This window comes from Uliginosibacterium silvisoli (assembly GCF_036017035.1).
GTDB classification, from domain to species: domain Bacteria; phylum Pseudomonadota; class Gammaproteobacteria; order Burkholderiales; family Rhodocyclaceae; genus Viridibacterium; species Viridibacterium silvisoli.
In genome coordinates this window covers 1167059-1628431 of record NZ_JAYXHS010000001.1, presented here as the reverse complement: position 1 = coordinate 1628431, position 461373 = coordinate 1167059, and the positions used below count along the sequence as shown (strand labels likewise).

Annotated in this window: 400 protein-coding genes, 3 tRNA genes, 1 pseudogene and 2 riboswitches (1 of these 406 running past the window's edge); of the genes and pseudogenes, 201 read left to right on the top strand and 203 right to left on the bottom strand. The window is 63.4% G+C overall.

From position 1 onward, the window contains the following. From VVD49_RS07405 to earP, 3 genes are all read right to left on the bottom strand, one after another. On the bottom strand, window positions 1-2596 hold the 5' end (the start) of the coding sequence (locus VVD49_RS07405; protein ID WP_327598497.1) for an excinuclease ABC subunit UvrA. 3146 nt of this gene lie to the left of the window's left edge; 2596 of the gene's 5742 nt are visible here — the first part of the coding sequence; it begins with the start codon at window positions 2594-2596; its stop codon lies off the left edge, out of view. A gap of 458 nt (window positions 2597-3054) precedes the next feature. After that, window positions 3055-3612 carry an elongation factor P gene (gene efp, locus VVD49_RS07400; protein WP_327598496.1) on the bottom strand — a complete coding sequence of 186 codons (558 nt, stop codon included), beginning with the start codon at window positions 3610-3612 and terminating at the stop codon, window positions 3055-3057. Between the two features lie 56 nt (window positions 3613-3668). Continuing rightward, window positions 3669-4826, bottom strand: a complete 1158-nt coding sequence (gene earP / locus VVD49_RS07395) for an elongation factor P maturation arginine rhamnosyltransferase EarP (protein ID WP_327598495.1) — start codon at window positions 4824-4826, stop codon at window positions 3669-3671. Window positions 4827-4962: 136 nt separating this feature from the next. Between earP and VVD49_RS07390 the strand changes: the two genes are divergently transcribed. From VVD49_RS07390 to VVD49_RS07365, 6 genes are all read left to right on the top strand, one after another. Then, window positions 4963-6174 carry an MFS transporter gene (locus tag VVD49_RS07390; protein WP_327598494.1) on the top strand — a complete coding sequence of 404 codons (1212 nt, stop codon included), beginning with the start codon at window positions 4963-4965 and terminating at the stop codon, window positions 6172-6174. A gap of 255 nt (window positions 6175-6429) precedes the next feature. Next, entirely contained in the window at window positions 6430-8727 is a 2298-nt protein-coding gene (locus VVD49_RS07385) for a DUF3141 domain-containing protein (RefSeq protein WP_327598493.1), read from the top strand. A 24-nt stretch (window positions 8728-8751) separates the two neighbouring features. Next, on the top strand, window positions 8752-9696 hold the full coding sequence (locus VVD49_RS07380; protein WP_327598492.1) for a phosphate acetyltransferase: 945 nt from the start codon (window positions 8752-8754) through the stop codon (window positions 9694-9696). Continuing rightward, window positions 9693-10880 carry an acetate/propionate family kinase gene (locus VVD49_RS07375; protein WP_327598491.1) on the top strand — a complete coding sequence of 396 codons (1188 nt, stop codon included), beginning with the start codon at window positions 9693-9695 and terminating at the stop codon, window positions 10878-10880. The genes VVD49_RS07380 and VVD49_RS07375 overlap by 4 nt, the downstream gene beginning before the upstream one ends. Window positions 10881-10892: 12 nt before the next feature. Then, a complete protein-coding gene (fabI, locus tag VVD49_RS07370) occupies window positions 10893-11675 on the top strand; it encodes an enoyl-ACP reductase FabI (RefSeq protein WP_327598490.1) in 783 nt (260 codons plus the stop codon). Between the two features lie 63 nt (window positions 11676-11738). Beyond that, window positions 11739-11993, top strand: coding sequence for a hypothetical protein (locus VVD49_RS07365; protein ID WP_327598489.1), 255 nt, complete (start codon window positions 11739-11741; stop codon window positions 11991-11993). Between the two features lie 87 nt (window positions 11994-12080). Here VVD49_RS07365 and VVD49_RS07360 read toward each other — a convergent pair whose 3' ends face one another. Genes VVD49_RS07360 through VVD49_RS07350 form a run of 3 tightly spaced genes read right to left on the bottom strand, consistent with a single transcriptional unit; the run spans window position 12081 to window position 17346 of the window. Beyond that, the gene (locus VVD49_RS07360; RefSeq protein ID WP_327598488.1) at window positions 12081-14255 is read right to left on the bottom strand and encodes an FUSC family protein; all 2175 of its coding nucleotides are present in this window, start codon (window positions 14253-14255) and stop codon (window positions 12081-12083) included. 44 nt (window positions 14256-14299) lie between these two features. Then, window positions 14300-14677, bottom strand: a complete 378-nt coding sequence (locus VVD49_RS07355) for a hypothetical protein (protein WP_327598487.1) — start codon at window positions 14675-14677, stop codon at window positions 14300-14302. A 53-nt stretch (window positions 14678-14730) separates the two neighbouring features. Next, complete coding sequence (locus VVD49_RS07350; protein WP_327598486.1) at window positions 14731-17346, bottom strand: EAL domain-containing protein; 2616 nt, start codon at window positions 17344-17346, stop codon at window positions 14731-14733. A 189-nt stretch (window positions 17347-17535) separates the two neighbouring features. Between VVD49_RS07350 and VVD49_RS07345 the strand changes: the two genes are divergently transcribed. The 7 genes from VVD49_RS07345 (at window position 17536) to VVD49_RS07315 (ending at window position 24477) form a co-directional block, all read left to right on the top strand. Then, the gene (locus VVD49_RS07345; protein ID WP_327598485.1) at window positions 17536-18123 is read left to right on the top strand and encodes a hypothetical protein; all 588 of its coding nucleotides are present in this window, start codon (window positions 17536-17538) and stop codon (window positions 18121-18123) included. A gap of 472 nt (window positions 18124-18595) precedes the next feature. Continuing rightward, the gene (locus tag VVD49_RS07340) at window positions 18596-19093 is read left to right on the top strand and encodes a hypothetical protein (protein WP_327598484.1); all 498 of its coding nucleotides are present in this window, start codon (window positions 18596-18598) and stop codon (window positions 19091-19093) included. Beyond that, window positions 19080-19805, top strand: a complete 726-nt coding sequence (locus VVD49_RS07335) for a hypothetical protein (RefSeq protein ID WP_327598483.1) — start codon at window positions 19080-19082, stop codon at window positions 19803-19805. Before VVD49_RS07340 ends, VVD49_RS07335 begins: the two co-directional genes overlap by 14 nt. 146 nt (window positions 19806-19951) lie before the next feature. Continuing rightward, window positions 19952-20932, top strand: a complete 981-nt coding sequence (locus tag VVD49_RS07330) for a reverse transcriptase family protein (protein WP_327598482.1) — start codon at window positions 19952-19954, stop codon at window positions 20930-20932. 31 nt (window positions 20933-20963) lie between these two features. Further along, on the top strand, window positions 20964-21737 hold the full coding sequence (locus tag VVD49_RS07325; RefSeq protein ID WP_327598481.1) for a hypothetical protein: 774 nt from the start codon (window positions 20964-20966) through the stop codon (window positions 21735-21737). Window positions 21738-21840: 103 nt separating this feature from the next. Continuing rightward, complete coding sequence (locus VVD49_RS07320; RefSeq protein WP_327598480.1) at window positions 21841-23199, top strand: replication initiation factor; 1359 nt, start codon at window positions 21841-21843, stop codon at window positions 23197-23199. 216 nt (window positions 23200-23415) lie between these two features. Continuing rightward, window positions 23416-24477, top strand: a complete 1062-nt coding sequence (locus tag VVD49_RS07315; RefSeq protein WP_327598479.1) for an integrase — start codon at window positions 23416-23418, stop codon at window positions 24475-24477. A 24-nt stretch (window positions 24478-24501) separates the two neighbouring features. Here the strand turns inward: VVD49_RS07315 and VVD49_RS07310 are convergent. Both VVD49_RS07310 and VVD49_RS07305 read right to left on the bottom strand, forming a co-directional pair. Beyond that, a tRNA-Lys gene (locus VVD49_RS07310) sits at window positions 24502-24577 on the bottom strand. 73 nt (window positions 24578-24650) lie between these two features. Further along, window positions 24651-24726: transfer RNA gene (locus VVD49_RS07305), tRNA-Lys, on the bottom strand. 231 nt (window positions 24727-24957) lie between these two features. Between VVD49_RS07305 and glyQ the strand changes: the two genes are divergently transcribed. Together glyQ and glyS are read left to right on the top strand one after the other, a co-directional pair. Beyond that, window positions 24958-25896 (top strand): glycine--tRNA ligase subunit alpha, encoded by a 939-nt coding sequence (gene glyQ, locus VVD49_RS07300; RefSeq protein ID WP_327598478.1) that lies wholly within the window; start codon window positions 24958-24960, stop codon window positions 25894-25896. A 1-nt stretch (window position 25897) separates the two neighbouring features. Then, window positions 25898-28000, top strand: coding sequence for a glycine--tRNA ligase subunit beta (glyS, locus tag VVD49_RS07295; protein ID WP_327598477.1), 2103 nt, complete (start codon window positions 25898-25900; stop codon window positions 27998-28000). A gap of 73 nt (window positions 28001-28073) precedes the next feature. Here the strand turns inward: glyS and pstS are convergent, their stop codons facing one another. Next, the gene (gene pstS / locus VVD49_RS07290; RefSeq protein WP_327598476.1) at window positions 28074-29126 is read right to left on the bottom strand and encodes a phosphate ABC transporter substrate-binding protein PstS; all 1053 of its coding nucleotides are present in this window, start codon (window positions 29124-29126) and stop codon (window positions 28074-28076) included. Window positions 29127-29304: 178 nt separating this feature from the next. On the opposite strand from pstS, the gene gmhB reads away from it, so the two are divergent. The 4 genes from gmhB (at window position 29305) to gloA (ending at window position 31894) form a co-directional block, all read left to right on the top strand. Next, complete coding sequence (gene gmhB, locus VVD49_RS07285; protein WP_327598475.1) at window positions 29305-29859, top strand: D-glycero-beta-D-manno-heptose 1,7-bisphosphate 7-phosphatase; 555 nt, start codon at window positions 29305-29307, stop codon at window positions 29857-29859. Window positions 29860-29895: 36 nt separating this feature from the next. Continuing rightward, window positions 29896-30663: a lysophospholipid acyltransferase family protein gene (locus tag VVD49_RS07280; protein ID WP_327598953.1), complete on the top strand. Its 768-nt coding sequence runs from the start codon at window positions 29896-29898 to the stop codon at window positions 30661-30663. 8 nt (window positions 30664-30671) lie between these two features. Continuing rightward, entirely contained in the window at window positions 30672-31436 is a 765-nt protein-coding gene (locus VVD49_RS07275; protein ID WP_327598474.1) for a M48 family metallopeptidase, read from the top strand. A gap of 74 nt (window positions 31437-31510) precedes the next feature. Continuing rightward, the gene (gene gloA / locus VVD49_RS07270; RefSeq protein ID WP_327598473.1) at window positions 31511-31894 is read left to right on the top strand and encodes a lactoylglutathione lyase; all 384 of its coding nucleotides are present in this window, start codon (window positions 31511-31513) and stop codon (window positions 31892-31894) included. 71 nt (window positions 31895-31965) lie between these two features. Here the strand turns inward: gloA and VVD49_RS07265 are convergent, their stop codons facing one another. Continuing rightward, a complete protein-coding gene (locus VVD49_RS07265; RefSeq protein ID WP_327598472.1) occupies window positions 31966-33534 on the bottom strand; it encodes a GGDEF domain-containing protein in 1569 nt (522 codons plus the stop codon). Window positions 33535-33863: 329 nt separating this feature from the next. Further along, a complete protein-coding gene (locus VVD49_RS07260; protein WP_327598471.1) occupies window positions 33864-34307 on the bottom strand; it encodes a hypothetical protein in 444 nt (147 codons plus the stop codon). 206 nt (window positions 34308-34513) lie between these two features. On the opposite strand from VVD49_RS07260, the gene VVD49_RS07255 reads away from it, so the two are divergent. From VVD49_RS07255 to VVD49_RS07235, 5 genes are all read left to right on the top strand, one after another. After that, the gene (locus VVD49_RS07255; protein ID WP_327598470.1) at window positions 34514-36265 is read left to right on the top strand and encodes a DUF1800 domain-containing protein; all 1752 of its coding nucleotides are present in this window, start codon (window positions 34514-34516) and stop codon (window positions 36263-36265) included. 12 nt (window positions 36266-36277) lie between these two features. Further along, complete coding sequence (locus VVD49_RS07250; RefSeq protein WP_327598469.1) at window positions 36278-37693, top strand: DUF1501 domain-containing protein; 1416 nt, start codon at window positions 36278-36280, stop codon at window positions 37691-37693. A 125-nt stretch (window positions 37694-37818) separates the two neighbouring features. Further along, complete coding sequence (locus VVD49_RS07245) at window positions 37819-38937, top strand: glycosyltransferase family 4 protein (protein WP_327598468.1); 1119 nt, start codon at window positions 37819-37821, stop codon at window positions 38935-38937. Beyond that, window positions 38934-40127 carry a glycosyltransferase family 9 protein gene (locus tag VVD49_RS07240; RefSeq protein ID WP_327598467.1) on the top strand — a complete coding sequence of 398 codons (1194 nt, stop codon included), beginning with the start codon at window positions 38934-38936 and terminating at the stop codon, window positions 40125-40127. The genes VVD49_RS07245 and VVD49_RS07240 overlap by 4 nt, the downstream gene beginning before the upstream one ends. Beyond that, window positions 40124-40723, top strand: coding sequence for a DUF4254 domain-containing protein (locus tag VVD49_RS07235; RefSeq protein WP_327598466.1), 600 nt, complete (start codon window positions 40124-40126; stop codon window positions 40721-40723). Before VVD49_RS07240 ends, VVD49_RS07235 begins: the two co-directional genes overlap by 4 nt. A 31-nt stretch (window positions 40724-40754) precedes the next feature. On the opposite strand, the gene VVD49_RS07230 is transcribed toward VVD49_RS07235, so the two are convergent. Next, complete coding sequence (locus tag VVD49_RS07230; RefSeq protein ID WP_327598465.1) at window positions 40755-41771, bottom strand: glycosyltransferase family 9 protein; 1017 nt, start codon at window positions 41769-41771, stop codon at window positions 40755-40757. Between the two features lies 1 nt (window position 41772). Then, complete coding sequence (locus tag VVD49_RS07225) at window positions 41773-42897, bottom strand: glycosyltransferase (protein WP_327598464.1); 1125 nt, start codon at window positions 42895-42897, stop codon at window positions 41773-41775. A 159-nt stretch (window positions 42898-43056) separates the two neighbouring features. Between VVD49_RS07225 and VVD49_RS07220 the strand changes: the two genes are divergently transcribed. The 4 genes from VVD49_RS07220 to VVD49_RS07205 all read left to right on the top strand — a co-directional run bounded on the left by VVD49_RS07220 (window position 43057) and on the right by VVD49_RS07205 (window position 47230). Beyond that, window positions 43057-44328 (top strand): O-antigen ligase family protein, encoded by a 1272-nt coding sequence (locus tag VVD49_RS07220; protein WP_327598463.1) that lies wholly within the window; start codon window positions 43057-43059, stop codon window positions 44326-44328. Continuing rightward, on the top strand, window positions 44328-45338 hold the full coding sequence (locus tag VVD49_RS07215; RefSeq protein ID WP_327598462.1) for a glycosyltransferase family 9 protein: 1011 nt from the start codon (window positions 44328-44330) through the stop codon (window positions 45336-45338). The genes VVD49_RS07220 and VVD49_RS07215 overlap by 1 nt, the downstream gene beginning before the upstream one ends. Window positions 45339-45537: 199 nt before the next feature. Further along, a complete protein-coding gene (locus VVD49_RS07210; RefSeq protein WP_327598461.1) occupies window positions 45538-46584 on the top strand; it encodes a hypothetical protein in 1047 nt (348 codons plus the stop codon). 154 nt (window positions 46585-46738) lie between these two features. Then, window positions 46739-47230 carry a 3'-5' exonuclease gene (locus VVD49_RS07205; protein ID WP_327598460.1) on the top strand — a complete coding sequence of 164 codons (492 nt, stop codon included), beginning with the start codon at window positions 46739-46741 and terminating at the stop codon, window positions 47228-47230. Window positions 47231-47241: 11 nt separating this feature from the next. Here VVD49_RS07205 and VVD49_RS07200 read toward each other — a convergent pair whose 3' ends face one another. The 3 genes from VVD49_RS07200 to VVD49_RS07190 all read right to left on the bottom strand — a co-directional run bounded on the left by VVD49_RS07200 (window position 47242) and on the right by VVD49_RS07190 (window position 50078). After that, window positions 47242-48456 (bottom strand): HAMP domain-containing sensor histidine kinase, encoded by a 1215-nt coding sequence (locus tag VVD49_RS07200; RefSeq protein ID WP_327598459.1) that lies wholly within the window; start codon window positions 48454-48456, stop codon window positions 47242-47244. 4 nt (window positions 48457-48460) lie between these two features. Next, entirely contained in the window at window positions 48461-49174 is a 714-nt protein-coding gene (locus VVD49_RS07195; protein WP_327598458.1) for a response regulator transcription factor, read from the bottom strand. A 157-nt stretch (window positions 49175-49331) separates the two neighbouring features. Then, complete coding sequence (locus VVD49_RS07190) at window positions 49332-50078, bottom strand: EF-hand domain-containing protein (protein ID WP_327598457.1); 747 nt, start codon at window positions 50076-50078, stop codon at window positions 49332-49334. Window positions 50079-50486: 408 nt separating this feature from the next. Between VVD49_RS07190 and VVD49_RS07185 the strand changes: the two genes are divergently transcribed. Continuing rightward, window positions 50487-52097 carry a carbonic anhydrase family protein gene (locus VVD49_RS07185; protein ID WP_327598456.1) on the top strand — a complete coding sequence of 537 codons (1611 nt, stop codon included), beginning with the start codon at window positions 50487-50489 and terminating at the stop codon, window positions 52095-52097. A 69-nt stretch (window positions 52098-52166) separates the two neighbouring features. On the opposite strand, the gene VVD49_RS07180 is transcribed toward VVD49_RS07185, so the two are convergent. Then, window positions 52167-52385 (bottom strand): hypothetical protein, encoded by a 219-nt coding sequence (locus VVD49_RS07180; RefSeq protein ID WP_327598455.1) that lies wholly within the window; start codon window positions 52383-52385, stop codon window positions 52167-52169. A gap of 11 nt (window positions 52386-52396) precedes the next feature. After that, on the bottom strand, window positions 52397-53794 hold the full coding sequence (locus VVD49_RS07175; RefSeq protein WP_327598454.1) for an aminotransferase-like domain-containing protein: 1398 nt from the start codon (window positions 53792-53794) through the stop codon (window positions 52397-52399). A gap of 236 nt (window positions 53795-54030) precedes the next feature. Between VVD49_RS07175 and VVD49_RS07170 the strand changes: the two genes are divergently transcribed. Then, window positions 54031-54471, top strand: a complete 441-nt coding sequence (locus tag VVD49_RS07170; RefSeq protein WP_327598453.1) for a hypothetical protein — start codon at window positions 54031-54033, stop codon at window positions 54469-54471. A gap of 146 nt (window positions 54472-54617) precedes the next feature. Further along, window positions 54618-55100, top strand: coding sequence for a nuclear transport factor 2 family protein (locus tag VVD49_RS07165; RefSeq protein WP_327598452.1), 483 nt, complete (start codon window positions 54618-54620; stop codon window positions 55098-55100). On the opposite strand, the gene VVD49_RS07160 is transcribed toward VVD49_RS07165, so the two are convergent. The 3 genes from VVD49_RS07160 to VVD49_RS07150 all read right to left on the bottom strand — a co-directional run bounded on the left by VVD49_RS07160 (window position 55097) and on the right by VVD49_RS07150 (window position 58292). Continuing rightward, the gene (locus VVD49_RS07160; RefSeq protein WP_327598451.1) at window positions 55097-55948 is read right to left on the bottom strand and encodes a dioxygenase family protein; all 852 of its coding nucleotides are present in this window, start codon (window positions 55946-55948) and stop codon (window positions 55097-55099) included. The two genes, VVD49_RS07165 and VVD49_RS07160, sit on opposite strands and share 4 nt — an antisense overlap. Before the next feature lie 118 nt (window positions 55949-56066). Beyond that, window positions 56067-56828, bottom strand: a complete 762-nt coding sequence (gene xth / locus VVD49_RS07155) for an exodeoxyribonuclease III (RefSeq protein WP_327598952.1) — start codon at window positions 56826-56828, stop codon at window positions 56067-56069. A gap of 132 nt (window positions 56829-56960) precedes the next feature. Then, window positions 56961-58292: an MFS transporter gene (locus VVD49_RS07150; RefSeq protein ID WP_327598450.1), complete on the bottom strand. Its 1332-nt coding sequence runs from the start codon at window positions 58290-58292 to the stop codon at window positions 56961-56963. 275 nt (window positions 58293-58567) lie between these two features. Here VVD49_RS07150 and cyoA point away from each other — a divergent pair, with 275 nt between their 5' ends. The 8 genes from cyoA to VVD49_RS07110 all read left to right on the top strand — a co-directional run bounded on the left by cyoA (window position 58568) and on the right by VVD49_RS07110 (window position 66550). Beyond that, entirely contained in the window at window positions 58568-59623 is a 1056-nt protein-coding gene (cyoA, locus tag VVD49_RS07145) for a ubiquinol oxidase subunit II (protein WP_327598449.1), read from the top strand. 87 nt (window positions 59624-59710) lie between these two features. Next, on the top strand, window positions 59711-61714 hold the full coding sequence (gene cyoB / locus VVD49_RS07140) for a cytochrome o ubiquinol oxidase subunit I (RefSeq protein WP_327598448.1): 2004 nt from the start codon (window positions 59711-59713) through the stop codon (window positions 61712-61714). Then, the gene (gene cyoC, locus VVD49_RS07135) at window positions 61707-62348 is read left to right on the top strand and encodes a cytochrome o ubiquinol oxidase subunit III (protein ID WP_327598447.1); all 642 of its coding nucleotides are present in this window, start codon (window positions 61707-61709) and stop codon (window positions 62346-62348) included. The genes cyoB and cyoC overlap by 8 nt, the downstream gene beginning before the upstream one ends. Further along, window positions 62345-62725 carry a cytochrome o ubiquinol oxidase subunit IV gene (gene cyoD, locus VVD49_RS07130; RefSeq protein ID WP_327598446.1) on the top strand — a complete coding sequence of 127 codons (381 nt, stop codon included), beginning with the start codon at window positions 62345-62347 and terminating at the stop codon, window positions 62723-62725. The genes cyoC and cyoD overlap by 4 nt, the downstream gene beginning before the upstream one ends. After that, entirely contained in the window at window positions 62722-63489 is a 768-nt protein-coding gene (locus tag VVD49_RS07125) for an SURF1 family protein (RefSeq protein ID WP_327598445.1), read from the top strand. Before cyoD ends, VVD49_RS07125 begins: the two co-directional genes overlap by 4 nt. 190 nt (window positions 63490-63679) lie before the next feature. Next, on the top strand, window positions 63680-64933 hold the full coding sequence (locus tag VVD49_RS07120) for an ATP-binding protein (RefSeq protein ID WP_327598444.1): 1254 nt from the start codon (window positions 63680-63682) through the stop codon (window positions 64931-64933). Next, window positions 64920-65471 carry a response regulator transcription factor gene (locus VVD49_RS07115; RefSeq protein ID WP_327598443.1) on the top strand — a complete coding sequence of 184 codons (552 nt, stop codon included), beginning with the start codon at window positions 64920-64922 and terminating at the stop codon, window positions 65469-65471. Before VVD49_RS07120 ends, VVD49_RS07115 begins: the two co-directional genes overlap by 14 nt. Further along, entirely contained in the window at window positions 65468-66550 is a 1083-nt protein-coding gene (locus tag VVD49_RS07110; RefSeq protein WP_327598442.1) for a Gfo/Idh/MocA family protein, read from the top strand. The genes VVD49_RS07115 and VVD49_RS07110 overlap by 4 nt, the downstream gene beginning before the upstream one ends. Before the next feature lie 56 nt (window positions 66551-66606). On the opposite strand, the gene VVD49_RS07105 is transcribed toward VVD49_RS07110, so the two are convergent. The 3 genes from VVD49_RS07105 to VVD49_RS07095 are packed head-to-tail and all read right to left on the bottom strand — an operon-like array spanning window position 66607 to window position 69634. Continuing rightward, window positions 66607-67014 (bottom strand): PH domain-containing protein, encoded by a 408-nt coding sequence (locus VVD49_RS07105; RefSeq protein WP_327598441.1) that lies wholly within the window; start codon window positions 67012-67014, stop codon window positions 66607-66609. After that, window positions 67011-67490: a DUF4124 domain-containing protein gene (locus tag VVD49_RS07100; RefSeq protein ID WP_327598440.1), complete on the bottom strand. Its 480-nt coding sequence runs from the start codon at window positions 67488-67490 to the stop codon at window positions 67011-67013. The genes VVD49_RS07105 and VVD49_RS07100 overlap by 4 nt, the downstream gene beginning before the upstream one ends. A gap of 53 nt (window positions 67491-67543) precedes the next feature. Continuing rightward, window positions 67544-69634 carry a M3 family metallopeptidase gene (locus tag VVD49_RS07095; RefSeq protein ID WP_327598439.1) on the bottom strand — a complete coding sequence of 697 codons (2091 nt, stop codon included), beginning with the start codon at window positions 69632-69634 and terminating at the stop codon, window positions 67544-67546. A 288-nt stretch (window positions 69635-69922) separates the two neighbouring features. Between VVD49_RS07095 and VVD49_RS07090 the strand changes: the two genes are divergently transcribed. Next, entirely contained in the window at window positions 69923-70792 is an 870-nt protein-coding gene (locus VVD49_RS07090; protein ID WP_327598438.1) for an HDOD domain-containing protein, read from the top strand. Window positions 70793-70913: 121 nt separating this feature from the next. On the opposite strand, the gene VVD49_RS07085 is transcribed toward VVD49_RS07090, so the two are convergent. Next, entirely contained in the window at window positions 70914-71633 is a 720-nt protein-coding gene (locus tag VVD49_RS07085) for a FadR/GntR family transcriptional regulator (RefSeq protein ID WP_327598437.1), read from the bottom strand. A gap of 350 nt (window positions 71634-71983) precedes the next feature. Here VVD49_RS07085 and VVD49_RS07080 point away from each other — a divergent pair, with 350 nt between their 5' ends. The 19 genes from VVD49_RS07080 (at window position 71984) to nrdG (ending at window position 99745) form a co-directional block, all read left to right on the top strand. Then, window positions 71984-73138, top strand: coding sequence for a mandelate racemase family protein (locus VVD49_RS07080; RefSeq protein ID WP_327598436.1), 1155 nt, complete (start codon window positions 71984-71986; stop codon window positions 73136-73138). Window positions 73139-73189: 51 nt separating this feature from the next. Further along, window positions 73190-74803: an ABC transporter substrate-binding protein gene (locus VVD49_RS07075; RefSeq protein ID WP_327598435.1), complete on the top strand. Its 1614-nt coding sequence runs from the start codon at window positions 73190-73192 to the stop codon at window positions 74801-74803. Window positions 74804-74949: 146 nt separating this feature from the next. Next, window positions 74950-75996, top strand: coding sequence for an ABC transporter permease (locus tag VVD49_RS07070; RefSeq protein ID WP_327598434.1), 1047 nt, complete (start codon window positions 74950-74952; stop codon window positions 75994-75996). Between the two features lie 11 nt (window positions 75997-76007). Then, window positions 76008-76922 carry a nickel transporter permease gene (nikC, locus tag VVD49_RS07065; RefSeq protein ID WP_327598433.1) on the top strand — a complete coding sequence of 305 codons (915 nt, stop codon included), beginning with the start codon at window positions 76008-76010 and terminating at the stop codon, window positions 76920-76922. 12 nt (window positions 76923-76934) lie between these two features. Beyond that, window positions 76935-77768 carry an ABC transporter ATP-binding protein gene (locus VVD49_RS07060; protein ID WP_327598432.1) on the top strand — a complete coding sequence of 278 codons (834 nt, stop codon included), beginning with the start codon at window positions 76935-76937 and terminating at the stop codon, window positions 77766-77768. Window positions 77769-77778: 10 nt separating this feature from the next. Beyond that, the gene (locus VVD49_RS07055) at window positions 77779-78573 is read left to right on the top strand and encodes an ABC transporter ATP-binding protein (RefSeq protein ID WP_327598431.1); all 795 of its coding nucleotides are present in this window, start codon (window positions 77779-77781) and stop codon (window positions 78571-78573) included. Window positions 78574-78608: 35 nt separating this feature from the next. Beyond that, window positions 78609-79382 (top strand): HpcH/HpaI aldolase family protein, encoded by a 774-nt coding sequence (locus tag VVD49_RS07050; RefSeq protein WP_327598430.1) that lies wholly within the window; start codon window positions 78609-78611, stop codon window positions 79380-79382. Between the two features lie 124 nt (window positions 79383-79506). Continuing rightward, window positions 79507-80424 (top strand): 2-hydroxy-3-oxopropionate reductase, encoded by a 918-nt coding sequence (glxR, locus tag VVD49_RS07045; protein WP_327598951.1) that lies wholly within the window; start codon window positions 79507-79509, stop codon window positions 80422-80424. A 43-nt stretch (window positions 80425-80467) separates the two neighbouring features. After that, window positions 80468-81730: a glycerate kinase type-2 family protein gene (locus VVD49_RS07040; protein WP_327598429.1), complete on the top strand. Its 1263-nt coding sequence runs from the start codon at window positions 80468-80470 to the stop codon at window positions 81728-81730. A 282-nt stretch (window positions 81731-82012) separates the two neighbouring features. Beyond that, window positions 82013-82420, top strand: coding sequence for a DUF3597 domain-containing protein (locus tag VVD49_RS07035; protein ID WP_327598428.1), 408 nt, complete (start codon window positions 82013-82015; stop codon window positions 82418-82420). 410 nt (window positions 82421-82830) lie between these two features. Next, complete coding sequence (gene glgB, locus VVD49_RS07030) at window positions 82831-84780, top strand: 1,4-alpha-glucan branching protein GlgB (RefSeq protein ID WP_327598427.1); 1950 nt, start codon at window positions 82831-82833, stop codon at window positions 84778-84780. Next, window positions 84777-86810, top strand: coding sequence for an alpha-1,4-glucan--maltose-1-phosphate maltosyltransferase (locus VVD49_RS07025; RefSeq protein WP_327598426.1), 2034 nt, complete (start codon window positions 84777-84779; stop codon window positions 86808-86810). The genes glgB and VVD49_RS07025 overlap by 4 nt, the downstream gene beginning before the upstream one ends. A gap of 9 nt (window positions 86811-86819) precedes the next feature. Continuing rightward, window positions 86820-90194, top strand: coding sequence for a maltose alpha-D-glucosyltransferase (gene treS / locus VVD49_RS07020; RefSeq protein ID WP_327598425.1), 3375 nt, complete (start codon window positions 86820-86822; stop codon window positions 90192-90194). 14 nt (window positions 90195-90208) lie between these two features. Next, complete coding sequence (locus VVD49_RS07015; protein WP_327598424.1) at window positions 90209-90892, top strand: mechanosensitive ion channel family protein; 684 nt, start codon at window positions 90209-90211, stop codon at window positions 90890-90892. 103 nt (window positions 90893-90995) lie between these two features. Further along, window positions 90996-92840, top strand: a complete 1845-nt coding sequence (gene treZ, locus VVD49_RS07010; RefSeq protein ID WP_327598423.1) for a malto-oligosyltrehalose trehalohydrolase — start codon at window positions 90996-90998, stop codon at window positions 92838-92840. Beyond that, window positions 92837-95788: a malto-oligosyltrehalose synthase gene (gene treY, locus VVD49_RS07005; RefSeq protein WP_327598422.1), complete on the top strand. Its 2952-nt coding sequence runs from the start codon at window positions 92837-92839 to the stop codon at window positions 95786-95788. Before treZ ends, treY begins: the two co-directional genes overlap by 4 nt. A gap of 4 nt (window positions 95789-95792) precedes the next feature. Beyond that, window positions 95793-96977: an amylo-alpha-1,6-glucosidase gene (locus VVD49_RS07000; protein ID WP_327598421.1), complete on the top strand. Its 1185-nt coding sequence runs from the start codon at window positions 95793-95795 to the stop codon at window positions 96975-96977. A gap of 162 nt (window positions 96978-97139) precedes the next feature. Next, the gene (nrdD, locus tag VVD49_RS06995; protein ID WP_327598420.1) at window positions 97140-99278 is read left to right on the top strand and encodes an anaerobic ribonucleoside-triphosphate reductase; all 2139 of its coding nucleotides are present in this window, start codon (window positions 97140-97142) and stop codon (window positions 99276-99278) included. Further along, complete coding sequence (gene nrdG / locus VVD49_RS06990; RefSeq protein WP_327598419.1) at window positions 99275-99745, top strand: anaerobic ribonucleoside-triphosphate reductase activating protein; 471 nt, start codon at window positions 99275-99277, stop codon at window positions 99743-99745. The genes nrdD and nrdG overlap by 4 nt, the downstream gene beginning before the upstream one ends. Window positions 99746-99915: 170 nt before the next feature. Here the strand turns inward: nrdG and VVD49_RS06985 are convergent, their stop codons facing one another. Both VVD49_RS06985 and VVD49_RS06980 read right to left on the bottom strand, forming a co-directional pair. After that, window positions 99916-100395 (bottom strand): GNAT family N-acetyltransferase, encoded by a 480-nt coding sequence (locus VVD49_RS06985; RefSeq protein ID WP_327598418.1) that lies wholly within the window; start codon window positions 100393-100395, stop codon window positions 99916-99918. Window positions 100396-100444: 49 nt separating this feature from the next. Beyond that, window positions 100445-100813, bottom strand: coding sequence for a dihydroneopterin aldolase (locus VVD49_RS06980; RefSeq protein ID WP_327598417.1), 369 nt, complete (start codon window positions 100811-100813; stop codon window positions 100445-100447). Window positions 100814-101209: 396 nt separating this feature from the next. On the opposite strand from VVD49_RS06980, the gene VVD49_RS06975 reads away from it, so the two are divergent. Beyond that, window positions 101210-101809 (top strand): PEP-CTERM sorting domain-containing protein, encoded by a 600-nt coding sequence (locus tag VVD49_RS06975; protein ID WP_327598416.1) that lies wholly within the window; start codon window positions 101210-101212, stop codon window positions 101807-101809. A gap of 92 nt (window positions 101810-101901) precedes the next feature. On the opposite strand, the gene metE is transcribed toward VVD49_RS06975, so the two are convergent. Then, window positions 101902-104196 (bottom strand): 5-methyltetrahydropteroyltriglutamate--homocysteine S-methyltransferase, encoded by a 2295-nt coding sequence (gene metE, locus VVD49_RS06970; protein WP_327598415.1) that lies wholly within the window; start codon window positions 104194-104196, stop codon window positions 101902-101904. A 184-nt stretch (window positions 104197-104380) separates the two neighbouring features. Between metE and VVD49_RS06965 the strand changes: the two genes are divergently transcribed. The 3 genes from VVD49_RS06965 to VVD49_RS06955 all read left to right on the top strand — a co-directional run bounded on the left by VVD49_RS06965 (window position 104381) and on the right by VVD49_RS06955 (window position 106573). Next, window positions 104381-105301 carry a LysR family transcriptional regulator gene (locus VVD49_RS06965; RefSeq protein ID WP_327598414.1) on the top strand — a complete coding sequence of 307 codons (921 nt, stop codon included), beginning with the start codon at window positions 104381-104383 and terminating at the stop codon, window positions 105299-105301. A 19-nt stretch (window positions 105302-105320) separates the two neighbouring features. Next, a complete protein-coding gene (locus VVD49_RS06960) occupies window positions 105321-105974 on the top strand; it encodes a HugZ family pyridoxamine 5'-phosphate oxidase (protein WP_327598413.1) in 654 nt (217 codons plus the stop codon). Between the two features lie 170 nt (window positions 105975-106144). Continuing rightward, window positions 106145-106573, top strand: coding sequence for a hypothetical protein (locus VVD49_RS06955; RefSeq protein ID WP_327598412.1), 429 nt, complete (start codon window positions 106145-106147; stop codon window positions 106571-106573). Window positions 106574-106622: 49 nt separating this feature from the next. Here the strand turns inward: VVD49_RS06955 and VVD49_RS06950 are convergent, their stop codons facing one another. The 8 genes from VVD49_RS06950 to VVD49_RS06915 all read right to left on the bottom strand — a co-directional run bounded on the left by VVD49_RS06950 (window position 106623) and on the right by VVD49_RS06915 (window position 115631). After that, window positions 106623-108074 (bottom strand): tetratricopeptide repeat protein, encoded by a 1452-nt coding sequence (locus tag VVD49_RS06950; RefSeq protein ID WP_327598411.1) that lies wholly within the window; start codon window positions 108072-108074, stop codon window positions 106623-106625. A gap of 196 nt (window positions 108075-108270) precedes the next feature. Continuing rightward, the gene (locus VVD49_RS06945; RefSeq protein ID WP_327598410.1) at window positions 108271-108975 is read right to left on the bottom strand and encodes a hypothetical protein; all 705 of its coding nucleotides are present in this window, start codon (window positions 108973-108975) and stop codon (window positions 108271-108273) included. A 156-nt stretch (window positions 108976-109131) separates the two neighbouring features. Continuing rightward, entirely contained in the window at window positions 109132-109434 is a 303-nt protein-coding gene (locus tag VVD49_RS06940) for a DUF2218 domain-containing protein (protein WP_327598409.1), read from the bottom strand. Next, window positions 109431-110240, bottom strand: a complete 810-nt coding sequence (locus VVD49_RS06935; protein WP_327598408.1) for an ABC transporter ATP-binding protein — start codon at window positions 110238-110240, stop codon at window positions 109431-109433. The genes VVD49_RS06940 and VVD49_RS06935 overlap by 4 nt, the downstream gene beginning before the upstream one ends. Next, a complete protein-coding gene (locus VVD49_RS06930; protein WP_327598407.1) occupies window positions 110237-111322 on the bottom strand; it encodes a FecCD family ABC transporter permease in 1086 nt (361 codons plus the stop codon). The genes VVD49_RS06935 and VVD49_RS06930 overlap by 4 nt, the downstream gene beginning before the upstream one ends. Next, on the bottom strand, window positions 111304-112410 hold the full coding sequence (locus VVD49_RS06925; protein ID WP_327598406.1) for an ABC transporter substrate-binding protein: 1107 nt from the start codon (window positions 112408-112410) through the stop codon (window positions 111304-111306). Before VVD49_RS06925 ends, VVD49_RS06930 begins: the two co-directional genes overlap by 19 nt. 27 nt (window positions 112411-112437) lie before the next feature. Next, entirely contained in the window at window positions 112438-113319 is an 882-nt protein-coding gene (locus VVD49_RS06920; RefSeq protein ID WP_327598405.1) for an alpha/beta hydrolase, read from the bottom strand. Window positions 113320-113504: 185 nt separating this feature from the next. Continuing rightward, entirely contained in the window at window positions 113505-115631 is a 2127-nt protein-coding gene (locus VVD49_RS06915) for a TonB-dependent siderophore receptor (RefSeq protein WP_327598404.1), read from the bottom strand. A gap of 159 nt (window positions 115632-115790) precedes the next feature. On the opposite strand from VVD49_RS06915, the gene VVD49_RS06910 reads away from it, so the two are divergent. The 13 genes from VVD49_RS06910 (at window position 115791) to VVD49_RS06850 (ending at window position 130385) form a co-directional block, all read left to right on the top strand. Next, complete coding sequence (locus VVD49_RS06910; protein ID WP_327598403.1) at window positions 115791-116786, top strand: helix-turn-helix transcriptional regulator; 996 nt, start codon at window positions 115791-115793, stop codon at window positions 116784-116786. A 576-nt stretch (window positions 116787-117362) separates the two neighbouring features. After that, a complete protein-coding gene (locus VVD49_RS06905) occupies window positions 117363-119573 on the top strand; it encodes a TonB-dependent hemoglobin/transferrin/lactoferrin family receptor (RefSeq protein WP_327598402.1) in 2211 nt (736 codons plus the stop codon). Between the two features lie 43 nt (window positions 119574-119616). After that, window positions 119617-120702, top strand: a complete 1086-nt coding sequence (locus VVD49_RS06900) for a hemin-degrading factor (protein ID WP_327598401.1) — start codon at window positions 119617-119619, stop codon at window positions 120700-120702. Beyond that, window positions 120690-121613 (top strand): heme/hemin ABC transporter substrate-binding protein, encoded by a 924-nt coding sequence (locus VVD49_RS06895; protein ID WP_327598400.1) that lies wholly within the window; start codon window positions 120690-120692, stop codon window positions 121611-121613. The genes VVD49_RS06900 and VVD49_RS06895 overlap by 13 nt, the downstream gene beginning before the upstream one ends. Next, window positions 121610-122695: a FecCD family ABC transporter permease gene (locus VVD49_RS06890; RefSeq protein WP_327598399.1), complete on the top strand. Its 1086-nt coding sequence runs from the start codon at window positions 121610-121612 to the stop codon at window positions 122693-122695. Before VVD49_RS06895 ends, VVD49_RS06890 begins: the two co-directional genes overlap by 4 nt. A gap of 16 nt (window positions 122696-122711) precedes the next feature. Beyond that, window positions 122712-123518: an ATP-binding cassette domain-containing protein gene (locus tag VVD49_RS06885; RefSeq protein WP_327598398.1), complete on the top strand. Its 807-nt coding sequence runs from the start codon at window positions 122712-122714 to the stop codon at window positions 123516-123518. A gap of 8 nt (window positions 123519-123526) precedes the next feature. Further along, window positions 123527-124249, top strand: coding sequence for an energy transducer TonB (locus tag VVD49_RS06880; RefSeq protein WP_327598397.1), 723 nt, complete (start codon window positions 123527-123529; stop codon window positions 124247-124249). A gap of 172 nt (window positions 124250-124421) precedes the next feature. Then, window positions 124422-125195 (top strand): ChaN family lipoprotein, encoded by a 774-nt coding sequence (locus VVD49_RS06875; protein WP_327598396.1) that lies wholly within the window; start codon window positions 124422-124424, stop codon window positions 125193-125195. 131 nt (window positions 125196-125326) lie between these two features. Continuing rightward, window positions 125327-126253, top strand: a complete 927-nt coding sequence (locus VVD49_RS06870) for an alpha/beta hydrolase (protein ID WP_327598395.1) — start codon at window positions 125327-125329, stop codon at window positions 126251-126253. Between the two features lie 210 nt (window positions 126254-126463). Beyond that, window positions 126464-127804: a condensation domain-containing protein gene (locus VVD49_RS06865; protein WP_327598394.1), complete on the top strand. Its 1341-nt coding sequence runs from the start codon at window positions 126464-126466 to the stop codon at window positions 127802-127804. Between the two features lie 273 nt (window positions 127805-128077). Further along, window positions 128078-128749 (top strand): 4'-phosphopantetheinyl transferase family protein, encoded by a 672-nt coding sequence (locus VVD49_RS06860; RefSeq protein ID WP_327598393.1) that lies wholly within the window; start codon window positions 128078-128080, stop codon window positions 128747-128749. A gap of 114 nt (window positions 128750-128863) precedes the next feature. After that, window positions 128864-129337, top strand: a complete 474-nt coding sequence (locus tag VVD49_RS06855; protein ID WP_327598392.1) for a tetratricopeptide repeat protein — start codon at window positions 128864-128866, stop codon at window positions 129335-129337. Between the two features lie 445 nt (window positions 129338-129782). Continuing rightward, complete coding sequence (locus VVD49_RS06850) at window positions 129783-130385, top strand: hypothetical protein (RefSeq protein ID WP_327598391.1); 603 nt, start codon at window positions 129783-129785, stop codon at window positions 130383-130385. Window positions 130386-130765: 380 nt separating this feature from the next. On the opposite strand, the gene VVD49_RS06845 is transcribed toward VVD49_RS06850, so the two are convergent. The 6 genes from VVD49_RS06845 to VVD49_RS06820 all read right to left on the bottom strand — a co-directional run bounded on the left by VVD49_RS06845 (window position 130766) and on the right by VVD49_RS06820 (window position 140608). Then, on the bottom strand, window positions 130766-131206 hold the full coding sequence (locus tag VVD49_RS06845; RefSeq protein WP_327598390.1) for a hypothetical protein: 441 nt from the start codon (window positions 131204-131206) through the stop codon (window positions 130766-130768). A gap of 101 nt (window positions 131207-131307) precedes the next feature. Then, window positions 131308-132096, bottom strand: a complete 789-nt coding sequence (locus tag VVD49_RS06840) for a 2,3-dihydro-2,3-dihydroxybenzoate dehydrogenase (RefSeq protein ID WP_327598389.1) — start codon at window positions 132094-132096, stop codon at window positions 131308-131310. Window positions 132097-132331: 235 nt separating this feature from the next. After that, complete coding sequence (locus VVD49_RS06835; protein ID WP_327598388.1) at window positions 132332-136621, bottom strand: AMP-binding protein; 4290 nt, start codon at window positions 136619-136621, stop codon at window positions 132332-132334. 1 nt (window position 136622) lies between these two features. Further along, the gene (locus tag VVD49_RS06830; RefSeq protein WP_327598387.1) at window positions 136623-137498 is read right to left on the bottom strand and encodes an isochorismatase; all 876 of its coding nucleotides are present in this window, start codon (window positions 137496-137498) and stop codon (window positions 136623-136625) included. A gap of 135 nt (window positions 137499-137633) precedes the next feature. Beyond that, window positions 137634-139307 (bottom strand): (2,3-dihydroxybenzoyl)adenylate synthase, encoded by a 1674-nt coding sequence (locus VVD49_RS06825; RefSeq protein ID WP_327598386.1) that lies wholly within the window; start codon window positions 139305-139307, stop codon window positions 137634-137636. After that, window positions 139304-140608, bottom strand: a complete 1305-nt coding sequence (locus VVD49_RS06820; RefSeq protein WP_327598385.1) for an isochorismate synthase — start codon at window positions 140606-140608, stop codon at window positions 139304-139306. The genes VVD49_RS06825 and VVD49_RS06820 overlap by 4 nt, the downstream gene beginning before the upstream one ends. A 356-nt stretch (window positions 140609-140964) precedes the next feature. Between VVD49_RS06820 and VVD49_RS06815 the strand changes: the two genes are divergently transcribed. Beyond that, window positions 140965-142218 carry an MFS transporter gene (locus VVD49_RS06815; protein WP_327598384.1) on the top strand — a complete coding sequence of 418 codons (1254 nt, stop codon included), beginning with the start codon at window positions 140965-140967 and terminating at the stop codon, window positions 142216-142218. Between the two features lie 193 nt (window positions 142219-142411). Here VVD49_RS06815 and rpsD read toward each other — a convergent pair whose 3' ends face one another. The 5 genes from rpsD to VVD49_RS06790 form a co-directional block, all read right to left on the bottom strand. Next, window positions 142412-143023, bottom strand: a complete 612-nt coding sequence (gene rpsD, locus VVD49_RS06810) for a 30S ribosomal protein S4 (RefSeq protein ID WP_327598383.1) — start codon at window positions 143021-143023, stop codon at window positions 142412-142414. Window positions 143024-143148: 125 nt separating this feature from the next. Beyond that, a complete protein-coding gene (gene hemP, locus VVD49_RS06805) occupies window positions 143149-143349 on the bottom strand; it encodes a hemin uptake protein HemP (protein ID WP_327598382.1) in 201 nt (66 codons plus the stop codon). 8 nt (window positions 143350-143357) lie between these two features. Beyond that, a complete protein-coding gene (locus VVD49_RS06800) occupies window positions 143358-143639 on the bottom strand; it encodes a hypothetical protein (RefSeq protein WP_327598381.1) in 282 nt (93 codons plus the stop codon). 465 nt (window positions 143640-144104) lie between these two features. After that, window positions 144105-145631, bottom strand: coding sequence for a helicase HerA-like domain-containing protein (locus VVD49_RS06795; RefSeq protein ID WP_327598380.1), 1527 nt, complete (start codon window positions 145629-145631; stop codon window positions 144105-144107). A gap of 141 nt (window positions 145632-145772) precedes the next feature. Next, on the bottom strand, window positions 145773-146387 hold the full coding sequence (locus tag VVD49_RS06790) for a hypothetical protein (protein WP_327598379.1): 615 nt from the start codon (window positions 146385-146387) through the stop codon (window positions 145773-145775). A gap of 160 nt (window positions 146388-146547) precedes the next feature. On the opposite strand from VVD49_RS06790, the gene VVD49_RS06785 reads away from it, so the two are divergent. The 8 genes from VVD49_RS06785 (at window position 146548) to VVD49_RS06750 (ending at window position 153889) form a co-directional block, all read left to right on the top strand. Further along, window positions 146548-147270: a YebC/PmpR family DNA-binding transcriptional regulator gene (locus tag VVD49_RS06785; protein WP_327598378.1), complete on the top strand. Its 723-nt coding sequence runs from the start codon at window positions 146548-146550 to the stop codon at window positions 147268-147270. Window positions 147271-147277: 7 nt separating this feature from the next. Further along, window positions 147278-147886: a DUF1294 domain-containing protein gene (locus tag VVD49_RS06780; protein ID WP_327598377.1), complete on the top strand. Its 609-nt coding sequence runs from the start codon at window positions 147278-147280 to the stop codon at window positions 147884-147886. Between the two features lie 105 nt (window positions 147887-147991). Next, window positions 147992-148897 (top strand): DMT family transporter, encoded by a 906-nt coding sequence (locus VVD49_RS06775; RefSeq protein ID WP_327598376.1) that lies wholly within the window; start codon window positions 147992-147994, stop codon window positions 148895-148897. A gap of 23 nt (window positions 148898-148920) precedes the next feature. After that, complete coding sequence (locus VVD49_RS06770) at window positions 148921-149778, top strand: DMT family transporter (protein ID WP_327598375.1); 858 nt, start codon at window positions 148921-148923, stop codon at window positions 149776-149778. Between the two features lie 117 nt (window positions 149779-149895). Further along, window positions 149896-151038, top strand: a complete 1143-nt coding sequence (locus tag VVD49_RS06765; protein WP_327598374.1) for a type IV pilus twitching motility protein PilT — start codon at window positions 149896-149898, stop codon at window positions 151036-151038. A 116-nt stretch (window positions 151039-151154) separates the two neighbouring features. Continuing rightward, window positions 151155-151715 (top strand): crossover junction endodeoxyribonuclease RuvC, encoded by a 561-nt coding sequence (gene ruvC, locus VVD49_RS06760; RefSeq protein WP_327598373.1) that lies wholly within the window; start codon window positions 151155-151157, stop codon window positions 151713-151715. A gap of 334 nt (window positions 151716-152049) precedes the next feature. Then, complete coding sequence (locus VVD49_RS06755; RefSeq protein ID WP_327598372.1) at window positions 152050-153330, top strand: EAL and HDOD domain-containing protein; 1281 nt, start codon at window positions 152050-152052, stop codon at window positions 153328-153330. Between the two features lie 250 nt (window positions 153331-153580). Continuing rightward, the gene (locus tag VVD49_RS06750) at window positions 153581-153889 is read left to right on the top strand and encodes a hypothetical protein (RefSeq protein ID WP_327598371.1); all 309 of its coding nucleotides are present in this window, start codon (window positions 153581-153583) and stop codon (window positions 153887-153889) included. Window positions 153890-153979: 90 nt separating this feature from the next. On the opposite strand, the gene VVD49_RS06745 is transcribed toward VVD49_RS06750, so the two are convergent. From VVD49_RS06745 to VVD49_RS06725, 5 genes are read right to left on the bottom strand one after another with little or no spacing between them, the layout of a single operon-like run. Continuing rightward, window positions 153980-155266 carry a dihydroorotase gene (locus VVD49_RS06745; RefSeq protein ID WP_327598370.1) on the bottom strand — a complete coding sequence of 429 codons (1287 nt, stop codon included), beginning with the start codon at window positions 155264-155266 and terminating at the stop codon, window positions 153980-153982. 5 nt (window positions 155267-155271) lie between these two features. Further along, window positions 155272-156243 carry an aspartate carbamoyltransferase catalytic subunit gene (locus VVD49_RS06740; protein WP_327598369.1) on the bottom strand — a complete coding sequence of 324 codons (972 nt, stop codon included), beginning with the start codon at window positions 156241-156243 and terminating at the stop codon, window positions 155272-155274. Continuing rightward, a complete protein-coding gene (gene pyrR / locus VVD49_RS06735) occupies window positions 156236-156739 on the bottom strand; it encodes a bifunctional pyr operon transcriptional regulator/uracil phosphoribosyltransferase PyrR (protein ID WP_327598368.1) in 504 nt (167 codons plus the stop codon). Before pyrR ends, VVD49_RS06740 begins: the two co-directional genes overlap by 8 nt. Beyond that, the gene (gene ruvX, locus VVD49_RS06730; RefSeq protein WP_327598367.1) at window positions 156726-157190 is read right to left on the bottom strand and encodes a Holliday junction resolvase RuvX; all 465 of its coding nucleotides are present in this window, start codon (window positions 157188-157190) and stop codon (window positions 156726-156728) included. Before ruvX ends, pyrR begins: the two co-directional genes overlap by 14 nt. Before the next feature lie 4 nt (window positions 157191-157194). Further along, window positions 157195-157716: a YqgE/AlgH family protein gene (locus tag VVD49_RS06725; protein ID WP_416384893.1), complete on the bottom strand. Its 522-nt coding sequence runs from the start codon at window positions 157714-157716 to the stop codon at window positions 157195-157197. Between the two features lie 200 nt (window positions 157717-157916). On the opposite strand from VVD49_RS06725, the gene VVD49_RS06720 reads away from it, so the two are divergent. Next, window positions 157917-159368, top strand: coding sequence for a cryptochrome/photolyase family protein (locus VVD49_RS06720; RefSeq protein ID WP_327598365.1), 1452 nt, complete (start codon window positions 157917-157919; stop codon window positions 159366-159368). Here the strand turns inward: VVD49_RS06720 and VVD49_RS06715 are convergent. Both VVD49_RS06715 and VVD49_RS06710 read right to left on the bottom strand, forming a co-directional pair. After that, window positions 159346-159738, bottom strand: a complete 393-nt coding sequence (locus VVD49_RS06715; RefSeq protein WP_327598364.1) for a response regulator — start codon at window positions 159736-159738, stop codon at window positions 159346-159348. The genes VVD49_RS06720 and VVD49_RS06715 overlap by 23 nt on opposite strands. A 38-nt stretch (window positions 159739-159776) precedes the next feature. Continuing rightward, window positions 159777-162473, bottom strand: coding sequence for a sensor histidine kinase (locus VVD49_RS06710; RefSeq protein WP_327598363.1), 2697 nt, complete (start codon window positions 162471-162473; stop codon window positions 159777-159779). Window positions 162474-162820: 347 nt separating this feature from the next. On the opposite strand from VVD49_RS06710, the gene VVD49_RS06705 reads away from it, so the two are divergent. Further along, complete coding sequence (locus VVD49_RS06705) at window positions 162821-163513, top strand: hemerythrin domain-containing protein (protein ID WP_327598362.1); 693 nt, start codon at window positions 162821-162823, stop codon at window positions 163511-163513. Between the two features lie 35 nt (window positions 163514-163548). On the opposite strand, the gene VVD49_RS06700 is transcribed toward VVD49_RS06705, so the two are convergent. From VVD49_RS06700 to VVD49_RS06690, 3 genes are all read right to left on the bottom strand, one after another. Beyond that, window positions 163549-164877 carry a GAF domain-containing protein gene (locus VVD49_RS06700; RefSeq protein ID WP_327598950.1) on the bottom strand — a complete coding sequence of 443 codons (1329 nt, stop codon included), beginning with the start codon at window positions 164875-164877 and terminating at the stop codon, window positions 163549-163551. Next, window positions 164877-165374 carry a pyridoxamine 5'-phosphate oxidase family protein gene (locus VVD49_RS06695; protein WP_327598361.1) on the bottom strand — a complete coding sequence of 166 codons (498 nt, stop codon included), beginning with the start codon at window positions 165372-165374 and terminating at the stop codon, window positions 164877-164879. The genes VVD49_RS06700 and VVD49_RS06695 overlap by 1 nt, the downstream gene beginning before the upstream one ends. Window positions 165375-165519: 145 nt before the next feature. Further along, entirely contained in the window at window positions 165520-165825 is a 306-nt protein-coding gene (locus VVD49_RS06690; RefSeq protein WP_327598360.1) for a high-potential iron-sulfur protein, read from the bottom strand. Between the two features lie 241 nt (window positions 165826-166066). Here VVD49_RS06690 and VVD49_RS06685 point away from each other — a divergent pair, with 241 nt between their 5' ends. Together VVD49_RS06685 and VVD49_RS06680 are read left to right on the top strand one after the other, a co-directional pair. Then, window positions 166067-168109 carry a ribonuclease catalytic domain-containing protein gene (locus tag VVD49_RS06685; protein ID WP_327598359.1) on the top strand — a complete coding sequence of 681 codons (2043 nt, stop codon included), beginning with the start codon at window positions 166067-166069 and terminating at the stop codon, window positions 168107-168109. A gap of 83 nt (window positions 168110-168192) precedes the next feature. Then, window positions 168193-169206 carry an energy transducer TonB family protein gene (locus VVD49_RS06680; protein ID WP_327598358.1) on the top strand — a complete coding sequence of 338 codons (1014 nt, stop codon included), beginning with the start codon at window positions 168193-168195 and terminating at the stop codon, window positions 169204-169206. 260 nt (window positions 169207-169466) lie between these two features. Here VVD49_RS06680 and VVD49_RS06675 read toward each other — a convergent pair whose 3' ends face one another. Both VVD49_RS06675 and ilvD read right to left on the bottom strand, forming a co-directional pair. Beyond that, window positions 169467-172238: a bifunctional diguanylate cyclase/phosphodiesterase gene (locus VVD49_RS06675; protein ID WP_327598357.1), complete on the bottom strand. Its 2772-nt coding sequence runs from the start codon at window positions 172236-172238 to the stop codon at window positions 169467-169469. Window positions 172239-172520: 282 nt separating this feature from the next. After that, the gene (ilvD, locus tag VVD49_RS06670; RefSeq protein WP_327598356.1) at window positions 172521-174383 is read right to left on the bottom strand and encodes a dihydroxy-acid dehydratase; all 1863 of its coding nucleotides are present in this window, start codon (window positions 174381-174383) and stop codon (window positions 172521-172523) included. A 94-nt stretch (window positions 174384-174477) separates the two neighbouring features. Between ilvD and lgt the strand changes: the two genes are divergently transcribed. Beyond that, window positions 174478-175332 (top strand): prolipoprotein diacylglyceryl transferase, encoded by an 855-nt coding sequence (gene lgt / locus VVD49_RS06665; RefSeq protein ID WP_327598355.1) that lies wholly within the window; start codon window positions 174478-174480, stop codon window positions 175330-175332. Window positions 175333-175343: 11 nt separating this feature from the next. Here lgt and VVD49_RS06660 read toward each other — a convergent pair whose 3' ends face one another. Then, on the bottom strand, window positions 175344-177113 hold the full coding sequence (locus VVD49_RS06660; RefSeq protein ID WP_327598354.1) for a M48 family metalloprotease: 1770 nt from the start codon (window positions 177111-177113) through the stop codon (window positions 175344-175346). A gap of 159 nt (window positions 177114-177272) precedes the next feature. After that, window positions 177273-177396, top strand: a riboswitch (yybP-ykoY riboswitch). Window positions 177397-177486: 90 nt separating this feature from the next. Here VVD49_RS06660 and VVD49_RS06655 point away from each other — a divergent pair. The 6 genes from VVD49_RS06655 (at window position 177487) to VVD49_RS06630 (ending at window position 184688) form a co-directional block, all read left to right on the top strand. Then, window positions 177487-178059 carry a TMEM165/GDT1 family protein gene (locus VVD49_RS06655; protein ID WP_327598353.1) on the top strand — a complete coding sequence of 191 codons (573 nt, stop codon included), beginning with the start codon at window positions 177487-177489 and terminating at the stop codon, window positions 178057-178059. 110 nt (window positions 178060-178169) lie between these two features. Then, window positions 178170-178994, top strand: coding sequence for a shikimate dehydrogenase (gene aroE / locus VVD49_RS06650; RefSeq protein WP_327598352.1), 825 nt, complete (start codon window positions 178170-178172; stop codon window positions 178992-178994). Then, a complete protein-coding gene (gene rsmB, locus VVD49_RS06645) occupies window positions 178994-180391 on the top strand; it encodes a 16S rRNA (cytosine(967)-C(5))-methyltransferase RsmB (RefSeq protein WP_416384884.1) in 1398 nt (465 codons plus the stop codon). The genes aroE and rsmB overlap by 1 nt, the downstream gene beginning before the upstream one ends. Before the next feature lie 111 nt (window positions 180392-180502). After that, window positions 180503-181144, top strand: coding sequence for a DUF4390 domain-containing protein (locus VVD49_RS06640; protein WP_327598351.1), 642 nt, complete (start codon window positions 180503-180505; stop codon window positions 181142-181144). Window positions 181145-181177: 33 nt separating this feature from the next. Beyond that, window positions 181178-183310: a sensor histidine kinase gene (locus VVD49_RS06635; RefSeq protein ID WP_327598350.1), complete on the top strand. Its 2133-nt coding sequence runs from the start codon at window positions 181178-181180 to the stop codon at window positions 183308-183310. A 142-nt stretch (window positions 183311-183452) separates the two neighbouring features. After that, window positions 183453-184688 (top strand): sigma-54-dependent transcriptional regulator, encoded by a 1236-nt coding sequence (locus VVD49_RS06630; protein WP_327598349.1) that lies wholly within the window; start codon window positions 183453-183455, stop codon window positions 184686-184688. 379 nt (window positions 184689-185067) lie between these two features. Here the strand turns inward: VVD49_RS06630 and VVD49_RS06625 are convergent, their stop codons facing one another. The 5 genes from VVD49_RS06625 to VVD49_RS06605 form a co-directional block, all read right to left on the bottom strand. Beyond that, window positions 185068-185886: a mechanosensitive ion channel family protein gene (locus VVD49_RS06625; RefSeq protein WP_327598348.1), complete on the bottom strand. Its 819-nt coding sequence runs from the start codon at window positions 185884-185886 to the stop codon at window positions 185068-185070. 107 nt (window positions 185887-185993) lie between these two features. Then, window positions 185994-186482 carry a putative toxin-antitoxin system toxin component, PIN family gene (locus tag VVD49_RS06620; RefSeq protein ID WP_327598347.1) on the bottom strand — a complete coding sequence of 163 codons (489 nt, stop codon included), beginning with the start codon at window positions 186480-186482 and terminating at the stop codon, window positions 185994-185996. Between the two features lie 52 nt (window positions 186483-186534). Then, window positions 186535-187332 (bottom strand): MOSC domain-containing protein, encoded by a 798-nt coding sequence (locus VVD49_RS06615; protein WP_327598346.1) that lies wholly within the window; start codon window positions 187330-187332, stop codon window positions 186535-186537. A 5-nt stretch (window positions 187333-187337) separates the two neighbouring features. Further along, window positions 187338-189173 carry a PHA/PHB synthase family protein gene (locus VVD49_RS06610; RefSeq protein ID WP_327598345.1) on the bottom strand — a complete coding sequence of 612 codons (1836 nt, stop codon included), beginning with the start codon at window positions 189171-189173 and terminating at the stop codon, window positions 187338-187340. Between the two features lie 84 nt (window positions 189174-189257). Further along, window positions 189258-190283 (bottom strand): MBL fold metallo-hydrolase, encoded by a 1026-nt coding sequence (locus VVD49_RS06605; protein ID WP_327598344.1) that lies wholly within the window; start codon window positions 190281-190283, stop codon window positions 189258-189260. A gap of 231 nt (window positions 190284-190514) precedes the next feature. Between VVD49_RS06605 and VVD49_RS06600 the strand changes: the two genes are divergently transcribed. The 5 genes from VVD49_RS06600 to VVD49_RS06580 all read left to right on the top strand — a co-directional run bounded on the left by VVD49_RS06600 (window position 190515) and on the right by VVD49_RS06580 (window position 194568). Next, a complete protein-coding gene (locus tag VVD49_RS06600) occupies window positions 190515-191165 on the top strand; it encodes a 2-hydroxychromene-2-carboxylate isomerase (RefSeq protein WP_327598343.1) in 651 nt (216 codons plus the stop codon). Continuing rightward, window positions 191165-192454: a dienelactone hydrolase family protein gene (locus tag VVD49_RS06595; RefSeq protein ID WP_327598342.1), complete on the top strand. Its 1290-nt coding sequence runs from the start codon at window positions 191165-191167 to the stop codon at window positions 192452-192454. Before VVD49_RS06600 ends, VVD49_RS06595 begins: the two co-directional genes overlap by 1 nt. After that, window positions 192441-192659 (top strand): DUF1289 domain-containing protein, encoded by a 219-nt coding sequence (locus VVD49_RS06590; RefSeq protein ID WP_327598341.1) that lies wholly within the window; start codon window positions 192441-192443, stop codon window positions 192657-192659. Before VVD49_RS06595 ends, VVD49_RS06590 begins: the two co-directional genes overlap by 14 nt. A 109-nt stretch (window positions 192660-192768) precedes the next feature. Continuing rightward, on the top strand, window positions 192769-193617 hold the full coding sequence (gene rapZ, locus VVD49_RS06585; RefSeq protein WP_327598340.1) for an RNase adapter RapZ: 849 nt from the start codon (window positions 192769-192771) through the stop codon (window positions 193615-193617). A gap of 168 nt (window positions 193618-193785) precedes the next feature. Next, the gene (locus tag VVD49_RS06580) at window positions 193786-194568 is read left to right on the top strand and encodes a sulfite exporter TauE/SafE family protein (RefSeq protein ID WP_327598339.1); all 783 of its coding nucleotides are present in this window, start codon (window positions 193786-193788) and stop codon (window positions 194566-194568) included. An 81-nt stretch (window positions 194569-194649) separates the two neighbouring features. Here VVD49_RS06580 and VVD49_RS06575 read toward each other — a convergent pair whose 3' ends face one another. The 9 genes from VVD49_RS06575 to VVD49_RS06535 all read right to left on the bottom strand — a co-directional run bounded on the left by VVD49_RS06575 (window position 194650) and on the right by VVD49_RS06535 (window position 204444). Continuing rightward, window positions 194650-195840: an MFS transporter gene (locus VVD49_RS06575; RefSeq protein ID WP_327598338.1), complete on the bottom strand. Its 1191-nt coding sequence runs from the start codon at window positions 195838-195840 to the stop codon at window positions 194650-194652. Window positions 195841-196041: 201 nt separating this feature from the next. After that, a complete protein-coding gene (locus VVD49_RS06570) occupies window positions 196042-196797 on the bottom strand; it encodes a hypothetical protein (protein WP_327598337.1) in 756 nt (251 codons plus the stop codon). Between the two features lie 20 nt (window positions 196798-196817). Next, window positions 196818-197504: a DUF502 domain-containing protein gene (locus tag VVD49_RS06565; RefSeq protein WP_327598336.1), complete on the bottom strand. Its 687-nt coding sequence runs from the start codon at window positions 197502-197504 to the stop codon at window positions 196818-196820. Between the two features lie 7 nt (window positions 197505-197511). After that, on the bottom strand, window positions 197512-198564 hold the full coding sequence (gene ruvB, locus VVD49_RS06560) for a Holliday junction branch migration DNA helicase RuvB (RefSeq protein WP_327598335.1): 1053 nt from the start codon (window positions 198562-198564) through the stop codon (window positions 197512-197514). Between the two features lie 170 nt (window positions 198565-198734). Next, window positions 198735-199505 (bottom strand): hypothetical protein, encoded by a 771-nt coding sequence (locus VVD49_RS06555; RefSeq protein WP_327598334.1) that lies wholly within the window; start codon window positions 199503-199505, stop codon window positions 198735-198737. A gap of 178 nt (window positions 199506-199683) precedes the next feature. After that, window positions 199684-201234, bottom strand: coding sequence for a DHA2 family efflux MFS transporter permease subunit (locus VVD49_RS06550; RefSeq protein WP_327598333.1), 1551 nt, complete (start codon window positions 201232-201234; stop codon window positions 199684-199686). A gap of 2 nt (window positions 201235-201236) precedes the next feature. Then, window positions 201237-202439, bottom strand: a complete 1203-nt coding sequence (locus tag VVD49_RS06545) for an HlyD family efflux transporter periplasmic adaptor subunit (RefSeq protein WP_327598332.1) — start codon at window positions 202437-202439, stop codon at window positions 201237-201239. Continuing rightward, complete coding sequence (locus VVD49_RS06540) at window positions 202436-203956, bottom strand: efflux transporter outer membrane subunit (RefSeq protein ID WP_327598331.1); 1521 nt, start codon at window positions 203954-203956, stop codon at window positions 202436-202438. The genes VVD49_RS06545 and VVD49_RS06540 overlap by 4 nt, the downstream gene beginning before the upstream one ends. Beyond that, entirely contained in the window at window positions 203953-204444 is a 492-nt protein-coding gene (locus tag VVD49_RS06535; RefSeq protein ID WP_327598330.1) for a MarR family winged helix-turn-helix transcriptional regulator, read from the bottom strand. The genes VVD49_RS06540 and VVD49_RS06535 overlap by 4 nt, the downstream gene beginning before the upstream one ends. 263 nt (window positions 204445-204707) lie before the next feature. Here VVD49_RS06535 and dusA point away from each other — a divergent pair, with 263 nt between their 5' ends. Continuing rightward, window positions 204708-205709, top strand: coding sequence for a tRNA dihydrouridine(20/20a) synthase DusA (gene dusA, locus VVD49_RS06530; RefSeq protein ID WP_327598329.1), 1002 nt, complete (start codon window positions 204708-204710; stop codon window positions 205707-205709). Beyond that, window positions 205706-206374: a phytanoyl-CoA dioxygenase family protein gene (locus VVD49_RS06525; protein ID WP_327598328.1), complete on the top strand. Its 669-nt coding sequence runs from the start codon at window positions 205706-205708 to the stop codon at window positions 206372-206374. The genes dusA and VVD49_RS06525 overlap by 4 nt, the downstream gene beginning before the upstream one ends. A gap of 113 nt (window positions 206375-206487) precedes the next feature. Here the strand turns inward: VVD49_RS06525 and thiL are convergent, their stop codons facing one another. Genes thiL through VVD49_RS06500 form a run of 5 tightly spaced genes read right to left on the bottom strand, consistent with a single transcriptional unit; the run spans window position 206488 to window position 210250 of the window. Further along, window positions 206488-207450, bottom strand: a complete 963-nt coding sequence (gene thiL, locus VVD49_RS06520) for a thiamine-phosphate kinase (protein WP_327598327.1) — start codon at window positions 207448-207450, stop codon at window positions 206488-206490. 57 nt (window positions 207451-207507) lie between these two features. Further along, entirely contained in the window at window positions 207508-208008 is a 501-nt protein-coding gene (gene nusB / locus VVD49_RS06515) for a transcription antitermination factor NusB (protein ID WP_416384883.1), read from the bottom strand. Next, window positions 208005-208478 carry a 6,7-dimethyl-8-ribityllumazine synthase gene (ribH, locus tag VVD49_RS06510; protein ID WP_327598325.1) on the bottom strand — a complete coding sequence of 158 codons (474 nt, stop codon included), beginning with the start codon at window positions 208476-208478 and terminating at the stop codon, window positions 208005-208007. The genes nusB and ribH overlap by 4 nt, the downstream gene beginning before the upstream one ends. Before the next feature lie 39 nt (window positions 208479-208517). Further along, the gene (gene ribBA / locus VVD49_RS06505; protein WP_327598324.1) at window positions 208518-209672 is read right to left on the bottom strand and encodes a bifunctional 3,4-dihydroxy-2-butanone-4-phosphate synthase/GTP cyclohydrolase II; all 1155 of its coding nucleotides are present in this window, start codon (window positions 209670-209672) and stop codon (window positions 208518-208520) included. Further along, window positions 209630-210250 carry a riboflavin synthase gene (locus VVD49_RS06500; protein ID WP_327598323.1) on the bottom strand — a complete coding sequence of 207 codons (621 nt, stop codon included), beginning with the start codon at window positions 210248-210250 and terminating at the stop codon, window positions 209630-209632. Before VVD49_RS06500 ends, ribBA begins: the two co-directional genes overlap by 43 nt. A 264-nt stretch (window positions 210251-210514) precedes the next feature. Here VVD49_RS06500 and gshA point away from each other — a divergent pair, with 264 nt between their 5' ends. The 6 genes from gshA to ptsP all read left to right on the top strand — a co-directional run bounded on the left by gshA (window position 210515) and on the right by ptsP (window position 216319). Further along, the gene (gshA, locus tag VVD49_RS06495; RefSeq protein ID WP_327598322.1) at window positions 210515-211807 is read left to right on the top strand and encodes a glutamate--cysteine ligase; all 1293 of its coding nucleotides are present in this window, start codon (window positions 210515-210517) and stop codon (window positions 211805-211807) included. Further along, on the top strand, window positions 211804-212745 hold the full coding sequence (gene gshB, locus VVD49_RS06490; protein ID WP_327598321.1) for a glutathione synthase: 942 nt from the start codon (window positions 211804-211806) through the stop codon (window positions 212743-212745). Before gshA ends, gshB begins: the two co-directional genes overlap by 4 nt. Window positions 212746-212984: 239 nt before the next feature. Next, window positions 212985-213653: a M48 family metalloprotease gene (locus tag VVD49_RS06485; protein WP_327598320.1), complete on the top strand. Its 669-nt coding sequence runs from the start codon at window positions 212985-212987 to the stop codon at window positions 213651-213653. 234 nt (window positions 213654-213887) lie between these two features. After that, a complete protein-coding gene (locus VVD49_RS06480; protein WP_327598319.1) occupies window positions 213888-214280 on the top strand; it encodes a PTS sugar transporter subunit IIA in 393 nt (130 codons plus the stop codon). 8 nt (window positions 214281-214288) lie between these two features. Then, window positions 214289-214558, top strand: a complete 270-nt coding sequence (locus tag VVD49_RS06475) for an HPr family phosphocarrier protein (RefSeq protein WP_327598318.1) — start codon at window positions 214289-214291, stop codon at window positions 214556-214558. 3 nt (window positions 214559-214561) lie between these two features. Further along, window positions 214562-216319 carry a phosphoenolpyruvate--protein phosphotransferase gene (ptsP, locus tag VVD49_RS06470; protein WP_327598317.1) on the top strand — a complete coding sequence of 586 codons (1758 nt, stop codon included), beginning with the start codon at window positions 214562-214564 and terminating at the stop codon, window positions 216317-216319. A 41-nt stretch (window positions 216320-216360) separates the two neighbouring features. On the opposite strand, the gene VVD49_RS06465 is transcribed toward ptsP, so the two are convergent. The 29 genes from VVD49_RS06465 to VVD49_RS06325 form a co-directional block, all read right to left on the bottom strand. Next, window positions 216361-216963 (bottom strand): hypothetical protein, encoded by a 603-nt coding sequence (locus VVD49_RS06465; protein WP_327598316.1) that lies wholly within the window; start codon window positions 216961-216963, stop codon window positions 216361-216363. 100 nt (window positions 216964-217063) lie between these two features. Continuing rightward, window positions 217064-218515, bottom strand: coding sequence for a M6 family metalloprotease domain-containing protein (locus VVD49_RS06460; RefSeq protein WP_327598315.1), 1452 nt, complete (start codon window positions 218513-218515; stop codon window positions 217064-217066). Window positions 218516-218567: 52 nt separating this feature from the next. Then, a complete protein-coding gene (locus VVD49_RS06455; protein WP_327598314.1) occupies window positions 218568-218954 on the bottom strand; it encodes a hypothetical protein in 387 nt (128 codons plus the stop codon). A 14-nt stretch (window positions 218955-218968) separates the two neighbouring features. After that, on the bottom strand, window positions 218969-220594 hold the full coding sequence (locus VVD49_RS06450; RefSeq protein WP_327598313.1) for an eCIS core domain-containing protein: 1626 nt from the start codon (window positions 220592-220594) through the stop codon (window positions 218969-218971). A 35-nt stretch (window positions 220595-220629) separates the two neighbouring features. Continuing rightward, complete coding sequence (locus VVD49_RS06445) at window positions 220630-222153, bottom strand: eCIS core domain-containing protein (RefSeq protein ID WP_327598312.1); 1524 nt, start codon at window positions 222151-222153, stop codon at window positions 220630-220632. 9 nt (window positions 222154-222162) lie between these two features. Further along, on the bottom strand, window positions 222163-223191 hold the full coding sequence (locus VVD49_RS06440) for a tetratricopeptide repeat protein (protein ID WP_327598311.1): 1029 nt from the start codon (window positions 223189-223191) through the stop codon (window positions 222163-222165). Further along, a complete protein-coding gene (locus tag VVD49_RS06435; RefSeq protein ID WP_327598310.1) occupies window positions 223184-228400 on the bottom strand; it encodes a hypothetical protein in 5217 nt (1738 codons plus the stop codon). The genes VVD49_RS06440 and VVD49_RS06435 overlap by 8 nt, the downstream gene beginning before the upstream one ends. After that, window positions 228400-230346, bottom strand: coding sequence for an ATP-binding protein (locus tag VVD49_RS06430; RefSeq protein WP_327598948.1), 1947 nt, complete (start codon window positions 230344-230346; stop codon window positions 228400-228402). Before VVD49_RS06430 ends, VVD49_RS06435 begins: the two co-directional genes overlap by 1 nt. Window positions 230347-230402: 56 nt before the next feature. After that, window positions 230403-232037 (bottom strand): hypothetical protein, encoded by a 1635-nt coding sequence (locus tag VVD49_RS06425; protein WP_327598309.1) that lies wholly within the window; start codon window positions 232035-232037, stop codon window positions 230403-230405. 360 nt (window positions 232038-232397) lie between these two features. Then, window positions 232398-237314, bottom strand: a complete 4917-nt coding sequence (locus VVD49_RS06420) for an MCP four helix bundle domain-containing protein (protein WP_327598308.1) — start codon at window positions 237312-237314, stop codon at window positions 232398-232400. Window positions 237315-237378: 64 nt separating this feature from the next. Continuing rightward, window positions 237379-239526, bottom strand: coding sequence for a hypothetical protein (locus VVD49_RS06415; RefSeq protein ID WP_327598307.1), 2148 nt, complete (start codon window positions 239524-239526; stop codon window positions 237379-237381). Window positions 239527-239738: 212 nt separating this feature from the next. Beyond that, window positions 239739-240647: a hypothetical protein gene (locus VVD49_RS06410; RefSeq protein ID WP_327598306.1), complete on the bottom strand. Its 909-nt coding sequence runs from the start codon at window positions 240645-240647 to the stop codon at window positions 239739-239741. After that, the gene (locus tag VVD49_RS06405) at window positions 240644-240964 is read right to left on the bottom strand and encodes a hypothetical protein (protein WP_327598305.1); all 321 of its coding nucleotides are present in this window, start codon (window positions 240962-240964) and stop codon (window positions 240644-240646) included. The genes VVD49_RS06410 and VVD49_RS06405 overlap by 4 nt, the downstream gene beginning before the upstream one ends. Window positions 240965-240968: 4 nt before the next feature. Then, on the bottom strand, window positions 240969-241283 hold the full coding sequence (locus tag VVD49_RS06400) for a hypothetical protein (RefSeq protein ID WP_327598304.1): 315 nt from the start codon (window positions 241281-241283) through the stop codon (window positions 240969-240971). Window positions 241284-241313: 30 nt separating this feature from the next. Beyond that, on the bottom strand, window positions 241314-244106 hold the full coding sequence (locus VVD49_RS06395; protein ID WP_327598303.1) for a phage tail protein: 2793 nt from the start codon (window positions 244104-244106) through the stop codon (window positions 241314-241316). Then, complete coding sequence (locus tag VVD49_RS06390) at window positions 244106-246373, bottom strand: putative baseplate assembly protein (protein WP_327598302.1); 2268 nt, start codon at window positions 246371-246373, stop codon at window positions 244106-244108. The genes VVD49_RS06395 and VVD49_RS06390 overlap by 1 nt, the downstream gene beginning before the upstream one ends. A gap of 2 nt (window positions 246374-246375) precedes the next feature. Then, window positions 246376-246768, bottom strand: coding sequence for a GPW/gp25 family protein (locus tag VVD49_RS06385; RefSeq protein WP_327598301.1), 393 nt, complete (start codon window positions 246766-246768; stop codon window positions 246376-246378). Between the two features lie 5 nt (window positions 246769-246773). Continuing rightward, complete coding sequence (locus tag VVD49_RS06380; protein ID WP_327598300.1) at window positions 246774-248408, bottom strand: hypothetical protein; 1635 nt, start codon at window positions 248406-248408, stop codon at window positions 246774-246776. Window positions 248409-248657: 249 nt separating this feature from the next. Further along, window positions 248658-249347, bottom strand: a complete 690-nt coding sequence (locus VVD49_RS06375) for a phage baseplate assembly protein V (RefSeq protein WP_327598299.1) — start codon at window positions 249345-249347, stop codon at window positions 248658-248660. Window positions 249348-249479: 132 nt separating this feature from the next. Continuing rightward, window positions 249480-250565 (bottom strand): phage late control D family protein, encoded by a 1086-nt coding sequence (locus VVD49_RS06370; protein WP_327598298.1) that lies wholly within the window; start codon window positions 250563-250565, stop codon window positions 249480-249482. A gap of 16 nt (window positions 250566-250581) precedes the next feature. Next, window positions 250582-250755 (bottom strand): hypothetical protein, encoded by a 174-nt coding sequence (locus VVD49_RS06365; RefSeq protein WP_327598297.1) that lies wholly within the window; start codon window positions 250753-250755, stop codon window positions 250582-250584. A 14-nt stretch (window positions 250756-250769) separates the two neighbouring features. Next, window positions 250770-251819, bottom strand: coding sequence for a CIS tube protein (locus VVD49_RS06360; protein ID WP_327598296.1), 1050 nt, complete (start codon window positions 251817-251819; stop codon window positions 250770-250772). Continuing rightward, window positions 251820-252299, bottom strand: coding sequence for a phage tail protein (locus tag VVD49_RS06355; RefSeq protein WP_327598295.1), 480 nt, complete (start codon window positions 252297-252299; stop codon window positions 251820-251822). Continuing rightward, complete coding sequence (locus tag VVD49_RS06350; RefSeq protein WP_327598294.1) at window positions 252296-253897, bottom strand: hypothetical protein; 1602 nt, start codon at window positions 253895-253897, stop codon at window positions 252296-252298. The genes VVD49_RS06355 and VVD49_RS06350 overlap by 4 nt, the downstream gene beginning before the upstream one ends. Before the next feature lie 13 nt (window positions 253898-253910). Continuing rightward, window positions 253911-254354, bottom strand: coding sequence for a phage tail protein (locus tag VVD49_RS06345; RefSeq protein ID WP_327598293.1), 444 nt, complete (start codon window positions 254352-254354; stop codon window positions 253911-253913). Between the two features lie 139 nt (window positions 254355-254493). Further along, window positions 254494-256317 (bottom strand): phage tail sheath subtilisin-like domain-containing protein, encoded by a 1824-nt coding sequence (locus VVD49_RS06340; protein WP_327598292.1) that lies wholly within the window; start codon window positions 256315-256317, stop codon window positions 254494-254496. A 77-nt stretch (window positions 256318-256394) separates the two neighbouring features. Further along, complete coding sequence (locus VVD49_RS06335) at window positions 256395-257195, bottom strand: hypothetical protein (RefSeq protein ID WP_327598291.1); 801 nt, start codon at window positions 257193-257195, stop codon at window positions 256395-256397. Between the two features lie 10 nt (window positions 257196-257205). After that, the gene (locus VVD49_RS06330; RefSeq protein ID WP_327598290.1) at window positions 257206-257814 is read right to left on the bottom strand and encodes a Pvc16 family protein; all 609 of its coding nucleotides are present in this window, start codon (window positions 257812-257814) and stop codon (window positions 257206-257208) included. Between the two features lie 93 nt (window positions 257815-257907). Then, complete coding sequence (locus VVD49_RS06325) at window positions 257908-258171, bottom strand: hypothetical protein (protein WP_327598289.1); 264 nt, start codon at window positions 258169-258171, stop codon at window positions 257908-257910. 371 nt (window positions 258172-258542) lie between these two features. Between VVD49_RS06325 and glpD the strand changes: the two genes are divergently transcribed. Further along, on the top strand, window positions 258543-260054 hold the full coding sequence (gene glpD / locus VVD49_RS06320; protein ID WP_327598288.1) for a glycerol-3-phosphate dehydrogenase: 1512 nt from the start codon (window positions 258543-258545) through the stop codon (window positions 260052-260054). On the opposite strand, the gene VVD49_RS06315 is transcribed toward glpD, so the two are convergent. Both VVD49_RS06315 and VVD49_RS06310 read right to left on the bottom strand, forming a co-directional pair. Next, window positions 260038-260502: a hypothetical protein gene (locus VVD49_RS06315; RefSeq protein WP_327598287.1), complete on the bottom strand. Its 465-nt coding sequence runs from the start codon at window positions 260500-260502 to the stop codon at window positions 260038-260040. The two genes, glpD and VVD49_RS06315, sit on opposite strands and share 17 nt — an antisense overlap. 119 nt (window positions 260503-260621) lie before the next feature. Further along, window positions 260622-262526 carry a hypothetical protein gene (locus VVD49_RS06310; RefSeq protein WP_327598286.1) on the bottom strand — a complete coding sequence of 635 codons (1905 nt, stop codon included), beginning with the start codon at window positions 262524-262526 and terminating at the stop codon, window positions 260622-260624. A gap of 136 nt (window positions 262527-262662) precedes the next feature. Here VVD49_RS06310 and VVD49_RS06305 point away from each other — a divergent pair, with 136 nt between their 5' ends. The 4 genes from VVD49_RS06305 (at window position 262663) to VVD49_RS06290 (ending at window position 265973) form a co-directional block, all read left to right on the top strand. Continuing rightward, a complete protein-coding gene (locus VVD49_RS06305) occupies window positions 262663-263151 on the top strand; it encodes a phosphatidylglycerophosphatase A family protein (RefSeq protein ID WP_327598285.1) in 489 nt (162 codons plus the stop codon). Between the two features lie 211 nt (window positions 263152-263362). Next, window positions 263363-264406 carry a substrate-binding periplasmic protein gene (locus VVD49_RS06300; RefSeq protein ID WP_327598284.1) on the top strand — a complete coding sequence of 348 codons (1044 nt, stop codon included), beginning with the start codon at window positions 263363-263365 and terminating at the stop codon, window positions 264404-264406. Window positions 264407-264481: 75 nt separating this feature from the next. Beyond that, the gene (locus tag VVD49_RS06295; protein ID WP_327598283.1) at window positions 264482-264973 is read left to right on the top strand and encodes a CinA family protein; all 492 of its coding nucleotides are present in this window, start codon (window positions 264482-264484) and stop codon (window positions 264971-264973) included. A 178-nt stretch (window positions 264974-265151) separates the two neighbouring features. Further along, window positions 265152-265973: an HpcH/HpaI aldolase family protein gene (locus tag VVD49_RS06290; protein WP_327598282.1), complete on the top strand. Its 822-nt coding sequence runs from the start codon at window positions 265152-265154 to the stop codon at window positions 265971-265973. A 73-nt stretch (window positions 265974-266046) separates the two neighbouring features. Here VVD49_RS06290 and murB read toward each other — a convergent pair whose 3' ends face one another. From murB to VVD49_RS06270, 4 genes are all read right to left on the bottom strand, one after another. Further along, window positions 266047-267069, bottom strand: coding sequence for a UDP-N-acetylmuramate dehydrogenase (murB, locus tag VVD49_RS06285; protein ID WP_327598281.1), 1023 nt, complete (start codon window positions 267067-267069; stop codon window positions 266047-266049). Window positions 267070-267217: 148 nt separating this feature from the next. Further along, window positions 267218-267895: a glutathione S-transferase family protein gene (locus VVD49_RS06280; RefSeq protein ID WP_327598947.1), complete on the bottom strand. Its 678-nt coding sequence runs from the start codon at window positions 267893-267895 to the stop codon at window positions 267218-267220. A gap of 70 nt (window positions 267896-267965) precedes the next feature. Beyond that, the gene (locus VVD49_RS06275) at window positions 267966-268931 is read right to left on the bottom strand and encodes a complex I NDUFA9 subunit family protein (RefSeq protein WP_327598280.1); all 966 of its coding nucleotides are present in this window, start codon (window positions 268929-268931) and stop codon (window positions 267966-267968) included. Between the two features lie 147 nt (window positions 268932-269078). Beyond that, window positions 269079-271076 carry a transglycosylase SLT domain-containing protein gene (locus VVD49_RS06270; protein ID WP_327598279.1) on the bottom strand — a complete coding sequence of 666 codons (1998 nt, stop codon included), beginning with the start codon at window positions 271074-271076 and terminating at the stop codon, window positions 269079-269081. 181 nt (window positions 271077-271257) lie between these two features. On the opposite strand from VVD49_RS06270, the gene VVD49_RS06265 reads away from it, so the two are divergent. Both VVD49_RS06265 and VVD49_RS06260 read left to right on the top strand, forming a co-directional pair. Further along, window positions 271258-271878 carry a 5-formyltetrahydrofolate cyclo-ligase gene (locus tag VVD49_RS06265; RefSeq protein WP_327598278.1) on the top strand — a complete coding sequence of 207 codons (621 nt, stop codon included), beginning with the start codon at window positions 271258-271260 and terminating at the stop codon, window positions 271876-271878. A gap of 4 nt (window positions 271879-271882) precedes the next feature. Beyond that, on the top strand, window positions 271883-272518 hold the full coding sequence (locus tag VVD49_RS06260; protein WP_327598277.1) for a hypothetical protein: 636 nt from the start codon (window positions 271883-271885) through the stop codon (window positions 272516-272518). Window positions 272519-272523: 5 nt separating this feature from the next. On the opposite strand, the gene glsA is transcribed toward VVD49_RS06260, so the two are convergent. Continuing rightward, window positions 272524-274344 carry a glutaminase A gene (gene glsA / locus VVD49_RS06255; RefSeq protein WP_327598276.1) on the bottom strand — a complete coding sequence of 607 codons (1821 nt, stop codon included), beginning with the start codon at window positions 274342-274344 and terminating at the stop codon, window positions 272524-272526. Between the two features lie 121 nt (window positions 274345-274465). Further along, a complete protein-coding gene (locus tag VVD49_RS06250) occupies window positions 274466-276640 on the bottom strand; it encodes a CHASE2 domain-containing protein (protein WP_327598275.1) in 2175 nt (724 codons plus the stop codon). Window positions 276641-276840: 200 nt separating this feature from the next. On the opposite strand from VVD49_RS06250, the gene VVD49_RS06245 reads away from it, so the two are divergent. Together VVD49_RS06245 and VVD49_RS06240 are read left to right on the top strand one after the other, a co-directional pair. After that, the gene (locus VVD49_RS06245; protein WP_327598274.1) at window positions 276841-277290 is read left to right on the top strand and encodes a FecR family protein; all 450 of its coding nucleotides are present in this window, start codon (window positions 276841-276843) and stop codon (window positions 277288-277290) included. Then, entirely contained in the window at window positions 277290-277904 is a 615-nt protein-coding gene (locus tag VVD49_RS06240; protein ID WP_327598273.1) for an OmpA family protein, read from the top strand. The genes VVD49_RS06245 and VVD49_RS06240 overlap by 1 nt, the downstream gene beginning before the upstream one ends. Before the next feature lie 95 nt (window positions 277905-277999). Here the strand turns inward: VVD49_RS06240 and VVD49_RS06235 are convergent, their stop codons facing one another. The 3 genes from VVD49_RS06235 to VVD49_RS06225 form a co-directional block, all read right to left on the bottom strand. Then, complete coding sequence (locus VVD49_RS06235; protein WP_327598272.1) at window positions 278000-279031, bottom strand: glycerophosphodiester phosphodiesterase family protein; 1032 nt, start codon at window positions 279029-279031, stop codon at window positions 278000-278002. Window positions 279032-279155: 124 nt separating this feature from the next. Next, window positions 279156-279416 carry a hypothetical protein gene (locus VVD49_RS06230; protein ID WP_327598271.1) on the bottom strand — a complete coding sequence of 87 codons (261 nt, stop codon included), beginning with the start codon at window positions 279414-279416 and terminating at the stop codon, window positions 279156-279158. Between the two features lie 42 nt (window positions 279417-279458). Continuing rightward, window positions 279459-279821 (bottom strand): hypothetical protein, encoded by a 363-nt coding sequence (locus VVD49_RS06225; protein WP_327598270.1) that lies wholly within the window; start codon window positions 279819-279821, stop codon window positions 279459-279461. On the opposite strand from VVD49_RS06225, the gene pelA reads away from it, so the two are divergent. Beyond that, a complete protein-coding gene (gene pelA / locus VVD49_RS06220) occupies window positions 279811-281115 on the top strand; it encodes a pectate lyase (protein WP_327598269.1) in 1305 nt (434 codons plus the stop codon). The two genes, VVD49_RS06225 and pelA, sit on opposite strands and share 11 nt — an antisense overlap. Window positions 281116-281160: 45 nt before the next feature. On the opposite strand, the gene VVD49_RS06215 is transcribed toward pelA, so the two are convergent. The 6 genes from VVD49_RS06215 to VVD49_RS06190 form a co-directional block, all read right to left on the bottom strand. Next, window positions 281161-281958, bottom strand: a complete 798-nt coding sequence (locus VVD49_RS06215; RefSeq protein ID WP_327598268.1) for a DUF3025 domain-containing protein — start codon at window positions 281956-281958, stop codon at window positions 281161-281163. A gap of 50 nt (window positions 281959-282008) precedes the next feature. Then, window positions 282009-282512, bottom strand: a complete 504-nt coding sequence (locus tag VVD49_RS06210) for a MaoC/PaaZ C-terminal domain-containing protein (RefSeq protein ID WP_327598267.1) — start codon at window positions 282510-282512, stop codon at window positions 282009-282011. A gap of 71 nt (window positions 282513-282583) precedes the next feature. Further along, window positions 282584-284044, bottom strand: coding sequence for an MFS transporter (locus tag VVD49_RS06205; RefSeq protein WP_327598266.1), 1461 nt, complete (start codon window positions 284042-284044; stop codon window positions 282584-282586). Then, entirely contained in the window at window positions 284041-284451 is a 411-nt protein-coding gene (locus tag VVD49_RS06200) for a (R)-mandelonitrile lyase (protein WP_327598265.1), read from the bottom strand. The genes VVD49_RS06205 and VVD49_RS06200 overlap by 4 nt, the downstream gene beginning before the upstream one ends. A 2-nt stretch (window positions 284452-284453) precedes the next feature. Then, complete coding sequence (locus VVD49_RS06195) at window positions 284454-285521, bottom strand: NAD(P)-dependent alcohol dehydrogenase (RefSeq protein ID WP_327598264.1); 1068 nt, start codon at window positions 285519-285521, stop codon at window positions 284454-284456. A 125-nt stretch (window positions 285522-285646) separates the two neighbouring features. Next, entirely contained in the window at window positions 285647-286723 is a 1077-nt protein-coding gene (locus tag VVD49_RS06190; protein ID WP_327598263.1) for an alpha/beta hydrolase, read from the bottom strand. Window positions 286724-286870: 147 nt separating this feature from the next. On the opposite strand from VVD49_RS06190, the gene VVD49_RS06185 reads away from it, so the two are divergent. Beyond that, complete coding sequence (locus VVD49_RS06185) at window positions 286871-287767, top strand: LysR family transcriptional regulator (protein ID WP_327598262.1); 897 nt, start codon at window positions 286871-286873, stop codon at window positions 287765-287767. 10 nt (window positions 287768-287777) lie between these two features. Here VVD49_RS06185 and VVD49_RS06180 read toward each other — a convergent pair whose 3' ends face one another. Further along, window positions 287778-288551: a DUF3025 domain-containing protein gene (locus tag VVD49_RS06180; RefSeq protein WP_327598261.1), complete on the bottom strand. Its 774-nt coding sequence runs from the start codon at window positions 288549-288551 to the stop codon at window positions 287778-287780. Between the two features lie 13 nt (window positions 288552-288564). After that, window positions 288565-289473 (bottom strand): LysR family transcriptional regulator, encoded by a 909-nt coding sequence (locus tag VVD49_RS06175; protein WP_327598260.1) that lies wholly within the window; start codon window positions 289471-289473, stop codon window positions 288565-288567. Between the two features lie 320 nt (window positions 289474-289793). Here VVD49_RS06175 and VVD49_RS06170 point away from each other — a divergent pair, with 320 nt between their 5' ends. From VVD49_RS06170 to VVD49_RS06160, 3 genes are all read left to right on the top strand, one after another. Next, window positions 289794-290984, top strand: coding sequence for an MFS transporter (locus tag VVD49_RS06170; RefSeq protein WP_327598259.1), 1191 nt, complete (start codon window positions 289794-289796; stop codon window positions 290982-290984). A gap of 29 nt (window positions 290985-291013) precedes the next feature. Then, window positions 291014-292048: an aldo/keto reductase gene (locus tag VVD49_RS06165; RefSeq protein WP_327598258.1), complete on the top strand. Its 1035-nt coding sequence runs from the start codon at window positions 291014-291016 to the stop codon at window positions 292046-292048. Window positions 292049-292301: 253 nt separating this feature from the next. Continuing rightward, the gene (locus VVD49_RS06160) at window positions 292302-293852 is read left to right on the top strand and encodes a pectate lyase family protein (RefSeq protein WP_327598257.1); all 1551 of its coding nucleotides are present in this window, start codon (window positions 292302-292304) and stop codon (window positions 293850-293852) included. 237 nt (window positions 293853-294089) lie between these two features. Here the strand turns inward: VVD49_RS06160 and VVD49_RS06155 are convergent, their stop codons facing one another. Both VVD49_RS06155 and VVD49_RS06150 read right to left on the bottom strand, forming a co-directional pair. After that, window positions 294090-294362 carry a DUF2277 domain-containing protein gene (locus VVD49_RS06155; protein WP_327598256.1) on the bottom strand — a complete coding sequence of 91 codons (273 nt, stop codon included), beginning with the start codon at window positions 294360-294362 and terminating at the stop codon, window positions 294090-294092. Between the two features lie 166 nt (window positions 294363-294528). Continuing rightward, window positions 294529-296088 (bottom strand): pectate lyase family protein, encoded by a 1560-nt coding sequence (locus tag VVD49_RS06150; protein WP_327598255.1) that lies wholly within the window; start codon window positions 296086-296088, stop codon window positions 294529-294531. 296 nt (window positions 296089-296384) lie between these two features. On the opposite strand from VVD49_RS06150, the gene VVD49_RS06145 reads away from it, so the two are divergent. Next, window positions 296385-297638, top strand: a complete 1254-nt coding sequence (locus VVD49_RS06145) for an MFS transporter (RefSeq protein WP_327598254.1) — start codon at window positions 296385-296387, stop codon at window positions 297636-297638. Between the two features lie 87 nt (window positions 297639-297725). Here VVD49_RS06145 and VVD49_RS06140 read toward each other — a convergent pair whose 3' ends face one another. The 4 genes from VVD49_RS06140 to VVD49_RS06125 form a co-directional block, all read right to left on the bottom strand. Then, on the bottom strand, window positions 297726-299075 hold the full coding sequence (locus VVD49_RS06140) for an SWIM zinc finger family protein (protein ID WP_327598253.1): 1350 nt from the start codon (window positions 299073-299075) through the stop codon (window positions 297726-297728). Further along, the gene (locus VVD49_RS06135) at window positions 299072-301801 is read right to left on the bottom strand and encodes a DUF6493 family protein (RefSeq protein ID WP_327598252.1); all 2730 of its coding nucleotides are present in this window, start codon (window positions 301799-301801) and stop codon (window positions 299072-299074) included. Before VVD49_RS06135 ends, VVD49_RS06140 begins: the two co-directional genes overlap by 4 nt. Before the next feature lie 148 nt (window positions 301802-301949). Beyond that, window positions 301950-303701 carry a pectate lyase family protein gene (locus VVD49_RS06130; RefSeq protein WP_327598251.1) on the bottom strand — a complete coding sequence of 584 codons (1752 nt, stop codon included), beginning with the start codon at window positions 303699-303701 and terminating at the stop codon, window positions 301950-301952. 386 nt (window positions 303702-304087) lie between these two features. Next, window positions 304088-304414, bottom strand: coding sequence for a hypothetical protein (locus VVD49_RS06125; RefSeq protein ID WP_327598250.1), 327 nt, complete (start codon window positions 304412-304414; stop codon window positions 304088-304090). Between the two features lie 380 nt (window positions 304415-304794). On the opposite strand from VVD49_RS06125, the gene VVD49_RS06120 reads away from it, so the two are divergent. From VVD49_RS06120 to VVD49_RS06110, 3 genes are all read left to right on the top strand, one after another. Beyond that, window positions 304795-305721, top strand: a complete 927-nt coding sequence (locus VVD49_RS06120) for a sigma-70 family RNA polymerase sigma factor (RefSeq protein WP_327598249.1) — start codon at window positions 304795-304797, stop codon at window positions 305719-305721. A 560-nt stretch (window positions 305722-306281) separates the two neighbouring features. Next, entirely contained in the window at window positions 306282-307226 is a 945-nt protein-coding gene (locus VVD49_RS06115) for a phosphatidate cytidylyltransferase (protein WP_327598248.1), read from the top strand. 40 nt (window positions 307227-307266) lie between these two features. Then, entirely contained in the window at window positions 307267-307857 is a 591-nt protein-coding gene (locus VVD49_RS06110) for a nuclear transport factor 2 family protein (protein WP_327598247.1), read from the top strand. 584 nt (window positions 307858-308441) lie between these two features. Here the strand turns inward: VVD49_RS06110 and VVD49_RS06105 are convergent. The 3 genes from VVD49_RS06105 to VVD49_RS06095 form a co-directional block, all read right to left on the bottom strand. After that, window positions 308442-310304, bottom strand: a complete 1863-nt coding sequence (locus VVD49_RS06105; RefSeq protein ID WP_327598246.1) for an AAA family ATPase — start codon at window positions 310302-310304, stop codon at window positions 308442-308444. A gap of 3 nt (window positions 310305-310307) precedes the next feature. Continuing rightward, entirely contained in the window at window positions 310308-311945 is a 1638-nt protein-coding gene (locus VVD49_RS06100) for an ATP-binding protein (protein WP_327598245.1), read from the bottom strand. A 434-nt stretch (window positions 311946-312379) separates the two neighbouring features. Continuing rightward, on the bottom strand, window positions 312380-313384 hold the full coding sequence (locus tag VVD49_RS06095) for a zinc-dependent alcohol dehydrogenase family protein (RefSeq protein WP_327598244.1): 1005 nt from the start codon (window positions 313382-313384) through the stop codon (window positions 312380-312382). A 110-nt stretch (window positions 313385-313494) separates the two neighbouring features. Between VVD49_RS06095 and VVD49_RS06090 the strand changes: the two genes are divergently transcribed. Further along, a complete protein-coding gene (locus tag VVD49_RS06090; RefSeq protein WP_327598243.1) occupies window positions 313495-314448 on the top strand; it encodes a LysR family transcriptional regulator in 954 nt (317 codons plus the stop codon). Between the two features lie 56 nt (window positions 314449-314504). Here the strand turns inward: VVD49_RS06090 and VVD49_RS06085 are convergent, their stop codons facing one another. The 3 genes from VVD49_RS06085 to VVD49_RS06075 form a co-directional block, all read right to left on the bottom strand. Continuing rightward, window positions 314505-315182 (bottom strand): HD domain-containing protein, encoded by a 678-nt coding sequence (locus VVD49_RS06085; protein WP_327598242.1) that lies wholly within the window; start codon window positions 315180-315182, stop codon window positions 314505-314507. Window positions 315183-315295: 113 nt separating this feature from the next. Then, window positions 315296-315820 (bottom strand): PEP-CTERM sorting domain-containing protein, encoded by a 525-nt coding sequence (locus tag VVD49_RS06080; RefSeq protein ID WP_327598241.1) that lies wholly within the window; start codon window positions 315818-315820, stop codon window positions 315296-315298. A 324-nt stretch (window positions 315821-316144) separates the two neighbouring features. Further along, window positions 316145-317035 (bottom strand): LysR family transcriptional regulator, encoded by an 891-nt coding sequence (locus VVD49_RS06075; RefSeq protein WP_327598240.1) that lies wholly within the window; start codon window positions 317033-317035, stop codon window positions 316145-316147. A 219-nt stretch (window positions 317036-317254) separates the two neighbouring features. Between VVD49_RS06075 and VVD49_RS06070 the strand changes: the two genes are divergently transcribed. Both VVD49_RS06070 and VVD49_RS06065 read left to right on the top strand, forming a co-directional pair. Next, window positions 317255-318709: an MFS transporter gene (locus VVD49_RS06070; protein WP_327598239.1), complete on the top strand. Its 1455-nt coding sequence runs from the start codon at window positions 317255-317257 to the stop codon at window positions 318707-318709. Window positions 318710-318858: 149 nt separating this feature from the next. Next, the gene (locus tag VVD49_RS06065) at window positions 318859-319971 is read left to right on the top strand and encodes an endonuclease/exonuclease/phosphatase family protein (RefSeq protein WP_327598238.1); all 1113 of its coding nucleotides are present in this window, start codon (window positions 318859-318861) and stop codon (window positions 319969-319971) included. Window positions 319972-320007: 36 nt separating this feature from the next. On the opposite strand, the gene VVD49_RS06060 is transcribed toward VVD49_RS06065, so the two are convergent. The 4 genes from VVD49_RS06060 to VVD49_RS06045 form a co-directional block, all read right to left on the bottom strand. Further along, entirely contained in the window at window positions 320008-321552 is a 1545-nt protein-coding gene (locus VVD49_RS06060) for a hypothetical protein (RefSeq protein WP_327598237.1), read from the bottom strand. Window positions 321553-321781: 229 nt separating this feature from the next. Beyond that, entirely contained in the window at window positions 321782-322510 is a 729-nt protein-coding gene (locus VVD49_RS06055; RefSeq protein WP_327598236.1) for a GntR family transcriptional regulator, read from the bottom strand. Window positions 322511-322682: 172 nt separating this feature from the next. Then, window positions 322683-323471 (bottom strand): transporter substrate-binding domain-containing protein, encoded by a 789-nt coding sequence (locus VVD49_RS06050; RefSeq protein WP_327598235.1) that lies wholly within the window; start codon window positions 323469-323471, stop codon window positions 322683-322685. Window positions 323472-323589: 118 nt separating this feature from the next. Continuing rightward, window positions 323590-324357, bottom strand: coding sequence for an aspartate/glutamate racemase family protein (locus VVD49_RS06045; protein ID WP_327598234.1), 768 nt, complete (start codon window positions 324355-324357; stop codon window positions 323590-323592). Window positions 324358-324790: 433 nt separating this feature from the next. Between VVD49_RS06045 and VVD49_RS06040 the strand changes: the two genes are divergently transcribed. Together VVD49_RS06040 and VVD49_RS06035 are read left to right on the top strand one after the other, a co-directional pair. After that, complete coding sequence (locus VVD49_RS06040; RefSeq protein WP_327598233.1) at window positions 324791-325438, top strand: CoA transferase subunit A; 648 nt, start codon at window positions 324791-324793, stop codon at window positions 325436-325438. Between the two features lie 18 nt (window positions 325439-325456). Further along, entirely contained in the window at window positions 325457-326107 is a 651-nt protein-coding gene (locus VVD49_RS06035; RefSeq protein WP_327598232.1) for a 3-oxoacid CoA-transferase subunit B, read from the top strand. 45 nt (window positions 326108-326152) lie between these two features. Here VVD49_RS06035 and VVD49_RS06030 read toward each other — a convergent pair whose 3' ends face one another. The 3 genes from VVD49_RS06030 to VVD49_RS06020 form a co-directional block, all read right to left on the bottom strand. Beyond that, complete coding sequence (locus VVD49_RS06030; RefSeq protein ID WP_327598231.1) at window positions 326153-327643, bottom strand: sensor domain-containing diguanylate cyclase; 1491 nt, start codon at window positions 327641-327643, stop codon at window positions 326153-326155. A gap of 150 nt (window positions 327644-327793) precedes the next feature. Beyond that, window positions 327794-328612 carry an alpha/beta hydrolase gene (locus tag VVD49_RS06025; RefSeq protein ID WP_327598230.1) on the bottom strand — a complete coding sequence of 273 codons (819 nt, stop codon included), beginning with the start codon at window positions 328610-328612 and terminating at the stop codon, window positions 327794-327796. A gap of 35 nt (window positions 328613-328647) precedes the next feature. Continuing rightward, complete coding sequence (locus VVD49_RS06020) at window positions 328648-330561, bottom strand: PAS domain-containing hybrid sensor histidine kinase/response regulator (RefSeq protein ID WP_327598229.1); 1914 nt, start codon at window positions 330559-330561, stop codon at window positions 328648-328650. A gap of 181 nt (window positions 330562-330742) precedes the next feature. On the opposite strand from VVD49_RS06020, the gene VVD49_RS06015 reads away from it, so the two are divergent. The 4 genes from VVD49_RS06015 (at window position 330743) to VVD49_RS06000 (ending at window position 333501) form a co-directional block, all read left to right on the top strand. Continuing rightward, complete coding sequence (locus VVD49_RS06015) at window positions 330743-331240, top strand: MarR family winged helix-turn-helix transcriptional regulator (RefSeq protein WP_327598228.1); 498 nt, start codon at window positions 330743-330745, stop codon at window positions 331238-331240. A 30-nt stretch (window positions 331241-331270) separates the two neighbouring features. Next, the gene (locus tag VVD49_RS06010) at window positions 331271-331690 is read left to right on the top strand and encodes a DUF1398 family protein (protein WP_327598227.1); all 420 of its coding nucleotides are present in this window, start codon (window positions 331271-331273) and stop codon (window positions 331688-331690) included. 81 nt (window positions 331691-331771) lie between these two features. After that, window positions 331772-332785 (top strand): DUF6910 family protein, encoded by a 1014-nt coding sequence (locus tag VVD49_RS06005; RefSeq protein WP_327598226.1) that lies wholly within the window; start codon window positions 331772-331774, stop codon window positions 332783-332785. Window positions 332786-332913: 128 nt separating this feature from the next. After that, on the top strand, window positions 332914-333501 hold the full coding sequence (locus tag VVD49_RS06000; RefSeq protein WP_327598225.1) for an OmpA family protein: 588 nt from the start codon (window positions 332914-332916) through the stop codon (window positions 333499-333501). A 53-nt stretch (window positions 333502-333554) separates the two neighbouring features. On the opposite strand, the gene VVD49_RS05995 is transcribed toward VVD49_RS06000, so the two are convergent. Both VVD49_RS05995 and VVD49_RS05990 read right to left on the bottom strand, forming a co-directional pair. Further along, window positions 333555-333821, bottom strand: a complete 267-nt coding sequence (locus VVD49_RS05995; protein ID WP_327598224.1) for a hypothetical protein — start codon at window positions 333819-333821, stop codon at window positions 333555-333557. Window positions 333822-333990: 169 nt separating this feature from the next. Then, window positions 333991-334914: a LysR family transcriptional regulator gene (locus VVD49_RS05990; protein ID WP_327598223.1), complete on the bottom strand. Its 924-nt coding sequence runs from the start codon at window positions 334912-334914 to the stop codon at window positions 333991-333993. A 136-nt stretch (window positions 334915-335050) separates the two neighbouring features. Between VVD49_RS05990 and VVD49_RS05985 the strand changes: the two genes are divergently transcribed. Continuing rightward, window positions 335051-335815: a 3-oxoacyl-ACP reductase family protein gene (locus VVD49_RS05985; protein ID WP_327598222.1), complete on the top strand. Its 765-nt coding sequence runs from the start codon at window positions 335051-335053 to the stop codon at window positions 335813-335815. 114 nt (window positions 335816-335929) lie between these two features. Beyond that, the gene (locus VVD49_RS05980) at window positions 335930-336907 is read left to right on the top strand and encodes a DedA family protein/thiosulfate sulfurtransferase GlpE (RefSeq protein WP_327598221.1); all 978 of its coding nucleotides are present in this window, start codon (window positions 335930-335932) and stop codon (window positions 336905-336907) included. On the opposite strand, the gene ilvA is transcribed toward VVD49_RS05980, so the two are convergent. The 4 genes from ilvA to VVD49_RS05960 all read right to left on the bottom strand — a co-directional run bounded on the left by ilvA (window position 336893) and on the right by VVD49_RS05960 (window position 341236). Then, on the bottom strand, window positions 336893-338425 hold the full coding sequence (ilvA, locus tag VVD49_RS05975; RefSeq protein ID WP_327598220.1) for a threonine ammonia-lyase, biosynthetic: 1533 nt from the start codon (window positions 338423-338425) through the stop codon (window positions 336893-336895). The two genes, VVD49_RS05980 and ilvA, sit on opposite strands and share 15 nt — an antisense overlap. Before the next feature lie 143 nt (window positions 338426-338568). Next, a complete protein-coding gene (locus VVD49_RS05970; protein WP_327598219.1) occupies window positions 338569-340080 on the bottom strand; it encodes an ammonium transporter in 1512 nt (503 codons plus the stop codon). A 20-nt stretch (window positions 340081-340100) separates the two neighbouring features. Continuing rightward, window positions 340101-340439 carry a P-II family nitrogen regulator gene (glnK, locus tag VVD49_RS05965; protein ID WP_327598218.1) on the bottom strand — a complete coding sequence of 113 codons (339 nt, stop codon included), beginning with the start codon at window positions 340437-340439 and terminating at the stop codon, window positions 340101-340103. Window positions 340440-340492: 53 nt separating this feature from the next. After that, entirely contained in the window at window positions 340493-341236 is a 744-nt protein-coding gene (locus VVD49_RS05960; protein ID WP_327598217.1) for a TorF family putative porin, read from the bottom strand. 267 nt (window positions 341237-341503) lie between these two features. Between VVD49_RS05960 and VVD49_RS05955 the strand changes: the two genes are divergently transcribed. From VVD49_RS05955 to VVD49_RS05940, 4 genes are all read left to right on the top strand, one after another. Beyond that, a complete protein-coding gene (locus tag VVD49_RS05955) occupies window positions 341504-341740 on the top strand; it encodes an accessory factor UbiK family protein (RefSeq protein ID WP_327598216.1) in 237 nt (78 codons plus the stop codon). Window positions 341741-341818: 78 nt separating this feature from the next. Then, window positions 341819-343321, top strand: a complete 1503-nt coding sequence (locus tag VVD49_RS05950) for a YifB family Mg chelatase-like AAA ATPase (RefSeq protein ID WP_327598215.1) — start codon at window positions 341819-341821, stop codon at window positions 343319-343321. 83 nt (window positions 343322-343404) lie between these two features. After that, window positions 343405-343821 (top strand): hypothetical protein, encoded by a 417-nt coding sequence (locus VVD49_RS05945; protein ID WP_327598214.1) that lies wholly within the window; start codon window positions 343405-343407, stop codon window positions 343819-343821. 75 nt (window positions 343822-343896) lie between these two features. Further along, window positions 343897-345087 carry a VanZ family protein gene (locus tag VVD49_RS05940; RefSeq protein WP_327598213.1) on the top strand — a complete coding sequence of 397 codons (1191 nt, stop codon included), beginning with the start codon at window positions 343897-343899 and terminating at the stop codon, window positions 345085-345087. On the opposite strand, the gene VVD49_RS05935 is transcribed toward VVD49_RS05940, so the two are convergent. Together VVD49_RS05935 and dctP are read right to left on the bottom strand one after the other, a co-directional pair. After that, complete coding sequence (locus tag VVD49_RS05935; protein ID WP_327598212.1) at window positions 345075-345878, bottom strand: alpha/beta hydrolase; 804 nt, start codon at window positions 345876-345878, stop codon at window positions 345075-345077. The genes VVD49_RS05940 and VVD49_RS05935 overlap by 13 nt on opposite strands. Window positions 345879-345894: 16 nt before the next feature. Continuing rightward, window positions 345895-346875 carry a TRAP transporter substrate-binding protein DctP gene (gene dctP / locus VVD49_RS05930; RefSeq protein WP_327598211.1) on the bottom strand — a complete coding sequence of 327 codons (981 nt, stop codon included), beginning with the start codon at window positions 346873-346875 and terminating at the stop codon, window positions 345895-345897. A gap of 342 nt (window positions 346876-347217) precedes the next feature. On the opposite strand from dctP, the pseudogene VVD49_RS05925 reads away from it, so the two are divergent. The 4 genes and pseudogenes from VVD49_RS05925 to ybaK all read left to right on the top strand — a co-directional run. Beyond that, window positions 347218-347568: pseudogene (locus VVD49_RS05925) on the top strand (FKBP-type peptidyl-prolyl cis-trans isomerase); the annotation flags it as partial. After that, window positions 347554-347895 (top strand): FKBP-type peptidyl-prolyl cis-trans isomerase, encoded by a 342-nt coding sequence (locus tag VVD49_RS05920; RefSeq protein WP_327598946.1) that lies wholly within the window; start codon window positions 347554-347556, stop codon window positions 347893-347895. The pseudogene VVD49_RS05925 and the gene VVD49_RS05920, both read left to right, overlap by 15 nt. A 7-nt stretch (window positions 347896-347902) precedes the next feature. Continuing rightward, window positions 347903-348517, top strand: coding sequence for a DUF2238 domain-containing protein (locus VVD49_RS05915; RefSeq protein ID WP_327598210.1), 615 nt, complete (start codon window positions 347903-347905; stop codon window positions 348515-348517). 2 nt (window positions 348518-348519) lie between these two features. Beyond that, entirely contained in the window at window positions 348520-348999 is a 480-nt protein-coding gene (ybaK, locus tag VVD49_RS05910) for a Cys-tRNA(Pro) deacylase (protein WP_327598209.1), read from the top strand. Window positions 349000-349003: 4 nt separating this feature from the next. Here the strand turns inward: ybaK and VVD49_RS05905 are convergent, their stop codons facing one another. The 5 genes from VVD49_RS05905 to VVD49_RS05885 all read right to left on the bottom strand — a co-directional run bounded on the left by VVD49_RS05905 (window position 349004) and on the right by VVD49_RS05885 (window position 355697). Then, complete coding sequence (locus VVD49_RS05905) at window positions 349004-350314, bottom strand: glycosyltransferase (RefSeq protein WP_327598208.1); 1311 nt, start codon at window positions 350312-350314, stop codon at window positions 349004-349006. 181 nt (window positions 350315-350495) lie between these two features. Beyond that, on the bottom strand, window positions 350496-351623 hold the full coding sequence (locus VVD49_RS05900) for a DUF748 domain-containing protein (protein ID WP_327598207.1): 1128 nt from the start codon (window positions 351621-351623) through the stop codon (window positions 350496-350498). Continuing rightward, the gene (gene zwf, locus VVD49_RS05895; RefSeq protein ID WP_327598206.1) at window positions 351602-353080 is read right to left on the bottom strand and encodes a glucose-6-phosphate dehydrogenase; all 1479 of its coding nucleotides are present in this window, start codon (window positions 353078-353080) and stop codon (window positions 351602-351604) included. Before zwf ends, VVD49_RS05900 begins: the two co-directional genes overlap by 22 nt. A 289-nt stretch (window positions 353081-353369) precedes the next feature. Beyond that, window positions 353370-353540, bottom strand: a complete 171-nt coding sequence (locus tag VVD49_RS05890; RefSeq protein WP_327598205.1) for a hypothetical protein — start codon at window positions 353538-353540, stop codon at window positions 353370-353372. Between the two features lie 165 nt (window positions 353541-353705). Then, window positions 353706-355697 carry a UvrD-helicase domain-containing protein gene (locus VVD49_RS05885; protein WP_327598204.1) on the bottom strand — a complete coding sequence of 664 codons (1992 nt, stop codon included), beginning with the start codon at window positions 355695-355697 and terminating at the stop codon, window positions 353706-353708. A 264-nt stretch (window positions 355698-355961) separates the two neighbouring features. On the opposite strand from VVD49_RS05885, the gene VVD49_RS05880 reads away from it, so the two are divergent. From VVD49_RS05880 to VVD49_RS05860, 5 genes are all read left to right on the top strand, one after another. Next, window positions 355962-357269, top strand: coding sequence for a sensor domain-containing phosphodiesterase (locus VVD49_RS05880; protein WP_327598203.1), 1308 nt, complete (start codon window positions 355962-355964; stop codon window positions 357267-357269). Window positions 357270-357447: 178 nt separating this feature from the next. Further along, the gene (locus VVD49_RS05875) at window positions 357448-358065 is read left to right on the top strand and encodes a hypothetical protein (protein WP_327598202.1); all 618 of its coding nucleotides are present in this window, start codon (window positions 357448-357450) and stop codon (window positions 358063-358065) included. Between the two features lie 129 nt (window positions 358066-358194). Continuing rightward, window positions 358195-359148, top strand: a complete 954-nt coding sequence (locus VVD49_RS05870; protein WP_327598201.1) for an NAD(P)H-dependent flavin oxidoreductase — start codon at window positions 358195-358197, stop codon at window positions 359146-359148. A 267-nt stretch (window positions 359149-359415) separates the two neighbouring features. Then, window positions 359416-360333 (top strand): tRNA 2-thiocytidine(32) synthetase TtcA, encoded by a 918-nt coding sequence (gene ttcA / locus VVD49_RS05865; protein WP_327598200.1) that lies wholly within the window; start codon window positions 359416-359418, stop codon window positions 360331-360333. Window positions 360334-360353: 20 nt separating this feature from the next. Beyond that, window positions 360354-361307 carry an FHA domain-containing protein gene (locus VVD49_RS05860; protein ID WP_327598199.1) on the top strand — a complete coding sequence of 318 codons (954 nt, stop codon included), beginning with the start codon at window positions 360354-360356 and terminating at the stop codon, window positions 361305-361307. A gap of 67 nt (window positions 361308-361374) precedes the next feature. Here the strand turns inward: VVD49_RS05860 and hprK are convergent, their stop codons facing one another. The 7 genes from hprK to recA all read right to left on the bottom strand — a co-directional run bounded on the left by hprK (window position 361375) and on the right by recA (window position 367203). Further along, window positions 361375-362319, bottom strand: coding sequence for an HPr(Ser) kinase/phosphatase (hprK, locus tag VVD49_RS05855; protein ID WP_327598198.1), 945 nt, complete (start codon window positions 362317-362319; stop codon window positions 361375-361377). Continuing rightward, window positions 362288-362773, bottom strand: coding sequence for a PTS sugar transporter subunit IIA (locus tag VVD49_RS05850; RefSeq protein ID WP_327598197.1), 486 nt, complete (start codon window positions 362771-362773; stop codon window positions 362288-362290). Before VVD49_RS05850 ends, hprK begins: the two co-directional genes overlap by 32 nt. A 335-nt stretch (window positions 362774-363108) precedes the next feature. Further along, window positions 363109-363435 (bottom strand): ribosome hibernation-promoting factor, HPF/YfiA family, encoded by a 327-nt coding sequence (hpf, locus tag VVD49_RS05845; protein WP_327598196.1) that lies wholly within the window; start codon window positions 363433-363435, stop codon window positions 363109-363111. 25 nt (window positions 363436-363460) lie between these two features. Beyond that, window positions 363461-364972, bottom strand: a complete 1512-nt coding sequence (locus VVD49_RS05840) for an RNA polymerase factor sigma-54 (RefSeq protein ID WP_327598195.1) — start codon at window positions 364970-364972, stop codon at window positions 363461-363463. Between the two features lie 21 nt (window positions 364973-364993). After that, on the bottom strand, window positions 364994-365716 hold the full coding sequence (gene lptB, locus VVD49_RS05835; protein ID WP_327598194.1) for an LPS export ABC transporter ATP-binding protein: 723 nt from the start codon (window positions 365714-365716) through the stop codon (window positions 364994-364996). After that, window positions 365697-366164, bottom strand: a complete 468-nt coding sequence (gene recX / locus VVD49_RS05830; RefSeq protein WP_327598193.1) for a recombination regulator RecX — start codon at window positions 366162-366164, stop codon at window positions 365697-365699. Before recX ends, lptB begins: the two co-directional genes overlap by 20 nt. A gap of 25 nt (window positions 366165-366189) precedes the next feature. Further along, window positions 366190-367203 (bottom strand): recombinase RecA, encoded by a 1014-nt coding sequence (gene recA, locus VVD49_RS05825; RefSeq protein ID WP_327598192.1) that lies wholly within the window; start codon window positions 367201-367203, stop codon window positions 366190-366192. 468 nt (window positions 367204-367671) lie between these two features. Between recA and VVD49_RS05820 the strand changes: the two genes are divergently transcribed. From VVD49_RS05820 to mdoH, 8 genes are all read left to right on the top strand, one after another. Next, window positions 367672-369138, top strand: a complete 1467-nt coding sequence (locus tag VVD49_RS05820) for an efflux RND transporter periplasmic adaptor subunit (protein WP_327598191.1) — start codon at window positions 367672-367674, stop codon at window positions 369136-369138. Further along, the gene (locus tag VVD49_RS05815; RefSeq protein ID WP_327598190.1) at window positions 369135-372245 is read left to right on the top strand and encodes an efflux RND transporter permease subunit; all 3111 of its coding nucleotides are present in this window, start codon (window positions 369135-369137) and stop codon (window positions 372243-372245) included. Before VVD49_RS05820 ends, VVD49_RS05815 begins: the two co-directional genes overlap by 4 nt. 186 nt (window positions 372246-372431) lie before the next feature. Continuing rightward, window positions 372432-373577: a glycosyltransferase family 9 protein gene (locus VVD49_RS05810; RefSeq protein ID WP_327598189.1), complete on the top strand. Its 1146-nt coding sequence runs from the start codon at window positions 372432-372434 to the stop codon at window positions 373575-373577. A 260-nt stretch (window positions 373578-373837) separates the two neighbouring features. Further along, complete coding sequence (locus VVD49_RS05805) at window positions 373838-374911, top strand: acyltransferase family protein (RefSeq protein WP_327598188.1); 1074 nt, start codon at window positions 373838-373840, stop codon at window positions 374909-374911. A 62-nt stretch (window positions 374912-374973) separates the two neighbouring features. Next, the gene (locus VVD49_RS05800) at window positions 374974-376221 is read left to right on the top strand and encodes a sensor histidine kinase (RefSeq protein ID WP_327598187.1); all 1248 of its coding nucleotides are present in this window, start codon (window positions 374974-374976) and stop codon (window positions 376219-376221) included. Further along, window positions 376218-376877 carry a response regulator transcription factor gene (locus VVD49_RS05795; protein ID WP_327598186.1) on the top strand — a complete coding sequence of 220 codons (660 nt, stop codon included), beginning with the start codon at window positions 376218-376220 and terminating at the stop codon, window positions 376875-376877. Before VVD49_RS05800 ends, VVD49_RS05795 begins: the two co-directional genes overlap by 4 nt. A 108-nt stretch (window positions 376878-376985) precedes the next feature. After that, a complete protein-coding gene (locus VVD49_RS05790) occupies window positions 376986-378557 on the top strand; it encodes a glucan biosynthesis protein G (RefSeq protein ID WP_327598185.1) in 1572 nt (523 codons plus the stop codon). Then, window positions 378530-380557, top strand: a complete 2028-nt coding sequence (mdoH, locus tag VVD49_RS05785) for a glucans biosynthesis glucosyltransferase MdoH (RefSeq protein WP_327598184.1) — start codon at window positions 378530-378532, stop codon at window positions 380555-380557. The genes VVD49_RS05790 and mdoH overlap by 28 nt, the downstream gene beginning before the upstream one ends. Window positions 380558-380734: 177 nt before the next feature. Here the strand turns inward: mdoH and VVD49_RS05780 are convergent, their stop codons facing one another. The 7 genes from VVD49_RS05780 to VVD49_RS05750 all read right to left on the bottom strand — a co-directional run bounded on the left by VVD49_RS05780 (window position 380735) and on the right by VVD49_RS05750 (window position 387656). Continuing rightward, complete coding sequence (locus tag VVD49_RS05780) at window positions 380735-382078, bottom strand: hypothetical protein (RefSeq protein ID WP_327598183.1); 1344 nt, start codon at window positions 382076-382078, stop codon at window positions 380735-380737. Next, window positions 382075-382641 carry a sigma-70 family RNA polymerase sigma factor gene (locus VVD49_RS05775; protein WP_327598182.1) on the bottom strand — a complete coding sequence of 189 codons (567 nt, stop codon included), beginning with the start codon at window positions 382639-382641 and terminating at the stop codon, window positions 382075-382077. The genes VVD49_RS05780 and VVD49_RS05775 overlap by 4 nt, the downstream gene beginning before the upstream one ends. A gap of 138 nt (window positions 382642-382779) precedes the next feature. Further along, window positions 382780-384612 (bottom strand): vWA domain-containing protein, encoded by a 1833-nt coding sequence (locus VVD49_RS05770; protein WP_327598181.1) that lies wholly within the window; start codon window positions 384610-384612, stop codon window positions 382780-382782. Window positions 384613-384750: 138 nt separating this feature from the next. After that, on the bottom strand, window positions 384751-385089 hold the full coding sequence (locus VVD49_RS05765; RefSeq protein ID WP_327598180.1) for a hypothetical protein: 339 nt from the start codon (window positions 385087-385089) through the stop codon (window positions 384751-384753). A gap of 113 nt (window positions 385090-385202) precedes the next feature. Beyond that, a complete protein-coding gene (locus tag VVD49_RS05760) occupies window positions 385203-386000 on the bottom strand; it encodes a phytochelatin synthase family protein (RefSeq protein ID WP_327598179.1) in 798 nt (265 codons plus the stop codon). 193 nt (window positions 386001-386193) lie between these two features. Next, on the bottom strand, window positions 386194-386628 hold the full coding sequence (locus VVD49_RS05755; RefSeq protein ID WP_327598178.1) for a type II 3-dehydroquinate dehydratase: 435 nt from the start codon (window positions 386626-386628) through the stop codon (window positions 386194-386196). A gap of 11 nt (window positions 386629-386639) precedes the next feature. Continuing rightward, on the bottom strand, window positions 386640-387656 hold the full coding sequence (locus tag VVD49_RS05750) for a TRAP transporter substrate-binding protein (RefSeq protein WP_327598177.1): 1017 nt from the start codon (window positions 387654-387656) through the stop codon (window positions 386640-386642). Window positions 387657-387824: 168 nt separating this feature from the next. On the opposite strand from VVD49_RS05750, the gene VVD49_RS05745 reads away from it, so the two are divergent. The 5 genes from VVD49_RS05745 (at window position 387825) to VVD49_RS05725 (ending at window position 391885) form a co-directional block, all read left to right on the top strand. After that, a complete protein-coding gene (locus VVD49_RS05745) occupies window positions 387825-388619 on the top strand; it encodes an IclR family transcriptional regulator (RefSeq protein ID WP_327598176.1) in 795 nt (264 codons plus the stop codon). A 162-nt stretch (window positions 388620-388781) separates the two neighbouring features. Next, window positions 388782-389135: a hypothetical protein gene (locus VVD49_RS05740; protein ID WP_327598175.1), complete on the top strand. Its 354-nt coding sequence runs from the start codon at window positions 388782-388784 to the stop codon at window positions 389133-389135. A 55-nt stretch (window positions 389136-389190) separates the two neighbouring features. After that, window positions 389191-389586, top strand: a complete 396-nt coding sequence (locus tag VVD49_RS05735) for a rhodanese-like domain-containing protein (RefSeq protein WP_327598174.1) — start codon at window positions 389191-389193, stop codon at window positions 389584-389586. 33 nt (window positions 389587-389619) lie between these two features. Beyond that, the gene (locus VVD49_RS05730) at window positions 389620-390225 is read left to right on the top strand and encodes a DUF924 family protein (protein WP_327598173.1); all 606 of its coding nucleotides are present in this window, start codon (window positions 389620-389622) and stop codon (window positions 390223-390225) included. 184 nt (window positions 390226-390409) lie between these two features. Continuing rightward, complete coding sequence (locus tag VVD49_RS05725) at window positions 390410-391885, top strand: sensor domain-containing diguanylate cyclase (protein ID WP_327598172.1); 1476 nt, start codon at window positions 390410-390412, stop codon at window positions 391883-391885. 1 nt (window position 391886) lies between these two features. Here the strand turns inward: VVD49_RS05725 and VVD49_RS05720 are convergent, their stop codons facing one another. After that, window positions 391887-394430 (bottom strand): penicillin-binding protein 1A, encoded by a 2544-nt coding sequence (locus tag VVD49_RS05720; RefSeq protein ID WP_327598171.1) that lies wholly within the window; start codon window positions 394428-394430, stop codon window positions 391887-391889. A 277-nt stretch (window positions 394431-394707) separates the two neighbouring features. On the opposite strand from VVD49_RS05720, the gene VVD49_RS05715 reads away from it, so the two are divergent. The 11 genes from VVD49_RS05715 (at window position 394708) to cynS (ending at window position 406012) form a co-directional block, all read left to right on the top strand. Next, window positions 394708-395190 carry a hypothetical protein gene (locus VVD49_RS05715; RefSeq protein ID WP_327598170.1) on the top strand — a complete coding sequence of 161 codons (483 nt, stop codon included), beginning with the start codon at window positions 394708-394710 and terminating at the stop codon, window positions 395188-395190. Between the two features lie 10 nt (window positions 395191-395200). Then, window positions 395201-395524 carry a hypothetical protein gene (locus VVD49_RS05710; RefSeq protein ID WP_327598169.1) on the top strand — a complete coding sequence of 108 codons (324 nt, stop codon included), beginning with the start codon at window positions 395201-395203 and terminating at the stop codon, window positions 395522-395524. 110 nt (window positions 395525-395634) lie between these two features. Continuing rightward, on the top strand, window positions 395635-399450 hold the full coding sequence (gene putA / locus VVD49_RS05705; protein ID WP_327598168.1) for a trifunctional transcriptional regulator/proline dehydrogenase/L-glutamate gamma-semialdehyde dehydrogenase: 3816 nt from the start codon (window positions 395635-395637) through the stop codon (window positions 399448-399450). Between the two features lie 131 nt (window positions 399451-399581). Next, window positions 399582-400166, top strand: coding sequence for a hypothetical protein (locus VVD49_RS05700; RefSeq protein ID WP_327598167.1), 585 nt, complete (start codon window positions 399582-399584; stop codon window positions 400164-400166). A 168-nt stretch (window positions 400167-400334) separates the two neighbouring features. Next, window positions 400335-400856 carry a C40 family peptidase gene (locus tag VVD49_RS05695; protein WP_327598166.1) on the top strand — a complete coding sequence of 174 codons (522 nt, stop codon included), beginning with the start codon at window positions 400335-400337 and terminating at the stop codon, window positions 400854-400856. 41 nt (window positions 400857-400897) lie between these two features. Beyond that, window positions 400898-401542, top strand: a complete 645-nt coding sequence (locus tag VVD49_RS05690; RefSeq protein WP_327598165.1) for a hypothetical protein — start codon at window positions 400898-400900, stop codon at window positions 401540-401542. Window positions 401543-401651: 109 nt separating this feature from the next. Further along, the gene (locus VVD49_RS05685; RefSeq protein ID WP_327598164.1) at window positions 401652-402386 is read left to right on the top strand and encodes a DJ-1/PfpI family protein; all 735 of its coding nucleotides are present in this window, start codon (window positions 401652-401654) and stop codon (window positions 402384-402386) included. 19 nt (window positions 402387-402405) lie between these two features. Continuing rightward, window positions 402406-403755 (top strand): CmpA/NrtA family ABC transporter substrate-binding protein, encoded by a 1350-nt coding sequence (locus VVD49_RS05680; RefSeq protein ID WP_327598163.1) that lies wholly within the window; start codon window positions 402406-402408, stop codon window positions 403753-403755. Between the two features lie 59 nt (window positions 403756-403814). Further along, on the top strand, window positions 403815-404657 hold the full coding sequence (gene ntrB, locus VVD49_RS05675) for a nitrate ABC transporter permease (protein WP_327598162.1): 843 nt from the start codon (window positions 403815-403817) through the stop codon (window positions 404655-404657). A 6-nt stretch (window positions 404658-404663) separates the two neighbouring features. Then, a complete protein-coding gene (locus tag VVD49_RS05670; RefSeq protein WP_327598161.1) occupies window positions 404664-405542 on the top strand; it encodes an ABC transporter ATP-binding protein in 879 nt (292 codons plus the stop codon). A 26-nt stretch (window positions 405543-405568) separates the two neighbouring features. Beyond that, window positions 405569-406012: a cyanase gene (gene cynS, locus VVD49_RS05665; RefSeq protein WP_327598160.1), complete on the top strand. Its 444-nt coding sequence runs from the start codon at window positions 405569-405571 to the stop codon at window positions 406010-406012. 92 nt (window positions 406013-406104) lie between these two features. On the opposite strand, the gene VVD49_RS05660 is transcribed toward cynS, so the two are convergent. Beyond that, window positions 406105-407772, bottom strand: a complete 1668-nt coding sequence (locus VVD49_RS05660; protein WP_327598159.1) for a tetratricopeptide repeat protein — start codon at window positions 407770-407772, stop codon at window positions 406105-406107. Window positions 407773-408054: 282 nt separating this feature from the next. Here VVD49_RS05660 and VVD49_RS05655 point away from each other — a divergent pair, with 282 nt between their 5' ends. After that, entirely contained in the window at window positions 408055-408528 is a 474-nt protein-coding gene (locus VVD49_RS05655) for a nuclear transport factor 2 family protein (protein WP_327598158.1), read from the top strand. 147 nt (window positions 408529-408675) lie between these two features. Continuing rightward, the gene (locus VVD49_RS05650; RefSeq protein WP_327598157.1) at window positions 408676-409317 is read left to right on the top strand and encodes a PEP-CTERM sorting domain-containing protein; all 642 of its coding nucleotides are present in this window, start codon (window positions 408676-408678) and stop codon (window positions 409315-409317) included. A gap of 82 nt (window positions 409318-409399) precedes the next feature. On the opposite strand, the gene VVD49_RS05645 is transcribed toward VVD49_RS05650, so the two are convergent. The 4 genes from VVD49_RS05645 to VVD49_RS05630 all read right to left on the bottom strand — a co-directional run bounded on the left by VVD49_RS05645 (window position 409400) and on the right by VVD49_RS05630 (window position 413707). Then, window positions 409400-409960, bottom strand: coding sequence for an NUDIX hydrolase (locus VVD49_RS05645; protein WP_327598156.1), 561 nt, complete (start codon window positions 409958-409960; stop codon window positions 409400-409402). Window positions 409961-410017: 57 nt separating this feature from the next. Then, entirely contained in the window at window positions 410018-411289 is a 1272-nt protein-coding gene (locus VVD49_RS05640; protein ID WP_327598155.1) for an O-acetylhomoserine aminocarboxypropyltransferase/cysteine synthase family protein, read from the bottom strand. 158 nt (window positions 411290-411447) lie between these two features. Continuing rightward, on the bottom strand, window positions 411448-412170 hold the full coding sequence (locus tag VVD49_RS05635; RefSeq protein WP_327598154.1) for a uracil-DNA glycosylase family protein: 723 nt from the start codon (window positions 412168-412170) through the stop codon (window positions 411448-411450). Window positions 412171-412177: 7 nt separating this feature from the next. Beyond that, window positions 412178-413707 (bottom strand): AmpG family muropeptide MFS transporter, encoded by a 1530-nt coding sequence (locus VVD49_RS05630; protein ID WP_416384882.1) that lies wholly within the window; start codon window positions 413705-413707, stop codon window positions 412178-412180. Between the two features lie 295 nt (window positions 413708-414002). Between VVD49_RS05630 and VVD49_RS05625 the strand changes: the two genes are divergently transcribed. Continuing rightward, a complete protein-coding gene (locus tag VVD49_RS05625) occupies window positions 414003-415709 on the top strand; it encodes a DUF1800 domain-containing protein (protein ID WP_327598153.1) in 1707 nt (568 codons plus the stop codon). 7 nt (window positions 415710-415716) lie between these two features. Further along, the gene (locus tag VVD49_RS05620) at window positions 415717-417141 is read left to right on the top strand and encodes a DUF1501 domain-containing protein (protein ID WP_327598152.1); all 1425 of its coding nucleotides are present in this window, start codon (window positions 415717-415719) and stop codon (window positions 417139-417141) included. A gap of 100 nt (window positions 417142-417241) precedes the next feature. Here the strand turns inward: VVD49_RS05620 and VVD49_RS05615 are convergent. Continuing rightward, a tRNA-Pro gene (locus tag VVD49_RS05615) sits at window positions 417242-417318 on the bottom strand. A 225-nt stretch (window positions 417319-417543) separates the two neighbouring features. Here VVD49_RS05615 and VVD49_RS05610 point away from each other — a divergent pair. Further along, window positions 417544-418134 (top strand): hypothetical protein, encoded by a 591-nt coding sequence (locus VVD49_RS05610; RefSeq protein ID WP_327598151.1) that lies wholly within the window; start codon window positions 417544-417546, stop codon window positions 418132-418134. 26 nt (window positions 418135-418160) lie between these two features. On the opposite strand, the gene VVD49_RS05605 is transcribed toward VVD49_RS05610, so the two are convergent. Next, window positions 418161-419066, bottom strand: coding sequence for a DUF72 domain-containing protein (locus tag VVD49_RS05605; protein ID WP_327598150.1), 906 nt, complete (start codon window positions 419064-419066; stop codon window positions 418161-418163). A gap of 177 nt (window positions 419067-419243) precedes the next feature. Further along, a complete protein-coding gene (locus VVD49_RS05600; protein ID WP_327598149.1) occupies window positions 419244-421364 on the bottom strand; it encodes an ATP-dependent helicase in 2121 nt (706 codons plus the stop codon). A 152-nt stretch (window positions 421365-421516) separates the two neighbouring features. On the opposite strand from VVD49_RS05600, the gene VVD49_RS05595 reads away from it, so the two are divergent. From VVD49_RS05595 to VVD49_RS05585, 3 genes are all read left to right on the top strand, one after another. Beyond that, entirely contained in the window at window positions 421517-421744 is a 228-nt protein-coding gene (locus VVD49_RS05595; protein WP_327598148.1) for a DUF3717 domain-containing protein, read from the top strand. 185 nt (window positions 421745-421929) lie between these two features. Next, window positions 421930-424056, top strand: a complete 2127-nt coding sequence (locus VVD49_RS05590; protein ID WP_327598147.1) for a diguanylate cyclase domain-containing protein — start codon at window positions 421930-421932, stop codon at window positions 424054-424056. Window positions 424057-424136: 80 nt separating this feature from the next. After that, window positions 424137-425135 carry an LLM class flavin-dependent oxidoreductase gene (locus VVD49_RS05585; RefSeq protein ID WP_327598146.1) on the top strand — a complete coding sequence of 333 codons (999 nt, stop codon included), beginning with the start codon at window positions 424137-424139 and terminating at the stop codon, window positions 425133-425135. 142 nt (window positions 425136-425277) lie between these two features. Here the strand turns inward: VVD49_RS05585 and VVD49_RS05580 are convergent, their stop codons facing one another. Then, window positions 425278-425781: a 6,7-dimethyl-8-ribityllumazine synthase gene (locus tag VVD49_RS05580; protein ID WP_327598145.1), complete on the bottom strand. Its 504-nt coding sequence runs from the start codon at window positions 425779-425781 to the stop codon at window positions 425278-425280. A gap of 81 nt (window positions 425782-425862) precedes the next feature. Continuing rightward, a riboswitch (FMN riboswitch) is annotated at window positions 425863-426028 on the bottom strand. Between the two features lie 133 nt (window positions 426029-426161). Here VVD49_RS05580 and VVD49_RS05575 point away from each other — a divergent pair. Together VVD49_RS05575 and asd are read left to right on the top strand one after the other, a co-directional pair. Beyond that, window positions 426162-427325 carry an extracellular catalytic domain type 1 short-chain-length polyhydroxyalkanoate depolymerase gene (locus VVD49_RS05575; RefSeq protein ID WP_327598144.1) on the top strand — a complete coding sequence of 388 codons (1164 nt, stop codon included), beginning with the start codon at window positions 426162-426164 and terminating at the stop codon, window positions 427323-427325. Between the two features lie 101 nt (window positions 427326-427426). Further along, window positions 427427-428317, top strand: a complete 891-nt coding sequence (asd, locus tag VVD49_RS05570; protein WP_327598143.1) for an archaetidylserine decarboxylase — start codon at window positions 427427-427429, stop codon at window positions 428315-428317. Window positions 428318-428395: 78 nt separating this feature from the next. Here the strand turns inward: asd and VVD49_RS05565 are convergent, their stop codons facing one another. Both VVD49_RS05565 and VVD49_RS05560 read right to left on the bottom strand, forming a co-directional pair. Continuing rightward, on the bottom strand, window positions 428396-428896 hold the full coding sequence (locus VVD49_RS05565) for a hypothetical protein (RefSeq protein WP_327598142.1): 501 nt from the start codon (window positions 428894-428896) through the stop codon (window positions 428396-428398). A 138-nt stretch (window positions 428897-429034) separates the two neighbouring features. Continuing rightward, on the bottom strand, window positions 429035-430825 hold the full coding sequence (locus tag VVD49_RS05560) for an ABC transporter ATP-binding protein/permease (RefSeq protein ID WP_327598141.1): 1791 nt from the start codon (window positions 430823-430825) through the stop codon (window positions 429035-429037). Window positions 430826-431381: 556 nt separating this feature from the next. Here VVD49_RS05560 and VVD49_RS05555 point away from each other — a divergent pair. Further along, entirely contained in the window at window positions 431382-433016 is a 1635-nt protein-coding gene (locus tag VVD49_RS05555; RefSeq protein ID WP_327598140.1) for a hypothetical protein, read from the top strand. Between the two features lie 50 nt (window positions 433017-433066). Here the strand turns inward: VVD49_RS05555 and phoR are convergent, their stop codons facing one another. Both phoR and phoB read right to left on the bottom strand, forming a co-directional pair. After that, window positions 433067-434356 carry a phosphate regulon sensor histidine kinase PhoR gene (phoR, locus tag VVD49_RS05550; protein WP_416384892.1) on the bottom strand — a complete coding sequence of 430 codons (1290 nt, stop codon included), beginning with the start codon at window positions 434354-434356 and terminating at the stop codon, window positions 433067-433069. A 102-nt stretch (window positions 434357-434458) separates the two neighbouring features. Beyond that, window positions 434459-435166: a phosphate regulon transcriptional regulator PhoB gene (phoB, locus tag VVD49_RS05545; RefSeq protein ID WP_327598139.1), complete on the bottom strand. Its 708-nt coding sequence runs from the start codon at window positions 435164-435166 to the stop codon at window positions 434459-434461. 112 nt (window positions 435167-435278) lie between these two features. Here phoB and VVD49_RS05540 point away from each other — a divergent pair, with 112 nt between their 5' ends. The 4 genes from VVD49_RS05540 to gatB all read left to right on the top strand — a co-directional run bounded on the left by VVD49_RS05540 (window position 435279) and on the right by gatB (window position 437922). After that, window positions 435279-435686, top strand: a complete 408-nt coding sequence (locus VVD49_RS05540; RefSeq protein WP_327598138.1) for a gamma-butyrobetaine hydroxylase family protein — start codon at window positions 435279-435281, stop codon at window positions 435684-435686. A 19-nt stretch (window positions 435687-435705) separates the two neighbouring features. Then, window positions 435706-436095 (top strand): hypothetical protein, encoded by a 390-nt coding sequence (locus VVD49_RS05535; RefSeq protein ID WP_327598137.1) that lies wholly within the window; start codon window positions 435706-435708, stop codon window positions 436093-436095. Further along, complete coding sequence (locus tag VVD49_RS05530; RefSeq protein ID WP_327598136.1) at window positions 436095-436319, top strand: hypothetical protein; 225 nt, start codon at window positions 436095-436097, stop codon at window positions 436317-436319. Before VVD49_RS05535 ends, VVD49_RS05530 begins: the two co-directional genes overlap by 1 nt. Window positions 436320-436425: 106 nt before the next feature. After that, window positions 436426-437922: an Asp-tRNA(Asn)/Glu-tRNA(Gln) amidotransferase subunit GatB gene (gatB, locus tag VVD49_RS05525; RefSeq protein WP_327598135.1), complete on the top strand. Its 1497-nt coding sequence runs from the start codon at window positions 436426-436428 to the stop codon at window positions 437920-437922. A 147-nt stretch (window positions 437923-438069) separates the two neighbouring features. Here the strand turns inward: gatB and speD are convergent, their stop codons facing one another. The 5 genes from speD to VVD49_RS05500 all read right to left on the bottom strand — a co-directional run bounded on the left by speD (window position 438070) and on the right by VVD49_RS05500 (window position 441756). Then, the gene (speD, locus tag VVD49_RS05520) at window positions 438070-438453 is read right to left on the bottom strand and encodes an adenosylmethionine decarboxylase (RefSeq protein ID WP_327598134.1); all 384 of its coding nucleotides are present in this window, start codon (window positions 438451-438453) and stop codon (window positions 438070-438072) included. Between the two features lie 8 nt (window positions 438454-438461). Next, window positions 438462-438611 (bottom strand): hypothetical protein, encoded by a 150-nt coding sequence (locus tag VVD49_RS05515; RefSeq protein WP_327598133.1) that lies wholly within the window; start codon window positions 438609-438611, stop codon window positions 438462-438464. Beyond that, window positions 438611-440110, bottom strand: coding sequence for a DUF4178 domain-containing protein (locus VVD49_RS05510; RefSeq protein WP_327598132.1), 1500 nt, complete (start codon window positions 440108-440110; stop codon window positions 438611-438613). Before VVD49_RS05510 ends, VVD49_RS05515 begins: the two co-directional genes overlap by 1 nt. Before the next feature lie 158 nt (window positions 440111-440268). Beyond that, window positions 440269-441279, bottom strand: a complete 1011-nt coding sequence (locus VVD49_RS05505) for an SPFH domain-containing protein (RefSeq protein WP_327598131.1) — start codon at window positions 441277-441279, stop codon at window positions 440269-440271. 84 nt (window positions 441280-441363) lie between these two features. After that, complete coding sequence (locus tag VVD49_RS05500) at window positions 441364-441756, bottom strand: DUF350 domain-containing protein (protein WP_327598130.1); 393 nt, start codon at window positions 441754-441756, stop codon at window positions 441364-441366. Window positions 441757-441954: 198 nt separating this feature from the next. Here VVD49_RS05500 and VVD49_RS05495 point away from each other — a divergent pair, with 198 nt between their 5' ends. Next, window positions 441955-443466: a polyamine aminopropyltransferase gene (locus tag VVD49_RS05495; protein ID WP_327598129.1), complete on the top strand. Its 1512-nt coding sequence runs from the start codon at window positions 441955-441957 to the stop codon at window positions 443464-443466. Window positions 443467-443572: 106 nt separating this feature from the next. Further along, entirely contained in the window at window positions 443573-445219 is a 1647-nt protein-coding gene (locus tag VVD49_RS05490; RefSeq protein WP_327598128.1) for an NAD(P)-binding protein, read from the top strand. A gap of 165 nt (window positions 445220-445384) precedes the next feature. On the opposite strand, the gene VVD49_RS05485 is transcribed toward VVD49_RS05490, so the two are convergent. From VVD49_RS05485 to VVD49_RS05465, 5 genes are all read right to left on the bottom strand, one after another. After that, on the bottom strand, window positions 445385-446095 hold the full coding sequence (locus VVD49_RS05485) for an RES family NAD+ phosphorylase (RefSeq protein ID WP_327598127.1): 711 nt from the start codon (window positions 446093-446095) through the stop codon (window positions 445385-445387). Continuing rightward, a complete protein-coding gene (locus VVD49_RS05480) occupies window positions 446095-446334 on the bottom strand; it encodes a GlsB/YeaQ/YmgE family stress response membrane protein (protein ID WP_327598126.1) in 240 nt (79 codons plus the stop codon). The genes VVD49_RS05485 and VVD49_RS05480 overlap by 1 nt, the downstream gene beginning before the upstream one ends. Window positions 446335-446397: 63 nt before the next feature. After that, the gene (locus tag VVD49_RS05475) at window positions 446398-446784 is read right to left on the bottom strand and encodes an MbcA/ParS/Xre antitoxin family protein (protein WP_327598125.1); all 387 of its coding nucleotides are present in this window, start codon (window positions 446782-446784) and stop codon (window positions 446398-446400) included. An 85-nt stretch (window positions 446785-446869) separates the two neighbouring features. Continuing rightward, entirely contained in the window at window positions 446870-447355 is a 486-nt protein-coding gene (locus VVD49_RS05470; RefSeq protein ID WP_327598124.1) for a GNAT family N-acetyltransferase, read from the bottom strand. Between the two features lie 118 nt (window positions 447356-447473). After that, the gene (locus tag VVD49_RS05465; protein WP_327598123.1) at window positions 447474-448445 is read right to left on the bottom strand and encodes a sigma-54 interaction domain-containing protein; all 972 of its coding nucleotides are present in this window, start codon (window positions 448443-448445) and stop codon (window positions 447474-447476) included. Window positions 448446-448929: 484 nt separating this feature from the next. On the opposite strand from VVD49_RS05465, the gene metX reads away from it, so the two are divergent. From metX to VVD49_RS05445, 4 genes are all read left to right on the top strand, one after another. Then, entirely contained in the window at window positions 448930-450060 is a 1131-nt protein-coding gene (gene metX, locus VVD49_RS05460) for a homoserine O-succinyltransferase MetX (RefSeq protein WP_327598122.1), read from the top strand. 3 nt (window positions 450061-450063) lie between these two features. Continuing rightward, window positions 450064-450666: a methionine biosynthesis protein MetW gene (gene metW / locus VVD49_RS05455; RefSeq protein ID WP_327598121.1), complete on the top strand. Its 603-nt coding sequence runs from the start codon at window positions 450064-450066 to the stop codon at window positions 450664-450666. 172 nt (window positions 450667-450838) lie between these two features. Continuing rightward, window positions 450839-452713: a B12-binding domain-containing radical SAM protein gene (locus VVD49_RS05450; protein WP_327598943.1), complete on the top strand. Its 1875-nt coding sequence runs from the start codon at window positions 450839-450841 to the stop codon at window positions 452711-452713. A 123-nt stretch (window positions 452714-452836) separates the two neighbouring features. Then, entirely contained in the window at window positions 452837-453634 is a 798-nt protein-coding gene (locus tag VVD49_RS05445) for a substrate-binding periplasmic protein (protein ID WP_327598120.1), read from the top strand. Between the two features lie 98 nt (window positions 453635-453732). Here the strand turns inward: VVD49_RS05445 and VVD49_RS05440 are convergent, their stop codons facing one another. Further along, window positions 453733-454032, bottom strand: coding sequence for a hypothetical protein (locus tag VVD49_RS05440; RefSeq protein ID WP_327598119.1), 300 nt, complete (start codon window positions 454030-454032; stop codon window positions 453733-453735). 278 nt (window positions 454033-454310) lie between these two features. On the opposite strand from VVD49_RS05440, the gene cysT reads away from it, so the two are divergent. The 4 genes from cysT to VVD49_RS05420 are packed head-to-tail and all read left to right on the top strand — an operon-like array spanning window position 454311 to window position 458154. After that, entirely contained in the window at window positions 454311-455147 is an 837-nt protein-coding gene (cysT, locus tag VVD49_RS05435; protein WP_327598118.1) for a sulfate ABC transporter permease subunit CysT, read from the top strand. Continuing rightward, window positions 455147-456094 carry a sulfate ABC transporter permease subunit CysW gene (gene cysW, locus VVD49_RS05430; RefSeq protein ID WP_327598117.1) on the top strand — a complete coding sequence of 316 codons (948 nt, stop codon included), beginning with the start codon at window positions 455147-455149 and terminating at the stop codon, window positions 456092-456094. The genes cysT and cysW overlap by 1 nt, the downstream gene beginning before the upstream one ends. 3 nt (window positions 456095-456097) lie before the next feature. Further along, window positions 456098-457219, top strand: a complete 1122-nt coding sequence (locus VVD49_RS05425) for a sulfate/molybdate ABC transporter ATP-binding protein (RefSeq protein ID WP_327598116.1) — start codon at window positions 456098-456100, stop codon at window positions 457217-457219. Continuing rightward, window positions 457216-458154: a CysB family HTH-type transcriptional regulator gene (locus tag VVD49_RS05420; protein ID WP_327598115.1), complete on the top strand. Its 939-nt coding sequence runs from the start codon at window positions 457216-457218 to the stop codon at window positions 458152-458154. Before VVD49_RS05425 ends, VVD49_RS05420 begins: the two co-directional genes overlap by 4 nt. Before the next feature lie 82 nt (window positions 458155-458236). Here VVD49_RS05420 and VVD49_RS05415 read toward each other — a convergent pair whose 3' ends face one another. The 5 genes from VVD49_RS05415 to VVD49_RS05395 form a co-directional block, all read right to left on the bottom strand. After that, a complete protein-coding gene (locus VVD49_RS05415; protein WP_327598114.1) occupies window positions 458237-458470 on the bottom strand; it encodes a hypothetical protein in 234 nt (77 codons plus the stop codon). Between the two features lie 16 nt (window positions 458471-458486). Further along, window positions 458487-458894 carry a VOC family protein gene (locus VVD49_RS05410; RefSeq protein ID WP_327598113.1) on the bottom strand — a complete coding sequence of 136 codons (408 nt, stop codon included), beginning with the start codon at window positions 458892-458894 and terminating at the stop codon, window positions 458487-458489. Between the two features lie 68 nt (window positions 458895-458962). After that, window positions 458963-459445: a helix-turn-helix transcriptional regulator gene (locus VVD49_RS05405; protein ID WP_327598112.1), complete on the bottom strand. Its 483-nt coding sequence runs from the start codon at window positions 459443-459445 to the stop codon at window positions 458963-458965. Beyond that, entirely contained in the window at window positions 459429-460040 is a 612-nt protein-coding gene (locus VVD49_RS05400; protein ID WP_327598111.1) for a hypothetical protein, read from the bottom strand. Before VVD49_RS05400 ends, VVD49_RS05405 begins: the two co-directional genes overlap by 17 nt. 45 nt (window positions 460041-460085) lie before the next feature. Beyond that, entirely contained in the window at window positions 460086-460511 is a 426-nt protein-coding gene (locus VVD49_RS05395; protein WP_327598110.1) for an Lrp/AsnC family transcriptional regulator, read from the bottom strand. Window positions 460512-460653: 142 nt separating this feature from the next. On the opposite strand from VVD49_RS05395, the gene VVD49_RS05390 reads away from it, so the two are divergent. Further along, the coding region (locus VVD49_RS05390) for an ornithine cyclodeaminase (protein WP_327598109.1) at window positions 460654-461373 on the top strand (720 nt) is incomplete at its 3' end.

Below are 461373 nucleotides of genomic sequence, written 5' to 3'. Positions count from 1 at the left end.
GCTGTACCGCACGCACAACCTCCTTGTCGTCGCCGAAGAAAGTCAGCGCGTCGATGGCCGTGAGTTCCAGCACTTCGGCAATGCTCTTGTCCTTCAACTTGAGTTCGAGCACTTCCGGGCGATAGCGTGTGCCATCGCAATCCGGGCAGCGCAGATACACGTCGGAGAGAAACTGCATCTCGACGTGTTCGAAACCATTGCCGCCGCAAGTCGGGCAGCGACCGTCGCCGGAGTTGAACGAGAAGGTGCCAGCGGTGTAACCGCGTTGCTCCGCTTCGGGCAGCGCGGCGAAGCGCTTGCGGATGACGTCGAAAGCGCCGACGTAACTCGCCGGATTCGAGCGCGTGGTCTTGCCGATGGCGCTCTGGTCGACCATGACGATGGACTCGATGAGGTTGTCGCCGATCAGCTTCGTGAACGCGCCCGGCGTTTCAGCTGCCTCGCCCTTGGCTTTCTTCAGTGCGAGATAGAGCACGTCCTGGATCAGCGTGGACTTGCCTGAACCCGACACACCGGTGACGCAGAGCAGTCGTCCAAGCGGCAGTGACAGGTCGACGTTCTTGAGATTGTTCGCCGTCGCGCCGAGCAGCTTGAGGCGTGGCGTTTTCGCGTCGACGCTCTGGCGCACGAGACCTGCATCAACCTTGCGATGGCCGCCAAGGAACTGCGCGGTGAGCGTGTCCTGACGCCCACGCAATTCGTCCGGCGTACCGTTGAAGACGATGTTGCCGCCCGCAGCGCCCGGACCGGGGCCAATGTCGATGATGCGATCGGCATTGAGCATGACCGCCGGATCGTGTTCGACGACGATCAGCGAGTTGCCCGCATCGCGCAGATTGCGCATGACGCCGTTGATGCGGTCGATGTCGCGCGGGTGCAAGCCGATGGAGGGCTCGTCGAGCACGAATAGGGTGTTGACCAGCGAGGTGCCGAGCGCAGTGGTGAGGTTGATGCGCTGCACTTCACCGCCGGACAGCGTCCGGCTCTGGCGATCCAGCGTGAGATAGCCAAGGCCAACTTCGCACAGATAGCTGATGCGACTGCGGATTTCTGTCATCACCAGATCGGCGGCTTCGCCCGCAGTACCGGGCATCGACAGCGTGGCGAAGAAATCACGTGCGCGGTCGATGGGCAGGCGCATCGCGTCGTGGATCGACAGGCCGGGGAGGTTTTGCAGAGTAGCTTCAGGCAGCCAGGCGCCGTGGGGGCGGAAGCGTTTGCGCGCAATCTGCTCCCCTCTCCCGCTTGCGGGAGAGGGGCTGGGGGAGAGGGCGCCGTTGCCACCAGCCCTCTCCCGGTCCTGCGGACCACCCTCTCCCGCAAGCGGGAGAGGGAACATCGTCAGCGCCGCGTCCGCTTGCTCCTTGGAGCCAACCCGCCACAACAACGAATCCGTCTTCAGCCGTGCGCCCTCGCACGTCGGGCAATCCGTGTACGCCCGATAGCGCGACAGCAAGACGCGGATATGCATCTTGTATGCCTTGGTTTCGAGCCAGTCGAAGAAGCGGCGCACGCCGTACCAGTATTTCGGCCAGGAACGTTGCCAGCTCTTGAACTCGGGCTCGCCCTCCATGACCCACACGCGATGCTCTTCTGGCAGATCGCGCCAGGCGATGTCGGTGGCGACGCCGCGCAGCTTCGCCATCTTCATCAGGTCGTCCTGACATTCCTTGTAGCTCTCGGTCTGCCAGGGTTTGACGGCCCCGCCCGCGAGGCTCTTCGATTCGTCCGGCACGATGAGGCCGAAGTCGATGCCGATGACGCGGCCGAAACCGCGGCAGGCTTCGCAGGCGCCGACGGCGGAGTTGAAGGAAAAGTGCGAGGACGTGGGTTCGGCGTAGTGGATGTCGCAATGCGCGCAGTGCAGATCGGCGGAGAAGCGCCAGATCTCATCGGCCTTCTCGGTGACTTCGCCGCCGAGATGCACTTCGACGAGGCCGTTGCCGAGGCGCAACGCGGTTGCGAGCGCTTCGCTGACGCGGCCTGTGTCGGTATTTCCGAAACGGAAGCGGTCCACCGTGACCAGCATGCGCTTGTCCTGCTGCGTCACGCGCGTGAAGCCTTGGCGATCAAGGTGGCCACGCATTTCGTCGGCCGTAAAGTTCTCGGGGATAGGCAACGCAGCGACGATAGCGAGCCGCGGGTCGTCATGCTTCGGGCAGCGCTCGCCCAGTTCGTGCAGGATGGTCTCCGGCGTTTCGCGCACGACCTTCGCGCCGCAGCCCTTGCAGTACAGCGTCGAGGCGCGTGCGTAGAGCAGCTTGAGGTAGTCGGCCAGCTCGGTCATGGTGCCGACGGTGCTGCGTGAGGTGCGCACCTGGTTGCTCTGGTCGATGGCAATCGCTGGCGGCACGCCTTCGATGCGATCCACCTGCGGCTTGTCCATGCGGTCGAGGAACTGGCGCGCGTACGGCGAGAAGGTCTCGACGTAGCGCCGCTGGCCTTCCGCATACAGCGTGTCGAACACCAGCGAACTCTTGCCCGAGCCGGACGGGCCGGTGACCACCACCAGCTCGCCGGTGGGGATGTCGATGTCAATGTTCTTGAGGTTGTTCTGGCGTGCGCCGCGAATGCGGATGTACGGGTGCTGGCTCATGGAGAGGAAATGCCTTGAAGGAGTGACGAGTTTCAACCGGGGCGACGTAAAGCGATGCTCAAGGACGCTGAGCAGCAATTGCCGGCCCCGCGATTATCGAATGAATCGGAGAGCGATGCGGGCGGCAACATGCGGTCTGCTGACATGGGTACGAGCCGCATGAGCGCTACGGCAAGCCGGACGCAAGCTGCGGGCAAGGTGGCACTTTTGCCCTGATCTTCGATGCGGAGAACGACCAGCCCTGTCAGTTGAATGTCAGCAGACTCTCTCAACTGGGGTCAGATCGAGACAAGAAAAGAGGCCAGAGCTCTTTTCTTGTCACACCTTGCGCGCGAGATGAAATGAGACTCAATACTTGAGCCCCTTGGCGTGATGCTGGTTCCTGGCCATGCCCCAACGACCGTCATTCCCAATAAAAAAAGGCCCCGCAGGGCCTTTTTTGCAAAACATTCCAGCGCTTACTTCACGCGGCTGCGGTACTCGTTGGTCGCCGTGTCGATTTCGATCTTGTCGCCAATTTCAACGAAGGCTGGCACTGGCAGCTCGAAACCGGTGGCCAGACGTGCTGGCTTCATGACCTTGCCGGAGGTGTCGCCCTTGACGGCTGGCTCGGTGTAGATCACTTCGCGCACGACGTACTTCGGCATTTCGACCGAGATGGCCTTCTCGTTGTAGAACACGACCTCACAGGCCAGACCGTCTTCCAGATACTTGAGCGCGTCAGCCATGTAGTCGGCTTCGATCTCGTACTGGTTGTATTCGGCATCCATGAAGACGTACATCGGATCGGCGAAGTAGGAGTAGGTCACTTCCTTGCGATCGAGCATGACGACTTCGAACTTGTCATCGGCCTTGTAGACGAATTCGCTACCTGCTTCGGTCAGCAGGTTCTTGAACTTCATCTTGACCTGGGCGGCGTTACGACCACCCTTGCTGTATTCGGCGCGCTGGACGACGAGTGCGTCGGAGCCGACCATAACTACGTTACCAACGCGGAGTTCTTGTGCTGTTTTCATGATTACTGGACACCTGTTGAAGGCGCCCAAGCGCCTGTCTGAGATTGCAAAGCCCGTTATTCTACCAAGTCTTTACAGAAAATCAGCAACTTGGACGACAGATCGCCGAATTTCGTGATGCTGCCGGCCCAGCTTGCAGCGTGGTCTTTGAGGGGCGTCAATTCGGCCTGCAAAGCCGGCCAGCAACGCGCCGTCGTGGCGCCGTCCTGCGCCTCCCAGGCTTGCCAGAAATTGCGTAGCGCATCTCGTGGGGCGGCGGCGAGGGCCGCTTCGTAGCGCAGCAGGAACGCATCGAGCTTGATCAGGTGAGCCGCTTCCTCCTGCTGATAGATGTGCCAGACGAAGGGCCGCTGTGCCCATTGCGCACGCACGAAGGAGTCCTCGCCACGCACGAAATTGAGATCACAGGCCCACAGCAGGCGGTCGTAATCGGGCTGGCTGAGGAAAGGCAATACGACCAGCTGCAGGCTGCCACGCGTGACGACACAGCCCGGCTGCAGATCCGCCACGCCACTCCAGCCCGCAATGGCCGGCAAGGAGCGCCCCGCAGGCACGGCGCAATAGAGCTGCCCCTCCCCCGCCGCCCAGGCATCCAGCAAGGCTGGTAAGGCGGCGTTTTCATAGGCGAACAGGCTTACGCGTAAAGCCTGCGGCTGTGGCGCCGGCACCCCGCAAGCGCGCCAGAAGCCGCGCTGCGCCTCGTTGTCGGCCTGGAATGCCTGACGCGCCGCATCCAGCCCGGCCTCCTTGAGTAGGCCGCCGGTCACCGGCGTGAAGCCGGGGAAGTAAAAATGCTTGAGCAGGCCCAGTTGCGGATGCTTCGACGGCAAGCCATGACTGCGGTCCACCCAGTCTTCGGCGCTGAGGTATTCGAGATTGATCCACACAGGTGGCCTTGGGCGCGCCGCCATGCGTGCAACGAAACTGTCCGGCGGATTACAGGCAAAGGCCTCGATGACCACCTCGGCCGGCTCCGCCGCAGCGCCGGCCTGCCAGTCGCCGATGGTCACGCCTTCGACCACGCATCCTGGCCCGCTCTGACACAAGGCAGGCAGCAACGCGGCCAGCACATCAGGTCTATCCAGCCACAGGCGCACCACGCAAGCATGTTCTGCGGCAAGCTGACGCGCGAGGCGCCAGCAAACGCCGGCGTCGCCGAAATTGTCGATGACGGCACAGAAGATATCGATACGCAGCGCAGCCGGACCCGTCACACACACCTCGAAAATAGCCTCATTGGCGCGACAGCCGGAATGCCGCCCACGCCGGCCCGCAGTGTAACTGTCGTACCAAACTGCCGGCTTGTCTGATGACTTTGTGCTGTGCACAGGGCGCGACTAAGATGCGTTCATGCTTCCTTCCCGCCCCGGCAGTGCCCTGACGCGCGCGTTTGCCCGCGTCAATCCGCAGATCTTTTCCTTGATTGCCGTGTCAGTACTGGCCCACGTCACCATGTCCGGTGGCCGCGTCAGCGCCTCGCTGTTCGCACTCCAGCATGGCGGTTCGGGATTCAGCGCCGGTATCGCCTACAGCCTCTATGGCCTGCTGCCCGCCCTGCTGTCGCTGCACATGGGGCGCTGGATCGACAGGATAGGCCCGCGCATCGTCATGCGCAGCAGCCTCGTGGTCATGATTTTCGGTCTGTCGCTGCCTTACCTCTGGCCAATCCTGCCCGTCATCTTTGTCAGCGCAGCCCTGTGCGGTTTTGGTTTCGGCACCTACATGCTCGCTGCCAATGTGTCGGTGTCGTACATGGCCTTCAAGCACGAGGGCGACCGCATCGGCATGATCGGCTGGCTGCAGCTCGGCAACTCCGTATCGTCGGTGGTCGGCCCGACCCTGGTCGGCGCGGTCATCGACAATCACGGTTTCAGTCAGGCCTTCGGCACCCTCGCGCTGATCGTGCTGGGCAGCCTTGTCGTCTCCTACCGCGTGCATCTGCCCGATGGCACGCGCGACGCCAATCGGGGCGAGGGCGGCCAGAGCATCGTGCGCACGGTGTTCACCAACCCGCGCCTGCTGCGCATCTACCTGCTGGCGATGACCGTGTCGCTGTCCTGGGATGGCTTCAACTTCATGGTGCCGGTGCTCGGTCACGAGCGCGGCTACTCCGCCACCACCATCGGCATGGTGCTCTCAGCCTTCGCCGTAGGTACTTTCGGCATTCGCGCAGCCCTGCCCTGGCTGTCACGCCACCTGTCCGAGTGGCGCATGCTGTGCCTGTCCTTCGGCCTGACGGCACTCGTATTCTTCCTGCTGCCTTTCGCCAGTTTCAGCTTCCTGCTGGCCGGCCTGGGCTTCCTGTTCGGTCTGGCCGCAGGTGTGGGCCAGCCCAGCATCCTCAATCTCATCTACCGCGCCATGCCTGCTGGCAAGGCCGGTGAAGGTGCGGGGCTGCGCGCCATGATGGGCAACTTCATGGGCCTCACCGGGCCCACGGTGTATGGCAGCATCGCAGCCCTGTTCGGCGCCGTGCCGGTATTCCTGCTGATCGGCTGCATCATGAGCATCTCGAGCTGGCAAGCACATCATGGCTATCGCAGCAGCGTAGCCAGCGCCTGAGCCTCTCTGCGATGCCAAGCGGGTACGGCTGACCCTCTCGCGTCCGGCCCGCCCCCCTCGGCCATTCACGTTGCACTGCAGCGAAAGGCAGGGCTAGAATGAAGCCTCGAAAACGCCACCAGTCTGCGCTGCTGCCAGCGTGACGGGGCGTCTGCGGGCTGCCGGCATGGCACCGGCCTGTCATATGACTGCCATCCCAGCCTGTTCGAATGCTGCGTTGCACTGAATCCGCGAACCTGTTCCGAGGAATACGAGATGCCCCAGACATTCAACACCGAGGCAAGCGAGCTGGCAGTCAAGCCGATGCTGGATCTGATGCAGGCATCGATCTTTGCCACCCAACAAAGCATGCAGGGCGGCCTGCAGGCCTGGGGCATGGTCGGCGAGTACATGACAGATGTCGCGCAACGCACCGTCCTGTTCTGGGATGTCATGCGCCAGCGCAGCGAACAGTATTACGAACAGAAGGCGCAGGCTGTCCCGCATGTGCTGAGTTTCGAGTCGGAACTGGTGCTGGACGCGCGCACTTTCGACAAACCCGTCAACTACGGGCTGGTACGTGTCATCCCCCCCGCAGGCACCCTCATCGACCCGCTCAAGCGCCCCTTTGTGGTCGTCGACCCACGCGCTGGTCATGGGCCCGGCATCGGCGGCTTCAAGGCCGACAGCGAACTCGGCGTGGCCATGCGCGCCGGCCACCCCTGCTACTTTGTCGGCTTCTCGCCAGCCCCCATGCCGGGGCAGACGATAGAAGACATCATGTATGCCGAGGCGCGCTTCCTCGAGAAGGTGATCGAACTCCACCCCGATGCCGATGGCAAGCCCTGCGTCATCGGCAATTGCCAGGCCGGTTGGGCGGTCATGCTGGTAGCGGCGATCCGGCCCGAGCTGTTCGGTCCCATCATCGTTGCCGGCGCCCCCCTGTCGTACTGGGCCGGCGTGGAAGGCGAGAACCCGATGCGCTACACCGGCGGCCTGTCGGGCGGCAGCTGGGTGGCAGCGCTCGCCAGCGACCTTGGCAATGGCAAGTTCGACGGCGGCTATCTGGTCGAGAATTTCGAGAAGCTCAACCCCGCCAACACCTTGTGGACCAAGAGTTACAACCTGTGGGCCAAGGTCGACACCGAGGCCCCGCGCTACCTCGAGTTCGAGAAGTGGTGGGGCGCACACGTCAATCTCAACGCCGAGGAAATCCAGTGGATCGTCGACCAGCTGTTCGTCGGCAACCGCCTTGCCACGGCGGAGATCGTGACGCAAAGAGGTGACCGGGTCGACCTGCGCAATGTCCGCTCGCCCATCGTCTGCTTCTGTTCCAAGGGTGACAACATCACGCCGCCACAACAGGCGCTGGGCTGGATTCCCGATCTCTACGCCACGGATGACGACATCTCCGCCTGCGGCCAGACCATTGTCTATGCCGTGCATGAAAGCGTCGGCCACCTCGGCATTTTCGTCTCCGGCGGCATCGCCAAGAAAGAGCATCAGGAGTTCGCATCGAACATCGACCTGATCGATGTCCTGCCGCCCGGCCTTTATGAAGCAGTCATGACACCGCGCACCGGGAAGGAAGCCAACCAGGACCTGATCGTCGGCGACTGGATCGTGCGCTTCGAACGCCGCACGCTGGATGACGTGCGTGCCATCGTCCAGCCAGACCCGGAAAACGAGCGCCGCTTTGCTGCCGTCAAACGCATCTCGGAAATCAATCTCGCGCTCTACCGCAGCCTGCTGCAGCCCTTCGTGCGTGCCTCCATCAACGAGCAGACGGCGGAGTGGCTGCACAAGCTCAATGCCGCTGAACTGCCGTTCTCGCTGTTCTCCAGCAAGAACCCGTTGATGCCACAGCTGGCCGACCTTGCCGAGCAGATTCGCACGCAACGCAGCAAGGCCTCGCCCGACAATCCGCTGGTGAAGTTCCAGGCGCTGCTGTCGGACAGCATCATTGGCACGCTCGACAATTATCGCGACCTGCGCGATGCGCGTCAGGAGCGGCTGTTCATGTCGATCTACAGCTCGCCCGTACTGCAGGCACTGGTCGGCTTGAGCCCTGAGGATGATGTCCCGCGGCGTCGACCCGGCGATGAGCCGGAACGCCTCGCGTTCATCGAAAAACGCATTGCGGACATCAAGGCCGGCATTGCCAAGGGCGGTCTGCGCGAAGCCGCCATCCGCAGCCTGGTCTATATCGGCATGGCCGGCACCGGTGTCGATGAACGCGCCTTCAACGTGCTGACCGCGATTCGCGCCGAGCACGATGGCATGACGCTCGAGCAGTTCAAGGACACCCTGCGCGAACAATTCTTCTGCCTGTCCTTGGCACCCGAAGAGGCACTGGCAAGCCTGCCGAAAATGCTGCCGGCGGACAAGGCCGCGCGTGCCAAGGCACTGGACATCATCCGCAAATGCATCCATGCCGCGGGCGAAGCGACAGGTGCTCGCGCGGAGCGTCTGGCAGAGATCGAGCAGATCTTCAACGTCGGCGCCCAGGCGACAACCGAACCCGCAACCGACGCTCCGGCACGAGCCCCCAGGGCACTGCGCAAAGCCGGTTAGCAGCACTCACCCACTGAGGGACGCATGCCAGACAAGCACAAGAAATACGAGCGGTTGATCGCCCGCTGCAAGGCCCTGTCGCCAGTCACGACAGCCGTCGCGCATCCCTGCGACGAAAGCTCCCTGCGAGGCGCCGTCGAAGCTGCGGGCATGGGCATCCTGCACCCCATCCTGGTGGGCCCGCGCGACAAGATCGTGGCGGTGGCCGCGCAGTTCGACATCGACATCACGCCTTACGAAATCATCGACGCACCACACAGCAATGCCGCAGCCGAGCTGGCCGTGCAACTGGCGCGCGAGGGCAAGGCCGAGATGCTCATGAAAGGCAGCCTGCATACCGACGAATTGATGGGCGCCGTCGTGAAAAGCGCCACCGGCTTGCGCACAGGCGCGCGCATCAGCCATGCCTTTATCATGGACGTACCCAAGCTCGACCGGGCCATCATCATCACCGATGCGGCGATCAACATCGCACCGACGCTGGAAGACAAGAAACACATCATCCAGAACGCGATCAACCTGTCGACCGCGCTCGGTTTTCCTAACCCCAGGGTCGCCATCCTGTCGGCCATGGAGACGGTCAATCCGGCCGTGCCGTCCACCATCGAGGCTGCCGCGCTGTGCAAGATGGCCGACCGCGGGCAGATCACGGGCGGCATTCTCGACGGCCCGCTGGCGCTGGACAACGCCATCGATCTCGACGCCGCAAAGATCAAGAAGATCGAGTCGCCGGTGGCGGGCAAGGCCGACATCCTCATCGCGCCCGACCTCGAGGCCGGCAACATGCTGGCCAAGAGCCTGACTTTCATGGCCGATGCAGATGCTGCCGGCATCGTGCTCGGCGCACGCGTGCCCATCATTCTCACCAGCCGAGCCGACTCGGTCATGACGCGTCTCGCCTCGTGCGCAGTGGCGGCACTCGTCGCCCAGTCGCGGCGCGAAAGCGCCAGCAAGGCAGTGCCGGCATGAGCGACGCCATCCTCGTCATCAACGCGGGCTCGTCCAGCCTCAAGTTCTCGGTCTTCCTCGAAGCGGGTGCCGCACTCGAGCCCTGTCTCGGCGGCCAGCTGGAAGGCCTCTACACCGCCCCCCGCTTCAAGGCAAAAGACGCGGCAGGCAATGTCATCGGCGACAAGCAATGGCCTGAAGGCGAGGCCCTTGGCCACGACGGTGGCCTGATGCACCTGGCGGGCTTCCTGCGCGAGCAACTCGGCGACCACACTCTCGCCGCGGTCGGCCACCGTGTCGTGCATGGCGGGCTCGACTACGCTGCGCCCTTGCTCATCAACAGCGAGATCGTCGCACAACTCGACAAGCTCGTACCGCTCGCGCCCCTGCATCAACCCAACAACCTCAAGCCGATCCGCCTGCTGCTGCAGAACCGGCCAGAGCTGCCACAGGTGGCTTGTTTCGACACCGCCTTCCATCGCGCCCAGCCCGCTGTCGCCCAAGCCTTTGCCCTGCCCGCCGAGATCACCGATCGCGGTGTGCGCCGCTACGGCTTTCACGGTCTCTCCTACGAATACATTGCCTCGGCCCTGCCCGAGATCGACATGCAGGCGGCACACGGCCGCAGCATCGTCCTGCATCTGGGCAATGGCGCCAGCATGTGTGCCATTGCCAACGGCCAGAGCGTCGCCAGCACCATGGGCTTCACGGCTGTCGACGGCCTGCCGATGGGCACGCGCTGCGGCAATCTCGATCCAGGCGTCGTGCTCTACCTGATGGATGAGCTGAAGATGGATGCACGCGCCATCGAGAAGCTGATCTACCAGCAGTCCGGCCTGCTCGGCGTCTCCGGCATTTCCAGCGACATGCGCGCCCTGCTGGAATCCACCGACCCGAAGGCCGCCTTCGCGGTGGAGCTGTTCATCTACCGCATCGCCCGCGAACTCGGTTCGCTCGCCGCGGCACTCGGCGGGCTCGATGCGCTGGTGTTCACGGCAGGCATCGGCGAGCACTCGGCAGCGATCCGCGAGCGCGTCTGTCGCGCGGCGGCCTGGCTCGGCGTGGAACTCGACGCCACCGCCAATGCTGCAGGCCAGTCACGCATCAGCACGCCGGGCAGCAAGACAGCGGCATGGGTCATCCCCACCAATGAAGAGCTGATGATCGCCCGCCACACCCGCAATATTCTCGACACCCTCCGTTAAGGAACGCGCCACATGACCGCCGAAACCACCCGCCCCATTCTCGCTGGCAAGAAAGCGCTCGTCGTCGGCATCGCCAACGATTCCTCCATTGCCTACGGCTGCGCCAAGGCCTTCAAGGAACTGGGCGCCGACCTGGCCGTGACCTATCTCAACGAGAAGGCCAGGCCCTATGTCGAACCACTGGCCACCGAGCTTGGCGCGGACATCTTCATGCCGCTCGATGTCAGCCAGCCGGGCCAGCTCGAAACAGTCTTCGAGCAGATCACGAAGCAATGGAACCATCTCGACATCCTTGTGCACTCCATCGCTTTCGCCCCCAAGGAAGACCTGCAGGGCGGCTTGCTCAACTGCTCGGCCGAGGGCTTTGCCAAGGCCATGGACATCTCCTGTCACTCTTTCGTGCGCATGGCCAAGCTGAGTGCGCCCCTGATGAAGGAAGGTGGCGCGATGTTCGCCATGAGCTACCACGGCGCCAATGAAGTCGCACCGAACTACAACGTCATGGGCCCGGTAAAGGCCGCACTGGAGGCTTCCTGCCGCTACCTGGCCTACGAACTCGGTCCGCAAGGCATCCGCGTGCACCCCATCTCGCCCGGCCCGCTCAAGACGCGCGCCGCTTCTGGCCTCAAGGACTTTGACCTGCTGCTCAACGAAGCCGCCCAGCGCGCCCCGCTCGGTGAGCTGGTAGACATCATGGACGTGGGCTACACCTGCGCCTTTCTCGCCACGCCTTATGCGAAACGCCTGACGGGCGGCACGATGTATGTGGACGGCGGCGTGAACATCATGGCGTGAGGCAGTTTCTCGCGCGAACGCCAATACCTGCATTGACGAAGAACGGATATCGGGAGAAAGATCATGACGCGACTCTTGCTCAGCAATATTGCCCCTGGCACTTCGGAGGAAGACGTGGCGGAGTTCCTTACGAAATATGGATTCCCAGCTTTCGACACGCTCGAGCACGTCACCGGTGATGACTCGCGCCCGTCCGTCATCCTGACTTTCGGGGACGCCAGCATCAACACCCTCACCAATCTGCAGCCACGCATCCACGGTCTCTACTGGAAAGAACGGACCCTCAGCGCGCAGGTCATGCACGACAGCTTCGGCTGAGCCAGCCGACGTCGCGGTGGGTCTTCCGTCAGCATCGCGGCGGTATTCCTGATGGGCGAACCCCGCTCGAGAAAGAAAAGCCCGGCCTCAATCCGGACTGCGCACGAGCAGGTTGTCCCCCAATCGCGCCATGCGGTGCGCAACAAGCACGCTGAGGTCGAGGCGTCTCTGCAGCCAGGGCAACAATGCGGCGGCAGACAGGACGTCGTCATTCACGGCCCAGACGGTATCCACCGTGTCGTCAGCATGCGGCTGATCCGCGACGGGACCCAACACAGGCTTCGTCTCATCGATGGCGAGGACACGCTGCAATTGCTGACAGGTGTGCTCCAGCAGGGGCTCAACTGCGGCCTGCTCCAGATCGGCGATGCGACGTATCAGCAGGAGTCGTGTCGAAGCCAGGTTCGCCAGCAGCAGGCGCGCCTCGGCCAGCAGGTCGGAGAGCTTTTCGACAGAGAGCTGTACCTGTTTCGGCTCGGCCGCCGTGCGCGTCGCCACGCCCGCCAGTGCAATCAAGGAATCGTAGGCATCGCGCCGCGCGAGGCGCAGCGGCAGGTCGGAATCCCGGCTCTCCGGCCAACGCATGACCTGCTCGCCGAGCGCAAGCAGGCTCTGCTTCACGCGATTCACCGCAAGCGGCAGGCTGCGACGCTCCCAGAACGGCAGCACGTAGCTGAAGCCCCAAGCCAGGGCGGCACCGAGGATGGTATCGGCAAGACGTTCGGCAATCACAAGATGCGCCCCGGCCTCGGGCAAGTGGATCTGCAGCAATGCCATCGTCGTGGCGGCAGTCGCGGTGACGAGATAGCGCACCATCACGAAGGCATGCGCGACACCCGCCACCACGAGAAACGCCAGCGTCGAAAACCACGGCCACTCCAGTTGCATGAGGACCAGCGTCAGCACGCAGCCGAACACCGTGCCCAATATGCGGAAATTGCGACGCGCCAGGGTCTGCTCGAGATTGCCGCGCAGCACGACTGCCACGCTCAGCACCAGCCAGTGCGGGTGCGAAGACCACGGCAGGTGCAATGCGATGAAATAGGCACAGCCCAGCGCCAGACCGACGCGCAAGGCGTGCCGCAGGATGGGCGAGCCAAGATGCAGATGCGCGCGCACGGCCGCCAGTGGCCAGCCTTCCGGCGAGACAAACAGGCGCAGGTCCTCGGGCGTCGGCAAGTCACCGTCGGCCTCGCCACTCAACCAGCTTTGCAGCGCGGCAACGTCCTCGGACATATGGCGCGAACGCGCGAGCAGGATGGGGAGCAACACATGGCCGCTGTCCGCATGCAATACGCTCAGCTTGCGCAGGGCTTCGAGACCGACCGAATCGTGTCGCGCAGGCGTATCGCCCGTCGGCAGAGGCGTGTCGAAGCGCAAGGCCTCGGTCACCTCCTCCAGCGTCGCCGCCATCCCTGTCAGGTGGGATGCCAATGCGGCTCGCAGCCGCGTGCCGAAGGCATCGTCCTGCAGCAAGCCCATGTCGAGCTGGCTGGCCAGCAAGGTGTCGCGCAGATCGAGCAGGCGCAGCAGCATGCCGGTCTCGCGGCGCACCTGCTCGCTGACGGGCGCGGCAAAGATGAAGTCGCGTGCCGCCTGCAGGCGCTCGGCCAGTGCCACCTCGTGCTGGACCAGCGAGCGCAGCAGGAGCGCCGCCTGCGGCGTGCGGGCTGGCGGCGTGCTCACATGGTTGGCCGCACCGCGCAGCAGCAACGCGGTGGCCGCCAGCGCTTCCGCCAAGGCCAGTTGGCGATAGCGCGCCTGCAACAGGCGGGACATGCTCATGGCCCAGGCGAAGTAGAGCCCCGCCCCGAGCAGCATCTTGCCGGTCATCTCCAGCATGGGCAGCCCGATGGGGATCGGCGGCATCGCCATGGTGAACACCAGCGCCAGAATGCCGACGAAGGCCTGCGGGCCCGCGCGCGGCCCCCACGCCAGAGTCATTGCCAGCACAAAACCTATCGTTGCCGTGAGCAGCCCCAGCGCGATCGGGAAGGGCCGCAGCAGCATGACCAGCACGGCGCATACGCTACCGATGACAGCTGCCGGCAAGATGCGGCGCCAGGCCCGGTCGGGAATATTGGGTTGGTCTGCGAGACTGGCGTAGATCGCTCCGCTACTGGCGGCAAACGCTGCTGCCATGCCTGCCCATGCACCCACCAGAAATTGTACGAGGCCGATACCCACTGCCACGGCAATGCCGTTGATGGCGTAGGCGGGCAATGCATGCAGAAGGCGTGTGTACGCGAAAGGCATTTTCATGCGTATGGAATTCCAGAAAGGGTAGCCGGCATTTCCGGTATGCGTCAGTGCGGCGCATTGCGTTCGCGCACGATGGGCAGCACGAACTTCACCGAGAAGCGCCAGCCATCGGACGTCGAGCGCAGGATCAGACTGCGCGAATGCGCGCCCTCTTCGAAGGTCGGGCCGTCGTCGAGCAGTTGAACGGCGCCCACGCCGGAGATCACGCAAGCACCGGGCAAGGTCACGAAGGCGGATTCGGATGCGGCCAGCACGAACTCACCGGCGCTCGACTCGGTGCAAGTGAGCCCTTTGCGCAGCGAAGCCGGATCACGCCGCCAGTCCTCGCGCAGTTTTTCCAGGCCACGTTGCAGTTCATCGGTCATGTTGATGGCCAACACAACTTCACGCGATCTCGCGTGTGACGATTTTGCGTGTGACATGCCGTGGCTCCGCAGTTGGGTCGCTGAAGAGTAGCGCCTTTTGGCGGCGCCCGTCACGCCAGCTGGAAGAGTTGCCCGAAGGCCTCGGCTGGCAAGGGTTTACTGAACAGGTAGCCCTGGTAGTCGGTACAGCCCTGGTTGGCGAGAAACTCTCGTTGCGCCTGGGTTTCCACACCCTCAGCAATGACGCCGAGGCCGAGACTCTGCGCCAGCACAACGATGGCCCGCGCAATGGCAGCGTCATGCGGATTGCTGAGGATGTCACGCACGAAAGACTGGTCGATCTTCAGCTGGTACAGCGGCAGGCGCTTGAGATAGGTCAGCGAGGAATAGCCCGTGCCGAAATCATCCAGCGCGAAGGACACGCCGTGCACTTTCAGCGCCTCCATCTTGGCGATGATGTCTTCCACATCGTCGGACAACATGCTCTCGGTGAGTTCGAGTTTCAGTCGGTGCGGGTCAGCGCCGGTTTCCTCGAGCACGGCCAGCACCTCCTGCACGAAGCCGGGCTGGTGGAACTGCCGCGCACTGACGTTCACTGCCAGCGACAGGTGGGCCAGCTCCGGCTGGCGTGCCCACGCCACCAGCTGATTGCAAGCCTCCGCCAGCACCCATGCACCGATCGGCAGGATCAGCCCGGACTCCTCGGCCAGCGGAATGAATTCGGCAGGGCTCACCATGCCACGCTCGGGATGACGCCAGCGCAGCAGCGCTTCCGCACCGGTCACGCGGCCATTGCCGTCCACCTGCGCCTGGTAATGCAGCAACAACTCTTCTTGTTGCAAGGCCTGGCGCAGGTCCGCATCGAGCGTAATGCGCGCCGTCACCGTGGCCTGCATGTGCGGGTCGAAGAAGCGCAAGGTGTTACGCCCGGCCGCCTTGGCGGTGTACATCGCCATGTCGGCATGGCGCAGCAGGTCGTCGACGCTGCTCTCGCTGCCGCCCACCAGGGTCACGCCAATGCTCGAAGTCGTGTGGTGTTCGCGCCCGTCGAGCACGTAGATCTCGCGCAGCGTGCGCAGGATCTTCTCGCCGAGCAGCTCGGCGTGCGCGGCAACCGCGTCGGCCTGTTCGCCGATGTCCTCGAGCAGCACGACGAACTCGTCGCCACCGAAACGCGCCACCGTGTCGCTGTCACGACAACACGCCCGCAGGCGGCGCGCGACTTCGCACAGCAAGAGGTCACCCTTGTCGTGCCCTTGCGCGTCGTTGAGGAATTTGAAGTGGTCCAGATCGATGAAGAGCAAGGCACCCATACGCTTGCTGCGCGCGCTGGACGTGACCGCGTGCTGCAGGCGGTCGAGCAACAGGCGGCGGTTCGGCAAGCAGGTCAGGCTGTCGAAGAAAGCCAGCTGGCGGATCTCATCTTCCGCCGTCTTGCGCTGCGTGATGTCGCGCGCGATACCCAGTACGCCGATCAGTTTTCCCTCGGCATCCCGGAGCGGCGTCTTGATCGTTTCGAAGAGACCGCGGTACTTGTCGCCCGCAAAGGTGAGCCACTCTTCATTGACACTGGGGCGGTCGGCCAGCGCGGCTTTGCGATCATTCTCGCGGAAGAAGTCCGCCAGCTCCTGATCGACGAAATCGTAGTCCGTCTTGCCGATGATTTCGCGCTCCGGCACGCCAAGGAAACGCTCGAAAACCGGATTGCATTCGAGGAAGACCCCCTGCGGATCCTTGAGCCAGACCATGTCGGGAATCGTCTCGACCAGGGTGCGCAGGCGCGAACGCTCGCGGTCCAGCTGGAAGGTGCGCTGCTTGACCTGGCGCCGCAAGGTGACGCCCCACAAGACCAGTACCGAGCCGACCAACAGCGCTGCGAGCGCACCGTACCCCAGCATGCGGGCATAGTGGGAGCGCTCGGCACCGCGCCCCATCCACTTGTCATGCAGTGCATTCAGCTCGGACTCGCTGATGGTTGCGAAGCCCTTCTCCACGAGGGCCAGTGTTGCGGCATCGCCCTTGTGAACAGCGCGATGGAATGCGCCGGACTCGAGCTCGAACGCCTTGTGGAACTCGCCCTCCACATGCTCGCGGTAAAGCAGGTAGTTGGCCGGCGGCTCATCCATGCAGAACACCCGCACCTGCCCGCCCGCCGCAGCGCGCACCAGCGCTTCGTAACTCGGGTACGGCAGAAGATTGGCGGCCCCTGCTTTCTCCAGTGCGCCGATACACGCGTCACCCGCCTTGACGCCAACCAGGAAGCCGCGCAGGTTCTCCAGATTGGTGATGCCGCCAATGCTGACGTGATTGAAGATCGCCACGGGAATCTGCGCATAGGCCTTGGTGAAATCCATCGAACGCTCGCGCTCCGGCGTCTGGAAGATCGTGTCGATGACGTCGGCCTCCCCCGTCGCCATGCGCATCTTGGCAAGATCCCAATCCGTCGCGACCAGATCCACGCGAATGCCGGTCTTTTGCGACCACAGCGCCCACACATCCACCAGATAGCCATTGAGCTTGCCGCGCGAATCGCGGAAGACATACGGCGGGTAGTTGTCATCCATCGTCACGCGCAAGGCGCTGGTCGCGGCGGGCGCAGCCTGCGATGGCGGCGCAGCGAACCCCGGAGTGCCGGCGAGAAACAGCGTGCAACACACGAACAGACGCACCAGGCATGCATACGGGCCTGGCAGGGAGACAGCGCGCGAATGAGTGGCTCTATGCATGGACGGCTTGTCGCGCGTAAGGATCGAACGGAAACGGAAAGGCCGGAGGCCGGCCCGTGCAGATGTTATCGACGATAAACCGGCATCGCTTGAACAGCTCCGTCCCCTGCCGGAGCCCAATTCCGGCAGATAAAACCCTGTTCCCGGAATGGCGCGCAGTTTTGACCTTTGCCCGATCGCCACCTAAGAATGAAACTGGTGCACGCCCTGTCACCCGCCATGGACGCCCTTTCCAGCCTCTCCGCAATCAGCCCGCTTGTTGCCCCGGCGACAGTCACGGCTGTGGCCGCCAATCGGGCAGCGACGGAAACCAGCGCCGCCCCGGAAGCATCGGTCCAGACCATATTCTCCGACTTCGCGCGCCAGTTACTCGCCCAGCAGAACACCAGCACAAACCGGGGCATCAACGACGCTCTCGCCAGAAACCTGCTCAGCCCGACCCTCAGCTATGTCGCGGGTGGCCAGCTCTACACCTCGGCCGGTCTGCTGCAGCAATACGCAACTTCGCAATTCCTGTCGCAACTGGAGAACAATCGCCTCGATCAGCAAGCCGATGGCAGCACGACGCTGGAAAGCACGGGCTTCTCGTTCCTCGGCAACAGCAGTAGCCGATCGATCCGCAGCATCCTCGACGCCTATGAGCAAGTCTCCCTGCTGGGCGGCCTGTCTTTCATCGGCGGCAAGCAAACGAGCAACCCGACCGACACGACGGCACCTCAACCCGTTGTCAGGTCGAGCAGCGCCTATGCCAGCACAAGCGTCGAGGCGAGCGCGTAAAGGAACAAGGGGAAATTCGGGGGAAGAAATGAAAAAGCCCAGTCCGGGGACTGGGCTTTGCATTTTGGTGGGGGCAGTAGGATTCGAACCTACGACCTACTGATTAAGAGTTTCGCATCTTATTGTTTTTATTGACATTTTAGCCCGCCCTCGCTCGCCAAAACCCGTCAATACTCGCCGCTTCTGTCACGTTCCCATCACGCGACAGGCCTCACGTGTTATCCACGGGGCCGCCGACGGCTGCCTCAAACAAGCCTGAGGAGAGCGGCCCGGTGGGTAACCCGTGCGCCCCCCTCTCGATTGCCGCACAACCCCATAGGCATGCACTTATTTTGCGGGCATGATCACTTCCGGAATTGCCTGCCGCGAATTTGACCGGTAGATAGCCCAACAGTCACTAGAGCGTCGCCCTGCTTTCGCCACAAGAGGAAAATCGGGTCGGCTAAACCAATAACGCCAACGGAAATAAAACATGGAAGTTGTCGCTCAATATTTAAGGCAGGAGGCTCTAAGCAGAGCCTCGCCTGAGCGAGACACGTTTGGACGTTCAGCATTTAATCGTTACTACTACGCAACCTTTCTGACTGTGAAGCGCGGAATATCTGCCTTACGTCCAGAGTGGGCTGGAAATATCCCTCACGCGGACATCCCCAATATGTTGCGTGGTGCAATAAAGGAATCGTTGGGCAAAGGTCGGAAGCGAGCGCTAAGGGCGGGGGACTTTGAACTTGAGAATCTTTGCGCACGAGCAATTTCGGCAGCCGAGGATTTAGCGAAAGTCATGGAGCAAGGAAAGGCAACACGTGTTGCTGCTGACTACCATCCAGACATACTTGTCGATTTTTCAGGTGAGCAGCCTTTTTATCTGAATAAAGTCAGCGTTCACGTTGCTAAAGACTGGCCTTTTAGGGCGAGAGCGTTTTTAGATACGATTTCACAGGCGTGGATGCAAGTTGATGAACGAAGATGAAATTGTTGCGTTACTAGCAAGCATGGGGATACCGGTTTCAGGGGCGATCATTGAAGATGTTGATCGCCCTTGCCATTTCTTTGTTCCGGTTACGGTTTCACGCGACTCTGACAACAAGCAAAGGCCGAGCAATATTTTGCTAAATACGGCACGTGTTGAGATTGGAAAGGCAGACGCGCACGTTGAATTTCTCATTGCGGATGAGAGAAATTACGACATCGAGGCTGGACTTCGCGCAACCGTTTTGCATAAATTTGGAGACCACATTAGAAATGTCTTCGTATCAACCAACGACCAAAACCCTCACGTTTGGCTTGAGACAAAGCGTGCGCTTGATGAAGAGAGTCTTCAGCCCATAAGGGATAGGGTCATTTTTTACTTAGCGCAGCTCGATATATCACCTGTCTCCATAAGACCGACGAGCGGGGAGAACCTTCCGAGCGTGTTCGTCTGCATGAGAGGAATACGTAGGCTTGCGCCTGTTCAGCTGTCTGTCCTGAAAGATTCTCTAGTCCAAAGCGGATTTACAATACCTTCTGATGATTGGCTGAAGAGACGTCTGGAGCTGATGAGAAAGGATGGAAAAATCGTTTGGCTAGCAGGCAACAAATATGCATTGTCAATGGAATCGATTCGCAGCTTGGGCACAACCAAGGATCGGTCTAGCCCCGACATAACACGCCTGCTTGCGCTTGCTAGACGCATAGAGTAACGTCACCTAGCGGGGGCTTCGGCGCGGGCGTGCATCACGCCCAATTTGCCAAGGTGTGGTTTAGAAGGAGACTGGAGAACTTGCCAGCGCTCCTTCGAATCACCGTCAAGTTCTCCAGTCTCTCTACGAAAGCTTTGCTTTGCTAAATGAAGCTCCCGCGCCCGTTTGTTGAATCCCGCTATTTCCAATTCTCGTCCCTGTCCGAGCTGAAGAAGGCTCTTGAAGGCATGGATGAGCCTTCCTTTGCTGAAATGCATCGGCTGGATTCATTGCAGCTTCCGCCAATTGCAAACGCTCAAGTTCTTGCGACGATGTTCGGGATCAACCCGGGCATCATCTGGTCATTTGTGACGCGGCCACAACAGCACTATCGTTCATTCTCGATTCCAAAAGGAAACGGGGTGCGCAATATCGACGCGCCTCGGGTTGCGCTAAAAGTGCTCCAGAAGTGGCTATCGATCCGGTTTCAAGAGGCATATTCGCCCCCTTCCCATGTTTTTGGGTTTATACCCGGAAGCTCTCACGTGAAGGCCGCTGCCATACACTGCGGCGCTCAATGGGTGTTTTCCATAGACGTGCAGAATTTTTTTCCAACTACCCCTTTTGGCCTTGTGGAGAGCTCTCTAGCGAGCTTGGGCTTCAACAATCAGACCTCCATCTTGTTAGCTCAGCTCTGTTGCCTCCATGGTTTCTTGGCGCAAGGCGCCCCAACCAGCCCCGTGCTTTCAAACCTGTGTTTTGGCGCAATAGACGCGAAGCTTGCTGAGTTTTCTCAGAAATACAATGTGCGTTTGTCTAGGTACGCCGATGACATTGTATTTTCTGGAATTGGCGCTTTTCCAGAGGGCTTGAAAGAGGAGTCGATTGGCTTGTTTGTCGGATCACCTTGGTGTTTGGCTGAAGGAAAAATTGAATTTTCATCGCTTCCAGACAGGCTGAAGGTTCATGGTCTTCTAGTGCATGGAGAAACGGTCCGCCTCACAAAAGGGTATCGAAATAAGCTACGTGCCTACAGCCATTTGATTCAAAAAAATGCGATTGACGGTGAAAACCTGAACAAGATAAAGGGGCATCTTATCTATGGAAATTATGTGGCGAACTTTCACTCGATAGACGAACACTCATAGCACCAACGCATCTCACGACTGCTATACACCTATGATGAAGGAGTATGGAAAACTCACCCGAGAGCAGTTCCAACAACTCGTTCGCCATTTTCACGGCTTTCGGGCACAGCGAATCGAGCTCGCAAAGGCAGTCAGCGAAGCCAATCCCGAGCGAATAGATATTTTTTTCAAGTCGGGGTTGATCTGGGCAGCAATGTACGAGTTTCCTTTAGTGGAACTGCTAGCGCGACTCATCGTCGGTGCAGGGGCGGGGGACTGGCTTCATGATCTCGCGAAAAGCGGCGACCCTCAGCAAGCAATCCTCGATGAGATGGACAGCGACCTAGACACGGACATTCAATTAGATGACGCGGCGGCTCCGCATTTTCTGGCGTTCATTATGGTAGCGGAGCGCAACATTGCTGCCATCGAACGCTATCACCGCTCCATGCATGCCTTGGTATCCGAAGCGAAGGCAGGCGATCTCGATTCGCTCTGCAAAGCTGTGACAATCGACCGTTCCGTGTTGGCGTGCCCTCCTATTGCCGCCATCATCACACGCGCACAATTCATGAACGACGCTGAATTGTTCAGGAAGCTGGGGCGAGCGTTGCAAGGCCCCTCCAAGAGAATCCAAAAGAGTCTGGACGACGTTCGCTTCGTCATGTTCGCGCTGAGGGATTTCGGTTTGACAGACATCAGTGATGCGAAGCTCAAGAAGCTGATTGTCGAAGAGCTTCGCATCTACAGACATTCAGACCCGCAGGACGCCACAAAGAGCTTGGGCAAGCAGTTTCGAGAAGCCAAAAAATACGCAACCACCTGAAAACGCAATTTGAGGTGGTCGCCTCGATCACCCGCGATGCATAACTTCCATATCCGTTCCGTGACGCCATTTCGGCACGTCCGGCGAACCGCAAGGAGCGGATATGAGCACCTCCAAAGGCCCGAACTCGGGCAAGCCTGTTTCTTCCATCCCCGCACAAGCCGAGCCGGCCGCGCAGCGGGCGGCCAGCCGCAGCGGCAGCGAGGAGGCCGACCGTGGCACGGCCGGCGTCAGGGATGCGGCGCCTAGTAACACAGCATCCAATTCCAGCATTGGGCCCTTCTTCAAGCCTTTGCGTTGGGGTGTTGATAGCCTTTACCTGTCTTTTGAAGGTGAGTTGAATCCCGAAGCTGAACGCGAGCTGAAGGAACTCAAGCAGGTTGCACAGTCGGCGGCAGAACATGAACAAGCCGGCGCACAGCTCGCACTCGGTGACCACCTGTTTGAAGTGAAGGACAAGGGCACTGGCATGTTCCCGTATGTCCTCGATGACAACGCCTTCCGCATCCAGTTATCAAGACGCTCCAAGCGCCTGCCAATGGCCTACGTAAAGGTCTCCTCGGCCTACCTCGCCCACAAGCCGACGCAAGCCGCAGAAGACGATTTGCAGCTCCTGCTCGGGCAGCTTGGCAAGATCACCGACTCCGCCAAGGTCAGCCGTATCGACCTGTACGTGGATTTCGTTTCGAATGTATCGATGGAGAGCTGGACGCGTGAAGCGTGGGTCACCCGTGCGTCGTCGGTGAGTGCCTACGCTGTAGAGGGCGAGTTCTCAGGTTGGGCCATTGGACAGGGCGGCGTCATGTCCTGCCGCCTCTACGACAAAACCCTTGAACTGGAGAAGAGCAAGAAATTCTATCTGCATAGCCTCTGGACTGATCGCGGATGGAAAGCTGGCGAGCGTGTATGGCGGCTGGAGTTCCAGCTACGGCGTGAAGTCCTCACACAGAAGGGGCTCTCCATGCTCTACACCACGCTCGAACACCTCAATGGCCTGTGGAGCTACGCCACCACCGAATGGCTCAAGCTGACGCTGCCAAACCCTGACGACAAAACGCGCTCACGCTGGCCCATTCATCCACTCTGGATCGCACTGGCGTCCATCGATTGGGAAAACGATGGCGGGCCACTCTCCAAACGCTTCGAAGCGACACGTGCGCCGCAGGACGCTTTTCTGTCTCGCACTGCGTTCAGTGCATTGACCAGCTACATGGCGCGAGAGGGCGAGTTCGATTTTTGGCGTGCGTGGTCACTCCTGCGCGAACTCGTGGAGGACTTCTACCGACGACGCGCCGATTTCGACGGCATACGCTTTGAGCAATACGTTGAAGAAAAAGTGCGCATCAAGGGCCGCAAGTTCAACACCATCGCTAACGCACCCGCCGTATCCGAAGAGGAGAAGGCAAGGCTCAAGACTGAGGCGTTCGAACGTGAGTACCGCAAGCAAACCCGAGGCGGCTAAACCGGAAGAGAGCGGCCTGCCCTTGCCCGCAGTGCGATGCCTGACCAAGGAACAGGCCGCCGGGTATCTCGGGATCGGGGTAACCCTCCTGATGGAACTCGGCGTGCCTTGCATCAAGCTGGGACGGCGCTGTGTGTTCGACAAGCTTGACCTGGATAGATGGCTTGAGGAACATAAGCAGCGCGAACGAGGGCGGGCCGGAAAGGAGAAAACCTTATGGCCCGAGAAAATGGCATCTATCGCCGACCGGATTCCCGGTTCTGGTGGATTGCCGCCACGCTTCCCAATGGCAAACGCATACGCCAAAGCGCTGGGACTGAAACCTACGAAGAAGCAAAAGCCCTGCTAGCCAAGCTCACGCTGGACGCATACAAGGCCGAGCACTTCGGGATCAAGCCTCAGCGCACATGGCAGGAAGCCGTGGTGCGGTATCTCTCGATCAAGGCGAAGCTTCGCAGCTTCAAGGATCTGCAGCGCATGTGCCGCGTGCTTGATCCGTTTTTGTACGACCTGACGCTGAACCAGATCACCGGGGACGTGGTGTGGCAGATCGTGCAAAGCGAGATGAAGAAAGGTAACAGCGCTGCAACGATCAACCGCTACTTGGCGCTCATGCGTGGCTTGCTGCGTATTGCGCGGGACGAGTGGCAGTGGATCGATAGCATCCCGAAGATTCGCCTGCTGTCCGGCGAGGTTGAACGGGACAGGTGGCTGACGCAGGACGAGGCAGACAGGCTCATCGCGGCCTGCCCTGCCCATCTGGCAGCGTTGGTGCGCTTTGCCCTAGCAACTGGATGCCGGGCGCGAGAGATTACCGGTCTGGAATGGGATCGAGTGGATTTGCGACGCAAGACCGCTTGGCTTAATCAGACCAAGAATGGAACGCCGCGAGGCGTACCGCTGAACGCGGATGCAATCGAGGTACTGACTGAAGAGCTGGGCAAGCATTCCCGGTATTGCTTCACCTTCCGGGGTAAGCCCATCGTCTTTCAAGTGACGAATACGGCGTGGGTGACTGCGCTCAAAAAAGCAGGGATCGAGGATTTCCGTTTCCACGATCTTCGCCACACTTGGGCGTCGTGGCACCGTCAGGCGGGCACGAGCTGCGATGAGTTGAAAGACTTGGGCGGCTGGAAATCTCGCCAGATGGTGGATCGCTACGCCAAGTTCGCGACAGAGAACCTCAGAAGCGCCGCAGCTAGGATCGAACGGGAGAAGCCGGACAACGTGGTGGAGTTAGTCACGTTTCTGTCACGCCCGGATGTGAAAAGGGCCTAGCCTTTCGGCTAAGCCCTTGAATTTTGGTGGGGGCAGTAGGATTCGAACCTACGACCTACTGATTAAGAGTCAGCTGCTCTACCAACTGAGCTATACCCCCAAGCGCGAGAGGCGCGATCTTACATTACTTCTGGCGTTTCTGAACCTCGTTGCCGCAGATTTTCACAGCAATCTGGTGGGTCGGGCGAGACTCGAACTCGCGACCAACGGATTAAAAGTCCGCTGCTCTACCGACTGAGCTACCGACCCGTTGCGGCCAACAATTACTCCCGCTGGATCGCAGCAAGCCCAGCATTATAGAAATGCTTCCTGCAGGCGTCAAGCCTGAATGTGTTCTCGCACAATCCGGAGGCGGCTTCTATTGCGCAGCGATCGGCAGCGCACGCCACAATCCCTGTAAAATCGCCTGCTTTGCGAAATCGACGGCTGCGCGATTTTGCCCCGTTTTTTTTCTTGTCCGCCTTCGACCTGACCGAGCTTATGAGCGCGAAACCGACTTTTCAGGAAATCATCCTCCGCCTCCAGACTTACTGGAGCCAGCAGGGCTGTGCCCTGCTCCAGCCTTACGACATGGAAGTCGGCGCCGGCACCAGCCACACCGCGACCTTCCTGCGCGCCATCGGCCCGGAGCCCTGGAAAGCCGCTTATGTGCAGCCTTCGCGCCGCCCGAAAGATGGTCGCTACGGCGAGAACCCGAACCGCCTGCAGCACTACTACCAGTATCAAGTAGTCCTGAAGCCTGCGCCTGCGAACATCCTCGAGCTGTATCTCGGCTCGCTCGAAGCGCTCGGTTTCGACCTGAAGAAAAATGACGTGCGCTTCGTCGAGGACGACTGGGAGAACCCCACGCTAGGCTGCTGGGGCCTAGGCTGGGAAGTCTGGCTCAATGGAATGGAAGTCACGCAGTTCACCTACTTCCAGCAAGTCGGCGGCCTCGAGTGCAAGCCGATCACCGGCGAAATCACCTACGGCCTCGAGCGCCTTGCGATGTACCTGCAGGGTGTCGATAGCGTCTACAACCTGACCTGGACAGAGGGCCTTTCGTACGGCGACGTGTATCTGCAGAACGAGCAGGAGCAGAGCGCCTACAACTTCGAGCATAGCGATGTCGATTTCCTGCTGACCGCTTTCGGTGCGCACGAGAAGCAATCGAAGCACCTGATGGAAGCGCAACTCGCCCTGCCCGCTTATGAACAGCTGCTGAAGGCCGGACACACGTTCAATCTGCTCGACGCGCGCGGCGCCATCAGCGTGACGGAGCGTGCCGCCTACATCGGTCGCATCCGCAACCTCGCACGCGCCGTTGCGCAAAGCTATCTCGACAGCCGCGCACGACTCGGCTTCCCGATGGCGCAGAAAGAACGTGCTGACGAAGTGCTTGCCGACCTGGCCAAGAAAAACGAAAAGAAGGCTGCCTGATATGAGTACCCAAAACCTTCTCGTCGAGTTGTTCGTTGAAGAGCTTCCGCCGAAAGCGCTGAGGAAACTTGGCGAAGCCTTTTCCTCGTTGCTTGCTGACAGCCTCAAGGCGCAAGGTCTGGCCGCGAACGACGCCATCGTCACCTCGTTCGCATCGCCACGCCGCCTTGCCGTGCAGGTAGCGAACGTCGCATCTCAAGCCGCCGACAAATCCGTGTCGCAGAAGCTGATGCCCGTCGCCGTCGGTCTCGATGCCAACGGACAGGCCACGCCTGCGCTGCTGAAGAAGCTCGCCAGCCTTGGTGCGGATGCCAGCGCCGTACCCTCGCTCAAGCGCGTGCCGGATGGCAAGGCCGAAGCGCTGTTCTTCGACAGCGTGCAGCCCGGCGTGGCGCTAGCTACCGGTTTGCAGAAGGCTCTTGAAGAAACGCTCGCCAGATTGCCGATCCCGAAGGTAATGGCATACCAACTTGCCGATGGCTGGGACACGGTCAATTTCGTGCGCCCGGCACACAAGCTGGTCGCCCTGCACGGCACCGACGTGGTCGATGTTTCCGTTCTCGGCCTCAAGGCCGGTCGTGAAACCTTGGGCCATCGCTTCGAAGCGAAAGTTGACACGGTGGTCGTGAAGAACGCGGATGCATATGCGGAACAGCTGGAACGCGAAGGCGCCGTAATCGCCAGTTTCGCGGATCGCCGTGCGGAAATCTCGCTGCAACTTCGCGCAGCTGCGGAGAAGGTCGGTGGTGGCGTGCATCCCGTGCAGGATGAAGCGCTGCTCGATGAAGTCACCGGCCTCGTCGAGCGCCCGAACGTGCTCGTCGGTGAGTTCGAGGAAGCCTTCCTCGCCGTGCCGCAGGAATGCCTGATCCTGACGATGAAGGCCAATCAGAAGTACTTCCCGTTGCTTGATGCCAATGGCAAGTTGAGCAACAAGTTCCTGATCACCTCCAACATCCGCCCGGCTGACCCGAGCGCTGTGATCGAAGGCAACGAGCGCGTGGTGCGCCCGCGCCTCTCCGACGCCAAGTTCTTCTTCGACCAGGACCGCAAGAAGACGCTGGCATCGCGCATCGAAAGTCTCGCCAAGGTCGTTTATCACAACAAGCTGGGCTCGCAAGGCGAGCGCGTCGAACGTGTGCGTGCGATTGCCCGTGGCATCGCGGAGAAGCTTGGCGTGGATGTCACGCAGGCGGACACGGCTGCGCAGCTCGCCAAGGCCGACCTCGTGACTGACATGGTCGGCGAGTTCCCTGAACTGCAAGGCATCATGGGCGGCTACTACGCCAAGCATGATGGCTTGGGCGATACCGTTGCGGACGCCATCGAGGATCACTACAAGCCGCGCTTTGCGGGCGATGCACTGCCACGCAATCAGGTCGGTGTTGTCGTCGCACTTGCCGACAAGCTGGAAACGCTGGTGGGCATGTTCGGTATCGGCCAGATCCCGACCGGCGACAAAGACCCGTTCGCGCTGCGCCGCCACGCGCTGGGCGTGATCCGCATGCTGATCGAACGCGATCTGCCGCTATCGCTCGATGCCTTGTTGAAGGATGCCGCCATGGCGTTCGGCGCGCAGATCACCGATGCCTCCGCGGCACTGTCCGACTTCATCTTCGACCGTCTCGCCGGCAATCTGCGCGAGCAGGGTTATTCGGCACAGGAAGTCGATGCCGTCGTCTCGCAACGCCCGGAGCGCCTCGGCGACCTGGCGAAGCGCCTCGCTGCCGTCCGCGCCTTCGCCGCCCTGCCCGAAGCCGCATCGCTGGCAGCCGCCAACAAGCGCGTGGGCAATATCCTGAAGAAGGTCGAGGGCGAAGTACCGACGACCATCAGCAATGCCTTGCTGAAGGAAGCGGCCGAACAAGCCTTGTCCGAAGCGCTGGCAAGCATCGCGCCGAAAGCCGACGCGGCCTTCGCTGCAGGCGACTACACCAGCTCGCTGCAGGCACTGGCCGCGCTGCGTACGCCGGTCGATGCCTTCTTCGAGGGCGTGATGGTCAATGCCGACGATGTAGCGCTGCGCAATAACCGGCTCGCCCTGCTGGCGCAACTCTATGCGGCGATGAACCGCGTGGCGGACCTGTCCAAGCTGTCGGCGTAAGACTAGCGCGCCAAAAGAAAAAAGCCCGGCGATGCGCGCTGCATCGCCGGGCTTTCTTGTTTGTGTGCTGGGATCAGTAGCTGAGCTTCCAGCTAAGCGGCCCGCCCTGAGCATCGGTGAGTCGCGACATTTCGCGCACGACGCGCGCCTGAGTGCGCTCGGGCAACGGAATCCAGCGCTGTTTTGCAGTCGCCGCATCGCACTTGGCGAAGCCATAGGTCAGGAACGACAGCACGGTCTCGGCACGGCGTGCGTCGGCCACACGTTTCGGCATGACGATGAAGGTGCCGCCGGTGATTGGCCAGGCGTTGATGCTTGGCGCATCGGTCAGCATCTCTTCGAACTTGCCCGCCGTGCTCCAGGCACTGCCTTCGAGCGCTGCGGTGAAGCTGGCAGCATCCGGCTGCGGGTAACGGCCTTTCTGGTTCGCCACGCGCACGTAGTTGAGACGTGCACTTTCAACCTGACCGTACTCTGCATAGCCCAGCGCGCCTGCCTGCGCTGCGACAGCTTCGAGCATGCCCGACGTGCCCTTGACCTGCTTGACTGAGGCCGACCACTTGATCTTGAAGTCGTTGCCGAAGTTCTTCGCCCAGCCTTCGCTGACCTTGCCGAGATAGTTGCTCAGCACGTAGGTCGTGCCCGAGCCATCTTCGCGCGCAATGACGTGGATCGGCAGATTGGGCAGAGCCCGGCCGCGGTTGAGCGCACCGATCTGTGGATCGTTCCACTGCGTGATCTGGCCGGCAAGGATGTTCGCGAGCACGGTGCCGCTGAGTCGCAGCTCACCGCGCGGCATGCCCGGCAGATTGACGATGGGCACGATGCCGGAGATGGCAACCGGGAAGTTGATCAGCCCGTGCTTGTCGAGCTCTTCCTTCGGCAATGGCACGTCGGAGGCGCCAAAGTCGCCCTTGCCTTCCTGGATGGCCTTGATGCCTGCGCTTGAGCCGACGGGCGCGTATTTCAGGATGCCGCCGGCGACGCTGCTCCAGTCCTGCGCCCAGGCGTTGTAAAGCGGCGCGGCGGCAGAGGAGCCCGCGCCAACGATTTCGCTCGCGCCGGCACTGCCGGACAACAAGCTCGCGCAAATGAGCGCATAGAGGGGGAGTTTATGTTTTTTCATAGGGCGCGCACTTTACCGCAGATGCCCGGGCATACCGCCCCCTGGCGCGGCATACCGTGACAACCGGCTGCGCAAGGCAGCGCCTCGTCCATGCGCAGCAGGCGCTGGCATTGCGCAAATCGGCTACCATTGGCAGCTGTAAATCCGCAGGATCCGGCCAGCGCGCCGACACTCACGCATGAAACTCATCATTCTCGACCGCGACGGGGTCATCAACGAAGACTCCGCGCAGTTCATCAAATCGCCTGACGAATGGAAGCCGATTCCGGGCAGCCTGGATGCGATTTCGCGTCTCGACCAGGCGGGCTATCGCATCGTTGTTGCCACCAACCAGAGCGGTGTCGGGCGCGGCCTGTTCGATATGGACACGCTCAATGCCATCAACGACAAGATGATGCGTCTGGTCGGTCAAGCGGGTGGGCGCATCGATGCCGTATTCTTCTGCCCTCACCCGGCCGATTCGACGTGCGATTGCCGCAAGCCAAAACCAGGCATGTTCTTGCAGATCGGTGAGCGCTTCAACACGGCATTGAAGGGCGTGCCTACCGTGGGCGACAGCCTGCGCGACCTGCAGGCCGGTGTGGCGGCAGGTTGCCAGCCCTTCCTCGTGCTCACCGGCAAGGGCACGAAAACAGCGGTCGATCCGGACCTGCCGGAGGGCACGAAAGTATTTCCCGATCTGGCCGCAGTCGCCGACCATCTCCTGTCACGCAGGCCTGCAGAACAGATCTGAGCAGCTTCACCCAGTCATCACACAAGACCAAAAATGTTGAACGTCTTCCGCTCTACCCTTTACATGATCGTCATAGCGCCCATCACCATCGTGTTTGGCGTGTTCTCGGTTTTCACCTTTCCGTTCCCCCCGCAAACGCGCTATCGCATCGTGACCTGCTGGTCGAAGATCGCCATGCCGTTGATCTCGGGCATCCTCGGCATCAAGTACCGCGTCATCGGTCGCGAACATCTGCCGAGCGTGCCATCGGTGATTCTGTGCAAACACCAATCGGCATGGGAAACGATTGCGACGCAACGCATCTTTCCGCCGGTGGCCTATGTGCTCAAGCGCGAGTTGTTGAAGATCCCGTTCTTCGGCTGGGGCCTGGCACAGATGCCTATCATCTCCATCGACCGCGCTGCGGGTAAGGACGCCTTGAAGCAGGTGATCGACCAGGGCAAACAGCGCCTTGCCGAAGGTTTCTGGGTGGTGATTTTCCCCGAAGGCACGCGTGCCACGATCGGCTCGGCCAAGCGCTACAAGATCGGTGGCGCCAGCCTCGCCACTGCGGCGGCGGCACCCGTGGTGCCGGTTGCCCACAACGCCGGTGAATTCTGGGGTCGCAATGCCTTCGTGAAGTCTCCCGGCGAAATCATCTTCAGCATTGGCCCGACCATCGAGACGGCGGGTCGCACGCCCGAGGAAGTCAATGCGCAGGCCGAAGCCTGGATCGAAGGCGAGATGCGTCGCCTGTTCCCGCATCACTACAAGGGCCGGTCGGCAACTTCCCCTGCGGTGGCTGCGGAGCCGGGCAACGTCTAGGAACACATGTGGCAATAGGCCTCGATAAACGCAGAAGCCTGCAGGAATCCGAAACGCGCAGTATCCAGTTCGGCGCGCGCAGTATCCCCTACACCCTCAAGCGCGCCTCGCGCCGCACGCTGGGCATGACCATCGACCAGCGCGGCCTGACGGTCAGCATCCCGCACCGCGTCAGCATCGCCGAGACCGAGCGCTTCATGCGCGAGCGCGGCGCCTGGATCATCGAAAAGCTCGATGAATGGACGGCACGGCCCGTCCCCCAGAAATTCGAAGTCGCCGACGGCACGCAGTTCCCGATGCTGGGCCAGACATGCCGCGTGCATCTGACGACGGGCATCCCGCCGCGCATCGACTGGCTGGATGGCGTGAATGGCCGCGAAGTTCATCTGCGCATGCGCCCGAACGAAGCACCCAAAGCCATGCTGATGCGCGCCCTGCAAGGCTATGCCTTGCGCTACTTCGGCGGACGCATCGAAGAGTACGGCTGGATGCTGCAACAGTTCGCCCCACACGTGAAACTGCCGCCGCTGTATCTCACCAACGCCCGCACCCGCTGGGGCAGCTGCAGCGAGCGCAGCGGCATACGCCTCAACTGGCGCCTGATCCATCTGCCGAATGCGCAGGTCGACTACGTGGTCGCGCACGAGCTGGCGCATCTGCTCGAGATGAATCACTCGCGACGCTTCTGGGATGTCGTCGAGCTGATGTACCCCGACCACCGCGACGCGCAGGCAGCATTGCGCGAAGCGCACACCATCATTCCGGCGTGGTGAGCTGCACCTCACGCCACATCATGCCAACTCGCCCCCCGCCATAACAACGCAACGCATCAGCCAAGGAGCAATCAATGCGCGTACTTCACACCATGATCCGCGTCGGCAATCTCGACGCTTCCATCGCTTTCTACACGGAGGTGCTGGGCATGCACGTGATCCGCAAGTCCGACTACCCGGAAGGCAAGTTCACGAATGTGTTCGTCGGCTACGGTGACGAATCAGAAGGCGCAGTAATCGAGCTGACCTACAACTACGGCGTTGAAAAATATGACATCGGCACCGGTTTTGGCCACGTGGCGCTGGCGGTGACGGATGCCTACAAGGCCTGCGCCGACATCAAGGCACGCGGTGGTGTTGTGACTCGCGAGGCCGGCCCGATGAAACACGGCACGACGGTGATCGCCTTTGTGCAGGACCCGGACGGATACAAGATTGAATTGATCCAGCGTGACTGAGCGCGCTGTGGACTGCTGGCAGTAGATTCTCTGGCCCGGATCGAGCAGCGCTCGTCCGGGCCAGATTTCTGTCAGGGAATGGCGGCGCGCATCACGCAGTTGCGCCCGGCGCGCTTGGCAGCATAAAGCGCCTCATCGGCCGCCACCACCAGCTCGCCCATGGTCAGGTAGGCCGGGAAGTTGGCGATGCCTGCACTGAGGGTCACCGAGAAGCTACCGCCCTCGTATGTGTGCTGTACCAGGCCGAATGCTTCGCGCATTTCGTTGAGCTTTTCGAAGGCGTCGTCCGGCGTACAGTCGAAAAAGACGATGACGAACTCTTCACCGCCATAACGACCGACCACGTCGGCGCGCCGCACCTGCTGTTTGAGGAAGCGCGCCAGCGCGCGGATCACCTTGTCGCCCACCGAGTGGCCATAGGTGTCGTTGACGCGCTTGAAGTGATCGATGTCGAGCATGGCATAGCTGACCGTGCTCTTCTGCCGCTCGGCCATGAGGATGGCCTGTTGCAGCAGGGTCTTGGCCTTGACGTGGTTGTACAGGCCGGTGAGGCTGTCTTCCACCATCAACTTGCGCAAGCCACGGTAGCGCTCGGCCTTGCTGATGACGGTGTTCACCAGCTGCGCCTGGCTGATCGGCTTGGTGAGGAAATCGTCGCCGCCATTGCGCATCGCTTCGAGTTGCACATGCTCGCTGGTCTCGGCCGTGAGATAGACGATGGGCACGGATTCGAAGGTCTTGTTCTGGCGGATGATCTTCGCGACTTCCAGCCCGTTACAGCCGTTCATGTGGAAGTCGAGCAGCAGCACGTCTGGCGAGAACTCGCCCATCACGTCGAGCACCTGCTCGGGCTGACGCAAGGTCTGGGTGTGGATGTTCGGAAACTGGTTGAGCGTCTTGCGGATCGAGGCCAGCACGGTCGGCGAGTCGTCGAGAATCAGCACGCGGTACGGCTCGTCCTTGGTCTTGAAGGTCAGCGGGTCGACTGCATCAGCCAGCATGGGCGCGGACAGCGGCGTCAGGAAGAAACCGTGCGAGGCATGTCGCACGGCAGTCAGGCGCAGAGCAAAACTCGCTTCACGTGCCAGCGCAAACCACTTCGGACCATAGCGGTTGAGCTCATCTATCAAGGCCATGACGGCCGCATCATCCGAGGTCCCCAGCTCCACGACGACGGCAATCGCGCGCGCGGTGATGGCGGCCTGCATGCCGAGCCTGTAGTTGGAAAAGATCTGCAGGCGATAGCCGTACTGCTCCATCTGCAGACCCAGCTCCTGCCAGGCGGAAGCATGCTGCACCAGCATGACGATCACCGGCATGCTGTGGGCGCCGCCACGTGCCTCGGCATCATAGTTGTCGCTACAGACTTCGCGCACCGCTGCGAACACACCTGGCAGCAAGCGGTCGACGACGGCCTTGTCCTCCTCGCCCGGCCTGGAGAGCTTCTGCAGTAACTCCAGCAACGGCAGCAATTCGCTCTCGATGCGCGTCAGCCCCTGCTGGCGCGCCAATACCATCAGGCGATCGCAATGCGGGGCAAAGGCTGCCCAGCGCTGCGAGTCGGCGGCATCCTGCCAGATGACCTTCCAGGCCTGCACGAGGCCACTCCAGATCGAATGTATTTCGAGGCGATTAACCATGCACGCACGGGGAGTCAGGATTGAGCAAACGCAATGCAAAAACTCTGCCATGCGCAGGGCACGGCCAATCGACAACTACATCGCCGGGAAGAGACACCCGCGCAAGGGCGGTCGAGGTACGGCATGCGCCAGTGGCGACATCCGCTCCATAGAACCCGACGAAGACACCCGGCTTTTCAGACTCCATGGGTCATTTAACGGCTCGTGACGCAAAAGCATAAGGGTCAACAGCCATGAAATGGGATGCCTCCCGACGGCAGGCAAGTCAAATGGCGTACCTGCGTGACACCCGTCACGCCGATTGCGCACCTGCAGCAAAGGCCCTTGGCTTACCGGGCCGGAGGTACGGGAGTGGGCGCGGGCATCACAGGCAGGGAGACCGCGATGTCTGCCAGTTTCCTGTGTGCCGGGTGAGTGGCCAGCGGGAGCAGGCTGACGAGGTCTGCAGGTTCGAACTTCTGCAGGTCGATTTTCTGGCCATTGGCAAAGCTCACGTCGAGGCAGCCAGGCCGGGCGTGGGCCATACCGATCAGCAACAGCAAGGCCATGGGGTTGCCCATGCGTGGCAGGCTGCCGCGCAGGTTGTCGTCCGACAGCACCAGGAAGGGCTGGGCAACACTCTCGTGGCGTGCCGTCCATAAATGCTCGCGCTTGTCGGTGTTACTGATGAAGCGCGTCACGACATTCCACTGCCCGAGTACATACTCGGCCACGGCGATCAGCTCGGTCCATTTGATGGTGCCGCGCCACATGAACGAATCCATCCCCGTCATGTCGATTTTCCTTTCCGTTGCACCTGCATTGCCTGCCTGATTGACCTTCGCGCATTTAACGGCAGCGCAGGGGCCGGTCTGTAATGCAATGCAGCAATGCCGCCTGTCGGTCGTGTGAAACCTTTACCCGAATCAGACGTTATTGTCGAAACCCACAAAAATGAGGCGGTGGCCGCTGGCCCATCGAAGAGACACCCATGGCATGCATGAGTCCTGGATTTTCACGGTTCAAACACAACGCATCCGCCAGCCTGCTCGCGCTGCTGCTGGGCAGCGCCACCCTGCTCTCTGGCTGCGCGAACTACCGTAGCTGGCCGGACGAGCCGCGCAATATCGCCCGCCCCAGCGGCGTCGTGGCAGCAGCCCCCGCCCCCAGCGTGAAGGAGGCGTCGCGCTTCCTGCAGCAAGCCACCTTCGGCCCGAACATGAGCGAAATCGAAGCTCTCAGCCAAAGTAGTTATGCGGCCTGGCTGAACCAGCAGTTCGCACTGCCGCAAACCCGGCTGCTGCCCATCATCGAACCCGAGCACGCCAGACTCGAGAAGGGCAAGAACCTCAATCAGGAGCTGTACTTCCGCGCTTTCTGGAAGACCGCGGCAACAGCACCCGACCAGCTACGCCAGCGCGTCGCTTTCGCACTCTCGGAGATCTTCGTGATCTCGATGGAGGGCATGCTGGACGTGAAGATGCGTGCCGTCTCCTCCTACCAGGACATGCTGGCGCGCAACGCTTTCGGCGACTTCCGCACACTGATCGAGGAGGTCTCGCGCCACCCGGCGATGGGCGTGTACCTGTCGCACATCAAGAACATGAAAGAAGACCCGTCGAAGGGCCGCGTGCCGGACGAGAACTACGCACGCGAGATCATGCAGCTGTTCACCATCGGCCTCTATGAGCTGAACACCGATGGCACGCCGAAGATGAAGAATGGCCAGGCGCTGGAGACTTACGACAACGAAGACATCACCGGCCTCGCCAAGGTATTCACCGGCTTCTCCTACAACGCCTGGGAGACCACCGATGCCAACTTCTTCAACGCCGGCCGCACCCCCGACTGGGAGATCAAGCCCATGTTCGGCTATCCACAGTTCCACTCGACCAGCGCCAAGTCTTTTCTGGGCGTGACCATTCCAGCCAGCAAGGAGGCCGAGCCGGACGCTGATCTCAAGATCGCCATGGATCGCCTGTTCAATCACCCCAATGTGGGCCCCTTCTTCGGTCGCCAGTTGATCCAGCGCCTCGTGACCAGCAATCCGAGCCCGGCCTATGTCCGCCGCGTCGCGGAGGCCTTCAACAACAATGGTGCAGGCGTGCGCGGTGACATGCAGGCGGTGGTGCGTGCCGTACTGCTCGACCCGGAAGCCCGCTCTGCGGCCAGCCTCAAGGACAAGGACTTCGGCAAGGTGCGCGAGCCCGTACTGCGCCTGTCGCAGTGGATGCGCGCATTCCATGCCACCTCCCCCTCCGGCGAGTTCCAGATGTACAACACCGACAATCCGGGCAACGCACTTGGCCAGAGCCCGATGCGTTCGCCGACCGTATTCAATTTCTTCCGTCCCGGTTACGTGCCGCCCGGCACGCAGCTCGCCAGCGCCAACATGGTGGCGCCGGAAATGCAGATCGTCAGCGAGAGTTCGGTGGCCGGCTATGCCAATTTCATCCAGAGCACGGTCGAGAGCGGTACGGGAAAGACCTTGAACGGCAAACGCGACATCCAGCCTGACTACAGCGAGCAGATGGCGCTGGCCGGCTCGCCGGAGAAACTGGTCGAGCACCTCGACCTGCTGCTCACGGCCGGCCAGTTGTCGCCGGTCAGCCGCAAGCGCATCGTCGATGCGGTTGCGGGCGTGGGCATCCCGGCCAACAACCCGACAAATGCCGAGAACGCACGCCGCAACCGGGTCAAGCTGGGCATCCTGCTGACCATGGTGTCCCCCGAATATCTCGTGCAGAAATAAGGACCAGTCGTCATGAACAATGCTTCCCGTCGTGAATTCCTGCGCCGCACTTCTGCTCTCGGCCTGTTGCGCGGTGCGGCGCCCTTCGGCCTGAGCCTGGCCGGCATCGGCGCGGCCGCTGCCGCCTCTGACCCCAAGGACTATCGCGCCATCGTGTGCCTGTTCATGCGCGGCGCCAACGATTGCCACAACACCGTCGTCCCCTACGACAAGGCCGGTTACGACGGCTACGCAGGAGCACGCCGTGACATCGCGATCGCCCGCGATGCCCTGCTGCCGATCAAGGCCGCCAACACGCCCGGTCGCGAGTTCGGCCTGCACCCCTCGCTCGGCGCCATGCAAGGCCTGTTCGACAAGGGCAATGCCGCCATCATCGCCAACGTCGGCCCGCTGGTCGTGCCGATCAAGGATGCCGCCACGTTCAAAGGCACAAACATCGCACGCCCGCCCAAGCTCTTCTCGCACAACGATCAGGAAGCCATCTGGCAGGCCTTCTCGCCCGAGAGCGCCAAGATGGGCTGGGGCGGAAAGATGTGCGATCTGCTGTCGAGCATGAATGGCAAGCACCTGTTCACTGCCATCTCGACCTCAGGCAATGCCGTGCTGCTGGCCAGCAACAAGACGATCCAGTACCAGATCACCAATAGCGGCTCGGTAAGCATCAACCGGCTCAATGCCAGCAACATCTACGGCTCGACCAAGGGTGCCGAAGCGCTGCGCGAGCAGATCATGGGGTCACAGCAACTTTCGCAACAGCAGAGCGGCGGCGACGTGCTGCAGCAGGAATACAGCACGGTCGTGAACCGCTCCATCGAGGCACAAGGCCTCGTCTCCGCAGCACTTGCCAAGCTGCCAGAGAACGACCCGCGCGTCATGATCCCGCTCGACCTGTCGCAGGACAGGCTGGCGCAGCAGCTGCGCATCGTGGCGCGCATGATAGGCGTGCGTGACGACGAGAACATGCAGCAACGCCGCCAGGTCTTCTTCGTCACGCTGGGTGGCTTCGACACACATGACAACCAGCTTGCCAAGCAGGCCGAATTGCTCGGCTCGGTCGGCCGTTCAGTCGCTTACTTCCAGCAGTGCATGGAGCAACTCGGTGTATCGGACAAGGTGACGCTGTTCACCGCATCGGACTTTGGCCGTGCGCTGCTCAACAATGGCGACGGCACCGACCACGGTTGGGGGGGCCACCATTTCGTCGTCGGTGGCGCGGTCAAAGGGGGGCGCATCTACGGCCAGTTCCCCACGGTCGCGCTGAATACAGGCACTGACGTCGGCAACGGCCGCCTGTTGCCGACCACCTCGGTCGACCAGTACGCAGCCACGCTGGCGCGCTGGATGGGCGTCTCCGCCGGCGACCTGCCACTCGTGCTGCCCAACGCCGGCAACTTCGCCACAACGGATCTGGGCTTCCTCAACGCCTGAGTTGCGTGCCGGATCTTCGCGTGAGACTCGCCGTACGATAGCGGCGGGTGGGCCATGGCGAGCCGGTATAATCGCGGCCAGACTTCAATCTGGCTGCGCTTTTGCCCACTCACGCCGATCTCCCCATGCCCAACGACCGTCGTTCCCTGCACATCGTCCACACCGAGGCCTCCTGCGGCTGGGGCGGGCAGGAGATCCGCATTCTCGAAGAGTCTCGCGGGCTCATCGCGCGCGGGCATCGCGTGACGATACTCGCGCCGGCCGAATCGACCATCTTCCAGCGCGCCAGCGAATGGGGCGTCACCAGCATTGCGCTGCCCCTCGTCAAGAAGCGCCTCGGCCCGCTGCTGGCCTTGCGCGGCTGGCTGAAAGCCCATGCTCACGATGTCGACCTGATCAACACGCACAGCTCGACCGATAGCTGGCTGGCCGCGCTGGCCGTCAGGATGGCGTCGCCACGACTGCCCATCGTACGCACAAGACATATCTCGGCCCCCGTGCATGCTTCGGCCGCCAATCGCTGGCTCTACGCCACGGCGGCGGCGCATGTCGTCACCACCGGCGAGCAGCTGCGGCGCGAACTCATCGACAATCTCGGCGTGCGCCCTGACGCGTCGACGTCCATTCCGACCGGCATGGATACCACGCGCTACCTGCCGGGCAACAAGGTCATGGCACGCGCGCAGTTGGGGCTGGATGTCGATGCCTACTGGATCGGCATCGTTGCCACGCTACGCTCGTGGAAGGGCCACACCTATCTGCTCGAAGCACTGACACAGCTGCCCGACCCACGCATGCGCCTGCTGATCGTCGGCCAGGGCCCGCAGCGCGAAGCATTGGGGCAGAAGGTGCGCGAGCTCGGTCTCGAGGCTCGTGTGCATTTCGCAGGCGAGCAGAAGAACGTTGTGCCCTGGCTGCAGGCGCTCGACGTATTCGCCCTGCCCTCCTACGCCAACGAAGGCGTGTCGCAAGCGGTGATGCAGGCCATGCTGGTCGGCCTGCCCATCGTCACGACGCCCGTTGGCAGCATGCGCGACATCATCGAGAACCGTCACACCGGCCTGATCATCGCCCCCAAGAATGCCGGGCAGCTGGCTGACGCCATTGAGTCCCTGCACGCCGACCCAGGCGCCGCGCAGCTTCTCGGCGAGCGTGCCCGCACGTTTGCGCTGGAGCATTGCAGCCTGACGCGCATGCTGGACCGCATGGAAGCGATTTTCCTCGGAGCCGCGAGGCCGCGATGAGCCGCCTCCCTTCACGTCTGCTACTTCAGCCGCTGCTGCTGGCCGGCAGCGTGCGCGCGCTATTGGGGCCACGCGGCTATCCGCAGAATCCGCGTCGCATCCTCGTCGCACACCACCTGCTGCTCGGCGACACCTTGATGCTGTCGGCATTGCTGGCCAAGCTGCGTCACCAGCATCCCGACGCCGAGATCGTCATGACCTGCCCCAAGGCCATCCTGCCGCTGTACGCAAGCAAGCCATGGGGCGTGCGGGCGATGGCTTACGACCCGCGTGACGTCAGCACTTTGCGTGCGCTCTCGCAGCAACGCGGCTTCGATCTGGCCCTGGTGCCCGGCGACAGCCGCTACAGCTGGCTGGCACGCGGCCTTGGTGCGCGGTACATCGTGGCGCAAGCGGACGACACGCCAGACTACAAGAACTGGTTTGTTGACGAGCAGCGCGCATGGCCACGCGAGCCAGCGGCGCTACCGGAGATCTTCGCAGGGCTCGCCCGGGGCGAAGACGCGCCTGCATTTGCCAGCGCGCATTGGCCGCTACCCGCTTGCAAGGACTTCACGCTGCCAGACCTGCCGTATGCGGTCTTGCATCTGGGCGCCAGCACTTCACTCAAGTTCTGGCCTGCCGAGCGCTGGCAAGCACTGGCCGCAGCCTTGCAGGCGCGTGGCATCACGCCCGTCTGGAGCGCAGGCAAGAAAGAAACGGAACTGGTCACAGCGGCCGATCCGCAAGGCCGGTTCCGCAGCTACGCTGGCCAACTCGATCTGCTGCAACTGGCTCACCTGCTGCGCGGCGCGCGTCTGCTGGTTGGCCCTGACACGGGCGTCACGCATCTCGGACGCATCACCGCCACGCCTACCGTCACGCTGTTCGGCCCGGGCTCGGAAGTACTGTGCGCGCATGCACCGTTCTTTCGCGACACGCCTGCGGTTGCGCTATCGGCAAGGATCGCCTGCCGCAACCAGCAGATCATTTTCCGGCGCAAGATCGACTGGGTGCAGCGCTGCGGCCGTGGCTTCGAGGCAGCATCGCCCGTCCCGACAAGCCCGCAGGCACCGCGCTGCGGACAGGCCTTATGCATGGAGCAGATCGGCTTTGACGACGTGCTCGACGCCTGCCAGCAACTACTTGAATCCCCGCGAGTGCAGAACAGCTCGCAAGCCCATGACAATCCACGTGTGAGCATCCCATGAACGCCATCATCAAACCCGCCGACATCATCGCCTTTCATGACAAATGCGTCGCTGATCGTACCTGGGCCAAGCAGGCATCGGCGCAATTCAGCTCGGGCCTGTGGCAGTTCCTCGAACTGAACCACCGCTTCAACAATTCGCTGTGGGACGAGGAAGACCTCGCGCGTCGCAAGGACGTCGCGGACAGCGAGATCGCTGCCAACAAGCGCGCCATCGACGGCTTCAACCAGAAGCGCAATGACGCCATCGAGCGCATGGACGAAGTCATCCTGACAGCCTTCATCGACGTCGCGCAAAAGCCAGGCTGCCGCCTCAATAGCGAAACGGCGGGCAGCATCATCGACCGCATGTCCATCGTCGCGCTGAAGATCTTCCACATGGGTCTGCAGACGCAGCGCACCGACGCCAGCGCCGAGCACATTGCGACCTGCAAGGGCAAACACGCGCGCCTGCTGGAGCAACGCAACGACCTCGCTGCATGCCTCGAGCAACTGCTTGCAGGTTGCGCGGCCGGCACGGCGTATTACAAGGTCTATCGCCAGTTCAAGATGTACAACGACGCGACGCTGAATCCCTACCTGTACGGCAAGAAGTAACGTAGGGAGGAACTCCGCAGGAGCTTCCGCCCTACTCGATGAGCTGCGTCAGCTTGGCAAACACGGCGTCGGTGGAAAGATCAGCCACCGACTTTTCAGCTTCGAGGTACTGCGCCTTGGGCCCGATCGGCCCCCACTGCGAAGGCGAGGGCGAGATGTCGGTTTCGGCGAAGAAGCCGAGCACACCACCGGGACTTGCAGCGGCGAAATGCATCAGGCCGCTATCGGGAAACAGCGAAGCGCGCGCATGCCATACGAGTGCAATGGCTTCCTTGAGCGGCCCACGAAACGGCACGATATTCGGCGAGTTGGCGGCCAGCACCGGTTCAGCCACTTCGTCGTCGCCGGGATAGAGCGGGTTGTCGCTGGCGCCCGGCGTCCACATGAAAACCGTCTTCAGGCCCCAGCGTTGCGCGATCTGCTCCGACCACTCGAGCACCTGCGCGGTAGACGGTTGTTTCTTGGCACGCCGCGCGCCGAGACCGAGCACCACATAGCCACCCGCCGAAAAACCCTGCTGTGCCAGCCAGCTCGTCGCAAAGTCGCGCCCTGATTGCGGCAGGAGGTAGAGCGGTGCTGGCAGTTCGGCAGGCACCTGCAAACCCAGCGGCGTGGCGAGGTTTGCCAGACGACGACTCTCGTGCATGTCCTGTGGTTGCGGCAAGGCATGCGTCAGCCGCGGCCAGTCTTTTGCCTGCTTGCAGTACGACACCGTATGCGCGCCACGCACTGACAGGCCACGCTCGATGGCGCGCGGCGATTCCTCGCCGTTGCCGACGAGCACCCAGTCGAATTTCTCGCGACGCATCTGCCACAGCATGCGTGCCGTCTGCAGTGCGGCCCCGATGCGCAGCTTGCCCGCGTGGCGCACGCGCGGCAGCACCCATACCTTATCGGCATGTGGATTGCCATCGATGACCCAGGCGTTGTAGTCGTTGGCCAGCACGTGCAGTTCGGCTTGCGGCACAGCCTGTTTGAGCCAGGCCAGCATCGGCGTGGTGAGTAACAGGTCACCGAGCTTGTCGCGCTTGACGATGAGGATCTTCATATCAGGAGATGAGCTTGAGGTATTCGTTGGCAACGGTCGCTGCGGCAAAGCGATTCAGGCTCTGCACATCGATCTGCGGTGGCTGCGCGTGGAAGGCTTTCATCTTCTGCGCCAACGCCTGTACATCGCCGGGCGGGACGAGCGAGCCACTCATGGCCCCCGCGAGGATCTCGCCGGGCCCGGCCGGACAGTCCGTCGACAGCACCGGCGTGCCGACCACCATGGCCTCGACGAGTACGTTGCCAAAACCCTCGTAATCGGACGACAGCACCAGCAGGCGCGCGTTGCGGATCCACGGATAGGGATTGGCCTGGAAGCCGGCGAGGATGACGCGATCTTCGACGCCGCAGCGCTTGATGATGTCGCGGATCTTCGCTTCATCCTTGCCTTTGCCGAGCAACACCAGCTTGCATTGCAGACCGGACGCAGCGAAGGCTTCGATGAGCACGTCCTGGCGTTTCTGCTTGAGCGTGAAGGCGCCGATGTGCAGCAGATACTCGTCCGCTTGCACGCCTGCGGGCGGTGTAAAGGGTTCGGCGGCAAGCCCCAGCAGGTGTTCGAAATGGAACGGGTTGTAGATGGTGCGCAGACTTGCCGGGCGCACCTTGACCCAGGTCTTCAAGTCTTCACCAACACCTGCAGACACGCCGATGATCTGGCGTCCGTCATACATGCGCTTGGCGTGCCAGATGCGCGCCAGCTTCTTGCGCCAGCCGTTCTTGCGGATACCGTTCTGCAGGGACAGGGCGTTGTGGATGACGTGATGGATGCGCTTGTCCCTGATGCGCGACAGGATGCGGTCGATACGCGGCAGCGCCGACAGGATCAGGTCCACGCGGCCCTGCTCCGCCTCGATCGTGGCAAGCAGGGCCTTGAACTGACGCACATTGGCGTTATCGGTCAGGCGGCTCAGCAAGCGCACCTTGCCACGCGCCACCGGGTTCAGGCGATGGATGCGAATGCGTGGATCGACCTCGAATTCGACGATGTCTTCATAGATGACGATGCTGACCCGATGGCCCAACTGCAGCAGGGCCTCGCCCAGGTTGACCACGACTTTCTCGGCGCCCCGCCCGGTCAACGAGTCGATGGCGAGCAATACGTGGTGGATGGGGGCTGGTGACATGACGGTTCCGAGACTCGGGGCGCGACTATTGCTCGTGGCAGGTGGGCGATAAAAGGCACTCCGGCCGGGACCGGTAGCAGGGCTGCAATTGTAAGCGAGGAGGCGACCGCCACGACGCTGCGCTATCATTGACCTCCCGTTTCCTCGCCTTTTTCCGCCATGCTGCGTGACGCAAGTCCTCAAAGCCGCACCCTGAATCGCACGGAATTTGTCCTGCTCTGCCTGTTCTCGATCGCTCTTCCACTGGTGGAGGCGCCGAAGAACATCTTCTGGGCACTGTTCCTGTTGCTGTGGATCGGGCGCAGCGCTTACACGCGCAACTGGGGCCATCTTTCTCGCGGTTGGGATCTGCTGTTCGTCGGCCTGATCCTGGTCCCCACGCTGAGTTGCCTGCTGACACCCTATTCGCCGCAGTGGAAGGAAATGGGCGACATTGTCGGCTACGTATCGCTGGGCTGGATACTGGCGCGCAGTCGTCTGACCCCGGACCAGCTCAAGTGGTTGTTTGCCAGCCTGATAGGCGCCACGATAGCGGGCGTCGTGCATGGTTTCGCCGTCATGCAGCTCGATCCCAAGCGCGTCTGGTTACAGCTCAACTCGGTGGGGCACGTCAATCACTCGGCCCTCTATGCCGCTGGCATCGGCATCCTGGCAACAGCTTGCGCAGCCCTCTCGGCAAGCCGGTTCGGCCGACGTGCCTGGCAATGGAGCGTACTCAGCGCCACGTTCATGCTGGCGGCGATGATCATCTTCGGCAGCCGCGGCGCACTGATCGCCTATCTGTTCGGCGCCCTGCCCGTGCTGCTGATCCTGTCGAACGTGCGGCTGCAACGCTTGCTGCCTGTCATTGCCGGCTTGATGGTAGCTGGCGTCCTGGTCGGCGTCATCGGCAGCAAGCTGAGTCCGAGCAAGGGCAATCTCAGCATCGTCGAAAAGACTGAAATCGGCATCAAGACCGGCAATTTTTCGTCTTTCCGCCTGCAGTCTCTCCAGACCGCCATCGAACTGATGCACCAGAACCCGCTGACCGGTGCGGGCCCGGCCAATTTCAACGCGGCCTCGCCCGAACTCGTCAGGACCTGGGTCGAAGCGCGCCAGGAGACCTTCCAGCGCGAACGCTATTTTTTCTCGAGCCATGCGCATGGCTTGTTCGCCAACACGCTCGGTGAACGTGGCCTGCTCGGCGAAGGCATCTTGCTGACGCTATTGATCGGGTGGACGATTGCCCTGCTGCGCCGCCGGCCCGCGCGCGATGCCAGCTTCAGCCATGCACTCAGCTGGGGAGCCGGCTTTGCCGGCTGGAGCGTGGTCTTCGTGGGTGGGCTGTTCAACACTACCCTGCACCACGAGCACGGCATGCTGGCAATGATGGGCCTCGGCTTGTTGCTGGCGCTCGATGTGCGCAGCAAGGCCAGCCAGAAACCCGACTGATGCAGGCCAGCCGCATTCTCGTCATCCGCCGCGACAATATCGGCGACCTGGTGTGCACCTTGCCGCTGATCCGGCGTCTGCGCGAGCAGCATCCGGACGCCTGGATCGGTGCACTCGTCACGCGCTACAACGCCGAAGTCCTGCACGACAATCCCGATCTGGACGCAGTCTTCACCTACACCAAGGCCAAGCATCTGGCGCACGGCGAAAGCAAGCTGGCCGCGCTGTGGCAACGCCTGCGCGTGCTGTGGCGCTTGCGTCATGCCGATCTCGATCTGGTGCTGCTGCCTGCCAGCGGTACACAAGCCAGCGCACGGCGCATGGCGAAACTGGTGGGCGCAAAACGCATCGTCGCGCAGGACGATGTGCCAGCCAACCCGGCTGCTTTGCATGAGGTCGAACGCACGGCCAACCTCCTGAATGCCATCAGCATCCCGACAAACGAATTGCCGGCAGCCGAGATACATCCCCGCAAGGAAGTGCAGGACAGCATCCGCCGCCAGCTGGAGGGCAGCACGACAGAAGCCCAGGGCCCATTGATCGGCATGCATATCAGCTCGCGCAAACCCTCACAGCGCTGGCCTGCCACGCGCTTCATCGAGGTCATGCGCAACCTGCACGCAGCCAGTCCGCAAACGCGCTTCGCCTTGTTCTGGTCGCCCGGCGACGAAGCCAACCCCCTGCACCCCGGCGACGACCGCAAGGCCGGTGAGATTCTCGAAGCCTGCCGCGACCTGCCGCTGCATGCGTGCCCGACGCGGGAGCTGACTGACCTGATCGCCGGCCTCTCGGTCTGCGACCAGATCCTCTGCTCCGATGGCGGCCACATGCACCTGGCTGCAGCGCTCGGCAAACCCATCGTGTGCCTGTTCGGCAAATCGGATGCGGCGCGCTGGCACCCCTGGCATGTTCCGTACGTACTTCTGCAGACAGAAGACATGGATGCGAACAACATCACCACTGAAGAAGTGCTGGCTGCACTGTCCACACTCGAACAGCGGTCTCTCTAGCCCGCATGCGCGACCTGCCCTTTTGGGCAGGTAAGCCGCAACAATCCTTTCTGCATCAGATTCCGCGGCGACTCAGCAGCAATCACGCTGCATGGCGCCAGTCCTGTTTTTGACAAAAGCGCTGGACAAGTCTGGCCTCGCTGCTACCCTCCCGTCCCAAACAAAAGCAAACAAAAACACATAACCGGGGGAGTCACTCATGTCTATTCTGTTTAACAAAACAGTCTTGTCCTGCATTTTCGTCACCATGCTGTCTGCATGCGGTGGTGGCGGAGGTGGGGGTGGCGGCTCAGGTTCGCCAGCCAATACGCCAGCAGCATCCAGCTCAAGTGCGGCAGCCGTTACGGACATCACGGCCAGCAATCAGAACCAAGTTGCCAATACAGGCATCACCAGCGTGAACGCTGCGCTCAGTATCGCCGGCGGTGCTCGATCCCCTTCCAGTGGTTCGGTCAGCACGCTGGCGCTCGATGCATCTCCTTCCCTGCAACACTCGGTGGCAGAGATCATTGACGCCCGGATCCGCAGCCTTGTCATGCGGGAGGGCAGCGTCTTCGCAGTGGCCGCCATCACTTCGAGCTCAACGACTGCGTGCACGGGGGGCGGCAGCTACGTCGGCACCGAGGTTTACGCCTCGTCTTCCACAGACACCGTCGGCGATACCTACACAGTCGTGTATACGAACTGCATCGAATCCGGCCTCACCTTGAACGGCACGGTGAAACTGGAGTTGAGGGCCTTCAATGCCAACCGCACTAGCTTCAGCATCCGTGTCGCCTACACCTCGTTGAGGGCCGCCTCGGGCACGACAAGCATGGTCTACAACGGCACCTACGATCTGTCGACGCTGTATGCGACCGGCTCCACGACTTACGGCCTCACCGATGGCAATATTTCGGCCAGCTTCGTCTCCTCCGGCTACACGGGAACACTGGGCCTGAGTGGCATGGCAACCACCTCGGTGGTTCCGACCTCCGGCAATATCACCAACAACCCGGTCAAGCTTGGCCTCACGGCCACAATTGCCGGTACGAGCATTGGCATGCAGATCGAGGCTGTGGCACCTGTCGTCACGACATCTTCCGGCACCTATGTGTCAGGCAAGATCAAGATCACCGGCAGAGGCTCGATTCTTTACGTGACCTTCCTTGGCAGCGGGTCCGTCAAGGTGGATCTGGACGCTAACGGTGACGGCACCATCGACAGCACCAAGACAACAACGATTACGGCCCTCGCGGCGTCCTGAGATCGAGGCAGGATGAAGGTTCAACGGCTCCTCTCGGGAGCCGTTTTCCTGTGTAGCGCGGAGTGCCAAGCGCATCGCGCGAGCAGGCATGGGGTTTATCCGGGCCTCGAAACCTTTCGCCTTCGCGCATCTGGCACGTAGAATCGACGGAACCATGAACGCCCCCACCATCATCGATCTCGAAGCTTCTGGCTTCGGCACAGGCAGCTACCCCATCGAGGTAGGCTTCGTGCTGCCCGACGGCAGCACGCAGTGCCTGCTGATCAAGCCGGACGAGAGTTGGACGCATTGGGACAGCAAGGCAGAGGCGGTGCACGGCATCACGCGCGCAACCTTGCAGGCGCACGGCAAACCGCCGGGTGAAGTGGCCAGCATGCTCAATCGCAGCCTGGCCGGGCAGACGGTGTACTCGGATGCCTGGGCGCATGACTACACCTGGCTGTCCGTGCTCTATGAGGCCGCCGGGCTCGTGCCGACATTCAAACTGGAGCATCTGCTGGTGCTGATGGATGAGTGCAGCCAGACACGTTGGAACAATGCGCGCAGCAGCGTCGAGCGCGAACTGCAGGTGCGCCGTCATCGCGCCAGCAACGACGCGCGCGTGCTGCAGATGACCTGGTTACGCCTGCAGGCGAAAGCCGCGTAAGGCCCCCGACTTCACGCCGCGGCCAGCGGCAGGGTAATCGTCACCTCGAACCCTCCCCCATTGATGTTGCGCGCAGAAATGCTGCCATCATGCATCACGACCACACGCTGTGCGATGGCCAGCCCCAGGCCATAACCTTCAGCCGAGTATTCGCCGGCGCTGCGGAAAAACGGCTGGAAAATGTGCGGCAAGGAAGTCTCCGACACACCGCTCCCCTGGTCGAGGATGGCGATGGCGACGCGATCGCCCGCATTCCCATCCACGCGCCGCAGGGATACACGGATCTGCGTATCCTGCGGTGAGTACTTGATGGCATTGCGCAGGACGTTCTCGACACCGCGCCGCAGAAACTCGGGATTGCCTCGTACGAAGATCTCGCCACTGTCTTCGTCCTCTGCATGCGCTTGTTGAATGCCACCTGCATCGAAGAGCAGCTGACAATGCCGGGCCTCGGCTTCGACGCGCGAATCCTCAATGATGTTGCCGATGAATTCCGAGAGCGCGATGGCTTCGTGCATGCTGGCCGACATGCCGGACTCGAGGCGCGCCAGGGTCAGCAATTCGCTGACGAGCTGGTCCATGCGTACCGACTCACGCTCGATACGTTGCAGCACCTGCTCGGCGCGTTCCGGCTGCTGACGCGCGAGTCCAACGGCTACCTGCAAGCGCGTCAATGGCGAACGCAACTCATGAGATACGTCGTGGAACAGGCGCCGCTGACCGTCCATAAGGCCCTGTAACCGCTGGGCCATGCTGTCGAAGTCGCGCCCCAGATCGGCCAGCTCGTCGCGACGCCCGCCCATCTCGGCACTCAGGCGTACGGACAGGTCGCCCTGTGAGACTGCATCGAAGGCCCGGCTGAGACTGCGGATCGGCTTGGCGAAATACCAGGCCAGCAGCGCCGCGAAAATCAGGCTGGCCGCCAGGCCGGAGAGCAGCGGCGGCATCGGGATCAAGCTGTGCTGGGGAGGATGCCCACCGCCCGGCCGGAAACGTGGCGGAGGCCCGCCACGTGGCGCATTGTGCGGCCCGGGCGACTCGAACATCTCGTCCTCGCCCCACATCTCAGCGGAAAACCGCGGAGGAGGACCTCCGTGACGTTGGCCCGAGGCGTTCTCCGACTGGATCTGCCGGTTGTGCAGGCCGATGAGCAGACCCACACCCAGTACCGAGACGATCTGCGCCAGCAGCAGCGCAAAAAAGAACTTCCAGAAGAGACGCCCCAAGTCCTCAGCTCCGGATCAGCTGGTAGCCCTTGCGGTAGACGGTCTGGATGCATGACCGGCCATCCGGCAGCACGCCGAGCTTGTGGCGGATGCTGCTCATGTGCACATCGATACTGCGATCGAAGCGAGTGAGGGGCCGGCCCATCGCCTCTTCGGACAGATGCGCCTTGCTGACCGCTTGCCCGGCATTACGCGCCAATGTTTCCAGCAGGCTGAATTCGGTACTTGTCAGCTCGAGCGCCTTGCCGCCCCACTCGGCCCGCCGTTGCTCCGGCCACACGTTCAACTCACCCACGCTGATCACCGATACGGGATTGCTCTCCGTCGGCGCCCGGTTGGCACTCGGGCTGCGCCGCAGGATGGCACGGATCCGCGCCGCCAGTTCGCGCGGTGTACAGGGCTTGGGCACGTAGTCGTCGGCGCCCAGCTCCAGCCCGACCACGCGGTCGGTGTCATCCCCGCGCGCCGTCAGCATCAGCACAGGAATGGCACTGGTTGCGCCACTGCTGGCGCGGATGCGGCCCAGCGCCTCGATGCCGCTCATGCCAGGCATCATCACATCGAGAACGACAATGGCATTGTCGCCCGACAACGCAGCGCGCACACCGGCCTCGCCATTGTGCGCCACGCTGACGTCGAAGCCATCGGCCACCAGATACTCACTCAACATACTGGTCAGCTCGACATCGTCGTCGACCAGCAAGACTTTCGGATTCATGCGCAATCGCCAGAAAACAGGGTGGAGGCATGCTAGCCAAGACCGTTGCAGGCACGCATACGGTTACCCCTGTTTTACTGTGATTTACGGAACTTAACAACTGCGGCACACCCGTCCCCGGGCGGTGTCCGGGGACGTCAGGAACGCGTTCGTCGCATCAGGCAACGGCGGAAATGCTGGCAGACGGGTTGCTCTTGCTGGCGTCTCCATACGCATGAATCAGCTGCATCAACTGCTGCATCATGCGCGCCTGACTCTCCTGCGTCGCGCTGCTATTGGTGCTGCTGGTACTGCTGTTGCTGCTCGCACTCGCCGACGCGCTGGTCTCGCTGCTTTGCTCATAGGCCATGGCCTCCTTGAAGCTGACCTTGCCGTCACCGTCGGTGTCAGCCTTGTCGAAATTGCTGGCGACATCGTTCATGAAACTGGCGCGCTTGCTGTCGGTGGACGCCACATCGCTGGCCATGCTGGTCAGTTCGTCCTTGGTGAAGCCGGCATCGTCACCGGGGCCGCCGGGGCCACCCTGACCGCCCGGTGGCGGAGGCGGAGGCATGCCTCCCATCTGCATGCGCGAACTCATGGCCTGGCTATCGAGCGCATCCGCCAGGCTTTGCATGCTGTCGGCCAGCTCTTTCTTGGTGACCTTGCCATCACTGTCGCCGTCGAGTTGGGAGAACAGGTCGTCAACACTGGAACTGCTGGAGGAGGAATTCGCGCTGTCCGTTCCTGACAGCGAACTGAGTGCGTTCTGCAGGTCACTCTTCTCGATATAACCCTGCCCCTTGGTGTCGAGCTTGGAGAAAATGTCTTCCGCGATTTTCGATGCATCGGGACGCTGACGCCTGGGCATCATCGTCGCGAAGCTGCTGCTCACGCTATTGCCGGTCGAACTGATACTGCTCATGTTCACACTCCTTCACATCGCTGGTTTCTCAAGGCATGCAGCCCGGCAAGCGCACCGTTTGCCGGATCGTGTCTGCCCTGCCTCATGAGCAAGCCATCGGCCAGAAATCGTGTCAATTCATGGGCTTATTGGTAAAACACGGTAAAGCAGGGTTAAGAAGGTCTGCCCTCCAACCCGCCACCGGAGGCAAGCACGCAGGCCAGGCGTGCGAGCAGTGATCAAAACTGCCGAATTCACAATTTTTTGCCGCCCCGGCAAATCGCCCAAAGCGCCGTCCCACGGGCCTGCGGGATGATGTGTGCGGCAATACTTGCCGCAGGTGGGGTCAGTAGCGCGCTGTCAACCCTCAAGACTTGGCCTTTTCGGGCCGAAATCCTGTGTATTCGACCATCCAGATGGTGCTTGCGCATGCGCCCGGCTCTACGCTCCCTGCTACTCCTCGTTCTCGCCTGCAGTGCTTCCGCGCAAGCGGCAGACTGGCTCGTGGTCGCCAATGACCGCGTGCGCCGTGTAGAACTGGACCGCAGCAGCATCACCCCGTCGGACGCGGGCACCAAAGTCGCGTGGGGGCGCATCGTCCTTTCCGACGAGCAGGCCAAGGCCTATGGCTATCGCACCGTGCGCGCGCTCAACCGCTACGACTGCCGCGGTCACGCCTTCATCATCGTCAAACGCGTCTACCTCTCGAGTGACGACAGCGTGCTACGCGAAGACAAGGTGGATGCCACGACGCCGATCAGCGTGAAGACCGGCACCGTCGACGACCGCTTCTTCAACGAGGTGTGCAAACCCGCCTCCCTCAACGACTTGCGCAACACCGCCAGACAAGCCATGGAGCGCGTCTCCAGGGCCAATGACAGCGAGAAGAGTGATGACGACAAGGACAGCGCCAAACCGGTACTGCGCCGCGCCGACATCCGCCTGACGCGTGAGGAAAGCCCCGCCCAGCCCAACGCCCTCCCGCCAGCAGCGAAGCAGGCAGACAAGAACGCCACCACGGCCAAGCCGGATGCCGCACCTGTGCCGATGCCACGTTCGCCCGTGCAGGAACGCAAACCCGTGCCGGACAGTGTTGCGGCAACAAGCGCCACGTCGAGCCCGGCGCCCGCCGCCAGCCCGGCAAAGCACGAAACAACCGCACGCCCCTCGGCAGCACCATCGAACACGACAGCCCAGCGCATCGCCGAACAGCAGGCAGCCGAGCGCGCTGCCGCCCGCGCATCCCTCCAGGTGGCCATGGCGATGCGTCGCGAGACTGGTGGCAGTTCAGCGCCCGCCTCCTCGACGCCTCGCAAGCCCGCCGTGACGATGGCACAGGCGGCCACGACCCCCTCCTTGCCGCATGATCTGCACTGGAGCTACGAAGGACTCGATGGTCCGGAGAACTGGGGAAAACTCGATCCTGAATTCTCGGTATGCACGAATGGCAAGCGGCAATCGCCGATCGATATCCGCGACGGCATCAAGGTCGACCAGGAAGCGATCCAGTTCGACTACAAACCCAGCTTCTTCCGCATCGTCGATAACGGCCACACCATCCAGATCACCTACGGCGCGGGTTCGCACATCACGGTGATGGGGCGCACCTACGACCTGGTCCAGATGCACTTCCACCACCCTGCCGAAGAACGCGTCAATGGTCGCGGTTTCGCCATGGTTGCCCACCTCGTGCATCGTGACGCCGAAGGCCGTCTGGCCGTCGTGGCCGTGCTGCTCGAATCAGGCCAGGTCAATCGCTTCATCCAGACCCTGTGGAACAACCTGCCACTGGAAAAGAACGAGGATTATTCGCCGCGCATTTCCATCCAGGCGGATGAACTGCTGCCCAGCAACCGCGACTACTTCAGCTACATCGGCTCACTCACCACCCCACCTTGTACCGAAGGCGTGCTGTGGCTGGTGCTGAAGCAACCCGTGCAGCTCTCCGCCGAACAGATCGATGTGTTCTCGCGCTTCTACCCCAACAACGCGCGGCCGGTGCAGGCCGCGTCCGGGCGGATCATCAAGGAATCGCGCTAAGGGCGCCAGGCAAGGCCGTTCGCCCCAACGAAAGCCACCCGCAACGGGTGGCTTTTCAACGTGTGGTTTTCATTTCGTACGCGAGCTCCGGTTCGCCAGCCGGCGTGCGAGTTGCACACCCAGCCCACCGCCGACACCCACCAGCACGATGGCGGCCATGCTGCCCGCGCCATAGCCTTTGGCGAAGAGATCGAAACCCGCCAGCTCGGCAAGGCCGAAGCCGAGCAGCGCACCGCCCAGGAACCCCGCCGCATCGGTCAAACCTTCCCGCAACAATTTCCCGTTCATGGTGCCCGCTCCTATTTCAATGCATTGCCAAGAAAGCGTTCCAGACGCACGTCATTGGCATAGGCCACGTTGATGCGGATGTACGGAGAAGCCTGCAGCTGCGGGCGGAAAATCTTGCCCGGCGCAAGCACGATGTTCGACTTCTCGGCCAGCTCGGCAAGAGGCGTCGCGTCGTCCATGCCGGGCACGCAGGCCCAGAGGAACATGCCTCCGTCCGGGTAGCGGAAGCGCAGCCCTGCCGATTCCAGCATGCGTGCCGCCCGCGCCGTATTCTCGGCCAGGCGCGTCTGCAGACGTTCGACGTGCTTGCGGTGATGGCCTTCCGTGAGCAGGCGGTGAATGACCTGCTCGGTGAACTCCGACGTACCCAGCGAGGTCAGCAGCTTGACGTCGGCCAGCTCGTGCGCGAGATCCTGCGTACAGGCGAGATAACCCACCCGCAGGTTCGACGACAGCGTCTTCGAGAAAGTGCCGATGAAGATCACGCGCCTGAGCTGGTCCAGCGAGGCCATGCGCGCCGCTTGCCCGGCATGGAGATCGGCATAGGTGTCGTCCTCGACAATGGTGAAATCGTGTCGCTCGGCCACCTGGAGCACGCGATAGGCCGTTGCCGCATTCAGGTTTATGCCCGTCGGGTTGTGCAGCACGGAGTGCGTGATGAAGAGCTTCGGCTTGTGCTGCGCGGAGAGTTGTTCGAGGGCCTCCACATCGGGCCCACCCTCATTGCGTGGCACGCCGATCAGATTGGCGCCGAGCAGGCGCAGGGCACCGAACAGGGTGAAGTAGCCGGGGTCATCGACCAGCACCGTATCGCCGGGTCGGATGAAATAGCGCGCCACAATGTCCAGCGCCTGCGTCGCCCCCTGCGTCAGCACGATCTGGTCGGGATGCGCCTCGATGCCCTGCCCCGCCAGCATGACGCGCAGGTGCTCACGCAAGGGCCGGAAGCCGTTCGGCTCACCGTAGCAGCCAAAACGGGCGGCATGATCGCTGCGCGATTGCTGGCGCACGGCTTTGGCCACGGCTTCACTGTCGAGCCAGCCGGGCGGCAACCAGCCCACGCTCGCCTTGAGCACGCCGTCGGCATCCGAAAACGCGCGGCGCATCAGCCAGGCCACGTCGATGGCGCGCTGCCGCTGCACTGCCGGCAAGGCGGCAGCAGCGGTTTCTTCACGTGCGGCTACAAAGAAGCCCGCGCCGCGCTTGGACAGCAGATAGCCCTGCGCCACCAGGCGGTCATACGCCTCGACGACCGTAAAGCGGCTGATGCCATGGTTCTCCGCGAACTGGCGTATCGCCGGCAGGCGCGCGCCCGGGCGCAGCACGCGATCATCGATCTGGCCGCGTACGGCACCGACGATCTGCTCCACCAGCGGTAGTGGATTCTGGTTCGAAAGGCTCAACTGCATGCTCTTGATTCCCCGGCTTGATCTGGGTGCGCTGTTGCCACGGCGCGTGCTGTCACCACGCCTGAACTGGCATGGCGCTCACACCAGTACAGTGTAAGAAAACATCTTGAAAAGTGTATCGGTCAATAGCAAAAAGTGTTCGGTATTGTCCGGAACGCAAGCATAGATCAGAAACCATGAATCTGCCTGCGAACACCCCGTCATCCACACCCGCTGCCGTCAGCTGGAGAACGAACATGACAACACAGCTTTCACCAGGGCGACTCAGTGTCGCCTCCCACCTGACGCCTTACTACGGCCTGCTCGGCGTCATGTTTGGCGGCCTGCTACTGGCCGCTGCCACCTGGCTGGGCATTGCACTGCGTGGTGGTCTGCCCGAAGTGCAAACCGGCACCCACCACCTGCGCGTCGTCGATGCGCAACGCGCCATGATCTTCGATGCGGACCGCGCCACTGGCGATGTACGCGTGCTCAATGTCCGCAACGGGGTTTCCGAGATCGGGCGCCTGCATGAAGGCGACAGAGGCACCGTATCGGCCATTGCACTCAATGCGCAGGGCACTGTCCTGACGGTGGAGTCGGCTGGAAAACGCTACCAGTACGATGCACACAGCCTTCATCTGCTGAGGAGCGGCCCGCTGCTGGCGGCAGGTCAGACGGATGGGCGCGACATGTGACCTGCGTCACGCCGCGCGCAGGAATCATCGAAAACAAGCTGTTTCAAAGGCGTTTTTGCACGCGGATCGTGAAGTATCCCGTCGCCACAGCAGGGCGCTTTGGTTAGCTTCCGGTCAACACGAATCAGGGTTGAACGGAGGGCGCCATGGCCGGCTTCATGATCAGGCAGCACACTTTGCGGCGCTTGCTCGCCTGCGCCGGGCTATCGGTCGCCATCAGTGCGAGCGCTGCGTCATTGCCCACTGATACCCCGCCCAGTACACGCCCCGTCGAGACCGAGCAGGTGGATGCGGTCGTGAAGGCTTGGGCGCAGTCCTGGGACCGGGGGGATGTACCGCAATATCTCGGGCAGTACGCCGACAACTTCCAGCCATCCGGTGGGCTGACACGCTCGCAGTGGGAGCAGCAGCGCCGCGCCCGTCTGAAGACCAGCGCCATCCGCCACGTCATCCTGAGCAATGTGCAGGTTGCCGTTCACACCGGCACGGCGCAGGCGCAATTCACGCAGCACTATCTCGACATGGACCTGATGAGCACGGCGCGCAAACGCCTGACACTGGTGAAGCAGGCGGGGGCCTGGAAAATCCGCGAAGAGCTGGTTGAAGCGGAGCGCATCGTGCGGCGCTAGGCCAGGCGGCCTCCGGCAATGGCGACGCGCAGCGTCGCCACATAACCCTCATTGCGATTGCCACTGACTGCGCAGATCTGCAGATCATGGCCGTCGCTGAACACCGGATCGCTGGCGAAGCTGGTGCGTGCAAGATTGGCCGCACTGTCGCGGTAGCCATTCGTGGCATACACCTCGTTGAGCATGGCCAGGGGAAAGCCCAGCTGGGAGGTGCTCAGCTTGTCCGCTGCGCGTCTGGCGCTCGCCACATCGCGATACACCTCGAAATGCATGTGCGGCATACGTCCGTCATAACACCCCGGTACGATGGTGGAGAAACGCAGCTTGCCGCTGCCATCTGTCACCTGCACGCCCCGCAGATAATTCTCGGCGCTCACGCCGGGCGAATACATCGAATAGCGCCCAAGGGCGTCGCAATGCCACAGGTAGATTGCATGCCCGGCGAGTGGCGCGCAGCCCGCAGGCCCGCCCACCAACTCCAGCACGAGCGTCAGCGGCAGGCCGCGCGCGACGCCGGTGGCACCGGCCAGACTGCTGCGGATATCGCTGCGCACGATGCCCGGCAGCGTCAGCGCATTGGCAATACCATTTGCCGTACTGTTCGAACCATCGCCCGGGAACGGTCCGGCCGTCTCTTCCGGAATCGCCGCGCAAGCTGACGCGATGGCGGGCATCGACGACGCATCGGCTACGACCTGCGCCCTGCCTTGCGCCAGCGCAGACAGGCTCCGGTACTGCAGCATGCCCGTCGCGATGATCGTCGCGAGGCCGCCGATGTGGCACAGCGCCTCCCGTCTATCCTGCCGCTTGCCTTGTACTTCGCGCGCCTTGCTATCGCTGGATGACATGACCTCTCTCCCGCAGACCCAGGGCCCGCCTCTGAAAGATCCAGTCTAGTCAGCGTCCGCGCAAATGTCCGTTAAGGCCCTGCAAGCCTTTGTAACGATCACGCCAGGCAGCGCGCGCTCAGCCGCCAAGCTCGACAATGACTGGTGCATGATCTGACGGGCGCTCCAGCTTGCGCGGCGCCTTGTCGATCACGCAACTCTTCACCTCACCCTTGAGCGCGTCAGTGACCAGCAGGTGATCGATGCGCAGGCCGACGTTGCGGCGGAAAGCCATCATGCGGTAATCCCACCACGAGTAACTCTTCTCCGCCTGATCGAACATGCGGAATGCATCCGTCATTCCAAGTGCAAGCAGCGCACGGAAGGCCTCGCGTTCGGGCACGGAAACATGGATCTCGTCGTGCCATTCCGGCGTCGCATCGCGATCCTCCGGCGCTACGTTGTAGTCACCGGCCAGCACCAGCTTCGCATGCACAGCCATCTCGGCGCGCAACCAGTCGGTCAGTGCCGTCAGCCAGCGCAGCTTGTACTCGAACTTCTCCGAGCCGACCGCCTGGCCATTCGGAAAGTAGCCGCACACCACGCGCACACCGTTGACTGTGGCAGCGATGATGCGACGCTGTTCATCGTCGAAGCCGGGAATGTTGCGCACCACGTCAGTGATCTCGCTGCGGCTGAGAATGGCGACACCGTTGTAGGTCTTCTGCCCGTTGAACACCGCGCGATAACCCGCGGCCTCTATCTCGGCGAGCGGAAAGGATTTGTCCTCGCACTTGAGTTCCTGCAGACAGACAACATCGACTTGGGTGGCGGCAAGCCAGTCGAGCAAGTGCGGCAGACGGACCTTGAGTGAGTTGACGTTCCAGGTGGCAATTTTCATGGCGGCGAGAGGGGAGGCAGGAATGAAGGCGCAAGTATGGCGCAATGCCATGCATGCCGGGTCCAGGCGGAAACGAAGACGGCCGCTTGAGGCGGCCGTCCGGTCAGGCAACAGGCAATGGCGGCTGCGCGCTCAGTCTTCGCGGGCGATGGCGCGGTTGATGGCCAGCGCGGCCAGTGTGCAGGCGGCGCCCGACAAGAGATAGACGCTGACGTAGGCGAGCCCGAAGTGGGCAGACAGGCCCAGCGCCACCAGTGGCGCAAAAGCAGCGCCGAGCAGCCAGGCCAGGTCCGAGGTCAAGGCTGCACCGGTGTAGCGGAAGCGCGGGCCAAAAGCCGAATTCATGGAGCCCGAGGCCTGGCCGTAGGACAGGCCGAGCAGCGTGAAGCCCACCAGCAGGAAGACGTCCTGCCCCAGCGTGCCTCCGCCCAGCAGGGTCGGGGCGAATCCACTGAACACGGCAATCCCCACCGCCAGCGAGCCCAGCGTGTAGCGACGCCCAACGCGGTCAGCAATCTTGCCGGACGCGATGATGCCGGCGGCGCAGAGGAAGCCGCCCACGATCTGCACCAGCAGGAACTCCGTAATCGACTGCTCGCTGAAAAGCTGGATCCACGACAGCGGGAACACGGTGATGAGGTGGAACAGGGCGTAGCTGGCAAGCGGCACGAAAGCGCCGATCCACAGATTGGTTGCCTTGTCGCGAATCAGCTCACGCACATGCACGGGCTCCAGCTCCCCCTCTTCGAGCAAGCGCTCGAACTCGGTCGTCAAGACCAGGCGCAGGCGTGCGAACAGGGCCACGACGTTGATGGCGAAGGCCACGAAAAACGCATAGCGCCAGCCCCAGGACAGAAAGTCTTCGCGCGGCACGCTGGCGTGCAGGAAGGCAAACAGGCCACTGGCCAGAATGAAACCGACGGGAGCGCCGAGCTGACCGAGCATGGCGTACCAGCCACGCTTCTTCGCCGGCGCATTGAGTGCGAGCAAGGACGGCAAGCCATCCCACGAGCCCCCCAGTGCCAGCCCCTGGCCGACGCGGAAAACCGACAACAGCACGATGGACAGGACGCCGGCCGTCTCATAGCCGGGCAGGAAGGCGATACCGACGGTCGAGGTGCCCAGCATGAAGAGCGCGATGGTAAGTTTGGTCCCACGCCCCCAGCGCCGCTGTATCGCCATCGACACCGCAGTGCCGACGGGCCGCGCAATGAAGGCAAAAGAGAAAACGACAAAAGCATAGAGAGTCCCGTCGAGGCGCGACGCGAACGGGAAGAACAGGGTCGGAAAGACCAGGCAGGAGGCAATGCCGTAGACGAAGAAATCGAAGTACTCGGAGGCGCGGCCAATGACGACGCCGACCGCGATTTCGGCTGGCTTGACCCGGCCGTGGTCGGCCGTGATTACGCGAGCATCATGCTCCAGGGTCGAGGAGTGCGGTTCCGGATGAGTAATGCTGGTCATGGATCTTCGCTTGAGGGGCCGGCAGACGTTTCAGAATCGCACTAGTCGCGGTCTTTTGCCATAGGACAAAACGTCCAATCGCAAATTTTGCTAAGGCATCCTAAATTGTAGGACGACGATGGGCGTCTTGCCGGAAGTCCGCGACCAGCTCCGGTCGCACGCTTCTTGCGTTGCTGCCTTGCCGTCCATGCCTTGCAAGCTGTTCGACCTTTCAACCAGTTTCCCCGCGCGGTTCCGGCCGCTGCTTTAGCCGCTTTACGCATCTTCGAGAGCCAATGCCCGCGCAAAAGACCCTTCGCACGCTCGCCCTCATCTTCGTTGCCGCACTCATGGCCGGCTGCGACCTGGTGGTGCTCAACCCCTCCGGCGACGTAGCCGCACAACAAGGCCGACTCGTCGTCATCTCCACCCTGCTGATGTTGCTGATCATCGTGCCGGTGATCATCCTGACGCTGGTGTTCGCGTGGCGCTACCGTGAATCGGCCAAGGCCGAGTACCGCCCCGACTGGGATCACTCCACGCAGCTCGAGCTGCTCATCTGGGCTGCACCGCTGTTGATCATCATCGCGCTTGGTGCCCTGACCTGGATCAGCACGCACGTGCTGGACCCCTATCGCCCCCTGTCGCGCATCGACGAACAGCGCGCGCTTGCCGCCGACACGAAACCGCTGGTGATCGAAGTCGTGGCGCTGGACTGGAAATGGTTGTTCCTCTATCCGGAGCAAGGCATCGCAACCGTCAACGAGGTCGCCGCGCCCGTGGACAGGCCCGTGCAATTCCGCATCACCGCCACCTCGGTCATGAACGCCTTCTACGTGCCTGCGCTGGCGGGCATGATCTACGCGATGCCGGGCATGGAGACCAAGCTGCATGCAGTGATCAACAAGCCCGGCATCTACGACGGCTTCTCGGCCAACTACAGCGGGGCTGGCTTCTCGCACATGCGTTTCAAGTTCCACGGCCTGAACGATGCGGATTTCGCACAATGGGTGAAGACCAATCAGGGCGCGGGGCAGACACTCAGCCGCGAGGCTTACCTGCAGCTCGAGCGCCCCAGCGAGCGCGAGCCGGTACGTCGCTACGCAACGGTTGCCGATGGCCTCTACGACGCCATCCTGAACCGCTGCGTCGAAGCGGGAAAGATGTGCATGCACCAGATGATGGCCATCGACGCGAACGGCGGCATGGGGCGCGTCGGCCTGTCGCCTGATGCGCTGACCAGCGTTCAGCGCGGTGATCGCGGCGTATGGATACCCACACTTGCCAATGGCATGTGCACACCCGACAACCCGACTGGCGAACGCCGGTCAGCCACCACCAATAATCTCTAGCCGCATGCCGTTGGCAGCCTCACGGCCTTGCCGACGCATGTTGCACCGAGCCTGCTCGCTTCAACCCCGGTATTTCAGAGAGACACGATGTCTGATCATTTTGACCTGACCCGCCTTGTTCTGGGCCGCTTGAGCTGGGAAGCCCTGCCGCTGCACGAGCCCATCCTCCTGGTGACTTTCATCGGCGTCGTGCTGGGCGGTATCGGCCTGCTTGGCGTCATCACCTACATGAAGTGGTGGGGTACGCTGTGGCGCGACTGGTTCACCAGCATCGACCACAAGAAGATCGGCATCATGTACATCGTGCTCGGTCTGGTGATGCTGCTGCGCGGCTTCTCCGACGCCATCATGATGCGTCTGCAGCAGGCCATCGCCTTTGGCGACAATCTTGGCTACCTGCCGCCACACCACTACGACCAGGTGTTCACGGCACACGGCGTGATCATGATCTTCTTCGTCGCCATGCCGCTGGTGACGGGCCTCATGAACTACATCGTGCCGCTGCAGATCGGCGCGCGCGACGTCGCCTTCCCCTTCCTCAACAACTTCAGTTTCTGGATGACGGCCAGCGGCGCTGCGCTGGTCATGATGTCGCTGTTCGTCGGTGAATTCGCGCGTACCGGCTGGCTGGCATACCCGCCGCTCTCCGGTCTCGCCTACAGCCCTGACGTGGGGGTCGATTACTACATATGGTCCTTGCAGATAGCGGGGGTCGGCACGCTGCTCTCCGGGGTCAATCTGCTGGTGACCATCGTCAAGATGCGCGCGCCCGGCATGGGCCTGATGAAGATGCCGGTGTTCACCTGGACCTCGTTGTGCACCAACGTGCTGATCGTGGCCGCGTTCCCGGTCCTGACCGCAGTGCTCGGCCTGCTGGCGATGGACCGCTACGCAGGTACCAATTTCTTCACGAACGAGCTCGGCGGCAACGCCATGATGTACGTGAACCTGATCTGGATCTGGGGCCACCCGGAGGTGTACATCCTCGTATTGCCGGTGTTCGGCATCTTCTCCGAGGTGGTGTCGACCTTCAGCCGCAAGAAGCTGTTCGGCTACGCGTCGATGGTCTACGCCACGGTCGTCATCACGATCCTCTCCTACCTCGTGTGGCTGCACCACTTCTTCACGATGGGCTCGGGCGCCAGCGTGAACTCGTTCTTCGGCATCACGACGATGATCATCTCGATACCGACCGGGGCGAAGATATTCAACTGGTTGTTCACCATGTATCGTGGCCGCATCCACTTCGAAGTACCCATGCTGTGGACCATAGGCTTCATGGTCACCTTCGTCATCGGCGGCATGACAGGTGTGTTGCTGGCGGTACCACCGGCCGACTTCGTGCTGCACAACAGCCTGTTCCTGATTGCGCACTTCCACAACGTGATCATTGGCGGCGTGCTGTTCGGCCTGATGGCAGGCATCACCTACTGGTTCCCCAAGGCGTTTGGCTACAAGCTCGACCCGTTCTGGGGCAAGTGCTCGTTCTGGTTCTGGCAGATCGGCTTCTTCTTCGCCTTCATGCCGCTCTATGTGCTGGGCCTGATGGGTGTCACGCGTCGCCTGAGCCACTTCGAAGATCCCTCGCTGCAGGTGTGGTTCGTCATCGCAGCGTTCGGCGCCGTCCTGATCGCCATCGGCATCGCCTGCTTCCTGATCCAGCTCGTCGTCAGCTTCCGCCGCCGCGCCCAGTTGCGTGACGTCACCGGCGACCCATGGCACGGCCGTACCCTGGAGTGGTCGACTTCATCGCCGCCACCGGACTACAACTTCGCCTTCACGCCACGCATCCACGACAACGACGCGTGGTGGGACATGAAGCATCGCGGTGCCGAACGCCCGACCGGTGGCTTCATCGCTATCCACATGCCGAAGAACACGGCTGCCGGCGTGGTGCTCGCCGCACTCAGCACGGCCTGCGGCTTCGGTCTGATCTGGCATATGTGGCTGCTGGTTGGCGCATCCTTCGTTGCGCTGGTCATTGCCACCATCGTGCATACCTTCAACTACAAGCGTGATTACTACATCCCCGCGGACGAAGTTGCCCGCACGGAGAATGCACGCACTCAATTGCTGGCCAGCCATGTCTGATACCACAGCCGATTCCGTCGTCATGAACACTGCAACAGCCGATCCCGTTCGCTTCTACGAGATGGAAGAATTCCATCCGCATAACGGCACCATGCTGGGCTTCTGGATCTACCTGATGAGCGACTGCCTCATCTTTGCCTGCCTGTTCGCGACCTATGGTGTGCTCGGCCACAGTTTCGCGGCCGGCCCGTCGGGGGCAGATCTGTTCGACCTGCCTCTGGTGGCGCTGAACACCTCGCTGCTGCTGCTCTCGTCGATCACGTACGGCTTTGCCATGCTGTGCATGCAGAACAAGCGCGTGGCGCCCACGCTGGTCTGGCTTGGCATCACAGGCTTGTTCGGTGCGGGCTTCCTGGGCATCGAGCTGTATGAATTCGCCCACCTGATCCATGAAGGCGCGGGGCCACAGCGCAGCGCCTTCCTGTCATCGTTCTTCACCCTGGTCGGCACGCACGGCCTGCATGTCACCTTCGGCATCATCTGGCTGGTGACGCTGATGTTCCAGATTGGCAAGCACGGCCTCATCGCCGAGAACAAACGCCGCCTGATGTGCCTGTCTCTGTTCTGGCACTTCCTCGATGTCGTCTGGATCGGCGTCTTTACCTTTGTCTATCTGATGGGAGTGCTGGTATGAGCGAGCACCACGACAGCCACGATCATCACGACGATCATGGTGGCGCAGCACACGGCACGATGTCGGACTACGTGATCGGGTTCGTCCTGTCGGTCATCCTGACCGCCATCCCGTTCTGGCTGGTCATGGCGAAAGTCTTCGATCGCCCGGCCACCACGGCAGCCGTCATCCTGGCGTTTGCGGCAGTACAGATCGTCGTACACATGCGCTACTTCCTGCACATGAACGCGCGCTCGGAGGGTGGCTGGAACATGCTGGCGCTCATCTTCACGACCGTACTGGTTGTCATCACCCTGAGCGGTTCGCTGTGGGTCATGTACCACCTCAACCACAACATGATGCCGGCATCTGCGCACGAGATGCGCAACCAGCCTTGAGCGCACGGCCCTCAGCGTCGAGGCTGGTAGTCTGGGCGCTGGCGGGCAGCCTGCTGTGCGGCATATTCGTGGCGCTGGGCAGCTGGCAGGTGGCGCGGCGCGCCTGGAAGCTGGACCTCATCGCACGCGTCGAGCAGCGTGTGCATGCCCCAGCGCAGGAAGCGCCCGCGCGTGCCGCGTGGGCACGCATCAATGCGAATGACGACGCATACCGCCATATACGCTTGCGCGGCATCTTCCAGCACGAGAACGAAACACTGGTACAGGCCGTCACGACGCTCGGCCCCGGTTTCTGGGTACTGACCCCCCTGCGCATTGCAGACGGCAGCGTCGTACTCATCAATCGTGGCTTCGTGCCGACCGAGCGACGTGAGCGCAGCTCGCGCCCGGGCAACGAACCGGCAGGCGAGCAGACAATTTCCGGCCTGCTGCGCATCTCCGAACCCGACGGCGCCTTCCTGCGTGGCAACGATCCGGCAGCCAATCGCTGGTATTCGCGTGACGTGGCCGCCATTGCAGCAGCACGCGGATTAGGCGCGACATCCTCCGCCGTCGCGCCCTATTTCGTCGACGCAGACGCCGTGAGCAATCCCTCAAGCGACGCCACGGCCGGGCGCTGGCCCGTCGGCGGCCTGACCGTGGTTTCGTTCCACAACAGCCATCTCGTCTATGCCATCACCTGGTATGTGCTTGCGCTGATGGTGGCCGCGGGCACGATTTTCCTGTGGCGCACTGAGCGCCGACGGCTGCAGAAGAATGCCTGAGTGGCAAGGTGCATGCGCAATGCATGTGTCTGAGCAGCGAGGCGAAGTCGTGAGCTCGCAGTAGAATCACGAACCGCTCCTGCGACGAGCCCGAAGAATCCGGATGACGACAAGCCCCTCATCACCCCCTGCAGTGTTGCTCGACCGACCACGCCGGCTACATGGTGCGGACGCAACCGGCCTGAGGAACATGCAGCAGCTGATCCAGCTACGCTGGTTCGCCGTGCTCGGCCAGGTGTTGACCATCCTGATCGTGCTCTTTGCCTTCGACATCGCGCTGCCACTGGAGCATATGGCACTGGTGCTGGCCTGCCTTGCCGGCTTCAATGTCGCCAGCCTGTTGTATTGGCGCGGCAGGCGCCCCGTCAGCGAACGCGCACTGTTCATCTCCTTTCTGGTGGACGTCGTGACGCTGACCGCACAACTCTATCTGAGCGGTGGCGCCAGCAACCCCTTCATCTTCCTCTACCTGCTGCAGGTCATTCTCGGCGCGGTGCTGCTGCAAAGGCATACCACGTGGACCATCGTGGCGATCACGACGGCCTGCTTTGTCGCGCTCACGCATTTCCACCGGCCGCTGGCGATCCCGCTGAACGAACGCGGCAGCATCGTCGATCCATATGCCATTGGCGTCCTGATCTGCTTCGCGCTGAACGCCATCCTGCTGGTGGTGTTCGTGACGCGCATCAGCCGCAACCTGCGTGCTCGTGATGCACGCCTCGCCGACATGCGCCAGCATGCCGCCGAAGCCGAGCACATCGTGCGCATGGGCTTGCTGGCCTCCGGCGCCGCGCATGAGCTGGGCACCCCGCTGTCTACGCTGGCAGTGATCCTCGGCGACTGGCACCGGATGCCCTTCTTCGCATCCGACCCGGAATTGCTACGCGATGTCGAAGAGATGCAGGCCCAGGTACTGCGCTGCAAGAACATCGTGACCGGCATCCTGTTATCGGCGGGCGAGGATCGCGGCGAAGCCCCAGTTGCGACGACGGTCGCCGGTTTCCTCGACGAGCTGGTCGCAGAGTGGCGCGCCACGCGCTCGTCCAGCGCGCTGACGTTCCACAACGAGTTCGGCAAGGACGTCCCCATCCTTTCAGACCCGGCGCTGAAGCAAACCATCCACAACGTGCTCGACAATGCGATCGAGGCATCGCCAATCGGCGTGACGCTGACGGCTACACGCCAGGGTGAGCGGCTGATCCTTGAAGTCACCGATGTCGGTCACGGCTTCAACCCGGATATGCTCGAACGTCTCGGCACGCCTTATCAATCGAGCAAAGGACGCGCAGGAGGTGGCCTCGGGCTGTTCCTCGTGGTCAACGCCCTGCGCAAACTGGGCGGCAGCGTGTCGGCAGGCAACCGCCCCGAGGGCGGGGCAGTCGTGACCATGAGCCTGCCGCTGGCATCGATTCAGACAGGAGACATGATCCATGGCAAGCACTGAGTCGGCGGCAGAGAGGCTGCTGCTGATCGTCGAGGACGACGCCGATTTTGCGCGCACCTTGAGTCGTTCTTTCGAGCGACGCGACTATCGTGTCGTCGTCGCCAGTCAGACCGAGCAGGTCGCTGAAGTGCTGAAAACCTGCTCGCCCGGCTATGCCGTAGTGGACCTCAAGCTCGCCGGCAATGCCTCGGGCCTCGCCTGCGTCAAGCTATTGCACGCACACGACCCCGCCATGCTGATCGTGGTACTGACCGGCTATGCGAGCATTGCCACTGCGGTGGAGGCAATCAAGCTCGGCGCGCATCACTACCTCGCAAAGCCTTCGAACAGCGACGACATCGAAGCGGCTTTCGCACATGACGTCGGCAAGGAAGAGGTTGCCCTCACCGAGCGCCCCACCTCGATCAAGACACTCGAGTGGGAACGCATTCACCAGACCCTGGCCGAAACTGGTTTCAACATCTCCGAAACGGCGCGGCGACTCGGCATGCATCGCCGCACCCTGGCTCGCAAGCTGGACAAGCAGCGGGTCAAATGACCGCCCTGCAACAACAGGGACTTCACGAACACGACATTACGTCGATCAATGCAACACCGGCGTCTCACACCAGGAGTACGCTGACGAGCAACCAGAAAGGAAACCGGGATATGGATATCGTGCGCTGGGGCATCATCGGCTGCGGTGAAGTCACCGAAGTCAAAAGCGGTCCGGGCTTCCAGAAGGCCTCCGGCTCGCAACTCGTCGCCGTCATGCGCCGCAATGGCGAACTGGCCGCCGACTACGCGAAACGCCATGGCGTACCGAAGTGGTACGACGACGCGGACAAGCTGATTCACGACTCCGAGGTCGATGCCATCTACATCGCCACACCGCCGTCAACGCACAAGGACTATGTATTGCGCTGTGCTGCGGCAGGCAAGCCGATGCTCGTCGAGAAACCGATGGCCATGAGCCATGCCGAGTGCCTCGAGATGAATGCAGCCTGCGCGGCGGCTGGCGTGCCGCAGTTCGTGGCTTACTACCGCCGCGCCCTGCCGCGCTTCCTGAAGATCAAGGAACTGGTCGACAGCGGGGCAATTGGTGCCGTGCGCATGGTCAACACGCGCATGCACCGGCCGCCGCTGGCGCGCGACACCGACCCCTCGCAATTCTGGCGCATCGACCCCGCACTGGCCGGCGGCGGACACTTCGTCGACGTCGCAGGTCATACGCTGGATTTTCTCGACTATGTGCTGGGGCCGATCAGCGAGGCTTCGGGCTATGCCGGTAACCAAGCCGGGCTTTACGCGGCGGAAGACATCGTCAGCGGCACCTTCCGCTTTGCCTCGGGCGTGCAAGGCACGGGACAGTGGTGCTTCTCGGTGTCCGAGCAGCTGGACCTGACAGAAATCCTCGGCAGCCGGGGCAGCGTGCGCTTCAGCGTCTTCGATGACAGCCCGCTCCAGCTCGTCGTGGACGGCAAGCTGGAGTCGATTGCCATCAGCAATCCGCCGCATGTGCATCAGCCCTACATCCAGACCGTCGTCGACAGCCTGCTCGGCAGGGGCAGCTCACCGAGTGACGGCGTCAGCGGCACACGCGCCTCGTGGGTGATGGATCGATTGCTCGGGCGCTAGGGCCGGTATGTACTCTGGGTAGCGGTGGCTGGCGGAACTCCCGCAGGGATTCCGCCCTACGCGACTTCCTGCGCCTCGACGAAAGCACGCCGGAAACCGAGCGGATCGGAGATGGCGTGAATCGGCGCCTGCGAAGAACCCGAGCCCGTAATCACCAGCGAGCCGAAGTTGAATACACGGCCCCACAGGCTCTGGTCGACCTGGATGCTTTCGACCTTGGAGATGCTGATCTCGACGGTCTGACGACGGATGAAACCAAGCTTGACGATGACGCGCTTGTTGGTGATGGCCAGCTCGGTCGTCTTGTAGCGCACGTAGCCGACCAGCCACACCAGCAGCCCCGCGCCGAACAAGGGCAACAGGAGCAAGCCGCCGAGAATCCACGGCGTCAGCGACCACCAGCTGATGCGGCCCAAGTGCAGGACCTTCTCATCCTTGATCAGCGAACCCTCGATATAGCTCACGATGGCGCCTTCGGGTAACCCGCCACGTCCAGCACGCCATTCCATGCACCGGCCTCAAAACCTTCGAGGGTCTTGCCACCAACCTGCAAAGAAGGGACCAGCGGCTCTTTCTTGCCCACCAGCTTGCCAAGCGCATCTTTGCCTTCAGGCGTCGAGATGGCATTTTCCTTGAACGGTATCTTGCGTTCGCTCAACAGTTTGCGCGCCTTGTCGCAGACGTCCTTGCACTCGGCTGCGGTGTAGAGGCTGACCGGGGCTGCCTGCGCTGCGCGCGTCGTCTCAAAGCCCGGGCCCGTGACGTCCACACTGTTGTCCTTCATCTTGCGCTGTTCAGCCTTGATATCGGCAGGCGGATTGTCGGAGTAATGGACCTTGCCGTCCTTGTCCGTCCAGCGAAAAACCTCTGCGTGCGCACTGACCATCACAACGCTCAGCATTGACGCAAGCAGTGCGATCTTCGTCCCGGTACCCATCATCCCGATTCTCCTCATTTTCCACGTCAATCCTGACGCCGAATTCTGCCTGCGACTCAGGCGGCAATCATGCCGCTGTGGCGTAGCAATGCATCGACTTGTGGTGCGCGGCCGCGGAAGGCCTTGAAGGACTCCAGCGCCGGACGCGAACCACCGACCGCCAGCACTTCGTCGGCAAAGCGCTGACCGGTTGCACGGTCGAGTACGCTCGCTTCTGCACCACGTTTTTGCGCCGCTTCCTCAAAGGCCGAGAAGGCATCTGCCGACAGCACTTCGGCCCACTTGTAACTGTAGTAGCCGGCGCTGTAGCCGCCCGCAAAAATGTGGCTGAAGCTGTTCGGGAAGCGATGCCATGCCGGTGGAATGATCACCGAGACTTCGCTGCGCACTTCAGCCAGCACGTCCTGCGTGGTCTTGCTGCCGCCGGGCTGGTAGTCATGATGCAGGCGCATGTCGAACAGCGAGAACTCGACCTGCCGGACGGTCTGCATGCCGCTCTGGAAGTTCTTGGCGGCGATCATCTTGTCGTACAGCGTGCGCGGAAGCTTCTCGCCGGTTTCGGCATGGGCTGTCATGTCCTGCAAGACGTCCCATTCCCAGCAGAAGTTCTCCATGAACTGGCTTGGCAATTCGACTGCATCCCACTCCACGCCGGCGATGCCGGACACGGGCAGTTCGTCGACGCGCGTCAGCAGGTGGTGCAGACCGTGGCCGCATTCGTGAAACAAGGTGATGACATCGTCGTGGCTGAAAGTCGGCTGCTTGCCGTCCACCGGGCCAGGGAAATTGCAGACGAGGTAAGCCACTGGCGTCTGCACGCCGCTAGTGAGGCGGCGACGCGTGATGGCGCTGTCCATCCATGCGCCACCACGCTTCGTCTGGCGTGCATAGAGATCAAGGTAGAACTGGCCGACGAGTTCCTTGCCGCTTGCTGTCTCGCGCTCGATGCGGAAGAAGCGCACGCTGTCTTCCCACACCGGCGCCGTGTCCGGTGAAATGCTGACGCCATACAGGTTCTCGACGACGCTGAACAAGCCACGCAGCACCATGTTCTCAGGGAAGTACTGTTTCACTTCCTGCTCGGAGAAGGCGTAACGCGCCTGGCGCAGTTTCTCGGAAGCCCAGGTGATGTCCCAGGGCTGCACATCGGCGAGACCCAGCTCGCGCGCCGCGAATTCACGCAGCTCGGCCAGATCGCGCTCCGCGAAAGGCTTGGCACGCCGACCGAGATCGCGCAGGAAGTCGAGCACTTCATCCGGCGTGTCGGCCATCTTGGCAACCAGCGAGACCTCGGCGTAGTTGTGATAGCCAAGCATCTGTGCGGCTTCGTTGCGCAGTGACAGGATGCGATCAATATTCGGTGCGTTGTTGCGCTCAGGGAATTCCGTCGGGCTCACGCCATCGGCGGCAAACTCCGAAGCGCGCGTCGCATAGGCGCGATACACACGCTCGCGCAGCGCACGGTTCTCGGCGTACTGCATCACCGGAAAATAGGACGGCATGTGCAGGGTGAACAGCCAGCCTTCCTTTCCTGCACGCTCGGCTGCGGCATGAGCGGCAGCGACCGCGTCTTCCGGAATACCGGCCAGCACCGCTTCGTCGGTAACGTGCTCGCTGTGGTGATTGGTCGCGTCGAGCACGTTCTCGGAGAACTTCGCAGCGAGGCTGGCCTGCTCCTCGGCAATCGCCTGGAAGCGCGGCTTCTTCTCTTCGGGCAACTCGGCGCCGGACAGCCGGAAATCGCGCACTTCGTTCTCGACGATGCGCTGCCGAACAGGGCTCAGCGTTGCGAAAACCGCGCTGTCACGCAACTGGCGATAGCGTGAGAACAGCTTGAGGTTCTGACCGAGCTCGGCGTAGTGGCGCGACACCTCGGGCAGCAGCGCGTTGTAGGCCTCACGCCATTCCGGCGTGTCCATCACGCTGTGCAGATGCCCAACCACGCCCCAGGCGCGGCCGAAGCGCTCGCCGGAATCGATCATCGGTGCGACGAAATTGTCCCAGTCAGGCGCCGTCTTATCGGCTTCGAGGAGTGCGACAAGGGCCTTGCTTTCAGCCAGGAGCGCGTCGACGGCGGGTTTGACGTGTTCGGGGAGGACCGCATCAAAGCGCGGCAGGCCTTGCGATTCAAGCAGGGGATTGGTCATCTTTGGGTCTTCCGGCAATTGCTGAAGGGGGCGAAGCAGGCAAACAGCTCACCGATCAAGCTCGCTGAGCGGCCGTACATCGCGGGAAACAGGGGATCGGGAGTCGAAAAGCGGTCTGAGGCCATTGGCGATTGAAGTTACACGCGGATGCTGCCGAAAACAATCTATCGACTTGATAGACGTTCCGGCTCAATACCGGAACACCCACCAGAACACTTACTGGGATACCGCCAGCGCGCCTTGGTTCCGGCGCAGACACATCTGGCGGCCATAGACCGGAGAAAAAACATGATCGTGGCCGAACCCACCAGCGCAGGACGACGCGTGCAGTTTTCCGCCGACCTCGAACGCGAGCTCGCCAGCGGCGAACTCGTCTTCCCGACCAGCATGCAGGCGGCCGTGAAAATCCGCCGCGCCCTCGACGAAGAAGACGCCAGCACAGCAACCGTCGCCCGCATCATAAATCTCGAACCGCTGTTGTCGGTGAAGATGTTACGTATGGCCAACTCGGCCTTTTTCAACACGAGTGGCCAGGAAGTGACCGATGTGCACCGCGCGCTGATGCGTGTCGGCATGAACAACGCACGCGTGCTCGCGCTGGCCGTGATCGGCGACCAGATGGCAACTGCCAGCGAGTTCGCGCCAGTCTGGCGCCTCGCCGAACAACTCTGGCGCCACACGCTGGATGTGGCGTCGCTGGCTTACGCGATTGCCCTGCAAATCGAAGACGTTTCGCCCGACACGGCCCTGCTGGCCGGCATGGTGCATGACATCGGCCAGTTCTACCTGCTGTCGCGCGTGCATGCCTACCCGGAGCTGCTGCAGGAGCAGGACGAAATGTCGGAATTCATCCTGAGCTGGCAGAAGGAAGTCGGCCAGCAGGTACTCAAGTCCCTCGGCACGCCCGAGCTGATCATCCGCGCGCTCGACGAGCAAGAGAACCCGAGCGGCGCGTGGCCACCCAACAAGCTCGCGGATGTCCTCTTCCTCGCCAATAGCGCGGCTGGCACACCGAACCCGTTCAGCACCTTGTCACTGGAAATGCAGATCGCCTTGCGCCAGGCAGCCTTCGCCGGCGTCGATCGCGAGGTTGTCAATCAGTTGCTGGATGAAGCGCGTGTGCAGCGTGCTGTGGCGCTGTCAATGCTTACAGCATGACTTGATAACGCCGGAAGATGTAGGAGCGGGCCCTGCCCGCGACATCCCGCGTACAACAATAGCCAGTGCCGCATCGTCGGCTGCGTAGTCGCGGGCATGGCCCGCTCCTACAACAAGCTCGTCACGCGGAAACCTTGGAAATACTCCGCTGCAGGCGATCACGGCTACCCGAAAGATGCAGGCGTAGCGCCGCGCGTGCTGCCTCGGAATCCCGACGTTCAATCGCATAGCAGATCTGTTCGTGCTCGCGATGGATGCGATCCAGGTACTCGCGCATGCTCACGCCTTCGAGGCGGAATGACTGCAGGCGCGCGCGCGGGATGAGCAATTCCCCGACGTAGTTGAACAGCTTGAGGAAGTGCGGATTGCCCGCTGCCTCGGCAATGCAGCGATGGAATTCCATATCCGCCTGCACCGCATCTTCACCCTTCTCGATCGCCGCCAGCATGTCGGCCAGCGCCTTGCGCATGGCGGCAAGCTGCTCGTCCGTGCGGCGTTGCGCGGCGAGCACAGCTGCTTCGGATTCAAGCGCGATGCGCAGCTCCAGCACCGACACCATCTCCTGCACCACTGACAGGCCAGACGCCTCGATCTGGAAAGCGCCCGAGCGCTCCTGCTGCACGACAAACGCCCCCACGCCCTGCACTGTCGTCACGCGACCGCTGGCGCGCAGATTGGCCACGGCTTCGCGCACCACGGTGCGGCTGACGCCGAACTCATCGATCATCACCTGCTCGCTGGGCAGGCGCTCACCCACGGGATAAGCCCCGCTGGCAATGCGTTCCGAAATGGTCTTGACCAACTGACCGGTCAGCGTTTCACGACGACGAAGGCTCTGCATCTATTGCATCCCTTGTTACAACAACTTCCTGTTCGGCACACCCGACCCGCTCGCAAGGACCGGATCATTTCGCGCATCATACCTCAACTAGTATGATGAGTACGCCAATTTTTCGGCAACTCGTTACACCACCCTACCTGATTAGCGGAATTTTTCAAGCTTGTCACTTTCTCTCGCAAGCCCCGCCAGCGCTCGAAAAGTGCATAATCTTCCCGTAATTACTGCGCCGTAATGCGGGTAAACGGCGACACCCCGACAATTGACACTTATTTTTCTTTGTGAGTACCATTCGTTCAACTAGTATGACGACTGACGAGCAATAGCCAATTCTGGCAGCACACGGAGACATCATGAAGATTGAAAACATCAAGGTGAGCGTGTTCACCTTCCCCAGCTTCCGCTCTGTAGACAGCGCCGGCCATTCGCACCCCGGCCCGGAAACCAAGGCACGGCTGGCGATGCTGACCATCACCGCCGACGACGGCACCGAGGGCCACGCCTTCGGCCCGCCGGAGGTGATCCGTGCGCACGTCATCGACGCGTTCGCGCGCAAGGTGCTGGTCGGCGGCAACCCGCTCAATCGCGAACAACTCTGGCATGCGCTGGAGCACTGGCAGCGCGGCAGCGCCGGTCAGCTCACCGATCGCGCCCTGGCCATCATCGACATGGCGCTGTGGGACCTCGCCGGCCGCAAGGCCAATATGCCGGTGTATCAATTGATCGGCGGTTATCGCGACAAGGTGCCAGCCTACGGCAGCACCATGTGTGGCGACGAACTCAAGGGCGGCCTGTCGACGCCCGAGGAATACGCGGCCTTCGCCGAGAAGCTGGTGGCGCGGGGTTACAAGGGCATCAAGCTGCATACGTGGATGCCGCCAGTGTCATTCGCACCCAGCGTCGAGATGGACATCAAGGCCTGCGCCGCCGTGCGCGAAGCCGTCGGCCCCGATATCGCGCTGATGCTGGATGGCTATCACTGGTACAGCCGCGCCGAAGCACTGCAGATCGGCCGCGCCCTCGAGAAACTCAACTTCGCCTGGTTCGAGGAAATGATGAACGAGCAGAGCATCGCCTCGTACGCCTGGCTCGCCAACCAGCTCGACATCGCCATCGTCGGCCCCGAGTCGATCTCCGGCAAACACTTCAGCCGCGCCGACTGGGTCGTGGCTGGCGCCTGCGACATGTTGCGCGGTGGCGCGCAAGGCATTGGCGGCATCAGCCCGACGCTCAAGGTAGCGCACCTCGCCGAGTCCTTCGGCATGGATTGCGAAGTGCATGGCAACGGCGCGGCGAATCTCGCCATCTGCGCGGCGATCAAGAACTGCCGCTGGTACGAGCGCGGCCTGCTGCACCCTTTCCTCGAATACGACGACGTGCCGGCCTATCTCAACAGCCTGCCCGACCCGATGGACAAGGACGGCTTCGTTCACGTCTCGCAACTGCCGGGGCTCGGCGAAGACATCAACTTCGAATACATCGCAGCGAACACGGTGGCCACTTACTAAGCAGAAACAGTCGGCGTCGTACCCAAGAAGCATTACAAAGAAGGAGACATCATGAAAATCGCGTATCTGCTCAGCGCCCCGGTGCTTGCCGTTTCGCTCGCCGTATCGCTGTGTATGACCTCCGTCCAGGCGAAGACGCCGGACGACCAGCTCATCGTCGGCATGAGCATGAACAACCTGCTGTCGCTCGACCCGGCCGCAGCCACGGGTAACGACGTCACCGAAATCAACGTCAATCTGTACGACACGCTAGTCGAGCTGGACCCGGCCAACACCAGCAAGCTGTTGCCCGGCCTGGCCGAACGCTGGACCGTGTCGCCAGATGGCAAGAGCATCACCTTCAACATCCGCAAGGGCGTGAAGTTCCAGTCCGGCAATGTGCTCACCGCAGAAGATGCCGCCTGGTCGCTGCAGCGCGTGCTGAAGATCAATCTCGCACTGGCTTCATCGTGGAAGGCCTACGGCTTCACCGCGCAGAATGTCGAGAAGCAGATCCGTGCGACAGACCCAAATACGCTGGTCATCGACCTGCCTGAACCGACAGACCCGAAGCTGGTGCTGTACACGCTCGGCTCATCGGTAAGCGCCATCATCCTCGACAAGAAGAAGGTGCTGGAGAACGAGAAGAACGGTGACCTCGGTGCAGCCTGGCTGACCACCAATGCGGCCGGCTCCGGCCCCTTCATCCTCAACGAATGGCGCGCCAAGGATGTGCTGCTGATGACGCGCTTCGACGGTTACTGGCGCGGCCCGGCAAAACTCCGCCGCGTGATCATGCGTCACATGACCGAATCACAATCGCTGCGCCTGATGATCGATCGCGGTGACATCGACGTCGCGACCGGCATGTCGGTGCCCGACATCGAGGCGATGAAGACCAACCCGAACGTCGCCGTGCAAGCCGTCAAGCGCGGCAACGTCTACTACGTCGCAATGAGCGTGAAAGACCCGCGCTTCGCCGACAAGCGCGTGCGCCAGGCGATCCGCGACCTGATCGACTATGACGGCATCAACAAGACGGTGATGCCCAACTACGGTCTCTATCATCAACGCCCGGTGCAGATGGGCCTGCCAGCTACGCTGCCTGATCCGGGCTACAAGCTCAACGTGCCGGCCGCCAAGAAGCTGCTGACCGAAGCCGGCTTCCCCAACGGTTTCAAGACCACCATCCGCGTGCTGTCGGATGCGCCCTTCATCAACATCGCCACCAACCTGCAAGCAACGCTGTCGCTCGGCGGCATCGAAGCCAGCGTGGTCTCGGGCACTGGCAACCAGGTGTACGGCGCGATGCGTGACCGCAACTTCGAGATCATCGTCGGCCGTGGCGGCGGCGGTGCCGAACCGCATCCACACAGCAGCCTGCGCTCGCTGGTCTACAACCCGGACAACGCCGATGCCGCCAAGCTGACCAACTTCCAGGGCTGGCGCACCTCTTTCATCAGCCCCGAGATCAACGCCCTGATCGAGAAGGCCGAAGTCGAGACCGACGAGAAGAAACAGCTCGCCATGTATCAGGAGGTACAGAAGCTGTATGACACGCAGGTGGGCGCAATCATCCCCGTGTCGCAGATGGTGGACACCGTGGTGCTGACCAAGAACGTGAAGGGCTACGTCGGCCACCCCTCCGCCACTACGCGACTGCGCGAAGTGAGCAAGGCGAAGTAAGCAGCGTCAGCAGGAACAGCCCGTCATTCCCGCGCAAGCGGGAATCCACGCCAACGCCCAACATTGGTTTGTCACACGCAAGTGGATTCCCGCTTCCGCGGGAATGACGAAGTTGAGTTGGTGATCAAATGCAACACGGAGCACTCATGTCCTTTCTTCCCCTGCGCATGCCCGGCATCAGCCTGCATCGCTTCCACGGTTTCGGCAATCGCCTCGTCACGGTCCTTGTGACCCTGCTCGGCCTGCTGGCGCTGACCTTCTTCATCGGTCGCGTGATGCCGCTCGACCCGGTGCTATCCATCGTCGGTTCCGATGCGGATCAATCGACCTATCAACAGGTCTACCAGCAGCTCGGTCTCGACAAGCCGCTCTACGTACAGTTCGGCTACTACCTGCGCGATCTGCTGCACGGTGATCTCGGCAAGGCGATGCTGACCGGCCATGCGGTGACCGCCGACATCGCGCGCGTCTTTCCCGCCACCGTCGAGCTCGCCACCGTCGCCATCCTGATCGGCACGCTGGTCGGCGTGCCACTCGGTGTGTTCGCCGCCACGCGTCGCGGCCGCCTCGGTGACCAGGTGGTGCGCGTCATCAGCCTGTGCGGCTACTCGGTGCCGGTGTTCTGGTTCGGCATGATGGGTTTGCTGATCTTCTACGCATGGCTCGGCTGGGCCGGTGGCGCAGGGCGTGTCGACCTGTCGTACGACGGCCTCGTCACGCGCACCACCGGCCTGCTGCTGGTCGACTCGGCCCTGCAGGGCGAGTGGGACACCTTCCGCAGCGCGCTCAAGCACATCACCCTGCCGGCCTGCATCCTGGGCCTGCATTCGATGGCCTACATCAGCCGCATGACGCGCAGCTTCATGCTGGCGCAGCTGTCGCAGGAATACATCATCACGGCGCGTGTAAAAGGTCTCTCCGAGCGCAACGTGATCTGGAACCACGCCTTCCGCAACATCCTCGTGCAGCTGCTGACCATCGTGGCGCTGGCCTACGGCGGCCTGCTCGAAGGCGCGGTGCTGATCGAGACCGTCTTCGCCTGGCCGGGCTTCGGCCAGTACCTCACCAGCAGCCTCCTGCTGGGCGACATGAACGCCGTGATGGGCTGCGTGCTGCTCATCGGCATCATCTTCGTCACCCTCAACCTGATTGCCGATGCGCTGTATCAGGTCTTCGATCCGAGAACCCGCTGATGTCCGCCGCCATGACTACGACTCCAAGCCCTTCGCTGAACAAGAGCGCCCTCGCGTCCGACGTGCCGCAGTCCAGCGCCGCCGCATGGCGCGAAACCATCCGGCGCGGGGCCCGGCGCCTGACGCACAACCCGCTTACCGTGGCCGGCCTCGCCGTCGTCCTGCTGCTCGTGCTGGTGGCGATCTTCGCTCCGTGGATCGCCACCCACACGCCCGTTGCACAGGATCTCTCCGACGCGCTGAAGGCGCCCAGTGCCGAGCACTGGTTCGGCACCGACGAGTATGGCCGCGACATCTTCAGCCGCCTCGTCTATGGCTCACGCATCACGCTCTACATCATCGCGCTGGTGACGATTGTCGTCGGTCCCGTCGGTCTCGCCGTCGGCACCATCTCGGGCTACTTCGGCGGCTGGGTGGACACGGTGTTCATGCGCGTCACCGACATCTTCATCTCCTTCCCCGGCCTCGTGCTCGCACTGGCCTTCGTCGCCGCCCTCGGCCCGGGTCTGGACCACGCCATCATCGCCATCGCACTCACCGCATGGCCACCGATCGCACGTCTGGCACGCGCCGAAACGCTGTCGCTGCGCAAGGCCGATTTCGTTGCCGCTGCGCAGCTGCAGGGGGCCTCGCCGGCACGCATCATCGTGCGTCACATCGTGCCGATGTGCCTGTCATCGGTAATTGTGCGCCTGACCATGAACATGGCCGGCGTGATCCTCACCGCAGCCGGTCTCGGCTTCCTCGGCCTCGGCGCGCAACCGCCGATGCCGGAATGGGGCGCGATGATTTCTGCCGGCCGTCGCTACATGCTCGAGTGCTGGTGGCTGGTCGCCATGCCCGGTGCCGCAATCATGATGGTCAGCCTCGCCTTCAACCTGCTTGGTGACGGCTTGCGCGACGTGCTCGACCCGCGAAGCGAATAGGAGGAAGACGACATGAACTCACCATTACTGAAAGCCGAAGACCTCAACGTGCGTTTCAACACCGCCAACGGTGTAGTGCACGCAGTTCGCGGCGTGTCCTTCGAGCTCGGCCGCGAGAAGCTCGCCATCGTCGGCGAATCCGGTTCGGGCAAATCCACCATCGGTCGCGCCCTGCTGCGCCTGCATCCCCACAGCGCGAGCATCGACGGCAAGCTGCAGTTCGGCGACACCAATCTGCTCGCCTGCAGCGAACGCGAGATGCAGGCCATCCGCGGCCGTCGCATGTCGATGATCATGCAGGACCCGAAATACTCGCTGAACCCGGTGATGCGCGTCGGCGAGCAGATCGCCGAGGCCTATCTCGCGCACCGCAAGGTGAGCAAGGCCGAAGCACGCGCCAAGGCCATCGCCATGCTGGAGAGCGTGCGCATCCGCGATCCGGAACGCGTCTACAACCTCTACCCGCATGAGGTTTCCGGCGGCATGGGCCAGCGCATCATGATCGCCATGATGCTGATCCCCGAGCCGGAGATCGTCATCGCCGACGAGCCGACTTCCGCACTCGACGTCTCGGTGCGCATCCAGGTGCTCGGCGTGCTCGACGACCTCGTCAGCCAGCGCGGCCTCGGCCTGATCTTCATCAGCCACGACCTCAACCTCGTGCGCAGCTTCTGCGACCGCGTGCTGGTGATGTATGCCGGTCGGGTAGTCGAATCCATCGCCGCCGCCGACCTCGACAAGGCACAGCACCCCTACACGCGTGGCCTGCTCGAAGCGCTGCCCAGCCTCGACCAGCGTCGCGAGCGCCTGCCCGTACTGCAACGCGACCCGGCCTGGGCCGCTTGAGGAAAAGCACATGATTACCAATACGATGATCGACATCCGCGCCCTCAACCTCACGTTCGGCCTTGGCGACAAAGCCAACCGCGTGCTCAGGGACGTGAGCCTCAGCGTGGCTGCTGGCGAGAGCTTCGGCCTCGTCGGCGAATCCGGCTCCGGCAAGACCACCGTGCTGCGCTGCCTCGCCGGCCTCTACAACCACTGGCAGGGCGAACTCGCCATCGCCGGCAAGCCACTCGCCCACAAGCTCGACCGCGAGCGTTGCCGCTGGGTGCAGATGGTGTTCCAGGACCCGTATGGCTCGCTGCATCCACGCCACACCGTCGAGACGGCGCTTGCCGAGCCGCTGCGCATCCATGGCATCGGCGACCGCAGTTCGCGTATCGACAACATCCTCACCAAAGTCGGCCTCAATCCCTCGTTCCGCTACCGCTATCCGCACCAGCTCTCCGGCGGCCAGCGTCAGCGCGTGGCGATTGCGCGCGCACTGATCCTCGAACCGAAAGTGCTGCTTCTCGATGAGCCGACCTCGGCGCTCGACGTCTCCGTGCAGGCCGAAATTCTCAACCTGCTGGTCGACCTGCGCGCCCGCGACGGCCTCACCTACCTGATGGTCACGCACGACCTCAGCGTGGTTGCGCACCTGTGCGAGCGCATCGCCGTCATGCAGCACGGCAGCATCGTCGAGACCCTCACACGCGATGCGCTCGAGAGCAACAGCGCCAGCCACCCCTACACCCGCATGCTGGTCGAAGCCAGCCGTCATTACAGCCGCGAGCTGGCGCAGAACATCGCGCTGCAAGCCGCTTGACTCCCACAGACACGCTTCACCCTGGACACATCACCATGCAGATACCCGTCAATACATTCAAGCAAGCCATCCTTGCGGGCAAACGCCAGATCGGCCTGTGGTCGCACCTGTCGAGTTATGTCTCGATGGAAGTCATTGCCGGTGCCGGTTTCGACTGGATCCTCATCGACATGGAACACTCACCCAACGAGGTCATCCTCGTGCATCAGCAGTTGCTGGCCATGGTGGAGGGCGGCACGCATCCCATCGTGCGCGTCGCATGGAATGACTTCGTCATGATCAAGCGCATCGTCGACCTCGGCGTGCAGTCCCTGCTGATCCCGCAAGTGCAGAACGCTGCCGAAGCGCGCCGCGCCGTGCAGGCCACGCGCTATCCAAACGAAGGTGGCGTACGCGGCTTCACCGGCCTGTCGCGCGCCTCGCGCTTCGGCCGCGTCAAGGACTACCACAAGCTGGCCAGCGAGCAGATGTGCGTGATCGTGCAGGTCGAGACTGCGGAAGCGCTGCGCAACATCGAGGAGATCGCAGCGGTCGAGGGCGTGGACGGCATCTTCATCGGTCCCGGCGACCTGTCCGCCTCGCTCGGCCAGATCGGCAACCCGGCGCATGCCGAAGTGCAGGACCAGATCGCCGACGCCATCCGCCGCATCCGTGCGACAGGCAAGCCGGCGGGCATCCTCACCGGCGACGAAACGCTGGCGCGCAAGCACATCGAACAGGGTTGTGGCTTCGTGGCTGTCGGAGCGGACATTGCGCTGCTGGCGCGAGCGGTGGAGCAATTGGCTGCGCGCTTTGCGCATGTCGCTTAGGAAGTCCGGCATTCATTGAACGTTTCCCTCACCCGGTCCTGACGGACCACCCTCTCCCAGACGTGGGAGAGGGTGCCCCGACAGGGGCGGGTGAGGGCCCCCACTCACAAGCACTCTTCAGACAATCCAGACGGAGCCCCTCAATATGAGCAACATCGGTTTCATCGGCCTCGGCATCATGGGCACGCCCATGGCAGCCAACCTCATCAAGGGCGGCCACACCCTCTTCCTGCACTCCCGCTCGGGCGTCCCTGCAGAACTCACCCAGGCAGGCGGCAAAGCCTGCGAGACCGGCGCCGAAGTCGCACGCAATGCAGATGTCATAATCATCATGGTGCCGGACACGCCACACGTCGAATCCGTACTGTTCAACGCCGACGGTGTCGCAGCCGGTCTCAGCGACGGCAAGCTGGTCATCGACATGAGCTCGATCGCGCCGGTCGCCACCAAGGCCTTCGCGCAACGCATCAATGCGCTCGGCTGCGACTACCTCGATGCGCCCGTGTCAGGCGGTGAAGTGGGTGCCAAGGCCGCCACGCTGACCATCATGGTCGGCGGCCCGGACGCCGCCTTCGAACGTGCAAAGCCTTTGTTCGAACTGATGGGCAAGAACATCACCCTCGTCGGTGGCAACGGTGACGGCCAGATCACCAAGGTCGCCAACCAGATCATCGTCGCGCTGACCATCGAAGCAGTCGGCGAAGCGCTGCTGCTTGCATCGAAGGCTGGAGCCGATCCTGCTCGCGTACGTCAGGCCCTCATGGGTGGCTTCGCCAACTCGCGCATTCTCGAAGTTCATGGCGAACGCATGATCAAGCGCACCTTCAAGCCTGGCTTCCGCATCGAACTGCACCAGAAGGACCTCAACCTCGCGCTCAGCACGGGTCGCGAACTCGGCGTCGCCCTGCCCAACACGGCGACCGCACAGGAGCTGTTCAACACCTGTGCGGCACACGGCGGTGCGGGCGAAGATCACTCGGCGCTGGTACGCGCGCTGGAGTTGATGGCCAATCACGACATCGCCGAAGCCAGTGGACAGTGAGCGCTTCCGATAACCTTTCCAGCACTCATCAGGCAGCGGTTTCATGATCCAGATCCAGCCCCGCGAACTCTTGCTGAAGATGGCACAGGCCGCCATCGATGCCGCTGCGCCCGCGCAATGCGTGCCCGAGAACCTGCCCGCGCCGCCACTCGGTCGCACGGTCGTCATCGGCGCCGGCAAGGCAGCTGCCGCCATGGCGCGCGCCGTGGAAGATCACTGGCCGTGGCCGCTGTCGGGGCTGGTGGTCACGCGCTACGGTCACGGCGCGGATTGCAAGCGCATCGAAGTGATCGAAGCCGCTCACCCGGTGCCCGATGAGGCCGGCCAGAAAGCTGCGCAACGCATCCTCGATTCGGTGCAAGGACTCACCGCCGACGACCTCGTGCTGTGCCTCATCTCGGGCGGCGGCTCGGCGCTGCTGGCCCTGCCCGCACCAGGCCTGACGCTGGCCGACAAGCAGCAGGTCAATCGCGCGCTGCTGCGCAGTGGCGCTTCGATCAGCGAGATGAACTGCGTGCGCAAGCATCTCTCGGCCATCAAGGGCGGCCAGCTGGCAGTTGCCTGCGCACCGGCACGCGTCGTCACCCTGCTGATCTCCGACGTGCCGGGTGACGATCCTTCCGTCATCGCCTCCGGCCCCACCATTGCCGACCCGACCAGCTTCGCCGATGCGCTCGCCATCGTCGAGAAGTACCGCATCGTCGAGCCACGCGCGGTGGTCGAGCATCTGCGCCGCGGGCTCAACGAAACGCCGAAGCCCGGCGACAAACGCCTGCGCGGCAACGAGGTGCGCGTCATTGCGACGGCAAAGGGCTCGCTCGAAGCAGCCTCGCGTGTCGCCAGCGAGCATGGCGTGCTGCCCATCGTGCTGGGCGACAGCATTGAAGGCGAGGCACGCGATGTCGCCCAGGTGCAATCGGTGCTCGCCCGCCTCGCGCACGAGGCCCAGCCCGGGCAGAAACCCTGCGTGCTCGTCTCCGGCGGCGAGACCACCGTCACCGTGCGCGGCAACGGCCGCGGCGGCCGCAATGCCGAATACCTGCTGGCACTCACCTGCGCCTTGCGCGGGCAGGCCGACACGCATGCCATTGCCATCGACACTGACGGTATCGACGGTAGCGAAGACAACGCCGGCTGCATTACCGCACCTGACACCCTGGCGCGTGCCGAGGCGCTCGGCATGAGTGCCGATGCCTGCCTCACCGGCAACGACGCCTACAGCTTCTTCGACAAACTCGAAGACCTCGTCGTCACTGGCCCGACGCGCACCAACGTCAACGACTTCCGCGCGATCCTCGTCCTGTAGTCATCTGCCGGTCATCTTTCTGCAATATCGCGATGCGCGTCGCGATATCGCGTGAATGTCCATTTATTCCACGTCACGATCTCGCATCTGCTGCCCACAGCAACTATGCTGATCCAGTGCGTCCTCGTCCTTCTTTCCTGAAGGCACGGCAGTCCGGAACGAAAGACTCTCCCCCAGCGCCAGGCTAGCTCCTGCGCCTGCGGGGCGCCGCGCATTCACCCCCGGAATCGCATTTCACCCAGCCCTCCGCCCCCTGCATCACTTCTATCGAAAGGAACGACGATGAGCCTGTTCGGAAAGATTCTTTCAAAGCTGGGTTTCGGCAGTGCGGAGGCCGCGCCCGCTGCCACGGCACCCGCCCCGGCTCCTGCCGCTGAGGCCGCCCCTGTAACCACTCCCGCACCCGCAGCAGTGACCGCTGCAATTCCGGTAGTGGATGTCGTCGCCAAACTGGAAAGGCTCGCAGCCGCGCATCCCGAGAAACTCAACTGGAGGCAGTCCATCGTCGACCTGATGAAGTTGCTGGGCCTCGACAGCAGCCTTGCCGACCGCAAGGCGCTCGCCACCGAACTCGGTTGTCCAGCGGAAAAGATGAGCGACTCGGCGCAGATGAACATGTGGCTGCACAAGACCGTGCTGCAGAAGATTGCCGACAACGGCGGCAATGTCCCAGCCAGCCTGCTGGATTGACTGACGCATTGACCGCGCGGCGCGCGTGCTCCCGGGCTAGCGCGCATCTGCACCCCGAACATTGTCCCCCGAGGACGGGCACGCATATTGCGCAGCAGCCAGAGCAAGCGTGTCGTGACCTGCGCACGCTGGCGCGTGAAACAGCGCGTGGATCGGCAGCCATGTCGCCCGCGAAACGGTCAGGCTCGGTGCCTTCCGCCGCTCGCGGTGTGCTTGCCACGCCTCCCCGCTGCACGAAATTTCGCATGATCGGAAAAAATGACCATGCGCATTGCCCGGCTGACACCGGGTTCAGGGAGCAGGTCGAAAAGAACAACTGTCGTGCTACAGGATATTGCGCCGTAGCGGCAGTCACGAGTGGGCAGCTTGGCACCTGACATTGCTGATCGGCGCTTGCAGAGGAGACCGAAATGAATCAGCGCGCGAACACGATGGAGCCACCGCAGCAAGCAGGGCCGCAGGTGACGGATGCATACTTCGAGCTCGGCGAGCAGGACCTGCATCTGTTCCGCGAAGGTACGCACTCACGTCTCTATGACAAGCTCGGCTGCCATCTGACCGCGACCGGCGCCCGCTTCGCGGTGTGGGCACCGAACGCCAGTGCCGTTGCGGTGATCGGCGACTTCAATGGCTGGGATGCAGGGACCCACCGTGCCAATGTGCGCTGGGATGGCTCTGGCATCTGGGAACTCGATATTGACGGCGTCACCCCGGGTCATCGCTACAAGTTCGCAATCTTCACGCAGTCAGGGCAGCGTCTTGAAAAAGCAGACCCCTTCGCGCGCTATGCCGAACATGCGCCAGCTACAGCCTCCGTCGTCTGGCCGACGGATCGCTTTGCCTGGAACGACACCGGCTGGATGGCCGGTCGCGCCTCGTGCAAGGCGCTGGATGGGCCGATGTCCGTCTATGAATGCCACCTCGGCTCCTGGCGCCGCAGCGAACACGGCGACATGCTCGACTACCGCAGTCTCGCACCGCTGCTGACGCAGTACCTCCTGCAGACGGGGTTCACGCATGTCGAGTTGATGCCTGTCACCGAACACCCCTTCTACGGCTCCTGGGGTTACCAGACGACAGGCTACTTCGCACCAAGCTCACGCTACGGTACGCCCGAGGATTTCAAGTTTCTCGTCAACGCCCTGCATGAAGCCGGCATCGGCGTCATCCTCGACTGGGTACCCTCACACTTTCCTGCCGATGCGCATGGGCTGGCCCAGTTCGATGGCACGCATCTGTTCGAACATGCCGACGCACGTCAGGGCTTTCACCCGGAGTGGAATTCTTCCATCTTCAATTACGGGCGCAACGAGATACGCGCGTTCCTGCTGTCGAGCGCCATGCTGTGGCTGGACGAGTATCACATCGACGCGCTACGCGTCGATGCCGTGGCCTCCATGCTTTATCTGGACTACGCGCGTAAGGAAGGGGAATGGATTCCCAACGTGCACGGTGGTCGCGAGAATCTGGAGGCCATTTCTTTCCTGCGCATGCTCAACGAGTCGGCCTATCGCGACCACCCCGGCGTGCAGATCATTGCCGAGGAATCCACGGCCTGGCCCAGGGTGTCGCGCCCCACCGACGCAGGCGGCCTTGGCTTCGGCATGAAGTGGAACATGGGCTGGATGCATGACACGCTCAAGTACCTGCAGGAAGACCCGATCAATCGCCGCTGGCACCAGGGCAAACTGACCTTCTCCCTGCTCTACGCATTTACCGAGAACTTCATGCTGCCCCTGTCGCACGACGAAGTGGTCTACGGCAAGGGCTCGCTGATCGAGAAGATGCCCGGTGACGACTGGCAGAAGTTCGCCAACCTGCGCCTGCTGTTCGGGCATATGTGGGCACACCCCGGCAAGAAACTGCTGTTCATGGGTGGAGAGTTCGCCCAGCGCCGCGAATGGAATCATGACCAGAGCCTCGACTGGCATCTCGTCGAGCAGGGCGGCCCGCATGCTGGTGTACAGCGCTGGGTGGAGGACCTGAACCGCTTCTATCGCAGCGAACCGGCACTGTATGCGCTGGACTTCGACAGCGCGGGCTTCGAATGGATCAACGCTGACGACGCAGACAACAGCGTGATCTGCTACCTGCGCAAGTCAGACAAGGGCGGCAGCGTCCTGATCGTCGCCAACTTCACGCCCGTGCCACGCAGCAACTACCTTGTCGGCGTGCCACACGCTGGCTACTGGTGTGAGTGCCTCAATAGCGATGCCACGCTTTACGGCGGCAGCGGCGCGGGCAACCAGGGCGGCACCCACAGCGTGCCCGTGGCGGCCAATGGGCGCTTCCAGTCGCTCAACCTCACCCTGCCGCCGCTGGGCATCCTCTTCCTGCGTCATGAGAGGGCTGCGTCATGAGCAGCGCGGACATCATGCCGATAGCACTGGATGACGGCCGCATCCGCGTCGTCATCGAAAACGTACAGCCCGCGGTCGACGGCGGCCGCTTCCCGATCAAGCGCATCATCGGTGACGTGGTCGAGGTGTTCGCGGATTGCTTTGCCGATGGTCACGACGTGGTGGCCTGCGCCCTGCTCTGGCGCCGCGCCGGTGACACCGAATGGCATGGCACACCGATGCAGCCGCGCGGCAATGACCGCTGGCATGCAGATTTCACGGTGAACGCGATCGGCCGCTGGGAGTACACGGTGCGCGCCTGGGTCGACCCTTTCCTGTCATGGCAGCACGACTTCAGCCGGCGCATCGAGGTTGATGACGTACGCATCGCCGCCAGCAGCGGGGCCGCCTTGATTGCGGACGCAGCGCGGCGCGCAGGCACGGGCAGCGACGCTGCCTTGCTCGACGCCTGGGCGCGCGAGCTGGCATTCGCCACCAATGCCGCCGAGGGCGCCGATGCAGACGCGCTCAAGCGGATCGGCGCCGACGCGGCGCGCGGCAGCATCGCACAACGCTACCCCGACCTGACCCACGCGCTGACCTGCCCGCAGATCTACCAGGTCACCGTCGAGCGGGAGCGCGCGCGCTTCTCGGCCTGGTACGAGTTCTTCCCGCGCTCCGCGTCCGACGACATCCGCCGTCACGGCAGCTTCGCCGACTGCGAAGCCTGGCTGCCCTACGTCAAGCGCATGGGCTTCGACGTGCTGTACTTCCCGCCCATCCACCCCATCGGCCGTTCGCGGCGCAAGGGCCGCAACAATACGCTGGAGGCGGGGCCGGAGGACGTCGGCAGCCCGTGGGCCATCGGCGCGGCCGAGGGCGGCCACGACGCCATCCTGCCCGAGCTGGGCACGCTGGCCGAATTCCGCTCGCTGGTGCAGGCCGCCGCCAGCCTGGAAATCGATATCGCCATGGACATCGCCTTCCAGTGCGCGCCGGACCACCCCTGGGTCACGGAGCATCCGGAGTGGTTCAGGAAGCGTGCGGACGGCAGCATCCAGTACGCGGAGAACCCGCCGAAGAAGTACCAGGACATCTACCCCTTCGATTTCGAGACGGCGCAATGGCGTGAGCTATGGGCCGCGCTCGCGGGCGTGTTCGAGTTCTGGGTCGGGCAGGGCGTGCGCATTTTCCGCGTGGACAATCCGCACACCAAGGCCTACCCGTTCTGGGAATGGGTCATTGCGCGCATCCGTGCGCAGCACCCGGAGGTGATCTTCCTGTCCGAAGCCTTCACGCGGCCGCGGGTCATGCACCGCCTCGCCAAGGCGGGCTTCAGCCAGTCCTACACCTACTACACCTGGCGCAACTCGAAGCAGGAGCTGACCACCTACTTCACGGAGCTGACGCAGGGGCCCGGGCGCGACTACTTCCGCCCGAACGTATGGCCCAACACGCCCGACATCCTGCCTGCAGCCCTGCAGTACGGTGGCCGCCCGGTGTTCATGGCGCGTGCCGCGCTGGCCGCAACCCTGTCGGCCAATTACGGCATCTACGGCCCGGCCTATGAACTGCTCGACGCAGCGGCGCTGCGCGCCGGTGGCGAGGAGTATCTGGACTCGGAGAAGTTCGAACGCCGCGTGTGGGATCGCGACCGCGCAGACTCGCTCGTCGAATTCTTCAGCGTGTTGAACCGTGCGCGACGCGCCAACGCCGCGCTGCAGCGCGACTCGGGGCTGCGCTTTCTCAGCGTCGACAACGAGCAGATCATCGCCTACGCCAAGACCTCGGCCGATGGCAGCAATACCGTCGTGTGCGTCGTCAATCTCGACCCGCACCACACGCAAAGCGGCTGGGTCGATCTGGACATGCAGGCATTCGGCCTGGGCCCCGACCAGTCCTTCCAGCTGCACGACGTGATCAGCGACGCGCACTACCTGTGGCACGGCGCACGCAACTACGTGAGCCTGGATCCGCAGCGCTGCCCCGCCCAGATCATGGAGCTGCGTGCCCATTTGCGGCGCGAGAACGATTTCGACTACTTCCTCTGAGGCACTGCCGTGAACGATGCCATCACCCTGAGTACCATCGAGACCCTGGCGACCAACGACGAAACAGGACCCACCGCGACCGGCCTGCACACCGACACCGCGAGCGACCCGCTCTGGTACAAGGATGCAGTCATCTATGAACTGCACATCAAGGCCTACGCCGACGCCAATGGCGATGGCATAGGCGATTTCCGCGGTCTGACCCAGCATCTGGACCACGTGCAGTCGCTGGGCGTGAATACCATCTGGCTGCTGCCCTTCTACCCCTCGCCCCTGCGCGATGATGGCTACGACGTCGCCAACTACGAAGACGTGCATCCCAGCTACGGCACGCTGGACGACTTCCGCGCCTTCGTCGCCGAGGCCCATCGCCGCGGCCTGCGCGTGATCACGGAGCTGGTGGTCAACCACACATCAGACCAGCACCCGTGGTTCCAGGCTGCGCGCAAGGCGCCCAAGGGTTCGCCGGAACGCGACTTCTATGTGTGGAGCGATGACAACACGCTCTACTCGGGTACCCGCATCATCTTCACCGACACGGAGAAGTCCAACTGGACCTGGGATGAGGTCGCTGGCCAGTACTTCTGGCACCGCTTCTTCAGCCACCAGCCCGATCTGAACTTCGACAATCCGGCGGTGCTCGAAGCGGTGCTCAAGACCATGGAGTTCTGGCTGGACACGGGTGTCGACGGCTTCCGCCTGGATGCCATCCCCTACCTGATCGAGCGCGACGGTACCAGCAACGAGAATCTGCGCGAGACGCACGATGTCATCAAGGCCATTCGCGCCCGCATCGAGGCGAACTATCCCGGCCGCCTGCTACTGGCCGAGGCCAATATGTGGCCCGAGGATGTGCGCGAGTATTTCGGCGAGGCCGACGAGTGCCAGATGGCCTATCACTTCCCCCTGATGCCGCGCATGTACATGGCCATTGCGCAGGAGGACCGGCACCCGGTGGTGGAAATCCTGGCGCAGACCCCGGAGATTCCCGACACCTGCCAATGGGCTGTCTTCCTGCGCAATCACGACGAGCTGACGCTGGAGATGGTGACCAGCAAGGAGCGCGACTACATGTACCGCATGTACGCCTCCGACGCGCGTGCGCGCATCAATCTCGGCATCCGTCGCCGCCTCGCGCCACTGCTGGAGAATGATCGCGCGCGCATCGAACTCATGAACGGCATGCTGCTGTCCATGCCCGGCACGCCCGTGCTGTACTACGGCGACGAGATCGGCATGGGCGACAACATTTTCCTGGGCGATCGCGACGGCGTTCGCACACCGATGCAATGGACCAGCGACCGCAATGGCGGCTTCTCGCGCGCCGATCCGCAACGCCTTTACCTGCCACCGATCCAGGACCCCATCTACGGCTTCGAAGCCGTCAATGTCGAGGCACAGGCGCGCGAGCCCTCATCGCTGATGAACTGGACCAAGCGCATGCTCGCCGTACGCAGCGCCACGCGCGCCTTCGGCCGGGGTCGCTTCGGCATGCTGCATCCGGGCAACCGCAAGGTGCTGGCCTATGTGCGCGAGCACGACGACGATGCCGTGCTGTGCGTCTTCAACCTCAGCCGCGTTGCCCAGCCGGTGGAGCTCGACCTTTCCGCCTACCGGGGTCGCGTACCCGTCGAGATGCTGGGGCGTTCGGCCTTTCCACCGATTGGCGACCACCCCTACCTGCTGACCCTGCCGGCCTACGGCTTCTTCTGGTTCCGCCTGTCGCACGATGCCATCCCGCCGCAGTGGCACACCGAACGCCTGGCTGCAGAGGACTTGCCCGTGCTGGTGCTGTTCGACGGCTGGAACAGCTTCTTCCGCAGCCGTGTCGTGCCCTGGCGCATGGGCATGGCCGAGAAGACCCGTAACCAGCTCGAGCGCGAGTTGATGCCGCAGTTCATGCTGCGCCAGCGCTGGTACGCCGCCAAGGGTGAGGCTCTGCAACGCAGCGCCCTGAGCGCCCATGTGATGCTGGAGGCGCAAGGTGCGCAGTGGCTGCTGCCGATGCTCGATACCGAAGGTGCGGGCAAGCCAGCACGCTACTTCGTGCCACTGGCCATCGCCTTCGAGGAGGACGACGAGGAGCGCGTTCGTGCCCTGGCGCCGGTGGCCGCCGCCAAGGTGCGCCAGCAGGCCACCATGGGTGTCCTCGCCGACGCAATGGGTGATGTACCGTTCTGCCGCGCAGTGGTGGAGGCCATCGGTGCCGGCCGGCAGATCACTGGCGAGGGCGGCCGCATGTTGTTCACGCCGACCCGCGCGTTCGGCGACGTGACGGCGGGCGCCCTGCAGGGTGAGCTGGCGCTGCAACGCCTCACGACCAGCAGCAACTCGGTCAGCCTGCTTGGCGAGAAACTGTTCCTGAAATGCTATCGCCATGTGCGGGCCGGCATTGCCCCCGAAGTGGAGATGGGGCGTTACCTCACCGACGTCGTGCATTACGAGAACTGTGTACCGGTCGCCGGCAGCGTGGAGTTCCACACCGATGACGGTCAGATCTGGTGCGTGGCGCTCCTGCAGGCCTGCGTGGTGAATCAGGGTGATGCGTGGAGCTTCACGGTCGCACAGCTGGCGCGCCTGCTCGAATCGCGCAGCGGTTTCGACGACGTCTCCCAGGAAGACCTCAATGCAATGGCCGAGCGCCTGCAGATCCTCGCGCGGCGCATTGCCGAATTGCATATCGCGCTGGCACGTCGCACCGGCACGCCCGCCTTCGAACCCGAGCCCATCACCGCGGCCGATCTGGGTGCGTGGGCGGCACAGGTACGCGAAGAGTTCAATCACACCTTCGGCCTGCTGCAGCAGCGCAGTGCGGGGCTCAACGCGCCGATGGCTGCACTGGCGGCGCAAGTCGACACGCTGCAATCGACGCTGCTCGCGCGCATCGACAAGGTCGCGACAGCCACCCCGCGCGGCCTCAAGACGCGCCTGCATGGCGACCTGCATCTGCAGCAGATCCTGGTGGCGCGCGATGACTTCCTCATCATCGACTTCGAGGGCGAGCCACAACGCAGCATGGAGGAGCGGCGCGCGCGCCACTCCGCACTGCGCGACGTGGCGGGCATGCTGCGCTCCTTCGACTACGCACGCCATACGGCGCTCCATCAGACCGCGCAGGGCAGCGTCGATCTCGAGCAACTGGCGCCGCTGGCGCGCCAGTGGGAGCGGCGCATGCGCCAGGCCTTCCTCCACACCTACTGCGAGGTAGTCGTTGCGGCGGGCCTCTACCCGGACGCAGCCGCATTCAAGGACACGCGTGCGCTGCTCGACATGTTCGAGCTCGAGAAAGCCCTGTACGAACTGCGCTACGAGCTGGACAACCGCCCTGACTGGGTGGCCGTACCACTCGCAGGCATTGCCGCACTGGCCGAGATCACTGATTGAACGAGGAAACCGAGATGGAACACATTGACGTATTGATCTTGCCCCTACGCGGTTTCCTGACAGCCGTGGGTGATTTCCTGCCACGCCTGGGCGTCGCCATGGTGGTGCTGCTTGTCGGCTGGCTCATCGCCAAGGCTTTCCGCTTCAGCATCGTCAAGACGCTGCGGGCAGTGAACTTCCACGTGCTGACCGAACGTGCCGGCATCGACAACTTCCTGCAACAGGGCGGCACCGGCAAGGACACGGTCGAGTGGGTCGGCCTCCTCGGTTATGGCTGCGTGCTGCTGGCCTCCCTCATCGTCGCATTCAACAGCATGGGGCTCACCCAGGTCACCGACCTGCTCAGCCGCGTCATGCTGTTCGTGCCGCATGTGCTGGTGGCACTGCTGGTCGTCGTCTTCGGCGGCTACTTCGCACGCTTCATCGCAACGGCCGTGCAACGCTATTTCCAGGCCGCCGGCATCAGCGATGCAGAGATCCTGGGGCGCATCGTGCGCTATGCCGTGATGACCTTCGTCGTCCTGCTGGCCGTCGATCAACTCAATATCGGCGGCGGCCTGATCCAGCAGACCTTCCTGATCCTGCTGGCAGGCGTCGTGCTCGCACTGGCACTGGCCTTTGGCCTGGGCGCGCGCGGCCGGGCCGCCGAGTTGCTCGATCGCTGGTTCCCGCACGACACCACTGACAGCAAGCGTTGACGCATGCCGCACGGGCCAGCCCCTGTCAGGGCTGGCCCGCCCTGCGTCCACGCCCGGCGCTCGCGCGCACTTTCCGTCAGTAACCCGCCCAGGAAGAAGTCGTATGAAACGCATGCACGAAATGCCATTTGGCGCCCAGCCCACCGCCAGCGGCGGCGCGCGCTTTCGCCTGTGGGCGCCCGGTGCGAGCCAGGTCAGCCTGATCCTGCACACCGCCGAGCGGGAGCACGCCCCCTATCCCATGCTGGCCGCCGACGGTGGCTGGTTCGAGCTGGAACTCGCGCAGCTCAGCACGCCTGCGGACTACTCGTTTGACATTGACGGCAAGCTGCAAGTCCCCGATCCGGCATCGCGCAGCAATGCTCGCGTACACGGCCCAAGCACACTGACCCGGCCAACCGGGTTCGACTGGCCGGATGACGACTGGCGCGGCCGCCCCTGGCACGAGGCCGTGATCTACGAACTGCATATCGGCTGCTTCACCCCGGCAGGTACTTTCCTGTCGGCCATCGAGCGCCTCGACGATCTGGTCGCGCTGGGCATCACCGCCATCGAGTTGATGCCCGTGGCAGACTTTCCCGGCCAACGCGGCTGGGGCTACGACGGTGTGCTGCAATATGCGCCCAAGGCGGCGTACGGCACGCCCGACGAACTGAAGCAACTCGTCGCCGCCGCACATGCGCGTGGCCTGATGGTGCTGCTTGACGTGGTCTACAACCACTTCGGTCCGGACGGTAATTACCTCTACGTGTCCGCCCCCGAATTCTTCAATCCGCAGGTGCCAACCCCCTGGGGCGCAGCCATCAATCTCGATGGCCCGCACAGCCGCACGATACGGGACTTCTTCATCCACAACGCACGCTACTGGATCGACGAATTCCACCTCGACGGCCTGCGCATCGACGCTGTACACGCCATGCACGATGCGAGCGCGCAGCACTTCATCGACGAACTCTCCGACGCGTTGCGCGCCGATAAGACGCGGCCGTGGCCAGTGCACGTCGTGCTCGAGAACGACATCAACGACGCGCAACGCCTGGCCCGCGATGCGAGCGGCGCCCCCCTGCATGCCAACGCACAATGGAATGACGATGTGCACCACGCCGTGCACGTCATCGCCACGGGCGAGACGGATGGCTACTACGTGGACTACGCCACCGACCCCGTCGGCCAGCTCGGCCGTGCACTGGCGGAAGGCTTCGCTTTCCAGGGCGAGCCTTCACTTTTTCGTGCCGGAGAGTTGCGTGGCACATCGTCCGCCCACCTGCCGCCCCTTGCCTTCGTCAATTCGCTGCAGACCCATGACCAGGTCGGTAACCGCGCGCTGGGCGAGCGCATCGCGACCCTGGCGGAGAACACCGGACGCGTGGACGCACTCCGCGCCCTCACCGCCTGCGTGCTGCTGGCGCCCTCGCCGCCCATGCTGTTCATGGGCGAAGAGTGGGGGGCGAGTACGCCCTTTCTCTACTTCTGCGATTTCGACGGCCCGCTCGCAGCGGCCATCACCGCAGGCCGCCGCGAAGAGTTCAGCCAGTTCGCGCGCTTCAAGGATGCGCGCGTGCGCGCACGCATTCCCGACCCGAATGCAGAGGCCACCTTCCTGCAGAGCAAGCTGGACTGGAGCGAACGCGCGCACAAGCCTCATGCCGACTGGCTGGCCTTCTACAGCGGCCTGCTGCGCTGCCGGCATTCATTCCTGCTGCCCTGGCTGGCTGGCGCGCAAAGTGGTACGGCAGCACAACCCGCACCGGGCACCTTGAGCCTGAGCTGGCCGCTTGCGGAGGGCCATCGCTGGCACATGCGTGCGCAACTGGCGGCATTCGACACGCCCCTCCATCTGATCGGCGAGTTACCGGGCAAGCAGGTCTACCACAGTCACCCTGCAACCTCCCATGCAGCCTCCAGCCTGCCCGCGTGGGCCGTACAGGTGTCGATCGAGTATCCATGAGCAACGGCAGCCGCGCAGCACAGCTCCAGCAGGCGAAGGTGCCGCTCGCCACCTATCGCGTGCAGTTGCACAGCCAGTTCCACTTCACGGATGCCATGGACATCGTGCCCTACCTCGCGGGGCTGGGCATCACCCATCTCTATATCTCTCCGCCGCTGCGCGCGCGTGCGGGGAGCCAGCACGGTTACGACGTGGTCGATCACGGCACGCTCAACCCGGAGCTTGGCACGCGCGAGGATTTCGACCGCCTCGTCGCCTGCCTGCACGCCCATCAGATGGGCCTGCTCATCGACATCGTGCCGAACCACATGGGCGTGCTCAGCGACGACAACGCCTGGTGGCTCGACATCCTGGAGAACGGTGCCGCCTCGGCCTATGCCGGCTTCTTCGATATCGACTGGCGCTCCGCCGACCCGGCCCTGACCGGCAAGGTGCTGTTGCCCATCCTCGGCGACCAGTACGGCATCGTTCTCGAGCGCGGTGAGTTGCAACTGGGTTTCGACGCCGCGCACGGCAGTTTCTCCGTGCACTATTACGCGCATCGCCTGCCGATTGATCCGCTGTGCTACGGCGCGCTGCTGCGTGAGGCAGCGCGCCAGTTCAACACCTTTTCCGGCGATGCAGCGCAGGACGTGTTGATGCGGCTTGCCACGCAGTTCGAACAGCTCCCGCATCACACCACGGCCGATTCGAGCGAGCGGCTGCGACGCCAGACCGACAAGACCCACCTGAAGGCCGCGCTTGCGACCGCGCTGCGCGAACAACCCGCACTCGCCGGCGCCATCGACAGGATGCTTGGCCAGATCAACGGCACGCCCGGCGAGCGCAAAAGCTTTGACCGCCTCAGCAACCTGATCGACGCTCAAGCCTACCGCCTCGCTTACTGGCGCATCGCTTCCGACGAGATCAACTATCGGCGCTTCTTCGACGTCAACGAGCTGGCCGCATTGCGCATGGAGCGTGACGAGGTATTCGAGGCGACCCACAAACTGGTGCTCGACCTGCTGGCCTGCGGCGCGGTTGACGGCCTGCGCGTCGACCATCCGGATGGCATGGCCGACCCGGCGGGCTACTTTGCCCGCCTGCAGCAGCGCTACGCCGAAGTCTGCGGACTGCCCGCACCGGCCCCCGCCAGCGCGGGGCGGCCGCCCGACATGCCGCTCTACGTGGTCGCGGAGAAGATCGTCGCGCTGTCCGAGGAAGTGCCGGCTGAATGGGCCGTGCACGGCACCACCGGCTACCGCTTTGCGAATCTCATCAATGGCCTGCTGCTCGATGGCGATGCGAAGAACCGCCTCGATCGTGCATGGCGGGCCTTCGTGCGCGACGAGGCCGAGGACTTCGAAACCCTCGCACGCCAATGCAAGCACGTCGTCATGGACAGCAGCCTGGCAGGCGAGCTGACCCTGCTCAGCGTGAACCTGCTGCGGCTTGCCCGCGAGGACAGGCGTACGCGCGACTTCACGTTCAACTCGTTGCGTCAGGCGCTGTCCGAAGTCGTCGCCTCCTTCCCGGTCTATCGCACCTACATCGTCGACACGCCCAGCCGCCAGGACAGGAAATTCATCAACTGGGCCATCGGCAGTGCGCGCCGACGCAGCGTGGCGGGCGATGCCAGCGCCTTCGACTTCCTGCACCGCGTGCTGCTCGGCGCGCCACCGGCGGGTGCGTCGCCGGGGCTCGGCGAGCGCTACCGTGCCTTCGCACGGCGCCTGCAGCAGTACACGGCGCCTGTCACGGCCAAGGGCGTCGAAGACACTGCCCTGTACCGCCACCACCGCCTGGTGTCGGTCAACGACGTCGGCGGCGATCCCGATGTGTTCGGCATTTCGGTGGCGAACTTCCACGCGGTGGTGCTCGATCGCTCGCTCAAACTCCCCCACACCATGCTTGCCACTTCCACGCACGACGCCAAACGCGTGGAAGATGTGCGCATGCGCATCAATGTCATCAGCGAGATGCCCGCCGCCTGGCGGCTCGGTGTGCGTCGCTGGAGCCGCATGAACCGCAGCCACAAGCGCATCGTGAATGGCCAGCGCGCGCCGACACGCAACGATGAATACCTGCTCTACCAGCTCATCGTCGGCAGCCTGCCTGCAGGCGAGCTGAGCGACGATGAACTGCTGGCCTACGCCCGACGCATCGAACAGGCCATGCTGAAATCGGCGCGCGAGTCCAAGATCATCACCAGCTGGATGAGCCCCAACCCCTTGTACGAGGCGGCCCTGACATCCTTCGTCCACATCCTGCTGCAAGCCCGCGACAGCAACCTGTTCCTCAGCGACATCCGGCGCAGTACGTCTGTATTTGCATGGCATGGCGCCATGAACAGCCTGTCGCTGGCTGTCGTCAAGACCCTCTCGCCAGGCGTACCCGACTTCTACCAGGGGCACGAGGCCATGGAGTTCTCATTGGTCGATCCGGACAATCGCCGGCCGGTCGACTATGACCTGCGACGCGGCATGCTGGCCGAAGCGCAGACCATCGCAGCACTGCCCGATCAATCAGCGGCCTTGCAGGCCCTGCTGAGGGAAGCGCAGGACGGGCGCGCAAAGTTCTGGACCGTCTGGCGCAGCCTGCAACTGCGGCGCGAACATGCCGACATGCTGCGCCACTCGCGCTATGTCGCACTGGAAGTGCGCGGCCAGTATGCCCGCAATGTCATCGCCTTTGCCCGTCACACCGACACGCAGTGGTTGATCGTCGTGGCGACACGCCTGAGCGCCTCGCTCGGTGTGCCGGCCGGCGAAGCCCCCGTGGGCAGCATCTGGGGCGACACGCACATCATCCTGCCGGCGGCAATGCAGCTGGTCGATACCATCAGCGGCCAGCGCCATGCGTGCGCTTCCGACTCCACCGCAGGCAACCTGCTGCTGGCCGAGGTGCTGCGGCATTTTCCGGTCGCCGCATTGTCTGGCAGCATTGAGCCATTCGGCACGGACACGTGAGCTCATGACGCGACCTGACAAGACAGCGATGGCGCAGATCGAGGCCTGCACACAGGCCTCGCTGACATTGCTGGAGCAGAACCTCACGCCGCACGGCATTCTCGCCGCCAGCCCCACGGCGGCCGCCGTCGCACGCCGCTACACGCGCATCTTCGGTCGCGATGCCGCAATCTGCGTGATGGCGATGTGCGGCAGCGGCAGCGCGCCGCTCGAGCAGGGCGCCGTCGCCAGTCTCGACGCGCTGGCCGCACAGCAGGCCGGCAACGGTCAGATTCCGAAATACGTGGCCCCCGAAGGTCAGGATGCCGACTTCTGGTATCTGGGATGCATAGATGCCACGCTGTGGTGGCTGATCGCCGTCGATCATGTGCGCCGGCACGGCAGCGTCGGCCCCACGCATTGGGCGGAACAGGTCGAACGTGCCATCCACTGGCTGCTGGCGCAGGAGCACCAGCACTTCCGCCTGCTGCAGCAGAACGAGGCCAGCGACTGGGCCGACATCATGCCGCGCTCGGGCTATGTGCTCTACACGAATGCGCTGTGGTACGACGTGAAGCGCCGCTTCGCCTTGGCAGATGCGGACACCACCCTGCATCACTTCAACCACCTGTTCAATCCGGTACAGGAAGATCTGCCCGAGTATCACCGCGCGCGCTTGCTGAGCCACTACGCCCGCCGTGGCCGCCAGGACCCCGGCCTCTACCTCAGCTTCGTCAATCTCGCCGTCGCTGGCTACGAGGGCGACGTCTTCGGCAATGTGCTGGCCGTGCTGTGTGGCCTCGCCGATGACAGCACCGCACAGGGCATTGCAGACAGCATCATCGCCGCAGGGGCCAGCGAGCCATACCCGGTGCGCGTCGTGCTGCACCCCCTGTCGCGCCAGCATGAGCTATGGCGACCTTACATGGGGCGACATCAACAGAACGATGTGCACCAGTACCACAACGGCGGCATCTGGCCCTTCGTCGGCGGTTTCTGGGTCATGGCGCTCACGCGCTGCGGTCTGCATGAACTGGCCTGGCGCGAGCTCGCCAGCCTCGCGCACGTCAATGCACGCGATGACTGGCGCTTCACCGAGTGGTTTCATGGCAAGACGTTGGCAGCGATGGGCATGGCGGGGCAGAGCTGGAATGCGGCGACCTTCCTGCTCGCCGTGCGCGCCCTGCAAGGCAATAGCGCAGCCTGGTAAGCCTGGACGCAAGTCGATCTGAACGGATGTTGACGCAGGACAAACCACTATATGTAGTGCATTTTCCGGCGCAAAACCCCGTATATAGTTGTTGAAGCCCGGCGCGGCGGCATTTATCAGCGCCGTGCACGGCCACCGACAACACTTACATGGGGAGACAACATGCTCGACGTCCTGAAACGCGATGGCACCACGGCGACCTTCGACATCCTCAAGGTCGCGGTGGCGTGCCAGAAGGCCGCCACGGCCGCCTGCGTCGCGAACCCGGGGGCGATCGCCCTGAGCGTTGCTGCCGAAGTGGAAGGGCGCTGCAGGAAGTACCCGAGCGAAGTCCTCGACATCCCGACCATCCAGGGCTACGTCGAGGATGCGCTGATGCGCAGCTACCCGGAGGTCGCACGGCTGTATATCGAGTACCGCCACGACCGCGACAGCATCCGCGTCAAGGGCTCGGCCCTGCATGCGCAGCTCATGGGCCTGGTCGACAAGACCGATGACGAGGTCGTCACCGAGAACGCCAACAAGGATGCCAATGTCTTCCCCGTGATGCGTGACCTGATGGCCGGCATCGTGTCACGGCAGTTCGCCAGCAACTTCCTGTCGAAGGATGTGCTGCAGGCGCATCTGGACGGCGACCTGCACTACCACGATCTCGACTACTCGCCCTTCCTGCCCTTCACCAACTGCTGCCTCGTCGACCTGCGCGGCATGCTCGACCACGGCTTTCACCTCGGCAATGCCGGCATCGAAAGTCCGCGCTCCATCGGCGTGGCCTGCGCCGTCACCTCGCAGATCATTGCGCAGGTCGCCAGCCACCAATATGGCGGCACGACGATTCCGGATATCGATCGCACGCTGGCCCCCTATGTGCAGAAGAGCTACGAGAAGAACCTCGACATCGCCCGCCAGTACGCCATTTCCGATGCGGAGCGCTATGCGCGTGAGCGCACGGAGAAGGAAACCTACGATGGCATCCAGGCTTGCGAATACGAGATCAACACGCTGTTCAGCTCCAACGGCCAGCAACCCTTCGTGACCTTCTCGTTCGGCATGGGGCGCAGCTGGCAGGAGCGCACGATACAGAAAGCCATCCTGCGGGTACGCCTGAAGGGCATGGGCAAGGAAGGCATCACGCCGGTTTTCCCCAAGCTGGTGTACTTCATCGAGGACGGCCTGAACCTCAAGCCAGAGGACCCGAACTACGACGTCAAGCAGCTGGCGCTCGAATGCGCGTCGAAGCGCATGTACCCGGACATCATTTCGGCGAAACTCAATCGCGCACTGACCGGCTCCTCCGAACCGGTATCGCCGATGGGTTGCCGCAGTTTCCTGCCGGCATGGCGGAATGATGCGGGGCAGGAGGTGCTTGCCGGCCGCAACAATCTCGGCGTGGTGAGCGTCAACCTGCCGCGCATCGCCATCGAGGCTGCGCGCGACGAAACCCGTTTCTTCACCATCCTCGACGAACGCCTGCAGCTCGCACGCAAGGCACTGATGAGCCGCATCGAACGCCTGGCGGGTGTGAAGGCGAACATTGCCCCCATCCTCTACACCGAAGGCGCATTCGGCATGCGCCTCAAGCCGGACGACGAGATCCTCGACCTGTTCCGCAACGGCCGCGCGTCCATCTCGCTCGGTTACATCGGCCTGCACGAGATCGGCCTGCTGATGTCCGGTGGCGAGCATCCTTTCGACAGCGAGGCAGTGCAGCACTTCCTGCGCAAGGTGGTCGCCCATCTGGCGCAGACGACCAGACAATGGAAGGAAGAATCGGGCTGGGGCTTCTCGCTGTACTCGACGCCCAGCGAATCCCTGTGCCACCGCTTCTGCAAGCTCGATGCAGCACGCTACGGCGAGCTGCCCGGCGTCACCGACAAGGGCTACTACACCAACTCTTTCCATCTCGACGTGGCGCGCAAGGTCACGCCCTTCGAGAAGATCCAGTTCGAGGCGGGCTTCGCGCAATCGGCTTCAGGCGGACACATCACCTACGTCGAGTTGCCCAATATGCGCCACAACCTCAAGGCGCTGGAACGCATCTGGGATCACGCCGTCGAGCACGTCCCCTACTTCGGCACCAACACGCCAGTCGACTCCTGCGGCAAATGCGGCTTCATGGGTGAGGCCTGCGCCACTGCACAAGGCTTCACCTGCCCGGATTGTGGCAACCATGACGGCGCCAGCCTGTCAGTGACGCGGCGCGTCTGCGGCTACCTCGGCAGCCCGAACGCGCGGCCCTTCAACGCGGGCAAGCAGAAGGAGGTCATGCGGCGCGTCAAGCATCTGGCGGGACAGGCATGAACTACGACCGCTACTACACCTGCGACGTGGTCAATGGCGAAGGCCTGCGCGTCACCCTGTTCGTTACCGGCTGCGCGCATGCCTGCCCGGGCTGCTACAACACCTCGTGCTGGAACCGGCTCACCGGCCAGCCATTCACGCCCGAGATACGCGACAGGCTGCTCGATCTATGCGAGGGGCATCACGGCCTGAGCCTCAGCGGCGGCGACCCGCTGTTGCCCGCCAACCGCGATGCCATTGCCGACCTCTGCCGGCGCTTCAAGCAGCGCTACCCGGACAAGGACATCTGGATGTGGACCGGCTACCTGCACGAGGAAGTGCGACACCTCGCCTTGCTGCGCGATGTGGACGTACTGATCGATGGGCGTTACGAGCAGGACAAGCCCACCTCCCAGCCCTGGCGCGGCTCGGACAACCAGCGGCTGATTCGTCTGGCGCCGCAGGCAGTCACGCCACATCCCGCTTGAACCGGGCTCCAGGGCCCTCCGCTGTAGGTCGGAAAAGCGCAGCGCCTTCCGACATCGAGCGCCAGGAAACGCGAGTAGCTCGTCACGCCATCAAGGTGTCGGAAGGCGCTTTGCTTTTCCGACCTGCGTGCTGGCGCCTTGAGTCAGCCGGCAGATGCCATGCATATGGCCTACTGCGCCTCGCGCGCCGTCAGGTCCTTCTCCATGAATACCTCGGCGATCTGGTTGTCATTGTATTTGGGGATCTCATGGAAGCCGTGCTTGCGAAACACGAGCAAGGCAACTTCAGATTTCCTCATCGTATCCAGCCGCAGTTTGACGAGCCGGTTTCCGACGGCAACATCAATCGCATGGGTGATCAATCTGTTGCCCCAGCCGCGCCCCTGAAAATCAGGGTGAACGAAGTAGCGCTTGATCTCCCCGATGCGCTCGTGCCTGTGAGGAATCCTTAGCCCGACGCTGGCAACGATGGCTTTGGCATCCTCCACGACCCAGAACCCCAGGCCATTCTCCTGGTAGGTCTCTTTCACGCTCAGGATGTCTGGTGGCAGCTTGGCCGGATCGAATCGATAGCCACGGCTCTCCTGCATGACCTTCAGGAAGGCTTCAAGCCTGTCCTGGTGTTCCGGCCTGAACGAAGTCAATTCCACGCGCGCTCCTTCGCAGGTAGCCATACGCATCCAGCACCAGGCCGGACGCTCATCCCGCCATGCCGACTTCCGCCTCGTAGCCGGCGCTCTCGCAGTCGGTATAGATATCCGGCTTGCGCACCCAGACGCGCGCCCCCGTCACGCCGTCCAACCGCGCACAGAGCGCGAGAATCTCGTGGCAGAGGGTTTCCTGCAGATTGAAGTGACGTCCCGCCACCAGGGTCGTGATCGACTTGTGCATCTGGTCGTAGTCGACCGTGGCCTGCACATCGTCAGGAATGCCATTCACGAGCGGCGGCAAGCGCAGCTCGACATCGATCAGCACCCGCTGCGGGCGCAGCTTCTCGATCTCGTAGAAACCGATGGAAACAGACAGGCTGAGCTTGCGGATGCTGAGACGGCGATTGAAGAATTCCATGGCGAGGCAGCTTTCCGGGAGTTGCGTGAAATAGAGACCCGACGTTCCGGCAGTGGAAAACGGCAGGCATGCCAGTCTACCGGGCAATTGTGCCGGCATGGGTCCGAGGCCAGCGACGGGTCTGGCCCCAAGCCTGCTAATTCATCACTGGATTAGTAGACTTTGCCAGGACGGCGCAGCGGAGCGCCCCAGGGAATGAATGCCAATGTCGTTGATCGACGGCAGCGGACTCGGGTTCAAGCGAGAAAATGTCTCCGACCAAATTGTCGAAGATTCTTACAATCTCTCGTTCCGCCTGCACGCACGCCTGTGAGATCAGACGCTTGGCGCGTGGCATGCACTCTGCTTAACGCACCGGGAGCGCATTGCTCGTATCCACACGCAGGAATTTGAATAATGAAACTACCTCGGATTGTTCTGGCATTCGCAGCGGCGATGCTCATGGCCACTCAGGCATCGGCTACCGTTCTGACCGAAGACTTTGAAGCCCCCTTCCCCGCATGGCAGTCAGGATGGCTCGGCACGAACTCCAATCTTCAAAACTACTACACCATTGCCAGTGACCGCGGCAACAACCCGGATGGTTTGTGGATCGCCGATGGCCTCAACAACGGGACCATCTCCGAGATCACGTTCAACACGTCTTTCGGCAGCAGCATCACGGCATTCTCGATCGATGTGACCACGTTTGTTCAGGGAGGAAGTGGGGCGCTGTTCGAAGCATTCGATATGCTCAACCAGACAATCTTCAGTACCGCCATTACTGTGCTCGAGGGCGCCTTCTCCGATCCGGGCGTGTACCAGACCATCGCCTTCACCTCTGTCAACGGTGTTTCAGGCTTCAGGATTTCCAACGGAAACATCGAGGGCAACACCTCCATCGACAACGTGGTGGTCACGCTTGGCAGCAACGACGTGCCTGAGCCAGCTACGCTGGCCTTGCTGGCGGCTGGTCTGGTCGGTATCGGACTGTCGCGGAAATCCAGACAGGCCTGATCGGGCGCTGTCCCACGCAGAGAATGGCGCATCCCGGGATGCGCCATTTTCATTTCCGGGCCCGCCATTGCCTGACTACCGGCCTAGCCGCGTCACGCCACCGCACTGCGCAGCAGCTTCGCCGCCGCCACCATGTTCCGCAACGCCGGCAGCACCTCACCCCACTGCCGTGTCTTCAAGCCGCAATCCGGATTGACCCACAAGCGCTCCGCCGGAATGCGCTCCGCCGCCTTCTGCATGAGCTGCACGATGTGCGCCTCACTCGGGATGTTGGGCGAGTGGATGTCGTACACGCCCGGACCGATCTCATTTGGGTAGTTGAAGTGGTCGAAGGCGTCGAGCAGTTCCATGTCGGAACGCGAGGTTTCGATGGTGATGACGTCCGCATCCATATCGGCAATCGAGGCGATGATGTCGTTGAACTCGGAGTAGCACATATGGGTGTGGATCTGTGTTTCGTCTTCAACGCCGTTGGCGGTTATGCGGAAGGATTCGACCGACCAGGACAGGTATTCCTTCCACTGGCTCTTGCGCAGCGGCAGGCCCTCGCGCAGCGCGGCTTCGTCGATCTGGATGACGCGGATGCCGGCGCGTTCGAGGTCGAGCACTTCCTCGCGGATAGCCAGTGCGAGCTGCTGGCACGAGACTGATCGTGGCTGGTCGTCACGCACGAAGGACCAGTTGAGTATCGTCACCGGGCCGGTGAGCATGCCTTTCATGGGCTTCGGTGTCAGCGAGGCGGCGTACTTGATCCAGTCGATAGTCATGGCTTTCGGGCGGCTGATGTCACCGAACAGGATGGGCGGTTTCACGCAGCGCGAGCCGTAGGACTGCACCCAGCCGAACTGGCTGAAGGCGTAGCCGTCGAGTTGTTCGCCGAAGTATTCGACCATGTCGTTGCGCTCGGCTTCTCCGTGCACGAACACGTCGAGCCCCAGCGCTTCCTGCTCGCGCACACTGCGTTCGATTTCGGCGCGCATTGCCGTCTGATAGCCCGGCTCGTCGAGTCGACCAGCCTTGTACTCGCTGCGCGCATGGCGGATCTCGGCAGTCTGCGGGAAGGATCCGATGGTGGTGGTCGGAAAGGCTGGCAGCTTCAGCAAGGCGGCCTGTTTGACAGCGCGTTGCGCATAGGCGCTCTTGCGCTGACCGAGTTGCGCATCGAGCTGCGCGATGGCGGCCTTCACAGCGGGGTTGTGCACCCGTGGCGAGTTGCGACGTGCCTCGATGGCAGCGCGGTTCTCCGCCAGCCTGGCTTTGACCGCATCGCGGCCGACGCGCAGGGCCGCCGCGAGCACTTGCAGCTCCTGCAGCTTCTGTTGCGCAAAGGCGAGCCAGGAGCGGATCTCCGCATCCAGCTTCTGTTCGCTGTCGAGATCCACCGGCACATGCAGCAGGGAGCACGACGGGGCGATCCACAGGCGTTCGCCGAGACGTTCATGCACGGGCTCCAGCCAGTCGAGCACTTCGCCGAGATCGGTCTTCCAGATGTTGCGGCCATTGATCACGCCCAGCGACAACACCTTGTGCGCGGCGAGGTAGTTGAGCACGGGCAGGACTTCACTGCGTGCGTTGACCGCATCGAGGTGGAGACCTGCGACCGGCAACCTGCTGGCAAGCTGCAGGTTATCGCGCAGGGGGCCGAAGTAAGTCGCCAACAGCAGCTTCACGCGGCTGCTCTTGAGCGCGTGATAGGCCTCGGTAAAGGCGTGCTGCCAGTGCTCGTCGAGTTCCGTCACCAGCGCTGGTTCGTCGATCTGCACCCACTCCGCGCCTTGCTCGGCGAGTACGTTCAGCAGCTCGGCATAAACCGTCAGCAGGCGGGGCAGCAGTGACAACCTGTCGGCACCATCCTTGGCCTTGCCAAGCCACAAGTAGGTCACGGGGCCGATGATCACGGGCTTGGCCTGGACGCCGAGCGCCTTCGCCTCGGCAAGCTGCGCGACGAGACGCGAGGCATCGAGCCTGAACTGCGTGTCGGCGGAGAACTCGGGGACGATGTAGTGGTAGTTGGTATCGAACCATTTGGTCATTTCGCCTGCGGCCACGCCGCCGCAGCAGTGCGCGTGCGCCTCGACGCTTTCGGCCGAGCGACCGCGTGCGACGCGGAAGTAGTTGTCGAGCGTGTCGCCGTGAAAATCGCGTACGCGTTGCGGCAGGTTGCCGAGGGTGAAGCTCATGTCGAGCACCTGGTCATAGAACGCGAAGTCACCGACCGGTGCGAAGTCCAGCGCGGCCTGTTCCTGCCAGTGGCGCTTGCGCAACTCGGCGCCGAACGCCTTGAGCTCATCGCGCGAGGACAGCCCTTTCCAGTACGACTCGAGTGCAAATTTCAGTTCGCGCTTTGCGCCGATGCGCGGAAAGCCGAGGTTGTGTGTGATGGCCATGTCCGATCCTTGTTGCCTGCGATTGCCTGTGGAATGAGCCGGCAACGCATGCGCGGGCCGGCAGACAGGCAATGGTCGGAGTGCGACAAATATTATTCAAACGATAAGTTTTGTGGATTAACATGAAATGAATTCATGAACGGGTTTCGATGAGCGATGCCCCGCCAATCACAAAGGCCAATAGATGCAATCCCTCCTCGAACTGCGCCATCTGAAGACCCTGCAAGCCCTGCGCGACGCCGGCAGTCTCGTGCGGGCCGCGCAGCTGCTCAACCTCACGCAATCGGCCCTGTCGCACCAGCTGAAGGTGCTGGAAGACCAGTACGGCACGCCGCTGTTCGAACGCAAGTCGCTGCCCCTGCGCTTCACGGCGCCGGGCGAACGCTTGCTGACGCTGGCTGGCCAGGTGCTGCCCGCCGTGGATGCGGCCGAGCGCGACATCAGTCGGCAGGTGCAGGGCGTCACCGGCAGCCTGCGCATCGCAGTGGAATGTCATACCTGCTTCGACTGGCTGATGCCGGCCATGGACATCTTCCGGCCGCGCTGGCCGGAGGTGGAACTGGATATCGTCTCCGGCTTCCATGCCGACCCGGTCGGGCTGATCCACCAGAGCCGCGCCGACCTCGCCATCGTCTCCGAATATGACGCCAGCGAGAGCGTCGACTTCCACCCGCTGTTCCAGTACGAGATCGTCGCCATCGTCGCCAACGACAGCCCGCTCGCCAGCCGCAGTTTCGTGGCCGCGCAGGACTTCGCAGACCAGACGCTGATCAGCTACCCGGTGCCCGACGAGATGCTGGACATCATGCGCCAGGTGCTCACACCGGCCGGCATCAAGCCCGCACGCCGCAGCACCGAGCTGACGGTGGCCATGCTGCAGCTCGTTGCCAGCGGTCGTGGTATCGCCGCATTGCCATTGTGGGCAGTCCAGAACTATCTTGAACGCAAGTACGTGAGTGCCGTGAAGATCAACGCACAGGGCTTGTTCGGCAAGCTGTACGCCACCTGCAGCGCGGAGACTTCGCAACGCCCCTACCTGGCGGACTTCGTCAGCATGACGCGTGAGAGCTGTTTCCTCACCTTGCCGGGCATCACCTTGCTATGACAATGACGCTGGAGACCGCATGAAAATCGCTGCCGACGAAGTCATCCACCTCCTGCACCATGCCGACCAGGCCACGCTCGCCACACAGTCGCTGCAGATGCCCGGCTACCCGTATGCCAGCGTCGTGCCCTGCATCCTCGACGAGGCGCACTGCCCGATCCTCCTGATCAGCGCGCTGGCCGAGCACACCAAGAACGTGCTGGCCGACCCACGTACCAGCCTGTCCGTCGTGCAGGCCGATGCAGACAATGTGCAGGCAGCGGCTCGCGTCAGCATCCAGGGCGACTGCGAACGCTTCGAACCCTCGGCAGAGCTGGTCGCGCGCTACCTGCGTTACCTGCCCGAAGCGGAGGACTACCTTGCGCTGGACTTCATGTTCTTCCGCATGCAAGCGGCAAGGCTGCGTTTCATCAGCGGGCCTGGCCGCATGGGCTGGCTGGAAAGCGATGACTGGCGCAGCGTGCACGCCTTGTCAGCAGCAGACGAAATCGCCCTGCTGAGCGCCTTGCAAACGACCTTGCCCGACAATGTCCAGCTGCTCGGTGCAGACCGCTACGGTATCGATTGCACGGTGAGCGGGCTGCGCGTGCGCCAGGCCTTTGGCGCTGTCGCCACCTCCATTGCCGCACTCGATACACTCGCCACGCAGGCGCTGGTCGCCCTGACGACGTAAGCGGGTAATCAGCTGATCGCGGCCAGCAAGGCTTGCCGCAACAGGATCAGCTGCCGGCAATAACTGCCAGAACAGGCAAGCGCGTCGCCGTGAAACTGCGGCCAGCAGGCGGGCAAGGCAATGGCACAGCTTTTGCAAACTCCTGCGCAAGCTTCCGCAGGACACTCGCCATGAAAATCGACACGCGCTTCGACACAGCCGCCACCACCCTCTCCACCAGCAACGCCACCGACGCGACCCTTAGCGGCTTCCAGTCGCTGCTCGCGACGGCCCGCCAGCAACTCGACGAAGCCATCTCCACGGCGACCGACAACGGCCTCACAGGCAGTACCGCACGCAAGACAAGCAAGACAGAAGACGCCAATGCCGCTGCGGTGAAGGAGCTACGCGACTACCTCAACAAGACGCCGGAGCAGCGCATGCGCGAGGCGATTCTCAAGGAAATGGGTCTGACGGAAGAAGACGTCGCGAAGATGCCGCCCGAAGAACGCACGGCGGTTGAAGCGGCGATCGCAGACAAGGTGAGGGAGCGCCTGCTGGCCCAGGCGCAAGAGCACGTGAATGCGGCCAGCGGCCAGTTGCCGCTGTCCATGCTCTGATCACACACCGACCCGCTGCGCGACCCGAAACCCGGCGCCTGCGCAGGCCTTAACCCGCGGCAACCGGGCTGCTTGCCATGCGCGCCAGCACTTCGCGGAAGCGCTGGGCCTCCAGCGCACGCGGGTGCGTCGCGTGGCTTTCGCATACACGGGCGAAATATCCATCTGCCCGCGCATCGTCACGCAGGTCCTCGCAGAGAATGCGCCCGCTGAGGAACAACGCCTCTGGCAACAGGAAGCTGCGCGCCCATTTCTGCTCGAAACCCGCCAGCAACATCATGGCCAGCTTGGGTTGCCGCTCGCCACGCGCGATCTCGGCCATCGCCAGTATCTGCTCAGCCTGCTCAGGCAGATACAGCGGCTGGCGCTCCATGGTCCGGCGCAGCACCTCCAGCGCGTTGTGCTTCTTGCCCTGGCGTAACAGCAGCGGCAGCAAGCGATTGGTCTGGCCAACCAGGCGATCGTCCTTGCCCGCCAGATGCAGGAGCTTGTGATAGCGCTCCTGTGCCGGCACGTTCTCGGCGTCGAGGCGCTGCGCTTCGTAGGCGATGTCCAAAGCCTGCTCGATCTTGCCGGCTCCGATCAGCTCGGCAATGCGTTTCGCATCCGGGTCGAGCTCGGCCTGGCTGACGCCGCGGCGCGTGGCGTCCGGCACTTCGTCGACTTCCAGCCCCAGCTTGGCGTGGTACTGGTAGGTCGCATAGCCGAGCAGGTTGAACGCAATCAGCGTGAAGTACATGGCGACCGCACTGATCAGGAAGAGCGTTGCAGCAAAGCGCGGCTTGAGGCGCTGCAGATCGGCCATGAATGCATTCATCATCTCGCCGGCCTCGTCCGCATCTGCCTGCGACGAAATGGCCTGCATCGCGACCTGGATCTCTTCCCAGCGCGCGATGAGCGGCTTGAGCACAGCACCGAGCAACTGCGCGCTCAGAAAGCCCTGCGCCGTGGACAGCGAAAAGAGGAAGACGCACAACAGGAGGTAAGGCTTGCCGATGGCGGACATCACGCTCAGCGAGGCCAGCGGGTTGAGGCCGGCGAACAGGCTGCGGCTGACCACCAGCACGATGACTGCAGCAGGCGTGATCAGCGACACCAGTATGTTGGCCCCGATGGCCACCGTGCCGCCGAACATCACCCCCAGTACCGCAACGAGCAGCCCTGCCACGATGAACAGCGCAAAAATCTTGAATGGCATGTACGCCAGGGAGTCGTCGGGGTACTGCGAGTAATGGCGCGGTGCCAGATGCCCCAGCGAGGTCTCGGACAGCACGCGGCTGCCGAAGCGCAGAAAGCCGATCCAGGCCAGCACGCTGAGACCCAGGATGGCGATGACGATCATCGCAGGCGTCTTCGCAAACACGCCAATCGCCGTCAGGGCGCTGAACAGGGCCACGCGCCCCAGCATGGACAGGTGCAAGGGAAACAGGAAAAACAACGGGACGCGATTCCAGAACGGCACGATGGCGCGCTCGCCCGCGTGCAGGGTGCTTGAACTCATTTCGACTCCGTGACAGAAGGAACGCGGGCAAGCCCCAGGGCAGGGCATGCAGGCGTGGCTGATTATGCCGCCCTCACGCCACGGCAGCGATCACCCTGCCCGTGAAGCCGTGCATGCGCTCAACCACAAGATCATGAACGGGCTCACGCGGGTGACGCCGCTTGTCATCAGCGCCTTTATCGGTCTGCGCGTCGGCTCAGAAGGCCAGCTTCGTGCCGATGGTCAGCAACTTGGCGCGCGAGCTGCCGGTCTGCACGGCGTAAGAAGCATCGATGAAGAACCGATCCTCCTTCACCACCCAGCGCGCGGCGACCCCCACCCAGGCGGGATCGTGATCATTGCCATAGGTCTCGGCCGCCAGATCCACCGGACCGATGGCACCGGTGCGCTCGGCTGCCACCGCCCAGGTGGTTGCATTCGTAGCTGCGAGACGCGAGCGCGCCCAGCCCAGGTTGGCGTGAAACAGCCATTGCTGGACGGGCACGGTGACCACGCCATTGATCGCGGCATTGTCGTAGCGGAAGCTTTCGCCGGGTGCGCGCGTGCGGTCGACGCTGTAGGCAATGGCGATGCCATACGCATCGTCCGTCAGCTCCTTGAGACCCGTCTTGCCAACCAGGGCAAATGCGCCGCTGCTCTTGGTTGCATCGAAATCGGCGTTGTATTGACGCGAATAATCGACACCAAGGCCAAGCTGCGTATTGAAGCCGATACCCACACTGGGTTGCAGGTGAAAGCCAGTCAGCTTTGGTGTCTCGGGCTCCGTCTGGCGGTGGTAATAGGCCTCGAGCTCGACCCCGCCCTTCTCTATGAATCCGGCATCTTCGGTGGTTAGCGGACGGCCTGCAAAGACGGGGGTGCTCAGCAGCATGAACAAGGCGCTATATGTTCTGATTTTCATTTGGCTGTTCCGTAAACGAAGCGACTCCTGCTTAACGGCAGGAGTCGACGGGCACTTGAAGCCGGCCAGAATAGACCGGGCAGCCAAGGCCGCGCTTGCGTTTTCTCAGGAATGCTTCGGAAAAATCAGGGAATGTACTGATCCAGCGGCGGTGCGTCAGCCAGGCGTCGTGATCGTCAACCAGGGCAGCGCCATCGACCTGTCGCGCATGAAGCGCTGGATGTGATCTTCCAGCACGTAGTGCATGCGGCCGATCTCCTTCTCGTCCGCGCCTTCGATGCGGATGTGCAGGGTCTTCGCCTCGGCCTCGGCGGTGAAGATGCACAGGCCGGGCTGGAAGTCGACGCGGCCGATATGCTCGTCGAATTCTGCGGGCACCTTGTGGCGGAAGTGCTTGCACAGCTTCAGGATCATGCGCCCCGGCAGTTCGGTGGCGATGCGGGCTTCCTGAACGATCATGTTGATAGGTCTCCTGGATTGGTTCGTGACAGCGCGCGGTCGACCAGCACGATGGTGCTGCCGTTCGAACATTGCTCGACGCGCCCTTCTATTCCATATGCATCCGACAGCACCTGCGCATTCATTGCCTCGTGCGGACTGCCATCGGCAATCACCCGCCCGCCGGCCAGGACGACGACGTGATCGCAGAAGCGCAAGGCGAGGTTGAGGTCGTGGATCGCCAGCAAGGCGATGGCGCCCGTCTCGTGGGTCAGCGCACGCACCACGTCGAAGACCTCGAGCTGCCAGCGTGGGTCGAGCGCACTGGTCGGCTCGTCGAGCAGCATCAGGCGCGGCTGGCGCACAACGAGCTGCGCGAGGCCTACCATCTGACGTTGGCCGCCGGAAAGCTCGCTGAGCTTGCGCACTGCCAGCGCGGCCAGACCCAATCGCTTGAAGACGAGCTCCAGCTGCGCTTCGGTCTCGGCCTGCGACAGCTCCGGCCGCGTCGCCCGGCTGGCGGCCATCACCGCTTCCCACGCGTACAAAGAACCACCTGAAGGCAGCGACTGCGGCATGTAGCCGATCATGCGTTTGCGCGTGCTTGCATCCAGCCCGAGCAGATCGATGCCGTCGAGCTCGGCCTTGCCGGCCATGGCGGGCAGCTGGCCCGCCAAGGTGCGCAACAGCGTTGACTTGCCCGAGGCATTGGCACCGACGAGGGCCACCACGCTGCCAGGGTTGATGGTCGCCAGGCTCACGTCGCCCAGCACGGCGCGGCGGCGATAACCCGCGCCGAGGCCCTTTACTTCCAGTCCCCAGCTCACAGGCTGCGCCTCTGCACGAGGATCAGGCCGATGAAGAGCGGCACTCCCACCAGCGCGGTGACGATACCCACCGGCAACACGAGGCCGGGCACCACGCTCTTGCTGGCGATGGATGACAAGGACAACACCACTGCGCCCGCCAGTGCCGCGCCCGGCAGATAGAAACGGTGATCCTCACCGAGTGCGAGTCGCGCGAGATGCGGCGCGACGAGACCGATGAAGCCGATGGCGCCGACGAAGGCCACCGCCACCGCCGCCAGCAGGCTGGCGCGCAACAGGGTCACGAGGCGCAGACGCTCGACGGGGATGCCCAGCGCGCGCGCCTGCTCCTCACCGGCACACAGCGCCGTCATCGCCCAGGCACTCCGCAACGACCAGGGCAGGCAGATGGCGACTACCACGCCGATGATGGCGAGCTTGTTCCAGTCGGCACGCGCCAGCGAGCCCATCGACCAGAAAACGATCTGCTGCAGGGAGCCCGCTTCGGCCACGAACTCGACGACCGACACCAGCGCGTTGATGGCGAATGACAATGCAATTCCGAACAGCACGATCGCGCCCGACGAACCTCCGAAAGCACGTGCCAGCGCCTGCACCAGCAGCGAACAGGCTGCGGCGAAGATGAACGCACCCAGCGTCACCGCATAGTTGCCACCAATTCCCGCGGCGGCGATCTTCTGGTCGAACACCACGACCAGCGCCGCACCGAGCGTCGCCGCGGCCGTCACGCCCAGCGTCATCGGGCTGGCCAGCGGATTGCCCAATGCCGTCTGCATCTCTGCACCGGCCAGACCGAGTGCGGCACCGACGAGGACAGCCATCAAGGCGTACGGCAAGCGGATGTCCCACAGGATCACGCGCTGGCCATCGTCCAGCGCGGCCGGATCGAACAGGCCGGCAATGATCTGTTTCACAGGCAGGCCGGCAGGCCCGTTGGCAATGTCGTAGAGCAGTGAAGCGACAAGCACGGCGGCCAGCACCAGCAACACCAGTACGCGCCTGGCGCGGATGCTGGCATAGGCCGAAGCCAGCGAAGCCGTGGCCGGCAGGGTGAGCGCATCACTCAAGGTGCGGACACCCAATAAGTGCCATCCAGCGGCAGGGGCTGGAAGCGCTTGTACAGCGTGGCTTGCGTAGCAGCGGGATCGAGCGCCGCGAAACGCTCGGGATGGAACCACTTGGCGAAGACCTGCACCGCCACGACGTTGAGCGGTGAATCGTAGAAGTGGTGCCAGATGGCATGCGCATTGCCCGACTTCACCGCCTTGAGGCTGGCGATGCCGTTGCGCTTGAGCGAACTGGCCAGCGACTGTTGCGCGGCCGCTGCATTGACGCCAGCCCCCATCAGGATGCGCTTCGAGCCCGCGCCGGCGACGCTGTTGCCGATGGCCGTTGCAACGTAGATGTCGGGCTGCTGGCTGAGCAGATACTCGAGATTCACCACGCCGACCTGGCCTGGCACCAGCGCACGCGACATATTGTCGCCACCCGCTGCATCGAGGAAGCGCCCCATCATGCCGTTCACCATGGTCTCGCAGCATTCCTCACGCAGACCCACGCGGCTCTCGAGGAAGACCCGCGGCTTCTTCGTCACGCCCTTGAGCCCGTCCGTCACGCGCGCCAGCTCGGTGCGGTAGAAATCGGTGAAAGCCTGCGCTTCCTTGTCGCGCCCCAGCACCTGTCCCAGCACCTTCATGCTGCGCTCGGTATGGGCCAGCGGGTCCTTGCGGAAATCGATGAACACGACGGCGATGCCTGCGGCCTGCAGTTTCGAGATGACATCCGTATTGGCGGGCGACGGGCCATGCCCTTCGAGGCCGAAGATCGCCACCTGCGGCTTGAGCGAGATGGCCTTCTCGACGCTGAAACTGTCGCTCGAGGTCTGGCCAACCAGCGGCAGTTTTTCCAGAGCGGGGAAACTCTTGCGGTACTGCGCGTAGCCGTCGGGATCGAGCATGGAGAACTCACCCATGGTGCCGACGAGGCGCTTGGTCAGCTCCGCGCCTTCGAGCAGGCCCAGCGCCACGAGGAAACGCCCTTCCCCCAGCACGATGCGCTCGACCTTGTCGGGCACCTGCACGGTGCGCTCGGCAAGGTCGGTAACACTACGCGCCGTTGCCGCGAAGGGGACGAGGCACAGAAGCGCCGTGGCAATCAATCTATATGACATATGAGCTATTTCTTTGACGATGCAGGGTCAAGGCTCGAGCGCAAAGCGCAAGCCGCGGTTGATGGCCTGTGGCAGGCTGGAGAGATGGTTCTCGCCCTGGATTTCGAGCGCTTCGACGCGCAGGCCGGCGAGAGGTTTCAGGTGAGTCGCGACGGCGCGAACATTATCGACCATGGCGCGACGCGTCAGCGTCGCCATGCCGCCGGGCATGTTGTCGGAGAAGCGACTTGGCTGCTGTTCGAATTCGCCAACGGTCAGCAACAGGGCCCGCCCGCTGCGTGCCGCATCCGGCAGCTTGCGAAAGGCGCTCTCCTGCTCCGCCATGACGGCCTCGTTCCACCACCATGAAGGGCTGGCGGCGACGTAGTGCGTGAAGGCCTGAGGTCGCTTGAACAATGCGTGCAACACGAACAGGCCACCCAGTGAGTGTCCGAACAGCACCTGGCGCGAAGCATCAGTCGCGTAGCGCTGCGCGATCAGCGGGCGCAACTCGTGATCGATGAAGTCGAGAAAGCGATCTGCGCCGCCACCTGCCGTGCGCATCGCCGCGCTCATCTCCGGCGCGGGAGCAGCGAGAGGTGTCGGTGTGTAATCGACGGCACGGCGCAGGATGGCATTGTCCTTCTCCGGGTAGGTAATGCCGACGATCAAGGCCGGCAGCACGCCCGTAGCCTGCGGCCGGCGCGCCTGGATGCGCATGGTCTCGACGACACTATTGAAGACGAGATCCGCGTCCAGCACGTACACCACGGGATAGCCACCGACCGGGGGCGGCGTCTCGGGCTGGGCGACGAGAATGCGGAAGTCATCGCCGGTGCGCGTGGAATGCAGTTCGATCTGCTCGGCGCGCGGCAAGACAACGGGCGCCGCTGACGTAGCAAACGTCGCGGCGCCCGTGCAGAGCATCATCAGACAGACAAGAAATCTTTTCATTGAACTAGCGAAAACGTACCACTCAGCTGCGCTCATCTGTAGGAGCGGGCCATGCCCGCGACCACGCAGATTGCATCGCAGCCCCGACACTTGTTCTACGCGTGGTGTCGCGGGCATAGCCCGCTCCTACAAGGGAAGCGATGAGGCTGCCTATCGACACCCTAGAACTTCACTGCAGTCTTCAACCACAAACTGCGCGGCTCACCGTAGAAGTTGAACACGGTCGTACCACCGACACGCTGGTAGTACTTCTTGTCGAGCAGGTTGTTGATCGTCAGCGACAGGTCCACCTTCGGCGAGAACTTGTAGCCCACCAGTGCATCGACCACCGAGTACGACTCCTGCTCGATGCGCACAGCGCCGGAGAGCGTGTAGAAGCTGCTCATGCCGCGCACGCCACCCCCGACGTAAGCCCCTTGCAGCGGCCCGTTGAGGAAGTCGTAGCGCGTGAAAAGATTGACGCTGTTGCGTGGCGTATAGGTCGAGTAAGCCGTACCTGCCTGGCCTGCGCTACCGGAGATGTATTCCGTTTGCGTGTAGGCGTAGCCGATGCTGGCTTCCCAACCTGGCAGCAGACGGCCCGACAGTTCCGCTTCGGCGCCCTTCACTTCGGCTTCGCCGTTGGCGACGAAGTACGCCGTGCTCGGCACGGCAACCGCACGGTTCTTGTCGCGCAGGCGATAGACCGACACCTGCGAGTTGAGCAGGCCGCCGAAATGCTCGCCCTTCACGCCCGCTTCGATGTTGTTGCCTTCACGCGGATCGATGGTCTGTCCGCTCTGTGTGAGGCTGGTCTGCGGCTGGAAGATCGTGGTGTAGCTCGTGTAGGCCGACCAGTTGTCGGTCAGGTCATACACGACACCCGCATAAGGCGTGAACTGGTTGTTGATGACCACCTTGGTGCTGGTGTTGTTGACCAGGTTGGTCGTGGTGCTTTCGTACCAGGACACACGGGCGCCAGCGATCAGCGTCAGTGGTTGCCATGGCTTGATGCGCAGGTTGCCGTAGACACCGTACTGATGCGGATCGACATAGGTGCGGCTGGTCAGGGCGATGTTCGGCTCGGGCCAGTTGTAGGTCGGCGTGTAGACGTTGGTGGTGCCCGCCGGATTGGCAGCGCCCGACAACGTGGTCTGGTCATACTTGCGGTAGTCGATACCTGCAACGAAGTTCTGCTTGAGACCCCACAGCGTGAAAGGCTGGCTCCAGTGTGCGTCGGCAGCCAGCGACTTCTCTTCGTATTCGCGGGCAATGGCGGTGCGCGAGACATTGCCCTGCGCATTGGTCGCGCTGCCGGCGTAGGCGTACTTGAAGTCCACCGAGCGATCGACGTAGCGCGCCGAAGCCTTGAGTTCGCCGCCAGCATCGAGACGATGCACGAGCTCGGCAAAACCTTCGGTGGAATCGTTCGAGAAGCGGTTCCAGTCGGCACCGATGAAGGTCGAGCGATCCACGTCGAGCAGCTGACCTGTCGCAGTGGTCGGCAAGCCGTTGAAAGGCGTGACGTTGCTCTGCGCGCCGGTGACGGACAGCGACAGCGTGGTACGTGGCGTCAGATCGAATTCCAGCGTGCTATAGACGACAGAGTTCTCATTCTGGTTGACGTCGACCCAGGACTCTTTCTGCTGGTAGGCGGCGACCGCACGGCCACGCACGCTGCCATCTGCATTCAACGAGCCCGTGACATCGGCTTCGATACGACGCGTATCCCATGAGCCCAGCGACAGCGAGCCATTGATGCCGAAGTCCTTCAGCGCGCGCTTGCGTGCCAGATTGACCGTGCCGCCAGGTTCGCCTGCACCGTTGTAGAGACCGGCCGGGCCGCGCAGTACTTCGACGCGATCGAAAATGTACAGGTCCGGCTGGGTGCCGTAGATGCTCGACAGCGGCGCTGGCAGGCCGTCGATGAGATAGGAGTCCAGCTCGAAGCCGCGCACGACGATGGACGAGCGGCCCTGGTCATTGGCCAGCACCAGCATGCCGGTGGTGCGGCGTGCGAGATCCTCGAGACGCACCATGTTCTGGTCGTCCATGCGATCACGCGTCACCACCGTCACCGACTGCGGGATTTCCTTCAGTGGCACATCGCCCTTGCCGCCGATGTTGGCCGTCGCCGCGCCGTAACCCTGGCTGGTCTGGGTGCGCTCGGCCTTGACCACGACCGGCGCCACGGCAGGCTCGGTCGCGGCGTCGGCGGCAAACGCGCCGAAGCTGGCACCGCCACTCAAGGCGGCAAGAATGGCGAGCGCAAGGGTGCTGCGCGCGGGGTGAAGACGCTTGCTGGACATACTGAAGAACTCCCGTGCCCACATCTCCTGCGGGCTTTCTAGTGACTTGTCTAAGATCAAATGCGAATGATTTGCATTAACGTGATTTGTCGCTATTATCCATGCACGAGGTCCTGGCCACCTTTGCGCCACACAGGAAAGCCTTTGCAGGAGAAAGCTTTGCGATTACTTCCCGAATCCACGCTCGACAACGCCGCCCATTCGAATAGCGTCAATCGCGAACAGCTCATCGCGGCTGTTGCGCCACATCGCCCGCATTACCGCGTAGAGCGCCCGGATGTCGCCAGCAACGTGGCCATCCTGTCCGGCCATTTCCGCATCGACTGCCTGCGCGAAGGCCTGCGTACCAAATGCGTCGACGTGGTCGACCTGTATGACATGCGTACGGAAGCCACGCTGGAAGAAGGCCTGAGCCTCGTCGTGCTGGTCGCGGGCCACGCGCAGGCCTGCTTCGGCAGCAAGCCGGTCGTGCTCGGCGCTTCGGGCCAGCCCGACGGCGCCCTCATCGCGCTGGCCGAGCCCGAACAATTCGTGCGCCATTCGCGCCGCGGCAATCACGAGCGCAAGGTCGTCGTCACCATGAGCCCCGCCTGGCTCGACGCCAGCGGGCTGGACGCCGATGGCCTGGCAAGCTTCCGCCGCCACCATCTCAATGTGCACCGCTGGCGGCCCAGCACGCGCGCCACCACCATCGCGCAGCAGATGATCCACCCACCGGTTTTCTCGGCCGCCCTGCAGCATCTCTATATCGAAAGCCGCGCCTTGGAGTTGGTCACCGAGAGCTTCGTGGACCTGTTCACGCCGCCGCCCGAAGACAACAACAAGCTCGCCCCACGTGTGCGCGCCCGCATCACGGCCCTGTGCGAATGGCTGGATTCCGGCGCAGCAGACGATCTCGATCTTGCCGCCATCGCCCGCCACGCCGGCCTCAATGCCAGCTCGCTGCAACAGCAGTTCCACGCCATCCAGGGCATGAGCATCTTTGCCTACCAGCGCAGCAGGCGCCTCGACGCGGCACGCACTGCGCTCGCGCGTGACGGCCTGAGCGTTACGCAAGCCGCTGAACTCGCCGGCTACAGCAGTGCAGCCAACTTCGCTACGGCCTTCCGGCGACGCTTCGGCGTGAGCCCGAGCACGGCGGCGCGCGCGAAGTAGCAGTAGAAGCAGAAGTCTTTCATTCAGCAGGGGACTCGGACGCTGCCGGAGGCTCTTCACGGACTCTTGCCAAGCGCACTGGATGAGCCGCCACCTTCGCAAGCCCCCTGCAGAGATTGGCGACGCACGCCGCGAAGCCCGTCATTCGTAGGTCGGAAAAGCGCAGCGCCTTCCGACATCGGGCGCCCAAGGGGAGCCGGGCGTGTTCGTGGTTTCGGCTGTCGGTAGGCGCTACGCTCTTCCGACCTGCATCACAGCCGTGCCGCCTCTTCCCTTTTTCCGACCTGCACAAAACACGCTCGGCATCGCCACGCAAGGCCACCCCCGCCCCAGCCGCCTTTCGTACGTCTGCCGCATAAAAATACACAAAACCGTATTGTTAATGCGAACAATTCGCATTAGTATGTTTAACGTAGCGCAAAGACGCCACGAGCAAGACGCACCTGTCCGTTGCAGCACTGACACTGCCGCAAACAGGCTGTCGCGGCTCCGGCCGGTTTGCCCTGAACACCCTCCGTAACACCCGCACCAGCCCGCCGTCGCCAGCCAGTGCTCAATCCAATAAGGAAAAGCATCGTGCTGCGCAAGACTCCGCTCGCGCTGGCGCTCGGCATGGCCTGGGGCATCACCCCGGTCGTCGCACTGGCCCAGCAAACCACCACGCCGGATACCGAGGTCACCCGCCTCAACGAAGTCACCGTCAGTTCCACGCGCACTGAACGTCGCGTCGACAACGTACCCAACACGGTCACCGTCACGACGAAGAAGAGCATTGAAGAGAAGAACGCCCGCGACCTGAAGGACGCCTTCAGCGAAGAGCTGGATGTCTCCGTGCGCACCGCACCGAGCCGCTTCACCGCCGCGGGTGCCGCCACCGGCCGTGCCGGTAGCGAGGGCATCAACATCCGTGGTCTCGAAGGCAATCGCGTGCTGATGCTGGTCGACGGCATCCGTCTGCCAAACAGCTTCAGCTTTGCCTCCTTCTCCACCGGGCGTGGCGACTTCCTCGACGTGGACGGCCTGAAGAGCGCCGAAATCCTGCGCGGCCCGTCTTCCACGCAATACGGCAGCGATGGCATCGCCGGCGCGGTGAGCTTCCGCACGCTCGACCCGTCCGATCTGCTCAAGCCCGGCAGCAACTTCAACGGCTTCGTGCGCGGTGGCTATGCCAGCGTCGACAACTCGTGGAACGGCACGCTGGCCGGCGCCGGCAAGTCTGGCGGCTGGCAGGGCCTGCTGCTGACCAGCTATCGCCAGGGCAACGAAGTCGAAAACAAGGGCAGCGACAACTCGCAGAATGCCAACCGTACCAAGCCGAACCCGCTCGACTACGACAACAGTTATGCACTTGGCAAAGTCGCCTACGCCATCACGCCGACGCAACAGCTCGGCCTGACCTTCGAGACGCAGAATCGCAAACAGGCCACCGAGGTGTACTCGGGCCGCTCGGTGCCACCACTCACCGCCGCCAGCGTCATCGATCTCGACACCGACGACCAGATCCGCCGCGACCGCGTCTCGCTGGAACACCGCTACACCGACCTCAACGGCAGCTGGCTGCAGCGCGCCGAAACACGCCTCTACTGGCAGGACGCCACGGTCCAGCAGTTCTCCGCCGAAGACCGCCTCACCTCCGTCGACCGCACGCGCGACAACACCTACACGCAGAAGGTGGTCGGCCTGTCGACGCAGCTCGAGAGCAACTTCACCGGCGCGGTCAACCAGCGCGTCACATATGGCGTCGACATGAGCCAGTCGGACTTCACCGGCGTGCGTGACGGCACCGTGCCACCGTTCGGCGAAACCTTCCCGACCAAACCCTTCCCGGATACCGAGTACACCCTGCTCGGCGCCTTCGTGCAGGACGAAATCGAGCTCGGCAAGTTCAGCGTCATTCCCGGCCTGCGCTTCGACAGCTACAAGCTCACGCCTTCCAGCGATGGCTATGTCGGCGCAGCCACGACCCTGTCCGACCAGGCGGTAACGCCACGCCTCGGCGTGGTCTGGCGCCTCGTGCCCGCGTTCGCACCGTATGCGCAGTACTCGCAGGGCTTCCGCGCACCAACGCCTGACGAAGTGAACAACGGCTTCACCAACCTCGCCTCCGGCTACAAGAGCGTCGGCAACCCGGACCTCAAGCCCGAGCATGCCGACAGCTTCGAAGCGGGTTTCCGCGGCCAGGTTGCCGGCCTGCGCTACTCGCTGGCGGGTTATGAAAACCGCTACAAGGACTTCATCTCGCAAACCGTCGTCAGCGGCGCCGGCACCATCGCCAACCCCTCGGTCTACCAGTACGTGAACTACAGCAAGGCCAGGATCAGTGGCTGGGAAGCGCGCAGCGAGTACGCGTTCCTGACACGCTGGACGGCCAATGCCGGCCTCGCCTACATGAAGGGCACGACCGAGACCAATGGCATCACCCAGCCGCTCGACACCATCCAGCCGCTGAAGGCTGTCGGCGGTCTGCGCTTCGACGACGCAGCCTGGGGCGCACGTGCCACGGTGACCTACAGCGCAGCCAAGAAGCAGAGCGATACCACGGGCATACCGGTCACTTCGACCACCACCACGCCCGCCTACGCAACGCCTGCCTGGACGATTCTCGACCTGGGTGCCTACTGGAAGCCCACGCGCAACCTGAGCATCTTCGCAACGCTCAACAACGTCTTCGACAAGAAGTACTGGCGCTGGTCTGACACGCGCGGCCTGGCCGACAACAGCACCATCAAGGACGCCTACACCGCACCGGGCCGCAACGCCTCGATCTCAGCCCGCTATGACTTCTGAGATCACGCCCGATAGCCAACCGACCAGCCAAGGAGATAGCCAAATGTCGAACACACATCAAGCCATACGTCAGGCGTTTTCCCGCATGCGCAGCGAAGGCCGCGCACGTCATCGCGACATCGCCGAAAAGCTCGCCATATCCGAGGGCGAGCTGATTGCGGCGCATGCCGACTTCACCCACACGCCTGTGGACGAGTCACCCCTGCAGGCCACGCGCCTGCAGGCCAGCTGGTCCGACATCATCGAGTCGCTGGAGCCGCTCGGCGAAGTCATGGCGCTGACGCGCAACGCCTCCTGCGTGCACGAGAAGCAAGGCGTCTACCGCAAGGCCAGCCACAACGCGCACGTCGGCCTCGTGCTGGGCGGCGAGATTGACCTGCGCGTGTTCTACCAGCAATGGGCGCATGGCTTCGCAGTCAAAGAAGTCACGCCCGATGGCACGCAGCGCAGCCTGCAGTTCTTCGATGCCAGCGGCACGGCGATCCACAAGATCTTCGCCAAGGCACCGACCGATCTCGCTGCGTGGGCCGCACTCGTCACCCGCTTCACGCATGCCGACCAGCTGGCCGGCATCACCACGCAAGCGCCTGCGGCTGCCACGCCCGAAACGCCGGATGGCGACATCGACGTGGCCGGCTTCCGCCAGGCCTGGGCCTCGCTGCGCGACACCCATGAGTTCTTCGGCGTGCTGCGCAAGTTCGGCGTGTCGCGCACGCAGGCCCTGCGCCTCGCCGAGCCGCGTTTCGTGCAGAAGGTGGAAGTGGCCAGCGCGCACCAGGTCCTCGACGATGCAGCGCAAGAGGGCGTGGCCATCATGGTCTTCGTCGGCAACCCCGGCATGATCCAGATCCACAGCGGCCCGGTGAAGAAGATTGCCGTCATGGGTCCGTGGCTCAACGTGCTCGACCAGGGCTTCAACCTGCACCTGCGCGAAGACCACATCGTCGACGCCTGGGTGGTGCGCAAGCCGACCACCGACGGCATGGTGACTTCGCTCGAACTCTTCGATGCACAGGGCGAGACCATTGCCATGTTCTTCGGCGAGCGCAAGCCCGGCAAGCCGGAACTCTGTGAATGGCGCGGCCTGATCGACAAGCTGCTGCAGGAGCCGGTGTCATGCGCGACCTGATGCAGCCGCGCCGCAACGCGCTCAAGCAACTGGCCGCGCTGTGCACGCTGTCGCTCGGCGGCATGCCGGCCCTGCATGCGGCCGGCCGCATGCGCCTGGTCAGCGTTGGCGGCGCGCTCACCGAGATCGTCTACGCACTCGGGGCTGGCGACAGCCTCGTCGGCGTGGACACCACTTCGCTCTACCCCGCCAGCGCACAGAAGCTGCCCAGCGTCGGCTATGCCCGCTCGCTGTCGGCCGAAGGCGTGCTGGCGCTGACACCGACGCAACTCATCGCCACCGAAGAGGCCGGCCCGCCCGGCGTGCTGCAGCAGATCACCGCTGCCGGCGTGCCGATCAACGTGCTGGCTGCCAATCATCGTTTCGAGGGCCTCATCGATCGCGTCACGCGCGTCGGCGAGATCACCGGCCGTGGCCCACAGGCGACGCAGCTCGCACAGCGCCTGAAACAGGAATGGGCGCAAGCGACGACGCAGGTCAAGACACAGGCCGCCGCCCGCAACGCGGCAGGAAAATCCGGCACCAAGGCGCCACGCGTGCTGTTCATCCTCGCGCACTCGCCCAACCAGATCATGGTCGGCGGCGGCGACACCGGAGCAGACGCGATGATTGCCTATGCCGGCTGCATCAACGCCATCAGCGGGCCGGGGGCCTTCACCGGGTACAAGCCGCTCACGCCGGAAGCGGTGGTCGCCGCACAACCCGATGTGATCCTGCTCACCGACCAGGGCCTCACCGCCAGCGGTGGTGTGGAAGGCATCCTCAAGCTGCCGGGGCTCGACCAGACGCCGGCAGGCCGCGCGCGCCGCATCGTGTCGCAGGAAGCTGTGCAATTGCTGGGCTTCGGCCCGCGCCTGCCCACCGCCGTCGCGACGCTCAATGGCGCCGTCACCAAGGCACTCAGCGCATGAGCAGCGGCGTCCCTGCTGCGGCCACGGTGCACCTCGCGCAGTCAGCGGCGTGGTTGCATCTGCGCAGACTGCCTGCCGGTGCCGTCCTCGCCGTCTTGCTCGGCATCGGTATCTTCATCGCTGTGCAGAGCGGCGCCGTGGCCGTCAGTGCGGGCGACTGGCTGACGCCCTTGTGGGCCGACGCCAGCGGCAGCACGCCGGGCGGCAGCTACGTGTTGTGGAACCTGCGCCTGCCGCGTGCCGTCTTCGCCATCCTCATTGGCGGCACGCTGGGGCTCTCCGGTGCGCTCACGCAGGGACTGTTCCGCAACCCACTCGCCGACCCCAGCCTGCTCGGTGTCACCAGCGGTGCGGCCTGTGCCGCTGCGCTGACCATCGTCGTCGTCTCCAGCATGCATCTGCCATTGCCCGCCGGCTGGCGCATCTGGCTGCTCCCGGCCGCCGCGTTCGCTGGCGCCTTCGGCGTGTGCCTGCTGCTCGACTACGGCTCGCGCTGGCTCACCCCCGGCTCCATCGCCGGCCTGCTGCTGACCGGCATGGCACTGAATGCCATTGCCGTTGCCGTCATCGGCCTGTGCACCTATCTCGCCAATGACGAACAGCTGCGCACGCTGTCGTTCTGGACCCTCGGTTCGCTGGCCGGCGCGCGCTGGCCCCTGGTCGGCATTGCTGCTGCGTTGCTCGCTTTCTCGCTGCTCGCACTACGCCGCCTGACACGCAGCATGAATGCCCTCGCACTCGGTGAGGCGGCGGCGGCGCATGTCGGTGTCGACGTCGGCAAGCTGCGCGGTCGCGTCGTGCTGCTGGTGGCACTGGTGTGCGGTTTCGCGGTGGCGTGGACCGGCATCATCGGCTTCCTCGGTCTCATCGCCCCGCACATGATCCGCGGCTGGGTCGGCTCCGATCTGCGTCGCCTCGTACCGCTGTCGACCCTGCTGGGCGGCTTGCTGCTGCTGGTTGCCGATACGCTGGCGCGCACTGTCGCCATTCCGGCCGAGATTCCCGTCGGCATCTTCACTTCGCTGCTCGGCGCGCCGTTCTTCCTGCTCATCCTGCGCAGCGCCAGCCGCCGCATCGGTTGAGGAGCGGCCCGTGTTGATGAAAACCACCCGCACCGCCCTGCTGCAACTCGATGCCGCCTGCATGCGCCTCGGGCGCCGTGAGTTCGGCCCCTTCAGCCTGAATATCGACCAGGGTGAGCGTATCGCCATCCTCGGGCCCAGCGGCGCCGGCAAGTCCACCCTGCTGCGCCTCATGGCCAGCGAGCTGGCCTGCATTCGCGGCAGTGCCTTGCTCGACGAACGCAGCCTCGCCAGCTGGACGCTCGCCGAGCTGAGTCGTCGACGCGCGGTGCTGCCGCAATCGATGGAAGTCGCTTTCGGCCTCGAGACGGACCTGATCATCGGCCTCGGTCGCGTCGCCTGCCGTCACGATCCGCAACTCGACGACATCGTGCGGCAAGCCGCAACGCATGCCCACGCCGCACACCTGCTCGGCCGCCGCTTCGACACGCTGTCGGGCGGCGAGAAAGCCCGTGTGCAACTGGCGCGCGTGTTCGCCCAGCTGTGGGACCGACAGGACGGGCTGATCCTGGTCGACGAGCCGCTCGCCGCGCTCGACCCCGGCCTGCAGTTCGAACTGCTCGACGAACTCGAAGGCTTCGCTGCGCAACGCGGCCACGCCATCGTTGCCGTGCTGCACGACATCAATCACGCGCTGCAAGGCTTCGATCGCCTGCTACTCATCCAGCAAGGTGAGCTGGTCGGCGACCTGCCCGCCGATGCACGCGCCCTGCCGCATCTCGAAGCGCTCTATGGCGTCGCGCTGACTTCGCTGGAGAGCCCTGACGGCAATCTCGTCGTCATGCCGACACGTCGCACTGCGCGCAACACGGCAAACGGATGATGCTGATCATGGCGAGCGCAAAGGGCGGCGTGGGCGACAGGACAGACAGGGGCACGGCCATCGCCGTCACAGCGCTGCTGCATGTGCTGATCGTCGCCGCGCTGCTGAGCATGGAGTGGCCGCTCGCCTCGATCACGCCACTCGTGCAGCGCGCGCACAACACCTTGATCCAGGTTCACCTGCTGCCCGGCACGCCGCTCGAATCGCCAGAGCCGCCATCCCTGCCCCCACCTGCCAGAGCGCAACAACCCGCACGCAGCAACACGCCAGCGCCCGTCATCGCGGCCCGCGCTGCGGCACCCGTGGCAACAACGAGCCCAGCCCTCACGCCCGCAGCGGCAACACCCGCAATCGTCGAACCCGTAGCAGCCGCAACCACGCCTGCCAGCATCGCCACCAGCAGTGCCACGGCCCGCGCCGTACCTGCCGAGCCCGTGGCAGCCGTGGAAGCCCCGCTGCAACAAGGCCGCCCCGACTACGCATACAACCCCAAGCCGGATTACCCGATGCTCATGCGCGAGCAAGGCATCGGCGGCGTCGTGCTGTTCCGCGTGTGGACCGAGGCCGACGGTCGCCCCGGCGAGATCCGCATCGTCAAGGGCAGCGGCTTCCGCTTGCTCGACGAAGCGGCCGAGCGCGCCGTACGCCAGTGGCGTTTCGTCCCTTCGCGTCGTGGCAATCTGCAGCTCGCAAGCTGGGTCGAGTTTCCGGTACGGTTCACCGTGGAATGAGCCCATGAATTCGTGGGTCGGAAAAGCGTAGCGCCTTCCGACATCCAGACGCAAAAGCACGGATGCCCCCGTTAGAACACCCGGTGTCGGAAGGCGCTGCGCTTTTCCGACATAGGATTGAATTTGCACGGAGAGCCGACCTCACGGCACGGACTTCAAGAACATCACCTGTATGAAGAAATTCTTCCTCGCTCTCACGTTCCTCATCACCCTGCTCGCAGGCTGCGCAAGCACACGCCCCACGCCGCAGGCACTCACGACAAACCGCGCGCAAGTCCTGCTGCTCGGTGAAGTCCACGACAGCGCCGACGGCCACCGCGAACGCTTCGCCTATCTGCAGTCCCTCATCGAGGCAGGCTGGCGCCCCGCCATCGGCATGGAGCAATTCGACCGCGAGAACCAGACCGCACTCGACGCTGCCCTGAAAAGCTGCACCAATGCCGATTGCATTCTCGCCACGCCCGGCCTGCGCTTGCCGAACTGGAACTGGGACTTCTACAAGCCCGTCCTCGAACTCGCGCTACGCCATCAGCTACGCATCATCGCCGTGAACCTCTCGCGCGCCGACGCCACCCAGGTGGTGCGCAACGGCTTCGCCGCCAGCTTCGACAGCGCGACGATGCAAGCGCGTGGCCTCGACAGGCCGCTGCCTGATGCGGTGCTGGTCCCGCAGCGCGAAGAGATCATCGAAGGGCATTGCAACAAGCTGCCCGCCAATCTCGTCACCGGCATGACCAACGCACAGGTCGCGCGCGACATCTGGATGGCACAACTCATCGCGCCCTACGCCGCGCAAGGCGTGGTGCTGCTGGCCGGCAACGGCCACGTGCGTCAGGACATCGGCGTTGCCTACTGGCTGCGCCAGGGAGGCACGCTGCAACCCGTCATCAGTATTGCGTTCGGCACGCCTGCGCCGGACCAGGCCTGCGACTTCACGCCGAAGTGATACGCGCAGGCATCCCACCCCTCAGGCTCACCACCCGATCCAACCCGGACCCCGCATTCATGCCCTCATCCACCCCGCTCGCCCGACTCTCAAGCCTTGCCCGACGCGGCGCGATCCTCCTTGGACTCTGCATGCCGATCACATCTTTCGCCCAGGCCGCCACGGCCGACTACAGCACGCTCGCACCGCTGCCCGCCAGCTGGCAGCCCGCACAACTCTCTCGCAGCGTCAGCTTCGAGATCGACTCGAAGTACACGGGCCAGCGCTATCGCATCCTCGTCGGCCTGCCGCACAAGGCTGCGCCTGCAAGCGGCTACCCGACGCTGTGGATGCTCGACGGTCTCGCCAGCTTCCCCATCACCGAGTTCATGCGCCCCCGCCCGGCATCGCCGACCGACAGTGCGCAGTACCTCGCCAAGATCGGTGACGAACCTGCCGGTCTCGTCGTCGCCATCGGCTACACCAACGGCCAGATCATCGACGTCAACGGCCGCGCCCTCGACTACACCCCCGAGCTACCGCCCGGCACCAAGACCGGTGATGCCCTCTCGCCACGTCATGGCGGCGCGGCCAGCTTCCTCAAGTTCCTGACCGTCGAACTGCGCCCTGTCATCGCCGAGCGCTTCAAGATGGACCCGCAGCGCCATACCCTGTTCGGCTTCTCCTACGGCGGCCTGTTCACCCTGCACACCCTGGAGACCCAGCCACAGTTCTTCCAGCGCTACTGGGCTGCCAGCCCCTCCCTCTGGTTCGGCGAAAACTACGCGCTCCGCCAACTGCCGCAACGCGTCGCCGCACTGCAATTCGCGCAGCCAGCCAAGGTCATGATCACCGTCGGCATGGACGAGCAATACCCCGAGAAATTTGCGGACGAAGCCACGAAGAAACGCCTGCAGACCCGCGCCATGGTCGACAACGTGCGCGAGTTCGGCCGCGTGCTGACCGAAGCCAAGGTGCCGAATCTCGGCTTCGAATTCCAGAGCGTCGCCGGCCATGACCACCACGACATGCTGATGCATGGTGCGCGACGTGTCGTGGATTTCGCGTTCGCACCGTGAGCTCGTCATCCCGGCGAAGGCCGGGATCCAGACGCACGCAACGACTCTGGATTCCGGCCTTCGCCGGAATGACGAAAGTAGGGTGGGTTCGGAGCAAAAGCGACAACCCACCATCGTGCGCAACGAACGGCGGTGGGTTGCTTCGCGAACCCACCCTACGGACTACACCCCACGCCCGTCATCACCAACACTGATGCAGAGAGGTTCGACATGAGTATTCTTCCCACACGCCTCCGCACCACCACCGCCCAATATGGCATCTGGGTAGCGCAGAAGATGTCGCCCGCGAGCCCCACCATGCTCACCGCCGAGACCATCTCGCTGCGTGGCCCGCTCAACGTCAAGGCCCTCTCCGACACCGTCGTCGAAGTGCTCAACAACGCCGACACCCTGCATCGCCGCTTCGAGGAAGACGACACCGGCCTGTGGCAGATTCCGCTGCAAGCCGCCACGCCGCCGCTCGCCGTGCACGACTTCCGCAACGAAGCCTGTCCAGCCACCGCCGCACAGAACTGGATAGCCCAATCCCTCGCCACGCTGTGCAAGCCAACCGAAGACCTGCTCTACCGCAGCGCCCTCCTGCAGCTCGCCGACGATCACCACCTCTGGTACCTGCAGGTGCACCACATCGCGCTCGACGGCTACGGCTACGGCCTCGTCTGCCAGCTCATCGCCGAGCGCTACAGCGCGCGCGTCAAGGGCGAAGCGCTCGCATCTCAGTTACTGCCACTGCCAGACTGGACACTCGAAAAGGTCACGCAGGCCGAGCAGGCCTACAAGGCCAACGGCGGCTTCGACAAGGACAAGGCCTTCTGGCTGGCCAACCAGCAAGAGGCTCCACCTCCCGCCACCATCGCGCCACCCGCAGCCTTCTCCGATGAGCTGCATCGCTGCGACACGCGCATCAGCAACGCCGAGATCGACACCCTGCGCACCGCTGCGAAAAGCTGCGGCCAGGACTGGGGCAGCTGGATGCTCGCCGCCATCGGCCTGTGGCTCGCCAAGCAATCCGGGCAGAGCGAACTCACATTCGGCCTGCCCGTCATGAACCGCCTCGGCACGCCCGCCCTCGGCGTGCCCTGCATGGCGATGAACATCGTGCCCATGAGCATCCGCATCAACGCCGACGACGACATGCAGAGCCTCAGCGGCCAGCTCGCCACCAACATGCGCGCCATCCGCCCGCACACCTACTACCGCTACGGCTGGATCCGCATGGACCTCGGCTACATGGCCATCGGCCGCCACTGCTTCAACCAGGCCGTGAACCTCCTGCCCTTCGACCGCAGCGCCCAGTTCGCCGGACTCGCATCGCGCATCGAACCCATCAGCGCCGGCCCGGTGAAAGACCTCAACATCAGCGTCTTCGTGCTGAACTCGGAATGGCAACTGCGCAGCGAAGCCAACCCGAATGCATACAGCGCGGCGCGCATCGCAGAGCTGCACGAAGACCTGCTGCAATGGCTCAGGACGCTCGCGACAACCGGCGCCAACGACAGTCTCGCAGCGCTGCTGCCAAACCTGCCACTCAGCGACAGGGCCGTCGCCTGAACATGGTAGGTCGGAAAAGCGCAGCGCCTTCCGACATCCAGGCGTACAAACACGCTTGGCATGCATCGAGCCACCTGATGTCGGAAGGCGCTGCGCTTTTCCGACCTACGCCGTCACCCACGCACGCCGATTGCATACACGTCGCATTGCTGGCACCCAACCCGGATTCGGCTGCGCTCTCGCCTCGCACGCACGGCACCAGCCGACGCAAGGCATTCCGCACCGCAGTATGTTGCGCTACGCTGCCACCACCCTCCGTCACGCCCCAGCATCATGCAGATCGCATTGCAGACCGTAGCGCTCCCGTCCGGCACACCCGACACCCTCGAAGTATTTATCCTCGACATCAAGGAGGAAGCTCACCGGCTTCCGCAGGCGCTCGCCATCCTCAACAAGGACGAGCAGGATCGCCACAACTGGTACAACCATCCCACCAGCGCACGCCGCTTCGCCCTCACACGCGCCGCCTTGCGCCAGCGCCTCGCCGAACGAACCGGTGGCGAAGCAACAGCCCTGCGTTTTGAATACGGCCCTCACGGCAAACCCGCGCTACGTGCCAGCCAGCTCCGCTTCAACGTCGCACACAGCGGGCAATACGCATTGATCGCCATCTCCACCACGCACGACGTAGGCATCGACATCGAACGCCACGCCAGTACCGCGCCGCTGGACACGCTCTCGTCCTCGATCTTCAGCGACGAAGAACGCGCCTGGTGCGCAGGCGACAGCGCCCGCTTCTACGCACTGTGGTGCGGTAAGGAAGCCATGATCAAGGCCGACGGCACCGGCTTCTCCGTGGCGAACGGCATGCCCGTGGCAATGCTGCGAGACGACGGCAGCTACATCAGCCCACGCCCGGGCTTGCAGGCCTGGTCGCTCGCCATGCCGCCCGGCTACGCTGCGGCGCTGGCACTGTTGGCGGACGAGCCGAGCTCCCACGCGTAGGCCTGGCCCCCGGCATCATGCAGCACCGTTTCGCATAGACTCGTGGCCTTCGCCAACGGACATCTGCACCTCGACGCCTCGCACCGAATGACAGAACTCGAACGGAATCGGCACATGAGTACAGCCAACATCGAACAACAAGCCTTCGATGCCTGGGACAAAGGAGAGCTTGCGCAAGCATTCGACTTGTTCAGCCAGGCAGTAGCGCTTGGCCTCGATGGTTGCATGATCAACCTCGGCTACTTTCATGACGAGGGGATCGGCACAGTTCAGGATAAAGAGAAAGCAATGTACTGGTACAAGCGCGCCTACCGCAAAGGCGATTCAGCCGCCGCATCGAACATTGCAATTCTCTACAGAGAGCGCTTGAGATTTCGTCAGAGCTTCCAGTGGTTCGAGCGAGCTGCTGAGATGGGTGACGGTGATGCGGCGCTTGAACTGGCCAAGCTCTACCTGACTGGCACGGGAGTTCGTCGTTCATCGTCAGGGGCAGTGCGCTGCCTGCAAAACGCCCTCTCCTCGACCCATATCACTGAGGCCGGCCGCGAAGAGGCAAGAGGTCTGCTCGACGAAAAAATCGCACTATAGAAGCGCCTCTCGACAGGGAAGTGCGCAACGCGCAATCGGCCAGAGACTTTCAGGATGAAGCCACGCATTCAAAGTGAGTCACCGATGCCTTGCGCGATGCCTCTACAGTGCTCAACGTCAGCGCGGCACGGGCTCGTACGGATCAAGCGACAAGCACATCATCGCCGTGGAATATCCTCGGCCATACAACAGAGACGGCTCGCTGGCGGCATCACGCCAGCCAAAATGCCAAGGGTCGATGCACTGCCCTAAGACGCAGAGCGCCGATTCTTCAGGGTCACTACCTAAATAAACCCAGCTGATATCGTTGGAAAGGCGCCAACTCCGCGGCCAGTGGAAGCCTGTAAAGTGAGCTGACTAGAAAACCTCACCTCGCAGAGCTCATAGATCCATGATATCGACACGCGACTTAGCCCGCCTTCCTCTGCCAAATGCACTCCAGCGCTTGCTGCAAGCCTACGCGCTGCTCGACGCAATCCTTGAGGCTGAGTGGGAATATCGCTACTACTCGTTCAACTCAAAGTGGTCACCGACCGAGCATATGGGATCAATGCGAAACGGCTCAGGAGATGACCTCTTCGCTGTTTTCGATGCCTCAGGCTGCTTCCTTCGAGGTTTTGATCATGAATCACCGATGACACCTTGGCGCAAGACACCCCCATCAATCTGGCCGGGGGTATTGGAGGCGGTTCCTCCACAATTTTCAAGTTCGGTACAGGAGCCCGCGTTTCACATGGAGGACACTACATTTTGTGTCTGGTGCCTGAATGGAGAACCTGCATGGTCTCGCGGCTCAATTGAGTTTCCTGACGACAGCGAAGACCCAGATGGTTCTGAATGGATGCTTTCAGCATTAGACGGCGATCCAACGACGTATCAGTCCTTCGCAAAAGAGTACTTCGAACTTGACGTTGCACTGGATGCAATCTCACGTGTCTTGGCTCATGAACCACTGTCAATCGAACTGCTGAATGCATTCCCGTCATCTCGTGATATTCAGGATGTCGCCATAGATGCTGAGGAAATCGGCTACCCCGTTCAACCTTGACTCGCGTGCTGAGCTCTTCTCAGTTAAAAGCCTAACGCCACAGCACGGTGCGACTAGCAGATGAGTCGGGGCGCGATGAATCGCGTAACTACTAGCATTGCTGCGGCAGGGCACGGGGATAAGTTGTGTGCAACGAGACCCCTCGCCACTCTTGCAATTCTCACGTGGCTTTCTCAGATCAACCGACTCTAACGTCGCCTTTGATCCACACACAAGTCATGCAAGGCGATACACCGTTCGCTCTCCTAGGCGAGGAAGCAGACAGTCTGGGCAATGTCTTCTGACGAGCGATGCGTCCTAGCGGAATGCCGAAGCGGTAGCGGATGGCGATGTTGCAACGGATGCAAACCAAGCCACGGATGCTCACGAGGACTGGAGCGTTAACTGCTCGCATTCTCCCTGACTATTCTCCGCGCCTCGATGGACGTCAGATGCTTGTCGTCCGAGAGATGAAAGGCAACTGAGTAACCGCGCTGGGAGGTGCTATTGGCCTGAAGCCAGTACTCGCATCGATAGAGATTCGTCGATTCCCTGCACACCCTATCCAGATTTGAGACCCGCTCTTCGATAGTGGCGAAATCAGAGCCAAGCGGTATCTGCGCGAGGAAAGCGGCAACCACGGTCCCTTCATCGAGTGACTCCAAGCCACGGTCCGAGATCGATTTGTAAGCGGGCACCTTCTCAGCAACGAATGAGATGAACTCCGCCTCCGCACTCACGCAGGCACATGCCGAGTGCCAGCCATCCCCTGATGACGGACCGAAGTATGCGAATCCAACGGCAATCGGAAGGCAGAGCAGCCAGTATGTCGATTTCTTCATTGCAGTCCCGACTCGCAATGGCTTAAAGCGCGGAAATCGCGCCTATAGCGAGCAGGCAGAATGATAGGCCAACTATCGACGTCAGGCGACCGCGTCGAAGCTCACCCCCCCAACGTCGCCCCCCCATCCACACACAAATCATGCATGGTGATATGCCGTGCGCGTTCTGACGCGAGGAAGCAGACGGCTTCGGCGATGTCTTCGGGCGTTGCGATGCGTCCCAGCGGAATGCCAAGCCGGTAGCGTTCGAGCGAGCCGTTGAGGACGCTCTGTATCTGTTCCGGCGTGCTGGCGAAGGCGCGTTGCATCGCCGTGTCGGTCGAGCCGGGTGAGACGGTGTTGCAGCGGATGCCGTGCGGTGCGAGTTCGAGTGCGAGGCAGCGCATGTAGTGGGCCGTGGCGGCCTTGGAGGCGGCGTAGGCGGCCATGCCGAGCCGCGGCGTGCGGGCGGCATTGGAGCCGACCGTGACGATGGCGCCTTGCTTGCGTTCCACCATGCCGCGCGCGACGGCGCGGCACATGCGGAAGATGGCCGTGGTGTTGATGGCGAAGCTGTCTTCCCAGTCTGCGTCGCCGAGTTCCAGCGCGCCACCGGATCGCAAGATGCCGGCGACATTGACAAGCAGATCGATGGGGCCGAGTTCCTGTTCGGTGCGCGCGACGGCTGCGGTAATTGCGGCGCCTTCGCGCAGGTCGAGGGGGATGGCGATGGCTTGCTTGCCCTCGGTGCGTAGTGCGTGGGCGAAGGTTTCGAGTTTGTCGGCCTGGTGGTCGATGAGCGCGACGCGGGCGCCTTGTTGTGCGAGGGCGCGCGCGACGGCGGCGCCGATGCCTTGGGCGCCGCCGGTGATGAGGGCGGTTTTGTCGTGGAATTCGAGTTGGGTGTTCATTCGGTTTCCTTTGCTTGATGCACGTTGTGTTCAGGGCGTGCGCGCTGCAGTTCCCTCTCCCCGGGGAGAGGGTGCCCCGTCAGGGGAGGGAGAGGGGAAATGGCTCGCTATGCGCAACAGGCTGCACCGGATACGTACCTCCCCACCTCTCCCGGCGCACTGCGCCCCCCTCCCCTCAAGGGGAGGGAACTGCAGCGTGATGTCTCTGATTACACGTAGGCTCGCCGAGCCCACCTTACGATTCCAGACGCTTCGCCAGTTCGCGACCGATATGCGCCAGCGGCGCCCGCTGACTCATGCCGTTATGCGTGCTGTCGATATCAACGCGTTGCAACTCGCCTTTCACATACGGCCGCCAGCCCAGCCAGTCCGGAGCCTCCGCCGGGCGCTGCGCAGCGTAAAAGAACAGCACATCACCCTCGAACACGGGATGGCGCAAACCGCGGTAGAGCTTCATGGAGTCGATGGCCTGGCCGGTGAGCCTGGCGAGGCTCGCCGCGTCACGATCCGCGAAGACGGTGCCGGGGCGTTGCAGGCGGGCGCGCATGGCGTCGAGCGAGAGAGGCTGGCCGTCGTCGCCGAGGTGGCCCTTGCCGGCGTAACCGATGACGTCGAGGAGGACGATGAGGGCGTCGCGTTCGGTGGGTTCCGGCTTGCCTGCCCAGATGTCGCTCGGGTAGGCGTCCATCATCGCCAGCAGTTCGACCTGCTCGCCGTCGGCCTGCATGCGTGCGGCCATGGCGTGGGTGATGCCGCCGCCGGAGGACCAGCCCATGAAGCGGTACGGGCCGTGCGGCTGCACGCTGCGCACGAGGGCGATATAGTCGGTGACGACCTCGTCGATGTGCGCGGGCGATTCGCCTGTCATGCCGCGCGATTGCAGGCCGTAGATGGGCGTGTTGCGCAGCTGTGCGGCGAGGCCCATGTAGCACCATGAGAGACCTTCGGCGGGGTGCACGCAGAACAGTGCTGGCAAGCTTGCGTCGCCAGACTGGATGCGCAGCAGCGGCGCGAACGGGTCGCTGGCCTGATCGGGTGGGGTATGGCCTTCCGGCACGTCGAGCGCAGCGGCGAGTGCCGCTACGGAGGGGTGACGGAACAGGCTGGAGACTGCCACCTCGCGTAGCAGGGCAACGCCGAGTCGGTTGGCGACCTGGATGGCTTGCAGCGATTTCCCGCCGAGCGCGAAGAAGTCGCTGTCGGCGCCGATCTGCTGTGTGCCGAGCACCTCGGACCAGACCTTGATGACAGTGCGCTGCAGCGGGCTGAGCGTGGCGGTGTTCGCGCTTTCACTTGCCGCGCCTGTTTTGGCAACAGCGTCGTCGAGGCCAAGCGTGCGCAACGCGGCGCGGTCGATCTTGTTGTTGGCGTTACGTGGCAGACGGTTGAGCGGTACGTATGCGGATGGAATCGCTGGCGCGGGCAGGCGTTGCGCGAGGTGTTGCTGCAACGCGCTGCTGTCGGGCTCTCCATCGCAGACGATGAAGGCAGCGAGGCGTTTGCTGCCACCCGGCAGCACCTGGCCGACAACGGCGGCTTCGCGCACGCCGCGGTAGTCGAGCAAGGCGGTCTCGATCTCGGCGGGGTCGATGCGGTAGCCGCTGATCTTGAACTCGTCGTCGAGACGACCGAGGTAGACCAGCGCGCCGTCTTCCGCCTCGCGCACGCGATCGCCGGTGCGGTAGGCGCGCGGTGCATGGGTGAGCGATGCGAGCTGGATGAAACGCGCATCGGTGACTTGCTGTCGCTCGAAGTAACCACGCGCGAGTGCGCCTCCGATCATGCACAGCTCGCCCGCTTCGCCGGGTGCGACGGGACGCAAGGCGTCATCGACGACAACGGCGGTCATGCCGGGCAGCGGCGCGCCGATGGGTACGGACTCGCCAGACCACGTGAGCGCGTCAGGACCGGACAGGACGGCGGTGGTGCAGATCACGGTCGTCTCGGTGGGGCCATAGGTATTGAGCAACACGACATGCGGCGACGCGACCTTACGCCAGCGCGCGATGCGCTCGGCCAGCGCGGCTTCGCCGCCGATGATGACGAGGCGTATGGATGGCGGGAGTGCGTGGGCGCCGCTCTCGTCGCCGACACAGTACGCCAGCTCGTGCCAGAAAGCGGTCGGCAGGTCGAGCACGCTGATGCGCTTTGCGGCGCAAGCGGCGAGGAAGCGCGGCAGTGATTCGAGCATCGCGTCGTTGCGCAGGACGAGCGTGGCGCCGATGGTGAGCGACAGGAAGATCTCTTCGACGCTGGCATCGAAATGCAGCGGTGCGAACTGCAGCACGCGGTCGGCTGGCGTCATGGCGTAGCGCATGCGTGCGCCGGCGACGAAGTGGGCCAGCGCGTCGCGGCCGATCATCACACCATTGGGACGGCCGGTGGAGCCTGAGGTGTAGATGATGTAGGCGAGCGCGTTGTCTGCTACAGGGACGGGCTCCTCCATCCACAGAGCAGCGCCCCCGGGTTCGTCATCCCGGCGAAGGCCGGGATCCAGCTCCACGCTGGGTAACTGGATCCCGGCCTTCGCCGGGATGACGGGTGTTGTTGGTGTGGCGGAGCCGCTTTGTGCTCCCCTCTCACATTTATGGGAGAGGGGTTGGGGGAGAGGGCTCCCCCCATCTAGCGCGGCACTCGGTTCAGGGGCTATTTCACGTCCCCTCTCCCCCTGCCCCTCTCCCGCGTGCGGGAGAGGGGAGTTTTGTGCGGGCTCGCTTGGATCATTGGCAAGTTCATCCAGGCACAACAACGTCAAGTCACCACCAACCCGTTCGGCATACCCCCGCACACTCAACACCAACCTCGGCCGTGCATCCGCCAGCACCATCGCAATCCGCGCATCCGGACTGTCCGGGTCGAGCGGCACGTACCCCGCTCCCGCCCACAACACAGCCAGCAGAGCCACGATGGTTTGCGGCGAGCGCGGCAGGAGGATGGCGACACGGTCTTCGCGCGTGACGCCCTGCCCGGCCAGCACGGCGGCAAGGCGTTTCACCTCGACGAGGAGTTCGGCGTAGCTGAGGGCCTTGCCGTCCTGCTCGACCGCGATGGCGTGTGGTGTCGCGGTGGCATGCGCACGCAACGCGTCGAGCACGGACACGACCTCGTTGATAGGCTCGCCTTCGATGATGGACAGTGCTGGCAATGTCGATGCCAGCCAGTCGCTGAGCACTTCAACCAGCGGCGCGTCGATGGGCGCAGCGAGCAGTGTGTCGATGGTGTGCACCAGCGACGCGCGGTGCGCGCTCAGCGTGTCGGCATCGTAGGCATGGGGGTTGGCTTCGAAGTCGAAGCGCATGCCTGTGGCGTGCGGTGCGACGGTGATGGAGAGGTCTTCGACCGGGCCGGCGGAAACCGGCAGTGCGCGTGCGGCGAGCGCGCCGAACTCCAGCGGGCGGTCGAAGGGCATGAGGTTGATGACGGGGCCGAACAGGCGTTGGCCACCATTGGCACGGCCGAGATCGTGGCGCAGCCATTCGTAGCGGTAGCGTTGATGCGGGCGGATGGCGCGCATCTCGGCGGCGACGCTTTTCGCGAGTGCGGCGATGCCTTGCGCGGGATCGACCTGGATGCGCAGCGGCACGATGTTCATCGCCATGCACGGCACGGTGAGGCCGACGGAGCCGAGGCGGCCCATGACGGGCAAGCCCAGCGTGATGTCGCGCGCGCCGGTGTGCTGCGCGAGCCATGCAGCAGCTGTCGCGATGAGCCAGGCCGCCCAATCGACACCACAGTTCTTGGCGGCAGCCTGCCAGCGTTCTAGCACTTGCGCGCCGGTGTCACCTTCGCGTGCGAGATCGCCACGCGCCTTGCGCACGCCGCGCGCGAGCGTGGCAGGTGGCGCAAGTGAGACGGGTGCGGCAGCGCCTGCGAGGCGTGCGGTCCAGAAAGCGCGATCTGCCGCGGATGCATGCTGCTGGTATTCGCGTGCTTCTTCGATGACGGCGGCGAGCGTGGCGCGTGGTTTGCTGAACTGGTCGTCGATCTGCACACCGGTGGCGCGCGCGTAGAGCGCAGCCACTCGACGCTGCAGCAGCGCATAGCCGTAGCCATCCAGCGCGACGTGATGCACGCGCAGCGTCCACAGATGACGTTGCGGCGCGAGCCGCAGCAGCGCGGTGGCGAAGAGTGCGCCGTGCGCGAGGTCGGCCGTGCGTTGCAGATCGTCGTACAGCCAGCGCTGCGCGGCCAACTCGCAGCGAGCAAGGTCACCGCGCGCGGAGAGATCGATGTGACGCAGGCTCCATGCTTCGCGCACAGGCACTTGCCATACGACTTCGTCGCTCGCAGCATCGTCGGCACGGAAGCGCACATGCAGCGCCTCGCATTCGTCGATGGCGCCGCTCAGGGCTGCTTCGAAGGCGGCGACGTCGAGTTCGCCGTCGAGCACGATGGCTTCGGCCGTCCAGTAGGACGGGCTGGCCGGGTCGAGTTGCTGGCCGAGCCAGATGCCCAACTGCGCAGCGCTGAGCGGCAGGCGCTCTGCTGCTGCGGCCTTGCCAACGCCCTGATCAACACCACCCATGTCAGCGCGCCTCGTTCAGCAAGGCCCACCACTGCGCGATCGTCGGTTGCTCGGCGAGCTGCACGAAGTTGATGCTGGAACCGGCGCGCTTCCAGCGCTCGAGCAGACTCATGAGGCGGATCGAGTCGAGGCCGGCGTAGAGCAGGTTGTCGTCGGTATTGAGGTCGGACTTCGGCATCTCGAGGATTGCCGCCACTTCGGCATGCAGCGCGTCGATGTCTGCAGGCAATGTAGACGCGCTCACACCGAGCGAAGCGAGTACCTGCGCCGTGCTGCGCACGACCCCGGCACGCTGCGAGACGTAGTCGAGTGCCTGGGCGTGACGTTCAGCACCGAAGTCGGCCAGTGCGTCGCCGACGAGGACGGGCTGAATGTCGCGCATGAAGGCGTCGACGCAGGTGACCTGGCAGCCGATGTGCGCATACACGCCGCAGACGATGAGCTGGTCGCGCTGCTGCGCGCGCAGGCGTTCGAGCAGGTCGCTGCGCACGAAGGCGCTGTAGCGCCATTTGTCGAGCACGATGTCCGTGGCGCGCGGCGCGAGTGCGGCGATGACAGGCGCGCCTTCCGGTTTGGCAGGCAGGCCCGGCCCCCAGAATTCGTTGAGCAGCGCGCGGTCTTCAGCCGGTTGCACGGCAGGCTGAGCGGTGTAGTAGACAGGTATGCCTTTCGCATCGGCAGCATCGCGCAGCTGGCGGATGTGCTCGACGAGTTGCGGGATCGGCGCCGCGCTGTTGTCGTAGAAATCGAGGAAGTACTGCTGCATGTCGTGGATGAGCAGCGCAGCGCGCGCGGGGTCGGCATTCCACTCGACCCGGTTGGCAGGGAAGGAGCTGGCTGCGGGCATGTCGTAGCTGGCAATGCGGGGAATGGTCATGGTGTTGTTCCGTGAGTTGCTGGCCTTTTAGGGCCGGATGTCTGTAATGCCGTCATCCCGGCGAAGGCCGGGATCCAGAGCGGTGCGTAGCTGCGGGCCTGAACGCTGGATCCCGGCCTTCGCCGGGATGACGAGCTAAACGGGAATGGTTGTGGGCTGAGCGACGAAGCGCTCGCGCAGCGCGCGCTTGTCGATCTTGCCGACCCCTGTCTTGGGAAAACTTGCGACGAACTCGATGCGGTCGGGCACCTTGTATTGCGCCAGGCCACGCTCGCGCATGAAGCGGCTGATCTCCATCGCGCGCGGGGCGTCGCCGCGCGGCACGATGAAGGCGCAGCTGCGCTCGCCGAGGTATGCATCGGGCATCGCCACCACGGCCGCATCGAGCACTGCGGGATGCGCGAGCAGATGGTTCTCGACTTCTTCCGCCGCAACCTTGTCGCCACCACGATTGATCTGGTCCTTGGCGCGGCCGTCGACGATGAGATGCCCGCTCGGCAACTGGCGCACGAGGTCGCCCGTGCGGTAAAAGCCGTCGCGTGTGAAGGCGCGAGCGTTGTGCACGTCGGCGCGGTAGTAGCCGCGGATGGTGTATGGGCCGCGCGTCAGCAGGTGACCCAGCTCGCCGGGCGCGACGTCGTTGTCGTCGTCATCGACGACCCGCACTTCATCGTCCTGCGAGATCGGCCTGCCCTGCGTGCTCACGACGAGCTGCTCCGGATCGTCGAAGCGTGTGTAGTTAACCAGCCCCTCGGCCATGCCGAACACCTGCTGTAGCGTGCAGCCCAGCAGAGGACGCACACGCTGCGCGGCTTCGTCGCTGAGACGCGAACCGCCGACCTGCAGGAGCTCCAGCGTGGACAGGTCATAGCGCTTCGCGGCCGTCTGTGCCGCGGCCGCTTCCATCCAGATCATGGCCAGCGGTGGCACCAGCGAGGTGAGGGTGACACCTTCACGCTCGATCAGCGGAAAGACCGTATCCGGGCTCGGGTTTGGCGCAAGTACGACGGTGCCCCCCGCGTGGAATACGCCCAGGATGCCGGGCGAACTCATCGGGAAGTTATGCGCGACGGGTAGCGCGCACAGGTAGACGCTGTTCTCGCTCAGGCCGCAGATCTCGGCACTGGCACGCACGCTGTAGAAGTAGTCGTCGTGCGTGCGTGGAATGAGTTTTGGGCGACCCGTGCTGCCGCCGGAGAGCTGCAGGAATGCCAGGGCGGAGGCGGCAGGCGGTGCCAACGGCGTGGGCGCTTCGTCGTTGTCTCGGACTTCGTCGAAGGCAATGAACTCTGCAGCGTCACCCACGACGATGACGCGCAGATCGGGCGCAGCGCTCTTTACGCCATCGTCAGCCAGTACGTCGCGCGCCAGCGTGCGGTAGTCGAAGCCACCGTGCACGTCGGCAATGACATAGGCCTTGGCATTGGTGAAGCTGCAGAAGTAGGCGATCTCGCTGCGACGATGCGCGGGCAGTGCGAACACGGGCAGCGCACCGAGGCGGAACAGGGCGAAGCACAACAGGACGAATTCGCCGATGTTGGGCAGTTGCAGGACGACGCGGTCACCCTGCGCGATGCCGCGCTGGCGCAAGCCGGAGGCGAGACGACCGACCTCTTCGTCGAGCATGGCGTAGGTCCAGCGACGTTCGCCGCACACCAGCGCAACACGCAGCGGATCACGCGCGGCACTGTGTTGCAGGATCTGGCCGAGCGCTTCGCCACGCCAGTAGCCGGCGTCGCGGTAACGTTGAGCGAATGCCTCTGGCCAGGGCGTGAAGTCGACGCCGTCAGCGTGCAGTCCAGCACTCATGACAAGGTCTCCAGCACGGCTTCGAGGCCCATCGCGCCAAGCATGGTGCGCAGCTTGGCGGAAGTTTCGGCCAGTTCGAGCGACGGGTCGGACGCGCCGACGATGCCGGCACCCGCGTAGAGCGTGGCAGAGTCGTCATCGACGACTGCGCAGCGAATCGTCACCGCCCATTCACCATTGCCCTCGGCATCGCACCAGCCGACGAGGCCGGTGAAGAAGCCGCGATCAAAGCCTTCGACCTCGTTGATGAAGTTGCGTGCATCGGCAGTCGGGTAGCCGCACACCGCCGGCGTGGGGTGCAGGGCCAGCGCAAGCTCCAGCGAGGTCGTCGCGGGATCGGCGAGATCGCCCTTCACTTCGGTGGCGAGATGCCACATGGTGGCGGTAGACACGAGCGAGGGCGCCTTCGGCACGATCAGCTCCCGGCAATAGGGCTGCAGTGCAGCCGCGACGGCGTCGACCACCAGGGCATGCTCATGCAGGTCTTTGGCGGATGCCAGCAGGCCTTCGGCACGGCGTGCATCTTCGACCGGATCAGCACTGCGCGGAATCGAGCCCGCGAGCGGGTGAGAGGCGACGAGGCGACCATGACGCGCGACCAGCAATTCGGGGCTGGCCCCGATCAGCGTGCGGCGCTTGCCAGGCTCATTTGCCGGACCACCGGCCAGGTCAATGGCATAGGTGTAGCCACGCGTGTTGCGGCAGGCAAGCGTGCGCAGCAGCGCAGGCAGATCGATGCGGGTATCGACTTTCAGCGCGCGCGACATCACGACTTTCTCAAGCTCGCCCCGCTTGATGCGGGCAACCGCCTCGCCCACATTGTGTTCATAGCCTCGGGGCGTCGGGGTAGCGATCATGCCGCGGCGTGCGTCGACGCCATCCTGCCGCTGCACGGGCAAGGCCTCCATGCTGTGCACGCCGGCGGCGCGCTCCACGCGTGCAGGCGAGAACAGATGCGCCGGCGCGTCGAGCTGGAAGGGCACGGCCCCCATCAACAGGCCGGAGTGGCCTTCGCGCTGCGCATTGCGCTGGAACTCGGCAGCGCGCCACGCCAGTGACGAAGCGGACACAGCCGGCATGACCAGACTTGCGCCATGCGTCAGGAAGGCGTTACGTGGCGATGCGAACAGGCTGCTGCCCGGTACGTAGCGCTCGAAAAGAGCATCGGATCGCTGCGCCTGCCGGTCGAGCACGGCGAACGCATTGCGACCGGGCGCGCCGTCATCGCCGGGAAGGTTGGGGGATGATCCAAAACCGGACGGGTATGGACGCGAAGTGTTGGGGCGAAACATGTCGTTCATGCGGAAACTCCTCCTCGCTGAGGCCGCCGGCAGGGGGTACCGACGATCAAGATGAGTGCTCGGATGGGTGGCTACGCGGTGATGACCTGATCGCCAGCGGCACTTGCAGCTGGGAATCTGGCGGGTGAGCTGACGGGTGAATCGGCCGGAAATGGGGCCGTGGGGCCATGCAATGCCGCGCTCTGCGGATTCCATGAAATGTCAGCGTCGTGCGTCGGCTGCCTGGGAAGCGAGGCGATCTTACCTGTTATCGCGAATCATTCGCAATTGCATTTGCATTGAAATTTTCTATGTAGCAGAATTGCCAATTCCTCCAGAGCGCCCCCTGCACTCCGGCCAAAGACAGGCAAAACCCAATGAATACAGTGCTTCCACCACGCCGCGCGATTTTGCTGATCGGCGCTTTGCAGTTCGTCTACGTCCTCGATTTCATGATGGTCATGCCGCTCGGGCCTGACTTTGCCGCCGCGCTCGGCTTCGGCGCGTCCGACCTGGGTTGGCTCGCCGCAGCCCTCACACTCGCATCCATAGCGGCCGGAATATGCGCAATGCATGTCCTCGACCGCTTCGATCGCAAGCCTGCGCTGCTCGTCGTGCTCGCCGGTCTCGGCATCGCCACACTGGCCAGCGCCTGGGCCACCGGCTTCGCCAGCCTGCTCGCGGCGCGGGCGCTGGTCGGCCTGTTCGCAGCACCCACCATCGCGCTCGGCATGGCCATCATCATCGACGTCACGCCACCGCAAGCGCGCGGCGCTGCGATCAGCAAGGTGATGATCGGCTTCTCGCTGGCCGCCATCGCAGGCGTGCCCTTCGCGCTGGAGCTGGCGGCACGCTTCGGCTGGCAGGCGCCCTTCTACGTCGTCTCGGCACTGGCTGCGCTGGTATGGATAGCCGCCGCATGGTTGCTGCCAGCACTGCGCGGACACCTCAACCAACCCGCCCGCACTTCACCACGTCAGTTGCTGGCGCGCCCTGCAGTGCAGACGGCCAGCCTGATGCAGGCCGCCGCGCAGTTTTCGGCCTTCCTGGTGATCCCGGGTTTTTCGGCGTTCTTCATGCTGAATCTCGGCTTTCCGCGCGCCCAGCTGAGCCTGCTTTACCTTGCGGGTGGCATATGTGCGTTGATCGCCATCCAGCTGATGGGGCGCCTCGTGGACAAGCGCGGCCCGCGTTCAGGCGTGCTCATTGCAAGCACCGCCTTCAGTTTCGGGCTGATCCCTTTGCTCGGCATCCATGCCTTGCCGCTGGCCCTGCCCTTTGTGCTCTTCATGGCCGGCAATGCTGCGCGCAATGTCGGTTTGTCGGTAGCCAACAGCCACGTACCCGCCCCGCATGAACGTGCAGGCTTCATGGCGCTGCAGAACATCGTGACGAACACCGCTATTTCCGCTGCGGCCGTCGTGTCCAGCCTGATGCTGGGTGAAGCAGAAGGCGGCAGGCTGACCGGCATGAGCGGCGTGGTGATCCTCGCGGCCGTGAGTGCGGCTTGTGTGCCATGGCTGCTGAAGCACCTTCAGCAGCAGTTGCGCGAACGCGCAGCTTCAGCCGCCGTTCCGCCCGCCGCCAATCAAGCCGCATTCCAGCCGCAGACGCAACGTGCGGAGTCGTGATCTCGAGAGAGTGTCGATACAGGAGCGGGCCATGCCCGCGGCATCACACGTTCAATGAAGCCTTGCCGTCTGGATGAGCTGCGTGGTCGCGGGCATGGGCCGCTACTGCAGACAACTACCTGCAGTAGCGCCAAAGAAAAAGCCCCTGTCCTTGCGGACAGGGGCTTTTCCATGATGCCGACTACGATGCGGATTACATACGCTGTGCGTAGTATTCGACGACCAGCTGCATTTCGATCGGGAAAGGCAGGTCAGACAGTGCTGGCAGGTGCGCAACGGTTGCCGTGCTGGCAGCTGCGTCCCAGCTCAGCCACTCTGGACGCGTCAGCGATGGCTCTTCCATGCTGAACTTGATGATGTCCAGAACCTTGGCAGGACGTGCCAACGAGACCACATCACCTGGACGCACACGGTACGACGGAATGTTCACGCGCTTGCCGTTGACCAGGAAGTGGTTGTGGTTGACCAGCTGACGTGCCGACGGGATGGTCGGTGCGAAACCAGCGCGGAAAACGACGTTGTCGAGACGGCGCTCGAGCAGCTCGGCCAGCTTCTCACCGGCGTTGCCACGGGCGGCCTTTGCATCAGCCATCAGGCGACGCATTTGCTTTTCGCCCAGACCGTAGTTGAAACGCAGTTTTTGCTTTTCGCGCAGTTGTGCGCCGAAGCCAGAAACGCGACGTGGACGTGCGCCGTGCTGGCCTGGAGGATTTGGGCGGTTTTCGATGCTCTTGCGGGAAAGACCTGGCAATTCGACGCCAAGGGCGCGCATCACTTTAAGGCGTGGGCCTGTATAACGAGACATGTTTCTTCTTTCATGGTGTTGATGAATTCGTGGGCTGATGCTTTGCTCACGAAGCGCTGACCACCGGAATTGATGATCAGTTGGCAGTTACTACACTTGCTGCTAACTACTTGTTTCAGTTCTGCTTACTTGGTCAGGATCAGCTTGCCGCTGCGTGTTGCACGCAACGTATAGAGGGCGCCAGCATGTTCGATGTTGACGCAGACCTGACCCCGCAAAAGCTCACTGCTCGTCACCACACGCAGCGAATCCTGATGCTGAGGGAGTGGCGAAGGGGGCGTAGTTTGCGGGATAAGTGAGGATTTGTCGAGACCCTGCGTATTCATGGCAGTTCTCAGTGCAGTGCGGTGCTGGACGATGGCTCGCCAGCATCGTCGAAAATCTGCTCGTTCGAGAGCTCCACCGCCTGCTGATACCAGGCCGCCATCAGTTCGTTACAGGCCCGACGCAGCAGTGGATCGATGTCCGGGCCCGCGGCCAGCGCAGCCATATATTGGGACAGGGAGCGGCTCTTGGCGATGGAGACGCCATGCAGGGCGCTGCAGGTCAGCAGATGCATGACCGAGGCGATCAGCACGGCTGGGCGTGTCTGCGCGATTTCAGGATCGATATTCATGGCATGTACCCCGTGTGCGGGAAGCACGAGCGGCTTGCCTTCAGGGCAACCGGACGGGGCATGCACCGCATGTTCGATTCAAAAAAATGCTGGCTTGCACACGCGGACGCGCACTGGCTTGCAGAAATATCCCCGGCCCGCTTGGAGCGAACCAACATGCCTGACAGCACCAGTGAGGAGCACAGACACCGTCAGACCTGCCGCTCAGGCAGTGGGCTTGCTCAGCCCGCCATCCGAACTGAACAAATGGTACATGCGAATCATTCTTGTTTGCAACTGCGTCGTCAAACAAATATCGCGAAGGTAGTTGCGAGCCAGGAATTGCCGCCGGAGAGGCGTCACGGAGTCGCACGGTGGAGCTCCACAGGAGGTTCCGCCGGGTCAGGACTGATGCGAGCGTTGGGTAGTGCCGCCTCCCGGCGGCTGGCGGAGCCTCCGGAGGGAGCTCCACCCTACCCCGCCCGGTCAGCGCTTGCCGCTGCTACGGCCGCCGAGGATGGAGCCGAGCACGCCGCGGATGATCTGGCGGCCGACTTCCGAGCCCATGGTGCGCACTACGGTCTTGGCGGCAATCTGCGCCAGACCGTCATGCTGGCCGCCGCGCGGGCCGGTCTTGCCGAAGAGGATGCCGCCCAGCGTGCCACCGAAGATGCCGCCACCGCTTTCTTCCGGTTGCGCGCCAGTGGGCGTCACCGTCGTCGTCGGGCTGGGTGTGCCGGCGCCAGCCTTGAGCTTCTCGTAGGCCGATTCGCGGTCGAGCGCTTCTTCGTAGGTGCCATACACCAGCGAAGCATTGATGACGCCATTGCGCTCGTCTGCATTCAGCGGGCCGATGCGCGAGAAAGGCGGCATGACGAAGGCGCGCTCGACGATGCTCGGCGAGCCCTTGGCATCCAGGAAGGAGATCAACGCCTCGCCGACGCCCAGTTCGGTGATCACCGCCTCGCAGTTGAACTTCGGATTCGCACGCATGGTTTCCGCTGCCACCTTCACGGCCTTCTGGTCGCGCGGCGAGAAGGCGCGCAAGGCGTGCTGCACACGATTGCCGAGTTGGCCCAGCACCGTATCGGGTATGTCAATCGGGTTTTGCGTAACGAAGTAGATGCCCACGCCCTTGGAGCGGATCAGGCGCACGACCTGTTCGATTTTCTCCAGCAGCGCTGCCGGCGCATCGTTGAACAGCAAATGCGCTTCGTCGAAGAAGAACACCAGCTTCGGCTTTTCCAGATCGCCGGCTTCCGGCAGCTGCTCGAACAGCTCGGAAAGCAGCCACAGCAGGAAGGTCGCGTAGAGCTTGGGCGAGTTGTAGAGCTTGTCGGCGGCAAGGATGTTGATCACACCGAGGCCCTGCGCATCGGTCTGCATCAGGTCGGCGATGTTGAGCATCGGCTCGCCGAAGAACTTGTCGCCCCCTTGTTGCTCAAGCGCCAGCAAGCCGCGCTGGATCGCCCCGACGCTGGCCGCGGAGACGTTGCCGTACTGCGTGGTCAGCTCCTTCGCATGCTCGCCGACGAACTGCACCATGGCGCGCAGATCCTTCAGGTCCAGCAGCAACAGGCCATTGTCATCCGCAACCTTGAAGATGATCTGCAGCACACCGGCCTGCGTCTCGTTGAGACTCAGCAGGCGTGCAATGAGCAGCGGCCCCATATCGGAGATCGTGGCGCGCACAGGGTGGCCGGCCTCGCCGAATACGTCCCACAGCGTCGCCGGGTATTTCACCGCGTCCCAGTCCTTGATGCCGAGCTGATCGAGGCGCTCCTGCAGCTTCGAAGAGAGCTTGCCCTCGACCGCCAGGCCGGAAAGGTCGCCCTTTACGTCAGCCATGAACACCGGCACACCGATGCGCGAGAAGGATTCAGCCAGGCGCTGCAGGGTGACGGTCTTGCCCGTGCCGGTGGCGCCGGCGATCAGGCCGTGACGATTGGCAAATTGCGGCAGCAGGCCAAGGTCGATCTCGCCCGCGCGGGCAACGATGAGAGGATCAGACATGCGAACTCCGGTAAGGAAGAAGAGTGAATCTGCGTACGGATCAATATCGGGACTTATACCGCGAGATGGCCCGGCATGGCCTGCGCGCGGGCGTAAAAAAGCGGGCCGCGGCCCGCTTCGTCCTGCGCGTCAGCTCCCGGCTCACTGCCCGCACGCCACGCTGCACTGGTTGAACGCGATCTGGCAGGTCTCGCTGCGGCCACAACTGCGCAGCTTCGCGCCGCAGGATTGCTGGCATTGATCCCACTTGGAACGCGCGGGGCCGGATGGCAATGCCAGGGAGCCCTTGGTTGCCGCCGGCGCACCACCGCAACTTGCCAGTTTGACCTCGCGCGCGGGGCCGGGCAGCACCGCCCAATCTTCGGCCACCATGTTCAGGTCGTCCTCAACCGCGGCCAGCACGGGGGCACTCGACAGTGCAGAACGCTTCAAGGTGTCGTAAGCCCAGCAATCGGCCTGGCGGGCCTGCACTGCCGTACGGTCGCCCGTCGCCGGAAACCCGAGGTACTGACGGCCGCATTCGTGCGCATAGACGAACAGGCGCGTCTCCAGCAACAGGCGCGGCAGGAGCTGCGGGTTGTAACGGATGACCGGCTGCCCGTCGGCCAGACCGTATTGCGCGACCGCCTGCAGCTTGTCATCGGCCAGCGCGGCAACCGGCTTGCCCTTGGCGTCAGTACAGCCATTGAAAGCCATGTTCTGCGCCAGGACTGGCCACGCCAGCATCATCAGGAATGCTGCAAACAGCTGTTTCATTTCGTATTTCCCGTGCACGTTTGATGCGACGCAATCTAACAGTGCATACCCGCTGCGGCGGGCGTCGGCAGGATCAGCGGTTGTATAATTCCGACCTCTGCGGCGCGGCCTCGCGCTTGTCTGCCGCAAGCATCCACTCACCAATATCCAGGAACGTCGCATGGCTGGTCATTCGAAATGGGCCAATATCCAGCATCGCAAGGGTCGTCAGGACGCCAAGCGGGGCAAGGCCTTCACCAAACTCATCAAGGAAGTGACCGTCGCAGCGCGCATGGGCGGCGGCGATCCGAACTTCAATCCGCGTCTGCGCCTGGCCATCGACAAGGCCAAGGCCGAGAACATGCCCGGCGACAATCTCGAACGCGCCATCAAGCGCGGTACCGGCGAGCTCGAAGGCGTGTCGTATGAAGAAGCGCGCTACGAAGGCTACGGTGTCGGCGGCGCGGCAGTGATCGTCGACTGCCTCACCGACAACAAGGTGCGCACCGTCGCCGACGTACGCCACGCGTTCTCCAAATGCGGCGGCGCCCTGGGCACCGACGGTAGCGTGGCCTTCCAGTTCAAGCATTGCGGCCAGCTGATGTTCGCACCCGGCACGAATGAAGACGCGCTGATGGAAGCCGCGCTCGAAGCCGGCGCCGAAGACGTCACGACAAATGAAGATGGTTCGCTCGAAGTCCTCACCGGCCCGTGGGAATTCACGGCCGTGAAAGAGGCGCTCGAGAAGGCCGGCTTCAAGGCCGAATTCGGTGAAGTCACGATGAAGCCGTTGAACGAATCCGAACTCGCCGGCGACGATGCCGTGCGCATGCAGAAACTGCTCGACATGCTCGATGAGCTGGATGATGTGCAGGACGTATATACCTCGGCGGTGATGGGCTGACCGATCGATGCGCGCACAAGGCACTATCTCGGGATGGAATGACAACCGGGGCTTCGGCTTCATCGTGCCTGACACAGGTGGCGACAAGCTGTTTGTTCACTACAGCGCTTTCTACAAAGCCGACCGCCGGCCGGCCGATGGAGCGCGAGTCACTTATGAAGTGGCTGCGGAGCAAAAGAAACGGCGTCTGCACGCAAGCAAGGTGATGTTTGCAGCCGAGTCATACGCTCAGGAAGGCGGCACACGCTCGGGCAATCTGCTCAGCTGGCTGCCCATGTTTTTCCTGACGATGCTCGCCGGGGTGACCGCCAAGGGGCATCTGCCCGTCATGGTGCTGGCCATCTACCTGTTCGAGAGCGTTCTCTCCTTTGCGACTTATGCGTTCGACAAACACGCAGCGCGCACTGGCAAGCGGCGCACGCCAGAGATGACGCTGCATTTCTTCGACCTGCTCGGCGGCTGGCCAGGAGGCCTGCTCGCTCAGAAGTGGTTACGTCACAAGACGAGCAAGCAGAGTTTCCAGACAGCGTTCTGGGTCACTGTCGTACTGAACTGCATCGTACTGGGCTGGTTCTTCACGGCGCACGGCACGGCATTCCTGAAGCAATGGCTCTAGGGTAATTGGCAGCGCGGCGCCCTTGCGGGCCCACGCTCCAGTCTTGAAATCCGCAGTACGGGGCCTTGCTTGATCGGGCCCCGCTCCACCCGCCTCCGGCACCGTATGTCCGCCCTCCCCCTCAGCCTCGTCCTCCTCGCCGCCCTCATCCACGCAAGCTGGAATCTCGTCGCCAAGAAATCGGGCGGCGATATGCTTTTTACATTGACGATGTCGATCGCGATGGCCATCGTCTGGGCGCCAGTCGGCCTGTGGTTCGTCTGGCAGCAAGCCGACCAGCTCGGCCTGCTGCAGTGGAGCCTCATCGTCGCCAGTGGTGCGATCCACCTCGCGTACTTCGGCTGCCTGCTGCGCGGCTATCGCTTTGGTGATCTGTCGGTTGTCTATCCGCTGGCGCGCGGCTCGGGTCCGCTGCTGACGGCGCTGGTTGCAACAGGCTTTTTCGGCGAGTCGCTGCGCCTCATCGGTTGGCTGGGCGTGCTGACCATCGTGGGCGGCATCCTGCTGATCGCTGGCGGGCCGGAACTGGTCCGCGCTTTACGTAGCAAGGATCAATCGCACAAGGCACACGCAGCACTGCGCGCCGGGGTGTTCTACGGCGTAGTCACCGGGCTGTTCATCGCCGCCTACACGCTGATCGATGGCTATGCCGTGAAGCACGCCGGCGTCTCGCCTATCGTGATCGAGTACCTGGGCAATCTCACGCGCATGCCGCTGCTGATCGTCATCCTGTTGATCCAGTATCGACACGAACGGCCTGACATCGGCGCACAACTCAGGCAGTCGTGGAAACCCGCCCTGCTCATTGGCGCCATAGCGCCGGTCTCGTACGTGCTGGTGCTGTTCGCGGCGACGATGGCACCGCTGTCGCAGGTGGCGCCGGCACGCGAGTTGTCGATGCTGTTCGCCTCGTTGTTCGGCGGTCGCCTGCTCGGCGAGCGCAATGCGGGCATGCGCCTGTGCGGAGCGGTGTGCATCGCCATCGGCGTGATCGCGCTGGTGAGTGCCTGAAGCCGGCGCATGAAGGAATCGTAATGGATCAACTGCTCGCCCCGGTCTTCGTCTTCCTGTGGAGCACCGGCTTCATCAGCGCCAAACTGGGTCTGCCGTTTGCCGAACCGCTGACTTTCCTCTGCGCGCGCTACGTGCTCGTCATCGCCGTGATGCTGGTGGCTACGCGCGTCTTCCGCGCACCCTGGCCGGACAATCGCCGCGGCGTCGTGCACATCGCCGTTGCGGGCGTCCTGATCCAGGCGACCTATCTCGGCGGCGTGTTCATGGCCATCCACCAGGGCCTGCCTGCGGGGCTCACCGCACTGATCGTCGGCCTGCAGCCCATCGTCACGGCGCTGGTCGCAGGCTGGTTCCTGCGCGAGAAGGTGACCCCTGCGCAGTGGGCAGGGCTGGCACTGGGCTTCGCCGGCACCGTGCTGGTCGTGCTGTACAGCCGAGCGCCCGGGCTATCGAACGCCTGGTCGCTCAACGCACTCTGGCCGGCTCTCGCAGCCCTGGTCGGGATCACGCTCGGCACGGTCTACCAGAAGCGCTTCTGCCCGAGTTTCGACTTGCGCACCGGCGCCGTCATCCAGTTCAGTGCCAGCCTTCTGCTGACCCTGCCTGTCGCGGCCGCCAGCGAGAGCCTGCATATCGACTGGAGCGGTCAATTCGTCTTCGCCTGGTTGTGGGCCGTGCTGATGCTGTCGGTCACCGCCATCAGCGTACTCAACATCCTCATCCGCCGCGGCACAGCCGTGCGCGTCACCAGTCTGTTCTATCTCACGCCTGCCGTAACGGCCCTGCTCGCCTGGCTGCTGTTCCGGGAATCGTTGCAGGCACTGGCGCTGATCGGCATGGCAATCGCCGGCTTTGGCGTGTGGTTGTCGCGGCGCTGAGTGCTGCAGCGCAAATAATTAACGATCCCCGGAAAAGGGGCACAAATGCCGGACCTGCGGCATGAACGGCCCTCGTCGTTTGCCCTACAATCGACGCGAACACTACCGGGGACCAGCATGGAATCGATCCAGAACACGATGATAGAAACACTTTCTGACGACGAGGTCGGCGACTATCCCTTCATGGGTACGCTCGTCGAACAGATCCTGTTTCTGCTGGGTTCGAACATCGTGTTCAGCGATCTGATCATCCACCAGAACAGCCCTGTCTTGCTGCGCCAGCCCAAGCGCCTGGCCGCCGCTTCGGATACCCCGATCACCAAGGAAGAGCTTGAAGAGTTCTTCCAGGTCATCGAGCCCAACTGGCGCGACCGCATCGCCGACCGCGCGTTCGACCGCGCCAAGGACCTGACCAGTGGGCGCATCCGCGTCAATTGCTTCACCTTCCAGGGCAAGTCGCGCCTCGGCTGCGTCATCCGCCGCTTCCCGACCGAGCCGATTCCACTCGAAGAGCTGGGCGTACGCCCCTGCATCCAGGATTTCGCCAAGCTCACCAGTGGCCTCGTGCTGTTCGTCGGCGATACCTGCCAGGGCAAATCGACCACGATCGCTTCGCTGCTCGACGAGATCAACAAGACGCGCTCGGGCCACATCATCACCATCGAGGACCCGGTCGAAACCATCATCCCGCAACGCCGCTGCATCATCACCCAGCGCGAAGTCGGTGCAGATGGTGACGTCGAGAGCTACTACCATGGCGCGCTCGATGCCCTGCGCGAGCGCCCGGATGTCATCGTCATCGGCGAGATCCGCGACGCGGAAACCGCACGCGAAGCCTTGGCTTTGTCCGAATCCGGTCCATTGGTGTTCGCCACGCTGCACGCGCGCTCGACCGAGCTGGGCCTGCAGAAGCTGCTGCGCCTGCTCGGCAATAGCGATGCACAGGCACAGTCGCTCGCCAACGCATTGCGCGGCGTCATCTGCCAGACCCTGCTGCCGGCACGCAACGGCAAGTCCTACTACCTTGCGACCGAATGCCTGACCATGACACCGGAGGCCGTGCAACTGGTGGAGGCGCAGAACCTCGCTGGCGTGCGCCCTCTGCTGGAGAAACTCAGCAAGACGTCCAGCTCGGGCTCGCACACCATGAACGACGACCTGGCAATGCTCATCAACGCCAAGCTCGTCGACCTCGTCGATGCGCGTCGCGGCACGACCGATCCGCTGAAGTTCACCGAGACCTTCGAGCGCGCCCGCTGAAGCGAGCTCTCACAGTCGCCGACACAAGGCCCGCTTTCGCGGGCCTTGTTGCATCAAACCATAGCGTCGTCGCCACGACATTCTTCAGGTACACCCGCAACGCTTAGAATGCGCGCATGACTTCCCTGTCACTTCCCCCAAGCCGCATCCTCGGCATCGACCCCGGCCTGCGTGTCACCGGCTTCGGCGTCATCGAACGGGTCGGCAACAAGCTGGCCTACATCGCCAGCGGCTGCATCCGCTCGCCTGACGGCACCCTGCCCGAGCGCCTCAAGGTCATCCTGCATGGCGTGCAGGAAGTGGTCGACACCTACCAGCCGAATGAAGCGGCAGTCGAGATTGTCTTCGTCAACGTCAATCCGCAATCCACCCTGCTGCTCGGCCAGGCACGTGGTGCGGCGATCTGTGGTCTTGTCTCGCGCGACCTGTCCGTCATGGAATACACCGCCCTGCAGGTGAAGCAGGCCGTCGTCGGTTACGGCAAGGCCAACAAGGAGCAGGTGCAGCACATGGTTAAACGTTTGCTGCAGCTGGCCGGCGACCCGCAGGCCGATGCAGCCGACGCGCTGGCCTGCGCCATTGCCCACGCCAACGGTGGTGCTGCCGGCACGGCCCTGAGTGCGCTCAGCGCGGCCAGCACCCGCGGCAAGAAGCGCGGCTCACGACTGGTCGGCTGAGCGCCTGCCGCAGGCGTAGCACGGTGCACGACGAAGCAAGCACCGAAGTGAGCACAAATGCCGCCTTCATCGGCCTGAGACCTTAAAGACCCGTCGCGGGTGCCGTTATGTCCTGCAGGGACACACAAGAACAACCTGCCGGACGGGGCACTACAAGATGATGGGTGGGCTATTTTCAGCAATCGGCAAACTGTTCGGTCACCAGGCGAGGCCTGGGGCGAATGGCTTCATCGCCCCCTCGACGCAGCTCACGGCCAGTCCCCGGCCCAGCCTCGACACACCACGCGCCGCAGCAGCTCCTGAGCAGACCCGGATAGCTCCGGCCAGGCAAGCAGTGGCGGAGATTGCCCCGGGAGACGAGGCAGAGCCCGTACTGCTGCGCCGCGAAGTCGTAAACGACGGCCTGGAAGTCGACGCCTACGAATTCTCCCTGCGCGGAGAGCTGCATGAGAACGTGCGCTCGCAGGGGCGCTCCGTGCGCAACTTCATGGATCGCATGCTGATCGATCACGTCAATAGCGTCAGCTCCGCCGTGCTGCGTGAACGCCGCATCGTCATCCCGCTCTCCGATGCTGCTCTACGCAATCCGGCCGTCGATCGCCTGCCGGCACGCAGCAACATCCTGCTCAGCCCCGACAAGGCCGACCAGCCGGCCGACGCGCACACCCTGGCACGCATCAGCGCATTGCGCGCCGCTGGCGTACAGATCTGGGCCGACGACTGCGCCGGCACACCATGGATGGCCAGCATGGCCGCAGGGCTCGACGGCATCGCATTGCGCATCGCCTTGCGCATGCCCATGGAGATCTCCGACGTCGTCGACACACTCCGGCGCGACTTCCCGACACTGCCGCGCGCCGCGTGGGATGTGAACACCATGGAAGAATTCGAGACCATGCGGCGTCTCTCCTGCAGCAGCTACGCCGGCGGATTCATCACCCACCGCGGCAACTGGACAGGCAACACGCTATCGCCTGAAGTCATGTGCGTGGCGACGCTGGTGAACCAGGTGCGCGAAGACGCCGACATGCGCAAGATCGCCTCCATCCTGCGGCAGGACATGGCTATGTCATATCGCCTGATGCGCTACGTCAACGCAGCATCACGCGGCCTCAATCATCAGCTCTCATCCATCGAGCAGGCCTTGATGGTCATGGGGCAAGCCCAACTCGACCGCTGGCTGACCTTGATGATGCTGGGCGGCAGTCTCGGCGGCAACGGTGCCGTGCTCGAGGCCGCGCTGGTACGCGCACGCTTCATGGAGTTGCTGGGCCAGGGTTACCGCGGCAGCAACGAGCACTGCGGTCGTCTGTTCGTGCTTGGCCTGTTCTCGATGCTAGATGTGGCACTCAAGGTACCGCTTGAAGACGCCATCCGCCCGCTCAATCTGCCCACACCCATGCGTGATGCCCTGCTCGAACAGAAGGGTCCGCTGGGCAACTTCCTCGCGCTGGCAGAGGCCAGCCAGAACGGTGACTCGCAGCGGGTCATGCAACATGCCGTGGCAATCGGCCTGACCGTTCGCAAGGTCAATGCGCGTCACATAGAGGCGCTGACCTGGGTCAACGCCCCTGAAACCGTCAGCAGCACGGCCGAGCTCGAGAACAGCCTCTGAGCGCGCCTCGCGACTCAGGCGAACTCGTTTCCAGCCCACTCCTCATCACGCCGCACGAACGCGCAGGAATCCATCGCGGGCACGCCTCGCGCTTTTTCGTTGCCGGCGCATTACGTCTCGCCATTTGTATGGAATCTGCAAACGCGATTACATCTGCTTGCAATCACGCGTCGTCGCTTGCGAACGTGCCCGCGTTGTTCGGTCATGGGCGACGCAATCGTGCGAACGCCCCGGACCCAGGAGACGCACCATGAATCTCGTTCAAAAGATTGCCACCATTGCCCTCGTCACAACATCCGGCCTGGCCGCTGCCGCGCAGCCGGCTCACCCTCCTGTTGCAACACCGCATGTGCGCACTGAAGTGCGCCAGAACAATCGCCGTATCGAGCTCGATCATCGCGCGCTGATGCACAGTCGCTACGAACTGCATCGCGCCGAACAGGCCCGTGACTACAAGCGTGTGGCCCAGATCCGCCGTGACATGCATCGCCAGTACGTCTCCCTGCATCGCCATCGCATCGAGCAGCGTCACGACGTGCACGAGTTGCATCGCATGTAAATCATGTCGATCAACGCACGAACGGGTGCGTTGAGAACAAAAAAATGGCGCGGAAAATTCCGCGCCATTTCTTTGAGTACCACTACGGATCTATTGCGCGTCGCTCTCAAACATCACGCGGCCTTCAACCAGCGTGAATCGCGTAATGCCCGGTAAAGGCATGCCGAGGAACGGCGTGTTCTTCCCCTGGCTCTTCAGCGTGGCGCGCGTAATGATGCGCTCGGCATCCGCGTCGAACACACACACATCGGCGCGCGCACCGACTCCGAGGTGGCCGCCCTTGGTGATGCCCATGATGCCGGCAGCATCCGCCGTGATGCGCGCCAGCGCATCGGGCAAGGGTACCTTGTTGTCGCGTGCCCACTTGAGCGTGAGCGGCAGGAGCAACTCCAGCCCGGTCGCACCGACTTCGGACTCACCGAAAGGCATCTGCTTTGCATCGTCATCGACCGGCGTGTGATCGGAGCACACGGCATTGATGCGCCCATCTGCGAGGCCGGCACTCAGCGCATCGCGGTCGCGCTGGCTGCGCAGCGGCGGCTCCATGTGACACAAGGGATTGAAGTAACCGATGTCGATATCGCACAGGTGCAGATGGTGCGCGGCGACATCGCAGGTCACATCGACGCCGGCAGCGCGCGCCTCGTCGATCAAGGCCAGCCCGGCTGCCGAGGACAGGCGCGTAACGTGCAGCTTGACGCCCGTGGCCTGCGCCAGCTTGAGGTGCGTCGCGAGCGCCACGGTTTCCGCCTCGACCGGGATGCCGGTAAGCCCCATGCGCGAAGCCATCTCGCCATCGTGGGCCATGCCGCCCTTGCCAAGGAAGGGGTCGGTCGGCTGCAGCCACACGCGGAAACCGAAGGTCGCCGCGTACTGCATGGCGCGCAGCAGGACTTGCGTATCCACCAGTGGCGTGTTCGCCTGGCTGAAAGCCACGCAACCCGCTTCGACCAGCTCGGCCATTTCGGTGATGCTCTGACCCTTCAGGCCAACCGTCAGCGCGCCAACGGGATAGACGTGCGCGCAGTTGAGATTCTTCGCGCGGAAGCACAGCATCTCGACGAGACCCGGCTCATCGAGCACAGGATCGGTGTCCGGCGGGCAGGCGAGACTGGTGATACCACCCGCCATCGCAGCCTCCATTTCTGACTCCAGCGTGGCGCGGTATTCGAAGCCGGGCTCACGCAAACGTGCGGCAAGATCGATGAGGCCGGGCGCGACGATCAGGCCCGTCGCATCGATGACGCGGTCTGCGTTGAAGCTTGCAGGCGCGGAGCCCACGGCGACAATCTTGTCGTCGGTGATGAAGAGATCCTGTCGTGCGTCGATCTTGTTGGCCGGGTCGATGACGCGGCCGTTCTTGATATGGATGTTCATTCTTCTCAGCCCCCTGCCAGCATGCTCATCACCGCCATGCGCACGGCGATACCGAAAGTGACCTGCGGCAATATGACAGCGTGCTGGCCATCGGCAACGGCGGAATCGATTTCGACGCCACGGTTCATCGGGCCGGGATGCAGCACGATGGCGTCCGGCTTGGCGAGTGCGAGCTTCTCCGGCGTCAGGCCCCACACCTTGAAATACTCCTGGCTCGATGGCAGCAGCGCGCCCTGCATGCGTTCGTTCTGCAAGCGCAGCATCATCACAACGTCGACGCCTTTGAGGCCTTCGTTCATGTCGTGGAAGACGCGCACGCCCATACGTTCGACATCGGTCGGCAGCAGGGTTTTCGGTCCGATCACGCGCACTTCAGGCACGCCCAGCGTGGTCAGTGCGGCGATCTCGGAGCGCGCCACGCGCGAGTGCAACACGTCGCCCACGACCGCCACGACGAGATTGGTGAAGTCTTTCTTGTAGTGGCGGATGGTGTACATGTCGAGCAGCCCCTGCGTAGGGTGCGCATGGCGTCCATCACCGGCATTCACGACCGAGATGTGATCGCGATTGGTGGCGCGCAGGTGCTCGGCCATCAGGTAAGGCGCGCCGCTCGAAGCATGGCGCACGACGAACATGTCGGCGCCCATGGCGACGAGATTGTCGACCGTGTCGAGCAGGGTCTCGCCCTTGCTCGTCGAGCTGGTCGACACGTTGAGATTGATGACGTCGGCGGACAGGCGCTTGGCGGCAATCTCGAAAGTCGTGCGCGTGCGCGTGCTGTTCTCGAAGAACACGTTGAACACGCTCTTGCCGCGCAATAGCGGCAGCTTCTTTACTTCGCGCTCGGCGACTTCGGTGAAGGGTTCGGCAATGTCGAGGATCTGCTCGAGGATGGCCTTGGGCAAGCCATCCAGCGTCAGCAGATGCTGCAACTCGCCGTTCTTGGTCAGCTGCGGATTGCGACCGGGATTAGGCATTCGTGATGATCCTCAGGGAGAGTTCGCCAGCCTCCGTGCGCGACAGGCGCAGGCGTGAGTCGGCAGGCAAGGGGTCGGTCAGGGTCAGCGGGCAGTAGCGCGGCGAGATCGGCAGTTGACGCTCGCCACGATCGACCAGCACCGCCAGATCGACACGGCCGGGGCGACCGTAGTCGAAGAGTTCGTTGAGCGCCGCGCGCGTGGTGCGGCCGGTGTAGAGCACGTCATCGACGAGGATCAGCGGGCGGCCGTCGATATCGAACGGGATGTCGCTCTTGCGTGGCCGCGCGTGCAGGCCGCGCGAACCGAAGTCGTCGCGATAGAAAGCCACGTCGATGGTGCCGAGCGGCTCGGCAACGCCCAGCGCGGCATGCAGCTTCTCGGCGAGCCAGACACCCCCGGTGTGAATGCCGATGAGTGCCGTGTCGGGCGTGAGATGCGGGCGTATCTGCGCGGCGAGTTGCTCGCACAGGCTGCTTGCGTCAGGTAGTTCCATGGTGATGCCCCGGAGTGTTTGCGTATGTACTTGCGTGGGTATCCAGATAACTCTGCAGGATGCGCTGCGCGGCCACAGCGTCGAGGATGCGTTTGCGCTCGCGCCAGTCGCCGTATTTTCCTCCTGCTTCGCGCAACATGTCTTCCGCTTCGGCCGAACTCAGACTTTCGTCAAAGAATTCGACCGGCAGCGAGAAGCGTCCGTGAAGCTGATTGGCGAAGCGGCGGCAGCGTGGCGCCATCGCATGCTCGCTGCCATCTTCGGTGGCCGGCATGCCGACGACGAGTTTCGTCGGCTTCCATTCAGCGATCAGCTTGCCGATCTCGCCGAAGCGCACATCATTGGCTTCGCTGTTGATGACGATGAGCGGCTGGGCCAGTCCACTCTCCGTTTCGCCAACAGCTACCCCGATGCGTGCGGTGCCGAAGTCGAAACCAAGCAGTGTTGCCATCGCGCTATGCGTGTCCTGCGACGTCGGAGAGATTCGTGAAATCGACGCCGAGCAGTTGCATGGCGGCGGTCAGGCGCTCGTCAGGCGGCAGCGCGAAGATGATCTCGGCGTCGGCCGGCACGGTAAGCCAGGCGTTCTGCGCCAGTTCTTCTTCGAGCTGGCCTGCGCCCCAACCGGAATAGCCGAGGGTGATCAGCACTTCCGACGGATCGCCAGAGGTGCCCAGCGCCTGCAGGATGTCCTTGGAGCTGGTCAGGGCGATATCGCCGTTGACCTTGAGGCTGGACTGCCACTCACCGATAGGCCGATGCAACACGAAGCCGCGGTCGGTCTGCACCGGGCCGCCGAAGTAGATCGGCTCGTCGGCCAGCGACTTGATGTCGAACGGGATGTCTACGCGCTCGAACAAGCCTTCGACGGTGAGATCGATCGGCCGGTTGATGACCACGCCCAGCGCGCCTTCGTCATTGTGTTCAGCCACATAGACGAGCGAGCGGGTGAAATCGGGATCCTCCATCGCAGGCATCGCGATGAGGAAATGATGGGTGAGATTGACGTTTTGCACCTGCGTATTGTAGCCGGATGTCCGGCTGGATGCATTGGTCGCCGCCCTTTGATGCCAGCCCGGCCGCCTGCGCGCATCCAGTCGCCGCGCGCCTGCGTACTGACAGCGGTAGCGACTCCAATCCTGTCGTGCCAGCCGCGTCAGCCCTCACAATGCCAACGATGATCCGGAAAAATCAGCCCGCCAGCAGCGCACTCGTCTGGTTTCGTCGCGACCTGCGCAATTTCGACCACGCCGCCCTGTATCACGCCCTGCGCGATCACGACACGGTGTTCTGCGCCTTCGTCTTCGACACGGACATTCTCGACACGCTGCCGAGTCGCACAGACCGCCGCGTGGAATTCATCCGCGCAAGCCTCGTCGAGCTTGATGCAGCCCTGCGCCAGCAAGGCGGCGCACTGGTGGTTTGCCACGGCCCGGCACGCAAGGAGATCCCCCGGCTGGCCGCCCAGCTCGAGGTGAGCGCGGTCTATACCAATCGCGACTACGAGCCGCAGGCCGTCGAGCGTGATGCCGAGGTAGCACGTCGACTGGCCGCACTGGACATTGCCTTCAGCGACTTCAAAGACCAGGTGATCTTCGAACGCGACGAGGTACTGACTCAAGCCGGCAAGCCTTTTGGCGTGTTCACAGCCTACAAGAACGCCTGGCTACGCACCGTCAATGACTTCTACCTGCGCTCCTATCCCGTCGGCAACCACATTGCACAGCTGCGCGCAGCACCACAGGCCAGGGGCGTGCCGACCCTGGCCGAGCTGGGCTTTGAAACCAGCAATCTCGGCACGCTACGCATGAAATGCGGCATGAGTGGTGGCGCCGAGCTGTTCGATGATTTCACTGAGCGCATGAATGACTACAAGGACGCGCGCGATTTCCCGGCGGTGAAGGGCGTGTCGTATCTGTCGACGCATCTGCGCTTCGGCACGGTGAGCATCCGCGAACTCGCACGTCATGCACATCAGCGCGGCGGCGCAGGCGCCGAGACCTGGTTGTCGGAACTGATCTGGCGCGATTTCTATCACCAGATCCTGTATCACCATCCGCATGTCGTGGAGCATGCGTGGAAGGCCGAATACGACGACATCCGCTGGGAGACCGGCAAGGCCGCCGATGAGTTGTTTGCCACCTGGTGCGAGGCGCGCACCGGCTACCCCATCGTCGATGCGGCAATGCGCCAGATCAACCAGACCGGCTTCATGCACAACCGGCTGCGCATGATAGTCGCCAGCTTCCTCACCAAGGATCTCGGCATCCACTGGCTGCGCGGCGAGCGTTATTTCGCCGAGCACCTGAACGACTACGATCTCGCCGCCAACAACGGTGGCTGGCAATGGGCCGCATCGACCGGCTGCGACGCCCAGCCCTACTTCCGCATCTTCAACCCGGTGACGCAATCGGAGCGCTTCGACGCGCTGGGCAAGTTCATCCGGCGCTATCTGCCGGAGCTGAAGGACGTGCCGGAGAAGTACATCCACGCCCCATGGAAAATGCCTGCAGCGTTGCAGGAGAGTGTGGGCGTGGTGATCGGCAGGGACTATGCCGCGCCCATCGTCGACCACGCGCAAGCGCGCGAGGCCACGCTGGCGCGCTTCAAGCTACGTGACCGGAGCTAGGGCGCAGCCGGTCAAGGACACTCATCAAGGTGTCGACGAGAAAGGGCTTGACGAGATAGTCGTCTGCGCCGGCCTCCATGGCCTTGCGGATGAACTCCTGATCGCCGTTCCCGCTCTGCACGATCACTGGCACGCTCCAGCGCCTGGCATGCGCGCGCACGGCGCGCAGCACGTCGAAACCATCGACATTGGGCATCATCAGGTCGAGCACCAGTACGTCGATGGACTGCTCAGGATCGTCGAGCATCTGGATGGCCCGAGCGCCACTCGAACACAGGGTGACCTCATAAGGCTGCGCGAAGAAGAATGCCTTGAACAACGCGAGATTGATCGGCTCGTCATCGACCGCCAGGATATGACATACGCTCATTCTCGCTGCGCCCTCCCGGCGATGGCTTGATCCACGACTCAGGAATCCGTTGCTGCGCGTGAAGCGGCTTGCGCGTCATTGGCGCTCCCACTGCCGTCATCTGCGTGACGCGCAGGCAGCAGCACCTCGAACGTGGCGCCGCCTTCCGGATTGTTGAAGGCGCGAATGCGCCCCTTATGGAAACTCACGATGTCGCGGCAGATCGACAAGCCCAGGCCCGTACCACCCGCGCCTGAGCGCGTACGTGTGCTTTGCACGAACTTGTCGAAGATCGACTCCAGCTCGTCCGGGGGTATCCCGCAGCCGTGGTCGCTGACCACCAGGCGCAGAACACCCTCTTCCGGCGTCAGATCGAGTGCGGTGCCATCCAGTGCCGACAGTTCGATGCGGATGACATCATCCTCCGGAGAATAGCGGATCGAGTTGGCAAGCAGATTCCTGACCACTTGCCCGATGCGGATCGGATCCGCATGCAAGGACGGCAAAGGGGCCTCGGCCTGCAACTGCAGGCGCAGATTCTTCTGTTGCGCGAGTGCCTGAAGCTCCGACACATTGCTGTCGATTAGCATCACCGGATCGATGCGCTCCGGGTGGAACGACATCATGCCGCTCTCCAGTTTCGACATGTCGAGCAGGTCGTTGAGCAAGGTCAGCAGGCGTGCCGCGCTCTGGTTGATGGCCGAGAAATACGTCGTCGCAACCTCTGCCGGCGCCGAGGCACCGAGCTTCTGGCCCATGTCGGAGAAGCCGATGATGCCGTGCATGGGCGTGCGCATCTCGTGCGAGATATTGGCCAGAAAGGTGTTCTTGGCGGTATTGGCGCGCTCCGCCTCCTGCCGCGCCAGTTCGAGGTTCTGCGTGCGTTCGGCGACACGCTGCTCCAGCAGGCGGCGCTCTTCACGCAGCTCAAGCTCCAGCCGCTTGCGCTGCGTGATGTCCTTGAAGGTACCCAGCACACGCGTGGGCGAGCCGTTCTCGCTACGCTCCATCACCTCGCCGCGCGCCAGTATCCAGGTCCAGTCGCCATCACGGCGGCGCAGACGATAATCAGCAGCGATCAAGCCACGCTGACCGGACAGCAAGGCCGTTATCGCCGCCGACAGCGCAGCACGATCCTCAAGATGCACGGCATCTTCGAACACGCTGGCCAGCGGCAGCAACAGCTCCTGCCGCGTCTCGCCGTCGTCGCCCGTCAGCAGCGCCCAGCGCGCATCTAGGCTGACGACATTGCCCGGCACGTTCCAGTCCCACCAGCTCACGTCGCCAGCCAGCATGGCCAGCGCCAGGCGTTTCTCGCTCTGCTCGATCAGGGAGAGGTCTCGCAACACGCCCGCGGCCTGTGCGGGCGTGCCCCCTTGCGTGTGATCGACGACGCCGCCATAAAGCCCCAGCGTCAGCCAGTGACCGTCCTGATGGCGCAAACGCAAGATCGTTTCGACCGAACTGCGTTGGCCGCTGCGCATCAAGGCGAAGGCTTCGAGCACGCCACTGCGGTCATCGGCATGGATCAAGGCCAACCACGCATCCATCGTCGATGGCCCTTGCGGATAGCCGGTGATCTTCTGCCAGCTGGCATTGAGATAGACGCCTGCACTGGTCAGGTCGGCAATCCACATCGACAAGCCGCCGCCCACGAGTGCCAGGCGCAGGCGATGGCGTGCATTCTCGGCATCGCGCGCCTGCTGCTTGCGCGCCTCGAATGCCAGGATCATCAGGGAGGTGAGCACTACGAGCAGCAGCCCGACGCAAATGGCCGTGATGAGCGTGATGCGCCGCGTGGGGGCCACCATGCTCTCCAGCTGCTCAGCCGGCACCCGCGAGATCAGGTGAACGCTCCTGAATTGCTCGAACTCCGGTCGCGGCGCGGCAATCGCTTTCGAAGCAGGCAAGTCCACGCGGCCCAGTGTCCACAAACCGCTGGGGGTTGTGAGTTGCACCACATCGCCACTCTCTGCCGCCCTCGCAACCTCCGGTTCGAACACGCTCAGGCGCGCATCGGGCCTGTTCAGCTGGAAGCCCCACTCCAGCTCCGGCTTCGGCCCCTTCAGCCAGAAACCGGCGCTGTCGGTCATCCACACCGGAATCGCGCCCACCACCGCAGTGTTGAAGATGGGCGTCAATGAGTCGACCGCGACGTTGAGCACCAGCACGCCCCCCAACGATCCGTCGGCATGGCGGATCGGCGTCGCGACGCGCAGCGTCGGCAGATGCGGCACCTGGATCTTGTCATTGTCGACATCCAGATCGATGCGCGAGATGAAGACCTCGCCATCCGCCAGCCCCGTCGGCCGCGTGAAGAAGTAGCGGCCGGACTTGTCCTGCAGTTCACGCTCCGGCACCCGCACGGCATGCCTGCCGCGCAGATTGATGCGCATGCGCTCCTTGCCATGCGCATCGAGCAGCCGCACCTTCTCATAGGTGATGCCGCTCTCCGCCAGCGTCGCACCGACCTCGGCGAGACGGTCCAGCGACTGCGCCGAATAGTCCTGCACCGCCTGCCGCAGAACCTTCGACCGCGATAGCGCGATCACATCACTGACAGGCACCTTCAGACTGCGCTGGAAGCTCTCGGCGCGGCGCAGGGCACGCTGTTTCTCGCCGGAGAGCAAGGGCGACAGGGCCTGCTCTTCGAGTGATTGCTCCAGGTAGATTGCCGATACGGCAGTCAGTGCCAACAGCGCTACGGCTACCAGCACCAGACGTGACCAGTGGGCCAGAAGAAGCGACAGGTTCATCGGCGGGACATCTCCAGTGGCGCATCCCATGCACAAGCGCTTGCGCGCAGCGCGTCAATCGGAGGCGGTCGGACAGACCACCGCCGCATGGCGATCCTCATGATGTCAGACAAGGCGTACCGGGGCGTAGCCCCGCTCTGTCCATAAGGGCAATAAGGTTTGTTTAGGGATCTCTTAAGCAACATTTAGCAGCACCTGTACCGCTGTTTCCCTAGTCTTCGCTACGTGATCTGCATTCGCAATGAGCGCCGCAGACAAACACTTTCGTGCGCCTCGATGGCTGAAAAAAGCCAGCCAGAGACGCATAGAACCAGATTGTGAATTACTTAGTCAAAGGGAATAACAAAATGCAATCAGCAAATCAGCGATACAACATTTATGGCACGGTGCACAAGGGTCTGCGCACCTTCATGTCGGACACCCTGCAGCGTTGTGGCCGTACCGACTGGCAAGACCCCGCCGACAGCGCGCAAAGCCTGGCGCAACTGCGCATGTTGATGGAGGTGTGTCACAGCCATCTGCAGCATGAAGACGCCTTCGTGCACGCCGCCATGGACGCACGCCGCCCGGGCTCGAGCAACACGACGCTCACCGATCACCATGAACACGTGCTGGCCATCAAGAGCATCCTCGCCGACATCGCGGAAATCGAGAAAAGCCTGCCCTTCCTGCGCGACGTCATGGGCAGTGCGCTCTACCGGCGCCTCGCCCTGTTCGTCGCGGAGAATTTCGAGCACATGGCGGTCGAGGAAACCGACAACAACGCCGTGCTGTGGGCCTGCTACAGCGACGCAGAAATCCTTGCCATCGAGCACGCGCTGGTCGCCAGCTTGCCGCCCGAAAAGAAAATGGGCTTCATGCGCTGGATCCTGCCTTCGGTGAGCGCCGGCGAGCGTGCGCAGATGCTCTGCGGCATGAGGCAAGGCGTGCCTGCCGAAGCCTTTGACGGCGTGCTCGCCATGCTGCGTCCGCTGATCAGCGGCAACGATTGGGACAAGCTGATGCGCGCGCTGGGGTGCGGTGAGCTCAGCGCGGCGTGATCCTGCAGGTCGGAAAAGCGCAGCGCTTTTCCGACCTACGCTGACACCAATTGCAGGCTGCGCCCGACGCGCAGGCGGAAACGCCCGCGGCCTGTTTTCTCGAGACCGAGGAAGTCGCAGCGCTCGCGCAGGCGGCGCGACAGCAGGATGAGGCGCGCCTCCAGGTTGTCGTCGATATCCGGCAGGCGCAGCGCCGGGTCGAGGCGCAGCTCGCGATTGCTGAAATCAACGCGACCGCAGCTGACATGAGCGTTCACCAGCTTCCACAGGATGGCGCCAGCCACGCCCTTGATGAGATAGTCATCGGCGAGGAAGACGCTGTCATTCTCGGGAAAGTAGCGCACCGCCACGGGCGCCCCTCCACTGCTGTGCGGCACAACCGGACTGGCGCCCGGCGCTTCCTCGAGCGCTTCGGCGCTCTGCAGCGTGCGCATCATCAGACCGATCTGTTGCGCGATGGCCACCAGCGCGTCTTCATCGTTGTAGCTGAAGCGGCGTTGCTCGGGGCTTTCCAGATAGAGCACGCCCAGCAAGCGTTCGCCGGCAAGCACCGGCACAGCCAGTTGGCTGTTCGAGTCGGGCAGCCCCGCAAACGGAATCTCGGCCTGCGCTGCGATACCCGCTTCGAGCGCCCGCGCGCGCAGATTCTGCGCATAGTTGTATTCAGTCGCCATGTGCGCGATGCGGATCGGCGTGCGGTGCTCGGCCGCCACGCCGATGATGCCGTCTCCTACCGCAATCTCCGAGCCTACCCCGGACTGCGCGTAGCCACGGCTCGCCACCGTGTAAAGGCGTGAGCCGCTCTCATCCAGCATCAGGAACATGCTGTGGCGGAAACCGAAGTGCAGCTCGAGGCTCTTGAGCGTGTCGTCGAACAAACTGCTCAGATCAAGCGAGCCCGCCAGTCGCTCGCTGACTGCGCGGATCGCCGGTAACAGGTTGCGCGCGCCCGGCCCGTCCGGCAGCGACTTGCCGGGCACGCGCTCGATCGCCAGCACGCGATACACATCGGCACCCAGCAGCTTGAATACGCCGGTCATGCCAGTATGCGAAGCGATGCCGGCAAGCTTGACCTTCATGCGCTGGAACAGGCGTCCTTCCGTTTCCGTATGCAGGTACTGCACGCTCAGGCGGAAGGCCTCGCCCGTCTCGTTGTTGAACACCATCACGGTGGCATAGGGATGGACGAGGATATTGGCGCGCGTCTTGTTGAAGAACTGGAACGACAGCGCGACATGCTGGGCGTCGACGTATTCGAGCTGCGAAGCCAGCGCGACGTTCGGCGCGCCATCCAGCGAACAGGTTGCGACGAAGGCTGGAATGACGCCTTCCAGGCAGGGCCGGATACTGTCCACGCAACGCATCACAGGCGTGCTCCTGCACCAGGGCCCGGTGTCTGCACAAAACCCTCTGACAGCGCGAAGCTGATGGCCACGAGATCCTCCGGCGTGTACTGCAGGATGGTTTCCAGCACCTCGCGCGTCATCTCGCGCAAAGGCAGCAACTCGTCGGTGAAGGCGTGCGAGTGCTGCTCGACGCAAGCAAGGTCGAACGGCTTGACGGGCTCGACGACGGCATCCACGCCCTTGAACTGCACGCAGCGATTGGTTGAAGGCAGGCCGAAATTGACGGCCACACGACCCGTGGCCCGCACATCGGCAATACAGGCCGCCGCTTGCGCACCCGGCAGCAGAATCGTCATGCGACGCCGGTCGGGCGCAACGCGACAGCCGAGCCCGAAAACCACAGAGGTCAGCAAACCCGGATCGCAGGACGCCACAAGGATGGACACGCGCCCCTGAACGAAGCTGACCAGCTCTTCGGACAGCTGGATGGCGGCGGGTTGTGCTGACACGGTCATGGCAATGAGCGGTGGAAGTAGGACGGCGGGTTCGGAGAAGCCGCAGGTGGCATCAGGCTACGATGCTAACCCGCGCCCCGACGGCCTGCCAGTACCCACAAGTTCAGGGCAATGTGCGCCCCACAGCCGCGAAATCAGGCCGTGCTCACGTTTTCTTGACCCAAGCCATGCACCAGCCCCTGGCCGCCACCGCCTTGCCGCCGAATGCGGCGCAAGGGCCGCTGACCGCGCCTGCCTTGCCGGTGTACTGGACACAGTTGGCGCAGGTATTGCCCGCCTTGTAGGAGGCGTACTTGGTGGCGTCCACCTTGCTCGCGTCTTCCTTGTAACCCAGCGCCTTGGCCGTGCCATCGGCTTCGGTCACTTTTTCCTGCGCAACGGCCTTGCCGGCCAGCATGGCGCCAGCAGCAACGATGGGCACAACGGTAATGAAACGACGGCGATTGATCATGGTCGAGCTCCTTTGGCTGCGGAAGAGGGCCTGGCTAATCGGGGCACATTCTGTACAACACGCATCGGAGATTAACGCATCGCCACAAGCATGGATGACCCACAGCGCAAACACTTGTGTGGTGACTCGGCGTCACCGGGGCCGTAGCCTATAATCTGCGCCTCAGTCAGTTGCGCCAGGCGCGCTGCAATATGGCCATGCCGGCCCGCCCGGCGAAGGGCCGCAAGGGAAATGGAATCAAATGAACGTGCTGTTTGAAGAGGATGGTGTTTTCAAGACTGGCACCATCATGGCCGACAACGACACCTCGCTGCAGGTGGAAACCCCACATGGCAAGCGAGTCAAGCTGAAGGCCAACACCATCTTGCTGCGCTATGCCAATCCAGCGGCAAGCGAGCTGCTGGCACGCGCCGAGCAGGAAGCCGCCGCGCTGGAAACCGACTTCCTGTGGGAAATGTGCGGCGATGCCGAGTTCGGCTTCGCCGAGTTCGCACAGGATTATTTCGGACACCCCCCGAGCGCCATTGAAGCCACGGCGCTGCTGCAGGGCCTGCAAGCCTCGCCCCTGCATTTCCACCGCAAGGGCCGCGGCCGCTTCCGCAAGGCGCCGCCGGAAATCCTGCAAGCCGCGCTGGCCGGCGCAGAGAAGAAGCGCCTGCAGCAGGAAGCCATCACCCGCATGAAAGACGAGTTGCTCGCCGGCACGCTGCCCGCCGAGTTTCCGCCCATGCTCAAGCAGCTGCTCTACCGCCCGGACCGCAACAAGCTCGAGACCAAGGCGCTCGAAGCAGCCTGCGAGGCCTCCGGCATGTCGGTGCCGCGCCTCATGCTCAAGGCCGGCGCGCTGCCGTCCTCGCACGACTACCTGCTCGGCAGGTTCCTGTTCGAGTACTTCCCGGAAGGCACGGGTTTCCCACCCGTGGAAGCGCCTGCCGCCCCGGATGATCTGCCCCTCGCCGATGTACAGGCCTTCTCCATCGACGATGCGACGACGACCGAGATTGACGACGCCCTGTCGCTGACGCCACGTGACGGCGGCGGTTGGGTGGTCGGCATCCACATCGCCGCGCCTTGCCTCGGCATCAAGCCTGGCAGCGCCATCGACGCCATTGCGCGCACGCGCCTGTCGACGGTCTACATGCCCGGCAACAAGATCACCATGCTGCCGGACGACCTGGTCGAAGTATTCACGCTGGGCGCAGGTTCGGCACGCCCCGCAGTGTCGCTCTACGTCGAGGTGAACAGCGACTACTCGCTGGGCGGGATGCGCTCCTGCATCGAACGCGTGCCGGTCGCCGCCAATCTTCGCCACCACGACCTGGAGCCGGTGTTCAACGAAGAGACACTTGCCAACGAGTTTGCCGGCACGCCGGATTTCGCCTTCAAGCGCGAACTGAGCGTGTTGTGGGAATTTGCCACCGTGCTCGAAGCCGGCCGTGGCAAACCCTCGGCCAACCAGAATGCGATGGACTTCAACTACTACGTCGACTGGGAGGCCAGCACGCAGGACGGCCCCGGCCAGATCAGCATCGAACGCCGCAAGCGCGGCTCGCCGCTCGACAAGCTGGTGGCCGAGCTGATGATCCTTGCCAACAGCAGCTGGGGCAAGCTGCTGCATGAAGCCGGCATACCGGCGATCTATCGCGCCCAGACCGGCGGCCGGGTGCGCATGACCACGGCCGCTGCACCGCACGATGGTCTCGGCGTCGACTGTTACGCCTGGTCGACCAGCCCGCTGCGTCGCTACGTGGACATGTGCAACCAGTGGCAGCTGGTCGCCCATCTGCGCGGCGAACCCGCGCATTTCCCGACGGGCTCCACTGAACTGGCCGTGGCGATGAACGACTTCGACCAGACCTACAAGGCCTATGCCGAATTCCAGCAAGGCATGGAACGCTACTGGTGCCTGCGCTGGCTGCGTCAGAACGGTCTCAAGGAGGTATCGGCCAAGGTGCTGCGCGAGAACATCGTGCGCCTTGAAGACGTACCTTTCGTCTTCAAGGTGCATTCGCTGTCCAACCTCAACAGCGGCGACCGCGTGCAACTCTCGCTCGAGCAATTTGACCTGATCGACGTGGAGCTACGCGCGAAATACGTCGCCACGCTGCCTCCGCTGGAACAAGGCGGCGACACGGCGGAAGACGAGGAAATCGAAGCGGCCGAACTGGTGCTGGCAGGGGACGACGCCGCGGCGGCCAGCGCTGCCATCGTCGCCGAAACCGCGGCCCAGGAGCGGACCGACGCGACGCCGCCGGCCAGCCTCGCGAAGGATCCGGCAGCATGAGGGCATCGGGGTATTTCCCCCTGCCCGGCGCGACTGTCGGATTGACCGCATCTGTGTAGTGAGCCCGGCGTAGAATCTGGCGCATGCCGCAACAAGCCCCCCGCCGCACAGCCCAGCCAACCTCGGCAGCGCCCGCCACGCCCGCGAAGAAAGTCGCCGCGCCTGGCAACAACACGCCTGCCTTGTTGATGGCGAAACTTCCAGCCCCCGGGAAGGTGAAGCGTTTCTCCGCTGCGATCGTCATCGGCGCATGCGCCTCGGCGGTTGCGCACGCCTTCATCCTGGCAGGCTTGGGCTTTACCGTTCCCGATGGCGGCGCGCGCAAGGAAAAGCCGCGCCTCGACATGGTCATCGTCAACGCCAAGCACAAGCAGGCACCCCGCAACGCGCAGGCACTGGCGCAAGCCAATATGGATGGCGGTGGCAATGTCGACAAGAACGAGATGCCGACCACGCCGCTGCCGCCGGAACATACCGAACAAGCCGGAGATGCGATGGTCGACGCCAGCAAGCGCGTCGAGTCTCTGGAGGCCCGGCAGCGTACCTTGCTGGCGCAGGCCAAGGCCATCGCCGCGGTTGAACAGGCGACCGGTCGTCGCAGCAGCGAGCAAGCACCCAGCGATGCGCCGAGATCCGGCAATGCCGCGGAAGACAAGACACGCGCCATGGCCAAGGAAGAAGCTGCGGTGGAGCGCATGCTGCGCCAGTACGCGCAACGCCCGCGCAAGACCTTCGTATCGCCGCGCACGCGCGAATCTGCCTTCGCGCTGTACACCGTCGCATGGCGCAAGGTAGTCGAGGATCTGGGCAGCCTGAAATTCCCCAAGGGTGACGACGGCCGTGCGCTCTATGGCAGCGTCATGCTGTCGATCGAAATCGACCGCAAAGGGCAACTGGTCAATACCGCAGTCGAACGCTCATCAGGCAACAAGCGGCTCGACGAGGCCGCCCTGCGCATCGTGCGCATGGCCTCGCCCTTCAAGCCGCTGCCGCCAGAAACAGCGCGCGACACCGATATCCTCGTGATGGTCGAAACCTTCAGGTTCCAGAAGGTACAAGGCGACTCGGCGCTGGAAGTGAAGGGCGGCGGGCAGTAGCAAAGCGCCTTCCGACATCAAGCCCCAAAAGAAGGTCCAGGCTCTGTTCGTGAAGTCGGGATGTCGGAAGGAGCTTCGCTTTTCCGACCTACATCAACCGCAGACACTCATCAGCTTGCGGTCTTCTTTCGAAAGACAGGGAATCCTCAGCAAACGGAGCGAGCGCGTGGCTGGCAAGGCGGCTCGCGCAGAGCAGTGCTCATGCACGGCGAGCGAGCCAACGCCGCCAGCCGCGTGCGCAGCCCGTTTGCTGAGGATTCCTAGTCGTTGGCGGCCAGGTAGGGCGCCGTAAGTCGGCGCTCGGCCTGATCGGCCGCCACTGGCTTGCTGAGCACATAGCCCTGCGCCAGATCACAGCCGAACTCACGCAGGACGGCCAGCGTATCCACATCCTCGACACCTTCAGCCACGACCTGCAGGCCAAGGCTGTGCGCGAGCCCGATGGTGGAGCGCACGATGATGGCGTCCTGCTCGTCAGTGAGCATGTCGCGCACGAAGGAGCGGTCGATCTTCAGCGCATGCAACGGCAGGCGCTTGAGATAGGCGAGCGATGAGTAGCCGGTACCGAAGTCGTCGATCGACAGGCGCATGCCCTGATCGACGAGACGTTCGACGACGGACATGGCGCGGTTCGGGTCGCCGATCAGCGCGGTTTCCGTAATTTCCAGTTCGAGCAGATGCGGTGGCACACCGTATTCCTTGAGGAGCGCGGCCATCGAATCGGGGAATGTCACGTCGAGCAGGTTGCGTGTCGACAGGTTGATGGACACCGGCAAGTCGAGACCTCGCTGATGCCACTCGCGCATCTGTTCGAGTGCGCGGCGCGCGACCCACAGGGTGAGCGGACGGATCAGGTCACTGGTCTCGGCAAACTGGATGAATTCGCCCGGCGGGATCTGGCCGAGTTGCGGATGCACCCAGCGCACCAGCGCTTCGCTGCCAGACCACTCACCGGTGGCGAGATCCAGTTTGGGCTGGAAATGCAGCACCAGCTGGTTGCCGCCGATGGCCGAGCCCAGCTCCGTAATCATCGCCAGGCGACGCGGATTGTGCTGGTCATGCTCCGGACTGTAAGTGCTGACATTGCCGACTGCGCTCTTGGCTGCATACATGGCCACATCCGCGCAGCGCAGCAAGGCATTGCTGGAGTCGCCATGCTGCGGATAGATGGCCACGCCGATGCTGCCGCCGAGCTCGATGGCGATGCCCTGTACGTCAAAGGGACGACGCAAGGCAGCGACCATTTCCAGCGCAACCGATTGTGCGTCCTGAAGGCTGTCGGCAACCCGTAGCAACACCGCGAACTCGTCACCGCCAAGGCGGGCCAGCATCGCATCGCGCCGCACGAGCGCCTCGCGCAAGCGCTCGCCAACGAGCTTGATCAGCAGATCGCCCGCGTGGTGGCCGAGGGTGTCGTTCACTTCCTTGAAGCGGTCCAGGTCGAGCAACATCAGGCTGACCGATTGCGCACGCTCGCTGGCCTGGCGGATCGCCCGCGTGGCTTCGCGATGCAGGTGGGCGCGATTCGGCAGCAGCGTCAGTGAATCATGCAAGGCCTGATGTTCCAGCACTTGCACATGTCGCGCGTTGACCATGGCCAGCGACACCGTCTGGCAGATGGTATTGAGCGTCTCCATCTCGATGTCGCCGAACATCACGTTGGCTTCATGGAACAACAGGCCGATGCTGCCCAGAGCCTCGTCGCTGAACACCAGCGGCAGCACGACCAGTGACTTCATGCCGCATTTGAGCAAGCCGACCTTGGCGGAAGGGATGACCCGTTCATCGTGCTCGACATCGCCGCTGATGAGGATGCGCCTCTCCTGTATGGCCCGCCCGGCCAGGCTGCCCTTGATCGGAATGCCATAAGCATCCTCGCCCATCAGCTCTGCAATGCCGTCACCGTCCACCGCGATGCGCTGCATGGTCTTGCCATCGGGCATGACACGCAGGAAGGTGATGCAGGGCACATCCTGCAGCATGCGCAAAACACGCACGGTTTCCTGGGCAATCTGGCCGACATCCGTCATGCCATGCAGGCGGCCGGCCAGCCGGTTGACGACTTGCAAAGCCCCATTGCGACGAGCCAGCAGCAACGCCGATTGATGTCGCACGCGCTCGGCCTGGCGGCGCTCGGTCACGTCGCGAATGATGGCAAGCACGACATGGTCGCTGCCGGTGACGATGGAGGCTGCGCTGATTTCCGCTTCCCACTCCACACCGCTCGGCCGGCGGAAAACCCATTCGAAGAACGTTGGCGTGCCGTCCTCGATTTCCTTGAGGATAGCCATCAGCCGCGCTGCAGACATCTGCCCGTTCGGCTGGATCGGCGGCGAGAGGTCTCCGCGCATCGAGCCCAGCAAGCCCTCACGTGTGCAGCCAAAGAGCGTCAGCGCACGCGGGTTGCAGTCGATGATGCGGCCGCCCTTGAGCGTCAGGATGGCGTCCCCCGCCGCATTGAACAGGGTACGGTACTGGCGCTCGCTGTCCTTGAGCGAATGGAACATCAGCAGTTGCGACACGAGGTCAGCGACCGAAGTCGCGAAATTCTGCTCGTCGCGGCTCCACAGGCGCGCACTGCCAACGTGTTCGATGCACAACACACCACACAGACGACCGGCGTTATGCAGCGTGGCATCAAGCACCGCACCGATGCCCTTGGGAAGAAGGTAGGAGGCCGCAAACTCGGCCGTGCGGTAATCATTCACGGCATCTGCCGCGTCAATCACCCGGCCGCTTGCCAGTGCGCGGAAGTAGCCGGGATAGTCCTTGGCTTGCAGACGGCTGCCGCGCTCGAAGCGGCCCTCGTGCACCAGCAGTTGCTGCACGCAGGCAATGGCCGGCTCGTCGTCCTGCGACAGCCATACGCCGACACGTGCCACATCAATCGCCTGGGCGACGCTGGCCGTGAGATGTCGTAGCGCGCCATTGAGGTCGCTCAGCCACAGCGCTTCATCCCGCGACAGGCGGATGAATGCGGACTGCAAGCCATTCGACAGGTTCTCCAGATGCTCTACTGACGGAAATATCATTCTGCTCTTTTGGTTGTTTCTTGGTGCTGCCTGCACGGATCACCGGGGTTGGCGTTTCGCCCCCCAGACCTGCCGGGTAGGCGCCATTCGGGGGATCACCGTCTTCCTCAAGCTAACGGCAGGGGCAGGCACTCCCGCAGGGTGAGCAGGGCTTGCAGGCGCCGGTCGGCGCAGCGCCAGAGCAGGCGCGGGAGAGCAGCGGGCCAGCGGCCCGCAGAATGCAAAACAGGGCGCCAAACGAACGTTTGAGCGCCCTGTCGGCGTAGCGAAGGTGTGCGGAATTTAACGCTGGACTTGCGTTACATCCCGAACCGCACCCGTATCAGCACTGGTGGTCAGCGCCGCATAGGCCTGCAGCGCAGCCGAAACGTAGCGCACGCGGTTGGCCGGCTTCCAGCCTTCGCTGCCGCGTGCATCCATGGCGGCGCGACGTGCAGCCAGTTCGCTGTCAGGAATCGCCAGGCGGATGCTGCGCTCGGGGATGTCGATCTCGATCGTGTCGCCCTCTTCCACCAAGGCAATCGCGCCGCCCATGGCCGCTTCAGGCGAAGCGTGACCGATGGACAGGCCCGAGGTGCCGCCGGAGAAACGGCCGTCGGTGAGCAGTGCACACTGTTTGCCGAGACCTTGCGACTTCAGGTACGAGGTCGGGTAGAGCATTTCCTGCATGCCCGGGCCACCCTTCGGACCTTCGTAACGGATCACGACGACGTCGCCCGCGACGACTTCATCGGCAAGGATGGCCTCGACCGCGGCGTCCTGGCTTTCGTAGACACGGGCGCGGCCCTTGAACTTCCAGATCGACTCATCGACGCCAGCCGTCTTCACGATGCAGCCGTTCTCGGCGATGTTGCCGTAGAGCACGGCCAGGCCACCGTCCTTGGAGTAGGCGTTGGCCACGTCGCGGATGCAGCCCTTGGTGCGGTCCAGGTCCAGCTCGTTGAAGCGCTTGTCCTGGCTGAAAGCGACTTGCGTCGGCACGCCGCCGGGGGCTGCGCGGTAGAACTCGAACACGCCGTTGTCATGTGCATGCATGACGTCCCAGGTGTGCAGGGCCTCGCCCAATGTCTTGGTGTGGACGGTGTAGCAATCACGGTTGATGAGACCGCCGCGATCCAGCTCGGCGAGGATGCCGTACACGCCACCGGCGCGATGCACGTCTTCGATGTGGAACTTGTCGGTAGCCGGCGCAACCTTGCACAGGCAAGGCACTTTGCGCGAGATGCGGTCGATGTCCTTCATCTTGAAATCGACGCCGGCCTCGCTTGCGGCAGCCAGCAAGTGCAGCACGGTGTTGGTGGAGCCGCCCATGGCCACGTCGAGGCTCATCGCATTTTCGAAAGCCTTGTAGGTGGCGATAGCGCGCGGCAGTACGTTCTCATCGTCCTGCTCGTAGTAACGCTTGCACAGATCGACCACAGTACGACCAGCGCGCAGGAAGAGCTGCTTGCGGTCGGCGTGCGTAGCGACGATGGTGCCGTTGCCGGGCAGGGACAGGCCCAGCGCTTCGGTCAGGCAGTTCATCGAGTTGGCGGTGAACATGCCGGAGCACGAGCCGCAGGTCGGGCAGGCCGAGCGTTCGATTTCAGCCACATCCGCATCCGACACATGCTTGTCGGCCGCCTTGACCATGGCATCCACGAGGTCCAGCTTGATGACCTGTTCGGCGCCCGGCGTCTTGGCGATGACCTTGCCCGCTTCCATAGGCCCGCCGGAGACGAACACCGCCGGGATGTTGAGGCGCATCGCGGCCATCAGCATGCCGGGGGTGATCTTGTCGCAGTTGGAGATGCACACCATCGCGTCGGCACAGTGGGCGTTGACCATGTACTCGACCGAGTCGGCGATCAGCTCGCGCGAGGGCAGCGAATAGAGCATGCCGCCGTGGCCCATGGCGATGCCGTCATCGACGGCGATGGTATTGAATTCCTTGGCGATGCCGCCGTGCGCCTCGATCTCGCGCGCCACCATCTGGCCGAGGTCCTTCAGATGGACGTGGCCCGGCACGAACTGCGTGAAGCTATTGACGACAGCGATGATGGGCTTGCCGAAATCGCCATCCTTCATGCCTGTGGCACGCCAGAGCGCGCGTGCGCCGGCCATGTTGCGGCCGTGGGTAGTGGTGCGGGAACGGTATTGCGGCATTGCAGGTCTCCGGTTCATCGTCGCTCACTCAGAGCAACAGGATGATGTGGTTCAATTGAGCCCTCAATTCTAGCCCATGCAGCCCCAGACCCCCATGCTCGTCCACCCACAGTTCGACCCGATTGCCGTTTCTCTTGGTCCGCTGCACGTCCGCTGGTACGGCCTGATGTATCTCATCGCCTTTCTGCTGTTCGTGTGGCTGGGCAAATACCGGGCGAGAAAGAACCTGCTGACCGGCTGGATTCCGAATGATGTGGATGACCTGCTCTTCTATGGCGCCCTGGGTGTGGTGCTGGGCGGCCGGCTGGGCTACGTGGTGTTCTACAAACTCAGCTACTACCTCGCCCACCCCATCGAGATTGCCTATATCTGGGAAGGCGGCATGAGCTTCCACGGCGGCTTCATCGGTGTGCTGGTCGCCCTGTGGCTGTTCGGCCGCAAGACGAAGCGTGGCTTCTGGCAGATCGCGGATTTCGTCGCGCCACTGGTACCTACGGGGCTGGCCGCGGGCCGCATGGGCAATTTCATCAATGGCGAGCTGTGGGGCCGCGTGACGGCACCGGATGCGCCGTGGGCGATGATTTTCCCGCAGGCCCGCGCGGAAGATGTGGCGCAGGCCGCCGGCAACCCGGCGCTGACGCAGCTGCTCAACCTCTATGGTGGCTTGCCGCGTCATCCTTCACAGCTCTACCAGTTCGCCCTCGAGGGTCTGGCCCTGTTCCTTATCCTGTGGCTCTACACCCGCAAGCCGCGCCCCTTGATGGCGCCTTCGGCGCTGTTCCTGATGGGATACGGCACGTTCCGCTTCATCGCGGAATATGCGCGCGAGCCGGACAGCTTCCTCGGCCTGCTGACCTTCAACCTGTCGATGGGTCAGTTGCTGAGCCTGCCGATGATCGTGATCGGCCTCGCCTTGTGGATCCGCGCGCACAAACGCGCCAGTAGCTGACGCGCGCGGTTTCAGTGTGTAGCAGGCAGGGCAAGCTGGTTAACTTGCCTGATTCGCCGTGCCGGCTCGCGCTCCCAGATGACATGACCATCAACGGCGTACAACCAGCAGGTATCACCCTGGATATCGCATTGCGTCAAGACGCGCTCCATCGCCTCGGGTGAATCGAAGTAATAGCGATAACCGCCTGACGCATTGATGGCGAATGCCTTGGGTCCCGGCTTGGTCAGGTATTCCGCGTATTTTTCGCGGAATCGCGGCAGGACGGGCACGGCGTCCACGTCGCTCGCCGCTGCGAAACCGCTGTCTGGCGGCACAATGCGCGAATGCGTCTTGATGCGACCACCATCGGCAAGCGCCGCTGCCGCAGCAGCAAGCTTACGGCGCATGTCGGCCAGCACTGACTCGGACATCACCACCGCATCGTCCTGCGCATAGATCTGACAGCCAGGCGCTGCACATCTTGCGATCGCCTGGTCTGCGGCGCCATCACCGTAAGCGCTGGCCCACTGCCCGGCACCATTCATGGCGAAAGCACGCGGCCTCCGCTGATCCAGCACGAACTGCTGGTAAGCCACTCGACCGTCAATCGACAGGGCCGGAATCAGATCCCAGCGATTGAGGCGCTCAGCCGCAACTTCCGGCAAACTGACCCCTTGCAGAACTGCGGCAGGCACGCCGGCCACCTGGTTCTCCACGAACGCAGCGGGCTTGTCGGGCATTTTCACCGCTCCAAGCATGGTGCGAAATGCTGCGGTGGCGTCATCTGCGGAGTAGGTCGGCATAGCGTACTGGAACACCGTCAGCGGCTCACCTTGCGCCCGCCTGCGCGCGACCTCCTCGACCGCACTTTTGATACGAACAAAGCGCTCGGGCGACGCAGGATGGGTGGCATTCGCGCCTGCGCTGATGCCCGCGGCATTTGATGAGCCCACGCGCCGCCAGATTTTCTGGGCACGACTGACGTCATAGCCGGCTTGCGCCACCAGCATCAGTCCGACGAAATCAGCATCATTCTCCCGATCCACCGAATGCTGTAGAAATGCGGCGCCTTCTCCCTTGGCAACATTGGCGATCTTGACGATTGCCGCCTGCGAATGCCGCAACAGGAAGTGTCCCATTTCATGCCCGAGAACAACGGCCAGTTCGTTGTCAGCGGGCAGGAATTTGGAAATTCCCGTAAAAACCGTCAGGCTGTTGAACGCATTTTGCGCATTCACAACTTCTGCCACCGTCACGCCGATCCCGTAGGTGCACACCCATTCCGACCGCACCTCGACTTTGACGAGCACCTGCTTGCGCAGCACTTCCACTGCAACAGGCTCACCATCGGGGGAGTTCGTTGCGATAGCGGCCTGCATACGCAGCAACCGCCCGCTCCCCCGTTCCAGGCCCACATTCGCGACTCTCAGGAGTTCATCGTCATCGCGCAAACCCGCCTCATAAGCAGGCGTCCCCGGTGCAACATTGACGAACTTCAAGGGCCGTGTCGGTCCCAGACCATATATGCGTTGAGCGGTCTCGCGGAACTGCGGGGGGAAAGTGTCGAGGTCGATAGGCAGATTGCCCAGGCTACGGTGGCGCAGACCGAGACAATTGGGCGCCGCCGCACGCAGCAAGGGATACATCAAACGCTGCACACGCCTGAACGTTGCCAGATAGTTGCGCGTCGCACCTTCAAGCTGCAAACGTGTCTCGGCCTCTATGTCGGCCTTTGATGAATCCTCTGCATGAACCGCAAGGCATGTCAGGCATAACAGCAGCACCAGTAGATTTTTCATGGTTCGAGCAGGCCATTTTGGGTATCGCCGGGATTATCCCATGACATTGTCCTCAACAGACCGATTTTCCCGCCTGTCGCACCGGCCGATGCGCGCTCCTCGATGACACATAGCCTTACGCTCCGGGACGCGACCGATCCGCACTTGCAGGCTATAATCCACCCCGTCATCAGGGAGTAGCCTTCTTCTCAAGAAGAACCTGCATCAACAGACTTGGCGCCGGAGCAATTCCGGACCATGGTGCAGGTGACAATCCCGCCACACTTCCGTGGCGAGGCTGTTTGGCGAGACTTTTGACTGCTTCGGCACCGACGCGGGTCGGCTGGCTGATGCAGTCATCGTTTCGTCCATAGCCGGCCCGCGGAGTCATTACATGGAAGCTTTCCTCGTCTCGACCGGCATCGTTGCCCTCGCTGAAATGGGCGACAAGACGCAATTGCTGGCGCTCGTTCTCGCCGCGCGTTTCCGCAAGCCCTGGCCCATCGTGGCCGGCATTCTCACCGCCACCCTCGTCAATCACGCCGGTGCCGGCGCCGCTGGCGAGTGGATTACGCGCGTGCTGAGCCCGGAGATCCTGCGCTGGATCCTCGCCGCGTCCTTCCTCGGCATGGCCGCGTGGATTCTGGTGCCCGACAAGCTCGACGAAGACGACGCACCGAAAGCCCTGCGCTTCGGCGTGTTCGGCGCTACCGTCGTGGCCTTCTTCCTCGCCGAGATGGGCGACAAGACGCAGATCGCCACGGTCGCGCTGGCCGCGAAATACCATGCGCTGCTGCCCGTAGTGGCTGGCACGACGCTGGGCATGATGGCCGCCAACGTGCCGGTAGTCTTCCTCGGCGACAAGCTGACGCGACGTGTGCCGATCAAGACCGTACATGCCATCTGCGCCGTGATCTTTGCCATCCTCGGCCTGCTCGCTCTGTTCAACGTCGGGCATCTGAGCTGAGAGACCACGTGCAGAACATGTCTGACAAGGCTGCCTGACAGGCTGGATCGCCTTACAATCCCGCGCTGCCTGCTTTCTGGCATCTTGCCAACTCATCGAGGAATTTCACCATGACCGACCGCTACGCCATCATCGGCAACCCCATCGCCCAGGCCAAATCACCCGCGCTGCAGATGGCTTTCGCCAAGGCCAACGGCCAGGACATGGAGTACGGCGCCATCCTCGGTGAGCCGGGGCAGTTCGCCGAGGCGATCCGCAAGTTCCAGGCGGAAGGCGGCAAGGGCATGAACATCACCATGCCGTTCAAGCTAGACGCCTTCGAGTTCGCCGACGAGCTCACGCCACGCGGCCGTGCAGCCGGCGCCATCAATATGTTCACGCTGCGCGCCGACGGCACGGTGCTCGGCGACAACACCGACGGTTTCGGCATCGTGCGCGACATCACCCACAACCTCGGCTGTCAAATCCGCGGCCGTCGCGTGCTGCTGCTGGGTGCCGGCGGCGCCGTGCGCGGTACGCTGCTGCCACTGTTTGCGGAAGCCCCTGCCGAAGTCTTCATTGCCAACCGCACGGCGTCGAAAGCTGCCGAGCTGGCGCAGGAATTCGGCAAGGAAGCCGGCGCAACGAAGCTCTCTGGCGGCGGCTTCGCGGACATCCCCGGCGGCTACGACATCATCATCAACGGCTCTGCTTCGAGCATGACCAATGACGTGCCGCCGCTGTCGCCCGACGTATGGAAAGCGGCTGCGCTGGCTTACGACATGGCTTACAAAAAGGATCCGACGGCCTTCGTGCTCGCTGCGAAGGAAGCTGGCGTGAAGCAGACGGCCGATGGCCTCGGCATGGTTGTCGAGCAGGGTGCTGAGTGCTTCTTCCTGTGGCGCGGCATCCGCCCTGACACAGCGCCCGTCATCGCGGCACTGCGGGCTGCCTGATGCGCTCTTCGCCACCTGGCAATCGCCCGCCGCGCACGCATTCGAAGGCCGGCGTGCGTCCTGCGTCACCGCAATCCGCTCAGTTGCCACCTCAGTTGCCTCCATTACCTGCTGATTCGCTCGCCATGGCACTCACTGTGGCCGGCGATGCCATCGGCTATGTGCGTAACGGCCACGCGCTCAACGACGGATTCACGGCCTTGTGGCGTCACTACCCTGACCTGCCCGCCTCCACGCGCGGCGCGGCGCAAGACATGATTTACGGCACGCTGCGCGACTACGGCCGCGGTGAATTCCTGCTGTCGCGCCTGCTGCAACAACCGCTGACCGAGCCGACCATCGACGGCCTGCTGCGCGTCGCACTGCATCGCCTCGAAGTACGTGCCGACACGGCCCACACCGTCGTCGATCAGGCGGTGGAAGCGGCCGCGCGCATCGCCCGTGGCGGCCTCAAGGGCCTGGTCAACGGCGTGCTGCGCAATGCCTTGCGCCAGTGGGACAGCCTGATGGCTGCGGCTGAACTCAACGAAGAAGCACGCCTGCGCCATCCGAAGTGGTGGATCACGCGCCTGCGCAAGAGCGCGCCGGAGAACTGGCGCGAACAGTTGCTGGCGGCCAACACGCATCCGCCAATGAGCCTGCGCATCAACCGCCGCCGCACGACGCTGGCAGCGGCCACGACCGCGCTGCAGACCGCGGGCATCGCGTACCGGCCGCTCGGTGACTTCTCCCTGATTCTCGACAAGCCGGTACCGGTTGCCAGCCTGCCCGGCTACGCCGAAGGCCTGCTGTCGGTGCAGGACTGGGGCGCGCAGCAAGCCGCCGCCTTGCTCGACCTGCAGGACGGCCAGCGTGTGCTGGATGCCTGTGCCGCACCCGGTGGCAAGACCGCCCACATGCTGGAAAGCGCCGATCTGCAGCTCATGGCCCTCGATGCCGACCCGGAACGTGCCCAGCGGGTCGAGACGCAGCTGGCGCGGCTGGGCCTGTCCGCCAGCGTCAAGGCTGCGGATTGCCGCCGGACGCAGGACTGGTGGGACGGTCGGCCGTTCGAGCGGATTCTGGCGGATGTACCGTGCTCAGCATCCGGGGTCGCGCGACGCCATCCGGACATCAAATGGTTGCGCCAAGCAGACGATGTTGCGGGATTTGCAACGCAGCAAGCGGAAATTCTGGACGCGTTATGGCCCACGCTGGCCGTCGGCGGAAAAATGCTTTATGTGACATGTTCGATCTTCGCGGAAGAGAACAGCCTGCAAGTTGCCCGGTTTGCTTCGCGTCACGCCGACTGCCAGCGCCTTGCGTTTGCCGACGGACAACTCGAAGCGCGCTGGTTGCCCGGCCCCGAACATGATGGTTTTTATTTCGCCCTGCTCCAAAAACACGCAGCCCCTTGAAATCGGGCATGGAAAAATAGGCGCCCAGCATCACGGCAGTGCTGACACAAGCGCGCGCCGTAGAACAGCCGTCGCCTTTGCAGCGTGCGGCACGGAGACGAGACAGCAGTGATGAACACAGCACGCGCGCGCGCCTGTCGCAGCCCGAGGGAGACGGCCGCCCCGCTGGCCCCTCACGGGTTTGCGAAAGCCATCCTGCTGCGCCTGCTGACCTGCCTTGCCTTGCTCTGGCTGCCCGCCACCCTGCATGCCGACGCCCGCAGCGGGCTGAGCTTCCTCTACACCGAAATCGTCGCGATCGACGACCATTACGTGGTCAATGCCGCCATTGGCGGTGCGCCGCAGGCACGCCTCGAGGAGCTCGTGCAGGCAGGCGTATCCGTGCCCTTCGTGGCCGAATTCGTGCTGACGCGCGCCCGCTGGTACTGGTTCGACGAGATCATCGTCCAGCGCGTCATGGATGTGCGGCTCTCCTATCACGCCCTGACACGACAGTACCGCCTGACCGTGGGTGGTCTGCATCGCAGCTTCCCGAGCTACGACCAGGCTTACGCAGCGCTGCTGTCGCTACGCAACTGGGTGGTCGCAGATAGCGACCAGTTGCCGGCGGGCCAGTCGCTCAACGCAGCCCTGCGTTTCCGCATCGACATTTCACAACTGCCCAAACCTTTCCAGGTCGCGGCGCTCGGCAATCGCGATCTCGATATCTCGACCAACTGGGCGCGCTGGACTTTCCTCGCAGGAGCACGCTGATGCGCCCGGCGCCGGTTTCTTCGGCAGAGGCCCATGCTGCGTAGCCGGACGATCCGCCGGCTGGTGATCTTCACCACGGTGCTCGGCGCCGTGCTGCTGTTCATGCTGGCCTCCGCCGGCTCGAACACCTCGCTGTTCGCCCATAACTACCCCGTGCTGCTGGCGGCCAATGGCGCTGTCGCACTGGTCCTGTTCTGTCTGGTCGGCATCCAGCTGCATACGCTGTGGCGTGAGTACCGCCAGCGTCAGTTCGGCTCGCGCCTCAAGCTCAAGCTGATCGTGATGTTCGTGCTGCTGTCGGTGTTGCCGGGCACCGTCATCTATTTCGTGTCCGTGCAGTTCGCCGTGCAATCGGTCGAGTCGCGCTACAACGTGAAAGTCGACACGGCACTGGAGTCCGGCCTGTCGCTGGGACGCAGCGCGCTGGATGCCTTGCTCGACCAGCTTGCCGAGCGCGCGCGCGATGCCGCGCTGGAGCTGGGCGATGTGGCCCTGCCCCCCAGCCTGCCGACACTCACGCGCGTGCGCGACAACCTTGGCGTCGCCAACGCAAGCGTCATTTCACTGAGCGGCCGCGTGCTGGTCTCCGCCGGCGAGGACATGCAGGCACTGCTGCCCGACGTGCCGGAGGCAGCCCAGCTACGCCAGGCGCGCCAGAATCGCGGTCTGCGTGCGGTCGAAACGAATGGATCGAACGGTCTCGTGCTGCGCGTGGTGGTGCCCATCCCGAGCCGGCATTTCTCGACTGACACGCTGCTGCTGCAGATCATGCAACCCGTACCGGAAGATCTGGCGCGCAGCGCAGAAGCCATCCAGGCCCTGCATCAGGACTACCAGGAGCTTCTGCTGTCGCGTCAGGGCCTCAAACGCATCTACATCATCACCCTGACCCTGGCGCTGCTGCTGGCAGTATTCGCGGCGGTGGCCATCGCCTTTGTCTTCGCGCGCGCGTTTTCAGCCCCCCTGTCCATCCTCGCCGAAGGCACTCAGGCCGTCGCCTCGGGTGACTTCTCGCCGCGGCAGGCGCTGCCTGCGCGCGACGAACTGGGCGTGCTGACGCAGAGCTTCAACCGCATGACGCGCCAGCTGCTGGATGCCCGCGCGCTGGCGGAGAAGAACAGCGCCGCGGTGAGCGCGGCGCGCGCCTACCTCGAAAGCGTGCTGACCAATCTGTCAGCGGGGGTACTGGCCTTCTCGGCCGACGGTCGCCTGCGCGCCGCAAATCGTGGCGCCTTGACCAGTTTGCGCAGCGATCTGTCGGGCGTCGAAAACCGAGCGCTGTCCGACTGGCCCGAGCACACGCAATTCCGCGACGCGATCCTCACCGGCTTCGCCGAACGCGAAGGCGACTGGCACCACCAGCTCGAAATCGATCGCGGCGATGGCGACGTACAGACTTTGCTGCTGCACGGCTCGCGCCTGCCCGAGGACAGCGGTGGTGGCTTCGTCGTGGTGTTCGACGACATCTCGCAGATCATCTCGGCACAACGTAATGCGGCCTGGGCGGAAGTGGCACGACGCCTCGCCCACGAGATCAAGAATCCGCTGACGCCCATCCAGCTTGCCGCGGAGCGGCTGGAAATGCGTCTCTCCGAGCAGCTCGACGATGGCGGTCGCAGCATGCTGACGCGCGCCACCCAGACCATCGTCAATCAGGTCGAGGCACTCAAGACCCTGGTCAACAGTTTCCGTGACTACGCGCGCCTGCCTTCACCGACACTGACCAACATCGATCTGAATGCCCTGATCCGCGAAGTATTGGTGCTGTACGAAGGCGCAGCCAAGCCCATCCTCACCGAGCTCGCCGCAGATCTGCCGCCGGTGCGAGCCGACTCGAGCCAGTTGCGTCAGGTGATCCACAACCTGTTGCAGAACGCCCAGCACGCGGTCGCCGAACAGCCCGACGGCCGCGTCATGGTATTCACACGACATGACGGGCGTCGCATCGAATTCACCCTGCGCGACAACGGCCCCGGCTTTCCGCCCGCGACCCTGCCACGCGCCTTCGAGCCCTACGTCACCACCAAGGCGCGCGGTACAGGACTGGGCCTGGCCATCGTCAAGAAAATCATCGATGAGCACCGTGGCGAGATCACTTTGTCCAATCCCGCCGATGGCGGGGCAGAGGTACGCATCAGGCTGCCACTTGGTCAGCACGCGGCCTGAAAATGAGGAACAGAACAATTTGTAACAGACGCGAGCACTTCGACGAAACTGTTACAGTGCTGGTATAAATGCAACACCGATGCAGCGCCCGCACAAAACAATAAAGCAGTCCCCTCAGTCCATTCCTGGGTAGTCAAAGCACGTGGCAAAGATCCTTATTGTCGATGATGAAATCGGCATTCGCGAACTGCTCTCCGAGATCCTGAAAGACGAAGGCCATGACGTCGTGCTGGCCGGCAATGCTGTCGACGCCCGCACTTCGCGTCTGGCCGCTCGGCCCGATCTGGTCCTGCTCGACATCTGGATGCCCGATACCGATGGCGTGACCCTGCTCAAGGAATGGGCGGCCAACGGCCAGCTCACCATGCCGGTCGTGATGATGTCCGGCCACGGCACCATCGACACTGCGGTCGAGGCGATCCGCTTCGGCGCGGTCGACTTCCTCGAGAAACCGATCGCCTTGCAGAAGCTGCTCTCTGCCGTCAAACGCGGCCTGCAGCGCCAGCCAACGCGCGCGCGTTCGCATATGACATTGGCGGCCTTCACGCGCTCGCCTATCCTGCGCGACCTGCGCAAGCGACTCGAACAGATCACGCAGAAATCACGTCTTGTGCTGTTGCGCGTCGGAGCCGGTTCGCTTGCCGAACTCTGCGCGCGCAGCCAGCAGACGCCGGGCACGGCGTGGGTCGATCTGGGCAGCATTTCACAACCACTGGAATTGCAGACGCTGGAAGCGGCGCGCGGCGGCTTGCTGTTCGTCGAGAACATCGCGCTGCTGACGCGCGCCCAACAGAAGAATCTGGCATTCGCCGTCGAGCGTCTCGATCGTTGCGAGCTGCGCCTCATCGCTGCCTGCGACCGCAGCCCCGACACCCTGCTGGCAGATGGCTGGGACCCGATGCTGATCCGTCGCCTGTTCGAGATATCGCTGGTGCCGCCATCGCTGCTGGAACTGCGCGACGAAGTGCCGGAAATGGCGCAGCAGATCCTGTCGCATCTGGTCGAATCTGCCGACGTGCCACCGCGCACCCTGTCGACCGGGGCCCTCAACGCGCTGCGCAACTGCACCTGGCCGGGCGGCTTCTTCGAACTCAAATCGACGATCCGCTCACTCGCTCTCGCGACGCTGGATGACGAGATCTCGCAAGACGAAGCAGTGCGCAGCATCTCGCAGGCGAGCACCACGGCGCTCTCCCTGCCGCTCGACATGCCGCTGCGCGAAGCACGCGAAACCTTCGAGCGCCTGTACTTCGAGTACCACCTGCAACTCGAAGACGGCAACATCACGCGTCTGGCAGAAAAGGCCGGGCTGGAACGCACCCACCTGTATCGCAAGCTCAAGCAGCTGGGCGTGCCACTGACCAGACGCGGCGAATAAGCATCAAGACCTCACGGCAAAAAGCCTCGGCTCCACACGGATGCCGAGGCTTTTCTCTTTTCATCAGCCCAAAGGGAGAAGCCGCAAGCAAATGAGCGAGCGGATGGCGGTCTAGGCGGCTCGCGCAGAGCAGTGCATATGCACGGCGAGCGAGCCAACAACGACAGACATTCGCGCAGCCATTTGATTGCGGCTTCGAAGGGTGAGCGGCGTTTTTGATGCACGCGGACCAGAGGGCCTCGCCGCCGTCGCCGGAAGCGTGCCGCCGCTCACTCATGTTTTACGACCCTGTCGCCCGGAACTTGAGGCATTCGGGCTCCCCCCGAACGCCTCTGTCACGAATTGTGACAACTGTCACGCGAGCGGCAACCAGACCCCGTCAAGGGTGCTGGCGTAGCACTTGATGCGGTGCGGGAATCGGCCAGCCGGCCTGTCCGCTCACGTCGACGATGGCTTGATTGGTATCAAAGTACACCTGCCAGTAGTGCTCCGTATGGCAGTACGGACGCACCACGAGCTTCGTGCCGGCAGGATTGAACTCGAGGATTTCCACATCCGGCGCCGGGCTGATCTCGACATTCGGAATCTGGGCCACCCGCGCCTTGAGCAAGGCGATAGCCGCCTTGGGGTCGACCGAATGCGCCAGTTGTGCAACCAGGTCGACCCGCCGGAAAGGATTGCTCGAGTAGTTGATGATGTTGTCGGAGAAGAGCTTGTTGTTGGCCACGAAGGTACGCACGTTGTCCGGCTGGTCGAGCACGCTGGCAAACATGCCGATCTCCTTCACAGTCCCGGTGATGCCCGCGGCCTGGATGAAGTCGCCGACACGGATCGGGCGCAGCAGGATCAGGAAAATGCCGGCTGCAAAATTAGCCAGCAGACCGGACCAGGCCATGCCGATGGCCACGCCCGCCGCTGCAATCAAGGCCGCGAAGGACGCTGTCTCGATGCCGAACAGGCTCAGCACAGCGATCACCAGCAGCACACGCAGCATCACGCCGATGGTGGACTCCAGATACTCAATCAGGGTCGCATCCAGACCGCGCGCAGCCATGCCGCGTCGCGACATGGCCTTGACCATCTTGATCACCCAGCCACCGACAATCCACAAGGCAATCGCGCCAAGCAGACGTGTGCCGAAAGGCACCAGGTTCTGCAGCACGATGTGGTTCAGGTCCGATACCCAGCTAGCATCCATGACTCTCTCCTGTACGTTGATACGAAGCAGACGACAAACAAGACGACGAAACGGCTAAACCCCTGTACGCGGCTGGCGCACCCGCTTGTGAATATACTGATTGTTGGTTAAACCAGTTCTTCAATTTTCTTGATAAGACGCTCCGGCGACAGGATGTTGGTCTGATCGCGCAAGGGCGGCCGGCGCGCCATGCCGAGCAGCAACTTGTCACGTGTCAGCAGCAGGTGGGCAGCGCCATCCCATGCCAGCTCGATGAACTTCTGATCGTCCTTGTCACGGCATTTCGGCAGGGCTTGCGCCGCGAGCAACTGTTCTTCCGTGGGGTCCGCCAGGCATTCGCTGCGCGCAGCATAGTCAGCGAGGATGCGCACCTGCTCGTCGGGCGCGATGCCGAACTGCACATAGGCCAGCACACGCTCCAGCTCATGCAGGCAGGACTGACGCGTCAACAGCACGACCTGCCGCGACTCCAGCCAGGCCAGCAGGTTCAGTAACTTCGGATCACGGAAGTGCCAGAACGCCATGATCACGTTGGTGTCGAGCACCACGCGCAAAGGCGTCTCTTCGGGAGGCAATGGCAGGGGGTTGAGATGCATGGTGACGCGTCAGGGCAGCATTGGCGAAGCGCGCACTTTACTGCAGCGCGGCCTAGGCCAGCACCTCCACCTGCATGCCGACACTGATTTCGCCCTCGTTCTCGGCGCGCAGGTTCATGCAGAACACCACGCCCTCGGGTCGCTTGCGGAATCTGGCCAGTGAACGCAGCGGCTCCTGATCGGACGAACGTTCGCCGGTATCGGGATCGACCGTGGTGAACACGCAACGCTCGCAGGGCTTTTCCAGCACGAAGTTCACGTCGCCAATGCGCAAGCGCTGCCAGCCGTCTTCGGCAAAGGCAGGGGCACCGCTGACGACGAGGTTCGGGCGGAAGCGCTCGATCACCATTTCACGTCCAATGCGAGCATTGAGATCGTCCAGCGAGGCGGTATTGAGCAGCAGCAACGGGAAACCGTCGGCAAAGGACAGGTCAGGCAGGTGCGGACGCTTCTGCGAGCGACGCGTGCTGTGCTCGCCGATGTGCAGGAGCTGCACCTCGCGCTCGAGAAATTGCGAGAGCCATGCATTGGCCGGCGAGTAGCCGCCGTAAGCCGTGAATGTGTCGCGCCACACCTGCGCGGGTTGATCAATGCACAAGGCATGACGCGAGACATGCAGGTCGTGCATGCCCGGCGCGCTCAGGTGCAGGGTCTCGCCGCCCTCTTCGGCCACGGCCGCAATCTGCACCAGGCGCGACTCGTCGCGACCCGTAATCATGTGGCCTTCAGCATCCGCCACCATCCAGTTGCGGTCGTATGACAAACCCATGGGCACGACATGCGACCACTGGAGATGCTCGCCGCGGCAGGATTTGACGGGGAAACGCAACAGCCCTGTCAGTTCGGTCATCGCGGTCAACGCACAGTCTTGTCGAGGCGTGTCTTCACATAGCTGCCGGGCGCGTCCTCCAGAGCAGGCAGCTTGCCCTTCTCCGGATCGCGCGCGGCGACCTGCGTGTCATCCATCGCGGTCAGCCACTCCTGCCAGTCGTTCCACCATGAACCGCCATGCTGCTTCGCTTCGGCAAACCATTCGTCTGCCGTGTCGGGCAAGGCGTCGGCGGTCCAGAAACCATACTTGTTGGCCACCGGCGGATTGACCACGCCGGCGATGTGGCCGGAGCCGCCGAGCACGAAACGCACGGGGCCGCCGACGACCTTGGCGCCGATATAGGTCGTCTTCCAGGGCGCGATGTGATCCTCGATGGTGGAGATGAAATAGCTCGGCGTCTTCACCTTGGCGAGATCGATCGGCGTGTCGCCGATGTCTACACCGCCGGGTTCGCACAATGCGTTTTCCATGTACATCTTGCGCAGGTAGAAGCTGTGCATCTTGGCCGGCATGCGCGTGGAATCCGAGTTCCAGTAGAGCAGGTCGAACGGGAACGGGTCCTTGCCGAGCAGGTAGTTGTTGATGACGAAAGACCAGATCAGGTCGTTGGAGCGCAGCATGTTGAAGGTGCCTGCCATCTCGCTGCCTTCGAGGTAGCCACGCTCCAGCATCTTCTTCTCGAGGCTCTTGACCTGTGCGTCGTCGATGAACACACCCAGCTCGCCCGGCGCGGAGAAATCCAGCAGCGTGGTGAAATAGGTGGCGCTGGCGATGCGCTTGTCCTTCTTGGCCGTCATGTAGGCGAGCGAGGTGCCGAGCAAGGTGCCGCCGAGGCAGTAACCCGCGGCGTTGATCTCTTTCACGCCCGTCTGTTCGGTGATGGCATCCACCGCAGCTATCACGCCCTCCTGCACGTAGTCGTCGAAGCCCTTGCCCGCCAGCTTCGCATCCGGATTGACCCAGCTGATGACGAAGACAGTATGCCCTTGGTCTACGGCCCACTTGATCAGCGAGTTCTTCTCGCGCAGGTCGAGCACGTAGTACTTGTTGATCCACGGCGGCACGATCAGCAACGGACGCTTGAAGACCTTCTCGGTGCTTGGCGTGAATTGCAGCAGTTGCAGCAGATCATTCTGGAACACGACCTTGCCCGGCGAGGTCGCCACGTTCTTGCCGAGTTCGAAGGCGCTCGTATCCGTCATGCGGATCCTGAGCTGGCCATCGCCATCTTCCATGTCGCGCAACAGGTTGTTGAAGCCCTTGATCAGGCTCTGGCCATTGGTGCGCACCGTTTCGCGGAAGACTTCAGGATTCGTCAGCGCAAAGTTCGACGGCGAGAAGGCATCGATGTACTGGCGCGTGAAGAAGTTGACCTTCTTGCGCGTGATCTCGTCGAGGCCTTCGACGCCAGCCACCGTGTCGTGGATGTGGCGCGCCGTGATCAGGTAGGACTGCTTGATGAAGTCGAACAGGAAGCAGTCTTTCCACTCCTCATCCTTGAAGCGCTTGTCGTCCTTTGCCGGCGCGGCAACTGGCGCTGGTTGCAGCCCCATGAAGCGCTGCATGCTGTTCTGCCACAGCGAAAAGTAGTCCCACACCAGGCTCATCTGCGCCTGGGCCAGCACGTAAGGATTGGCCAGCAGCTTGCTCGTCATGTCCATGAAGGCCTGTGCCACGCCCAACTCGTCCGTCGGAGGCGTCACGCCCTTGGCCAGTTGGCGGTTCATGTGTTCGGTAATCAGGCGCGAGCTGCGCTGGGCGACCTCGGCGTACGTCTTGGCGATTGCCGCCGGGTCGGGAAGAGCCTGCTGGGCTGCGCCTGCGGCGGGAGTGGCGGGAGAGGGAGTAGCTGCGGCCATGGTGCGGCTCCTTATGAAATGCTCGGAAACTGGCTAATGGAACGGGGCTGGTGCAGATCGCTTGCGATATGGCGACTCGGTGATTCAGTGCAGGGACAGGAAGCGGATGACGCCATCCGCGTCCACACGTGGCCGCGCGCGGCCACGCTGTACAAGATGATTCAGGTGGGCAATTGTCTCGCCCAACGCGAACATCAGCTGGTGCATGTCGAGCTCACGCTGGAACAGGACCGGCAACAGGTCCACCGCACAGCGCGGTTCGCCGAGATGCTCCGCCAGCAGCGCATCGCGTTCGGCGTGGTGCACTTCGAGCTGGGCAATGCGTGCATGCACGCCGCGGAACGGCAGGCCATGCGACGGCAGCACCAGGGTGTCGGCCGGCAGGCGCGCGAAGCGGCGCACGGAATTGAGGAAGCGCATGACCGAGTCTTCCTCCGGCATGGTGGCCGGCACGTTGACGTTGGTGGTGATGCGCGGCAGGAGCATGTCACCGGCGATCAACAATCGCAGTTCGCTACAGAACAGCGCTGCGTGTTCGGGCGAATGGCCGTAGCCCATGATGACCTCCCAGCGATGGCCCGCGAGCTGGATCTGGTCGCCATCGATCATGCGCCGGAATTCGCGCGGCAAGGCCGGCACACCCTTGGCGTAGACATTGCCGCGCCGCATGAAATGCGCGCAACGCTCCTCGTCGAGGCCGTGACGCCGGAAGTGGGTCACCATATTGGCCACATCGTAGCCGGCGGTTTCAGTGAGCAAGGCATGGCCGAGCAGGTATTCGGCATTGCTCATCCACACCGGCGCCTTGTGCTCGCGCGCCAGCCATTCGGCGTTGCCGGCATGATCGGGATGGTAGTGGGTGAGCACGATCTGTTCGAGCCGCACGCCGGACTGTTCAAAATATTCGGACCAGATGCCGCGCGTGACGGCGTCACCCAAACCGGTATCCACCAACACGCAGCGCTCGCCTTCGCCAAGCAGCCACAGATTGATGTGGTTGAGCGAAAACGGCAGCGGCATGCATAGCCAGCGCACGCCAGGTGCGATCAGGGTCGCGACACCGGGCACGGGCCGTGCATCGAACGGATAATCGAGTTGGGCGGCGCTCATTGGCATCAGGTGATCACAGGATGGCGGCAGTGACAATACGAGAACACGCGCAGACATGATGATGCATCGCAACATCCACGCGCAAGCGCGGCGGTTGAATTGTTACAAACGGCCGCCCGGCGAACGAACGGGCAAAGCGCTCGCCGGGCATGCTGTCTGCATCTAGAATCCTGCTGTTGATTACCTCGTTCCGGTCCTGCCGCTGCCTTGCCCCCAGTTGAGAATCGCGTCGTGAAACAAGAACAAGAAACGCCTATCGCGCCCGTTGCGGGCGCCACGCTGCTGACAGCCATCGACTTCTATTTCGATTTCTCCTCGCCCTACGGCTATCTCGCCAGCGAGCAGATCGATGCGCTGGCGGCGCGGTTTGGCCGTCAGGTGAACTGGCATCCGGTGCTGCTTGGCGCAGCATTCAAGATTACCGGTGCGGCACTACCCGTCCGTCAGCCGCTCAAGAGTGAATACTTCCTGCGCGACTTCGCGCGCTCGGCGCGCTATCAAGCCGTGCCCTTCGTGCAGCCCATGAATTTCCCCTTGTCCACGCAGCACGCAGCCCGCGCCTTCCTGTGGCTGCACGAACAGGACGCCATCGCCGCCAAGGGACTGGCCCACGCCATCTTTCGCGCCTATTTCACTGCTGGTCGCGACATCGACAACATCGACACGGTGCTCGACATCGCCAGCGCACTGGGCATTCCGCGCGCGCCTCTGGCCGAAGCCCTCGCTGCGGTAAGTCTCAAGGAGCGCCTGCGTCACGAGATGGATCGGGCGCTGGCGCGTGGCGTCTTCGGCTCGCCTTTCTTCATCGTCGACGGCGAAGGCTTCTGGGGTGCTGACCGCCTGCCGCAGCTTGAGCGCTGGCTCGCAGAAGGCGGCTTCTGATGCGCCATCCCGTGCTCAAGCAACTGCTCGCTGCCTGCACAGGACTGGTATTGCAATGCCTCGCCCCCGCGCACGCAGCGGACAGTTCGCTGTCCGTGGAGCTGAATGAGGCCGTGGTGCGCTTGCCTGTCGATGTGAGCTTGCGCAACGGCACGGCCAGCAGCGGCGAAATGCTGCTGACCAGTTTCAAGCCGACCGGGCCAGGCCCCTTCCCGATCGCCATCATCAATCACGGCCGCAATGCCGATCGCAGTACGCCTGAGCGCTTCCGCATGATGGCAATGGCCAGTTACCTCGTGTATCAAGGCTTCGCGGTCTTCGTGCCGACGCGTCTCGGGTATGGCGGTTCGGCACTGCCTCCCGACGTGCCGGGCGAGCAGCCGCTCGACCCCGAGGCATCGGGGGCCTGTGGCGACAAGGATTACGTGGGGGCTGTCGCCCCGGCACTGCAGCAAATCGCACGCACGCTGAGCTATGCGCGCCAGCAACGTCATGTCGATCCCTCGCGCTACCTGCTGGTTGGCCAATCTACCGGCGGTTTCGCCAGCGTGGCCTATGCCGCGACCAATCCGAGCGGCCTGATCGGCTATGTGAATTTTGCGGGTGGTGTCGGCGGCGATCCGCTCCAGCACCCGGGCGTGCCCTGCCAGCCAGAGCGCATCGCCCGTGCATATGCCAACTTCGGCAAGACCACCCGCGTGCCGAATCTGTGGATCTACACCGAGAACGATCAATACTTCGCCCCCTCATACAGCCGTAACTGGTATCGCGGCTTTGCAGCAGGCGGCTCGCCCGCCCAGTTCATACTTCAACCGCCCTTCGGCGACGATGGCCACCGTCTGATGGGCGAAGGCCGCGCGCGCTGGAACCCGCTGATGGACGATTTCCTCGTACGGCTGGGCCTGCACCCGGTCCCGCCGCCAGCACCGCCCCAGGCGAGCGGCTATGCCACGATCAACGACGTGGCGCGCATCCCCTGGCTGAACGCCTCTGCCAAGGCGCGTGGCTACGGCCGCTTCCTGTCAGCCAAGCCACCGCGCGCCTTCGCCATCTCGGAAGCTGGTTACTGGGGCTGGGCCAACGGATCGACGGAAACCGTCAGCCGTGCGCTGGGCCACTGTAATCGCGTATCGACCAAACCCTGCATGCTCTACGCCATCGACGACGTCGTGGTGTGGCAAGCGCCGCAGGAGGCTACAGGCGGCCTGTCGGCCTTGCCGCAAGACGCCTCGGGAGGCCTGCAGCAGAAACCCTTTGGCGGCAGCTGGGCCTTCCATGACGGAAGCTGAAACGCCCCTGGTCGCCTCTCCCTGCATCCGCATCTGCTGTCTCGACGAGCACGATGTCTGCCTCGGCTGTTTCCGCACGCTGGATGAGATACGCGGCTGGCAGGCCTCGGACAATGCGCTGCGCACACAGGTCCTCACGCAGTGCGCACGGCGACGCAAAGCGCATGACGAACAGTTTCCGGGAACGTATTCACCGCGCACTTAGGCGAATAGTGCACATGCCCGCACGCATCCGGCCGCATTCGCGCCCGTGAGGCCCAAAACCCGTTGCGTTTGGCGTATCGTCTGGCTATCAGCCAGCACCCCACAGTGTCATGCAACTCACGCTCATCAGCGGTTTGTCCGGTTCCGGCAAGAGCATTGCCCTCAACGTGCTCGAAGACGCCGGTTACTACTGCGTCGACAACCTGCCGGCCACGCTGTTGCCGCAATTGATCTCCTATCTTTCGGCTGCCGGTTATCAACGTGTCGGCGTGGCCGTGGACATCCGCTCGGGCGCCAGCATCAGCGCCGCGCCCAAGGTCATGGAAGCGCTGCGCAACATGGTCGGCGACGTACGCTTCCTGTTCCTCGACTCGCGCGACGACACGCTGATCGCGCGCTTTTCCGAAACGCGTCGCCGCCACCCGCTGGCCAGCGTCAACATCACGATCAGCGAGGCCATTGCCAACGAGCGCGAGCTGCTGTCGCCACTTGGCGAGCTGGGCCATCGCATCGATACCAGCAATCTGGCTCCGAACACCCTGCGCGCCTGGATCAAGGACATGATCCACGCCGCGCCCAATCGCGGCTTGACCCTGCTGTTCCAGTCCTTCGGCTTCAAGCACGGCATCCCCGTCGATGCCGACATGGTGTTCGACGTGCGCTGCCTGCCCAACCCCTACTACGACACTACGCTGCGACCGCTGTCGGGCAAGGACACCCCTGTCGTCGACTTCCTCGAACGCATACCGGAAGTGCACAAGATGGCGGAAGACATCCGCCGCTTCGTCACCGAATGGCTGCCGGCCTTCATTCGCGATGGTCGCAGCTATTTCACGGTGGCCATCGGCTGTACGGGCGGCCAGCATCGCTCGGTCTATCTTGCCGAACGCCTCGCCCGCGAGATGGCCGACATCACCCCCGTGCTGGTCAGGCATCGCTCGATGAAGGTCAGCACCTAGCTCTCGGCCCCTTGAGCAGCATGGAAAAGACGCGCCCCGGTGCTTTCCGCCGTCACACAACCGTTTTGGCTGGTCTGACAAGATAGCGCTATCTTTGAAGATGGGTGACCATGTAGGGCTGCCCTCGGCCTGCTGCTGTTCCCGCCTCCCGTTTTCACTGCCCCCACCATGACTCACGAAACCCTGATCCAGCTCCTGACCCTGTTACCCCTGGCCTTTGCCACCGGCGCCATCAACGCCGCGGTCGGCGGCGGGGGGTTGATCCAGGTGCCGGGCATGTACGCCATCCTGCCGAGCTTCCTGCCCGCGCAGATCATGGGCACGGACAAGCTGGCCTCGATCTTCGGCCACGCCACCTCGATGCGCCAGTACGCGCTGAAGATGAGCCTGCCATGGCGGCTGGTACTGCTGACCTCGGCTGCAGCCTTCGTCGGCGCGCTGTCCGGCGTGAGCATCATGTATCTCGTGCCGGCGACGTGGATGAAGCCCATCGTCATCGTCATCCTCATCGTGATGCTGGTCTACACCTGGTTCAAGCCGCAGTTCGGCACGCAGGACGCCAACAAGCCGATCACGCGCAACGACCTCTACAAGGGACTGGTACTGGGCTTCGTCATCGGCTTCTACGACGGCTTCGTCGGGCCGGGCACGGGCAGCTTCCTGCTGTTCCTGTTCGTGCGCTTCTTCCACTTCGACTTCCTCAAGGCCACGGCCTGCGCCAAGGTCGTCAACTTCGGCACCAACTTCGCGGCGCTCGCCTTTCTGGTGCCAGCGGGGATGGTGGTCTACAGCTTTGCGATCCCGATGGGCATCGCCGGTGTCCTCGGTGCGCTCGTCGGATCACGCCTCGCCATGAAGGGCGGCAATCACTGGATCCGTCGCCTGTTCCTGATCCTCGCTGTCTCGCTGCTGGCCAAGCTGGTGTGGGAGACGGTGCGGCCCTGGCTGTAGGCTTTGCGTAGGGTGGGTTCGGAGCGAAGCGACAACCCACCATCGGCACCGACGAATGGTGGGTTGCTCCGCGAACCCACCCTACTCCCGCGAATGGCGATCGAAGACCAGCATGAAATACACGGCCGCCGCGAAGGCTGCGGCGCTGATGACGCTCCAGTAGAGAAACCAGTTCTGCGCGCCACCTGAGCCGGTCCAGTGAAACAACGCGCTGGTGCCGAGATAGCCGATCAGGTTCGCAACGCCGCCACTCAGCAAACCAAACAGCGCCTGTGCCCGCGCGCGCATGTCCGGCTCGATGCGCTCGGCCAGATAGATCTGCGCCGTGATGAAGTAGAAGGCGTAGCTCACGCCATGCAAAGAGATGCCGAGCAGCATGGCAACGCGCTGATCGAACGCGAACAGTGCAAAGCGCACTGCGCCGAGCAGCAAGCCGGTCGCGAGGATGGCTTTGAGGTGGGTGCGCTGCGCCACCCGTGCGAAGAGCAGCAAGGCGAAGGCTTCGCTCACCTGCCCCAGTGTCATCGTCGCCGCAGGATGGTCAAAGCCCAGCGCCGAGAGATGCAGCGGCGTGTAAGGGTAGTAGGCCGCCATGGGAATACCGAACAGCGTGACCGTCAGCAGCACCGCACGATGATCGCGATGCCGCAACAGGCGTAGCGCATCCAGCCCGAGTCGCTCTTTCCAGGTGTGGGCGACACCTGCCGTACCCGCCCGCGTCGGTGGCAGCCAGAAACTGAAGGTACCCAGTCCGAACAGGATCGCTGCAGAGACAAAGCCGGAAATCGGTGAAGCATCGCCCGCCAGCACCCAGCTGACCAGCAAACCCGCCGCAATCCAGCCCAGCGTGGCCCACAGGCGCAGCGGGCCGAACTCTCGCGTGGGTTCACGCAACTGCTGCAAGGCCACTGTCGTGACGAGGCTGGTCGTCGGGCTATATGCCAGCGCATACAACTGCATGCACACCAGCACCCACAGCCCGCCCCAGCCACGATCCACCGCGAGGAAGACCAACCCCAGACAAATGCCTGCCAGCCAGAAGAGCACGCGTAGCAGCTTGATCGGCGAAACGCCCCGATCCGCCATCGCGCCGACGAACAAAGGCGAGATGAAACACGCGATGGCGTTGCAGGTGAAGGCCACACCGATCAGATCCTGCAGCCCGGCCGCTTTCAGGATATTGCTGAAAGGCACCGTCCACATGCCCAGCGCGCAGTACTGGCAGAAGAAGACGATGGCAAAGGAAACAAAGGAACGACGCGAGGACTGCATGAAAGGTCAGGGGACGTTGAACGATGCATTCTAAGGCCATCGTTCCCACAGCGTCGCTGCCGACAAAGCTCGCAGGGGAAACGGCAAGCCTTGGCTGCAGTCACGGTTTGCGTAAGGTGCAATAAGCGCAGCGCATGGTCGCTCAAGCGACAACCTGAACATCCGATGCAATGCGCTGCAGTTGTTGTGACCTACTGGCTGCTAGATGGGAAGAAGTCCGGAAGCAAGCTCGGACACGTGCGGCAAGGATGGTTCTCCCGGAAAACCACCGCAGGCGAAACAGTTGCGCAGATACTCGATGAATCTCACATCGCGATTGTCAATGCAGCACGTAGCATCGGCGCTTCCATCGGGAACGTAGATGGCATAAGGCGCCCCTCCACTGACATTGATCTTGTGAAGTGAGTCCGGTGCAAACGGCAACAGGAAAGGACCTGTTTCCTCGGCGCCATACTCAGCAACGTCGTCGTTCCAAGCTTCGAATTCAGCTTCGAAATAGCTTTTCGCGTCGTAGTCGGGACCGCGGTGCGTGTATGCACTCATCTCGAACTCCACGACCAAGGCATCCGTCTGCAAGTCACGCTCCGCCCATGCGGGGTGATTGCCGAGAAGATTTACGTCGCCGACAGTGAGTATCCATCCGGCGACAGTCAAGGGAAGAGGCCCCACGAGCGCTTCCAGAAATGCGATGAGAGCCGGAGCGCTATCACTTGGCGGAACGTGAGGGATGTTGCGGGTGTATTCGCCGGTATTCGTATCAACAAAGTCGTAGCCAGCACTCTGCAAACGACCGACGATGGTTTCTACATTTACCCGGGCGCGGCGCATGGCCTCATCAACCACGCGGCGCACCTCCATCTCACAAGCTGTGTCGCGGGGAATGGGGCCGAGTTGATGTATTTCGTTCCATACGGCCTCTTGTTCTCCTGCGACATATCTGTTCAGCCAACTATCCACGCAAGGATCCCTCCAGCAGACTATACGGAAGCAGATTTCGCCGACCCCGGCTGCGAGCTTGGCTGAGTAAGCCCCATCGAGAGATAAATGCTGGTCAGTTGCTCGACACCGATGTCAGCCGGCTTGACCCAGTCAATCGGCACGTAGAGCAGTCCACCACCCACCGGGATTGGCGCGGTCGGGACCAGCACGGCGCGGTAACTCGCACCGCCGATTTCAATCGGCGCCGGATTGGGCATCAGTGCCAGCACGGCGACACCGCCTTCACCACCGAAGAAGCACCACACCGGGCTCATCGCCGTGAGGTCGGCCTGCGCGCTGCGGTCGAACATGCCGACGAAGCGGTCGGTCACGTCGTAGAGCGGGCCGATCAGGGGCAGGCGCTTGATGGTGCGTTCGACCAGCTTTTCCAGATAGGTCTTCATGCGTGTCTGCACCACCACACCGAGCACGTAGATGCCCACCAGCAGCAGCAAGGCGCCGACCACGTAGGCCATGCCTTCGCCGTCGACGAGTTGCAGGCCGATGGCGGACAGCAGCGTGCCGACAAGGCTGTGCGGGCCGACGAAGCCACGCAGCAGGCTGCCGACCCAGCCGAGCAGCGCGATCGTGACGAGGAACGGCAGGAAAGCCAGCAGGCCGGCGAGGAAGGTGCTGAAAATCTTGCTGGCAAGCTCGCGAAAGCTTTGCGGTGGGGTGGGGATCATGCGGGGGTCAGCCTTCGAAGAGGTCGGAATTGGGGGAAGTGCGTGGCGCCTTGAGGCCGAAATGGCGCCAGATGGCGGGCGTGGCCACGCGACCGCGTGGCGTGCGTTGCAGATAGCCCTGCTGGATCAGGTAGGGCTCGAGCACGTCCTCGATGGTGTCGGGAGCTTCGCCGATGGCGGCGGCGAGATTGTCGAGGCCGACCGGGCCGCCGTCGAATTTCTCCAGCATGGCCATGAGCATCTTGCGGTCCATGATGTCGAGGCCGAGGTGGTCGACGTCGAGCATGGTCAACGCAGAATCGGCAACGGCCTTGGTGATGCGGCCGTTGGCCTTCACCTCGGCATAGTCGCGGCAACGGCGTAGCAACCTGTTCGCAATACGTGGCGTGCCACGCGCGCGACGCGCGATCTCAAACGAGCCTTCGTCTTCGATCTCGACGTTGAGCAGGCGCGCCGAGCGCGTGACGATCAACGACAGCTCTTCGGGCGTGTAGAACTCGAGACGCGCGTTGATGCCGAAGCGGTCGCGCAACGGGTTGGTGAGCATGCCGGCACGCGTCGTGGCGCCGATCAGCGTGAACGGCGGCAGGTCGAGTTTAACCGAGCGTGCAGCCGGGCCCTCGCCGATCATGATGTCGATCTGGAAGTCTTCCAGCGCGGGGTAGAGGATTTCCTCGACGACGGGCGACAAACGATGGATCTCGTCGATGAACAGCACGTCATTCGCTTCGAGATTGGTCAGCAACGCGGCCAGGTCGCCGGCGCGTTCGAGCACCGGGCCGGAGGTCTGGCGCAGGCTCACACCCAGCTCGGCGGCGATGATGTTGGCCAGCGTGGTCTTGCCGAGCCCCGGCGGGCCGAACAGCAGCACGTGGTCGAGCGCTTCGCCACGGCCCTTGGTGGCCTGGATGAAAATCTCCAGCTGCTCGCGGATCTTCTTCTGGCCGACATATTCGGCAAGGCGCTTGGGGCGCAGGGCGCGCTCGATGGCGTCTTCCTGCGGCGTAGCCTGCCCGGGAGAAACGAGGCGGCCGGGCTGGAGTTTGTCTGTTTCAATCATCGGCCGAGTATAGGGCGTGTTCACGGTGGGCGAGGGGATTGCGTTGGGGATTATGGCTCGCGGGACAAGGCCTGCGAGCAACAATCCCCAACCCGAAGGGCTCGCACGGTCATGCCCATCCTGCGACGACCCGGCCACCTGTCGAGCAATCGCGGACATGGATCACCCACCTACCTGGTCAGGCCGATCTCCTGCGCAGTCCGCGGCCCGATCAGGCAGTCATTCAACGAGCCCGGCATGGTCAGCACGCCGTCTGACAAGGGGATGCGCCCGGCCATGATCTCGCAGAGCCGCTGCGGGAAGCGCGGCTGGCGGCCCGGCTCGGCATAGCCGTCCGGGTAGAGAGGCATCAGGCTCGCCGGGTCGTACTTGTCTGTCGCCCCCAGCGTGTGCAGGATTTCGTGGGCGATCACGACGCTGTTGGTACGCTGCATGTTTGCCACCGCGTGCACATTGCTGATGGCAATGAGTCCTTTGCTCAGACCATGCGAATTGGGTATGCGTCCATCGGTCTTCTCGGAGTCCCAATAGATCACGAAGGCGCGCGTGTGCGCACGCGGCGAGCCACTGGGCTGGCGCCAGGCCCACCAGCGCAGCTTGAGGCTCCACACCATCACGTCGAGCATGGAATGGCCGGCACCGGGCGCCGCGGGTGGCAGCGTCTTGAGCTCCGGTTGCAGGCTCACCCGCACCGGCATCAAGGTCTGGTTGCCATACTCCAGCGCCTGGCCGGCGAGAAAGTCCTCAATGCCCTTGAAGCTGGTCTCATTGAGGCTGGCTATGCGCGCGGCGGCCGCCGCGCTGCCATCGCCATTGATGGGAAAGATGGCGATGTGCAGCGTGCTCCGCCAATCGCGCGCCACAGACTGGCTGCGCCAGGTGCCGAGCGCCACGGTCGCAAGAATGAACAGCAGGATGGCGATGCGCAGCTTTTTCCACATTTGCCGAAACGCGCCTTCGAAAGAGCATCAGCATATCAGGCAGGGGTTTTCACCCCGCGCAGAAATTCACCACAAAGTGGCGCGAGCGCGTGGCTGACCAGGCGGCTCGCGCAGAGCAGTGCATACGCACGGCGAGCCAACAACGTCAGGCGCGCGCAGCCCGCTTTGTGACGGATTTTCAGTGGTCGCCGCCTGCTGGCGCTGCTACGCCACTCGGCTTGACTGGCTTCGCAAACCACACGATGCCGGTGAGCACGAGGAAGATGATGGCGCTGGCGAGGAACAACTCGTCCGCCGATAGCGTGTAGGCCTGCACCGTTACCAATCTGTCCAGCACGCCCAGCGACTGCGCTTCGCTCATGCCGCTGGCCTGCAGCTGGTTCAGCGCCATGACGGATTCGGGCCGCAGGTTCGACACGGATTCGGCCAGTTGCGCGTGGTGCAGGCTGGCGCGGCTCTCCCACATCGTGGTGAAGATCGATGCACCGAGTGCGCCGCAGGTGATACGCACGAAACTCGACAAGCCGGATGCTGATGGAATGAGATGCGGCTTGACCTGCGACAGGGTGATCGACACCAGCGGGATGAAGAAGCACGCCATGGCGAAGCCCTGCACCAGCTGCGGCAGGATCAGCGTCCAGTAGTCGGCCTGCGTGTTGAACTCGGAGCGCATCCACGACACCAGCGCGAAGATCACGAAAGCCGCGCTGGCGACCTTGCGCGCATCCCAGCGATGCATGTTCTTGCCGACGATGGGCGAAGCAATGATGGCGAACAGCCCCACCGGTGCCGTCGTCAGGCCAGCCCAGGTCGAGGTGTAGGCCATGAACTGCTGCAGCCACAGCGGCATCAACACCACGCTGCCGAAGAACACACCGTAGCCCAGCGAGATGGCGATCGTCGCGACCGTAAAGTTGCGCAGCTTGAACAAGGACAGATCGACCACCGGGTGCTCCTCGCCGCGCTCCCAGACGATGAAGAAGCAGAAGCCAACCAGTGCCGTCGCCGCCAGTGCAACGATCTCGCCGGAATTGAACCAGTCGAGCTCCTTGCCTTTGTCGAGCGTCAGTTGCAGGCAACTCACCCACACCACGAGCAGGCCCAGACCAATCATGTCGATCGGCAATTTGCGCGTCGGCGTCTCGCGCGTCTTGAAGATGCGCCACACCACCCAGCTGGCGAGAATGCCCGCCGGAATGTTCACGTAGAAGATCCACGGCCAGGAGAAGTTGTCGGAGATCCAGCCACCCAACAGCGGCCCCATGACAGGCGCAATCAGCGTCGTCATCGACCAGGCGGCGAAGGCGGTGCCGGACATCGATTTCGGATAGCTGGACAGGAGCAGCGACTGCGACAAGGGAATCATCGGCCCCGCTACCGCCCCCTGCAGGATGCGGAATGCAATCAGCATCGGTAGCGTGGTCGCCACGCCGCACAGGAAGGACGCGATCGTGAACAGGATCACAGAGGCCACGAACAGGCGCACCTGACCGAAGCGCTGCGTGAGCCAGCCCGTCAATGGCACCGAGACGGCATTGGCCACGGCGAACGAGGTAATGACCCAGGTCCCCTGATTCGGTGCCACGCCCATGTCCCCGGCAATTGCCGGCAGCGACACGTTGGCGATCGAGGTGTCGAGCACGTTCATGAAGGTGGCCAGCGATAGCGCCAGCGTCGCCAGCATGCGCTGGCTGCCTTCGAGCGGAGCGGGAGCTTGCGGCTCGGCCATGATCAGCTCTTGCGGCCGAGATTGTCGTGAATGATCTTCGCGACGCGCTCATGCGCCGTCTTCAACGCCGCTTCATCGACGCTGGCCAGCGGCACCGGCGCAGCGGCCTTGTCAGCAGCAATGGCCTGGCCCTGCACATCGCGCACATCCACTTCAGCGGCCACCGACAAGCCGACGCGCAACGGATGCGCCCTCACCTGCTCGGGGTTCAACTCGATGCGCACCGGCACACGCTGCACCACCTTGATCCAGTTGCCCGTGGCGTTCTGCGCCGGCAGCAGCGAGAACACGCCACCCGTTCCTGCAGACACGCCCGCTACGCGGCCGTCATAGTCGACCTTGCTGCCATACATATCGGCACGCAACTTCACGGGCTGGCCGACACGCATCTCGCGCAACTGCGATTCCTTGAAGTTGGCATCCACCCACACATCGTTGAGCGGCACCACGGCCAGCAGCGGCGCGCCGGCGGCGACGCGCTGACCTGCCTGCACATTGCGGCGTGCCACGACACCATCCAGCGGCGCACGCAGCGTGGTGCGCGACACGGCGACATAGGCTTCCTCGACCTTGCTCGCTGCGCGCAGCACGGCCGGGTGGTCTTCGATCTTCAGGTTCTCGGTCTGCACGCTGGCGGCTTCCTTCTGCTCACGCGCCACCTGCAAGGCCGCACGTGCGGTCTTCACCGCTTCGCTGGCCTGATCGACTTCTTCCTGCGCCACCGCACCGGTACCGGCAAGCGAGCGACGACGTTCGAGCAGGTCTGTCTGGCGTGCCAGCTCGGCCTCGCGCACCCTGACGCTTTCGCCCAAGGTATTGAGGTTGGCATACACACCGCGCAGCTCACGCACGCTTTGCGCCAGTGCCGTCTCCGCCTGGTTCAGGACCAGTTGTGCATCGACCGGGTCGAGGCGTACCAGCACGTCACCGGCATGCACGCTCTGCGTGTCGTCGACCTCCACCGACGTGACCGTGCCACCCACCTGCGGGGTAACCAGCACGATGTGCGACGACACGTACGCGTCGTCAGTACTTTCGTGATTGCGCATCACGAGGAACCACCACGCGAAAGCCACCCCGCCCAGCAGGATGAAGATGATCGCCAGGCGCACCATGCCACGGCGACGGTTGCTGCCCTTGGCTGCTGCTGCATCCGCCTTGATGACGTCGTTGGCGTTTGCGTTGTTGTTTGGTGTGTCACTCATGACTGTTCCTTCTGTTCTGCTGCAGCGCGGGTCGGAGCCGCCGGTTGTGTGCTGGTCTGTTGTGTCGGTGGCAAAAGGGCGGGCAATGCCGCGGCGCCATCACCACCGGTGGCACGGATGAGTTGTACGGAGGTGTCGAAGCGACGCGCGGCCAGATCCACCATGGCGCGCTCGGCCGTCAGGCGTTGCACGCTGGCATTGAGCACCGGGATGCGGTTGATGAGGCCGCGGGTCTCGCGCCGACCCAGCATGCTTTCCACTTCGCGCGATTTATCCAGCACCGTTTGCTGCTCGACCTGCGCCAGCGCCGTTCCCTGCAACTGCGTGAGGTCGTCGACGATCTCACGCAAGCCATCGAGCAGGCTCTGGTTGTACTGCGCGACAGCCGCATCGATGTCGGTGGTCTTCATGCCATAAGTGGCGCGCAGACGGCCTGCATCGAAGACCGGCAGGCTGATGACCGGGCCGACGCTGAACGTGCGCGAGCCCATCAGCAACCAGTTCTCGAGCCCCAGCGACTGGAAGCCGAGGAAGCCCACCAGATTGACGTTGGGATAGAAGCTTGCCTTGGTCACAGCCGCATCCTGCGTGGCCGCCTCGACGCGCCAGCGACTCGCCGCCACGTCCGGGCGACGTGCCAGCAACTCGGCTGGCAATTGCGCCGGCAGGCTGGCAGGTACTTCGCGCATGCTCGGCAAACGCAGCTTGTCGCCCTCGCCCGGCTCACGCCCGGCCAGTACGGCAACGAGATGACGTTGCAATATGGCGCGCTCTTCCAGCGTGCGCAGTTCGGCACGCAGCGATGCCGTGCTGACCTCGCCTTGGGCGCGCTCGACGCCCGGCTCGAAGCCGGCCTTCTCGCGCAATTTCAGCAAGCCAAGGGATTCTTCACGCACCTGCAACTGGCGCTCGACGAGTTGGTGCTGGCGCGTCAGGCGGTCCAGCTCGCCCCAGCCACGCACCAGCGAGGAGGCGATCAGCAGACGCGAGGCCTGGTACTCGGCAATCGCCAGTTTTTCCAGCGCCTGCGCGTTGTGCAGGGCTGCGCGATGCTTGCCCCAGAAATCGATTTCACCCGAGAAGTCGAGGCCGAAACGATTGTTCGTGCCGACGGTACCTGCCAGCGGCGCCGGGTAGATGTAGTGCTCCTGGAAGCGCTGCATCATCGGCTGGCCACTCAGCGTGACGTTCGGGCCGTAGGCGGCCTCGGCGCCGCGGATGACGATGTTGGCGCGCTCGGCCCGCGCTTGTGCGACGGCCAGGCTCGGGTTGTCTTTCAGCGCGGCCGTGACCAGCTCGTTGAGCTGGGTGTCACCAAAGACTTCCCACCAGCGTTCGCTCTGCGGTGCGACGGCTACACCTGCGACTGCGGCCAGCGGCTGCTGTGCCAGTTGGCGGGTCTCGGCTTTCGGCGCGATACCGGAGCTGGAGACACAGGCTGCCAGCAGGGCCGGCAAGACGGCGAGCGCAAAAGACGTGCGCACCTTGTGCGAAGCGAAAATGCTTGCGGTGCTCATTCGCCACCTCCGTCCTGCTCGCTCGGCGCGAGGCGCACGGCGTTATCGAGGACACGGCGCAGCAGGGACTTCAGCAGCACGAACTCATCCACGCTGAAGCCCTCGAGCCGCGGTTCCATCATTTCGCAGGCACGCTTCAGCACTTCTGCACGTATCACCTGACCGCTCTCGGTCATCTTCAGGTTGATCACGCGGCGGTCTTCGGTGCTGCGCTCGCGTGCGATGAAGCCCTTGTCTTCAAGGCGATCGATCATGCGCGTCATCGAGCCGGTGTCGTAGCCACTGTGGCGGCACAGGGCCGCAGCGGTGGAGACCGGTTCGCGGCCAAGGCGGATCAGGATGACGCCCTGCGCGGCGGTGATGTCGAGATCGGCCAGCCCTGCTTCCAGCGCCTGCATCATCAAGCCCTTGAGCTTGCTGATGAGGAAGCCGAGCGAATCTTCGTGGCCGTAGTCGTGGGGATCGAGTCTGACGGGATTGGTGCTCATGGCGGGTCCCTGTTCCTTTTTCCTGTTACTGCTTCTGGTTTGTTGCCGTATGAAGCCATTTGGCAGATATGACTGCCGGAGCATTCACTGCTTAAGCAGCAATATAGGCCGGCGAAAAATAGCTGTCAAGGCAGTAACCGCCACGGCTGCTTTATTTACGATTCTTAACATTGCCCGGCTGCTGCGCCACGCATTCGGGTCGGCCTGCAGCGCGATGACAAGGTTTTGCGAAGGCCTTGCGACGCGCCGGTACAATCCGCGCCATGTCTGTAGCCCCTGCCAAGCCCCTCCCTCCCCGTCGCCTTTCCGTCGCCCCCATGCTGGACTGGACGGACCGGCATTGCCGTCACTTCCACCGCCTGCTGTCGCCGCATGCCTGGCTGTACACCGAGATGATCACCACCGGCGCGCTGATGCATGGCGATGTCGCGCGTCACCTGCGCTTCAACGAGGAAGAGCATCCGGTCGCGCTGCAACTGGGCGGCTCCGAGCCCGAAGCGCTGGCGCGCAGCGCCCGGCTGGCCGAGGAATGGAATTACGACGAGGTCAATCTCAACTGCGGTTGCCCGAGCGAGCGCGTACAGAACGGCGCTTTCGGCGCCTGCCTGATGGCTGAGCCGGAACTGGTGCGCGACGGCATCAAGGCCATGCAGGACGTTGTGAGCATTCCCGTCACGGTCAAGCATCGCATCGGCATCGACCGCATCGAGGACTACGACTTCGTGCGCGACTTCGTCGGCACCGTTGCAGAAGGCGGCGCCAGGACCTTCATCGTGCACGCCCGCAACGCCTGGCTGAAAGGCTTGTCGCCCAAGGAAAACCGCGAAGTGCCGCCGCTACGCTACGAATTCGCCTGGCAGCTCAAACGCGATTTCCCGCAGCTGGAAATCATCGTCAACGGCGGCATCTCGAAAACGGAAGCCATCGTCGCCCAGCTTGAGCACATCGACGGCGTGATGATTGGACGCGAGGCCTACCAGAACCCGTGGATGCTGGTGGAATGGGAGCAGGCGCTGTTCGACGCCGAATGGGCACCCAGCCGCGCCGACGTGATCAAGGCGCTGGTGGCGTACTGCAAGCGCGAATACAACGAACATGGCACGCCGCTGCGCGCCATCGTGCGACACATCCTTGGACTGGCGAATGGCCTGCCCGGCGCACGCAACTTCCGCCGCATCCTGTCGGATCCGAAGCTGCTGAAAGATGCAAAACCGGAGTTGCTGTGGACGGCTTGGGAGCAGGTGCAACCCAGCAATAGCCCATGACGCAATTCGCCGAAGACGGGTTTGCGCTAATTCCCGAAGTGCTCATGCAAGGTGAGTGCGCATCCATCGCAAAGCAGGCGAGCCAGCCATCGTCTGCAGCCGCAGGCACACGAGGTCTTTTGTCACACGCATGGTGTCGCACGCTCGCGAAAACGATACAAAGGCATCCAGCGCTCTCCAGATTCATCCCGCCGGATCTTGTAGCCGTCCAATGCACCTATTTCGAGAAATCGCTGGATACGAACTGGCTCGTTCCCGTACATCAGGATCTGAGCATTCCGGTTGCCGAACGCGTCTCTGAACCGAGTCTCACCGGATGGTCTGAAAAAGAAGGGGCGCTCTACGTTCAGGCGCCTGTTGGTGTGCTCGAACAACTGGTCGCAGTCCGCATACATATTGACGCTTGCGGTGCAGAAGATGGTCCGCTCCGTATTGTGCCGGGCTCGCACCGGCGTGGCAGGATCAGCGCCGAAGAAGCACCGGCAATACGCCAATCACGTGCCGAATGGGTCTGCGTTGCCGAGCAAGGGAGTGTATTGCTCATGCGCCCACTGCTCTTGCATGCCTCGTCGAAAGCCACCGGCAGCAGCAAGCGCCGCGTGCTGCATTTCCTGTTCGGGCCGCGCAGCTTGCCGTTCGATTTGCGCTGGCACGAAACGGTCTGATCTGCCCGCAGCCCGTAGGTCGGAAAAGCGCAGCGCCTTCCGACATCACGCATTGAACGCACCCTGTCCTTGTTTGCGAGCCCGAATGTCGGAAGGCGCTTTGCTGTTCCGACCTACGATCCGAAGTGGTCGAAGCCGCGCGCAGCAAGCGGGCTGCGCGCGCCGTCTTTTCCCTGCAAGAGAATGACATTCGCCTGATCAGTGACGGCACCGATGCGCGTGACAGGTAACCCGATGCGCTGCGCAGCATCGAGCACGGCCTGGCGCTGTGACAAGGGCGCGGCGAACAACAGCTCGTAATCATCGCCACCGCTGAGCAGGGCGCGGCGCGCCTGCGCCTCGTCACCACTCGCCGACAGCACCGGTGCCAGCGGCAGCAAGGCATCCTCGATCAGCGCACCGCAATTCGAGCGTTCGAGAATGTGGCCGAGATCGCCGAGCAAACCGTCCGACACATCCAGCATCGCTGTTGCCACGCCACGTAACGCAAGACCAAGCGCCACACGTGGCTGCGGACGGTGCAGGGCGGAGAGGCAGGCTGTGCGAGCCCCTTCGGGCAGCTCGATATTTCCGAGCAGATGCTGCAGGCCCAGCGCTGCGAGCCCCGGCGTGCCGGATATCCAGAGCTCGTCGCCGGCCCTGGCACCGCTGCGCACGACAGCTTGTCCATGCGGCACTTCGCCGAAGACAGTGGCACACAAATTGAGCGGGCCGCGCGTGGTGTCGCCGCCGATCCAGTCGACGCCGAAACTCGTGCAACAAGCGGAAAAGCCATTGGCAAAGGCCTCGACCCACTTGTCATTGCTCTCGGGCAGGGCCAACGCCAGCGTGATCCAGCGTGGCTCGGCCGCCATCGCAGCCATGTCGGAGATGTTGGCCGCAGCCGTCTTCCAGCCGAGTGCTTCCGGCTCTGCATCAGGAAAGAAGTGGGTACCGGAAACGAGCATGTCGCTCGATACGACCAGCTGCATGCCCGGCCGCGTACGCAGCAGCGCACCGTCGTCGCCCACACCGAGATCGGTGTGTTGGGTGGCGCGCGCGAAGTGGCGGCGGATCAGATCGAATTCACCGGCCATGCAGAACCCCGGACGGGAAAAATACAGAACCGGCGGCGAGCGCCGCCGGTGGGTACATCAGCGCTTGCCTTTGGCCTTGGCAGCCGCTTCGACTTCCGCTGCGCGCAGCTGCGGCGCGAGCTTGTCGAGCACGCCGTTGATGTAGCGATGACCGTCGGTGCCGCCGAAGGATTTGGCCAGCTCGATCGCTTCGTTGATGACGACGCGATAGGGCGTTTCGAGGCGTTCGGCCAGCTCGTAGGCACCGACCAGCAGGATGGCGCGTTCGATGGGCGAGATCTCGGCAATCGGGCGATCGAGGTAGGGCGTGAAGGCGGCTTCAAGTGTGTCAGCACGTTCGGCAGCGCCACGCAGCAGGACCAGGGCCAGCGGCTTGTCGGCGCGCGGCCAGGCTTCGGACTCCTGCTCCAGATGGTCTTCGATCACTTCGATCGAGTTACCGCTGACACGCCACTGGTAGAGGCCCTGCATGGCGACTTCGCGCGCGAGGCGGCGCGATGACTTCTTTGGTTCTTCCGGCACTTCGACCGGACCTTCGTTTCTCACGCCGTCGTTCATGACTGCAATACCTTGAGGAGATTAGCCATTTCAATGGCGACTACGGCGCATTCCTGCCCCTTGATGTGCATGCGGGCCGCGGCCTGATCGTCGTCTTCCGTCGTCAGCACGCCATTGGCGATCGGCACATTGGTGTCGAGCGTCACGCGCGTGATGCCGGCGGCCATTTCATTGGAGACGACTTCGAAGTGATAGGTGTCGCCGCGGATCACGGCACCCAGCGCCACGAGCGCGTCGTAGCGGCCGGTACGTGCCATGGCCTGCAGGGTCAGCGGCAATTCGAGCGCGCCCGGTACGGTCACGACCACCATGTGTTCAGGCGCGACACCCTGGGTCAGCAGTTCGGTGACACAGCCGCTCAGCAGGTTCTCGCCGACTTCGACATTGAAGCGCGCCAGCACGATGCCGACACGCAGGGATTTGCCATCGAGGCGGGGAGCAATTTCAGGTACGTGTTCAAAACGGGACATGGGGTATTCCAGTTATCTGTTGTTTGACGAGCCGATGATTCAGGCTTGCGTCGTGCCATTCGGCGCTTCGTAGCCGGTCACTTCGAGGCCGAAGCCCGCCATGCTCGGAATGCGGCGCGGTGCGGCCAGCACGCGCATCTTGCCAACACCGAGGTCACGCAGGATCTGCGCGCCGATACCGAAGATGCGCGGGTCCCACTTGGTGGCCGGTTGCGGTTCGTCGCGTTTCACACCCAGCGTCGCCAGCATTTCCTCGGTGCTCTCGGCGCGGCGCAACAGGATCAGTGCGCCATGGCCATGTTCGGCAATGCGCGCCAGCGCACCATCCACAGTATAGGAGTGGCGGCAGCTGGAAGGATCGATGAAGTCAAGCACCGACACGGGCTCATGCACGCGCACCAGGGTCTCGACATCGCGATCAATCGTGCCGCGGTACATGGCCAGATGCAGCTCGCCGGAGGCACGGTCTTCGAAGGCGGCGAGGCGGAATTCGCCATGCGGTGTCTGCACGACTTTGTCGGCAACGCGCTCGACCATTTTCTCGACGGCTGCGCGATAGTGGATCAGGTCGCGGATTGCGCCGATCTTCAGGCCATGCTCCTTGGCGAACACCAGCAGATCAGGCAAACGCGCCATGCTGCCGTCATCGTTCATGATTTCGCAGATGACGCTGGCGGGCTCGAGCCCGGCCAAGCCGGCCAGATCGCAACCGGCTTCGGTGTGACCGGCGCGCACCAGTACGCCGCCGGGCTTGGCCATGATGGGGAAGACGTGGCCGGGCTGCACGATGTCGGCAGGGCGGGCATGCTTGGCGACGGCCGCGGCGACGGTACGTGCGCGGTCTGCCGCAGAAATGCCCGTCGTCACGCCTTCGGCCGCTTCGATCGACACCGTGAAAGCCGTAGAGAACTGGCTGCGGTTGTCGCGCGCCATCTGGTTGATGCCCAGCTGGCGGCAACGCTCTTCGGTCAGGGTCAGACAGATCAGGCCGCGCGCGTGCTTGGCCATGAAGTTGATCGTCTCGGGCGTCGCAAACTGCGCAGCGACGACGATATCGCCTTCGTTCTCGCGATCTTCGTCGTCGATGAGGATGACCATGCGACCGGCGCGGATGTCCTCGATGATGTCACGGATAGGGGAAAGCTCACTACTCACAGCGTGTGTTCCTTCGCATCTTCTTGCGTCTTGTTCCATTCGAGCATGCGCTCGACGTAACGGGCGATCAGATCGATCTCCAGATTGACCTCGCTACCCGCCTTGAGCAGGCGCAGCGTGGTCACCGTCACGGTATGTGGAATCAGGTTGATTGAAAAATCCGTACCCCGTACCCAATTGACGGTGAGGCTCACGCCATTGACGGTGACCGAACCCTTGCGCGCGATATAGCCGGCCAGCGTAGCCGGAGCGCGGATCACCAGCTCATGGCTTTCACCCACCGGCTCGAACTTCACGACTTCACCGACACCATCGACATGACCACTGACGAGATGCCCGCCCAGTCGATCAGCCAGCGTCAGCGCTTTTTCGAGATTGACCTCGCCCGGCGCATCGAGGCCGACCGTGCAATTGAGGGTTTCGCGCGAGACATCGAATACCAGCTGCGAACCGTCATTGACGATGGCAGTCAGACAGACACCGTTGTTGGCGATCGAATCGCCAATGGCGACATCGGAAATGTCCCAGCCGTTGACGTCGACGGTGAGCCTGACACCGTCCTGCAACGGGTCGACGGCTACGATATGGCCGGTAGTGGCAATGATGCCGGAGAACATGGAATGGGCTGCCTGCTGCGTGGGGAAGCCGCGATTTTACGCGAAACGGCGCTTACCCGCCCTGTAATAGGGGCATAAGCTCATGCACTGGCTTGCAAAAGACCGCTTCGCAAACAAGGCCATCCCGCGCCGCGCCTGTACCGGCAGGCGATCAAGGCAGCGCTGGCGCGTGGTGTAACATCAAGCGCCTCATGCCCCGGTCGGCACTTCCGGCCGCGGTGACACGAAACACTGCAGTGAAACGCAACGACGAGGTCGACAAACATGGTGCCGCATCTGACCACCGCCCTGGCAGGCCCGCTCCTGGAACTGGAGCGCCGCTTTCTCGATCAATCCACCGCCATCGAGCAATGGTTCCGCAAACAGTGGCAGGAACACGTGCCGCCGTTCTACGGTTCGGTGGACCTGCGTAACAGCGGCTACAAGCTCGCGCCGGTCGACACCAACCTGTTTCCCGGCGGCTTCAACAACCTGAATCCGCAATTCCTGCCACTGTGCGTGCAGGCCGCGCAGGTCGCCGTCGAGCGCATCTGTCCGGACGCGCGCAGCGTGTTGCTGATCCCCGAGAACCACACGCGCAATACGTTCTACCTGCAGAACGTGGCGCAACTGGTGACCATCCTCGGCCACGCCGGCCTGCGCGTGCGCGTCGGCTCGATGCTGCCGGACATCACCGCACCCACCCCGATCGAATTGCCCAATGGCGACACGCTCCTGCTCGAACCGCTGGTGCGACGTGGCAAGCGCCTTGGCGTGGACGGCGCCGACCCCTGCGCCATCCTGCTCAACAATGACCTCTCCGCCGGCGTGCCACCGATCTTGCAGGACCTCGAAGGCCAGTGGCTGATCCCGCCCCTGCACGCGGGCTGGGCGACGCGCCGCAAGACGCAGCACTTCGCCGCCTACAACCAGATCGCAGACTCCTTCGGCAAGATGCTGGGCATCGACCCGTGGTTGCTGAACCCCTACTTCGGCAAGTGCACCGAGATCAATTTCCATGAGCGCACCGGCGAGGACTGTCTGGCCAGCCAGGTCGATTTCCTGCTGACACGCATCCGCCAGAAATACGCCGAGTACGGCGTCACGGAAAAGCCCTTTGTCATCGTCAAGGCCGATGCCGGGACCTATGGCATGGGCGTCATGACGGTGTACGACGCCAGCGAAGTCACCGGCCTCAATCGCAAGCAGCGCAACAAGATGAGCGTCGGCAAGGAAGGCGTGCAGGTTTCCGAAGTCATCATCCAGGAAGGCGTGCACACCGTCGAGACGGTCGATGGCGGCGTTGCCGAACCGGTGGTCTACATGATCGATCACTACGTCGTCGGCGGTTTCTACCGCGTCAATTCCGCGCGCGGCCGCGACGAGAACCTCAACGCCCCCGGCATGCACTTCGAACCGCTGAGCTTCGAGACCTGCTGTACGGTGCCCGACTGCAAGCAGGAGCCGGATGCACCACCCAACCGTTTCTATGCCTACGGCGTGGTCGGGCGCCTGGCCCTGCTGGCCGCCTCGCTGGAGATCGAACAGACCGCACCGGTCGATGAGGTGGAAGCATGAAGATCGCCTTCATCGTCGACCCGCTGGAAAAGCTCAAGGCCTACAAGGACTCCAGCATCGCGATGATGCGCGCCGCACAGGCACAGGGTGACGAGGTCTTCGCCATCCAGCGTCAGTCATTGACCGTGCGCGATGGCATCGTCAGCGCGGTCGCCGTAGCCTTGCGCATGTCGAGCGACGACGCACACTGGTTCGAGGCACTGGCCAGCGAACGCCAGCGTCTCGACGCTTTCGATGCGGTGCTGATGCGTCAGGACCCACCCTTCGACGCCGAGTACGTGGCGGCCACCTGGATACTTGAACGCGCCGCCGCACAGGGCGCGAAGATCTTCAACGACCCGCGTGCGATCCGCGATCATTCCGAGAAGGTGTCGATCACCGAGTTTCCGCAATTCACGCCTACCACGCTGGTCGCACGCCATGCCGATGACATCAACGCCTTCATCAACGAGCTGGGCGATGTGATCCTCAAGCCACTCGACGGCATGGGCGGCACCGGTATCTTCCGCGTGCGTCGCGACGATCCCAACCGCAACGCCATTCTCGAGATCCTCGGGAACTATGGCGGCCAGAGCATCATGGCGCAGCAATACTTGCCGCAGATCTCCGAGGGCGACAAACGCGTGCTGGTCATCGGCGGCGAAGTCATGTCTTACAGCCTGGCACGCATTCCGATGGCGGGTGAAACACGCGGCAATCTGGCAGCAGGTGGCAGGGGTGTGGCGATGCCCCTCACGGCACGCGAGAAGGACATTGCAGAGCAACTCGCCCCCATCCTCTGGTCGCGTGGCCTGCTCATCGTCGGGCTCGACATGATTGGCGGCCTCCTCACCGAGATCAACGTCACAAGCCCGACCTGCATGGTCGAGATCGCGCAACAAACGGGCCTGAACGTTGCGCAGCGCGTCATTGAAAAACTGCATGCGGTAGCTGTGTAAGCTTTGCCGACAAGGCCGAATTGTTAATTCGGGCAAAGCTACAAATTCTCACAACACACAATATGTACCAATGGGCAATATCCAATTGCCCGCAGATTCACTGCGCATAATCAGGGCATACACCCAAGGCGTCTCACCACGCCTGCAAGCCAGCTCCAGTTATGCGTCCAACATTGGCCAAGCCAGCCCCGTCCTCTCTTCTTCGCAGCGACGCTTCGTCCGGAATCGTACAGAAGCTCGTGCCTGATTCGCCATCGCGTGTCACGCGCCCTGTCGGCAGGATTGCTGCGGTCTGGCGCTGGCTGGGACGACATGGCGGTCAGCGCGTACTTCTGGCGCTGCTCGGCGTGGCCGTCGCACTGACGGCGGCTGCACACTTCCTGGAGCGTGAATGGGCGGCTTGGATCGGTCAGCGCGCCCCTACCAGCTGGGTGCAAGCGGCATCCATCCAGACGCTGCAACGCCTCGACGCCAGCGTCCTCCAGCCCAGCACCCTGTCTGCCGAAACGCAAAGCAGCATCCTTACGCGCTTTGCCAGCCTGCGCGTACCGGAAGGGGATGCACCGCTCTATGAGCTGGTGTTCCGTCGCGGTGGCGCGATGGGCGCAAGGAGCTTCACCCTTGCAGGCGGACAGATAGTTGTCACCGACGAATGGGTCGCGCAGTTCGCCGACTCCCGCGCCTTGCTGAGCGCACTGAGCGTGCAGCTGGGCCACCTGCAGAATCACGATGCGTTGCGCAGCTCGGTGGACCATGCGCCACTGCGCATGCTGCTGGCGATCTTCCGCGGCGATGCCGAGACCGGCACGCACATCATGAGCGTCAACCAGCCCGTTCTGGAGCACGACGCACACTGCGAACAGGAAGCCCGGGATTTCGCCCAGGCCGTCATGCGCGCCAACCCCTGAAGGCAGCCTGCGGCCGCTTCGCCGGCAACGGATTTTCTGCACACCCCTGTTTTGTACCGACCGATCTGCGCGCGCCACGCCCGCGTGAACCCGCATCGGGTTAACCATGGCGCAGCGCTGGGGGGAGCAGCATCCTGTAACGAAAAATGAGCCGCCGATTGTGTCTGCGCAAGGGCACGCGGGCCGCTGAAGTGGTAAATTGCTTGTTATCACTAGCTGCGCGGAGGCGCGCCGATGATAGGCATACTTCTGCTGACCCACGGCACATTGGGCGAGTCACTCATTCAATGCTGTTGCCATGTACTCAATCGTCGCCCTGCACAGATCAGCCAGCTCGGCGTCTCTGCGCAGGACGATCCACTGGACTTGCTGCCTGCCGCGCGTGACTGGCTCAAGCAGGTCGACACCGGCGAGGGCGTCGTCGTCCTCACCGATATTTACGGCGCGACACCTTCGAATGTCGCGACCAAGCTTCTGGAACCCGGCCGCGTGGAAGGTATCGCGGGCGTGAGTCTTCCGATGCTGCTTCGCGTCTTGACCTATCGCGACAAGAGCGATATTGACACTGTTATCCAGAAGGCCATCACCGGAGGTTGTGATGGCGTGCTCCATATGAAAGGCAGTTAGGAACTCCCATGCCGCGCGCCGAAGCCGAAATCTCCAATCGTCTGGGCTTGCATGCCCGCCCCTCTGCCAAGCTGACCCAACTGGCAACCACTTTCCGCAGCGAAATCTGGCTTGAGCGCCAGGGTCGTCGCGTCAATGCCAAAAGCATCATGGGCGTCATGATGCTGGCCGCCGCACAGGGCGCCAGGCTCACCATCGAAACCGAAGGTGAAGATGGTGACCAGGCGCTGCAGGCGATCGTCGAACTGATCAACAGCCGGTTCGGCGAACGCGAGTAGAACGTGCCATTTGTCATACATGGCCTCCCGGTCTCGCAAGGAATCTCGATCGGCCATGCCCATCTGGTTTCTCATGCGCTGCTCGAGGTCAATCATTTCCAGATAGCACCACGGCATGTCGAGGCCGAAGTGCAGCGACTCGAAGATGCCGCGGCGAAGGTGCGCTTCGAGTTGCGCGCGCTGCGCGAGACAACGAGCAGCGCCCAGTCTGAAGTCGCCGCCTTTGTCGATCTGCACACCCTGCTGCTGGACGACCCGATGCTGGTGGATTCATCGATCCGCCTGATCCGCGAACGTCGCTGCAATGCCGAATGGGCGCTGGTGCAGCAGATGGAGCAGATCGTCGAGCAGTTCGAGATCATCGAAGACGCCTACCTGCGCGAGCGCAAGGCCGACGTCGTGCAGGTCGTCGAGCGCCTGCTCAAGGTGCTGCTCGGCCATCCCGGTTCGGTGCAGGCCAAGCGTCGTAATGACGGCGCGACCGGCGCCATCGGCTCGGGCCTGAAAGGCGTAGTCGGCACCATCGTCGTCGCGCACGACCTGTCACCGGCCGACACGATCCACTTCAAGAACAACCAGATTGCAGGTTTCGTCACCGACGTCGGTGGCGCCACCTCTCACACCGCCATCGTCGCGCGCGGTCTCGGCATTCCGGCCGTGGTCGGCCTGCGCCACGTGCGCAACATGGTGCGCGAAGACGACGTTGTCATCATCGATGGCACGCGCGGCGTGGTCATCATCGACCCGGACGAGCGCGTGCTCGAAGAGTACCGCCTGCGCCGCAGCGTCTATGAGCTGGAACGCAGCAAGCTCAAGCGCCTGCTCACCATGCGTGGCGCAACACTGGATGGTGAAACCGTCTCGCTGCAGGCGAACATCGAGTTGCCGGGTGACGTGGCGCAGGTGCGTGAGGTCGATGCCGATGGTGTCGGCCTGTTCCGTACCGAGTTCCTGTTCATGAATCGCGATGTGCTGCCCAACGAGGACGAGCAGTTCGAGGCTTATCGCTCGGTAGCCAAAGCCATGGGCGGCAAGCCGGTAACGATACGTACGCTCGACATCGGTTCGGACAAGGCCCTCAATTCGGGCGGGCCACGCGTCGAGACCAATCCTGCGCTGGGCTTGCGCGCAATCCGCTACAGCCTGTCGGAACCACAGATGTTCCTGACCCAGCTGCGTGCGCTACTGCGAGCGTCCGCCTACGGCAAGGTACAGATCCTCGTACCGATGCTGGCACACGCCCACGAGATCGACGCCACGCTGACTGCGCTTGCCGTCGCCAAGGCCCAGTTGCGAACCGAAAAGGTCAAGTTCGACGAAAACGTACTGGTAGGCGGCATGATCGAGGTGCCGGCGGCTGCGCTATCGCTGGGCGTCTTCGTCAAGCGACTCGACTTCCTGTCGATCGGCACCAACGACCTGATCCAGTACACCCTGGCCATCGACCGTACCGACGAAGCGGTGGCGCACCTCTACGACCCGCTTCACCCTGCGGTGCTGCGCCTGATTTCGCAAACCATCCAGGTCGGCACCAAGGCCGGCCTGTCGGTGTCGGTGTGCGGTGAAATGGCCGGCGATGCGCATTTCACGCGCCTGCTGATCGGCATGGGGCTGCGGACGTTCTCCATGCACCCGTCGCAGATCCTCGAGGTCAAGCAGGAAGTCCTGCGCGCCGACAGCGCCGAGCTCGGCAGCAAAGTTGCCAAGATCCTGCGTCAGGACGAGCCGGAACGCATCAGCGAGGCCGTCGGCAAGCTTTGATGGGGCGTTAAGGACTGTCAGGCCCCTATAGACAGGGGCATCTACAGCGCGCCGGCCTTGTGTGCCGCTTCGACACTCACCCTGGCCAGGCTTGCGACCTGCTCGGATACATCCAGCGAATTGGTCGAAGCCTTGCCTGACCACACCAGCTTGCTGCCCGCCACCAGGGTGAGAGTCGTGTCGGAGCCGTAGCTGGTGACACTACTGGTCTGCGAGTAGCCCCCGATCGGCACGGTCATGCCGAACCCGACCCCACTGTGATACCCGCCGGAACCCATGCCGATACCAAAGGACGGGCCGCTGCTGCTATTGAAGGTCGTCGTCGGGCTCAGATTGGCGAGCATGACGGCCTTCGCGCCAAGCTCGCGTGCCGCAGCAAACTTGTCGCCGTCGGCCTTCGTCGTGAGGGCTTCCGACATCACGGGCGTCACGCCAATCAGACGTAGCTGCGCGGCGAGCTGGTCCTGGCAGATGCGCACGATGGTCTGTTCTGCCGCCTGACAGACGACGAGTACCTTGGCCCCGGCCAAGGGCTGGTTGCCCGCTTGCGGGTCGCTCCATTGCGCCTCGAGGCGGCCGGTCGCGCAACCGGCCAGCGCGGCTGCGCTGGCGACCATGAGCAGGCCTGTTCTTGCTGAAATCATGCGGGTCTCCATGCTCGGACAGAAGGGAATATCTGTCCGATGATTTTCAGCATATTACGTTCCCGCGCGATCGTCAGTGCGCGTTGTCCGCAGCATCGGATCAGGCGATGGTGATGTCGATTTTCATCGTCTCCGCGCCCGCCATGCCGATGGCCTTGATGGTCACGCCGCTGAACTTGCCGCCATTGAGATTGAGCGCTGGCCTGGTCGTCTTGCCTATCGTGCGCTTGGTGCGGTACGGATACAGATCGCTGGAGTCGCCGCGATTGCCCTGGCCGAAGATCTTCGCCAGATCACGCTGGTTGTCCGCCTGGATCAGTTCGATGGCGAGATTGGCCTCGTCATTGACGTTGTCGATGCGTTCGTCGACCACGTAGATCGCGATGCCCTCGTCCGGCAGGAAGGCATCCTGGCCGCGCCGGCGGCGATACTCGACGAAGATGTATTGCTGCTCGGCCATCGTCCTCCCGTTGCGGATCATGATCATGGAACCGCCTTCGGCCGCCGGCTTGAGCACGAGGCCCTTGGTCGTCTGCGTGACCAGCTGCGGGATGATCCAGCCGTGATGCATGCGCAACATGCCGTTGGGCAAGGTCGGCGTGAGACCGCCATTGCCCCATGAGCCGCTCGCCATGAGGCAGTAGTTGCCCAAGCCGTTGGACTGCGCCCACTCCTGCCGGCCCGTGTCGTAGAAGTCTGCCCAGCGCGCCGCAAGATGGCCCCACTCGTGCGCGCAGACGCCGACATTGCAGTCCTCCGGCACCGTGAGGAAGGTGCTGACCTTGAGGCCCGGCGACACGGTCGGCGCACCCGGCACGATCCACTTCAGGCTCCACAGATCGTCCTTGGAGCCCGAGTCTTCCGCGCCACTGCCGGCATGCACGATGAACAGTGCGGTGACGACCTTCTCGCCGAGCGCATCGAAGGACGAGAAGTCGACGCCCGCCGCGAGCGCCGCCTTGATCGCATCAGACGCCATGCCCTGCGAATTGCGTGGCACCTCGCCCATGCCGCTCTGTCCGTCAGCATAGAAAGCCAGCGTCTGCGGCATGCGGAACCAGCCGAAGACTTCGCCCTGGATATCGATGCCCTGATCCTTGGCGGCCGTCCTGCCTTTCACGTAGCCACTGATCTTGCGGTAGTACTCGCGCATGCTGCCGGTCGGGAACACGCCGGCATCACCGAACAACATCTGCCGGTAGAAATCGGGCGTGTGATTCGGGTCATGCGGACGGTCCGGAAACTCGGCCAGCAACACCACCGTGCGTATGACGCCTGCAAGCTTCTTGCGCGGCCGGGAGATACGCTGCGGCGCATTGGCGGGCGCCTGTTCGACGGCACCATCGTCGAGCCCCTTGAAGTTCTCGCTGCGTCGCGACGAACGCCACACGCGATAGAAGTCGTCGAACGTCATGCTTGCAGACAGCCGTCCGGCGTTCTTCAGCTCCGTGTAGCGCGCAAACAACTGGTTCATCAGCTTGGGGGACGGCGGCATCGCGCAGCCTTCGCGCGAGCAGACGTGAAGCTTCGAGTGAGGCACCTGGAAGAGCATGGCAATCTCCTGAACAAGAGGTTGAACTTCGAACGGATCTCACGCGGGTGGGCTACGGTGGCGACGAAGCCGGCACGGCGGGCGCTGCCAGCCAGTCTTGCCAGCGCGCCATCGCCGCCTGCCTGTGTTGCGACTCCGCCTGCCAGTCGTAAGCGCCATTGCGCGTCCACAGCAAGGCGCTGGCACGAGCGACACGTCGCCGCAGGGGCTGCTCCACGATCTGCGTGGCGAGCCAGTCGTGGCTGACGCGTTCGAGCACGCGCTGGGCGCGCAAGCGGATCAGCGACTGCTCGTGATCGAGCAATGGCAGCAGGCCGGGCAGCACGGCCAGACCTTGTGCGATCAGGCCATGCATGCCGGCTGTCCAGTCCGCATGTGCGGGGTCGGCTTGCGTGTTGAGCTGTGCAATCAGCGCAGCCAGCTCCTCAGGCTCGTCCATGGGGATCATCCTGCTCATGGCACAACGATCAGCGCGCTCGCCGAACGGTTGAAGCTGATGACGACACGTCGGTTTGCGCGCAGGCGCCCGGCGTCGACCGGCTGGCGCGCGCCCGCAGCCGTGCCATGTTCCGAGAACTCCTGCGTCTCGCCCACGCCGAACACCCCGTCGATGCGGCTGGCATCTATGCCTTGCGCCACCACCAGGCTTTGCGCAGCCTGGGCACGCCGATCGGAGAGCCCGAAGTTGTGCTCTTCGCTGCCACGGATATCGGCAAAACCTTCGATGGTGATGCTCGCGTCCGGGTAGTTGTCCATGTACTCGCGAATGCCGGCCAGCTTGCTCTCTTCGCCTGCTACGGGCAGCTCCTGGTCCGTATCGAAATACAGCACCACCGGCTCGTGCGTGAAGTAGCCCCTGAAGCGCTCGAGGGCTTCATCGAAATTCACCGAAGTGGCATTGATGGGGCGTGCGTATTCGGAGCTGCCGATCACTGCGCCGGAGCGGATCTGGAAACCCCACTCCACGCCGCCATAGACAACCTGGTTGTCAGTGCCCTTGGCGACCGTTTCAAAATCAAAATTGGTGTCGAAGCTGAAGCTCGGGTAGTCGAACAACTCCGCCGGTCCGCGATCAGTCGCTGAGCGCAGCCAGCCAAACTGCCGGCTGTTGCCGAAATGCTCCACGTAGTTCGGGCCGATCTGGCTGCCGCTGGGATTGGTGGCAGTCATCGAATCGATATAGACGCCCGCCGCGGCAGCGTCGTTACCGGTGGTCATGAGATCCATGCGTCCCGCTTCCGTGCCGACCGTGCCTGCGGGATTGGTGGGCGTTATGCTGTTGCCATCGGTGACCTGGCTCCAGTCCACCGGCGTGTTGGGTGTGCCGGAGGAAGTCCCCGGCACGTCAGTAATGTTGATGGCCTGTATCAGACCGATCTCTGCCGAATACGGGCCGTCCGCATCAGGCATGAAGCTGATCGTGCCCATCAAGCCCGGCGGCGTGGGCTGCGTGATCATGGCCATATTGAACACGCCCATGTCTGTCGCCTGCGGCGCCGTCAGACTCCGCTGCACGGCAGGCGTACCGCCGTGTGCAGAGATGCCGGCGTCACGGCTCCCTCCCGCCTGCTGCACGACGTGGGTCAGCTCGTGTGCAGTCAGTTCGTCGGCGCCCGGCGTCTTGCCTTCACCAAAGAAAATGTCCTGACGATGCGTGAAGGCTTCCGCCCCGAGGCCCCGGTTCATGCGTGCCGCAGCGCTGCCCGTATGCACGCGGACCTGCGAGAGATCGGTGCCCATGCGTTGCTCCATGAAGCTGCGCGTATGCGCATCGAGCGGGCGGCCGGTGGAGCCGCTGGCCTGCACCAGCTCCGACGTGGCCGCAGCATGTGCGGCCGATGACCGACCGGCCGTTGACGCCGCCGGCTCACTATTCATCAGGCGCTGCGCGACATGGTCTGCCTCCGCTTCGAGGCCATCGCCGGGTCGCCCCAAGGGCACGCGCGTCTGCGCACTCGTTCGCACATAGCGCGGCATGCCAGCCATCGGCTGGCGCAGCGCGCCGGGAGTGCGTCCGCGCGGTGCCGGCTTTGCGGCGCTGCTTCTCGATGCCGAAGACTTCGATGGTGCGTACTTCATGACGAACCTCCCTTCGCGCTGGGCACGCGGCTTGGCTACTCCTGCGGCGGTGCTTCCGGCAGCTTGACCTTGATGCCACCGGCAAACTTCTCGAGCCGGCCGAGCTCGGTCTGCGTCCGCGTGATCTCCGTGTCCGTCTCGACGATCAGGAAGAAGTACTTCACGCACTGCAGGGCGACTTCCACGATGTTCGAGGACTCGTCGGAGAATTTCTCCTGCCAGCCCGCGAGGTTGTCGTTGAGTTCCTGCTTGTATTCCTCCAGCTTGCCGATGCGCTCGCGCATCTCGGGCACGCGGTACTTGAGCCAGGCCCCCACCTGCGAACTCACCTGCTTCTGCAAGCCCTTGAGCTTGGTCGCATAGTTCGGGTCGGTGGCATAGCCCGAGGCCTTCATCGCGTCGACAAAGCCATCGAAGGAAGCGCCCTTGGTCAGCGCGTCGTAGGCGCCCGATCTGCGCTCCTTGAGCAGCTTGATGTGATGCTCGGTCGAGCGCGCCGTCGTGTCATAGCCAAAGGTCGGGCTGGAGGTGCTCTTCGTCTTGCCGCCAAGGAACTCGTTCTGCTTGAGGTTGTAGATCTCGACGCCTTCGCTCTCCTGCCCGGGCACCACGCTTTTCACTTTGGTCTTGGGATCTTCAGTGACCGAAGCATGCTCATTGAATAGACGGTTGTGATGCTCGGAGGGCAGCGGGTAGCTGACGGACTTGTCTTCGTGCACGCTCAATGGCGATTGCTCGCCATACGACTGCGTGATGAGCCACAGGGCGCGCTCGTAGGGCACTTCACCACTGGCTTCGACGCCTTCCAACACGCCGGGCACCACCTCGTCGAAGTAGCTCGTATAGAGCGGCGGTTTCCTCGCCGCGGCCTGGTCGGCCGTCGGCGGGTTGGCGGTGGGTTTGATGGGCTTGTCGCTCTTGCTGGCATCGCCCTGTTTCGCGTCAGGAGCCTGCGCATCCGGCTCGCGTTGCAGCACGCCTGACGGGGCACGCGATACGCGGGGTCGCTCACCGCGCAGCCAGCCCTCGGCCTGCACATCGGCTTCGCTCTCGTGGTGGTCGCCCGGCGTGGACATGTCCAGCGCATCGAGATCGGGCGCATGGCGCTGCCCCTGCTGCAAGGTGTGCGTGAGCTCATGCGCCAGCAGTCGTCGCCCGTCCTCGCGCTGCGGAGCGAACTCGCCGGCGCGGAAATAGATGTCCTGCGCAACGGTGAAGGCGCGTGCGCCTTTCTGCGTGGCAAGCGCATCAGCGTCAGCTCCTTCATGGATGCGCACGGCGGAGAGGTCGAGCGAGGGGTCAAGCTCGAAGTCGCGACGCAGGTCTGCGGACAAGGGCCTGCCGCCCCCGGGCCTGCCTGCTGCGCCCGCGCCAGCACCTGCTCCCGCGCTTGCCGTCGCGCGAGCGCTGCCCGCCAGCTCCGCCTCGGTCGATGCCGCGCCACGCAGAAAGCGCGGCAACTGCGCCGCACTGCCCGCAGCGGGCTGCGCTGCGCCACCCACCGGAGTGGAGGCAGACCGGCGGCCATGTGTCGCTGCGTGACGGGATGTATAGCGCATCGCTGTGCCTCAGGCCTGCTGCGCCATTGCTGCGCGGCGCTGTGCGTCGTGCCGGGCGCGCACATCGCTGAAGACCTGCTCGCCCCATTCGGTCTGCAGCGCACTGAGTACCGGGCTCACCCAGGCACGTGCCGCATCGCTGCCGATGGCATCTGCCAGCGTCACCCACGCGGTGGCCAGCACGCGATAGGCCTCCGGCTGGTCGCCGAGTGCATTGGCAGCACGCGACGCCGACACGGACGCAGCAAAGTACGTGGCGGGCACGATCGCCCTGAGCGCTGCCTCGCTGGCCGCGTAGGACGCCGCCAGGGCCGCCGCAGGGTCGTTCTTCTCGAAGCCTTGCGCGGCGACCAGCAGCTGGATGTCGGCCAGCGCAGCGTAGTCAGGCAGGCCGGGTGCCACGTCGATGATGTGGCGCACCAGCACGGCACACTTCTCGGCTTCGCCGGCGTAGTGCAGCGTCGTCGCCAGTTCGATCAGGGTACGCAGGGCATTGGTCTGATCGCCAATGCCGGTGAGGATGTCATGCGCCGTGTTGAGCGCCAGCGCCGCCTCGGCGTGCTGGCCATTGTTGACCAGCGCCACGGCATGCTTGCGCAGCAAGGCGGCGCGGGCAGCGGCGCCCAGACCGGCGCTGTCACCCAATGCCAGGGCCGTCGCAAAGGCCGTGGCAGACGCCGCCGTGTCGCCACGCGCCAGCTCGATCTCCCCCAGCTCGGACCACGTCGCGACGGCGATCGGACCCGCGTTGTCGACCAGCTCCAGCGCGTCGCGCGCCCACCGTACCGCTTCATCGACCTTGCCGCCGAGCCGGCACAGGCTGGCCACCATCTGCATGCAGCGCGCCTCGTCCTCACTGTGCTCAAGCGCCCGGTGAATGCCGACGGCCTCTTCAAGCTCGACCCGCGCCTCCTCGACACGCGCATGCCGTATGAGTTCGTTGGCGTGGCGTGCCAGGGCTTCGGCCAGCGCCTCGGGCTCATCACGCCGCCGCGCCTCGAGCAGTTTCACCGTACTTGTCTGCAGCTTGTCAGGCATTTTCCGCAACCTTCACATTGAGTTTCCCGTCTGCCTGCAGACGTTTCTGTGTGGCAGCAATCGCCGCCTGGCGCGCTGCCTTGTGCGCGGTTGCCCATGCCTGCATCTGCTCGGACAAGGTCTTGGCCTCCTCCTGCTTTTTGGTGGCGGCCTCGTCCTTCTGTTGCCCTTGCTTTGTCGCGTCAGCGTGCAACTGCTCGGCTTCAGATTGCGCCGCATTGTTGGCTTGTTGCAAGCCCTGCGCGCCCGCCTGGGCGGTATGCAGTTCTCCATCCGACGCGCCGGCCTGCGTCGCCGTGGCTCCCAGCTTTGCGGAGTCCCCTTCCAGGGCCGCCTGCTGCGCCGGTTGGGCGCTGTCGAGGCCTACCATCTGGCTCCCCATCTGGCCGAAGGCCTCCTGCATCTTGCCCGCCTCCTGATTCATTGCCAGCATCTTCGTGCCGGCTGCGCCGGGCAGGTGCGAGGCAAGGCTGGTGAAGCCCTGCCAGGCCAGCAGCGGCACTTCGAGCACGGCCAGCCCCGTCGCGCGGCTCGGGTAGCCCGATACCAGCCCCTGCGCCTCGGTCTGGCGTTGCTGCTGTGCCTGATTGGCGGCGTCATGCGCGGCGACTGACTGGGCATGCGCCTGCACGGCCGAGATGCCCTGCGTGGTGTCATCCACCGTCTGCTGCACCGGCCCCTGATTGGCCACGCACTGGTCGGCGCGCGAACGCTGCAGAGCGGCCTCCTCCTCGGCTTGCGCACGCTGCGCCAGCAAGGTGGAAATCTCTGCCTGCATGGCTTCAAGCTGTGCCGGCGTACCCGGTGGCGGCGGGTAGGCCGGGTTGACGCGCTCGACACCCTTGGCCGGCTGGTTGTCGGCCGTGAACTGTTTGCGTTGTTGCGCCTCGACCTCTTCAGGTTTCGCGGCCTCACCATCGCCTATGCCGAACAGATGTGGCCGCAGCAGGCTGCCGACCTGTGCAGCGCGGTCGGTCCAGCCCAGCTCCTTGGGCTTGCCGGGGCCCGCCGCGCCCGGGGCCGATCCCGGCGCACCATTGCCTGGCCCGCCACTGTTTGGTCCACCATTGCTGGGGCCCCCATTTCCCGGTGAGTTCACCGCACGCGACACGGCGGCAGCGTTCGGGGTGCTACCAGGCATTGCGGAAACGGGAGTGGCGGCCGTCGCAAGCGGAGCCGTCGGTGTCGCCGTTTGCGGCGCCCCCGCAGGCGCTGAAGCGGCCGGCGCAGGCTTGTCCCCCCCGTCCGGGCGCGCAGGCGTCGACACCGCCGCGTCGCGCATGACGGGATCATTGATGATGATGGAGGGCTGCTGGTCCTGCGGCCGGAACTGGTCGGGCGTACGCGCTGCACCGGCTGCGGGCGTGTTGTCGCGCGCGCTGCGGCCTTGCCCCGGCGCCTCGTAGCGCTCCATGTACATGTAGGTGTTGTCGTCGTTATCGCGACCGATCAGGCGGCCGGCCGAATCGCGCATGAGGATTTCGCGCTGCTGCGGTGTGAGATCCGGATCGAGCACGGCAGCACGCGCGCTGGCCTGCGCCTCTTCCATCTGCGGATCGTTTGCGTAGGCCTGACCGGCCAGCTCTGCCTCGCGATGACCGATGGATTCGTGCGACAGCGCCGACTCCGCATCCACATGGGCGTTCGCCGGGTTGAGAAGCCCGATCGGGCGCTGCCCCTCGGGCAGGGGATTCACGTCGGGCCCGACCGTGATGTGTCCGCCACCCTTGCCATCTGGATGAAAGGCCGTGAATTCACCCGGCATGATCTGGTCCGGCGGCACGCCCTTGGCGATGAGGCGGGCACGGTAGTCCTCATACTCCTGCGGCGTGAGCGGCCGCTCGCTGCGGGTTGCCTGCTGCGCGGGCACGTCATCAGGCGTCACGGGGCGCGGGGGCAGTGGCTTGTTGAGGGCGGTATCGGCGTCGATCTGTTGCTGCTGTTCGATCTCCTGCTGATGCTCGATTTCTGCCTGACGCGTACGCTCGACCTCGGGGTCGGCAACGCGCAGCCGCTCGTTGTTCTGTGGCGCCGCCTCGGCATCGGGCGTGGCAACGCGCACTCTTTCCCCAGCGGGCACATCCGCAGCGTTGGCATACGAAGCCGGGGTGTCGCCACCTGCGGGGCTGGCACCACCACCGGGCGTCACGTCGGACACAGGTGCTTGCGACGATGGCGGCGCTGCTGGCGGCACGGAGGCCGCAGCCTCAGGCACATCGACCGCAGCTTGTGATGCCTGCGTCGTTGCGGGCTGAGGTGTGGCGTCCTGCGCCGGAGCAGTTGCCGTCGGTGTGTCGGCAGCTTTGGGCGGCGCGGCCGCCTGGCTGGGCTCCATCGGCTTGAGGTGTTTGTCGAACAGGTTGTCGATGTGCGCGTCGATCTCCGATTGCGGCACGTCGCGCAGCGGGTGTCCTGCCGGCAGGGCTTCGCCGGGGCGCACTTCCTGATAACCGAATTTCTCGTTCTGGAACTGTTGCTGTTCCGCCAGGAAATTCTTCGTTACCTGCTCCTGCGGCACGCTGGTGTTGCCCGTCGCCTGCAAGGCCTCCTGCGTGTTCTGCGTGCCGCGCACAGCCACCTCGATCGGCGCCACGTTTTCTCCAGCCGCGACCCTGTCTTTCACATCCTTGTGCAGGGCACGGTCGAGGCGGTCCTTGGTCGGTTTCACTTCATCAGGCAAAGCAATGACAAGCGCATCCTTCGTATCGGCACCGCCGCGCCGCACGACATTGCCATTGGAATCGACACCGTTGTACTCGTGATTCGGCAGGACCTGGTTGGCCGTCGCGGCGGGCGTCTGGTGTTCGCCATAGACGCCTGCGTCGGCACGCCCGTCGGGCATCTTGCCCTTGGTGGTCGGATTGCTCTCGGTCGCGAAGGGGTGCGGGTTGTCGACCTGCCGGCCATAGGTGCCGATGGCACCCGGCTCCAGCCCCTGCGGTACTTTCTCCGTTCCACTGAAACCCTTGAGTTCGAGTGGCGGCGTGATCGCTTTCAACTCACCGCCAGTGCCGGGGCCGGTTGCAGCCGGTGTGCTGCTTGCGGGAGCTGTGACAGCCGCATCAGGCGCTGCGGCGAGCGGCGTAGATGGTGCGACCGCGTCGGGTGCTGCAGGCACGGTCGGCGCGGCGGTGTCCGCGGGCGCTGTGCTGCCGGCCTCGGGCGGCGCTACCGTTGTCTGGTCATCGCTGATGCGACGTGGCGCTGGCGCAGCAGGTGCTGCTTCCGCCGGTGCCGACGATGCATCCGGCTGCGGCACGCGGTGATCCGGCTCGGGCCCATAGCCAGGATCGTCATCGATCTTCGGCACCTTCGGCGCTTTCGGAATCTCAGGCATCACACCGGGACCTTCATCCGGAAGCGCAGTCGGTGCATGCGGATCGACCGGATCCGGAGCGGGCATCGTCGGCGCGTGCGGGTCCACCGGTGCGGGCGCGGGTTGCGTCGGTGCGTGGGGATCAACAGGAGCCGGAACGGTCGGCGCATGCGGGTCGACAGGGGCAGGAGCCGGCACCGTGGGTGCGTGCGGGTCGACGGGAGCGGGCGCGGGGACTGTTGGCGCGTGTGGATCGACCGGCGCCGGAGCAGGCACGGTCGGGGCGTGTGGATCCACAGGAGCTGGCGCTGGCACGGTGGGCGCATGCGGATCGACCCCCGGCACGGCAGGCACTTCGACAGGAGCGGGTGCCCCAGGCGACTGCTTGCCTGCAGGTGGCTCGTCGAAATGCACGACGGGCCCCTCACCCTTCGCGGGTGGTGTGTCGGTTTCTGCTTTGGCAGGCGGTTTCTCTTCCTGCGCGCCCTTCTTGCCGCCACCCTTGGCGCCGATGCCGGCCGCCTTGCCGCCGATGAAGCCACCGAGCGCGCCGCCAGATTGCGAGGCCGCCGCAGATATCTGCGCGCCCTGCGTTTCGACTTCGCGTGGATCGGCCTGCGAGGTGAAGGTGTGCAGCGCGCGGAACAGTGTCACCGAAGGCTGCAGGATGAAAGTGTTCACGCCATCGAGCACGGTCGTGACGATGGTGATGCCTTCCGATATCTCCAGGCAGGTCGCCGCCACCTCAGCGGCCATGATGGCAATCGGCGCGGCCGCGCCCAAGGTGAGCACCGTTGCCACGGCGCCACCGACAGTCAGTGCGCCAGCAGCGATGCCCACGATGCTGACTATGCTGTTGATGAGATTGAGGACGCCCGACACCACGTTGATAACGGCCGAGATGGCCTCAATGGAATTGGCGAGTGTTTCGTAAGTGTCGCTACCCTCACCGAACTTGCCGACGGATTCCACCGTCTGCCCCCAGCCGGTGATGAGCCCATGCAGGGCTATGCCGCCACCGAGGATGGGGCCGACTACCGGCACCGCACGCGCGGCGAGGCCGATGGCCAGCCCCGTGCCGAAGCCCGAGCCGGCGCCTGTGAGAAAACCACTGCCCGCCTGCTCGACGACGAACTGCGCGCGCGATTGCGAGCCTGCCGCACCGACATGTGCCGCCGCATCACCCCAGCGCTGGTGTTCAGCAAGTTCGGTATCGATCAGGGCCAGGTCACCGGTGCCCAGCGCCGCCATGCCGCTGTCATCCGAAGCGCTGCCGCCTGTTGCAACACCGTCGGTGGCGGGCGAGCTTGCGCCCGTGGAGCCACCGCCGCCATCCGCGCCGCCGCCACCACTTCCTCCTCCGCCACCCTCCCCGCCTGTACCGCCGTCGGCGCCCTCTGCGGAAGCACCTTCCGCGCCGCCATCTGCACCCTCTGCCCCTTCGCCTCCTTCTGCGACGTCACTGCCTCCCGCACCTCCTTTGCCGTCGCTCCCGCCCGCCTGCTTGCTGTCGGCCTTCTTCTCGACCTCGGGCGCCGCTTCCTCGGCGACCTGCTCTCCGGCCGCGGCAGCCTTGCCACGTTGCGCGGCCTGAGCGTTCTTTGCGTCCGCCTGCTGCTCTTCGGCAACGGCGCCAAGTTCGTCCTCGCTGCGCGACGCGGCCTCGCTCATCGGGTTGGCATTCGGGTCCACACACTGCGCAGCATTACGTGCGTGCTGCTCGGAAGCGGAGGCGGCCGGAGTGCCGGAAGCGTCGGGCGACAGGTAGCGCGGCACACCGGCCGCCGGCGTGTCGGCGCTTTCCTGCGTCTGCTCCTCGTCAGGCTTGCCGCCGGACGAGGCCTCGGGCTTCTTGTCCGGACGCGTGACCGGTGCGGCGAGCGCGGCGCCCATCAGGCACCCGCGCGCGATTCGGCGTCAGCTGCGGAGCCGAGGCCCGCCGGCACCTGGCGGCCCAGCTTGCGACATTCCGCGGCAATGCCCACCAGCACATCGGCATACGCGATGTCGCGCTGCTGGTGACGCGCACGCGCTGCGGCAGCCAGCACCACGTTGCGGATGTGGCCACCGGCCAGGTCACAGGCGCTGGCCACGCGATTGAGATCGCCGCCAGACAGTGCATGCGCATCCCCGAGGTGGGCCACCCACAAGGCGCGGCGTTCATCGGGACTGGGCTGCGGGAAATCGAGGATCACGTCGAGGCGGCGCGTGAAGGCACTGTCGAAACGGCTGCGGCTATTGCTGGTGAGAATCGCAATGCCTTCGAAGGACTCGATCCGCTGCAGCAGGTAGTTGGTCTGCGCATTGGCGAACTTGTCGTTCGACTCCTTCACGTCGGTGCGCTTGCCGAACAGCGAGTCGGCCTCATCGAAGAGCAGCACCACTTCGGCATGCTCGGCACGAGCAAAAAGCTGGGCGAGATTCTTCTCCGTCTCGCCGATGTACTTGCTGGTCACCGAGGCGGCGTCGACACGGTACAGCGGCAGGCCAAGCTGTGTCGCCAGCCAGCCCGCAGCCAGAGTCTTCCCGGTACCGGATGCGCCAACCAGCAGCGCGCGCACGCCGGGCTTGTAGCGCGTGCGCGCCGAGGGCCCGAGGCCCGCAGCGAGGTTCTCGCGCAACTCGCAGCGCTGACGCAGGCCGACGAGTCCTTCGCGCAGCGTGGGCGGAATGACGAGTGCATCGTCGCCGATATTCTCCGGCAGCAGCTCGGCCAGCGTGCCGAGTTCGGCCGCCACGCCGCTGCGCGCTGCCGCGCTGATGTGCGCACGCGCGATGTGTTGCGCATTGTCGAGACCGGCCTGGTAGCTCGCTGCGCGACCGAGCTGACGGATGCGCGCGGCGTCGTAGCGGTACTGCAGGCCGAGTTGCTCGGCCAGATGCGCATCCGGCGTGTGCCCCGCCCACAGGCCGCTGCGCTCGGCAGCATCCGGCAAGGGTACGCGCCAGCTCGCCACCGTATCGCCCTCGTGCTCGAAGCTGCCATCTGGCCCGCAGGCGACCAGCACCGGGCCCGTGTAGCCCGGCAAGCGGGACAGCTTGCGCGAGTCGCCCGGTGCCAGCTCATGGCATAGCACCGGTAGTGCGCCGAGCAAGGCCAGCCACACGCCGACGCCTTTCGGTGGCTCGCTCTCGAACAGGGCAACCTGCATGTCCAGCGCATGCGCGATCAGCGTTGCCGCCGTGCGTGCTTCGCGCGGATGACCACTGCGGATCACCAGCGCGCTGTTGTTGCCACCGCTCTTGCCGCCACTCTTCAGGGCGTGTGCCTGACGTGCCGTGGCAGCACGCAGCGAAGCAACCGCAGCGGTCGGATCGGCTTGCTCCAGCTTCACGCCGGGCCAGCGTGAAAAGCCATCGCGCAAAGCCATGACCAGCGGCAGCGGCACGTGCAGGGCCTGCTCCGGCAGCGGGCGGCGCGAGGTTTCGAGATCGCTGTCCAGCATCAGCAAGCCGGTGTCGCGCGCACCACCTTCAAGCAAGGCGTTCAGCGCAGCATCCATGCCGAGCGCGTTGGCCGCCGCGAGTGCCAGCCCGACCGTAGGGCGCGAAGTACCAACAGGCGCCTGCAGCCAGGCAATCACGCGGCCCGCCATGGCGTCCGTCTCGACAGCCGCGGCAAGCGCCACGGCGATGAGCTCCACAGGCTGCAGGTGCAGCGCGCTGGCAATGGCGTGCAGCAGACGATCTTCCTGCGGTGGTGACGCCAGCCAGGCCTGCAAGGGCGCGGCGACGCTGTCGCACAAGCGGCATTGCGCATCGAGCCACGCGGCTTCAGCACTGCGTTCAGCCAGCGTGTCGGTGGCATGCAATGCGGCCAGCGCCAACCCGTGCAGCATCGGCACGCACTGTGTGCCCTCCTGCGCGCCCTCTATGGCTGGATGACCCGGCGCGTTCACGCCAGCCCCCGCACATAGTGATAGCTCACGACCTTGCCGAGCCACGACAACCAGCCCGGGTCGATGTCGAGCCCGGCACGCCGCACACGCATGTCGATGGCATTCACGGAGAAATAGATATCGATGTGTGTCGGCGTACTGCCGACGCGCCCCGGCCGCAGCACCAGACTCGCCAGACCGATACCACCGGCGCGGCGCAACCAACGACGCGCGGCGCACAACCAGACCTGCGCCTGTGCGTCGATGGTGGTTGCGGCTGCCAGTGCGGCGACTAGCGATGCAGCAGGCTGCGCCTGTGGCGAGCGCAACAGTGCATCTGCCCAGCTTGCGGGAGCAGTGCTGGCGACGACGCCCGATGGGCTCATCGAAACCATACTGCCGAGCACGGCCAGCGTGGGTTCATCTTCGGCGACGCGCAAACGACGCAGCGCCATGACGAGAACGCGGCTGGCGAACTGGCCGGCATCGTGACCATTCGATTCTGCCCATTGCACAAGGCCGAGACGCACGAGTACAGGCAGCAGGAAAAACAGGCCGGCGCTGGTACTTCTGGCGAACAGCGGGTCCTGCGTGGCGCGGGCTTCGCTGGTTGGCGTCGCGGGCTGGATGTCTGCCGCTTCGTGTGCAGGGATGTGCACTTCGTCGCTGTCTTCGTACGCCACTTGCGGATCGGCAGACGGCCGGGCAATGCCTTCGGCATTTTCCGTACTCGCCATCAGATCATCAGTATCTGACTGTCCGGGCGCAACGGGCACATCCTTGTCCGTGCGCACCGGGACAGAACGGACCTGCGCTACCTCCCCCACAGGTCGCGTGACGACAAGCTGCGTCGATTGCAGCGCATCGCTGTCACGCAGGAACTGGAAGCGCGCAGCCTTGCTGGCCACCAGCAAGGAACGCAACCAGAGCGGCAACGCCCGCAGCACCGCATCGTCTGCATGCCGCGCCCTGAACGTCTGCTGCTGGCCATGTACCCCTTGCGGTGCGGGCTCAGCGTCGTGGGCGTCGGACGCGACAGCGCGCGGCTCATCCTCATCCACACCGGATGGCGCTGACGGCAGCATGGCAATCCCTGCTTCCTGCAGCAGACGCTCCGGGTCTGCTTGATCCAGCGCGGCAACCAGCAGCGGCGCGGCGCCCGCCTCTACCAGCGCGAGCACCCATGCCGGCAATGCCGCCTGCGCTTCGGGCAGGACGGAGAGCGCTTGCGCCATGCTGCGCAGATTGCTGCCCACCGTCTGTTGTGTCTGGAACTCCTGTACGGCCAGCGGCCAGTACCAGGCGTTGCACGCATCGCCGCGCAGCAGGCGCAGGGCGAGCTGGATGCGTGCGTCGAGAACGCCCGGGAAGTCTACGAAACCTGCATGCTCCGCAGTCGGCGTACCGCCCGCCACCCACTGCGCGCCAACCTCGGCCATGCGCTGTTCGATGATGCGCGACAGATGCTGCGAGGACATGCCGCGCGCGATATTGCCCAACGCGAGTTTGCGCACCACGCGCAGCCGCGCGCCACCATCGGGCAGGCTGGCGCAGCGCAGGGCGTCTTCGAGGCGCGGCAGCACGCTGCGCACGTCGGCCTCGCTGCCGGCGGTGAGATGCATGTGGCGGATGTGGCGGTCAGGAGTGGGCATGAGTGCCTCTTGCCTTACGCGCGGATTCACGATGCGTACTGAGCGGACCATCCCCCCTCTCCCGACCCTGACGGGCCACCCTCCCCCTCAGGGGGAGGGAACGGCTACGGCCGGCGATTTCGACACCGTTTGTCGCCAATAGGAAAGAGCACTGCCCCGGTCTTGGTTCGTCATTGTTAGAGAGGAAGCAAAGCGCGCTACGCGTCGCAGTCCCCTCTCCCAGAGGGGCGTAGCAGGGAATTCGAGCGGCACCGCCGATCGCCTGCGCAGCCAACTGGCAATGCAATGCCAGTTGTGGGCGCGGAGCGGGGTGGCCCGTCAGGGCCGGGAGAGGGGGAAAGCGTCGCACACGCACAAGCATCACCGTCCGAACAACGTCCGCTTCGCACTCGCCTGCGTCATGCTCACCGACGCTGCTTCGTCGAAGTGCACACGCACGTCATCACCCAGATCGACACGCGCCGCCGAGGTGTGGATCACGTGCGCCGAGACTTCGAGCTGGCCGAGGTCTTCCACCACGGCGCGCGCCACGACGCTGTCACCCTTGTAGATCAGCGCCTGCATGCCGACGCGCAGTTTCGAGGGCTCGAGCACGGTGAGCGGGATGCGGATGCCGGGCGATACGCCGGTGATCGGCCGCGCCATGCGGCCCGAGACGATGCGGTCGATCGGCGCATGGCTGGCGAGCAACAGGCACATGCGGATGACATCGTTTATCAGCGCCACGGCCTGCGGCTGGTTCGGTTCGATCTGTGCGAACAGCCAGTCGACGTAGGCCTGCATCTGGCGGCGGTCGATGTAGCCAATCTCGGCCCAGCGCGGCAGGCTGGCAAGGTTGCGCAGGTTCGGTGCGGCATCGAATTCGCTGAGTGTCTCGGCCCATTCGAGGCGCAGCACCGGCGCGATGCCGGAGAACTCGGCATGCAGGCAGGCGACGATGCTGCGGATGTTCTGCAGCTCGCTGGCCGCATCACGCGACACGTCGGCACGACCGTGACCGCCTTCGGCCAGATCCGCGAACGAGACGATCTCCGTGGCATGCGTCTGGATGCCTTGCCAGGTGAAGTTGGCGAAGCTGGCGATGTTGAGCGTCTGCAAGGCGGTGATGCGTGGTGCCAGCGCTTCGACCTGGCGCGTCGTCACTTGCGACATGGCGACGCTGAGCTTGTTGCGCGCCACGACGTTCGCTGTGCTCGCAGCCTGCAAGGTGCTGAGGATGGGTGTGGCGATGCCGGCGTGCGCACGTGCCTGCGCCGTCTGCAGCATGCGCACCAGTGGCTCGACTTTGTCGAGACGCTTGATCAGCGGCGGGATCCTGACGAACCAGGTGGCCGGCGCTTCGCGCACCACGCGCAGCATGTCGAGCAGTTCATCGGCAACGTCCGGGTGCTCGCGCAGGCAGGCGGGTACAGGTGCATCGAGCAGGCCGGGGTCGACGGCATGGGTCGGCGTGGCAAGCAGGTTGTCGGTTTCGCGCGGCCGGATGTAGGCGACGAATTTCACCTCTTCGTTGAGGACGCGCATGCGCCGCTTGTTGATGGCGTCGATGCGCCGCGTCTCTTCATCAAGCAGGGCGCGTGCGACGCTGACGTCGTGACGTGCTTCGGCCAGGTCGTCGGCAATGTTCTGCAGGTGACGCGCGGTCTGCGCCGCCTCGGCGAGCAGCTCCTGCAACGCACTTTCGCAACGGTTGAGCGCATCGCGGTAGATGGTGAGACGCGCTTCGAGCTGACGCAGGATGGCGATGGTGCTGTCCGATAGCGCCACGGTCTGCGTGAACAGGGTGGCCTCGTCGACGCCGCTACCGGTAGGCGGCGTCAGCAACTGCGCCAGCAGGTTCGCGTTATTACGGAAATCGGCGAGCTTGCGCTTGCCGCCCGCCGCACCCACGAGGAAGGGGTCGTTGGGCAGGCCGAAGATCTCGAAATCGGTCAGCAGCGCCGGTACCTCGCCGCTGTCTTCCTTGGCGAAGGCTTCCAGCAGGTCGAGCAGCGACGACACCGTGCGATGACGATTGGATAGCGCGTAATCACGCGCCTCGGTCGAGGGCGGTGCTTTGAGGCGGTCTGCAATCGCCGTGGTGCGGATTTCGGTAAGCCCGATCACCGGGCTGGCATAGACGATGTTCAAGGGTGCGCGTGGCGGCGTGATGAGGCGGGCCGAGGTCTTGCGCGCACTGCTCGGGATATTGGCAATGGTGGCCGCCACCGTGGTGGCGGCTGGCGGGGCTGCCACGCGTGCAGCGGCCTTGACGGTGCCGACGTAGTCCTTGATCTGGCTCTGCACGGTCAGTGCGCTGTCGGATTTGGCGATGGCAGCGAGCGCTGGCGACACGGCCAGGCGCGAGGCGTCGCTGGTGCTGAGCATGAGCTGGCGCACGCGATGCATGTCGACCTGCATGTGGGCAAAACCGAAATCGGTGATGTCATCTGCACGATCGATGCGGCGGCGCAGGTAGTCGGCGAAACCCGACAGGCCACGCAGCAGGATCTGTGATTGCTCGTGGTTGGAGAGGCGCTTGATAAGCGGGTCGCCGACGAGATCGGTATAGACGCGCACCGTGCCGATGCGTGACGAAGGCGTCGGTGTCAGCACGCCGAGATTGTTCTGCAGGGTCAGCTTGGCATTGAGGAAAGGCTTGAATGCAGGCACAGGCTGGCCGGCGACAACGTCCTTCGGCCACAGCACGTCTGCCTTCGGCACCGTCCCGCTGCGCACGGCCTGGATATCGCTGAAAGCCAGATTGCCGCCGAACGACAGAAACAGTACGGTGACGATGCGGAACTTGGTGACGCCCGGAATTTCCTTGCCATCGCCATCGGTGATCGCGGTCGGGAACGGCAGCTCCATCGGCACCCACAGGCCGGATTGCGGCAGGGCACCGGCACGCACGGCCTTGGCAGCGAACGTGGCGAAGCCGGGCACGGTTTCGGACAGCTCCTTGAAGCGGTTCTCGCCCCAGAACGCAGTCGTGATCGCGAAACCCTTGGCAGCATCATTGATGTCGTAGCCGGTGCACATTGCGAGGGCGCAGATCGAACGTGGCGGGGAAAGCTCGTCGAGATAGATCCACGTACTGAGCTTGTCGCCCTTGGCATACGCCGGCACTTGCGGCAGGTTCTTGAGGTCGAAGCTGACCTGATGCCCGCGCCAGCCCGCAGCCTGCGGGTAGTACACGTTGATACCCTTGGTAGGCACGGCCAGTGCAGCGGGCGTCTGCTCCTCCTCATCCTCGCCACCCTGGCCGAGGATGTCACCCGAGACATTGCCGATCAGTGCGGGCAGGCTGGGCACGACGCCGTCATGTTCCTCGAAGGGCATCCACAGGTCGTTTGCAGTAAGCAGGTCCCAGGTTTCGTTGCCCTGCACGCGCGCACCCAGCGGCAGGAAATTGCAGAACCACTTGCGCCACACCTGGTCGACGCGTGCGCCGGCGAGGCCGTAGGCGGCACGCCCGTCGAACAGCGTGAAGGCCATGCCGTCGACATCCTTGTCCTCCAGCCCCAGCGCCGCAGCCGACACCTTGAGCTGGGTCCATGCGCCGGGCGTTGGCAGGTCGCCGGCACGCAGGTGCGAAGCCGTGCCATCTGTGCCGCCACCGATGAGGTTCTCGCCCCAGTAGGCACGATGTTCCCAGCCGCCGGCCTCATGCCATTGCAGCATCAGCATGCGTGGCGGGTTGTCCTGATCGAGGCACACCCAGACGAACAGCGACTCGCCTTTCTTCACATTGAACTTCGTCGTGGCGCCGTCGAAGAAGTGCTGGTGCATGCCGGCCAGCAGCTGGCTGCGATGACCGCCACCGGGCGGCGGTTCGCCCCAGGGTTTGAGCGTTTCGGGCTCGAGCGCCTGCGGGTCTTCCTTGTAGGTGGGCACGATCTGCGTCTCGCCATTGAGGGCGTGACGCAGCATCGCCGAGCGGTTGCGCATGCCCTGGCGCAGGCCCAGCGTGCGGGCGCGCGTCAGCAGGTAGCGATCGAGCGTCTTCTGGAATTCCGGGTCGACGGATTCCGTCACCAGCAGGCGCGGCTCCCAGGATTGCAGCGGCACCGGCACCAGCACGCGCACCGATTCCTGCGCAGCCAGATCGAGCGGCGCGAGACCGGCACTTGCACGCACGGCCAGATCGAGTTGATCGACCGGTATGGGCGCCGCGTCGATATCGAAACCGGGCGGGAAAAAGTCGCTGGCGTGCGAGGACGGATCGAAGGCGTTCTTCGGCAATAGCCCGACCGGGGGCAGCGAGACGCCGAAGGCTTCGGCCAGCGTTTCGGGCGGCACGTCGCCAGCGGCTGCAACCTGCTCGGCAAACTGTTCGATACGCGCCTGCCATAGCGAGGGCAGGCGACTATTGGCTGCAATCGCTGCGACGGAGCCTGCGGCGAGTTGCAGGCGTGCATCGCGCGCCAGCCCGCCCTTGCGTACGACGCTGGCGCGATCCACCCACGCGGGTTGCTGCCCGGCGTTGAGGCCGACCAGCGCGATGGGCACGCCGTACTCCTCCCAGGGCAGGCAGTCATCGACCGATAGCGCGGACTCGGCATCGAAGATTTTCGCGGCGAGTGCGTTGCGCAATTGCGCATCAGTGCTGGCGGGGATGCGGCGCCATTCCTGCGGCCAGACATACCAGACGAGACGCACGGCATCGGCAATACGCCAGTCCTCGAACGCAGCCGCATCATTGACCGTGCCTTCATCGCAGGCGCTGCGCTCGCAAGGGCTGGATGGATCGAAACTCGAGGTGTCGACGAGCGCAGGTTGCAGCACCAGCACGCCAATGGCAGGCAGCGTGGCGAGCGATGCGGCGTCCAGCGTGCCGAGCGTGAACTTCTCGTCGATGGTGCGCGCGCGAAGGTTGCCTTCATCTTCAGCATCACCGACACCGCTGCCGTCCATGAAGAAGCCGGGCGGCGCGGCAACGGAGACATCCGCCAGCACGCAATCCATATGCGTATTCAATACGACGTCTTCGCCACTGACCGCCAGGCCACGCCCTCTGGAGATGGACAGTCGCACGCCGCCAAAGCCGAGCGCGTCGGTCAGCGACACCTCGACCTGCAGGCCTTCGACGACGCCCGCCACCCAGTCTTGCCCACGCTGGGCGATGTGACCCGCCTGCCATTGCTGGCGCTGCTGCAGGGCAGCCGCCCCGAGGGCGCGGCCGGGAAACAGGTTGGGGCGTCGCAACCAGTCGCTGGCCGCCTCGACAGCAGTCTCCGGTGACAGGCCGACGACACGCTCACCCGGCAAGGGCTGCTGAATGGTTCGGATGCTCACGGCTGTCCTCCGCTCGATGGGGTGCGACTGATGGCTTGACTGATGGCTGGTGGCGCGTCACGCATCACTTGCTCACTTTTTTCGTGGCGGCCTTGATGGGCTTCTTTGCTGCGGGAGTCTTGCCCGCCGTCGTTGTCGCGGCGGCTTTTGCGCTGGCCTTGGCCGGCGCCTTGGTCGGCGCTGCAGCCGGCGTTTTTGCCGACGCGCTTGCCGGTGCCTTGACGGAAGACCTGGCTGGCGCTTTCACCGGGGCCACGACCAAGGTGTCGCTTGCCTTGCCGACCGGCACGCGTGTCACCGGCACTCTGGTCACAGGGATCTTCACGCTGTCCGTCACCGTCGCGCCGCCAATCTTTGTTGCAGGCTTCGTTACCTCGGCGGTGCCCGTCACGGGCGTCACCACCTCGGTGGCCGCCTTGCCGGTCGGGGCCAGTCGCGCCGACAACTTGGTCACCTCCTGCGTCGTCGCCTTGATGGCGGTGACATCGAGCTTCTTCCAGGCATCGTTGCTGGCGAGATTGACCAGTGCCGACTTCGACACGCCCGCACTGATGCTCTTCTCCAGCAGCACGATGCCGTCGCCGACGCCGGCTGTTTTCATGTCGACACCAACGCTCAGTGCGTCGGCATTGTCGAGACGGCCCGATGGCGCAGCGGCAGCCTTCGCGGCGAGTGCACCAAGCGCTGCGGCAGTGAGCGCGGGCGACTCGGTGAAGCGCGGCAGTGCCAGCAGGCTCAGCACACTCCACGAGGCCTTGCTCGTCGCCTTGGCCATGACGCTGTCAAACTGCGGCTTGAGACCGAGGCTCAGCACGCGCGCCTTGACGGCGTTCTCCAGCGCGATCTCGTCGCTGCCGGTGGCGGCCACGCCATTGCCGACAAGGTCATCGCGATAGGCTAGATTGCGCCGGCGCACAAACCACAGGGTCGGCAACTTGGCGAGGCGTGCCCATTCGGCATCGGCAGGGTTGGACACATCGGGCACGGCGATGGGCAGCGGCAGGCGCATGCGTTGCAGGATCTCCAGCGGCTTCCTCTGCGCGATGAGATTCGGCGCAGCAGGCTTGAGCGTGCGGGTACGCGACACCAGCTTGGCCATGACGGCGCGGTAGTCGCTGCGTGGTACGGGGGCCAGCACCAGCACCGCCGTGAGGTCGAGTGCGGCTTCGGAGGCGAGGAAATCGATCGGTGGCAGCGCCAGCGCTTCTTCGATCAGGGCGGGCAATTCGTCTTCGGGAATGATGGAGAAGTCGACATCGACCTCGGCGGGGAAGTAGCGCTGCGTGAAGTCTTTTGTATCGATGATGCCGACCGGTAGCGGGCCTGCTGGCGGCAGCGCCGGGAACTGCGTCGAGGCCGGAAAGCTGCGGCCGTGCATCTGCGTGACCACGTCCGCCAGATGGGTCTGGTGCTGCAGCAGGTGGGCGAGACGCAGGGCACGTGGCGCAAAGCCGAGGCCCGGCAGATCGCCACGATCCGCACCCAGCTCGCGCCGCACCATGGCTTCATCGATCCACACGATGGTGTTGGATTGCAGGGCCAGCATGGCGATCGGCAGTACGTTGGCAGAGGCGAGGCTCTTGGTGCTCTGCGTGAAGATGGTTCGGGCCGCACGACCACGCCGCGCTTCGAGTGCGTCGGCTGCGCCATCGTCCTGCCAGGGCACCAGCACCAGCGCCGTCGCTTCGATGACATCGCCATCCTCGACGGTGCGCGGGCCCGTCAGGGAGGTCGGATAGGCACCTACGGGATTGGCGGTGAACTCGACCGGGCGCAACGCGAGGATGTAGAGCCCGGTACGGCTGCGCAGCGGTGGCGTCGGGATGCGTGACAGGCCGAACCTCGCCGAGAGCTGATCGGCCACGGGAATGTCGGCGAGGTTGATGGTGAGCTGGTGCGGAATCAGCACCAGTTCGCCTGCTGGCGTGATGCCCTGCCCGGCCGTGACGTGCAGGGCATGCGGCGTAGCGCCCTGATCGACAAACAGGCCATGCGCGACACCGCTACCTGCGGCGCGGCCGAGATCGGCTTCGCGCGTCAGGAAGTATTGCTGGTCACGGATCAGGTCACGCGCGGCGAGGAAGCGACCGTCGAAATAGCGTGGCCGCTCACGTCGCGGATCCTGCACGAGGACACCGTGATTGCGCAGGGCTACAACATCTTCTGCGTGGATCTGCGCGCGCGCTGCGCCTTGAGTGAGATTTGTCGCCATGGCGAACTCCGTTTTCGGTTTGATTCAGATTTCTGTTGCTTGAGGGTTTGTCACATCACCACCATTTCCCCTCTCCCGGCCTCCGGCCACCCTCCCCCGAGGGGGAGGGAACTGCTACCGGCGGGCTCGCTGCCGTCCCCTCTCCCTGAGGGAGAGGGTGGCCCGTCAGGGCCGGGAGAGGGGGAAAGGGTCCGTATGCGCATGTATTCCCATCACAAACCCACCCACTGCGCCAACAACGGCGAAGACGGCAAAAAGCGACGACCCCAGTTGTCCACCAGCGGCACATCCGCCGTACGTGCCGGCGAAGTGATGTCATCAACAGGAATGAACACACGCCCGAGGAACACCGCGCTGTAATCCAGATCCGCCGGATGCTCGGGCGCAGGCTGTAGTCCACCGGAACCACCGGCATGCTCCGCTCCGCCATACGCATCGAGCACCGCGTCCTGCGCCGCATCGCGACGCTCGGCGGCAGTCGAGGCGGGATTGCTCAACACGGCATCCGCAGGTGGAATCGGCAAGCCGTCGTAGGCGTCGTCGAGACCGCTGCGCGGTATCAGCTTCAGTTCATAGGCATCGCGGATGCGCGAGGTCGACACGGCGTTGAGCGCGTCGAAAGGACCTTGTGCAAAGCTCGGCGTCAGGCCCACCGGGCAGCCGACGAAACGGATGAAGACATCGGCGATCAGCGCACTGGCGGGCAGCACCGCTGCACTGTCGCTCATGCGCGGCGAGACGAAGCGCGCGACGTTTTCGTAGGCGGCAGTGCGCAGCGTGTCGCCACCATCGCTCGCCTCGATCAGCGCGAACCAGTTGGGCAGGCGGATGCAGGCATCGCGCGGCAGTTCGACGAGGCGGCCGAGACGATCCACCGCCAGACCTGGTTTGACGCGGATCTCTTCCACCTGCGTCGCCGAGCCCGGCACATGTTCGACCTCCAGCCCGGCCAGCGTGCCGCCGCCTGCAAGAAAAGCCATGGCGCGCGCCAGGCGGCTGCGGTGATAGGTCTGCTCGTCGCTGAAGTCCTGTGCATCGAGAAGCATGCCCGTCGCATACGCGGGCCGTTCGGCGCGCGGCTGGACGAATAGCGGATCAGCTTCCTTGGTGAGAATGCTCATGTCTTGCTCCCGGTCTTTGCTGCTTTCCTGCTCGTCCTGCGTGCTGCAGTTGTGCTTGCGGCCGGCTGCACGCTGCTTGCCAGCGGTGCTGGCGAACTACCGATCGGCCGCGTAACGATGGGCGGCGTGACGATGCCGCCCGGAATGACGATTCGTCCGCTCCGCACTTCCACCACCAGCTCGTCGGCCTTCGACGCCTTGCCCTGGTCGTCGATGACGACCAGGCGGAAGCGGTGAAAGCCCACGTCCAGCCCCGCATCGACAGTGATGCCGGGTGTGCTGGTGGTCTGTGGTTTGCCTGCGACGAACTTCGCCATCGGACTACCTTTCGGGGCCCACGTAGGTCCACTGGTACTGCACGACCCGGCCACCACCCACGTCGAAGGACTTCGAACCGTCCAGGTTGAACGATGCGCCGGACGCCACTACCGAGGGCGCACCGAGCACGGCCGTCGGCGCTTCCTGGTCAGCAACGATGACGACCAGCTCGTCAGCCTTGGAGACATTGCCGGCGTCATCCACCACGACGAGGCGGAAGCGCTGGCGGCCGACGGGTAGCGGTGCCGTGCGCGAGACCGTCACCTCGATGGTCGGGGTGTCGGTGGATATTTCCTTGCCAATCACGAATTCAGCCATTTCAGATTCCTTTCGAAACGAGGTTGAGCATCAGATGTCTTCTGGCGGCAAGAGACGCCAGCGGTACTCTTCGATACCGTGTCCGGGAGCAGCCTGCGAAGCACTGCCATCGAGAATGAAGCTGTTGCCTGCCGCCACCGTCTGATCGGCTCCAGCATCGGCAACGGGAGGCGCAACGGGCGCATTCAGCGGTGTCCCACTCAGGCGCGGATCGAGCAGCGCCTGACCGATGAGGAAGTCGCCCATGCCCAGCGAGGAGCGATCGACGCGAACGGGCCGCGCCGGACGCGGCGGGCCGAGGTAGGTGTCGACACCGACGAGACTGGAGACGCCCACCAGCAGCGGCCAGGTGGCTGCGACGACGCGCACCTCGACATGCGCGGGCGCTTCGAGCTGGGCGATGCGGCGGATCAATGCGAAGTCCTGCGTCTCGACTTCGCGATGCACGAGGATCGTGCAACGGAAGGCGAGCTTCTCGTAGAAGCTGATGGCTGCCGCGTCTTCGCTATTCGTCGTGGCCGCGTCGTTGAACAGCGCGGCGAGTTCGCTGCGCATGCCAGGGTCGTGATCGCCGACAAAGAGCGTGTCGCCGACGATGGAGTTACCACTCTGGATCAGGCCGGGCAGCAGCGGGTCGTTCTCCTCCGACATGTCGACGCCGAGCAGCGTGGCGAGGATACGGCGCAGGCGGAAATCCTCGATGACGACGATTTCACCGCCACGCACGCCACCACCGGTGGCGATGTCGAGGGCCAGACGCAGGCCGTTGCGCGTGCCATGCGCACGCGCCAGATCGGGTGCGGCGCGCAGCCAGTCGCGACGACGCGCTGCGGGCAGCGCAGCATCGAAAGCCACGCCGATCCAGCCGGCGAGCCAGTCGAGATTTTCTTCCGGCACGGCCGCCGGGTCGGACAACAAGTGTGCAGCGGCGACGCGATCTTCCATCTGCGTCAGCACGCCTTCGAAGTTGGCCAGCATGCGCGCCGTGAAGTCGGCACCAGAGGCCTGCGGCCGGTAGATGACTACGGCATTCTGTTCGTGCGTCAGCCGCCACGAGCTACTCGCGTCGCGCAGCAGCCAGGCCTCGTCGGCCTGCTCGACGATGATCTGCGCCGCCACCGTAGGATTGATCTGCGCCAGCGTCAGACGCGCGCGCAGTGCCGGCGGCAGCGCGCCGCCCGCGTTCAGCGCAGCCACGAAGGCCACGTCGATGCGCGCCAGCTCTTCGCCGGGCGCAGCGGCCGCATCGCCGAACAGGCTCTCGCGATAGATGCGCGGCAGGTACTTGTCGGCATACGAAAAGCGGCTGCCCCAGGCGCGCAGCGCGGCGATGTCGGGGCCGACGCGACCATCGCCGTGCATGACGACATGCACCCACAGGTAGCGGCCGACCAGCGTGCGCACGCGTTGGCGACTGTTCTGCACCAGCACGGAGAACAGGCCGCAGGTGCCCGGCGTGCGTTCCCGACCGAGCAGGCCGGGATGGCCCGGCAATTCGGAGGCCTGTGGCTCCCATGCCGCGCGTGGTAGCTGCGGTGCGAGCATGGCGTCATCCAGCGTGGCGATGTCGCGGCCAAAACCATGTGGATGCCACGCGGTGAGATCGCTCAGTGCAGGCGGGCGCGGCACATTGGTGGCGGACAACCACAGGACGAAACCGGTGTGCGCAGGAATCGCCGCCTCCGCATAGACGCGGTTCCACACTGTCGTGTTGTCCTTGCTGTCGATCAACCACGCGGAGAAACCGGCAGGCGTGTCGGCAAAATTGTTCGCCTCACCACGCCGCGCCAGATTGTTGAGCGACAGGGCATACAACGGCTGCGTGCCGACGCTTTTGCCAGGCTCATCGCTGGGGTAGTGCGGCGGCTGGATGGCGCCATTGGCGAAGGAGGCTTCGCGCGCATTGTCCGACAGCGGGTAGACCTCCCCCATCGCCATGACAATGCCATTTGCATTCGCTGCAGCAAGATCGAAGGCGGGCGCATCGACACGACCCGGCACACGCACGGCAATACGACCGGCAGATAGCCAGGTCAGCGAGTAGGCATAGCTGGCACCGGTGAGGCGCAGCGGTGCGGAGAGGCGCTGTTGCGTGTCATCCCAGCGGCGCACGCAAGCCGTGCCACTGCCATCGAACCAGGTCAGTACCGCAAGGCCGGAATGTTCCGCGGCAGCCAGCGCCAGCGGCCGCTCGCCAGCCGCATACACGGGCGTCGGCAGCAGGCTCATGGCGGGCGCGCAACCGTTCTCCGGCGAAGGGCGGAACACGTCGGCGTTGTACTCCTCGGTGCGCGGTGTCTGCGCGCGCAGCGGCCGCCCCGTCAGATGTGCGAGCCGTCCTGTCGTGCGCTCCATGGCCCACACACCACCACCCGCAGACGGCGTGAGACGCCACGCCGTGAAACCCGCCAGGGCGACGGTGACATCCTCCCAACGACCGCGCAGGTCATGCATGCGAATTCCGCCACCATCACCCTCGGCAAGCGCGATGTAGAGGATGCCATCTGCGCCCGCGCACAGATCGCTCGGTGCGGCCGCCAGCGGCAGGATGGGCGCGGTGCCCGGCAGGTAACTGCTGGCGACGATGGTCGAAGTCGCTGCATCCCAGCTCGCCACGCCTTCGAGTTCGTCGATGGCGCGTGGCACGGCTTCCAGCGCGGCCTGCGCAGCAGTGAAGGCGTCACCTGAAGACAGCGCGGGGCTCAGCGCGCGTTCAGAAGCGAGGCGCAGCACACGACACTCCGGATTCCACGCAGCGTGCTGCACGGCCGGGAAGTGCCGTGCATCACCGAGCAACCAGAAGCGCTGGCCGTTTGCGTCCATCAGCAGAGCTCCGGCACGACAGGTACGGCGACCGCGTGGTCGTCGGCAAACGGATTCGGCAAGGCGCGCAGATCGGTCGGCGCGCTCGGCCCGTCGACGGCGATCACCGACAGCAACTCCGGCAACTGCCAGGGCTGCAGCGACAGGATCTGCGCGCCGTCTGCCGCAATCGCGGGCAGCTTTTGCCAGTCGTCATTGTGTTTCTGGAACAGGTTGAGCCCGCGTAACTCGTCCACACCGGCAACGCGCGACACCTCGACCTCCAGCTCGCGACTGCGGATGGCGCGACCCAGCGGCCAGCCCTTCTGGTCGAGCCCGCCCGGCGCCAGCGGCCACAGCAAGCGGCGCAGCGCTTCGCGCACTTCGAGCAGCACCTTGTCGCGTGCGAAACCTTCACGCAGCGTCACCGCCACCGACAGGCCCAGCGGCACGTATTCGCAGCCGATGACGTACAGCTCCGTCGCCAGCGGCGTGCGTGCCGACAGGTGCGCATGCAGGCGCTCGATGAAGGGACGATCCGGCCGCGGATTCGGTGCAGGTGCCAGCGTCGCCGCAGGCAGGGCCATGACGCTGACCACGCCGGGCACGTTGAAACGCCGATCACGCGGCTTGAAGCGCGGCATCACCTCGACACGACCGACATCGATGGCAGGTGCCTCGAAGGAGAGACGACGGTAATCCTCTTCCGTCACGGCACGATCACGATGGCGCATCATCGCCGGGATGCGCTTCTCGGCAATCGCCAGCGTCTCCGCATCTTCACCGCCACCGAGCGACAGCGGCTGGTTGACCTTGATGGCCGGCGCAGCGCGTCCGTCGATGCGCCGTGCGGTCAGCTCGGCGATGCTGCCTGCTGGCAGGTTGCCGGCGCGACCACCACCGAAGCGGCCGACCGCGAGACGCACACGCATCTCGCGCTCCGGCACGCGCCCGCGCACGCCATCGCCGAAGCGCACGGTACCGGCTTCGGCATCGAGTTCGTAGGCAGGCGCTTCACGCGCCACGTTGACGTCGCCACTGATGGCGGCGAGGTCGTCGACGCGATACCAGTTCTGGTAGCCACGCCCCGCCTCTTCCACCTGGATGACAAGCGAATCCCGGTCGACCGATGGCAGCGGCAGCTGGAAAACCTGATCTGCCGCGCCCGTGGAAGAGCCCAGCACGCGGCCGCTGACAGTCACGCGCTGATCGATCTCCACCGCGTTGATGCCCAGCCAGGAGAGCGAAAGATGCGTGACGTTCTCGCCGGTCTTGGGGCGAAGGCGCAGCCAGCCGACGAGGCGAGACGCACGCTCGGCATCGTCGAGGCGGGGTGGCACGTCGCCGACGCCGGCACGCGGGTTGACGCCGACATCGTTCGACGGTGCCCAGATCAAGCTCTCGTCCGGCAACTGCAGACGCAGCGTGCCCGCGACGGCAAGGCCCTTGCTGGTATCGGTGCTGCCATCTACGCCCAGCGTGAGGTAGTCCGTCTCGCGTTCGGTGCGGCCGCGCGTGGTCATCTCCCACATCACCGGCACCGAGGTCGGTGCGCTGACCTGCTCGAACAGGGTCGGCGCCTTGATGGTCGGCACGATGCCGACCGAGAGCAGCGCGGGCAGGCCCGTATCGCCACCACCCATTGCCGCCTTGGCTGCGATATTCGTCGCGGGTTGATCCTCGGGCTTCGGCGCTTTCGGAGCGAACAGGGCAATCCACAGGGCACGGTCGGCACTCTTGCCGAACACGTCGAAGCCAGCGGGCTCGGCGCGACCACCGGCGAACACCGGCGTCGTCTCGTAGCCCTTGAGCGAGCCGCTGATGTTGTGGATGCGCGACAGACCGTGCAGCACGTCGCTCTTCTTCGCCAGCTCTGCAGAGCTCAGGCGACGCTTGATGTAGGCCTCGGCACTGATCGGCAGTACGGTCGTTTCGGCGAGCGTCTCGAAGGGCACGGCGGCCTTGAGCTGGCCGAGCGGCGCCAGCGTGTGGCCGCCCAGCTCCGTCTCCTGCGCGAACGACAGGCTGACGATGCCTCGCGCAGGCAGTGCGGGCTTGAGGCCCATGCCCAGCAGCTTGAGGAAGACCAGGCGCTGGCGCTCGGGGATGAGGTTGGCGCGATACAGCAGCGCATCGCCCATCCACGCGAAGAGTTCGATCAGGGTACGGCCCGGGTCACCAAGACGCGGATTGGTCCACTCCGGCGTGTGCGCGGGAATGCGTGCGATCAGGTCTTCGACAAGGTCGTCGAAGCGGCGGTCATCGAGCGAGGGTGGCAGGATGGGCATGGTCAGCCTTCCAGTTGCACAGTGACATTCATGGCGCCCGGCGCACCGGTGCGCGCCAGGCGGTAAGCGATCTCGACACGCACGTGGCTGGGCTGGTTGTCGACCTCCCAGACCTCGACGCCATCGAGCAGGATGCGACGCTCCCAGCGGGTCAGCGAATCGCGCACCAGATCGCGGATCTGGCGCCGCGTGGCGATGGTGTTCGGCTCGTTGAGCAGGCGGTCGAGCCCGCCACCGAACTCGGGGCGCATCAGTTGCTCGCGGGGTCGTGTGCTCAGGATGATGCGGATGGCATCGCGCACGCTCTTCGCGAGATCGGGCCAGGCCAGCTCGCCGTGTTCATCCGGCAACGGCAGCAGGGGCCAGCCCAGCAGGGGACGGAGGGTTTCGTTCATGGCGCTCATCCGGCAGGAGGCTTGTTGCCAAGCTTGGGAAACGGAATGCAGATCTTGATGAAGAACAACCAGCCGAACACGAGGTGCAGCAAGGTCAGGAAGATGTTGAGCACGATGAAGGCGCAGATGGTGATGACGGGGATATTGAATCCACATATCCACGCCAGCCCCGGGCCGCTCGTGCTGCCCTTACCTTCCATGAGGTCCTTGGTCTTGCCCGACAGCAGGTTCTGCATCGACGGCGGCACGACGAAGGCGACATTCGGCTTGAGCGATTTGAGAAGACTGCGGTCGCTCGCATCGGGCAAAGGAATCTGCACCGGTGGCGCACCGGCGCCCTCGTACCAGGCGGCGATGACGAAGGGCTCGCTGTAGTCGCTCCACACGATGCGGCCTTCGCAACCGCAATCCGGTTTGAGACGCACGAAAGCGCGCACGGCGTAACGTGCATCCGGCTCGTCGAAACGACCGGCCTTGCCCTTCATGGCGACGAAGCGCGCCTGCATGCCTTTCGACAGGGCCTTGCGCAGCTTCGCCGCATGGGTCGCGGACAGCTCAGGCCAGGATTCCGGCATCTCGAACGAGCCGACCGTCTTGTCGTTCTCCAGCAGCAGGCGGCTGGCCTTGTGCAGGAAGTCGTAAGCCTCGACATAGCGACGCGTCGTCTCGTTTTCCTTGAGCTTGAGCGGCAGCTGGATCTTCTTCAGCTCGCTGCGCAGGTCATCAACCTCCTGGCCGCCGTCGAAGACATTGAACTCGCTGCCGAGCTGGCGCAGCAACAGCACGAAGCGCTTCATGCGGCGCACCGTGTTGCTGTCCTTCGCGTCCTTGATCAGCTCGGTGAACTGCGCCAGTGGCAAGCCCTCGGGCGGCACGGCACGCGGCAGCTCCACCGCTTCGAACCAGCCCGCCTGCACCGTCTCGCCTGCATACGCGAAGTTCATCGCTTCGCCGCGCAAGGCCTCGACGAGGTGCTTGATGAAGAAATCCGTATCGGGCCCGAAGCTATTGTCACCGGCTGCCGCGAAGACGGGACCGGTCTCGCATAGCTCGCCGCTGATGGTCGGCACCATGCCGTAGAACACCGTCTTGCCCGCCTCGCTGCACACGTCGGGCGGCGCCATGTAGAGCGGGATGACGTGCTCGTTGAGCAGGCTGTCGGCACGCTCCAGTGCGAAGCCGGTGAGCTTGCGGTCGATGTCGGCCACACCCGTGAGGCCGCGCTTGAGACGTAGCGCCGCGCCGGGATCCGTGCGGTCACCACCGACGCGCGTCAGCGGCAACCAGCCACGCGCACGGCCTTTGGAGTGCATCCAGCCTTCGTGCGAATTGCCCTGCACGCGACGCAACACCATGCCCGCCGATTCCACGCGCGCAGGATCGATGCGCGGCTCGCCGGGCGTGTCGCACCAGGCCTCGATGAGCGCGAGATGGAACTGGCGCTGGATAGGTTGAAAGAGCTTCAGAACCCCCTGCTTGTTGGTCGCCTGTGCACGCAAGGCCTTGAGACTCGCACGACCGCTCGCAGTGCGCAGGTCGTCGAGCGTGGACTCGATGAAGTCATCATCCGTGCGCTGCAGGATGACGGGTTTGTGGCCGCCGGGAAGATCGCGGGGGGCGCCGATGAGGATGCTATGCATGGCGGCCCCCGATGACCGGCGAGAAGCACCGAGCAACGCATGCACGTCGCAGTTCCCTCGCCCGCGATAGCGGGAGAGGGTGGCCCGTCAGGGCCGGGAGAGGGACGGACTTACGCCAAGCGACAATCCGCCAACCCGCGTCATTCCCGCGAACGCGGGAATCCAGTGTCGTTGCTTCAGCCCGCATTGAACGCCGCTGGATTCCCGCGTTCGCGGGAATGACGGAGAGTGGAGGTGTACGCATCGTGTTCACCACACGTTCCCCGCACCGGGCGTATAACTCGAAGAGATCACTGAATTGGTGATCAACGCCTCACATTTCACGACGCCCGAGAACTTCGCCATGGCCGCATCCACCGTCACCATGCCGGCCGACACGTCGACCTTCGCCGCCTGCACCGTGACCTTGGCCGAGGCCTGCACGGTGATGCCCGCACTTTCCAGCTTGATGCTGTTGCCGTTGCTGTCTTCGATGGTGACCTCGCCGGGGCCGTCCTTGAGCGTGAGCTTCTGGCCGCCCGGCGTTTCGAGGATCATCGTTTCCTGACCCTGCTGGTCATCCAGCGTGATGACGATGCCATTCTTCGACTTTATGCGCTTGTAGCGGTTGACGCCACCCGACTCCGTATCGGCCGGCGCCGTCGACGCGCCATTCCACAAGCCGCCCATCACCAGCGGATGACGCGCATCGCCCTGCGCGAAGATCACGAAGACCTCGTCGTCGACATCCGGCAGGAAGAAGGCGCCACGGTCGGAGCCGGCGAAAGGCGATACAACGCGCGCCCACATCTCGGTCTCCTGCTGCGCGACAGCGTCGAAGGCCAGCAGCTTGATCTTCACGCGGTTGAGGCTGTCCGGATCGTCGAGCGACACGACGCGTGCGAGGAAGCCGGCATTACTCCAGGCGGGAGGGGGGGTGAAGACGGGGTCGCGTTTCATTGCGCGAGCCCTCCAACAATCGTCATCCCGGCGAAGGCCGGGATCCAGACGGACGCGCGAACTGGATCCCGGCCTTCGCCGGGATGACGACTCTTTTGGCGCGTGAGAGGAGCTTTGAGAAATCGTCCCATCTCAGTTTCCCAAGAACGCGCATTCGGCGTTGAAGTCGGTGCGGTAGCCCTTCGTCATGTCGAAGAGATGGCAGGCGCGCACCACGTAGTAGGTGTTGTCGTACTGCGGTGAGATGCCCGCCAGCTTGACCTTGCTGCCGACGCGCAGCTCCGCATTGCCCTCTGCCGTACCTTCGGCGCAAACGAAGCGGCGCGCGCGCTGGTCGAGCGCCGCCTCGGCGACAGCGCTGGCTTCCTCATCGGTGAAGACGGCAGGCGTCGACAGATGTTCGCTACGCGTGCCGAACACCTCACTGGCCCAGGCCACGCCATTCTTGCCCGCCCCCGGCCCGGCATTGGCGACGCTGCTGACTTCGCCCTTTACCGCCGAACCATCCTTCGGATTCCAGCCCGACACGGTGACGGCGGTGGCCTGATCGGCGAGATCGGCGATGACGCGTACGCGCGCGAGCTGGCTATAAAGCGTGAGGTCTATCGTGCCGCGGCTCACATCCTTGCGTGACGATACCTGCAGGTCGGTGCCGACGATCTGCAGGTCCGCATCGAAGCGCGCCAGCAGGCGACGCAGGAATGACAGATCGGTTTCGTTGAGTTGTGCCCAGGTGCCGGTCGGCGAAGTCAGGCCGGTGACGCTGGGCGTGAGGCCGAGCTCGCTGGCGATGGCGTTGACAACGTCGGCGGGCGACTTCTCCGTGTAGACCTTGCTGCGACGACCGCGTCGCGCCACGGTGAGTGCGTCCTCGGCCAGCACCACCATCTCGGGCGGCGCGCCGTAGTTGCAGACCATCTCCATGGCACTGACCTTGCCCTTGAAGATCTCGCGCGGCGTGGCTTCGTCGCCTGCATAGGCGGCGATCTCGGCACCGAGCTTCAATGTGGAGTTGCCATCGAATGCCAGCTCGGCCTTGCCATCGCCGTTCGCCACCCAATTGACGAAGCGCAGCTCCAGCGTGCTCATGCCGCCTTCGGTCTCTTCCATCTTCATCGCCGTCATGAGTCCTGTGACGCGCTCGTCCTTCTGCCCACCGACGCGCAAGGTCGGACGGGCACTGAAGATGGCGGATTCGCTGACGGAGGCTTCGGGCATGTCTCTTGTCTCGCGATCAGTCTGCAAGGATCCGCGCATGGCGGTCGGCAATCAGGCGCAGGTTGCGCTCCAGTTCGGCAGGTGCGTCTTCACCCGAAGCACCGGGCTTCTGCGCGGGCGCGCTGCTGGCTTCGCTGGTTTGCGGATCGCGCTGGATGCTGGCCGTCACTTCTTCGAATGTAATGGGCATATCCGTCCTCCTCTTCAGTCGAAGCCGATGCGTGCATTCAGATCGGCGCTGGCACCCACATCCGCCGACAGGCTGCCGCCGCTCTGCACGCGTGCGCGACCACCCGGGCCAAAGGACGCTGCGCCGCTCACGCCTGCCGCAGGCAGCAAGGCTGCACGGGCATCACCGACGCTCACGCTGAGGCTCGGCGGCGAAACGCGCAGGCCGGTGAAGGCCTCACCGGCCGTGGCCTGGATGCTCAGGCCGCCACCCACGCTGACACCCGCGCCAGCACTCACGCCTGCGCCGCCACTGATGCCGATGCCTCCACCAATACCTATCCCGGCACCAACACCCACTCCCACTCCCACTCCGCCACCAATGCCTGCGCCAATACCGGCACTCGCACCCACCGAGAAACTCGCGGCCGCAGACAGGCTGATCTCGCCACCGACACTCAGCGAAGCACTGCCACCAAAGCGCAGGCTGTCCGAGCCATTGGCGCCCGCAATCGAACGCGCCGCGCGCGGATCGCCCATGGCGTTTGCAACATCCGCAGGACCGGCACCCGCCGGCGCACTCACGGGATCGAAGCCGGGATCGCCATCGACGCTGGCCGCAGGATTCTTCTTGCTCTGGAATTCGACTTCCTGACTCGACAGGGTCAGGTTGATGCTGGCGCGCAGCGGCACGCCGCTGGCGGCGAAGAAGTCGATGGTTTCCTTGTACTGCTCGACCACGCCCTTGAAGGCATACGTGCCCCAGCCGAACTCGACCTTGGGCGCGAACTTCTTCTTGCCGTCCTTGGCGGGTTCGAGCAGACGAGAGATCTTCTCGGTCTGCTCGCGCACATCACCACCGGTGTCCGTCGTGTCGAAAACCAGCGTCATGGTCAGCTTGCCACTGGTCTTCTTCACGAACTGGCGCGCAGCGTTGCTGCCCTTGTCGTCGAACTCGTTCGACAGGGTGTATTCCAACGAGGCCGGATTGAACTGCACCGGGAACGGGTCGCCACCCGCGCCCGTGCCTTCGAGCACTTTGAAGGTGGCTTTTTCTACGGTGGGGATGTCGGGCAGCATCGGCATTTACGCGCCTCCCCCGTCGACGAGGCGGAAACCCTCGTGCGCGAGATGCAGTTCCTCGACGCCGACGTCCGTGCCCTTGGCATTCAGGTCGGCCGCCTTGAACTTCACTGGCAGACAGCTATCCAGCCCCCAGGTCACGACTGTCTCGCCCGCCGCGTTCTGCATCTGGATTTCTGCGGATAGGCGATACGCGTAAGCGCCACCGGAAACCAGCTGGAACCACTTGAACAGGTCACGCGTTTTCGTCATGCCACGCTTGAGCACGACCGTGGCGAAACTCACCGAACCGGCGCGCTGCACGCCACCATAGTTAAGGCCACCTTCCTTGATCACCTTGGGCTCCATCGTCGCTTCGAGTCCCGTGCATTCGGCGAAGGCACCGCTGCACACCTCGACCGGCGAGCTGCCACCGCTGCTCTTCTTGAAGCTGATGTGGAAGCGGAAGACGTGGAGAGGGGGGAGGAGATTCTCGTCGCTCATGCGACCTCCCGCATTGCATTCTTCCCCGCCGTATTGGCGAGATTGAGTACGACGGTGATGCGCTCGATCGACATGGCTGGCCGCACGCTGATGTGCACGATCAGGCGACCGGCATCGAGATCGGCCTGCGTCATGGTGTTGCGGCCGCACAGCACGCTGAAGGCCTCGGCGGCGCTCGCGCCGGAGAAGGCACCTTCGCGCCAGAATTCCATAAGCATGTCTTCGATACTGCCGCGCAGCTGTGCCCAGAGCTGCGGGCCATTCAGATCGAAGGCCACGCCATCACCTGCGACACGCGCCGCACGCAGGATGGTGCCCATCAGGCGGCTCGCACCACCGAAGCGCCAGGATTCGTCCGGCGAGGTCGTCACATCCGATTGCAGTGCCCAGCCATCGGGTGCTTGCGCAAAAGTGCAGACATGCTTCGCCAGCTGACCGGCCGGGCTGTCATCGCCTTGACCCCAGGCCGGCACCGGCTCGGCGCCGGCGATATCACGCAGGCGCGGCATGGAGAATTCACCCGCGACAGAACGGAAGCTGCCGCGCAGTGCAGCGCCCGTGGAAATCAGTCCTGCCAGCACGCCATCTGGCGATTCGAGCCCCTCGGGCAGATCGCCGGAGGCTTGCGTACGCAGCCAGGGCCAGGCGAGCTGCACGAAAGCGCTGGCGACGCCCTCGTTCGTCGTGCCGATGCTGCCATCCTTGCTGATGACACCCACGCGCTGCAGGTAGGCCAGCATGTCGCCCTGCGCATAGACACGACCGGCGCCGCTGACGCGCTGGGTGTTCACGTCAGGCAGCGGCAGGGATGCGATCAGCATGACCTCGCGCTGATAGCGATTGAGGAAACCGCGCGCCGCGCTAACGGCGAGTTGCCATGCGGCGTAGCCGCGGCTATCGAGGCGTGGCGCGGGCACGTCACGCAGGCCGGTGTCGTCACTGACTGGATCCTCTTCGCTGCACTCGACGAAGCCTTCGGGCGTCGGTGGTGGCGTGATGGTCACGTCCGGCACGATGGGCTCGAAGGTGCAGGCGTCGGCGAGATCAGGCATGACCAGCATGCTGTTCTCGCGCAAGCCGTAGAGATGGTGGATGCCTTGCCAGGTGCCGGGGTCGTACGGCGCGAAGGGATAGGCCGGTGCATCGCGGTCGGCAAAATCCGGCAGCATCTTGCGCAGGCGTGTGCGGCGGTTGGCGGCGCGATTGCTGCCTGACTCGAGGAAGGGCCAGGGATCGCCCACACGTATGACGATGGCACGCTTGCCGCCACGCGAGAAGAAGCTGCGCACGGCCGCGCCGAGATAGGTTGCGCACTGCGTGCTGCCGTCGACCGCCAGCGGCCGCGCCTCCCAGGCGAAGAGTTCGTCGAAGAGATCCCAGCTGTCGATGACGACGGGCAGGTTCTCGAGACTTTCGATCTGCGAAGCAGGCTTGCGGTAAGTCCCTTCGACCCAGCCCGCCGCCACCAGCTGCGCGCGCAGCGCAGCCGGCAAGGGCCGCAGCGGCCGCCGCGCGACGAAGCCGATGAAGCAGGCGACGTCGGCACGGTGGCGATCAGCTTCGGCCAGCGGCGAGGCAGTTTCGAAGTACAGGCTCATGGCGAAGCGGTGATCAGACCGTCAGTTCCAGCGCTTCGGCGGAGAGTACGACCTCCTCCATCGCGACGTCGCCGCCGCCCTTGCCGGCCAGCGTCGGTCCCGTGTACTTCATCGGGATCACGCCACGCAGCACCCAAGACTGCACGGGCTTCTGCGACTCGTCGAGCAGGGTGATGGTGACGCTCTTCTGCGCGGCAGGCCCTTGTGTGCGGGCCTGGCCGATCCAGTCGAACAAGGTCTTCGAGTTGAGGATGCCGCGCTTCAACGTAACGTCGTTGACCTTGTGCACGCCACCGACCTTGCGCACATGGTTTTCCTTGTCATTGCCGAAGCGGTATTCCGCGACCGTGATCTCGGTGCCGATGCCGGAGACATCGGAGAAGCCACCGAAGATCTCGCCGCCATCGAAATTCACCACAAAATTGAAAGCGCCATAAGGCGTAGAACGATTTGCCATTAGAAATCTCCTTGCATAACGTTGATCGTGAAGAAGCCGTAGCGAGCGGGATCGAGGTTGATACGAGGAGCGGAGCTGTACTGAGGTACAGCGAGCACCGGAGTATCAAGATCGACCCGCGCAGTAGGCTTATTCATGATCAGGAACGGGCGTCGGCGGTTTTTTGCCCGATGCGGAAGATCACGAACTCGGCCGGCTTGATGATGGCCACGCCGATCAGGCAGATGAGGCGCCCGTTGTCGAGATCGTTCTGGGTCATGGTGCTGCGGTCGCAACGCACGAAGAAGGCCTCTTCGGTCGATGTGCCCAGCAGCGCGCCACTGCGCCACTCGTTGTAGAGGAAGTCGGAAATCGTCTGGCGCACATTGGCCCACAGGCGCTCGCCATTCGGCTCGAACACCGCCCATTGCGTGCCACGATCGATCGACGATTCGAGGTAGTTGAAGTAGCGGCGGTCGGAGACGTACTTCCATTCCGGATCGCTGGACGCGAGGCGCGCGCCCCACACACGATTGCCACGACCCGACAGGTAGCGCAGGCAATTCACGCCGAGCGGATTGAGCAACTCCTGCTGCGCGAAGTTGATATCGGATTCGAAGCGCAGTGCGCCCGTCACCACTTCATTCGCTGGTGCCTTGTACACGCCGCGTTGCGTATCGTTGCGGGCATAGATGCCGGTGACGAAGCCGGACGGTGGCAGTGCGATCTGCTTCGGAATATCGTCACGCCCGGGACGCGCCAGCGGGTTCGACACGACAACCCATGGGTAGTACAGCGCGGCGTACTTCGAGTCGATCTGGCCACGTGCCACGCGCATGTCACCCGGCGTCTGGTTCGGTGCGGAGTCCAGCACAGCGATGCGATAGGCACGACGCTTTTCCGCGTGTCCGATAAGCACACCCTGGATAGCCTGGCGGTCGCTGTAGGCACTCGAACCCGGGGCTGCGACGATGGAGATGTCTTCGAGTCCGGAGAGCAGGGCCAGGCCGGCGGCATAGGAACCGTCAACCGTCTCTGCACCCGTCGTCGGCGCAGCGCCGTCGGTGCCACCGGCAAGGTTCAGCACACGGCGACCTTCGCTGTCGCCAGCCACGGCAGGCAATGCCAGAAAGGCATCGCGCAGTGCAAAGGCCGTGGTGCCATCGGGGATATCTGCCCATACGAGATTGGCCAGCGCATCGGCACGATTCGGCGGTGTTTCGGCCAGCACGGCAGCCAGCGCACGCGGGTGCGGCGCGGCATAGCCCAGTTCGTCCCAGCCCTGGCCGTAGCCGTCGGCATCGACTGCCTCGACCGACAAGGTCAGCAGCTCGGCGACAGCGCCTTCACCACCCGGCGTGGCGGTCAGCGGCAGGGGCTCATCATCTTCGTCTGTCAGTGCCAGTGCCGCAGCTTCGCTGTCTGCCCAGGCGCCCGATGTCTTCAGGTAGATCGTCTCGGTGTCTTCAAGCGTGATGCTCAGCAGGCTGCCGTCCGGCGCGGTGCCCAGGGTGCGCACCGTAGCGGGACGCCTGGCTTCGCGCACCAGCACGTAGCCGTTGTAGGCCGCACCGGGGAAGCGCGCGCGGATGGCCGTATCCGGTCCGGCGGGCAAGGGGTCTTCGCCATCGGGTACTTCAGGCACGACACCTTCGAGCACGACACCAGCGGCGTTCGCTGCACCGTTCGACGCGCGGATCACGTAGAGACGTGTGCCGCCGTTGTCGAAGTAGGCACGCGCGGCGTGGGCCACGAAATTGAGTTTGAGCGCGGCGTCGGATACATCGCTCAGGTCGAGGTTTTCCAGGCTGCCGTAGATGCGTTCGAAATCCGGCAAGCTGGTCACCAGTTCCGGCGTGCCCCCGATGGGGCCACGACGCGTAGGACCTACAAAGGCGGTGGTACTGGTTCCCACACCTTCGATGGACTTCGCGCGGAAGCTGGTTTCCTCAACATATACGCCGGGTGCCAGATATTCAGGCATGGCTTATCTCCTTTGCATGAAGGTGGAGGGGTGAAACACGAAACCCGTACAGGTCATGGATGCGCATGTGAGTGCACTCATGGCAGTGCGAGCAGGAAGGAAATCGATTGCGAACGCCCGGCCGCCAACTGCACGGATTGCGCTGCATTGGGCAGCGCTGCGCGGTTGGCTTCGAGCACATCGGGATTGACCAGCGGCATCACCGCCGGCGCACGTGCGGCGAGCACATTGGCGGCCGTGGTGCGCACGCCGGCAGCCGGGTCGAAAACGAGTTCGAGCTGGGCTGCGATCTCGGTAATAACCACCACATTCTCATCATCGGACCAGGTGGTGACCGGCACGCCGGGCACGGGCACCAGCGCTTCGCCGCGCCAGTCCGTCATGCCACGCGCGAGAACCTTGCCGCCACCGAGCACGCGCAGCAGCGCGCCACCCAAGGCGTCGCCCGAACCATCCGCAGTGACATTCACGCGCAGCACCGACCAGTTGACGCCAAGCGGCGCCACGCCCGCTGGATGCATCTCAACCTCGATGGGCCGGAACAGCGAATCGCCATTGGCTGCATGCAGGGGCGATGGATCACGCGGCAGGGCCAGCGAGGCCACCCGCGGCAGATAGCGTCCGGAAGGATCACGGATCGTCGCAGTCAGGCTCACCGCACCCGCGGCCGGTTGCGTTGGAAAAGAATCCGTAAAGGCTGGCAGGGCATCCGCCGCAAGGATCACGAAAATGCCGCTGCGATTGCGCTGGATGCGCGCATCCGCCACTTCGACTTGCAGGGGCACATCCACCGTCACGCGCGTCGTCGCGTCGACACAGCGGAAGGCGCCGACGATGCGGCGCTCCAGACGCTCGAGTTCGCGGATCACCAGACTCATAGTGAGGGCCTCATGCCGCAGCCTCCACCCCGGCCGGCGTCGCGGTGCCATAGCCGAAACGCGTGGCGACCACGCGGTGCGAGTCGAGGATGGTGTCCGGATCGATGCGCACCAGACGCGCGATGTAGGGCACGGAGATGCGATACGAAGGATCGAGCGCATCCCAGATGCGCATCATCTCTTCGGTGGGCAACTCTGACGGAATGATCTGGATGACTTCGTCGCTGCCCCAACCCGCTTCGGGCGACAGCGAGGAGGCGTCGAGAATCGGGTACAGGTAGAGCTGGCGCATGGTCCAGGCAAGCATCAGCTGCTCATCCTGCGCGTTGCCTGCCCATGCGGTCAGCATGAAGTGCAGATCCAGCCCGAGCGGCGCCTGCTGCTCCTGCGACATCAGCGCCGGGCGTTGCTGGCGGCTATGTTCGTTGACGGTGACGCGATACAGATAGAGCGTGATGCGTGTCAGCGCATCATCGATCGAACCTGCCATCTCACCGGAAGACATCTGCGCGAAATCGGCATCCGGCATGTTCACGCCCGCCACCACCTTGGGGTAGGTGTTGCGCAGGAAGGTCGCGATGGAAGAGCCGACCGAGTGGATGGCGAGTACGTTGGCCATGGCCTTACCAGCGCCCTCGCCCGCACATGTCGTGCGTGAAGTCGATAACCCACTGTCGCATCAGCTGTCCCACCTTGTCGTCACCTGTCAGCCTCACACTGCTTTCCGTCTTGTCGCGCGCCAGAGAAGCCCCGCCCCGCCCAGCTCCAGCGCCTCGACCTCGCCAATCTCTTGCAGGCGCTCAAGTGCCTGCCTCACCTCGTCCGCCGAAGCGCCCTCACCGCTGGCCTGCTGCCAGCCGTGCAGCCACCATTGCGCGACACCGATCTCGCTGTCCGCAGCGCCCGGGTGTCGTGACAGGTAGTCCTTGATCGCCTCGACCACGCGATCGAGATGCGCGTCGGTTGTAGTGCGCAAACTGTTGCTCCCGAAATCGCGTTGCAGGCAGCTATTGCGAAAGCTGTGCCAGACCGGAAATAAGCTTCAAGTCATTGATTCAAAAATAAATAGAGAGATGACACAGACGCGTTGACCGGGCGCCCGGGTCGGCGACGACCCGGCCATTCATGACCGGGCCCGTGTTCACGCGGTGTAGCGGGGAGGGTCGGCGGCGACCCGGGTGGGTGAAAGCCGACCCCCTCGCCGGCGTACGCAGCAACGCGGCCGCGATGACAAGGCCCGGAACGCTTCCGGACAGCGATGACCGTCAGCCTCCGGGCGCCCGGCGAAGGCTTGCCGTCAGGCATCGAGCGTGCATAATCGGGCGAAACAGCCGGGGCGCACTTTCAATGACGGACCTGAGCAGCACCCTTTTCGATCTGGTGGTGGTGGGCGGTGGCATCAACGGCGCCGGCATTGCGCGCGATGCTGCAGGGCGGGGCCTCAAGGTGCTGCTGGTCGAGCGCGAAGATCTGGCCCAGCACACCTCGTCGGCGAGCACGAAACTCATTCATGGCGGTTTGCGTTATCTCGAGAATTTCGAGTTCTCGCTGGTACGCAAGGCACTTGCCGAGCGCGAAACCCTGCTCAACGCCGCCCCCCATATCACCTGGCCGCTGCGCTTCGTCATGCCGCATGACGATGCCATTCGCTCTCGCTGGCTGGTGCGCGCCGGACTGTTTTTCTACGACCATCTGGCGCGACGCGACCGCCTGCCCGCCTCCGAGATGCTGGACCTGTCGAAGCATCCCGCAGGCAGCGCACTGCAAGCACAATGGCAGCACGCCTTCGAGTATTCGGATGCCTGGGTCGATGATGCGCGGCTCGTGGTGCTGAACTGTGTCGACGCTGCGGAGCGCGGTGCCACCGTGCTGACGCGCACGGCCTGCACGCGCGCCCTGCGTGGCGAAGATGGCTGGCAGATCGGCTTGCGCGACGACGCCGGGATTGAAACGACGCTGCATGCGCGGGCACTCATCAATGCGACCGGTCCGTGGGTGGCGAGTTTTCTGCGCGATACCGGACAGCGTCCGAGGCATCGCGTGCGCCTGGTACGCGGCAGTCATATCGTCGTGCCGCGCCTGTTTGCGCACGACAAGGCCTACCTGTTCCAGAACCCGGATCGACGTATCGTCTTCGCGATTCCCTACGAGCGCGACTTCACCCTGATCGGCACGACTGAGACTACGCACGCAACGGAAGCGAGCGCCGTGCACATCAGCGCTGAGGAGACGGACTACCTGTGCGCGACCGCCAGCCGCTTCTTCCGTGAGCCCGTGACGCCCGAGCAGGTACGCTGGAGTTTTTCCGGCCTGCGCCCGCTGCTCGACGACGAACACGCCGCGCTGTCACGCAATACGCGCGACTATCTGCTCGAACTCGACGGTGAAGATGCACCGCTACTGTCTGTCTTCGGCGGCAAGATCACGACCTACCGCAAACTTGCCGAAGAAGCCGTCGGGCGCATCCAGAATCTGCTCGGCCATCATGCGCCGGACTGGACGGCACGCGCCCCGCTGCCTGGCGGCGACATGGCAGATGCGGACTTCGCGCGCTTTCGCAACAGCCTGTCGCAGCAGCACAGATCGATGCCAGAAGCATTAATTGATCGGCTGGCTCATGCCTACGGCACGCGCTGCAGGCACATTCTCGGGGGCGCAGCAGGCAGCGCGGCTCTCGGCGAGGAAATCCTGCCGGGACTGTTCGAGCGCGAGGTGGATTACCTGATCGCGCACGAATGGGCGCGCACGGCAACTGACATACTGTGGCGACGCAGCAAGCTGGGCCTGCACCTGCAGGCCAACGCGACGCAGCTGCTTGATGCGTGGCTGGAAGCGCGGGCGCTCAACCCGAGATCTTGATGCCGGACTGAGCGCGGAATTCCACTACACCGAGCCGCTCGCGACAGTCGCCGCAATCGAAGCCCAGCCCCTCCAGCCAGTCGCACGCTTCATTGATCGACAGGAAGTTCTCGGCCGGCAGCGTGGTGAGCTTCATGTCCTTCTGCTGCTCGAGCACGCGCGGCATGAAATTTCCGCAGAAGACCCGTGCCTCGGCAGCCAGGCCGTGAGCCTCCATCCAATGCACGATGTGCGCAGCCTCGCTGAAGCTCTCCGGCGTGGCACCTTCCCACTCACGGTGATCACCGAGCACGGGCCAGCGTGCAGGCTCGCCACAGGCACGCCAGAAGGCCTGCACTTCGCGTGTAACGCGGCGAGCCCCCTCGAGGTTGAACGAGCCCCTCAAGCGCACGACGATGAGTTCGCCATAGCGCTGCAGTTCTATCGTGCCGTGTGGATCCCCATTCATGCGTGTCTCCGGTCTGTCCGCCTGCAGCTATCGTTCTTGTTGTGCCTCCGCGGAAAGGCTGCATCAAGACAGACGGGCTGGCAATCAGGGGGCTTGCTTATGCATGCCAGCACGACACATCAATCCGGCACGAAGCGCACGCGCACGAAGCCTTCGCTGGCGGGGTCCTTGAGCCGGATCGCGATCCGCGTGAACGTCAGTCCCTCTTCATCCACCTTCTCGCTGACCAGTTCGTACGGCGCCGAGCTCTCCACCTGCGCCTGCAGCACTTCGTTCTTCTGCCACAGCGCAATCCTGCCGTCACCCCGGTCTTTCCAGTTATTGCCTGCAATGAGCGCGGTCTCGAAGATCTGTGGTGAGCGGAAGGCGAAGCGGTCTTCGATGAGCACATTCTCGCTGCGCCCGCGCTCATGCCGCAGGCGGCGCGTCAGGCTGACCATCGAAGGCTCGGTATAGGCGGCCATGATATCCAGCGTGATCTCGTCGGCAGCATCACTGAATTGCGTGGTCAGGACTCGCGGCGCGACCTTCGTTGCTTCGCTCTGCAAGGTACCCGCCGGCAGGGGCACCGGGTGACCGTAGGAGTTGATGCCCTTGATGGTGTAACGCTGCTTGCTGAAAGTCTTGGCGGAGTAGACGGTCATGCCCACGTCACCGGTCGGCTGCTCGGCCACGAGCCCGATCGCATACGAGCCGACATCGTTGTGGCTGTGATTGCCATTGCCACCGGACTTGATCGACACCCCCAGCCTTCCACTGGAAGCCGGCCGTGAGACCAGCACGCCGACCTGATCGAAGTAACTCTGCAGGCCGATGCGGGTGTTGCCGCGCGCGGGCGTGCTTGCTTCGGGGACGGCAGCCGGCTGCGCAAACAGCGTCATCACAGCCTTGACCAGCGGTGCCGAGTTGGGCGCCTGCACTGCAGTGATCGGCAGGCTGGCCAGCTGCTGCGGCATGCCTAGCGCAAACACCTGGTTGGCATAGGCGCGCGTGAAGTCGTCCATCTTCGTATTGCGCGAGGCGTCACCAAAGGCCGCGATATTGCCGGGCAACATCTCGATGCGATAAGCGTACAGCGCGACTTCGCGCACACGAGCGTCGGCAAACAGATCCACCGTGGCGGCGGTGGCCTGCATGAGCAGCTCGCGCAGTTCCGTGAAATGCGAGAAGCCGTAGTTCCAGTAACCCGGGCCCTCGAGCGCATAGCCGTCAGCCGGGAAACCGGCCACGTACTTGCGGATGTAATGCTCGCCCGCCGCCACGAACATGGCGCGATCACGCGCATCGGGCAGCACGGCCAGCGCGGCGCCGACGACGCCTTTCAGGCACACCGCATTCCAGTTGTGATCCGCCTGCAACCACCAGTGATCCCTGCCACCCTGGTTGAAGCTCTGTCGCATCGGAGCAAAGACGCGTGCTTCAAGCGCTTCCATGGTTTTGCCGCGCACCTCGGCACCGAGCTGCGGGCCGAGCATGTAGAGCGTCTGCGCCAGCTCATGCGCAGTATCGGCGGCCAGCAGATCCACCTCATAACGGTGATCGCGGAAATTACGCAGCGTGGCGTCATGTGTCGCCCAGGTCCACGTGGCCTGCGCATCGAGTTCGCTCAAGGTACGTTCGATGGCCGGCAGGAAACGTCCCTTCCATTCGACGCACTCGGCGATGACGAGCGGGTACAGCCAGGCTTTTCGCGCATTCATCATGCGCTCGCCGTTGGGGCGCGTTCCCTTGCGGCTGTACTCAAGATAGGCGTCGTCGTTCCACTCGGGAAAGTTCTGCACCAGCAGCTTGCTGGCGGCCGCTGTCAGGGCGGACAGGCGCGCTGCCATACCCGGCGCCTCCCAGGCCGCACGATCGCTACAGACGGGGCCGGAACCACGCGCCTGGGCGGGCACCACTCTCGTCAGATCGGTCACGCGCTGCCAATCCAGTTCGGCGTAGGCAGCGGCCGGGTTGCCCAGTGCATTTGCAGCGATGAGCGCCAGGGCCCACCCGGTGCGAAGAATCATTTGAGGCAACGACACGCGATCACTCCAGAAAAGAACCCGAAGATGGTATCGACCTGGAGACGCATTCTCTTGACCCGGTCGCTGCCACCACTCTGACGCCACGCCGCGGGTGTGGCACCATGCTGCACCCTCACGCCGTCACGCCAAGCCGATGTCCCGCCCTACCGTCCGCCTGCTGCTCTCGCATCCCGCTCATTTCCTGTCGCTAGGCTTGGGCAGCGGACTCTCGCCAGTCGCACCGGGCACGGTGGGCACCCTGCTTGCCTGGGCACTGTTTGCGCTGATTCGCCCGCCGTTTTCCGAATTGGGTTTCGGCCTGTTCCTGCTCGCTGCCTTCGTCGCCGGCAGCCTCTTCGTGCCACTCACCGGGCGTGCGCTGGGTGTGGTCGATCACGGCGGCATCGTCTGGGACGAGTTCGTCGCCATGTGGCTGGTGCTGTGGCTGGCACCGGCAGGTTTCTGGTGGCAGCTTGCCAGCGTCGTGCTGTTCCGCATCTTCGACATCCTCAAACCCTGGCCGATCCGCATCGCCGATACACGCTTCAAGAACGGCTTCGGCGTCATGTTCGATGACCTGCTGGCCGCTGCCTATGCCTTGCTCTGCCTGGCCATCGGCGTGCGCATCATGGCCACCGTCTGACCCGTGGAAACATAAATTAACACCACGAAAGCCTTGCGGGGCGCGGGTTTGCGGGCGGTTTACATGTTTCCGGATTCGCAATGCATGGCGCCGTACTACCATTAGAATTACGGCCAGCGTGGCCGCCTTGTCATCTACTACTTTGGTAGTATGCGGACTCGTTCGATTACAACACACAACACTCTCACTCAAGAGAGGAAACATCCGAGACATGATGCTGAAACTGGTCCAGGCTCTCAGCAACAGATTCCTGTCGCCCGCGCGGGCGACCGCACTACCCATTGCGTGCCCACATTCCCGCTGCGTTCAAGCCAGCCTGAATCCACTCGTCATCGTGTTCTGCGCGCTCGTTGCGAGCGCGCCACTGCATGCGATGGACGTCGCCATTCTCGATGCGCCCGTCAACGAGATCGACAAGCGCAACGACTACACCAACATCCTGCTCACGGAGATCCTGCAACGCACCCAGGCGAAGTACGGCGCGTTCCGCGTCGAGTACGCGCCCAGCTACATGTATCGCGACCGCCTGCTGACCGAGCTGAAGCGCGGCGTGGTCGTGAATGTGACGGCCAAGGCCACGCGCCCGGACTGGGAAGACAGCGAGCTGCTGACGCTGCGCATCCCGGTCGATAAAGGCATCACTGAGTACCGCATCTCGTTGATCCGCGCAGGTGACCAGGACAAGTTCAGCCGCATCACCGACATCGAAGACCTCAAGCGCCTGACGCTGGGCGTCGGTCACGCCTGGTCGACACGCCAGGTCTTCCAGGCGCTCAACTTCAAGTACGAGGCCGCTGCCGACTGGGAGAGCCTCTACAAGATGCTCGTTGCCGGGCGCTTCGATTACTTCCCGCGCGCGCTTTCCGAAGTGTTTGTCGAGTATGACGATCGCAAATCCAGTTTCCCGGACATGGCTATCGAGAACTCGATGCTGCTGTACTTCCCGCTGCCCAAGTATTTCTTCGTGTCACCGCAGGCACCGCGCCTGGCGGCACGCATCGACGAAGGTTTCAAGGCAATGATCAAGGACGGCTCGTTCGACAAGCTGTTCCTCAAGTACCACCAACCGCTCATCGACCGGGCAGATTTCTGCTCGCGGCGCATCCTGCGCCTGAACAACCCGCTGCTCTCCGACAAGACGCCGCTCGACAAGCCCGAATACTGGTACGACCCTTACCAGAAGCGGTCCGGCCGCAACACGAAGGCCGGCTGCGTCACACCCGCGTCGGCTTCGCCTGCACACAAACGCCCCTGACTGCCGCATGATTGCCACTGCCTGAAATGGCAGCGCAATATGGCGCTGCCAATCTGCAGTCCGTGGAGCTTTCTCATGCATGAAGAACTTGTCAGCGCCGCACGCGAGGCCGGCGCCTGGTTACAGGCGCGCAACTGGCGACTGGTGACCGCCGAGTCCTGCACCGGTGGTCTGGTCGCGGCGGCCATCACCGAAATCGCCGGCTCCAGTGGCTGGTTCGATCGCGGCTTCGTCACCTACACCAACGAATCCAAGCAGGAGCAGCTCGGCGTGCACGCTGCCACCTTGCAGCAGTTCGGCGCCGTCAGCGAAGCCACCGTGCGTGAAATGGCGTTCGGCGCCTTGCGGGCCAGCAAGGCAGACGTCGCCATCGCCATCTCCGGCATTGCCGGTCCGGGCGGCGGCAGCCCCGACAAACCTGTCGGCACGGTGTGCCTGGCCTGGGCCAGGAAAGAAGAGCCTCTGAGCGACGTCGTGGCGCTCACCGCGCACTTCGAGGGCGGGCGTTCGGCGGTGCGTCTCGCCGCCAGTCTTCTGGCGTTACAGGCCTTGTCAAATCGTGCATAGTGAACAGTGAAACACTGCTTGCAGCACATGCCGGGTTTTGTCGCGGCATGTGCGTAGCGATGCGCCGTGAGCAGCAAACTGATTTCAGGAATGGTTCGACACAGCACCTGGGCAGCTTCATCTCCAGCTCCGGGCCGTGTTCGCCGTAATGACCTTTTCAGCACAGAGGTGACCCATCATGAACGTCAGCACGGCCCCCACGGTTCCGAAGAATTTCTTCAAGCACGCCATCCTGCAAAACAAGCTGCAGGTGGGCCTGTTTTCGCTACTGTCGCATCATGTCTCCGCGGAAATCCTCGCCGGCTGCGGCTTCGATTTCATCATCCTCGACACCGAGCATGCCCCCAGCGACGTGCTGCTGGTGCTGCAGCAGCTGCAAGCCATGGTCGGCGGCAGTGCGCACGCCATCGTGCGCCCGGCAACCAATGACGTCGTTCTGATCAAGCGCTTGCTCGACATCGGCGTGCAGACCCTGATGGTGCCGCATGTGCAGAATGCCGCCGAGGCGCGGCAAGCCGTGTCTTCAATGTTGTACCCGCCGCGCGGCATACGCGGACTCGGCCCGGTGTCGCGCGCGGCCAACTACGGCCGCATCAACAACTATCACGAGCATGCAGAGGCCGAGCTGTGCCTGATGGTGCAGATCGAGAACCAGCAAGGCCTCGACAATATTGAGGAGATTGCCGCGGTGGAGGGCGTGGACGCCATCTTCATCGGCCCGGGCGACCTCTCTGCCGAGCTCGGCTATATCGGCCGCGCCACCCACCCTGACATGCGCCGCGTCTTCAAGGACGCCATCACCCGCATCGTCGCCTGTGGCAAACCGGCCGGCATCGTCGCCAGCGATGAAGCACTGGCGCGCGAGTACATCAGTGCCGGCATCAACGTACTGGCCTCGGGTGCCGATGCCATCCTGCTGGCGCGCGCAGGAGAAGACCTCGCCCAGCGCTTCAAGCGCCTCGATTCCACGACCCCCCAGCTGGCGGATCGAGCGGGCTGAACCCCTTGAGTGAACGAGCAAGAAAAAAGGCCGGGAGCAATCCCGGCCCTTTTTTCGTGCGCAGCACAGTCGCTTACAGCAGCACCGGCTCCTGCTCCAGCGCCACGCCGAATTTCTCCTGCACGGCTGCGCTGACGCTGTCAGCCAGTCGCAACACGTCCTCGCCGGTCGCGCCACCGAGATTGACCAGTACCAGCGCCTGCTTCTCGTACATGGCCGCACGCCCGAGGCTGCGGCCACGCCAGCCGGCCTGTTCGATCAACCAGCCCGCGGCCAGCTTGACGCTGCCATCAGCTTGCGGGTGATAGGGCAGCTTCGGCCAGGCTTCGGCCAGGGCGGCAAAGCGCTCGGCGCTGACTACCGGGTTCTTGAAGAAGCTGCCCGCATTCGGCAGTACAGCCGGATCTGGCAGCTTGCGACTGCGAATGCCGATCACCGCATCGGACAACTGCGTCGGCGTCGGCTCGCTCAGCCCCAGCGCCTTGAGCTCATTGGCGACATCGGCATAGGCCGTCACGGCATGCCACTGCTTGGGCAGGCGGAAACTGACCGCCGTGATGATGAAACGCCCGGCAGCCTGCTGCTTGAACAGGCTGTCACGATAGGCGAACTGGCAGGTCTCGCGGTCGAGGGAGACGATCTGGCCGCTGCGCAGATCGACGGCCTCCAGCGCAAAGAAGCGGTCCGCCAGCTCGACACCATAGGCGCCGATATTCTGGATAGGCGCAGCGCCGACAGTGCCAGGAATCAATGACAGGTTTTCCAGCCCGGGCCAGCCATGCTCGAGCGTGAAGCGCACGAACTCATGCCAGTTCTCGCCGGCGCCGGCACGCACGATCCAGGCATCGTCCAGCTCGCTGACCAGGGCGCGCCCGGGAATGCGGATGTGCAGGACGAATGCTTCCAGATTGCCACGTAGCACCACATTGCTGCCGCCGCCGAGCACCACGACGCGCTGACCGTCCAGATCGCCGCGCCGCACCAGCTTGAGCAACTGCTCGGCCGAATGGATTTCGGCATAGCGCTTGGCGCTGGCGGGCAGGCGCAAGCTGTTGAGGTCGTTGAGCGGCGTGTCTTCGAAGACGGGAAGAAGCATGGGTCGTGTGCTGGAAATGAAGACGAGGCGACGGCAATCGACTCGCTGCGCTGTAAAACGGCGCTAAGGGCGCCATTATCACCCGGTAGATGGAATGCGGCGCGGGCCGATCATCGGCTGCATGTATCGGCTGCATGTGCGCCGCGGCTCAGCCGTAGCTGTCGTAAGCGGCAATCAGATGGGTTTCGGCGCTGGCGGCGACCCGCCATTCCTGTACATGGGGATGAGTCAGCACTTCGCCAAGATAACGACAGGCGAGAGGGCTCAATGCGTCCTCGCCCACCGCGTAGGTCGCGAAACGCATGCATACCGGCGCGTACATGATGTCGGCAATGCTCCAGGCGCCGAACAACCAGGGGCCGGCCACTGGCGCCTGCATGCCGAAGCGCTGACGGCAGTCCTGCCACAGCGCATCGATACGCGCGATCTCCGCCAGCACCTCTGGCGTACGTCCGTGCCCCGCGTAGTCCTTGCGGATATTCATCGACATATGCGTACGCAAGGCGGTGAATCCGCTATGCATTTCGGCACTCACCGCGCGCGCCACGGCACGCGCCCGCGCATCGGCAGGCCACAGCGCCGGGTTCAGCTCGGCAAGGTATTCGGCGATGGCCAGCGAATCCCAGATGGCGATCCGGCCCTCTCCCTCACCGTCGATCAGGCAAGGCACACGCCCCGAGGGGCTGTAGCGGCCGATGTGGTCGGCGGTGTCAGCCTCACGCAATGGAATCTGCACGGTTTCGAAAGGCAAGCCGCTGGCCCTGGCGGCCAGCCAGCCGCGCATGGACCACGATGAGTAGTTGTAGTCGCCGATGATCAGCTGCATGCCGGGCACCTCGTTATCGGTACTGCTGCGAGTCACCGATTGTGGGCCGGTATTGCAGCCTGCGCCAGCCTCAGACGGCGCGGTGGGCGCGCTGGCGGAACTGGTTGAACAGGCTGCGCCAGCCGCGATCGTGCCGCAGCCAGAGTGGCGCCACGGTTTCCATTGCGGTCGCGGTCAGGCCGAACGGCATGGGCGCGCCGCTCGCCACGCTGTCGCGATGCATCGAGCGCAGATTGTCGCGGCTCATCAAGGGCCCCGGCAGGCATTCCATGCAGGCGGCCTGCAGCATGGCCACGGACTCCGGCAAAGGCAGCACGACGCTCCAGTGACGTTGCAGCTTCACCACGTAGCGCACCAGTTCGGCCAGCGTGTAGATGCGCGGCCCTGCCAGCTCGATGACTTCGTTGACGCCAGCGCGCTGCTGCAAGGCATGCACGATGGCGCTGACCACGTCTTCCACGAACACGGGCTGGAAGCGCGTGTGCGCGCCACCCAGCGGAAACACGGGCAACCAGGAGCTGAGCTTCGAGAACAGGTTGAGGAAGTCGTCACCAGGCCCGAAAACGACCGAGGGACGGAAAATCGTCCATTCGATCTCCGGTCCGGCGGCACGGATGGCCGCCTCGCCATCGGCCTTGGAACGCAGGTATTCGGACGGGCCGTGCACATCAGCGCCGAGCGCGCTGAGGTGGATCAGGCGGGGCACTTCGGAGAGCCGCGCGGAGGCGACCACCGTGCGCGGCAGGTCGACATGGGCGCGTGCAAACTCGGGGCCGTACGGTACGTCGGATTCGGAATGCAGCACCCCCACCAGATTGACCACGGCGTCAGCCTGATTCATCAGCCCGCACAGCACGCTGGTATCGCAGCAATCCACCTCGACCACGTCTATCGTCGGCAACAGCCGCAGGGGAGCGGCGCAGCGCGCGTGACGCGTCGGCACGATCACGCGTACGCCCAGCCCGGTCAGGCGTTGGGCGAGACTACGGCCGATGAACCCGGTTCCCCCGATGAGCAGGACGGTGCGCAAGGTCATGATGTGTACGTGCTTCCAGTCGTGGCGTATATGTCGAACATGGCCCAGTCATCATGCAAGGTCAAGTGCCAACCGCATATCGGCGCTGACCCGCAGCCACCCGGCCGGGCGATGCCATTTGTCCGTCACGAACGGCGGGTGGCAAGCCTAACGGGCGTCAGCCAGCGCTTCGCCCGGCACCGTGCCGAGCAGACGCGTCAGGGATACAGGCTTGCCATCCAGCACGACCGCGTACGCGACGGCATTGGCCATCACCTTCTTTACGTAATCGCGTGTTTCGGTAATCGGGATCGATTCAGCATAGATGGCGCCTTCCAGCGGCTTGCTGTCACGCCAGCGCTTGGCCCGGCCCGGCCCGGCGTTATAGCCCGCCGTGGCCATGACGGGCGAGCTGTAAAGGCTGTCGAGGACACTGCGCAGGTAGGCAGTCCCGAGTTGAATGTTGGGCTCCGTCTGGGCCAGCAGGCTCACGCTGAAGCCTTGCATGCCGACCTGGCGTGCCACCATCTTCCCGGTGGCCGGCATGATCTGCATGAGCCCCTGTGCGCCCACCGACGAGCGGGCTACCGGGTCGAAGCGGCTTTCCTGCCGTGTCAGGCCGTAAACCCAATGCAGGTCCAGGCCCCGGACGCGCGATTCGCGCGAGAAGATGTCGTAATAGGGCGCGAGGTAGCGCAGGCTGTAGTCGTGCTGCTGGCGCGTACGCTCGGCAGCGTTGATGGCGCGATCGAACAGCCCCATGCGGCGCGCATAGTCGGAAGTCGCCAGCAGCGTGCGGTCATCCGCCCCGCGCATGCCCCAGCTCCATTCACGCAACGCAAGGCTACGCTGGTCGAGACGGAACAGTGCCAGGGCGCGTTGCACGGCGACATTCTCCTCGACGCGCGACATTTCCAGCACCGTTGGCGGCACGGCAGCCAGCGGCCAGTTGATGCTGCGGCCCAGCGCTTCAGCTGACAGGATGCCGTAGAAATGCGGCTCACCGGCCAGGCGCTCATAGAAGACGCGCGCCTCTGCAGTCTTGTTCTGTTGCGACAGGGCGCGGCCCTGCCAGTAAGTCCACTCGGGGAGATTGCGTTGCGCCTGCGTCATGGCGTCCAGCGAGGCCTGCACCGCAGTCCAGTCACCGGCGCGCAGTGCGCTGCGCATCTGCCAGGCCATCTGTTCGTCGCCCATCGGCATGCCCGGCGCAAGCTCGCGCGCGCTGGCAAACCACTGCACGGCCTCCGGCATCTGCGCCAGGGCAGCACCCCAGGCAATCTGCCCGATGGCATAGCCCCGTTCGGCCGCGCTGTAGTGGGTGTCTTCGAGCGCGCGCCAGCGTGTCAGCGTGGTTCGCGCATCGCTGCGTGCCGCCCGCGCCACCGCCGCCAGCACCAGCTCGCGTGCCGGGCGCGACATCGCGCCGCGCGCCGCGGGCGATGCCAGGTATTGCAGTGGATTGTCGAAGGCACGCCCCAGCGCCCCAGCGTCCGGCGCCAGTCCGTCCGGCAGCATTGCGGCGGTCTGGCGTGCGGCGGCCAGCTTGTTGAGCTCGACCATGCGACGCAAACGCCACTGTATGTCTTCACCCGACTTGCGGCCGGCGTCGACCAGCATCTGCAAGGGTGCAGCGCAGGCGTCCATGACATCGCCCAGCGTCTGCCATTGCGCCTCCAGCATTTTCAAGGCCGGTTCGGCCGCGCTACCGCGCGCCTTGACTGCATCGCACAGCAGTTCCGCATCGGGCTGCTGCAGGCGTGCATATTCGTCGTTGAAGATCTGCCACTGGCCTTCACGCCCGAGGCGTTTGAGCCAGTCGGCGCGCAGCCGCTCGGCGACCAGCGTGCCGTCGTTGAGCTGCAGGAAGTCGCGGATCGCCTGCATCGGCAAGGGCTCGCCGATGCGTGCCACGCGCGTCGTCAGCAGCCAGTAGCCGACATAGGGCTCGAGGGGGTGCTTGCCCGGCGTGGCCAGCATCTGCTCCAGGCGGCTGGTGTCGCCGCGCGTCGCCGCGTCATAGGCCGCCAGAATGCGCGCATCGTCATTCCTGTCGATCGGCGCTACAGGCTGCGCGCCGGCTTGCGCGCTCGCCAGGGAGGTGGCCACCGAGGTGACCAGCAAGGGCAGGCACAGCAATGGCCGGCTCGCGTACCATGCCCGCATCAGATTCCGTGCTGCGCTCTTTACTGCTTTCTTTGCAATTCGCATTTTCTCGACTTCGTTCCAACCAGGACCCACCCGAAAACTCCTGCCCGCCCAATTCATGCGATACGACGAAAATACGCGCCGACACACGACTTGCCGCATGGCAATCCAGCGCCATTCAGGCCTCGGAGGATAGCACGTGGAATCCACCCACCCGGACCGTAAAACCCAGCGCCAGCGCATCATTGCGGCGCGTGAAGCACTGCCGCCGGAGACCCGTGCGCAGCTCGAAAGCGCCTTGCTGATGCGCCTGCGTGCGCTACTGGAAGAGCTCGCCGCACCCACACTGCATATCGCTCAGACACTCGGTTTCTGCTGGCCGTTCCGTGGCGAACCGGATTTGCGTCAGCTCGTCACCACCTGGCTTGCCGCCGATCCCGCACGTCGCGCCGCGCTACCCGTCGTCGTCGACCAGAACGCACCGCTCGCCTTCCGCATCTGGACGCCTGACAGCGTGCTGGCGCCCGATCGCTACGGCATCCCGACGCCCGTAGCTGGCGACACGCTGACACCTGCCCTGCTCCTCATTCCCGTTAACGGCTTCGATTCGCGCGGCTTCAGGCTGGGTTACGGTGGCGGCTATTTCGACCGCACGCTGGAGAGCCTCAGCCCGCCGCCACTGACCATTGGCGTCGGCTACGAACTCGGCCGCATGCCACACATCGCCGAAGGCGCCCACGACCGGCCGCTGGACTGGATCGTCACCGAGGCGGGCGCTTTCAAGGCCGAGCGCGATCCGCAGCGCCCCGGCCCGGCCTGAATCCATGGACCTTCTCGCCCACATCGACAACTACTGCGAGCGCACCGACCCGTCGCTCTGGTCAGAACCTCTCAATGCGCTCAGCAATCTCGCCTTCCTGATCGCGGCTGCCGTGCTGTGGCGGCAGGCGCATGGCAACACCCGACAGACAGAACTGCGCTGCCTGGCGACCCTGATCGGGCTCATCGGCGTCTGCAGCGGCCTGTTCCATTTCTTCGGCACCGTGTGGGGAATGATTCTCGACGTGGCCGGCATCGCACTGTTCATCCTCGTCTACATCCAGCGCTACCTGCGCCAGCTCGCACGCTGCCCGCAATGGGCGTGCTGGCTCGGCGTCGCCGTCTTCGTCGCAGCGGATCGCGCCATTGCGAAGCTCGGCAGCTTCGGTCTGAATGGCTCGGAGGGCTACCTGTTGCCCGGCGTCACCTTGATGGCGTTTGCCGTGTGGTCACGCTGGCACAGCCCTGATGCCACGCGCTGGCTTGGCGCCGCCAGCCTCGTCTTCGTGGTGTCCTTCAGCCTGCGCACGCTGGACATGGCACTTTGCGCGCACTGGCCGTTCGGTACGCACTTTGCGTGGCATCTGCTCAATGCGCTGGTGCTGTATTGCTGCGCGCGCGGCCTCGCCGGGCGTCGCTAGCAAGCTCAGGCCAGCGCAGCGATCCACTGCGTCGCGGTGCGCAGCTTGTCCGCCAGATCCTTGGCAAGGTTCGCCAGCAAAGTGCTCTTGAATTGCGGATCTCGCGCCGAGATGCGGTCGAGATCCGCTGCGTCGAAGACGATGCAGCTGCTGTCGACGTCGGCAAAGACCGAGGCGCTGCGATGGGTGGCGCCGAGCAAGGTCATCTCGCCGAAGACCATGCCCGGGCCGAGCGTCGAGATGCGCTGGTTGGCGCCGTCCTGCAGCGGCACGACCACGCTGACCTGACCGGACTGGATGAAGAAGATGCGGCCATCGCTTTTCTCGCCGCTGACGAGAATGGGCGCCTTGGCCGCATACATCTGGCGGATGCCGACCTGCTCCAGCTCCTGCAGCAAACCCTCGGGCAGGTCCTTGAACAGCCGGGCGTCCTGCAGGCGACCGGCGACCGCCGGCATGGCCGCACGGTCTTCGAGCAGGCGGTTCTCGCACCACTCGACCGCCAGATCGTTGTCTTCGAAACTCAGGAAACCCAGCCCCGCGCCTGCAGTCTTGCTGAGCGGCGCCGAGATCTGCGGCCGGCCATGGATGCGCGAGAAGGCCACGGCAATGTCGTCGTCGCGGAATGCAGCGCGCGCCTGGTTGAGCAGGCGCGCCGCGCTGTCGGAGATGCCGATGACCTGATGCATGTCGAGGATGAAGCTGTGCGTGTCCGGCGCCAGCGTCAGCATCTGGCGGATCACGTATTCGATGCCATCCACCGCCAGGTAGCCGTTGAGGCTGAGGTACTTGATGCGATGCGCCCGCTCCTTGAGCAGCTCGCGCGCTTCGCCACCGGGCTGTCGCCGCGAAGGTGCACTACTGGCCGTATAGATGCGCCCCAGCGCCATCGACGGGTCTGAGGTCCAGCTGAAGATGTTGAGGCCGATGTCGCGCGACAGGCGCTTGCAGACCTCGATGCCGCGCACGCTATTGCCTTTCTCGTCGAGGCGCGGCGAGAACACGCCGATGCCGAAACGGCCGGGCAGCACGGCCACGATGCCGCCGCCGACACCGCTCTTGGCCGGCATGCCGACTTCATACAGCCAGCTGCCGGCGTAGTCGTACATGCCGCAGGTCGCCATCACGCCGAGCACGCGCTCCACGTATTCCGACGGCAGGGTGCGCACGCGGCTGAGCGGATGCGTGCCGTTATTGGCCAGCGTCGCCGCCATGTAGGCGAGGTCACGGCAATTGACGAGGATCGAGCACTGGCGGAAGTAGTTCTCCAGCTTCGCCATCGGATCGCCTTCGACGATGTTGAAGTTCTTCAGCATCCAGGAGATGGCGCGGTTGCGATGGCCGGTCTCGCTCTCGGAACGGCACACCGCTTCATCGACGCTTACCTCGTGCCCGATGAACGCCGCCATCGCCGCTTCGATGCGTCGCCACTGTGCCTCCGGCGTATCGCCAGCAACGATGCTGGTCGTCGCGATGGCACCAGCATTGATCATCGGATTCAGCGGCGCCCCGGTGTGGGGATGCAGGCTGATCGAATTGAAGGCGTCGCCACTGGGCTCCACGCCGACCTTGGTGGCCACGTATTCCTGCCCACGATCGGCAAGGGCAGCTGCATACACGAAGGCCTTGGAGATGGACTGGATGGTGAAGCTCGCACCGGTGTCGCCAACGCAGTAGGCCACGCCGTCCATCGTCACCAGGCAGATGCCGAACTGCTCGGCGTCGACCCGCGCCAGCTCCGGGATGTAGCTGGCGAGCTGCCCGCCACGCTCTGAACTGAGTTCCTTGTGCAGCGCTTCCAGATAGGTCTGTATGGGCGATTTCATGGTCGTGATCTGGTGGTGGTAGGCAACGGCGGATTGGTTATGCAAAGTTCATGCTAGCGGCTGGATTGAAGGCATGGTGTCGCGGGCATGGCATGCTCCTGCAAGAAGCCGCGCCTGCCTCCTACTTGGCTCCCATCACCATCAGGTCCCCACGCTCGCCGTCTGCAAGGCGGCGCGCATGCAGGGTCGCCAGCGGGTCGTCCGGCCAGGCCTGCGCCAGCGCGCTGAACATGCCGGCAGCGCCCCCGGCCTCCTCGCTCATCGCGCGGTACGCCTCGAGGTAGTCCTCGGTCGGCGCATAGCGCGCGACACAGCGCTGCGTGATCGGCTCGTGCACCTGCAGCGGCGCGCGCTTGCCCTTGAGCACAAGGCGCCCCACGGGCCTCACCCTGGCCTGCGGGCAACCGCTGAGTGTCTCCGCCGACAGGCAGATCGTCGTGCCGAGCTGCTTGTTCACGCTCTCCAGCCGCGATGCCGTGTTCACCGCATCGCCGAGCGCGCGGTAGTCGAAGATCGTCGAGCCCCCGAAGTTACCGACGATGACCTCGCCGGAGTGGATGCCGATGCGCGTCTTGCCGAAAGCCATCCCCTGCCCGGCAACGCGGGCGGCATAGCCTGCGGCGAAGGCATCCATCTCCAGCGCGCAGGCCAGCGCGCGCGCACGATGGTCGGCCTGCGGCACCGGTGCCGAGAACATGATGGCCACGGCGTCGCCGACGATGCGATCCAGCGTGCCCTCGTAGCGGAACGCGATAGCGATCATTGCGTCCAGATAATTGTTCAGCAGCGCCACCGCCTCCTGCGGATCGATGCTTTCCATCAGGGCCGTGAAATCGGCCAGGTCCGTGAACACGAAGCTGCACTCCTGGCGCTGGCCGCCCAGCGTCATCGCGTCCGGATGCGTGACCAGGAACTCGACGCGATTCGGCGAGACGTAACGCGAGAACACGCCCTTGATCCAGCGATGCTCGCGTTCGCTGATGAAGTGGTGCATCAGGCTGCCGAGCACGAAAGTCGCGATGAGGATCAGCGCGGGCGTGACCGTGTTGATGAGCAGGCCGTGCGTGCGGAAGGCGTACCAGCCGCCAGCCAGCAGCAGGAGCAGCGCGAGCGCCGTGGTGCCTGCGGCAATTACGGCACGGCTGCTGACGGACAGCCAGGCAATCGCCAGCCCGCCGATGACGATGGCGATCAGCTCCACGCTGCCAGCCCAGTTCGGCCGCTGCAGGGTCTGCCCGGACAGGATCTGCTCCAGCGCCTGGGCATGCGCCTCGACCCCCGGCATGATCTTGCCGAGCGGGCTGAAGCGCAGGTCCATCAGCCCCTGCGCCGAGCTGCCGATGAGCACGATGCTGCCCTCGAGCATGGTGTCGGGGACGGCGCCCTGCAGCACTTGCCAGGCAGGCAGGTAGCGGCCGGCTTGCTCCCTGGCGTAGTGCACCCATACTTCGCCGGCGGCCGTCGTCGGTACCCGGAAGTTGCCGATGCGCACCTCGGCGAGCCCGATCGCGTGGCCATCGCTCTTGAGGAAGTAATTGCGCTCGCCCTGCGCCACGCGCAGCAGTTCGGCCACCAGCGTGGGGACGGGCTCGCCGTGCAGGCTCAGCACCAGCGGCACGCGGCGCACGATGCCATCGCTGTCTGCCACGAAGTTCAGGGCGCCATAGCCGGCTGCCACTGCTTCCAGTTCGGGCCGCGCCGTCAGCACGCCATCGAAAGTGTGCAGGCTGCGCCCGGACGGTTCGCCGGCATGAATGTAGCGAAACGCTTGCACCTGCAGCGCCGTGCGGGCGCTGGCCGCCTGTGCGCGCCCGCCTTGCAGCACGAAGCCCAGCACCGCCGGTGCGTCTGCGAGGCTCCCGGCCAGCACCTGGTCATGATCGGGAAACTTTTGCAGCGCTGCGCGCAGGGCGTCGGGCAAGGACCAGAGCTGCGCCATGCGTTGCGGTGAGGTGCGGTCAGGCTCGGCCAGCAGAATATCGAAACCGATGGCAGCCACACCTGCGGCCTTGAGGCGCTCGACCAGACCGGCAAGGCGCGTACGCGGCCAGGGCCACTGGCCCAGGCGCGCCAGCGTCTCCTCGTCGATATCGACAATATGCACCGGCGCATCGACGTACTCGCGCGGCGACCAGCGCTGGTACTGGTCGAACATACTGTTGCGCAGGGTCTGCATCGGTAGCGGGTCGATGATCAGCAGGGCCAGCCCCAGCAGCACCGACACAACGGGCAGCAGAACGCCGAGACGCTTCAGCGAGCGTGTCACGCTCCACCAGCTCAGGTTCCAGCGAGTCACACGCCTCCCTCCGTCACGCATGCAAGAGGGCTGGACAGAGCCCGCTTCCGGAGCATGACAGCTTCGCCAGGCGCGACAATCCTTCCCGCTATATACGCGTCATATGAAATGCCGAATCAATTTCCCGACACGGCCGACTATGCTGAAAACAATGTGCTCGGCAGGCGATCCGCGCCCGCGTCGTCGCGAAGGAAGCGCTCATGAAAACGCCGCTTGTAAACATGCTCGTGCTGGTTTTCGCACTGTTCGCGACGCTGGGCGCCCGGGCACAGGACCAGCCCATCGGCTACGTCAAGACGGTTGCCGGCGAAGCTTCGATCACCACCGCCGGCGCCAGGGTCAAGGCTGAAGTCGGCACGCCCGTGTACCAGGGCAGCCTGCTGCAGACCGGCGGCAAGAGCAGCATGGGTGTCACCTTCAAGGATGAGACTGTCATGTCCTTCGGCGCGGACACCACATTCTCGGTCGACGAGTATCTCTATGCCCCTGCGCAGGGCAAGCTCAAGCTCGGCAGCAAGCTGAGCAAGGGCAGCCTCAACTACGTCTCCGGCGTGATCGCCAAACTCAAACCTGATGCCGTCAGCATCGCCACGCCGACGGGGGTGATCGGGGTGCGCGGCACGCAGTTCCTGGTCAAGGTGGAGGACTGATGGCGGCCCGACCCGCGTGGCTGCTGCGCACGGTGCAAGGGCTGGCGATGGCGTTGGCCCTGCTGTGGCTCGCAGGCTGTGCCAGCACGCCGAAGTCCTACGTCTTACTGTTGCCCAGCCCGGATGGCACGGTCGGCAAGGTCATCGTCACGGGTGCGAACGGCGAACAGGTGCTGGACAAGGCAGGCCAGGCTGCAAGCACCGATGGCCGGGCCATCGCCGTGCCGCCACCGCAGGTGCAGCTCGACAAGGACTTCAGCACGACCATTGCCGCGCGCCCGAAACTGCCCGTGAACTATCTGCTGTACTTCACCACCGGCACCACGCTGACCAGCGAGTCGCAGGCGCAGATCCCGCGCATCATTGCCGACGCCACCAGCCGCAGCTCCATCGACATTTCGGTGATCGGCCATACCGACACGATCATGACGGCCGAGTACAACGAACAGCTGGCGCTGAGCCGCGCCAATGCAGTGGTCGAACTATTGAAGTCGAGGGGCCTGAACGCGAGCGCCATCTCCGTCGAGTCGCACGGCAAGCGCAACCTGCTGATCCAGACGCCCGACAATACCTTTGAGCCACGCAACCGACGGGTCGAGGTGTCGATCCGCTAGCGGGCTGCTGCCGTCATGCTGACGGCAGGCTGAGGAACAGGTGCCGGCGCGGGGCCGGCACGCTTGTCTTGCTACGGGCGCTTCTACCGCGAAGCTCAGCGCACGCGACGGCGCATGCCGACGCCCAGGATGCCGAAGCCGGCCAGCAACATCGCGTAGGTCGCAGGCTCCGGCACGGCCGCAATGAATTCATTGCGCGAGGCCACGGCAAGGTCGGCGTAGTTGCTGAACACGCCGTCCATGCCCCAGCCGAAGTACTTGTCGTACTGCGCATCCGCCGTCAACGGATTGGCATCGGCGAAGGTATAGCCATGCACGAACAGGTTTGCAGCATGCGCGGCATCGATGTAGGCATCGGTCACCGCGTTGGCGCCACCGCTGCTGATCGATGGACCGATACCGTTGACGTACTTTGCGATATCAGCGAACGAGCTGGCGGCGGAGTTGCCAAGGAACACCTCGCTCATCGACAGGCCGAGCGCGTCCTGCTTGGCGCGGATGCTCTTGAGCGTATCGAGGCTGAAGGACTGGATGATGACCTTGTCGCTGCTGCTGCCATAGCCGTATGCCACGAGGGTAGAGAGGATCTTGTCTTCCATCAGCGGATCGGCAATCTTGGCTTCCGGGTAGATGCCGACAGTGCGCCCCACCAGCGCGCTCTGCGCTTGCGCCAGCTGGATCACCTCGTCGAAGGTCGGCACCTTGAACGCGTCGGGATAGGACGGCGTGAAACCGGCATAGCTGGTCTTGCCCGTCCCCGTCGGCTCCACCGTCAGCTGCTTGATCTCGGCCAGCGTGTAGTTGGAGACGAGATAGCCACCGTTACGCGTGCCAAGCACCGTCTCGACATTGGTCGTACGGTTGAGCGTGGTGTCGTGCATGGCGACGAGGTAGCCATCCTTGGTCAGCTGCAGGTCGGGCTCGATGTAGTCGGTGCCCATCCTGATCGCCAGCTCGTAGCCGGCCAGGGTGTGTTCCGGCAGATAGCCGCTGGCGCCGCGATGCGCAACGATGATGGGGGCTGCGCCATTGAGCGTATCCGGCGTCGCTGCCGTGGCGGTGGCCGCGCAAAGCGCCAGGGTCAGGCCGATAGCCCAGGTCACGGGCCGGTCAAGGATTGGGTGCATGTAACTCTCCGCAAGTTTTCGTGGTGTCGTTGTATGTGTCCGCGCCTGCCTTGCCTGCCGGTGGTGACGAGGCGTCGGACAGCGATTGACGATCGATCGCCGCCGGAATCTTCGGGCGCTTGCGTTACACGCTTGCTGCCGGGAGCCTGACTGTTTCATGACACACGGCCCGCGCGCGCAGGACATGCTGCGTTGCGGCTGGCTCATTAAGTTCGCTGAAAATACAATCGGGGCCGATCGAGCGCTGCGGGATCTCAAGCACGGCCATCGATCCCGGAAAAAGCGTGCGCCCAGTGAAGGCCCTGCGCTCGCCAGAAAAATTCAAGGAGACAGTCATGAAGGTCCAGATCATCGCCAGCGCCGCGCTGGCGATCGCCACCACCATTGCCGCGCCATTCGCGCAGGCCGCGTCCGACGCGCCATCGGGCTACACCAAGTGCGCGCAGAACACTGGCGCAAGCTGTTCGTTCAGCGGCACACGTTCGGTCGCGCTGGGTAAGTCCGGCAGCTTCGTGTACGGCACGTTCACCACTAGCGTGGTGTGCTCGTCGAGCAACTTCCCGTCCAATACCTTCACGACTTCTGCCTGGTGCTCGTATGCCGGCACGACCAGCTCGTCCAGTTCGAGCAGCGTGGCAACTTCCTCTTCGAGTTCGGTCGCAAGCAGCTCCTCCAGCAAGTCGTCTTCCTCTTCCAGCGTCGCAAGCTCGGTTGCCAGCTCGTCATCGAGCAAGTCTTCATCCAGCAGCTCCGTTGCCAGCAGCGCAAGCAGCAGTTCGGTGGCAACCAATGATGGTGCCTGTGTCACCACCTGCACGGACTACATCCGCAAGAACACGGAGACCTCGCCCCTGACGCAGACCCGCATCGACACCGAGGCCGGTTCGCTCAAGAGCGCTTTCACGACCTACCTGAGCAACTCCAACGCTGCGCGCGCTGCCGACAAGGCAGCACTGAAGGCCGAGCGTTCAGGCCTGTCTTCGGTACCTTCCGCACGCGGCTCGGACAAGGCGGGCCCCGACACCATGCCTCTGTCGGAAGCCGCGTCGTACTACGCCTCCAGCAACGCGCTGGCCATCGCCCGCGAGATCGTCAGCTTCCAGGTGCCATCCGGGGCCTGGGGCAAGAACATGCTGCGTACCGGCGTCGTGCGCGCCAAAGGCCAATCCTGGATCGGCAGCAATATCGACCCCTCGGCCTCCGGCAGCACTGACTGGATGTACGTCGGCACCTTCGACAACAAGGCCACCACCACCGAGATCCGCTATCTCGCCAAGGTGCAGACCGCGCAGAGTACCGACCGCGCAGCCTTCCAGGCCTCCATCGTCAAGGGCATCAACGCGATGATCAACGCGCAGTACCCGAACTACGGCTGGCCGCAGAACTACCCGGTCTCCGGCAGCGGCTACAACGACGCCGTCACGCTCAATGACGATGCCATGCTCAACATCATGAAGCTGCTGCGCGAGATCGGCACCAGTTCCAACACGGACTTCGCCTTCGTCGATTCGACACTGCGCAACAAGGCTGCTTCTGCTGCCGGCAATGGCGTCACCTGGTTCCTCGCCAACCAGGTCGTCATCAACGGCAAGAAAACCGTCTGGGGCCAGCAGCACGATGTGTTCACGCTCAAGCCCACGCCGGCGCGCGCCTACGAGATGGCTTCGCTGACCTCGCAGGAGAGCGCCAAGATCACCTCCTACCTGATGGCCCTGCCGAATCCGGACACGGCGATGGTCACCGCGGTCTACGCCGCCACCGACTTCTTCAAGGCCACGCAGATCACCGGCAAGGTATGGAGCAGCGGCGTGCTCTCCAGCGACAGCAGCAAGAACTCGTGGGCGCGCTTCTACGACCTGTCCGTGTATGACCCGACGGCTGCGAACCTGAGCAGTCGTGCCCGCATGCTGTTCGGTGACTTCGCGGATCGCCACGGCGCCGCCAGCAGCGTGTATGGCCTGATCTTCGGCTCGACGACGGCGGTGTCGGCAGAGCGCCTGACGGGCTACTCGCAATACAACAGCGTGGCGCAAGCGATGCTGACCAGCTTCACGAGCTGGAGCGCCAGTCACCCGCGCCCCTGAGGAAATCCTCGGCCATGAAAGAGCCCCCGCAGGTCGGGGGCTTTTTCATTTGGGCCGACGTCGTCGCTGGCGACGGAAATACTGCTCGTTATCGTAGAAGGCAGGCTCTTCGTTGGCCGGCCACCAACCCGGCACGCCGAGTATCGGTAGCGGGCACAGATCGGCAGAAACCAGCTGGCCGCTGCTGTGTAGCTGCGCCGCCAGATGTGCATCGGCCCATGCACACAACGCCATCAAGGGCATGCGCACGACCTCGGCGCTGGCCGGCATCAGCAAGGCCTTGGCCGTCATGCCGACGTAGGGGTGCAGGAATTTCTCCAGCAGGCCATGGCCGAAGACGATGACGCGCATGTGCCGCACGACACGCGCACGCTGTGCCACGAACAGCTCAGGCCAGTTCATCTCGCGCAGCAGGTCCAGCAGCGATGCATCGTCGCAGATCACCAGCGCGCCGCTCTCGTCGAGCAGGGTCAGGCCGTCGCGCACGGGCGTGCGCTGCACGGCCGGGCCGGCCGCGTCCCAATGCGCGCGGTGCAGGGCATTGAGCTGCGATTTCGTCTGCGGAAAACGGCACCACACCAGCGCGTTGAAATAGTCGTGCCACAGCGCGTGGCGCGTCGGCACTTGAGCGGTCTCGCCGATGTACAACTCGTAGGATTGGGCCGGGCTGTCCTGCACGAAACGCAGCGGCGCACCGAGCGTATTGAGATCGGAGTAGTAGCGCGCTGCCTCCGGCCAGTCACGCCAGGCGAGGCCCTGCGCCAGGGGCGCGATTGCAGCGAAGGCCGGGCTGCCGTGGAAGTAGTCGGGAAGGAAGTCGCTCACTACAGGTTTCGTGATCATGCGGGGGCTTCATTATCCCGCAAGCAGGGCACGAGCCTTGCCGAGCCGGCTCAGCCCGGCTGCAGCGGCTTGCCATCCAGCGTGATGGCGGGCACGTGTGGCCGTGGCCGGCGTACCTTGACGGTCGGCGCCATGACTTCGGCCTCACCCTTGACGACCAGCTCGCCTGCCTGGTTCTTGAGCACGCAGTCGAAACGCAAGCGCTTCTTCTCCTCGTTGCGTTCACTGCAGGTCAGGGTCACGGTCAGCGTGTCGCCGATGCGCACCGGGCGGCGGAATTTCAGTTCCTGGCTGATGTAGATCGTGCCGGGGCCGGGCAGCTGCATGCCCAGCACATTGGACACGAGAGCGCCCGCGAACATGCCATGCGCGATGACGCCGCCGAACGGCGTGGATTGCGCGTATTCCTCGTCCATGTGCGCCGGGTTGATGTCTCCGGACAGCGCCGCGAACAGGTGCACGTCTTCGATGCGGATGAGCCGCTCCAGACTGGCGCTGTCACCAATCCGGATCTCGTCAAAGGTACGGTTCTCGATGTAGGTATCTGCTTGCATGGGACATCCCGTGGAGCGTTGTACGTATGCAATAAAGATAGCCTGCGCGAGCGCTCTTTTCTTGACCTCAATCAAGCACTCGGCCGCGGCGCGAACATCAGGCGTGCACGCGCCGCGGCAGTGGCGCGCGCACGATGCAGAAGTAGACGATGAGGAGCGCACACGCCAGCATCGCAGCACCTGCGGCGAAGGATGCGGCGATCTGTTGCGCCAGCAGCGCGCCCCCCCTGCTCTTCGCCCGTCCCTACCGAGGCGAACACGACGACGAGGATCGCCAGGCCAAGCGAACCACCCAGTTGATGTGCTGCATTCACCAGGCCCGAGGCAGCGCCGGCGTCTTCCGCTGCGACACCGGCCACGCCGGAAATCGTCAGCGGGCTCAGCGTGCAGCCCTGCCCCACGCCGAGCAGGATCATCGGCAACGCAATCCCCGTGAGATAGGACGCATCCACCGTCACGAAAGCCAGCCAGATCATGCCGAGCAGCGTCAGCGCCAGCCCGCCAGCGAGCACGGGGCCGTTGCCGAAGCGGCGTGTCAGCCGCGGCACCATCAGGGCTGATGCAAAGTTCGGCAAGGTCGTCGGCAGATAGGCCAGGCCGGCTTCGAAAGGCGTGAAGCCGAGCACGTGCTGCAGGAACTGCGTGGTGAAGAACCAGAAGCCCACCATCGCTCCCAGGAACAGCACGCGTGCCGCGTAGGCTCCCGCGCGCTCGCGATTCGCGAACAGGCGCAGCGGCATGATGGGTTGCGCCACGCGCGCTTCGTTCCACACCAGGAATGCCATCAGCAATACGCCGGCCGCCAGCGAGGCTTGCGTCAGCGCATCGCTCCAGCCTGTCGCGGCGGAACGCACGAGGCCGAATACCAGGGCCGTCATGCCCAGCGTGGAGCTCAGCGCCCCCGCCAGATCGAACTGCCCCGGCCTGCGCCGCGTCTCGTTGATGTAGCGCAGTGCGCCGAAGATCACCGCGATGCCGATGGGCAGATTGATGAAGAAGCCGACACGCCAGGACAACCAGTCGGCAATCACGCCGCCCAGCACGAGGCCGATGCTGGCGCCCACGCCTGCTGTCGCGCCATAGAGACTCAGCGCGCGCGTGCGCTGCGGGCCTTCGGGAAAGTTCGTCGACAACAATGCCAGCGTCGACGGCGCCAGTGTCGCTGCACCGATGCCCTGGATGGCGCGCGCCAGCAGCAACCATGCTGGCGACTGCGCCAGGCCGATGGCCAGCGAGGTCACGGTGAACAAGCTCATGCCGACGACGAACATGCGGCGCCGGCCGAGGATGTCACCCGCGCGCGCACCAAGCAGCAACAAGCCGCCGAAGGCCAGCGTGTAGGCGTTCTGCACCCAGCTCAGCTCCGTCGCCGAGAAGTCGAGACTGCGCTGGATCTTCGGCAGCGCCGTGATGACGATGGAGATGTCGAGCACGATCATCAGGTAGCTCACCAGCACGATCGCCAGCACTGCCGTGCGATGCGTGCCCCCGGCCACGGCGCGGACGCCCGTGTGCGTGTCAACCGCGCTCATGCCTGACTCGCAAGGGCCGGGTACTGAGCGTCGCTGACATGCTCCATGAAGTCAGCCGTCTTGCCGTCGAGCTGCTCCTGGATGGCGATGTGCGTCATAGCCGTTGCTGGCGACGCGCCATGCCAGTGCTTTTCACCGGGCGCGATCCACACCACGTCGCCAGGCTTGATCTCCTGCACGGGCTCGCCCCATTTCTGGATGAGCCCTGCACCTGCCGTCACGATCAGCGTCTGACCCAGCGGATGCGTATGCCATGCCGTGCGCGCCGCGGGTTCGAAAGTTACTGTCACGCCCACCGCACGCGCTGCCGCGTTGGCCTGGAACAGGGGATCGACGCGCACTGCGCCAGTAAAGTAGTTTTCCGGCCCGCGCATCGAGTGCTGCGTGCCGCTGCGTGCGATTTCCATTCTCAGCGCCCTTCCCTGAGCGACGCCATGTCGATGACAAAGCGATACTTCACGTCGCTCTTCAGCAAGCGCTCATAGGCTGCGTTGATGTCCTGCATGCGGATCACTTCCACATCGGAAGTGATGCCGTGGGCGCCGCAGAAATCGAGCATCTCCTGCGTCTCGGCAACGCCGCCGATGAGCGAACCGGCGACGGCCTTGCGCCCCATGATCAGCGGCACGCTGTTGAGCACCGGCTCAAGACCACCGAGATAGCCGACCAGCACCAGCGTGCCGTTGATGGCCAGCGTCGGCACATAGGGATTCACGTCATGGATGTAGGGCACGGTGTCGATGATCAGATCGAACTCGCCGTGCGCGGCCTGCATCTGCGCAGCGTCGGTCGACAGGACGATGCGGTCTGCGCCAAGACGTCGTGCATCCTCTTCCTTGCCGGGCGAGCGCGTGAACAGCGTGACGTGTGCGCCCAGCCCTTTCGCCAGCTTGATACCCATGTGCCCGAGACCGCCGAGGCCGACGACGGCCACGCGACTGCCTTCACGCACCTTCCAGTGACGCAGCGGCGACCAGGTCGTGATGCCGGCGCACAGCAGCGGTGCGGCGCCCGCCAGATCGAGTCCATCCGGCAGTTTCAGGACGAACTTGTCGGAGACGACGATGCGCTCCGAATAGCCGCCCATGGTGCGCGAGCCATCGTGGCGGTCAGTGCCGCCGTAGGTGTAGGTCGCGAGGTTTTCGCAGTACTGCTCATGTCCTTGCTGACATGGCTTGCAGTGCTGGCAGGAATCGACCATGCAGCCGACGCCGACATGGTCGCCCGCCTTGAAGCGCGTCACGCCGCGCCCCACGCTCAGCACCTTGCCGATGATCTCGTGGCCGGGCACCAGCGGGTATTCGGCGCGGCCCCAGTCGTTGCGCGCGTTATGCAGGTCTGAATGGCAGACGCCGCAGTAGAGGATCTCGATGGAGACATCGTCTGCGCGCAGTTCGCGGCGGTTGATGCGGTACGGTGCCAGCGGGGCTGTCGGCGACAGCGCAGCATAGCTTTTCACCTGTGTGTTCGTGCTCATGGGGAGCTCCTTCTGATGATTGCTTCCGGATGCGAAGCGCATGAGTTGAATGTAGCGGCCGCAACGCTCAGTGATAAGACGGCAGAATCCGCATGCGCTAATGAGACGAGCTCATCAATCAGGACTCAGTCGAGGCCCTTGCGCTGCAGGAAGCGCGACATCTCGTCGGCTACGGCCATGTTGTTGAGATCCGAGAACGGGAAGTGCGTGTTGCCGCGAACGCCGATCTCGGGCAGATGCACGACGCTCGCATCGCCACCATGCCGATTCACGCTCGCGGCCCACATGCGGGCCATGGCGAGGCGCACGCGCCAACCGTCCTGCCCCGGATTCGTTACCGGCGCATCGGGGATGTTGTCGCCGTAGTAGATGACAATGGGAATCCGGGTCAGCTTCAGGAAATCATCCAGCGGCACGCCTGTCGCTTCGAGCGCGCCCGCAGCACTCGGCATAGGGGCGGGCACTTCACCGTTCGGGAAGATGAAGCCGCTACCCGGCTCATAGGCCACGATGGCGCGCACATTGCTGCTCTTCAGCGCGGTCAGCCAGCCCGGGCCGCCCGCCTGCGAATGCGTGACGAGGATGGCCGGGCCGGTCTTCGCAAACAGCGCCGCAATCGTGCCGGCGAACAGATCCGCATCGAAGGGTCCGGTGTTCGGCACCATCTGACGGAAGTACTGGTTCAACGCTTCTGGATCGCGCGAGAACTGCACGCCGGGGAAGAAGTTTGGCCACGTGCCGACGCGGAAAGTGTTGAACCACTGCTGCTCATCGGGCGTGGGTGTGATGCTGATCGGCACGGTGCTGCGTGCGGCGTTGCCGCGACGTGGCTGATCGATCAGGTACACCGGGAAATGGCGCCGCAGGAAGATGTTCTGGAAACCTTCACGACCATCCGGCGTGGACTCCCAGGTCTTCGAGAACTGCCCGTAGCCATGCCAGAACACGAGTGGCAGCGGCCGGGGACTCACCGGCACCTGATAGAAAACGTAGGCGTGATCGCCATGGAAACTCTGGCCAGCAGCCGTCGGCTTGATCGGGTCGAAGTCGCCGGCCTGGGTCACCACCGTGCCGCCCACGGCAAAGCTTCCCTGCTCACCCAGGCTCAAGGCCTGCGGCGGTGTCACGGCACACGATGCCATCAGCATCGCAATGAGGATTGCAGAAACGGCGCCGAGCCTGTGTGATTGCTTCGGAAACATTGAGACCTCCTTGATGAACACGACTCGCGGCACGCGGTGCCGGCGAAGCTAGCCTTCGCCCCATCGTGACCAGCTTGCAATCTAGCGGGCGCGGAACCCCTTGATTAGCCGCTACAATCGACATGCGCTTATGAATGGAGCTCATCAATGGCACGCGAGAACTTTAATGACCTGCAGGCCTTCGTTCTCGTCGCGCGCGAAGGCAGCTTCACGCGCGCCGCCGTCAAGCTGGGCGTGTCGCAATCAGCACTGAGTCACACCATTCGTGCGCTTGAGGCGCGGCTGGGCGTGCGCCTCCTCACCCGCACGACACGCAGCGTGGCCGTGACAGAAGCCGGCGACCGCCTGCTGCAGAACATCGGGCCGCGCTTCGACGAGATCGAGAACGAGCTGGCGGCACTGGGCGACCTGCGCGACAAGCCGGCCGGCACGATACGCATCACCGCCACCGACCATTCGATCCACAGCATGATCTGGCCCAAGCTCGCGCAGGTGCTGCCGGACTATCCCGACATCAAGATCGAGATCGAGATCGTCATCGACTATGGCCTGACCGACATCGTGGCCCAGCGCTATGACATCGGCGTTCGCCTCGGCGACCAGGTGGCGAAGGACATGATCGCCGTGCGCATGTCGCCCGACATGCGCTTCCTCATCGTCGCTTCACCCAGCTATCTGGCCGGCCACACGGCGCCGACGACGCCGCAGGAACTGATGCAGCATCAGTGCATCAATCTGCGACTCCCGAGCAGTGGCGCGCTTTACGCGTGGGAGTTGCAGAAGGGCGAGCAGGCGCTGCAGGTGCGCGTCGACGGCCAGCTCACCTTCGGCAGCCTGCCGCTGATTCTCAAGGCGGCGATGGATGGCTTTGGCCTGGCCTACGTACCGGAGAATTCCGTCACTGCGCACATCGCGGAAGGCAAGCTCGTCAGCGTCATGGAAGACTGGTGCCCGACGTGGCCCGGCTACCACCTCTACTACGCGAACCGTCGCTCGTCGCGTGCGCTGCAGGTTGTCGTCGAGGCGCTGCGCTATCGCCAGTGAGGCACCAGGCTTACGGGGTGTTTCTCTGTCGCTGGCGACGGAAGTAGTGGGTGTTGTCGTAGAACGATGCGTCGCAGTTGGCTTCCCACCAGCCGGGCACACCGAGGATCGGCAGCGGATGCAGGTCTGACGACAACAGCCCGCCTGCGCTATGCAGCTTTGCCGCGACATGCGCATCAGCCCAGCCACACAAATCGTCCAGCGGCAGGCTCACGACATCCGCGTGCGCGTTGAGCAGTAGCGCCTTGGCGGTCATGCCGACGTAAGGTTGCAGGAATTTCTCCAGCAGCCCGTGCCCAAACACGAGGACGCGCATGTGCTGCTCGACACGCGCGCGCTGCGTAGCGAACAGCTCCGGCCAGTTCATATCGCGCACCTGCTGAAGCAGCGATGCGTCATCGCAGATCACCAGCGCGCCGCTTTCGTCGAGCAGGGTCAGGCCGTCGCGCACTGGTGGGCGCTGCGTGCCCGCATCGGCCCAATGCGCGCGATGCAGGGCGTTGAGCTGCAGCTTCGTACGCGGAAAGCGGCACCACACGAGCGCGTTGAAGTAGTCATGCCATGAGGCGTGGCGAGTCGGCACCTGTGCGGTCTCGCCGATATGCAATTCGTATGCTTGCGCGGGCGCGTCCGGCACGAAATGTACGGGCGCGCCGAGCGCATCGAGCCCGGCGTAGTAGCGCTGCGGCGTGGGCCATGCATTCCAGCCCAGGCGCTGCGCGTAGGGCGCAACCGCGTCGAAGGCGGGGCTACGCTGGAAGTAATCAGCGATGAATTCAGGCATGCCTGGGTGAGACTCAGGCCGCATCGACGCGGCCGCGCTCGACGAGGAAATCCAGCAGCACGCGCACACGTGCCGGCAGCAGCTTGCCACCGAGAAACACGGCGTGGAAGTCTTCCAGATCGCCCGGATTGTGGTCTTCCATCAGCGCGACGAGACGCCCCGCACGTATGTCGTCGCAGACGGTGAACTCCGCCAGCCGCGCCAGCCCGACGCCGCACAAGGCGAGCTTGCGCAGCGATTCGCCATCGCTGAGTTTGACGCGGCCCTGCACCGGCAGGTTCGTGAGTCGCCCGCCTTCGACGAGCTGCCATGCTGCCTGCGAGCGGGTGTAGGCGAAGCCGAGGCGTTCGTGTTGTTCGAGTTCGGCAAGGCTGCGCGGCGTACCGGCACGCGCGAGGTAATCCGGCGCGCCGACGATGATTTTGCGCGTGGCACCGAGCGAGCGAGCCACGAGGCTGGAGCTCTTCAGCGGACCGGCGCGCACGGCGACATCGACGCGCGCTTCGAGCAGGTCGACCACCGTGTCAGTGTGCGTGATGTCGAGCGTGATGCCGGGATAGCGCGCGAGGAATTCCGGCAGCAGCGGCGCGAGGATGTGAAAGCCGAATGACGCGCTGGTGTTGATGCGGATGCGCCCGACCGGTTGCTCGCCGAGCGAGGCGCCGCGCTCCGCTTCCTCCAGGTCGGCCAGCACCTGTATCGCGCGCTCGTAGAAGGCATGGCCCTCGGGCGTGAGCTGCAGGCCACGCGTCGAGCGGTTGATGAGCCGCGCCTTGAGTCGCGACTCCAGCCGCGAGATGAGCTTGCTGACGGCCGAAGGCGTCATGCGGCATGCACGCGCAGCAGCCGAGAAGCCACCTTGCTCGATGACCTTCACGAACACTTCCATCTCGCCCGAACGATTGACCTCGGCGCGTGCCATTTGAGTCTCCCGGTATCTGCTCTCCAACGGCGACGGATCAGTTCCGTCAGGCCGCGAATCCCTGAACCCCCCGAATCCTTTTCCCCCATTTGCAGAGGCGTCGCATCCCTCACCTGCGCCATGCCCGGATTGCGGCGTTCCCGTGAAAATGCAATGGCGGCGAGTGGTTGCGGCCCTGAATGAACGAGCCGCCGCAGCGACTTCCAGCCTCGATCTATGACTTCAAGTCACAGATTATTTTCCTCCACGCAGTCTATATCACAAGCCCCGTGTGCTGGATGATCCGCACATCTCGAAGCAATCCGCAGGAAAGGTCTCTCATGCCCATCGCACTTTACGCACTGACTGTCGGCGCCTTCGGCATCGGCGTCACCGAATTCGTCATCATGGGTCTGCTGCTTCAGGTGGGCAGCGACCTCGGGGTCAGCATCGCCACAGCCGGCCTGCTGATCTCCGGCTACGCGCTCGGCGTCGTCGTCGGCGCGCCCGTACTCACCACCCTCACCGGCCGCTGGCCACGCAAGCAGGTGCTGCTCGCGCTGATGGTGATCTTCACGCTGGGTAACGCCGCCTGCGCGCTGGCACCGAGCTATGGCTGGCTGATGGCCGCACGCGTGCTCACGGCGCTGGCGCACGGCAGCTTCTTCGGCGTCGGCGCAGTCGTCGCCACCGGCCTCGTCTCGCCCGAACGCCGCGCCTCGGCGATCGCGGCGATGTTCACCGGCCTCACTGTCGCCAACATCCTCGGCGTGCCCTTCGGCACCTGGCTGGGTCAGCAGTACGGCTGGCGCGCCACCTTCTGGGCCGTCAGCATCGTCGGGCTCGCCGCCCTTACGGTGATTGCGCGCTTCGTGCCGCGCGATGCAGCAGCGCGCGACACGGTCGGCGACTGGCGTGCCGATCTCGCTGCAATGATGCGTCGCCCCGTGCTGCTCGGCTTTGCCAGCACCGTACTCGGCTTCGGCGGCGTGTTCGCCGTATTCACCTACATCGCACCGATGCTCACCCGCATCAGCGGCTTCAGCGATGCGGCCGTGTCGCCCATCCTGCTGGTGTTCGGCGGCGGCATGATCGTCGGCAACATCCTCGGCGGGCGCTTGGCGGATCGCGCATTGGTGCCGACCGTGCTCGGCGTGCTCGCCAGCCTGATGCTGACGATGGGCTTGATGACATTCGCGTTCCACAGCCAGATTGCCGCTGTCATCTTCATCGGCCTGCTCGGCGCGACCGGCTTCGCCACCGCCGCACCACTGCAGATGTGGGTGCTGGAGAAAACGCAGGGCATCGGCCAGACGCTGGCCTCCAGCCTCAACATCGCCGCCTTCAATCTCGGCAATGCGCTTGGCGCATGGGTCGGCGGTGTCGTCATCGATCACGGCCCCGGCCTCGGCGCCGTGCCCATCGTAGCCGCGCTGCTGCCGCTGGGCGCAATCGGTGTGGTGCTGCTCGCCCTGCGTCTCGATGGACGTGGCGTGCGCACGCCAGCCGCGTTGGCTACTTCGCAAATCTGAGCTATCCAATCCACTTCAGGAGAATGACCATGGAATACAGACGCCTCGGCGCATCCGGCCTCAAGGTGCCGGCCCTCAGTTTCGGCGCAGGCACTTTCGGCGGCACCGGCCCCCTCTTCAGCGCCTGGGGCACGACCGACGCGCAGGAAGCGCGCCGCCTCGTCGACATCTGCCTCGACGCCGGCCTCAACCTGTTCGACACGGCTGACGTGTACTCCGGCGGCGCGTCGGAGGAAGTGCTCGGCGCTGCCATCAAGGGCCGCCGCGACAGCGTGCTGATCTCCACCAAGACCACGCTGCCGATGGGCGACGGACCGAACGACAGCGGCTCGTCACGGCCGCGTCTGCTGCGCGCCGTCGACGATGCACTGCGCCGCCTCGGCACCGACTACATCGACCTGCTGCAGCTGCACGCCTTCGATGCCGGCACGCCGGTGGAAGAGGTTGTCTCAACACTCGACGACCTCGTGCGCGCCGGCAAGCTGCGCTACGTCGGCGTCTCGAATTTCTCTGGCTGGCAACTCATGAAGTCGCTGGCCGCAGCGGAGCACCACGGCTGGTCGCGCTACGTCGCGCATCAGGTGTATTACTCGCTGCTGGGTCGCGACTACGAATGGGATCTCATGCCATTGGCAAAAGACCAGGGCGTCGGCGCGCTGGTGTGGAGCCCGCTCGGCTGGGGCCGCCTCACCGGGAAGATCCGTCGCAACCAGCCTCTGCCCGAAAGCAGCCGCCTGCATGCCACGGCCGAGTTCGGCCCACCCGTGGATGACGAACGCATGTACCGCATCATCGACGTGCTCGACGCCCTCGCCGAAGAGACGGGCAAGAGCGTGCCGCAGATCGCCATCAACTGGCTGCTGCAACGCCCGACCGTTTCCAGCGTGATCATCGGCGCACGCAACGAGGCGCAGTTGCGCCAGAACCTCGGCGCGGTCGGCTGGCAACTCGATGCGGAGCAGATCATGCGGCTGGATGCGGCAAGCCGCGTCGATGCGCCTTACCCGCATTTCCCCTATCACCGTCAGGACGCGTTCGCGCGCCTCAACCCGCCGGTGGTGTGAGTCCGGCTGCACCATAGGTCTTTGCAGGAAAAAGGAAAGCCCCCGCGACCCGGGGGCTTTTTCTTTGATCCTGCTGGGCGCGTTCCACGCACCGCAAAATGTCATTTTTGTTAATTTTATTGTTTATATTGTTTTTGTCGCAGAAACAAACTAACGTTGTCTTCACGCCATCCCAAGAGATGACGACCCATGTGCAAACGCCCTTCATACGGGCAGCGCATGAACCAAGACCTAAAAGAACGGAGACAAGAAAATGAAATTCGCTCTGAAAGCGACGGCGGCGCTCGTCGCCATGATTGCCGGCGGCAGTGTGATGGCCGCAGGTTCCGGGGGGTTCTCGACAGCTACGGGTGGCGGCACGGCAACCCAGATCACCATCTCCAACTACGCCGACCTGCTGACGCAACTGACCGCGCTGCAGAAAGCGCAATCGACCACGCCGACGGTGATCTACTACACCGGCAACGAAGACTCGCTGATCTCCGCTGCGCAGGCCAACGTCTGCGGCCAGTACGGCAAGGCTTCGCGCACCATCGACATCAAGCGCATCTCCAACCTCACCATCCTTGGCGCCAACGGTTCGTCTGCGAACTTCGGCTTCAACATGGTCAGCTCCTCGAACATCATCATCCGCAACATGACCCTGGGCATGATGCCCGGCGGCCTGAGTTCGGACGGCATCACGGTCGACTCCTCGACCAATGTGTGGCTCGACCACAACACGCTGTTCACGCGCAACTACATGTGTCCGAACGCCCCCGGCGACGGCCATGACGGCACCTTCGACGGCCTGGTCGACATCAAGAAGACCGCCGACAACGTGACTGTGTCCTACAACTACATCCACGATCACCACAAGGTCGGTCTGGACGGTTACACGACCAGCGATGTGGCGCGTAATGTCACTTACCACCACAACTACTACGACAACGTCGGCGCACGCCTGCCGCTGCAACGCAACGGCCTGATCCACGTCTACAACAACCTCTACAGCCGCGTCGGCTACGAGGACATGAATGCAGACCCGGCAAACCCCGGCACGATTCCCAACATGGGTTCGGGCATCAATGTGCGCCAGGCCGGCAAGGCGCTGATCGTCAACAACTGGTTCGAGAACGCGGTCAACCCCGTCACCTGCCGTTATGACGCAAGCAACTGCGGCACCTGGGCGCTGCGCGGCAACAACATCACCAGCGCAGCCGACTTCAGCAAGTACAACATCACCTGGTCTGATGGCGGCACGGGTTCGATCGACGCAACCACCTGGGCCTCGACGGCGACCATCGCCGATCCTTCCTACATGAGCACGGCTACCGCACCGGTGACCGCGCAGTGCGTGAAGGACCAGCTGAAGAACTACGCAGGCGCCGGCAAGGGCTCGCTGGAACTGTCCGCTTCGAAGTGCAGCGGCAGCACTTCGTCGTCCTCCAGCTCGGTGGCAGCTTCGAGCTCCTCCAGTTCCGTCGCTTCGTCCAGCTCGTCGAGCAAGGCTTCCAGCTCGAGCTCCAGCATTGCGAGCAGCTCGTCATCCAGTGCTGCATCGAGCGCTGCCTCTTCGTCCTCCAGCAGCGCCAGCGGCGCGCCGGTCCTGAGCGGCACGGGTGACTACCCGACCGGCTTCTCCAAGTGCGCCGATCTGGCTGGCACCTGCACGGTCGCCTCCGGTGATGGCTGGGTCGCATTCGGTCGCAAGGGCAGCTGGGTCACCAAATACGTGGGCGTCGGCAACAGCGTCGCCTGCACGGTCGCCACCTTCGGCAGCGATCCCGGCGGCAACCCGAACAAGTGCTCCTACAAGCCTTGATCAGTACCAGTTTTGCACTCGTCTCCTGATTGGTGCATCGATGACCGTGCAGTGAGCTTCGTCGCCCTCGCGGGCGGCAGAACTCAAGTCAGAGTGCATACAGCCTCCCGCTCTGCACGGCATCTTGAATCCGCGTTCCCCCGCCGGGGCAACGCGGATTTTTTTATGTGCGCGCCAATCCTCTATGCCTGAAGAAACCGGCATCGCGACGCCCCCGTGGCGCACCCGGCCTCGAAACTATCTTGCTCCGAAGCGTGCTGCCGACCGCGCCTTGGCCTTCGCCGCTTCCACCTCGCGATAGCGTGGCTCGGCATTCGTCACCAGGGAATCGATCAGCTCGCGCGCAGCCGCCGCAACGCGTTCGACCGCACGCTCGAAGGCCTCCGTGTTCTGCTTCGACGGCGCCGTGAAGCCGCTCAGCTTGCGCACGAACTGCAGCGATGCATCGTGGATCTCGAGGTCCGTCGCAGGCGGATCGAAATTGAAGAGGGTCTTGATGTTGCGGCACATGCGGCGCTCCTTGAAACGACGTCGACGTAAGACACGGGATTCGACCGGCAGCGTACGCCATGCTTGCGCGCAGTAAGCCGGGGCCACAAACAAAAACCGCGCCCATGGGCGCGGTTTCCGGTTCAGCCATCGCAAGCCTCAGGGGCTTGCGACTTCGAGGACTACATCAGTTCTGGAAGGAGCACTTGTTCGGGTTGCCACCTGGATCGCTGCCGAACGCGGCAACGGTACAAGCGATGCTCTTGCCCACACCAACGTTCTTGGTGACCCACTTGCCCTTGCGGCCGAATGCAACCCAGCCGGTACCCTTCGAGACAGAGCAGCTGTCGCCGAGGTCGGCGCACTTGCTGAAGCCATCAGGATAGTCACCCGTACCGGTCAGCACTGGACCGCTGGACGCAGATGAGCTGCTGCTCGAAGACTTGCTGGACGAGGAGCTGGAAGACACGGAGGAGCTGCTGGACGACTTGCTCGACGAAGAGCTCGAAGGTGCCGAAGAGCTGCTCGATGACTTGCTGGAGGACGAGCTCGAGGAAGGAGCCGAGGAGCTGCTCGACGAGGACGACGTGCTACCGCAAGCTGCGGCCGTCAGCGTCGCGCCGTTCTTGCCCACACCGGCGTACTGCGCCAGCTTGTCCTTCACACACTGTGCCGACACGGCTTCGTACGTGTAGGTCAGGGTCTTCGGGAACACGGCCGTGGTGGTCCAGTTGTCGGCATTGGCGCCGCCGCCCGAATCCGTCCAGGTGATGCCGTAGGTGGCGTTGCTGGCTGCACTGGTGGTGTTGTTGTTACGCAGGTCCCACTTGCCGCAGTTGGTCACGTCGTAACGGCAGGTCACCGGGTTGTACGAATTCTGGAACCAGTTCTTCTCGATCAACGAGTAGCCACCGGTACGCACGTTGATGCCCGACTCGGTGATCTTGTCGTAGGTGTTGTTGTAGATGTGGGTCCAGCCACCGCGTTGCAGCGGCAGACGGCCATTCACGTTGTAGTACACGTTGTGGTGGAACGTGATCTCGCGGCCACCGGCGATGTCGCTGGCGGAGGAGCCATCCAGGCCGACCTTCTTGCTGTCGTGGATGTAGTTGTACGACACGGTGATGTTGTGCGAGTCCTTCTTGATGTCGATGGCCGACTCGAAGGTCAGGTCGCCATCAGGCGAGCCATTGCACTCGTTGTTCACTGCGAACAGTTCGTTGTGGTCGATCCAGACGTTGGACGAGCTGTCGATACGCAGCATGTCAGCGTCGTTGCTGGCGCCGCCCAGTGCACCGATCTTCATGTTCTTGATGACGACGTTGCTCGAGCCGCTCTTGATCGTGATGCCGAAGTTGGCCGAGGAACCGTTGGCACCCTGGATGGTGATGCCCTTCGTGAATTCCTTGATTTCCACTTCGCGGAAGGTGTCGCTCCAGTGAGGTGCCGGGCAGTTGCCGGAAGCATCCTTGGTGGAGTCCTTGACGATCTTGGCGATCAACGCATCTTCATTACCCGTGTAGGTAATGATCACGGGATAGGCTCCGCCTGTTACTTTCTTGCCTGCGGAGTCGAGGCGGGCTGCAGCGATGGCATCGATGATGCCTTGCATGCTGCTCACCGTGACGGACTTGGAACCGGTCTGGTTGCCGCCGTCAGCGGTCGAGAAACCACCCGTGTTGGCGGCGAACGCGCCGCTGCTGACCATGGCTACCGCGAAAGCGGCCGCTTTCATCTGAAAATTCATTACTGTCTCCTGGATCTTTTTTTGACACCACTCGACAGCTGAATCGAATGGCCCTACCCACGCTCTTTAGTGCGGGAGGCAGATTAATCCACGGAAAGCATGGTCGGATCAAGCCGCAAAGCATCAAATATTCAATGATTTAGCGCATTTTCTGAATTTGTAATTTGGCGTTTTAGCGAATGAGATCGGTATCACTAAAGTATTAGTATCAAACACACCTGAAACAACAAAATCAACAACGCAATCTTTACGTTTTCTAACAGATCCGGAACAGCAGACTCACCGACCAAAGCACCATGCCCGACGACAAAACAGCCCCGGCAACACCTCGCACCTCCTTCGCCGCCCTGCGCCAACCGGGCTTCCGCGCCTTCCTCGCCACCTACTTCCTGGCGATGATGGCCGACAATATCGAACACGTGATCAGCTACTGGATGGCTTACCAGAAGTTCCATTCAGCAGCCCTCGGCGGCTTCGCCGTGGTCTCGCACTGGCTGCCCTTCCTGGTCTTCTCCGTACCTGCCGGCGCGCTGGCCGACCGCTTCGATCCACGCCGCCTGAACCAGATCGGCATGCTGCTGTTCATGACCGCATCATTGGGCTGGGGTTACTTCTTCGTCACCGACACGCTGCAGATGTGGCAAGCAATGGTCTTGCTGGTCATCCATGGCTGCGCCGGCGTCTTCTGGCAGACCTCCAGCCAGATCCTCATCCATGACATCGTCACGCGCGACGTGCTGCCCAGTGCAGTGCGCCTCAACGCCACCGCACGTACGCTCGGCGTGCTCGTCGGCCCCGCCGTCGGCGGCGCCATCATGCTCACGCTCGGGCCGAAGTACGGCATCTTCCTCAACGCCTGCTTCTACCTGCCCGTCATCCTGTGGATGTGGAAGGCGCCGTACGGTCCGAAATTCCGCAAAGGAGCGCCCGCACCACAACGTGCCGTACGCGGCTGGGCCGACATCCGGCAAACCCTGCGCGACATCGCCGATCGCCCGCTGCTGCTCTCCATGATCCTGCTCGCCGGCGCAGCCTCCTTCTTCATCGGCAACAGCTACCAGGCGCAGATGCCCAATTTCGCGCAAGACCTCGGCCGGGGCGATCCCGGCGTCGCCTACAGCGCGCTGCTCGCGGCTGACGCCGCTGGCGCCCTCACCGCCGGCTTCCTGCTCGAACGCTGGAACCTGCTCAAGCCCAGCCCGCGCAGCGCCGTGCTGCTCGCCATGGGCTGGTGCCTCTCGCTCGGCGGCTTCGCCATGGTGCACATCTACCCGCTCGCGCTGTTCCTGCTGTTCTGCGCCGGCATCTGCGAACTCTCCTACAACAGCATGACGCAGACCATCGTGCAGCTGAATGCACCTGCAGAGATCCGCGGCCGTGTCATCGGCGTGTTCAATATGTGCGCGATGGGCATGCGCACCTTCAGCGGCATCACGGTCGGTCTCGTCGGCACCATCGCCGGCGTGCATTGGTCGCTGGGCTTGTCCGCATTGGTAATGCTTTGCGTGCTTCTGCTGCTGCGGCGGAGACTGACTGTCACACACGCATGATGGCAAGAGCGGAACGCAAAGTCGTTCCGCCAGCCATATGTGATCCGCATGCCCTTTGTTGGCGCAACAAGTCTGCCTTAAGAGTCGCTAACTCATGTAAAGCTGAGCTGCAAGAATGTGCTTGCACGGTCCGCGACTGCCTTGGTATTTCGACCAGAAGTAGCAAGTGCAGCGTTCACTACCCGGAGTGGGATTCACCCAGTGGAAATGCTGCTCGCTATGAACCCGGAGCCTGTCACCATCTGGCTTCACTGCATCCAAAGCTATCAGCTCTCTGGCCGCCGCCAGACGCGGATAGTTCTTTTCCAGCCGTGACTCACTGAATGGCAACAGGCGGTGGAAATAGCTCTGCTCTTGCAAATCGAATCCCACCTGGCCTGCACTGGCAAGTACCTGCAGACCTTGATGGATACGCGTTTCCGGAACATCCATTTCTCGAGCAAGGCCAGGCTGATCGATATGCGCCTCCCATGCCAGCAATTCGCCAATGGTCAACGCATCCTCGGCCTGCGCCTTACCCAGGACTTGAAGCATTGCGCCCTCACCGGAGAAGCCGCGATAGGGCTCCGGCGAGAGCATCAGTGTGAGCCGTGCACCTGGCAGCAAGAATTCCCACGCGCTGATCGCAGCACGCGTCTCTGCAGACACTGACGGTCCGTAGATATTCACGGATTGCACCAGATGCTGCAGTCGCTTCAACGCAGAGAGCCGTGCAGTGCCACTCAGCGCAATCGCACCGACCTGCGCACGACTCGTCTGGCGCAAGCTGGCGCCAGACGGCACCAGCCACATGCTCTGACCCGCACCGCTGCCACCCGACATGCTCAGCGCATTGACGAAGCGACGCCAGGCCATCGCATCGAGTCTGGCTCGTGGCTGCAGCATGGTGGCCAGTGACTGGGTTTCGGCCAGAGCACGCACCCAGCGCTCCGGCAATTTCACCTTACGCTCGGTGGCGACGCCATGTGGTGTTTCAAACTCTATGTGCTCGGGCCCGACGCTCAGATGCAGACGATCCTGTGCGCGAACCGATGCCAGCGCGAGCGCCAGCGGTGCGTTGATATCGATGTTGGTCGTGCCGAAGCCCAGACTGGCTTCGTCAAAGCTGTCACTAAGCAGATCTAGCCGCGCATACACGCCATTACATGCGGAGAAGGCCTCACAACGCAGCCGATCACCCTGTGCCGTAACCACGGGGTCTAGTGAGGCAAAACCACCCGGAATGGGATTGAAATAGCGCGTCGAGGCAATCTCGACCAGGCTACGCAAACCGGCAGCAGCGACGTCCGGGCGACTCATCGCGCCGCTGAAGAACACAGGATTGGCGATCAACCCGGCCGGGGTCATGCCCGCCGCGGTTTCAAGCACGAGTCGTCCGCCCTCGGTGGTGCTCGTGAGACGCGACTCCTGCAGATAGTGGTCCAGTACTTCACTCATGGCTGCCCCCCTGACAACAGCTCATGTAGTCGGCGCGCCTCGAGCAGCAGCTTGCTGCTGCCTTTGCGCGCCGCGGTCCCGGCCAGCGTCGGGATCACTTCGCGGAGTCCCTGGCCGGATGCCACCTGCGTAGCCAGCGCGAGCAATTCCGGCGTACCGGGTGGCGGTGTCGTCTGATCGAGCGAGGCAATCAACGCAGCACGCAACACGGGCCACACGATGCTGGCTGCACCGGCTTCCACCACGGGTTGCAGGGACTTGGCGAGACGGCCTGCTTTCAGGCTACGACACGCGATACCGGCGCTTACAAGCTGCACCGCGAGTTCGCTGTCGTAGCGAGTCTGCGCAATTAGCTCCAGCAAACCATCGCTGCCGGCAAGACGTGCAGCCGGGTCGTTGCCGGACAGGCTGTAGAGGATAGCCAGATGCATCGCCGGACCAGCCGGACCACGGGCCGCCAGAAATATCGGCAGCGCCTTCGCATACGCTTTGCCGCCTTCGGTATCGAGATCGTGGCAGGCGTTGCGAAATCCGCGAAGCCCGAGAGCGGCAAGGATCTCTCCGTCATTAGGAAGGATGCTGGCAAGAAGGCCTTCGGCCAGATCGAACTCCCAGACGCGGGGTGATGCGTCGGGTGCAAAACCCGCCGCCCACTGATCGGGAATGTCAGGGATATGGGATATCCGAGGCATCACCATGCCGCTCAGGCTCACGCCGATTTCTGCAGGGTCTGTATTCACAACTTGCCAGCAGGTCGTCATCTGCCCCATCCCGCCGGCGTCGAAAAACTCTGCGGCAATTTCCGCTTGCTCCGAGCGGATCGCGCGCAGCACTTGCCGTTCAGTTTCCGTCGGCATCTGCGTGCGCAACAGTGCCACGAACAAGTCCATGGGCTCGGCCGCAAGTCCTTGCCGTGCAAGATGATCCAGACGCCGGATCAGCTCGGCGGCTTCGATGGAACCGTTGCTGAAATCCGGCCTAGAGATATATGCGTAAACGCCGCCGCGCTTGATGGCGCCTGCAATTTCCTCGCGACGCAGGCGTGCAATATCTGCAATCTGCGTCGTCCCGGAGGTAATCCAGGAATAAGCCTGCCAACCCGGGCTCTCCTTGCCATAGGCCGCACTCTGCAGGGCGAACAACAAGCCAAGCGGGTAGTCCCCCGCAAGATGCTGCAGACCCAGCTTGAGCGCATGGCGATCCATCTGCGCCAGCGTCAGGGCCACCGCAATCGTCTGCTCGCAGACATTGACCGTTGCGTCGTGAGCCATTTGCGCCGTGAGCTCACGCAGGGTTGCCGCATCGGCAGCGGGGACGGTGAAACGCACTACAGGGCGTGATTCGACAAGCGCTCGTGCGCCCGGCGACGAGCTCGTCCGAGCTTGTGAATCCGCTTGGGCCTTCGCATCAATACCAAGCCCTTCGGCAAGCTGTTTGCAGACACCCGTTTCCAGGCCAGCCTGATAGCGCGTGAACTCTTCGCGCAAGCGGCCTTGCTCATCGGCTGCGAGCTTTGGCCAGTGCTTGAGGATAAGCTGCGCCGCCTTCTTCTGGAATGGATAGTCCTCGGCAGACAGCGCCGCGAAGATGCCTCCAAGCGTCATACCGATCTGATCCGTGCAGGCCGTGGCACGCCGGGCTGACCACTCCAGCTGCCTGTCGCGCAAACCCTTCTCCTTGCGCGCAAACACCATCTCGCAGGCATTGACGAAGAAGTCTCCGGCGAGCGGGCGCGCTTCATCGAGACGACACAACAAGGTCAGCGCCGCATCTGCCGCGCTGCCATGGGCGCTGGCCAGCAACCCGAGCAAGGTATTGCGCTGAGCCTCGATCTGTTCAATGGCTGGATCAGCGGCAAGCAACACACGCGCTTGCAGTCGTTGCACCTTGACCGAATCTCCGCGGGTCAGTGCCGCGATCGCCTTGTCAGCCAACGGTACGCGATCGAGCAACCCGCGGCTCATCAGACCGACGAGCACGGCTTCGGTTGCCTCGTTGTCCTCCGTAGAGGCGTACTTTCCGAAAAGCGCATCCAGACTGTCCGCATGCGCCAGCAGCTCGCTGATCAGGATATTCCACGCGGGTTTCAGGCTGGCAGCCTCAAGCGGTGAGACGGCTGTCTGCTCTCCGACAACAACGGCAGGTTCCGCAGACGTATCCAGCGCAAAGCAGGCCACAAGTCGCTCATAATGGCCCTTCGAATCGTTGTGGGACCGAGGCATGATCCGGAAGAGATCACCGGCCCAGAGTTCGTAGAACTCCGCCTCCTGCGGCAGAGGCAGATCGAAATGCAGGGTCAGGGCCACGGCCAGATCGATATCCACCTGACCTGCGCGCTTGGCAGTAGTCGCCTGACTCACGTAGTCGGCGACCCACTCCTTCCCTTTCGCGGCAAGCGCCTCGAGATGGATGCCGCGTGCCGCGGTGTCGACTGGATACATCTCACGCCAGCCCCTGAGCCGCTGAGGTGAAGGAATCACCAAGGCGTCCTTGGCATTGCGTGCCACGACCGTGTTGGCGATCACGACCTTCATCCAGCGAGCATTCAGCACCGGATCGGACTTGAAGGAGAGTCTCTCGCGCCACTCCTTCCAGTAAGCAAGGAGCAATTTGCCGATCTGGCGCTTTTCCTTTTCACTCCATGTATTCGCCGTACTCAATATTTCAGCGTAGGAGCCTGTCTCGATCAGGGTCTCAACTGTCTGCATCGGGTCGCGAGCTTTCATGAAATCGTGCGTTTGGCAGGTGAGCAAGGATAGCTGAAACGCTGTGAAGCTCGTGCCCAGATACGCACCGGATCTCCCGCGAACAGCACGCCCAAAAAAATACCGCCCACCGAAGTGGGCGGTATCTGTTCAGCACTTGCCGCGTTGCTTACTGGCAGGCCGCGCCGCTTGAGTTGGCGACGGTGATGTAGTCCACGTCAGCGAACTCGGCCGAAGCGCCTGCTTCCAGACGGATGCGATTCACGCCGGCCTTCAGCGCCACGGTGAAGCTCTTCGTCGTCCACGTCCCCTTTGCGGTCTTGGAGAATAGTGAAGAGCTGTTCTGCACCACCACACCGTTCACGAGGATCTTGCCCGAGGTCGTCGCGCCGGAACCGCCGTTGGTGTAGCGGAAGGTCACCGTGCGGTTGGCCGCAGTAGCCGTGGTTACCGACCATTCCACACCTGCACCGGCACTGTTGGAGAGGTTCGCGTAGCCCGCACCGGTGTAGCCAGCGGTGCTCGTCGAGATCGAACCATCGATCGTGCAGAAGCCCAGCGTGTTCTCCTGGATCTGGCCGCTTGGCGTTGGTGTTGGTGTTGGTGTTGGTGTTGGTGTTGGTGTTGGTGTTGGTGTTGGTGTTGGTGTTGGTGTTGGTGTTGGTGTTGGTGTTGGTGTTGGTGTTGGTGTCGGTGTCGGTGTCGGTGTCGGTGTCGGTGTCGGTGTTGGCGTTGGCGTTGGCGTTGGCGTTGGCGACGGGATAGGTCCGCACTGGGTAGGCGTCAACACACCGCCGTTCTTGCTCACACCCGCGAAGTAAGACAGATAGTTCTTCACGCACAACGGTGTCACCGGCTCGTACGTGTAAGGCAGTGTCTTGGTGAACACGCCAGTGGTCGTCCAGGTATCGGCGTTGATGCCGCCGCTGCCCGGATCATCCCAGGTGATGCCGTATGTGGCGTTGTCCGCCGCGCTGGTGGTGTTGTTGCCGCGCAGATCCCACTTGCCGCAGTTGACCGTGTCGAAGCGGCAGGTCACCGGGTTCAGCGAGTTCTGGAACCAGTTCTTCTCGATCAGGGCACTGCCACCGGTACGCACGTTGATACCCGAGCCGGTGATCTTGTCGTAGAAGTTGTTGTACGCATGCACCCAGCCACCCCGTTGCAGCGGCAGGCGGCCGCCAACGTTGTAGTAGTAGTTGTGGTGGAAGGTCAGTTCGCGGCCATTGGCGATATCGCTGGCAGAGGAACCATCCAGGCCGACCTTCTTGCTGTCGTGGATGTAGTTGTACGACACCGTGATGTTGTGCGAGTCCTTCTTGATGTCCAGCGCTGCCTCGAAGGTCAGGTCGCCATCGGGTGAGCCATTGCACTCGTTGTTCACCGCGAACAGCTCGTTGTGATCGATCCACACATTCGACGAGGTGTCGATGCGGATCATGTCGGCGTCACTGCTTGCGCCGCCGAGTGCACCGATCTTCATGTTGCGGATGATGACGTTGCTCGACTTGGTGATAGGAATACCGAAGTTGGCCGACGAGCCATTGGCACCGATGATGGTGATGCCCTTCGTGAACTCCTTGATCTCGACAGAGCGGTAGGCGTCACCCCAACGACCCTTCGGGCAATTGCCGTTGGCATCGACGGTCGAGTCCTTGATGACCTGCGCGATCAGCGCATCTTCATTGCCCGTGTAGGTGATGATGACGGGATACGCCCCACCGGTCACCTTGTTGCCGCTGGCATCGAGTCGCGCCGCAGCGATGGCATCGATGATGCCCTGCATGGAGTTGACCGTTACGGATTTGGCGCCGGATACGTTGCCGCCATCGGTGGTCGCGAAGCCACCTGTGTTCGCCGCGGATACGCCGCCGCAGATCGTCGCGGTCGCAAGCGCGATCGCCGTCATTCTGAATTTCATCACTGTCTCCTGGGTGCTGTTGGGTGAGTCATTTGAGTACTACATCCACTGACACGCCCGCATTCTTCCGACGCGGGAGCAGGAGTTATCCCCGCAACTTGTCAGGCCCGCAAGTTGCACAGCACAAATCATTTTCAGCGACGAATGGCGGGCGTTCGGGCACGTTTTTTGAACCCCCGTGTGACCGCACAACAATGACATTTGATTTGTTTTAAACAACGAAAACAACAAAATCGCAAGTCGATGAACGTGCGCGCACCGGGATGATCTTCGTGTGGTGCGCAGGCGCCATTCAGGCACCCGCCTTCCGGCCAGTTTCCCCGACAGCCACGGCAGCCCCATGCGTGCAAGGGCAGCTCCCGACCTTCAGGAGCCACCCACGTCTTCTAAGCCACCTCCGCCTGGGTGATGCCATCGAACAGCCCGAGCGACAGCATCTCCACCCGCACTGGCGGCGCGAGGACACGATCCTTGATGCCATCGCGATAACGCTGGAACGCCGGCACCCGCATCAAGGGGTTCTCCACGCCCTCCGGCGACACCGACACATGCACGAAGCTCACCCCATCCGACAGGCGCGACACGCTATAGCTCAGGCCCGCCGGCCGCTCGCGCTCGAGATCCGCCAACACCTCGCGAATCAGCGCCTCGTTCTCTGCCACGCACTCCGGCTTCAGCGTATAGCTCACCATCACACTTCTCATCTTGCTCATGTCCTTGCTCCTTCAACAGTCCAGGGAAGGCGGCAGCGCCGCCACAGGCAACGGCCTGTACCTGCAAAGACGAATCGCGCGACGAGAACGATGCAGGAATATTTCTGCGACAGGGCGCATCCTTTGCAACGCGCCGGACGTCTACCCTGAAGCAACACCCACGCCCCCAGCATGAGCGGGCCATGCCTGCGACACGACATGCCCAACGGGACCGAGCCCTGCAAGGTCTCCGTCATTCCCGCGAAGGCGGGAATCCAGCGGCGTTCGATAAGTCACTGGATTCCCGCTTTCGCGGGAATGACGAGATTGGGGAGTCTTCCCAAGCAAGTAAGCAACATTGCCGGAATCAAGAACAAGCAACCGAACGCGACACCCAGACCATGGAAAACCACCCCTACGCCAGTGACATCCCCGACCCCGACTTCCCGCAACTCATGATCCAGCTGCGCGCCCGGCTCCATCGCTACTGCGCGCGCATGACCGGCTCCGTGCTCGACGGCGAAGACATCGTGCAGGAGACCCTCATCAAGGCCAACGAAAGCTACAACGCACTCACCGTGCAGCACGTCGAAGGCTGGCTGTTCCGCATCGCGCACAACACCGCCATGGACTTCCTGAGGAAGCGCGCACGCGAGCGCGACCTGTTCGACGAAAACCACAGCGCGGGCGATGACGCCGCCGGCCTCGCCATGGATCGCACCGTGGAGCTGGCAGCGGACCCGCATGCCCATGCCGACAGTCGCGTCGTAGCCGCCACCGCCCTGCGCACCTTCATGCGCCTCGCGCCTGGCCAACGCAGCGCCGTCATTCTCACCGACGTGCTCGGCTACGAAGCCGAAGAAACCGCGCAGGTCATGGAAAGCACCGTCCCCGCCATCAAGGCCGCCCTGCACCGCGGCCGCGCGCGCCTGCGCGAACTTGCTGCCCAAGCGGAAGACGCCATGCCCGCACCCGCCCTTTCGCAACGCGACCAGGCCCTGCTCGTTGCCTTCGCGGATCGCTTTAACAATCGGGACTGGAACGGCCTGCGCGACCTGTGCGCAGACAGCGTGCGCCTCGACCTGGTTGCCCGCCGCAAGGCCTTCGACATGACGGGCGGCGAATATTTCACCAACTACGCGCAGAAGACCGAGGGCCTGCGCCTGTCCCTCATCGAAGTGGACGGCAGGCCTGCGCTATGGATGGACACCACCGCCGACGAAGGCGCAGTCGCTCCGGGCTACCTGGTGCTTGTGGAATTCGACGACGCAGCGCGGGTAGTGGCGATCAGGGATTTTCGCTGGGCGCGGTATGTAGCGGAAACGTAAGCGCGAATGCTCGCCCCTGCCGGCAAGCGGACTTCTCCGCTCGCTGCAACCGCAGCCCGTGACGGCAACGCCGTTCTCTTGATCGTTTCGAATCACCAGACCTCGTCATCCCAGCGAAAGCCGGGATCCAGCTCCACGCGTAGTTACTGGATCCCGGCCTTCGCCGGGATGACGAATCCGCTTTGAAAACGCCTTGAGTGAGCGGCATTCAGCCAGTGACGGCGACTGTCGTTCGGCCGCACCCGCCAGTCCGTGCATGAAGAGCTGACGCCCACGCCCGACGCCATGCGACCCGATGACCCCGGTTACCGTGGCAGCTCTCCGAGCAGCAAGCCACCACGCTCTCGAAGCGCGATCAGCCAGAGCCTCAGTGGCACAATGACTCCCTCGCCGTGCGTTGCACACTGGAATGACAAGAGCGCCTTGATTCCTGCCTGATTGTTATGCACATTGTGTTGCGGCCAAGCCTTGGCAATTGAACAGGCAAGAGTGCAAGGCCACCTCTCTCGAACGTACACCGACGAGCATGCAAGCACAGGCTCCACCCGGCGATTGAAACCATGAATCCTCAAGAAGCGCTTGTCTCTGTTTTTGCTGGCGTCACAGGATTACTGCTGATGGCGAGTGCGGTCGGCGCCGTCCTGAAAGCGCGCCTTGCCCCCGGCACCGTCGACACGACCATCATCAACCTGAATACCCGCATCAAGGCATGGTGGGTCATGATCGGCGCGCTGGCGCTGGCTTTCTGGATCGGCCCTCTGGGCATCGCCGCCCTTTTCGCCTTCATCTCGCTGCAGTGCCTGCGCGAATTCATTTCCCTGACCACTACCCGACAAGGCGACCAGCGCGCCCTGGCCTGGAGCTTTTTCTTTTTTCTGCCGCTGCAGTATTTCCTGATCGCGACCAATCGGTATGGCCTGTTCTCGATCCTGATCCCGGTCTATGCCTTCCTTCTACTCCCCATCGCCGCCGTTACCAGCGCCGACGTCACCCGCTATCTGGACCGGGCCGCCAGGATGCAGTGGGGGCTGATGATTTGCGTGTATTGCATTTCCTATGTCCCGGCGCTGATGACGCTGGACATCCCCGGCTATTCCGGTCGCAACGCACTGCTGGTTGCTTTCCTGGTGCTCACCGTCCAGTCCAGCGATGTTTTCCAGTACATCTGGGGCCGGCTGTTCGGCAAGCGCAAGATCGCGCCCCACATCTCACCGTCGAAAACCGTCGAAGGGCTGGTGGGCGGCGTGCTGACCTCCACCGCGCTGGGCACGGCCGTATGGTGGATCACCCCGTTCACATTCTGGCAGGCCGCTCTGGTGGCTTTGACCATCAACATCATGGGGTTCTACGGCGGCCTGGTCCTCTCGGCCATCAAGCGGGACAAGGGCGTCAAGGATTGGGGGAAGATGATCGGCGGGCATGGCGGCATGCTGGACCGGGTCGACTCCATCAGCTTCTCCGCCCCCGTTTTCTTTCATATCGTTCGCTACTGGTGGGTCCCCTGACCCCCCCTATCCCCACCCTGCCTTCCACCAAGGAGCCTCCATGCGTCATGCCATCCTCATACTACTGTCCATGCTTTGCCTGTGGAACGCCTCGGCAATTGCCCAGGACGACCATGCTGCCGACCGGCAGGCGCTCATAGGCATCCTGCATGACGTCGAGAAAGGCATCAATGACAGCAATATCGATCTGATGGCCAGGCACTTTGACGACAAAGCCGTGATCACCTGGCTCAATGCCGAAACCTCACGGGGCCCTCAAGGCGTCAAGGACTATTTTGCACGCATGGTCGGAGACGCCCCGGGTGCCGTCCTGAGCAAATACGCGACCCATCCGAAAATCAGCGGGCCGGCAACGTTTTACGGCGACGTGGCAGTGGCCAGCGGCACCATGGAAGACGAATTCACCCCACACAAGCGCTCGGTATTCAAGTTCGACTCCCGGTGGACTGCCACTTTGAATAAAACCGGAGGCGAATGGAAAATCGTGGCTCTTCATCTGTCCACGAACAGCTTCAACAACGCCCTGACGGACGAGCTTCGGCAACTCTCCATTTATACCGGGGCAGGCGGCGCGGCAGTGGGACTACTGCTGGCTATTGCGTGGTTCTGGTGGCGGCGCCGCAAGCAGTAGCCCGAATGCAGACACCTTCGTGAAACGGCCATCCTTGCAGCGCCACGCCTGCTCACAAACAACGCCACTGGATTCCCGCCAGGCGTAGCCGGTTCATCCTGAGCCTGGCGAAGGGCGGACATGACGATCGGTGGTCGGTGCTTCCCGTACGCCGTTCGTGTCGAGCCCTTCGACAAGCTCAGCGCGAACGGCGTGCGGGTCTATCACCTTGCAAGTGACTTCGCACCGGGCCTCTGACCCACCTCCAACCTTCAACACCACTTTCCCGAACGGGCCGCGCACGAGATGTTCGAATGCCGCGTGCGCCTCGACCTCGTCGCCCGCCGCAAAACCTTCGACATGCTCGAAGGCGAGTACTTCACCAACTAAGCGAAGAAGACATAGGGCCTGCGCCTCAGCGTGATCGAAGTCGAAGGCGGGCCGGCTCTATGGATGGACACCACCGCAGACGAAGGCGCGGACGCGCTGAGGTACGTGGTATTTGTGGAGTGCGATGATGCCGAGAGGATTGTGGGGATTCGGGATTTCAGGTTTGCGCGGTATGTGGCAGAGGTCGTCCAACCTCACATCACCAAAATGTCAGTTCAGCCCGGATCAGAGCGCAACCATTGAACAATCTCTCTTGCTTTGCGAACCGACTCCCCCTCAAATACCTGCTCATTCAGTCCAAGTTCTTTGACCCTCTCTGCAATTCTGTTTTTTCGCTGATTCATTAGAGTTTCTACCCGCCCCCGTTGCTCTTGTGAAAGAGGAGTTCCATCCGACAAACGCGCCGCATTTGCCACAACAAGATCAAAAGCATCGTCTTTTCCTATCGCGTATGGTTCATATTCGATATCTATTTTCTTCGGCTTAAGAAAATATTTCGGCCGTAGCTCTTCTAAGACATTCAAGAAAACTTCTGGCTTCACATCATTCTCAATTTCGCGTCCGCAAGATGTCTGAACGAGGGCGTGCTGGGGCAAGGATTTTGCTGCCATGACAAGTCGGTCAACGAGGGTGCGCTCATCCTCGTCTGCATTTCTGTCGCGATCACATATGACAATTGCACGATGAGCAACCTTTAACACTTGGACCAGCCTTTCCTCACCGTCTATCTCGTCATCGCCAAAATCCATGTGAGACGAAGAGGCTCCGCCGTAGGTTACAAAAGCGAAATCACGCCCAGCTACCAGCGCATCGTCAACTTGCCTGATTAGTGCCGTCCAATAGTGGATGTCCGACGGCCCCTCCACCCAAAGGACCACTCGGGCCAGAAACAATTGAGATGGTCGAATACCCAGATCAGCAAGAAGCGCCAATTTGGAACTCGTGGTTTCAATCGGCTCAAGCGCCGTACCGTGGTGCGCCGCTCTGGTTGCTCGAAAGGTGCGCCAGTCAGAAGCTACGGCATCGATCAAAGCCGTGGAGTGTGTCGTGACAAGCAACTGATGATTTGGCAAATGTTCGGTAATGATTTTCGCAAGCTCCACTACTGCCCCAGGATGAAGGTGCGACTCTGGTTCATCAATCACGACGAAAAACCGTCTGTCTGAATACAAGCGTAGATATGCCAGTACGATGAGGATTTCGGAGACTCCGGCCCCAAGATCAGCGAGGGGGCAACGTAAAACATCGCGGCCGCGCTTTACTTCAAGCCAGAAATTTTCCGTGTTTATTTCTATACGTAGATAATCCTCACCTAGCAGCAAAGTAAACCACGTCTCCAAATCAGCTTTGCATCTCGTCCAGAACAGCTGATTGTTTCGGTCGTTCTGCTTATCCTGCAATGCACTGATGATGTCTCCACCGTCAGTAGTACCTCGAATCGGCGCAGCGGACTTTCTGCCGGGATCCCTGAGTGGGCGAATCTCGATAATTGACAGAGCAAGACAACGGCACACTGCAAGTCCCAACCCGCGATGGGGGTGAATGAAGGTAACCTGCTCAGAGTAGGCTCCATTTGGCAACATGAGTTTGTAGGTGCTGCCCGTTCGAATCATGATGGGTAGCCCTGTGTCAGTCATCGGGGTTACAGATAAAACACCTGTATCCCCCCCACTCGTCATAGTGATAGACACTCGAATGGATTTGCCGTTGAACAAGGAGCTTGGCAAAGGTGAGGGACAACCTAGGGCGGCTACATCAAGCAGTATTTCTGCTTTGATTTCTCCCGCCTTACGCAGCCAATGGTCAACCTCCTGAGGGAAGAAAGAGATATGCAGCGGGTGGAACCACCCACCATCCGCACGAAGTGCGTTGCTGTTGCTACTTGAGGAGCTCCAAGGATCTGCCTTCTCATAGTCTTGGAGTATTTCCCGCAGACGAACCAAGAACCGTCCAAGGTTAGATTTTCCGACGTTGTTAGCGCCGATCACGAGGTTAACGCGACCAAGTTCGCCAATATGCGCTTCATGCTCAGGTGAGTACGAGCGCCAACCTGAAAGCCGAATTCCTGTAATTAACATGGCTTATTTCCGGCTCTGATCCAGCCAACGCTCGACCACTCCGGCAATCGTATATTCTGCTGGAGGCCCATCGGTCCACGCCTTGTGGAAGCTCACATCGGAGCTTCCCGGTTTGGGGGAGGGCATATCGAACAAGACACGTCCTGGCAGCGTCACACCGTCACCGGATACCACTGCTTCCCCATCCCTAAGAGAACTTAGCAGCCCAGCCTGATTGCCCAACGTATCGGGTAGCAATCGCAAGACGCGGGCTTGATCAATATCCGAGGTCAGTCTTAGAGCTACAAATGTTCCGCATTGAGAAAGAATCGTTGGTGAGACATTGGCAGGTCGCTGAGAAACCACGACTAGACTAAGACCGTACTTCCGGCCCTCCTTGGCAATACGCTCAATTGCTTCAACCGCAATGGCATACTTTGCGTCGGACTCAGCAGGTATATATGCATGAGCTTCCTCAAGAACTAGTGCGACGGGTAGGTTCTCTGCACTGCTATCCCAGTATCTGTAGTCAAAGAACAATCGGCATAAGATTCCAATAGCCGTCGCTCGAACTTCGGCCGGCAGTCCAGAAAGGTCTAGGACAGTCGCATGCACGTCTGACTCGCCAAGCCCAAATACTTTCTCGAAAAAGATCGTCATGGATTGACGTGAATTGCCTGCTTCAAAGAGAAAAGAAAAACGAGGGTCGCGTCTGCGCGACTTCATCTTTTCGACAACTTTTAGTAACGGCTCTCTTTCAGCCTTCGCAGTGATTCCCTCCAACTGTGCTTCCAATCTGGAGATCAGCTCGTCCCATTCGAAGCAGATGGGGGTATCGACGCTAATCTTCTCAGCCTCCAGCTTCGTGCTTACGCCTAGAAACTCTTGTCGAAGGGCCAGCAAGTGGGTTGACAGGAACACTTTCTGATTACTTCCCAATACCCCACCAGTAAAAACATCAACAAACTCGTCGAACGTAAGCAACCAGAACGGAAGATGAAAATCCGACCATCCGATGCAGGATGATCGATCGGAAAACTCTCCTTGAAATGCCGGGCCATACTCGTTGTGAATATCGAATATTACGAGCCGCGGCCGCGCATAGCTTTTGAGGATCGCCTGAGCGAGAGAAGCAACGGTATAGCTTTTCCCCGATCCAGTTGTTCCCAAGACAGCTGCATGGCGTCCAAAGAACTTGTTCAAGTCAAATCGCGCGACCCCTTTGCCCGTACCGACTCTTGTTCCTAGCGGAAACAACCGATTTTTTGACTCCTCGTTAAGAGCAGAATCCAAGAGCGCGTCAAATGCTTCCCCAGTGATGAAGTACGCGGCTGATCCTACTGGGGGAAGATGATCCACTCCACGACGAAAACCTTGAGTTATTGTGCCGACAACAACTAGCTCTACCTTTTTAACGTCGGTAAGAACTCGGTGCCCCTTGCTTTGCGGATCAATGCGCTCCACTAACTCTTGCCATGCCCGCGTCACAACACACAAGACATCGCCATGCCCTCCACCGCAATTCACAAATGACCCTACGGTTATGTGAACCTCTTCCCCTCCCTCAAGAGACACTCTGAGTTGTGTCGCTTCAAGCGTAATTGCCGCGCCGTCAACAGACACAACTTGTCCAATATTCAGTTTTTCATTTCGGATTGACATTCTTCCCCCGACAAGAGATGTGAATTGACTTCACTATCAATCTGTAGAGGGTACACGTCCGTGAGAAGCAACTCAAACGTCATTCTGTGTGAGTTAAACATGTCAACTCACCAAGGTCGGTGTAAGGATTTGAGCTGGACAGCAAATAGTATGCGCGGTGGGTTGCGCTGCGCTTCGAACCCACCCTACGCCGCGCCATGGGGGAAGGCGCGGGCGTCGGCTCGTATCAGCAGAGCCCCGGAGTCGGCTTTGCCTCGTCCGGGCTACGCGTCACCCATTCGTCGTATTGCCCATGGATGTAGCCCGGACGAGCGCAGCGACTCCGGGGTCTGTTGTGCCGCTGGAGTCTCGATTCTTGTTGCGCATTCCCGGCGTACAGAAACGAAACAAAGCCGCCTCCCGGCGGCTGGCGGAACCGCCAGAGGCGTTCCTCCCTACACCCTCACCACCACTTTGCCGAACGGCCCGCGCGCGAGGTGCTCGAGCGCGGCGGGTGCGTCTTCGAATGCGTATTCGCCGGCGATCACGGGTTGCAGCTTGTTGGCTTGCGCGGCGCGCGTGAAGGTTTCGAGTTGCGCGCGGCTGCCGACGCCAATGCCCTGGATGTGGCCGTGGGTGCGGACTAAGTCGGGGAAGGCTGCCGTGAGTTCGATGCCTTCGAGCACACCGATGACGGCGATGCGGCCGCCCTGCGCGAGCGTCTTGAGCGAGCGGCCGAGGTTGGCGCCGCCGACGGTTTCGAGCACGTGGTCGACGCCTTGCCCGTCGGTGAGGCGCAGCACCTCGGCCTGCCAGTCACCATCACGTGCGATGACATGCGCAGCGCCGAGCGCCAGTGTCTTGTCGCGCTTGTCTGCTGAACCCGATATGACGATGACCTTCGCGCCGTGCAGGCGGGCGAGCTGCAAGCCGAAGAGGGCGACGCCGCCTGTGCCGTGAATGAGCACGGTCTGGCCGGCGTGCAGCGCGCCTTCCTCGACAAGCGCGGTCCAGGCTGTGAGGCCGGCGCAGGGCAGCGTGGCGGCTTGCGCGGCGGTGTAGCCGGCCGGCGCGGCGGCGAGCCAGTCCTCATGCAACACGACGTGGCTGGCGAGTACGCCGGGGCCGGGGCCGCCGAGCGGGTTGGCGGTAGCGGGCATGCGGCCGTCGAGCCAGCCGGCGAAGAAGGTGCTGATGACTTTCTCATCACCACGCCAGCGTGTGACGCCTTCGCCGGTGGCGATCACCGTGCCGGCGAGATCGGATGCGGGGGTGTAGGGCAGCGGTGGGGTCCAGCCGTAGTGGTTCTCTACCAGCAGGTGGTCGCGGTAGTTGAGGGCGACGGCTTCGACGCGCACGAGGACTTCGCGCGCGCCGGGTGTGGGGATCGGGCGCTCGACGAGTTGCAGGTTGCTACGGCCGAAGCGTGGCAGTTGCCAGATGCGGGCGGTGCTGTTCATGGCGTGTTCCTTCGATGTGGTGGAGGGTGATTCGAGTCTATTGACGCCAGGCACTCTCCAGTGGATCAATTGAGTCCCATCACTGCATCCCACCAGGAACCAATACAGCCATGAGCGAACGACTGAACGGCATCGAGGCTTTCGTGACCGCCGTGGAGGCGGGCAATTTCGCGCTGGCGGCGGAGCGTTTGCGGCTGACACGCTCGGCGGTGGCGAAGAGCGTGGCGCGGCTGGAAACACGGCTCGGTACGCGCCTCTTCCACCGCACGACACGCACGCAGCGCCTCACGGAAGACGGCCAGGCCTACTACGAGCGCTGCCGCCGTGCGCTGGACGAGCTGGACGCGGCCGACGCCACCATCGATGCCGGGCGACAGACGCCAGCAGGGCGCTTGCGCCTTACATTGCCGACCCTGGTCGGCAATGTGCTGATCGCGCCGCTCTTGTTGGAACTGGGCGGGCTGCACCCGCAACTGACATTCGAGATATCGGCCACCGACCGGCGTGTCGACCTGATCGAGGAAGGCTGGGATCTCGCGGTGCGCTCCGGCACGCTGGCCGACAGTACGGTGCTCGCCGCTCGCCCGCTCGGCCACCAATGGATCGGCGCATTCGCCTCACCCGCCTACCTCGACCAGCACGGCCGCCCTGAGAGCATCGACATGCTGTGCGCGCAGATGGCCGCACACCGCTTCATCAGCTATGCCGGTGATGGCGGCACACATGGCTGGCGCTTCCACGACGCGAACAGACAGGTACGCGACGTCGATATGCCTGAGACATTCTCCAGCAACAACATCGAGCTGAACATGCAGGCCGCCATCGCCGGTCTCGGCATCGCACGCCTGCCGGAATGGCTCGCCGCGTCAGCGCTCGCGCGTGGAGAACTGGTGCGCGTGTTCGATGAGGCGATGCCCTACGGCTTCCCCCTGCACGCGCTATGGCCGAAAGCGCGTGCGATGCCGTTCAGGTTGCGGGTGCTGATCGATGAGCTGGCAGCGAGGATTCCGCCGCTGCTGGCGCCGCCGCAGTTGGCAGCAGACGCGGCAGCGCGCTCGAACTGACCGCGGCGCTGCCAGGGCGCAAGCGCAAGGCCTGGCACCAGAGAAGCAACAGCCCCCTAGCCGCGTAGCAATGCGATCTGCTCGCGCTGCATATTGTCGCAAGCGATGATGTCCCGCTCCAGGTAGTAGTCGGTGCGGAACAGGCGTGATTGCGCCAGGAAGCGTTCGAGCACGCGCAGACGGCCTGCGCGGTAGTCGGCGTCGCTGACCCAGTCGAATTCCTTTCTCACGCCTTCGGCATACGCGTCATAGACCGAAGGGCGCGCGCCGAGGATGGAGAGGTCGAGATCGAGGAACAGCGCGGCGTCGGGTTCCTCATCGAGCACACGTGCGACAGCCGTGTGGTCCGCAGTGGCCAGGATGAGCCGCTCAACACTCGCGACCTGCTCCGCAGCCCAGCCGGCTTCGCGCAGCTGCGTGCCCGCCAGTTCGGCGGAGCGCGCCTCGTTGTCCTGCCGGCGCGTGTCGTAGATGGCGTCGTGGAACCAGATGGCGGCCTCGACCACATCGCGGTCATGCACAGGCACAAGTGTCACGCGCAGCTCCTTCAGCAGGGCGTCGATGTGTCCTTGCGTGTGGTAGTGACGGTGCGGCTCGGCGTAGCGTGTGCGGAGTGCGGCGATGAGGTCGGCGGGGAGCATGGCGTTCTTTCTGTGGGATGTGCCATGGCGATGCTGGCGTTTGGCGCGCGCATCGTACAGGTATTCGTCGGGCGGCAGTCGCCGGGGTTCCACCGTCAGCTCGTGGCCACCACTCTCCGGGCAAACAGGGCGTAGCAAGCGGGGAACGCATGGTGCCCATGAAAAACGGGAGCCTGAGCTCCCGTTGATCCGTTATGCCGTCCGGCTTATTGCAGCCTGCGGCGGCGCGCGATCAGCAGGCCGCCGAGGCCCAGGAACGCCAGCGCCAGGCTGCCGGGCTCGGGAATCCTGTTGCCATCCCCCTCGCCGCCTTCGACGATGGTGATCGAGAAAGGAATGCTGCTGGAGTTGTTGCAGATGCCGCCCCCCACGGCACACTCCCCGGCCGAAATCATCGACAACCCGCCTCGCAAGTAAGTGTCGTAGAGACCGAGCGTGTCGGTGGGCAAAATCGTGAATGTGAACACAAAGGCTCCCGGCGTGAACGTTGTGGATGGCGAGGAGTCATCCAGCCCCTCGCCACCCGCCGTGTACGGGATATCGATGCCCAAACTGATGAATTCGAAACCGGGCGTCAGTGTGTAGCTGCCGGAAAAGCTGGCGGAGGCGCTGCCACTCAAGGGGCGAATCACGGTGAGATTGGCGTCATCCAGCGTCAGCACGATCGCATTGGCCGAGCCGGCGCCAAGGGCCAGGAGGGCGGCCAGTGTGGAGAGAAGTTTCTTGAGCATGTTCTTACCCCGGAAAGCATTGCAGATTCCGGAACGTAAGCACGGATCGCACCACGCCAATCAGGAAGCCATGCTCGGTGTGCCGCACCGGAATGAGCAAGGCGGAGCCGGTGCGTAATCGTAAGATTCTCCGACGCGTGCCCGGCGTCCATCCATGATCCGGCATACCCACCAAGAGAACGCGGTGAGAGCCTGCTGGCTGCGCAAGGCCCGGGTTGAAGCAAGCGCGCAGGGTGGGTTCGGAGCGCAGGGTGGGTTCGGAGCGCAGCGACGCCCGCCGTCGTTGGTGCGCAGGGTGGGTTGCGCTGCGCTTCGAACCCCACCCTACTTCGCGCATACCTCGCGCACGCAGCTGCGCAGCCAGCGATGCGCGAGGTCGCCGTCCATGCGTGGGTGCCAGAGCATGGAGACGCTGATCTCCGGCACCTCGAATGGCAGCTTGAAGCTGTGCATGCCGGCGCGCAGGCTTTCTGTATGGCGCTCGGGCACGCTGGCGATGAGGTCGGTGGCGCGTGCGAGCGCCAGCGCGGTGGAGAACTCGCCGACCAGGGTGATGACATTGCGCTCCAGCCCTAGCGTGGCGAGTGCGTCGTCGACCGGGCCCTTGTCGAGACCGCGCCAGGACAGCAGCACATGCTCGCCCGCTGCATAGCGCGCAGCCGTGACGCGCTTGCCCGCAAATGCATGATCGGCCCGCACGACGCCGACGAAGCGATCGCGGAACAGGGCCTGCGCGCGCAGCTCGGGGCTGGTCGTCGCATTCACGATGCCGGTCTCGAGGTCGACACTGCCTTCGCGCAAGGCATCGCTGGATTTGTCCAGCTTGGGCAGGAAGCGCAAGCGCACATGCGGTGCTTCGCCGCGCATGCGTGCGATGAGGCCCGGGCCGAAGTTCTCGGCAAAGCCTGCGCGCGTGCGCAGCGTGAAAGTGCGCACGAGTTGCGTGAGGTCGAGCTGGTCAGCGGGGCGCAGCACGGCATGCGCGTCCTGCACCAGCTGGCTGACCTGGGCACGCAGTTCGAGCGCACGCGGCGTGGCGACGAGGCTGCGCCCGGCGCGCACCAGCAGGGGGTCGCCGGTGGTCTCGCGCAGGCGCGCGAGGGCGCGACTCATCGCCGAGCTGGACAGGTGCAGGCGATGCGCGGCGCGCGCCACGCTGCCTTCCTGCAACAGCACGTCGAGGGTGTGGAGGAGGTTGAAGTCGGGGCTTGTCATGATCCTAACCATGGCACGCACGACACATGGCGTCAAACGCAATGATTCATTGCATATGAGGCGTCTTCCGCATGCTTCGAAGAGAGCCTAGTCTGCATAGACCACAGCACCAGACAGGCCGTCGTCTCCGCGAACGCGGGGATCCAGCGACGGTGGATGTCTGGTGGCTGCATAACGTCACTGGATTCCCGCTTTCGCGGGAATGACGGATTCGGAGGCATGGGAATGAAAGCAGGCAACGCATTGGCGGTCGACGACATCACAGCCGGCAGTAACGTAAGGAACTCGCGCTGGCCGCTCGCCAGCCTCTGTGCCGCGACGCTGCTTGCCTCGCTCGGCACGAGCATCGCCAACGTGGGGCTGCCAACGCTGGCACATGCGTTCGGTGCGTCTTTCCAGGCGGTGCAGTGGGTCGTGCTGGCGTACCTGCTGGCAATCACCACGCTGATCGTCGGCGTGGGCCGGCTCGGCGACATGCTTGGCCGGCGTCGCGTGCTGCTGGTGGGCTTGGCATCGTTCACGCTGGCCTCTGCCCTGTGCGGCCTGGCAGGCTCGCTGGGCATGCTGATCGCTGCACGCGTGGCACAGGGGCTGGGCGCGGCGGCCATGATGGCGCTGACGCTGGCCTTCGTCGCCGACACGGTGCCGAAGGAGAAGACCGGTAGCGCAATGGGCTTGCTGGCGACGATGTCGGCCATCGGCACCGCACTGGGCCCGTCGCTCGGCGGCATGTTGATCTCGATCGCGGACTGGCGTGCGCTGTTCTTCGTGAACGTGCCGTTCGCCGTGCTGGCAGGTGGCCTCGCATGGCGCTACCTGCCACGCGACCCAGCCCGGTCGGCGGCAGCGCACACGCGCTTCGATTTCGCCGGCACCCTGCTGCTCGTGCTGACGCTCGGCGCGTATGCATTGGCCATGACACTCGGGCGCGGTCACTTCGGCCTGCTGAACGTGGCGCTGGTACTGGCAGCCGTTGTGGGGGTGATGTCGTTCGTGAGCGTCGAGCGTCGCGTAACCGCGCCGCTGATCCAGCTGGAGATGTTCCGCAATGCGGTGCTGCGCAAGGGTCTCATCGCGAGCATGCTGGTGATGACGGTGATCATCACCACGCTGGTCGTTGGGCCGTTCTACCTGTCACGCGGGTTGGGGCTGGATGCTGCAACGCTGGGGATTGTGATGTCCTGCGCGCCCGCCACCGTGGCCCTCTGCGGCGTACCTTGCGGCCGCCTCGTCGACCGCCTTGGCGCACAACGCATGGGTCTGCTCGGGCTAGCCGGAGTGAGCGCAGGCTGCGTGCTGCTTGCGGTGTTGCCGACGCGTTGGGGCGTCCCTGCCTATGTGCTGCCACTGATCGTCGTGGCCTTCCACTACGCCCTCTTCCAGGCTGCCAACAATACGGCGGTGATGAAGGACGTCGCACCCAAGCAGCGCGGCGCCACCTCCGGCCTGCTCAACCTCTCGCGCAATCTGGGACTCATCACCGGCGCCTCGCTGATGGGTGCGGTGTTTTCCTTCGCTTCGAATGCGGATGACATCACGATCGCGAGTGCCGATGCGGTTGCGATGGGGATGCGGGTGACCTTTGCGGTGGCGGCTGTGTTGGTGGGTGCGGCGTTTGTTGTTTCATTGCGCTATCTCACCCCAGCATCGATGGTTGCCGGGCAGGTGAAGTGAGCAAGAAGGGATCGATCTCCCGCTACCGCGTTCTGACCTGCAGTCCGTATCGCTTCAAGGCGGTCTGATTCGGAGCATTCGCTGATCCATTCGTCATTTTATTGACACAAACGCGCGGAATACTGGGTCGATCAACCAAGGAGATCACCATGCGTCTTGCCAGTTTTAATGTCGAGAATCTCTTCAATCGCGCAAAGGCGATGAATCTGGAATCGCGGTCGGAAGGAAAACCGGTTCTGGAGAAATTTGCAAAGCTGAATGAGCTTCTTGCTGAAGATGACTATAGCGACACCCTTAAGCAGCGCATGATTAATCTCATGATTGAGCTCGGGTTGGAGAAATCTGACGAAGGCCCGTTTGTCATTCTTCGGCAGAACAGGGGAGGCTTGGTCAAACGGCCGAGGACTGGCGGGCTACAGATCGTTGCCAGCGGCCGCACGGACTGGGTCGGCTCACTGGATCTGATACAGGCCCCGGTAGACGAAGAGGCCATGCGCAATACCGCCCGCGTCATGATGGATCTGCAGGCTGACGTACTCGCCGTGGTCGAAGCGGAGAGCCGTCCCGCCTTGTCAGCATTCAACACGGGTATCGTCGGCGGCCTGGGGGGCATTCCATTTGCGCATGTCATGTTGATAGATGGCAACGATTCGCGCGGTATTGACGTCGGTCTGATGACTCGCGAGAGCGTGTCTATCGGGCAGATGCGAAGCCACGTTGATGATCGCGGCACGAATGGGCAGCTGATTTTTTCGCGTGACTGTCCCGAGTTTGAGCTCCTGCTGCCCTCCCGGGAGCGCTTCCTCTTGTTGGTAAACCATCTCAAGAGCAAGGGGTTCGGAACACCGGCAGCGTCAAGCGCTCGCCGTCGTCTGCAAGCCGAGCGCGTGAAAGCAATTTACGAAGAGCTTCGCGGTCAGGGCGAGAAACATATCGCGATTGTCGGTGACTTTAACGACACCCCCGACAGCCAGGCCCTGGATCCGCTCCTCAAGGGCACGGATTTACGCGACGCGTTTGAACACCCATCTTTTGACGATGGTGGATTTCCCGGCACGTTTGGCTCCTGTACCGCAGCGAACAAGATCGACTATCTGCTGCTCTCTCCCGAACTGTTCGAGAAGGTGACAGCCGGCGGCGTACTCCGGAAAGGGCTGTGGCCTGGCGTCAGACCAAAGCGGTGGGACGTATTTGCCGAGGTCACAAAGCCGGTAGAAGCGGCATCCGATCATGCGGCCGTTTGGGTGGACCTCGATATTTAGGCACGGGCTCGGAACGTTGCCGGCGCATTTGTTGCGTCACTGCGCTTTCCTGACGGTCCACACGCCCGTGGTCCAGCCCATCCTGTCGGCATGCGCCGCTTTCATGCTGCTGTCGAGCAAGCCGCCCGGCAGGTAGGCGTCGCTGGTCGAGTCGTCACTGCGCGCCTGTACATCGATGGCAGCCTTGATGCGTTGCGCAGCGCCCTGTGCGCTCGACATTGGCACCTGGGTGAAGCGTAGCTGGCCGACGTTTGCGGGGCGGGTTTCGTCTGGCCCGTAGCCGTCGGAGTGGAAGGTCGCCATGACATTCACGTTGTAGCCGAGGGTGTACCTGCAGCTGGTGTAGTCGAGGTAGAGCGCAATGCTGCTGAGGTGCTCGTTCACCGCGTCCGGACCGGGATAGAGCACGTTGCCTTTGGCAGTGAGCGTGTAGCCGTTGCCGGGGGTGTAGAGCGAGTCGTCGAGCACGGCGTCACCCGTCACGCTGTCGGTGGTCCACATTCCCCAGCCAGGCAGTTGCTGGCGCGACACGAGGGTGCCATGCAGGTGACCGGACTGGCGCACCTTGACGGTCTCATCAGGCGTCGAGCCGTTGAAGCCGTACTCGGTGAAGTAGGCCTCGGCGTCGAGCCGCGCAGCGGTGCGCATCCAGGCGCAGGCCGTGTCTTCGACAGTGCTGTCGGAGATCTCGATATTGCTGACGAGGATTTCCTGCGCGCTGGAGAGGGGCGGGGTGTACGCGACGGAGACCGCGACCGGATTGCGTGCAGGCTTGCTCGCCGGCGCGGTGTAGACGGCCGAGCCCTGCGTGCGATCGCTGGCCGGTGTCACGCTGCCTGCAGTGGCGGACCAGTTGTGCAGGCTCTGATTGACGCTCGCGTTCTGGTCGCAATCGACGACCCGCGACATGCTGCCGTCCTCGCCAAAGCTGTAGTGGCAATACCTGACGCGCAGGTTCAAGGACTCGCCAACCTTGAGCATGCCGGTCATCGGCAGCAGGCGGGCGCCGGTGATGACGGACCAGTCGCTGAAGTGTGTGGTGCTGACGCTGAGCGTCTTCGTCACGGCATTGCGTTGGGGCGTGTTGTAGACGTGCCACACCTGCTGATCGTCCTGATACGCGATGCTCAGCGCGCCAGCGCTGGTGTCGCGCAGGTCGTCGTCGCTGTATCTGAAAGTGAGCGTCATCGGCACAGCACTGTGCAGCCCTTCCGGCGTGATGCGCCAGGCGCGGCCCGCTGCACCATGTGCTTCATTGGTGATCTCGCGGATGCTCAGACTCACCGTGCGGTCGAAAGCACCGGCTGGCACGCTGAGGCTGATCGCGCCATCGCTGGAAGCCAGCGTACCGCCGCTCGCGCCGATGCTCGCCGTGACCGGGCTGCCGATGAGCTTGCCCACCGCAGTCGCCTGCGGCGTGAGACTGGCACTCACGGACGACGCCGCACTTGAAGACGACCCCGCCGCATTGCTCGCCACCGCCGTCCCGGCCGTGGCGCTGCCCGCCCCGCTACCGCCGCTACAGGCGCACAACACCAGCACGCCCAATACACCTGCTACACCTGCCCACCCTGCTTTCATGACTCTCTCCGCATCGCCGTTGCCCATAGCGCGGAGCGTCTTGCCGCCAGCGCCTGCATGACAGCACTGTGCCGATGCGCAGCTTATGCAACATCGCCCGAGTGGGCCAGTGCAGTGCGTACGTGGAGCCATGCCCCTTCGGGTGAGGAGCCAGTCATGGTGTGGAGAATGCGCAGCTCGAGTGATGGCAGCCGCGTGGCACCTCACTCAAGACCACGAGAGCATCGCGTCAGACCGCGCTCTTGCTCGGACCCTTGAAGATTTCGTCGAGCGACAGCGCTGCCTTGGTCACGGGCTGGGAGAGCGACTGTTCGATCTCGTTGAGGTGACGGCGCATCTCGGTGGCAGCCGCTGCGCCGGGACCTTCTTCGAGCGTCTGCAGCAACAGGCCGTGGCTATGGGCCACGCACATGGCCTCGCCCGGCGCCTTGTAGAGCGCCATGAGCAATGAGGTGGTGGGCAGGAGTTCGTCGAGCACGCGCACGAAGATCGGGTTGCCACTCATCTGTGCCAGACGCAGGTGAAATTCGCCGGAGAGGCGGATCGCCTCCTGCCGGTTGCCCGAATGCACGGCACGGTCTTCCGCTGCGACGAGGCCGCGCAGCTCGCTCATCTGCTCGGCGCTGAGCTTGCCGGCGATGCGACGCACGACTTCGCATTCGATCACGCGGCGTGCATCGAAGACGTGCTCGCCATCGCGGCGCGTGGGCTCGGGCACCTGCGCACCGCGATTGGGGCGCAGGACGATGACGCCATCCTGCGCGAGACGGTGCAGGGCCTGGCGGACCAAGGTGCGCGACACGGCGAAAGTGCTGGCCAGCTCTTCCTCGCGCAGACGCGAGCCAGGCGCGAGGCGATGGTCCAGCACGGCGGCATAGATGGCCTCGTAGACGCGGTCGGCGGCCATCACCGGCGTTGTCTCTTCAGGCGTGTTGTCAGTCTTGCGGATTCTGGGCATGCGCAATTATCAGCCCTTGCGGGGGTTACGGGGCATCGTCGAAGCCTGCCCGGTGCATGTTGTCGGGTAGCCACGATCTTTGAAACACGCCGTCATCCCGGCGAAGGCCGGGATGACGCGCTTCTCCTGAGTGGCCCGTTTGAGCTGATTTCAAGAGATCGCACGCAGACGCTCAGAGCGGCAACTCACCCGCTTCGCGGCCGAGCCACTTCTTCGCCAGACGATCGATCTCGCCGTTGGTCTTGGCTTCGGCAATGATCTCGTTGATGCGCGCGCGCAGCTTCTCTTCGCCCTTGTTGACGCCGATGTAGTTCGGGCTGTTCTTGAGCACGAGCTTCATCTCGATGTTGGCCTGCGGATTACGCTGGATGACGGTCGCCATTTCCGGCGCACTGGTGGCAATGACCTGCGTCTGGCCGGAGAGGAAGGCGGACGACGCGCCGACGTGATCTTCAAAACGCTTCACTTCGGTATTGGCCGGCATCACCTTGCTCAGCTCGGCGTCGGCGGTTGCACCACGCGTGGTCGCAACGGTCTTGCCGGCGAGGTCGGCGAAGCTTTTGATGGTCACGTCTTTCTTGGCGAAGATGGCGATGAAGAACGGCGAGTAGGAATAGGTGTAGTCGATCACCTTTTCACGCTCAGGCGTCTTGCCCAGCGTGGACACGACCACGTCAGCCTTGCCGCTCTGCAGGTAGGCAATGCGGTTGGCAGCCGTCACGGGTACCAGCTCGACCGTCGCACCCAGCTTGCTGCCGATGTAGTTGGCGAAGTCGATGTCGAGGCCTTGCGGCTTCAGGTCGGTACCGATCGTGCCATAGGGCGGGTAGTCGGTCGGGATGGCGATGCGCACCTTCTTCGACTTGGTGATGGTGTCGAGCGCAGCCTGGGCATAGGCACTACTGGTGGCGACGAGAGAGACAGCAGAGATGATTGCGGCGAGGGCGATACGAGTGTTCATGATGAGCTACCTTGTCAGAGAGTTGGGACAGAACGGGTGAGTGGAGGCAGGCTTGCCTGCCGGATTGCATGACTTGTACTTGCGCGCATGACGAACGCATTTATCGGAAAAACCGGGTTCATGATTGCTCTCCCGTACCGAGCCGCGCGAGCTCCGGCGAGACGCCGGACCAGGGCAGATCGAAGCCGGGTTTGCGCAAGGGGCGGCCGGCGCTCTGCTCAGCATGGCGGCGCGCGAGACCCACGATATGGCTGACGCCTGCATCGACGCTGTCAATGAGTGGAAAATCGAGTTCGTCCTGCAAGGTAGCGGCGACACCGGCCAGCCCCGCCCCGCCGAGGATCACGGCACTGGCCGAGAAGTCGCGCGCGGCCTTGCGGCACGCATCCAGCAACAACCTGCGCGCCCATTCGGGGTCGGCTGCGAGCTGGGCGCCGCTGGGTTGCACGGTCTGGATGCCGGCCAGATGCGTGTAGCCAAGGCCGCTGGCGAGTCGCTGCAGCATGGGCTTCCAGCGTTCGCCGCCCGTCACGATGGCAAAGCGCCCGTGACGCGTGGCTTCCTCGAAAGCCGCCTCGGCGAGACTGCTGACGGGAACCGGTGAGCCTTCACGCAGGGCTTCGAGGCCGGGGTCTCCAAAACAACCGAGCATGACGGCGTCGGGCGCCTCCTCTTCCGCAGCCTGGGCGAGCCAGCTGGCCCAGGCATCCAGCGTGGCGTGCGCGGCCACGGCATAGCTTGCCTCGCAAGCGATGTAAGGCGCACCGAAGCGCGCCGTCGCGGTACACACGCGAACCTCGTCGCCCAGCAGCGCCTGCACGCGCGTTTGCAGGAGCCGCGTCACGGACGTGGAGGTGTTCGGATTGATGATCAACAGACGGCGCATGGTTCGCTTGCAACAGATTAGGTTGGACTGATTCGATGTATGCAAACGATGTGCCACTTTGTATGCAAAACCGCGCAATGCCCGCCCGGCGCGGCTCGCGGGGCAGCGGCAGGCACTGCGCGCCCGGATGTGTACAAGATGTCGCACCAAAAGCACACAACAGGCGCACCACAAACGCACCAAACCCAGCCAGAACAGGCGTTGAAGCAGGGCATGGACGCGTACCAGGGCAGCTGACCCGTCGAGAAAACCTCATGTTTTGTATACAAAACAGGAATTGGTAGATTGATCGTCCCGGGGGATCGGCCAGCGCCCGTGGCACGACTGTCATCTTGCGCGGGCAGAATGGGCTGGCCGAAATACCGTGCCGGTCTTGAACGGCAAGTGCGCATCTATACTTGGCTGGATAGCGCCGCACATGACAGGAGCAAGGATGCAGACGATCTCACTCGAAAATGCCGTGAGCATGATCCCGGACGGCGCTTCGCTGCTGGTCGGTGGCTTCATGGCGGTGGGCAGCCCGCAGCGCGTGATCGACGAGATCGTGCGCCAGGGCAAGAAAGACCTGACGGTGATCGCCAATGACTCGGCTTCGCCCGGCCACGGCATCGGCAAGCTGATCACGGCGCGCCTCGTGCACAAGCTGGTGGTGAGCCACATCGGCCTCAACCCGGAGACGCAGCAGCAACTGCTGGCCGGCGACATCGAATGCGAACTGGTGCCACAGGGCACCCTGATCGAGCGCATCCGCGCCGGGGGTAGCGGCCTCGGCGGCGTGCTGACGCCCACCGGTGTCGGCACGGTGGTGGAAGAAGGCAAGCGCAAGATCGAGGTGGGCGGCCGCGACTTCCTGCTGGAGCTGCCGATTCGTGCCGACTTCGCGCTGGTTGGCGCCTTCCTCGCCGACTACCTTGGCAACCTGCAGTACGCACTCACTGCACGCAACTTCAATCCGGTCATCGCGCTGGCTGCCGACACGGTCATCGTCGAAGCCGAGAACATCGTGCCGACCGGCGTGATTTCGCCCGACCATGTGATCACGCCGGGCGTGCTGGTCGACTACCTCATTGCCAACGGTTGAAAGAGTCAGGTGACCGAGATGGATGCACAGGAAATCATCGCCCGCCGCATTGCCCATGAACTGCGCGACGGCATGCTCGTCAATCTGGGCATCGGCATTCCGACCCTGGTGGCCAACCATGTGCCGGCCGGCATGCACGTCTACTTCCAGTCGGAAAACGGCCTGATCGGCACGGGCCCGGTGCCCGAGCCCGGCATGGCGCAACGCTTCCTCACCGATGCAGGCGGCAAGCCGGTGTCCGCCTTGCCCGGCGCCTGCGCCTTCGACAGCGCCATGTCATTCGCGCTGATCCGCGGCGGCCATCTCGACATGACGGTGCTCGGCGGCCTGCAGGTGGATGAAACCGGCCGCCTCGCCAACTGGACCATCCCCGGCAAGATGGTGCCCGGCATGGGTGGCGCGATGGATCTGGTCACAGGCGCGAAACGCGTCATCGTGGCCATGCAGCACACCGCCAAGGGCAAGGCGAAGATCGTGCGCGAATGCAGCCTGCCGCTGACCTCGGCGCGGCGCGTCGATCTGGTGGTGACCGACATGGCGGTCATCGCTTTCGCGGATGGCCGCGCGCGGCTACTGGAAACGGCGCCCGGCGTCAGCGTGGCCGATGTGCTCGCCGCCACCGAGGCGAGGCTGGACGTACCGGAGAGCGTCCCGACGATGGGCCTGTGAGGCTCGCAACCTGAAGCACGCCCTGCGCAGACATGCGGCGCCCGCTCAGGCGGAAAGGAACTGGTTGCGGCCGCCGTTCTTGGCGGCGTAGAGCGCCTTGTCGGCGCGAGCCAGGCATTCGTTGAGGGATTCGTCGTCGCGCTTCTGCGCGACGCCGCCACTGACAGTCACCGCCAGCGAAAGATTGCTGACGACGATGGGCGCGCTGGCAAAGGCTTCGCGCAGGCGCTCGGCGAGTGGCATGGCCATCGACAGATCGGTCATCGGCATGAGGATGAGGAACTCTTCCCCGCCCCAGCGACACGGCAGGTCTTCGTTGCGAAGCTGTTCCAGCAGACGGTTGGCGACTTCACGCAGGACCTGGTCACCAATGACGTGGCCATGCTCGTCGTTGATGAGCTTGAAGTAGTCGAGATCGAAGATGATCAGCGACAGCGGCTTGCTGTGTCGCGTGGCCGCGCTGATCATGCGCTCGGCTTCGCCGAAGAAGCGACGCCGGTTGGGCAGGCCGGTGAGTTCATCCTCATGCGCCATGCGTGCCAGCTTGCGCTCGGCGATCTTCCAGCGTGTGATGTTGATATGCGCGACGACGATGACGGGCTGGCCATCCATGTCGACGCATGGCCGCTTGGAGACGAGGCGGAAGCGCTCTTCACCGGTACGCGGCACGATGTAGTGCTGCTCCTTGTCGATGATCTCTCCACGCAGCACGGCCGCGTCTTCGCTGGCAGTGGCAAGGCTCAGCTCCGGCGACAGCGCCACGGCGGTGGACTGCATGCCGAGCATGGATTCGGGCGTGCGCCCGCGCTCGGCGGCGAAGACTTCGTTGACCATGACCAGCCGGCCGTTACGGTCCTTGATGTAGAAGGGGTCGGGAATGACGTCGATGACGCGCTGGATGAACTCCTGGTTGCGCTGGCGCAGCAGCACTTCCCGTTCGAGCGCCTGGTGTATCTCGCGCTCGGCCTGACGCCATTTGGTGATATCGAAGCGGGCACAGACGATGACGTAGCTGCCATCGGAGTCTTCACAACGCGCCTTGGAAATCACGCGGTACTGCTCCTGGCCGAAGGGACCGTCGGCCGAGTGCTCTTCCTTGTAGATGCGCTCCCCGTCGAGGACCTGCTTGTCTTCGGCGAGGCTCACACGCGTGCGCGCCGCGTCGGGCGCCTGCGCAAAGGAGTGCGTACCGATCACGGCTTCGCGCGGTTGCCCCCATTGGTCTGCCTGGGCGCGATTGACGATGATGATGCGGCTGTCAGCGTCCTTGACGTAGATGGGCATCGGCACGACATCGAGCAGGCGCTGGATGAATTGCTGCGTGGCCTCGTGCTGGTCACGTTCGGCGGCCGCGCGGCGACCTGCCTCACGCAGATTGGAATCATCGCGACGACGCAGCCAGCAAAGCGGCAAGGTGGCGCCAATGGCGCAAACGGGCAGAGCCATCCAGACCTGCCCGGTCAGCCGGAAAACGAGCGCACCGAGGCCGAAGCCGACGATAGCTACGATCAGGCTCTCCTCCAACGCTCTACGCACGATACCCCCCGCTGCCCTGTTCGCTCCTTAACGGGTCTATAGCCCAGAACTTGACACCCTTTGTGGCAATCGCAACATGCCTGTGACGTACGCCACGTACGCAAAATCTTGCAGAAAAGCGGAACGGCGCACGACGGGGTGGAGCGCGGGTTAGCCCTGAGTGCCGGGTGGTTTTCCCACGAAACGCGCGACGTGCTCGATGACGGCAGCGTCGCGCAACAGGCGTGCATGGCCGAGACCTTCAACCGTGACATGCAGCGCGCCGCGCCAGGCGCGCGCGGCTTGCTGGCTACCCGCCAGCGGCACGACACGGTCATCGTCGGAGTGGATGAACAAGGCCGGCTGCGTCAGGCTGGCCGCTTGCGCCGGCATCGAGATGGCCCGCACATCCACGCCGAAACGGCCATGCATCAGGTCGAGCATCAACTCGGTTTCGTGCGCATCGAGGCCATCGCGCGCGCAGTAATCGCGTGCGTAATCGACTGCGTGCGCGGGCGCCGCCAGCAGGACCACGCGGTCGACGCGCAAACCCGACGCCATTGCATGCACGATGACTGCCGCGCCGAGCGAGTGGCCGATGGCAGCATGGAAATTATGCGTGGTGCCGTGCCTGCCACCGGCATCGAGCGCGCATTGCACGTCGAGCAGGGCTTGCGCCGCAAGCGGGATGGAGACACGCTCGCCTTCCGAGGCGCCATGCGCAGGCAGGTCGAGCGCCAGCACGCTGAAGCCGGCCGCCAGCAACGGCGGCACGAAGCCCGCAAGATCACTCGCCGCAAACTCCCAGCCATGCAGCAGCACCACGCAGGGGCCTTCACCCTGCATGCGCCCGACCACCTTGCCGACCGGACCTTCGGCAACGAAGACCTGTGCGTCGGGCAGGAAGGCGGCGGTATTGCGCGTGAATCGACGCGGCGTGAGAAAAGCCTGTGCGACCTGCTCGGGGGTACGGCGTGCGGATGGAGTCATGACAGGATTATCCCGGGGAATGGCAGCCGCCCCGCTCAACCTTCAGCGCGATCGGGCTCTGCCAACGCCGCAATCAGCTGCGGCAACTCCACCGGCTTGAGCAGGTGCAGATCGAGCCCCGCTTCTCTCGACTTGGCGCGATCGGGCTCCTGCCCCCAGCCGGAGATGGCGACAATGCGCAGCTGCGTGGGCGTGCCCGCATTCAACTGACGCAGGCGGCGCGCCGTTTCATAACCATCCATGCCGGGCATGCCGATGTCGAGCAAGACAATCTCGGGGCGATAGTGCGCCACCATCTCCAGCGCCACGGCACCGCTGCTGGCGACGTAGGTCTCATGGCCGAGCGTCTGCAACAAGTGGTGCAGGGACTCTGCGGCATCCGCGTTGTCATCGACGATCAACACCCGCCGCCGCGGCTGGACGGGGCGCCCGGCCGCCTCCGGTGAGGCACTGACGGCGCTGGCCTGCACGTATTCGGCTCGCGGCAGGCGCAAGGTGAAGGTGGAGCCCTTGCCCTTGCCGTCGCTGAACACCTCCAGCGCCCCGCCGTGCAACTCGGCAATCTTGCGGGCCAGCGCCAGGCCGATGCCCAGGCCGCGTTCGGCGCTCTCGAGCGAACCGCGTCCCTGCACGAACATGTCGAAAATGCGCCCCATCATGTCCGCCTCGATGCCTTTGCCCGTGTCGCGCACCTCGATGATGGCGTTGCCGCCTTCGGCGCGCCCGCTGATCGAAATGCGGCCACCGTGCGCGGTGTAGCGCGCCGCATTGCTCAGCAGGTTGGTGACCAGCTGGTTGAGGCGATGGTGGTCGCCGCTGACGAAGACGGGCTCCACTGCGGTATCGATTTCGACCGTGTGCTCGCGCTCCTCGATGGCTGTCGCCGTAGCCTCCAGCGATTGACGAACGATGTCGGCAATGTCGACGAAGGTGTGCTCGACCGAGAGCATGCCGCGGCCGATGCGCGTGACGTCGATGAGGTCGTCGATGATGTGCGTCATGTGCCGGCTCTGACGATCGAGCATGTCTATCATGGGCGCCAGCCGCGGGTCGCCCTCCGGCAACCATTGCAGGGTCTGCGCTGCGGCGCGGATAGGAGCCAGCGGATTGCGCAACTCGTGTGCAAGCGTGGCGATGAATTCGTGGATGTTCTGCGCGGCCTTCTCGAGATCCTGCATGTGGCGACGCTCGGTCAGGTCCTGCGTCACTTTGGCAAAGCCACGCGAACGCCCTTCGCCGTCGTACAACGCGCTGACGACCACACGCGCCCAGAAGGCCTCGCCGTTCTTCCGCAGCCGCCAGCCTTCCTCCTCCGCGCGACCGACCTGCTTCGCCGTCTGCAACTCGTGCCAGGGCTTGCCAGCGTCGATGTCTTCCTGCCGGTAGAAGCGCGAGAAATGCTTACCGAGAATCTCCTCGCGAGCATAGCCCTTGATGCGCTCGGCGCCCGTATTCCAGCTGGTGATGATGCCTTCTTCACTCAGCATGTAGATGGCATAGTCGGTCACCCCTTCGATGAGCAGGCGGAAACGCTCCTCGCTCTGGCGCAAGGCCTCCTCGTTCATCTTGCGCTCGGTGAGGTCGCGCGTGATCTTCGAGAAGCCGAGCAGTTCGCCATTCCCGCCACGCAAGGCAGTGATGACGACACTGGCCCAGAAGCGTGAGCCGTCCTTGCGCAAGCGCCAGCCTTCGTCCTCGAAGCGCCCCTCGGCAGCGGCAACCTTCAGTTCGTACTGCGGCCAGCCGCGATCGATCGCCTCGCGCGTGTAGAAGCGGGAAAAGTGACTGCCGATAATCTCGTCGGGAAAATAGCCTTTGATGAGTTGCGCGCCGAGGTTCCAGGTGACCACGTGCCCCAGCGGATCGAGCATGAACAGGCCATAGTCCTTGGTCTGCTCGACCATCAGTTTGAAAAGCTCCGGATCGATCGGGTTATTGCTGTTATCCATTGTTCTAGCCCGCTATTCGAATGACGCCACCCTGACCTGCTCCCACCGCCCGCGCCCCGCTCCGGGCGCTGCGTCAGGCGGCAAGCCGCATGCCTGACCTGTCGAGTGATTCCTGCGCCGCCTTGCTTTTGGTTTCCATGGAAACCATAATCCACGTACCCGCGATACGCCGAGCCCCCTGATGAGTTCCCGCAAGAAGCCCGCATCCACCCCGAGCATACGCCACAGCACCCACATCAGCGATCTGGAAACACATATCGGTTTCTGGCTGCGTTTCGTGTCGAACCACGTGTCCGGCCAGTTCCGCAGGCGGGTCGAGGCGCACGGCGTGTCGGTCTCCGAATGGGTCGCCCTGCGCCAGCTGTTCACGGCGAACGGAACCTCGGCCAGTGCCTTGATGGATGCGCTGGGAATGACCAAGGGCGCCGTATCGAAGATCGTCACGCGCCTCGAAGCGAAGGGACTGATCGAGCGTGCTGCGGACACGACGGATCGGCGCGCCCAGTCTCTCGTGCTGACAACGGCAGGCCGCGCGCTCGTACCCACGCTGGCGCAGGAGGCAGACGAAAACGATGCGGCCTTCTTCGGCCATCTCACGCCGGCGCAACAGCAACGGCTCATCGCAACGATGCAGGACATCGTCCGCCAGCACGGCCTGAAGGAAATTCCGGTCGAGTAGGTACGGCCATCCATGAACAGGAGCAAAGACATGCACGACAGCACAGGCAAGCCCGTCAGCACGACAGCAGCACAGGTCATGACCCGGTGTGCGGAGGATTCGTATGCCGGCACCGCAAGTTTCGGCGAGATCGTCGGCCGGCTGGTAGCGCTCGGTGCGGAGTCCTATCACGCGGACTATCGCTTGCCCGCAACCACCTACTACATGCCCGATGGCGGCACGCACACGCTGGCGCTGCAGGTGCCGGAGGTGAGCATCCCGTCGGCATTCGATGCAGCGGCCCTGCAGGCAGTTATCCGTGGCGCACAACGCGGCGAGGTGAAGTATCCGGAATTCCTGCAGCGTTCGATGGCTGCGGGCTGCATCGGCTACATCGTGTGGATTGCCGGACGGCATGTGGCTTACTTCGGCCGGCGTGGCGAGGTACATATCGAGCCCTTCCCGTCTTGACACGACACGCTCTGCAAATGGCTGGCGGGAAGCAGGTGGCCTTGTCATGATGTAGCCACCTCTACGCAACGGGAGCAGCCGGTGCATCACGAAACACCACTCACTCCGGCCTTCCCGCTGCAGGCACTCGCGGTCGAGCACCTGCGCCTCCTGCAGGTAGATGCCGCCAGCCACCCGCGCGGCGTGGCGCATCTGAGCGCTGCAAGCGGCATGGTGTGGCGCGACGGCCAGGTCATCGTGGTGGCCGACGACGAGCATCACATCGGCATTTTCGATGTCGCCGGTACCGCACCGGGGCGACTGCTGCGCATGCTGGAGGATGATCTGCCGCCGGACGTATCCGCTCGCAAGCGACTCAAGCCCGATACAGAATCGCTGCTGACCCTGCCGCCGTCTGCGGCGTGGCCCGCCGGTGCGTTATTGGCACTGGGTTCCGGTTCGCGGCCCAACCGCCAGACGGGCTGGCTGATACCTGTCGAGGTGCTCGGGCAGGACACCGGCCGCGCGAGCGGCATCATGCACATCGATCTCGCGCCGCTGTACGAGCCGCTGCGCGAGCACTACAGCGATCTCAATATCGAGGGCGCATTCGTATGCGGTGACGAGCTGCTACTCCTGCAACGCGGCAGCACGAACGTGCAATCGCCGAATGCGAGCATCGCCTTCGCCCTGCAGGATGTGATGCGCTGGCTGGCGGCTGGAGGAGCTGGGGAGGCTGCGCCAGCTTGCCTGCGCATGCGGCGCCACGATCTGGGCCGCATCGGCGAGGTGCCCTTGTGTTTCACCGACGGCACGGCATTGATGGATGGCAGCTGGCTGTTCAGCGCTGTGGCGGAAAACACGGATAACAGCTATGCCGATGGTGTGTGCACCGGTGCAATCATCGGCGTGGTAAACACGGATGGTCGCGTGAGCGACGCGTGGTCGCTGCCCCCGGCCTTGAAAGTGGAAGCCGTCGCCGCGCAGGAGAACGGCAATACACTCACGGTGTTGATGGCGACGGATGCGGACGACCCGGCTCAGGCAGCTCATCTGCTGCGCGCCGTCTTGGTTCGACAACGCACAGACCTGCCATCACCCAAGTCTGCATGCTGAGGGCAGATAATATGGGCAGATCAGCGCCTGTTCACTGCAGGGACCGCGGTTGAACTTGTCCCCTGCGCGACTGTCTTTTCAGCCTGATGTCTTCTATTTTTTGTCGTGTTTTTGCCATGGATACCTTCATGAAATCATTGTCTCCCCTTGCCATCTGCGTTGCGGCCACTGTACTGCTGAGTGCCTGCTCGTCCACCGGACCGGCAGCCCCCGTAGAGAACCGCAATCAACCCGGTGCCGGCTCAGGCCCCGCATCGGGCACAGGCCTCGGGACCGGGAATGGCATTGGCGTGACGGATGCATCGCGTGGCATGGCGGCACGGCCCCCTGCCGCCAGCGCCGGTGCTGATACAGACAGCCAGGGGCGCATTGTTGAAACGCCGGTCGGCAAGAGCGTCTACTTCGACTACAACCAGTTTGCAGTGAAGGCGGAGTACCTGGACATGCTGCAGCAGGTTTCAGCCACAGTGAAAGGCCGCAACGCGGCACCGATCAAGCTGGAAGGCAATGCCGACGAACGCGGCAGCTCGGAGTACAACCTTGCGCTGGGCCAGAAACGCGCGGAGGCCGTGAAGAAGCAACTGGAGTTGCTGGGCGTACCGGAAGCGCAGCTCGAGGCGGTGAGCCTGGGCAGTGAAAAGCCACGCGAAACCTGCCACGCAGAAAAGTGCTGGGCCGCCAACCGCCGCGTCGATCTGATGCGCCAGGGACGCTGAGCAAGGCGATGAATCAGAAAAGGAGGCCACGGCCTCCTTTTTGTTTGCAGGTATCAGGCCGCGGCGGCCTCGGCAAAGTCTGCAGTCTCGAGCTGGATGGGCTGCGGGTAGCCCTGGCGGGCCTTGCGGACGACGACGCTGTCGATGACACGGGCGTTCTTCAGATAAGCGCCTACCAGCGGATCTTCCAGCCCATAGAAACCGGCGAAGCAGTGACACAGGGCTTCGTCGCTGATGCGTGCAGCGATTTGCTGCTCGCCATCCACCGCTACGAAATCCACCGTTGCGGTAGCTTCAACATGTTGCGCGCGCGAACTCATCGGGTACTCCAGTCATTGAACCAGACCCGCATCGTCTCAGATCAGGTGGTCGACTCTCTTGATGCAGGTCTATCAAAGCCGCCACGATTCCACGATACAAGCCTGACGCAGCCCGCGCTCAGCCAATAAAACCACCAAAACAACCGTAAATCGGCAATCACCCGCGCCATCAGACGGCAGAGAAGCGCCTCGCATATTTCTGCCGACGGAACTCCTCGACGATGAAGTCCACGAATGCACGTGTCTTCGCAGGCAGCAGTTTCTGCGCCGCGAAGTAGATCGACAGATGGCCGGCGTCGACATACCAGTCCGGCAGCACGCGCACGAGGCGCTCGCCCTCGAGGTAGGGCAAGGCGTGCAGCATGCTGACGAGGGCGATGCCGAGGCCCATCTCTGCGGCGCGGCACGAGGCATCCGGATCGCTCATGGTCATGCGCTGACGCAGGGCGATGCCGGCTTGCGCGTTGCTCTTGTTGCGCAGCGTCCAGGGGCGCACGCGACCGGTCTGCGGTGAGCGGATGAGAATGCCGTCGCAGCGCGCGAGATCAGCGGGGTCGCGAATTGGCGCCTGCTGCGCTAGGTAGTCTGCAGACGCAACGAGCACGCGATGCGCCGGCGTCAGCTCGCGTGCGACGAGTCCCGGCGGCAGATCGAAGCCGCCACCGATGGCTGCGTCGAAGCCTTCGCCGATGAGGTCGACCTGGCGATTGTCGAAATGCCAGTCGGGTGAGATGCCGGGATAGCGCGCGACGAATGCGCCCAGCGTGGGCATCACGTAGTCGCGTCCGAACACGGTGCCCATGCTGACCTTGAGCGTGCCGCTCGGCAGGCCATCAGCGCTGGCGAGATTCGCCACGGCGCCCTGGATCGTCGCCAGCCCGCTGCCCACTTCGCGCAGGAAACGCTCGCCCGCCTCGGTGAGGCGCAGGCTGCGGGTACTGCGCTGGAACAGGCGCACGCCGACATTCGCCTCCAGCTTGGCCACGTTCTTGCCGACCGCCGCCGACGTGAGGCCGAGGCGCCGCGCGGCTTCCGAGAAGCTGCCGGCCTCCGCACTGCGCACGAAACATTCGATGCTGTTGAGTGTTTCCATTTCGAGCCGCCTCGCCATTTCAAACCGTTTGTATCAACTGATTATAGGTATTCGTGGCTAGTCGCGACATAGTCCGCTGCGGATACTGCACTCCATCAGCAGGCCATTCCGGACTGCGGGCAAATGGAGAATCATCATGTCGAACACCACGCAAAACACCGGCAACTCCCTCAACGGCAAGGTCGCTTTCGTGCAGGGCGGCTCACGCGGCATCGGCGCTGCGATCGTGCGCCGACTGGCAGCCGAGGGCGCTGCAGTCGCCTTCACCTACGTCAGCTCACCCGAGAAAGCGCAACAGCTCGCCAGCGACATCGAAGTCAGCGGCGGTCGCGCGCTGGGCATCCAGGCGGACAGCGCCGACCCGGTCGCGGTGCGCGCCGCGATCAATCGTGCTGCAGAGAAATTCGGCCGCATCGATGTGCTGGTCAACAATGCCGGCGTGCTGGCCATCGCGCCACTCGATGAGTTCAAGCTCGAAGACTTCGACCGCACCCTGGCGGTGAATGTGCGCAGCGTCTTCGTCGCCACGCAGGAGGCCGCGAAGCACATGCAGGACGGTGGTCGCGTGATCAACATCGGCAGCACCAACGCTGACCGCATGCCTTTCGCCGGTGGCGGCGTATATGCCATGAGCAAGTCGGCGATCGTCGGCCTGACCAAGGGCCTCGCCCGTGACCTCGGCCCGCGTGGCATCACGGTCAACAACGTGCAACCAGGTCCGGTCGATACCGACATGAATCCCGACGCGGGTGATTTCGCCGCGACGATCAAGGGCTTCATGGCTCTGCCCCGCTACGGCAAGACCGAAGAGATCGCTTCGTTCGTGGCTTACCTCGCCGGCCCCGAAGCAGGCTACATCACCGGCGCCAGCCTGACGGTCGATGGTGGTTTCGGCGCCTGAGCTGTGAATGTGCGGGCAGGGGTAGCCATCCCTGCCCGCATCATTTCCGGACGATGCGCGTCTGGTCACACTGCGCGCGGTATGCTCACTGCTGAGCGCCTCCGGAGAATCCCCTTGCAGCACATCCTCGAACTCTTCAACCAGCATGGCCCGCTGCTTGTCTTCCTGCAGGTACTCGTCGAGCAGCTCGGTGCGCCCATTCCCGCAGTCCCGACCTTGATGGTGGCAGGTGCGCTGTCGATGGACGGCTCACTCTCGGCCAGCACGGTACTCATGCTGGCCGTACTCGGCTCCAGCATCGCCAATTTCGCGTGGTATCTGGCGGGGCGCAGATATGGCCTGCGCATTCTTGGCCTGATGTGTCGCATCACCATTTCGCCGGATGCCTGCGTGCGTCGCACGGAGAACACCTTCGCCCGCTGGGGCGTTGCCTCCTTGCTGGTCGCGCGCTTCGTGCCGGGCCTGTCGGCCCTGTCGTCGCCGCTGGCGGGTGCCACGGGTATCGGCGCGGCGCGCTTCCTGTTCTTCGATGCACTGGGCACCTTGCTGTGGGCAGGCACGGCCATCGGCGCCGGCATGCTGCTACATCGCCAGGTGGATGCTTTCCTGAATGCGCTGGCCAGCATCGGCAGCGTGGCCATCCTGGTGGTCGCCGCATTGCTGGCCTTGTATATCGCATGGCGCTGGATCGAGCGGCAGCGCCTGCTGCGCTTCGTACGTACGCATCGCATCGCGGTCGATGAGCTGTACGACATGGTCAGCAACGGCAGGGCGCCCATCATCGTCGATGTGCGCTCGGCGACCTCGCGCCAGGCCGATCCACGCCGCATCCCCGGGGCGCTCGAAGTCGAGCTCGGCGAAGTGAAGAATGTGCTCGCCGCGATCCCACACGACCATGAGGTCGTTTTCTATTGCGCCTGTCCCAACGAGGCCTCAGCCGCCCACGCTGCGCGCCAGTTGCGCGAGCTGGGTTTCAAGCGCGTACGCCCGCTGCTGGGCGGGCTTGACGCGTGGATGTTGCATGCAGAGGGCCGCGCCGCCGTCACTCCACCAGCCGTCGCGCCAGCGGAGCAAGTCCTAACCCAGGAATAGTCGATAGGCCGGGTTATTGGTTTCTTCGACGCAGTCGTAACCGACGCGCTGCAGGAAGCTTTCGAACTCGCAGCGCTCTTCCGGCGGCACCTGCATGCCGACCAGCACGCGGCCGAAATCGGAACCATGATTGCGGTAGTGGAACAGGCTGATGTTCCAGTTGGAATGCAGGTTCTCGAGGAACTTGAGCAGCGCGCCGGGACGTTCCGGGAACATGAAGCGGTAGATCTGTTCGTTGTCGGCTGTCGGCGCGCGCCCGCCCACCATGTAGCGGATGTGCGACTTGGCCATTTCATCGTCGGTCAAGTCAAGCGCAGGCAGGCCCTGTGCAGCCAGTTGTTCGACCAGCAAGGTCGCATCTGCCCGCTGGCGGATGGCGACGCCGACAAAGATGTGCGCCTGCTTCTCGTCTGCAAAGCGGTAGTTGAACTCGGTGATGTTGCGACCACCCAGTTGCGAGCAGAAGCGCTTGAAGCTGCCCGGTTGCTCGGGGATGCTGACGGCCAGCACGGCTTCACGTTGCTCACCCGTTTCGGCACGTTCGGCAACAAAACGCAGGCGATCGAAATTCATATTGGCGCCGCTGGCCACGGCGATCAGCGTCTTGCCCTGCACGCCCTCGCGCGCAGCCCATGCTTTCGCGCCGGCCAGCGCCAGCGCACCAGCGGGCTCAAGGATGGAGCGCGTGTCTTCGAACACGTCCTTGATGGCGGCGCAGATGGCATCGTTGTCGACGCAGATGATTTCGTCGACATACTTCTGGCACAGGCGGAAGGTCTCCTCGCCCACGTACTTCACGGCGGCGCCATCGGCGAACAGGCCGACATGCGGCAAGCGCACGCGCTCGCCTTTGGCGAGTGACTGTGCCATGGCGTTCGCATCGATCGCTTCGACACCGATGAGCTTCACGCCGGGGCGCACCTTGCGGATATAGGCCGCCACGCCAGCGAGTAGTCCGCCGCCGCCAACACAGCAGAACACGGCGTCGATCGGCGCTTCGTGCTGACGCAGGATCTCCATGCCGATGGTGCCCTGCCCGGCGATGACATCCGGGTCGTCGTAGGGGTGGACGAAGGTGAGCCCTTGCTTTGCCTCGAGCTCCAGGGCGTGGGCGTAGGCCTCGTCGTAGGACTCGCCGAACAGCACGGCTTCGCCACCACATGCGCGCACGGCATGCACCTTGATGTCGGGCGTCGTCGTCGGCATGACGATGACGGCACGCACGCCCATTTTCTGCGCCGACAGGGCGACGCCTTGCGCATGGTTGCCCGCCGAGGCGCAGATGACGCCACGCGCGAGTTGCTCGGCGCTGAGCTTGGCCATCTTGTTGTAGGCACCGCGCAGCTTGAAGGAGAACACCGGCTGCGTATCTTCACGCTTCAGGTAGATGCGGTTGCCGATGCGGCCGGAGAGATTGGCGGCGAAATCGAGCGCGGTCTCGACGGCGACGTCATAGACCTGGGCGTTGAGAATACGGACGAGATAGTCGTCGGACGGAACGGAGGGGCTGGAAGACATGTGGTGAATGCGCACAAGCGCGGCTGGCGAAGCGAAGGCCTGATTATCCCGCGCGAACGCCACATGACAACACACCCATGAAAAAGGGCGCCCCGCAGGGCGCCCCGGAATAGGTCCGCCCGGAGGCGGAACTAAAGACGGACTCAGTAGTGGTAAGCGGACTCACCGTGGCTGGAGATGTCCAGACCTTCGCGTTCTTCATCTTCCGGAACACGCAGACCGACGAACATGTCGACCAGCTTGAAGGCGACGTAGGCCACGACCGTGGTCCACACAACCGTCAGGCCCACAGCCTTCGCCTGGATCAGGACCTGGTCGATGATCGAACCGTAGCCTGGCTTCATTTCAACCCAGTTGTTGTAGAAGCCTGGGCCGCCGAGGCTTGGCGAGTTGAAAACGCCGGTTGCCAGTGCGCCGAAGATACCGCCCAGGGCATGCACGCCGAACACGTCGAGCGAATCGTCTGCACCGAGCATCTTCTTCAGGCCATTGACGCCCCACACGCACAGCGGGCCAACCAGCGCGCCGATGATGAAGGCGCCGCCGATACCGACGTTACCTGCAGCAGGCGTAATCGCAACCAGACCAGCCACAGCGCCGGAAGCGGCACCCAGCAGCGAAGGCTTGCCCTTGATCATCCACTCAGTGAAGGTCCAGGTCAGCACGGCGCAAGCGGTTGCCAGGAAGGTGTTCATGAAGGCCAGCGCTGCGGAGCCGTTGGCTTCGAGTGCGGAACCTGCGTTGAAACCGAACCAGCCGAACCACAGCATGGAGGCGCCGATCATGGTCATCGTCAGGCTGTGCGGAGCCATCGATTCCTTGCCGAAACCAATACGCTTGCCGAGCACATAGGCACCCACCAGACCGGCAACACCGGCGTTGATGTGAACCACGGTACCGCCAGCGAAGTCCAGCGCGCCCCACTGCCAGAGCAGACCTGCCTTGGCGTTCATTGCGTCGATCACGGCAGGGCTGGTGTAGGCATCAGGACCCATCCAGAACCAGACCATGTGCGCGACAGGCAGGTAGCTGAAGGTGAACCAGATGACCATGAACAGCAGCACGGCGGAGAACTTCACGCGTTCAACGATGGAGCCGAGGATCAGGCAGCAGGTGATACCTGCAAAGGTTGCCTGGAAGGCTGCAAACACCAGCTCATACATTGGCGTGCCCTTGCTGAAGGTAGCGCCCATGGAGAAGGAGCCATCTGCCGCGTTGAACAAGCCAGTGAGGAACAACCGGTCGAAGCCCCCTATGATCGAGTTGCCCTCGGTGAAGGCCAGCGAATAGCCATACACACACCACAGCACGACGATCAACGAGAAGACGACGAAAACCTGCATCAGCACGGACAGCATGTTCTTGGTGCGAACCAGACCGCCGTAGAAAAGTGCCAGCGCGGGCACCGACATCAGCAGCACGAGTGCGGTGCTGGTCAGCATCCAGGCCGTATCGCCCTTGTTCGGGACGGGTGCAGCGGCAGCGGGTGCGGCTGCTTCAGCAGCGGCAGGTGTCGCAGCAGGTGCAGCAGCAGGCGCAGCCGGTGCCGCAGCATCAGCAGCTACCGCGGCGGGCGCACTCGCGTCCTGGGCGAAGACACCGCCAGACAGCGTGACAGCACAGGCTGTCAGCACAATGGCGAAGAGTTTTTTCATTTTATGAACTCCCTGATTGATTACAGTGCGTCCGAGCCGGTTTCACCGGTACGAATGCGGATGGCTTGTTGCAGATCGAATACGAAAATCTTGCCGTCGCCGATCTTACCGGTGTTGGCAGCCTTCTCGATGGCTTCGATAACCTGGTCGAGCAGGTCATCAGCGATCGCCACTTCGATCTTCACCTTGGGCAGGAAGTCCACCACGTACTCCGCGCCGCGATACAGCTCGGTATGGCCTTTTTGACGACCAAAGCCTTTGACCTCGGTTACGGTAACCCCTTGAACGCCGATGGCTGAGAGCGCTTCGCGCACTTCATCGAGCTTGAAGGGTTTGATGATTGCAGTCACAAATTTCATGGCAGCTCCTTTTTTGACGCAGCCCCGGAATGGAGCCGCGCCTCGTTACTGGTTTAGAAGGTCTTGGTGAAGTTCAGGACCACGCGGTCGCCGCCGGTCGCATCATTGACGGTGTTGTAGTAGTAGCCGTTATGCGCGGTCGTCGTCGAGTAGGTCAGACCCACCACGCCGAAGCCCACATCCTTGGTCACGCCGAGGCGGTAGTCAGCGTAAGCACCGTTGTAGGTGTTCTTGACTTGCTGGTAACCAGCGTGGCCGACAACGCTGAAGCCGCCGCCGACATCGACCGTGGCGTTAGCTTCGCCGTAGCCCGAACCCTTGGTGTTGTACTGGCCGAACAGGTTCTGGAAGGCGTACGAGTACTTCAGGGAGACCCACTTGTAGCCAACCGAGACGTAACCTTCGAGCGTGCTGGGGTTGTCATAGACATCCTTCCAGGCTGCCGTGTAGTTGCCCGGGTAGTAGTAGTACAGAGCGCCGACGTCGAACGTGAAGTCGCCGAAGCTCTTCTTGTAACCACCGTAGAAGTCCATTTCCAGGCTGGCACTGGCGCCAAGGCCGGCGTCACCGATCCAGGAAATGCTGGAGTTCCAGTTGCCGATGTAGAAACCCAGTGGCAGGGCATAGTCGAAACCGCCTTGCAAGGCAGGACGGTTGTTCGATTGGGCGATACCGCGATACAGGTACTCGCTGGTCAGCGTGATGTTGCCAGTCAGGGGCGACGGTGCATCTTCGGCCAAGGCCGGAGCGATGTTGAGTACGGACAGCAGGACTGCGGCGATCAGGGACAAACGCATGTTGTGGGCTCCTCGGATTGGGAAACAAAAAAGGCAAGGGCCTCTAAGCGGGATTCGTGCCAAAGATTGTGGCACCGCGCCAGACCCCGTCCGACAAGGGTTTCACCCAGACCGGGGCGAAGATGGTGCATCAGTAATGCGCTGCGCACCATGACGCCGCACGTTTGTGGTGCATCAACGCAGGGCACGCGCAGAAGGGCATGCACCATGCTGTGCTAAATTGGATTGACGCGATTTCTACCCCTAGCGAACGAGAGGATGTACAAGATGATCAACACGAAAATGCTCGACGAACTGGGCGCAAAGTTCTCCGAAATGCTGGCCAGCAGCCCGGCCAAGGACATCGAAAAGAATGCCAAGGCAGTCTTTGCAGGCGTCTTTTCGCGCCTCGATCTGGTCACCCGCGAGGAGTTCGAAGTGCAGCGCGAGGTACTCACGCGTACCCGCGAACGCCTTGCCCAGCTCGAAGCACGCGTTGCCGAACTGGAAGCGCGCAAGGCCTGAAACCCCTGTCAGTCCGCCCCCTCGCCCTGAAGGGCGAACCGGGCGGGCGCATTGTGGTGCGCTGCTAGACTGCGGCGCATGTCACTCGCCCTGATCAAGAGCCGCGCCCTGGCCGGCATGGACGCCCCGCAAGTCACGGTCGAAGTCCATCTCGGCAACGGGCTGCCCGGCGTCTCGCTGGTCGGCTTGCCCGATACAGAGGTAAAGGAAGCGCGTGACCGTGTCCGTGCAGCGCTGGCCACCAGCCAGTTCGACTTCCCCAATAAACGCATCACGGTCAATCTGGCCCCGGCTGACCTCCCCAAGGAGAGCGGCCGCTTCGACCTGCCTATCGCCTTGGGCATCCTCGCCGCCAGCGGACAGATCCGCACGGCCGAGCTCGATCAATATGAGATGGCCGGCGAACTGTCGCTCAACGGCGAGCTGCGCCCGGTCCGTGGAGCCTTGGCCATGGCCTGGTGCGCAGCACGCGCTGGCCGCACGCTGATCCTGCCAGTCGAGAACGCGGCCGAAGCCGCATTGGTAAAGGACGTGCAGGTCCTGCCGGCACGCACCCTGCTGGAGGTCGCAGCGCATTTCAACGGCCACTCGCTGATCCAGCCCTACATCGGCGAGCCGCTGATGCATGAGCCGAGCTACCCGGACCTGGCCGATGTAAAAGGTCAGCAACAGGCCAAGCGCATGCTCGAAGTCGCCGCCGCCGGACTACATTCTTTATTGCTGTATGGTCCCCCGGGAACAGGCAAATCCATGCTGGCCAGCCGCTTGCCGGGCCTTTTGCCAGGCCTGTCCGAAATGGACGCGCTTGAAGCAGCCGCCCTGCAATCGCTCGAGAATCGCTTCGACCCCGCTCGCTGGCGCGTGCGCCCCTTCCGCTCGCCCCATCACTCGGCAAGCACGGCCGCCCTCGTAGGCGGTGGCATGAACCCGCGGCCCGGCGAGATTTCGCTGGCGCACCACGGTGTGCTTTTTCTGGACGAACTCCCGGAGTTCGAGCGCCGTGTACTCGAAGCGCTGCGCGAACCACTGGAAACAGGACGCGTCACCATCTCGCGCGCCGCACAGCGCGTGGATTTCCCCGCGCGCTTCCAGTTCGTGGCTGCCATGAATCCTTGCCCCTGCGGCAGACAGGGCTCTGTGCCACCGCAGAAGCTCTGCCGCTGCACACCAGACCAGATTGCGCGCTATCGCGGAAAACTCTCCGGCCCGCTGCTCGATCGCATCGACCTGACGCTGGAGGTCGCCACCGTCGACGCAGCCGCGCTACAAGCGGCGCCCGGAGGCGAGTCGAGCGACGTGGTGCGCGCCCGCGTCATCGCGGCCCATGAACGCCAGCTGGCGCGGCAAGGCAAACTCAACGCTCACCTCGATGCCGAAGGCATAGAGGAGAACTGCGTGGCCGACGACGGAGCGAAACAATTGCTCAGACAAGCCATCGACAAGCTCGGCCTGTCGGCACGCGCTTACCACCGTACGCTCAAGGTAGCGCGCACGATCGCCGACCTTGCCGGCCAGGAAGTCATCGGCCGCGCACAGATCGCCGAGGCCGTGCAGTATCGCCGCGGGCTGCCGGAACGCTGACAACAGCCCTGCCCTGCTGTCACGATGTTGCACGCATTCGCAGTTACACTGCGCCCAACAGATATCTCGCCACAGAGGCCAACATGCATAGCCAGACGCCATCGCAAACCATCAGCCGGGCTTCACGGCAACGCGGCAAAGCACTGCCGATCATCATCGGCGCCCTCATCCTCGCGCTGCTCGTGGCCGCATATTTCGCCATCGTGCTGAACTGGAGTTACTCGGATGGCGAGCGTGCGGGCTACGTCCAGAAGTTCTCTCGCAAAGGCTGGATCTGCAAGACCTGGGAGGGCGATCTCGCCCTGGTCAATCTGCCAGGTCAGCTCGCGGAGATATTCCACTTCACCGTGCATGACGAAGCCGTTGCAGCGCAAATCAACGCCGAGATGGGGAAACGGGTGACGGTTCACTACGATCAGCGCATCGGCCTGCCGACAAGCTGCTTTGGCGACACGCGTTACTTCGTAGACCAGGTACGGGTCGTCGAAGGCGTGCGTTGAACCACGTGTAACCACGCACGCTTCAACGTCGGCCATGCGCAATTCCCATCGTAGCCTCCACGCGCTCGAAACGCCGTGACCCAGTGGCTACGCCGCGGCTGGCTACCGCTGATCCTCGTCATAGCGATCGCTTACGGATCGTTCTACCCGTTCGATTACGCTACCGCACTGGCCCCTCCCGATCCATGGCTGGCATTACTACGCGAAAAGCTTGTCTGGACGTCGTTTGCAGACGTCATCGGCAACGTCGTCCTCTTCATTCCCATCGGACTCAGCGCTCGACTGATCGACGGTAAATTACGCTTGAGTGTCGTTGCAGCACTGACGGCTCTCATTGTTTTCTATGCCTACGCCATACAGGTGGGGCAGTACTACTTTGCAGGCCGTGACCCATTGCTGTCGGATGTGGTCTGGAACAGCGCTGGCTGGATGTCAGGCGTAGCGGGCGCATATCTCTTGCGCCGATGGCAACGGGCAATGCCACGTGTCACGCACAATGCTTCGCGCGCAATCGCATTGACAATACTGGCGCTCTGGCTAGGCTCTGAGCTTGCCCCCTTCGTCCCGTCGCTGGACGTGCAACGCCTGAAAGACGCGCTTAAACCACTGCTGCATCCCGAAGATGTGGTTGTGGCCCGCGCATTCGCACTTTCATGCGGGCTTGCGACGTGCGCCGAACTAATGCTGATTGCATCAAGAGAGGATCGCCTCTGGCGTAATCTTGCGATGCTCGTTGGCGCCACACTGCTTGGCAAGCTTCTGGTGGCAACCCATGCCTGGCACTGGGCGACTTTCCTGGCGATTCCCTGTGGCGCGTTGCTGACCCGCCTTACACAGCGCATGCACGAGAACAACAGGCATCTCGTACTCGCCTTGCTGCTGTTGGCTGCGTTCACCTGCAATGAGATTTTTCCGCTACAGCTTCGCGAGGAGCAGGTAGCCATGCAATGGATTCCCTTCGCAGCACGCCTGGGGGGCAACATGCTCACGAACATGGATAGCCTGTTCCTGTCCCTGTTCCAGTACACGGGCATCCTGTGGTTCCTCACCCAACAAGGCGCTCGCCTTGTCGGCGTAACCCTCGCCTTGTCGGTATGGGCGTTCGCCATGGAGTGGGCACAGACCTGGCTCGCGGATCGCACGCCGGACGCGACGGAAGTCCTGCTCGTCATGTTTTCGGCGGCCCTGATCAGGCAAATGCAGCGCCATGCGGCGCCAACCACGCACCTGCAAGGGAAAGGCCTGCCGGCGACTCAGAAGCCCTGAGTCTCAAGCCACTGCGCGATGCGCTCGGCGGGCCCTTGCCAGTTGTCTTCCAGCATCATGCCGTGACCCATGTCGGCGAAAATTTCTGCTTCGAGGCCATACACGCTTGCCGTGTGTTGCACTTCACTGACGGGAATCAGACGGTCATGCTCGGCGCCGAGCACCAGCATCGGCGGGCGCCGCATGCGTGCCGTGCGCGGTAAATCGAAGAGCGTCATGTCCCAGATGGCGCGCATGGATTCGGGCTGGCAGCGCGCCATGATCTCCAGCAGGCGTTGCTGTGTGACCGGCCCATGGAACAAGGCGTCGCGCAGGGTATCGAGATGCGGCGACCCGCCACCCATGATGTTGTTGAGTTCGAAGATGAGTTTCGGCTTCTGCATCAACAAGCCGAGTGAAGCGCTCATCAGGCCACGCGGTGGCACTGCCGCCATCAACACTGCGCCGGGCAGATCTTCGTGCTCAAGGAATTTCTGCACGACCATGCCGCCCATCGAATGGCCGATAAGCACCGGCCGCACAGGCAGCGTCGATGCCACCTCACGCACATCGTCGACGTAGTTCTCGATCGACAACGCATCCAGATATTCGCGACCACGGCTGCCGCCATGCCCCGACAGCGACAGCGCATGTGCGGCCCAGCCACGCTCTGCAAAAAAGGGCAGGTAGTACTCCTGCCACAACCACGCGCCCGCGTAGGCCCCATGCACGAAGAGTAACGGCGTCTTGCGCGCAGTGCCTTGCGGCAGCACCGAGAGGACTTCGATATCCGGCTTGCTGTGTGTGTTCACGGGCTCATGGGAATCGTTACTGATTCGACATGATACGGAACATCAGATCGGTCGACTCCGGAGTTTTGAGCGCTGGCGCATAGATGTCTTTCATGCGCGCCACGAAGTTCTCCGAACCCTTCAACGCAGAGAACTTCACGCCGCTTTTCTCGAGGCGCGCCTTGACCTTGGCTTCGAGATCCGCGCGTTGCTTGCGCATATAGCTTGCAGAATCCTGCGCGGCAGCGCGCACCAGTTCGCGATCAGCCGCATTGAGTGCGGCCCAGCGCTGGGTGGATACCACGAGTGCTTCAGGCAGGACGTTATGGTGGCTGAAGATGTAGTACGGCGCGAACTTGTAATGCTCGGAGATTTCGTACGACAGGAGGTCGTTCTCCGCCATGTCCAGCTCGCCCTTTTTCAAGGCATCGCCAACCTTGTCGTAGGCCAGCGTGGAAGGTTCGGCGCGCAGGGCCTTGACCATCGAAATCATCGTCTCGCGATTGGCGACGCGGATACGTAGCTTCTCGAACTCGGTGGAGTAGTGGGGGGGCTTGGCCCGTGAGTAGAAGGAACGCGAGCCGCCGTTGTACCAGCCCAGCACGATGAAGCCGCGCGCGGCCAGCTTCGTTTCCAGCGACTTGCCGATGTCGCCATCAAGCACGGCCAGCATGTGGCCCGTATCGCGGAACAGGAAGGGCAGCGACAGGACCTCCATCTCCGGCACCGCTTCGGTCAGCGCTACATTGCTGAGGATGGCGAAATCGAGCTCGCCCTTCTTGAACTTGGGCAAGATGTCTTTCTGCGCACCGATGTCCTGACGCCACAGCACCGTGCCTTCATAGCGCCCTTTGCTGGATTGCTTGAGCTCGCTGAAAAACTGCAACAAGCCCTGATGGTTGGGATAGTCGCTGCTCTCCAGAACCCAGCCTTTGAGCGGAACCGCCGCGGCGCTGGCAATCTGCATGAAACAGCCGAGCAGCCCGGACAGGAGCAGCAGCAAAACGCGTGAACGCATGATGTAAACCTTTCTGTGACGGCCTCGCTGCGCCCTGCTCGCCAGCTGCAACAACAGCCTGCGCGGGTGGCTCATCCGGCCGAGAGGCGAAACGAATGACTGTCTTTACAACAGTGGTGGTATAGACCGCTTGCGGGCAAGATCAATTGCGCCTGCCACAAAATTTGTCGATTACTTCAAAAACGATAATACGGCGAATGCATAGGCCCAATTGTAAATTTGGCGTTTTCCCATTGTTTTCATCAGCTTGGTGCCTGTTCTGAGAGCCCTCGCAGGCGATCCGGCAGTGCGCCCCATGTTGCGATGCGCTATCCTGCCGCCCATTCATTCAAGGAGCCCCTCATGTCCGCATCCACCCCTGTCACCACGCCGACCGGCCTCGTCATCGAAGAGCTTGTCGTTGGCGATGGCACCGTCGCCAAGGCGGGTGACCGCACTGTCGTGCATTACACCGGCTGGCTCACCGACGGCACCAAGTTCGACTCCAGCAAGGACCGTAACGATCCCTTCACCTTCTCCCTCGGCCGTCGTCAGGTCATTGGCGGCTGGGACGAAGGCGTGCAGGGCATGAAGGTCGGCGGCGCGCGCAAGCTGACCATTCCGCCAGAACTCGGCTATGGCGAACGTGGCGCAGGCGATGACATCCCGCCGAATGCGACGCTGGTCTTCGAAGTGGAGCTGCTCGAGGTCATCGAAAGTGGCCTCATCATCGAAGATCTGGTCGTGGGTGACGGCGCTGAAGCTGCCTTAGGCGACCGCGTGGTCGTGCATTACACGGGCTGGTTGACCAACGGCACCAAGTTCGACTCCAGCAAGGATCGCAACGACCCCTTCACCTTCGCCCTCGGCTATCGCCAGGTCATCAGCGGCTGGGACGAAGGCGTACAAGGCATGAAGATCGGCGGCACGCGCAAGCTGACCATTCCGCCGGACATGGGCTATGGCTCGCGCGGCGCAGGTGGCGTGATCCCGCCGAACGCCACGCTGGTGTTCGAAGTGGAGCTGCTGGATCTGAAGTGAGTGTGAAGTGAGCGATCGTCTCGCCGCCACGCTGGCGGGCATCATCGTGCTGGCCCTGGTCCTCTCGGGGCTGGCACCCTTCGACCGCACCACCTGGGGGCTCGAAGTCGCGCCGGTGATCATCGCACTGCCGCTGCTGATCGCAACGCGCCGCCGCTTCCCGCTGACGCCACTGTTGTACTGGGCGATCTTCGTGCATGCCGGCGTATTGATTGCCGGCGGCGCATGGAGCTATGCGCGCGTGCCGCTCGGCTTCTGGATCGAGCATGCCCTGTCGCTGTCGCGCAACCCCTACGACAAGATCGGCCATTTCATGCAGGGCCTGACACCTGCGCTGCTCAGCTGTGAAGTGCTGCTGCGCGGCGGCTATATGCGCCTCAGCAAGGCGCGGCGCATGACGGCCTTCCTCGCGGTGTGCGTGGCGATGGCCATCAGCGCCTGTTACGAACTCATCGAGTGGGGCGCCGCCGTGGCACTCGGCCAGGGCGCGGATGAATTCCTCGGCACGCAGGGTGACCCCTGGGACACGCAATCCGACATGCTGATGGCACTGCTCGGGGCCAGCTTCGCGATGCTGTGCCTGCGCAAATGGCACAGCCGACAGATGCAGGAAGTAGGTTGAGCATGGCCGACAAGACACCCGTTACCGCCGCCGTCCGCCTGTTACGCCAACACAAGGCCGACTTCAGCGATCACCTCTACGACTACGAGGAAAAGGGCGGCACAGCCGTCAGCAGTCGCGAGCTGGGCGTGGACGAGCACGCCGTGATCAAGACGCTGATCATGGAAGACGAGAACAAGCGGCCGCTGATCGTGTTGATGCATGGCGATCGCGAGGTGTCGACCAAGAATCTCGCGCGCCATATCAGCGTCAAGACCATCACGCCCTGCTCGCCCGACACGGCCAACCGGCACTCCGGCTACATGGTCGGCGGCACCAGTCCGTTCGGTACCCGCAAGGCCATGCCTGTGTACATGGAAAGTAGCATCCTCGAACTACCGAAGATCTACATCAACGGCGGCAAGCGTGGCTATTTGATCGGCATAGCCCCGCAAGTCGTCGTCAACATCCTCAAGCCCGAGCTGGTCAGCGCAGCGGCCTAGCTGCTCAGGCGCTCCACCAGCCCGATCGTCTCAATACTGTTTGTCCTGCCCCGGCCTTGCGTGCCACGCACCAGGCCAGGTATTGCTGCGCCGAGTGGCGTGCGCTGAAGCGACTCAGCTGCGCCTCGGAGATGGCCGGATAGTGCAGCAAGGCCTGATCGATCAGGCTCGTCAGGGCTTCGGCGTTGTCGCGCGGGCACAGGAAGCGCGCCAGCGGCCCCGTAAGGATTTCGCTTGGCCCCGTCGGGCAGTCCGTACTCACGACGGGGGTGCCGAGAATCAGCGATTCGATCAGCACGGTGGGCAGCCCCTCGCTGTCGGATGACATGGCAAACAGGGCTGCATTGCGGATCCACGGATAAGGGTTGGTCTGGAAGCCCGGCAACACCACGCGGTGTTCGAGACCGAGCTTCGCGATCCGCAGCTTCATCTTGTCCAGCCAGTCACGCTCCGACGCCGTATAGGCATCGCCGATCAGCACCAGCTTGTGCGTCGTGCGTGCCGCGCTGCGCGCGTACGCGTCCAGCAGCAAATCCTGTCGCTTGCGACTATTGAAACGCGCGACATAGACCACGTAAGGCTCCGCCATGTCCGGCGTATAGGCATCAGCCTCACGCCGGATCGCGTCGAAATCGAAAGGGTTGTAGATCGTGCGCAGCGAGCGTGGCTGCACACCGGCGCCATTGATGATGTCGTCATGCATCGCGTCGGACACGGTGATGATGTCGCGACCGCCATACACGGACTGGAAATGCGCGCGCCACTTGAACTCGCGCCACAAGCGCTTGAGCCCGGTCTTGTGGCCGATCTTGTGATGCAGGTACTCGACCATCGAGTTGCGATAGCGGATGTAGACGTTCGTCAGGCCCGCCATGGCCGACAGGCGATCGGAATCCTCCGCACTCGACACGAAGAAGTCGAATGGCTTGCCATCCTTCTCCAGGCTTGCGACCAGTGCGCGCATGCGCCACGCCAGCACCAGCTTGTCGATGAACTTGCTGCCCGAAGAGTGCGCCGACTGCTGCAACACGTGCACCGGAATACCGGCTGGCAGTGTGTGCTGGATCTCATTGCGTACGACGATGACATGTACCTGGTGGCCCAACTGATGGAAGGCCGCCGCCAGATTGAGTACGACGCGCTCGGCACCACCGCCGATCAGCGAATCGATGAGCAGGCCAATGCGTCTGCAAGGTGTTCGACCTGTTGGTGAGCGCAGCTCGACAGATGCCGGCAGCCGCTCGCCAGCCAATCCGGCGCGCGCAGGCGAAAACCCATGAGCATGTTCGGGGAGTGCAGTTCTGCGGAATTCCATGCATGCCAAACCCATAATCCGGGGTGCTGATATTGCACCGCAACACGGCATGCTGTCCAGTTAGTATTTGTAACGGAATAATGTTTTCGGACAAGCGCCGACTACTGGGCTATCAGCGTCGGCCCTGTGTTGCGAAAACAGCAGCCCAGCATCCTTTTTGTGCCGGCAAGCAGAACAAGGACTATTCAACGACACTGCGCAGCATGCTGCCGATGCCCTCGCCGACATCGAGCGCCCCCTTACCCAGGCTCTCGATGCTGACACCCAGCGATGTCGCCAGGGCGGCGACCACCCGTGTATGCAGCTCTTCGTTGAGGGAGAACTTCGGGTCAGTCAGCTTGCCCGACAGGGTGAATTGCAGATCAATGCGGTCATTCTTGTCGGCCAGGATGGCCAGTGTGAGGCGTCGGGTCAGCCCGCCGGACGCCAGCCCGCCCTCCAGTTTCAGCCCATGCAACACCATTGAGCCCGGCGCCTGCAATGTGTGATCACGCACGGTAGATGTGATGTCCATATCGAGTGTGCCGGCCTCGATTTGGGCACGGGTTGCCTTGATGAAATAGGGCTGGAGCAGGCGCAGGTCCACACCCCGCAATTGCAGCTTGAGCCTGGAGTCACGCGTGTGCGGCACGAGCCTCCCCTGCAGGCTCACCTTGCCCACATTTCCGTTGGCCGATGCCTGGCCTTCAAGATCAATCAGCGCCTCCTCATCCAGCGTCGGCAGCTTGAGCTTGTCGACGCTGCCCGCGATATGACGCAAGGGCACCAGGTAGGGCTTTTTTGCTACGGTCGCATCGTAGTAATCGATTGCTGTGTCGACCAGCTCGACGTGTGCGATGTGGACATACTTCTTCGGCGGCAGACCTTCCGGCTCACCCTTGGCTGCGCGCGCCCGACGCCTAGACTCCAGCAAAGCGGGCAGGAAACGCACGCGGCCATCGACACGCATGATGGGCAGCCAGGCCTGCTCGAAGCGCAGCTTCCTGATGAGGATATTGTCGGACAAGAGGCTGCGCAGATCCGGCTCCACCTCCACACGTGCCGCGCGCAATTCATCCGGCGTTGGCCAGCCGTCAACTGCGTCAGCCTCGGCGTCGCCGTGAATCTGCAGATCGGTAATGACAATGTGCCGCAGGCTGACCAGCAGGCTGCCGTATTCGCTGCGCTCGCCGAGCAGCTTGATCACCTCGCGCTCCAGGGTGTGTAGCGCGAGGTAGTAGGCACCGGCAGTCAACGCCAGCAGTAGAGCGGCAGTTACACCGCCCCAACGCAGGAAACGCGATGCGTCTATTCCGCGTCTTCGAACCATGAACGCCCATCGCGTTCGATCAAAGCCACCGAAGCCGATGGCCCCCAGCTGCCTGCCGGGTAGGTATGCATGCGTTGATCGTTATGTGCCCAGGCTGCGTGGATCGGGTCCACCCACTGCCAGGCGGCCGCCACTTCGTCAGCCCGCATGAACAGGGTCTGGTTGCCGCGAATCACGTCCATCAACAGGCGCTCATAGGCATCCGGGTTGGACACGCCGAAGGTTTCGGCAAAGCTCATGTCGAGCGGGATGCTGCGCAGGCGCATGCCGCCCGGCCCCGGATCCTTGATGGTGACCTCCAGCGTCACGCCTTCATCAGGCTGCAGGCGCAGGATCAGGCGGTTCTGGCTGACGTGGCCTGCCGTCTGGTCGAAGATGTTGTGCGAGATCGGGCGGAAGTTGACGACGATCTCGGAGGTGCGCCGCGCCAGGCGCTTGCCCGTGCGCAGGAAGAACGGCACGCCCGCCCACCGCCAGTTGGCGATCTCGGCGCGGATGGCCACGAAGGTTTCGGTCTTGCTCTGATCCTGCCCCAGGTCTTCAAGGTAACCCGCCGCCGACTTGCCACCCACCGAGCCCGCACGGTACTGGGCACGCACCGTCATCTGCTCGGCATTGCGGTCGTCGATGCGCTTGAGCGCCTTGAGCACTTTGAGCTTCTCGTCGCGCACGGCATCGGCCTCGAAAGCGTCTGGCGGCTCCATGGCGGTGAGACAAAGCAGCTGCATGATGTGGTTCTGCAGCATGTCGCGCATCGCGCCCGATGTGTCGTAGTAGCCGCCACGATCGCCGACGCCGATGTCTTCGGCCACAGTGATCTGCACGTGATCGATATGTGTGCTGTTCCACACCGGCTCGAACAGGCGGTTGGCAAAGCGCAGCGCCATCAGGTTCTGCACCGTCTCCTTGCCGAGGTAGTGATCAATGCGGAAGACCTGGCTTTCGTTGAAAACCTCGGCCACCGCGTCATTCACCGCGCGGGCGCTTTCCTCGTTCTTGCCGAGCGGCTTTTCGAGCACCACGCGGCTCTGCGGCGTCACCAGCCCGAACTGGCGGATGCGCTGCGAAATCGGCGCAAACAGGTCAGGCGAAACTGCGAAGTAGAAGGCGCGCACACGCTCGGCGCCCGCCGCGAGCAAGGCAGCCAGCTCACTCCAGCCCTCATCCGAACCAGCGTCGGCGGGCTGGTAATCGGTACGCGCCACGAAGCGGTCTATCGCAGCAGGATTCTTGTCCGCCGCCTTGACGAACTGATCGAGCGACTCGCGCACGAAAGTACTGTAATGCTCGCGCGACAGCGGTCGCCGCGACACGCCGATAATGCGTGCATCGTCTGGAATCTGCCCCGCGAGATCGCGGTGATAGAGCGCAGGCAAGAGTTTGCGTGCGGCCAGATCGCCGGTTCCACCGAAGACAACCAGATCAAATGGGCTGACTTGAATCGTGCGTGAAGACATTAACAATTCCTCCGGCTAAAAACTCGACAGAGCAAGTTTAGCGCCTGGGAACCTGTTCAACCGCTTTTGTGAAAAATGTCAGTGCCATGGGTGGTCGTGGCGCGCCGCCACAACGCACAGCCATCTCGCGACCGGAATCCGGTCAGGCTGCGCAAAAACGCCCGCAGGCGCCTTGAAGCGCTGTGGGCCATCGGGGTCGGTACCGACTGCGTTGCTGGCGAATCACACACTGCCGCGGGCACCAATATGTCCAAACCGCGGGACCGTGTTTCTCCGGTCTGCACCAGCTTCATGCAAGTCCGTTGATGTGTTCGTCGAACCCGTCCTGCTCGTTCACGGCCTGTGCATGGCGCGGCCGGAACAACCAGGTCAGCAGCCAGCTCAGCGGTGCTGGCTGGAATTGCTCGGAAAAATCGTCGTCGGCGCCCTGCGCCGCAGGAGAAGTATTCTGGATTGCCATGATCGACCTCGCGATACCCGGATAGGGACATCTCTGTGGACGTCTTGAAGTTGCACGGATTCTTCAACTTATGAAGGATCCGGCCGGATTTCAAATCGGAGTAATTGATGGCGTGATAAATACCCGCATGATCGGCCCGGCCGGCAGACCCGATCGGGCTGGACTTCACGAAGCCGGTTTGGTGCCGAACATCGCCTGCAACTTGGCCAGTTTGGCCAGCGCGTCCTGCTGCGACACGGGTTCTGCCTTCTTGCCGCCGGTGTATTTGAGCCCGTCGCCCATTTCGCCGATGAAGCGCGAGGGTTCGACGGTGCGGATTTCCTTGCCCGATTTGCGACGCTCGCAATAGCTGATGGTGAGCGTGCGCCGGGCCCGCGTGACCCCCACGTACATCAGGCGCCGCTCTTCCTCGATGGTGTCGCCGTCGATGCTGCTCTGGTGCGGCAACAAGCCCTCCTCGACGCCGACGAGGAACACGTGCGGGAATTCCAGCCCCTTGGACGCGTGCAGGGTCGCCAGTTGCACGGCCTCATGGCCTTCCTCGCCTTTGTCGAGCATGGAAATCAGCGCTACCGTCTGCGCCAGTTCCAGCAAATTCTTGCTGTCGGCCTCGCCCTTGCGGCTGAGCCAGTCGACGAAATCGCGCACATTGCTCCACTTGCTCTCCGCCTCGCGCTGCTCGCAGGTTTCGAACAGGTGTGCCTCGTAACCAATCGCACGCAGCAGGTCTTCGAGCACCACGGCCGCACTTTCGCGTTGCGCGCGGTATTCGAGCTTGTTGATGAAGTTGCCGAACTCACGCATGCCCTCGAGCTGGCGTGCCACGACGTGTTCGGTTGCGCCCTCCTCGAACAGTGCCGTGAACAGGCTGCTGCCACGTTGCGCAGCATAAGTCCCGAGGGATTCCAGCGTCGCCGCGCCAATGCCACGACGCGGCGTGGTGATGGCACGGATGAAGGCCAGATCATCATCGCCATTGAGCATCAGGCGCAGATAGCTCATGACGTCCTTGATCTCGGCGCGGTCGAAAAAACTCTGCCCGCCGGATATGACATACGGAATTTTGTGATTGCGCAGCTGCTGCTCGAACAGACGCGCCTGGTGATTGCCGCGGTACAGGATGGCGTAGTCGCCATAACTACCTCGGTTCTCGAAGCGATGGCTGGAGATCTTCATCGCCACCAGTTCCGCTTCCTGCTCGGCAGATGGCGCGGCGACGATGCTGATGGCATCGCCCATGCCATGGTCCGACCACAGCTTCTTCTCGAACAGCTTGGTGTTGTTTGCGATAAGCGTGTTGGCCGCATTCAGGATGCGATTCGAAGAGCGGTAGTTCTGCTCGAGCTTGATGACCTTGAGCTTCGGGAAATCCGTCTGCAACGAGCGCAGGTTTTCGACGTCAGCACCGCGCCATGCGTAGATCGCCTGATCGTCGTCACCGACCGCCGTGAACGCGCCGCGCACGCCTGTCAGCTGGCGCAGCAGCTTGTACTGCGCGCCATTCGTATCCTGATATTCATCGACGAGCAGGTAGCGCAACTTGTTCTGCCAGCGCTCCAGCACCTCGGCGTGTTCGTCGAACAGTTTGACGGGCAAGGCAATCAGGTCATCGAAGTCCACGGCCTGATAGGCGCGCAAGGTCTTCTCGTAGGCCGGGTACAGCGAGGCAGCAAGCGCCTTGGTCTCGTCATCCGCCAGTTTCACGGCTTCGCTCGGCGTGATCATCGCGTTCTTCCACGCCGAGATCGCCCACTGCACACCTTTCACCACGCTCTTGTCGTTGGTGCCTGCAATCTCCGCAACGATCTGCATGATGTCGGAGGTGTCGAGAATGGAGAACTGCGGCTTGAGACCGGCGAACTTCGCCTCCTGGCGCACGATGCGCACGCCCAGAGCGTGGAAGGTGCACACCGTCAGCCCCTTCGCTAACCCGCCTTCGAGCAGCTTACCGACGCGCTCCTCCATCTCGCGCGCCGCCTTGTTTGTGAAGGTGATGGCCGCGATGTTGCGCGCCTCCATGCCGCATTCGCGCACCATGTAGGCAATCTTGTGGGTGATCACGCCCGTTTTGCCGCTGCCGGCACCTGCCAGCACCAGGCATGGGCCGTCGAGGTATTTCGCGGCTTCGCGTTGCGGGGGATTGAGATGAGAGAGCATTCGGACCTGCTGGATTCCGGTCGCACGGAGTGCGGACCAGGCGCGATTTTACCGGAGCCGTCTCGCCATCAAGGAAATGCTTTGTACTTTTGATTCGCCCCGTAGGGAGAGCCAGGGCAAATGGCGCGAGCGGGGCAACAACGCCAGATGCGGGCGCAACTCGTTTGCGCAAGCGCTCTACGTCGAATGACGCATGGGGGACTGCTCATGTTCCGGTTCCAATGGCCGTAATGGGGTTTACACCGATCACGTTATTGCCAGCAGATGTCCCACAGCAGTCCTTTCCTTGCCGGGCTCCCGCCTGAATTCAGGCACTTCACCCCCGGCGCCGAACTCGACAACGACCGCATGAGCCTGCGCTGGCGCGACCTGAGCATCCGCAGCGTGTTCCAGCCCATCGTCAGTTTCAGTCACAGTCGTGTGGTCGGTCACGAAGGCCTGGTGCGTATTGCCGGCAATAGCGCCACCACCATTTCGCCGCCCGATTTCTTCCGGCTGGTCGACGCCACCGGCGAGTTGCCGCAGGTCGATCGCGCCTGCCGGCTGATGCACGCCTGGAATGCCCGCTCGGCTGGCGGCTGGCTGTTCCTCAACCTCCACCCGGCACTGTTCGGCCGTTTCGACGCCGACGACAGCGCACGTATGGTCGCCGCAATGGTCGCTGGTACGGGCGTGCCGGCCCATCGCTGCATCATCGAAGTCGTGGAGGAGGCCGTCATCGATCGCGTGCGCCTCGAAGAGGGCACGGCTGCCCTGCGTGCGCTGGGCCTCGGGCTGGCCCTCGACGATTTTGGCGCGGGCCATTCCAATTTCGACCGTGTCTGGCGCATCCAGCCCGATGTCGTGAAGCTCGATCGCTCCTTTGCCGTGCGCACCGAACACGACGCCGCTGCGCGCCGCGTGTTGCCACGCCTGGTCAGCATGCTGCACGAGACGGGTGCGCTGGTCCTGCTGGAAGGCATCGAGACGCTGGATCAGGCGCTGATCGCCATGGACTCGGACATCGACTTCGGCCAGGGCTGGTTTTTTGCCCGCCCGGCCCCCGATGTCCTGCAGGATTCGCAGCCGGTTGCGCCCGCGCTGGACGCGTTGTGGAGCCGTTACGAAGAGCATATCCATGCACAGGAAACGCAGCATCACCAACGCATCGCGCCCTACCTCAACGCCATCGGCTACGCCGGCGTGCTGCTTTCGAGCGGCGTGCCGCTGCAAAACGCGGCAGGTGGCTTCCTCAGCCAGCCTGCGGCGGAGTGCTTTTACCTGCTGGATGCGGAAGGGCGCCAGGTCGGCACCAATATCAGCGCACGCGAGCAACGCGGCCAGGGCGTGCTGCGCGAACTCGGTGTCATGCCCGGTGCGCGCTGGTCACGCCGCCCCTACTTCCGCCGCGCCCTGCAACACCCGGGCAAACCGCAAGTGACACGCCCCTACGTGTCGATCAGCAGCGGCAATACGTGCGTCACGGTCTCGGCGCATGTTCGCATCAACGGGCATGAGCACGTTATTTGCGGAGACGTCGATTGGGATCTTCTGCTGCAGGGTGAATCGGCCCCGTCCGTTTGTAGGCGCTGAACGGCTCGCCCGTGTGGACATAAGCTGTTTTTTGGCTTGCGTGGCACAAAACTCATCAAATTCATCAACCGCGCTTTATCTGTCTGCGGATCTCCGTTTTCTTGTTACGTCGCATCAGAATCATTGATTCAACAGATGCCGCTTCATGACGCAAATTTAGAAGAACACAACTATTCCGGTGGCAGCTGTTTTTACCGGCCACCCACGTTTGTCGCATTACCCGCTGTCGTTCCTGTCTCCGGAGAGCATCGCCATGCAAGCCAACCTCGCCACTTCCACCACAGCAGCCGTGCCAAGTACCAGCGCTGCCTTCATCCCGCAAAAGACTTCGCTGGGCGCTGAAATCATTACGCAACGCGATGCAGGGCTGACCTACACGATGCGACGTGTCTTGCTGCTGGCGAACGGCGTGCGCACAGTCGGAGAGCTGGTCAGCATGCTGCCCGGCCAGAACGTGATGGCCGAACTCAACGAACTCGTGGAGCGCGGCCTGGCCGAAATCAGTGCCACTCCTCACACAGCAACATCACATGCCGTGCGCCCCGCCGCCGACAGCGGCCTGACGGATGACTGGATGACGGCCAGCAACTTCATGATGGCGCGTGCCCGGGAAAACCTCGGCGTAATGGCGGCTGGCGTCATCAACGATCTGGAACAGGTGCAGGATCAGGAAGCCGCGCGGCAAGCCATGTCGCGCTGGTATCGGGCCCTGCGAGGTTCGCGCAACGGCCGCTCGCAAGCGGATGCGCTGCGCGTTCAGGTGTCGCAGATGCTCAAGGGCTCGCTCGGTACTTGAGGGCCTGACACACGCAACACGGAGCGCCATTGCCCGAGCGGTTCTGGCGCTTTTTTCATGGGGTTATCGCCGCTGACCCCGCTCGGCGCAGCGTGCTAGTCTGAGCGCCCGCCAAGACTGGAGCTGGTCATGTCCCTGCCCACAAGCTTTCGCAGCGCACTACGCCTGCCCGCGATCGCCGCACCGATGTTTCTCGTGTCCGGCCCTGAGCTTGTCATTGCAACCTGTCGCGCCGGCGTCGCCGGCAGCTTGCCCGCGCTCAACGCGCGCCCTGCCAGCCAGCTCGATGAGTGGCTGACACAGATCGAAACCGCCCGCAGCGAAGCACAGGCTGCGCAAGGCAGCTTTGCGCCGTACGGCATCAACCTGATCCTGCACGCCAGCAATCCACGCCTGCAGGAGGATCTCGACATCGTCGTACGCCACCGCGTGCCCTTCGTCATCACCAGCCTCGGCCATCCTGGTGCCGTAGTCGAGGCCGTTCATGGGTACGGTGGGCTGGTGTTCTCGGACGTGATCCACGCCCACCATGCGCGCAAGGCCATCGCTGCCGGTGTGGACGGCATCATCGCCGTCGCCGCGGGAGCGGGCGGACATGCCGGTACGCAGAGCCCCATGTCACTGGTGCGCGAGATCCGCGAATTCTGGGACGGCTGTCTGATTCTCGGCGGCGCAATCTCCGACGGCTACGCCATCCGTGCCGCAGAAGTCCTGGGTGCCGATCTCGCGTATCTCGGCACACGCTTCATCGCGACCGCCGAGGCACGCGCTCAGCCGGCCTACAAACAGATGCTGGTCGAAGCCCGAGCACAGGACATCGTCTATACCGACGTCATTTCCGGCGCCAACGCCAATTTCCTGCTGCCCTCACTGACGGCTGCCGGACATACGCGCGAATCCCTGCAAGCGGGCATCGGCAAGGCGGTACTCAAGGATCTGGCGGAGGAGGCCAAGGCCTGGCGTGATGTATGGAGCGCGGGCCACGGGGTGGCCACCATCCATGACGCGCCGGAAGTTGCGACCCTGGTCGGGCGTCTGCGCGACGAATACCTCGCAGCTTGCCGCACACCGTCAATGGTCTGAGCCCCAGACCGGCAAGGCAGGTTCAAATCTTGCGAAGGGGGAACATTCTGCTGCAGGGGAAATCCGGCGCAAGGGAGGACAAGGGCACGTTTGGACCCCCAATTTGCGCCTTCCGTCCGCTGGGATACCAACTAAAATCCGCGAGCTGGTCTTTTCGGCCATGTCGTGACAAATTCGAGGCTGTTGGCCATCATTGATCACAAAGGAGGACTCTTTGTGCGTTGCGCCAATCATATAATTCAAAAAAAGCTAGCCCGCCTGTGAATCATGGAAACTGTCATCGACCAACCCGCCGCTGCACCGGAGCTCTCAAGCACCGTTGAGCGCCTCAAAAAACGCCTGACGCGCTCGGTTGGTCAAGCCATTGCCGACTTCAACATGATCGAAGAGGGCGACGTCGTCCTCGTGTGCTGTTCAGGTGGCAAGGATTCTTATTCGCTGCTTACGCTGCTGATGGCCATGCGTGAACGCGCGCCAGTAAAGTTCCGCCTCATCGCGATGAACCTAGACCAGAAGCAGCCCGGCTTTCCCGCCGACGTGCTGCCCAGGTACTTTGAGTCAGTCGGTGTCGAATATCACATCGCCACTGAAGACACCTACTCCATCGTCAAAGAGAAAATCCCCGAGGGCAAAACCACTTGCTCGCTGTGCTCTCGCCTGCGCCGCGCGATCATCTACCGCGTCGCCAAAGAGCTCGGTGCGACCAAGATCGCGCTCGGTCATCATCGCGAAGACCTGATCGAGACCATGTTCCTCAACATGTTCTTCGGCGGCAAGATCAAGGCCATGCCGCCGAAGCTGGTCAGCGACAACGGCCAGCACATCGTGATTCGCCCGCTGGCGTACTGCTCTGAAGCCGATCTCGCAAAATTCGCGCGCGCCATGAACTACCCGATCATTCCCTGCAACCTGTGTGGCTCGCAGGAAAATGCGCAGCGCAAGCAGATCAAGGCCATGTTGCGCGACTGGGACCGCCTCTATCCCGGCCGCATCGAGTCCATCGCCACTGCCCTTCAGAACGTAGTGCCAAGCCATCTGGCCGATGGCATGCTTTATGACTTCAAGACATTGGAACGTGACGCGCCGCTTGCGGAAGGTGATCTCGTGTTCGATGAGCCAGATCTCCCGACCAGCCCGGGCATGAATGAAAGCCCTGTCCGCTGGATGACATGGGGGGCGCAGTAATGGCAACGGAGCCGGGAAAAATGATGCGCGATGCGGTTGGTGAAACGAGTGTATTGGTGGCGGAAGTCACCGGCGCCGCGCCGCTGGCCGAGAAACTCGGTGCAGCTGAAGCTGCCCGCGCAGTAGATCGCGCCCTGGCGCGTGCCGAACGCTCGATACAAGCCTATGCCGGCAGTCTCCTGCCTGCAGAGCCAGGGCACATGATCGCTTCGTTCCCGCGCAGCGACAGCGCGGCGCTGGCAGCGAACGATATGATCAAGCGCATCTCGCAGCTGCCACCCGTGTCCGGCATCAATCTCGCCGTACGTGTGGTGCTGCATGCCGGGGCTGGCGCGAAGCTCAATCCGGCCGATACAGATATGGCGCTCGGCCTGCTGCCCTTCGCCGCAGCCGGCCAGATCCTCGTTTCGAACGATGCCGTGTCGCATTTTTCCGAAGGCATGCGCGCCAATCTGAATACCTCTGCGCAGATGTCGGTGACCACCGGCGGTCTCGAAATGCCCTTGCAGGAATTGCAACCTGGCAACCTGCAAGCACTCAGCTCGCTCGGCCCGCTGACCGTGCCGCCGCCGCAACCTTCCATCATGCCGTCGTCGCGACCACGTCCGGTGCCCAGCGCCGCGCCGGAAGGCGAGGTCGCACGCACCCGTCTGCTGCTGCGCTATCACGGCGCCAGCATGCTGGTGTCCGAACACAAACCTGTGTTGCTTGCCGGACGTGAAGAGGCCAACGATCTGGTCGTCACCGATCGCCGTGCCTCACGCCAGCATGCGCGCATCGAATGGCGTCACGGTCACTTCGTGCTCATCGACAGCAGTACCAATGGCACCTACCTCGTCGACGAGCACGGCGTTGAAGTCCTGCTCAAGCGCGGCGAATGTGAATTGCCACCGCACGGTCGTATCGGCTTCGGCTACTCGCCACTCGAAGCAGGCTGCGAGCCGATGGTGTTCGACATCGGCGAGCGCCAATAAGCGCTGCTCCGTTACCAATAAATGAAAAGGGCGCCGCGGCGCCCTTTTCATTTGCTGTGGTCGACTGTCAATGCTCGAAAGGATCTTCGCTATCAAGCGCATGGCGCTGGCGATCGACAAACTCCTGCGCTGAATCGATGCCACGCAGCTGCAGGATCGCGTTGCGCACAGCCGCCTCGAGCAGCACGGCAAGATTGCGGCCTGCCGCCACGGGCAGCACAATGCGGCGAATACCCACTCCCAGCACATCCTGCTCTTCGTCTTCCAGGGTCAGGCGCAAGGGCTCGTCATGGCCCGGCGTGCGACGCTGCAGATGTACGATCAGACGCAGACGCATCTTGCGGCGACAAGCTGTCTCGCCAAAGATCGTGCGGATGTTGAGGATGCCGAGACCACGCACCTCGAGGAAATCCTTGAGCATTTCCGGGCAGCGGCCTTCAAGCACGCCAGCGGCAATGCGCGAAATCTCCACCACGTCATCTGCAACCAGACCATGGCCGCGTGAAATCAACTCCAGCGCCAGTTCCGATTTTCCCGCGCCCGAGTCGCCAGTCACCAGCACGCCAAGACCCAACACGTCCATGAATACGCCATGCAGCGAGACCCGCTCGGCCAGCTTGCGTGCAAGGTAGGAGCGCAGAGCGTCGATGACGCGGGCGGACTCCAGCGGCGAAGCCAGTACCGGCACGCCAACGTCCTCGCAGTTGCGGCGGATGATGTCGGGCACTTCGCAGTCGTCAGCCACGATGATGCCGGGCGGTGGTGCCGCGAGAATGGCGAGCAGATGGTGTTCGAGCTTGTCGCGTGCCTGACGGCGCGCCCAGGCGAACTCGGTCTCGCCGATGACCTGCAGACGCGTAGGGTGAATCATGTTCAGGTGGCCAACGAGATCTGCGGCCCATACCCGATTGTCATGAACGGTGATGTGCGTGTCGAGGCGACCGCCTATATGACGAAGGCGCAGGCCTGCCCGGTTGGCCTCAAACAGCTGGGCGACGCTGGTTCGCCGCATTCGGGTTCCATTCGGCAAAGAGACTGTGCAGGGCATGCGCATCGCTGGCGGCGCTCAGCGCATCACGGAATTCACGGTCGCTGAACATCTGCGCAAGTTCAGAGAGGAGTTGCAAATGACTCTCGTTGGCCTGTTCCGGCACCAGCATGATGAAAATCAAGCTGACAGGCTTACCGTCAGGCGCGTCGAAGGGAATGGGCTGCGCCATGCGCACGAATGCCCCCAACGGCGCCTTCAGGCCCTTGATACGCCCATGCGGAATGGCAACGCCCTGTCCGAGCCCGGTCGAGCAAAGTTTTTCGCGCTGGGTCAGAGCATCGGTCACGAGCTTGCTGGACATGCCTGCCTGGCGCTCGAACACCACACCAGCGGTTTCAAATACCGTGGTCTTGGCGGTGGCCTGGAAGTCCACGAGGACGTTGGCAGTGGGAAGGATCTTCGAGATCAGATTCATGCAGGCAAGCGATTGAGCCTCTGTGGCGACGGCGATTCGATGATGTCGGCAGCGGCGCTAAATGGCATGGATTACACAATGAGGCGGGCGGCAACGCCCACTCCGTGTTAAACGTTTATGTCAGAAACGACGTTGACTCAAATTATATGCCTGACACTCGGCGTGAAGTCGAGAACTGCGCGAGAACTCCCCTGGATCTGCGCAAGAAGCGTGCGGAGATCGCGCATGATCGGCAGAAATGAAGGTTCGGGGCGTCTTGCCGCCCGGTCAGCACCCGCATGAACCGGGCGCCGTGGGCGGTCATGTATTGCAGATGAGGTAGCGCGCGGCTTGCCTCAGAGTTCAGCCGTCGGCTGATGCTTGATGGCGTCACGGGTGTGATCGGCCAGTTTCTCCTTGTGCTTGACCACCTGTCGATCAAGCTTGTCGATCATGCTATCGATGGCGGCATACAGATCCGCTTCTTCGCTTTCTACAAAAATGTCTTTGCCGCGTACATGAACCGTGATTTCTGCTTTCTGCTTGAGCTTCGCCACCGAAAGAATCACGTGGACTGCTGTCACGTGTTCAAAGTGACGAATCACCCTGTCGAGCTTGCTGGTGGCGTACTCGCGAATGGAGTCCGTCACTTCGAGATGATGACCGGTGATTTTCAGATTCATGGAGCACTCCTTTTAGGAACTAACCCTAGATCGACTTGCGCTGACTGACCGGCGGGATATTGAGTGACTCGCGGTATTTGGCAATTGTTCTGCGCGCCACGACGATACCCTGCTGGCCCAACATTTCGGCAATCTTTGCGTCGGACAGCGGTTTCTTGCCGTCCTCACCTGCCACCATCTGACGAATCAGCGCGCGAATCGCCGTCGCGGAGCAGGCACCGCCAGTGTCCGTGGACACATGACTGCCGAAAAAGTACTTAAGTTCAAAGATCCCCTTGGTGGTCGCCATGTACTTCTGCGTGGTTACACGCGACACGGTCGATTCGTGCAGTTCGAGCTCCTCGGCAATTTCACGCAATGTAAGGGGGCGCATGGCCACCTCACCGTGATCGAAAAACTGCCGCTGTCTTTCAACAATAGCCTGCGATACGCGCAAGATCGTGTCAAATCTTTGCTGGACGTTCTTTATCAGCCATTTCGCCTCTTGCAGCTGATTCGAGAGTGAGCCGTTGATGCCGCGATTCTGGTGCAGGATATCCGCGTACACGCGATGGATCCGCAGTTTCGGCATCGCTTCTGGATTCAGGTTAGCCGTCCACGCACCGCGATATTTGCGCACGATCACATCCGGCACGATATAGCGCGCATCCAGCGGCGTGAATGCCGAGCCGGGGTGCGGGTTGAGGCTCAGGATCAAGGCGTGTGCGGCCTTCAGTCCGTCATCGTCGCAGCCGAGGCGGCGGCGGATCTTGACGAAATCACGTGCGGCAAGATTCTCCAGGCAGTGCTCGACGATGCCGCACGCCAGATCGCGCGTCGCAGCTTTCGGCATGGCCTTGAGTTGCAGCAGCAGGCACTCCTGCAGACTGCGTGCACCTACACCGACCGGGTCGAAGTGCTGCACATGGCGCAACGCCGTGACCAGCTCCTCCAGCTCGATCTCCCATTCTTCGGGAATGACCGGCAGCAACTCTTCCAGCGTCTGGGCGAGATAGCCATCTTCTTCGAGCGCTTCGATGATCAGGCGTACCAGTGCGCGATCACGATCGGAAAGCGGCATGAGCGCCACCTGGCCGTCGAGATGATCGCGCAGCGATGTAGCGGTCGTCTGGTATTCCTGAAAATCGGAATCATCGTCGCCATCATTGCTCTTGCTGCCGCTGCCTGCCTCCGAGCGCCATTCAGCGGCCTCGCCGATATCGTCATCGGAGACGCTGTCGTAGGCCTCGGTGATCGTGTCCGGCATCTCTACCGTCGTTGCTGGCTCGAAATCGCCCTCGTCCATGGAAGCGATGCGTTCGGCAGTGAAATCCGTCTCGGCGGCCACGGTTTCCGTGCCTGCCAGTTCGACGGCAGGCGCTGGCTCGCCGCCTTCGTCGTCACCACCCTCGCGTTCAAGCAGCGGATTGTCGAGCAGCATCTTCTCGATCTCGGAATTGAGTTCGAGCGTGGAAAGTTGCAGCAACCGGATGGACTGCTGTAACTGTGGCGTGAGCGCCAGATGCTGAGAGAGGCGTAGCTGTAGCGATGGTTTCATGCTGGGAATCTATGCGCCGGGCTATAGCCTGAAATGTTCGCCGAGATAAATCTGCCGGACCTGGTCATTGTGCACAATTTCCTGCGGACGGCCGCCGGCAAGCACTTCGCCAGCGTTAATAATCCACGCATGGTCACAGATGCCGAGGGTCTCGCGCACGTTGTGGTCGGTAATCAGTACGCCAATGCCGCGTGCCTTGAGGAAGCCAATGATCTTCTGGATGTCGATCACGGCAATCGGATCGACACCAGCAAACGGCTCGTCGAGCAGGATCAGCTTCGGCTGCGTCGCCAGCGCGCGGGCAATCTCCACACGGCGGCGTTCGCCACCCGACAGGGATATGGCAGTGGCATCACGCAGATGACCGATGTTGAGCTCTTCGAGCAACTCATCGAGCTGGCTTTCCTGCTCGGCCGTCTTCAGCTTCCGCAGTTCGAGCACGGCGCGGATGTTCTCGGCCACGGTCAGTTTGCGGAAGACCGAGTTCTCCTGCGGCAGGTAGGACAACCCCAGCTGCGCCCGGCGATGCATCGGCAGATGGGTCAACTCGGTATCGTCGAGATGGATGCGCCCACCATCGGCTTTGACGAGGCCGACGATCATGTAGAACGTGGTGGTCTTGCCCGCGCCATTCGGTCCAAGCAGGCCGACCACTTCGCCGCCACCGACCTGGAAGGACACATCCTTAACCACGGTGCGCGACTTGTAGCGCTTGCGTACGCCTTCAACCTTCAGCAGGCTCATCGAATCCATCTCTCAACAACTTGCGGATGACTTCCGCTGAAAAGCCGCGCGATTGCAGGAAGCGCGCTTGTCGCGCCCACGCCTGCCTGTCCTCGGGCGGCTGCCCGAATTTTTTTGACCACACGCCACGTGCGCGTGTCAGTTCATCTTCTTCCAGCACTTCACTCAGTGCCGTATCGGCCACGTCTGCCGTCACGCCGCGCTTGATCAGCTCGTACTGCAAGCGGTTCGACCCCAGGCGCCCGGCGCGGGAACGTACATAACTTTCGGCAAAACGCTCGTCTGACTGAAGCCCTGTCTCGGCCATGCGGTCCAGCACGGCCTCGACATCATCACCTTCTTCCGCCCTGGCGCTCAGCTTGCGCTTGAGTTCGGCGCGCGAATGTTCGCGAGTCGCGAGCATCCGCAGCGCCTTGGACTTGAGCGAAGTAGCGGGCTGCTTTTTCACTGCGGCGCCGGGGCTCGGAAAGGCTTTATTCGGCGATCGCCTGCATCGTCTTCACACCCACCGCATCGCGGATCTTGTTCTCGATCTCGCGTGCCATTTCCGGGTGCTCACGCAGGAAGTCGCGTGCGTTGTCCTTGCCCTGGCCAATCTTCTCGCCGTTGTAGGCATACCAGGCGCCGGACTTGTCGACGAATTTGTGTTCGACGCCCATGTCGACGATTTCGCCTTCGCGCGAGATGCCTGCGCCGTACAGGATGTCGAAGTGCGCTTCCTTGAACGGTGGCGAAACCTTGTTCTTGACGACCTTGACCTTGGTTTCAGAGCCAATGACTTCGTCATTCTTCTTGATCGTGCCGGTGCGGCGGATGTCGAGACGCACAGAGGCGTAGAACTTCAGCGCGTTACCGCCGGTAGTCGTTTCCGGGCTGCCGAACATGACGCCGATCTTCATGCGGATCTGGTTGATGAAGATGACCAGGGTATTCGTGCGCTTGATGTTGGCGGTGAGCTTGCGCAGCGCCTGCGACATCAGGCGCGCCTGCAGGCCGGGCAGCTGGTCGCCCATTTCGCCTTCGATTTCGGCCTTTGGCGTCAGCGCCGCAACCGAGTCGATGACGACCATGTCGACGCCACCGGAGCGCACCAGCATGTCGGCAATTTCCAGCGCCTGTTCGCCCGTGTCCGGTTGAGAAATCAACAGTTCGCCAACATTCACACCCAGTTTCTGCGCATAGGTCACGTCGAGCGCGTGCTCGGCGTCGATGAAGGCTGCGGTGCCGCCCATCTTCTGCAGTTCAGCGATGACTTGCAGGGTCAGCGTGGTCTTGCCGGACGATTCCGGGCCGTAGATTTCAACGACGCGGCCACGTGGCAGGCCGCCGATGCCCAGCGCAATGTCGAGGCCCAGCGAACCGGTGGAGATGGCTTCGATGTCGGAAACGACTTCGCCATCGCCCAGCCGCATGATGGAGCCTTTGCCAAACTGCTTTTCGATCTGAGCCAGCGCGGCGGTAAGCGCTTTTGCCTTGTTGTCGTCCATGAGTGTCCTTTTGTGGTGCCTTGTGTTTAGCTGAAGATGATTATGGCACAGACCTTGCGTATGCTGCGCCGCACTGGTCTGAGGAAAAAATACCGGGATCGAAAGCCGCTGTTTGATCAGTACAACAACCCAGCTGGAGACGGCGCCAAACGCGACAAATTCACGCGGGCGATCCGGTGCAGCGGATACCATCCGCCCAGTTCCTGCCCGGCCTTCAGGGGGTTCATGAGCCAGGACCGGGGGCGACCGTTCAGGCGACGTCCGGCAATAGCAATTTGTAACACCTTGATCCGGACGCTTCTGTTGAAATTCCGGAAAAATTCGCAACAAAACGTGGCGCGCCCCGGTCTGAGTTCGGGGCTTTCTCAAAACATCGGGGTTGATCAATCTGTGGCGCCGTCGCGGCAACGTGGCAGCGGTTTATTTCTTATGTCGTTTCGTTCCGTTGCTCGTACTGCAGTTCCCTCTTTGGCCCTTGCCCTCTGTGTGATGGCGCTTGCCGCCTGCGGCAAGAAAGACGCGCCAGCCGGCAGCGCCACGGCCGAGCAATCTGCTCCCAAGGCCGACAAGGCTGCTGCAGGAGGCAATGCCGGCCGCGGCAACCGCCCGACAGCCGTAAGCGTGACCACCACGCGCCTGGAGTCGGTCACCCTCTCGCTTGAAGCGCAAGGCAACGTGATCGCGCTGGATGATCTCGAGATCCGGCCGCAGAAAAACGGCACCGTCAAACAGATCCACTTCAAGGAAGGTGACGAGCTCAAGCGTGGCCAGCTGATGTTCACGCTGGACGATCGCGATGACGTCGCCAATGTGGCCCGCCTGGAGGCCACCGTACTGGGTACCGCCGCGCTGGTCTCGGCGGCAGAACGCGATCTGGCGCGCTCCAAGGATCTGGCAGAACGCAATTTCGCGTCGACCGCGGCAGTCGATGCGTCCCGCGACAAGCTGGACGCAGCCAATGCGCTGCTGTCGCAGAACAAGGCCGCCGTCGAGCAGGCCCGCGTGAGCCTCTCCTATACGTATATCCGCGCGCCTTTCGATGGCCGTGCCGGCGTGATCGGCGTACGCCCGGGCAGCCTCGTGACCTCCAATGCCACCTCGACGGCGATGGTGAAGATCACACGCATGAATCCCATTGGCGTGACCTTCGCGCTGCCTGAACGTGATCTACCCATCCTCCTGGCCGGCCAGCGCCAGGGGCCGATGAAAGTCAGTGTCGATCTGGATACGAGTCATCGCTTGAAGGGTGAAGTGACCTTCATCGACAGTGCTGTAGACCGCACCTCGGGCACCATCCTGGTCAAAGCCAAGCTGGAGAATGACGAGCGCCGCGTGTGGCCCGGCCAGTACGTGACGGTGAAAATCGTCGCGGGCGAAGTGAAGGATGCTGTCGTCCTGCCATCGCAAGCCATCGTCAACGGGCCGAATGGCCGACTGGTGTATGTGGTGAAGGAAGACGAGACCGTTGCCGCCCAGCCCGTCGATCTGGTGCGCATCATCGATGAGAAGGCCGTGCTCAAGGGCATCGGCCCGGGCGTCAAGGTTGTCCTTGAAGGCGGCCAGAACCTGCGCCCCGGTGGCAAGGTGCAAGAGGTCAAGAGCGACGACGGCAAGGGCGGTGGACGCCGCGGAGGCGGTCGTCGCAATGGCGATCAGTCCGCACCACAGGCTGGCGGGGAGAGCGCACCAGCCGCCAACGGCGACAAGCGCTGGCAGGACGCCGGCAAGGAGTCCGCGAAGGCTCCAGTCAAGGAAGCAGGCAAGGACAAGCCTGCCGGCAAGACTGGCGCCGCTACGGTTGCGGCCAACGACAAGTTGCCGGAAGGCTTCACGCCGCGTGATCCGGAAGCCTGGGCACAGATGGATGACACGCGCCGTGCCGAGATCATCCAGCGCTGGCGCGAACGCAAGGCTGCAGGAGCCGGCACACAATGAGCATGAGCTTCTCCGAACTGTGCATCCGCCGGCCGGTCGGCACCACGCTGCTGTGGATCGCCATCATGATCGCGGGCTTTGCCGCCTGGTTCAAGCTGCCGATCTCCGCGCTGCCGTCTTTCAACCAGCCCACCATCAACGTCTCGGCGAATCTACCGGGCGCCAGCCCGGAAACGATGGCCTCATCGGTCGCAACGGTCCTCGAGCGCCAGTTCTCGACGATTGCCGGCCTGCGCGTCCAGACCTCGAGCAGCACGCTGGGCAGCACCTCGATCACGCTGGAGTTCGACCCCGCGATTGATATCAACGTCGCCGCCATCGACGTGCAGGCGGCACTGTTGCGCGCCAATCGCCAGCTGCCGCGCGACATGACCAATCCGCCGAGTTATCGCAAGGTCAATCCGGCCGATGACCCGATCCTGTTCATCACGCTCAACTCGCCTTCGCTGTCGCTCGACCAGCTCAACAGCTTTGCCGACAACCTGATCTCGCCCAGCCTGGCCACGCTGCCCGGCGTCGCGCAGGTCACCATCAACGGCCAGAAACGATATGCCGTGCGCATCAACGTCGATCCGGGCAAGCTGGCTGCGCGCGACCTGTCGATCACCGAGCTGGCGACAGCGCTGGGGAACGCCAACGCGAATACACCCATCGGCACCCTGCAAGGCACGCGCCAGACCCTGGTGCTGAGCACCAATGACCAGCTGACCAATGCCGCCGCGTTCGCCAGCCTGATCGTGGCCACCAAGAACGGCCAGTCGGTGCGCCTCAGCGATGTCGCCAACGTCGAAGACAGCGTCGAGAACATCCGCAGCTCGAGCTGGACCAACGGCCAGCGCGGCATCAATCTGCAGGTCTTGCGCCAGCCGAACGCCAACACGGTGGCCGTGGTGGATGCGGTGCGTGAAGCCCTGCCGCGCCTGCAGGAGCAACTACCGGCCTCGGTGCAGATCGACATCCTCAACGACCGCTCGATCTCGATCCGCGAGTCGATCCACGACGTCAACCTGACCATGCTGCTGACCATCGGCCTGGTGATGATGGTCATCCTGATGTTCCTGCGCCGCCTGCCGGCGACCTTGATTCCATCGGTCTCGCTGCCTGCCTCGCTGCTTGGCACCTTCGGCCTGATGCTGTGGACCGGCTACAGCCTCGACAACATCTCCTTGATGGGTCTGACCATCGCCATCGGTCTGGTGGTGGATGACGCCATCGTGGTACTCGAGAACATCGTGCGCCATGTCGAAGAAGGCATGGAGCCATTTTCGGCCGCCATCACCGGTGTGCGCGAAGTGGCCTTCACGGTGGTTTCCATCTCCATCTCGCTGGTCGCGGTGTTCATCCCCATCTTCTTCATGCCGGGCACTGTCGGCCTGTTGTTCCATGAATTCGCCGTGGTCGTGACGCTGGCCATCGCCGTATCGGCCGCCGCCGCGCTGACCATCATCCCGATGCTGGCGGCACGCTTCATCAAGCACGAGCCGGAAGATCATGTCGTCCCGGCCTGGAGTCGCTGGTTCGAGCGCGGCTTCGACCGTGTCCTGAACACCTATACGAGCAGCCTGGCATGGACGCTCACGCGCCGCTGGATGATGCTCGCACTGGCGCTGGCGACCTGCGTGGCAACGGTGTGGCTCTACATGATCATGCCCAAGGGCTTCTTCCCTGAAGAAGACATCGGCCAGATCCGCGCTCCCGTGCAGGCCGCGCAGGACATGTCGTGGCCTGCCATGCGCGAGCTGCTGGTCCAGCTGGATACGAAGATCCGCGCCAATCCCTATGTCAGCGACGTCGTGGCGAACTCCGGCAACGGCAACCGCGGCTTCATCTTCATCACCCTGAAGCCGCGCAGCGAGCGCCCATCGATGCAGAAGGTGCTGGAAAGCCTGCGCCGCGATACGGCCTCCGTACCGGGTGCCCAGGTCTCCTATTCGGCGATCCAGAATCTGCGCCTTGGCGGACGCCAGGCCAATAGCCGCTTCCAGTACACCCTGCAGGCCGTCGACTACGCGACGGTCGCAGACTGGGCCGATCGGCTGCAGCGCAAGCTGCGCGAATCATCGCTGCTCAAGGACATCAACAGCGACGCCGAGCGCCGCGGCTTGCAGGCCAAGCTGGTGGTCGACAAGGACAAGGCGCTGTCGCTGGGTGTCGACATGGCGAACATGCGCACCGTGCTCAACAACGCCTTCGGTGAGCGTCAGGTTGCAACCATCTATGCCGCGGAAGACAACTATCCCGTCATCATGCAGTGGGCCGACAACTACCGCGCCGACGAGTCGGGGCTGGAGTTCCTGAAGCTGCGCACGAAGACCGGCCAGCTCATCCCGATCTCGTCGTTTGCACACGTCGAGCGTATCGCCGCCAACAACTCGGTGAACCATCAAGGCCAGATTGCTGCCGTCACACTGTCCTTCAACCTTGCCGATGGCGTCACGCTGTCGCAGGCCGTCGAAGAAGTGCAGAGCCTGAAGGACTCGCTGAACATGCCGTCGAACATCTTCGGCGCGTTTGCCGGAGATGCCGCGGTCTATCAGAGTTCGCAGACCAGCCAGCTGTGGCTGATCCTGGTGGCCATCGCCGTCATCTACGTGGTGCTCGGCATGCTGTATGAAAGCTGGATACACCCGGTGACCATCCTCGCGGGTATCCCGTCGGCAGCCGTCGGCGCGCTGCTGTCGCTGCAGATCGTCGGGCTCGAGCTGACCTTCATCGCCATGATCGGCATCCTGCTGCTGATCGGTATCGTGAAGAAGAACGCCATCATGATGATCGACTTCGCGCTGGAGGCCGAGCGCGAGCGGGGCCGCACGCCAGCGGAAGCCATCGTCGAATCCTGCCGCCTGCGCTTCCGGCCAATCATGATGACCACGCTGGCGGCCGTCATGGGCGCCTTGCCGATCGCGCTGGGGCTCGGCGCCGGTGCCGAGTTGCGCCAGCCAATGGGCGTGGCCATCGTTGGCGGCCTGATCTTCTCGCAGCTGATCACGCTCTACATCACGCCGTCGCTGTACCTGTCGTTCGACTGGTTACAGCACAAGCTTGGGCTGATCAAGCCGAAGGAGGCGGAGCCTCTCTCCGAATCGGAGAAGCAGTCAGCCTATTGAAATACCGTCGCCCGTCATCGAGCCTCAAAGCTTGAACGGGCGAGCCTGCCGGACCTTCGATGCCACCTGATCGACGCGCAATGAAAGCGCGCAGACAGGTGGCATTGCTTTGTGTGCGGCGCGCACGCTGGCGCCACACGGCCCGGCCGCGTAACCTAGCCGCTCTCGTACGAAGCGGAGCAAGGCATGGAGGAAGCGCAGGTCCAGCAATTGTTGCGGCAGGGCGATGTCCTGGCAGCACGCCGGCTTGTCGACGCGTGGCTGGCAGCGCAGCCCGACCATCTGCTTGCCGTGCAATACCAGGGACTGACGCGGCTCTACTGTGGTGACGCTCCAGGCGCGGAAGAGAGCTTCCGCCATGCGCTGGCGCTGGATGCGGCCTTGCCGCGCAACATCGCCAACCTCGGTATCGCGCTCATGGCTCAAGGCCGCTACGCCGATGGCCTACCACTCTACGAGTCGCGCTATGCCAGCAACATCGTCGCCCACGATCGCGTGAGTTTCCCCGGCCTCGCTGCCGGACTTCAGTGGCAGGGCGAGCCACTCGCCGGGCGTCGCCTCCTGCTGGTCCGCGAGCAGGGCTTTGGGGACCAGATCCAGTTCATCCGTTTCGCTCCTCAGCTGCATGCCCGCGGTGCCAGTCGGGTACTCGCCTGGGTCTCGCCAGGCCTTGGCGCCCTGTTCAGCAGCGTGCGCGGTCTCGATGTCGTGACCGAAGCTGCGCCTGCGGCAGACAGCTACGACCTGTGGTGCCCGCTGATGTCATTGCCCCTGCTGCTCGGCCTGAACGCGCCGCAGGCTGCCGACGAGCTCGCCTATCTGCGCGCACCTGCCCGTACGGCGCATTGGCAGCAGCAGGTCAGCGGCTGGACTCAAGGGCGGCCCACAGTCGGCGTCGTCTGGGCAGGCAATGCAGGCAACTCGGTCGACGCGCGACGCTCGTTACCCACGGAGCTCATGCTGGACATGCTGGCCCAGCGCAATGGCCGCACAGCGCTGTCCCTGCAACTCGCCCCCGGCGGCATGGATCAGCTCGAGCGCCAATGCCGCGACGGCATCATCCCGTTACTGGACATGTTGAGTGATTTTTCCGAGACGGCCGCGGTAATCGAGCAGCTGGATCTCGTGATCAGCGTGGACACCGCCGTCGCCCATCTCGCTGGCGCGCTCGGCAAGCCAGTCTGGCTGCTGCTGCCCGCCGGGCCGGACTGGCGCTGGGGCCGCGCAGGCGAACGCAGCGACTGGTATCCAACGATGCGACTGTTCCGACAACCGGAGCCTGGCGACTGGAGAAGCGTCGTCGACGCCGTAAAGCAGGCCTTGCTGACCTGAACGGGTACCGGGGGCGCATTCGCTCTTGCCTCCAGCACCTCGACAAGCCCTCAGCAACTGCATCCCCCTCGCGCGCAGCACCCTGCTTATCCCGCAAGCATGCGTCTATCGCTTGCCGGCTGAATGGGCTTTAATACCAGCACAGCGCGCATGCGAGGGGTTCGCAGCGGCGCCAGGCGTGACAGCAGGGCCCTCGCGCAAACAGATGCTTTGTGGACGCCGGCCTGACCAGGAGATGAGCAGCGCTGTGCGGGGGCGAGATGACGGGGCACAATCGGACGGGGCAAGTTCGCAGGGCGAAAATCCAGAGTCTTGAAGCCGGCCGCGGCATCGCCGCCTTGCTGGTCACCGTGTACCACTTCCAGCAAACCATCTCCCACAACACGTACGCGCCGTTCTGGGGACTCTTCGAGTTCGGTAGCGCGGGCGTCGATTTCTTCTTCGTCCTGAGCGGATTCATCATCTATTTCGTCCACTCCGCGGACGTCGACTCGCCCCATCGACTGGCGCACTACGTCTGGAAGCGCGTCACGCGGATCTATCCGCTATTCCTCTTCGTCATGATTTTCGTGGCGGCGAAAGCAGTGCTGAAGCACGAATTCGCGTGGGACTACTTCATCAAGAGCCTGCTGCTGATTCCCCAGCAAGGGTTTCCAATGCTTGGTCCCTCCTGGACGCTGGTTCAGGAGATGCTCTTCTACGGTGTATTCGGCGTCTTCATCGTCAGCCGGAAGGCGGGTTTCGGCGTCGTGGGACTATGGCTGGCCTTGAACATCTTCAGCCTGACCGTTGCCCGCCCCGTCCCGGGCAGCCTCATTCAGGACAGCTTTCTGGCCCTGACCTCGAAGTACAACCTGTTGTTCGTTTTCGGTATCTGCGTCGCGTGGCTGGTCACGCGGCGGGAGATCCGCGCCTGGCGGGCAATTGCCACCACGGGCCTCGTCCTGTTCCTTGCCCTCGGGATTGTTGAAAGCACTCGCTCATTCAGTGGCAGTGATTTCTCCAAGGTCGTCCTGTATGGCCTCGCCTCGGCCATGATCATCCTCGGCCTGGCGTCCGGCGAGCTGTCCGGCCACATCAGCGCAGGAAAATACTGGAGCCTGCTGGGCGAACTCTCCTACCCGCTCTATCTCTCGCATATGGTCCTGTTCGGTCTGATGCAGGCCACGCTGACCTCTCTCGGCCTGCGCCACCCGGACCTTCTCCTGCTGGTGAGCGTGGCCCTGAGCTGCGGCGTTGCCATCATCCTCAATCGCTACGTCGAACATCCCCTGTCATCAGCGCTACGCACGCTGTGGGCACGGCGCACGATGCTGCTGCCGCGACACCCCTGAGCTCCGGCCGTCACAGGCAACAAGACAGGTAGCCCTCGGCATCGCCCTTGCTTGAACAGCCCATGTTCAGCGACCTGCACCAGCTCTCACATCACCACGCCTGGCGGCGGCAACTGGAGTTGCTGCTGGAGTCCGCCGGTGAGGGCATCTACGGCATCGACCTGCGAGGTCGCTGCATCTTCATCAACCAGGCCGGTGCGCAGATGATCGGCTTCAGCCCTGATGAGGTGCTTGGCCGCAACATGCATTACCTGATGCACCATTCGCATGCAGATTCGCGCCTCATGCCCGTGCATGACTGCCGTATCTTCCGCGCCTTCCAGCAAGGCGAAGGCGTGCGCGTCGACGACGAGGTGCTGTGGCGGCGCGACGGCACCGCTTTCGACGCCGAGTACGCCAGCTACCCGATCCGCGAGGGCGACAAGGTCGTCGGCGCCGTCGTGACCTTCAACGACATCAGCAGGCGCAAACAGGCTGAGCGCGCGCTGGAACAGACCCACCAGCAAGCGCACATCGAGCTGGAACGGCGCGTGGCGCAACGCACGGCCGACCTGTCCGCAGCCAACGAGGAATTGCGTCAATCGCACGTCGCGCTGCAACGCCTCTCGTCCCACCTCAACAGCGTGCGCGAGGAAGAGCGCCGCAGCGTAGCGCGTGACATCCACGACGAACTCGGCGCCTCGTTGACGGCCCTCCAGCTCGAGCTGAACTGGTTGCAGCGACGCCTGGCCGACGAGCCCGCCTTGCAGCCCAAGCTCGAAACCATGGTTGAGGTCACGCAGACCGCCATGGGCGCCGTGCGCCGCATCCTCACCGATCTGCGCCCCGGCGTGCTCGACCACCTCGGCCTGTGGGCGGCGCTGGAATGGCTGCTGCAGGACTTCCAGGCGCGCAGTGGCGTGCAGTGCCGCTACGACTGTGCTGCCGCGCTGGAGCGCTGCCGGCTCGGCCGCGATGCAGAGATCGCCGTGTATCGCATCGCGCAGGAGGTGCTCACCAATGTGTCGCGGCATGCCGCCGCAGGCAGCGTCGAACTGGGCGTGCAGAGCGAGGGGCGCGATCTGCTGATCGCCATCCGTGACGATGGCCGCGGCATGCAGGTCCCTGCACAGGCCAACAGCTTCGGCCTGCTCGGCATGCAGGAGCGCGCCCGAGCACTCGATGGTGTCCTGCATATCGACAGTACGCCCGGTGCGGGCACGACGGTCACCCTGCGGCTGCACAACGTGCTGACACAGCAGGAGTGCGCGCATGATTTCACGCTGCCGGAGCAGCCGGTCGCGCAGGCAGCGGAAAGGCCCGCGAAATGAGCAAGGACCTGCGCGGCGCGATCCGCCTCCTGATCGTGGACGACCACATGATCATCCGCCGCGGTCTGATCCAGATCCTTGGCGAGAATCCACGCCTGCACATTGCCGGCGAGGCGGCCGATGGCGCCACCGCCTTGCGCGTCTTGCGCAGCACAACCGTAGACGTCGTGCTGCTCGATATCGCACTGGGCGAGCGCGATGGCATCGACGTGCTGGGCAGCATCCGCCACGAATTCCCGCAGCTCGGCGTGATCATGCTGTCGGTATATCCGGAGAGCCAGTTCGCGCTGCGCGCCATCCGCAGTGGTGCCAATGCCTATCTCAACAAGGGCTGCGCCCCCGAAGAACTCTTCAGCGCCATCGAGCGCGCCGCCGCCGGTGGCACCCACGTCACACCGGCCATCGCCGAGCTCATGGCGCAGGACATTCGCGGCAATCGCACGCGCGCGCCGCACGAGACACTATCCAATCGCGAGTTTCAGGTACTGCAATTGCTAGCACAGGGCGAAAGTGTCTCGGGAATCGCCCAGCAACTGTCGCTGTCGGCCAACACCATCAGCACGTACCGCGCGCGCATTTTCGAGAAACTGGGTCTGCGTAACAACGTCGAACTGGCCGCCTATGCGGGTCGCCATCAGCTTCTGGCCATGCAGTAAGCGTCGCCAGCGTCGTGAAACAGCGACGTCGGCCGGGCAAGTCAGGACGAACGTTGTTGCAAGTACGCAGCAGGTTTTTCAAAATTTTCTGGATACGCAGACAAGCTCGTGACGAGAGACTCCCGCCACAAGGCCCGCCATCGGGCACGACTTCCACTCGCATTGGCCATCCTGGCCACGGCCCTCGTGCCGTCCCTGAGCCAGGCATTCAGCTTCGACGATGTCGCAGCGCGCGCGCAGAAGCTCGCCGCAGAATCCTGGCGCAGCGACGAGGGCAAGATCCCCGACAGACTGAAGCAACTCGACTACGACCAGTATCGCGATATCCGCTTCCGGCCCGACAAGGCCCTGTGGCGTGATCGCAAACTGCCGTTCGAAGTGATGTTCTTCCATGTGGGTGGATTCTTCACGGCACCCGTGCACATCAACGAGGTCGACGAGAAGGGCGCTCACCCGATCCGCTTCGATCGCAAGACATTCGATTACGGCCCGGTCACGGGTCTCACGCCGCGTGAAGAGGACAGCTGGGGAGATGTCGGCTTTGCCGGCTTCCGCGTCCATTACCCGCTGAACAATGCAGCGTACAAGGACGAGCTCTCCGTCTTCCTCGGCGCGAGCTATTTCCGTGCCCTCGGCAATGGCCAGCGCTATGGCCTGTCTGCACGCGGCCTGGCCATCGACACCGTCGGCGGCAAGGGCGAAGAGTTTCCGCGCTTCAAGGAGTTCTGGATCGAACGTCCGGCGAGTGATGCAAAAAGCCTGACCCTGTACGCGCTCCTCGACTCACCCAGCGTCAGCGGCGCCTATCGCATCGTCATGACGCCGGGCAACGAGACGATGATGGAAGTGCAGGCCCGCCTGTTCCTGCGCAAGCCTGTCGCCACGCTGGGCATTGCCCCGCTGACGAGCATGTACCAGTACGGCGAGAATCAGCCGCTGAGCACGAGCCAACCGGGCAGCACCAACTTCCGCCCGGAGGTGCACGACTCGGACGGCCTGTCGGTCCAGACCGGCGATGGCGAATGGATCTGGCGCCCGCTGATAAACCCGCAAGCGCCCCTCACCACCTCGTTCAGCATGAAAACGCTGGGAGGGTTCGGCCTGATGCAGCGCGACCGCGCCTTCTCCAACTACGAAGACCTCGAAGCCCGCTACGACCTGCGCCCGAGTGCGTGGGTCGAGCCGGTCGGCAACTGGGGGCCGGGGCGCGTGGAACTGATGCAGCTGCCGACGCCCGACGAGACCAATGACAACATCGTCGCCTACTGGGTACCCCAGACAGCGCCCACCCCCGGCAAGCCACTCGACCTGACGTGGCGCATCCGTATGCAATCTGCAAAGGAACAACGGCCGCCGAATGGCTGGACCGTGCAGTCGCGATCCGGCGGTGGTGGCTACACGAAGCAGGCCGACAAGGACGAACGCTACGTCGTGGACTTCGCGGGACCGGCTTTTGCTGCACTGCCAGCGAACGCACCGGTCGAAGCCGTCGTCAGCGCCGTCTCCAACGCGCAGATCGTCGAACGCACCGTCTTTCACAACGAAGTTACCGGCGGCTGGCGCCTCGCCATGCGCATACAGCGCACGGACCCGACGAAGCCTGCCGAGCTGCGTGCCTATCTGAAACATCGCAACGACACTTTGACCGAGACATGGAGCAACGTCATACCGCCCCGCTAGAATCCAGCGCTGCGCGCCTCGCGTCACACGACGTATTGCGCCTGCTGGCCACCGATCCGAGCGTGCCGCCGGTAAATCGCGGCTCGATGATCGCGCACCCCTGGCACGGGCTCACGCGAGGCCTGCTACGCATGCTCGGCGGCTATCGCACGGCACCGCCCCCGCAGCACCACGCCAGCTGGCAGCATGCCGCCCACCGGCGGCGCATCGCACTGGTCATGCTGGTTGCATCGTGCACGCTGGCGGCCGGCAGCCTGATGGCTGGCGCCCTGCCCTTCGAGACCAGCCCGATACTGTCGGGCCTGCAGCTGGCACTCTTCAGCCTGCTCTTCTCATGGGTTTCTGCCGGCTTCTGGTCGGCCATCATGGGCTTCGTCGTCACCCTGCGCGGCGATCGCCACAGCCTCTCCGCACGCGACCTGCCACGCACGCCGCTGGAGAGCAGCGCGCGTACCGCCATCGTCATGCCGATATGCAATGAACATGTCGCCACGGTTTTCGCCGGGCTGCGCGCCACCTGTGAATCGCTGGCGGCAACGGGCGCGTTGTCGCTGTTCGACTTCTACGTACTCTCCGACACGCGGGACGAAGCGCTACAGGCAGAGGAGTACCGCGCCTGGCTAGGCTTGCGTGAGGCGCTTGGCGATAGCGGCGGCGCATCACATGGCCGCGTGTTCTATCGCGTGCGCAAGCGGCCCGGCAAGCGCAAGGCCGGCAACCTTGCCGACTTCTGCCGCCGCTGGGGACGTAACTATCGCTACATGCTGGTGCTGGATGCAGACAGCGTGATGAGCGGCGAGAGCTTCATCAATCTCGTGCGCCTGATGGAGACCCACCCGCAGGCAGGCATCATCCAGACCGCGCCGCGCGCCTGCGGCCACCAGACCCTGCACGCACGCGCGCAACAGTTCGCCTCGCGCATCACCGGCCCGCTGTTCACCGCCGGCATGCAGTACTGGCAGCTGGGCGAATCGCACTACTGGGGCCACAACGCCATCCTGCGCGTCGAGCCGTTCATGAAGCATTGCGCGCTTGCCCCCCTGCCCGGCAAGGGGCCACTGTCCGGAGAAATCCTGTCGCACGACTTCGTCGAGGCAGCCTTGATGCGACGTGCCGGCTACGAGGTCTGGGTCGTCCCGGACGTGGAAGGCAGCTACGAGCAGGTACCTCCGAATCTCATCGCGGAGCTGGAGCGCGACCGCCGCTGGTGCCAGGGCAACCTGCTCAACGCGCGCCTCGTCGCAGAGCCCGGCATTGCGCCCGTGCATCGCGCCATGTTCCTGACCGGGGCGATGGCCTACCTGTCGGCACCGCTGTGGTTCGCCTACCTGCTGACTGGCACGCTGTACTGGTTGTTCGGTACGCCCGGCGTCGACTTTCCCGACGGTGCAATGCCCGACGTGTTCGCAGGTCTGTGGCTGTGCACGGCGCTCATGCTGATGCTGCCGCGCGCACTGGGTGTCTCGGTCATCCTGCTGCGCGGGGAACAGAGGCTGTTCGGCGGTGCGAAGAAGCTGTGCCTGAGCGCCATGCTGGAGGCTTCGCTATCCATCCTGAAAGCGCCGATCCGCATGTTCGCGCACACCTGCTTCGTGCTGGCCGCGCTGACCGGCTGGCGCGTGGACTGGCTGTCACCACCACGCGAAGCACGTGCCGTGAGTTTCCGCGAGGCCAACAACTGGTTCCTGGGACACACGCTGCTGACGCTCGAATGGGCCTTGCTGACCCTGTTGGCCAACCCGATGGCAATCGGCTGGCTGCTACCGGTTTTCGTACCCCTGATTCTCGCGGTACCGCTCACCGTCGCCACGGGCAACGTCGCGCACGGGGAGACGGTACGCCGTAAAGGTCTGCTACTCACGCCCGAAGAGAGCAGCCCACCGGCCCTGCTGCGCGCAGCGTGGAGCCACGCGCGCCGCAATGCGCCGCCTCAGCCGACACCCGCGCCCCAGCATCCCACACGCATCACACCCGAGCAGCTGGCCGTCTCGGCAGCCTGACGCGCCACCCGCCTTTCAGCACGGCAGAACAGCCCCGCAGCCCCCAGCATCAGCATGCAGGACGTCGGGGGTTCGTATGCTTCTGGCAAATCGCCGACGCAGGCTGTGGCGCCTCTCCGTAGCAATCACCGTCGACAGCGAGAAGCTGCGCCTGTGGCTCCCGCCACGCGCAGGCAATCACTCCAGCAACAGGGAATCCGCACGCAGGTTGTCGTTGCGCTCGACCGTGAGCTGCGCAGGCCGCTCTTCGCTGGGCAGGGCCAGACGGAAGCGCTCGGCCCAGTCGCGCACGGCCTCGGATTGCGGCGTGGCGGAGAAGATGCGCGGTGCGCGCGCGAGCCCTTTTGCGCGCCACCGGGCGGCCGCCAGCGGCGGCGAGACACTGCGGGACAGCAGTAACGGACTGCTGCTGCGGTCGTCTGCGGGCTTGGCGGCGGAGGCCACGGGCGCAGGGGCTGCGGCTGCAGGCTCCATGGCTGGAGCCGGAGCCGGAGCCGGTGCTGGCGCTGCGGCCAGGCGAGGTGCCTGACGGGCGGGCTGCGGCGTGCTTGCCATGCGCTCCTGCGGGGCGATGGCCGCTGCGGGAGCTGGCGCCGCAGGCGGGGCGGCGGCGGGGCGCTCTTCGGCGATAGCCGCAGCCTTGGCGAAGGCCTGTGTGTCGGCGCGTCGTTCGAGTTTCTGCTCCTGTTCGCGCATGCGCTCCTGCACGGCATCTTGTCGTGCCCTGTCGCTCGCGCCTGCTTCCGTGGCGGCGCTGTCGGCGAGCTCGGCCTCGCCGGCGACGCGTCGGGCTTCGGCCGTTTGCTCGCGCACGCGTTGCACGACGCTTTCCCTTGCATCGCCCGCAGCGGACACGGCGGGCGCGCGGCCAAGCCCCGACACCCGCGCTATCGGATCGACCTGCAGCGCTATCGTCGTCGGTTGCGAGGCCTTGGCTGCCGAAGCTTCGGCAAGGGGCGCTGCGCGCTTCGCCGCATCGTTCATGGCAGCGTTGATCGTCTCGGGTCGCTCGGCGCGCTGCGCCAGCCACAGGTTGGTGGCGATCACGCCGACAGCCACCGAAGCCATGACAAGACCGATGCGTTGCCACCACCTGTGCGTTTCCTGCTGCGCTGCCTTGCGCGAATCGGTCGCCTTGTCGGCAATGCGTTGCGGGCGACTCTCCAGCCAGGCGGCAGTGCCGGCCGTCACGTCGTGGCCAAGCACCTCGGCTGCGGTTCTGCCGGACTGGATCTGTTCGATGACTGCGTCATGCCGTGGTTGCTGTGCCGCCTGGATGCGTGCGGCTTCGGCGAGGAAACTCACTTCGAGACTGGCTGGCGGCTCGAACATCGGTAGGGCAGCGGGCGCAACTTGCGGCACAGCCGGGTATGCCTCCTGGGCGACGCGCGCAAGCCCGGCAAGGCGCGCGGCCATCGCAGGCGGAGCTTCGTACACAGGCAGGGTGCGCAGCAAGGCTGCGAGCCTGTCTTCGCCCGCGATGAAACGCTCGAATGCGGAATCCGCCTGCTGCGCGCTCACGCCTGTGCCTCCAGCTCTTGCCGCAAACGCGCAAAGGCATAGCGCAGGCGACTTTTCACCGTCTCGAAACCCTCGCCGACGGTATGGGCGATTTCTTCCAGGCTCATGTCGCTGAAGAAACGCAGGGCAACGACTTCGCGTTGCACGGCGGGCAGACTGAGGAGCGCCTTGTGCACGCTCTGCAGGTTCTGTCGCAAGATCAGTTCCGCGTCGGGCGAAAGGTCTTCGGCAGGCAGTTGCAGATGCGTCTCGTCAATCGCGTCCTTGCCCTGCTCGAAGGCACTCTTTTTCACGTCGAGCCAGGTATTGCGTGCGATCTGGAACAGGAAGGTGCGGAAGGCCGATTGCGGGCTGTAGTCCGCACAGCGCGTCATCAGCTTTACCCAGGCCTTCTGCGTCACGTCCTCCGCCTCGGCCGTGTTGCCCTGGCACAACCAGGCAACGAAGTTGAACAGTGCGCGGTTATGACGACGGAACAGTTCGGTGGCCGGGCGCTCGATCACGCCATTGGCCACCAGCACCATCAGGTCCTCATCGGGAATCTGGCTCAGGTCCTCATTCATGCAGCAAGTATAAAGCGGGGGCCTGTTCTGCGGCCGGCCGGACTGTCGGTCGGAAAAGCCGCAGGCACCTTCCCACATTCCTGACGTGGGCCGTGCCCCGCCGCGTCGGAAGGCGCTGCGCTTTTCCGACCTGCGTCCTCACTCTCTCGCTGCCACTGTCCTCGTGCTCAGCGCTTGCGCCAGATCGACCAGACGCAGGAACTCGCCGCGATAGCCGTAGCGGTCTGCACCGATGCTGCTTGCTGCCAGCGTGCGCGCATCGGCGTAAGACCACTGGCCCGCATACTTGCCGCCGCGCAACAGCTGACCGTAGCCGGCAACAGCGGTGGCGAAGCGGAATTCATTGCTGGCCTCCTTCAGCGGGCGCACTGCATCGCGACGCACGACCGTATCCATCAGGGTACTGGTCTGCAGATCAGGCTGCTTGTAGCGCAGCTTGATGTGCGCCAGTTCGCCGGGGATGCCCACAGCCTTGCGGTCGGCCACTGCCGCAGCAGCGCCCGATACACCGTAGCGCAAGGGATCGACGAGACCTTGCTGGCCGTTGAGCGTGAGTTCATACAAGGCCGTCACCGTATGGCCCGCTCCAATGTCGCCGGCATCCACCTTGTCATTGTTGAAGTCTTCACGCGCCAGCAAACGGTTCTCGTAACCGACGAGGCGATACTCCTTCACCGTCGCCGGGTTGAACTCGACCTGGATCTTCACGTCGCGGGCAATCGTCGCCAATGACGAAGTCATCTCGTTGACGAGTACCTTGTGGCCTTCCATGAGATTGTCGATGTACGAGTAGGCACCATCACCGGCGTCGGCCAGTTGCTCCATCAACTGCTCGTTGTAGTTGCCGGTGCCGAAACCCAGCGTCGACAGCGACACGCCCGACTTGCGCTTCTCCTCGACCATGTTCTTCAGTTGCTCGAAGCTGGTGATGCCAACGTTGAAGTCTCCATCGGTCGCCAGCAGGATGCGGTTGATGCCGCCCTTGATGAAGCCCTGTTGCGCCATCTGGTAAGCCAGCGCGATACCGCTGGCGCCATTGGTACTGCCGTTGGCATTGAGCCCGTCGATCGCCGCGAGGATGCGACCGCGCTCCTTCAGCGAAGTGGGTGGCAGCGTGACGGCCGTGGTGCCCGCATAGGTCACCAGCGTGATGTGGTCCTGTTCGCGCCGCTGTTCACTCATTTCGTTCACGAGCAGCTTCAGCGAAGACCTCAGCAGCGGCAGCTTGTCATTGCTGTTCATCGAGCCTGACACATCGACGAGGAACACGAGGTTGGCTGGCGGCAGGTTCTGCTTGGCAATGTCCTGCCCCTTGATGCCGATGCGCATCAGCACCTTGTCGGCACTCCACGGTGCAGCCGACAGCTCGGTATGAACGGCGAAGGGGCGACCGTCTTGCGGCAAGGCGTAGTCATACGGAAAGTAGTTCACCAGCTCCTCGACGCGCACGGCATCGCTCGGCGGCAGACGCCCCTGATTCAGGAAGCGCCGCACATTGCTGTAGCTACCTGTATCCACGTCGATGCTGAAGGTCGATACCGGCGTTTCTGCGGCAAGGTGCACCGGGTTATCGCTGAGCGCCTTGTACTTCTCGCGCTCCTGGGGTTGCGGCTCGTAGCCATGCGGTGAGAACGGCATCGGCGCAGCAGCGATCTTCGCCTGCATGCCGGCACGCTCGCTTTCCTTTGCCATGCGTCGTGCATCGGCAAGGGCCGGTGCGGGAGCGGGAGCGGGAGCGGCGGGCTTGACGGCGTCAGTGCGTACCGGGCTGGCCGACGGCTGCACGTTTGTCACCGCTTCAGGCACCCGGGACGCGTCCACCGGGATCGTGGTTGTCTGCTCTACAGGCGGCGTCACCTGCTGCGCGCCTGCGTCCTCCTGCTTGATGCTGCCGCAGGCAGCCAGGCCCGCGGCCAGCCCGATGGCGGCAAGCAGGCGGATCAACAGCGCGGCGATGGATATCTTCTTCATGGCGGGTTCTCCGTTCGGGTTTGTTTCAGCTTCGCACCGGGCATTTCCCGGGTGGCGTGTGACTGAAACGAGGCAGAACGGAAAACGGGGTTGATGATCTGGAAATAAATTGCGGACGGGCCACCGCGGGGCGATGGCCTAGCCGCCCAGCGTCATGCGGACCTTCGAGTCCCAGACCACCCGGCAGAACTTGCAGACGAACTTGCGCGGTGCCTCGGGGTTCACGGGTTTCGGCTGGTAGCTGAGCCAGACGCCGCATTGCGGGCATCTGCAGAGGTAGGCCCGCAGCACGAGCAGGGCCATGGCCATCAAGCCAAGCACGATGAAAGCCACGGCGAAAAAGAGGTCTGTAGTGGACTCGCGCGACCCATCTCCGAAGTAGAGCCCGGCGCAGAGCACGACAGCGTCGAGCCCAAAGAGCGCAAGAATGGCCTTGAGCGTCGTCCGCGCGTGTGAGGGATGCGGCAGCAATTTCATGTTAACCCCGTGATCAAGCACTGGAACGCCAGCCTTGCCTCGACAACGAACAGGATTATGCCGGGCAGCTCCCGCTCAGTTCAGCAGACCAACAGGCAGGGCGGCCCATCCTGTCACGGCTCGATGAGTATGTAGCCGCGATTCTCGACCGTGTCGAACGTGCGCATGCCCTTGATGAGGGTTGTGGCCGGCATCCACACCCAACCCGCGCTGGCGGGATTGACGTCCATGACGAGAAACGAATCCGAGTCTGCATCGTAGGCACCCAGTGGCGAGATGTGGCCGCTGCCTTGCTGGCCGACGGCGGCACGCTGGTAGGCAACGATGACGTAGTCGCCGCGTCGCTTGAGGTTGTCGATCAGCTCGTTGCGGATGTCCTGCTCAGCCTTGCCGTCATCGACGATAACGAGCCGCGTGGCGAGACCATTTGCCTTGAGCATCTCGTCGAGCTGGCGTACCTGATAGCCGACATCCCGGACCTGCCTGCCGTTGATCGTGACGAGCTCGCCCAGTACCTGCGCACGCGTCTTCTTGCCGCGGAAGATGACGTTATCCTGCGTGAAGCGCGGCATGACAAGGTCGATGCTGGGGGGAAAGTACTGAAGGTCAGCGGCGTTCAGTCGCGTCCGGTCGCGCGGCAGGTCGGCGCTGCGGCCACGCACGGCATTGAGCACGATTGCCGCCGAGGTCGGGCCGCAGAATGCCGCGTTCGATTGCGCTTCGAACTGGTTGGCCAGCGCCGGAAAATCTACGCGCGCCATCGAGCGCGTCAGGCGGGCCAGGCCTTCGTCTGAGGAAAAGGGAAGCAGCTCCGTGGCAAGGCTTGCTGCAGGCTCATCGCGCGCAAACGCGCCAGGCAGTTGCAGCGTGATCAACAGACAGGTGAGTGCAGCGCGCGCGACGAATGACATGCTTCTCTCCGGAGTGCGGGCTCGCTGCGCGTCAACAGTGCCGGAAACCGGTGCCAGAAGTGAGCGCTTGCGAGAACGATGGCCGGAGCATGCTGGCAGATCACAAGGGGCGATACAAGCCAGCAGCACAGGGAGTCCGCCTGGGCACGCCGCGCCGCAGGCCGAAGCTGCAGGGCGGCGCTTTGCGACAGGTTCAGGTGCGCAACATGTCGACCAGGGCGCGGAAGGCTGCGTAGTAGGAGTGCGGCCCCAGCCCCTGCACCGTACCCTTTACTGCGGGCGAGATGATGGAGTGCGAACGCCACTCCTCGCGCGCCGCAATGTTGGACATGTGCACCTCGATGACCGGAAAGGGCATGGCCTTGATGGCGTCGTGCAGGGGCACGCCATGCTGGGTCAGCCCCGCCGGATTGATCAAGGCGCCGTGAGCGTCGTCGATGTGGGCATGCAGGAAATCGAGCAAGACGCCTTCATGGTTCGACTGGATCAACTCCAGCTCGGCGCCCAGCTCCGCCGCCAGTGCCGCGAGGCGGGCGTTGATTTCGGTCAGCGTGGTGGTGCCATAGATGTGCGGCTCGCGACGGCCGAACAGGTTGAGGTTGGGGCCGTGCAATACGAGAATCTTCATGTCTGCTCCGCTCACTGCTTGCTGATGCGGGCGAGTTCGTCGCGATACAGCTTGACGACGGCCGGGTCGTATTGCGCGGCGAAGCGTTCGGTCACGGGCTGGGCGATCTGGCGCATGCGTCCGAGTTCGGCCGGGCTGATGTCGTTGTACTGCATGCCGGCGGCCTTGAGATCGGCAACTGCTTTCTGCGCAGCCGCGCGACTCACCTGCCGCTGGTAGGCGCGGCTTTCGTCAGCGGCCTCCTGCATCCACTTCTGCTCCGTCGGCGTCAGCTCATCCCAGAACTTCCTGCTGACGAGGATGATGTTGGCGGCATAGACATGGTTGGTGGCGCTGACGAACTTCTGCACCTCGAAGAACTTGTTGGAGAGGATCACGGCAAACGGGTTCTCCTGTCCGTCGACCGCTTTCGACTCCAGTGCCGGGTAGAGCTCGGTGAAGGGCATGGGCAAGGGGTTGGCCTTGAATGCCTTGAAGGTATCGATGAAGACCGGGTTGGGAATCACGCGGATCTTCAGGCCATCCATGTCTTCAGCCCTGGTGATGGCGCGTTTGCTGTTGGTGACGTTGCGGAAACCGAGGTCCCAGTAGCCAAGCGCCACGAGGCCTTTCTCGGGCAGTCTCGAAATAAGGTTCTGGCCCAGGGGGCCATCGAGCAAAGCGTCGGCCTGCGCGAACGAAGTCACCGAGAAGGGGAAGTCGATCAGGCCGAACTCCTTGACGATGCCTGCCAGCGAGGTCGTAGCCGGCGCCGACATCTGCTGCACGCCGCCCTGCAAGGCGGACTGCTGCTGCAACTCATTGCCCAGTTGCGAGGCGGGGAACTCCTGCACCTTCATCTTGCCGCCGCTTTTCGCCGCCAGCACTTCGGTAAAGCGCTTCACACCCATGCTCACCGGGTGATCGGTGTTGTTCAGATGGCCAAAGCGGATGACGCGCTCCTGCTGCGCCCAGACGGGTGTGCTGATGACCGCAGCGAGGCTGACAGCAGCGCTGGTAAAAAGCAGCGAACGAAGAAAGGTTTTCACGGGTGAAGTCTCCTGTTTTGGTTGGAACGGCCGGCGACAACCCCGGTCGGCGACATGGCACATCAGCAAGATAGTAAAAAGTGGAAATGTTTTCCAGTTTTGAAATATGTTCCATCCGAGGGGTATGATTCAAGCTCGGGAAACCCCTATGCGGTACTTGAGGCAGACATGAGCGGAGCACTGGAGCGCGCCTTCAGCGTGCTGGAATACCTGGCGGAGCGGCCCGATGGCAGCCCGATCTCGACGCTGGCAACAGACCTGCAGATCCCCCTCAGCGCCAGCCACCGCCTGCTGGCGGAGTTGCAGCGCTGCGGCTACGTGCGGCAGGACGCGCACAGCGGCTTCTACGTGCTGAGCGTCAAGCTGGTGTCGATGGGCCTGTCTTTCCTCAGCAAGTCCGGCATCGTCGACGTTGCCCAGCCACTGCTCGACCAGCTCGCGGCGGCGTCCGGCGAACTGGTGCGACTGGGCGTGGTCGATGGCGAGGCGCTGGTCTTCGTAGCGCGCGCGCAGGGCGCCAAGAGCGGCCTGCGCTATGACGCAGACATGGGCATGTCGGTACCGCTGTCATGCAGCGCAGCGGGCCATGCCTGGCTGTCGAGCTTCACCGACGACGAGGCCATGGCGCGTATCGCGAGGGCCGGCATCGCCAGCGCGGCCGAGTACGGCCCGCGTGCACCGACGTCGATCAAGGCCGTCATGATCCTCGTGCGTGCGGCACGTCAGCGTGGCCTCAGCATGATCAACGAGATGTTCGCGCCCGGCATGTCGGCCATGGCCGCCCCGGTACTGGCGGCGGACGGCAGCGCCATCGGCGTCATCACGGTGGCCGGCCCCAACGTGCGGCTTACATCGCAACGCATGGAGTCGCTCGGCCCGGTGCTGCTCGACATCGCCGTACAGGTCGGCAAGGCCAGCGCGGCTTCCAGCCTGTTCAAGAAGCGCCCGGTCGCCGTCGCCTGATATTCCTGCACGGCAGGTCGAAAAGCTTCTCCAGACGGCAAATGCCATCTGGATCATCGGTTCATGCCACGCTTGTAGCGCGTGACATGCCTCGCTAAGATCTGACTCCCACCCCGATATCTGCTTGACGTCGGATAACGCAGGAGTCCCGCCGGAGAGCCCATGCGCAGGAATGCCATTCGCTGTATCGCCATTGCAATTGCATGTTGCACATCCATCGCAGCGACTGCGGCCGATGCATGTGACGCCTCGGCGGAGTGCGTCAAGGCGGTGTCCATGATCGGCCCGATCGATTCGCTGCTCAAGCGCTGCGTCGTGCTGAATCCCGACAAGGCTGACGCCTATCGCGCAGTCCTGTTCCGGGCGATGAACAACCCGTCGCCGGAAATCCTGGAGATGATTCGCGCCTCGGACATTTACGCCAGAACCGCCGTTCAGGTGGACGCCAGGCTGGACAGGCTGAGCCCGGACAGATTGCGGGAAGCTTGCGAGGCGACGTTCAAGCCAGCAGCATAGCGGCCCTTGCAGGCGCCCCTCACATCAGCCCTTTTACTTTCAGGTTACTGCCCCCATGGAAGCACAACTCAAACACTATTCGGACAAGCTGGCTTTCGAGATCGACGCGTGGGACCTGAAAGTAGCGCTCGAACGCGGCGAGAAGCTCGTCGTCATCGACGCGCGTTCACCCGCGGCTTTCGCGGCAGGGCACATCCCTGGCGCCATCAACCTCCCGCATCGCCAGATGGATGGCGAGACGACTGCAGGCCTCGACAAGTCGTCGACGGTCGTCACCTATTGCGACGGCATTGGCTGCAATGCCTCGACAAAGGGCGCGCTAAACATGACGAAACTCGGTTTCAAGGTGAAGGAGCTGATGGGCGGACTCGACTGGTGGAAGCGCGACGGTCATCCGACCTCGGAAGATCCCAGCAGCGCATCGAGTGCCGCCGCCTGCGGCTGCGACTGAAGCCGCAAGTCAGCTCGCGCGCGGGACGAGGACATGACAATGGAAACCACGGACAGCATTCTCGATTTCTGGTTTGGGAGTAGCGTCGACGATGCCCTCGTCGCCAAGGAAAAATCCGCGCTGTGGTGGGCCAAGGATGGAGCGACGGACCAGCTGATGCGCGAACGTTTCGCGTCTTTCCTGCCACTGGCCGCAGCAGGTGCGCTGGATGACTGGCTGGGCAAGCCGCGCGGGCGCCTGGCGCTGATCCTGCTGTGCGACCAGTTCTCGCGCAATATCCATCGCGGCACGCCGCAATCTTTTGCTTTCGACGAGCAGGCGCGAGCGTGGTGCAAGGCAGGCCTGCAGGCGGGAGATGACAGGCGGCTACGCCCGATAGAGCGGGTGTTCTTCTATCTGCCGCTCGAGCATGCGGAGTCGCTGGACGAGCAGCACGAGGCCGTCGCACGCTATGCCGACCTGTGCGACGCTTTGCCGCCCGCGCAACGCGAGGACTTTGCAGGCTATCTCGATTTCGCGCGGCAGCACCGCACCATCATCGAACGCTTCGGCCGTTTCCCTCACCGTAACGCAATACTCGGGCGAGCCTCGACGGCCGAGGAAATCCTGTTCCTGCAAGGGCCGGGTTCGTCTTTCTGAGCACTGCCGCATTGCGTCAAGGGCGCTCGCAGCGACACTGGCACCGGGCACATGTGACTTCGTCCCGCCTTCGACGCAATTCCCCGTGACGCGCCGCACTCCTCAATCAAGCGTGTTTCCGGTCATGCCGTTAGACTATGCATGACAACAAGAAGGAGACACGGTGCGATTCTGGCTGGCAGACATGCTTTTTTCCCTTGCGGGGCTGGTGCCCGGCGCAGGGGCGTGGTTGCTCACCGGAAATGTCTGGATCGCCCTGCCGCTTGGCATCCTCTCCGCCACCTTGCCCCTCGTCGTACTACGCCACCGCAGTAGCACACGGGAGAGTTCCGCCGTCCATCTGGCGGCACGCCTCAGCAACGAGCAGGAACAGCATGAGGCCACACGGCAATTCATCCAGCGCCTGCTCGACGTGGTGCCCATGCCCATCTACGTCAAGGATGCGGACAGTCGCGTCATCATCGTGAACCGCGCGCAGGCCGAACGCTGGGGGCAACCTTGCGAGGCAGTGGTTGGCACCCGCTCTGTCGACCAGATGCCCGATCCGGAACGCAGCCGCCTGACGCTCGAGGAAGATGCCCGGGTGCTGGCTGGCGAGCAGATCTACAAGGAAGAATGCGTCAGCGAGGAGGCCACCGCCCGCGAGCGTTTCAGTGTCATTGCCAAGGGCCACTGCACGGACGCGGAAGGCAATTCCGTCATCGTGTGCGCGCGCTTCGACACGACGCAATGGCGCCAGGCCGAACGCGAGTTGCAACAGGCACTCGAGCGCGAAAAGCTGCTGCGCCAGCGCAACCAGGATTTCATCCAGCGCGTGCTGGACGTCATCCCCGACCCGTTCTACATCAAGGATGGCGAAGGCCGGCTGGTGATGGTCAATGAGGCTTACGCACGCGACCGCAGCCACAGGCCGGAGGCCATCGTCGGCAAGCTCGCGACGGCCGTGGCACTCAATCCCGAATTGTCGAAGGACGTCGCCAGCGAAGATGCTGCCGTTCTGAATGGAGAAACATTCGACAAGGAGCAACGTCACATCGTGCCTCTCACCGGCGAGGCGCGCTTCCGTCTCGTCAGCAAGCGGCCCTGCAATGACATGGATGGCAGGCCGCTGATCGTCGTGGCCCATCTCGACATCACGCGCTGGAAGGTGGCAGAGGCCAAACTGGCGCGCCTGGCGCTCGAAGACGAACTGACCGGCTTGCCGAACCGGCGCCACTTCCTGCAGGAAAGCGAGCGCCTCGTGAGCATTGCCAACCGTCATGGCAGTCCGCTGGCGCTGATCCTCTTCGACATCGATCACTTCAAGCACGTCAATGACGAGCACGGCCACGCCATCGGCGACCTGGTCCTGCAAGAAGTTGCAAACCGCCTCAAGACCCATCTGCGCAGCGAAGACCTGCCCTGTCGCTGGGGTGGGGAGGAATTCATCGTGCTGCTGCCGCTCACCGAGCTACCGATGGCCATCGCCGCGGCAGAGCGTTTGCGTGAAGCTTTTTCAGCAGCCCCCGTCGAAGTGCGCGGCCACGCGCTGACCATCACCATCAGCGGCGGCATCGCGCAGAAGCATGACAACGAGGCCCTCGGCGAATGCCTGGCCCGTGCCGACAAGGCGCTTTATACCGCCAAGGGCGCTGGCCGCAACCGCTTCCTGTCGGCCTGATTCAGGCCTGCAACACCCAGGCTACAGATCGGAGCGTCACGCCATCCGTGCGGGCCGCTGGCCGTGTCTCTATGCGGGGAACGGAGGCCGGCATATTGGCGGGTGTCGCTGCCGGGCGCGGCGCAGGCGCGTTGGCGCCCGAGGCAGGATCGCGCCCCATGCCACCGAGGACCTTCTCCAGCTCCTCCGCGCTCCTCGCGGGCCGCGGCTCGCCCACCGGCGTCACGCTGACATTGCCGTCGCGCACGTTCTCGATGACGACACCATTGGCATCACCGCGGATGATCACATTGGCCGGCGCATGGGTTGCAGTGTCGGCGGGCGGAGTGCCATCCACAACGGCACCCGCCTCGTTCTCCCAATCCTGTTGCTGGACTTCGTAGCGCGCCAGCAAGCTTGAACTCGGCGCGGCCGGGAATTGCGCCTTGGCGTCGACGATTCGGCGCTTCATCGAGTTGCTGAAGAAGTCGCCGACGATGAGGATGGCGTTGTGCCCGCCTTGCCCCCAGTAGTTGCTGCGCATGGTGACGCGTTGATCGTTGAAGCCGACCCAGGCACCGGCGACGAGATCGGGGTGCATGAGGATGAACCAGCCGTCAGTATTGTTCTGCGTCGTGCCGGTCTTGCCAGCGATGTCGGCGACGACACCGAAGCGCGTCTTCACTGCCGTGCCGGTGCCACGATTGACCACGCCACGCATCATGTCGATGAGTTCGAGCGCCGCGTTCTGCGACATCACTTGCGTACCCGTGCCTGCATCCCCCGTGCTGCCGGCAGGGTGGCCGAACTCGGCCAGAACCTTGCCGTGGCGGTCGGCGATGGAGCGGATGAACACCGGCTTGTGATACTTCCCCTGGTCGGCAATGGTCGAGTATGCCGTCACCATTTCCATCAGGGTCACCGGGCTGGTACCCAGCGCCAGCGAGGGTACCGGATCGAGCTTGCTCTGATTCACGCCCAGCGACTGCGCGAGTCTGACGACGGACTGCACGCCGACGTCCTGCATGACTTGCGCGGTAATCGTATTCTTCGAATGGATCAGGCCTTCACGCAGGCTCATCTGCTCGCCCGTCGAGCCATCCATGTCGGTCGGGCGCCACACCGAGCCGTCGACCGCGCGATATTCGATCGTCTTGTCCTCGTACTGCCTGTCAGGCGTCATGCCACGCTCGAGCGCCGCGCCATATACGAAGGGCTTGAAGGTCGAGCCTGGCTGACGCTCTGCCTGTATGACGTGGTCGTACTGGTCGGTACTGAAGTCACGGCTGCCAACCCAGGCACGGACTTCGCCGGAGCGCGGATCCATGGCCAGGAAGCCCGCCTCGAGGCGCGTCTTGCCCGCGCGTACGGCTGCCAGCAGCTTGTCGTCGCGCGATAGCGTCTCGATGGCGGCAGCCGGCGTCGCGCCGTCGGCAATCGCCTGGCGATACTCCGGTGTCTCGCGCAGGAAGGCGGCCTGCAGCTCGGGATGCGTGCGCCAGAAGTGGCGGAAGGGCTCGACCTTGCGACGCATGCTGACGTAGCTCGCCGTGGCGCTCGACTGCGGCGTGGCGCTCTGGCTCCACTCCACGTCGGCGATGGCCTGCAGCGCCTGCGCCTGACGCTCGACGGCATTGGTCGCGGCTTCCTGCAGCCTCAGGTCTATCGTCGTCTGGATAACGAGGCCATCGCGATACAGGTTGAGGTCTTGCTGGTCGGCCCACTCGACCAGCCATTTGCGTACGTGCGTGGCGAAGTGTGGTGCAACGCCGGTGATGTCGTTGGGTCGGCTGAAGCGGATGTTCAGCGGTTTGTCCTTCATCACCGCGCGGTCCGCTGCAGGCAGGCTGTCGTACTTCACCATCTGGCCCAGCACGACATTGCGCCGCCGCTGCGCGCGCTCGGGATTGGTCACCGGGTTGTAGTAACTCGCACCCTTGAGCATGCCGATCAAGGTGGCGCTCTCGAGCACGTCGAGATCCGCTGCCGGCTTGTCGTAGTAAGTATGCGCTGCCATCTCGATGCCGACCACGTTGTAGAGGAAGGGCACGGTATTGAGATAGGTCTCGAGGATCTGGTCCTTCGTATAGGCGCGCTCGATGCGCAGTGCCGTGATGAGTTCGCGCACCTTGCGGTTGAGGGTGCGTGCCCGCCCGATCTCTTCAGGAAAGAGGTTGCGGGCGAGTTGCTGCGTGATCGTCGAGCCGCCCTGCATGTCGCCGGTCAGGGTGTGACCGACGGCCGAGACGGTACGGCGCAGATCCAGGCCGTGATGGTCGTAGAAGCGGCGATCCTCGGTCGCCAGCAGGGCCGCCACGACATGCGGCGACACCTCTGCCAGCGTCACGCGTTTCTGCTGCTTCTGGCTGAAGCTGGCGATGGGCGTGCCGTCGAGGGCCAGCAGCACGCTCGGCTGCGCATTGCGTGCCTCATGCAACTGATCGACACCGGGTAGGCCGGGAATCAGCACCAGCACGTAGACAACAGCAATTGCACAGACCGTGAAGGCCGCCGCCAGGGTGACTCGCAAAGTCTGTCGCAAGAAGGCGCGCACGGAGGGATTCATGACGGGCTCGAACTCGGGAAATGGAGCCCAGCTTCTCGCAAGCCACGTGCCCATGACGCGGGATCGAGGCGGGCACTCGCTGCGCGCCCTGTCGGGCGTTACGCCCTGCGATGCTGGCAAATGGTCAATTCCGCCACCGCTGCGGCGCGCCTTACACGCTGCGCCGGCAACGCAGGTCTGCCCTTAGGTACCGGCGCCCCCTGGCGGCGGCCGCCCTATCCTGAAGTCACATGCCGGCATGTGTCCGGATCGTGCAGGCGCTCTCAAAGGGGAAACAATGCAAGCATCCACAGCGTATGTCAGCCATGCAGGGGCCACCAGATTGCGTCCCTTCCGCGCCCTGCTGGCATGGTTGAGTCTGGCGGTCATGGCGGCCTGCGTCGCCATTCCCGTGTCCCGCTACGACGCAGGCACCTACGCCCACCTGACGAGCCTGAAAGCCGAGACCGCCGTACTGCTCGAGAGCTTCGACAGCAAGCCGGTGAAGGCGAACGAGGCACGCATTGACGAGGTAAGCCTGAGTCTGCGCAAGGCGTACGAATACGAGCGCGGCAAGGGTGCGGACAATCGCGATACGACAGCCCAGCTCACCAGGATCCTCGATCTGTTCAAGGAGGACGTAAGCACCTATCGCGAGAACGGGCCGGGCACGCTGGGCAAGAGGTACTTCAGCGAGGCGGCCATCGTGCTCGAACAGGCGTTCGACATCGTCATCGCCAGCGAGAATGCGAAGAACAAGGACAGGCGCCAGGCACCGTGAGGGAGACATCATGAGCAAGTTCACCGATTTCATCGACGGCATCGCGGATGCCAGCGGCAAGCTGGCAAAGGATGAGCTGAAGACGCTGATTGCCACGGCAAAGAAGGACAAGTCCGATTTCGTCCGGCTGCAGGCGGAGAACTTCGAGCGCTGGACCAATATGCTGGCCGATGGCGATCTCACGCCAAAGGGCTACAAGCTGCTCGTCAGGAAAATGGAGGTGCTGACACAGCTGGAGGTCATCAAGCTCAAGGTCGAGGCCAAGGCCAGCGCGCAGCGCCTCGCGACCGGCCTGCAGGACATCGTCATCAGCGCGCTGTTTGCGTTGATCTGATCACGCCTTGCAGCACGCCCGGGCGACTGCGGCGGCTTGCTCCCCGATCAGGCGCTCAGTAAACTCGTTTGCAGTCTCAGGGAATCAGGGACCGCTCGAGGATGCATGCGATGGCAACGACGACACCCGGCGCAGGACTTGACGACGCAGCCCGTCAGGGCGCGGACGAGGCTGGCAACAAGGCCGCCTCGCAGCCAGAGGTCTTCCGCGATTTCGCCGCGTCGGTGTTGCCGCAATCGGCATTGCGCGCCGCCATCACCTTCGCCTGGCGACGCCCCGAACCCGAAATGATCCCCATGCTGGCAGATCTGGCGCGTCTGCCCGAGGACATGCGCCTACCGGTCCAGCGCCTGGCGCGCCAGCTCACCGAGAGATTGCGCAAGCACAAGAGCGGCGGTTTCCGTTCCGGCATGGTGCAGGGGTTGCTGCAGGAGTTCTCGCTGTCCTCGCAGGAAGGCATTGCGCTGATGTGTCTCGCCGAGGCCTTGCTGCGCATTCCCGACGCCGCCACGCGCGACGCGCTGATCCGCGACAAGATCGGTGGCAGCAACTGGCAGACACATCTCGGACACAGCAGCTCGCTCTTCGTCAACGCGGCGACCTGGGGCCTGCTGCTGACCGGCAAGCTGGTTGCCACCCATAACGAGGCGGGTCTCGGCGCGTCGCTCAACCGCATCATTGGCAAGAGCGGTGAGCCCCTCGTACGCAAGGGTGTGGACATGGCCATGCGCCTGATGGGCGAGCAATTCGTCACCGGCGAGACCATCGTCGAGGCGCTCGCCAACGGCGTTGCGCATGAGGCGCGGGGCTTCCGTTACTCCTACGACATGCTGGGCGAAGCCGCGCTCACCGATGCGGACGCGCAGCGCTACCTCGCGGCCTACGAACAGGCCATCCATGCCATCGGCAAGGCGTCGAACGGGCGTGGCATCCACGCAGGGCCGGGCATCTCGGTCAAGCTTTCCGCGCTGCAGCCGCGCTTCGGCCGCGCCCGCCATGAGCGCGCGATGAACGAGCTGTATCCGCGGCTGCTGTCGCTGGTGACGCTGGCGCGTCAGTACGACATCGGCCTCAATATCGACGCCGAGGAGGCCGACCGCCTGGAGGTCTCGCTCGATCTCATCGAGCGTCTGTGTTTCGAGCCGGCACTGGCAGACTGGAATGGCATCGGCTTTGTCGTGCAGGCCTACCAGAAGCGCTGCCCGTTTGTCATCGACCACCTGATCGACCTGGCCCGGCGCAGCCGTCGCCGCCTGATGATCCGCCTCGTCAAGGGCGCCTACTGGGACAGCGAGATCAAGCTCGCTCAGGTGCAGGGCATGCAGGGCTACCCGGTCTACACGCGCAAGGTTTACACCGACATCTCCTATCTGGCCTGCGCACGCAAGCTGCTCGCCGTACCCGAGGCGATCTATCCGCAGTTCGCCACCCACAATGCACACACGCTGGCGGCCATCCATCACATGGCTGGCCAGCGCTATTACGCGGGTCAGTACGAGTTCCAGTGCCTGCACGGCATGGGCGAGCCGCTCTACGAACAGGTGATCGGCCCGACGTCGGAAGGCGGACTCGATCGCCCATGCCGCATCTACGCACCTGTCGGCACGCACGAAACGCTGCTGCCCTACCTCGTGCGCCGCCTGCTCGAGAACGGCGCCAACACCTCTTTCGTCAATCGCGTGGCCGACCCCGAATGCTCGCTCGACGCGCTGGTTGCCGACCCGCTGGAAGTCGCCGAGCGCCTCGGCGAACAGGAAGGACAAACGGGCCTGCCGCATCCGGACATTCCCTTGCCGCCCGCCCTGTATGGCGACGGCCGTGTCAATGCCGCAGGCATGGATCTCGCCAACGAGCAGAGCCTCGCAGCGCTGTCGACAGCGCTGCTCGAGAGCACGCACGCGAACTGGCGCGCAGCGCCACTGCTCGGCTGCAGCATGCCGGAGCGCACCCCCTGGCAGGTCATCACCAATCCAGCAGATCGCCGCGACATCGTCGGACATGTGCTCGATGCCGATACGGCTGAGGTGAGCGCCGCGCTGCAGTGTTCGGTCAAAGCGTGGCCGACGTGGCGGGCCATCGCACCCGCGCTGCGCGCCGGCATCCTGCGCCAGGCAGCCGGCCGCATGGAAGGGCAGATGCCGCGCCTGATGGGCTTGCTGGTGCGCGAGGCGGGCAAGAGCCTGCCGAATGCCGTGGGCGAAGTGCGCGAGGCGGTCGACTTCCTGCGCTTCTATGCGGCGCAGATCGACGCGGATTTCGCCAATGACAGCCATCACCCGCTGGGGCCGGTGGTGTGCATCAGCCCGTGGAATTTCCCGCTAGCCATCTTCACCGGTCAGGTCGCAGCTGCGCTGGCGGCCGGCAACACCGTGCTTGCCAAGCCGGCCGAGCAGACGCCCCTGGTGGCTGCTGAGGCCGTGCGCATCCTGCTGCAAGCCGGCGTACCGGCCGGCGTGCTGCAACTGCTGCCCGGGCCAGGCGAGACCGTCGGCGCGCAGCTGACCGCCGATGAGCGCGTGCGGGGCGTGATGTTCACCGGCTCCACCGCGGTGGCACGCCTGCTGCAGGAGAGCATCGCCGGCCGGCTCGATGCACAGGGTCGCAATGTGCCGCTGATTGCCGAAACCGGTGGCCTCAACGCCATGATCGTGGACTCTTCCGCGCAGACGGAACAGGTCGTCAACGACGTCATGGCCTCGGCCTTCGACAGCGCCGGTCAACGCTGCTCGGCGCTACGCCTGCTGTGCCTGCAGGAGGATGTCGCCGAGCACATGCTGGCAAACTTGCGCGGCGCCATGGCCGAATACCGCCTCGGTTGCCCGGAGCGCCTCGATGTCGACATCGGCCCGGTGATCGATGCCGAAGCACAGGCCGGCATCGAGCGTCACATCGAGCAGATGCGTGCGGGCGGCAGGGCGGTCTTCCAGGCAGCGCGCAGCGTCAGCGACGAGCGCGCATACGGCAGCTTCGTGATGCCGACCCTGATCGAACTGAAGCACGTCAGCGATCTGCAGCACGAAGTGTTCGGCCCGGTGCTGCACGTGCTGCGCTATCGCCGTGAAGACCTCGGCGAACTCGTCACGCAGATCAACGCCACCGGATACGGCCTCACCCTCGGCGTACATAGCCGCATCGACGAGACCATCGCACGCGTCGTCGAGCATGCCCGGGTCGGCAATGTGTACGTCAATCGCAACATGGTTGGCGCCGTGGTCGGCGTACAGCCCTTCGGCGGTGAAGGCCTGTCCGGCACCGGCCCCAAAGCGGGCGGCCCGCTCTATCTGTACCGCCTGTTGTCGGCGCGACCCGCCGCTGCCGTGAGCAGCGTGTTCCGTCGCGACGACAATCGCGCCAATGCCTCGCGCGAGCCTGCGCTCAAACCGCTGGCGCAGTTCCGCGAATGGGCTGCGAGCGTGGGCGACACGCGCCTGGCTACCCTCTGCACTGACTTCGCGCAGCGCAGCCTGCTGGACTACACGCGCCAACTGCGCGGCCCGACCGGCGAGCGCAATACCTATCGCCTGGCGCCACGCAGACTGGTGCTGTGCCTGGCCACCGACGAAGGCGACCTGCTGGTCGAGATCGCCGCCACGCTGTCCGTTGGCGCACATGCCATGGCACTCAAGGAAGGACCTGCCGCCACACTGGCCCAGCGCCTGCCACCAGCACTGCGCGCATATCTCGCGCTGGCCACCGACTTCGAGGCCGCCGCACGCGCAGCCGACGTCGCACTGTGTCACGGCGATGCAGGACTTCTCGGCGAAGTCGCCCGCCGGCTTGCCGACCAGCCTGGCGCCATCCTCCCGCTACACGGCCTGCCACCTGGCGATACCGCCGTGCCACTGGAGTGGCTGCTCGTCGAGCGCAGCCTCAGCGTCAACACAGCCGCAGCCGGTGGCAATGCAACGCTGATGACGACGGGCTGACAGCGGGCAGCCCGCCGGACGATGCCTTCGTCATCCTGGCGAAGAGCATGATCAGCATGCCCTTAGGTACGAAGGCGGTGATACCAGCCAGCCTCTATGTTGAATCTTGTCGCGCAGGGCAGGAGATCGTCGTGGCAGAGAAAACGACCGACAGCACAGTGCAGCCGCTCCCCAGCGGCATGGCAGCCGCCGCCTGCCTGGCAGGCATTGCGGCATTGATTGCGCTTTATGAGACCGGCCTGCTCAGGCCGGACCCGCCAGCACCCGAAGACGCCGTCGCAGCCATTCTGGCGGCCGACCCTCCGGCTGCCGGCCTGCGCACGGAGCCGGCCCTGATCGCCCCGGGCAACGCCACCGACCGCTTCGGCGAACTCGATGACAAGGCACTCCGGGAAGCGCTCACCGAGGCCAATATCCACAACAGGGTGGGACAGGAACCGATGCCGGACTGGCTGGCCGACGATTACCGCACCTTCCGCCGCATCGGCCGGGCTGCTGCACGCCTGCTCGATGGCTGGCGCCTGGCGGGCACGGCGACCGATCTGGAAGTCATCAAGCATCGCTATCTCGAAGCGATCGGCCGCGATGGCAACAGCCCGCTCCCCTTCGATGCGCGCATCGACAACGCCCGACTGAGCCAGGCCATCGTGGCCGCGTTCAACGCCCAGAACGGCACGCGTGCCACACGCATGGAAGGCATCGTCGAGGCGCGCTAGACGATCGCTGCACACGCCCCGGCATACTCGGGCGCGCGGCAAAACTGCCACGCCCACAGCGCTCTGCCCTTAGGTACAAGGGCGCCGACACCACCCAGCCTCTATGTTGAATCTGCCGTGCCCTGCGAGAGGCATGCCGGTGCGCACCATTTCAACGACGGGGCTCTCATGAATTCCTGCATCCAGAAGCTGATCGACATTGCCCAGAAGGAAGTCGGCACGCGCGAACAAGGTGGTAACAACACCGGCGCGCGCATCGTCGAATACCAGGGCGCTACCTGGCTGGCACCAGGCGCGTGGCCATGGTGTGCGGCGCTGACCTCCTGGGTGATGCGCGAATGGCTCGAAGACGAGGAGGTGCGCAGGACGCTGCAGCTGGCATCTTTCTCCCTCGCGGACAAATGGCGCTGTCGTGACGCAAGCGCCTTCGGCTGGGAGAAGTGGGCGGTACAGCGCAAGCTGAAGCTGCTGCCGGAAACCGAGAAGGCGCGCGCCGGTGACTTCGTGGTCTTCGACTTCTCGCATATCGGGCTGGTCATCGAGGATCAGCCCAGGCCGACGAACAAGATCAGGACCATCGAAGGCAATACCAACGGCAAGGGCGAGCGCGATAGCGTGACCGGCGACGGCGTGTGGCTCAAGGAGCGCGTGCCGAGCCTGGTGAAGAGCTACATCCGGATTTTTGATTGAGCTAGCCCGGCAACGGCAGCGCCGGGCTCGGGAGGAGCGTTATGGCAGAGCAGACGACACAGAGCTGGTGGCAGACCTTGCCCGGCATCATGACCGCGGCGGCGGGGTGCATCTCGGCAATTACCGCGCTGATCATCGCCCTGCATCAGGCCGGCCTGTTCAAAGCGGAGGACAAGGCAGCCGAGCCCTCGCCAGCCGCCGTGCTGGCTGCGGAGCCTCCCGCCGCCGGGGTACACAAGGGCGGGGCCGACATCGCGCAACCCGCGGGCCAGCCAGGTCCGGCGACGGGCCAGGACACAAGCGCCGAGCACGGCAACGCGCCTTCGGGCCGTCTCGGCGCGCCCGATGACAAGGCCTTGCTGGCCGAGCTCGAACAAGCCAATGTCGGCAATAGCGTCGGCAAGGGGGCAATGCTCAGCTGGCTGGGCGATGACGACCGCACCTACCGCCGTATCTCGCTCGCCTCGGCACGTCTGCTCGATGGCAAGCGCCTGAAGGGCACGGCCACCGATCTGGACGTCATCAAGTACCACTACCTCGAAGCCGTCGGCCTCAGTGGTGACGGGCAATTGCCGGTCGATGCGCAAGTCGATGATGCCAGGCTGCGGCAGGCCATCATCACGGCATTCAACGATAAGAACGGTACCAGTGCCAGGCGCCTGGAAGCCATCGTCGAGGTGCGCTGACCCCCCCGGCACCAGCTCCTGTAGTTCCAGCACTACAAAACAATCACATTTGTCGTGATACCGCCGTGGCGTCGTAACGCAGAAGATGCGTTCGACACACGGGGGTTTCATGCCACGCTCTGCAACACACACCACTCATATTCCAGGCTTCCGCCTCGGCATCTACGTCTTCAGGGACGCAGAGGTGCTCGACTACGCGGCGGTGGCGGGGGTGTTGTCAGTCGCGCGTCGTATCGACCCCGAGATCGACGTCTTCCTCATCGGCGAAGTGTTGCGCCCGGTGTCGACGCAGGCCGGCATCAGCGTGCTGCCCAGCTACGCGCTGAGCGACGCACCCGCCATCGATGCGCTACTGCTTCCCGGCGGCCCCGGCGCGCGGCCGGAGATGCACAACCGCAAATTGCACGACTACATCCGCAGCCTGCCGCCGAGCTGCCTGCTGGCCAGCGTCGGCACCGGCGCGTGGATCTATGGCCGCATGGGCTTGCTCGATGGCCTGTCGGCCACGTCCCGCAAGGAGGCTGATCGGCTCGAGGCCTCGCACATGGGCAAGACGCCGATCGACCGCCTCGCCGAGATCGCACCGCGTTGCCGTGTCAGCCGCGCACGCGTGGTCGACGCCGGCCGTCTCATCACCAGCAGCGGCATCAGCTCGGGCGTCGAACTGGGCCTGCACCTTTTGCGCCGCGCCGGCCATGACGAACGCGTCATCGAGGAGGTGGTGCGCGTCATGGAGTACCAGCGTGGCTACGCCGTGTATCGCGACGACATCGAATTCATTACGCCCATTTCCGAACCGGACGCGTCCGTCCACGCGCCTGCCATCCAGTCCGTGCCAGCCTGAAACGAAAGGAATCCGCATCATGTCGATCTTCCGCAACCCCTTTGATCCCGAGGTGCGCCTGCACAAGGGCTGTAGCTGCGGCCAGCACAGCAGCCAGGCCGAGCACGACACGAGTGTGCAGACGGCACAGGACAGGGCGGTGGAAAGCGCCGTGATGCGCGCGCTGTTCCCCGACGACAATCTGCGGCGCAACTTCCTGCGCTCGGTTGGCGCGGGCACGGCACTCGCAGCGATCTCGACACTGTTTCCGCTGGGCAGCGCCAAGGAAGCCTTCGCGCAAAGCGGCGGCAAGCTGGAGAAGCAGAAGCTGAAGGTCGGCTTCATCCCGATCACCTGCGCCACGCCCATCATCATGGCTGCACCGTTGGGCTTCTATTCGAAATACGGCCTCGACGTGGACGTGGTGAAGACGGCGGGGTGGGCGGTGATCCGCGACAAGGCGATGAACAAGGAATACGACGCCGCCCACATGCTCTCGCCTATGCCATTGGCAATCTCCATGGGTGTCGGCTCGACGCCCGTGCCATGGTCGGTACCCGCCATCGAGAACATCAACGGCCAGGCCATCACGCTGGCGATGAAGCACAAGGACAAGCGCGACCCCAAGCAGTGGAAGGGCTTCAAGCTGGCCGTGCCGTTCGACTATTCGATGCACAACTACCTGCTGCGCTACTACCTCGCCGAACACGGCATCGACCCGGACAGCGATGTGCAGATCCGCGCCGTGCCGCCGCCGGAAATGGTCGCCAACCTGCGTGCGGAAAACATCGACGGCTTCCTCGGCCCGGACCCGATGAACCAGCGCGCGGTGTATGACGGCGTGGGCTTCATCCACATGCTCACCCGCGACATCTGGGACGGTCACCCATGCTGCGCCTTCGGTGCCAGCAAGGAGTTCGTGACGACGATGCCGAATACGTATCAGGCGCTGCTGAAAGCCATCATCGACGCCGCTGCGCATGCCAGCAAGGCCGAGAACCGCAAGGAGATCGCCACGGCGATTGCACCGGCCAACTACCTCAACCAGCCCGAGACGGTGATCGAACAGATCCTCTCCGGCACCTTCGCCGACGGCCTCGGCGCAGTGAAGAAAGTGCCGGACCGCATCGAGTTCGACCCCTTCCCCTACGAGTCATTCGCGGTGTGGATCCTCACGCAGATGAAGCGCTGGGGGCAGATCAAGGGCGACGTGGACTACAAGAAGATCGCCAGCGATGTCTTCCTCGCCACCGACGCGGCGCGCTTGATGAAGAGCAATGGCTTTGCGCCACCGGAGAGCACGACGAAGAAATTCTTCGTCATGAAGAAGGAGTTCGATCCGGCGAAACCCGAGGACTACATCAAGAGCTTTGCGATCAAGCGCACTTGATCCCCCTGCCGTCATTCCCGCGAAAGCGGGAATGACAGTGAATATGAATGTCGGACACCATGAACAAAACCAAACCCTGGCTCGCGCCACTCCTCTCCCTGCTGATCCTGTTGGTCGCTCTCTCCGCCTGGCATCTCGCCACGCGACCGAAGGAGGCAGCGGTCATTGTCGACCCCGAATACGCCGCACTGGTCGGCGGTGCGGCGGCCACCGGAGCGAAGAGTGCCTTCCCCGGTCCGGCCGATGTCGGGGCGAAACTCTGGGAGCACATCAAGGATCCGTTCTACGACCGCGGCACCAATGACAAGGGCCTCGGTATCCAGATCGGTTACTCCATTGCGCGCGTGATGGCTGGATATCTGCTGGCCGCGCTGGTGGCGATTCCGCTCGGCTTTGCCATTGGCATGTCGCCGCTGATCTACCGCGCGCTGGACCCGTATATCCAGATCCTCAAGCCGATCTCGCCGCTGGCATGGATGCCGCTGGCGCTGTACACGATCAAGGACTCGGGCATCTCGGCGATCTTTGTCATCTTCATCTGCTCGATCTGGCCGATGCTCATCAACACCGCCTTTGGCGTGGCTAGCGTGCGCCGCGACTGGCTCAATGTGGCGCGCACGCTGGAGGTATCGCCGCTGCGCACAGCCTTCTGCGTGATCCTGCCCGCGGCGGCGCCGACCATCATGACGGGCATGCGCATCTCCATCGGCATCGCCTGGCTGGTGATCGTTGCGGCCGAGATGCTGGTCGGCGGCACCGGCATCGGCTACTTCGTGTGGAACGAGTGGAACAACCTTTCCATCACCAACATCTTCACCGCCATTCTCGTCATCGGCCTCGTCGGCATGCTGCTCGACACGGCGCTGGCACGGCTGGCGCGCCTCGTCAGTTACAAGGAATAAGCGGACATGTCCTTCCTCAAGGTTGAATCCCTCGCACGACGCTATGACAAGGCCGGCCCGGCGGTTTTCGAGAACGTCGATTTCGGCATCGCGCGCGGCGAGTTCGTCTGCATCATCGGCCACTCGGGTTGCGGCAAGACGACCATCCTCAACGTACTCGCCGGCCTCGACGAAGCCAGCGGCGGTCACGTCTTCATGGACGGCCGCGAAGTGCGTGGCCCCTCGCTGGATCGCGGCGTGGTATTCCAGAGTCATGCACTCATGCCGTGGATGACGACGCTCGCGAATGTCGAGTTCGGCGTGCGTTCGCGCTGGCCCGAATGGTCGCGCGCACAGGTCGGCGCACACAGCACGAAGTATCTGGAGATGGTCGGCCTCGGCAAGGCACTGCACAAGAAGCCGAGCGAGCTTTCCGGTGGCATGAAGCAGCGCGTGGGTATCGCCCGCGCCTTTGCCATCGAGCCGAAGATGCTGCTGCTCGACGAGCCCTTCGGCGCGCTCGATGCGCTCACGCGCGGCACCATCCAGGACGAGCTGCTGTCCATCGTGCAGGCCACGCACCAGACCGTGTTCATGATCACGCACGATGTCGACGAGGCCATCCTGCTCGCCGACAAGATCCTGCTCATGAGCAACGGCCCGCAGGCGCGCATCGCCGAGATCGTCGAAGTGACGATGCCGCGCGACCGCACGCGCAGCAGCATCCACCACGACCCGCAGTACTACCGTATCCGCAATCACCTCGTCGACTTCCTCGTCAGCCGCTCCAACGACTACGCCGGCCTGCCGGCCAGCGAGCCGCTCGTAGTAAGGCCCGGCCTGGAAGAAGACGCCCCCATTGAATCCCATCCCCCCGGCGCACCTGTCGTGCGCCTCGTTTCCTGATCCCCCACTTGTCCAAGGAGAGCACCATGAACCGTTATGACGTCACCGAAATGATTGTCGCCAAAAAGATCCAGAAGAAACTGAAGTGGTCGCAGATCGCCGAAGTGGTCGGCCTGTCGAAAGAATGGACCACCGCCGCGCTGCTCGGCCAGATGACGCTCAGCGAAGAGCAGGCCACAAAGGTCGGCGCCCTGTTCGAGTTGCCCGAGGAAGCCATCAACCTGCTGCAGGTCGTGCCCTACAAGGGCTCGCTGCCGACCTCGGTGCCGACCGACCCGCTGATCTACCGCTTCTACGAACTGGTGAGCGTGTACGGCACCACCTTCAAGGAACTCATCCACGAAGAGTTTGGCGACGGCATCATGAGCGCAATCGACTTCAAGATGGACCTGAAGCGTGAGGCAAACCCCATGGGGGACCGCGTGAGCATCACGATGAGCGGGAAATTCCTTCCCTACAAGACCTATTGAGGCATGTATCAAGGGACCGCGCGCAGCGCTGGCTGCCCTGGCGCGCGCGCCTTGCTCCACGCCTCATCAGACTGAAGGCTTTGGGCCTGAGCTCAGCCTGCGCTCGCGCCCTGTGCAGCAACACGCTCGAGCACCTGCAGATAGGTGCGCGCCTCGGCCGTCGGCTCGGCATCGGGATAGTGGCGGATCAGCATCTGCAACAGGCGTATGGCATGGTCGTGCTGGCGCAGGTATTCGCTCGACAGCTGTGCAGCGAGGAAGAGCACGGCTGGCGTATCGCGATGCTTGGGGAAGCGCTTGTCGAAACCCTGGATGACACGCCCGGCACGCTTGAAATCGCGCGCTTGCCAGGCACCACGCGCAATGCACAGGATCGCATCGCCGCTTTCGACGACGAACTCCGGCTGCAGACGCAGCAAGGCTTCATGGGCGTCGTAGGCCTCGCGTGCCAGGCCGGCACGTGCCAGTGACTGGATCCACACCTGGCCGTGCGCCAGTGTCTGCGCGTCATCCCCTTGCAACATGTGGAGCTGGTGCATGCGCGTATTGAGTTTCGGATCGAGTTTGTCGTAACGCATGAAGTCGCGTAGCTCGGCCACCGCATCACTCACCTTGCCCCTCGCGAGCAAGGGCTGCAGGCGCGCCTCGAGGGGATCGTCCGGCACCACAGGCACACGACCGTCACGTTGCGACTTCTCCTTCGCTTCCCGTTCGCGATGGCCGTCGAAATCAACCGTCACTTCCAGTCCCAGCTCCTGGTGGTACTGGTACAGCACGTAGCCAATCATGCAGAACAGCACCATGCCGAGATAACCGGCAATGGCCATCTCGGCAGGAAAGCGCAACCAGGGCGCCCAGTCTGCGCCAAGGGACAGGGCTAGCTGGCGGCCACCCACGAGCAACAGACAGCATGCCCACAGGATGAAATAGTTTGCCCCCATGGTGCGGAGCAGGGACACCAGGTTGGCAGGATTGAGTGCCTTGAAGAATTTGTCTTCAAGCGCGATGACGATCACCGCGGCCGGCAGCATGAGACTCAAGGCCAGCACGACCAGCCAGTACCACACAGGTTGCAATCTGAACCACAGGGCATCACCTGGTTGAGGCAGATCGAAGTCGGCGACTGCTTCGCCCGCAACAGGCAGCGTGGTCGCTACGGCTGCCGGCCCAGCCACGGTGGGCGTGTCCTCGGGCTCGGCGTGGTCTCCATCCTCGTCGCCAGCCTCCGGCGCGGGTGCTTCTGCCTCGACCGGCGCGGTAGCCGGCGAGGGATCGATGCCGATACGTTTGTCGTAGGCCGCTGCTTCACGCTGCATGGCCTCCATCGCGGCCTTTTCCTCGGCAGCTCGTACGGCCTGCAGCTGAGCCCGCACGACCGGATCGCTTTCCACACGATGCGCGACCTGCATGCTGCCAAGGGCCACAGCGATGGCGATGAACAGGACGAGAACAAGGCCGAACTTGGCCGGGCGACGCTCCGTCCCGGTCAAGGTCATATCCGGCGACTCGCTCTCGAAACGCCCCAGCGAGAAGAGATCGAGCAGGTTGAATGCATAGCGCAGGCTGAGATACGCCAGCGTCCCTTTCAGGATCACGGCAAAGCTGCCAAGAGCGACGCCCGCCAGCACGCTGCCTAGCGTGATGCAAGCGAGAAAGACCATGGGGCCGGTCTTGAGAGGGAAACCGAACAGGAACGGCAAGCGCGTCTGAAAGGGCGCAATGCCCGCCTGCTTCTCGTGAATCCTGAGCTGATCCGTCACATCTCCCCCTCTGTCATGATGGTCCGGGCATGCCGGAAAATGCACTTGTCCTTGCCGCGCGGGGCTCATTCTATACACAGGCCACAGGGCCGGTCGGAGTGAAACGTTATCCGTCGGGTATGCCACGAGGGCACCCTGCAGCTTGTAGTAGTGGCACTACACGGAAATCATGGATTCAACGATGGCGCTTCAGGGAACGGGGCCGCATGATCAGCGCCATCACGGTTGCCACTACGGCCGCATGAGCGTCGACTGCGCACGCACACTTCGAGAGGGATACACATGAACACCGCCGCTCGCCCACCCCTGCCACCCTTCACATTCGAGACCGCCGTGCAGAAAGCACGCATGGCGGAGGACGCGTGGAACTCGCGCGATCCGGTGAAGGTATCGCTGGCCTACACGGCAGACAGTGTGTGGCGCAACCGCGCGGAATTCCTGCAGGGGCGCGAAGCCATCGTCGAATTCCTCACGCGCAAGTGGGCGCGCGAGATCGAGTATCGCCTCATCAAGGAAGTGTGGGCCTGGCAGGACAATCGCATTGCCGCGCGTTTCGCCTACGAGTGGCGCGACGATTCCGGGCAGTGGTTCCGTTCGTACGGCAACGAGAACTGGGAATTCGATGCGCATGGCCTGATGCAGCGACGCCTTGCCAGCATCAACGATTTGCCGATCAGCGAAGCCGATCGCAAATTCCATTGGCCGCAGGGACGTCGGCCGGATGATCACCCCGGCTTGTCGGCCCTGGGGCTCTGAGACAGAGCCGGTCGATGGTTTTGCCGTTTCTCCGTGCAGAATGTAACGCTCACGGATATTTGCTTGATGTCTTTTCACGTGAGGCACGCGACATTAGTGCTGCGCCGACTTGCTTCTTGGCGCTCCCAATAATCCGGGCCTCACTCAATGAAAACAAAACTTCCAAAAATCCTCGCTGCAGCCCTCCTGGCAGCTTGTTGCACGCAAGCCGGTGCGACGCTCATCTCGAAGAACGACGCAGTCTTCGGCGCAAATTCCATCACCTATGACAGCGCCACCGGCATCGAGTGGCTGGACCTGACCTTGAGCACCAACAAGTCGTACAACTTCGTGTCGAGCCAGTTCGGCAGCGGCGGAATGTACGAGGGTTTCCGCTATGCCACGCATGCCGAGCTGAACCAGCTGGAGCTGGACTTCGGCTTCACCCTGATCAACAGCACCACCTATGTGACTGGCAACGGCGTACCCGCGTATAACTTCCTCTCCATGCTCGGCAACACGCGCCCACAAACCAATGGCTCAGCCAACCCATTTACCGATGGTCTGGTGAGTGGCGCCGAGGTGATGGTCGTAGGCGGCGTCTGCTACGTCGATGGCCGCTGCGACGGCTCGGCCAGCGATCAGGGTCACGCATTCAGCCGTGGCACGTACGGCACCAGCTATGCCTCGAACGATGTCGGCAGCTTCCTGGTACGTGCAGGCGACGTTCCCGAACCGGGCTCGCTGGCACTGTCCGGTATCGCACTTGCCGGCCTCTTTGCTGCGCGTCGCAAGAAGAAGCAGGCCTGACGCACACTTCGACTTTCAAATGAAAATGCCCGCTCGAACAGCGGGCATTTTTCTTTCCGATCTACGGGACAACGACCTGATGCTACAGGTAATGCACGCCTGCCACCTTCTCCACATGCGCAAGGAATCTGTCGATGCGTGCCCGATGATTGAAGGCGAACGCGAGCGTATCCACTTCGGATAAAGGCAGCCAGCGGATGTCGGCCGTTTCATTCGGCTCGTTATGCGCATTGCTCAGCGCCGGAAGCTCCTCCACCTTCGCGTACAGGCCGTGGTGGATCGTCACGTTCTGGCGTGTGCCGGTTGGCGTCGAGCTGACATCCCACGGATAGCTGAAGAACTCGCAGGTAGCGCCCGTGAGCAGTTCCTGCGCGTTGACGCCGCACTCCTCCCACACTTCGCGCATTGCGGCTTCTGCTGTGGTTTCGTCGTAGTCGAGGTAGCCGCAGGGCAGGTTCCAGTAGCCGGAGAAGTCGGGCACGCCGGTGCCGCGCTGATTGACGAGAATGTAGGGCCGGCCCTCACATTCGAGAAGAATGCATACGGCAGTCGTGACGCTGCGCGAGACCCAGATCTCGCGACCGTCAGTGGTCGTCACACATTCATTCGGACGGTTGTTGAACTTCACGGTTTCACTGCTCACGCATGGGCAGCGCGGAGCTGCGGTGGCACCGTTATACCACCGCAGCCTGTCCTGACGTCACACCGCCGCGAGCGCCTGCTCCAGATCGGCGAGGATGTCGTCGATGTGCTCGATACCGATCGACAGGCGCACCGTGTCTTCCGTGACGCCGGCCTTGACCAGTTCTTCCGGCCCGAGCTGGCGATGCGTGGTCGATGCAGGATGGCAGGCCAGCGACTTGCTGTCGCCGATGTTCACGAGGCGCGTGATGAGCTTGAGCGCATCCTGGAAGCGCGCGCCGCCTTCACGCCCGCCCTGTACGCCGAAGGTGAGGATGCCGGACGGCTTGCCGCCGAGATACTTCTTCGCCAGCGCGTGGTCGGCGTGATCTTCCAGCCCCGCGTAGTTCACCCAACCGACCTTGGCGTGCGCCTGGAGATAGCGCGCCACCTTGATGGCGTTGTCGGTGATGCGCTCGACGCGCAGACCGACCGTCTCGATGCCTTGCAGGATGAGGAAGGCGTTGAACGGGCTGATCGCGGCGCCGGTATTGCGCAGGGGCACGACGCGCGCGCGACCGATGTAGGCGGCCGGCCCGAGGGCTTCCGTATAGACGACGCCGTGGTACGACACGTCCGGCTCATTGAGGCGGCGGAAGCGCTCCTTGTGCTCGGCCCACGGGAACTTGCCGGAGTCGACAATCGCGCCGCCGAGGCTGGTGCCGTGGCCGCCGAGATACTTGGTCAGCGAGTGTACGACGATGTCGGCGCCGAACTCGATCGGGCGCAACAGGTAAGGCGTGGCGACGGTGTTGTCGACGATCAGCGGTATGCCATTGCGATGCGCGATGTCGGCCAGCGTTTCGATGTCGGTGATGTTGCCGAGCGGATTGCCGATGGTCTCGGCGAAGATCGCTTTCGTGCGCGCGTCGATGAGCTTCTCGAACGAGGCCGGATCGCGCGGGTCGGCGAAGCGCGTCTCGATGCCGAACTGCGGCAGCGTGTGCGCGAAGAGGTTGTAGGTGCCGCCATACAGCGTCGCCGACGAGACGATGTTGTCGCCTGCTTCGGTGATGGTCTGGATCGCATACGTGATCGCCGACTGACCCGACGCGAGGGCAAGCGCGGCGATGCCACCCTCGAGCGCCGCGACACGCTTCTCGAGCACGTCCTGCGTCGGGTTCATGATGCGCGAGTAGATGTTGCCCTGCACCTTCAGGTCGAACAGGTCGGCGCCGTGCTGCGTGTCGTCGAACGCGTAGGCAACCGTCTGGTAGATCGGCACGGCTACGGCATGCGTGGTGGGGTCGGGCGCGTAGCCGGCGTGCACGGCAAGGGTCTCGAATTTCATCATCCATCCTGTGTCTCGTTGTCGAGACAGCAGTATAGGAGTCGGTTTGCGAGGCCCTTCCAACTTAACGCAATATGCTTTGCGCTTTATTTTCCGGCATTTCCGATGCGCTTTTGACGCGCATCAAGGTGCGTCGGAACACACCTTCACCACCGCATTCAGGCCTGCCAGACGCCCTGCGCCAGCATCTGCTTCGTCGCTGCTTCGGACCAGCCGCGATTCGCCGCCGGACTCGCCGGGCTGGGGTGGAGCACTCGGCCATAGCGCACGTCGAGCCCCGCACACGCGAGGCGCGAGCGGTCTTCTGCCCAGGCGCCGACGCCGATCACCCAGTCCGGCTGCAGCGTCTCGACCATGATGCGCAAATGCGCATCGCATGCGGCGAGCAAAGGGAGTTGCTCCTTCGCGGGCAGTTTGTCGGGCGTGGCGTTGCGGCCTTCCTCGAAGAAAGCCAGCGGGCAGTAGTTGGCCACGAAGTGGTCGACAAAGAAGTTTTCAGCCGTGCCGAAGCGCTCGGCGAACAGGCCCCACAGGCGACGGCCGCTGACTTCCGAGCGCGGACAGGCGAAGCCTTCGATGGGGCGCTTGGGGTTCTGTAAGGCGGGCACTTTCACTTCGGCTTCGATGCCCATCCAGTCACGCACGGCTGCGACCTCGCCGAAGGGCACGCCGACCTGCACCATGCCGAAAGGCCCGGGATTCATGCCGACGAAAATCACTTTCTTGGCGCTGTTGCCGAAGCGCTCCAGGTAGATCTCGTGCGGCGCCCAGGCGTAATCCAGCGGGTTGTAGACGTGGCTGATGGGCGCAGCAAAGCGCATGGCATCAACTTCGGCGGACAGGTTGCGGGCAGCGGCGATCAGGTGTTGCGCAATGCTCATCAGGAACTCATTCGGTTTGGGTGGAAGTGGGGGACTCTGACAGGGCGAGCAATTGCGTTCGCATCCACCAGACCATCGCTACGCCCGGCAGGGCAAATACGACGGAGAGGATGAAGAAGCCAGACCAGCCAATGCTTTCAGAAAGAACTCCTGACAAGGGGCTGACGTAGATCCGGCCGACCGCGGCAAACGCCGAAAGGAGTGCGTAGTGCGTTGCCGTGAAACGCCGATTGCACAGGCCCATCAGCAAGCCGACGAAAGCGACCGTACCCATGCCGCCCGTGATGTTCTCGCCGGCAATGACGGCCAGCAGCAGGAAGTCGAGTGATGCGGGCGCTTTCAGCGCAACGATGACCCAGTCGAAGGGCTGCACCATGACCGCCCCCCAGGCGCCCTTGCCCATCACCGCCAGCGCATAGAAGCCCAGGTTCGACAGCAACTGGAAGAAGCCGAACAACAGCAGCGCGCGATACAGCCCGAGGCGCAGCATGAGGAAGCCGCCGATGAAGGCGCCAAAGATGGTAAGCCAGAAGCCGATCAGCTTGACTGCGATGCCGACCTCGGCCTGGTTGAAGCCCATGCCGCGGATCAGGAACGGCGTTGTCAGGCTGCCTGCAAAGGCATCGCCCAGCTTGTAGAGGATGATCAGCAGCAGGAAGGCTGCAGCGCCCTGCTGGGAAAAGTAACTGCTGAGGGATTGATTGAGTGTCTCGAATTTCGCCAGGCGCGCACCCCACCAGGCGAGCGGCAGGGCCACGGCGATCTCGGCCACGACAAACAGCAGCTGTATCCACTTGTTCGGATCATCGGGTCGCAGACCCGCCAGGATCAACAACTCGTGTGCCAGCCAGTAACCCAGTACAACCCCTGCCAGCATGGCGGCAAAGCCGCGCAGTTCGCCGAGGGGATTGGATGCCAGCGGCTTCGACTCGCTGCTCACGCGCGGCGCAAGCAGCAGCGACACGACAGCGGCGACGAGCATGATGACGGCCATCACGCCATAGACGCGCGGCCAGGATTGCCACTGCTCGGCCCACAGCAGCGACACGCCACCGGAGAGGATCATCGCAAGGCGATAGCCGAAGACATTCAGCGACGCCCCCAGGCCGTACTCCGACTTCTCGGTCAGCAGATCCGTGCGATAGGCGTCAATGACAACGTCTTGCGAGGCGGAGAGAAAGGCCAGCGCCAGCGCCGCCAATGCAAAGCTGCCCAGATCGAGCCTGGGGGACAGGCCCGACATCAGGAACAGCACCCCCGCCAGCGCCAGCTGCGTCAGCACCAGCCAGCCGCGCCTGCGCCCCAGCCAGGGCGGTTCGAAGCGGTCCATGAGCGGCGCCCACAGGAACTTGAAGGTGTACGGCACGCCCACCAGACCGAGGAAGCCGATGGTGGCAAGGTCCAGCCCATCCACCGTCAGCCAGGCCTGCATCGCTTGCCCGGTCAGGGCCAGCGGCAAGCCGGACGCAAAACCGGTGAACAGGATGATCAACATGCGCCGCGACAGCAGCGCACGCCAGACGGGGGCTTGGCTCATGCGTTCTCTTTTTGTTTGGACGGGCGACGGGAGGCGCGCCAGACGTCCGATTATCGCCGAATTGCCGGGCTGGACGTGGGCGCCCGGATACGCAGTGTTACCCCCGCTCCGATCATGCTTGTTTTCATACCGTCCGACTTCGCTCGGCCACGCGTCCGGACCCACCCATCCCGCATCCATTTCCGCTGGTCAGCGCTTTTTCCGACCCGTCCGGGCCTTACTAGAATGCCGCCAATAACAAAAATTTACAGGATGGGTCTGTATGTTTATCGAGAGGGGGCTGCGCATGCGGCACATGAATATCTGGGCAGTCTTGCTGCTGAGCAGCGCGCTGGCCGCCTGCGGCGGTGGGGGCGGCGGTGGCGGCAAGGGTGGCAGTTCGGGCGCCTCGTCGTCCGCGTCGAGCGAGATCAACCTGCCGGGCACGCCGCTCACCCAGCAGACCGCGGCACGTCTTCTTGTCCAGGCCAGCTTCGGCCCGACCCAGGCCACCATCGACGGCATGACCGGCAACACGGCGGAAACCTGGATCGCGCGCGAGTTCGAAAAACCGCAGGCCAGTGCGCTCGAGTACGTCGACCAGTTTGCGCCGACCACCCCTACACAGAACATGTTCTGGGAGAGCTTCTGGAAGGGCGCCATCTCCGGCCAGGACCAGTTGCGTCAGCGCATGGCCTACGCCCTGTCGCAGATCTTCGTCATCTCCTTTGACGGCGATGGCATCACCGTGCGCGGCGTTGCGTCTTACTACGACATGCTGGGCCGCAACGCCTTCGGCAACTTCCGCACCCTGCTGCAGGATGTCTCCCTGCACCCGATGATGGGGACCTACCTGACGCACATCCGTAACCAGAAGGAGAACGTGGCGACGGGGCGCGTGCCGGATGAGAACTACGCCCGCGAAGTGATGCAGCTCTTCACCATCGGCCTGTACCAGCTCAATCTCGATGGCACGCCCAAGCTCGCCGGCGGCAATCCCGTCGAGAGCTACACCAATACGGACGTCAGCGGACTCGCCAAGGTGTTCACCGGCTGGAGCTGGGGCGGGCCGGACATCACCGATACGCGCTTCTATGGTGGCGGCACGCAGGACCCCAATCGCGATGTCATTCCGATGCAGGCCTATCCCAAGTTCCACTCGGTATCGACCAAGGCTTTCCTCGGCACGACGATCGCCGCACAAGGCACGGCCAATCCGGCAGCCAGCCTGAGCGCGGCGCTCGATACTCTGTTCAATCACCCCAACGTCGGTCCTTTCATCGGCAAGCAACTGATCCAGCGTCTTGTCACCAGTAATCCGAGCCCGGCCTACGTGGCACGTGTTGCCTCGGCCTTCAACAACAACGGTGCGGGCGTGCGCGGCGACATGAAGGCGGTGATCCGCGCCATCCTGCTCGACAGCGAGGCGCGCGACCTGACGACGGCGCAGGGCAACAACTTCGGCAAGCTGCGCGAACCCGTCATCCGTCTCGCCAACTGGGGCCGGGCTTTCAATGCAGCACCGTCTTCCTCGCGCTACGCCATCGGCGACACAACGAACTCGGGCAGCTCGCTCGGACAGGCGATTTTCAAATCACCTTCGGTCTTCAACTTCTACCGCCCCGGCTACGTGCCACCGAACACCGGTGCCGCGACGGCAGGCCTGGTCGTACCGGAAATGCAGATCACCCACGAGACCTCGGTGGCGGGCTACATCAACTACATGCAGGGGGTGATTCCGAGCGGCCCGAGTTCGAGCTCGGGCGTGACGGCAGACCGTGTGATCGCCAACTACGCCAGCGAGATCGCGTTGACCGACAGCCCGACCCAACTGGTCGACCGGGTCAATCTTCTCCTGCTTGCCAATGGCATGAAGGCCGCGACGCGCACACAGATCATCAATGCCGTCAGCGCGATTGCGCTGACCGGCAATGCCGCTGCCATCGACACCGCCCGCAAGAATCGCGTGTACCTCGCCATTTATCTGGCGATGGCCTCGCCCGACTACCTCGTCCAGAAATGAGCGCACCATGCATCTGATCGGCTCTGCATCACGTCGTGAATTCCTCAAGCGTGCCGCCGCACTCGGCTCGCTCGGCAGCGCAGCACCCTTTGCGCTGAACCTTGCCGGCATTGGCTCGGCAGCTGCGGCAACCATGCCCAGCGACTACAAGGCCCTCGTCTGCGTGTTCCTCAATGGCGGCAACGATCACAACAATACCGTCATACCGTATGACACCGGCTCGCACGCAACCTATGCTGCTGCACGTGGCGGTCTCGTGTCCGCGGGCGGCATCGCGCTGGATCGCACCGGCTTGCTGGAAATTGTGCCAACCACCTCGCAAGGCTCGGGCCGCCAGTTCGCTGTGTCGGCAGAGCTCGCGCCATTGCAGGCCTTGTTCGCGGCCAACAAGGCGGCTGTCATGGCCAACGTCGGTCCGCTGATCACGCCCATCACCAATGCCGCGCAATACAAGGCCGGCACCGTCGCCGCGCCGCCCAAGCTGTTCTCGCACAACGACCAGCAGGCCACCTGGCAAGCCTTCAGCCCCGAAGGCGGCAAGGTCGGTTGGGGGGGGCGTCTCGGCGACATGTTTGCCGCCGCCAACAGCAACACCATCTTCACAGCCATTTCCGCTTCCGGCAACACGGTGTTCCTGTCCGGCCAGAACATCTTCCAGTACCAGATCGGCACCAGTGGTGCGACGGCCATCAGCGGCACCACCAGCACCAATCTGTTCGGCTCGGGCAATGGGGCCAGCAGCGGCGCCAACGTACTCAAGTCGCTCACGCAGCAGAGTAGCAGTCAGGTGCTGGAGCAGGATCATGCCAGCGTCGTGACGCGCTCCATCGGCGCTGCCAGCCAGGTCAGCACGGCACTTGCCACCGTGCCGGCGACCGACTCACGCGTCGCGCTCGGCGCCCAGGCCAACAACCGCCTCGCCCAGCAACTGCAGATCGTGGCACGCCTGATCGCTGTGAATACCACCCTCGGCGCCAAACGTCAGGTGTTCTTCGTCAGCCTCGGCGGCTTCGACACGCACGACAACCAGATCACCGCACAAGCCAGCCTGCACACACAGCTGGCCGGTGCCATCAATTACTTCTACCAGGCCACGGTGAATCTCGGCGTCGCCAACCAGGCCACGCTATTCACGGCTTCCGACTTCGGCCGCACCCTCACCAGCAATGGTGACGGCTCGGACCACGGCTGGGGCGCGCATCACTTCGTGGTCGGCGGCGCGGTCAAGGGCGGGGACATCTACGGTACCTTCCCGGTCGTCGCCATGGGCACGACAGACGACGTCGGCTCAGGGCGTCTGCTACCCAGAAGCTCGGTCGATCAGTACGCCTCGACGATGGCGAAGTGGTTCGGTGTCAGCGACAGCGAGCTGAGCCTGATCGCCCCCAATATCGGCAACTTCAGCACGCGCGACTTGGGCTTCATGCTCTGAGCCACCGGCGCAGGCCACCAATGAAAAAAGCCGTTCCAGCTACGCTGGAACGGCTTTTTTACTGCTGCAGACCCGGGAAACTGTGGGCACTGCGAATAAGTGGTCGGGGTGGAGGGATTCGAACTCTCGACATCTTGCTCCCAAAGCAAGCGCGCTACCGGGCTGCGCTACACCCCGACGGGGCTGCGCATCGTATGCGAAGTGAGCGCTCACGTCAAAGACAAATTTCCTCGTGGACACTTCCGAGCCTCCATGAGGCAGCCCGCCCGGTTGCACCTCGGGCATCACAGAAGCCATTTAGGCGACTAGAAATTCGCAAAGGGAGGGTTACGCGTAGATGTGATTACCAAAACTAAGCAAGAATGTGACTATTTAGCGCACGCAAGTGGAACGGGAGAGGCGATGGGTATAGAGACAAGAGCCCCCTTGCAGCACTGGAATTACTTTTTATCGATAGAAGACGATGTAGCCCGCTTAGCGCGCTATGTTGAACCGACTGAAAGCAACTTCGCTTGTCATTCAATTGAGCTGGCAAGAGTCCTGTTCGCAGCAGCGTCAGAGGTTGATGTCGTACTAAAGCAGCTATGCGAAAAGCTTGATCCCAATTGCCGAGCCAGCAGTATCAACACGTATAGGTCAGTAATTTTCTCAACCTTTCCGGGGCTCGAAAGCTACGTTGTTACCGTGCCTCGATTCGGACTTACCTTGACTCCTTGGGAAAGTTGGCACGAGGGTTCAAGCCCTTTGTGGTGGACGGCATATAACAAAGTCAAGCATCGCCGCCATACGCATTTTGAGGAGGCTTGCCTGAAGCATGCATTGAACGGAGTTGCTGCACTTTTTCTTGTCCTGCTGCTCTTTTATCGCGAAGAGGCGATGGGCGGTCTGCTCAGCCCTGATCCCTCTCTTTTTTGTGCAGGCCCGCCATTCTTCGTTGATAGGCATGTATGGGGAGATCAGGGAAAGACTTACAGGATTATTGGAAAAACATAAGCTGCTATCGAAGTCCATTGCCACTCTCAGATTGGCACTACTTCCTGCAACTGCCAGATCAGCCGCTGCGCATTGCGCTGCCCTTGATCCTCCTTGTTGGTATTGAGCACGGTGTGCACGTCATCAGCGAGGCCTGAAATGCGCTTGATGTCGATGGACAGCGATGCGAGTTCTTCGTCGGGGTACTCGTAGTCGAAGCGGCCGCCGGTACTCTTGCTGCGATTCTCCCAACTGACGGCATTGCGGCCATGCAAGCGCACCATGGCGAGTTTCGGGTTGGTCACTTCCCATACGGCAGGGATGCTGTTCTCGAAGCCCTGCGGTTCGTCGACGATGATGTTGACCAGGCCGCGGTCGCGCTCGAAGGCCAGCGTCTCAGCCGTCTTCCTTTCGTCCTGGAACCAGCTGCGGTTGCGGAACTCGACGGCGACGACGTGACCTGCCATGCGATCGGCACAGTGTTCGACGTGTGCCTTGCCGGCGCGGTTGTTGAGTATCCACGGCGCGAACTGGAACACCACGGCGCCGAGTTTGTTGGCGGTCTTTAGCGGGCGTAACGCGTCGATGAAGCGGCGCCAGAGTTCGTCGCGGATTTCCGGCGGGACATCGCGGTAGAAGACGTTGAGCTTCGCCGTTCGTGGCAGCGCATTGAAGATGTCTTCCGGCAAAGCGCTGAGCGGTGCAGGGTGGCCCGTGAACAGGCGGAAGGCTTTCATGTCGATGACGAAGTCATCCGGCGTACGCTCGGCCCAGAGTTGTGAGTTCTGTGCTGACGGCATGGCGTAGTAGCTGCTGTCGACTTCGACCAGCGGAAACTGCGTGGCGTAGTAGCGCAAGCGCGCCTCGGCCGTGGTGCAGCCGCGCGGATAGAAGCGGCCGCAGGCGATGAGGCTTTTGTCTGCCCAGGAGGCGGTGCCGGTTTTTATGGGCATGTTGTTTATTGTTTCCTTGGTGAAGCGCGCCCTCTCCCGGTCCTGACGGACCACCCTCTCCCGCAAGCGGGCGAGGGAACAGCAGCGGCCATCACGTAGCAGTTCCCTCTCCCCAGCCGGGGAGAGGGTGGCGCGATAGCGTCGGGAGAGGGTTGCCACAATTCCCGACGACTACAACTACGCCTTCCACATCTCCCGCATCTTCGCCGCCAGATCAATGAAGGCCTGTGGCGGTGGCGTTCCCGGCGTATTCAATGCAGGTGGCGAAGCAATCGGCCAGGCCTTCGTCTCAAAATGTGGAATCAACTCAGCGGGGATGAAGCGCGTGCAATTGGCATACACGTGACGGTCGCCCGTGCTCGACTGGCCGTGCACATAGAAGCGTTGTGGCGTGAGGATCTGCAGCTGGTCTTTGGCGCGCGTCATGGCGACGTAGAGCAGGCGACGCTCTTCTTCGATCTCTTCGTCGTTGCCGGTGGCCATGTCCGAAGGAATGCAGCCGTCGACCGCATTGAGCAGGAACACGTTATCCCACTCCTGCCCCTTAGCTGAATGAATGGTGGACAGGATCAGGTAGTCCTCGTCGAGCAGCGGTACGCCGGATTCATCGCTCGTCGCGTCGGGTGGATCGAGCGTGAGCTCGGAGAGGAAGCGCTCGCGCGTCGGGTAGCCGGCGGCGATCTTCTCCATCTGCAGCAAGTCGCCGCCACGTGCGAGGGCGTCTTCATGCTTGCGCTCCATGTGCGGTTCGTACCACTGGCGCACGAGTTCGAATTCGGCGGGCCAGCGTGAGTTGCCGCCGCGTGTCAGACGGATCATTTCAACGAACAACTGCCAGTCGGATTTCGCCTGAGCAGGTGGCGTGAAGGCTTCGATGATGGCCAGCGGCTCATCGCTCAACGAGATCTCGTCGAGCACCTTGCCCGCCGTCTTCGGGCCGATGCCGGGCAGGAGGTGCAGCACGCGAAAACCGGCGACGCGATCGCGCGGATTCTCGATCCAGCGCAGCACGGCAAGCAGGTCCTTGATATGCGCCGCCTCGAGGAATTTGAGGCCGCCGAATTTCACGAAGGGCACGTTGCGGCGCGTGAGTTCGATCTCGATCTGCGCACTGTGATGGGCGGCGCGGAACAGCACGGCCTGCTTTTTCAGTGTTGTGCCTTCCTCGCGGCGTTCGAGGATCTGGCTGACGACGTACTGTGCCTGATCCATCTCGTCGCGCACAGTGACGAGCAGCGGCGAGCCAGCCGCCGGCTTCTCGGTCCACAGCTCCTTGCTGTAGCGCTCGCGGGCCCTGCCGATGACGGCATTCGATGCGTCGAGGATGCCCGGCGTCGAGCGGTAGTTTCGCTCCAGCGTGACGATGGTGGCGGGCGGGTCGAACTGCTGTGGAAAGTCGAGGATGTTGCGCACCGTCGCGCCACGAAACGCGTAGATGGATTGCGCATCGTCGCCAACCACAGTGAGGCCGCGCCCGTCCGGCTTGAGCGCCTTGAGGATGGCCGCCTGCAGCAGATTGGTGTCCTGGTACTCATCGACCAGCACGTGCTGGAAGCGCGCGCCGACGCTCTCCGCCAGCGCGGGCTCGGTGAGCATCTGCGCCCAGTAAAGCAGCAGGTCGTCGTAGTCGAGCACCGCTTGCTTCTGCTTGGCTTCGACATAGCCCGCGAACAGGCGGCGCAGTTCGTCCTCCCATTCCGCACACCAGGGGAACGCAGTCTCCAGCACATGCTTGAGCGCTGCACTGGTGTTGATGACGCGCGAGTAGATGGACAGGCAGGTGTGCTTGGCCGGAAAGCGTTTCTCTTTGCTCGACAGGCCCAGCTCGTGGCGCACGAGGTTGAGCAGGTCGGCCGAATCCTCACGGTCATGGATGGTGAAGGAAGGGCTCATGCCGAGCTGCTGCGCATACTCGCGCAGCAGGCGCGCACCGATGCTGTGGAAGGTGCCAGCCCAGGTGAGGGCAGCACCGGCCAGTTGCGAGGCAGGTCCGTCGATGCTGGCGACGATGCGCTCCACGCGGCGGCCCATCTCGATGGCGGCGCGGCGCGAGAAAGTCAGCAGCAGGATGCCGCGCGGATCGGCGCCATGGGCGATCAGGTGCGCAACGCGATGCGCCAGCGTATTGGTCTTGCCCGAACCGGCGCCGGCGATGACCAGCAGCGGGCCCGCTGGCGCACCCGGGGTGTTGCCGCCGTGCGCGTCGATGCCGTGCTCGACCGCCTGCCTTTGCTCGGTGTTGAGTCTGGCGAGGTAGGCGTGGCTCGGTGGGGATGGAGGGGTTGCGGACAGGGTCATGAAAGCAATGGAGGGCATACGTACAGGTGGCCCGGCAGATTCAATGTACGAAATCGACTTGCAAAGCATGACTGTACAAATATACAGTCTCACATACAAGACCATTCCCGTATTCTTCACCGCCCGGAGAGGCAGGACGCCAAGGAAGCACCATGAACCCGATTACGTTCGAGCAAGTCCAGCAGGCAACGGCGCGCTGCCTGCAGGCACACCCGGCGGTAGATGCCGTGCTGCCGAGGGAAAGCCGCCTGCTGGTCGAATTGCTTGGCCTGATGATTTACGCGCGCAGCAATGCTGTCGATGCGGCCAGCCTGTCGCCCGCGACACTGGATGAACTGCGCCGCTGGAGCGCACCCGCGCCACTGCGCGCAGCCGCCTGACCTGCTTCCCCGCCCTTCGGGATCAGCCCCGCGCGCTGCACCTGATCGTTTTGCCCCGTGTCGGCTGATGGAACAATGCTCAAGGCACGTCTATAAAATGACGTAAGGTTCCAGACACGGGCTGACGCAGCGCCGAGGAATGACGACCTCTGCGCACGGATCGACCCGCAACCCTCGGGCGGAAAATGAACAAGAGACTGCGGCTCGCTTTCCTGATCGGCCTCGTCGTGCTGGTCATCAATACCATCGTGCCCTTCGTGCTGGCGCAGCGCGTGGTGGAGCGCCAGACGACGGCGAACGAGATTGCCGCTGATGTCGACCAGCTGAACCAGTTGCTGGGGGCCTACAAGGATGCCGAGACGGGCCAGCGCGGCTTCGTGCTCTCTGGCCTGCGCGAGTTTCTCGAGCCGTATATTGCGGGGCGCGGCATCGTCAATTTGCTGCTGCCAGAGATCGCGCAGCGGTTGACCACGACCCACAACGAGGCGACGGTTCACACGCTCTGGCAGCTCGACCAGCAAGCGTCCACCTACCAACGCGAACAGATCGCCATGCGTGCCGCCAGCAAGCTGGCCACCGATGAAGACTTCCTGCGCGGCAAGCAGATCATGGACGCGCTGCGCACGCTCATCGGCAAACAGATCGACGACGCCAACATGAAGTCGGCTGCGGCGCAGGCCAGCGCCCGGGACCTCGAACGCCGTACCCGTGACATCTCGGCCATCATTGCGATCTTGGACATGCTGTTGCTCGGCGCCTCCTTCTGGTTCGCCATGCGCCTGCTACGCAACGAGCAGTACGCGGCCGAAGCCACCGAAATGGCCAACCAGCATCTGCTGACCGAAGGCGGTTTGCGCCATGCCGCGATGCAGAAGCTCGAGATACAGGCCGACAAGCTCAACAAGATCATCGACACGCAGACGGCACTGGCGCAGACGGCGCTGAACCTGGAGGGTTTCCTGCCGCTCGTGGTCGAACGCATGCTGCAGATCACGCCCGCCACGGGCGCAGTCGTCGAGATGGTGGAAGACGACGAACTGGTCTACGTCGCCGCCAGCGGCGGCGTCGCCGAATACGTCGGCCTGCGCCTCAAGCGTGGCACGTCGCTCTCCGGCCTGTGTATCGCCAGCGGCACCGTCACGATTTCGGAGGATGCCTACAACGACCCACGCGTGAATCGCGAAGCGGCGCGCAAGATCGGCTCGGCGGCCATGGTGGTCGCGCCCTTGTTCCGCGCCGGCATAGCCGTAGGCGTGCTCAAGATCATCTCGTCCACCGCACACGCTTTCAGCGAGGAAGACGTACAGACCCTGCGCCTCGTCGCCGGCCTGCTCGGTGCCGCGCTGGGTGACCGGCTGGCTTTCGAGACCAATGCCGCCCTGCTCGAAGAACGCAGCCGCGCGCTGGCCGCCCTCAGCCAGCAGCAGTCGCTGCTGCGCTCGATTACCGACGACATTCCGGGCCTCGTCGCCGCCGTCGACAACGAGGAACGCTTCCAGTACTGGAACCGGCACTACCTCGAGATGCTCGGCCGCGAGCCCGCCCTCGGCCAGACGATCCACGAGTTCCTCGGCGACGAACACTATGCCCGCGTGCAACGTCATATCGTCAAGGTGCAGACGGGCCAGTCCGTCGAATACGAGAACATGCTCATGACCATGGATGGCGCGCGCCACGTGCAGGGCCACTTCATTCCGCAGCGCGATGCGCAGGGCACGCAGACCGGCTTCTGCATCATTGCCTGGGACATCAATGCGCTCAAGGAGCGCGAGATGAAATGGCAGGCCAAGGCCCTCGTCGATGAACTCACCGGTGCCTGCAACCGCTTCTGCTTCGTCGAGATGCTGGGGCAGGTCCTGCAACGTCGGCGCGGTGCTGCGCCCATCGCTGTGCTGTATCTCGATATCGATCACTTCAAGCGCATCAACGACACCTGGGGCCACGCCACCGGCGACAGCATGCTGAAGGCATTTGCCGATGCCCTGCGGCGTGCCCTGCGCGCCTCCGACGTGCTCGGCCGCATGGGGGGCGACGAATTCTGCATCCTGCTCGACCGCATCGGGCCGACGGAGAACGCGGGCCGCATCGCCGAGAAAATCCTCGCCGAGGTGAGCGGCATCCACACGCGCAATCACAATTTGCCGGCCGTCACGACCAGTATTGGCATCGCCTACATCGAAGGCCCGGCGCCCAAGGCAGAGGACATCATTGCGCTGGCCGATGCGGCGCTATACGAGGCCAAGCAGGGCGGGCGCAACCAGTTCGCCATGCGTCGTCCCACGACGGGTCCTGCAGCGACGGCGGCGGCCTGAGGGCGTGCGGCGGCCACGCAGGACACACTTTGCGCACTTGCAGCACTTGATACCGGCCCCCTCGGCCCCAAGTGCCACGGATGAGCACACCACGCATTCCATTTTCCGTTCTCGACCTCTCGCCCATCACCGAGGGCAGTGACGCGTCGCAATCCTTCCGCAACTCGCGCGATCTGGCGCAGCATGCCGAGCGCTGGGGCTACCAGCGTTACTGGCTGGCCGAGCATCACAGCATGCCCGGCATCGCCAGCGCCGCAACCGCCGTGGTCATCGGCCATGTCGCGGCGGGTACCTCGACGATTCGCGTGGGCGCCGGCGGCGTGATGCTGCCGAACCACTCACCCCTGGTCATCGCCGAACAGTTCGGCACGCTCGAATCCCTCTTCCCCGGCCGTATCGACCTGGGCCTCGGCCGCGCGCCGGGCTCCGATCAGGCGGCTGCGCGCGCCATGCGCCGCGCACTCACCAGCGGTGACGAATTCCCGCAGGACGTGATCGAGCTGATGAACTACTTCGCGCCCGCACAGGAAGGCCAGCGCGTGCGCGCCGTGCCCGGCGAGGGCTTGAACGTACCGGTGTGGATTCTCGGTTCCAGCCTGTTCGGCGCGCAGCTCGCCGCGGCCCTCGGCCTGCCCTATGCCTTCGCCTCGCATTTCGCGCCGGAGCAGATGATGGAAGCCCTGCGCGTGTATCGCGCACAGTTCCGCCCCTCCGTGCGGCTAGACAAGCCCTACGTCATGCTTGGCTTCAACGTCTTCGCAGCGGACACGGACGAGGAGGCAGCCGTGCTCGCCACCTCCATGCAGCAGGCCTTCGTGAACCTGCGCAGCGGCCGGCCCTCACGCCTCAAGCCCCCGCGGCCGGGTTACTTCGACACGCTGGAACCACCGCAACAGTTCATGCTCGCCAACGTACTGTCGAGTGCCGCCATTGGCGCGCCGGACACGGTGCGCGCAAAGCTCGCCGCCTTCATCGAAAAGACCGGCGCAGACGAGCTGATGATCACCTGCCAGATGTTCGATCACGCCGCGCGCTTGCGTTCGTTCGAGATCGCCGCGCAGGCGCGCGACAGTCTGTAAAGCACAGGGAAAGTCATGCTGGTTGCGGGAACGGGCCATGCCTGCGACCACTTAGCGCACCAATCAGCACAGGCCTGGTTGAACGCATGGTGTCGCGGGCATGGCCCGCTCCTACGAGGAAAGCCTCGCCGTTACGTTAGCTTCAGGCCCCTGCCAGTTTGCTTATTGCGTGGTGGGCGGCAATGGTCTCAAGACACGCACGCGCTACCTCGGTCCCCTTGGTCACGAAGTGCTCGGCAAAGAAACGCTGGTGCTCGGCATGGTCGTGGAAGGCGTGCGGCGTGAGCACGGCCGACAATACCGGCACATCCGTTTCGAGCTGCACGCGCATCAGGCCGTCGATGACCGCCGAGGCCACGAACTCATGTCGATAGATACCGCCATCGACAACGAAGCCGCAGGCCACGACAGCGGCATAGCGACCGCTCCGGGCGAGCTTTTTCGCAAGCAGGGGAATCTCGAAAGCGCCGGGCACCTCGAACTGCTCGACCTGTGACTCGCTGAGACCGCTGCTTGCGAATTCTGCGAGCAATGCGTCGCGCGCCTTGAGCACGATGTCGCGGTGCCAGGAAGATGAAATGAAGGCTATGCGCGTGCTGCCGGCGCTGGCCAGAGAACTGCTGGTGTTTTGAAAAGACTGATTCATGGTTTTCCTCTTGGATGGATTGGCCAGAATCAGGGCACGCGACAACACGGCGAACATGCAGACGCACGAACGCCAGGAGAATCGCGATCTCTTTTATCCGGACTATGACCGTCGGCCCTGGCGTTGTCTCTCGACTTACCAGATCTGCTGACCTCGCCCCCCCTTGCAGGTAGCGAGCGCTCGCGGGCTCACGCAACAAGTTGCGCATACCGCCGGTGGGGAATTCCGCCCCGCCCTGAGAACGCGTCGGCCACATGGCTGCCCATGCTGCCGACCATCGCATTTTAGCGGGCATGCCGGATGCTGCAAAGCAGCAGCGCTTTCCCTCAGACCCCGGCCAGGCCCCCTCATGAAAGTCTCATCGCCCCACGTGCATTGCCATGGCTAGAAAACCAGGCTGGTTGAACGCATGGAAGGTCTTGTCGCAGGCAGCGACGAGAAGCACTGTGCGCACGCAGAAGAAGGTCGGCAAGGCGATGAGCAAGGCCGTCGCCGAAGCGCTGGCGGAGACCACGACCAGGCAAATACGCCAAGCCCGCCAGACGACGCGGCAGGCGTTGAACGGCGTCGTTTCGCCCGCGCCGCCACCGATCAGTCGCGGCAGCGGCCAATGGCTGGAGGGGCGCTGGGGGCTTGGCCCCCTGGCGCAACGCAGCTACTGCCTGTTCGTGCCGGACGCGGCGAGCAAGTCGCGCCCGGTGTCACTCCTCGTATTGCTGCACGGTTGCGGGCAGGACGCCGCCAGCTTCGCGGCAAGCACGCACGCGGCCAGGGTGGCGCGTAGCGCGAACTGCATGATCCTGTTGCCGGAGCAATCCTCGCAGGCCAACGCACAACGCTGCTGGAACTGGTTTCGCTCCGACCTGCGCGTGGCGGCGGAAGCGGGCTTGCTCATGAGCATCATCGAACACGTCTGCAGTCAGCAAGCCGTGCTGCAGGAGCGTGTATATCTGCTTGGCATGTCGGCGGGCGGCAGCATGGCACTCACCCTGGCGCTGCGCTTTCCTCAGCGTTTTGCGGCCGTGGTCAGTCACTCCGGTGCGGTACCTCACAGCGCGCGCAATGCCGTGCAGGCAAGTCAGGCCATGCACGGCCATCGCGGGCCGGATGTGCAGGCTTTGCGTCTGGCTCTGGCAGGCCGGCAAGCACCGCCCCTGCTGCTCATTCACGGCGAAACTGACCGCACCGTCGTTCCGGACAACGCGCTGGCATCGGTTGCCCTGTGGCTCGAGCTCTTCCCACACGCGGCCCATGCGCGGCCGGCACCAGGACATGGGCGCGACATACGACGCGGCACGCGCAGGCCGTACAACGTGGTCGACTGGAAACTGGCGGGCCAGCCTTGCATACGCCTCATTCGTGTCGCCGGGCTGGCACATGCCTGGAGCGGCGGCCATGCAAAACAGGCATTCTCGGACCCTGCCGGGCCCGACGCACTGAAGCTGGCGTTACGCTTCTTCGACGAGTGCCCTCATTACGCGAGCAGCAGCCCCGCGGGCAAGCGGCGCGGGCAGGGTCCGGCGCCAATCTTGCGAACGGGATAATGGCAGACAGGAGAGAAAGGCCGGCGGCCTGCCCGGCGCCCGTCTCCCGCCCCCACGCGCGCACGATACAATGGCGCCCCACACCACTCCCGGGAATCCCCGTGTCCGATCGCACTGCCGTACTGCCGCAATATCTTTTCCCCAAGAAAGCGATCACCGTCTTCGCGGGCTTTGTCGCGGGCAATCGCTGGGGGGCAATCACGACGGGCATCATCCGCCGCTTCGTGCGCAAATACGGCGTCGACATGAGCGAAGCGGCCCAGCCGGACATCACGACCTACAAGACCTTCAACGATTTCTTCACGCGTGCCCTCAAGCCCGGTGCACGCCCGCTCGCCAATGCCGACCTGATCTGCCCGGTCGATGGCGCGATCAGCCAGTTCGGTGCCATCGATCGTCACCAGATTTTCCAGGCCAAGGGCCATCACTACACGACGCAGGCCGTCGTCGGCGGTGACGAGAAGCTGGCCGCACAGTTCGAGCATGGCAGTTTTGCCACGCTGTACCTGAGCCCCAAGGATTACCACCGCATCCACATGCCATGCGATGGCCGCCTGACGCGCATGATCTACGTGCCCGGCGATCTGTTCTCGGTGAACCCGACGACGGCGCGCGGCGTGCCGGGGCTGTTCGCGCGCAACGAGCGCGTGGTGTGCGTATTCGACGAGCTGGATTCATCCGGCATCAGCACCGGCAAGTCCTTCGTGCTGATCCTGGTCGGCGCCACCATTGTCGGCAGCATGGCCACGGTGTGGCACGGCGTGGTGAATCCGCCGCGCACCGGCGATGTACGCGAATGGCATTACGCCGACAAGTACGTGGTGGTGCGCAAGGGCGAGGAAATGGGCCGCTTCCTGCTCGGCTCGACCGTCGTGATGCTGTTCCCGAAACAACCCGGGCCGGCACTTCACTTCAACCCGGAGTGGATGCCCGGTCGCCCCATCAGACTGGGCGAAGAGATGGCGCACTACGCGCCCGCCACCTCCACCTGATTAAGACTTCATCGAGGCACCGGGCGTGCCTCGATCTGCATGGAGCCTCAGTGGCGCCCGGTGCCCCCTCAGTGGCCCCTAGTGGCCTTTGTGCTTGCCGTGGTCGCCGTGGCCCTTGTCGTGACCCGGCCCGCCGCCATGCCTTGGCGGCTCGGGCGCGCGTGGCGGCGGTGGCGCCTTGATGGTGCGATGCTCGCGGTACTCCACTTCGTAGCCCCGGTCGTGATGATGAGGCGGATGTCCGTGGCGCGCGCGCTCGGGTACGTAGACGCGCTCGTACCACTCGTCCTGCACGAAATAAACGCGCTCCCCGCAGGCGTTATAACGACCGCAATGCTTGCGCCAGTTCTTGCGATGCCCCGGCGGCACATGCAGATAGACCGGCTCGCGCTCGACCATGACGCGTGGCGGCGTAATGATTACCGGCGTCGGCACAATCAGCACCGGTGGCTGCGGCAGACCGCCAATGTCGATATGGCCATAGATGCTGACGTTTGCAGCCTTGGCCGGGCTCGCCGTGGCAAGCGCCAAAGCGAGCGGCACTGCGCGCAAAAGTGTGGGGGGGATGGTTCGAAACATGATCTGTCCTCGTGTGCGTGTTGCGTGCACGGCACGAAGGATCTCGTTACCGCACACGCGGGCAGACTAGCGCACGCCACGAGCAACACCCGCGCCGCCCGGCAGCGCTCCATGCGCCCGGTCGGCAAGGTGCAAGCCTCAGGCAGGCGACAAGACGCGCGTCTGCCACTTGCCCGCGCCGAGCAGTTCCATCTCTTGCGTATGGAACTCCAGCAAGCTGCTGCGATGGCCGACGCTGACGAGAATTGCTTCCGGCAAGGTCCGCCGCAGCAAGCCATACATGGCGTGCTCCAGCCCTTCGTCCATGGCCGAACTGGCTTCGTCGAGGAACAGCACCTGCGGTCGCGCCAGCAAGGCTCGCCCGATCGCCAGACGCTGCTGCTCGCCGAGTGACAACATGCCGGTCCAGTCAGCCTCTTCATCGAGTCGCGAAACAAGATGACCAAGCTGGCATTGCCGCAGGATGTCTTCGGCCGCAGCCCCGGCATGCTCCGTCGCCGGGTAATTCAGTGCAGCACGCAGCGTGCCCAGCGGCAGGTAAGGCTTCTGCGGCAGGAACAAAGCCTGCTCGCCGACCGGACGGATCACCTTGCCCGTCGCAAACGGCCACAGCCCGGCCACGGCGCGCAAGAGCGTGGTCTTGCCGGCACCCGAAGGGCCCCGGATCAGCAAGGCCCCGCCTGCCGAAAGACGCAAGGACAGGTCCTCCAGCAAGACGCCGCCATCCGGGCGCAACACCGTCAGCGATTCGAACGCCAGCAGCCCGGCCTCGCCCTGCGTCTCGATGACGGGCAGGCGCTCGGCCTCATCCATGCTGTCGAGAAAACCGCTGAGACGATTGAGTACGGCGCGGTAGCCGGTGAACTCATCGTACGAACTACGGAAGAAAGACAGGGCGTCCTGCACCTGGCCGAATGCCTCGGCGGTCTGCATGACGTCACCTAGCGTGATCTGTTTGCTGAACAGGCGAGGCGCCTGCACGATCATCGGAAAGACCACTGCCGCCTGCGAGATTGACAGGTTGAAACCCTGGAACTTGACCGAACGGTGGACGATCGCCCACATATTGCCGATCACGCCGGCGAAGCGACCCATCAGCGTCGCGCGCTCGACCGCCTCGCCGCGGAAGAAGGCGATGCTCTCGCCGTACTCGCGCACGCGGATCAATGCGTAGCGGAAATTCGCGTTGAGCTTCTCGTTGAGGAAGTTCAGCTGGATCAAGGGGCGACCGATCCAGATCGCGAACACCGTGGCGACGATCACGTAGAGATAGACGAGGAACACCATCGCACGCGGGATCTCGACGCCCAGCAAAGTCAGGGCGCCCGACAGGCCCCACAGGATCAGCGTGAAGGAGAACAACGAAACCACGGCGTCGAGCAAGCCCATCGACAAGGTCAGCGAGCTGGCGACGAAGCTGTCTACGTCCTGCTGGATGCGTTGGTCGGGGTTGTCGACTGCGTCCTTGACGTAGCGACTGCGGTGGTAGCCCTGGTTATCCAGCCAGCGCTTGATCACGCTGTCGGTCAGCGCCGTGCGCCAGTGGATCAGGAAGGCCTGGCGCAGATAGTAGGTCAGTAGCGCCCGCGCCACGTGCACGGTAGCGAGGATGGCGAAGACACCCAGCATGAACCAGAAAGCCTTTGCATCGAGCTTCTGCATGGCCGTGTAGAAGCCGTTGTACCAGAACGAGAACAGCACGTTCATGCGCACCGAGAAGAGGGTCATGAACACGATCAGCGCCAGTACCGCTAGCGGCTTCCAGCTGCGCGAAGGTGCGAAGTAGGGCCAGGCAAGGCGTTTGAACTGACGCCCCCAGCCGGTAAACCGGCACAGCCCCCAGGTGACGAAAATCAGACCGATGATGCTGATACCAAACGCCTTGCTCAGCCAGATGAAGCTGGCAAGCAGTTCATGACTCCAATCCATCCCTGTTCCTTTTGGGTGCGATGCAATGTTTTTTGTGCGGTACAAGCCGGGCCGCCGCGGAAGTATCCACCATTCAAGCCTCGCTCAGGCTTGCCGCCAACAGCATGAATACGGGCCTGCGGCGGCCACGCGGCCCCTTCAATCGGGGGTCTGACCGTACGACGGCACGATTGTTCGGCTTAATCATCATCTGTCATACTCGCCACTGCAGCATTCTGCGTGGCAGTAAGGCGCGTGCGGCGCAACAAAAAAGTCACAGAAAAGTGTTGGTCGAACTGCCCATATGTCTGTCTTGTGACAGATGAAAATCATGGCTCTGGCAGTATCGATCGTGTGGGTAGCTAAAGACTGATTCGAGGAACGCCGTGCGAGTGGTCAATACACGATGTGAGCAGACACACATGAGCACAGCGCGCTCCGGGATTCAATCCTTGTCTTCTGCAGGATCGCAACTTTCCGCGCCCCATCCAGTCGATGCCTTGCGCAACACGGCCTGTGTTGCGTCGGACATGGGCTTGCGCCCGGCCCGCACGACGGTCGACGGAGGAAATTGCTGATGATTGGCACGCGCAATCTGGCCCATACCGATTTTTCGCAATCGTCCCAGTGTCTCGCTGCGCTGCGCGCACTCAATCCCACCGATGTAGACGACTCCATGGCCGTCATGGGCTTCCTGCTCGATGGCATGTGTGCCCATCCGCCAGAGCCCGCCGAGCACCTGCAGGTGCTTGAAGAGATGCGCACGACGCTGGACTTCGTCATGGCGCAAGCCTCGCAACGTTACATCGCGCGCCCGCTCCCCCCCGCCAGCGAAGAAGACGAACGCCTGCAACGTGTCGTCGCCGGCTGGACCACGATGGCGCGCAGCTACTCCCTCATCGCCCAACGCTCGGCGATGGACCCCGGCTTCATGGACAAGCGCGCCCTGCTGGCGCATCGCCGTATCCAGTACTGCGCCTTGGCCATGGTCGAGAATTTCCGCGCACGCCGTGAAATGCCGCCCGGCCTGTGGCGCAATCTGCACACCTTGTTCGTCGCAGCCGAGCGCGCCGGCCTCGCCGATGTGCGCGTGCCGGATGCACTCAACGAAGTGTGGGGCGCCCAGAGTGCGCAGGAATGCTATGTCGCACTGCTGCTGGTCGACGCTGCCATGCCCAGCGGCCGCACGCCGCGCGAGCTGGTGTGGATCATGCGCTGGGCACAACGCTTTGCGCCGTACTGCATCGTGCTGCCGGACAGCGAACCGCGCCCGGAAAAGGCCACCCAGTTTGCGCTTGATGTGAACTCCGATCATGGCCTGCGCCCGATCGGCCTGATCGCCCCCGAAGCAAAGTTGCGCGGCATCGACACCAAGCGCCTCGCCAATCACATCCAGGCCGTCGTCGCACAACTCAAGAAAAGCGTCTCGCCCGCCTCGCTGGGGCTGGGCGATGACTGCGTGCAACCCGCTTGCTCGCGTCTGCTCGTCTCGCTGTATCGCCCCTGGGGCCACGCTGCGGCCGGCCGCAAGTTCCCGCGCCGCCGCCTCAATGCCAAGGTGCAGCTATGCGTTGATCAGCAGACGATTGCGTTCTTCCTCGAAGGCCGTGAGTTCTCGCAACCCACGGACGCGCGTCTCACCAGCTTTTCCGACTCACAGATCATCCGCACCTTCGGCGACCGCATCGATCCCGAGATCACGCCGGAGTACCTCGTGCAACGCGCAGCGCAACTGGGCTACGCACAGGAAGAGGTGTGGCAGGTCAATGATCAGTCCGTCGCCGGCTATCGTCTGGCACGCAACCAGGGCGACTCGCGCGTCGAGCATCGCCAGCTGGTCGGCCTGCGCGCCACGCCCGCTGCGCCAATGCTACTGGCGGAAGTCAGCTGGCTGCAGTATCAACACGACGGCACCCTGCAGGCGGGCGTCAATCTCCTGCCTGGGCCGCCCAAGGTAGTGGCCGTACGTCTGCATCTCGGCGATCGTTCGGCACGTGAGCGTTACCGGCTGGGCTTCATGGTGCCCGGCATTGCCGCGCTGAAAACTGAAGCCAGTCTCATCGTGCCTGCCGGTTGGTATCTGGCAGGGCGACGTGTCGAAGTCTATGAAGACGGCCAGTGGTTCGGCCGCATGTCCAAGCTGACCTCACGTGGGGCCAACTTTGACCGCGTGACCTTCGCACGCGAGCCTGGCGAAGACACCGTCGACTAGGCCCCGGCCTGCGTTGATGAACGTGGATTGGCCCACGCTTCATCAGCCACTCACTCGCCGGCTTTTTCCGTCTCGAGCTTGATCACGCGGCGCGCTGGAAAGTGTGCCGCGAAGCGGCTGCCACGACCCGGCTCGCTCTGGATCTCCAGCGTACCCTGATGGCGCGTCATCACATGTTTGACGATGGCCAGACCCAAGCCGGTGCCACCGCTCTCGCGCGAGCGGCCACGATCCACACGATAGAAACGCTCTGTCAGGCGTGGCAGATGCTGCGCCTCGATGCCAGGCCCGTTGTCCTGCACCGCCAGCTCGGCCCCTTCGTGCGTGGTTTGCCAGATGAGGCAGATCTCGCCACCCTCCGGGGTATAGCGCACGGCATTGCTCGCCAGGTTGGCAAGCACGCTGTGGATCTCTTTCTGCGAGCCGATGAGGGTTGCACCAGCCCCACGCTTGACGGTGACGCGATGACGCCCGGCCGAGAGCAGCTCGGCTTCCTGCGCCACGCTGCGCAGCAATCCATGCACGTCCACCTTGTCCTCCACCGGCATCGGCGCACCGGTTTCCAGCGCCGACAAAGCCAGCAGGTCTTCGATCAGGCGCTGCATGCGTACAGCCTGCTCACTCGCCAGATTCAGGTAGCGGCGTGCATCGTCGGCGGAGAAGTCTTCCAGCCCGTCATGCAGCATTTCGACGAAACCGCTCACCACGGTCAGCGGTGTCTTGAGTTCGTGCGACACGTTGGCGACGAAGTCGCGACGCATGTTCTCCAGCTTTTCCAGCTGGCTGATATCACGCGACAACAGCATCTTGAGGTCTTCACCGAAGGGCACGATCTGCATCGACAGGGTCAGGCTGTCATTGCGCACCGGCTTGAAAACCAGCGGCTCCTGGTACTCACCGCGCTCGACGTAGCCGACGAAATCGGGCTGGCGCACGAGGTTGCTGATGGCCGTGCCGACATCGCGGGTGGCGTCGAGACCGAAGTGATGCTGGGCGGCGACGTTGACCCACTCGATGGTGTTCTGGCGCGTCAGGTAGATGACGCCATCCGGCATCGCCTGCGCAGCTTCGCGAAAACGCGCAAGGGTTTGCGACAGGCGCTCGCGTTGGTCGTAAGCCACCCGCGAATGCCGCGACAGTGCGGCGAAGACATGATCCCAAGTGCCCCAGGCATGCGGCGTAGGCGTGCCGAGCGGCTCGCGCGCCCAATTCATGAGCTTGCCAAGGTTGCGCAGGTGATAAACGATGATGGCCAGCAGGCCAAAGCAGGTGACCAGCGCTGCCGCAAGGCCCCCGAAGAAAGCCCAGACAAACCCGGCTGCGATGAACAGGCCGGACAGGAAGCCGATTGCGTAAGTCCAGATCAGACGGCTTGGAAAAATGGCGTTACCTCACGCGGTTGTTGCGAAGCCCGCCGATGGCGGGTCGAAGGTGCGCAGCGGTCAGGCGTTGTCGGCCACGACGGCGTCTGCCGACAGGCGATAACCGCTGCCACGCACGGTCTGGATCAGGCGGTCGTGCTGCGTCGCTTCGAGCGCACTGCGCAGGCGACGGATATGCACGTCGACCGTACGCTCTTCCACGAACACGTGGTCGCCCCATACCTGATCGAGCAGTTGTGAGCGCGAGTGTACGCGTTCCGGGTGGGTCATGAGGTAGTGCAGCAAGCGGAATTCGGTCGGGCCGAGATTGATGCCCTGTTCGCCCGCAGTCACGCGGTGCGTGGCCGGGTCAAGCCGCAGGCCGGAGGTCTCGACCGCATCTTCGGTCGCTTCGGGCGCACGCCGGCGCAGTACGGCCTTGATACGGGCGACCAGTTCGCGCGGGCTGAAGGGCTTGGAAATGTAATCATCGGCGCCGGTCTCGAGGCCCATCACGCGGTCCTCTTCTTCACTACGCGCGGTCAGCATGATGATGGGGATCTGCTTGGTCCGCTCTTCGGTACGCAGGCGACGCGCCAGTTCGATGCCGGACATGCCGGGCAGCATCCAGTCGAGCAGCACGAGATCGGGCAGGGCGTCGCGCACGATGCGCTGTGCCGCCTCGGCATCGGCTGCGCGCACTACGGTGTGACCGGCACGGGTAAGATTGGCGGCGATCAGTTCCTGGATCGCGGGCTCGTCTTCGACCAGCAGAATATTGGCAGCCATTATGTTGCTCTCGCTAAGTAGTGCGCGCAGTGTATTGCCGATTCATGAACGATTTATGACACGTCATCGTCTTGAAATAAAGCGCCTCATCAAGCACCCACACGGAAACACCATGGCCGGTCTCGATAGCAACACCCCCATCCCCACCGAACTGCGCCTGCACCAGCAGTCGCGCCTGCTCGAAGTACATTTCGATAATGGCGTCAGCGCGCAGCTGAGCCATGAGCTGTTGCGCGTCCATTCGCCCTCTGCCGAGGTGCGCGGTCATGGTGCCGGGCAGGAAGTCTTGCAGACCGGCAAGCGGAACGTGGCCATCACAGCCATCGAGCCGGTGGGCAACTACGGCGTCAAGCTGGTGTTCTCCGACGGCCACGACTCCGGCATCTACAGCTGGGATCACCTCTACCTGCTCGCCACGCAGCACGAAAAGCTGTGGGCAGACTATCTGCAGCAGCTCGAAGCGGCGGGAGCCAGCCGCGACATCGCCACGCCACCACCGGCGCCGCGCGGCTGCCATTGAGCGGGGTCACGCGAGTCTGATGAACATCGCCATCGAATTCCATGACTCGCAAGTAAATGCCGTCCAGCCCGGCACGGATGGACTGCATATCGCCTTCTCGTCGGCTTTTGCACATCGCTCGGGCGGCGAGCCTGGCGATGCCGACAGCGGCTATGTCCGCCCCGTCGAGATACTGCTGTCCGACGCAACCTGGGTCGGGCCGCTGAATGAATGCGTGGGCAAATTGGCGAGCGGCAAGCTCGCAGTCGCAGGTGAAGAACTCGCCATCCTTCCGCTGCCCTCTGAATTCACAGGACAGATCGCGCTGGAGCTGGCCTTCAGCAATGGCGCCACGCTGACCACCACTGCAAAGTCCCTGGTCGTACGCTTTTCAGGTGAACCACATTTCGTCGAGTCGTTTTTCTGCTGATGAAAAAACGGGCGACAGGTATCTCGCTGTGTCTCGTTGTACTGGCGGCCCAGGCGGCCCCCGCTCCCTGGTACCAGTGGAAGAGCAAGCTCAACGGCAAGATCGCCTGCATGCAGACTTCGCCCGGCGACGGCTGGGAACGCGATGGCGGGCCCAAGGCCCAGGCCTATCCGGATGCACGCTGCGTCACCAACTCAAGCTCTTCTGCCACGACACGTCGATAAGCGATGCAGCAGTGGCCGCCATGCCGCTGTAAAATGGCCGACTTCGCGCAGACTCCCCGGAATCTGCGCTCCGGAATCCCCAAGTCACATTTAATGAGTACCTGACATGCGCAGCGATTGGGAAGTTGTCATCGGCCTGGAAACCCACGCCCAGCTCAACACCGTCTCCAAGATCTTCTCCGGCGCCAGCACCGCCTTCGGTGCCGAGCCCAATGAGCAGGCCAGCGCGGTGGATATCGCCCTGCCCGGCGTGCTGCCCGTGCTCAACCACGGCGCCGTGGCGCGCGCCATCCGTTTCGGTCTGGCCATCGGCGCCGAGATCGCGCCGCGCTCCGTCTTCGCGCGCAAGAATTACTTCTACCCGGACCTGCCCAAGGGTTACCAGATCAGCCAGTACGAGCTGCCGGTCGTCGTTGGCGGCACCTTGACGATCCAGGTCGGCGAGGGCGACAAGGCCTACTCCAAGACGGTGAACCTGACGCGTGCCCACCTCGAGGAAGACGCGGGCAAGAGCCTGCACGAAGACTTCCAGGGCCAGAGCGGCATCGACCTGAACCGCGCCGGCACGCCGCTGCTCGAGATCGTTACCGAGCCCGACATGCGCTCCTCCGCCGAGGCCGTGGCCTACGCCAAGGCCCTGCATTCGCTCGTGCAATGGATCGACATCTGCGACGGCAACATGCAGGAAGGCTCGTTCCGCTGCGACGCCAACGTCTCCGTGCGCAGACGAGGCGCGGAGAAATTCGGCACGCGCCGCGAGATCAAGAACCTCAACAGCTTCCGCTTCATGCAGCAGGCCATCGACTACGAAGTGCAATGGCAGATCGAACAGATCGAAGACGGCCACGCCATCCAGCAAGCCACCGTGCTGTTCGACCCGGACACCGGCGAGACGCGCGCCATGCGCAGCAAGGAAGACGCGCACGACTACCGCTACTTCCCCGATCCAGATCTGTTGCCGCTGGAAATCAGCGCCGACTGGATCAGCCGCGTGAAGAGCGAGATGCCGGAATTGCCGGAAGAAAAGCGCCAGCGCTATCAACGCGAGTACGCAATGGTCTCCTCAGACGCACAGGTACTTACAAGCTCATTGGGAATGTCTCGTTACTTTGAAGACACATTGGCAGCACTCCGAAGCATTCCTGGCATTCCGTATGGCACACAAGCTCCCGACGTAGCCAACGCAAAGCATGTCCAGAACTGGGTCATCAATAACATCGCATCCAGTCTCAACAAGGAGCAACTGGAGATCGAAAATTCAAAGGTTTCTCCTACTCAGTTAGCCGGCCTTCTCGCTCGTGTATTCGACAACACCATATCAAGCAGCGCTGCGAAGAAAGTTTTCGAAGCGCTGTGGAACGGCGAAGGCAAGGATGCCGACAGCATCATCGAGACGCAGGGTCTGAAGCAGGTCACCGACGCCTCCGCCATCGAGCCCATCATCGACGAAGTGCTCGCCGCCAACGCGAAGAACGTCGAGGAATATCGCGCCGGCAAGGAAAAGGCTTTCAACGCGCTGGTCGGTCAGGTCATGAAGGCCAGCAAGGGCAAAGCCTCGCCCGCGCAGGTCAACGAGCTGCTGAAAAAGAAACTCGACGCCTGAGTTTCGGCGCACGATTGAAAAGGCCGCTTTCGAGCGGCCTTTGTTTTGTAGGTCGGAAAAGCACAGCGCCTTCCGACATCCGGGCTCGCAAACAATCATGACGCGCGTTTGGGTGCCTGATGTCGGAAGGCGCTGCGCTTTTCCGACCTACGACGACACTGCGCCGCGATCCTGGCGCTTTACCGAGTGCGATCCTGCGGCCAGCGCTGCAGCAATATGCGTTGTCGCCCGCTCCGGCTGCGCATCACCACACATGAACACGTCCACCGCCGCGTAGCCATGCTCCGGCCAGGTGTGGATGCTGATATGCGATTCGCGAAGTAACAACACACCGGTCACGCCCATGCCGGCGCCGAAGTGATGGAAGTGCGCGTGAATGGGCGTGGCACCTGCCAGCCGTGCAGCCTCGCGCAGGATGATTTCGATCTCCTGTGTGTCGCCCAATAGCGCTGGCGAGACCTCATGCAGATCGAGCAGAAGGTGCTGGCCGAGTGCCCGGCCCAACGCAATCGGATTCATGCGCGAGTTCATTTGTGGACTCATTTATGAAATGAGCCGCCGCCGGAGCCCCCGTAGCTGGAGCCCCCCCAGCTGCGATAACTGCTGCCCCCGCTTCCCGAGCCGCCATTGATGGCAGTCGTGGCAATGGTCACAACGATGGCATAGACGATGTACAGAAAGCGCCACATCAGTCGTCATCTCCATCACTGTTGCTGGCGAACTTCAGGACCGGAAACCACAGCGCGACCAGGCCCAGTATGGGGATCTCGATACTGTCGAACCCGTTCCTGAAGAGGAACGGCAGGTTGAGCAGGACAATGAGGGCGGTGAAGATCCAGGCCACCTTGCGTAGCTGGCTGCCGGTATCGCCACTGTCGGCGGCCAGCGAGGCGGCACGCTCGCGCGGCAAAACGGCAGCCTGGCTCGCCTTGCCGAACCAGCCGAGCACATCGCGCGCCGCAACGCGCTTTGCCAGACTCCAGTTCAGCTCGCTACTGCTGCGCTCTGCCGTCAAGGTCATGATGCCTTGCTTGTAGTCGCTAACACTCACCCGGTCGCCAATGTGCACGCGCCAGTTGAAGGCGCCTGCGGCCCAAGTGACTTCCGAGCCGTAGTCGTAAAGCTTGCTGAAGACCTGGCCGCGCAAGCGCAGCTGGGAACCGCCTGCCGCTTCCGGCCATTCATCAAGCACGGTGACAAGATCCCAACCCTCCATGCTCTCGACGATCCACTGGAAACCCTTTTGCGGGTTGTGCAGCAGGTACTCGACCCACATCGAGGACTCTTCACCCGTCTCACGGCACTCCATCAGGCCGATCAGCGTCCACTCGGCACCGCCGATTTTCGCCACGTCGCCGAGCACCAGCGTCGTCGTGCGTTGCTCCAGCTCCTCGTTCTTTGCCAGCACTTCCACCTGCCCGGCGCGCGCACCGACTTCGGCGTGGCAAGTCTGGCAAACGAGGTGCTGGGCGAGGCCGGGACGGTAGGCAATCGAGGCGCCGCAATTCGGGCACTCGAGATTCGCAGTGCTGCCGCGCAGCTTGCCCGCGCTCTGCAGGATCTGCGTATCCTCGCGCAGCAGCTGACAGGCCATGCTCTCCAGCGTGACCGCCTTGCCGGTGTAGATGACCGGCGTCGCACCATCCGAGTAATCCAGCGTGACGAAGCGCTGGCCGTTGCGGTAGTCCGCAAGCTTCGCCTCCCAGCCCTCGCCGACCTTGAACGGCAGCTCACCCTGACCGCCCGTGCAGCGCGCCGTGCGTACATCGGCAGCGATGTAGCCGACATTGTCGAAAGACAGGCGACCGCCCGGCTGGATGCGCTCGAAGACCGGCACCTCGCGCGGTACGTTCGTCGACTGGACGGTCAGTGTGTACTTGCCCGAGGCATCCGACAGCCAGCACGCAGTACCGTCATCGAACAGCGCGTACCACTCGTTCCAGTAGCCATCCGCGTACTCAAGCTGGATGCGTCCGACCACGCCGAAGCGCTTGCCTTCGAACATGCCGCTGGTATTGATCTGGATCGGCGAGTAGTCCTCCAGCACGGCCGACATCTTGCCGATGTCGCGCACCGCGTCCGCATCGCGCAGCAAAGTGCTCTGGCAATAGCCGCACACCGCCATGACCGAAGCGGCCGAGCGGAACTGGACGGGTGCTCCGCAGCTGGGGCAGGCGACTTGATACATGCGTTAGTTCGGAGTTCTTCGCGTCGAGTGAGTGCGGCGTGGTTTGCGTAGGGTGGGTTCGCGAAGCAACCCACCATCGTCAGCGGACGGCGGTGGGTTGTCGCTTTGCTCCGAACCCACCCTGCACAACCCGCACGGAATAATGCTGCGCGCTTGGGTCAGCCAATCAGCTTCTTCAGGATCTCCGCCTTCGCCGTGTCGTAGTCGGCTTGTGCGATGAGGCCCTTGTCGAGCATGCCCTTGAGCTTTTCGAGGCGCACTTCTGGTGCGTCGCCCGCAGGCGCAGCAGCTGCGCCTGCGCCCGGATTCAGGCTGGATCGCATCGTATCGGCCATGATCTGGCCCACGCCCACGCCCGCCGCCAGCCCGGCACCAAGGCCCGCAATGCCACCTTCATTCTGCGCAGCCAGCGGAATGCTGCTGGCCACCTGGTACTGCGTGAACTTGCCGAGGTCGCCCATCATGCCCATCGAGATGCGCGTGTCGATGGCCTTCTGCAGTTCTTCCGGCAGCGAGATGTTCTCGACGGCGTAGTTGTCGAGCGCGAGGCCGTACTGATCGAACACCGGCGTCATGTGTTCTTTCATCTTCGTCGACAGCAAGGCCTGATTGCCGGCCATGTCGAGGAAGGGCAGCTCGGCACTGCCCAGCGTTGACGTCATCGTCGACACGACGAGATTGCGCAACTGCTCTTCGAGCTGGTCACGCGTGTAGGTTTCGCGCGTGCCGCTGATCTCCGTGTAGAACTTCTTCGGGTCGGTCAGCTTGTACGAGTACATGCCGAAGGCGCGCAGGCGCACCATGCCGAAATCCTTGTCGCGGATGGTGATCGGCTGTGGCGTGCCCCATTTGCGCGCGAGCTGGATGCGCGTGCTGAAGAAGTAGAGATCGGACTTGAAGGGCGACTCGAACAGCTTGTCCCAGTTCTTCAGGTAGGTCAGCACCGGCAGGGTCTGCGTGGTGAGCTTGTACATGCCGGGGCCGAACACGTCGGCGACCTTGCCTTCATTCACGAACACCGCCATCTGCGAATCGCGCACGGTGAGACTGGCGCCATTCTGGATTTCCATGCCGTCCATGGGGTGACGCCAGGCGAGCACGTCATCGCTGTCCTCCGTCCATTGCAGGACGTCGATAAACTGTTTCTTGATGAAATCGCCCAGACCCATGATGGCTCTCCTTACCGGCAATGATGACGCGGCGGGAATACCGCGTCGTGACAAAAGTGGATTGCGAGGTACTGCGTCAGAACTTTACGACAGCGCAGCCGCGTTGATGATGCCGACGACCAGCGACACAACGCCCATGAGACCACCCATGGCGACGTTATTGTTCTCCAGTGCTGCATTGAGATGCGGCAGCAGGCGTGCGACGACGGCATAGGCAATGACCTGCACGGCAGCACTGCAGGCAGCCCAGAACAGGAACATCGCGAAGGTGTCGTTGTGCAGGATGCTCGATGCCACCGTCAGCGCGAAACCGAACGTCGCACCGCCAAGCGAGAGCGCCGCCGCGACGCCACCGTTGCGGATCAGGTATAGCTCGCGAAATGGGGTGACGTGCAGGTAGACGGCCACAAAGACAGCCACCACGCCCAGCCCGGCAAGTAGATGAATCAGGTATGCGCTTAGTTGTTGTAATAACATCTGCCGTCTCCGTTGCCATGCGCCTTGAATGCCGTCGCAGCGTAACAAGCGGGCATGGGCGGTGCAAGCGTGTGCCGATGAAATGTACCAACGGGCAAGCGCGTAAGCCGCCGTCGCGGGAATGACGATTTCGGTCGCGTGTTCCCGGGGATCCGGGTTCAACGAGCGCGACATCAGTTCAATACAAAGTAGCTGCACATGCGTGATCGCGTCCTGATCCTCTCCGTCTTCGTTGTCGCCTCTTGCGGTCTCGCCTACGAGCTCATTGCTGGCGCCCTGGCGAGCTACCTGCTCGGCGATTCGGTGCTGCAGTTCTCATCCATCATCGGTTGCTACCTGTTCGCGATGGGTGTCGGCTCGCATCTGTCGCGCTATGTGAAGGATGAAGATGCGCTGGCACGCTTCATCGATGTGGAATTACTGGTCGGCGTCGTCGGCGGTCTGTCCGCGACCATCCTGTTCTCGATCTTTGCGTGGGCCTCAGCGCCCTTCCGCACCGTGTTGTATGCGCTGGTGTTTTTCATCGGCATGCTGGTCGGCATGGAGATCCCGCTCGTCATGCGGGTGCTCTATGGCCGCAAGGCCGAGTTACGCGAGATGGTCAGCCGCGTGCTGACATTCGACTATCTCGGCGCGCTGGCAGTGTCACTGCTGTTCCCGCTGGTGCTGGCGCCACGACTTGGCATGGCCCGCACGGCGCTGGTGTTCGGACTGCTCAATGCCGGCGTGGCGCTGTTCACTGCACAGATATTCGGCAAGGAGCTGCGTGGCAAGCGCGGCATCCACCTGCGCGGTACGGTCGTGGTCGCCGTGTTGATCGGTGGACTGGCGTTCTCTTCGCGCTTGACCCATTGGGCCGAGCAAAGTGTTTTCGGCGACCAGATCATCCACGCCGAGACGACGCCTTACCAGCGCATGGTGGTCACGCGCTGGCAAGACGACCTACGCCTCTACCTGAACGGCAACCTGCAGTTCTCCACACGCGACGAGCATCGTTATCACGAAGCGCTGGTGCATCCCGCCATGCAATCCCTGCCCGGCGCACGCCGGGCTCTGGTGCTGGGAGGTGGCGATGGTCTCGCCGTGCGCGAGCTACTCAAGTACAAGCAGCTGGAGCATGTCACCCTGGTCGATCTTGACCCGGCGATGACGAAGCTGTTCTCGACGTCGGAAGCACTGACCGCCATCAACCGGCATGCCCTGACCGACCCACGCGTCAAGGTGGTCAATGCCGATGCGGGCCAATGGCTGGAGACGGACACAGGCGCCTACGATTCCATCATCATCGACCTGCCCGATCCATCGAACTTCGCGCTCGGCAAGCTCTACTCGGTGCCGATGTACCGCCTTGTCAGCAAGCACCTTGCAGAGCATGGCTACGTGGTCGTGCAATCAACCTCGCCCTACTTCGCGCCACATGCTTTCTGGTGCGTGGTGGCGACCTTGAAAGAGGCCGGCTTCTACACCTGGCCGTATCACGCCCATGTGCCTTCCTTCGGCGAGTGGGGCTTCGTGCTGGCAAGCAAGCAGAACAACTTCACGCAGCCCGAGCGCTATGCAGTGCCGCTGCGCTTTCTCGACGCATCGAGCACGCGCGAGATGTTCCACTTCCCGCCGGACATGGTGGCGCCGGACGTCGAACCGAATCGCCTCAACAACCAGTCGCTGGTGCACTACTTCGAGCAGGACTGGCATCGGGTGATCCGTTGATGCGGGCAACGCGAGAAACCCCGCCCGTCATCCCGGCGAAAGCCGGGATCCAGTACCGAACGCCCGACCTGGATCCCGGCTTTCGCCGGGGTGACGATGATTTTTCGTGGGTACTACCCTCGTAATGGATCGCCGTCAGTTTCTCGCCGCGAGTGCTGCGAACCTGCTGTCAGGCTGCGACCGCTTGCCCTGGCAGGCGCCACCAGTGCGCATCCTCATGCCGGGCATGGCCGAAGGTCACCTGCTGCGCGATGCGGCGAAGCTGCCACCGCCCTCCGGCGATATCGACTGCGATGTCGCCATTCTCGGCAGCGGCGTGGCGGGTATTGCAGCAGCGTGGCGTCTGGCAAGGGAGGGGCGACGCAACATCCTGATGATCTCGGGCCCCGAACCTGATGGCAATGCGGCCGGGGCAAGCATGGCGGGGCAGGCCTGCCCGACCGGTGCGCACTACTTGCCGCTGCCGTCCATGGAGTCGCGCCATGTACGCGAGATGCTCGCCGATGTCGGCGTCATCACGGCAGACGCTTTCAGCCAACTGCCGGAGTTCGATGAGCGGATCCTCGTTCACCCGGAGGCAGAACGTCTGCTGCGCGCCGGCAAGTGGTACGAAGATCTGTTGCCGGAGCAGGCCAGCTCCGACATGGAGCGGGCAGAGCATCAACGCTTCCTGCGCCACATCGAGCACCTCAAGACCGCAACGGGGAGCGACGGCAAGCGCGCTTTCGCAATGCCGATCGCGCTGTCTTCACAGGACGAGACCTGGCGCGCACTTGACCGGCTGAGCTTTCGCGACTGGCTCGCGCGCGAGGGCTATCGTTCGGCGCCACTGCACTGGTATGCGAACTACGCCTGCCGCGACGACTACGGCACGGACTATCAGCACACCTCGGCCTACGCAGGCCTGCACTACTTCGCCAGCCGGGCGGGCGAAGCGCGCAATGCGGAACCCGGCACCGTACTCACCTGGCCGGACGGCCTGCAGGGACTGGTGCGTGCCCTGCGCGGCAGGATCGCCTTCGGCACCCGGCTGGACGACGAGCATGCGCCACGTCAGATGGCAGGCTTCGCTGCACGAGTACAACTCCGCAACAAAGGTATCGAAGTGCTGGTCGTACAGCCGGCGTCGGGCGACAGCCCGCTGCGCAGCATGCGCGTACGCGCACGTCATGCCATCTGCGCCATGCCGCTGCACGTCGCGACACATATCGTCGAGGACATGCGCGGCTTCGGCTTCGATCCTGCCATGCATCAGCCGCAGAACGCGCCGTGGATGGTCAGCAACTTCCTCATGCGGCGCTTTCCCGAGGAGCGCGGGGCCGCGCAGCTCGCCTGGGACAACGTGGCGTACGAGGGCAAGGGCCTCGGCTACGTCGTCGCCACGCACCAGCTGATCCGCGTCGCCAAGCCGGAGCAGACGGTCTTCACCGCCTACAACGCCTTGAGTGATGATTCGCCGCAAGACGCGCGGCGCTGGCTTCAGACAGCTTCGCCCGAGGCCTTGCTGGAGCGGGCTGCGGGCGACCTGCATCTCGCCTACGAACGTTTGTGGCCTTACGTCGAGCGCGTGGACATCACCCTGCGCGGCCACGCCATGGCCAGCCCGCGACCCGGCTACCTGAGCAATAAAGGCCTGCTAGCGCTGCGCGAAGTCGATGGCCCGCTGCAGTTCGCGCACAGCGATCTGTCGGGCTATTCGGTATTCGAAGAAGCAGCCTGGTGGGGCGACGTGGCGGCGAAGCGGCTTTTGTAGGAGCGGGCCATGCCCGCGACCACCCGGCTTGTGATGCAACCCTGACCTTGTGTAGGTCGGAAAAGCAAAGCGCCTTCCGACATCCAGATGCACAAACACGCCCGCGCCTCTTGGGCAGCCTGATGTCGGAAGGCGCTTTGCTTTTCCGACCTGTGACAACAGCCGCTAACGCCAGTCCTGTGTCGCGAAGCTCATGGTCTCCGATTCGCGCCGCCACACCACTTGCTGTCGCGTAGCGGTAAGCCACCAGGATTGCGTGAGCGGCTCGGGCTTGCGGCGCGCAAAGCCCTCCGGCGTCAGCAATGCCGCACACCAACCCTGCTGCGGATCGCGCACCGAGGCATAGACGATGGCTTGCAACTTCGCCTCTCGCGCGGAGCGTGCCAGCGCCTGGGTGGCGCCGTAGTCACGCGCGGCGGTCCATGCGGCAGCCTGTGCGTCGAAAGGCGGCTCACGCAGATCAATGCATATGGCATTCACCTTGGCGCGAAAGGCCGTGTGCAGCACAGGGCCAACCTGCTGCAACGCCGGGCTGTCGAGCAGGAAGCGCCAACGCCAGTAGCCCAGTTCGGCCGCCGCCGTACCCATGTTGGGTGCCCCGTAGAACACGCCCGGATCGGTACTGCTGCGAAAACGCGAACCTGCCGGATAGGGTGGATAGCGGAACGGGCTGGCCAACAGATAGTCCAGACCGGTCGTGCCGAGGGGCAAGGGTGGCTTGCCTTGTTCGAGCAGGATCTCGAGGACATCCTGCTCCGCTGCACTGTCGACCAGTTTCATCGTGCTCGCCACGTGTTGCGACTCGACCATGCGCCACAACGTAGCACGCAAGGGGCGGCCCAGCGCACCAAGCGCGGCGGCATCGAATGACGCCATCAACGCTTGATGGCTCGCAACAGGAAGATCAGCACGATGGCGCCGACCGTAGCAGTGACGATGCTGCCGATCAGGCCGGTAGACGCCAGCCCGAGCAGGCTGAACAGGAATCCGCCCAGCAACGCACCGAGCACGCCGATGACGATGTCACCGACGACACCGAAACCACCGCCCTTGACGATTTTGCCGGCCAGCCAGCCGGCGACCAGACCAATCAGGATGAACCAGACGAATTGCATGATGAACTCCTCGGGATGGATTTCAGACTGCAGGGGGACGACTGCGTGGCGGACGTATCGCGTTCAGATCCGTGCGCGCGACGCATCCAGATACTGCACAACCCGCACCAGGCCTTCAGTGGCCTGCATCAACTCGACAGGCTTGCCTGCCAGCGCGAGATTCTCACCATTGAGCCAGGTTCGCGCCGCTTCCTGCGTGCCGACAATGGAGTCAAGAGAACGGAACAGGCGTACCAGCAATACGGCGAATTCCCATTCCTTGCTATCGGTCTGCAAGCGATAGCGCCCGGCCACCAGCCGTGAAGCGGTTGCCGCGCTGACGCCCAGCACTTTGGCCAGCCTCGCCTGCGACAGGCCAAGTTGTTCGGCAGTGCGTACCACAGCTTTCGACAGCACCGTTGCGGGCTCCGACGCCTGTTCTGCAGCAGACCTGATTTCAGCGTTCGTCATGATTTTTCCTGATTTCCTCAGAAATATAGATCACATATTGATTCTGTGGAAATTATTTCTGCAGATCTGCAAGAGTTACCGGAACTCAATCGAGCAGTTTCTGCAGGAACACGGCGCTGCCCGCAGCCGGGTCGAGCGCGTAGGGCGCAAAACCAAAACCAAGATAGGCCGACATGGCGACCGCATTGCGGTCGAGCACCTCCAGCGTCAGCTTGCAGCAGCCCCGCGCCCTGGCCTGCGCCTCGGCCGCAGCCAGCAGCGCCCGGCCGATACCCTTGCCGCGATGTTCGCGCCTGACGGCGAGATCATGCACATTCAACAGCGGCCTGGCAGCGAAGCTCGAGAAGCCTTCGAAACAGTTGATGAGGCCAACTGCTTCACCCTCCAGCCAGGCCAGATGCGCAAAGTAGTCGGCGCGCAGACGCAAGGCCTCGACCAGATGCGTGCGGGCATGCACCGACAGGCCCGTGCCACCGCCCATGGGGTCGCGCGCGTAGTGATCAAGCAGGTCGATCAAGGCGGAGGTATGCGAGGGCTCGTGGAGATCGAGCGGAGAAATATGCAAGGACATACCGCCATTGTATTCAGGCCTCGCCCGTGCAGGCGCCGCAGGAACTGTGGCCAGATCGTCAGTGAGATGAGGGGCATTCCTCGATCACAGCCCCGCAGCCGGAATTGCGAACAGCCCCTCAGGCCGTACCGAACAGGTCGCGATCAATACCGTGCTTCTTGAGCAACTTGCCCAGCGCACGCCGCTCCTTGCCGGCGAGCTGCGCGGCACGCGTGACATTGCCACCCGTCTCTCGCAGCAAGTGCGACAGATATTGGCGCTCCCATGCACTCATGGCCTCGTGACGCGCATCGTTGAACTGTACGGGCCCGGCCTTCGGCCGCACGCCACTCGCCTGCCAGCCCTCGGGCGCCAGCCGCAGCTCGGCATCCTGACCCAGCAAGGTCTGGCGATGTACGAGATTGTCGAGTTCGCGCACATTCCCCGGCCAGGGATGAGCCTCGATCCATGCGAGGCTATCGGCGTCAAAGGGACGCACTTTCATGCGGTAACGTGCGGCATGCCGCTCGGCAAAGTGCTGCGCCAGCAACAACGCGTCACCCGTGCGCTCGCGCAGCGGCGGCATCTCGATGGACAGTACGTCGAGGCGGAAGGCGAGGTCAGCGCGGAAGCTTCCTTGCTCCACCATCTCCTGCATGCGGGGGCTGGCAGCCGCCACGATGCGCACGTCACCCGCCACATCGCCAGAAGCGCCCAGCGGGCGGAAAGTCTGGTCCTGCAGGAACCGCAAGAGCGCGGCCTGTGCACGCATCGGCAGGGAATCCACTTCATCGAGAAACAGCGTGCCGCCACGTGCCGCTTCAACCAGGCCGGCACGGCTCTGGCGCGCATCGGTGAACGCACCACGCTCATGGCCGAACAATTCGCTTTCGATCAGGGTGTCGGGCAGGGCGCCACAGTTGACCGGCACGAAGGGCGCTGCCGCGCGCGCGCTGAGGTAATGAATGGCGCGCGCCGCCAGCTCCTTGCCTGTGCCGGTCTCGCCCGTCAGCAGGACCGGCGCATCGAAGCGCGCCAGACAGGCGATGGTGTCGAGCACCCGCGCGAAGACGGGTGAAGCGCCAAGCATGTTCGGTACGACAGCAGCCATCGGAACCCCCGTCTGGGAAGAGCAAGCCCTGCTGTAGCACCACGCTGCCCGGACATCTGGCGCAGTCTCGGTGGTCGTTACGTCAGGTGATATTTCGTAAGAGGTTCTCTTTATAGCGCAGAGAGATTGTTAATTTATGTGTGCAAAAGGGCAGTCAATCAAGGCATCCGGAGAAATAAAAAAGTCCGCCGCCACGACAGGCTTTCACACCCCTGCAGGCGCAATCGGTTTGCTGTCGACCACGCCCCGGTTTCTCTCTCATCCACGTCTTTCTGGCGGCGTCCTTTTTCCTTCCTGCATCTGCGGGCGCCCTGCACTGGTTTGACAACAGGCAGCTCAGGCGTTAGTTTCCCAACTGCGCCAATTTGACTCAGCTTGCGGGCGCTTTATAAATATGGCTAAAGCGAGTGGGAGCGTATCCGCCAGCCCAGTCGCGCAGACCTGCCGACTGGGTTTTTGCTTTTCTGGTTCCCTGCTTTCCGACATGACGACATCCGCTTCATCCATTGGCATCGTTGCGCCACAGCGCGCGCATTTCGATACGCCGTTGTCACTTAAAAGTGGCGGTGTATTACCCGCCTACGATCTGGTGTACGAGACCTACGGCACGTTGAATGCCACGGCCAGCAATGCCGTGCTGGTCTGTCATGCTCTCTCCGGTTCACACCATGTCGCCGGTGTGCATGCGGACAATCCGAAGAGCGTCGGCTGGTGGGACAACCTCGTCGGCCCCGGCAAGCCGCTCGATACGGACAAGTTCTTCGTCATCGGCGTGAACAACCTCGGCGGCTGTTACGGCAGCACCGGCCCGATGTCGATCGAGCCGGCGAGTGGCAAGCCCTGGGGCTCGCGCTTCCCGTTCGTGACGGTCGAAGACTGGGTGGATTCGCAGGCGCGCCTTGCAGACCTGCTCGGCATCCAGCAATTTGCAGCCGTGCTCGGCGGCAGCCTCGGTGGCATGCAGGCACTGGACTGGACATTGCGCTATGCCGATCGGGTACGTCACGGCATGGTCATTGCCGCCGCGCCAAAATTGTCGGCCGAGAACATCGCCTTCAACGAAGTTGCGCGTCAGGCCATCCTCAGCGACCCGACCTTTCACGGCGGCGATTACTACGAGTACGGCGTCGTGCCCGTCAGCGGTTTGCGTCTGGCGCGCATGCTGGGCCACATCACCTATCTGTCGGACGATGCGATGGCCGAGAAATTCGGTCGCCGCCTACGTCACGGCGAGCACCAGTTCGGTCGCGGCGTGGATTTCGAGATCGAGTCCTACCTGCACTATCAGGGTGACAAGTTCGCCGGCTTCTTCGATGCCAACACCTACCTGCTGACCACCAAGGCGCTCGACTACTTCGATCCTGCCTACGCCTACGACGGCAATCTGCAGGCAGCGCTAGCGCGCGCCAAGGCAAAGTTCTTCATCGCGTCGTTCACGACCGACTGGCGCTTCTCGCCAGCGCGTTCGCAGGAGCTCGTATTCCCGCTGATGCACAACGGGCTGGACGTCACCTATGCCGAACTCGACAGCGCGGCCGGCCATGATTCCTTCCTGCTCGACGATCCGCACTACCATGCCGCGATGCGCGCCTACTTCAATAACATCGAGGTCTGAGACATGGTGCAACTGACACAGGATCTGCGTTTCGACTTCGACGTCATCACGCGCTGGATCACACGCGGCGAACGCGTGCTCGACCTTGGCTGCGGCGACGGCGACCTGCTCGCCCACCTCATCGCCGAACGCGGCGTGAAAGGCTACGGCATCGAGCGCGACGTGGAGCACGTCGTGGCCTGCATCAAGGCCGGCATCAACGTGCTGCAGATCGATCTCGAGAAGGGCCTTGCCGGCTTCGAGGACGCGCAGTTCGACCACGTCATCATGAGTCTCTCGCTGCAGGCCGTTCACAATACAGATGGCATATTGAGCGAAATGCTGCGCGTCGGTCGCGAGGCGGTCGTGAGCTTCCCGAACTTCGGCTACTGGCGCCATCGCGTATCGATCGCCGAAGGCCACATGCCGGTCTCCGACATCCTGCCTTTCGAGTGGTACAACACGCCGAACGTGCGCTTCTTCACCATGGCCGACTTCGAACTGCTGTGCCAGAAGCGCGGCATCAGCATCCTGCAGCGCGTCGCGTTCGACGAGGATCGCGAGATCACCACCGATCCGAACAACTACGCCAGCGTCGCGATTTACCGCCTCGGCCGCACCGCCTGAGCGCGGGCAAGACACGCTCGCAGCAACCATCCTCCGCAGCCAGCCAATGAGCAAGCCGTTCCGCAATGCCGATGGTTCATTTACGCTGCATGACGAGCGTACGCAACCTGCCGCCCCAATAGCGGGCGCGTCTGCGGACAAGCTATTGCGCGTGCTGTCCGTCATCCCGCCGATGACGCAGCTCAACACGCCCTACCCATCGACGGCCTACCTCACCGGCTTCCTGCGTTCGCGCGATGTAGACGCCGAGCAGGAAGACCTCGCGCTGGCCTTGGTACTGCGCCTGTTTTCCGTCGAGGGTCTGCAGGAAATCCGCCAGCAGATCGAGACCTTGCCGGAGCGGCGGCGCACGCCACTGGTACAAACCTTCCTCGCGCAGTTCGAGCGCTACCTGTCGACCATCACGCCCCTCATCGGCTTCCTGCAAGGGCGCGACTCCACGGTGGCGCATCGCATCTGCAGCCGCAACTTCCTGCCCGAGGGATCACGCTTCGCATCGCTCGACGAGTACATCGACCCGGATGGTGGTGACCCGCTGGCCTGGGCTTTCGGTGCGCTCGGCATGCAGGATCGCGCGCGACACCTCGCGACGCTATACCTGAACGATCTCGCCGATGTGCTGCGCGAAGCGATCGATCCGCGTTTCGAGTTCGTGCGCTATGCCGAATCGCTGGCGCAGAGCCAGCCGACTTTCGACCCGCTGGCGCGCGCACTGGCTGCGCCGCGCAACCTCGTCGACACCACGCTGCATGCGCTCACACTGCAAGCAATCGAGAAGCACGCACCGCAACTCGTGCTGATCTCCGTGCCTTTCCCCGGCGCGGTGTACGCCGCCTTCCGCATCGCGCAGAGCATCAAGGCACAGAACCCGGACATCGTCGTCGGCCTCGGTGGCGGTTTCGTGAATACGGAACTGCGTGAGCTCTCCGACACGCGCGTCTTCGATTATTTCGACTACGTGACGCTGGACGATGGCGAACGGCCGCTACTGGCACTGCTCGATCACCTGCACGGCAGGCGCACGCACGAACAACTGGTGCGCACCTTCCTTCGCGAAAAGGACAGCGGGCTGGTTCGCTACATCACAACCGATGAGTCCGACGTGGCCTTCGCCGAAGTCGGCACGCCGACCTGGGACGGCCTGCCGCTCGACAAGTATCTGTCGCTGCTCGACATGCTCAACCCCATGCATCGCCTGTGGTCGGACGGGCGCTGGAACAAGCTCACGGTGGCGCACGGCTGCTACTGGAAGAAGTGCAGCTTCTGCGATGTGAGCCTCGATTACATCTCGCGCTACGAAGGCGTTGCCGCGACGACGCTGGTGGATCGCATCGACACCATCATTGCCGAGACGGGGCAGACCGGCTTCCATTTCGTCGATGAAGCCGCGCCGCCGAAGTCATTGCGCGCGCTGTCGGAAGAGCTGATCCGGCGCAATCGCTCGATCTCGTGGTGGGGCAATATCCGCTTCGAAAAATCCTTCACGCCAGACCTGTGCCGGCTGATGGCGGAGAGCGGCTGCATTGCCATTTCAGGCGGGCTTGAAGTCGCTTCCGACCGCCTGCTCAACCTGATGAAGAAGGGCGTGTCAGTCGACCAGGTGGCGCGCGTCACGCATGCCTTCACCGAAGCCGGCATCCTCGTGCATGCCTATCTCATGTATGGCTTCCCGACGCAGACAGTGCAGGACACGGTAGATGCGCTGGAATACGTGCGCCAACTGTTCGAGGCCGGCTGCATCCAGTCCGGCTTCTTCCACCGCTTCGCCTGCACGGTGCATTCGCCGGTCGGCAAGAATCCGGAAGAGTACGGCGTGAAACTCGTGCCGCTGCCGCCGATTTCATTTGCCACCAATGATGTCGACTTCATCGACCCGACCGGTGTCGATCACGACGCGCTCGGCAAGGCCCTCAACAAGGCGCTGTACAACTTCATGCATGGCATCGGCCTGGAAGAGGATGTGCGCAGCTGGTTCGGCGGCCGCGTGCCACGCACGCGCGTGCCGCGCAATTTCGTCGAACGCGCACTGACGGCGCGCCAGCACTGATTCGCATTTCGGAACTACCGTCAGTCATGACGTTGGCACGTTTCAGCCCGGGCTATCTATACTGACAGGCAGCAAGGCACGGTGGCGAAGAACACCGGCCGTCGACCCAGGGACACCCAAACCATGCTGCGAAAACTCTTCGCGCTACTGCTCGTCATGTCCGGCTTGACCACGCTGCCCTGCACGGCAGCCGATATCACCTTGCGACTGGCTGCGGGCACGACCGGCAATCACAGGTACTACCACGCACTCCTGACCGAGGCCCTCAAGGCCGCGGGTCACAAGGTCACGGTCGAAGTCTATGAGAATCTGCCGCAGACACGCATCCTGGCCTACCTCGACATAGATCGGCTGACCGCGCACTGGATGCTGCAGACGCCTGAGCGCGACACACTGTACACACGCGTCGACTTTCCCCTGACCCAGGGGCTGATCGGCCAACGCGTGCTGTTCGTGCCCAAGGGCACGGAAGGCATCTATGCCAACGTCAAGGATCTCGCTCAATTCCGCGAACTCGGCAAGACCGCCGGGCTCGGCAAGGGCTGGTTCGATGTCAGCATCTGGGAGGCCAACAAACTGTCCTATGTCGAACAGGCCGGCGAGTGGCGACAGTTGTTCAGCATGCTGGCGGCGCAGAATCGCGGGGTGGATTATTTCCCACGCGGCGCCAGCGAGATCGGCGCCGAGGCACTGCTGCACCCGGAGCTGGCCATCGAGCCCAATCTGCTGCTCGTGTATCAACGCGACTTCGTGTTCTACCTGTCACGCGGCAATGCCCATCTCAAGCCCGTGATGGAGGCGGCGCTGCGCCAGGCCGAGAAGTCGGGGCTGCAGAAGCGCCTGATGGAGGAGCATTTCGGCAGCGCCTTGCAGCAGTTGAACCTGGACAAGCGCGTGCGCCTCAAGCTGCTCACGCCTTGATGGCAATAGCAGCCTGACCTGCACCCGGCACTTCCAGGCAGCGCTCCACGCGGCAGACTGGTGGACGCCGGCCGGCAGCGGCGTCGAGAGCAGGGCGATCAGCCCGCTGGTGGTAAAACCGTGTAGCCGTGTTCGTGCAGGTAGGTGATGGCGCGCTGGATATTGCGCACCTCCTCCTCTTCCGGCTCGCCAGCCTGTTCGCCGCGATCATTGCTCAGGCTGCGCCCCTGCTCGGCGAGCCAGGCGCGGATGTTGGCAATGCTCTTGCGCCCGAGACCAGGCACGCGAATCAGCCGCCCGTAATCCAGCCCTGCCACGTCATCAATCGAAACGTGGCGCTTGTCCAGCGCAACGCGCAGGGCGTTGAGTTCGCGTGTGCTCAGACATCGCATGCCCATGCCTGTCTCCTTGCAGACCAATCAGACCCTGCATGCTAAAAAACCCCGCCTCCAGCACCAACGCTTTTGTTTTCAGATGCTTATCCGACTTCGCGCATAGCGATCGATGTGGCTGGGCGCCCGGCCATCTATTGCACAAATTCGAATAAGCAGAGAATGTTTTATTGGTTATTTTTCTAAGGGCCGGCCTCTAGACTCGCGCTTTTCGTATAAGGATTGCTCGAAATGTGCGTTTCCAGGCACGTCACAACGCCTCGGCCCGTCGGGGGGCGACCAGCATGAGCGCAGCACGCAAAACCAATGTGTTGCCGGGCTTCAACCTCACGCTGGGCTACACGCTGGGCTATCTGTCGCTCATCGTGCTGATCCCGCTGGCGGCGATTTTCCTCAAGACGACGGAAATGACCTTTGACCGTTTCTGGGAAGTCGTCACCGCGCCGCGCGTCGTCGCCTCGTACAAGCTGAGCTTTGGTGCCGCCCTGCTGGCCGCCGCCATCAATACGGTTTTCGGCTTCCTGCTTGCCTGGTCGCTGGTGCGCTACCGCTTCCCCGGCAAGAAGCTGGTCGACGCGCTGGTCGATCTGCCGTTTGCGCTGCCCACCGCCGTGGCCGGCATCGCGCTGTCGACGGTGTATTCACCCAAAGGCTGGATGGGCGCCCTGCTGGCACCGCTGGGCATCAAGATCGCCTATACGCCGGTTGGCGTGCTCGTTGCACTGATCTTCATCGGCCTGCCCTTCGTGGTGCGCACGGTGCAGCCGATTCTCGAAGACCTCGAGACGGAGCTTGAGGAAGCGGCAGCGAGCCTCGGTGCGCAACGCTGGGTGACCTTCCGCACGGTCATCTTTCCACTGGTACTGCCGGCGCTGCTGACCGGTTTTGCACTGGCCTTTGCCCGCGCTGTGGGTGAATACGGTTCGGTGATCTTCATCGCCGGCAACATCCCGCTGGTTTCCGAAATCACACCCCTCATGATCATCACCAAGCTCGAACAATATGACTATGCCGGTGCCACGGCGATCGCCGTCGTGATGCTTCTGGCGTCCTTCTCCCTGCTCTTCATCGTGAATGGCCTGCAAGCCTGGTCAACACGCCGCATCGGGAGGAACGCGTAATGGCCGGCGCAGGAGGATTGCACGTTCATTCGGCGGCAAAGCACTACGAGGACAACCCGGCGACCAGCGAGGCGCCCTGGCTGAAATGGACCATCGTCGGCATCTCGCTCGCATTCTTCGCCCTGTTCCTGTTGCTGCCACTCTTCGTGGTGTTCTCGGAAGGCCTGAAGAAGGGCTGGGAAGCCTACTTCGCAGCGATGATCGACGACGACGCGTTGTCCGCGATCCAGCTCACGCTGATTGCCGCGGCCATTTCGGTGCCGCTCAACCTGGTCTTCGGTATCTCGGCCGCCTGGTGTATCGCCAAGTTCGATTTCCGCGGCAAGCAGTTCCTGACCACGCTGATCGACCTGCCATTCTCGGTGTCGCCTGTCGTGTCCGGCCTGATCTACGTGCTGATGTTCGGTGCGCAGGGCTGGTTCGGCCCATGGCTGCAGGAGCATGACATCAAGATCATCTTCGCGATTCCCGGCATCGTGCTGGCGACGATCTTCGTCACTTTCCCGTTCGTGGCGCGTGAGCTGATTCCGCTGATGCAGGCGCAGGGCAAGGAAGAAGAGGAAGCCGCCATCGTGCTCGGCGCCAATGGCTGGCAGACCTTCTGGCATGTGACGCTGCCGAACATCAAGTGGGGCCTCATCTACGGCGTGGTGTTGTGTAACGCACGTGCCATGGGCGAGTTCGGCGCCGTGTCGGTGGTGTCGGGCCACATCCGCGGCTACACCAACACCATGCCGCTGCACATCGAGATTCTCTACAACGAGTACAAGCTGTCGGCCGCCTTTGCGGTGGCCTCGCTGCTGGCGATGCTGGCCCTCGTCACCCTGGTGATCAAGACCTGGGTCGAGTGGAAGGCTTCGCAAACTTCAAGCGATTCGGAAAAACAGGATTTGCCTGCCGTACTGCACACACTGAGTGCCTCGGCGACAACAGGTTCAGGAGCTTAAGACATGAGCATTACCGTCAATAACATCAACAAACGCTTCGGCGATTTCGTCGCCCTCGACAACGTGTCGCTGGATTTCCCGAGTGGCGAGCTGGTTGCCCTGCTGGGGCCGTCAGGCTGCGGCAAGACGACCTTGTTGCGCATCATCGCCGGCCTCGAATCGGCCGACAGCGGCGCAGTGCTGCTCGAAGGTGAAGACGCCTCGGCCACGCACGTGCGCGAGCGCCAGGTCGGCTTCGTGTTCCAGCACTACGCACTGTTCCGCCACATGACGGTGTTCGACAACGTGGCCTTCGGGCTGCGCGTCAAGCCGCGCCGGGAGCGTCCGAGCGAGAGCGTAATCCGCAAGAAGGTGCACGAGCTGCTGGGTCTCGTCCAGCTCGACTGGCTGGCAGACCGCTTCCCGTCGCAGCTCTCCGGTGGTCAGCGTCAGCGTATTGCTCTGGCACGTGCCCTCGCTGTCGAACCGCGCGTGCTGCTGCTCGACGAGCCCTTCGGCGCACTCGACGCGCAGGTGCGCAAGGAGCTGCGTCGCTGGCTGCGCCGCCTGCATGACGAGCTGCACATCACCAGCATCTTCGTCACCCACGATCAGGAAGAAGCGCTGGAAGTTGCCGACCGCGTGGTGCTCATGAACAAGGGCCACGTCGAACAGGTCGGTACGCCGGACGAGGTCTATGACAGCCCGGCCACACCTTTCGTCTATGGCTTCCTCGGTTCGGTGAACCTGTTCCACGGCCGTGTCGATGGCGAGCACGTCAACCTCGCCGGGCATGCTCACCCGCATGCCGAAGAGCTGTCGCACGGCGCCGAAGTGATCGCCTTCGCACGTCCGCACGAGCTCGACATCGTGCATGATGCCCCCGGCGTCGAAGGCATCGCAGCCACGGTGGTACGCATTCTCAATTTCGGTGCGACCTCACGCGTCGAACTGCAGGGCGCCCCTGGCAGTGGCGTGCCCGAGCATGTCGAAGTCGAGGTGAGCCGCGTGCGCGTCCGCGAACTGGCCCTTGCCGAAGGCAATCGCGTGCGTCTCGTGCCCTCGCAACTCAAGGTATTCGAACAAAGCAAGAGCGCCGCGCCGGCAACTTCACAAGGCGCGGCGGCACAAGGAGCCACACAGTGAACTTCCAGCAACTCCGCATCATTCGGGAAACGGTTCGACAGAACTTCAACCTGACCGAAGTCGCCAATGCGCTGTTCACCTCGCAGTCCGGCGTCAGCAAGCACATCAAGGACCTCGAGGACGAGCTCGGTATCGAACTCTTCATCCGTCGAGGCAAGCGCCTGCTCGGCCTCACCGACCCGGGCAAGGAGCTGGTCGGCATCGTTGAACGCATGCTGCTCGACGCACGCAATATCAAGCGTCTCGCGGAACAGTTCTCGCAACGCGACGAGGGCAAGCTGACTGTCGTCACCACCCACACGCAAGCACGCTACGTGTTGCCACAAGTGGTCACGCGCTTCAAGCAGGCCTATCCGAAAGTGCACCTCGAACTGCACCAGGCCAGCCCGGCAGAAATCGTCGCCATGCTGCAAGCCGGCGACGCTGACATCGGCATCGCCACCGAAGCGCTGGAGAACCAGCCTGACATCGCGACCTTCCCGTTCCACCGCTGGCATCACAGCGTCATCGTGCCGGAAGACCATCCGCTGACCAAGGTCGGTGAGCTGACCCTTGAAACCATCGCCGAGTATCCGCTGATCACTTATCACGAAGGCTACACAGGTCGTGCACGCATCGACCAGACCTTCGCCAAGGCCGGGCTCGCGACCGATATCGTGATGTCGGCGCTCGATGCGGACGTCATCAAGACTTATGTCGAGCTGCAGCTCGGTGTCGGCATCGTCGCCTCGGTCGCTTTCATCCCCGATCGCGACAAGGGCCTGCGCCTGCTCGACTCCGAACATCTGTTCGAGGAAAACACCACGCGCATCGCCGTACGCCGTGGCCACTACCTGCGCGGCTTCGCCTATGCCTTCATCGAGTACTGCTCGCCCGAGCTGACCGAGACGAACGTAAAGCCGGTGATTACGCCGAGTCGCGACGCGGAAGAGTAGTCTGCATTCGCTGCATGGATGTACGAACGGCCGGGGCCAACACCCCGGCCGTTTTTCTTCTGGCGAAAAATTGCGCGAGCCTTTATGAGGCGCCGCGCCCTCTCGCGAGGTACGGCAGTGCAAACAGGTACAGGCCCGTGAGCAGGAGCAGCGCCAACGGGAGCAGGGGGGAATAGGTGAGCCAGGCTGGCGGCTCGCCGCGAGCTCGTGCAGCGAAGTTGGCGATCACGGTCAGCGTAAAGGCGATGGACAGCCAGCGGTGCGTCTGGCGGGTCCAGCTTCTTGCGCTGTGCGGCTTGTTTGATAGGGCGCTCATGGCGATCCCGCCCGCCTCAGCGGCGCGCCTCGATGATCTTCCAGCCGTTCCCCGACGGATCGCGGAAGCCTGCGTCCACCGTGCCATAGCGCTCCACCGGCTCCTGCGTGAACTCGACGCCCGCCGCACGCAGGCGCTCGCACGTAGCCCGGCAGTCATCCACCGCCAGCACCAGGGGCGGCATCGCCCCTTTGGCAAGCAGGGCGCGCAAGGCCTGCGCCGTCGCCGCGTCATGCACCGGCGGCCCCGGCGTGAAAAGACCGAGCTGGAATGACGCCTGCTCCGCGTGCTGCACCGTCAGCCAGCGATAGTCGCCATTGCGCACGTCCGCCACGACGCGAAAGCCGAGCTTGTCCACATAGAACGCGAGCGCTTCATCCTGATCGCGCACATACACACCTGCTACCTGAATTCCCTGACTCATTGGACCTCCGTGGTTGAGAGCCTGTCGATACCCATCCGGCAAATCATGGTCACGGATGCGAACTGGCCCTAGGCCTCATTTTTAGCGTCAGCGATGCGACGTCGCTTCTCCAAAACTGCGGTAATGAGATCGGGCCGCTGCGCAGCGCTGAGAATGCAGGCGGGCACGCAGCCCGCTTCACTCGCCGCGGCACGCACGAGCTGCCTGACCACGCTCGGCTTTTCGCCGGTGATGTCGCGGAAAATCCGCCCGAAAGTGCCCAGGCTGTGCCAGCCCGTCTGGAAGGCGATTTCAGTGATGGGCAGATCGCTGTCGCGCAGCAGCGCCACGGCCCGCTCGATGCGCCGGGTGAGGAGATAGCGATGCGGCGGTACGCCGAAGGCCTCCTTGAACGAGCGTGCGAAGTGCGCTTCCGACACATGACTGACACGCGCCAGCCGCCCGACAGGCCAGTCCTCATGCGACGCCGCATCCATGCGGTCCTTCGCGCGCAGAAGACGGCGCAATAGCTCGGGGTTCTGGTTCGGGCCGGAATCAGGTGGTGCTGGCATCTGACGACCTTTGCCGGATTTTTTCGAGTCGTTCATCGAGATCCTGAATGGATGCAAGGGACTGCGCGTCGTCACGGAAGTCATCGAACCTGCGCGTGCGCAGGACCTTGATGATCGGCGAGCGCCTGCCACCCGGGTTCTCCCCCCAGTAGAGCCGCAGCAGGCCATGCCGGATCGATGCAAACAAGCTGGCTGCGCCACGAGCGATGGGCCCTCGCAGCGGGAGTGACATTTCCGACGGGTCTTCGATGGCAAGATCCATGAACAGATCACCGTAGTAATGAATGCGGATGCTTCGGTCAGACAGCGGCCAATGCTCGTTGATCAGGAACGAGGCGTAGGGCACGAGCAGGCCTGCCGTGGCGATCAGGTCGAAGTGCGCGTCGAGCAGGAGAAAGTCGTTCGACTCCTCGAACGGGCAATCCTGGGAAGTGACCAGCAGATAGCCCTCTGCACAGCGATATTGCGCTTCGATGAGATAGCCGGGGATCTTCCTGCCGGTATCGATGCCATTGCAATACAGCCGAGTGAGCTTCGGCCAGTCCTTGTATTCCCCGTCATGCTTTTCCAGGGAGAGAATCGAGATCGCTTCCATCGCCAATGGCTGTCCTGATCAAGCAGCGGCGGTCGGCGCATGGCGCTACGACAGCCGATACGTCTCCAGATGAATACTCGTCTCGGTATTGCTGATGCCCTTGATCAGGCGGATACGCTCGAGAACCTGGGCCAGCTCGGCGAGATTCTGCGCGCGTAGTTCGGCGAGCAGGTCCCAGCGCCCGTTGGTGCCATGCAGGGTAGCCACACCGGGTTCGCCGAGGAGGCTGGCGATGACCAGGCGCGCCTCGTTGCCTTGCACGGCGATGCCCATCGAAGCCTTGATTTCGTTCGGTTGCGCATCCGGCCGCAGGCGCACGGTGTAGCCGACGATCACGCCGGCATCCTCGAGCCGGGCGATGCGGTTGCTCACCGTGCCGCGCGACACGCCGAGTTTCTGCGCCAGCGTGGCAACGTTGGTACGGCAATCCGTTCTCAACAGTGACAGCAGTTTCTGGTCGGTAGCGTCCATATCCGGTCTGCGATCTGTCAGATCGTCAATTTATCTTGGCGAAACGTCAGTTTTCTGACTATTACTACAAGATATTGACGATTTGAATTGACTTGTCAATGGACCACACTTGATTCATGGCTCGCGCATACGAGGTGAGAACATGAAATCCGCACATCGGCACTCCAGATCACGCTCGCTGGATCGTTTTGCCAACACCCTCTTCCTGAGCGCTGCCGACATCACGCACATCGTTGCGTGCAAGGGTCTGGCCCCATGCCTGTCGGGCATGGCCGACTACATTCGCGACGACTTCCTGCGCTGGCCCGATTTCGAGAAATCGGCGCGCACGGCCAGCCATTCACCGGAGGGCGTCATCGAGTTGATGCCGGTGGCAGACGCTCACAGCTATTCGTTCAAGTATGTGAATGGCCACCCGACCAACTACCGCTTCGGCCTGCCGACGGTGATGGCATTCGGCGTACTGGCCGATGTGCAGACCGGCCTGCCGCAACTCGTCAGCGAGCTGACCCTGACCACGGCACTGCGCACCGCGGCCACCTCCGCGCTGGCCGCCCGCGTGCTGGCGCGCCATGGCAGCCGCACCATGGCCTTGATCGGCAATGGCGCACAGAGTGAATTCCAGGCACTGGCGTTTCATCATCTGCTGGGTATCGACTCGCTGCGCCTCTACGACGTGGATGCAGCAGCCACGGCCAAGCTTGTGCGCAACCTGAGCGATCTGCAAGACGGAGGCATGCGGATTGCTGCGTGCAAGAGCGTGGCTGAAGCAGTTGATGGTGCCGACATCGTTACCACCATTACCGCCGACAAGACGCGCGCCACCATCGTGACGCCCGAGATGATCACACCCGGTATGCAT

Coding starts and splice junctions, on each gene's coding strand:
- efp (WP_327598496.1), bottom strand. CDS start 3,612: ATGAAAACAGCACAAGAACTCCGCGTTGGTAACGTAGTTATGGTCGGC.
- VVD49_RS07390 (WP_327598494.1), top strand. CDS start 4,963: ATGCTTCCTTCCCGCCCCGGCAGTGCCCTGACGCGCGCGTTTGCCCGC.
- VVD49_RS07385 (WP_327598493.1), top strand. CDS start 6,430: ATGCCCCAGACATTCAACACCGAGGCAAGCGAGCTGGCAGTCAAGCCG.
- VVD49_RS07380 (WP_327598492.1), top strand. CDS start 8,752: ATGCCAGACAAGCACAAGAAATACGAGCGGTTGATCGCCCGCTGCAAG.
- VVD49_RS07375 (WP_327598491.1), top strand. CDS start 9,693: ATGAGCGACGCCATCCTCGTCATCAACGCGGGCTCGTCCAGCCTCAAG.
- fabI (WP_327598490.1), top strand. CDS start 10,893: ATGACCGCCGAAACCACCCGCCCCATTCTCGCTGGCAAGAAAGCGCTC.
- VVD49_RS07365 (WP_327598489.1), top strand. CDS start 11,739: ATGACGCGACTCTTGCTCAGCAATATTGCCCCTGGCACTTCGGAGGAA.
- VVD49_RS07360 (WP_327598488.1), bottom strand. CDS start 14,255: ATGAAAATGCCTTTCGCGTACACACGCCTTCTGCATGCATTGCCCGCC.
- VVD49_RS07355 (WP_327598487.1), bottom strand. CDS start 14,677: ATGTCACACGCAAAATCGTCACACGCGAGATCGCGTGAAGTTGTGTTG.
- VVD49_RS07350 (WP_327598486.1), bottom strand. CDS start 17,346: ATGCATAGAGCCACTCATTCGCGCGCTGTCTCCCTGCCAGGCCCGTAT.
- VVD49_RS07345 (WP_327598485.1), top strand. CDS start 17,536: ATGAAACTGGTGCACGCCCTGTCACCCGCCATGGACGCCCTTTCCAGC.
- VVD49_RS07340 (WP_327598484.1), top strand. CDS start 18,596: ATGGAAGTTGTCGCTCAATATTTAAGGCAGGAGGCTCTAAGCAGAGCC.
- VVD49_RS07335 (WP_327598483.1), top strand. CDS start 19,080: ATGAACGAAGATGAAATTGTTGCGTTACTAGCAAGCATGGGGATACCG.
- VVD49_RS07330 (WP_327598482.1), top strand. CDS start 19,952: ATGAAGCTCCCGCGCCCGTTTGTTGAATCCCGCTATTTCCAATTCTCG.
- VVD49_RS07325 (WP_327598481.1), top strand. CDS start 20,964: ATGATGAAGGAGTATGGAAAACTCACCCGAGAGCAGTTCCAACAACTC.
- VVD49_RS07320 (WP_327598480.1), top strand. CDS start 21,841: ATGAGCACCTCCAAAGGCCCGAACTCGGGCAAGCCTGTTTCTTCCATC.
- VVD49_RS07315 (WP_327598479.1), top strand. CDS start 23,416: ATGGCCCGAGAAAATGGCATCTATCGCCGACCGGATTCCCGGTTCTGG.
- glyQ (WP_327598478.1), top strand. CDS start 24,958: ATGAGCGCGAAACCGACTTTTCAGGAAATCATCCTCCGCCTCCAGACT.
- glyS (WP_327598477.1), top strand. CDS start 25,898: ATGAGTACCCAAAACCTTCTCGTCGAGTTGTTCGTTGAAGAGCTTCCG.
- pstS (WP_327598476.1), bottom strand. CDS start 29,126: ATGAAAAAACATAAACTCCCCCTCTATGCGCTCATTTGCGCGAGCTTG.
- gmhB (WP_327598475.1), top strand. CDS start 29,305: ATGAAACTCATCATTCTCGACCGCGACGGGGTCATCAACGAAGACTCC.
- gloA (WP_327598473.1), top strand. CDS start 31,511: ATGCGCGTACTTCACACCATGATCCGCGTCGGCAATCTCGACGCTTCC.
- VVD49_RS07265 (WP_327598472.1), bottom strand. CDS start 33,534: ATGGTTAATCGCCTCGAAATACATTCGATCTGGAGTGGCCTCGTGCAG.
- VVD49_RS07260 (WP_327598471.1), bottom strand. CDS start 34,307: ATGACGGGGATGGATTCGTTCATGTGGCGCGGCACCATCAAATGGACC.
- VVD49_RS07255 (WP_327598470.1), top strand. CDS start 34,514: ATGAGTCCTGGATTTTCACGGTTCAAACACAACGCATCCGCCAGCCTG.
- VVD49_RS07250 (WP_327598469.1), top strand. CDS start 36,278: ATGAACAATGCTTCCCGTCGTGAATTCCTGCGCCGCACTTCTGCTCTC.
- VVD49_RS07245 (WP_327598468.1), top strand. CDS start 37,819: ATGCCCAACGACCGTCGTTCCCTGCACATCGTCCACACCGAGGCCTCC.
- VVD49_RS07240 (WP_327598467.1), top strand. CDS start 38,934: ATGAGCCGCCTCCCTTCACGTCTGCTACTTCAGCCGCTGCTGCTGGCC.
- VVD49_RS07235 (WP_327598466.1), top strand. CDS start 40,124: ATGAACGCCATCATCAAACCCGCCGACATCATCGCCTTTCATGACAAA.
- VVD49_RS07230 (WP_327598465.1), bottom strand. CDS start 41,771: ATGAAGATCCTCATCGTCAAGCGCGACAAGCTCGGTGACCTGTTACTC.
- VVD49_RS07225 (WP_327598464.1), bottom strand. CDS start 42,897: ATGTCACCAGCCCCCATCCACCACGTATTGCTCGCCATCGACTCGTTG.
- VVD49_RS07220 (WP_327598463.1), top strand. CDS start 43,057: ATGCTGCGTGACGCAAGTCCTCAAAGCCGCACCCTGAATCGCACGGAA.
- VVD49_RS07215 (WP_327598462.1), top strand. CDS start 44,328: ATGCAGGCCAGCCGCATTCTCGTCATCCGCCGCGACAATATCGGCGAC.
- VVD49_RS07210 (WP_327598461.1), top strand. CDS start 45,538: ATGTCTATTCTGTTTAACAAAACAGTCTTGTCCTGCATTTTCGTCACC.
- VVD49_RS07205 (WP_327598460.1), top strand. CDS start 46,739: ATGAACGCCCCCACCATCATCGATCTCGAAGCTTCTGGCTTCGGCACA.
- VVD49_RS07195 (WP_327598458.1), bottom strand. CDS start 49,174: ATGAATCCGAAAGTCTTGCTGGTCGACGACGATGTCGAGCTGACCAGT.
- VVD49_RS07190 (WP_327598457.1), bottom strand. CDS start 50,078: ATGAGCAGTATCAGTTCGACCGGCAATAGCGTGAGCAGCAGCTTCGCG.
- VVD49_RS07185 (WP_327598456.1), top strand. CDS start 50,487: ATGCGCCCGGCTCTACGCTCCCTGCTACTCCTCGTTCTCGCCTGCAGT.
- VVD49_RS07180 (WP_327598455.1), bottom strand. CDS start 52,385: ATGAACGGGAAATTGTTGCGGGAAGGTTTGACCGATGCGGCGGGGTTC.
- VVD49_RS07175 (WP_327598454.1), bottom strand. CDS start 53,794: ATGCAGTTGAGCCTTTCGAACCAGAATCCACTACCGCTGGTGGAGCAG.
- VVD49_RS07170 (WP_327598453.1), top strand. CDS start 54,031: ATGACAACACAGCTTTCACCAGGGCGACTCAGTGTCGCCTCCCACCTG.
- VVD49_RS07165 (WP_327598452.1), top strand. CDS start 54,618: ATGGCCGGCTTCATGATCAGGCAGCACACTTTGCGGCGCTTGCTCGCC.
- VVD49_RS07160 (WP_327598451.1), bottom strand. CDS start 55,948: ATGTCATCCAGCGATAGCAAGGCGCGCGAAGTACAAGGCAAGCGGCAG.
- xth (WP_327598952.1), bottom strand. CDS start 56,828: ATGAAAATTGCCACCTGGAACGTCAACTCACTCAAGGTCCGTCTGCCG.
- VVD49_RS07150 (WP_327598450.1), bottom strand. CDS start 58,292: ATGACCAGCATTACTCATCCGGAACCGCACTCCTCGACCCTGGAGCAT.
- cyoA (WP_327598449.1), top strand. CDS start 58,568: ATGCCCGCGCAAAAGACCCTTCGCACGCTCGCCCTCATCTTCGTTGCC.
- cyoB (WP_327598448.1), top strand. CDS start 59,711: ATGTCTGATCATTTTGACCTGACCCGCCTTGTTCTGGGCCGCTTGAGC.
- cyoC (WP_327598447.1), top strand. CDS start 61,707: ATGTCTGATACCACAGCCGATTCCGTCGTCATGAACACTGCAACAGCC.
- cyoD (WP_327598446.1), top strand. CDS start 62,345: ATGAGCGAGCACCACGACAGCCACGATCATCACGACGATCATGGTGGC.
- VVD49_RS07120 (WP_327598444.1), top strand. CDS start 63,680: ATGCAGCAGCTGATCCAGCTACGCTGGTTCGCCGTGCTCGGCCAGGTG.
- VVD49_RS07115 (WP_327598443.1), top strand. CDS start 64,920: ATGGCAAGCACTGAGTCGGCGGCAGAGAGGCTGCTGCTGATCGTCGAG.
- VVD49_RS07110 (WP_327598442.1), top strand. CDS start 65,468: ATGACCGCCCTGCAACAACAGGGACTTCACGAACACGACATTACGTCG.
- VVD49_RS07100 (WP_327598440.1), bottom strand. CDS start 67,490: ATGATGGGTACCGGGACGAAGATCGCACTGCTTGCGTCAATGCTGAGC.
- VVD49_RS07095 (WP_327598439.1), bottom strand. CDS start 69,634: ATGACCAATCCCCTGCTTGAATCGCAAGGCCTGCCGCGCTTTGATGCG.
- VVD49_RS07090 (WP_327598438.1), top strand. CDS start 69,923: ATGATCGTGGCCGAACCCACCAGCGCAGGACGACGCGTGCAGTTTTCC.
- VVD49_RS07085 (WP_327598437.1), bottom strand. CDS start 71,633: ATGCAGAGCCTTCGTCGTCGTGAAACGCTGACCGGTCAGTTGGTCAAG.
- VVD49_RS07080 (WP_327598436.1), top strand. CDS start 71,984: ATGAAGATTGAAAACATCAAGGTGAGCGTGTTCACCTTCCCCAGCTTC.
- VVD49_RS07075 (WP_327598435.1), top strand. CDS start 73,190: ATGAAAATCGCGTATCTGCTCAGCGCCCCGGTGCTTGCCGTTTCGCTC.
- VVD49_RS07070 (WP_327598434.1), top strand. CDS start 74,950: ATGTCCTTTCTTCCCCTGCGCATGCCCGGCATCAGCCTGCATCGCTTC.
- nikC (WP_327598433.1), top strand. CDS start 76,008: ATGACTACGACTCCAAGCCCTTCGCTGAACAAGAGCGCCCTCGCGTCC.
- VVD49_RS07060 (WP_327598432.1), top strand. CDS start 76,935: ATGAACTCACCATTACTGAAAGCCGAAGACCTCAACGTGCGTTTCAAC.
- VVD49_RS07055 (WP_327598431.1), top strand. CDS start 77,779: ATGATTACCAATACGATGATCGACATCCGCGCCCTCAACCTCACGTTC.
- VVD49_RS07050 (WP_327598430.1), top strand. CDS start 78,609: ATGCAGATACCCGTCAATACATTCAAGCAAGCCATCCTTGCGGGCAAA.
- VVD49_RS07040 (WP_327598429.1), top strand. CDS start 80,468: ATGATCCAGATCCAGCCCCGCGAACTCTTGCTGAAGATGGCACAGGCC.
- VVD49_RS07035 (WP_327598428.1), top strand. CDS start 82,013: ATGAGCCTGTTCGGAAAGATTCTTTCAAAGCTGGGTTTCGGCAGTGCG.
- glgB (WP_327598427.1), top strand. CDS start 82,831: ATGAATCAGCGCGCGAACACGATGGAGCCACCGCAGCAAGCAGGGCCG.
- VVD49_RS07025 (WP_327598426.1), top strand. CDS start 84,777: ATGAGCAGCGCGGACATCATGCCGATAGCACTGGATGACGGCCGCATC.
- VVD49_RS07015 (WP_327598424.1), top strand. CDS start 90,209: ATGGAACACATTGACGTATTGATCTTGCCCCTACGCGGTTTCCTGACA.
- treZ (WP_327598423.1), top strand. CDS start 90,996: ATGAAACGCATGCACGAAATGCCATTTGGCGCCCAGCCCACCGCCAGC.
- treY (WP_327598422.1), top strand. CDS start 92,837: ATGAGCAACGGCAGCCGCGCAGCACAGCTCCAGCAGGCGAAGGTGCCG.
- VVD49_RS07000 (WP_327598421.1), top strand. CDS start 95,793: ATGACGCGACCTGACAAGACAGCGATGGCGCAGATCGAGGCCTGCACA.
- nrdD (WP_327598420.1), top strand. CDS start 97,140: ATGCTCGACGTCCTGAAACGCGATGGCACCACGGCGACCTTCGACATC.
- nrdG (WP_327598419.1), top strand. CDS start 99,275: ATGAACTACGACCGCTACTACACCTGCGACGTGGTCAATGGCGAAGGC.
- VVD49_RS06980 (WP_327598417.1), bottom strand. CDS start 100,813: ATGGAATTCTTCAATCGCCGTCTCAGCATCCGCAAGCTCAGCCTGTCT.
- VVD49_RS06975 (WP_327598416.1), top strand. CDS start 101,210: ATGAAACTACCTCGGATTGTTCTGGCATTCGCAGCGGCGATGCTCATG.
- metE (WP_327598415.1), bottom strand. CDS start 104,196: ATGGCCATCACACACAACCTCGGCTTTCCGCGCATCGGCGCAAAGCGC.
- VVD49_RS06965 (WP_327598414.1), top strand. CDS start 104,381: ATGCAATCCCTCCTCGAACTGCGCCATCTGAAGACCCTGCAAGCCCTG.
- VVD49_RS06960 (WP_327598413.1), top strand. CDS start 105,321: ATGAAAATCGCTGCCGACGAAGTCATCCACCTCCTGCACCATGCCGAC.
- VVD49_RS06955 (WP_327598412.1), top strand. CDS start 106,145: ATGAAAATCGACACGCGCTTCGACACAGCCGCCACCACCCTCTCCACC.
- VVD49_RS06950 (WP_327598411.1), bottom strand. CDS start 108,074: ATGAGTTCAAGCACCCTGCACGCGGGCGAGCGCGCCATCGTGCCGTTC.
- VVD49_RS06945 (WP_327598410.1), bottom strand. CDS start 108,975: ATGAAAATCAGAACATATAGCGCCTTGTTCATGCTGCTGAGCACCCCC.
- VVD49_RS06940 (WP_327598409.1), bottom strand. CDS start 109,434: ATGATCGTTCAGGAAGCCCGCATCGCCACCGAACTGCCGGGGCGCATG.
- VVD49_RS06925 (WP_327598406.1), bottom strand. CDS start 112,410: ATGTCATATAGATTGATTGCCACGGCGCTTCTGTGCCTCGTCCCCTTC.
- VVD49_RS06920 (WP_327598405.1), bottom strand. CDS start 113,319: ATGATGCTCTGCACGGGCGCCGCGACGTTTGCTACGTCAGCGGCGCCC.
- VVD49_RS06915 (WP_327598404.1), bottom strand. CDS start 115,631: ATGTCCAGCAAGCGTCTTCACCCCGCGCGCAGCACCCTTGCGCTCGCC.
- VVD49_RS06900 (WP_327598401.1), top strand. CDS start 119,617: ATGTCGAACACACATCAAGCCATACGTCAGGCGTTTTCCCGCATGCGC.
- VVD49_RS06895 (WP_327598400.1), top strand. CDS start 120,690: ATGCGCGACCTGATGCAGCCGCGCCGCAACGCGCTCAAGCAACTGGCC.
- VVD49_RS06890 (WP_327598399.1), top strand. CDS start 121,610: ATGAGCAGCGGCGTCCCTGCTGCGGCCACGGTGCACCTCGCGCAGTCA.
- VVD49_RS06885 (WP_327598398.1), top strand. CDS start 122,712: ATGAAAACCACCCGCACCGCCCTGCTGCAACTCGATGCCGCCTGCATG.
- VVD49_RS06880 (WP_327598397.1), top strand. CDS start 123,527: ATGGCGAGCGCAAAGGGCGGCGTGGGCGACAGGACAGACAGGGGCACG.
- VVD49_RS06875 (WP_327598396.1), top strand. CDS start 124,422: ATGAAGAAATTCTTCCTCGCTCTCACGTTCCTCATCACCCTGCTCGCA.
- VVD49_RS06870 (WP_327598395.1), top strand. CDS start 125,327: ATGCCGATCACATCTTTCGCCCAGGCCGCCACGGCCGACTACAGCACG.
- VVD49_RS06865 (WP_327598394.1), top strand. CDS start 126,464: ATGAGTATTCTTCCCACACGCCTCCGCACCACCACCGCCCAATATGGC.
- VVD49_RS06860 (WP_327598393.1), top strand. CDS start 128,078: ATGCAGATCGCATTGCAGACCGTAGCGCTCCCGTCCGGCACACCCGAC.
- VVD49_RS06855 (WP_327598392.1), top strand. CDS start 128,864: ATGAGTACAGCCAACATCGAACAACAAGCCTTCGATGCCTGGGACAAA.
- VVD49_RS06845 (WP_327598390.1), bottom strand. CDS start 131,206: ATGAAGAAATCGACATACTGGCTGCTCTGCCTTCCGATTGCCGTTGGA.
- VVD49_RS06840 (WP_327598389.1), bottom strand. CDS start 132,096: ATGAACACCCAACTCGAATTCCACGACAAAACCGCCCTCATCACCGGC.
- VVD49_RS06835 (WP_327598388.1), bottom strand. CDS start 136,621: ATGGGTGGTGTTGATCAGGGCGTTGGCAAGGCCGCAGCAGCAGAGCGC.
- VVD49_RS06830 (WP_327598387.1), bottom strand. CDS start 137,498: ATGACCATTCCCCGCATTGCCAGCTACGACATGCCCGCAGCCAGCTCC.
- VVD49_RS06825 (WP_327598386.1), bottom strand. CDS start 139,307: ATGAGTGCTGGACTGCACGCTGACGGCGTCGACTTCACGCCCTGGCCA.
- VVD49_RS06820 (WP_327598385.1), bottom strand. CDS start 140,608: ATGAACGACATGTTTCGCCCCAACACTTCGCGTCCATACCCGTCCGGT.
- VVD49_RS06815 (WP_327598384.1), top strand. CDS start 140,965: ATGAATACAGTGCTTCCACCACGCCGCGCGATTTTGCTGATCGGCGCT.
- rpsD (WP_327598383.1), bottom strand. CDS start 143,023: ATGTCTCGTTATACAGGCCCACGCCTTAAAGTGATGCGCGCCCTTGGC.
- hemP (WP_327598382.1), bottom strand. CDS start 143,349: ATGAATACGCAGGGTCTCGACAAATCCTCACTTATCCCGCAAACTACG.
- VVD49_RS06800 (WP_327598381.1), bottom strand. CDS start 143,639: ATGAATATCGATCCTGAAATCGCGCAGACACGCCCAGCCGTGCTGATC.
- VVD49_RS06795 (WP_327598380.1), bottom strand. CDS start 145,631: ATGTCTGATCCTCTCATCGTTGCCCGCGCGGGCGAGATCGACCTTGGC.
- VVD49_RS06790 (WP_327598379.1), bottom strand. CDS start 146,387: ATGAAACAGCTGTTTGCAGCATTCCTGATGATGCTGGCGTGGCCAGTC.
- VVD49_RS06785 (WP_327598378.1), top strand. CDS start 146,548: ATGGCTGGTCATTCGAAATGGGCCAATATCCAGCATCGCAAGGGTCGT.
- VVD49_RS06780 (WP_327598377.1), top strand. CDS start 147,278: ATGCGCGCACAAGGCACTATCTCGGGATGGAATGACAACCGGGGCTTC.
- VVD49_RS06775 (WP_327598376.1), top strand. CDS start 147,992: ATGTCCGCCCTCCCCCTCAGCCTCGTCCTCCTCGCCGCCCTCATCCAC.
- VVD49_RS06770 (WP_327598375.1), top strand. CDS start 148,921: ATGGATCAACTGCTCGCCCCGGTCTTCGTCTTCCTGTGGAGCACCGGC.
- VVD49_RS06765 (WP_327598374.1), top strand. CDS start 149,896: ATGGAATCGATCCAGAACACGATGATAGAAACACTTTCTGACGACGAG.
- ruvC (WP_327598373.1), top strand. CDS start 151,155: ATGACTTCCCTGTCACTTCCCCCAAGCCGCATCCTCGGCATCGACCCC.
- VVD49_RS06750 (WP_327598371.1), top strand. CDS start 153,581: ATGAATCTCGTTCAAAAGATTGCCACCATTGCCCTCGTCACAACATCC.
- VVD49_RS06745 (WP_327598370.1), bottom strand. CDS start 155,266: ATGAACATCCATATCAAGAACGGCCGCGTCATCGACCCGGCCAACAAG.
- VVD49_RS06740 (WP_327598369.1), bottom strand. CDS start 156,243: ATGCCTAATCCCGGTCGCAATCCGCAGCTGACCAAGAACGGCGAGTTG.
- pyrR (WP_327598368.1), bottom strand. CDS start 156,739: ATGGAACTACCTGACGCAAGCAGCCTGTGCGAGCAACTCGCCGCGCAG.
- ruvX (WP_327598367.1), bottom strand. CDS start 157,190: ATGGCAACACTGCTTGGTTTCGACTTCGGCACCGCACGCATCGGGGTA.
- VVD49_RS06725 (WP_416384893.1), bottom strand. CDS start 157,716: ATGCCTGCGATGGAGGATCCCGATTTCACCCGCTCGCTCGTCTATGTG.
- VVD49_RS06720 (WP_327598365.1), top strand. CDS start 157,917: ATGATCCGGAAAAATCAGCCCGCCAGCAGCGCACTCGTCTGGTTTCGT.
- VVD49_RS06715 (WP_327598364.1), bottom strand. CDS start 159,738: ATGAGCGTATGTCATATCCTGGCGGTCGATGACGAGCCGATCAATCTC.
- VVD49_RS06710 (WP_327598363.1), bottom strand. CDS start 162,473: ATGAACCTGTCGCTTCTTCTGGCCCACTGGTCACGTCTGGTGCTGGTA.
- VVD49_RS06705 (WP_327598362.1), top strand. CDS start 162,821: ATGCAATCAGCAAATCAGCGATACAACATTTATGGCACGGTGCACAAG.
- VVD49_RS06700 (WP_327598950.1), bottom strand. CDS start 164,877: ATGCGTTGCGTGGACAGTATCCGGCCCTGCCTGGAAGGCGTCATTCCA.
- VVD49_RS06695 (WP_327598361.1), bottom strand. CDS start 165,374: ATGACCGTGTCAGCACAACCCGCCGCCATCCAGCTGTCCGAAGAGCTG.
- VVD49_RS06690 (WP_327598360.1), bottom strand. CDS start 165,825: ATGATCAATCGCCGTCGTTTCATTACCGTTGTGCCCATCGTTGCTGCT.
- VVD49_RS06685 (WP_327598359.1), top strand. CDS start 166,067: ATGAACGTGCTGTTTGAAGAGGATGGTGTTTTCAAGACTGGCACCATC.
- VVD49_RS06680 (WP_327598358.1), top strand. CDS start 168,193: ATGCCGCAACAAGCCCCCCGCCGCACAGCCCAGCCAACCTCGGCAGCG.
- VVD49_RS06675 (WP_327598357.1), bottom strand. CDS start 172,238: ATGATATTTCCGTCAGTAGAGCATCTGGAGAACCTGTCGAATGGCTTG.
- ilvD (WP_327598356.1), bottom strand. CDS start 174,383: ATGCCGCAATACCGTTCCCGCACCACTACCCACGGCCGCAACATGGCC.
- lgt (WP_327598355.1), top strand. CDS start 174,478: ATGCTCGTCCACCCACAGTTCGACCCGATTGCCGTTTCTCTTGGTCCG.
- VVD49_RS06660 (WP_327598354.1), bottom strand. CDS start 177,113: ATGAAAAATCTACTGGTGCTGCTGTTATGCCTGACATGCCTTGCGGTT.
- VVD49_RS06655 (WP_327598353.1), top strand. CDS start 177,487: ATGGAAGCTTTCCTCGTCTCGACCGGCATCGTTGCCCTCGCTGAAATG.
- aroE (WP_327598352.1), top strand. CDS start 178,170: ATGACCGACCGCTACGCCATCATCGGCAACCCCATCGCCCAGGCCAAA.
- rsmB (WP_416384884.1), top strand. CDS start 178,994: ATGCGCTCTTCGCCACCTGGCAATCGCCCGCCGCGCACGCATTCGAAG.
- VVD49_RS06640 (WP_327598351.1), top strand. CDS start 180,503: ATGAACACAGCACGCGCGCGCGCCTGTCGCAGCCCGAGGGAGACGGCC.
- VVD49_RS06635 (WP_327598350.1), top strand. CDS start 181,178: ATGCTGCGTAGCCGGACGATCCGCCGGCTGGTGATCTTCACCACGGTG.
- VVD49_RS06625 (WP_327598348.1), bottom strand. CDS start 185,886: ATGGATGCTAGCTGGGTATCGGACCTGAACCACATCGTGCTGCAGAAC.
- VVD49_RS06620 (WP_327598347.1), bottom strand. CDS start 186,482: ATGCATCTCAACCCCCTGCCATTGCCTCCCGAAGAGACGCCTTTGCGC.
- VVD49_RS06615 (WP_327598346.1), bottom strand. CDS start 187,332: ATGACCGAACTGACAGGGCTGTTGCGTTTCCCCGTCAAATCCTGCCGC.
- VVD49_RS06610 (WP_327598345.1), bottom strand. CDS start 189,173: ATGGCCGCAGCTACTCCCTCTCCCGCCACTCCCGCCGCAGGCGCAGCC.
- VVD49_RS06605 (WP_327598344.1), bottom strand. CDS start 190,283: ATGAGCGCCGCCCAACTCGATTATCCGTTCGATGCACGGCCCGTGCCC.
- VVD49_RS06595 (WP_327598342.1), top strand. CDS start 191,165: ATGCGCCATCCCGTGCTCAAGCAACTGCTCGCTGCCTGCACAGGACTG.
- VVD49_RS06590 (WP_327598341.1), top strand. CDS start 192,441: ATGACGGAAGCTGAAACGCCCCTGGTCGCCTCTCCCTGCATCCGCATC.
- rapZ (WP_327598340.1), top strand. CDS start 192,769: ATGCAACTCACGCTCATCAGCGGTTTGTCCGGTTCCGGCAAGAGCATT.
- VVD49_RS06580 (WP_327598339.1), top strand. CDS start 193,786: ATGACTCACGAAACCCTGATCCAGCTCCTGACCCTGTTACCCCTGGCC.
- VVD49_RS06575 (WP_327598338.1), bottom strand. CDS start 195,840: ATGCAGTCCTCGCGTCGTTCCTTTGTTTCCTTTGCCATCGTCTTCTTC.
- VVD49_RS06565 (WP_327598336.1), bottom strand. CDS start 197,504: ATGATCCCCACCCCACCGCAAAGCTTTCGCGAGCTTGCCAGCAAGATT.
- ruvB (WP_327598335.1), bottom strand. CDS start 198,564: ATGATTGAAACAGACAAACTCCAGCCCGGCCGCCTCGTTTCTCCCGGG.
- VVD49_RS06555 (WP_327598334.1), bottom strand. CDS start 199,505: ATGTGGAAAAAGCTGCGCATCGCCATCCTGCTGTTCATTCTTGCGACC.
- VVD49_RS06550 (WP_327598333.1), bottom strand. CDS start 201,234: ATGGCCGAGCCGCAAGCTCCCGCTCCGCTCGAAGGCAGCCAGCGCATG.
- VVD49_RS06545 (WP_327598332.1), bottom strand. CDS start 202,439: ATGAGTGACACACCAAACAACAACGCAAACGCCAACGACGTCATCAAG.
- VVD49_RS06540 (WP_327598331.1), bottom strand. CDS start 203,956: ATGAGCACCGCAAGCATTTTCGCTTCGCACAAGGTGCGCACGTCTTTT.
- VVD49_RS06535 (WP_327598330.1), bottom strand. CDS start 204,444: ATGAGCACCAATCCCGTCAGACTCGATCCCCACGACTACGGCCACGAA.
- dusA (WP_327598329.1), top strand. CDS start 204,708: ATGTCTGTAGCCCCTGCCAAGCCCCTCCCTCCCCGTCGCCTTTCCGTC.
- VVD49_RS06525 (WP_327598328.1), top strand. CDS start 205,706: ATGACGCAATTCGCCGAAGACGGGTTTGCGCTAATTCCCGAAGTGCTC.
- thiL (WP_327598327.1), bottom strand. CDS start 207,450: ATGGCCGGTGAATTCGATCTGATCCGCCGCCACTTCGCGCGCGCCACC.
- nusB (WP_416384883.1), bottom strand. CDS start 208,008: ATGAACGACGGCGTGAGAAACGAAGGTCCGGTCGAAGTGCCGGAAGAA.
- ribH (WP_327598325.1), bottom strand. CDS start 208,478: ATGTCCCGTTTTGAACACGTACCTGAAATTGCTCCCCGCCTCGATGGC.
- ribBA (WP_327598324.1), bottom strand. CDS start 209,672: ATGGAACAAGACGCAAGAAGATGCGAAGGAACACACGCTGTGAGTAGT.
- VVD49_RS06500 (WP_327598323.1), bottom strand. CDS start 210,250: ATGTTCTCCGGCATCATTGCCACTACCGGCCATATCGTAGCCGTCGAC.
- gshA (WP_327598322.1), top strand. CDS start 210,515: ATGGTGCCGCATCTGACCACCGCCCTGGCAGGCCCGCTCCTGGAACTG.
- gshB (WP_327598321.1), top strand. CDS start 211,804: ATGAAGATCGCCTTCATCGTCGACCCGCTGGAAAAGCTCAAGGCCTAC.
- VVD49_RS06480 (WP_327598319.1), top strand. CDS start 213,888: ATGATAGGCATACTTCTGCTGACCCACGGCACATTGGGCGAGTCACTC.
- VVD49_RS06475 (WP_327598318.1), top strand. CDS start 214,289: ATGCCGCGCGCCGAAGCCGAAATCTCCAATCGTCTGGGCTTGCATGCC.
- VVD49_RS06465 (WP_327598316.1), bottom strand. CDS start 216,963: ATGATTTCAGCAAGAACAGGCCTGCTCATGGTCGCCAGCGCAGCCGCG.
- VVD49_RS06460 (WP_327598315.1), bottom strand. CDS start 218,515: ATGCTCTTCCAGGTGCCTCACTCGAAGCTTCACGTCTGCTCGCGCGAA.
- VVD49_RS06455 (WP_327598314.1), bottom strand. CDS start 218,954: ATGGACGAGCCTGAGGAGCTGGCTGCGCTGATTGCACAGCTCAACACG.
- VVD49_RS06450 (WP_327598313.1), bottom strand. CDS start 220,594: ATGAAGTACGCACCATCGAAGTCTTCGGCATCGAGAAGCAGCGCCGCA.
- VVD49_RS06445 (WP_327598312.1), bottom strand. CDS start 222,153: ATGCGCTATACATCCCGTCACGCAGCGACACATGGCCGCCGGTCTGCC.
- VVD49_RS06440 (WP_327598311.1), bottom strand. CDS start 223,191: ATGCCTGACAAGCTGCAGACAAGTACGGTGAAACTGCTCGAGGCGCGG.
- VVD49_RS06435 (WP_327598310.1), bottom strand. CDS start 228,400: ATGGGCGCCGCGCTCGCCGCACCGGTCACGCGTCCGGACAAGAAGCCC.
- VVD49_RS06430 (WP_327598948.1), bottom strand. CDS start 230,346: ATGCTGCACGGGTTGGCGCTGGCCGCATTGCATGCCACCGACACGCTG.
- VVD49_RS06425 (WP_327598309.1), bottom strand. CDS start 232,037: ATGCCCACTCCTGACCGCCACATCCGCCACATGCATCTCACCGCCGGC.
- VVD49_RS06415 (WP_327598307.1), bottom strand. CDS start 239,526: ATGGCGACAAATCTCACTCAAGGCGCAGCGCGCGCGCAGATCCACGCA.
- VVD49_RS06410 (WP_327598306.1), bottom strand. CDS start 240,647: ATGAGCATTCTCACCAAGGAAGCTGATCCGCTATTCGTCCAGCCGCGC.
- VVD49_RS06405 (WP_327598305.1), bottom strand. CDS start 240,964: ATGGCGAAGTTCGTCGCAGGCAAACCACAGACCACCAGCACACCCGGC.
- VVD49_RS06400 (WP_327598304.1), bottom strand. CDS start 241,283: ATGGCTGAATTCGTGATTGGCAAGGAAATATCCACCGACACCCCGACC.
- VVD49_RS06395 (WP_327598303.1), bottom strand. CDS start 244,106: ATGGACGCAAACGGCCAGCGCTTCTGGTTGCTCGGTGATGCACGGCAC.
- VVD49_RS06390 (WP_327598302.1), bottom strand. CDS start 246,373: ATGCCCATCCTGCCACCCTCGCTCGATGACCGCCGCTTCGACGACCTT.
- VVD49_RS06385 (WP_327598301.1), bottom strand. CDS start 246,768: ATGAACGAAACCCTCCGTCCCCTGCTGGGCTGGCCCCTGCTGCCGTTG.
- VVD49_RS06380 (WP_327598300.1), bottom strand. CDS start 248,408: ATGCATAGCATCCTCATCGGCGCCCCCCGCGATCTTCCCGGCGGCCAC.
- VVD49_RS06375 (WP_327598299.1), bottom strand. CDS start 249,347: ATGAAACGCGACCCCGTCTTCACCCCCCCTCCCGCCTGGAGTAATGCC.
- VVD49_RS06370 (WP_327598298.1), bottom strand. CDS start 250,565: ATGCCCGAAGCCTCCGTCAGCGAATCCGCCATCTTCAGTGCCCGTCCG.
- VVD49_RS06365 (WP_327598297.1), bottom strand. CDS start 250,755: ATGCCCATTACATTCGAAGAAGTGACGGCCAGCATCCAGCGCGATCCG.
- VVD49_RS06360 (WP_327598296.1), bottom strand. CDS start 251,819: ATGCCGATGCTGCCCGACATCCCCACCGTAGAAAAAGCCACCTTCAAA.
- VVD49_RS06355 (WP_327598295.1), bottom strand. CDS start 252,299: ATGAGCGACGAGAATCTCCTCCCCCCTCTCCACGTCTTCCGCTTCCAC.
- VVD49_RS06350 (WP_327598294.1), bottom strand. CDS start 253,897: ATGAGCCTGTACTTCGAAACTGCCTCGCCGCTGGCCGAAGCTGATCGC.
- VVD49_RS06345 (WP_327598293.1), bottom strand. CDS start 254,354: ATGGCAAATCGTTCTACGCCTTATGGCGCTTTCAATTTTGTGGTGAAT.
- VVD49_RS06340 (WP_327598292.1), bottom strand. CDS start 256,317: ATGCCTGAATATCTGGCACCCGGCGTATATGTTGAGGAAACCAGCTTC.
- VVD49_RS06335 (WP_327598291.1), bottom strand. CDS start 257,195: ATGAGTCTGGTGATCCGCGAACTCGAGCGTCTGGAGCGCCGCATCGTC.
- VVD49_RS06330 (WP_327598290.1), bottom strand. CDS start 257,814: ATGGCCAACGTACTCGCCATCCACTCGGTCGGCTCTTCCATCGCGACC.
- glpD (WP_327598288.1), top strand. CDS start 258,543: ATGACGGACCTGAGCAGCACCCTTTTCGATCTGGTGGTGGTGGGCGGT.
- VVD49_RS06315 (WP_327598287.1), bottom strand. CDS start 260,502: ATGAATGGGGATCCACACGGCACGATAGAACTGCAGCGCTATGGCGAA.
- VVD49_RS06305 (WP_327598285.1), top strand. CDS start 262,663: ATGTCCCGCCCTACCGTCCGCCTGCTGCTCTCGCATCCCGCTCATTTC.
- VVD49_RS06300 (WP_327598284.1), top strand. CDS start 263,363: ATGATGCTGAAACTGGTCCAGGCTCTCAGCAACAGATTCCTGTCGCCC.
- VVD49_RS06295 (WP_327598283.1), top strand. CDS start 264,482: ATGCATGAAGAACTTGTCAGCGCCGCACGCGAGGCCGGCGCCTGGTTA.
- VVD49_RS06290 (WP_327598282.1), top strand. CDS start 265,152: ATGAACGTCAGCACGGCCCCCACGGTTCCGAAGAATTTCTTCAAGCAC.
- murB (WP_327598281.1), bottom strand. CDS start 267,069: ATGCTTCTTCCCGTCTTCGAAGACACGCCGCTCAACGACCTCAACAGC.
- VVD49_RS06280 (WP_327598947.1), bottom strand. CDS start 267,895: ATGCAGCTGATCATCGGCGACTACAACTACTCATCGTGGTCCATGCGC.
- VVD49_RS06275 (WP_327598280.1), bottom strand. CDS start 268,931: ATGACCTTGCGCACCGTCCTGCTCATCGGGGGAACCGGGTTCATCGGC.
- VVD49_RS06270 (WP_327598279.1), bottom strand. CDS start 271,076: ATGCGGGCATGGTACGCGAGCCGGCCATTGCTGTGCCTGCCCTTGCTG.
- VVD49_RS06260 (WP_327598277.1), top strand. CDS start 271,883: ATGGACCTTCTCGCCCACATCGACAACTACTGCGAGCGCACCGACCCG.
- glsA (WP_327598276.1), bottom strand. CDS start 274,344: ATGAAATCGCCCATACAGACCTATCTGGAAGCGCTGCACAAGGAACTC.
- VVD49_RS06245 (WP_327598274.1), top strand. CDS start 276,841: ATGAAAACGCCGCTTGTAAACATGCTCGTGCTGGTTTTCGCACTGTTC.
- VVD49_RS06240 (WP_327598273.1), top strand. CDS start 277,290: ATGGCGGCCCGACCCGCGTGGCTGCTGCGCACGGTGCAAGGGCTGGCG.
- VVD49_RS06235 (WP_327598272.1), bottom strand. CDS start 279,031: ATGCACCCAATCCTTGACCGGCCCGTGACCTGGGCTATCGGCCTGACC.
- VVD49_RS06230 (WP_327598271.1), bottom strand. CDS start 279,416: ATGGTGGTGGCGATCGCCAGCGCGGCGCTGGCGATGATCTGGACCTTC.
- VVD49_RS06215 (WP_327598268.1), bottom strand. CDS start 281,958: ATGATCACGAAACCTGTAGTGAGCGACTTCCTTCCCGACTACTTCCAC.
- VVD49_RS06210 (WP_327598267.1), bottom strand. CDS start 282,512: ATGCAAGCAGATACCTACATCGAGAACCGTACCTTTGACGAGATCCGG.
- VVD49_RS06205 (WP_327598266.1), bottom strand. CDS start 284,044: ATGAGCGCGGTTGACACGCACACGGGCGTCCGCGCCGTGGCCGGGGGC.
- VVD49_RS06200 (WP_327598265.1), bottom strand. CDS start 284,451: ATGGAAATCGCACGCAGCGGCACGCAGCACTCGATGCGCGGGCCGGAA.
- VVD49_RS06195 (WP_327598264.1), bottom strand. CDS start 285,521: ATGAGCACGAACACACAGGTGAAAAGCTATGCTGCGCTGTCGCCGACA.
- VVD49_RS06190 (WP_327598263.1), bottom strand. CDS start 286,723: ATGTTTCCGAAGCAATCACACAGGCTCGGCGCCGTTTCTGCAATCCTC.
- VVD49_RS06185 (WP_327598262.1), top strand. CDS start 286,871: ATGGCACGCGAGAACTTTAATGACCTGCAGGCCTTCGTTCTCGTCGCG.
- VVD49_RS06180 (WP_327598261.1), bottom strand. CDS start 288,551: ATGCCTGAATTCATCGCTGATTACTTCCAGCGTAGCCCCGCCTTCGAC.
- VVD49_RS06175 (WP_327598260.1), bottom strand. CDS start 289,473: ATGGCACGCGCCGAGGTCAATCGTTCGGGCGAGATGGAAGTGTTCGTG.
- VVD49_RS06170 (WP_327598259.1), top strand. CDS start 289,794: ATGCCCATCGCACTTTACGCACTGACTGTCGGCGCCTTCGGCATCGGC.
- VVD49_RS06165 (WP_327598258.1), top strand. CDS start 291,014: ATGGAATACAGACGCCTCGGCGCATCCGGCCTCAAGGTGCCGGCCCTC.
- VVD49_RS06160 (WP_327598257.1), top strand. CDS start 292,302: ATGAAATTCGCTCTGAAAGCGACGGCGGCGCTCGTCGCCATGATTGCC.
- VVD49_RS06155 (WP_327598256.1), bottom strand. CDS start 294,362: ATGTGCCGCAACATCAAGACCCTCTTCAATTTCGATCCGCCTGCGACG.
- VVD49_RS06150 (WP_327598255.1), bottom strand. CDS start 296,088: ATGAATTTTCAGATGAAAGCGGCCGCTTTCGCGGTAGCCATGGTCAGC.
- VVD49_RS06145 (WP_327598254.1), top strand. CDS start 296,385: ATGCCCGACGACAAAACAGCCCCGGCAACACCTCGCACCTCCTTCGCC.
- VVD49_RS06140 (WP_327598253.1), bottom strand. CDS start 299,075: ATGAGTGAAGTACTGGACCACTATCTGCAGGAGTCGCGTCTCACGAGC.
- VVD49_RS06135 (WP_327598252.1), bottom strand. CDS start 301,801: ATGAAAGCTCGCGACCCGATGCAGACAGTTGAGACCCTGATCGAGACA.
- VVD49_RS06130 (WP_327598251.1), bottom strand. CDS start 303,701: ATGAAATTCAGAATGACGGCGATCGCGCTTGCGACCGCGACGATCTGC.
- VVD49_RS06125 (WP_327598250.1), bottom strand. CDS start 304,414: ATGAGCAAGATGAGAAGTGTGATGGTGAGCTATACGCTGAAGCCGGAG.
- VVD49_RS06120 (WP_327598249.1), top strand. CDS start 304,795: ATGGAAAACCACCCCTACGCCAGTGACATCCCCGACCCCGACTTCCCG.
- VVD49_RS06115 (WP_327598248.1), top strand. CDS start 306,282: ATGAATCCTCAAGAAGCGCTTGTCTCTGTTTTTGCTGGCGTCACAGGA.
- VVD49_RS06110 (WP_327598247.1), top strand. CDS start 307,267: ATGCGTCATGCCATCCTCATACTACTGTCCATGCTTTGCCTGTGGAAC.
- VVD49_RS06105 (WP_327598246.1), bottom strand. CDS start 310,304: ATGTTAATTACAGGAATTCGGCTTTCAGGTTGGCGCTCGTACTCACCT.
- VVD49_RS06100 (WP_327598245.1), bottom strand. CDS start 311,945: ATGTCAATCCGAAATGAAAAACTGAATATTGGACAAGTTGTGTCTGTT.
- VVD49_RS06095 (WP_327598244.1), bottom strand. CDS start 313,384: ATGAACAGCACCGCCCGCATCTGGCAACTGCCACGCTTCGGCCGTAGC.
- VVD49_RS06090 (WP_327598243.1), top strand. CDS start 313,495: ATGAGCGAACGACTGAACGGCATCGAGGCTTTCGTGACCGCCGTGGAG.
- VVD49_RS06080 (WP_327598241.1), bottom strand. CDS start 315,820: ATGCTCAAGAAACTTCTCTCCACACTGGCCGCCCTCCTGGCCCTTGGC.
- VVD49_RS06075 (WP_327598240.1), bottom strand. CDS start 317,035: ATGACAAGCCCCGACTTCAACCTCCTCCACACCCTCGACGTGCTGTTG.
- VVD49_RS06070 (WP_327598239.1), top strand. CDS start 317,255: ATGGGAATGAAAGCAGGCAACGCATTGGCGGTCGACGACATCACAGCC.
- VVD49_RS06065 (WP_327598238.1), top strand. CDS start 318,859: ATGCGTCTTGCCAGTTTTAATGTCGAGAATCTCTTCAATCGCGCAAAG.
- VVD49_RS06060 (WP_327598237.1), bottom strand. CDS start 321,552: ATGAAAGCAGGGTGGGCAGGTGTAGCAGGTGTATTGGGCGTGCTGGTG.
- VVD49_RS06055 (WP_327598236.1), bottom strand. CDS start 322,510: ATGCCCAGAATCCGCAAGACTGACAACACGCCTGAAGAGACAACGCCG.
- VVD49_RS06050 (WP_327598235.1), bottom strand. CDS start 323,471: ATGAACACTCGTATCGCCCTCGCCGCAATCATCTCTGCTGTCTCTCTC.
- VVD49_RS06045 (WP_327598234.1), bottom strand. CDS start 324,357: ATGCGCCGTCTGTTGATCATCAATCCGAACACCTCCACGTCCGTGACG.
- VVD49_RS06040 (WP_327598233.1), top strand. CDS start 324,791: ATGCAGACGATCTCACTCGAAAATGCCGTGAGCATGATCCCGGACGGC.
- VVD49_RS06035 (WP_327598232.1), top strand. CDS start 325,457: ATGGATGCACAGGAAATCATCGCCCGCCGCATTGCCCATGAACTGCGC.
- VVD49_RS06025 (WP_327598230.1), bottom strand. CDS start 328,612: ATGACTCCATCCGCACGCCGTACCCCCGAGCAGGTCGCACAGGCTTTT.
- VVD49_RS06020 (WP_327598229.1), bottom strand. CDS start 330,561: ATGGATAACAGCAATAACCCGATCGATCCGGAGCTTTTCAAACTGATG.
- VVD49_RS06015 (WP_327598228.1), top strand. CDS start 330,743: ATGAGTTCCCGCAAGAAGCCCGCATCCACCCCGAGCATACGCCACAGC.
- VVD49_RS06010 (WP_327598227.1), top strand. CDS start 331,271: ATGCACGACAGCACAGGCAAGCCCGTCAGCACGACAGCAGCACAGGTC.
- VVD49_RS06000 (WP_327598225.1), top strand. CDS start 332,914: ATGAAATCATTGTCTCCCCTTGCCATCTGCGTTGCGGCCACTGTACTG.
- VVD49_RS05995 (WP_327598224.1), bottom strand. CDS start 333,821: ATGAGTTCGCGCGCGCAACATGTTGAAGCTACCGCAACGGTGGATTTC.
- VVD49_RS05990 (WP_327598223.1), bottom strand. CDS start 334,914: ATGGAAACACTCAACAGCATCGAATGTTTCGTGCGCAGTGCGGAGGCC.
- VVD49_RS05985 (WP_327598222.1), top strand. CDS start 335,051: ATGTCGAACACCACGCAAAACACCGGCAACTCCCTCAACGGCAAGGTC.
- ilvA (WP_327598220.1), bottom strand. CDS start 338,425: ATGTCTTCCAGCCCCTCCGTTCCGTCCGACGACTATCTCGTCCGTATT.
- VVD49_RS05970 (WP_327598219.1), bottom strand. CDS start 340,080: ATGAAAAAACTCTTCGCCATTGTGCTGACAGCCTGTGCTGTCACGCTG.
- glnK (WP_327598218.1), bottom strand. CDS start 340,439: ATGAAATTTGTGACTGCAATCATCAAACCCTTCAAGCTCGATGAAGTG.
- VVD49_RS05960 (WP_327598217.1), bottom strand. CDS start 341,236: ATGCGTTTGTCCCTGATCGCCGCAGTCCTGCTGTCCGTACTCAACATC.
- VVD49_RS05955 (WP_327598216.1), top strand. CDS start 341,504: ATGATCAACACGAAAATGCTCGACGAACTGGGCGCAAAGTTCTCCGAA.
- VVD49_RS05950 (WP_327598215.1), top strand. CDS start 341,819: ATGTCACTCGCCCTGATCAAGAGCCGCGCCCTGGCCGGCATGGACGCC.
- VVD49_RS05945 (WP_327598214.1), top strand. CDS start 343,405: ATGCATAGCCAGACGCCATCGCAAACCATCAGCCGGGCTTCACGGCAA.
- dctP (WP_327598211.1), bottom strand. CDS start 346,875: ATGCGTTCACGCGTTTTGCTGCTGCTCCTGTCCGGGCTGCTCGGCTGT.
- ybaK (WP_327598209.1), top strand. CDS start 348,520: ATGGCCGACAAGACACCCGTTACCGCCGCCGTCCGCCTGTTACGCCAA.
- VVD49_RS05905 (WP_327598208.1), bottom strand. CDS start 350,314: ATGGAATTCCGCAGAACTGCACTCCCCGAACATGCTCATGGGTTTTCG.
- VVD49_RS05900 (WP_327598207.1), bottom strand. CDS start 351,623: ATGGTTCGAAGACGCGGAATAGACGCATCGCGTTTCCTGCGTTGGGGC.
- zwf (WP_327598206.1), bottom strand. CDS start 353,080: ATGTCTTCACGCACGATTCAAGTCAGCCCATTTGATCTGGTTGTCTTC.
- VVD49_RS05890 (WP_327598205.1), bottom strand. CDS start 353,540: ATGGCAATCCAGAATACTTCTCCTGCGGCGCAGGGCGCCGACGACGAT.
- VVD49_RS05885 (WP_327598204.1), bottom strand. CDS start 355,697: ATGCTCTCTCATCTCAATCCCCCGCAACGCGAAGCCGCGAAATACCTC.
- VVD49_RS05880 (WP_327598203.1), top strand. CDS start 355,962: ATGTCCCACAGCAGTCCTTTCCTTGCCGGGCTCCCGCCTGAATTCAGG.
- VVD49_RS05870 (WP_327598201.1), top strand. CDS start 358,195: ATGTCCCTGCCCACAAGCTTTCGCAGCGCACTACGCCTGCCCGCGATC.
- ttcA (WP_327598200.1), top strand. CDS start 359,416: ATGGAAACTGTCATCGACCAACCCGCCGCTGCACCGGAGCTCTCAAGC.
- VVD49_RS05860 (WP_327598199.1), top strand. CDS start 360,354: ATGATGCGCGATGCGGTTGGTGAAACGAGTGTATTGGTGGCGGAAGTC.
- hprK (WP_327598198.1), bottom strand. CDS start 362,319: ATGCGGCGAACCAGCGTCGCCCAGCTGTTTGAGGCCAACCGGGCAGGC.
- VVD49_RS05850 (WP_327598197.1), bottom strand. CDS start 362,773: ATGAATCTGATCTCGAAGATCCTTCCCACTGCCAACGTCCTCGTGGAC.
- hpf (WP_327598196.1), bottom strand. CDS start 363,435: ATGAATCTGAAAATCACCGGTCATCATCTCGAAGTGACGGACTCCATT.
- VVD49_RS05840 (WP_327598195.1), bottom strand. CDS start 364,972: ATGAAACCATCGCTACAGCTACGCCTCTCTCAGCATCTGGCGCTCACG.
- lptB (WP_327598194.1), bottom strand. CDS start 365,716: ATGAGCCTGCTGAAGGTTGAAGGCGTACGCAAGCGCTACAAGTCGCGC.
- recA (WP_327598192.1), bottom strand. CDS start 367,203: ATGGACGACAACAAGGCAAAAGCGCTTACCGCCGCGCTGGCTCAGATC.
- VVD49_RS05815 (WP_327598190.1), top strand. CDS start 369,135: ATGAGCATGAGCTTCTCCGAACTGTGCATCCGCCGGCCGGTCGGCACC.
- VVD49_RS05810 (WP_327598189.1), top strand. CDS start 372,432: ATGGAGGAAGCGCAGGTCCAGCAATTGTTGCGGCAGGGCGATGTCCTG.
- VVD49_RS05805 (WP_327598188.1), top strand. CDS start 373,838: ATGACGGGGCACAATCGGACGGGGCAAGTTCGCAGGGCGAAAATCCAG.
- VVD49_RS05800 (WP_327598187.1), top strand. CDS start 374,974: ATGTTCAGCGACCTGCACCAGCTCTCACATCACCACGCCTGGCGGCGG.
- VVD49_RS05795 (WP_327598186.1), top strand. CDS start 376,218: ATGAGCAAGGACCTGCGCGGCGCGATCCGCCTCCTGATCGTGGACGAC.
- mdoH (WP_327598184.1), top strand. CDS start 378,530: ATGGAGCAACGTCATACCGCCCCGCTAGAATCCAGCGCTGCGCGCCTC.
- VVD49_RS05775 (WP_327598182.1), bottom strand. CDS start 382,641: ATGAATGAGGACCTGAGCCAGATTCCCGATGAGGACCTGATGGTGCTG.
- VVD49_RS05770 (WP_327598181.1), bottom strand. CDS start 384,612: ATGAAGAAGATATCCATCGCCGCGCTGTTGATCCGCCTGCTTGCCGCC.
- VVD49_RS05765 (WP_327598180.1), bottom strand. CDS start 385,089: ATGAAATTGCTGCCGCATCCCTCACACGCGCGGACGACGCTCAAGGCC.
- VVD49_RS05760 (WP_327598179.1), bottom strand. CDS start 386,000: ATGTCATTCGTCGCGCGCGCTGCACTCACCTGTCTGTTGATCACGCTG.
- VVD49_RS05755 (WP_327598178.1), bottom strand. CDS start 386,628: ATGAAGATTCTCGTATTGCACGGCCCCAACCTCAACCTGTTCGGCCGT.
- VVD49_RS05745 (WP_327598176.1), top strand. CDS start 387,825: ATGAGCGGAGCACTGGAGCGCGCCTTCAGCGTGCTGGAATACCTGGCG.
- VVD49_RS05740 (WP_327598175.1), top strand. CDS start 388,782: ATGCGCAGGAATGCCATTCGCTGTATCGCCATTGCAATTGCATGTTGC.
- VVD49_RS05735 (WP_327598174.1), top strand. CDS start 389,191: ATGGAAGCACAACTCAAACACTATTCGGACAAGCTGGCTTTCGAGATC.
- VVD49_RS05730 (WP_327598173.1), top strand. CDS start 389,620: ATGACAATGGAAACCACGGACAGCATTCTCGATTTCTGGTTTGGGAGT.
- VVD49_RS05725 (WP_327598172.1), top strand. CDS start 390,410: ATGCTTTTTTCCCTTGCGGGGCTGGTGCCCGGCGCAGGGGCGTGGTTG.
- VVD49_RS05720 (WP_327598171.1), bottom strand. CDS start 394,430: ATGAATCCCTCCGTGCGCGCCTTCTTGCGACAGACTTTGCGAGTCACC.
- VVD49_RS05715 (WP_327598170.1), top strand. CDS start 394,708: ATGCAAGCATCCACAGCGTATGTCAGCCATGCAGGGGCCACCAGATTG.
- VVD49_RS05710 (WP_327598169.1), top strand. CDS start 395,201: ATGAGCAAGTTCACCGATTTCATCGACGGCATCGCGGATGCCAGCGGC.
- putA (WP_327598168.1), top strand. CDS start 395,635: ATGGCAACGACGACACCCGGCGCAGGACTTGACGACGCAGCCCGTCAG.
- VVD49_RS05695 (WP_327598166.1), top strand. CDS start 400,335: ATGAATTCCTGCATCCAGAAGCTGATCGACATTGCCCAGAAGGAAGTC.
- VVD49_RS05690 (WP_327598165.1), top strand. CDS start 400,898: ATGGCAGAGCAGACGACACAGAGCTGGTGGCAGACCTTGCCCGGCATC.
- VVD49_RS05685 (WP_327598164.1), top strand. CDS start 401,652: ATGCCACGCTCTGCAACACACACCACTCATATTCCAGGCTTCCGCCTC.
- VVD49_RS05680 (WP_327598163.1), top strand. CDS start 402,406: ATGTCGATCTTCCGCAACCCCTTTGATCCCGAGGTGCGCCTGCACAAG.
- ntrB (WP_327598162.1), top strand. CDS start 403,815: ATGAACAAAACCAAACCCTGGCTCGCGCCACTCCTCTCCCTGCTGATC.
- VVD49_RS05670 (WP_327598161.1), top strand. CDS start 404,664: ATGTCCTTCCTCAAGGTTGAATCCCTCGCACGACGCTATGACAAGGCC.
- cynS (WP_327598160.1), top strand. CDS start 405,569: ATGAACCGTTATGACGTCACCGAAATGATTGTCGCCAAAAAGATCCAG.
- VVD49_RS05655 (WP_327598158.1), top strand. CDS start 408,055: ATGAACACCGCCGCTCGCCCACCCCTGCCACCCTTCACATTCGAGACC.
- VVD49_RS05650 (WP_327598157.1), top strand. CDS start 408,676: ATGAAAACAAAACTTCCAAAAATCCTCGCTGCAGCCCTCCTGGCAGCT.
- VVD49_RS05640 (WP_327598155.1), bottom strand. CDS start 411,289: ATGAAATTCGAGACCCTTGCCGTGCACGCCGGCTACGCGCCCGACCCC.
- VVD49_RS05635 (WP_327598154.1), bottom strand. CDS start 412,170: ATGAGCATTGCGCAACACCTGATCGCCGCTGCCCGCAACCTGTCCGCC.
- VVD49_RS05630 (WP_416384882.1), bottom strand. CDS start 413,707: ATGAGCCAAGCCCCCGTCTGGCGTGCGCTGCTGTCGCGGCGCATGTTG.
- VVD49_RS05625 (WP_327598153.1), top strand. CDS start 414,003: ATGAATATCTGGGCAGTCTTGCTGCTGAGCAGCGCGCTGGCCGCCTGC.
- VVD49_RS05620 (WP_327598152.1), top strand. CDS start 415,717: ATGCATCTGATCGGCTCTGCATCACGTCGTGAATTCCTCAAGCGTGCC.
- VVD49_RS05610 (WP_327598151.1), top strand. CDS start 417,544: ATGGGTATAGAGACAAGAGCCCCCTTGCAGCACTGGAATTACTTTTTA.
- VVD49_RS05605 (WP_327598150.1), bottom strand. CDS start 419,066: ATGCCCATAAAAACCGGCACCGCCTCCTGGGCAGACAAAAGCCTCATC.
- VVD49_RS05600 (WP_327598149.1), bottom strand. CDS start 421,364: ATGACCCTGTCCGCAACCCCTCCATCCCCACCGAGCCACGCCTACCTC.
- VVD49_RS05595 (WP_327598148.1), top strand. CDS start 421,517: ATGAACCCGATTACGTTCGAGCAAGTCCAGCAGGCAACGGCGCGCTGC.
- VVD49_RS05590 (WP_327598147.1), top strand. CDS start 421,930: ATGAACAAGAGACTGCGGCTCGCTTTCCTGATCGGCCTCGTCGTGCTG.
- VVD49_RS05585 (WP_327598146.1), top strand. CDS start 424,137: ATGAGCACACCACGCATTCCATTTTCCGTTCTCGACCTCTCGCCCATC.
- VVD49_RS05580 (WP_327598145.1), bottom strand. CDS start 425,781: ATGAATCAGTCTTTTCAAAACACCAGCAGTTCTCTGGCCAGCGCCGGC.
- VVD49_RS05575 (WP_327598144.1), top strand. CDS start 426,162: ATGGCTAGAAAACCAGGCTGGTTGAACGCATGGAAGGTCTTGTCGCAG.
- VVD49_RS05565 (WP_327598142.1), bottom strand. CDS start 428,896: ATGTTTCGAACCATCCCCCCCACACTTTTGCGCGCAGTGCCGCTCGCT.
- VVD49_RS05560 (WP_327598141.1), bottom strand. CDS start 430,825: ATGGATTGGAGTCATGAACTGCTTGCCAGCTTCATCTGGCTGAGCAAG.
- VVD49_RS05555 (WP_327598140.1), top strand. CDS start 431,382: ATGATTGGCACGCGCAATCTGGCCCATACCGATTTTTCGCAATCGTCC.
- phoB (WP_327598139.1), bottom strand. CDS start 435,166: ATGGCTGCCAATATTCTGCTGGTCGAAGACGAGCCCGCGATCCAGGAA.
- VVD49_RS05540 (WP_327598138.1), top strand. CDS start 435,279: ATGGCCGGTCTCGATAGCAACACCCCCATCCCCACCGAACTGCGCCTG.
- VVD49_RS05535 (WP_327598137.1), top strand. CDS start 435,706: ATGAACATCGCCATCGAATTCCATGACTCGCAAGTAAATGCCGTCCAG.
- VVD49_RS05530 (WP_327598136.1), top strand. CDS start 436,095: ATGAAAAAACGGGCGACAGGTATCTCGCTGTGTCTCGTTGTACTGGCG.
- gatB (WP_327598135.1), top strand. CDS start 436,426: ATGCGCAGCGATTGGGAAGTTGTCATCGGCCTGGAAACCCACGCCCAG.
- speD (WP_327598134.1), bottom strand. CDS start 438,453: ATGAACTCGCGCATGAATCCGATTGCGTTGGGCCGGGCACTCGGCCAG.
- VVD49_RS05515 (WP_327598133.1), bottom strand. CDS start 438,611: ATGTGGCGCTTTCTGTACATCGTCTATGCCATCGTTGTGACCATTGCC.
- VVD49_RS05510 (WP_327598132.1), bottom strand. CDS start 440,110: ATGTATCAAGTCGCCTGCCCCAGCTGCGGAGCACCCGTCCAGTTCCGC.
- VVD49_RS05505 (WP_327598131.1), bottom strand. CDS start 441,279: ATGGGTCTGGGCGATTTCATCAAGAAACAGTTTATCGACGTCCTGCAA.
- VVD49_RS05500 (WP_327598130.1), bottom strand. CDS start 441,756: ATGTTATTACAACAACTAAGCGCATACCTGATTCATCTACTTGCCGGG.
- VVD49_RS05495 (WP_327598129.1), top strand. CDS start 441,955: ATGCGTGATCGCGTCCTGATCCTCTCCGTCTTCGTTGTCGCCTCTTGC.
- VVD49_RS05485 (WP_327598127.1), bottom strand. CDS start 446,095: ATGGCGTCATTCGATGCCGCCGCGCTTGGTGCGCTGGGCCGCCCCTTG.
- VVD49_RS05480 (WP_327598126.1), bottom strand. CDS start 446,334: ATGCAATTCGTCTGGTTCATCCTGATTGGTCTGGTCGCCGGCTGGCTG.
- VVD49_RS05475 (WP_327598125.1), bottom strand. CDS start 446,784: ATGACGAACGCTGAAATCAGGTCTGCTGCAGAACAGGCGTCGGAGCCC.
- VVD49_RS05470 (WP_327598124.1), bottom strand. CDS start 447,355: ATGTCCTTGCATATTTCTCCGCTCGATCTCCACGAGCCCTCGCATACC.
- VVD49_RS05465 (WP_327598123.1), bottom strand. CDS start 448,445: ATGGCTGCTGTCGTACCGAACATGCTTGGCGCTTCACCCGTCTTCGCG.
- metX (WP_327598122.1), top strand. CDS start 448,930: ATGACGACATCCGCTTCATCCATTGGCATCGTTGCGCCACAGCGCGCG.
- metW (WP_327598121.1), top strand. CDS start 450,064: ATGGTGCAACTGACACAGGATCTGCGTTTCGACTTCGACGTCATCACG.
- VVD49_RS05450 (WP_327598943.1), top strand. CDS start 450,839: ATGACGCAGCTCAACACGCCCTACCCATCGACGGCCTACCTCACCGGC.
- VVD49_RS05445 (WP_327598120.1), top strand. CDS start 452,837: ATGCTGCGAAAACTCTTCGCGCTACTGCTCGTCATGTCCGGCTTGACC.
- VVD49_RS05440 (WP_327598119.1), bottom strand. CDS start 454,032: ATGGGCATGCGATGTCTGAGCACACGCGAACTCAACGCCCTGCGCGTT.
- cysT (WP_327598118.1), top strand. CDS start 454,311: ATGAGCGCAGCACGCAAAACCAATGTGTTGCCGGGCTTCAACCTCACG.
- cysW (WP_327598117.1), top strand. CDS start 455,147: ATGGCCGGCGCAGGAGGATTGCACGTTCATTCGGCGGCAAAGCACTAC.
- VVD49_RS05425 (WP_327598116.1), top strand. CDS start 456,098: ATGAGCATTACCGTCAATAACATCAACAAACGCTTCGGCGATTTCGTC.
- VVD49_RS05415 (WP_327598114.1), bottom strand. CDS start 458,470: ATGAGCGCCCTATCAAACAAGCCGCACAGCGCAAGAAGCTGGACCCGC.
- VVD49_RS05410 (WP_327598113.1), bottom strand. CDS start 458,894: ATGAGTCAGGGAATTCAGGTAGCAGGTGTGTATGTGCGCGATCAGGAT.
- VVD49_RS05405 (WP_327598112.1), bottom strand. CDS start 459,445: ATGCCAGCACCACCTGATTCCGGCCCGAACCAGAACCCCGAGCTATTG.
- VVD49_RS05400 (WP_327598111.1), bottom strand. CDS start 460,040: ATGGAAGCGATCTCGATTCTCTCCCTGGAAAAGCATGACGGGGAATAC.
- VVD49_RS05395 (WP_327598110.1), bottom strand. CDS start 460,511: ATGGACGCTACCGACCAGAAACTGCTGTCACTGTTGAGAACGGATTGC.